This is a genomic window from Chitinophaga rhizosphaerae (assembly GCF_003958645.1).
Classification (GTDB): Bacteria; Bacteroidota; Bacteroidia; order Chitinophagales; family Chitinophagaceae; genus Chitinophaga; species Chitinophaga rhizosphaerae.
This window is the reverse complement of the sequence record NZ_RXLO01000005.1, coordinates 113,962-555,530: the sequence shown is the minus strand read 5'-3', so window position 1 is coordinate 555,530 and position 441,569 is coordinate 113,962. Positions and strand designations below refer to the sequence as shown.

The 441,569-nt window shown below is 54.5% G+C and carries 327 protein-coding genes, 3 tRNA genes and 1 pseudogene (1 of these 331 running past the window's edge); 155 read left to right on the top strand and 176 right to left on the bottom strand.

What is annotated here, in order from left to right; translation table 11 throughout:
- Positions 1-189: 189 nt before the first annotated feature.
- Both EJ361_RS15140 and EJ361_RS26020 read right to left on the bottom strand, forming a co-directional pair.
- On the bottom strand, positions 190-606 hold the full coding sequence (locus EJ361_RS15140) for a DUF4345 domain-containing protein (RefSeq protein WP_126246465.1): 417 nt from the start codon (positions 604-606) through the stop codon (positions 190-192).
- Positions 607-763: 157 nt separating this feature from the next.
- The gene (locus EJ361_RS26020; protein ID WP_262707077.1) at positions 764-889 is read right to left on the bottom strand and encodes a hypothetical protein; all 126 of its coding nucleotides are present in this window, start codon (positions 887-889) and stop codon (positions 764-766) included.
- An 81-nt stretch (positions 890-970) separates the two neighbouring features.
- Between EJ361_RS26020 and EJ361_RS15135 the strand changes: the two genes are divergently transcribed.
- Positions 971-2,710, top strand: coding sequence for a thiamine pyrophosphate-dependent enzyme (locus EJ361_RS15135; RefSeq protein ID WP_126246464.1), 1,740 nt, complete (start codon positions 971-973; stop codon positions 2,708-2,710).
- A gap of 134 nt (positions 2,711-2,844) precedes the next feature.
- Here the strand turns inward: EJ361_RS15135 and EJ361_RS15130 are convergent, their stop codons facing one another.
- Positions 2,845-4,350 (bottom strand): arylsulfatase, encoded by a 1,506-nt coding sequence (locus tag EJ361_RS15130; RefSeq protein WP_205687016.1) that lies wholly within the window; start codon positions 4,348-4,350, stop codon positions 2,845-2,847.
- A 182-nt stretch (positions 4,351-4,532) separates the two neighbouring features.
- Here EJ361_RS15130 and EJ361_RS15125 point away from each other — a divergent pair, with 182 nt between their 5' ends.
- The 3 genes from EJ361_RS15125 to dusB are packed head-to-tail and all read left to right on the top strand — an operon-like array spanning position 4,533 to position 7,057.
- The gene (locus EJ361_RS15125; protein WP_205687015.1) at positions 4,533-5,225 is read left to right on the top strand and encodes a GNAT family N-acetyltransferase; all 693 of its coding nucleotides are present in this window, start codon (positions 4,533-4,535) and stop codon (positions 5,223-5,225) included.
- 39 nt (positions 5,226-5,264) lie between these two features.
- Entirely contained in the window at positions 5,265-5,996 is a 732-nt protein-coding gene (locus tag EJ361_RS15120; protein ID WP_126246463.1) for a metallophosphoesterase family protein, read from the top strand.
- Positions 5,997-6,019: 23 nt separating this feature from the next.
- Complete coding sequence (gene dusB, locus EJ361_RS15115) at positions 6,020-7,057, top strand: tRNA dihydrouridine synthase DusB (RefSeq protein ID WP_126246462.1); 1,038 nt, start codon at positions 6,020-6,022, stop codon at positions 7,055-7,057.
- 4 nt (positions 7,058-7,061) lie between these two features.
- Here dusB and EJ361_RS15110 read toward each other — a convergent pair whose 3' ends face one another.
- On the bottom strand, positions 7,062-7,496 hold the full coding sequence (locus EJ361_RS15110) for a hypothetical protein (protein WP_126246461.1): 435 nt from the start codon (positions 7,494-7,496) through the stop codon (positions 7,062-7,064).
- 107 nt (positions 7,497-7,603) lie between these two features.
- Here EJ361_RS15110 and EJ361_RS15105 point away from each other — a divergent pair, with 107 nt between their 5' ends.
- Positions 7,604-8,113: a DinB family protein gene (locus tag EJ361_RS15105; protein ID WP_126246460.1), complete on the top strand. Its 510-nt coding sequence runs from the start codon at positions 7,604-7,606 to the stop codon at positions 8,111-8,113.
- 88 nt (positions 8,114-8,201) lie between these two features.
- Here the strand turns inward: EJ361_RS15105 and EJ361_RS15100 are convergent, their stop codons facing one another.
- The 4 genes from EJ361_RS15100 to EJ361_RS15085 form a co-directional block, all read right to left on the bottom strand.
- A complete protein-coding gene (locus EJ361_RS15100) occupies positions 8,202-8,516 on the bottom strand; it encodes a DUF3817 domain-containing protein (RefSeq protein ID WP_126246459.1) in 315 nt (104 codons plus the stop codon).
- A gap of 49 nt (positions 8,517-8,565) precedes the next feature.
- A complete protein-coding gene (locus EJ361_RS15095) occupies positions 8,566-10,401 on the bottom strand; it encodes an ABC transporter ATP-binding protein (RefSeq protein WP_240646638.1) in 1,836 nt (611 codons plus the stop codon).
- Between the two features lie 170 nt (positions 10,402-10,571).
- Positions 10,572-12,545, bottom strand: a complete 1,974-nt coding sequence (locus EJ361_RS15090) for a tetratricopeptide repeat-containing sensor histidine kinase (RefSeq protein ID WP_126246458.1) — start codon at positions 12,543-12,545, stop codon at positions 10,572-10,574.
- A gap of 271 nt (positions 12,546-12,816) precedes the next feature.
- Entirely contained in the window at positions 12,817-13,581 is a 765-nt protein-coding gene (locus tag EJ361_RS15085; RefSeq protein ID WP_126246457.1) for a DeoR/GlpR family DNA-binding transcription regulator, read from the bottom strand.
- Between the two features lie 226 nt (positions 13,582-13,807).
- On the opposite strand from EJ361_RS15085, the gene EJ361_RS15080 reads away from it, so the two are divergent.
- The 7 genes from EJ361_RS15080 (at position 13,808) to EJ361_RS15050 (ending at position 20,949) form a co-directional block, all read left to right on the top strand.
- The gene (locus EJ361_RS15080) at positions 13,808-15,064 is read left to right on the top strand and encodes an MFS transporter (protein ID WP_126246456.1); all 1,257 of its coding nucleotides are present in this window, start codon (positions 13,808-13,810) and stop codon (positions 15,062-15,064) included.
- A gap of 1 nt (position 15,065) precedes the next feature.
- A complete protein-coding gene (locus EJ361_RS15075; protein ID WP_126246455.1) occupies positions 15,066-16,073 on the top strand; it encodes an NAD(P)-dependent oxidoreductase in 1,008 nt (335 codons plus the stop codon).
- Positions 16,066-17,511 carry an FGGY-family carbohydrate kinase gene (locus EJ361_RS15070; protein WP_126246454.1) on the top strand — a complete coding sequence of 482 codons (1,446 nt, stop codon included), beginning with the start codon at positions 16,066-16,068 and terminating at the stop codon, positions 17,509-17,511. Before EJ361_RS15075 ends, EJ361_RS15070 begins: the two co-directional genes overlap by 8 nt.
- A 27-nt stretch (positions 17,512-17,538) precedes the next feature.
- The gene (locus EJ361_RS15065) at positions 17,539-18,954 is read left to right on the top strand and encodes an FGGY-family carbohydrate kinase (protein WP_126246453.1); all 1,416 of its coding nucleotides are present in this window, start codon (positions 17,539-17,541) and stop codon (positions 18,952-18,954) included.
- On the top strand, positions 18,947-19,543 hold the full coding sequence (locus EJ361_RS15060; protein WP_126246452.1) for a histidine phosphatase family protein: 597 nt from the start codon (positions 18,947-18,949) through the stop codon (positions 19,541-19,543). Before EJ361_RS15065 ends, EJ361_RS15060 begins: the two co-directional genes overlap by 8 nt.
- Positions 19,544-19,547: 4 nt before the next feature.
- On the top strand, positions 19,548-20,471 hold the full coding sequence (locus EJ361_RS15055; protein ID WP_126246451.1) for a glycerophosphodiester phosphodiesterase family protein: 924 nt from the start codon (positions 19,548-19,550) through the stop codon (positions 20,469-20,471).
- A 115-nt stretch (positions 20,472-20,586) separates the two neighbouring features.
- Positions 20,587-20,949 carry a DUF1304 domain-containing protein gene (locus EJ361_RS15050; RefSeq protein WP_126246450.1) on the top strand — a complete coding sequence of 121 codons (363 nt, stop codon included), beginning with the start codon at positions 20,587-20,589 and terminating at the stop codon, positions 20,947-20,949.
- Here the strand turns inward: EJ361_RS15050 and EJ361_RS15045 are convergent.
- The 3 genes from EJ361_RS15045 to EJ361_RS15035 all read right to left on the bottom strand — a co-directional run bounded on the left by EJ361_RS15045 (position 20,926) and on the right by EJ361_RS15035 (position 25,556).
- The gene (locus EJ361_RS15045) at positions 20,926-22,206 is read right to left on the bottom strand and encodes a DUF5690 family protein (protein ID WP_240646637.1); all 1,281 of its coding nucleotides are present in this window, start codon (positions 22,204-22,206) and stop codon (positions 20,926-20,928) included. The genes EJ361_RS15050 and EJ361_RS15045 overlap by 24 nt on opposite strands.
- A 91-nt stretch (positions 22,207-22,297) precedes the next feature.
- On the bottom strand, positions 22,298-24,634 hold the full coding sequence (locus EJ361_RS15040; protein ID WP_126246449.1) for a family 10 glycosylhydrolase: 2,337 nt from the start codon (positions 24,632-24,634) through the stop codon (positions 22,298-22,300).
- A 259-nt stretch (positions 24,635-24,893) separates the two neighbouring features.
- On the bottom strand, positions 24,894-25,556 hold the full coding sequence (locus EJ361_RS15035) for a hypothetical protein (protein ID WP_126246448.1): 663 nt from the start codon (positions 25,554-25,556) through the stop codon (positions 24,894-24,896).
- Between the two features lie 173 nt (positions 25,557-25,729).
- Between EJ361_RS15035 and EJ361_RS15030 the strand changes: the two genes are divergently transcribed.
- From EJ361_RS15030 to EJ361_RS15020, 3 genes are all read left to right on the top strand, one after another.
- Positions 25,730-26,083, top strand: a complete 354-nt coding sequence (locus EJ361_RS15030) for a hypothetical protein (RefSeq protein ID WP_126246447.1) — start codon at positions 25,730-25,732, stop codon at positions 26,081-26,083.
- A gap of 11 nt (positions 26,084-26,094) precedes the next feature.
- Positions 26,095-26,502, top strand: a complete 408-nt coding sequence (locus EJ361_RS15025; RefSeq protein ID WP_126246446.1) for a hypothetical protein — start codon at positions 26,095-26,097, stop codon at positions 26,500-26,502.
- Positions 26,503-26,670: 168 nt separating this feature from the next.
- Positions 26,671-27,984: a DEAD/DEAH box helicase gene (locus EJ361_RS15020; protein WP_126246445.1), complete on the top strand. Its 1,314-nt coding sequence runs from the start codon at positions 26,671-26,673 to the stop codon at positions 27,982-27,984.
- A gap of 47 nt (positions 27,985-28,031) precedes the next feature.
- On the opposite strand, the gene EJ361_RS15015 is transcribed toward EJ361_RS15020, so the two are convergent.
- The 8 genes from EJ361_RS15015 to EJ361_RS14980 are packed head-to-tail and all read right to left on the bottom strand — an operon-like array spanning position 28,032 to position 42,337.
- Positions 28,032-29,642 (bottom strand): IPT/TIG domain-containing protein, encoded by a 1,611-nt coding sequence (locus EJ361_RS15015; protein WP_126246444.1) that lies wholly within the window; start codon positions 29,640-29,642, stop codon positions 28,032-28,034.
- 7 nt (positions 29,643-29,649) lie between these two features.
- Positions 29,650-30,351 (bottom strand): hypothetical protein, encoded by a 702-nt coding sequence (locus EJ361_RS15010; RefSeq protein WP_126246443.1) that lies wholly within the window; start codon positions 30,349-30,351, stop codon positions 29,650-29,652.
- A gap of 20 nt (positions 30,352-30,371) precedes the next feature.
- A complete protein-coding gene (locus tag EJ361_RS15005; RefSeq protein WP_164714260.1) occupies positions 30,372-31,868 on the bottom strand; it encodes a RagB/SusD family nutrient uptake outer membrane protein in 1,497 nt (498 codons plus the stop codon).
- A gap of 18 nt (positions 31,869-31,886) precedes the next feature.
- Positions 31,887-35,120 (bottom strand): SusC/RagA family TonB-linked outer membrane protein, encoded by a 3,234-nt coding sequence (locus EJ361_RS15000; RefSeq protein ID WP_126246441.1) that lies wholly within the window; start codon positions 35,118-35,120, stop codon positions 31,887-31,889.
- 32 nt (positions 35,121-35,152) lie between these two features.
- Complete coding sequence (locus tag EJ361_RS14995; RefSeq protein ID WP_126246440.1) at positions 35,153-36,214, bottom strand: DUF5007 domain-containing protein; 1,062 nt, start codon at positions 36,212-36,214, stop codon at positions 35,153-35,155.
- A gap of 11 nt (positions 36,215-36,225) precedes the next feature.
- Entirely contained in the window at positions 36,226-37,848 is a 1,623-nt protein-coding gene (locus tag EJ361_RS14990) for a carbohydrate-binding protein (protein ID WP_126246439.1), read from the bottom strand.
- 11 nt (positions 37,849-37,859) lie between these two features.
- Entirely contained in the window at positions 37,860-39,344 is a 1,485-nt protein-coding gene (locus tag EJ361_RS14985) for a RagB/SusD family nutrient uptake outer membrane protein (protein WP_164714259.1), read from the bottom strand.
- Between the two features lie 17 nt (positions 39,345-39,361).
- Positions 39,362-42,337, bottom strand: a complete 2,976-nt coding sequence (locus tag EJ361_RS14980; RefSeq protein WP_164714258.1) for a SusC/RagA family TonB-linked outer membrane protein — start codon at positions 42,335-42,337, stop codon at positions 39,362-39,364.
- Between the two features lie 1,150 nt (positions 42,338-43,487).
- Between EJ361_RS14980 and EJ361_RS14975 the strand changes: the two genes are divergently transcribed.
- The 6 genes from EJ361_RS14975 to EJ361_RS14950 all read left to right on the top strand — a co-directional run bounded on the left by EJ361_RS14975 (position 43,488) and on the right by EJ361_RS14950 (position 50,761).
- Complete coding sequence (locus EJ361_RS14975; protein WP_126246436.1) at positions 43,488-43,832, top strand: YciI family protein; 345 nt, start codon at positions 43,488-43,490, stop codon at positions 43,830-43,832.
- Positions 43,833-43,842: 10 nt separating this feature from the next.
- Positions 43,843-45,063, top strand: a complete 1,221-nt coding sequence (locus EJ361_RS14970) for an RNA polymerase sigma factor (protein WP_164714257.1) — start codon at positions 43,843-43,845, stop codon at positions 45,061-45,063.
- Between the two features lie 309 nt (positions 45,064-45,372).
- Positions 45,373-46,176, top strand: coding sequence for an SDR family oxidoreductase (locus tag EJ361_RS14965; protein ID WP_126246434.1), 804 nt, complete (start codon positions 45,373-45,375; stop codon positions 46,174-46,176).
- A gap of 123 nt (positions 46,177-46,299) precedes the next feature.
- Complete coding sequence (locus tag EJ361_RS14960) at positions 46,300-47,124, top strand: SAM hydrolase/SAM-dependent halogenase family protein (protein WP_126246433.1); 825 nt, start codon at positions 46,300-46,302, stop codon at positions 47,122-47,124.
- Positions 47,125-47,143: 19 nt separating this feature from the next.
- Positions 47,144-47,440 carry a putative quinol monooxygenase gene (locus EJ361_RS14955; RefSeq protein WP_126246432.1) on the top strand — a complete coding sequence of 99 codons (297 nt, stop codon included), beginning with the start codon at positions 47,144-47,146 and terminating at the stop codon, positions 47,438-47,440.
- Positions 47,441-47,536: 96 nt separating this feature from the next.
- The gene (locus tag EJ361_RS14950; protein WP_126246431.1) at positions 47,537-50,761 is read left to right on the top strand and encodes a glycosyltransferase family 117 protein; all 3,225 of its coding nucleotides are present in this window, start codon (positions 47,537-47,539) and stop codon (positions 50,759-50,761) included.
- Between the two features lie 234 nt (positions 50,762-50,995).
- Here the strand turns inward: EJ361_RS14950 and EJ361_RS14945 are convergent, their stop codons facing one another.
- Entirely contained in the window at positions 50,996-51,838 is an 843-nt protein-coding gene (locus EJ361_RS14945; protein WP_205687013.1) for a sugar phosphate isomerase/epimerase family protein, read from the bottom strand.
- Between the two features lie 160 nt (positions 51,839-51,998).
- On the opposite strand from EJ361_RS14945, the gene EJ361_RS14940 reads away from it, so the two are divergent.
- From EJ361_RS14940 to EJ361_RS14900, 9 genes are all read left to right on the top strand, one after another.
- A complete protein-coding gene (locus tag EJ361_RS14940; RefSeq protein WP_126246430.1) occupies positions 51,999-53,093 on the top strand; it encodes a vWA domain-containing protein in 1,095 nt (364 codons plus the stop codon).
- 4 nt (positions 53,094-53,097) lie between these two features.
- On the top strand, positions 53,098-54,603 hold the full coding sequence (locus tag EJ361_RS14935; RefSeq protein WP_126246429.1) for a sigma 54-interacting transcriptional regulator: 1,506 nt from the start codon (positions 53,098-53,100) through the stop codon (positions 54,601-54,603).
- Between the two features lie 63 nt (positions 54,604-54,666).
- Entirely contained in the window at positions 54,667-55,953 is a 1,287-nt protein-coding gene (locus EJ361_RS14930) for a Gfo/Idh/MocA family protein (protein ID WP_126246428.1), read from the top strand.
- A gap of 5 nt (positions 55,954-55,958) precedes the next feature.
- Entirely contained in the window at positions 55,959-56,699 is a 741-nt protein-coding gene (locus EJ361_RS14925) for a 3-keto-disaccharide hydrolase (RefSeq protein ID WP_126246427.1), read from the top strand.
- 85 nt (positions 56,700-56,784) lie between these two features.
- Positions 56,785-57,360 (top strand): sigma-70 family RNA polymerase sigma factor, encoded by a 576-nt coding sequence (locus EJ361_RS14920; RefSeq protein WP_164714256.1) that lies wholly within the window; start codon positions 56,785-56,787, stop codon positions 57,358-57,360.
- 71 nt (positions 57,361-57,431) lie between these two features.
- The gene (locus EJ361_RS14915; protein ID WP_126246425.1) at positions 57,432-58,583 is read left to right on the top strand and encodes a FecR family protein; all 1,152 of its coding nucleotides are present in this window, start codon (positions 57,432-57,434) and stop codon (positions 58,581-58,583) included.
- A 345-nt stretch (positions 58,584-58,928) separates the two neighbouring features.
- Positions 58,929-62,120 carry a SusC/RagA family TonB-linked outer membrane protein gene (locus EJ361_RS14910; protein WP_164714255.1) on the top strand — a complete coding sequence of 1,064 codons (3,192 nt, stop codon included), beginning with the start codon at positions 58,929-58,931 and terminating at the stop codon, positions 62,118-62,120.
- An 11-nt stretch (positions 62,121-62,131) separates the two neighbouring features.
- Positions 62,132-63,658 (top strand): RagB/SusD family nutrient uptake outer membrane protein, encoded by a 1,527-nt coding sequence (locus tag EJ361_RS14905; protein WP_164714254.1) that lies wholly within the window; start codon positions 62,132-62,134, stop codon positions 63,656-63,658.
- Between the two features lie 3 nt (positions 63,659-63,661).
- Positions 63,662-64,192, top strand: coding sequence for a discoidin domain-containing protein (locus EJ361_RS14900; protein ID WP_126246422.1), 531 nt, complete (start codon positions 63,662-63,664; stop codon positions 64,190-64,192).
- Positions 64,193-64,586: 394 nt separating this feature from the next.
- Here EJ361_RS14900 and EJ361_RS14895 read toward each other — a convergent pair.
- Positions 64,587-64,657, bottom strand: a tRNA-Cys gene (locus tag EJ361_RS14895).
- Between the two features lie 109 nt (positions 64,658-64,766).
- Here EJ361_RS14895 and EJ361_RS14890 point away from each other — a divergent pair.
- From EJ361_RS14890 to EJ361_RS14880, 3 genes are read left to right on the top strand one after another with little or no spacing between them, the layout of a single operon-like run.
- Positions 64,767-65,642, top strand: a complete 876-nt coding sequence (locus EJ361_RS14890) for a nucleoside phosphorylase (protein WP_126246421.1) — start codon at positions 64,767-64,769, stop codon at positions 65,640-65,642.
- A gap of 34 nt (positions 65,643-65,676) precedes the next feature.
- The gene (gene dapF / locus EJ361_RS14885) at positions 65,677-66,456 is read left to right on the top strand and encodes a diaminopimelate epimerase (RefSeq protein WP_126246420.1); all 780 of its coding nucleotides are present in this window, start codon (positions 65,677-65,679) and stop codon (positions 66,454-66,456) included.
- Positions 66,457-66,500: 44 nt separating this feature from the next.
- Positions 66,501-67,439 carry a magnesium transporter CorA family protein gene (locus tag EJ361_RS14880; RefSeq protein WP_126246419.1) on the top strand — a complete coding sequence of 313 codons (939 nt, stop codon included), beginning with the start codon at positions 66,501-66,503 and terminating at the stop codon, positions 67,437-67,439.
- On the opposite strand, the gene EJ361_RS14875 is transcribed toward EJ361_RS14880, so the two are convergent.
- Genes EJ361_RS14875 through EJ361_RS14865 form a run of 3 tightly spaced genes read right to left on the bottom strand, consistent with a single transcriptional unit; the run spans position 67,436 to position 68,893 of the window.
- Positions 67,436-67,885, bottom strand: coding sequence for an NUDIX domain-containing protein (locus EJ361_RS14875; protein ID WP_126246418.1), 450 nt, complete (start codon positions 67,883-67,885; stop codon positions 67,436-67,438). The genes EJ361_RS14880 and EJ361_RS14875 overlap by 4 nt on opposite strands.
- 10 nt (positions 67,886-67,895) lie before the next feature.
- Complete coding sequence (locus EJ361_RS14870) at positions 67,896-68,690, bottom strand: queuosine precursor transporter (protein WP_126246417.1); 795 nt, start codon at positions 68,688-68,690, stop codon at positions 67,896-67,898.
- Positions 68,687-68,893, bottom strand: a complete 207-nt coding sequence (locus tag EJ361_RS14865; protein WP_126246416.1) for a hypothetical protein — start codon at positions 68,891-68,893, stop codon at positions 68,687-68,689. The genes EJ361_RS14870 and EJ361_RS14865 overlap by 4 nt, the downstream gene beginning before the upstream one ends.
- Before the next feature lie 138 nt (positions 68,894-69,031).
- Here EJ361_RS14865 and EJ361_RS14860 point away from each other — a divergent pair, with 138 nt between their 5' ends.
- Positions 69,032-71,542, top strand: coding sequence for a YfhO family protein (locus EJ361_RS14860; protein WP_126246415.1), 2,511 nt, complete (start codon positions 69,032-69,034; stop codon positions 71,540-71,542).
- Between the two features lie 66 nt (positions 71,543-71,608).
- Here EJ361_RS14860 and EJ361_RS14855 read toward each other — a convergent pair whose 3' ends face one another.
- From EJ361_RS14855 to EJ361_RS14830, 6 genes are all read right to left on the bottom strand, one after another.
- Positions 71,609-72,562, bottom strand: a complete 954-nt coding sequence (locus EJ361_RS14855; protein WP_126246414.1) for a hypothetical protein — start codon at positions 72,560-72,562, stop codon at positions 71,609-71,611.
- 83 nt (positions 72,563-72,645) lie between these two features.
- On the bottom strand, positions 72,646-73,557 hold the full coding sequence (locus EJ361_RS14850) for a glycosyltransferase family 2 protein (RefSeq protein ID WP_164714253.1): 912 nt from the start codon (positions 73,555-73,557) through the stop codon (positions 72,646-72,648).
- Between the two features lies 1 nt (position 73,558).
- Positions 73,559-74,719, bottom strand: a complete 1,161-nt coding sequence (locus EJ361_RS14845; RefSeq protein ID WP_164714252.1) for a glycosyltransferase family 4 protein — start codon at positions 74,717-74,719, stop codon at positions 73,559-73,561.
- Entirely contained in the window at positions 74,712-75,533 is an 822-nt protein-coding gene (locus tag EJ361_RS14840) for a glycosyltransferase (protein WP_164714251.1), read from the bottom strand. The genes EJ361_RS14845 and EJ361_RS14840 overlap by 8 nt, the downstream gene beginning before the upstream one ends.
- Positions 75,534-75,538: 5 nt before the next feature.
- Positions 75,539-76,375, bottom strand: a complete 837-nt coding sequence (locus EJ361_RS14835; protein ID WP_126246410.1) for an alpha-1,2-fucosyltransferase — start codon at positions 76,373-76,375, stop codon at positions 75,539-75,541.
- A gap of 48 nt (positions 76,376-76,423) precedes the next feature.
- Positions 76,424-79,102 (bottom strand): CshA/CshB family fibrillar adhesin-related protein, encoded by a 2,679-nt coding sequence (locus tag EJ361_RS14830; protein WP_126246409.1) that lies wholly within the window; start codon positions 79,100-79,102, stop codon positions 76,424-76,426.
- A 119-nt stretch (positions 79,103-79,221) separates the two neighbouring features.
- Between EJ361_RS14830 and EJ361_RS14825 the strand changes: the two genes are divergently transcribed.
- Entirely contained in the window at positions 79,222-80,706 is a 1,485-nt protein-coding gene (locus EJ361_RS14825; RefSeq protein ID WP_164714250.1) for a lipopolysaccharide biosynthesis protein, read from the top strand.
- On the opposite strand, the gene EJ361_RS14820 is transcribed toward EJ361_RS14825, so the two are convergent.
- Positions 80,695-81,630 carry a glycosyltransferase family 2 protein gene (locus EJ361_RS14820; protein ID WP_164714249.1) on the bottom strand — a complete coding sequence of 312 codons (936 nt, stop codon included), beginning with the start codon at positions 81,628-81,630 and terminating at the stop codon, positions 80,695-80,697. The genes EJ361_RS14825 and EJ361_RS14820 overlap by 12 nt on opposite strands.
- Before the next feature lie 44 nt (positions 81,631-81,674).
- On the opposite strand from EJ361_RS14820, the gene EJ361_RS14815 reads away from it, so the two are divergent.
- The gene (locus tag EJ361_RS14815; protein WP_126246406.1) at positions 81,675-82,511 is read left to right on the top strand and encodes an FkbM family methyltransferase; all 837 of its coding nucleotides are present in this window, start codon (positions 81,675-81,677) and stop codon (positions 82,509-82,511) included.
- On the opposite strand, the gene EJ361_RS14810 is transcribed toward EJ361_RS14815, so the two are convergent.
- Positions 82,504-83,178 (bottom strand): C40 family peptidase, encoded by a 675-nt coding sequence (locus tag EJ361_RS14810; RefSeq protein WP_126246405.1) that lies wholly within the window; start codon positions 83,176-83,178, stop codon positions 82,504-82,506. The two genes, EJ361_RS14815 and EJ361_RS14810, sit on opposite strands and share 8 nt — an antisense overlap.
- A 96-nt stretch (positions 83,179-83,274) precedes the next feature.
- On the opposite strand from EJ361_RS14810, the gene dnaE reads away from it, so the two are divergent.
- Both dnaE and trxA read left to right on the top strand, forming a co-directional pair.
- Positions 83,275-86,913, top strand: coding sequence for a DNA polymerase III subunit alpha (gene dnaE / locus EJ361_RS14805; RefSeq protein WP_126246404.1), 3,639 nt, complete (start codon positions 83,275-83,277; stop codon positions 86,911-86,913).
- Between the two features lie 114 nt (positions 86,914-87,027).
- Entirely contained in the window at positions 87,028-87,345 is a 318-nt protein-coding gene (gene trxA, locus EJ361_RS14800) for a thioredoxin (RefSeq protein ID WP_126246403.1), read from the top strand.
- Between the two features lie 99 nt (positions 87,346-87,444).
- Here the strand turns inward: trxA and EJ361_RS14795 are convergent, their stop codons facing one another.
- A complete protein-coding gene (locus EJ361_RS14795; protein WP_164714248.1) occupies positions 87,445-90,060 on the bottom strand; it encodes a T9SS type B sorting domain-containing protein in 2,616 nt (871 codons plus the stop codon).
- A gap of 210 nt (positions 90,061-90,270) precedes the next feature.
- On the opposite strand from EJ361_RS14795, the gene EJ361_RS14790 reads away from it, so the two are divergent.
- From EJ361_RS14790 to EJ361_RS14775, 4 genes are all read left to right on the top strand, one after another.
- On the top strand, positions 90,271-91,905 hold the full coding sequence (locus EJ361_RS14790; protein ID WP_126246401.1) for a NupC/NupG family nucleoside CNT transporter: 1,635 nt from the start codon (positions 90,271-90,273) through the stop codon (positions 91,903-91,905).
- 94 nt (positions 91,906-91,999) lie between these two features.
- Positions 92,000-94,168: a M43 family zinc metalloprotease gene (locus tag EJ361_RS14785; protein WP_164714247.1), complete on the top strand. Its 2,169-nt coding sequence runs from the start codon at positions 92,000-92,002 to the stop codon at positions 94,166-94,168.
- Positions 94,165-95,346, top strand: coding sequence for an aminofutalosine synthase MqnE (gene mqnE, locus EJ361_RS14780; RefSeq protein ID WP_126246399.1), 1,182 nt, complete (start codon positions 94,165-94,167; stop codon positions 95,344-95,346). The genes EJ361_RS14785 and mqnE overlap by 4 nt, the downstream gene beginning before the upstream one ends.
- 88 nt (positions 95,347-95,434) lie before the next feature.
- Positions 95,435-95,980: a DUF192 domain-containing protein gene (locus tag EJ361_RS14775; protein ID WP_126246398.1), complete on the top strand. Its 546-nt coding sequence runs from the start codon at positions 95,435-95,437 to the stop codon at positions 95,978-95,980.
- Between the two features lie 2 nt (positions 95,981-95,982).
- On the opposite strand, the gene EJ361_RS14770 is transcribed toward EJ361_RS14775, so the two are convergent.
- On the bottom strand, positions 95,983-96,618 hold the full coding sequence (locus EJ361_RS14770; RefSeq protein WP_164714246.1) for a LuxR C-terminal-related transcriptional regulator: 636 nt from the start codon (positions 96,616-96,618) through the stop codon (positions 95,983-95,985).
- A 188-nt stretch (positions 96,619-96,806) separates the two neighbouring features.
- Between EJ361_RS14770 and EJ361_RS14765 the strand changes: the two genes are divergently transcribed.
- Positions 96,807-97,478 (top strand): SDR family NAD(P)-dependent oxidoreductase, encoded by a 672-nt coding sequence (locus EJ361_RS14765; RefSeq protein WP_126246396.1) that lies wholly within the window; start codon positions 96,807-96,809, stop codon positions 97,476-97,478.
- 6 nt (positions 97,479-97,484) lie between these two features.
- Here EJ361_RS14765 and EJ361_RS14760 read toward each other — a convergent pair whose 3' ends face one another.
- From EJ361_RS14760 to smc, 4 genes are all read right to left on the bottom strand, one after another.
- Entirely contained in the window at positions 97,485-99,776 is a 2,292-nt protein-coding gene (locus EJ361_RS14760) for a DUF7133 domain-containing protein (RefSeq protein ID WP_126246395.1), read from the bottom strand.
- A gap of 133 nt (positions 99,777-99,909) precedes the next feature.
- A complete protein-coding gene (locus EJ361_RS14755; protein WP_126246394.1) occupies positions 99,910-100,638 on the bottom strand; it encodes a hypothetical protein in 729 nt (242 codons plus the stop codon).
- 54 nt (positions 100,639-100,692) lie between these two features.
- Complete coding sequence (locus EJ361_RS14750) at positions 100,693-102,156, bottom strand: MFS transporter (RefSeq protein ID WP_126246393.1); 1,464 nt, start codon at positions 102,154-102,156, stop codon at positions 100,693-100,695.
- Between the two features lie 121 nt (positions 102,157-102,277).
- The gene (smc, locus tag EJ361_RS14745; RefSeq protein WP_126246392.1) at positions 102,278-105,808 is read right to left on the bottom strand and encodes a chromosome segregation protein SMC; all 3,531 of its coding nucleotides are present in this window, start codon (positions 105,806-105,808) and stop codon (positions 102,278-102,280) included.
- Here smc and EJ361_RS14740 point away from each other — a divergent pair.
- Positions 105,783-106,025, top strand: a complete 243-nt coding sequence (locus EJ361_RS14740) for a hypothetical protein (RefSeq protein ID WP_126246391.1) — start codon at positions 105,783-105,785, stop codon at positions 106,023-106,025. The genes smc and EJ361_RS14740 overlap by 26 nt on opposite strands.
- 158 nt (positions 106,026-106,183) lie before the next feature.
- The gene (locus EJ361_RS14735) at positions 106,184-108,415 is read left to right on the top strand and encodes an FUSC family protein (RefSeq protein WP_126246390.1); all 2,232 of its coding nucleotides are present in this window, start codon (positions 106,184-106,186) and stop codon (positions 108,413-108,415) included.
- Between the two features lie 10 nt (positions 108,416-108,425).
- Here the strand turns inward: EJ361_RS14735 and bshC are convergent, their stop codons facing one another.
- Positions 108,426-110,039, bottom strand: a complete 1,614-nt coding sequence (gene bshC, locus EJ361_RS14730) for a bacillithiol biosynthesis cysteine-adding enzyme BshC (RefSeq protein ID WP_164714245.1) — start codon at positions 110,037-110,039, stop codon at positions 108,426-108,428.
- Positions 110,040-110,236: 197 nt separating this feature from the next.
- On the opposite strand from bshC, the gene EJ361_RS14725 reads away from it, so the two are divergent.
- Positions 110,237-112,510 carry a glycosyltransferase family 4 protein gene (locus EJ361_RS14725; protein ID WP_126246388.1) on the top strand — a complete coding sequence of 758 codons (2,274 nt, stop codon included), beginning with the start codon at positions 110,237-110,239 and terminating at the stop codon, positions 112,508-112,510.
- Positions 112,511-112,516: 6 nt separating this feature from the next.
- Positions 112,517-113,575 carry a glycosyltransferase family 4 protein gene (locus EJ361_RS14720; protein ID WP_126246387.1) on the top strand — a complete coding sequence of 353 codons (1,059 nt, stop codon included), beginning with the start codon at positions 112,517-112,519 and terminating at the stop codon, positions 113,573-113,575.
- On the opposite strand, the gene EJ361_RS14715 is transcribed toward EJ361_RS14720, so the two are convergent.
- The 3 genes from EJ361_RS14715 to EJ361_RS14705 are packed head-to-tail and all read right to left on the bottom strand — an operon-like array spanning position 113,572 to position 117,777.
- Complete coding sequence (locus tag EJ361_RS14715; RefSeq protein ID WP_126246386.1) at positions 113,572-115,035, bottom strand: glycoside hydrolase family 130 protein; 1,464 nt, start codon at positions 115,033-115,035, stop codon at positions 113,572-113,574. The genes EJ361_RS14720 and EJ361_RS14715 overlap by 4 nt on opposite strands.
- Before the next feature lie 33 nt (positions 115,036-115,068).
- On the bottom strand, positions 115,069-116,340 hold the full coding sequence (locus EJ361_RS14710) for a glucose-1-phosphate adenylyltransferase (protein WP_126246385.1): 1,272 nt from the start codon (positions 116,338-116,340) through the stop codon (positions 115,069-115,071).
- Between the two features lie 15 nt (positions 116,341-116,355).
- Positions 116,356-117,777, bottom strand: a complete 1,422-nt coding sequence (locus EJ361_RS14705; RefSeq protein WP_126246384.1) for a glycogen synthase — start codon at positions 117,775-117,777, stop codon at positions 116,356-116,358.
- 239 nt (positions 117,778-118,016) lie between these two features.
- On the opposite strand from EJ361_RS14705, the pseudogene EJ361_RS26160 reads away from it, so the two are divergent.
- Positions 118,017-118,178: pseudogene (locus EJ361_RS26160) on the top strand (DinB family protein); the annotation flags it as partial.
- Positions 118,179-118,216: 38 nt separating this feature from the next.
- Here EJ361_RS26160 and EJ361_RS25640 read toward each other — a convergent pair.
- Positions 118,217-118,765 carry an HAD domain-containing protein gene (locus EJ361_RS25640; RefSeq protein ID WP_164714244.1) on the bottom strand — a complete coding sequence of 183 codons (549 nt, stop codon included), beginning with the start codon at positions 118,763-118,765 and terminating at the stop codon, positions 118,217-118,219.
- A gap of 192 nt (positions 118,766-118,957) precedes the next feature.
- On the opposite strand from EJ361_RS25640, the gene EJ361_RS14695 reads away from it, so the two are divergent.
- Positions 118,958-119,863, top strand: a complete 906-nt coding sequence (locus EJ361_RS14695) for a DUF72 domain-containing protein (RefSeq protein WP_126246383.1) — start codon at positions 118,958-118,960, stop codon at positions 119,861-119,863.
- A 103-nt stretch (positions 119,864-119,966) separates the two neighbouring features.
- A complete protein-coding gene (locus EJ361_RS14690; RefSeq protein ID WP_126246382.1) occupies positions 119,967-122,888 on the top strand; it encodes an FAD-binding and (Fe-S)-binding domain-containing protein in 2,922 nt (973 codons plus the stop codon).
- Positions 122,889-123,321: 433 nt separating this feature from the next.
- Here the strand turns inward: EJ361_RS14690 and EJ361_RS14685 are convergent, their stop codons facing one another.
- Positions 123,322-123,741: a hypothetical protein gene (locus tag EJ361_RS14685; RefSeq protein ID WP_126246381.1), complete on the bottom strand. Its 420-nt coding sequence runs from the start codon at positions 123,739-123,741 to the stop codon at positions 123,322-123,324.
- 111 nt (positions 123,742-123,852) lie between these two features.
- Here EJ361_RS14685 and EJ361_RS14680 point away from each other — a divergent pair, with 111 nt between their 5' ends.
- The 6 genes from EJ361_RS14680 to EJ361_RS14655 are packed head-to-tail and all read left to right on the top strand — an operon-like array spanning position 123,853 to position 130,139.
- Positions 123,853-125,310 carry a TolC family protein gene (locus tag EJ361_RS14680; RefSeq protein ID WP_126246380.1) on the top strand — a complete coding sequence of 486 codons (1,458 nt, stop codon included), beginning with the start codon at positions 123,853-123,855 and terminating at the stop codon, positions 125,308-125,310.
- A complete protein-coding gene (locus tag EJ361_RS14675; RefSeq protein ID WP_126246379.1) occupies positions 125,307-126,296 on the top strand; it encodes an HlyD family secretion protein in 990 nt (329 codons plus the stop codon). The genes EJ361_RS14680 and EJ361_RS14675 overlap by 4 nt, the downstream gene beginning before the upstream one ends.
- On the top strand, positions 126,293-127,477 hold the full coding sequence (locus EJ361_RS14670) for an ABC transporter permease (RefSeq protein WP_126246378.1): 1,185 nt from the start codon (positions 126,293-126,295) through the stop codon (positions 127,475-127,477). The genes EJ361_RS14675 and EJ361_RS14670 overlap by 4 nt, the downstream gene beginning before the upstream one ends.
- Entirely contained in the window at positions 127,452-128,612 is a 1,161-nt protein-coding gene (locus EJ361_RS14665) for an ABC transporter permease (RefSeq protein ID WP_126246377.1), read from the top strand. Before EJ361_RS14670 ends, EJ361_RS14665 begins: the two co-directional genes overlap by 26 nt.
- Positions 128,613-128,649: 37 nt before the next feature.
- On the top strand, positions 128,650-129,573 hold the full coding sequence (gene murI / locus EJ361_RS14660) for a glutamate racemase (RefSeq protein WP_240646636.1): 924 nt from the start codon (positions 128,650-128,652) through the stop codon (positions 129,571-129,573).
- 56 nt (positions 129,574-129,629) lie between these two features.
- Positions 129,630-130,139 carry a ferritin gene (locus tag EJ361_RS14655; RefSeq protein WP_126246376.1) on the top strand — a complete coding sequence of 170 codons (510 nt, stop codon included), beginning with the start codon at positions 129,630-129,632 and terminating at the stop codon, positions 130,137-130,139.
- A gap of 343 nt (positions 130,140-130,482) precedes the next feature.
- Here EJ361_RS14655 and EJ361_RS14650 read toward each other — a convergent pair whose 3' ends face one another.
- Positions 130,483-131,373, bottom strand: coding sequence for a chromate resistance protein ChrB domain-containing protein (locus tag EJ361_RS14650; protein ID WP_126246375.1), 891 nt, complete (start codon positions 131,371-131,373; stop codon positions 130,483-130,485).
- A gap of 488 nt (positions 131,374-131,861) precedes the next feature.
- Between EJ361_RS14650 and EJ361_RS14645 the strand changes: the two genes are divergently transcribed.
- From EJ361_RS14645 to EJ361_RS14625, 5 genes are all read left to right on the top strand, one after another.
- Positions 131,862-134,903: a SusC/RagA family TonB-linked outer membrane protein gene (locus tag EJ361_RS14645; RefSeq protein WP_126246374.1), complete on the top strand. Its 3,042-nt coding sequence runs from the start codon at positions 131,862-131,864 to the stop codon at positions 134,901-134,903.
- Positions 134,904-134,914: 11 nt separating this feature from the next.
- Positions 134,915-136,594 carry a RagB/SusD family nutrient uptake outer membrane protein gene (locus EJ361_RS14640; RefSeq protein ID WP_164714243.1) on the top strand — a complete coding sequence of 560 codons (1,680 nt, stop codon included), beginning with the start codon at positions 134,915-134,917 and terminating at the stop codon, positions 136,592-136,594.
- Positions 136,595-136,612: 18 nt separating this feature from the next.
- Complete coding sequence (locus EJ361_RS14635) at positions 136,613-139,687, top strand: SusC/RagA family TonB-linked outer membrane protein (protein ID WP_126246372.1); 3,075 nt, start codon at positions 136,613-136,615, stop codon at positions 139,685-139,687.
- A 14-nt stretch (positions 139,688-139,701) separates the two neighbouring features.
- Positions 139,702-141,441, top strand: a complete 1,740-nt coding sequence (locus EJ361_RS14630; protein WP_126246371.1) for a RagB/SusD family nutrient uptake outer membrane protein — start codon at positions 139,702-139,704, stop codon at positions 141,439-141,441.
- A gap of 274 nt (positions 141,442-141,715) precedes the next feature.
- Positions 141,716-142,285 (top strand): NAD(P)H-dependent oxidoreductase, encoded by a 570-nt coding sequence (locus EJ361_RS14625; RefSeq protein ID WP_126246370.1) that lies wholly within the window; start codon positions 141,716-141,718, stop codon positions 142,283-142,285.
- Between the two features lie 19 nt (positions 142,286-142,304).
- Here the strand turns inward: EJ361_RS14625 and EJ361_RS14620 are convergent, their stop codons facing one another.
- The 3 genes from EJ361_RS14620 to EJ361_RS14610 form a co-directional block, all read right to left on the bottom strand.
- On the bottom strand, positions 142,305-142,742 hold the full coding sequence (locus EJ361_RS14620) for a nuclear transport factor 2 family protein (RefSeq protein ID WP_126246369.1): 438 nt from the start codon (positions 142,740-142,742) through the stop codon (positions 142,305-142,307).
- Between the two features lie 52 nt (positions 142,743-142,794).
- Positions 142,795-144,324: a M60 family metallopeptidase gene (locus tag EJ361_RS14615; RefSeq protein WP_126246368.1), complete on the bottom strand. Its 1,530-nt coding sequence runs from the start codon at positions 144,322-144,324 to the stop codon at positions 142,795-142,797.
- Between the two features lie 110 nt (positions 144,325-144,434).
- Positions 144,435-145,736 (bottom strand): O-acetylhomoserine aminocarboxypropyltransferase/cysteine synthase family protein, encoded by a 1,302-nt coding sequence (locus EJ361_RS14610; protein ID WP_126246367.1) that lies wholly within the window; start codon positions 145,734-145,736, stop codon positions 144,435-144,437.
- 180 nt (positions 145,737-145,916) lie between these two features.
- Here EJ361_RS14610 and EJ361_RS14605 point away from each other — a divergent pair, with 180 nt between their 5' ends.
- From EJ361_RS14605 to EJ361_RS14595, 3 genes are all read left to right on the top strand, one after another.
- A complete protein-coding gene (locus EJ361_RS14605; RefSeq protein ID WP_126246366.1) occupies positions 145,917-146,396 on the top strand; it encodes a hypothetical protein in 480 nt (159 codons plus the stop codon).
- A gap of 9 nt (positions 146,397-146,405) precedes the next feature.
- A complete protein-coding gene (locus EJ361_RS14600; protein WP_126246365.1) occupies positions 146,406-146,879 on the top strand; it encodes an SRPBCC family protein in 474 nt (157 codons plus the stop codon).
- 62 nt (positions 146,880-146,941) lie between these two features.
- A complete protein-coding gene (locus EJ361_RS14595; RefSeq protein WP_205687012.1) occupies positions 146,942-147,994 on the top strand; it encodes a sialidase family protein in 1,053 nt (350 codons plus the stop codon).
- Between the two features lie 478 nt (positions 147,995-148,472).
- On the opposite strand, the gene EJ361_RS14585 is transcribed toward EJ361_RS14595, so the two are convergent.
- Both EJ361_RS14585 and EJ361_RS14580 read right to left on the bottom strand, forming a co-directional pair.
- Positions 148,473-149,243, bottom strand: coding sequence for a DeoR/GlpR family DNA-binding transcription regulator (locus EJ361_RS14585; RefSeq protein WP_126246362.1), 771 nt, complete (start codon positions 149,241-149,243; stop codon positions 148,473-148,475).
- A 564-nt stretch (positions 149,244-149,807) separates the two neighbouring features.
- A complete protein-coding gene (locus tag EJ361_RS14580) occupies positions 149,808-150,629 on the bottom strand; it encodes an N-acetylmuramoyl-L-alanine amidase (RefSeq protein ID WP_126246361.1) in 822 nt (273 codons plus the stop codon).
- 107 nt (positions 150,630-150,736) lie between these two features.
- Between EJ361_RS14580 and EJ361_RS14575 the strand changes: the two genes are divergently transcribed.
- A complete protein-coding gene (locus EJ361_RS14575; RefSeq protein ID WP_126246360.1) occupies positions 150,737-151,372 on the top strand; it encodes a hypothetical protein in 636 nt (211 codons plus the stop codon).
- Positions 151,373-151,469: 97 nt separating this feature from the next.
- A complete protein-coding gene (locus EJ361_RS14570) occupies positions 151,470-153,023 on the top strand; it encodes a PAS domain-containing protein (RefSeq protein WP_126246359.1) in 1,554 nt (517 codons plus the stop codon).
- A 49-nt stretch (positions 153,024-153,072) separates the two neighbouring features.
- Here EJ361_RS14570 and EJ361_RS14565 read toward each other — a convergent pair whose 3' ends face one another.
- The 3 genes from EJ361_RS14565 to EJ361_RS14555 all read right to left on the bottom strand — a co-directional run bounded on the left by EJ361_RS14565 (position 153,073) and on the right by EJ361_RS14555 (position 156,109).
- Positions 153,073-154,488: an alpha-L-fucosidase gene (locus EJ361_RS14565; RefSeq protein WP_126246358.1), complete on the bottom strand. Its 1,416-nt coding sequence runs from the start codon at positions 154,486-154,488 to the stop codon at positions 153,073-153,075.
- 308 nt (positions 154,489-154,796) lie between these two features.
- Entirely contained in the window at positions 154,797-155,237 is a 441-nt protein-coding gene (locus tag EJ361_RS14560; RefSeq protein ID WP_126246357.1) for a DUF983 domain-containing protein, read from the bottom strand.
- A gap of 5 nt (positions 155,238-155,242) precedes the next feature.
- A complete protein-coding gene (locus tag EJ361_RS14555) occupies positions 155,243-156,109 on the bottom strand; it encodes a helix-turn-helix domain-containing protein (protein WP_126246356.1) in 867 nt (288 codons plus the stop codon).
- A gap of 138 nt (positions 156,110-156,247) precedes the next feature.
- On the opposite strand from EJ361_RS14555, the gene EJ361_RS14550 reads away from it, so the two are divergent.
- The 3 genes from EJ361_RS14550 (at position 156,248) to EJ361_RS14540 (ending at position 159,822) form a co-directional block, all read left to right on the top strand.
- Positions 156,248-156,685: a hypothetical protein gene (locus EJ361_RS14550; protein WP_126246355.1), complete on the top strand. Its 438-nt coding sequence runs from the start codon at positions 156,248-156,250 to the stop codon at positions 156,683-156,685.
- A gap of 279 nt (positions 156,686-156,964) precedes the next feature.
- Positions 156,965-157,543 carry a Crp/Fnr family transcriptional regulator gene (locus EJ361_RS14545; protein ID WP_240646635.1) on the top strand — a complete coding sequence of 193 codons (579 nt, stop codon included), beginning with the start codon at positions 156,965-156,967 and terminating at the stop codon, positions 157,541-157,543.
- Between the two features lie 1,589 nt (positions 157,544-159,132).
- Positions 159,133-159,822 carry a type 1 glutamine amidotransferase domain-containing protein gene (locus tag EJ361_RS14540; protein WP_126246354.1) on the top strand — a complete coding sequence of 230 codons (690 nt, stop codon included), beginning with the start codon at positions 159,133-159,135 and terminating at the stop codon, positions 159,820-159,822.
- 529 nt (positions 159,823-160,351) lie between these two features.
- Here EJ361_RS14540 and EJ361_RS14535 read toward each other — a convergent pair.
- Positions 160,352-160,840, bottom strand: coding sequence for a hypothetical protein (locus EJ361_RS14535; protein ID WP_126246353.1), 489 nt, complete (start codon positions 160,838-160,840; stop codon positions 160,352-160,354).
- A gap of 977 nt (positions 160,841-161,817) precedes the next feature.
- On the opposite strand from EJ361_RS14535, the gene EJ361_RS14530 reads away from it, so the two are divergent.
- Entirely contained in the window at positions 161,818-166,074 is a 4,257-nt protein-coding gene (locus tag EJ361_RS14530) for a DUF6443 domain-containing protein (RefSeq protein WP_126246352.1), read from the top strand.
- Between the two features lie 7 nt (positions 166,075-166,081).
- A complete protein-coding gene (locus EJ361_RS14525; protein ID WP_126246351.1) occupies positions 166,082-166,609 on the top strand; it encodes a hypothetical protein in 528 nt (175 codons plus the stop codon).
- 115 nt (positions 166,610-166,724) lie between these two features.
- Here the strand turns inward: EJ361_RS14525 and EJ361_RS14520 are convergent, their stop codons facing one another.
- From EJ361_RS14520 to EJ361_RS14485, 8 genes are all read right to left on the bottom strand, one after another.
- Entirely contained in the window at positions 166,725-167,123 is a 399-nt protein-coding gene (locus EJ361_RS14520; RefSeq protein WP_126246350.1) for a GreA/GreB family elongation factor, read from the bottom strand.
- A 54-nt stretch (positions 167,124-167,177) separates the two neighbouring features.
- Positions 167,178-167,363, bottom strand: a complete 186-nt coding sequence (locus EJ361_RS14515; RefSeq protein ID WP_126246349.1) for a hypothetical protein — start codon at positions 167,361-167,363, stop codon at positions 167,178-167,180.
- A 308-nt stretch (positions 167,364-167,671) separates the two neighbouring features.
- Positions 167,672-168,676, bottom strand: coding sequence for an outer membrane beta-barrel protein (locus EJ361_RS14510; RefSeq protein ID WP_126246348.1), 1,005 nt, complete (start codon positions 168,674-168,676; stop codon positions 167,672-167,674).
- A gap of 96 nt (positions 168,677-168,772) precedes the next feature.
- Positions 168,773-170,533, bottom strand: coding sequence for a cytochrome-c peroxidase (locus tag EJ361_RS14505; protein ID WP_126246347.1), 1,761 nt, complete (start codon positions 170,531-170,533; stop codon positions 168,773-168,775).
- A 95-nt stretch (positions 170,534-170,628) separates the two neighbouring features.
- Entirely contained in the window at positions 170,629-172,098 is a 1,470-nt protein-coding gene (locus EJ361_RS14500; protein WP_126246346.1) for a PhoX family protein, read from the bottom strand.
- Between the two features lie 62 nt (positions 172,099-172,160).
- Complete coding sequence (locus EJ361_RS14495) at positions 172,161-173,354, bottom strand: glycosyltransferase family 87 protein (protein ID WP_126246345.1); 1,194 nt, start codon at positions 173,352-173,354, stop codon at positions 172,161-172,163.
- A 41-nt stretch (positions 173,355-173,395) separates the two neighbouring features.
- Positions 173,396-173,857, bottom strand: a complete 462-nt coding sequence (locus EJ361_RS14490; protein WP_126246344.1) for a YhcH/YjgK/YiaL family protein — start codon at positions 173,855-173,857, stop codon at positions 173,396-173,398.
- A gap of 55 nt (positions 173,858-173,912) precedes the next feature.
- Positions 173,913-174,797, bottom strand: coding sequence for an AraC family transcriptional regulator (locus EJ361_RS14485; RefSeq protein ID WP_126246343.1), 885 nt, complete (start codon positions 174,795-174,797; stop codon positions 173,913-173,915).
- Between the two features lie 190 nt (positions 174,798-174,987).
- Between EJ361_RS14485 and EJ361_RS14480 the strand changes: the two genes are divergently transcribed.
- From EJ361_RS14480 to EJ361_RS14465, 4 genes are read left to right on the top strand one after another with little or no spacing between them, the layout of a single operon-like run.
- Positions 174,988-175,203: a hypothetical protein gene (locus EJ361_RS14480; protein ID WP_126246342.1), complete on the top strand. Its 216-nt coding sequence runs from the start codon at positions 174,988-174,990 to the stop codon at positions 175,201-175,203.
- Positions 175,204-175,208: 5 nt separating this feature from the next.
- Positions 175,209-176,549, top strand: a complete 1,341-nt coding sequence (locus EJ361_RS14475; RefSeq protein WP_126246341.1) for a sugar porter family MFS transporter — start codon at positions 175,209-175,211, stop codon at positions 176,547-176,549.
- A 17-nt stretch (positions 176,550-176,566) separates the two neighbouring features.
- Positions 176,567-179,902 carry a DUF5107 domain-containing protein gene (locus tag EJ361_RS14470; RefSeq protein WP_126246340.1) on the top strand — a complete coding sequence of 1,112 codons (3,336 nt, stop codon included), beginning with the start codon at positions 176,567-176,569 and terminating at the stop codon, positions 179,900-179,902.
- Positions 179,903-179,915: 13 nt separating this feature from the next.
- A complete protein-coding gene (locus EJ361_RS14465; RefSeq protein WP_126246339.1) occupies positions 179,916-182,615 on the top strand; it encodes a sugar-binding domain-containing protein in 2,700 nt (899 codons plus the stop codon).
- A gap of 200 nt (positions 182,616-182,815) precedes the next feature.
- On the opposite strand, the gene EJ361_RS14460 is transcribed toward EJ361_RS14465, so the two are convergent.
- From EJ361_RS14460 to EJ361_RS14410, 11 genes are all read right to left on the bottom strand, one after another.
- Positions 182,816-183,271, bottom strand: a complete 456-nt coding sequence (locus EJ361_RS14460; protein WP_126246338.1) for a hypothetical protein — start codon at positions 183,269-183,271, stop codon at positions 182,816-182,818.
- Positions 183,272-183,281: 10 nt separating this feature from the next.
- Positions 183,282-187,745, bottom strand: coding sequence for a DUF6443 domain-containing protein (locus tag EJ361_RS14455; RefSeq protein ID WP_205687011.1), 4,464 nt, complete (start codon positions 187,743-187,745; stop codon positions 183,282-183,284).
- 32 nt (positions 187,746-187,777) lie between these two features.
- Positions 187,778-188,092: a hypothetical protein gene (locus EJ361_RS14450; RefSeq protein ID WP_164714242.1), complete on the bottom strand. Its 315-nt coding sequence runs from the start codon at positions 188,090-188,092 to the stop codon at positions 187,778-187,780.
- A gap of 108 nt (positions 188,093-188,200) precedes the next feature.
- The gene (locus tag EJ361_RS14445; protein ID WP_126246336.1) at positions 188,201-192,154 is read right to left on the bottom strand and encodes a hypothetical protein; all 3,954 of its coding nucleotides are present in this window, start codon (positions 192,152-192,154) and stop codon (positions 188,201-188,203) included.
- Positions 192,155-192,524: 370 nt separating this feature from the next.
- Entirely contained in the window at positions 192,525-194,174 is a 1,650-nt protein-coding gene (pafA, locus tag EJ361_RS14440) for an alkaline phosphatase PafA (RefSeq protein WP_126246335.1), read from the bottom strand.
- Positions 194,175-194,193: 19 nt separating this feature from the next.
- Complete coding sequence (locus EJ361_RS14435; RefSeq protein ID WP_126246334.1) at positions 194,194-196,332, bottom strand: hypothetical protein; 2,139 nt, start codon at positions 196,330-196,332, stop codon at positions 194,194-194,196.
- 13 nt (positions 196,333-196,345) lie between these two features.
- The gene (locus tag EJ361_RS14430; protein WP_126246333.1) at positions 196,346-198,610 is read right to left on the bottom strand and encodes a beta-N-acetylhexosaminidase family protein; all 2,265 of its coding nucleotides are present in this window, start codon (positions 198,608-198,610) and stop codon (positions 196,346-196,348) included.
- Positions 198,607-199,830 carry a purple acid phosphatase family protein gene (locus tag EJ361_RS14425; RefSeq protein WP_126246332.1) on the bottom strand — a complete coding sequence of 408 codons (1,224 nt, stop codon included), beginning with the start codon at positions 199,828-199,830 and terminating at the stop codon, positions 198,607-198,609. Before EJ361_RS14425 ends, EJ361_RS14430 begins: the two co-directional genes overlap by 4 nt.
- A 7-nt stretch (positions 199,831-199,837) precedes the next feature.
- Entirely contained in the window at positions 199,838-201,304 is a 1,467-nt protein-coding gene (locus tag EJ361_RS14420) for a SusD/RagB family nutrient-binding outer membrane lipoprotein (protein ID WP_126246331.1), read from the bottom strand.
- Positions 201,305-201,321: 17 nt separating this feature from the next.
- Positions 201,322-204,774, bottom strand: a complete 3,453-nt coding sequence (locus tag EJ361_RS14415; RefSeq protein ID WP_164714241.1) for a SusC/RagA family TonB-linked outer membrane protein — start codon at positions 204,772-204,774, stop codon at positions 201,322-201,324.
- Positions 204,775-204,794: 20 nt separating this feature from the next.
- A complete protein-coding gene (locus EJ361_RS14410; RefSeq protein ID WP_164714240.1) occupies positions 204,795-205,772 on the bottom strand; it encodes a FecR family protein in 978 nt (325 codons plus the stop codon).
- 196 nt (positions 205,773-205,968) lie between these two features.
- Here EJ361_RS14410 and EJ361_RS14405 point away from each other — a divergent pair, with 196 nt between their 5' ends.
- Positions 205,969-206,457, top strand: a complete 489-nt coding sequence (locus EJ361_RS14405) for a RidA family protein (protein WP_205687010.1) — start codon at positions 205,969-205,971, stop codon at positions 206,455-206,457.
- A 74-nt stretch (positions 206,458-206,531) separates the two neighbouring features.
- Positions 206,532-207,389, top strand: a complete 858-nt coding sequence (locus tag EJ361_RS14400; RefSeq protein WP_164714239.1) for a sigma-70 family RNA polymerase sigma factor — start codon at positions 206,532-206,534, stop codon at positions 207,387-207,389.
- Positions 207,390-207,529: 140 nt separating this feature from the next.
- Here the strand turns inward: EJ361_RS14400 and EJ361_RS14395 are convergent, their stop codons facing one another.
- The 3 genes from EJ361_RS14395 to EJ361_RS14385 form a co-directional block, all read right to left on the bottom strand.
- Positions 207,530-208,123: an RNA polymerase sigma factor gene (locus tag EJ361_RS14395; protein WP_126246327.1), complete on the bottom strand. Its 594-nt coding sequence runs from the start codon at positions 208,121-208,123 to the stop codon at positions 207,530-207,532.
- A gap of 97 nt (positions 208,124-208,220) precedes the next feature.
- Complete coding sequence (locus tag EJ361_RS14390) at positions 208,221-209,159, bottom strand: dihydrodipicolinate synthase family protein (protein WP_126246326.1); 939 nt, start codon at positions 209,157-209,159, stop codon at positions 208,221-208,223.
- Between the two features lie 13 nt (positions 209,160-209,172).
- Entirely contained in the window at positions 209,173-210,708 is a 1,536-nt protein-coding gene (locus EJ361_RS14385; RefSeq protein ID WP_126246325.1) for a sodium:solute symporter, read from the bottom strand.
- A gap of 150 nt (positions 210,709-210,858) precedes the next feature.
- Between EJ361_RS14385 and EJ361_RS14380 the strand changes: the two genes are divergently transcribed.
- Together EJ361_RS14380 and EJ361_RS14375 are read left to right on the top strand one after the other, a co-directional pair.
- Positions 210,859-211,719, top strand: coding sequence for a helix-turn-helix transcriptional regulator (locus EJ361_RS14380; protein ID WP_126246324.1), 861 nt, complete (start codon positions 210,859-210,861; stop codon positions 211,717-211,719).
- Between the two features lie 81 nt (positions 211,720-211,800).
- Positions 211,801-212,172 (top strand): hypothetical protein, encoded by a 372-nt coding sequence (locus EJ361_RS14375; protein WP_126246323.1) that lies wholly within the window; start codon positions 211,801-211,803, stop codon positions 212,170-212,172.
- A gap of 27 nt (positions 212,173-212,199) precedes the next feature.
- Here the strand turns inward: EJ361_RS14375 and EJ361_RS14370 are convergent, their stop codons facing one another.
- The 10 genes from EJ361_RS14370 to EJ361_RS14325 all read right to left on the bottom strand — a co-directional run bounded on the left by EJ361_RS14370 (position 212,200) and on the right by EJ361_RS14325 (position 227,160).
- Complete coding sequence (locus EJ361_RS14370; RefSeq protein ID WP_126246322.1) at positions 212,200-212,577, bottom strand: VOC family protein; 378 nt, start codon at positions 212,575-212,577, stop codon at positions 212,200-212,202.
- A 154-nt stretch (positions 212,578-212,731) separates the two neighbouring features.
- Positions 212,732-213,595, bottom strand: coding sequence for a sugar phosphate isomerase/epimerase family protein (locus tag EJ361_RS14365; protein ID WP_205687009.1), 864 nt, complete (start codon positions 213,593-213,595; stop codon positions 212,732-212,734).
- Positions 213,592-214,701, bottom strand: a complete 1,110-nt coding sequence (locus tag EJ361_RS14360) for a Gfo/Idh/MocA family protein (RefSeq protein ID WP_126246321.1) — start codon at positions 214,699-214,701, stop codon at positions 213,592-213,594. The genes EJ361_RS14365 and EJ361_RS14360 overlap by 4 nt, the downstream gene beginning before the upstream one ends.
- A gap of 29 nt (positions 214,702-214,730) precedes the next feature.
- Positions 214,731-215,444: a ThuA domain-containing protein gene (locus EJ361_RS14355; protein ID WP_126246320.1), complete on the bottom strand. Its 714-nt coding sequence runs from the start codon at positions 215,442-215,444 to the stop codon at positions 214,731-214,733.
- Positions 215,445-215,449: 5 nt separating this feature from the next.
- Positions 215,450-218,656 carry a PVC-type heme-binding CxxCH protein gene (locus EJ361_RS14350; protein ID WP_126246319.1) on the bottom strand — a complete coding sequence of 1,069 codons (3,207 nt, stop codon included), beginning with the start codon at positions 218,654-218,656 and terminating at the stop codon, positions 215,450-215,452.
- 4 nt (positions 218,657-218,660) lie between these two features.
- Positions 218,661-220,238, bottom strand: a complete 1,578-nt coding sequence (locus EJ361_RS14345) for an MFS transporter (RefSeq protein WP_205687008.1) — start codon at positions 220,236-220,238, stop codon at positions 218,661-218,663.
- 26 nt (positions 220,239-220,264) lie between these two features.
- Positions 220,265-221,326, bottom strand: coding sequence for a glycoside hydrolase 5 family protein (locus tag EJ361_RS14340; protein ID WP_205687007.1), 1,062 nt, complete (start codon positions 221,324-221,326; stop codon positions 220,265-220,267).
- Positions 221,327-221,346: 20 nt separating this feature from the next.
- Positions 221,347-222,054, bottom strand: coding sequence for a DUF3823 domain-containing protein (locus tag EJ361_RS14335; RefSeq protein ID WP_126246318.1), 708 nt, complete (start codon positions 222,052-222,054; stop codon positions 221,347-221,349).
- 19 nt (positions 222,055-222,073) lie between these two features.
- The gene (locus EJ361_RS14330) at positions 222,074-223,969 is read right to left on the bottom strand and encodes a RagB/SusD family nutrient uptake outer membrane protein (RefSeq protein ID WP_126246317.1); all 1,896 of its coding nucleotides are present in this window, start codon (positions 223,967-223,969) and stop codon (positions 222,074-222,076) included.
- A gap of 17 nt (positions 223,970-223,986) precedes the next feature.
- Positions 223,987-227,160, bottom strand: a complete 3,174-nt coding sequence (locus EJ361_RS14325) for a SusC/RagA family TonB-linked outer membrane protein (RefSeq protein ID WP_126246316.1) — start codon at positions 227,158-227,160, stop codon at positions 223,987-223,989.
- Between the two features lie 329 nt (positions 227,161-227,489).
- On the opposite strand from EJ361_RS14325, the gene EJ361_RS14320 reads away from it, so the two are divergent.
- From EJ361_RS14320 to EJ361_RS14305, 4 genes are all read left to right on the top strand, one after another.
- Complete coding sequence (locus tag EJ361_RS14320; protein ID WP_126246315.1) at positions 227,490-230,612, top strand: two-component regulator propeller domain-containing protein; 3,123 nt, start codon at positions 227,490-227,492, stop codon at positions 230,610-230,612.
- Positions 230,613-230,617: 5 nt separating this feature from the next.
- Positions 230,618-231,391, top strand: coding sequence for a response regulator transcription factor (locus EJ361_RS14315; RefSeq protein WP_126246314.1), 774 nt, complete (start codon positions 230,618-230,620; stop codon positions 231,389-231,391).
- 97 nt (positions 231,392-231,488) lie between these two features.
- Positions 231,489-232,118 (top strand): DUF2975 domain-containing protein, encoded by a 630-nt coding sequence (locus tag EJ361_RS14310; protein ID WP_126246313.1) that lies wholly within the window; start codon positions 231,489-231,491, stop codon positions 232,116-232,118.
- 2 nt (positions 232,119-232,120) lie between these two features.
- Positions 232,121-232,345 (top strand): helix-turn-helix domain-containing protein, encoded by a 225-nt coding sequence (locus EJ361_RS14305; RefSeq protein WP_126246312.1) that lies wholly within the window; start codon positions 232,121-232,123, stop codon positions 232,343-232,345.
- Here EJ361_RS14305 and EJ361_RS14300 read toward each other — a convergent pair.
- Positions 232,342-233,286 carry a sugar phosphate isomerase/epimerase family protein gene (locus tag EJ361_RS14300; protein WP_126246311.1) on the bottom strand — a complete coding sequence of 315 codons (945 nt, stop codon included), beginning with the start codon at positions 233,284-233,286 and terminating at the stop codon, positions 232,342-232,344. The two genes, EJ361_RS14305 and EJ361_RS14300, sit on opposite strands and share 4 nt — an antisense overlap.
- 68 nt (positions 233,287-233,354) lie before the next feature.
- On the opposite strand from EJ361_RS14300, the gene EJ361_RS14295 reads away from it, so the two are divergent.
- Positions 233,355-233,705 (top strand): hypothetical protein, encoded by a 351-nt coding sequence (locus EJ361_RS14295; protein ID WP_126246310.1) that lies wholly within the window; start codon positions 233,355-233,357, stop codon positions 233,703-233,705.
- Here the strand turns inward: EJ361_RS14295 and EJ361_RS14290 are convergent.
- Together EJ361_RS14290 and EJ361_RS14285 are read right to left on the bottom strand one after the other, a co-directional pair.
- On the bottom strand, positions 233,702-234,859 hold the full coding sequence (locus tag EJ361_RS14290; protein ID WP_126246309.1) for a serine hydrolase domain-containing protein: 1,158 nt from the start codon (positions 234,857-234,859) through the stop codon (positions 233,702-233,704). The genes EJ361_RS14295 and EJ361_RS14290 overlap by 4 nt on opposite strands.
- A 110-nt stretch (positions 234,860-234,969) precedes the next feature.
- Complete coding sequence (locus EJ361_RS14285) at positions 234,970-235,416, bottom strand: SRPBCC family protein (RefSeq protein ID WP_126246308.1); 447 nt, start codon at positions 235,414-235,416, stop codon at positions 234,970-234,972.
- Between the two features lie 285 nt (positions 235,417-235,701).
- On the opposite strand from EJ361_RS14285, the gene EJ361_RS14280 reads away from it, so the two are divergent.
- Together EJ361_RS14280 and EJ361_RS14275 are read left to right on the top strand one after the other, a co-directional pair.
- Entirely contained in the window at positions 235,702-236,448 is a 747-nt protein-coding gene (locus tag EJ361_RS14280) for an acyl-CoA desaturase (protein ID WP_126246307.1), read from the top strand.
- A 31-nt stretch (positions 236,449-236,479) separates the two neighbouring features.
- The gene (locus EJ361_RS14275) at positions 236,480-236,752 is read left to right on the top strand and encodes an RNA recognition motif domain-containing protein (protein WP_126246306.1); all 273 of its coding nucleotides are present in this window, start codon (positions 236,480-236,482) and stop codon (positions 236,750-236,752) included.
- An 87-nt stretch (positions 236,753-236,839) separates the two neighbouring features.
- Here EJ361_RS14275 and EJ361_RS14270 read toward each other — a convergent pair whose 3' ends face one another.
- Positions 236,840-238,540 (bottom strand): GMC oxidoreductase, encoded by a 1,701-nt coding sequence (locus EJ361_RS14270; protein ID WP_126246305.1) that lies wholly within the window; start codon positions 238,538-238,540, stop codon positions 236,840-236,842.
- A 232-nt stretch (positions 238,541-238,772) separates the two neighbouring features.
- Positions 238,773-238,991 (bottom strand): hypothetical protein, encoded by a 219-nt coding sequence (locus EJ361_RS14265; RefSeq protein WP_126246304.1) that lies wholly within the window; start codon positions 238,989-238,991, stop codon positions 238,773-238,775.
- 256 nt (positions 238,992-239,247) lie between these two features.
- On the opposite strand from EJ361_RS14265, the gene EJ361_RS14260 reads away from it, so the two are divergent.
- The 7 genes from EJ361_RS14260 to EJ361_RS14230 all read left to right on the top strand — a co-directional run bounded on the left by EJ361_RS14260 (position 239,248) and on the right by EJ361_RS14230 (position 246,757).
- Entirely contained in the window at positions 239,248-240,612 is a 1,365-nt protein-coding gene (locus EJ361_RS14260; RefSeq protein ID WP_126246303.1) for a hypothetical protein, read from the top strand.
- A 90-nt stretch (positions 240,613-240,702) separates the two neighbouring features.
- Positions 240,703-241,449, top strand: a complete 747-nt coding sequence (locus EJ361_RS14255; protein WP_126246302.1) for a class I SAM-dependent methyltransferase — start codon at positions 240,703-240,705, stop codon at positions 241,447-241,449.
- 238 nt (positions 241,450-241,687) lie between these two features.
- Positions 241,688-242,893 (top strand): acyltransferase family protein, encoded by a 1,206-nt coding sequence (locus EJ361_RS14250; protein ID WP_126246301.1) that lies wholly within the window; start codon positions 241,688-241,690, stop codon positions 242,891-242,893.
- A gap of 21 nt (positions 242,894-242,914) precedes the next feature.
- On the top strand, positions 242,915-243,922 hold the full coding sequence (locus EJ361_RS14245) for a sensor histidine kinase (protein WP_126246300.1): 1,008 nt from the start codon (positions 242,915-242,917) through the stop codon (positions 243,920-243,922).
- The gene (locus EJ361_RS14240) at positions 243,919-244,623 is read left to right on the top strand and encodes a LytR/AlgR family response regulator transcription factor (RefSeq protein WP_126246299.1); all 705 of its coding nucleotides are present in this window, start codon (positions 243,919-243,921) and stop codon (positions 244,621-244,623) included. Before EJ361_RS14245 ends, EJ361_RS14240 begins: the two co-directional genes overlap by 4 nt.
- Before the next feature lie 72 nt (positions 244,624-244,695).
- Positions 244,696-245,805, top strand: a complete 1,110-nt coding sequence (locus EJ361_RS14235) for a hypothetical protein (protein WP_126246298.1) — start codon at positions 244,696-244,698, stop codon at positions 245,803-245,805.
- 142 nt (positions 245,806-245,947) lie between these two features.
- On the top strand, positions 245,948-246,757 hold the full coding sequence (locus tag EJ361_RS14230) for a class I SAM-dependent methyltransferase (RefSeq protein ID WP_126246297.1): 810 nt from the start codon (positions 245,948-245,950) through the stop codon (positions 246,755-246,757).
- A 28-nt stretch (positions 246,758-246,785) separates the two neighbouring features.
- On the opposite strand, the gene EJ361_RS14225 is transcribed toward EJ361_RS14230, so the two are convergent.
- A complete protein-coding gene (locus tag EJ361_RS14225) occupies positions 246,786-248,063 on the bottom strand; it encodes a hypothetical protein (RefSeq protein ID WP_126246296.1) in 1,278 nt (425 codons plus the stop codon).
- Positions 248,064-248,192: 129 nt separating this feature from the next.
- Here EJ361_RS14225 and EJ361_RS14220 point away from each other — a divergent pair, with 129 nt between their 5' ends.
- Together EJ361_RS14220 and EJ361_RS14215 are read left to right on the top strand one after the other, a co-directional pair.
- The gene (locus tag EJ361_RS14220; RefSeq protein ID WP_126246295.1) at positions 248,193-249,269 is read left to right on the top strand and encodes a hypothetical protein; all 1,077 of its coding nucleotides are present in this window, start codon (positions 248,193-248,195) and stop codon (positions 249,267-249,269) included.
- A gap of 111 nt (positions 249,270-249,380) precedes the next feature.
- Complete coding sequence (locus tag EJ361_RS14215) at positions 249,381-249,695, top strand: DUF1905 domain-containing protein (RefSeq protein ID WP_126246294.1); 315 nt, start codon at positions 249,381-249,383, stop codon at positions 249,693-249,695.
- Between the two features lie 6 nt (positions 249,696-249,701).
- Here the strand turns inward: EJ361_RS14215 and EJ361_RS14210 are convergent, their stop codons facing one another.
- Positions 249,702-250,736, bottom strand: a complete 1,035-nt coding sequence (locus EJ361_RS14210; RefSeq protein ID WP_205687006.1) for a linear amide C-N hydrolase — start codon at positions 250,734-250,736, stop codon at positions 249,702-249,704.
- A gap of 112 nt (positions 250,737-250,848) precedes the next feature.
- On the opposite strand from EJ361_RS14210, the gene EJ361_RS14205 reads away from it, so the two are divergent.
- On the top strand, positions 250,849-251,220 hold the full coding sequence (locus EJ361_RS14205; protein ID WP_126246293.1) for a DUF1801 domain-containing protein: 372 nt from the start codon (positions 250,849-250,851) through the stop codon (positions 251,218-251,220).
- A gap of 3 nt (positions 251,221-251,223) precedes the next feature.
- On the opposite strand, the gene EJ361_RS14200 is transcribed toward EJ361_RS14205, so the two are convergent.
- Complete coding sequence (locus EJ361_RS14200; RefSeq protein ID WP_126246292.1) at positions 251,224-254,052, bottom strand: FAD-binding and (Fe-S)-binding domain-containing protein; 2,829 nt, start codon at positions 254,050-254,052, stop codon at positions 251,224-251,226.
- A 334-nt stretch (positions 254,053-254,386) separates the two neighbouring features.
- Between EJ361_RS14200 and EJ361_RS14195 the strand changes: the two genes are divergently transcribed.
- A complete protein-coding gene (locus EJ361_RS14195) occupies positions 254,387-256,816 on the top strand; it encodes an ABC transporter permease (RefSeq protein ID WP_126246291.1) in 2,430 nt (809 codons plus the stop codon).
- A 24-nt stretch (positions 256,817-256,840) separates the two neighbouring features.
- On the top strand, positions 256,841-259,252 hold the full coding sequence (locus EJ361_RS14190; protein ID WP_126246290.1) for an ABC transporter permease: 2,412 nt from the start codon (positions 256,841-256,843) through the stop codon (positions 259,250-259,252).
- Positions 259,253-259,521: 269 nt separating this feature from the next.
- Here EJ361_RS14190 and EJ361_RS14185 read toward each other — a convergent pair whose 3' ends face one another.
- The 12 genes from EJ361_RS14185 to EJ361_RS14130 all read right to left on the bottom strand — a co-directional run bounded on the left by EJ361_RS14185 (position 259,522) and on the right by EJ361_RS14130 (position 274,549).
- Entirely contained in the window at positions 259,522-260,325 is an 804-nt protein-coding gene (locus EJ361_RS14185) for an alpha/beta hydrolase (RefSeq protein ID WP_126246289.1), read from the bottom strand.
- Between the two features lie 21 nt (positions 260,326-260,346).
- Positions 260,347-260,787, bottom strand: a complete 441-nt coding sequence (locus EJ361_RS14180) for a PepSY-like domain-containing protein (protein WP_126246288.1) — start codon at positions 260,785-260,787, stop codon at positions 260,347-260,349.
- Between the two features lie 48 nt (positions 260,788-260,835).
- A complete protein-coding gene (locus tag EJ361_RS14175) occupies positions 260,836-261,450 on the bottom strand; it encodes a class I SAM-dependent methyltransferase (protein ID WP_126246287.1) in 615 nt (204 codons plus the stop codon).
- Between the two features lie 23 nt (positions 261,451-261,473).
- A complete protein-coding gene (locus EJ361_RS14170; protein ID WP_240646634.1) occupies positions 261,474-262,727 on the bottom strand; it encodes an MFS transporter in 1,254 nt (417 codons plus the stop codon).
- 39 nt (positions 262,728-262,766) lie between these two features.
- Positions 262,767-263,810: a galactose oxidase gene (locus EJ361_RS14165; protein WP_126246286.1), complete on the bottom strand. Its 1,044-nt coding sequence runs from the start codon at positions 263,808-263,810 to the stop codon at positions 262,767-262,769.
- Positions 263,811-263,873: 63 nt separating this feature from the next.
- Positions 263,874-265,382 (bottom strand): LamG-like jellyroll fold domain-containing protein, encoded by a 1,509-nt coding sequence (locus EJ361_RS14160; protein WP_126246285.1) that lies wholly within the window; start codon positions 265,380-265,382, stop codon positions 263,874-263,876.
- A 4-nt stretch (positions 265,383-265,386) separates the two neighbouring features.
- The gene (locus tag EJ361_RS14155) at positions 265,387-266,349 is read right to left on the bottom strand and encodes a dihydrodipicolinate synthase family protein (RefSeq protein ID WP_126246284.1); all 963 of its coding nucleotides are present in this window, start codon (positions 266,347-266,349) and stop codon (positions 265,387-265,389) included.
- A 17-nt stretch (positions 266,350-266,366) separates the two neighbouring features.
- Positions 266,367-267,515, bottom strand: a complete 1,149-nt coding sequence (locus tag EJ361_RS14150; RefSeq protein WP_126246283.1) for a sialidase family protein — start codon at positions 267,513-267,515, stop codon at positions 266,367-266,369.
- A gap of 12 nt (positions 267,516-267,527) precedes the next feature.
- Positions 267,528-268,685 carry a sialidase family protein gene (locus EJ361_RS14145; RefSeq protein ID WP_164714238.1) on the bottom strand — a complete coding sequence of 386 codons (1,158 nt, stop codon included), beginning with the start codon at positions 268,683-268,685 and terminating at the stop codon, positions 267,528-267,530.
- Positions 268,686-268,695: 10 nt separating this feature from the next.
- Positions 268,696-270,174 (bottom strand): RagB/SusD family nutrient uptake outer membrane protein, encoded by a 1,479-nt coding sequence (locus EJ361_RS14140; protein WP_126246281.1) that lies wholly within the window; start codon positions 270,172-270,174, stop codon positions 268,696-268,698.
- Between the two features lie 25 nt (positions 270,175-270,199).
- Positions 270,200-273,547 carry a SusC/RagA family TonB-linked outer membrane protein gene (locus tag EJ361_RS14135; RefSeq protein ID WP_126246280.1) on the bottom strand — a complete coding sequence of 1,116 codons (3,348 nt, stop codon included), beginning with the start codon at positions 273,545-273,547 and terminating at the stop codon, positions 270,200-270,202.
- Between the two features lie 321 nt (positions 273,548-273,868).
- Positions 273,869-274,549 carry a FadR/GntR family transcriptional regulator gene (locus EJ361_RS14130; RefSeq protein ID WP_126246279.1) on the bottom strand — a complete coding sequence of 227 codons (681 nt, stop codon included), beginning with the start codon at positions 274,547-274,549 and terminating at the stop codon, positions 273,869-273,871.
- Positions 274,550-274,672: 123 nt separating this feature from the next.
- On the opposite strand from EJ361_RS14130, the gene EJ361_RS14125 reads away from it, so the two are divergent.
- Complete coding sequence (locus EJ361_RS14125) at positions 274,673-275,704, top strand: energy transducer TonB (RefSeq protein ID WP_126246278.1); 1,032 nt, start codon at positions 274,673-274,675, stop codon at positions 275,702-275,704.
- Positions 275,705-275,915: 211 nt separating this feature from the next.
- Complete coding sequence (locus tag EJ361_RS14120) at positions 275,916-277,319, top strand: eCIS core domain-containing protein (protein ID WP_126246277.1); 1,404 nt, start codon at positions 275,916-275,918, stop codon at positions 277,317-277,319.
- Here the strand turns inward: EJ361_RS14120 and EJ361_RS25635 are convergent.
- The 3 genes from EJ361_RS25635 to EJ361_RS14110 form a co-directional block, all read right to left on the bottom strand.
- Entirely contained in the window at positions 277,316-277,456 is a 141-nt protein-coding gene (locus EJ361_RS25635; RefSeq protein WP_164714237.1) for a hypothetical protein, read from the bottom strand. The two genes, EJ361_RS14120 and EJ361_RS25635, sit on opposite strands and share 4 nt — an antisense overlap.
- A gap of 51 nt (positions 277,457-277,507) precedes the next feature.
- The gene (locus EJ361_RS14115; RefSeq protein WP_126246276.1) at positions 277,508-278,767 is read right to left on the bottom strand and encodes an ROK family transcriptional regulator; all 1,260 of its coding nucleotides are present in this window, start codon (positions 278,765-278,767) and stop codon (positions 277,508-277,510) included.
- A 279-nt stretch (positions 278,768-279,046) separates the two neighbouring features.
- Positions 279,047-280,117 carry a helix-turn-helix transcriptional regulator gene (locus tag EJ361_RS14110; protein ID WP_126246275.1) on the bottom strand — a complete coding sequence of 357 codons (1,071 nt, stop codon included), beginning with the start codon at positions 280,115-280,117 and terminating at the stop codon, positions 279,047-279,049.
- Positions 280,118-280,360: 243 nt separating this feature from the next.
- Between EJ361_RS14110 and EJ361_RS14100 the strand changes: the two genes are divergently transcribed.
- The 5 genes from EJ361_RS14100 (at position 280,361) to EJ361_RS14080 (ending at position 285,400) form a co-directional block, all read left to right on the top strand.
- Positions 280,361-280,483 (top strand) — tRNA-OTHER (locus EJ361_RS14100).
- Positions 280,484-280,628: 145 nt separating this feature from the next.
- The gene (locus tag EJ361_RS14095; protein ID WP_126246274.1) at positions 280,629-282,866 is read left to right on the top strand and encodes a hypothetical protein; all 2,238 of its coding nucleotides are present in this window, start codon (positions 280,629-280,631) and stop codon (positions 282,864-282,866) included.
- A gap of 42 nt (positions 282,867-282,908) precedes the next feature.
- On the top strand, positions 282,909-283,655 hold the full coding sequence (locus tag EJ361_RS14090; protein ID WP_126246273.1) for a nucleotidyltransferase domain-containing protein: 747 nt from the start codon (positions 282,909-282,911) through the stop codon (positions 283,653-283,655).
- Complete coding sequence (locus EJ361_RS14085) at positions 283,652-284,719, top strand: DNA polymerase beta superfamily protein (protein ID WP_126246272.1); 1,068 nt, start codon at positions 283,652-283,654, stop codon at positions 284,717-284,719. The genes EJ361_RS14090 and EJ361_RS14085 overlap by 4 nt, the downstream gene beginning before the upstream one ends.
- 168 nt (positions 284,720-284,887) lie before the next feature.
- Positions 284,888-285,400 carry a glycosyl-4,4'-diaponeurosporenoate acyltransferase CrtO family protein gene (locus EJ361_RS14080; protein WP_126246271.1) on the top strand — a complete coding sequence of 171 codons (513 nt, stop codon included), beginning with the start codon at positions 284,888-284,890 and terminating at the stop codon, positions 285,398-285,400.
- Between the two features lie 75 nt (positions 285,401-285,475).
- Here the strand turns inward: EJ361_RS14080 and EJ361_RS14075 are convergent, their stop codons facing one another.
- From EJ361_RS14075 to EJ361_RS14025, 11 genes are all read right to left on the bottom strand, one after another.
- Entirely contained in the window at positions 285,476-287,242 is a 1,767-nt protein-coding gene (locus EJ361_RS14075; RefSeq protein WP_126246270.1) for a right-handed parallel beta-helix repeat-containing protein, read from the bottom strand.
- Positions 287,239-289,476: a beta-galactosidase gene (locus tag EJ361_RS14070; RefSeq protein WP_126246269.1), complete on the bottom strand. Its 2,238-nt coding sequence runs from the start codon at positions 289,474-289,476 to the stop codon at positions 287,239-287,241. The genes EJ361_RS14075 and EJ361_RS14070 overlap by 4 nt, the downstream gene beginning before the upstream one ends.
- A 60-nt stretch (positions 289,477-289,536) precedes the next feature.
- Positions 289,537-289,980: a DUF5018-related domain-containing protein gene (locus EJ361_RS14065; RefSeq protein ID WP_126246268.1), complete on the bottom strand. Its 444-nt coding sequence runs from the start codon at positions 289,978-289,980 to the stop codon at positions 289,537-289,539.
- Positions 289,981-290,009: 29 nt separating this feature from the next.
- Positions 290,010-291,704, bottom strand: coding sequence for a RagB/SusD family nutrient uptake outer membrane protein (locus tag EJ361_RS14060; RefSeq protein ID WP_126246267.1), 1,695 nt, complete (start codon positions 291,702-291,704; stop codon positions 290,010-290,012).
- Between the two features lie 24 nt (positions 291,705-291,728).
- Entirely contained in the window at positions 291,729-295,118 is a 3,390-nt protein-coding gene (locus tag EJ361_RS14055; protein ID WP_164714236.1) for a SusC/RagA family TonB-linked outer membrane protein, read from the bottom strand.
- Between the two features lie 185 nt (positions 295,119-295,303).
- On the bottom strand, positions 295,304-296,368 hold the full coding sequence (locus EJ361_RS14050) for a FecR family protein (protein ID WP_126246265.1): 1,065 nt from the start codon (positions 296,366-296,368) through the stop codon (positions 295,304-295,306).
- A gap of 73 nt (positions 296,369-296,441) precedes the next feature.
- The gene (locus tag EJ361_RS14045) at positions 296,442-296,999 is read right to left on the bottom strand and encodes an RNA polymerase sigma-70 factor (RefSeq protein ID WP_126246264.1); all 558 of its coding nucleotides are present in this window, start codon (positions 296,997-296,999) and stop codon (positions 296,442-296,444) included.
- 263 nt (positions 297,000-297,262) lie between these two features.
- Positions 297,263-297,658 (bottom strand): hypothetical protein, encoded by a 396-nt coding sequence (locus EJ361_RS14040; RefSeq protein ID WP_126246263.1) that lies wholly within the window; start codon positions 297,656-297,658, stop codon positions 297,263-297,265.
- Positions 297,659-297,801: 143 nt separating this feature from the next.
- Positions 297,802-299,583: a RagB/SusD family nutrient uptake outer membrane protein gene (locus tag EJ361_RS14035; protein WP_126246262.1), complete on the bottom strand. Its 1,782-nt coding sequence runs from the start codon at positions 299,581-299,583 to the stop codon at positions 297,802-297,804.
- An 18-nt stretch (positions 299,584-299,601) separates the two neighbouring features.
- Positions 299,602-302,970: a SusC/RagA family TonB-linked outer membrane protein gene (locus EJ361_RS14030; RefSeq protein WP_126246261.1), complete on the bottom strand. Its 3,369-nt coding sequence runs from the start codon at positions 302,968-302,970 to the stop codon at positions 299,602-299,604.
- A gap of 239 nt (positions 302,971-303,209) precedes the next feature.
- The gene (locus tag EJ361_RS14025) at positions 303,210-304,238 is read right to left on the bottom strand and encodes a FecR family protein (RefSeq protein WP_164714235.1); all 1,029 of its coding nucleotides are present in this window, start codon (positions 304,236-304,238) and stop codon (positions 303,210-303,212) included.
- Positions 304,239-304,555: 317 nt separating this feature from the next.
- Here EJ361_RS14025 and EJ361_RS14020 point away from each other — a divergent pair, with 317 nt between their 5' ends.
- A complete protein-coding gene (locus EJ361_RS14020) occupies positions 304,556-305,125 on the top strand; it encodes an RNA polymerase sigma factor (RefSeq protein ID WP_126246259.1) in 570 nt (189 codons plus the stop codon).
- Positions 305,126-305,190: 65 nt separating this feature from the next.
- Here EJ361_RS14020 and EJ361_RS14015 read toward each other — a convergent pair whose 3' ends face one another.
- The gene (locus EJ361_RS14015; RefSeq protein ID WP_126246258.1) at positions 305,191-306,492 is read right to left on the bottom strand and encodes a hemolysin family protein; all 1,302 of its coding nucleotides are present in this window, start codon (positions 306,490-306,492) and stop codon (positions 305,191-305,193) included.
- A 231-nt stretch (positions 306,493-306,723) separates the two neighbouring features.
- On the opposite strand from EJ361_RS14015, the gene EJ361_RS26015 reads away from it, so the two are divergent.
- From EJ361_RS26015 to EJ361_RS13995, 5 genes are all read left to right on the top strand, one after another.
- The gene (locus tag EJ361_RS26015) at positions 306,724-306,846 is read left to right on the top strand and encodes a hypothetical protein (protein ID WP_262707076.1); all 123 of its coding nucleotides are present in this window, start codon (positions 306,724-306,726) and stop codon (positions 306,844-306,846) included.
- Between the two features lie 829 nt (positions 306,847-307,675).
- Positions 307,676-309,988: a PSD1 and planctomycete cytochrome C domain-containing protein gene (locus tag EJ361_RS14010; RefSeq protein WP_126246257.1), complete on the top strand. Its 2,313-nt coding sequence runs from the start codon at positions 307,676-307,678 to the stop codon at positions 309,986-309,988.
- A gap of 21 nt (positions 309,989-310,009) precedes the next feature.
- Positions 310,010-311,464 carry a DUF1501 domain-containing protein gene (locus EJ361_RS14005; protein WP_126246256.1) on the top strand — a complete coding sequence of 485 codons (1,455 nt, stop codon included), beginning with the start codon at positions 310,010-310,012 and terminating at the stop codon, positions 311,462-311,464.
- Between the two features lie 10 nt (positions 311,465-311,474).
- Positions 311,475-312,500 carry an NHL repeat-containing protein gene (locus EJ361_RS14000; protein WP_126246255.1) on the top strand — a complete coding sequence of 342 codons (1,026 nt, stop codon included), beginning with the start codon at positions 311,475-311,477 and terminating at the stop codon, positions 312,498-312,500.
- Positions 312,500-314,662 (top strand): chitobiase/beta-hexosaminidase C-terminal domain-containing protein, encoded by a 2,163-nt coding sequence (locus tag EJ361_RS13995; RefSeq protein WP_126246254.1) that lies wholly within the window; start codon positions 312,500-312,502, stop codon positions 314,660-314,662. Before EJ361_RS14000 ends, EJ361_RS13995 begins: the two co-directional genes overlap by 1 nt.
- A gap of 51 nt (positions 314,663-314,713) precedes the next feature.
- Here the strand turns inward: EJ361_RS13995 and EJ361_RS13990 are convergent, their stop codons facing one another.
- Together EJ361_RS13990 and EJ361_RS13985 are read right to left on the bottom strand one after the other, a co-directional pair.
- The gene (locus tag EJ361_RS13990) at positions 314,714-315,349 is read right to left on the bottom strand and encodes a response regulator (RefSeq protein ID WP_126246253.1); all 636 of its coding nucleotides are present in this window, start codon (positions 315,347-315,349) and stop codon (positions 314,714-314,716) included.
- A gap of 153 nt (positions 315,350-315,502) precedes the next feature.
- Positions 315,503-315,952, bottom strand: a complete 450-nt coding sequence (locus EJ361_RS13985) for a hypothetical protein (protein WP_126246252.1) — start codon at positions 315,950-315,952, stop codon at positions 315,503-315,505.
- Between the two features lie 257 nt (positions 315,953-316,209).
- Between EJ361_RS13985 and xth the strand changes: the two genes are divergently transcribed.
- Positions 316,210-316,983, top strand: coding sequence for an exodeoxyribonuclease III (gene xth / locus EJ361_RS13980; RefSeq protein ID WP_126246251.1), 774 nt, complete (start codon positions 316,210-316,212; stop codon positions 316,981-316,983).
- Here the strand turns inward: xth and EJ361_RS13975 are convergent.
- Positions 316,980-317,717 (bottom strand): DUF481 domain-containing protein, encoded by a 738-nt coding sequence (locus EJ361_RS13975; RefSeq protein ID WP_240646633.1) that lies wholly within the window; start codon positions 317,715-317,717, stop codon positions 316,980-316,982. The genes xth and EJ361_RS13975 overlap by 4 nt on opposite strands.
- 145 nt (positions 317,718-317,862) lie before the next feature.
- Here EJ361_RS13975 and EJ361_RS13970 point away from each other — a divergent pair, with 145 nt between their 5' ends.
- The 8 genes from EJ361_RS13970 to EJ361_RS13935 all read left to right on the top strand — a co-directional run bounded on the left by EJ361_RS13970 (position 317,863) and on the right by EJ361_RS13935 (position 328,833).
- Positions 317,863-318,456: an RNA polymerase sigma factor gene (locus tag EJ361_RS13970; RefSeq protein ID WP_164714234.1), complete on the top strand. Its 594-nt coding sequence runs from the start codon at positions 317,863-317,865 to the stop codon at positions 318,454-318,456.
- Positions 318,457-318,533: 77 nt separating this feature from the next.
- Positions 318,534-319,748 carry a FecR family protein gene (locus tag EJ361_RS13965; protein WP_126246249.1) on the top strand — a complete coding sequence of 405 codons (1,215 nt, stop codon included), beginning with the start codon at positions 318,534-318,536 and terminating at the stop codon, positions 319,746-319,748.
- 232 nt (positions 319,749-319,980) lie between these two features.
- A complete protein-coding gene (locus tag EJ361_RS13960) occupies positions 319,981-323,409 on the top strand; it encodes a SusC/RagA family TonB-linked outer membrane protein (RefSeq protein WP_164714233.1) in 3,429 nt (1,142 codons plus the stop codon).
- Positions 323,410-323,419: 10 nt separating this feature from the next.
- Entirely contained in the window at positions 323,420-324,838 is a 1,419-nt protein-coding gene (locus EJ361_RS13955; RefSeq protein ID WP_126246247.1) for a RagB/SusD family nutrient uptake outer membrane protein, read from the top strand.
- A gap of 30 nt (positions 324,839-324,868) precedes the next feature.
- Positions 324,869-325,618 carry a DUF4843 domain-containing protein gene (locus EJ361_RS13950; protein ID WP_126246246.1) on the top strand — a complete coding sequence of 250 codons (750 nt, stop codon included), beginning with the start codon at positions 324,869-324,871 and terminating at the stop codon, positions 325,616-325,618.
- A gap of 30 nt (positions 325,619-325,648) precedes the next feature.
- Positions 325,649-327,097, top strand: coding sequence for a PKD-like family lipoprotein (locus EJ361_RS13945; RefSeq protein WP_126246245.1), 1,449 nt, complete (start codon positions 325,649-325,651; stop codon positions 327,095-327,097).
- 80 nt (positions 327,098-327,177) lie between these two features.
- On the top strand, positions 327,178-328,551 hold the full coding sequence (locus tag EJ361_RS25890) for a TlpA family protein disulfide reductase (protein WP_126246244.1): 1,374 nt from the start codon (positions 327,178-327,180) through the stop codon (positions 328,549-328,551).
- Positions 328,552-328,614: 63 nt separating this feature from the next.
- Entirely contained in the window at positions 328,615-328,833 is a 219-nt protein-coding gene (locus EJ361_RS13935) for a hypothetical protein (RefSeq protein WP_126246243.1), read from the top strand.
- A 27-nt stretch (positions 328,834-328,860) separates the two neighbouring features.
- Here EJ361_RS13935 and EJ361_RS13930 read toward each other — a convergent pair whose 3' ends face one another.
- Positions 328,861-329,307, bottom strand: coding sequence for an SRPBCC family protein (locus EJ361_RS13930; RefSeq protein ID WP_126246242.1), 447 nt, complete (start codon positions 329,305-329,307; stop codon positions 328,861-328,863).
- Between the two features lie 117 nt (positions 329,308-329,424).
- A complete protein-coding gene (locus tag EJ361_RS13925) occupies positions 329,425-330,024 on the bottom strand; it encodes a hypothetical protein (RefSeq protein ID WP_126246241.1) in 600 nt (199 codons plus the stop codon).
- 186 nt (positions 330,025-330,210) lie between these two features.
- Between EJ361_RS13925 and EJ361_RS13920 the strand changes: the two genes are divergently transcribed.
- From EJ361_RS13920 to EJ361_RS13895, 6 genes are all read left to right on the top strand, one after another.
- Positions 330,211-330,762: a dihydrofolate reductase family protein gene (locus EJ361_RS13920; protein ID WP_126246240.1), complete on the top strand. Its 552-nt coding sequence runs from the start codon at positions 330,211-330,213 to the stop codon at positions 330,760-330,762.
- 169 nt (positions 330,763-330,931) lie between these two features.
- Entirely contained in the window at positions 330,932-331,600 is a 669-nt protein-coding gene (locus EJ361_RS13915; protein WP_126246239.1) for a response regulator transcription factor, read from the top strand.
- On the top strand, positions 331,597-332,895 hold the full coding sequence (locus EJ361_RS13910) for a sensor histidine kinase (RefSeq protein ID WP_164714232.1): 1,299 nt from the start codon (positions 331,597-331,599) through the stop codon (positions 332,893-332,895). Before EJ361_RS13915 ends, EJ361_RS13910 begins: the two co-directional genes overlap by 4 nt.
- 12 nt (positions 332,896-332,907) lie before the next feature.
- The gene (locus EJ361_RS13905; RefSeq protein ID WP_126246237.1) at positions 332,908-333,615 is read left to right on the top strand and encodes a phosphatase PAP2 family protein; all 708 of its coding nucleotides are present in this window, start codon (positions 332,908-332,910) and stop codon (positions 333,613-333,615) included.
- A gap of 39 nt (positions 333,616-333,654) precedes the next feature.
- On the top strand, positions 333,655-334,275 hold the full coding sequence (locus tag EJ361_RS13900; protein WP_126246236.1) for a carboxypeptidase-like regulatory domain-containing protein: 621 nt from the start codon (positions 333,655-333,657) through the stop codon (positions 334,273-334,275).
- Between the two features lie 40 nt (positions 334,276-334,315).
- Positions 334,316-336,274, top strand: a complete 1,959-nt coding sequence (locus EJ361_RS13895) for an LTA synthase family protein (RefSeq protein ID WP_126246235.1) — start codon at positions 334,316-334,318, stop codon at positions 336,272-336,274.
- A 133-nt stretch (positions 336,275-336,407) separates the two neighbouring features.
- On the opposite strand, the gene EJ361_RS13890 is transcribed toward EJ361_RS13895, so the two are convergent.
- Positions 336,408-337,046: a class I SAM-dependent methyltransferase gene (locus tag EJ361_RS13890; protein ID WP_164714231.1), complete on the bottom strand. Its 639-nt coding sequence runs from the start codon at positions 337,044-337,046 to the stop codon at positions 336,408-336,410.
- Positions 337,047-337,211: 165 nt separating this feature from the next.
- On the opposite strand from EJ361_RS13890, the gene EJ361_RS13885 reads away from it, so the two are divergent.
- Positions 337,212-339,062, top strand: a complete 1,851-nt coding sequence (locus EJ361_RS13885; protein ID WP_126246233.1) for a S41 family peptidase — start codon at positions 337,212-337,214, stop codon at positions 339,060-339,062.
- Between the two features lie 70 nt (positions 339,063-339,132).
- Here the strand turns inward: EJ361_RS13885 and EJ361_RS13880 are convergent, their stop codons facing one another.
- Positions 339,133-340,920, bottom strand: coding sequence for a DUF885 domain-containing protein (locus EJ361_RS13880; RefSeq protein WP_126246232.1), 1,788 nt, complete (start codon positions 340,918-340,920; stop codon positions 339,133-339,135).
- Positions 340,921-341,008: 88 nt separating this feature from the next.
- Positions 341,009-341,818, bottom strand: a complete 810-nt coding sequence (locus EJ361_RS13875; RefSeq protein WP_126246231.1) for a helix-turn-helix domain-containing protein — start codon at positions 341,816-341,818, stop codon at positions 341,009-341,011.
- Positions 341,819-342,014: 196 nt separating this feature from the next.
- On the opposite strand from EJ361_RS13875, the gene EJ361_RS13870 reads away from it, so the two are divergent.
- Entirely contained in the window at positions 342,015-342,389 is a 375-nt protein-coding gene (locus EJ361_RS13870) for a VOC family protein (protein WP_126246230.1), read from the top strand.
- A 16-nt stretch (positions 342,390-342,405) separates the two neighbouring features.
- Here the strand turns inward: EJ361_RS13870 and EJ361_RS25630 are convergent, their stop codons facing one another.
- Both EJ361_RS25630 and EJ361_RS13860 read right to left on the bottom strand, forming a co-directional pair.
- Positions 342,406-344,301, bottom strand: a complete 1,896-nt coding sequence (locus EJ361_RS25630) for a hypothetical protein (RefSeq protein ID WP_164714230.1) — start codon at positions 344,299-344,301, stop codon at positions 342,406-342,408.
- A 113-nt stretch (positions 344,302-344,414) separates the two neighbouring features.
- The gene (locus EJ361_RS13860) at positions 344,415-345,842 is read right to left on the bottom strand and encodes an MFS transporter (RefSeq protein ID WP_126246229.1); all 1,428 of its coding nucleotides are present in this window, start codon (positions 345,840-345,842) and stop codon (positions 344,415-344,417) included.
- 278 nt (positions 345,843-346,120) lie between these two features.
- Here EJ361_RS13860 and EJ361_RS13855 point away from each other — a divergent pair, with 278 nt between their 5' ends.
- The 4 genes from EJ361_RS13855 to EJ361_RS13840 all read left to right on the top strand — a co-directional run bounded on the left by EJ361_RS13855 (position 346,121) and on the right by EJ361_RS13840 (position 353,851).
- A complete protein-coding gene (locus tag EJ361_RS13855) occupies positions 346,121-347,500 on the top strand; it encodes a DEAD/DEAH box helicase (protein ID WP_240646632.1) in 1,380 nt (459 codons plus the stop codon).
- Positions 347,501-347,693: 193 nt separating this feature from the next.
- Positions 347,694-349,031 (top strand): glycoside hydrolase family 2 TIM barrel-domain containing protein, encoded by a 1,338-nt coding sequence (locus EJ361_RS13850; protein ID WP_205687005.1) that lies wholly within the window; start codon positions 347,694-347,696, stop codon positions 349,029-349,031.
- Positions 349,028-352,762, top strand: coding sequence for a glycosyltransferase family 2 protein (locus tag EJ361_RS13845; protein WP_126246228.1), 3,735 nt, complete (start codon positions 349,028-349,030; stop codon positions 352,760-352,762). The genes EJ361_RS13850 and EJ361_RS13845 overlap by 4 nt, the downstream gene beginning before the upstream one ends.
- A 258-nt stretch (positions 352,763-353,020) precedes the next feature.
- Complete coding sequence (locus tag EJ361_RS13840) at positions 353,021-353,851, top strand: TylF/MycF family methyltransferase (protein ID WP_126246227.1); 831 nt, start codon at positions 353,021-353,023, stop codon at positions 353,849-353,851.
- 168 nt (positions 353,852-354,019) lie between these two features.
- Here the strand turns inward: EJ361_RS13840 and EJ361_RS13835 are convergent, their stop codons facing one another.
- The 11 genes from EJ361_RS13835 to EJ361_RS13785 form a co-directional block, all read right to left on the bottom strand.
- Complete coding sequence (locus EJ361_RS13835) at positions 354,020-356,113, bottom strand: family 20 glycosylhydrolase (protein ID WP_126246226.1); 2,094 nt, start codon at positions 356,111-356,113, stop codon at positions 354,020-354,022.
- 118 nt (positions 356,114-356,231) lie between these two features.
- The gene (locus EJ361_RS13830; RefSeq protein WP_126246225.1) at positions 356,232-357,791 is read right to left on the bottom strand and encodes a hypothetical protein; all 1,560 of its coding nucleotides are present in this window, start codon (positions 357,789-357,791) and stop codon (positions 356,232-356,234) included.
- Positions 357,715-359,271 carry a RagB/SusD family nutrient uptake outer membrane protein gene (locus tag EJ361_RS13825; RefSeq protein ID WP_164714229.1) on the bottom strand — a complete coding sequence of 519 codons (1,557 nt, stop codon included), beginning with the start codon at positions 359,269-359,271 and terminating at the stop codon, positions 357,715-357,717. The genes EJ361_RS13830 and EJ361_RS13825 overlap by 77 nt, the downstream gene beginning before the upstream one ends.
- Before the next feature lie 102 nt (positions 359,272-359,373).
- Entirely contained in the window at positions 359,374-360,651 is a 1,278-nt protein-coding gene (locus EJ361_RS13820; protein WP_126246223.1) for a 6-bladed beta-propeller, read from the bottom strand.
- Positions 360,648-361,178, bottom strand: coding sequence for a hypothetical protein (locus EJ361_RS13815; RefSeq protein ID WP_126246222.1), 531 nt, complete (start codon positions 361,176-361,178; stop codon positions 360,648-360,650). Before EJ361_RS13815 ends, EJ361_RS13820 begins: the two co-directional genes overlap by 4 nt.
- A 10-nt stretch (positions 361,179-361,188) precedes the next feature.
- Positions 361,189-362,292: a hypothetical protein gene (locus EJ361_RS13810; protein ID WP_126246221.1), complete on the bottom strand. Its 1,104-nt coding sequence runs from the start codon at positions 362,290-362,292 to the stop codon at positions 361,189-361,191.
- Positions 362,293-362,396: 104 nt separating this feature from the next.
- Positions 362,397-362,657: a hypothetical protein gene (locus tag EJ361_RS13805; protein WP_126246220.1), complete on the bottom strand. Its 261-nt coding sequence runs from the start codon at positions 362,655-362,657 to the stop codon at positions 362,397-362,399.
- 11 nt (positions 362,658-362,668) lie between these two features.
- A complete protein-coding gene (locus tag EJ361_RS13800) occupies positions 362,669-362,926 on the bottom strand; it encodes a hypothetical protein (protein ID WP_126246219.1) in 258 nt (85 codons plus the stop codon).
- A 73-nt stretch (positions 362,927-362,999) separates the two neighbouring features.
- Complete coding sequence (locus EJ361_RS13795) at positions 363,000-364,814, bottom strand: O-antigen ligase family protein (protein WP_126246218.1); 1,815 nt, start codon at positions 364,812-364,814, stop codon at positions 363,000-363,002.
- A gap of 9 nt (positions 364,815-364,823) precedes the next feature.
- Positions 364,824-367,685 (bottom strand): outer membrane beta-barrel protein, encoded by a 2,862-nt coding sequence (locus EJ361_RS13790; RefSeq protein WP_126246217.1) that lies wholly within the window; start codon positions 367,683-367,685, stop codon positions 364,824-364,826.
- 3 nt (positions 367,686-367,688) lie between these two features.
- A complete protein-coding gene (locus EJ361_RS13785; protein ID WP_126246216.1) occupies positions 367,689-367,940 on the bottom strand; it encodes an HTH domain-containing protein in 252 nt (83 codons plus the stop codon).
- 409 nt (positions 367,941-368,349) lie between these two features.
- Here EJ361_RS13785 and EJ361_RS13780 point away from each other — a divergent pair, with 409 nt between their 5' ends.
- The gene (locus EJ361_RS13780) at positions 368,350-369,270 is read left to right on the top strand and encodes an NmrA family NAD(P)-binding protein (protein ID WP_126246215.1); all 921 of its coding nucleotides are present in this window, start codon (positions 368,350-368,352) and stop codon (positions 369,268-369,270) included.
- Positions 369,271-369,321: 51 nt separating this feature from the next.
- Positions 369,322-370,233, top strand: a complete 912-nt coding sequence (locus tag EJ361_RS13775) for a helix-turn-helix domain-containing protein (RefSeq protein ID WP_126246214.1) — start codon at positions 369,322-369,324, stop codon at positions 370,231-370,233.
- Positions 370,234-370,255: 22 nt separating this feature from the next.
- Here the strand turns inward: EJ361_RS13775 and EJ361_RS13770 are convergent, their stop codons facing one another.
- The 4 genes from EJ361_RS13770 to EJ361_RS13755 all read right to left on the bottom strand — a co-directional run bounded on the left by EJ361_RS13770 (position 370,256) and on the right by EJ361_RS13755 (position 374,055).
- Complete coding sequence (locus EJ361_RS13770; RefSeq protein WP_126246213.1) at positions 370,256-370,681, bottom strand: hypothetical protein; 426 nt, start codon at positions 370,679-370,681, stop codon at positions 370,256-370,258.
- Positions 370,682-371,352: 671 nt separating this feature from the next.
- Positions 371,353-373,104, bottom strand: a complete 1,752-nt coding sequence (locus tag EJ361_RS13765) for an ATP-binding protein (protein ID WP_126246212.1) — start codon at positions 373,102-373,104, stop codon at positions 371,353-371,355.
- A gap of 207 nt (positions 373,105-373,311) precedes the next feature.
- Positions 373,312-373,752 (bottom strand): hypothetical protein, encoded by a 441-nt coding sequence (locus EJ361_RS13760; protein WP_126246211.1) that lies wholly within the window; start codon positions 373,750-373,752, stop codon positions 373,312-373,314.
- 42 nt (positions 373,753-373,794) lie between these two features.
- A complete protein-coding gene (locus EJ361_RS13755) occupies positions 373,795-374,055 on the bottom strand; it encodes a hypothetical protein (protein ID WP_126246210.1) in 261 nt (86 codons plus the stop codon).
- Between the two features lie 136 nt (positions 374,056-374,191).
- On the opposite strand from EJ361_RS13755, the gene EJ361_RS13750 reads away from it, so the two are divergent.
- Positions 374,192-374,515, top strand: a complete 324-nt coding sequence (locus EJ361_RS13750) for a helix-turn-helix domain-containing protein (RefSeq protein WP_126246209.1) — start codon at positions 374,192-374,194, stop codon at positions 374,513-374,515.
- A 117-nt stretch (positions 374,516-374,632) separates the two neighbouring features.
- On the opposite strand, the gene EJ361_RS13745 is transcribed toward EJ361_RS13750, so the two are convergent.
- Complete coding sequence (locus EJ361_RS13745) at positions 374,633-374,842, bottom strand: hypothetical protein (RefSeq protein WP_126246208.1); 210 nt, start codon at positions 374,840-374,842, stop codon at positions 374,633-374,635.
- A gap of 185 nt (positions 374,843-375,027) precedes the next feature.
- On the opposite strand from EJ361_RS13745, the gene EJ361_RS13740 reads away from it, so the two are divergent.
- Complete coding sequence (locus EJ361_RS13740; protein ID WP_126246207.1) at positions 375,028-375,789, top strand: hypothetical protein; 762 nt, start codon at positions 375,028-375,030, stop codon at positions 375,787-375,789.
- Between the two features lie 43 nt (positions 375,790-375,832).
- Positions 375,833-376,033 (top strand): hypothetical protein, encoded by a 201-nt coding sequence (locus tag EJ361_RS13735; RefSeq protein ID WP_126246206.1) that lies wholly within the window; start codon positions 375,833-375,835, stop codon positions 376,031-376,033.
- A 49-nt stretch (positions 376,034-376,082) separates the two neighbouring features.
- Here the strand turns inward: EJ361_RS13735 and EJ361_RS13730 are convergent, their stop codons facing one another.
- The 3 genes from EJ361_RS13730 to EJ361_RS13720 form a co-directional block, all read right to left on the bottom strand.
- The gene (locus EJ361_RS13730) at positions 376,083-376,481 is read right to left on the bottom strand and encodes a hypothetical protein (protein ID WP_126246205.1); all 399 of its coding nucleotides are present in this window, start codon (positions 376,479-376,481) and stop codon (positions 376,083-376,085) included.
- 205 nt (positions 376,482-376,686) lie between these two features.
- Positions 376,687-377,361 (bottom strand): hypothetical protein, encoded by a 675-nt coding sequence (locus tag EJ361_RS13725; RefSeq protein WP_126246204.1) that lies wholly within the window; start codon positions 377,359-377,361, stop codon positions 376,687-376,689.
- A 114-nt stretch (positions 377,362-377,475) separates the two neighbouring features.
- Positions 377,476-378,120: a Crp/Fnr family transcriptional regulator gene (locus EJ361_RS13720; protein ID WP_126246203.1), complete on the bottom strand. Its 645-nt coding sequence runs from the start codon at positions 378,118-378,120 to the stop codon at positions 377,476-377,478.
- A 381-nt stretch (positions 378,121-378,501) separates the two neighbouring features.
- On the opposite strand from EJ361_RS13720, the gene EJ361_RS13715 reads away from it, so the two are divergent.
- The gene (locus tag EJ361_RS13715) at positions 378,502-380,463 is read left to right on the top strand and encodes a hypothetical protein (RefSeq protein ID WP_126246202.1); all 1,962 of its coding nucleotides are present in this window, start codon (positions 378,502-378,504) and stop codon (positions 380,461-380,463) included.
- A 191-nt stretch (positions 380,464-380,654) separates the two neighbouring features.
- Here EJ361_RS13715 and EJ361_RS13710 read toward each other — a convergent pair whose 3' ends face one another.
- The 3 genes from EJ361_RS13710 to EJ361_RS13700 form a co-directional block, all read right to left on the bottom strand.
- The gene (locus tag EJ361_RS13710; protein ID WP_126246201.1) at positions 380,655-381,947 is read right to left on the bottom strand and encodes a P-loop NTPase family protein; all 1,293 of its coding nucleotides are present in this window, start codon (positions 381,945-381,947) and stop codon (positions 380,655-380,657) included.
- A 185-nt stretch (positions 381,948-382,132) separates the two neighbouring features.
- Positions 382,133-383,191: a serine hydrolase domain-containing protein gene (locus tag EJ361_RS13705; RefSeq protein WP_126246200.1), complete on the bottom strand. Its 1,059-nt coding sequence runs from the start codon at positions 383,189-383,191 to the stop codon at positions 382,133-382,135.
- A 138-nt stretch (positions 383,192-383,329) separates the two neighbouring features.
- The gene (locus EJ361_RS13700) at positions 383,330-384,484 is read right to left on the bottom strand and encodes a helix-turn-helix domain-containing protein (protein WP_126246199.1); all 1,155 of its coding nucleotides are present in this window, start codon (positions 384,482-384,484) and stop codon (positions 383,330-383,332) included.
- Positions 384,485-384,886: 402 nt separating this feature from the next.
- Between EJ361_RS13700 and ppsA the strand changes: the two genes are divergently transcribed.
- A complete protein-coding gene (gene ppsA, locus EJ361_RS13695) occupies positions 384,887-387,298 on the top strand; it encodes a phosphoenolpyruvate synthase (RefSeq protein WP_126246198.1) in 2,412 nt (803 codons plus the stop codon).
- Between the two features lie 29 nt (positions 387,299-387,327).
- Here the strand turns inward: ppsA and EJ361_RS13690 are convergent, their stop codons facing one another.
- The 3 genes from EJ361_RS13690 to EJ361_RS13680 are packed head-to-tail and all read right to left on the bottom strand — an operon-like array spanning position 387,328 to position 390,340.
- Complete coding sequence (locus tag EJ361_RS13690) at positions 387,328-388,008, bottom strand: ABC transporter ATP-binding protein (RefSeq protein WP_126246197.1); 681 nt, start codon at positions 388,006-388,008, stop codon at positions 387,328-387,330.
- A gap of 2 nt (positions 388,009-388,010) precedes the next feature.
- Positions 388,011-389,264 (bottom strand): ABC transporter permease, encoded by a 1,254-nt coding sequence (locus EJ361_RS13685; protein WP_126246196.1) that lies wholly within the window; start codon positions 389,262-389,264, stop codon positions 388,011-388,013.
- Entirely contained in the window at positions 389,261-390,340 is a 1,080-nt protein-coding gene (locus EJ361_RS13680) for an efflux RND transporter periplasmic adaptor subunit (RefSeq protein WP_126246195.1), read from the bottom strand. The genes EJ361_RS13685 and EJ361_RS13680 overlap by 4 nt, the downstream gene beginning before the upstream one ends.
- A 358-nt stretch (positions 390,341-390,698) precedes the next feature.
- On the opposite strand from EJ361_RS13680, the gene EJ361_RS13675 reads away from it, so the two are divergent.
- The 3 genes from EJ361_RS13675 to EJ361_RS13670 are packed head-to-tail and all read left to right on the top strand — an operon-like array spanning position 390,699 to position 392,131.
- Positions 390,699-391,298 (top strand): hypothetical protein, encoded by a 600-nt coding sequence (locus tag EJ361_RS13675; protein WP_126246194.1) that lies wholly within the window; start codon positions 390,699-390,701, stop codon positions 391,296-391,298.
- Positions 391,250-391,417, top strand: coding sequence for a hypothetical protein (locus EJ361_RS25625; RefSeq protein WP_164714228.1), 168 nt, complete (start codon positions 391,250-391,252; stop codon positions 391,415-391,417). Before EJ361_RS13675 ends, EJ361_RS25625 begins: the two co-directional genes overlap by 49 nt.
- Before the next feature lie 3 nt (positions 391,418-391,420).
- A complete protein-coding gene (locus tag EJ361_RS13670; RefSeq protein ID WP_126246193.1) occupies positions 391,421-392,131 on the top strand; it encodes a polysaccharide deacetylase family protein in 711 nt (236 codons plus the stop codon).
- Positions 392,132-392,151: 20 nt separating this feature from the next.
- Here EJ361_RS13670 and EJ361_RS13665 read toward each other — a convergent pair whose 3' ends face one another.
- The 4 genes from EJ361_RS13665 to EJ361_RS13650 form a co-directional block, all read right to left on the bottom strand.
- Complete coding sequence (locus tag EJ361_RS13665) at positions 392,152-392,916, bottom strand: hypothetical protein (protein WP_126246192.1); 765 nt, start codon at positions 392,914-392,916, stop codon at positions 392,152-392,154.
- A 48-nt stretch (positions 392,917-392,964) separates the two neighbouring features.
- Complete coding sequence (locus EJ361_RS13660) at positions 392,965-393,762, bottom strand: hypothetical protein (protein ID WP_126246191.1); 798 nt, start codon at positions 393,760-393,762, stop codon at positions 392,965-392,967.
- A gap of 383 nt (positions 393,763-394,145) precedes the next feature.
- Positions 394,146-395,888 carry a RagB/SusD family nutrient uptake outer membrane protein gene (locus EJ361_RS13655; protein WP_126246190.1) on the bottom strand — a complete coding sequence of 581 codons (1,743 nt, stop codon included), beginning with the start codon at positions 395,886-395,888 and terminating at the stop codon, positions 394,146-394,148.
- 30 nt (positions 395,889-395,918) lie between these two features.
- On the bottom strand, positions 395,919-399,224 hold the full coding sequence (locus tag EJ361_RS13650; RefSeq protein ID WP_126246189.1) for a SusC/RagA family TonB-linked outer membrane protein: 3,306 nt from the start codon (positions 399,222-399,224) through the stop codon (positions 395,919-395,921).
- Between the two features lie 899 nt (positions 399,225-400,123).
- Between EJ361_RS13650 and EJ361_RS13645 the strand changes: the two genes are divergently transcribed.
- The 5 genes from EJ361_RS13645 to EJ361_RS13625 all read left to right on the top strand — a co-directional run bounded on the left by EJ361_RS13645 (position 400,124) and on the right by EJ361_RS13625 (position 411,013).
- Positions 400,124-400,330 carry a Rossmann-fold NAD(P)-binding domain-containing protein gene (locus EJ361_RS13645; RefSeq protein ID WP_126246188.1) on the top strand — a complete coding sequence of 69 codons (207 nt, stop codon included), beginning with the start codon at positions 400,124-400,126 and terminating at the stop codon, positions 400,328-400,330.
- A 427-nt stretch (positions 400,331-400,757) separates the two neighbouring features.
- Entirely contained in the window at positions 400,758-404,879 is a 4,122-nt protein-coding gene (locus tag EJ361_RS13640; RefSeq protein ID WP_126246187.1) for a hybrid sensor histidine kinase/response regulator transcription factor, read from the top strand.
- Positions 404,880-404,993: 114 nt separating this feature from the next.
- Entirely contained in the window at positions 404,994-407,969 is a 2,976-nt protein-coding gene (locus EJ361_RS13635; RefSeq protein WP_126246186.1) for a SusC/RagA family TonB-linked outer membrane protein, read from the top strand.
- 43 nt (positions 407,970-408,012) lie between these two features.
- Positions 408,013-409,482, top strand: a complete 1,470-nt coding sequence (locus EJ361_RS13630) for a RagB/SusD family nutrient uptake outer membrane protein (RefSeq protein WP_164714227.1) — start codon at positions 408,013-408,015, stop codon at positions 409,480-409,482.
- 265 nt (positions 409,483-409,747) lie between these two features.
- The gene (locus tag EJ361_RS13625) at positions 409,748-411,013 is read left to right on the top strand and encodes a family 16 glycosylhydrolase (protein WP_126246184.1); all 1,266 of its coding nucleotides are present in this window, start codon (positions 409,748-409,750) and stop codon (positions 411,011-411,013) included.
- A 340-nt stretch (positions 411,014-411,353) separates the two neighbouring features.
- On the opposite strand, the gene EJ361_RS13620 is transcribed toward EJ361_RS13625, so the two are convergent.
- From EJ361_RS13620 to EJ361_RS13590, 7 genes are all read right to left on the bottom strand, one after another.
- Complete coding sequence (locus EJ361_RS13620) at positions 411,354-413,324, bottom strand: alpha-amylase family protein (RefSeq protein ID WP_126246183.1); 1,971 nt, start codon at positions 413,322-413,324, stop codon at positions 411,354-411,356.
- Positions 413,325-413,581: 257 nt separating this feature from the next.
- Positions 413,582-415,384 (bottom strand): RagB/SusD family nutrient uptake outer membrane protein, encoded by a 1,803-nt coding sequence (locus tag EJ361_RS13615; protein WP_205687004.1) that lies wholly within the window; start codon positions 415,382-415,384, stop codon positions 413,582-413,584.
- Positions 415,385-415,405: 21 nt separating this feature from the next.
- Complete coding sequence (locus EJ361_RS13610) at positions 415,406-418,777, bottom strand: SusC/RagA family TonB-linked outer membrane protein (RefSeq protein WP_126246182.1); 3,372 nt, start codon at positions 418,775-418,777, stop codon at positions 415,406-415,408.
- Positions 418,778-418,943: 166 nt separating this feature from the next.
- Positions 418,944-419,927, bottom strand: a complete 984-nt coding sequence (locus tag EJ361_RS13605; RefSeq protein WP_126246181.1) for an ROK family protein — start codon at positions 419,925-419,927, stop codon at positions 418,944-418,946.
- Positions 419,924-421,249: an FAD-dependent oxidoreductase gene (locus EJ361_RS13600; RefSeq protein ID WP_126246180.1), complete on the bottom strand. Its 1,326-nt coding sequence runs from the start codon at positions 421,247-421,249 to the stop codon at positions 419,924-419,926. Before EJ361_RS13600 ends, EJ361_RS13605 begins: the two co-directional genes overlap by 4 nt.
- Before the next feature lie 24 nt (positions 421,250-421,273).
- Positions 421,274-422,056: an SDR family NAD(P)-dependent oxidoreductase gene (locus tag EJ361_RS13595; protein WP_126246179.1), complete on the bottom strand. Its 783-nt coding sequence runs from the start codon at positions 422,054-422,056 to the stop codon at positions 421,274-421,276.
- Between the two features lie 8 nt (positions 422,057-422,064).
- Positions 422,065-422,874, bottom strand: a complete 810-nt coding sequence (locus EJ361_RS13590; protein ID WP_126246178.1) for an SIS domain-containing protein — start codon at positions 422,872-422,874, stop codon at positions 422,065-422,067.
- A gap of 145 nt (positions 422,875-423,019) precedes the next feature.
- Here EJ361_RS13590 and EJ361_RS13585 point away from each other — a divergent pair, with 145 nt between their 5' ends.
- Complete coding sequence (locus EJ361_RS13585; protein ID WP_126246177.1) at positions 423,020-423,928, top strand: AraC family transcriptional regulator; 909 nt, start codon at positions 423,020-423,022, stop codon at positions 423,926-423,928.
- A 56-nt stretch (positions 423,929-423,984) separates the two neighbouring features.
- Here the strand turns inward: EJ361_RS13585 and EJ361_RS13580 are convergent, their stop codons facing one another.
- The 5 genes from EJ361_RS13580 to EJ361_RS13560 all read right to left on the bottom strand — a co-directional run bounded on the left by EJ361_RS13580 (position 423,985) and on the right by EJ361_RS13560 (position 431,367).
- The gene (locus EJ361_RS13580) at positions 423,985-425,358 is read right to left on the bottom strand and encodes a sugar porter family MFS transporter (RefSeq protein ID WP_126246176.1); all 1,374 of its coding nucleotides are present in this window, start codon (positions 425,356-425,358) and stop codon (positions 423,985-423,987) included.
- A 29-nt stretch (positions 425,359-425,387) separates the two neighbouring features.
- Complete coding sequence (gene eda / locus EJ361_RS13575) at positions 425,388-425,993, bottom strand: bifunctional 4-hydroxy-2-oxoglutarate aldolase/2-dehydro-3-deoxy-phosphogluconate aldolase (RefSeq protein ID WP_126246175.1); 606 nt, start codon at positions 425,991-425,993, stop codon at positions 425,388-425,390.
- Positions 425,994-426,033: 40 nt separating this feature from the next.
- On the bottom strand, positions 426,034-426,720 hold the full coding sequence (locus EJ361_RS13570; protein ID WP_126246174.1) for a creatininase family protein: 687 nt from the start codon (positions 426,718-426,720) through the stop codon (positions 426,034-426,036).
- 120 nt (positions 426,721-426,840) lie between these two features.
- Positions 426,841-429,060, bottom strand: a complete 2,220-nt coding sequence (locus tag EJ361_RS13565) for a DUF5703 domain-containing protein (protein ID WP_126246173.1) — start codon at positions 429,058-429,060, stop codon at positions 426,841-426,843.
- A 33-nt stretch (positions 429,061-429,093) separates the two neighbouring features.
- Positions 429,094-431,367 (bottom strand): hypothetical protein, encoded by a 2,274-nt coding sequence (locus EJ361_RS13560; protein ID WP_126246172.1) that lies wholly within the window; start codon positions 431,365-431,367, stop codon positions 429,094-429,096.
- A 509-nt stretch (positions 431,368-431,876) separates the two neighbouring features.
- On the opposite strand from EJ361_RS13560, the gene EJ361_RS13555 reads away from it, so the two are divergent.
- Together EJ361_RS13555 and EJ361_RS13550 are read left to right on the top strand one after the other, a co-directional pair.
- Positions 431,877-432,296, top strand: coding sequence for a lipocalin-like domain-containing protein (locus tag EJ361_RS13555; RefSeq protein ID WP_164714225.1), 420 nt, complete (start codon positions 431,877-431,879; stop codon positions 432,294-432,296).
- Positions 432,297-432,919: 623 nt separating this feature from the next.
- Positions 432,920-433,984, top strand: a complete 1,065-nt coding sequence (locus tag EJ361_RS13550; RefSeq protein WP_126246170.1) for a 3-oxoacyl-ACP synthase III family protein — start codon at positions 432,920-432,922, stop codon at positions 433,982-433,984.
- A gap of 33 nt (positions 433,985-434,017) precedes the next feature.
- Here EJ361_RS13550 and EJ361_RS13545 read toward each other — a convergent pair whose 3' ends face one another.
- Positions 434,018-434,224: a hypothetical protein gene (locus EJ361_RS13545; protein ID WP_126246169.1), complete on the bottom strand. Its 207-nt coding sequence runs from the start codon at positions 434,222-434,224 to the stop codon at positions 434,018-434,020.
- Between the two features lie 96 nt (positions 434,225-434,320).
- Positions 434,321-434,396: transfer RNA gene (locus tag EJ361_RS13540), tRNA-Lys, on the bottom strand.
- A 162-nt stretch (positions 434,397-434,558) separates the two neighbouring features.
- On the opposite strand from EJ361_RS13540, the gene EJ361_RS13535 reads away from it, so the two are divergent.
- Together EJ361_RS13535 and EJ361_RS13530 are read left to right on the top strand one after the other, a co-directional pair.
- Entirely contained in the window at positions 434,559-435,362 is an 804-nt protein-coding gene (locus EJ361_RS13535) for a pseudouridylate synthase (protein ID WP_205687003.1), read from the top strand.
- A gap of 87 nt (positions 435,363-435,449) precedes the next feature.
- Positions 435,450-435,875 (top strand): VOC family protein, encoded by a 426-nt coding sequence (locus EJ361_RS13530; RefSeq protein WP_126246168.1) that lies wholly within the window; start codon positions 435,450-435,452, stop codon positions 435,873-435,875.
- Positions 435,876-435,933: 58 nt separating this feature from the next.
- Here EJ361_RS13530 and EJ361_RS13525 read toward each other — a convergent pair whose 3' ends face one another.
- On the bottom strand, positions 435,934-436,563 hold the full coding sequence (locus EJ361_RS13525) for a DUF3667 domain-containing protein (protein WP_164714224.1): 630 nt from the start codon (positions 436,561-436,563) through the stop codon (positions 435,934-435,936).
- 295 nt (positions 436,564-436,858) lie between these two features.
- Here EJ361_RS13525 and EJ361_RS13520 point away from each other — a divergent pair, with 295 nt between their 5' ends.
- Complete coding sequence (locus EJ361_RS13520) at positions 436,859-437,191, top strand: PadR family transcriptional regulator (protein ID WP_126246166.1); 333 nt, start codon at positions 436,859-436,861, stop codon at positions 437,189-437,191.
- 1 nt (position 437,192) lies between these two features.
- Positions 437,193-439,832 carry an ABC transporter permease gene (locus tag EJ361_RS13515; RefSeq protein WP_240646631.1) on the top strand — a complete coding sequence of 880 codons (2,640 nt, stop codon included), beginning with the start codon at positions 437,193-437,195 and terminating at the stop codon, positions 439,830-439,832.
- Positions 439,833-439,914: 82 nt separating this feature from the next.
- On the opposite strand, the gene EJ361_RS13510 is transcribed toward EJ361_RS13515, so the two are convergent.
- Positions 439,915-440,733 carry an HAD-IIA family hydrolase gene (locus tag EJ361_RS13510; protein ID WP_126246165.1) on the bottom strand — a complete coding sequence of 273 codons (819 nt, stop codon included), beginning with the start codon at positions 440,731-440,733 and terminating at the stop codon, positions 439,915-439,917.
- Between the two features lie 626 nt (positions 440,734-441,359).
- On the opposite strand from EJ361_RS13510, the gene EJ361_RS13505 reads away from it, so the two are divergent.
- Positions 441,360-441,569 carry the start of a twin-arginine translocation signal domain-containing protein gene (locus EJ361_RS13505; protein ID WP_126246164.1) on the top strand. Its footprint extends 486 nt past the window's final position, so the window shows 210 of its 696 coding nt (coding positions 1-210); it begins with the start codon at positions 441,360-441,362; its stop codon lies off the right edge, out of view.

Here is a 441,569-nt window from a genome sequence, read left to right as displayed (position 1 = left end):
ACCGTCAAGCGGCTTACTGTATGGCTACCATGGCGCATCATCTACCTAATTTAGACAGATTTTTTCGCATTACTAAAGCCCTCGCACTAAAGTGCGTAGTTTTCAACTAACGGCTGGGACCAATAAAAAACCGGCAGGCCATTGGCCCACCGGATTGGATCTCTCCGCACACACGCCTGTGCAGACCGTTTACGCCCGGGCAATACGGGCGGCCTTCAGTTGGAAGATCAATAGAATCGCGCCTACCGCACAGAGAAATGATTCCGTGATGAGCCACTGCATGCCGAAGGCGCCCAAAGGCCCTTCCATGCCCAATGTCATCAACCGTGAAATGGCGTAGAATCCCCAGAGCATCGTGAGGAAAAGGATACCCTGCCGCTCATCGCGCAGCGCCCAGCGCACCAGCATCACCACGATCGTGAGGCCCACGCCGCCATATACGCCGCGGATGGAGCTGAAGGAATCGGGGTTCGGCAGTTTTACCTGTACAAGGTCCATCACCGCCTGCGGGCTCGCGAACGCCATCAGGCTCACATACAGCAGGCTGGCAGCGGAAAAGAAGATATAGATGCGGGAAAGGATACGGAGTGTTTTGCTTGACTTCATAAAGGAGATCTGTTTTGATTACACCACAAAAGTGCCCCGTCCGCACAAAAAAAATCTTGGCGCCTGCCAAGATTTTAAAGACCGGTGGAACAGCTGATCATTTGTTCCGCATCTTTCCCTGACACCCAATACTGCGTATCCACACCGCGGAAAGCATTCACCGGCGATGCGGGATCGCGGGGTGGCGGGCCAGCGCAGCCATGTTGCCGGCATCCGTGCGCTGCAGCAGGTTCCGGAGAACGGCCTTGCCGGGACGCCCTGTAACACCTGTTACCAAAATCATAATTGATACGCTTAAATATGACAAATATCATGACAACTATTCGGCCGAAAGCCTGTTATAACTCTGAAAAACAATTCGCAAATGGCCCAAACTGTTGCAGAACAGATCGTTCAAATGCTGCGCGCCGCAGGCGTGGAAAGGATCTACGCCGTTACGGGAGACAGCCTCAATCATCTCAACGATGCCGTTCGCCGCGATGGTAACATTCAATGGATCCACGTGCGGCACGAAGAAACCGCAGCTTATGCCGCCGGCGCCGAAGCGCAACTGACGGGCAGGATCGCCTGCTGTGCGGGGAGTTGCGGGCCCGGGCATGTACACCTCATCAACGGGCTGTACGATGCGCACCGGTCCGGCGCGCCCGTGCTGGCGATCGCTTCGGCGATCCCGTCCCGCGAGTTCGGTTCCGGCTACTTCCAGGAAACCAATATCCACAAGCTTTTCGACGATTGCAGTTATTACTGCGAAATGGCCACCACCGCCGCCCAGGCGCCGCGCATGCTGCAAATGGCCATGCAAACCGCCATTAGCCGCAAAGGCGTGGCCGTGTTCGGATTGCCCGGCGATGTGTCCGAACTGGACGCGGAAAAAGGAGAGTCCTCACACACCGTATTCCCCACGCTGAGCGGCATCATTCCATCCGCCGGCGAACTATCTGCCTTGGCCGACACGCTCAACAGCAGCGAAAAAGTCACCATTTACTGCGGCATCGGCGCCACAGGCGCGCACAGCGAAATACTCGCCCTCGCAAAGGCGCTCCAGGCACCAGTGGGATATTCTTTCCGGGGGAAGATGGCCGTCCAGCACAACAATCCGTTCGAAGTGGGCATGACCGGCCTGCTGGGATTGCCTTCTGCATATCATGCCATGCATCATGCCGATTCGCTACTGCTGCTGGGGACGGATTTCCCTTATACACCATTCCTTCCGGACAATGTCCGCATCATCCAGGTCGAAGCGCAACCGGAACGCCTGGGAAGAAGGGCGCACCTGCACCAGGGGCTCCACGGCACAGTGCGCGAAACCATCGCCGCGCTCCTCCCCCTCATCCAACCCAAAACCAGCCGCGATTTCCTGGACAACGAACTGAAACTCTACGCCAAAGTAAAAGACCGCCTGCAATCCTATGTAAAAGACGCCGGCGACGAAAATAAGATCCATCCCGAATACGTAGCCGCCACCATCAACGAAAAAGCACCGCACGACGCGATTTTCACCGTAGACACGGGCATGACCTGCGTATGGGCCGCCCGTTACCTCGATGCCACCGCTAACCGGGAATTGCTCGGCTCCTTCAACCACGGCTCCATGGCCAACGCACTCCCACAAGCCATCGGCGCGGCGCTCTCTGCACCCGAACGTGCCGTGGTGGCGCTTTGCGGAGATGGCGGACTGTCCATGACCACCGGCGACCTGGCTACCATCTCGCAATACCAACTCCCGGTGAAAATCATCGTGTTCAATAACCGCTCGCTGGGCATGGTGAAACTTGAAATGGAGGTAGCCGGCCTGCCCGACTGGCAAACAGACATGCACAATCCGGATTTCGCGATGCTGGCGCAGGCTTACGGCCTCCCCGGCATCACCGTTTCACAGCCCGACCAGGTGACGGCAGCCATCAGTAATGCTTTCACGCAGCCGGGGCCTGTGCTGCTGAACATCATGACAGACCCCAACGCGCTCGCGATGCCCCCGAAAATCGAATTCAAACAGGTCCGCGGAATGGCGGCTTCCATGACGAAACTGATGCTGAACGGCGAATTCGAAGAAGTTTGGGAAACCATCAAAAGCAACATCCGCCACGCGAAGGAATTACTTTGAAAACCCCTCCCATCAGCCGGTTTACCCCTGGCGAAAAAAGAAAGCCTGTCTGCCGGAACCGCGGCGACAGGCTTTTCAGCTTATTCGAATCCCATATCGATCACTTTTTGATTTCGTGCATCCTGCCTCAAGCGCTATTTCGTGTCTTTCGGCCATTTCACATTGAGGAATTCCCATTCGCGGATGTGCGCGGGGCGGTGTTCCTTTTTCACGATGGCGTCGAAACGGGGGATCAGGTCGGGATGTGCGGCGGCCACGTTGTGTTGCTCCGCGGGGTCGGCATCGAGGTCGTACAGCTCCCAGGGGCGCTTGACATCCTGTTTCAGGCCGGTTTTCACGGCTTTCCATTTGCCCATCCGGATGGCCAGCTGGCCGCCTTTTTCGGGGTATTCGAAATACAGGTATTCGCGGCGGGCGGTTTGACGGGAATTCCCTTTCATTGCTGGCAACAGCGAAATGCCGTCGTTTTCCGGTGCGGCGATGCCGGCCATTTCAGCGAAAGTGGCCAGCAGGTCGTATTGCGCGGAGATAAGCCCTGTTGAGGTGCCGGCGGGAATTTTCCCGGGCCAGCGAACGATGAGGGGCTCGCGGATGCCGCCTTCGTAAAGGTCCATTTTCAATCCTCTCAGCCCGGCCGCGCTGTTGAAAAATGCCGCCTGCACGCCGCCGTTGAAAGTAGCGCCATTATCGCTGGTGAACAGGATCACCGTTTCTTCATCGAGTCCTGCCTTGCGGATGGCGTCCAGGACGATGCCGACCTGCGAATCGAGGTACGTGATCATGGCGGCATACGTACTGAGCGGGTATTTGGCGGCGGCGTAGCCGTTGTTGCCATAATAAGGTTTTTCGTTGAACTTGCCTACGTACGCCTGCACGGCGCTGTCTGGCGCCTGGAGGGAAACGTGGGGCAGCGTATATGGGAGATAGAGGAAAAATGGCTGGTCGCCGCTTTTATTGATGAATTCCAGCGCTTTACCTGTCATTTTATCGATGGCGTATTCCTTCCCGGTGAATTGTCCGAAATCCTTATCCGTGGCCGATGCGGGCTGTAAGGGCGTGTGAACGTACATGGGGGGATTGCGGAGCGTATCGTACCGGCCGTTTTCCCAAAGGTGGCTGGGGTAAAAATTATGCGATTGTTTCTGGTCGTAGTATCCGTAGAAATAATCGAAGCCCTGTTTGTTGGGGTCCCCGGTATTGAAATGCATGCCGAGGCCCCACTTGCCGATGGCGCCCGTTCTATAGCCGGCGTTCTTCAGCATCCGGGCGATGGTGAGGGTATTTTCGGGAAGGGGCATCTGTCCGCCTTCCAGCGAATCGGCGAAGCCGCCCATTTCATAGTTGCCGCGGATATAGCTGTGCCCGCCATGACGGCCGGTCATGAGCATGCACCGCGCGGGAGCGCAAACGGGCGCGCTTGTGTAAAAGTTCGAGAATTTCATGCCCTGGGCGGCGAGTTTGTCGAGATGCGGCGTGGCGATCTTTCGTTGACCGTAAGCGCCTACTTCGCCGACGCCGAGATCATCTGCATAGATCAGGATGATGTTAGGCTTCCTGCCGGAGGGCTTCTTGCGCTGGGCGGCCGCATCCTGCACGAAGAGCCCCAGCAGGAGGAGGCCAATGCTTATCATACGTTTCATTTCCTGAAGATAATACACGGCAGCTGTACCTGCCAGGATATTTCGTGGCGGCAACGGCATTACGCGGGCAAAACCGCCCGTCCGCACGCGCCCCATCCATCCCCAAATCTTCCACCAGCGCACGTCCGCCGGCGGGTTTCGCCGGGAACCAGGATACCGGCCACCCACAATGGGGATTACCGATGAAGGAAACCGCGTACCACCTGGGGCCTGAAGACAAATCGCACTTCTCGAAGTACTTTAAAAACGCTTCGGGGATGAATTTCACCAATTACAAGAAAGCGCTGCCGATGGCAGCCCGAATTGGTTTAAATTGCCGTATGCTCACCTTACAATTATCGCCCGTACCCGAGATCGGAACAGACCGGTTGTTGCTCCGCCAGATCCGTCCGTCAGACGTTGACGAAGTGTTTTACCTCCGCTCCCATCCGCAGTTGATGCATTTCATTCCCCGGCCGAAAGCGGCGGGTAAGGAAGATGCGCTGGAGCTCATCAACCGGTTTACCGACCTGGCGGAACGCAACGAGGCGATCAACTGGGGGATTACGCTGAAAGGAGAAGATAAAGTGATCGGGGTGATCGGATATGTGCGGATGCAGGCGGCCCATCACCGCGCCGAGGTGGGATATATGTTGCACGACGCGTATCACGGCAAGGGAATCCTGCGCGAAGCCCTCGCCGCCGTGCTGCAACACGGCTTCGATACGTACCGGCTGCATTCGGTGGAAGCGATCATCGACCCGGCCAATTCAGCGAGCGAAAAAGTGCTGACCCATGCGGGGTTCGTGAAGGAAGGTTTTTTCCGCGAAGCATCGTACTGGAACGGGAAATTCTCCGATATCTTCGTGTTTTCCCTCCTTTCGCCGCATCGCTGACAAACAGGTTAGCGCCAAAAAATGTACATTCGCCATCACATGAGCAGAACTTTTGCGATCGGCGATATCCACGGGGCGTACCGGGCATTGCAACAGATTATCGAAAGAATCGGGCCCAAAACCGGCGACCGGCTGGTTTTCCTGGGCGATTACGTAGACGGCTGGTCCGAATCCGCCGAAACCATTGCATACATGATGGAGCTGGAGCAGCGGTACGATTGTATTTTCCTCCGCGGCAACCACGATGCCTGGTGCGAATCCTGGCTGGGTGGCGAACCCGCGCTTGACCTCTGGCTACAACACGGCGGCATGGCCACCGTGGCGAGTTACGAAAAGCTTTCCCCCGAAAAAAGGCTGCAGCATCTTGCGTTTTTCCGCCGTATGCGGCAGTTTTATACCGACGAACATAACCGGCTGTATATTCACGCGGGGTTCGCATCCATGCACGGCCCCGAGTTCGAACGGTATCAATATAATTATATGTGGGACCGTACGCTGTGGGAAATGGCGCTTTCGCTCAATCCCAAACTAAAAACCACGGACTTGCAATATCCCAAACGACTGCGGCTTTTCCACGAAATCATCATCGGGCACACGCCTACCACCAATTACGGCGAATTCAGGCCCATGCATGCCGGCAACGTCTGGAACGTGGATACCGGCGCCGGATTTGCAGGGAAGCTGTCGGCCCTGGAGCTGCGGTCCAAAGATTGTACCCAGAGCGACACCGTCTTGTACCTCTACCCCGGCGAAAAAGGCCGGAATCCCTGATTTTTCGTAATTTTGCGGCCGCGATGGTCAAAATCGAACATATAACACTGCCGGAATTCCCCCTGCTGCTGGCGCCCATGGAAGACGTGAGCGATCCCCCGTTCCGGGTGGTCTGCAAAGCCAACGGGGCCGATCTTCTGTATACCGAGTTCATTTCCAGTGAAGGTTTGGTGGGCGATTCGGCGAAATGCCGCCGCAAGCTGGATATTTTCGACGAAGAGCGCCCGGCGGGCGTTCAGATCTTCGGGGGCGACGAAGGCCGCATGGCCCAGGCTTCCGCGATCGTGGACCTCACGAAGCCGGACTTCCTCGATATCAACTTCGGATGCCCCGTAAAAGGGATCGTATCCCAGGGCGCAGGTTCCGGCGTGCTGAAAAATCTCGACCTCATGACCCGGCTCACCGCCGCCTGCGTGAAAGCCACCTCCCTGCCCGTTACCGTGAAAACCCGGCTGGGGTGGGACGAAGATTCCAAAAATATCGAAGAAGTGGCCGAAAGGCTGCAGGACGTGGGCATCAAGGCGCTCACCATCCACGGCAGAACACGCTGCCAGATGTATAAAGGCGAGGCCGACTGGTCGCTCATCGCGAAAGTGAAAAACAATCCCCGCATCCACATCCCCATTTTCGGCAACGGCGATATCGACAGCCCGCAAAAAGCGAAGGAATATAAAGAAAGGTTCGGTGTAGACGGTATCATGATCGGCCGCGCCGCCATCGGCTACCCCTGGATTTTCCGGGAAGTCCGCCATTTCCTCGATACCGGACAGGAACTCCCCGCGCCCACCGTGGCCGAACGCGTGGCCGTATGCAAGCAGCACCTCGATAAATCGCTGCAATGGCGCGGTGGACAGGCTGGTATTTACTCCATGCGCCGCCATTATCTTACCTATCTGAAGGGCCTCCCCGGCATCAAGGAATTCCGCAACCGCCTCGTTACCCTCAGCGATCCGGAAGCGATCAAGTCCGTGCTGGACGAAGTGCTCCGGAAATACGAAGGCTTCGAGATGGAAAAAGAACCCATCCAGCTCATCGATTACCACGAAAATTGTCCGGTTTAACGACTTACCTGCAGTCGGTTTTGGTGTAAGGGGAAGGATCGAATTTGAGATGCGCGTCGTCTTTCGCGAAAACAGCCACCCCATTGGAGTCTAAATCATTGTATACAGCCTCGTACAATTGTTCACCCATCATTTTAAAGACCACCGGGCGGTCGCTCGTAACACCTTCGCTGGTGAAATGATACGTACCCCGGAAGATATTATCGTTCAACGTACCGCTTACGGTACCCTTATTCCTGTCTTTCTCGAAGAAATTGTATTCCAGTACGCCTTTCACGTCGGTATCATCCACCACCAACTGCAACTCGAACGTATCCTTCCCCGTCACTTTCCGGTAACAATGGGCACTGGCTTCGCCTTCAGCGGATTGGCCGGCGGAAGGGGAAGACTGGCAGGCGAAAAAGATAACGGGTATGGACAGTAAAACAGCAGTTCGCATCGGGGATTATTTTTTTAAATCTACACAAAAAAAAATGAAAGCTGCTGACATAGGGTTGTCAAACCCCGTTTTCATCTTTGTACCATCAAACCAAAAAAACTGAGATCATGGCAACTATTCCTTCTTTATTGAAAGAAATGGCCCGCGAGGCCGAAACCACCCGCAAGATGCTGAGCCGTATTCCAACCGACAAGCTCGACTGGCGGCCGCATCCCAAGAGCATGGACATGCGCAACCTGGCCATCCACATCGCCGAGCTGCCGTCCTGGACGAAAATGGCGATCGAGACCGACGAACTGGATTTTGCCGCCATGCAATATGCCCCCCCGGCCGTTTCGAACGCCGGCGACCTGGTGGCGATCCACGAAAAAGCCCTGCAGGAAGGCATCAGCAGCCTCGAACAGGCGGACGAGTCTACCTTCGGCCAGCCCTGGACCCTCCGCACGGGCGACCAGGTGCATGCCGTAAGCCCCAAGGAAGAAGTCATCCGCATGTCGTATAATCAGATCGTGCACCACCGGGCGCAGCTGGGCGTGTACCTCCGGCTGCTAGAAGTGCCGATCCCCGGCAGCTACGGCCCGAGCGCCGATGAGCCCGCCATGTCGAATATCATGTAACCGGCCGCGATGGAAAACGAAAAGGGAAGCGAAAACGCTTCCCCTTTTTTTTGCTTGCCTAAATTATCGTAAAGAAAGATAGAGAATACTATGGTTTGTGGATCCACTTTTCGTTGATGAAGAACGTCCCGAAAGGCACGACCGATGCGCCGAGGGCGATGGCCGTTTTTTTCATGGACCATTGCAGGATGGTTTTCAGCTCTATGGCCAGCACCACGTACAGCACGAACAGCAGCCCGTGGGCCATGCCCAGCTGTTTATTGAGCCAGGGTTCTTCGAAAAAGTATTTCAACGGCATGGAAATGAAGAGGATCGCCAGGAAAGAAATCCCTTCGAGCCATGCGATGATCCTGAAACGCTTGATGGACCGGGTACTTTTTTGTGCTACCTGTTGTTTTTCCATGGCGCAAACCTACGCCGGAATCCTGTTCCGAAATATGATTATGATCAGTTTAACGGTAACCGGCCGCCTGTAGCGTAAACAATTCTTCGTACCGCCCTTTTTGGGCGATCAGCTCCTCGTGCGTACCGATCTCCAGCAGCTCCCCGCCTTCCAGTACCAGGATGCGGTCGGCCATGCGCACCGTGGAAAAGCGGTGGGAAATGAGGACGGCGGTTTTGCCCCGGGTGAGGTCCGCAAACCGCTGGAAAACTTCGTATTCCGCACGGGCGTCGAGGGCGGCCGTGGGCTCGTCGAGGATGAGGAGCTGGGCGTTTTTCATATAGGCCCGCGCCAGTGCGATCTTCTGCCATTCCCCGCCCGACAGCTCCACCCCGTTGCTGAAGCGCCGCCCCAGCATCTGGTTGTACCCTGCAGGAAGGCGGCCATACAGCAGATCGGCCATGCTTTTCTCCGCCGCCTGCTCGATCCGTGCCTGGTTGTCGACCTCGGCGATGTTGCCCACGGCGATGTTTTGAGAGAACGTCATCTGGTACCGCTGGAAATCCTGGAAAATCACGCCCACCTGCATCCGCAGCTCGTTCAGATCGTATTCCCGCAGATCGTGCCCATCCAGCAGGATGCGGCCTTCCGACGGGTCGTACAAACGGGCCAGCAGCTTCACCAGCGTCGTTTTACCCGCGCCATTCTCCCCTACCAGCGCGAGTTTTTCACCGGCATGGAGCGTGAAATTGAGGTGGCGGTTGGCCCAGCGCGTGGCATTCAGGTATTTGAAGCCCACATTTTCGAACACGAACCCTTCGCGGATAGGGTTCGGGAAAGGCCGCGCTTTCAAAGGTTGCGTGATCCGGGGCGAAATCTCGAAAAACTCGAACAGGTCGCGCAGGTAAATAGCGCCCTGTGTTACGCTGGTAAACCGCATCAGCACGCTTTCCAGCAGCCCGCGCAACTGCCGGAACGATCCGCCGAGGAACGCCAGGTCGCCGATGGTGAGTTGCCCGCGGACGGTTTGCAGGATGATAATGACGTACGCGGCATAATACCCCGCGCTCCCGACGAGTGAAAACACCACGGCCCAGACGTTGTAGCGGATGGACAGGGATTTCTTGTCGCGGTAAAACTTATCCGCCAGTCCCCGGAAACGGTCTACCAGGTAGCGGCTGAGGTTGAAAATCTTTACTTCCTTGACGGATTCGTCGCTCGCGCCGAGGAACCGGATATAATCGAGCTCGCGCCGGGCGGAGGTTTCGCCCCAGGCCAGGGCGTAGAACCGGTCGTTGAAATGGGTTTCGGAGAAGAACGACGGCAGCACGGCTACCAGCAGCAGCAGGATGAGCCATGGACTGAAGGTGACCAAGCCGGCGGCGAGGAAGATCATGGTGATCACGTCCTGCACCTGCGTGAGCACCTGGCTAAGGAGCTGCGTGCGGCCGGCGGTTTGCTGGCGCGCGCGTTCCAGTTTGTCGTAGAAAGTGGAATCTTCGAACTGGTCGAGGTCGAGCGTGGCCGCGTGCTGCATGATGCGCACCGAAGTGTGATTGGCGACGCGCTCGCCCAGGAGCCCGTCTACCAGTGAAATGGCACGCCCGAGCGCCCCGGAAATGACGACCAGCGCAAATTCTGCGGCCACCAGTTGCCAGAGGTACGTGTATCCGGCGTCTCCGGCGGATTGGGTGAGGCGGACCACCTCGTCGATGATCAGCTTGCTGATATACAGCAAACCGAGCGGCGTGGCGGATTGGGCCGCTCTCAGGAGGATGTTCCAGGTGGTCATCCAACGGCTGGTTTGCCAGACCAGTTTAAAAAATGCGGGTAGATTCTTCAGCGCCGCCATCCGCTGCCTGAAACTCACATCGGGTTCTCCGGGTTTTCTGCTAGGTCTTCTCATGCGGCACTGAAGTTACGGATTTCGCGGGAACCGATCACCCGCCGGCGCTTCATCCGAAGTGGCAGGTATCCGGGCGGTGAGGCTGCTGGCCGGGCAGATGCCGATGATGTTCCGGGTTCGGAGATTTCGTGGTTGCATGTTCCGGGAAAGTCAGGTTAATGGAATGGATGCTATGAAATTTTTTCGCTGACGGTTGTTGCGGGAACGGGAAACTGAAGGTTGATGGAGGTGCCCGATATGGAGGAACCCACATCCATCGTTCCGCGGAAAGCCTCTACCCGCGAGTGGATAGCGAACATCCCGATACCGTCTCCCTGCTTGCCGTTCATCCCTTTCCCGTCGTCTTCCACCGTCAGTGAAAATATATCCGGCGAAAACGAAAGCTGAACGATCACGTGCGTGGCCTGCGCATGTTTGAAAACATTGTTCAGCAGTTCCTGGAACGTGCGGAAGATCATCAGTTCGAAATCGATATCGAACCGTGTGGGCTCGCCGTACGACAGGAATTCCACGCCCAGTTGCTCGTTCCGGCCAACTTTTCCGCAATAGTCGCGGATGGCGGAATGGATGCCTTCGAGATGGAGGGTTTTGGGCATGAGGTTATGGGATGTTTCGCGGATCTCCGAAACGGCGTCGTTGAGCAGGCCGATCGTGTCTTTATAAGCAGGTGAGCCGGCCAGGCCGCGGTACTGGTTTTCGAGGGAAGCGAGGTACAATTTTACGCCGGAAAGGATGGAGCCTGCACCGTCGTGGAGGTTCCGGGCGATGCGGGCGCGCTCCTTCTCTTCGGCTTCCATCGCGGCCTGCACTTTTTCCAGTTCGGCTTCGCGTTCCATCGTCAACAGTTTCTGCGCGGCGAGCAGCTGATTCTGGCGGATGTGCAGCAAATAGGCGCCACCACCCACGAGCAGCAGCAGCACGATGCCAGAAAGTGCATAGATGCCCGCGTTCCGGTTGCGGATCCCGAGCTGTTTGCGGGCGAGGTCGCGCTCCTGCTCCGCCAGCTGGAGGTCTTTTTCCGCCGTTCGGTATTGGGTTTCCATTTCATTGATCGATTGCTCGACCTGGAGGTCCTGCATGCTATCGCGGTAGGTATTGAATTTATCGAACGCTTCCACCGACTCCTCCCGCAAACCCAGCATGATATTCACTTTGGTGAGCACGCGGTATTGCTTTTCGAGCAGATCCAGCTTCCCCAGTTCCAGGGCGATCTTCGTCGACTTCCCGAAATACGCGCGCGCTGCGGCATACCGTTGCTGCAGGTAATACATCCTTGCCATCACGGCGTACATGACGCTCATGTATTGTTTGCTGACGGGTTGCCGCTCGGCGACGGCTTCCGCCTGCCTGAGGAAATGGGAAGCGGAATCGTAGTTCGCTTTCGTGACGTACATTTCCCCGATGCCCAGGCGCGCATAAAATTTCCCCAGCGGGAAATTGGATGTATCGCTCAGCGAGATCGCTTCGAGGAAAAACGGGATAGGCTCCGGGTATTCCAGCCGGGCCCCCATGTTGATGAGACTACGCACGAGGTTGGGCGTATCCTTTGCCGTACGGTATCCGGCGATGGCTTTCATCCGGTATTCCTTCGATTTATCGTCCTGCTCCAGTTGCGTGAAAGCGATGGCGAGATTGTTATAGGTGCTGGACCTGGCGGTTGGGTTGTCCGTTTTCGAAAAGAGATCGAGGGCGTACATATAGGCTTTCACGGCGGAATCGGGCGGGCCGGTCTGCAGGAAAGTACTGCCTGCGCTGGTGGCGGCCCTGCCGGCCAGTTCGAAACTGTCGACCGCGAGAGCGAGCCGGAGCGATTGCCGGTAATATCCGCGGGCAAGGAGGAAATCGGTATCGGATACGGCATTCCCCTTTCCCAAAAGGCTCATGCTGATAGCCCAGGTGTCTTTGGCTGCGAGGCTCATCCGCCAGGCGGAATCATACATTTCCGACGCGGAATCAGGGAGCGATTCGGCGATGTTTTTGGCGGAGCGGAGCAATTGGCGCACAGCCGATGTATCGGCGGAAGGAATGGCCATCATCTTTTCCGGCGCAGGGCGCACGGGTTGACGGCAGGCGAAACCGCACGCAATGAGCGATACGACGGCCGGCAGCGACCGAAAGCTGAATGAAGAGAGGATGCGGAGCATACTGGGTGTTCTATAAAAGGTTGATACCAATGAGCCAATTGGTCGCACACCCCGTTTTCTTTTCCGGACATATGCTGCTGCTGGTGCACAGCGGACCTGCCCCGGAAGGTTTCCGGAATGCGCCCGACCGCTCTGTAAAAAAACCAGGAATATGCTGCTAATATGCGCCGATGGCCGGTTTGAACGGCATACGAAGTTTCGCTGGGTAAACTGCGCATTTTTCGAATGGCGTAAATGTACTCAACTTTTTAATCAACGGGCAAAAAAAGAATCAGGGGGCGAGGATGACTTTCACGCCGCGGTCCTGCAACATCTGCACCGTGGCGCTGTCTACCTGGTTATCGGTAATGATGAAATCCACCTGTTCGAGGCTGCAGATGCGGCCGATGCCCCGGCGGTCGAACTTGGAGCTATCTGCCATTACGACTACGGTTTGGGCAAGACCGATCATTTTCATGTTGAGGCTGGCTTCGGCGAGGTTGGTGATGGAAAGGCCGAATTCGGGATCGATGCCGTCTACGCCGACGAAGAGAACGCCGCAGGAGATATCGTCGAGCAGCCGTTCGGCGAAGGAGCCGGCGGCGGCAGACGAGCTTTGATGGATGAGGCCACCGATCTGGAGCACGTCTACGTTCGGGCGGTTGCAAAGCTCGAGGGCTACTTTAAGTGCGGGGGTGATGACGGTGATGTGTTTGGACGGGTGTAGGATGCGGGCCAGTTCGAAGACGGTGGTGCCGGAGCCGATGATGATGGAATCGTTATGGCCGATGAGCTCCATGGCGGCGCGGGCGATCCTTTTCTTTTCCTCCATGCGGATGAATTCCTTCTCGTTGATGGGGCGCTCGATGGCGTAGGGGTTTTGGGTGGAGCCGCCGCCTTTGGTACGGAAGAGGAGTTTTTTTTCTTCCAGCAGCTTGAGGTCTTTGCGGATGGTAACGCCAGACACCTGGAGCCTTTCGCTCAGTTCCTGTATATCGACTTTACCTTTTTCCTGCAGCTCCTGGAGTATCAATTGGTGCCTTTCCGTGATGTTCATATGCGTGGGGCTTTCTGAATGTTAAATTATCTTTCATCAAATGTACATTCTTTAGGACGATTTCCCTAACAGCCGTTATTATTTTCATGTTAACCATTGATTTGCAATGTGAAAAGGAAACTCCCCTATCAGTTAATTTTAATTTAATTTTGTTTAATTAAGTTTAATTTTTACTTTTAGGAACTTTCAATCAGGTTCCATTTTATTCCACGAAACAACTGATACCATGCGTACCGCAGCAAAAGCAGGCATTCCCTCCCAACTCATCTGGGGTTATCTCGGTGTGATGATCTTCATGATGGGCGACGGCATCGAACAGGGATGGCTGAGCCCTTACCTTGTAGACCACGGCATGACCGTTCAGCAATCCGCCACCCTGTTCACCGTGTACGGCATCACCATCGCCGTTTCCGCCTGGTTTTCCGGCGTACTGGCCGAGGGTTACGGCGTCCGCCGCACCATGGCGCTCGGCCTGCTCCTGTATTGCCTCGGCACCGTGGGCTTCGTCGGCTTCGGCATGCCGCAGCTCAATGTACCGGTGATGCTCCTCACCTACGCCCTTCGCGGGTTCGGGTACCCGCTGTTCGCGTACGCTTTCCTCGTGTGGATCGCGTACAGCAGTCCGCAGCAACAACTCGGCCGCGCCGTGGGCTGGTTCTGGTTCGTATTCACCGGCGGGCTCAACGTGCTCGGGGCTTACTATTCCAGCTGGGCCATCACCAAATTCGGGCATCTCAACACCTTATGGACTTCCCTTTTCTGGGCGCTCCTCGGCGCCGCGCTCGCCCTGCTGTTGAACCGCAGCAAACCGGCCAGGCTATCCACCGGCGGATCGAAAATGGAAGAACTGGCAAAAGGATTGACGATCGTCCGGGAGGAGCCGAAAGTCTTACTGGGCGGCATCGTCCGCATCATCAACACCACCGCGCAATTCGCCTTTCCCGTGTTCCTGCCCATGTACATGGCGCGGCACGGCTTCGATACAACGGAGTGGCTGACGATCTGGGGCACCATCTTCACGGCCAATATCATTTTCAACCTCATTTTCGGTTTCGTCGGCGATCATTTCGGCTGGAGAAATACCATCATGTGGTTCGGCGGCGTCGGCTGCGCCCTCAGCACGCTCCTCTTTTATTACGCACCGCAGATCTGGGAAGGCAGCTACTGGGCCGTGATGACGGCCGGCATCATCTGGGGCGCGCTGCTGGCCGGTTACGTACCGCTCACCGCCCTCGTACCCTCGCTGGTGAAGAAAGACAAAGGCGCCGCCATGGCGATACTCAACCTCGGCGCAGGGCTCCCGGTGTTTGTGGGGCCGGCCATCGTAGGGCTGTTCATCGGCGCCGCCGGCGAAGAAGGCGTCATCTGGATACTGGCGGTTTTATACATGATCAGCGCCATCATCGCGCGGTTCATCACCCTTCCCAACAATGCCAAAACCCTCCATCAAATGCAACCCGAAGCCACCATACAACCGATATAAAATGCGCATTTTAATTACAGCACCTTACCATCAGCAAGGCATCCGGGCAATAGCTCAACTGTTCGGTGAAACCGTATACCGGTCGTGGAAACCCAACGGCCGCGCCTGGAACGAAACGGAACTGATCTCGATGCTGGCGGAAACCAAAGCAGACGCGCTCATCACGGAACACGACGGCGTCACCGCCAAAGTGATCGAATCTTTCCCGCATCTCCGGTTCATAGGCGTTTGCCGTGGTACGCCCAGCAACGTGGCCGTAGCCACCGCAACGGCGCACGGCGTCCCCGTGTTCTTCACCCCCGCGCGCAACGCGCAGGCCGTGGCGGAAATGTTCATCTCCAACGTTATCATGCTGCTGCGCAATACCATTCCGGGCATCGACTGGCTGAAAGGCCGCAACTGGCAGGCCGGGGCCCATGATTCCTATCTTCATTTCAAAGGCAACGAACTGGCCGGGAGGACCGTGGGAATGGTAGGGTTCGGCGCCATCGGGCAACTGATCGCCGGCATGATCCGCAATTACCCCTGCAACATCCGGTTTTACGATCCCTATGTTACGGAATACGACCCGGCTTACGTGAAATGTTCGATCGAAGAACTTTTCGCTACCAGCGACGTCGTGTCCGTTCACCTGCCCGTTACGGAGGAAACGAAAAACATGATCGACGGCCGGCTGTTGACAATGATGAAAAAAGACGCCATTTTTGTGAATACGGCCCGTGCTGCGGTGGTGAAGCGGGAAGACCTGCTCACCGCCCTCGAAACCCGCGCGATCCGCGGTGCGGTGCTGGACGTGTTCGACCATGAACCGCCCGACGAAACGGACTACCGGATCATCGACCAGCCGCACGTGATCGCCACGCCGCACATCGCAGGCGCTACTTTCGAGGTGGAAGACCATCACGTCGCCATCATGAACAATGCACTAACACAATGGTTCGCCAACGGAAACCGCCAGGTACGAGAACTGGCGAACCGCCAGATACTGCCAACTCCCGTCAATGGATAAACAACCCGCATACATCATAGCAGACATCGGCACCGGCAACGTGCGCGTGGCCATCGCAACGCCCGCCGGCGAGGTGCTCGGCGTATCCCGCGAAGACATCCGGTACGAAAAGGACCCGCTATACCCGGACGCCCTGCAATTCGACCCCGGCGCGCTCTGGGAACAGATACTCCGCCTGGCGAAGCAGTCGCTCGCAGCGGCCCCCCAGGCCGAAATCCGCGCCATCACGGCCACCAGCCAGCGCGAAGGCATCGTTTTGCTCGATGCGGCAGGGAAATCGCTCACGGGCCTTCCCAACATCGACCACCGTGGCCGTGAATGGGAACCCATCATCGCCGATAAAAGCCGCGTCTACCAACTGACAGGCCGCTATCCCACTTCGCTTTTTTCCGCCCTCAAACTGGTGGGCATCCGCGAAAGAAAACCCGATACCTGGTCGCAAACGGCATCGTTCCTCAGTATTTCCGACTGGGTGGAATACCAGTTTTCCGGCATCGCCAAATACGAACATTCCCAGGCTTCGGAAACACTGCTGTTCGACGTGGAGCGGAATGAATGGAGTAAGGAACTCTGTGGGATCTTCGGACTGGCGCCTTCTCTCCTGCCGGCTTTGCGGGCTTCTGCAAGTATTTTGGGCGAAGTAACGGCAGAAGTGGCGGGGGAATTGAATATCACGCCTTCGGCGATCGTGGTGACCGGCGGCGGAGACACGCAGCTGGCCATCAAGAGCACGCGGCCGGCGGTAGACGATATGATCATCGTGTCGGGCACCACCACGCCCATCGTGAAGCTCACGGGCGGCTATACCCTCGATGCCGAAGAACGTACCTGGACGAGCAGGGACATCGTGCCGGAGCGCTTCGTCTTCGAAGCCAACGCCGGCGTAACAGGGCTGAACTATCAACGCCTGAAAGAGATTTTCTATCCCAACGAAGGCTACGACGTCATCGAAAAGGAACTTGCCGGGAACCGGCACACCTTCTGCATGGCGAGCCTCGGTTCATTGCTGGCAGACGAGGAAGTGTCGCTCACCCGCGGCGGTTTCATCTTCCCCGCGCCCGTTTCGCACCTGCTCACCCGCGGCAGCTTCGTTTGGGCCACGATGATAGACATCGCCTGTTCCATCGTCAAAAACTACAAAATTCTCGCCGAAGTGGCCGGCCATCACCCAAATTACGTCTGGGGATGCGGGGGCGGACTGCAAAGCCTTACCCTCCGCCAGCTCATCGCCAACCTCACCGGCAAAAAAGTACAGATGCGCAAGGGCTTCCAGCAATCGTCTGCCGTCGGCGGCGCGCTCATCTGCAACGAAGCGCTGGGGATCGACGGGCGGATGGACGATACCATCGAAACGGTGGACCCGCAGGACGAGGCGCATTACGCCAGCATCTATGCGGAATGGGAAAAAACGCGGGACCATTTCAGGAACATGAACTGATCTCCGCAGCACAACAGCAAATAATTCATGGAACCTACTTTTATCGGACTGGACGTGGGCACCCAGGGCGCCAGGGCCATCCTCACCGATGCACAGGGCAGGGTGCTGGCAACTTTCAGCGAGCCCTTCGCCCTGACCGCCGCATCGCGGGAAGAACAATCTCCCCGTCAATGGTGGGAAGCCTGCGAACGGCTGCTCGCCCAAATCCTCCAACGGCCGGAAGCCGCATCGCTGCGCGCGATCGGCGTCACCAGCACTTCCGGCACCGTGATCCCCGTGGATGAAGCCGGTAACCCGCTTCATCCCGCGATCATGTACAGCGACGGACGGCAGGCAGAAACCGGCCGGCGCTGCAAAGCGCTCGCAGAAAAATATCACCCGCAGGGATACACGGCGTTCAATACCACCAGCGGATTGCCGAAAATGGTCTGGTTCGCGGAACAGTTCCCCGAAAAGGCGCGCCGGACCTGTAAATTCATCCACGCCGCCGATTTCATCACCGGCAAACTCACCGGCAATTTCAACGTCACCGATTTTACCAATGTGTTAAAATCCGGGTACGACGTAACAAGCGAACGCTGGCCGGAATATATTTGGGGGCATTTGCCCATCCGCCGGGAATGGCTGCAGGATGTGATCCCCTCCGGAACGCCCGTAGGCAGCGTAACCGCCAACATCGCCCGTATGCCAGCAAACGTGCTGGTAACCGCGGGCATGACGGACGGCTGCGCGTCGCAGATCGCTTCGGGCGCGGTATCGCCCGGCGCCTGGAACACCACCATCGGCACCACGCTCGTTGTGAAAGGCGTGACGGAAAAGCCCGTGCACGACCCGCTCGGCCGTTTGTACAACCACCGCCATCCGCAAGGTTTCTGGATGCCGGGAGGCGCCAGCAACACGGGGGCCGACTGGATATCAAAGCATTTCCCCGGCAACCTGGCCGCGCTCAACGAAGCCGCCGCCGCCTTGGTGCCCACCGGCAAATTGTACTGGCCGCTGGAACAGCCGGGCGAAAGATTCCCGTTCGTAGCCCCGCAGGCGCAGGCTTTCGAAGCGCCGGAACTGGTGGGTGCGGAAAAATTCGCGGCCGGGATGGAAGGTGTCGCCTACATCGAAAAGATGGCGTACGGGCTCATCGAGCAGCTTTCCGGCGAAACGGTGAAAGCCGTGTACACCGCCGGCGGCGCCAGCAACAGCAATTTGTGGCTCCGCATCCGGGCCTGCGTGCTGGGCGTGCCCGTCCATAAAATGCAGGAAGTCAGCGGGGCCGCGGGAGCCGCCATCCTCGCCGCATCGCAAACGCATTACGGCAGTATCAGCGAAGCCGCGGCGGCCATGACCCATATCGATAAAACCATGTTACCCGAACCGGGACTGCAAGGCGCCTACGCCGAAGGGTACCGCCTGTTCAGGGAAAAACTGAAAGAAAAAGGATATGCTTAACGTTTATTTGCTCCGGCACGGGCAGACAGCCTGGAACGCAGACAACAACCGGTATTGCGGCCGGACCGACATTCCGCTCACCGCCAAAGGCATCCAGCAGGCGGAAACCGTTCGGGAACAGCTGAAAGGCATCGAATTCGACGGCGTGTATTCCTCTCCGTTGGAACGCGCTTTCATGACCGCGAACATCGCTTCGGGCGCTTATGTCAAAAAAGACGACAGGTTGATAGAGGCAGATTTCGGGGAATGGGAACATAAAACCAAAGAAGAATTCATCGCCGAAGCGCCGGAACACTGGCGCCGCTGGATGGAAGACCCCTACGCCCACCGCGCCGGCGGATCGGGCGAGAACGGCCGGGAGATCGTGGAGCGGGTGGATGCCTTCTTCACCGATGCCCACCGCAAACACCCTACAGGCAATATCCTCGTGGCCGCCCACAACGGCGTCAACCGCCTGTTCCTCGCTTATAAACTGGGCATGCCCCTGCGCAATTACCGTATGCTCGTCCAGGAAAACGCTTCCGTCACCATGTTCACGCTCGACGCCGGTGGCGGTTTCACACTACAACACCTGAATGCCAAATTCTGATCCCATGAAACGAATCCTCATCGGCAGCGCATTGCTCTGCTGCACCTTCACCGGCTTCGCCCAATCGGGCCTGCATGTGCTGAAAATCAGGAACGCCAAAGACCTCCGGTCCTTCTTCCAATTCACCGGTAACGATATCCCCTTCATCTCCGGCCACCGCGGCGGCGTCAACAAAGGCTTCCCGGAAAACAGCATCGAGGCGTTCGAAAATACCCTCCGCCATACGCCCGCCACATTCGAGATCGATCCGAGGCTCACCAAAGACAGCGCCATCGTGCTCATGCACGACGCCACCCTCAACCGCACTACCAACGGCACCGGCAAAGTGGGCGATTACACGCTCGCAGAACTGAAAAAAATGCGCCTGAAAGACGTGGACGGCAACCTGACCGATTTCCAGATCCCCACGCTCGAAGAAGCCATTAAATGGGCGCGGGGCAAAACCGTCCTCATCCTCGATAAAAAAGACGTGCCGTTCGAAATGACGGCCGCCATCATCCGGAAAAACAAAGCCGAAGGCCATGTGATGGTGACCGTCCACACCGCGAAAGAAGCGAAATGGTATCATAGCCGCAACCCGGAAATCGTGTTCGAAGCCTTCGTGAAAACGCAAAAGGCGCTGGAAGAATACGAGCAGGAAAACATCCCCTGGACGCACATCATGGCCTATGTTGGCCCGGATAACAAACCGGAGCTGAAGCCGCTCTACGAAAACCTCAACAAACGCGGCGTCATGTGCATGATTTCCGCTGCACCTACGTACGACAAACTCCCCGATGCCGCGGAGCGCACAAAAGCGTACCAGGCCATCATCAAAGATGGCGCCAGCCTGATCGAGGCAGACCGCTCCCTGGAAGCCGGCGAAGCCATCCTGCCGCTCATTCCCGCCCAAAGCCCGAAAAAGAAATTCTTCTCCATTACGAAATAGTAAGTATTACCTGTAACGTGAATTACGGCCGGTCCTTTTGTCAGGACCGGCTTTTTATGGAAAGGATTTGAACAATGCGGTGATAAATTGGGTAAATTGAAGGAAAAGAATCCCCATGGCAATCGTTATCCTCGTTTTCATTACGCTCATCGCCATCGAGCACCTGTATATCCTGTGGCTGGAAATGTTCGCGTGGACCACGCGGGCGCCGAAAGTGTTCCGGCAGATACCCAAGGAAATGTTCGAACCCACGAAGGCGCTGGCCGCCAACCAGGGCTTGTACAACGGGTTCCTGGCGGCGGGCCTCATCTGGAGCCTCTGCATCGGTGACCCGGCCTGGCAGCAGCATGTAGCGATATTCTTCCTGGCTTGCGTGGCGGTGGCGGGAATGTATGGGGCAGTTACGGCAACCCGGCGCATCTTTTTCCTGCAGGCACTTCCGGCGCTGGTAACCTTACTGCTGATCTGGTTTTTGTAACAACGGCGCCCTATCCCGGTACTTTCTCCGGAACCAGTACATCGCAGCGAGGGTGCCCGCAAGGCCCGTGACACCGGCGATTTTCACAAGGCCGGTATAGAATTCCAGCCAGTTCAGCTGTAGCTGGAAAACGGATTTGGCAAGCATCACACCTACGCTGCCCAGGTACCCGAAAGCGTCCGCGATGTAGATGAGGAAACCCACGTTCCCCGTAAACCGGAAAGCGGCGATGAAACGGTCGAACAGCAGGCTGTTGAATGGAATATACACCATGTACAACCCCAGGCCCGCCAGCAGCATCCAGGCATACATGCCAAGGTGCCCGGCGGAGAACAGCATGGCCCCGCCAAGCGTTACCGCGAATCCCGCGAGCATGATCCACTGCGTTACGATGAACGCCCTGAAATTATGGTTTAGCCAGCTCATGGCGGCGATCAATACGAGAATGATGAGCGATATCAGGCTTTCCGTTCCCGCGAAAACGCCCGGCTGAAAAGGTTCTCCGGATTCGCGCCACATGTCGGCCATGAAGCTGTCGCGCACTTCGCGCAGGATCGTCACGAGGATGTAGATCACCACCAGCAACGCGAGCCCCGGCCAGAAGCGCCGCAGCAGTCCTCGCCGCTCCGCCGCAGACATCGGCAGCCTTTCCATCCGCTGTTCCCTGTCGGCAGCCCCGGGCGGCGGGATTTTTTCCAGCAGCAGTACGAACACGATCAATACCGGCATGAACACGCATCCCACCACGAATGGCATACCGTATTCGCTCACGCCCCATCCGTCCATCACCCACTGCGCCACACTCTTCGCCAGGCCAGACGCGAAAATGAAGCTCACGGCCAATGCCGCACTGATCATATCCGTGGTACGCCGCCCCTCGATATACGAAAACACCACACCCCATAGCATCCCCAGCGGGAACCCGTTGAGGAACAGGCACCACCAGTTATGCGGCGGCGGCACCACGGCAAAGAGCGCCCAGGCCAGCCAGGCAACGCCCGTCAAACCCAGGATGAGCCAATGCCGGTTCCTCCGCTGCATCGCGGCGATGAAACGGATGCCGTAAAATTTGCTCAGCATATACCCGAACATCTGCGATACGACCAGCACGGTTTTGTAATCCGCCCCCCAAAGCATATATCCCCCGAAAGCCCCTACGTTAAAGGCTTTCCGAAAACTGAAGATGGCAGTGTAGGCGCAAAAGGCGGTAACGGCCGCAAAGGCCGCCACACCCAGCTCGCGGCGGGAAAATTGCATGTACGGAATATACGCTGAATTACCGGAAATGAAAACAGGGCCGCCATCTGGCAGCCCTGTCGTGTTAAAGATCCGGATGTATTTGCCATTTCTAATGCCCCAGCTTGATCACTTTCATGACCTGGCGCACGTTCACCTGGATAATTTCGATGTAATAGATACCCGGTTGGTAATTGCCGCCCAGCGTAACGGAACTGTTTGGCGCCAGGCCCTGCCTTGCTTCCACCAGCTGGCCCGCGTTGTTGTACACGCGGATATTGACAGGCTGCTGGTTTTTACTGATCAGCATGAGCACGAACTGGTGGAATGCGGGATTGGGCAGCACCGTAGCCGCCAACCCGTCGCCATGCGTCCAGGGCTTGTTACCCGGCACGAGCACATGCGTGGTCTGTACGCTCGACTTACCGGCCGTATCCGTAGCCGTCACATTTATCGTATATACGCGTCCGTTACCAATCGGGTTCCGCTGCGCACGGAGCTTCACGGTATTGTCGTTCACGATCTCGATGTCTGGACTGCCATTATCGGGCTCGTTGCTGGTGACCGTCACCGTCCGCTGAACAGGACTGCAATCCGTCACCGAATAATCCAGCGAAACCGTCACCATCTTGTTATTCGGTGTATTAAGCAGCGCCGGCGATGGTGTGATGCCCGAGATCACGGGCGCCAGCGTGTCTTTCATCCAGATGGCGAAAGAAGCCGTATCAGACTTGCCGCCGGCGTTTGTGGCGATAAGGTGCACGAGATCATCGTGCCGTACGCGGCTGCCGGGTACGGGAAATTGGGTGATGGTAACCCCTTCCGCAGGTTCTACCGTTGCAGAATCGCGGTAATCCGGCAGGGAAGCGCCGCAATCCGGATCACCCGTCAGCCACTGGCTCCCCGGGCCCTGCAACGTGGGCGCCAGGTTGGCCGCCAGGGCCGAGCGCGGGCTTTCGTTATGATAGCGGTCCAGCGCCGTCACGGCATAATAGTACGTGACGCCGGGCAGGGCCGAAGTATCGGTGTATGCGATGGAATCCATGGGCGTAATGGCCAGCAGCTGGTCGATGGAACCGGTATCGATCACGGGCGTGGTGGAGCGGTACACGGCGAACTGGCGCGCCCGGTTCAATTGGTCCTGCGGATCGCCGTTGTGCCACCAGATGAGGCGCACATCGTCTCCCATCTGATCTGCATATAAACCGAAAGGTGCGGCCGGGGCGATACTGTCTCTCCATTTCATGGCCGGCAACAGCGCGGGTTTCGCGTACATGAAAAGGCGCAGCGAATCGCGGAAGCCTTTCCGGGTGTTTACCCGCATGCTCGTGGTGTTGTACACCGACTGGCCATATACGTTGGCATGACTACGGTTCATACGGATCTGCCGCGGGATCTGGGTGGAATCCGTCCATCCCGCACCGGCGGCGGCATCTCCCATTTTGTACCCTGCGATGCCGATGTAGATATGCCGGCCGTTGGCCTGGTTGTTCCACCAGGGTACGATCACGCCGTAATTGGCGCCCGGCTGCCCGATCCACCAGTACACCTGCGGCATGATGTAATCCACCCAACCTTCCTGCAGCCAGCGTTTCGTATCGGCAAACAGCGTGGTGTAATGTTCCAGCCCGGCGGTGGGCGAACCGATGTCGGGATTGGTGCTGTTGCGGTAGATGCCGGACGGGCTCACGCCGAATTTCACCCAGGGCTTGATGGTCTTGACACTGTCGTACACCCGCCGGATGAGCAGGTTGACGTTGTCTCTCCGCCAGTCGTTTTTCACGGTGAACCCGCGCGGATAATCGGCGAAAGTGGCGGAATCGTTGTAGGGCGCCGTGCCGGCGGGAGCGTTGGGAGGATAGAAGTAATCGTCGAAATGGATACCGTCTACATCATAACGGCGCAGGATATCCGAGATCACGGTGGAGATGTGGTCGCGCACGGGCGGCAGGCCGGGATCGAGAACGCGGAGCGTTCCCTGGCTGAGGAGCCATTCCGGGTGTGTTTTGGCGACATGGGAATCGGCGAAGCCCGGGAGGTTGTTGGCATTACCGACGGCACGGTAGGGATTGATCCAGGCGTGGAATTCCATGCCGCGTTTGTGGCATTCTTCGATGGCGAAGGCCAGCGGGTCCCATGGCGTGGAGGGCGGTACGCCCTGCGTGCCGGTGACGTCGGCCGACCAGGGCTCCAGGGCGCTGGGGTACAGCGCGTCGCACTGGCTGCGCACCTGCACGTAAAGAGCGTTGAGGCCGGTGGCGCGGTGATGGTCGGCGATGGCGATGAAGGCGGCCCTTTGCTGCGCGGGCGTTTGCGTCTTGTTCGGCCAATCGATGTTAAAGTAAGTGGCTACCCAGGCGCCGCGAAGTTCACGTTTCGGGGGCGACTGCGCCAGGGTTACGGCCGGGAAAAGGCTGCAAAGCAGCAGGGTTCGTAAAATTCCAGGCATACAGGGGTGTTTTGGTTGATGGAAAGCGGTTTTCTTCCTATAAGAGCGATTGATGATCTCAAACCGTTATGCCGATCCCAAAAAAAGCCGCCCCTTTCCGGGGCGGCCACCGCGGTATGTAACCTGCAGCCATCGTGCGCTGTTTCTTCGGTTTTTCAGGCGGCACCATAGCAGCCGAGCGATGAAATTCCGCCACGGGCCGCATATTGGATATGGCCATTCGTAACCTCTCCGTGTATATTCCCTGTCTCTCCCATCATCACGGCAAAGCTGCGATCTTCTTTGCCAGCGGGGCTTCCAGCGCGTGTCCGCTGATTACTTCCCAGATGGCTTGCTGGGCGATGGCCAGGCTGTGCACGTCTGCCAGGGATTTATCTTCCAGCGTCATCAGCAGGGCTTGCAGATCGTAATTGCCTGCAACAGGGCCGAACCGATAGGCACCCGCGGGGCCGGGCTGAACGATCGATTCGTTGAGGCCGAACAGGTCGAGGTGGTACGAGGGCGCGGCGCCTGCGGGCAGCACGAGGGTGACGGGGCGCGCCAGGAGCGCATCGTTCACATGGTCGAGGCTGTGGCGGAACACGAGGCCCGCCGGGAGCACGACCTTCACGGGTGCTGCGGTGTGATTGCGGAGGCGGAAGCGCAGCCGCACGATGCAGCCGTCGCCGTAGCGTTGGATGGACCGGGTGGATTCGCAGGAGCATTCCTGGGCGTTGTGCCCTTTCATGGAGCCCTGGTCGAGGGAAACGCCGGCAGGCAGGCGGAATGCCGGGCCTTCGATATGTAGTGGCCGGGAAGCCGGCCGGGCGATGGGGGCTTGCGGGTCCGGAAGCTGCTTCGTCCGGCCAGAACGCTTGCCTGCGGCGGTTGCCAGCAGGATCAGCGGAACGATGGTAAGGAATAGCAGGGTTAACTTTTTCATGATCTTGTTTTTGTCGCCGCAAAGATATCCCACCCTTCCCTTCCAACACCTACGCGAAACCGAGCAAAACCTACGGAAAACGGATTCCCATCCACCATAAAATATTTTTCTTTCAATATGTTTTGAAAGTTCAAAACATACTTATACCTTTGATCCATCAAAAGCAAGCCCATATGAATACGACGGCATACCTCGTTTACGGCTGCATCACCGGCCTCATTACCTTCAGGGTGGGATGGATATTTTTCCGCAACGGCCGTGCCTTCATCCTGCATCTCCTTCGCGGCAACACCACGTTGACGGACGCTATCAACCGCCTCCTCCTCACCGGGTACTACCTCCTCAACCTCGGTTACGCCGCGCTGATGATCAGCACATGGGAGCGTGTGGAAAACTGGACGGGCCTGCTGGCCAGCGTCACGGTCATGACCGGTCGCATCGTGCTCACCCTGGCGCTCGTCCACTATGGCAACATGGCCGCGATCTATTATTTCAGCAAGAAACAGACAACGATACCTCATACCTAAATCCACTCATCATGACCACCACATTTCACTTCCTCGCCTATCTCGTATACCTGCCCGCCGTAATATTCCTGACCTGGTTCGTGGCGCACACCCTCTTCCGCAACAGCCGCGTGTTCATGCTCGACATCTTCAACGGGAAAACGGACATCGCCCTGGCCACCAACAAATTATTCGAAACGGGCTTCTACCTGCTCAACCTCGGCTGCGCGTTCTACATCATGACCATCGCCAGCGAGGTGCCCGACCGGCAAACGATGCTGGAAGTGCTGAGCACCAAGCTGGGCGGCTTCTGCATCTACCTCGGCATCATGCTCTTTTTCAACCTGTACCTCTTTTTCCGCGGGCGGAGGATCAGCAAACAGCGCGCACATCATGCGCAGGTCCTGGCCGGCATGCGCCAGATGCCGCCCGCACCCTGACCGGCCCATTCATCCCTTTACCCAGCCGGAAGTCCGCCCAGCGCGGCTTCCGGCTTTTATTCCCGGGCAAATGCATGATTATGGCCGATTTAATGATGAATCGTGCCCGCAGTGCCGGATAAATCCTTATCTTTACATATTACCTATATTTAAAAAAGAATATATACATTGTATTTTCACGAATTTGATTTTGACGATGATCTGTTGGATGGTATAGATGCGATGGGATATAAAACCGCTACACCGGTACAGGAACAAGTTATCCCCGTCATTTTATCCGGCCGGGACCTGATCGCCTCCGCACAAACCGGCACCGGCAAAACGGCAGCCTTCCTGCTCCCCACCATTCAGAATATCCTCACTCATACGAAAGACGACCACCAGATCAATTCCATGATCATCGTTCCCACCCGGGAACTGGCCGTCCAGATCGCGCAGGCGCTCGAAGGGATGTCTTACTTCACGAACATCAGCTCCATTGCCGTGTATGGCGGGGGCGACGGCGCATCGTTCGCCATCGAGAAGAAAGCGCTTTCCCATGGTGCTGATATCATTATCTGCACACCCGGCCGCATGATCGCCCACCTCAACATGGGGTACGTAAAACTGAAGGGACTGAAATACCTCATCCTCGACGAGGCAGACCGCATGCTCGACATGGGTTTTCACGACGATATCGAGAAGATCATCTCCTTCCTTCCGAAAGACCGCCAGACACTGCTCTTTTCCGCCACCATGCCGGACAAAATGCGTAAACTGGCGCTCAAGATCCTCCAGGATCCCATCCAGGTGAACATCGCCATCTCCAAACCGCCGGAGCGCATCAAACAGGAAGCGTTCGTGGTGTTCGATGAGCAGAAAGTCCCCCTGGTCAAACATATCCTCGACAGCCGCAAAAAGGAAAGCGTGATCGTATTCTGCTCCCGCAAGCAGAACGTAAAAACGCTCACCGCCGTGCTCAGCCGCGCCAGGTACGCCGTGGAAGAAATCCACTCCGACCTGGAGCAGGACAAGCGCGAGCAGGCCCTCCTGAACTTCAAAAACGGCAAGTCGAACATCCTCGTGGCTACAGACATCCTCAGCCGCGGGATCGATATCGAAGACATTGACCTGGTGATTAATTACGACGTACCGAACGACGGCGAGGATTACATCCACCGCATCGGCCGTACCGCGCGCGCCGCAACAGACGGTACCGCATATACGTTCATCAGCCCGAAAGAACAGGGCCGCTTCTCCCGCATCGAAGAGTTGCTGGGCGCGCCCGTAGCCAAGGCCACCGTTCCCCCCGAACTGGGCCCCGTACCGGAATACTCCCCCAAAACCCGCAGGCCGGGTGGTGGCGGCGGAGGCAACCGTGGCGGCGGTCATCGCGGCGGCGGCGGGAAAGGGAAACCCCGCAGCGGCAACGGCGGCGGCGGAAACGGAAGCAGCGGCAACAAACGAAGAAATAATCGTCCCAAACAACAGAAAAAGCCATAAGACCGAAGTCTTATGGCTTTTTTCTTTATCGTCCTTTTTCGAAAACCCTACTGGAATTTCAGCTTCACGATCCGGTTGGCCATCCGGTTGTCGAACACATCGAAGTTGCCCACCAAAATCACCGAATTCTCCCCCTTCACATTCATGATCTCCATCACCGTACCATCGTCTGACGCCGTTGCGTAGCGCAGGCCTCCGATCGCGTTGTAGGTGGGATGGATAGATCCGTCGGCATTGAGCACGATGAAGTTGTTGCGCAGGAGGTTATTGAACTTCCGGAACGTTCCCGTGAGGATGATCACGCCGTTGGGCAATACGCCGATCTGGTCGATCTTGGTACCGTCCGGCCCCGCGCCGACATTGAACGTGGGATCTATGGCGCCATCGGCCGTAAGCCGCACCACGCGGTTGGCGCCCGTGCCGTTGAACCGGTTAAAGCCCCCCGCCACGATGATCTTCCCGTCTTGCTGCACGAACAGGTCATAAATGAGCAGGTCTGCACCGGAACCGGGGTTAAACGAGTTGTCCAGCGTACCGTCCGGATTGATCCGCGCGATGCGCGGCGCCGGCTGGCCCTTGTAGGTAGTGAAGTTCCCTGCGATGAGGACTTTCCCGTCGGGCAGCAGGTGCGATTTGAAGATGCGCCCGTTCACCGTGGGCAGCCCGCGATGTTGCGTGAGATCGTAGTTCCAGGAAGAATCCAGTTCGCCGTTGGGATGTAGTTTGATGATATGTTGTACGAACGTGGAGTCCAGGTGCATGGAATCCAGGCCCGAAGCAGCCACCAGGTTGAAGTTGGGCCGTACATAATACCGGAAATCGCCCACCAGGAGCATTTTCCCGTCGGGCAGCAGGTGCAGGTCGTTCACCACGCCCCGCACACCGCCTGCCAGTGAAGAGGCGACAGCCGTATTCTGTGACGGCAGTTCGATGATGGTGGAATCTATCATCCCCCCGAAACCCAGCCGTGCAATACTGAACACATTCTGTGTACGGGCGTAACGGTTAAAACTCCCCGCCACCAGGAACTTCTGTTCGTCGGCCAGGTAAACCCCGGAGTAGACATCGCCCTGCGGACCGGTTTGCCAGCCGTATTCCCAGGCATTGTCGAGCGTACCGTCGTTAAGGAGGCGCGCCATGCGGTTCACGCCGCCGGGCTTGTTGACGTTGTCGTAGTTATTGAACCGGCCGGCGATGATGTACTTGTTGTCGTTCCCCGGAAAAATGGTGGTAATGAGCGCGCTGGCGCCGCCTTTCGCGGCAAAGGTGGTATCTACCACCAATCCGCCGAACACCTGGAAGAAAGGCCCGAAATAGAATTCGTCGCCCACTTTCACGTTGATGGCGCCGGTACTGGCCATGGCGGGGATGCGCACGCGAACGGCGGAATCCGTGGTTTCGAGGATTTCGGCTTTTTCCCCGTTGAACAGCACTTCGAGTTTGTCTTTATTCTTGAGGAAACCCGTGCCGCGAACGAGCACTTCATCGTTCACGAACCCTTTCGCCGGGTTGACGGCATTTTCCGCGAAGGTGATGGAAGGCAGGATGGGATCGCCGTAAGGGTTGTTCCCCTTGCTGTTTACCGTTTCCCTCGTACAAGCCGCCAGCAGCGCGATCATCGCCAGGGCGAGCAGCTGTTTGTGTATGCAGATTTTCATATTTGCGTTATTCTTTGGTCCTTAAATAATCGAGCGCCACCCGCCTGAATTCCGCGCCGCGGAAACCGAGCGTATGCAGATAGCTCAATGCATGTATCACGCCGTTGCGCGGCTGGATGTCGGACGACGCTACGCGGATGTAGCTGTTTTTCCGGAAATCCACCGGGTCGAAGGTAACGTCGGTCAGCTGGATGATCCTGGCGCCCACGGCTTCCACACCGCGATAGTTCGTGTATTCCAGGCCGATGTTGAGGATGTACCCGTTCAGCATGATGTAGTTGATGCCGGGGAAAGCGCGGATGTTATCCCGCTGCACACGCGGGAATGCGCTTGCGAGCCGCTTTCCGGTGAGGATGTACATGCTGATGAACTGTTTCCAGACTTCGGGCCCGATATCGTCGAGGGTCACGGAATCTTCCTGGTTGGCGAAGCGCTGGGCGTTGAGATCGTCCATCGCCGCCTTGATCGCATCGTCGGTGAAGGCGAAGAATGTGATCGTGTCTTTGACGAACATGTCTTTCATCCCCGCCAGGTCGATGATATGTTTAACGCTGTCGAAGTACAGTGTTTTTTCGGTCAGGTAATCGTAAATGGTGCCGTCGTATACCGGGTTGGCGAGGCCACCGTCTTTATAGTACTCCTTCTTGCAGGAGGTGGACAGCATGCAGCCGGCTACCAGGAGCAACATGCAGGTGATCGTTTTTTTCATAATCATCTGGTTTGGGTAGTTTATTGCGCCCAAAAGGCTGTTTGCGTGATCTTGGGATTTCTGCGCATGGCGGAGATGGGGATGGGCCACGTCCAGGCGCCGCGTTCGTACTGGTCTTGCGTGAGGGCGTTCTCGCATTGCGAAAAATCGGTCACGCGGCCGGTGCGCACGAGGTCGTACCAGCGGTGGCCTTCGCCCCAGAGCTCGCGGGTCCTTTCCAGGAAAATGGCGTCTTTCAGCGCCGGTCCTTCCAGGCCGATCACTTCGGATGCCTGTGCGCGGCGGCGGATTTCGTTCAGCAGTTCGCGCGCGTCGCCATCCTGCCCGATATTGGCCAGCGCCTCCGCGCGGAGCAACAGCAGCCCGGAGTACCGGAAGATGATCATGTTGGCGTCGTACCGGCGTGCCACGGGGTCGGAAACGCTGGAGAACTTCAGGAACATCTGCGACTGTGGGTTCACGGTATTGTAAGGGTCTTCGAACCAGAGATCGAACCGCTTGTCGGATTCACCGGGCGGATACAGGATGTCCATATACTCGCGCTTCACGGTGATTTCGCTGCCGAGGCCGCCGTAGAGGGTCGACGAAGAAGCGATGACCGGCTGATGCAGCACCCATTGCGAGATGAAGTTGCCGGTTACGTTGCCGTAGTTCACGTCCATGGAAATTTCCCAAATACCTTCTTCTGAACGGCCTTTGAAAATGGTATGGAACAGCTCTTCCTCGTATGGCAGGAGCTTGTAAATGTTGAGGTCCATCACTTCCTTGCAAACCGCCGCCGCATTGCGGTTCAGCTCGGTGGCCCTCCCCTTGTCGAACCCCGCCTGCCACATGTACATATGGGCCATGAGGGTGAGCGCGGCGCCTTTGGTGGCGCGAACGGCGCGGAAGGTAGGATCGTTGTAGGAAACGGGCAGCGCATCGGCCGCCAGCCGCAGATCGAGGATGCAGGAATCGAGGATCTTCACCTGGTCCGTTTTCGGTTTCATCTCGATATCGTACGGCGAAAACTGGAAAGGCACGCTGCCATAGCTTTGTACGAGGCAGTAGTAATCGTATGCGCGGACGAACCTTGCCTCCCCTACCAGCTGCGCCTTTTCGGACTCGGAAATCTGCGTGCTGTTCATCGCGCTGATACGGGCTACGGCGAGGTTCGCCGCGGCGATGGATTTGTACCAGACGTCCCAGCCTTCGCGGGGCACCTGCGCACCGTCCGTACTTCCGATGAGCGGGCTGCGCAGATCGTTCTGGGCGATGGCGCGGAAATTGTTTTTATTCCAGAAGTCGTAATTCCCCGGCCTGAAATCCCCGTAATTATACTGGATGCAGCGGGTAAACTGGTCTCTCAGCAGCGAATACGCCGCATTCACGCCCATCTGCGCATCTGTCGCGTTCCGCCAGTAATCGGCCCCTGTGAAACTGTCGTTGGGCTTCACGTCCAGGAAATTCTTGCAGGCGCTCAATCCGGCCCCCGCTATCAATCCTGCCACGCACCCTATTTTTAACCACTTTTTCATTGTCATGCTTTTTCTACGTTAAAACTCGGCTGTGAAACCCGCGGTATAAGTACGTGCGGAGGGATAGCCATTGATATTGTCGCGGCCCAGCTGGCTCACGTTTTCCGGGTTCGGGCCGGAATAGGGAGAGAAGATGGCGACGTTGAACGCGGTGGCATAAGCGCGCAGCGAGCGCAGCTTCAGGCGTTTCATGAAGTTGAAATCGCGGAAGGTGTATGCCAGCGTCACCTGGTTCAGTTTGAAGTACGAACCGTCTTCTTCCCAAAGCGTCTGGTCCGCGCGGAAAGGCTGGATCTGCCCGTTCCTCCACACATAGTAAATGTTGGGGTATTTGGACATATCGCCCGATTTCTGCCAGTAATCGATCAGGTCGAGATCGTAGATGTTGACGGATCCGCCGCCAGGGCCGGTGTATTCCGTATTGGCCGGTTGCGTCAGTTTCATGAGGCGCGACGTCATCGCCGTGTTCAGGATCGTACGTTTCAACAGGTAGGAAGCGAACACGTTGAGCGAAAAGTTTTTGTAGCTCCAGGTAGAACTGATACCACCGGTCACCATCGGTTCGGGATTCCCGGAGAGCACGTTATCGTCCCGGTCGTCGAGGAAATAATCGCCGTTGACGTCTTTCCAGCGGGGATCGCCGGCCTGGAAGTACGTAACCCCGTTCCCCCGGCCGGTTTTGTAGCGAACACCGCGGATGGGGTCTACCGGCACGTCGGCGTTGTCCTGGTAAATACCTTCCGTCTGGTAGATGTAGTTGCTGAAGGGGTTGCGGCCCACTTTGCGCGCCAGGTCGATGTAGAACGGACCACCGTCGTCGAACCTCGCCATCTGGAGCCCTGCGGGCAGCTTGGTGAGCACGCTCCGTGCGATGGCGCCGTTGAAGTTGAGGTTCCACTGGAAACCGCCTGCCTTGCTGGACACGAACGGCCGGAGGCCCAGTACGAATTCATGCCCGTAGTTCACGATCGCACCGCCGTTCACCTGGATATCGTTGTAGCCGGTGATGTCGGACAACCGCTGGTCTTGCAGGATATTGTAAGACTCCTTGAAATAAGTATCATACGTCACCGAAACGCGCCCTTTGAACAGGCTCATCTCGAACCCGAAATTGTACTGGTATGCCTTTTCAGATTGCAGGAAAGGGTTCGGCATCTTGCCCCAGTCGGGCCCGATGGCCGGCATGTTGTTGTAATCGGAATAAATGGCGTAGTAGCCGAGCGAGTTCACGCGCGTGGAGGCGGGGCGACTGTTAATCCCGTAAGAACCGCGAACGGAACCGTAGTCGATGAAGTTCATCTCCCTGAAAACCGGCTCTTTGGTAAAGTTGTATCGCACGCCCACCGAGGGGTTGATGGCGTAGCGGCTCTTTGTGCCGGAGGCGGAGTTACCGTCTGCCCGGTACGAGAAATCGACGTTGTATTTCGTGCGGAAGTTATAGGAGATCACCCCGGCGAAAGACAGTGCGTGGTAGGTGGCGCTGTTGAGCGTACCGTTGGCGTTCCAGCCACCCGCGTTGTTCCAGGGGTTGCCCGGGTAGAAACGGGGGCTGTAACCGCGGGGGCCCCAATAGTAATCGCTAGGGCCGTTACGCAGGTCGCGGACGTGCGTTTCCAGCTCCCTGATATTGGCTTCGGTGAAGGCGGTCACCAGCAGGTTGTGCGCCTTTTCGCTGTTGGCGGGATTGGTGGTGAAGTTGTACGCCAGGCCATTACGGGTGTTCAGCTCTCCGCGGCGCGAAATATAGCCGTATACCATGGTCTGGTTGTTGTTGCTGAAGGCCTGGTTGAAGCGGTCGCGCGTGTCTGTCGTATAGTCGTACGAGGTAGCCGAAGTAAGGCGGAGGCCTTTGAGCAGCTCATAGTCTACACTCAGGTACGAGCGGATGTTCATCGTGTTGTTGTCGTCCACGTTTTCGATGTAGGCTCTCAGTTCCGGGAAGTCCAGGAAGTGCGAAGGCCCGGGCAGCAGGGAGCTGGAGAAGGCGCTGCCGGCACCGTTGCCGGTGAGGCCGCCGCCGTTGCCGCGCTGTTTCTGGCCGAGGGCGGCAAACAGCTGGCCGCTGATGCGCAAACGCTCGTTGGGCTGCAGGTTCAGCTGCAGGTTGGCCGTATAGCGGTTGAAGCCGGTGTTCTTGATTACGCCCTGGTACATCTGGTATCCCATGTTCGCCTTATAGTTCATCTTCGCATTACCGCCGCTGATCTGCAGGTTATGGTTCGAGTTGAAGGTTTTCTGGTAGAAGAGCCCCTGCCAATCGGTACTGTTATTGTAAAATCCGTTCAAACTGTCGGTAATGAACTGCGCGTTGGCAAACTGGAGCTTGGCCAGGAAGTCGTACTCGCTATAGTTCAGGATGGCATAGGTGCGGAAGTCGCGCTCCAGCTGTCCGCCCCAAACCGGCCGCAGCTGCGGCGGCGTGTTGAGGAACACGGAATTGTTGAAGTTGATGATGGGAACGGGGGAATTGCCGCGGCGGGTAGTGATCACGATCACCCCGTTGGCCCCGCGGGAACCGTAAAGCGATGCGGCCTGCGCGTCTTTGAAAATCTCGATGGACTCGATGTCTTCCGGCGGCAACAGCGAAAGCGGGCCGGTAGCCGCGCCGGGCTGTAACATCGACTGGTCGATACCACCGTCGTACTCCACCGGTACGTTATCGATCACGAGCAGGGGGTTGGAGCTGGACAGGAAGGCTTCGTCGCCGCTGCCGGTCACGTTCAGCTGCGAGATGCCGCGGATGTTGATGGTGCCGCCGAAGCCGGGGGCGCCGCTGATGTTCTGGATGTTCATCCCGGCCACCTTGCCCTGGAGCAATTGTTCCAGGTTGGTAACCGGCACGTCCTGGATGTCTTTATGGCTGACCATCGACACCGCACCGGTCACCGTTTCCTTGGTCCGCCGCTGGTAACCCACGATCACGGACTCTTTAAGGAATTTCTCCGCCGGCGCCAATTGCAGGTTCAGCTCGGCTTTGGTGACTTTGATCGCCTTGTCTTCGTATCCGATGAACCGGAACAGCAAGGTTTTGTTCATTTCGATGGTAACGGAGTAATTACCGTTGGGATCGGTTACGGCGATGCCTTTCTTCAACTCGGCGTCTACGATGCTGACACCGGGAATGCCGGCGTGCGATTGCGCGTCCGTCACTCTCCCCTTCACCGTGATCCGCTGCTGCGCCCGGGCCGTTACGCCGGCGAAAAGCAGTACGATCATGCAGAGCGCCACCACTTTCGGGTATATATTTCGCATATCAGTTTCTTTTTTGAATTGGTTTTACGATATCAGTCGTCCTCGAATTTTGGCTTCTGCCTGAATTTGACGGCCACTGTCCATTCTCCCGGTTCCTGGATGGCGAACCGCACCATCACATACCCTGCTTCCTGCCGGCCGAAATTCACGCGTTTGAAATCGAACCCGACCTGCGCCATGTCCAGCCCGCCGGAAACGTCTGTCAGCACGGGGAAAGGATTGGGGATATCCCAGGTCACGATCGTACTGTCGGTATCGAACCGCTGGTTGAAGCCGAATTTCACGCGGGTAGCGGCCTGCGGACTGTAATAATACAGGCTGTCCCAACGCTGCATATCGAAAACGGTGAGGGGGATGATGGAGGAATCGGGATTGAAGAACCGCACGGAAACGGTGTTCTTCGCCGTGCCGGTTTTCACGAAAAACACGTCGATACTGTCTTTCGGCAACAGGCGCTGCATGTAGTCGCGAACGTTCCTCGCATCGTGCGCCTTTACCAGTCCGCCGCTGGCCAGCGGTTTCTGGATGCCGGTGATATCGTCGATGGTATACGGCTCGTACGGGTGCGGACGGCGGACGTCGAGCGTGAGGTTGGCGAACACGCGTTCCCCTGCCTTGTTTTTCACCCGCACATCGAAGAAATATTTACCATAAGCCACGGTGTTGGAATCCACGTTCCAGAAGATAATCTCTCCCGAGTTTTCGCGGATGTCGAGAATGGGGCGCTTGGAGACGAAGGTTTTGGACATGATCTCGTCTATCGTCTTTTCGAACCCGCTATACCAGGTTTTCCACTGCCGGGTATCGATCTGCTGGCTGAGGATGGGCGCGGGCTGTTTATCGCCTGAGCGTATGTTCTCCAGCGTGAAGGTGAGCGGCTGGGTAGAATAGTCCGCATTGAATACGTTGATGAAAACGTTCGTTTTGCCGAGCACGGCCACGAAGTTCTCGGTCGTATAGTTCATGTTGTTGCTGAGGTGGTCCTGTTCATCCGGAAGCAGGTCCTTGTAGCATCCGGCGGCGCCCAGCAGCGTGGCAAAGAGCGCGGCGGCGGCATACAGGCGCCTCAGGTCCCAGGTATTTTTCTTTTGCATGGGTTCTCTTTTTATTGGGCGATGAATTTGATCGTATACAGGTTGAATCCGGCATTGTCGTTTACGAACTTCAGGATGTGCCGGCCGGCGGCGAGGTGCACCACGGGCCCGTCGAAATCCTTGTACACGCCGTACCCGCCGGAGGCAGGCACGCTGAGGCTGCCGGTGATGGCCACGTCGTCCATCTCCAGGTGCAGTTTGCCGGCGGAGCCGCCGCTGCTGTAGTTGAACGAAATTTTATAATCGCCTTCCTGCTTCACGTCAACCGTATAGGAAGCCCACTCCCCTTTCACACCATGGCTGAGGGAATAGGTCCCGGGAACGGAAGCGTTCTTTTCGCAATCCGGCCCTTCGAACACGCGGTACTCCGCCTTGCTGTTCGATTTGTTGCCTTCGTCGGAATCGAAATACGTTTGACCGGGCAGGCCGAAGTCGAACTCGGTGGCGAAGATTTCGCCGGGAATGCTGGCGGGCTGCATGTTGTAGGGCACCCTTTCCTCCGGGATAAATGCAAAACGGCCTGCGTTGTACCCCCCCGTTTCCAGGAAGTGGTAAATGGTGGCCACACCTTCCGTCAACTGCACCCCGGGAACGGTCAGCGTTCTCCAGGTCTGGTAACCGCCCGATTTGGGCACTGCCAGGCTGCCGGAAACGTTCACGTCGTTCACCTCGATGCGCAGCCGGCCATGGTCGTTGGGCGAAGCCACTTTCACGTACAGGCGGTACTTTCCGGTCCAGTTGATCTTTACGGTGAATTTCAGCCACTCGTTGATGTTGGTGTAACCGGTATTGTACAATCCTTCGGTACAGTTATCGAGGTCAACGCCTTCATCTTTCCGGAAATTGGCCGTTCCGCGCGCCGCGATCTCGTTGTCGTGATACGCCAGTCCTTCCCCGCCATGGTCGTAATATCCCAGTTCGATATGCCCGGGAATGCCCATGGGTTGGGAAAAATACGGCCGGCGAACGGGCGGGTATCCCATGCGGGTGAAAGAGGAAAACCCGAATATGTGCTTGGGCTCCAGCATATGCACCACGCCGGTAGTGGTTTTGAGATTGGCGGCTTCCGTGGTGGTCATCACCCAGTTTTTCATGATACGGCTTTCATTCTTGTCGGAATACTGGATCACCATCGATCCGCCGTTCTCGATACCGGAAGCGGTGGTGATGATGGCCTTGCCGTTCATTTCGTAACCATAGGGCGTTACGAGGTTCATGCCGTCTGCATAGCGCAGGGTATCGAGGTCGTACGTGCCTTCGAGCATGTAGCGGGACAGCAGCGTGTCCCAGATACCGAGGCGAACGCTGTCTACCGTCCAGTTACCGGGATCGCCGCGCTTTTCGCGGGTGAAATTGATGTCGTACATCGCTGCCGCGATGGAAAAATCCTGCGGAACGAAGAACGTTACCTTGCCGGATTTCAGTTTATCGGCGAGGCCGGTCTTGTCCAGCAGATAGATGAGCGTATCGTATAATCCGCCTTTATTGGCGCTTTTGAGAAAATCGTAGGTCGACATTTTAACTTCCCGGACGGGCTGCATGTCGCGGAATTCCTCGTTCCTCTTCATGCAGGAGAAGGTGGCGGCCATGAGGCCGGCGATAAGAACGGGGATACTGAAGGAAAACTTTTTCATATAGCTGGTTTTTACTTCCAGTAATGGGTTTGAACGAGTTTGGGATTGAGGCCGAGCGCGGCGCGGGAAATCGGCCAGTAAATGGCCCCGTTGTCTACGTCGGTTTGGGACAGGCCGGTGTAATCGGGCACTTTGCCGAAGGTCACGAGATCGTACCACAGCCATCCTTCGCCGATCAATTCGCGCCTGCGCTCCTGGAAGATCTCTTCCATCAGCTCATCTGCCGAAACCGTGTTCAGCACGGGCGTCAGGTTGCGGTTGGCGCGCTGGTCGTTGAGCAGGCTCAGGGCCCCGTTGAAGTCGCCCGTCCGCAACATGCATTCCGCCTGGAGCAGCAGCAGTTCTTCGTACCGGAAAACCGAAATGGCGGAGTTGAAGAACCGCAGCGTGGGGTTCTTCACGGCATTGTTCAGCATCTTGATCTTGTAGAACATGGGCTGCATAGCCCCCATGTCGGTGAAAAACGTGCCGATGCGCGTATCGCTGGCGAGGTGGAAGATGTTGAGGATACTGTCTTTCGACACGAAAATATCCGCTTCTTTCTTCGATACGTCCGGGTACCGGAGCGTCCAGTTCTCGAGCTGCCCCGTCGTGGAAATCTCCGCATGGTCGAAGTTCATGTCTAACTGGAAGATGTTCTCGTTCCTGCGGCCGCGGAATGTACCGCCGTTGCTCGTAAGATCGTTAACGGAAACGCGGGCGTACCCGGTTTTGGTTCCATTGCCCCTCACGATTTGAATGGCGTCCAGCGCGCCCTGGTAATCTTTCTGCCAGGCGCGGATGTGGGCCTGCAGCGTGAACCCTGCGCCCTTGGTGGCCAGGATGCCGCGCCAGTGGCCGATGCCCTGACCGCGGTAGTTGCCGGGCTGCTCCGGGTTGGTTCCGTCGAACTGCCAGGGCAGCTTGTAGATCGCCGAATTCACTTCGTTGAACGCGAAGTTCAGCACCTCGTTCTGGTCGGTACGGGCAACGGTGGTGAAGTCGCCGCTACCGGGCTCGGTGATCAGGGGCACATCTCCCCAGATGCGCACCATGTAGAAGTAAGTGAACGCGCGGATGTAGCGGACCTGTGCGAGGTCGAGCTCCATTTCGGTTTTGGAATACCGCTCGTCCAACGCCGGGACCTCCGGCAGTTTGGCGATGGCGATATTGCATTGGGCGATGGTGGCGTAGAACTTGCGCCAGTCGCGCCAGGTATCCATGGTGGCGTAGTTGGCGGTGAGCCGGTTGTCGCGCACGGCCTGGAGGTCGCCGCGCTGCGTAACAGTGAATTGTCCTGCCCGCAGCTCGCCATGTGCCCAATAGGCGTTTTCATTGCAGAGCGCCGCGCGCAGCAGGCCGTAGCAGGCAAAGCTGCCCGCCCAGGCATCGTTTTTGGTGGCCCACATGTTCTCCCGGGTGACGGCGCGGGTACTTTCGATGTCGAGCATGTCTTTGCACGACGACCAGCCGGCGGCCAGGAGAAGGCTGAGGCCGCCTATCCATATTTTTCGCATGAGATTGCTTTTTTGCATTAGAACTGTAAGTTGAAGCCCAGTGTGAAGCTTTTCGGCTGGGCCCAGTTGTACCCGCCCTGGTCGTATCCCAGGTAGCTGAACGCTTCCGGATCGCCGCCGCGATAGCGGGTCCAGGTCAGGAGGTTGTTACCGGTACCGTATACACGCAGTGTTTGCAGCCCGCGTTTGGCGAGCCATGCGCCGCGGAAGTTATAGGTAAGGGTCAGCGAGCGCAGGCGCACGTATGACCCGTCTTCCAGGAACAGCGTCTGGTTCACCTGGTACGGGCGCACCGCGCTCCAGGGGTTGTACTGCGGGATGCGGTCCATATCGCCTTCCGGCTCCGCCCAGTAAAACACTTCCTTCACCGCACCGATATCGTCTGCACCTTCGCGGTTGGCGAAGTCGAAGCGCGCGGCGAGGTTTTCGTTGATGAGCTTTCGGCCGAAAGCATAGCTCAGCAAAAAGTTCAGTTCGAAATCGCGGTATTTGAGCGTATTGGCCCATCCGCCCTGCACTTTGGGATTGTGGGAGCCTTCCATGATGCGGTCGTTATCGTCGATCACGTTGTCGCCGTTCCGATCGATCCAGATCGGGTCTCCGCCTTTCATGGCGATGCCCTGGTAGGTCATGCCCGCGGGAACGTCTGCATTGGAAGCATACATGCCTTCGTTCTGCAATAGCCAGAACCGGTCTGTGGGAAAGCCTATTTCAAGCCGGCGGTTGCCCAGTACCACGGCGGTTTGCCCGCCCGGTAGCGCCAACAGTTTGTTCTGGTTCATGGAGGCGTTGATGGCGGAAGACCAGGCAAAGGTTTTGTTTTGGATGATGGATGCCTCCAGCGTGAGCTCCACGCCGGAATTGCGGATATCCATCCCGTTCTGCCATACGCCGGAATAGCCGTATTCCTGCGCCACCGGCGTTTTCAGCAACAGATCGCGGTCGGTGCGCGCATATACGTCTACAGCCGCCTTGATGCGATCGTTGGCAAATCCGAAATCGATGCCGCCGTTGATCTGGTCGGTATACGCCCATCCGATCCCGGGCGCCACGTACCCCAGTTCATAGGCCGCATTCAGCACGGGGAAAGCGTTGTAGGTCGCCAGGTTGGGCGTTCCCTCCCATCCTATTTCCACGTTGTAAATGGGGCCGTCTTTATAATAGTCCAGGGAAAACACCTTGCCCATGCGCCCCGCGCTGCCGCGCAGGCGAAGCGTGCTGAGGGCTTTGGAATCCTGGAGGAAAGGCTCGTTGGAAACGTTCCAGGACACCGCCGCTGTGGGGAACAGCTTCCAGCGGTTCTCTTCCGTTACGTTGGAGCTGCCGTCCTGCCGCAGATACAGCATCACGTTATACTTGCCGGCGTAGTCGTATTCGATGTTGCCGTAAAAGCTGGCGAGCGCCGCACGGATGCGATCCTTGAAGTTGGCCGTGAGCCGCAGGTTGTGAGACCCGTTGTCCGGATTGCCCGGCGAACTGGGCTGGTAGATTTTGATGTAGTCGCTTTTGCCGCGGTAACCTTTGCCGTACATGTAGCTCCAGCGGTCCCACTGGTTGTACTGGCCGGCCGTCACCGTCAGGTGGTGCCGCTTGCCGAGGTACCGGCTGAACTCCAGCGAATTGTCGAGCGTCATGCGGTTTTGCAGGCCGTCGAAGTTGGAAGCGAAGTTGTTGCCGTCGTTCACCGTGCTGGGCATGAACAGGTCGCGGAAATTCTGTCCGTAATCGATGGAGAAACGGGAGTTGAATTTCAGCCAGGGCGCGAACTGGTAGGAAAGGTTGTTCAGGACGCGCACGTTGGTGTTGCGGTTATTGTCGATCCCGTCGTCCAGGTACCCGTAATAGGCTTCGAGCAGGCTTTTGTTGGGAGAAGGCGGCCGGTCAAGGTTGAGGATATAATCCTGGTCGCCCATACGGTCGCGGAGCGACTGGTTCCTTTTCCTGTTCAGCATGGACGCGCTGATGTAGGTGCTCCAGTCGAGCCGTTTGGCAGGTGTGATGTTGATCCCGAAGTTGACGTTGTAGCGGCGCGCGAGGGTATTATCCTGTCCCTGCTGCGTGGCTTGCCCAACGCCGAAACGGAAGCTGGCGAGGCGGTTGCCGCCGCTTACGCCTGCATGTAGGCCCGTCATCCAACCGTTGCGGTAATACGCTTCGTCCCAATCGGCATTGCCGTAATACTGGGCGTTGGTGGAATCTGCCAGGTACGCGGGGAAGCTGCGGTATTGTTCGGCGGTGGCGTAGCGGTCGTAGAACGGCAGGCGGAAATCGCGTTCCCATCGGCCGTTGACCACTTTCATGGAGGGTTTGAGCGACATGCCCGCGTATCCGTTCACTTCCACGCGGAGCTCTCCGGTGCGGGGCCCGCGGGTGGAGATCTGGATAACGCCGGCGGAAGCCGACGGACCGTATTTCGCGGTGGCGGCGGCGTCTTTCAGCACTTCGATGCTGCGGATATCGTTGACGTCGATGTAAGCGAGAGGGTCGATTTCGGTGCCGATGCGGTTGAAGTCGAACCGCTGGATGTCATACGCGAAGGCATGATCGTATTGCAACGGCATGCCGTCTATCACATACAGGGGTTGCGCGGCGAAAACGTCGCCGTTCTTCAGGAGCAGTCCGGATGCACCGCGGATGAAAAGGGCGTTGCGTTTGCCGGGCTCGGCGGAGGGGATGCGGACATCCACGCCGGTGGCGCGGCCCGATAGCACGGCGTTGATCCCCATGTACGGGAGTTTGCGGGCCTGGTCGAGGTCCGGAGAGGAAACGGCGCCCCTGTTGCGGAGCATCATGTCCGTATTCCTGATGTAGCCGGCTGTGTCGAGTGAGGAAACCGGGAGTTTTTTGAGCCGGTCAGTGGCGTCACCAGCGGCCGGCTTGGAGCTGTCGGCCCTGTTGAACACCTTTTTCTGAGCGGCGGCGCCGGTCCCCATCAACAGCAGGGCGAGCAGGATGACCTGCTTTTTGCGGAGAGGTGGGTAGAAATATGTCATATGGAGCAATTGGTTGTTTGCGTAAATAGGTTCCCCTGCCCGCCACGGCATGGAGGTGGCGGGAACGTGGCATGACAATGCCTGAACGCGCCATGGAGGCCGTCAGGAATTCATACCTTCGATAATTTCTGCTGATAATACGTGCGGACCCTCAGTTTAATACCGGAGTTCCCCCAGGGTGGTTCTTACGCATGGCAGTTCGGGCGTCACGTGTATTCGTATAGGTTACTGCCTCATTTCAATTTCGGGGGCCAGGGGAAGCCGATGGGATCGAGGGTTATCCGAAGCTGCGGAATGTCCGGGCAGCGGGTGATAAATAGTGCATGTTGAACGTGGTTTGAATGATGAAGGGAAATTTATCCATCCTTCCGGAAAATGCGATCTGCGATATACAAGTTGGACTGAAGATACATCGGCTGCTGATTCCCGTCAAGCATGGAGGGTGTTTTGCATACAAATTAAACGTCAAATGTTAAAATTTCTCAAATATTTAGCAAAATCACATGATGAACGATCGTAATGACAGTTTAAAAGTATTTAATTTAATTAATTTATGCTTTCATTTTTACATTATTTTAATGTTAACGAAAGATTATTGAATTCATTGAAAGCAAGCAAAGTTCCTACATCCGGGTTTTCCACGCGCACAATCGATTTCAAATTCCAAATACCGGGGTTGGATGGGAGCCTTCCCATACTGAACCACAGCACAGACAAGGTTTTCATGAAATGAAGCATTACATAATGTGAAATGAAAGTGGGTTGAGAGGCATGTAACGTGTTTTTCAGACACTTAAATCGGCAGCCGCGCGAAACGCCGCCAATTCAGTGTTTGAGCCACTTTAAAGTAGTTATGTAGTACTTATTACATGTATTATTTCTATTTATGCATTGTCCGGTCGCTGTTCTTGCGCCCCATGATCATTCACCCCATTCGGAATTAAATCCATCCCGCTCCCGGTGTTGCGTGAACCCGGCCTGCACATGCAGGTTGCCAGATACATGTCCCGGAGTTAACCATTCATCACCCGCTGGCGCCTGCATTTCGCGACTTGACCGGGCAAGCGCATTACTTCCACCCAAAAAAAATTACCGGTTGATGTCCGGATTTATCGGCCAGCCGGCACTATATTGAAAAACAAAGCAACCCATGAAAAAATTTATGTTCCTCATCCGGGAAGACCTGGCCCGGTTGGCCGCCATGACGGAAGCCGAACTCCAGGAAGACATTGCGGCGATGACCGCCTGGGCCGAAGCCCTCGCCGCCGGCGGGCACCTTCTTTCCGGCGAGCCCCTCGAGCCGGAAACCCGCTACCTCCGCAAAAACCACATCGCGTCAGACGGGCCCTTCGCAGAAACCCGCGAATCCGTGAGCGGCTACTTCCTCATCCAGGCCGAAAGCCTCGACCACGCCGCGCAACTGGCCGCCGGTTGCCCATCCCTGCAGGAAGATAAAATCGCCATAGAAGTCCGACCTTTGATGATCTATGCCTGATGCGCACAACATGCAATTGACAGCGCTCCTGCAGCAGCTCTACCGCAAAAGCTTCGGGAAAATGACCGGCCACCTGCTGTTTATGGACGGTTCCCTTTGCCTCGCCGACGCGGAAGATATGGTGCAGGAGGCTTTTACATCCGCCGCCACCACCTGGGCGCGCGGTGTGCCCGAGCAGCCGGAAGCCTGGCTGTATGCAGCGGTGCGCAATATGAGCAGGCGGCGCCATGCCCGCAAAACCGCCATCATCCCCCTCACCCACCTGCCTTCGGCGCCGGCGCCCGAGCGCCCGCCGGAAAACGGCGACCTCGAGCTGTTGCGGCTGCTCTTCGCCTGCATGCACGCGAAATTCCCGCCGAAAGTGCAGCTCATCACGGCGCTGCGCTACGTTTTCGGGTTGCAGGTACAGCAGATCGGGGAATTGCTGGGGATGGAGGCAGACAGTGTGTCGAAGGTATTGTACCGCCAGCGGCAGCAGCTCCGCGCAGGCGATATCGCTTTCCGCTCGGGATTCGTGTGGTGGAGCGCGGAAAAAGTGCAGTTGGCGCTGAAGGCGTTGTACATCATATTTACCGAAGGCTGGAAGATCATGGACGAAGCCCTTTGCGAAGACGCCCTGAGCCTCACCCGGGAAGCCATCCGCCGGGCGCGCGTCCACGTTTCGGACGCCAAGGCCTTGTACGCCCTCATGCTTTTCCAGCTCTCCCGCTGGGAGGCGCGCACCGGCCCCATGGGCGAGCTGCTGGAGCTGGAACAGCAGGACCGCAGCGCCTGGGACCGCGACATGATCCGGGTGGCGGCCGATTACCTGAAACAGGCCGCAGTGGCGAAGGGGGAAAGCCCTTATCATTTCGAGGCGTCTATCGCCTGGTTCCACGCCACGGCGAATTCCTTCGCGGAAACGCCCTGGCTGCAGATCGCGGGGCTATACCGGCAACTGGCGGCCATCGCACCTTCGCCGTTCGTGAGCCTCAGTCATGCCATCGCCTTATATTTCGCGGGGCAGGCGCGTGCGGCCATGGATATGCTGCATACGCTGCAGGCCGATCCGTTCATGCGGCATCATCATATGCTGCAGGCCGCGCTGGCACGCATATACGCAGACGGGGGCGATGTGCCGGGGGCGTTGAAACATTACCGCAAGGCGCTGCAGGGCAGGCCCACGCCCGGGGAGGCGGCGTTTTTCCGGAAAAAGATCTCGGCGCTGCTCGGGAACGGACTTTCTTCCTGATCCCGTCCATCTTTCTTTCAAAAAAAATTTCCTATCCCGGAACCCACACCACCACCTCCCATTTAATTGCGCCACCCTGCCAAGGCGCCGAGAATCGGTTATACGCACTCAGCTCCGCACACGCACACGAATATGGCGCTCAAACGCGCCATGTGCTTGCTTCAAGTAAAAGTTGAGGTCCTCATACCCGCTGCAGATCAGCGTTTTATACTAAATAAACATGAAAAACCAATACCCGCGTGGATTTTTATTTATTCACTGTGTCTAACATTATTTCACTGTTTTAGCGCGTCCCATTATTTTTGCACCATGCAAAGCTTCCCCCACAAATCCGTCGTAATCACAGGCGCCACATCCGGTATCGGAAAGGCGCTGGCCCTGGCGTTCCTTCGTGCAGGCGCAAACGTTTCCGTATGCGGGCGCAAAGAGGAAACCCTTCGCGCCTTGCAGGCCGAAGTGCCGGAGCTACATGTGTTCAAGGCGGACGTGAGCATCGAGGAAGATTGCAAGGCTTTTATCGGCAGCGTGCTGGAGAAGTTCGGGAAGATCGACATTCTCGTCAATAACGCCGGCATCAGCATGCGCGCCCTGTTCCGGGACGCTACGCCGGATGTGCTGAGAACGTTGATGGACATTAATTTCTGGGGCACTGTGTATTGTACCAAATACGCCCTCCCCTCCATCCTCGAGCAGAAAGGCACCGTTGTGGGCGTTAGCAGCATCGCAGGCTACCGCGGCTTGCCGGGAAGAACGGGTTATTCCGCTTCCAAGTTCGCCATGCAGGGGTTCCTCGAAGCGCTGCGGACCGAAAATCTGCATACAGGCGTCAACGTCATGTGGATCTGCCCGGGCTTTACGGCTTCCAATATCCGGAACACCGCGCTGGACAAAAGCGGCCATTCCCAAAAAGAAACACCGTTGGACGAGGGCAGCCTCATGAGCGCGGAAACCGTAGCCGCACACACGCTACGGGCCATCGCGAAACGAAAACGGACACTGGTATTGACTTCGCAGGGCAAGCTCACCGTTTTTCTCAGCAAACTGCTTCCGGGGTTGACAGACAAACTGGTCTTCAACCATTTCCGCAGGGAACCCGGCTCGCCCCTCTCCTGAAGCGTATGGCCCCGGTTTTGCACCGTTTGATTTAATTCCATTTTTTTCATCATTACACTGAAATAATGCCTTTCTTTGCAGGGATACTAAACCCCTGTAGAAAGCGCGACCGTTGAACTCATTATGCCCATCGTTACGCTGACATCAGACATTGGATTGCAGGATTACCTGACAGGCGCTATAAAAGGCCTGCTACTGCAGCATTGTCCGAATGCCCAGGTCGTAGACATCTCGCACCACATCTCCCCCTTCAACCTGCCGCAGGCTACCTACATCTGCCGCAGCGCTTTCCGTTATTACCCGAAAGACACCGTCCATTTAGTGCTCAATAACCTGTTCGACCGCAAATCGGACTTCATCCTCCTCGCGCGCCACCAGGGCCAGTACATCTGCTGCGCAGACAACGGGCTGCTCACCATGATCGCCGGCGGGATGCCGGAGGAAGTGTACCGCATCTCCCTCGAATCCGCCGAAATCCGAAACACCCTCGGCATCGTGACCGTCATGGCCCGCACCCTCGCCCGCCTCTTTGGCGGCGAAGCGCCCGGCCAATTCGGAACGCAGGCTTCGGAGATCGTCGTGAAGAACAACCTGCAACCTCTCACGGGTGAAGATTACATCGAAGGACAGATCCTCCATATCGATAATTTCGAGAACGTGGTGGTCAACATCACCCGCGAGCAGTTCCACGCCCAGCGGAACGGCCGCCGGTTCGCCATCTTCTTCCGTCGCGACGAAATGATCACCCAGCTCAGCGAAACCTATGCAGACGTGGCCGAGGGCCAGAAACTCGCGCTCTTCAACGCCGCCGGCTACCTCGAAATCGCCGTGAACAAGGGCAACGCAGCCGGGCTCTTCGGGCTCCAGGGCTTCCGCCGCGACCAGCTCCAGCAACAGGCTTACCAGCAACTTTCCTTCTACCAGACCGTCCGCATCCTGTTCGAATAACGATCCGTATCTTCGGCCGATGATCCGGATCGTTCAACTCACCTTCGCCGACGCCCATTGCGCCGCCTTCGAATCCCTGTTCGAAACCCTCCGCAGCGATATCCGCCAGTTTCCCGGATGCGCGCACCTCGAACTATGGAAAGACCGCTCCCGGCCCGGCGTGTACTGCACCTACAGCACCTGGTCCGGCCCCGACGCGCTGGACGCCTATCGCCACTCCGACCTGTTTGCCAACACCTGGGCCACCATAAAACCATGGTTCTCAGGTAAACCCGAGGCCTGGAGCCTCGACCGCATCGCATCCGCAAACGTGTGAATGTGTTAAAATATTTATAAAAAGTTAAAACTGTACCGGCGATTAGCTTAATTGCTTAGTTTTTCTATTTTTGTCGGAATTATCTAAAATCGACTTATGAATTTTAACAGGATTAATAACATTACAGGCTGGATCGTGTGTATCATCGCCTGTGCTGTTTATTTAATGACCATGGAAGCCACGGGAAGCCTGTGGGATTGCGGCGAGTTCATTTCCGCGGCCTATAAAGTACAGGTACCCCACCCCCCCGGCGCACCGATGTTCGTGCTGATCGGCCGGATTTTCACCCTGCCCTTCTCACCCGGCTCCGCAGCCCTCGGCATCAACATCATGAGCGCCCTTTCCAGCGGTTTCACCATCCTGTTCCTCTTCTGGACCATCACCCACTTCGCCCGCCGTATCTATACGCAGCACGGCGGCGAACTGAGCCGTAACCAACTGATCGTGGTAATGGGCGCCGGCGCCGTTGGTGCGCTGGCCTATACTTTCTCCGACTCCTTCTGGTTCTCCGCAGTGGAAGGCGAGGTATACGCCATGTCGTCCCTCTTCACCGCCGTGGTTTTCTGGGCCATGCTGAAATGGGAACATGCCGCGGATTCCGAGTACGGCGACCGCTGGATCGTACTGATCGCCTATATGATGGGCCTTTCCATCGGCGTCCACCTCCTCAACCTGCTCACCATCCCGGCCATGGTTCTGATCTGGTACTTCAGGAAAAGCAGGAAAACCACCGGCTGGGGCGCATTCTGGGCTTTCGTGGTCGGCTGTCTCATCACCGGTGCGGTACAGAAATTCGTTATCCAGGATACCATTAAGGTAGCCGGTATGATGGACGTTTACTTCGTGAACTCCCTCAGCCTGCCCTTCTTCTCCGGTTTCATCTTCTACTTCGTAGGTATACTCGCGCTGCTCGTGATCGGTTATTTCAAACCGAAAGTGGGCATGTACGCGCCCCTGATCCTCATCGCCACCGTAGTGCTCATCCCCGCCTTCCCCGAAGGCTCGGGCGGCGCGGCCCGCGCCGGCAGAGTGATCTTCGCTATCGCCATCCTGGCCATCCCTTACCTGGTGAAGGCTTTCGGCATCAAGATCGATTTTAACAAACTCAAACACCCCGTTCAGCTGGTAAATGCCTGCATTTTCTTCCTGCTGATGGGCTACTCCACTTACATCACCACCATGATCCGCTCTTCGGCCAACCCGACGGTGGACATGTACAACGTCGACAACCCGGTTTCCCTCGTGGGATACCTCGGTCGTGAACAATACGGCGATTTCCCCCTGATCTACGGACAGGTGTTCACCGCCCGCCCGGAATCCTACAAGGAAACCAACAACATCTACGCCCGTGCAGGCAACAAGTACATCGTAGCCGGTAAAAAACAGGTGCCGGTATACGCCCCGGCAGACATGATGCTGTTCCCCCGCGTATGGGACGCCTCCAACGACCAGGGCCACGCCGATTATTACAAAGCATTCCTGGGGCTGAGAGACGGGGAAAAACCTTCTTTCGGCGATAACATCCGCTTCTTCCTCGGGTACCAGGTTTGGCACATGTACATCCGTTACTTCGGATGGAACTTCATCGGCAAACAAAACGATACCCAGGGCTTCGGGAACCCGCGCGACGGGAATATGCTCTCCGGCATCACACCGCTGGACAATATCTTCCTCGGCGACCAGTCCGAAATGCCCGATAGCCTGAAAAATAACAAAGCGCACAATACCTTCTTCTTCCTGCCTTTCCTCCTCGGCCTGCTGGGCTTCCTGTTCCATTACAGTCGCCACCGGAAAGACGCGCTGATCGTAGGTTTGTTGTTCTTTTTCACCGGTATGGCCATTGTGCTGTACCTCAACCAGGCCGGCAACCAGCCGCGTGAACGTGACTACGCATACGTAGGCTCTTTCTACGCCTTCGCCATCTGGATCGGTTTGGGCGTGATGGGCATCTACAGCTTCTTCGAGAAGCGTAAATTCCCCGCAGCGGCTACCCTCGCCGTGGTGATCGGCCTCCTCGCCGCCCCCGTGCTCATGGCACAACAGGGCTGGGACGATCACGACCGTTCCAAAAAAGTGATCGCCCGCGATGTGGCCAAAGATTATCTCGAATCCTGCGCGCCCAACGCCATCCTGTTTACCGTGGGCGACAACGATACTTACCCGCTCTGGTACGCACAGGAAGTGGAAGGCATTCGCCCGGATATCCGCGTGATCAACCTCAGCCTCCTGGGCGTGGACTGGTACATCGACCAGGCCCGCAACGCCACCAACCAGAGCCCGGCCATCCCGATGACCCTCACGTCGGAACAATACCGCGGCGAAAACCGCAACTACGTGATGTTCTTCGACAACGGCAAGATCCCGCAAGACCGCTTCTACAACCTGAAAGAAGTGATCGCGTTCCTGGGAGACGATAGCGACAATGCCAAAGTGCCACTGAACACCGGCGAAAAAGTGAACTACCTGCCCACGCAGAAACTGTTCATCCCCGTGAATAAGGCCGCCGTACTGGCCAACGGTACGGTAGATGCCGCCGACAGCGCGCGCATCGAATCGCAGGTGCCGTTCGTCATCAGCAAACAGATGATCTTCAAAAACGATCTCGCCGTGTACGACATCATCGCTACCAACGAATGGAAGCGCCCGATCTACTTCACCTCGCCGATCGATCTTGGTTTCAACGACTTCCTGTCTGTAGAAGGCATGACCTACCGCCTGTCGCCCACCCGCCGCAACACGCCCGACCAGATGTTGCCCGGCCTGAACGACCAGGTGAACACCAAACGCACGTTCCAGACCATCATGGAGAAATTCCATTACGGCAGCGTAAACGTGCCCGATGTATATTTCGACGAGCCTAACCGCCGCATGCTCCAGACCATCCGTAACGCCCACACCAAACTGGCCGTTGCCCTGGTAAACGAAGGCAAGAAAGATCAGGCGCTGACCATCCTCAACCGCCAGGACACCATGTTCCTGCCCGGCAACATGCCTTACGCCATGACCTCGCCCGGTAACATGCACAACCTTTGGGGCATGGAAATCGTCTACGCTTACTACCTCGCCGGCGACGCGAAGAAAGCGCAGGACATCTCCGCACAGATCGTGAAGGACCTCGACCAGCAGATGCGCTACTACCGCGCCCTGCCGGCCTCCAAGTTCACCAACGACCTGCAGGACGATGCCCGCCGTGCCGAACAGTTCAAAGCCATGCTTCAGCAATGGCACCAGCAGTTCACTTCCGACAGCGCGAAGCTGCTCGAAGGCAACCAGCCCTTCGGCAACGCTCCTGCGCCTGCCCAGGATTCTCCGAAACCTTAATGAGATTTCCGATAATGAAAAAGCCGGTTAACGTTGTGTTGACCGGCTTTTTTGTTTTCACGGCCCAGGAGGTGCGGCGCGGCTGTTGTAAGGTAACCTTTTAGAAAGGTGGAAGGGTGAATTGCCGGTAGCTTGCCGGGGTTCCAGCGAAACGGGAAAGCTGGAGCCCATAGGCCCGGGCACAAAAAAACGCCGGACGGTCCCGCCCGGCGCTGCCAAAACAATCTATTTCCATCAGAGCTTCGAGATCATTTCCCGCACGTTCTTCACGCCTTCCGCGATCTCGGGCCAGTTACGGTCCCAATGATATTCATACTCCGCGCTGAAAACACCTTTGAAATTCTGCTTCTTCAGCTCCGCCAGCACACCGGGAATGTTGCAAACGCCCGTTCCCCAGGGCACGTCGTGGCCTTTGGGGCTTTTCTCGTGGAGGTCTTTGAAATGCAGGCTGAACACATGGCCGTTCAGTTTCTGGAGGCATTCTACCGGGTCGAGGCCGGAACGCACCCAATGGCCGATGTCCGCACAGGCGCCGAGGTATTTGCTGCGGCCCTGGATGTTAACCAGCACGCTGTCCGGATGCCAGTAATGGCTCGGTTTCGGGTGATCGTGGAACGCCACTTTGATCTTGTACTCGTCTGCCAGGCGGCTCAGCGCGTCCAGGTCGGCCAGGCGCGGTTCGGACGTGATGATCTGGATGCCCATCGCTTTGGCGAACTCGAACATCTGCTTCCATTCTTCCTCACCGTTCGGGGAAACGACGCCGTACGCCACGAGGGTCTTCTTTTTCTGCTTGAAGAGGTCTTTCACCTGCTGCCGCTTCGCCGCATCCATCTTGAAATCCATCTTCCCGTCGATACCGCCGCCGATGGTCTGCCCGTTATAGCATTCCACATACTGCAATTTGCAGGAATCGATGCGGTCGAGGGCTTCGGAAAGGGTGAACCGATTGAAGGAATACGCCTGCGCACCGAGCTTCCAGCCCAGTTTAGCCTCCTTCTTCTGCGCCAGTACCGGCTGCGCGAACATTAATGCCGCCGCGCCTAACAGCACCAGCGATTTTCTCATTGAGATCATAGACGTGTATTTTAAATATTGCCGTAAGTAAGCATTAGTGTACAAAATACACGGTACTTTCCAGATTTACAAGTCGTTACGGACAGACGGCCGTATTTCCCCATGTGATACGGCCATGACAAACGAATGCGTGTTTTGTTTTTCCGTAATTTAGTACGCTATGAAAGGGTTTATATTTACCCGTTTCAACCCGTCAGACGACAGCCAACCTTCGTTCGAAAAGCTGCTGGACCTATTTACCCAGCTGCTGACGTACACGAGCGGCGACGTATCGGAGGCCCTGCAATGGATGACCGAACTGGACAAGGAATATCAGCTGACCAGCGAGGAATACGGGATCGGGGATTTCATACAGGATTTGAAAGACAAGGGTTATATCCGGGACAATGAAGAAGAAGGCACCATTTCCATCACGGCCAAAACGGAACAATCGATCCGCAAACGCGCGCTGGAAGAAATTTTCGGGAAACTGAAGAAATCCCGCATCGGGGACCATAATATCCGCAAATCCGGCCAGGGCGACGAGCAGAACGCCGAAACCCGGCCCTACCTCTTCGGCGACGCGCTGGAGCAGATAGACATGACGGCTTCCATCCGCAATGCGCAGATCAACCACGGTATCGAGACGTTTTCCATGCAGCAGGACGATCTGGAGATCCGCGAAACGGATTTCAAGACGCAAACGTCGACCGTCCTCATGATCGACATCTCCCATTCCATGATCCTCTACGGCGAAGACCGCATCACGCCGGCCAAGAAAGTGGCCATGGCGCTCAGCGAGCTCATCACCACCCGGTATCCGAAGGATACGCTGGACATTATCGTGTTCGGGAACGACGCCTGGCAGATCGAGATCAAGGATTTGCCGTACCTGCAGGTCGGGCCGTTCCACACCAATACCGTGGCGGGGCTGGAACTGGCGATGGACCTCCTCCGCCGCAGGCGCAATCCCAACAAACAGATCTTCATGATCACCGACGGGAAGCCGACCTGCCTCAAACAGGGGAAACAGTATTATAAAAACAGCTTCGGGCTCGACAGGAAAATCCTCAACCGGACGCTCAACCTCGCCGCCCAATGCAAAAAACTGAAAATCCCCATCACCACCTTCATGGTAGCCACCGACCCGTGGCTGCAGCAATTCGTCAACGAATTCACGGAAACCAATAACGGTAAAGCATTTTTCTCCGGGACCGATAACCTGGGACAGTTCCTGTTCCACGATTTCGAGAGCGGGAAAAGGAAAAAGTTGTAAAGACATGGAACAAATCAAAACGCTCGGCGCACTAAAGAAGAGCGGACATCAGCAAAAGTCCGTCAAAGAAGAGATCAGACAGAACCTTATCGCCAAACTCAAAAGAAAGGAAGGCACTTTCCCGGGTATCATCGGGTACGACGATACCGTGATCCCCGACACCGAAAGGGCCCTGCTTTCCCGCCACAATATCCTCTTCCTCGGCCTTCGCGGACAGGCAAAAACACGTATGGCGCGGCAGATGGTCGATTTGCTCGACGAGTTCGTGCCCGTAGTGGCCGGATCGGAAGTCAACGATCACCCGTATGCGCCCCTCTCCCGCTACGCGCGCGACCTCGTCGCCAAAATGGGCGACGAAACGCCCATCGAATGGATCCCGCGGGAGGCGCGGTACGGCGAAAAGCTCGCCACGCCTGATGTTTCCGTAGCCGATCTCATCGGCGACGTAGACCCCATAAAGGCGGCGAATGAAAAACTCAGTTATGCCGACGAACGGGTGATCCATTTCGGGATCATTCCACGCTCGAACCGGGGGATCTTCGTCATCAACGAGCTGCCCGACCTGCAGGCGCGCATCCAGGTGGCGCTGTTCAACATCCTGCAGGAAGGGGATATACAGATCCGGGGGTTCAAAGTGAGAATGCCGCTCGACATGCTCTTCGTTTTCACCGCCAACCCGGAAGATTATACCAACCGCGGCTCCATCGTGACGCCGCTGAAAGACCGGATCGAAAGCCAGATCATCACCCATTACCCGAAAACGCTGGAAAACAGCTTGCTCATCACCGAACAGGAAGCCGCCGTGCATGAAGAGCAGCAAGGCAAAGTGACGATACCCGACCTGATCAAAAGGATCATCGAGCAAGTGGCGTTCGAGGCGCGGGGAAGTGAATATGTGGACAAGAAAAGCGGGGTTTCCGCCCGTTTGACCATCGCCGCGTTCGAAAATGCCGTGAGCTCCGCGGAACGGCGGACCCTCCTGCACAGCGAGCCCTCCACCTACGTCCGCATCAGCGACCTCCAAAGCATCGTTCCCGCCATCACCGGCAAGATCGAACTGGTGTACGAAGGCGAACAGGAAGGTCCGCTCCAGGTGGCCCTCAACCTGCTCGACAAAAGTCTCCGCACCACGTTCGCACAATATTTCCCCAACCCCGAAACCTTCAAGAAACGCAAGGCCGCCGGCGTGCAGGACGCCAATCCCTACCGCCCCATCATCCAGTGGTTCGACGCCGGCAATGCCCTCCAGTTGCTGCAGGACGCACCCGACAAGGAATACGCATCGGCATTGCAGCAGGTAACCGGGTTGAAGGAGCTGGTGGAAAAAATGTTCCCCAAAGCCAATAAAAAGGAACAACTGCTCCTCATGGAAATGGTACTCCACGGGCTGGCGGCGCATTCGCTGCTCAGCAAGAAATCTATCGGGAATGCCACCCGGTTTTCCGACCTGCTGGGTACCATGATGAATTTCAGTACAACAGAAGATCCGGAAGACGAAGAAGAAATTTAACGGGATTTTTTTTATATTGTCATCCTAACAGTTATTTTCTTTTCCACGTCAAAACATGAAAACATGCACAGAAGGAACTTTTTGTCCAGCACTTCCGCATTCCTGGCCGGATCGGCCCTGTTGCCCTCATCCCTCCGCGCGCTGGCTCCCAGCGACCGCGTCAATATCGCCGTTATCGGAGTGAACGGGATGGGCTGGAGCAACCTGAACGCCCTGTTGAAGCATCCTGAAGCCCATTGCGTTGCGCTCTGCGACGTAGACGAAAACGTCCTGAACAAGCGGGCCGGCGAATTGCAACAAAAAACCGGTAAAATGCCCGCACGCTATGGCGATTACCGCAAGCTGCTGGAAAGCAAGGACATAGACGCCGTGGTGATCGGCACGCCCGACCATTGGCACTGCCTGCAGATGGTAGATGCCGTGAGCGCCGGCAAAGACGTCTACGTCGAAAAACCCATCGGCAACTCGATCGCCGAGATCCGCGCCATGGTGAACGCCCAGGAGCGGACGGGGCGCGTGGTACAGGTGGGGCAATGGCAGCGCAGCATGGACCATTTCAACGACGCCATCGCCTACGTACATTCCGGGAAGCTCGGTAAGGTAAGACTGGTAAAGGTTTGGGCGTATATGGGATGGATGAAGCCCGTGCCCGTGGCGGCCAACGCCATGCCGCCGGCCGGTGTGGACTATAAAACCTGGCTCGGCCCCGCCCAGATGCGCGAATTCAACGCCAACCGCTTCCATTTCAACTTCCGCTGGTACTGGGATTACGCCGGCGGCCTCATGACCGACTGGGGCGTTCACCTCATCGATTACGCGCTGTACGGCATGAAAGCCTCCAACCCTAAAAGCGTGGTAGCCGCAGGCGGAAAATTCGCTTACCCCGACGATGCCGCCGAAACGCCCGACACCCTCACCGCCCTTTATGAGTTCGATGATTTCAACATGCAGTGGGAACACGCTACCGGCATCAACGGCGGCCCCTACGGCAGAGACCACGGCATCGCCTTCATCGGCAACAACGGCACGCTGGTACTGGATCGTGGCGGATGGGAAGTGATCGCGGAGAAAGACAAGATGGAAAGCATCAGCCGGATCAAGGCGAAGGACAACGGGTTGGACAAGCACACCAAAAACTGGCTGGAAGTCATCAAATCCCGCAAGCTGACCGATCTGCACTGCGACATCCGCACGGGCGCCAACGTGGCTACCAACGCGCAGATGGGCAACATCGCGTTCCGCACCGGGGAACGGATTTATTATCGTCCGTATGAAGGTAAATTCGACAATAAAAAAGCCAACGCCTTCATCACGCCCGAATACCACAACAATTACAAACTTCCCAAATAACCGACATGCAACGGATCACGAAACTCTTCCTCTGCGCAGCTTTCGCCGCGCCAGCATTATCCGCGGCTGCGCAAGACGCCAAACCGCAAGACACCGAAGTATGGGAGCCCGTGCCCCCGAAAGTTACGCCCGGAACGGCCACCACGGCCCCTTCTGACGCGATCGTGCTGTTCGACGGCAAGAACCTCGACAGCTGGGTGTCTGACAAAGACGGCAGCGCGGCGCCCTGGACCATCAAAGATGGTGCCCTCACCGTGGCGCCCGGCAAAGGCGGTATAAAAACCAAAGCTTCCTTCGGCGACTTCCAGCTGCATATCGAATGGCGCGCACCTTCCGTCGTGAAAGGCGAAGGCCAGGGCCGCGGCAACAGCGGCATTTTCCTGCAGGAACAATACGAATTGCAGGTGCTCGATAACTACAATAACAGGACGTATTCCAACGGCCAGGCCGGCAGCCTCTACAAACAGGCCATCCCCCTCGCCAACGCCTGCCTTCCTCCGGGCCAGTGGCAAACGTACGACGTGATCTATACCGCGCCCCGTTTCAAGGCAGACGGCACCGTGGAATCTCCCGCCCGCGTGACCGTTATCCACAATGGCGTGCTGGTACAGAACAATTACGCATTGCTCGGCAAAACGCTTTATATCGGCAAACCGTTCTATGAAAAGCACGGCGATCTGCCCATCGCATTACAAGATCACGGCGATCTGGTGAGCTACCGCAACATCTGGCTGCGCAAACTCTAATCCGCCTGTCAAATTTTCGAAGGCCCGATGCACTCCGCATCGGGCTTTTTCTTTATGTTTACGGCCACACACAAACTTCACCCTGTTGCCGAACAACGTTGTCGATATCAGTGCCACGTTACAGGAAGTGTCCAGAGGCGATGAAAACGCCTTCCGCGACCTCTTCCGCCAATATGCCGACCATCTCTATGCCTACATTTGGCAGCTGACGAAGTCGCGCGAGCTGGCGGAAGAAGTGGTGCAGGATATTTTCCTTCAGATATGGATCAGCCGCGAGGCGCTGGCCGGTGTCCGCAATTTCCGGAACTATCTTTTCGTGATCGCCCGGAACCATGCCCTGAACGCCATCAAAAAAATGATGCGGGAAAGGAAAAGGGCGATGGAGTGGGAAATGGCGCGGGGCGAAGCCGATACGCCACTTTCCCCGGAGCCCGATCTCGACATCGTGGAAGAAGCCATCCGCCAGTTGCCCTCCCAGCAGCAGAAAGCCTGGCTCCTGAGCCGGCGGCAGGGCAAGAAATACCATGAGATCGCCCGGGAAATGCAGCTCTCCCGCGAAACGGTCAAAAAGTACATCCAGTACGCTACGCAATCGATCGTCAGGTACGTGACCAGCCGCATAACTACGCTGCTTGCCATCTGCATTCTCCATTCCCTCTGAAAAAATTTCCGAAAATTCTTTGCCGGGCATAGCCCCTTTTTCTTTTTACCGTTGTCCCTATATATACCACTATGCAAACGAATCCGTCACAACTGCCCGAATTACTGGAACGCTGGATGAGCGGCCAGGCCAGCGAGGCCGAAAAGGAAGCTTTCTTCGAACTGCTCGACCGGCAGGGCGCGGACGTGCTGGCTCCCCACCTCCGCGATGCCTGGGAACAGCTCAGGCCCGGCCCGGCCATGACGGACGATACAAAAGATGCGATCGCAGACCGCATCCTGCACCGCCCGCAGTCGGCCCCCGTACGGCGCCTGGGCTGGTGGTATGCCGCCGCCGCCGTGCTGGCGCTCGCCATCGCCATTCCCCTCGGTTATCAGCTCTGGAAAGGGGATCAACCGGCCGATATAGCGGCGAACGGCCCTCACGACGTGGCCCCCGGAAAGGAAGGCGCCATCCTCACCCTGGCGGGCGGGCAGCAGATCATCCTCGATTCCCTCGGCAACGGCCTCGTGGCCAACCAGCAGGGGACCCGCATCACTTTGCAAAACGGTAGTCTTGCCTACGACGCCGCCGCCGCCAGCGAGATCACTTATAATACCATGACCACGCCCCGCGGGCGCAAGTTCCAGCTCGTTCTGCCCGACGGCACGAAGGTCTGGCTCAACGCCGCCTCTTCCCTCCGCTTCCCCACCGCCTTTTCCGGCGCCGAACGCCGTGTGGAAATGACCGGCGAAGCGTATTTCGAAGTGGCCAAAGACGCGAAGCACCCTTTCTTCGCGAGCATCGGCGGCGGAACGGACGTACAGGCGCTGGGCACCGCGTTCAATATTCATGCGTATGAAGACGAGCCCCACATCCAGGCTACATTGCTGGAAGGCTCGGTGCGCGTGCGCAACACCACCGGCTCTCGGGTGCTCGTTCCCGGCCAGCAGGCCCGCATCGCGCAGGGAGGCGCCATGACGGTGCTGCAGCCCGACCTGGAGCAAGTGACCGCCTGGAAATCAGGGTTCTTCATCTTCCAGGGCGCACCGCTCCGCGACGTAATGCGGCAACTGGCCAGGTGGTACGATATCGACGTGATCTACGAAGGGAACGTGCCCGACCAGATCTTTGAAGGAGAACTGCCACAGTCGCTCCAGTTATCACAGGTAACAAGGATATTAACCAAAGTCAACATAAAATTCAGGATCGAAGAAGGCAACCGCCTGATCGTATTGCCGTAACAGTGAAATCGTAACAGCTAACTAAAGACAGCGAGATATTGCCATGTTAATACGCTCAAAAAAGCACCGTCGACGACGGTAAGGAGAACTATTGTCTGCCAGGAATAAAAAAAGGGAAGTGTTCGTACCACTTCCCCGGATAAGTTCAGGCAGATCGATAAAACGGCCCGTTGGAACAAGCTACTTATTTACTCCACCTTAAACCTTTACAAAAGTATGAATTTTTGGACTTTTTGTAAGTATGTCTTCCGTTGTCCGCAATGGAAGGCAGGCCAAAATCTATGTAAGGCGGGGCCCGGTTCCGGGAGGTACCGGAGCAGCCGCTTCACCACAATCGTGAATACGATGAAATTAACCGCCGCCTGTCTTTTTGCGGTCTGCATGCACGTCAGCGCAAAAAGCCTATCGCAAACGATCACGTTTTCCGGGAAAGACGTTCCCCTCGCCAGGGTGTTTGCCGCTGTGAAGAAGCAAACGGGTTTCGTTTTCTTCTACAACAAGAGCATCGTCCGCGATGGGGCCACCATCAGCATCAACGCCAGCAACCAGCCGCTGGAAAACTTCCTGAAGGAAGCCCTTCGCGGCCAGTTCCTAGAATATTCCATCGAAGACAAGGTGATCGTGATCTCCCGCAAACCGGTGGAATCGTTGCCGGATATGCCGCCGCCCATCAATATCACCGGCCGGATCACCGACGACCGCGGGCTTCCGCTGCCGGGGGTTTCCATCAAGGTGAAAGGCACCGGGCGCGGCGCCACCACGAATTCCGACGGGGTTTTCAGCATTTCCAACATCCCGGAAGATGCGTTCCTCATCATTTCCTACATCGGGTTCGAAACGCGGGAAGTGGCCGTCCAGGGCCGCACGGCGCTCGATCTGCAACTGGTCCCCGCCAGTAAAGACATCGAAGGCGTGACGGTGGTAGGATATTCCTCCAAGAACGTCAAATACCTGTCCAGCGCCGTGAGCACCGTTTCCCGCGAGAAGCTCCGCGACGTGACGAGCAACAGCCTTTCCAACCTCCTCCAGGGCAAGGCGCCCGGCGTAGTGGTGAGCTCCGGTTCCGGCGATCCGGCATCCGGCAACAGCGTTACCATCCGCGGACAGGGCACCCTGGCCGGCAACCCCTCCCCGCTCATGGTGGTAGACGGCAACATCGGCGGATCGTTCAACCCCTCCGACGTGGAATCCGTCACCATTCTCAAAGACGCCGCCGCAACGGGGCTCTACGGTTCCCGCGCCGCCAACGGCGTCATCATCGTTACCACCCGCCAGGGCCGCGCCGGCAAAACGCGCATCGAAGTGAACGCCGTCACCGGCTTCAACAAAGCCGATTTCGGGAAATTCAAACTGATGAACAGCCGCGAGCTGTACGACTACCAAAAAACGTTCACCACGCGGTCAGACACCGTCCTCAATACCGATACCGACTGGCTGGATATCGCCTTCCGCACCGCCATGACGCAAAGCTACACCCTGTCTGCATCGGGCGGCAGTGAAAAGACGCAGTTCTATACCGCGGGCACCTATTACAAGGAAGACGGCACGCTGCTGACCAACAGCAAATCCGCCTATAACTTCCGCGCCAACATCACCCACAAACTAAGCAGCAAAGTGAAACTGGCGGTCCTCATCAACGGCAGTTACGAAAAAGCCAACAACCACCACAGCAGCACGTTGTACGGCGCGTATACCAACCTGCCGTGGGACAAGCCCTACACCGCCGACGGCACCCCCCGCTTCGGCAGCGGCACCGGCTGGCTGGGGCGCGAGCAGCACAACTTTTTGTATTCGCTGCAGTATAACCAGTCGTTCAACCGCGCCATGACCTTCAACGGCGACCTGAACCTGGATTACGCCATCAACCGCCATTTCACGTTCAGCACATATAACCGCGCCAACATTTACAATTACAAATCCACCGAGTACTGGGACCAGCGGTCGAAAGAGGGTACGGCAGACAAGGGGTACCTGGCCCATAACATCAACTACAGCAACACGCTCCTCAGCTCCAACCGCCTCCGGTACGAAAACAGCTGGAGCGATCATAACCTGACCGTGCTCGGCGTGGCCGAAGCGGAGAAATTCTATGGCGACAACAACGGCATCGTCGGCCGCGGGCTACCCGCGGGGATGACGGCCATGAGCACCGCTACGGAAGCGAAATCCACGCCCACCGGCGGCCGCGACGAATACAGCTTCCAGAAATGGCTGGTGCAGGGCGATTACAATTTCGACAACCGGTATTTCTTCCTCGCGTCTTTCGTGCGGGATATCAGTTCCAAATTCGGCAACAACAATCCCGGCGGCAGCTTCTACCAGGTCGGCGCTTCCTGGATTCTGAGCAACGAGAATTTCCTCGCCGGCAACCGTACCATCTCTTTCCTGAAGCTGCGCGCGAGCCATGGCACCGTGGGCAATCCACCCATCCAGAACTACCAGGCGCTGGGGTTGTACCAGTACGACCAATCGGCCTCCTATGCCGGGCAGAGCGGATCGTTCCCCTTCCAGAAAGCCAATCCTGATCTCACCTGGGAAAAGATCAGGGTGAACAACCTGGGCGTGGAAGTGTCGTTCTTCAAAAGGATCGAGTTGAACGTGGACCTGTACGACAAACAGGCGAAATCCCTCCTCATGCTGCGCCCGCTGCCGCTCACGACCGGTTATACCAGCGTGATGGAAAACATCGGTTCGATGCGCAACCGCGGGATGGAGATCACCCTGAACACGAAGAACCTCGTCAACGGGTTCAAATGGGAAACTTCGCTCAACTTCGCGCTGAACCGCAACAAGGTGACAAAGCTGAACGGGAACGACAAGTTCGCCAGCCCCGGCACCAATCAGCCCGTGGGCCTCAACGAAGACGTCGACAAATGGTACATGCGTATCTGGGCCGGCGTAGACCCTGCCACCGGAGATCCGCTCTGGGAGCGCGTGGTGACCGACGCCGACGGCAAAACCTACCTCACCTACACCAACAGCTACAACGCCGCCACGCTGCAATATACCGGCACTTCCTCCGCGCCGAAATTCACCGGTGGCATGCTGAACACGTTTAGCTTCAAAGGGGTGTATATGAGCGCGTTCTTCAACTTCGTGTACGGGAACGAGGTGTTCAACAGCTCGCGCCAGTTCTTCGATTCGGACGGCATTTACGACAGCTACAACCAGATGGTACTGGCCGACGGCTGGAGCCGGTGGAGCAAGGCCGGAGACGTGGCCACCCATCCCAAACCCTTGCTGGGCGGCAACAAAGCGTCTAACGAGCCGTCATCGCGCTTCCTGGAAGACGGCAGCTACGTTCGCCTGCGCAACGTACAGATCGGGTACGACTTTCCCGCCGCGCTGCTGCAAAGGATCAAGATCGGCAGCATCCGCGTGTTCCTCAGCGGCGACAATCTCTGGACCGGCACCAGATTCTCCGGCATGGACCCCGAGGTTTCTTTCGTGAACGCAAACGGCTTTACCAAAGGCGTTTCCGGCACCAAGTACCCGATCAGCAAGAAAATATTACTGGGCGTAAACATCGGTTTCTAAAAATGAGAACAATGACATCAACATACCGCTTACTCCTGTTGGGCGTGCTGGCACTGAGCCTCGGCACCGCCTGCAAGAAAACCTTCGAGCCGTCGACCGCCAAGAACGAGGACGATGCGCTCAAAAACGAGGCGGACGTGAAATCTGCCACCATCGGCACCTACGCGGTGCTCAAAAACGCCGATTACGTGCGCTCCTTTCACTTTTTATCGGAATACCAGGGCGATAATATCGCGCAGGCCCAAACCTCCTCCGACGCGCTGTCTAACGCATACAGATATACGCATCTGGTGGATATGAGCCATGTAAACAACGTCTGGCGCCAATCGTACGGCGTGGTGAACGCCGCCAACAAGGTGATCGCCTTCACGCCCGACGGGGCTTCGGCCGGCATGAAGCAGCTGAAGGGTGAAAACCTGTACCTCCGCGCCATGATCTACTTCAACCTCGTCCGCATCTTCGGGCGGCCGTATACGCAGGGCAACGGTACCAACGAGGCTGTTCCCCTCATCCTGGAATCCACTACCACCGAGCTGCCGGCACGTAATTCCGTGAAGGAAGTTTACGACCAGGTGGTTGCTGACCTGCTCAAAGCCATTGACCTAATGACCGAAAGGAAAAGCAACAATTTCGCGTCGAAGGAAGTGGCGCAAGCACTCCTGGCCCGCGTGTATCTTTATATGGGCAACAACGCCAAAGCCATCGAATTCGCCAACCTTGTCATCAATTCCGGCCGCTACAGCCTGCTGACGGGCGACGCTTACAAGAATTACTTCCGCAGCGTGCCCGAAGACAACCGCGAAACCATTTTCTGCATCCGCCACACCAAGGCCGAGAACCGCGACTTCAGCGCCATCGGTTCCATGTACTTCAGCGAAGGCGGCCAGGGGCAAACCGGCTGGGGCGAGATTTACGCTTCCACCCAATACATGGCCCTGCTCGACCAGCAGCCTACCGACCTCCGGCATGCCTTCATTTCGCCGTACACGAACGCCAGCGGCGTGCTGGGCTGGCCATACACCGTACCCGTGGCGGATATCCGGATGAACACGCGCCTCAATCCCAACACGCCCATGTACTACATCAACAAGTACAATTACCAGGAAGGCCTGGTGAACCTCAGCTCGCCCGTGTACCTGCGGCTGGCAGAGATGTACCTCATCCGCGCGGAAGCGAATGCCAAACAGGGTGGCGCCGGGCTGCAGCTGGCGGTAGACGATCTGAACGGGTTGCGCCAGCGCGCAGGGCTTTCCGGCGCGGGTTTACATACCCTCGCCAGTCTGGCCCTGGCCGGCAAATCCGTACTGGATGCAGTACTGGAGGAAAGACAGCTGGAGCTCGCGTTCGAGGGGCACCGGGCCTACGATCTGTTCCGGAACAACCGCCCGCTGGAAAGGAACTACCCCGGCACGCATTCCCTCAACAACACGCCCAGCACCAACATCCAGCAAACCATCCTGCCCTCCGATAACCGGGTGATCTATTTCATCCCCAACCGCGAGCGCCTGGTGAACCCGAACCTCACCCAAAATCCGTAAAGCATGAAACCATCAATTCTCTATCTATATCTCATGGCATGTATCGCGGCGGCAGGATGCGGCAAGGCCGACGCCGTTTTCTTCCAGGACAAATCCACCGTGATGAAAGCCGACCGCACCGGCTGGAGCGCTACCGCTTCCAGCGAGGAAACCACTTGCGAAACCGCAACGGCCAACCTCGTGCTCGACGGCAAAACCGCCACTTACTGGAGCTCGCAAGGTTGCCCGACCGTATTGCCTTACCCGCATTCCATCACCGTCGACATGAAAACCGCCATCCATCTCGTGACGATCGACATCATTGCCCGGCAGAACGACGCCAACGGGATGACGCGCTTCAAGCTGGAAGGCAGTACCGACGGCAATGCATGGACGTTGCTCAAAGACAATCTCGCCTTCGTGCCCACCACGCGTACCGCCCAAAGCTTTCCCGTGCCCTCTTCCGGCACGTACCGGTACCTGCGGCTCACCGCGCTGGCCGGGCCTATCCAGAAAGCCTTCCTGTCGGAAATAGAAGTGTACACAACTAAATAAGAATTCTACTGCCAACGGTAGATGCTACTCTGAACCCCCGAAGCCCGTGACGCGCAAGCGCACGGGCTTCCTCATTCCCGCCCTCGCGATGTGGGTGTTGGTAGCGAGATAACCCGCCAGTCGGGACGATGCCATGCACAAAGATTGAAAGTGCTGCAAAGATTCGGCATGGAAAATTCCGGGAATTTTACCCGGGAAAGGGAATCAAGCATGAATTTTGCGCGGCACTGCTGCCGGAATACGGCATCGTACTGCGAAATACAACCAAATTCCCGATAATACGTTGTTTGAAATTGGGATGGGTGAACGGGGCGACCGGGCGTGCAGTTTGGGGGGGACGGGGAAGTTCCGGAAAAACAAAACCCGCCATGAAGGCGGGTTTCAGATGATCCTGAGGTACCGAGCGGATTCGAACCGCTGTACGAGGTTTTGCAGACCTCTGCCTAGCCTCTCGGCCACGGTACCTTGTTTTTTGTTCCCATCCGTTTTTGATGGACTGCAAAAGTAGTAAATTTTAGATATTTGCCAAATCTGATTACAAGATATTTCTTTACGGAATAAAAAAAATCGATTTATGTCAACAGGAATTGCCGCATCAGAACTGATTCTCAACGCCCGCGGGGCGGTTTACCATTTGGATGTAAGGCCCGAAGAAATCGCGCACACCATCATCACCGTGGGCGATCCTGACCGGGTGGCGAACGTCAGCAAACATTTCGACCGGATGGAAGGGCAATTCCGGCACCGCGAGTTCGTCACCCACACCGGGTATGTCGGCAATACCCGGATCTCGGTGGTGTCTACCGGTATCGGTACAGACAATATCGACATCGTTCTCAACGAACTGGACGCCCTGGTGAACATCGATTTCGAAACCCGGCAGGTCAAAGACTCGCTCACCAGCCTGCGGATCGTGCGGCTGGGAACGTCTGGCTCATTGCAGGAACATATCCCGGTCGATGGTTTCGTGGCTTCGTCGCACGCCATCGGGCTCGATAACCTGCTGCCTTATTATACCTGGCACAATACGCCCGAGGAGCTCCAGCTCCTGGAAGCTTTCCGCGGGCAGGTGCGCCTGCAGCCCCATGCGGCCCGGCCTTACCTGTTCGAGGCCGCGCCGGAATTACTGGGGCTTTTCGGCGAAGGGTTCCATTCGGGCATCACCGTTACCTGCCCGGGATTCTACGCCCCGCAGGGCCGCCAGCTCCGCGGTGCACTCTCCCATCCCGAGCTGATCGACCAGCTCGGCAGGTTCACCTTCGAAAACCAGCGCATCACCAACTTCGAAATGGAAACCTCGGGGATATACGGCCTGGGGCGCGTTTTCGGGCACCGTTGCCTCTCGCTGAGCGCCATCGTGGCCAATCGCGTCAGGGGAGAATTCAGCGCAGACGGGAACGCCGCCGTGGAAAAACTCATTACCACCGCCCTTCCTATCATCGCCGCTTGAATCCCTCCGCAACAATGTGTAACTTTGCTCCATCATGCAGATCCATTTCTATAAATACCAGGGAACAGGGAACGATTTCGTGATCGTGGACAACCGTTCCGGCGAATATTCCGGCCTCACGACCGAACAGATCGAACATTTGTGCGACCGCCGCTTCGGCATCGGGGCAGACGGGCTTATGATGCTGGAAAACCAGGACGGGTACGACTTCCGGATGAAATACCACAATTCCGACGGCCGCGAAGGCAGCATGTGCGGCAATGGCGGCAGGTGCCTCACCGCGTTCGCCCGGAACATGGGTATTATAGGGGATACGCTCCGGTTCATCGCGTCGGACGGCGAGCATGACGCCAAATTCCGCGACAACGGCTGGGTGGAACTGAAGATGAAGGATGTGGACCAGGTGGAGATCGGGAACAATTATTTCTACCTCAATACCGGTTCCCCGCACTTCGTACGCTTCGTGACCGATATCCAGGAAGTGGACGTGTACGAGGAAGGGCGGGGCATCCGCTACAACGAGCGCTTCGCCGCGGTAGGCACCAACGTCAACTTCGTGCAGGAAACCGACCAGGGCATTTTCGTGCGCACCTATGAGCGGGGCGTGGAAGACGAAACCTATTCCTGCGGCACCGGGGTAACCGCCGCCGCCCTCACCGCCGCCCCCGGCGAAGCCGGACAGTACGCCATTCCCGTGGAAACCCTCGGCGGCCACCTGGAAGTCAGGTACCTGCGGACGGGCGAGCGCAGCTTCGAGGACATCTGGCTCTGCGGCCCCGCCACGCCTGTATTTGAAGGAAATATTAAAATTTAGGCCGCCCGCTTTTGGTAAATTAATTCCGTTACCTTTGCGCCCGGATGATCCAGTACTTCATAAATATCGATGCCCGTACGGTGGAAATCAAGGAGCCGGATAACGGCGCCTGGGTGAATATTACCCCGCCGTTGAAACAATCCGAGTTCGAACAGCTGTCGGAAAGCCTCGATATACCGCTGGACTTTTTGACCGACTCGCTGGATATCGACGAAAAAAGCCGTTTCGAGCTGGAAGACAATGTGAAGCTCATCGTTCTCAAGACCCCCACAGAAAATAACTCCATCAACGAAAGCGACAGCTACTACATCACGATCCCCATCGTGATCATCCTCACCCACAACCAGATCGTAACCGTCAATTCGTTCGACAACGCCGCCATCAAGAAATTCCTCAACACCTTCCACAACCGCCATCCCGAAAAGCGGAACATGATGGTGCTGAAGATCTTCGAGAAAGTGGTCATGAACTTCCTCGATTACCTCAAGGAAATCAACCAGCGCCGCAATTTGCTCGAACAGAAACTCTACGATTCCAACCGGAACGAGGAACTGCTGTACCTCATGCGCATCCAGAAATCCCTCGTATACTTCGTCACCGCCCTTCGCAGCAACGAACTGCTGCTCATGAAGCTGGAACGCACCAACTTCCTCGGCCTCAACGAAGACGAAAAGGAATTCCTGCACGACCTGATCGTAGACACTTCCCAGGCATTGGAAATGGCCAATATCTACACCAATATCCTTTCCTCGACCATGGACGCGTTTGCGAGCATCATCTCCAACAACCTCAACTTCGTGATGAAACGCCTCACGTCCATCACGATCGTGCTCACGCTGCCCGTACTCGTAGCCAGCATTTACGGCATGAACGTGGAAATCCCCTACGCCCATTCCAAATACAGTTTCTACATCCCCGTAACGATCGCCATTATCACGGCCATCGTCATGAGCTGGTACTTCATGAAGAAAAAGTGGTTCTAGTATTTTGATTTGACGATATCCGCCAGCACCTTGTCGATCGGCAGGGTGACCGCCTGTGCCGAAAATTCGTCCCAATCCACCCATCTAACGCCCTCCACCTGGTCTGCCCCTTCCGGGATATCGAACCCGAATGGCTCCTCCAGCAAAGGCGCCACGAACGGCGACACCGGTTTTACGAGATAGTAAATGGAAATGATCTGATTGGTATTGTCGAACGCCGAAATCTGGAAAAAATCGGTGGTATAGATATGCTCCACCACTTCCACATCCTGCCGCAGCTCTTCCTGCCATTCCCTCACCATGCATTCCAGCGTTCCTTCGCCGAACTCGAGGCCGCCGCCGGGGAACTTGGTGTAATAACCGCCGCGGATGTACTCGTCGCTCACGAGTACCTGTTTCTTTTCATTGATCATGATGCCGTATACACGGACCGTAAACTGAGGCATTTTGAATTATTTATCGGTTCATGGCCGCGCGTTTCATCTCTCCCGCCAGTTCATGGCCCAGGTATCTTTCAATGATGCCGTGGACCCAATAAATGACCGGTGTGAGCACGATGGCGACCGTGAATTTATAGATGTAATTGATGATGCAGACACTGATAACCAGCCCCAGCGGCCACACCTGTCCTTTTTGACCGGCGATGAGCGGGAACAGGTAGAACGCGCAAAACAGGACTACGAACGAGTCGATAAGCTGCGAAACAAGCGTGGAACCGGTGGAGCGGAGCCAGATTTTGCCTTCGCCGGTCACTTTTTTGATCTTGTGGAACGTGAACACGTCTACCAGCTGCCCCAGCAGAAAAGCCGTGAGCGACGCGATGATGATCATGGAACCCTGGCCGAGGATCTGGCCGTACGCCTTGTCCATATCCGGAACGCCGGCTTCCACCTTACTCGTTACGAAGAAAGCGGCCGGATCGAGGCGGATGGCGATGTAAAAGATGATGAAAGCGAAGGCGATGAGCGCGGCAGTGAGGTACGACAGGAAACGGACGCCTTTCACGCCGTAATATTCATTGATGATATCGGTCATGATAAAAACGACGGGCCAGAGCAGTACGCCGGCGGTCATGTTGAAACTGTACGCGTCCCCGAAGATCATGATGTTCACGGGTGCCATGCCGAAGGTGGCTTCCAGCGAAAAGATCTTGACGCCGATGATCTCGGCGATGAGGGCGTTGGCCACGAAAATGCCTGCTAGAATGATGAAGACCCGGGTGGGCTTGTCTTTCAATATATTGGTAATCATATGGGGGATACGAGTTGGAAAAGCAAAGTAATGACATTCAGCACAAAAACGTAGGGATGGATATCTGTAAAACGCACCTTTTTCAACAGCAGCATAACGATGGCGAGGAGAATGGTAACGATATTGAGGGGCGCGGCCACGAGCCAGCCGAGGATAGTGACGTGTTTGACGAGGAAGTCCCACGCTTCGGGATCTCCCGTCATCCGGATGACAAATCCTAGCCAATAGCAGATATTACAGATAAAGCTCAATTTTATGAGAAAGCGGACGAGCCTCATATTGAAATTTCGGATAAAATACAGTTATTTTGGATTCTTTTACAACTAAACCGGAAATACCCGATGCAACAAACTTGGCAAAAAGGCCTTCTGAAACATGTGTATGCCGTCCTGATCTTCCTGGGTCTCGCGTTCCTGTTCTGCTCGCCCGTGTTGAACGACATGGAATTGCGGCAGACCGATAACGTGTCGTGGAAGGGCATGTCCCAGGAGGCGCGTGCATATCACGACAGCACAGGCATCAATCCTGTGTGGACCAACGCCATGTTTGGCGGGATGCCTACGTACCAGATCTATATGGCGCAGGACAACTATACGTATTACCTGCACGAGATCTTCACGTTGGGCTTGCCGAAGCCGGTGAACTTTTATTTCCTGGCGATGATCGGTTTTTATTTCCTGCTGTCTGTCATGAATTTCAGGTGGTGGATCGCGGTGATGGGGGCCATTGCCTTCGGGTTCGGTTCGTATAACGCGATGATCATCGCTGCGGGGCACGATACGAAGATGTTTACCATCGCCTATATGGCGCCCCTGCTCGCCGGCATCCTCCTCGCCTACCGCGGCAAATATTTCATCGGCGGGATCATTACCTGTATCACGCTGTGCCTCATGATCACTTCCGGCCACTACCAGATGGTTTATTATATGCTGCTGGTGTGCCTTTGCATAGGGATCGGCTATCTCGTTCATGCCGTTAAGACCAAACAGGTGCCCCCATTCCTGAAAGCCACGGGAACATTGCTGGTTTTCGGCGCACTGTCCGTTCTCCCCAGCACCGTTTCCGTGTGGACCACCACCGAATTCGGTAAATACACCATGCGCGGCGGCCATAGCGAACTGACGCCCGCTGCCGGTTCGGAAAGCGACAAATCGAAAGGCGGGCTCGATAAAAGCTACGCATTCAACTGGAGCGAAGGTATTTTCGAAACCCTCACCGTGGTGGCGCCCAACCTCTACGGCGGCCCTTCCTCCGGCCCCCTGCCCGACAATGGCGAAATGCACAAGCAACTGACCACCATGGGCGTTCCTGAAGCGCAGGCCAACGAGTTCGTGAAGAACATGCCGCGCTACTGGGGCTCGCAACCCATGACCGACGGCGGCAAATACTGGGGCGCCATCACGCTGTTCCTGTTCATTCTGGCGCTGTTCATCGTAAAAGATTTCAACAAATGGTGGATCGTGGCCGCCTGCATCGTGGGCCTGGTGCTCGCATGGGGCAGCAACCTTTCCTTCATTAACTATTTCCTGTTCGACTATCTCCCGTTGTACAATAAATTCCGCGCGCCCTCGCAGGCGCTGGTGATCCCGCAGTTGCTGGTACCCTTCTTCGCATGCTGGGGCCTGAACCAGCTGTTGGCAGACACACAGGATAAAACCCTGGCGATGAAAGACCTGAAGAAGGCGCTGTACCTGACCGGGGGCGCCGCGCTGTTGCTCGTGGTATGCTCTTTCGGGGTATTGTCTTTCACCCACAGCAAAGATTTTGCGCTGCAGTATTTCAGCCAGTTCGTGGGCGGCGATCAGAATATGCTCGGCCAGATCATCACCGCACTGAAGGCAGACCGTGCTTCGCTGCTGCGGATCGATGCGCTGAGGAGCCTCTTCTTCATCGTAGCCGCATTCGCGCTCTGCTGGGCCTGGCTGAAAGGCAGATTGTCTGCCGCGCCCGCCCTCGCCATCCTTGCCGGCCTCGTTGCAGTAGACGAAATGTGGATTTCCAACCGCTACCTTGGTAAAGAAAACTACGTAACCCCGTCTGACTACAGCGCCATTTTTGCGCCGTCTCCCGTGGATATCGAGATCAAGAAAGATCCCGATCCGTATTACCGCGTTTTCAATACCGCACGTTTCGAGGACGCCATCAGTTCGTACCATCACAAGAGCGTGGGCGGTTACAGCCCCGTGAAGCTCGCCCGTTACCAGGACCTGATCGAGCATCAGCTGTCTAAAGGCACGCCGGGCGTAGTGAACATGCTCAACACCAAATACGTCATTTTCCAGACCCCGCAAGGCCAGCTCTCCTACCAGCGCAACCCCGAAGCACTCGGTAACGCCTGGTTCGTAGACAGCCTCGTATGGGCAAAGAACGCCGATGCGGAAATGAAATCGCTCGACAGCCTGCCTACCGCGCATGCCGCCGTGGTCGACGAGCGGTTCCGTCCTTCGCTGAACGGCCTCGTGCCCGCGAAAGATTCGGCCAGCCACATCCGGCTCACCCAATACGGCCTCAACGAGCTGCATTACCGCAGCTCCAACAGCAAAGCCGGCCTGGCTGTGTTCTCGGAGATTTACTATCCCGCAGGATGGAAACTGTTCATCGATGGTAAGGAAGAAGAAATCCTCCGCGCGAACTACCTGCTGCGCGCCGCCAAAATCCCCGCGGGCGATCACGACATCGTCATGAAATTCGAGCCGCGCAGCTATTACCTGGGCAACAAGATCACGGCGTTTTCGTCCTTCGCCATGCTGATCCTGCTCGCCATGGCTATCGCTTTCGAGATCATCCGGCAGCGGAAAGCCAATGCCGGCAAGGAAGTAGCGCCCGAAGGCGGCAAGCCATCCAAAAAATAAATAGCACCCACAAATAAAAAGCCCGGCGATCGATGATCACCGGGCTTTTTTTTTATCCTGACAGCACTAGTTCAATGCCCCCCAGGCGCTCCAGCTCCGGTCGTCATCGTTCCAGGTAGCCCGCCGGATCGTACCATTGGCATCCCCGGCAATTACCTCGATATGGCTCGCCTGCTTCGACACCGCCGCGGGAATGCTCCTGAAATCTCCGCCCAGATTGCCCCAGGTGCTCCAGGGAAGGTAAGCGTAGCCGTAATTGTTCCATTCAATGTTTTGCAGGTTATTGGAAGCCCCTTTCACGAAAACCTGTATCGTTCTAAGCCCCCTGACAACTGCTACCGGTGCGCCCTGGATGCTGCCGCCTACCACTTCGGGGCTCGACCATGCCTGGCCGGTTATCCTGGTGCGGTGGATCAGCTTGTTGTCGTCACTACGCCAGAAAACATGCACGGTATCGATTCCGTAATATACGGCCGCCGGCGCATCCGCAATTTTACCGCCGTGGTCTTCCCATGGCAGAAAATGGCCCTCTTTATCGCCGCCCCAATAGGTCCGGGATTGCAACTGGCCGTTGTTGCCACGCGCATAGACCTCCATTTTGTCGGCCCGGCCGGAGGCTACGGATGGTGCGGAAGTGATGTTGCCTTCCAGGTCCGTCCAATGGCTCCAGCCCTCGTCCCTGACCCAGCGGATGTGCATCAGGTTGTTATTCTTCCCCTTCGCAAAAACGTTGATAGACGAGGCGCTGCGGGAAACCACTGCGGGTTCGGAAGTAATTTGGCCACCGAGGTTTTGCCAACCCGTCCAGCCACCGGTTTTTGACCAATACCGGTGGACCAGCCGGCCTTCATTGTTTTTTGCGAACAGATGCAGCGTATCGCTGCCATTACGGTAAGTGGCGGCAAATCCGGGGCCTGCTTCGGGTGCTTTGGGAGTGGGATTGTCTTTTTTCTTGCAGGAAATCGTCATACCGATAGACGACGCCAGCAAAAGCATGGTAGATAATCGGGTTAAATTCATGTACGGCAAGGTATTTGGGTTTTGAAATTCCTATGTAATATAATGGAATCGGCCCTGAAAAGCAGCACAAGACTTTGCCGCGATCAATACCACAAACGCGCTTCCGTTTCCCGGAGATACGCCCGGGCAGCAGATCCCAGGGGGGTACGCTTTTCTTGTCGGGGAATGTTGAAAACCGATTTCCAACCTGTCCGCCAACCTTTCCAGTCCCACCCGGTTTTCTTCAAATATTCGAGCGACCACATGATCGCGGTCGTATAGAAACACGATTTCGGGAGATACCGGAAAGCTACTTTCGCCTTGTTCACCCATAGCATCCGCATTTTATCGGCATGCGGCGTACGCCCCAGGGGCGATTCGTTGTGCATCACCACGATATCCGACAGGTAGGCGATGGTAAATCCGTTCTCGATGACGCGGTAAGCCAGGTCGTATTCCTCCATGCCGTAGAAGAAATCTTCGGGATATATTCCTGCCCTGTCGTACACTTCCTTCAGGATGGCGTGCCCTGCGCCGATAAAGTAGGGCGCCAGGAAACGGGGTTTGTTTTTATATTTTTCGAACTGTTTCTGCGGAAAGGCGTTCACCTGCATCTGTCCCGTGCTGGCGTACAGCACCTTGAAGCAGAGGATCCCCGCATTATTCTCCCGCAGGTACGGCCCTTCGAAGGCTTCGGCGATGAGTTGCAGCGCGGTGTCGTCGCGGAACCAGGCGTCGTCGTCGATCGTCACCAGCACGGGCGACCTGGCGAGCGAAATGCCGAGATTGCGCCCCCTGGCCACGCCCAGGTTTTCGGGGGATTCGATGTATCGGAAAACGGGTAAGCCGGCCATGAAGGCCTTTACTTCGCTGTAATCGGCGGTAGACGCGTTATTGACGATGATCACTTCTTCCAGCAGCGCGTCCGCATTTTTTTGGGCAGCAAGGTTGCGGGCCAGCATCAGGAGATCGTCTGGCCGGTTATAAGTGATGATGATGACGGTTAATGGCTTCATATCAATTCGACAAAAGGCTGCGATAAGCGGCAGCGAACGCTTCGAGACTGAAATGTTCCTTTGCGTAGGCGATGTTCCTTTCCCGCATGGCGGCCAGCGCATCCGGCCCCGCTTCGCGCAGCAGCCGCGCCCCTTCCGCCACGATTTCCGCTTCCGGCTGCCGGTGCGAAAGGAGCCAGCCGTTCACGCCATGCTGGACATGATACGGAATATCCCCCACGTCGGTCGATAAAACGGCCAGGCCGCGCGCCATCGCCTCCATGATCACCATGGGAAAACCCTCGGTGGAAGATGTAATAGCGATGATCCGGTGCTCCCGGTAAATGCGGTCTATCACCTCCGCATCCGACTGTTCCCCATAAAACACGCAACTCCCCTGCAAACCGGCCGGGATGGCCGTTTCCAGCGGCCCCAGCATACCGGCCCTCTCCCCCGCTGCCTGCGCGATGGCCGCCACCAGCCAGGGGCGCTTCTCCGAAGTACCGCGCCCGGCGTACAGCAACCGCGCCGCTTCAGGAAGCGGTTCCACGTCCGCAGGAATGGGAATCCCGTTCATGATGAGGCGGATGCGCTCACCGGAAGCCGCCGGAACGCCGAATTTACGGTACAGCTCCAGGTGCTTTCGGATACTGTCTCTGCTGATCATTACCGTTGTTTCGTAAAAAGGGATAAACGGGATGCGGATATACGAAAAACTGCAAAACGAATGGATCAGTTCCACCTGGCGTACGCTCTTCGGCACATGCGGCGACAATTTGTACGCAAAATTGCATTGCCCGTTGAATACAACCGGCCGCACGCGCTGCCGGCGGATGTATTCGGCCGCAATGCCGCGCCAGATGAGGTTATTCCAGTACATGAACTTATTGTCCGTATACCTGGAAATATCGCGCACGGTGATATTCGGGGCTTTGAACTGGGGAAGCAGCGCATCCCCCTGCGATTTTTTCGTGAAGAAAATGATGATCTTCTTATCGGGAAATAACTGTGCGATCTGCGCATGCACCCTCTCCGCCCCGCCCACATGATAGAACGGGAAGAACAGGAAAAGACCGAACTCCCCTTCCAGCGGGCGCAAACGGGCGATCAGCCTGCCCAGCAGGGCAAACGGGAAGATCGCCAGGGCTTCGAGGCGCCGTTTGAGAAGGAACAGTTTATACATGGGCATTGCGTTGTTTGAAGGATTTCACCAGGGCGATGACCGCATCGCGGCACATGCCGGCCAGCACCCGGCAATCGAACCCGTTCCATTTCCCCTGCGCCAGGCGCAGGGCCAGGTACCGGCGTTTGCATTGAAAGTGCCGCAGGAATATATTGTTTTTCTTGATGACCGAAACCGTCACCGAGCCAGAATGCACGCGGTAGAGCAACAGCGGCTCCGGCACTTTTTCCATCACTTTGCCGTCGCCCTGCAGGCGGAGCCAGAGGTCGTAGTCTTCGATATGTTTTTGTTCCTTCCGGTAGGGATATTCGCGGAACACCTCCGCCCTGGCCATCACGCCGGGGTGGGCCATGCAGTTGAATTTGGGAAGCGCCCTGCGGATCTGTTCGTTCGTGACGCAGGCCCTGTCTTCCGGCCAGATGCCCGTTTCCCGCCCGTTTTCATCGATAAATGTGACAAAACACCCTACCACAGCGGTTTCCGGGTGATCAGCCAGCCAGGCCGCCTGCCGTTCGAAACGTTCGGGCAAACAAACATCGTCTGCATCGATCCGCGCGATGTATTGCCCCCGTGCCGCCGCGATGCCGCGGTTCAGGCTGAAAATGAAGCCCTGGTTCGGTTGCGGGAAATAATGGATGCGGGGATCATTGAACGAGAGGATGGTAGCCTCACTGTCGTCGGTAGACCCGTCGTTGATCACGATCAGTTCAAAGTCCTCCAAAGTCTGCGCCAGCAACGCTTCCAATGTTTGCCGCAGGAAAGGGCCGCCGTTGTAGACGGGCAATATGACGGATATGAGCGGTGCTTTTTCCATGTGTGCTAAATTCTGTCCCATGCTGCCGGGACCAGGTCGTGATCATGCAGGCCCTCCGCCAAAAACCACCGCTTCGGCGCGGTGATCCTTTTGCCGGGGAACCGGTTCAGCCAGGCCGCCCACCAGCTGTAACTGCTGTTGGCGATGACCTGGTGCCTGCATTGGCTCATGAGGAAAAGGTCTTCGTATTGCGAGCTGCTCAACGAACCGCTGAGGATTTCGTAGGGAATGCCCGCGGGAAGGTTGTCTTTCACCCATGCCGGATCGTTGGTAAATATATAAAATGTAGCGCCGGGATACCGCGCCGCCGCCCGCTCGTAATATTCCGGTTCGCAAATGCCGTGGTACACCGCGGCCGATGTGCTCGTATAATCGCCCCGGCGGAAGTGCATGGCCACGCTGTTACTGTTGCGCAATGCTTCCGCCTTTGCCAGTATTTCCGGTGAAAAATCGATGTTGAACGCGAAATCTTCCCGGATGACATCGGCTACAGGCGCGAAGTATTTCCAGCTTTGCCAGTAGCCTTTCAGGTACACGGGCGGTTTAACGGCTTCGAATGCGGGATCGTAATGGAAATGCGCTTCGCGGAGGATGCTGCGCATGGATGCGGGGGCCAGGCGGTTGAACACCTTTCCCAGCAAGCCGGGATGCGGGATCATGTTTTCGGAGGCCGCGGCGGCGTGGATTTTCAGTCCGTCGAGACCGTACATCGCGGCCTGGCGGGGCTCGTAACTCCCCTTGTCGAGGTACAGCGGAACATCGTAACGCAATGCCAGCGTGCGGCCGGCGGCGTATTGGAACATCTGGTTGCCCAGCCCGCCTTTTAATTGAACAAGGATCAAATGGGTTCGTTTTGGCGCAAAATTATCCTTTTTCGTCCATTAATCCGATCAGCGGAGCAGCGTAACCGTTCCTTTCCGTTCCACCGGCCCGCATTCGGAAGCAATCCGCAACACATATACGAATGTGCCGATGTCGAGCGGTACGTTTTTGTAAGTGCCGTCCCAGCAATCGCTGGCCTTGCTCGTCCGGAAAACGATCCTCCCCCACCGGTCGAAAACCGACAGCTCAAAACGGGTCACCGGCCCGGTGGATTTGATCCCGAAACAATCGTTGACGCCATCACGGTTGGGCGTAAACGCGTTGGGCAGCTGGAAGTGCGGCCGCGGCCCTGTGTAGGAAACGGCGACCGTCACCGAATCGAGGGCGGTACAGCCGTAGATATCTTTGGTCGACAGGTAATATTGCTGTGATGTTACCGGCGAAACGGACTGGACGGGCATCGCAGGATCGGAAATCCCCGGCCCCGCGCTCCACCGGTATTCCAGCGCGCCCGAAGCCGCCAGCGTCGCGGAGCCATGCAGGCAGTCGATATCGTTGCTTTTGAAAATGGTCACATCCGGCGGCTGGCGCATGCTTACCGGCAGCGTCACCCGTTGTTCCTGCCCGCAAACCCGGTCGCGGAGCGTAACGTGGTAAACGGTGCTCGAAGTGATGGGCGCCGTCGTCAAACGGTCGCCCGTGCCGATCACCGTAAAATCTTCCCTTTCCCAAACCGTTTCATCCGCTCCGCGCGCCGTGAACTGCACCCGGTCTCCTTTACATGCGAACCCCTGCAGCGGCGAAACGCCCATGTCCGTAGGTTTCCGCACCGTAACCGGCAATACGAAAGCTTCGTCTATCCCGCAAACGGCGTGTTGGATCCGTACCGCGTAATGACCGCTGTTCGATGGTTGTACCTGCAATTGCCCCGTGGTGCCGACGACGTTTTGCTGCGCGTCTGTCCAGGTAATGGTACCACCGGTTGCCATAAACGTGACCGCGTCTCCCTCGCAGATGGTGGCGTTCAGGGGCGTTACGCTCACAACGGGCCGGGGTGTCACCATCACGGGGAGCGTGATCGTAGCCCGCTGTCCGCAAAGGTTTTCGGACAGCTCCGCCGTGTAAGCCCCGGAAATCTGCGGCGTTACGGTGAGCGTATTGCCCGTTCCCACGCCTGCGCCCGAATAATCGCTCCAGGTTACGTTATCCGCCCCCGTGGCCGTAAACGTGATGCTGGCGCCCTGGCAAACGGCGTAGTTCCCCGGGGCGACGTTCAGCACGGGAAGCGGATTTACCTGTACGACCACCGTATCGCGGCTATGGCAGCCGTTGGCGTGCTCACCGTATAAAAAGAAGGAGGTGGTGGCGGGCGGATTGGCGGATGGGTCTGGGATATTGACCGCCGTCAGCGCCGGATCGGGCTGCCATTGGTAACTGTCGGCCCCTGAAGCCTGCAATCGTGTATTCCGGCCTTCGCAGATGGCGACATCCCTGCCGGCATCCACTTTCGTGATGTTGCAGGTTTGCAGGATAGGTTCCAGGTAGTCTTCCACTTCCCCGTCTGTAGCGTAGCCCTCCGGCTTTTCCACCGCCGCGCGGGTTGATCCGATGCGGAACCGGAAGGCACATCTGGCCGAGGGGCCGTCTGCCAGTGAATACGGGAGGCCCGTCCAGCTGAAAACCACGCTGCTGGCGCCGGGTGATATGGTTAGTACGATGGTTTCGTTGGCACTGAATACCCCGTCGCGGTTCCAGTCCATCCACCCGCCAGCGTATGCCGTTGCCCCGGTCTGGTTGGTGACGGCTACATTGAGCGCGTACGTGCCGGTGCTGCCATTGTATTGCGGGAAAACGGAAACCGCTTCTTCGTCGGCCCCCAGCAGGTTATCGTCTGCGCCCTGCACATCGTCCGGGTCGGCCATGACGTTGCCCAGGAACAGGCGCGACTCCGGGACCAGCGACGGTCCCGGAGTCGCGAAGGAGCAACCGTTGATGGCGGTCCAGCTGATGGCATGCTGTGCGGAGGGATAAGGCCCAGGAAGGTCGCCCCAGTCGATGGGCGCCAAAATCCCGAAAGTGACCGCCATCCCGCCGATGGCGCTGCTTTGGCGTTCCAGGGTGGTTTTGACGACCAGGGGGGCCGCTCCGTCAGACCAGGTGGCCATCATCATGTTCTCGCCAGTTCCGGAACTGCCGCCGTAGGTATTGGCGATCTGGATGGTTTGGGTATTGCATCCCGTGAGGGGATTGAGCGTCGTGAGTACATTCCTGAAATGATCGACCGCTTGCCAGGCGCCGCCGGAAGTGGTGAAATGCGTCACTTCGGTGGAAACGGAAGCTTCCGCATCGGCGGCCACGAGTGTAAAAGGGATGGAAACCCCGTTCCGCCGGGCGTTGATTTCCATGTCGAACGTGACCGTTGCCGAGGTTTGCCGGCTATGGAGCGAGGGGCGCATGCGCGTATCGGAGAACTCGTACAGGTTATGCAGCACCGCGCCATACCAGGTGTTCATGACGTCGGGTTCCAGGGTGCCGGACACGTTGCTGAACCGGATGGTGACCCGGATGCCGTCGGCCGTCGTAAACATGCGCGTGGCGCCGTTGGCGACGGTAAAACCGTTCCAGTCGAAAAACCAGATGTACGGCTTCAGCTTCCCGGTGCCGCGGTCTGCGTATTGGGCCCGTACAGTGGTACCGGCGATGAGGAATAAAATGAAAAGGAGTGTTTTGACGGCAAGCCTCGGCATAAGGAAATCGGAATGAAAGTAACACGGGAATGGATCGGCACGGGGTCCAGCCGTTAAAGTTAATAATTCCCGGAGCAAACCAAAATCATTATATATTCGCCGTTAAGTTTGAAAGTATAATGGGCATCATCCGCAGTCAAAGTATTCGTACCTCTATCATCACGTTCGCAGGATTCGGCATCGGTGGCATCACCACCATCCTGGCGGCCAAGTTCGTGGACCCTGAAGTGGTGGGTTTGACGCGGTTTTTCATCAGCATCGCCCTCATCGTGGCGGCCCTGTCTAACCTGGGCTCCATTTCCATGCTGAACAAATTCTACCCCTGGTACCGCGATCTGTTGCCGGCCAACCGGCGCGATATTTTCGGGATCGTGCTGATCCTCTGCGGGATCGGGTTCCTGCTTTGTACGGCCGGGTTCTTCCTGTTCGAAGACCTTATCATCCGGAAGTTCGGCACCAAAAGCGCCTATGTGGTGGACTACTACTTCTACCTCATCCCCTTTTCCCTGTTTTACCTGCTGTTCTTCATCTTCGAAAACTTTTCCTACAACCAGTATAAAAGCGTTTACCCCATCCTGCTGAAAGAAGTAGGCCTGCGGGTGGAACAGCTCGTGCTGTACGTATTGTTCTTCTTCGGGGCGCTGGCGCTTCCGCATTTCGTGATGTCGTATTCCCTCGTGTACCTGGTGATTTTCGGGTTCCTGATCATATATCTGTACCGGCAGGGCGATCTCGTTTTTTCCTTTTCCATCAGTAACGTGACGCGCCGGCTCGCAAGGCGCATGATCACTTTCAACGCCACGCTGTACATCGGCGCCGTGATCGCCGTGGTGTCCCAAAACATCGACAACCTGTCGATTTCCAGTAGAGACGGCCTGAGCCTGGGTTTCGTATTCGAATTCGCGACCTATATCAGCACGCTTATTTTGCTGCCGCAGCGCAATATCGTAGCCATTGCCATCCCCGTGCTGTCTGCCAACTGGAAAAACCGCGATGTACCGGCCATCGGCAACATCTACCGCCACTCCAGCAACTCCATGCTGACTTACGCCGTGCTCCTTTTCGGGCTGATCTGGCTGAATGTGGACAATGCGTTCGACATCCTGCAACTCGACGATATCTTCGACGCCGGCAAGCCGGTAATCTTCTTTATGGGGATAAAATCCGTGCTGGACATGAGTTTCGGCGTATCCGCCCAGATCACGGGCACCTCCAACCATTGGCGTTTCGAGTTCTATTCGAACCTCCTGGCGGGCGCCATCGCCATTCCGTTCAACATCTGGTTCAACAAGCTTTTCGGCATCCAGGGCAATGCCATCGCCAATCTGCTGTCTGCCTTCATCTTCGGGCTGGTGCGGTTTTCGTTCCTCTATTTCCGTTTCCGGCTGCAACCGTTCTCCCTGCGCACGCTATACATCATCCTGCTTGGCCTCGCCTGTTACTGGGTGGCGCAACTGATCGGGATCGCCAATCCCTTTCTGAGCCTCATTTTGCGCACAGCGGTGTTCGGCGGCCTTTTCGGCGGCGCGGTGATCGCCTTCCGGCTGTCTGACGACGTGTCGGAAGCGTTCGATAAATTCATCAAAAGCAGGTTAAAGCCATAGGCTGCGGACCCACGCGGCCGACATGACCGCTTTGGAAGCGGGGCCCAAGCGCAATAAAGCGGCGGGTACCCGGCCCTGCGCCCGAACGATCTGGCGGAACACCGCGGGAACGGGGTTCCCGGCGCAATATCTTACCAGCTCGTCTTGCCTGCGGATCCCGAAATTCCGGACCATCCGCCAGAGCAAATCATACATTTTCCAGCCCTGTTTCACGTAACGCGGATCTTTGCCCAGCACATGCGCCCATTCCGGCAATACCACGGCGGGATCGTGCTGCACGGCATTGGTGACCTGCATTTCGTGGAGGCCGATATTGACCAGCGGTTCGGGGATATACACGGCGGGACCGTGTTTCAATACTTCGAGGTAAAAATCGATGTCTACCAGCCATTTCAATTGCGGATCGAAGCGCAGGCCGGGATACTTCCGGAATGTGACGCCACTCGGCGCACCCACGAAATTCCCCAGCAGCAGGGTTTCCGGGCGGCGATTGAGCTGGTCGAGCTGTGCGGGTGTGGTTTGATGAACGGCTTCCGCGTTGTTGGGATACACGTCTACCGTAGCGGAATACGCCATCGAAGCGTTGGGGTTCCGGTCTAGCAGATCTGCGATAGTGGCCAGGGCATTGGGCGAGCGGAGCCAGTCGTCGTGATGGAGGATTTTCACGTATCCGCCGTTCGCCAGGGCGAGGGCGGCGTTCCAGTTTCCGGGGGAACCGAGGGCGGAGGGATTTTTTTCGTACCGTATGGTAAATCCGGCCCTGAAATCGCGCACCAGATCGGCCACGGAATCGTCCGGAGAATCGTCGGTCACGATCACCTCGAATTCGGCATGTTCCTGCAAACGCAGGCTGTGCAAGCATCTTTCGAGCAATATCGGCTGTTTGTAAGCCGGTATACAAACGGAAATCCGTGGTTTATTCATGTAAATGGTATATTTTGCAAAGATATATTTATCGATCATATTACATGGCCAACTCCTCGAACAGCGCGCAATCCCGTTCCATGCTGGGGCAAATCTTCGGCGGCGTCCGTAAAAAGCTCATGCCGAAGCCAACACCCGGCGACCGTCTTTCTTTCTGGACGATCAAGTACCTGAAGCACCTGCCCCAGGGGCCCTTGCAGCATATCAACTGGAAAGGCGGGAAAATATGGTTCACCAAATCCTGGGAGCTCATGCATTCGTTCGACGAGATCGTCACCCAGGAAATATATCGCTTCAAAGCTTCGACAGACGCGCCTTTGATCCTCGATTGCGGCGCCAACATCGGCCTCAGCGCGCTCTATTTCCAGCGCCTCTATCCCAAAGCACGCATCATGGCCTTTGAGCCGGATACCCATAACTTCGAACTGCTGACAAAAAACGTGCAGGACAATCAGCTCACCGGCACCGAGCCCATCCGTGAAGCGGTGTGGACCTATACCGGCAGCATTACCTTCGCCTCCACCGGCGGCCAGGGCAGCCACATCCAGGAAGGCGGCACCATCAGCGTTCCCTGCCGCAGGCTGGCCGACCTCCTGCAGCAACCCGTCGATTTTCTGAAGATCGATATCGAAGGCGCGGAATACCCCGTGATCCTCGATTGCGCGCCATATCTCCACAATGTGCGCTGCCTTTTCCTCGAATACCACGGCCAGATCGGCAAATGCCATGAACTGACGCATATGCTCGACATTCTGCAACAAAGCGGTTTCGAGTATTACATCAAGGAAGCGGCAGACAATGTAGCCCATCCCTTCGTTCCCGGCCAATGCGGGAGCGAATACGAACAGCAGTTGAATATTTTTGCGAGAAGGATCAGTTGATCCGGCCGGCGCCGGCATAATACCTTACCCAGTAAGGCTCGCGGAGGTCGCTGATCATGACGCCGTTGCTGGAAGAGGCATGCACGAAACGGTCGTTATCGAGATACACGCCCACGTGGGAAATGCGCTTTTTGCGGTTGATGGCGAAGAAAACGAGATCGCCGTATTGAAGGTCTGCCCGTTTGGCCAGGCGGTTCACCTGGTGGAACAACTGGCCGGAATTGCCGGACAGGCTGATCTGGAAAACGGATGACATAAAAGTATTCACGAAATTGGAACAGTCGATCCCGTCTTTCGAGCTGCCACCCATGCGGTAAGGCACGCCATACCATTCTTCGATGAAACTGAACAATTTCTCGTTCACCACATTTTCTACGGGCAAATCGAGCAACTGGGCGTATTTGAACTGCCACCAGCGGGCTTCTTCGATGCCTGCTACCCGGCCGGGGGATTCCCGGAGGCTGGTGCCGCGGCTTTTATGGCCATGGTCGCTGGTTTTGGGATCGCGGGAGATGGCGATGCCATCGATGAATTCCATCTGGCGCGGCTCCGCGGGCCTTTCTGCGGCGGTTTGATGCGGCTGTTTTTTCAACATGGCGCAGCTTCCGAGCAATAAGGCCCCCAATGGCAACAACCTGTAAATTCGCATTCCCGTTCTTCTCATCATTCCGGCGTTTTTTTAAAAATTGGTTGCAATATAATAAATTCCGATTTTTGCTCTTTGGCAATCGCTGAAAAAAATCACCTCAACCCAGATCCGACGATGAAGTTTTCACACCTGCACGTGCATACGCAGTTTTCGCTGCTGGACGGGGCCGCCGACATCAAGGGGCTCTATAAAAAAGCGATGGGCGATGGCCAGCCCGCGCTCGCCATCACCGACCACGGTAACATGTTCGGGGCATTCCAGTTCGTGGCGGAAGCCTATAATCACCGGCTTAACCCCGACGACCCTAAAGATAAACGCCTGAAAGTGAAGCCTATTGTGGGTTGCGAATTTTATCTCGTGGAAAACAGGCACAAACGCCAGTTCACCCGCGAAGAAAAAGACATCCGCTACCACCAGGTCCTACTCGCGAAAGACGACCAGGGATACCGCAATCTCATCAAATTATGCTCCCTCGGGTATATCGAAGGCCTGTACGGCAAATATCCCCGTATCGATAAGGAACTTATCCTCCAATATCATCAGGGCCTCATCGCCACCACCTGCTGCCTCGGCGCCTCCGTTCCCAAAACCATCCTCAAAAAAGGCGAAGAGGAAGGCGAAAAGGAATTTAAATGGTGGCTGGATATTTTCGGCGAAGATTTCTACGTCGAAATGCAACGCCACGGCATTCCCGAACAGGAAAAAGTGAACGAAGTGCTCGTGCGCTTCGCGAAGAAATACAATGTAAAGATCATCGCCTCCAACGACTCGCATTACGTTGACCAGGCCGATGCCAACGCGCACGACATCCTCCTCTGCATCAACACCGGCGAAAAGAAAAGCACGCCGTCGATGAAGGAGTTTTCCGACGACGACGTCATGGTTAAAAACAGGCGTTTCGCTTTCTATAACGATCAATTCTATTTCAAGTCGACCGAAGAAATGACCAAACTCTTCGCCGACCTGCCCGCATCCATCGACAATACCAACGAGATCGTGGACAAGGTGCAGCTGCTCGACCTGAAGCGCGATATCCTCCTCCCCAACTTCCCCATTCCGAAGGAATTTTTCACGCAAGACCAATACCTGCGGCACATTACGTATGAAGGCGCCCGCGGCCGGTACGCGGAAATCACGGCGGAAGTGGAGGAACGGCTCAATTTCGAGCTGGACGTTATCGAGAAAATGGGTTTCGCCGGTTACTTCCTCATCGTGTCCGACTTCATCAAGGCCGGGCGCGACCTCGGGGTGTTCATCGGCCCGGGACGCGGTTCCGCCGCGGGTTCCGCCGTGGCATACTGTATCGGGATCACCAATATCGACCCCATTAAATACGACCTGCTGTTCGAAAGGTTCCTCAACCCGGAACGTAAGTCCATGCCCGATATCGATACGGACTTCGACGACGAGGGCCGGCAAAAAGTGATCGATTATGTGGTGGAAAAATACGGCAAGCAGCAGGTGGCCCAGATCATCACCTACGGTACCATGGCGGCGAAAATGTCGATCAAGGACGTTGCCCGCGTGATGGACCTGCCCCTGCAGGATTCCAACGCCCTGGCCAAGCTGGTGCCCGATAAACCGGGGATTCAGCTGGACAGGATCTTCAATGCCCCGCTGGACGGGGACAAGAGCCTGCAGGACAAGGAAGGCCTGGGCCCGGAAGACATGGAAAACGTGAAAAAGCTGCGGGAACTGATCAAGGGCGAGGATTTGCAGGGCGAAGTGCTCCGCGAGGCCTGCGTACTGGAAGGTTCCGTGCGGAATACGGGCATTCACGCGGCGGGTATCATCATCGCGCCGAAAGACCTTTCCGAGCTCATTCCGGTGACCACGGCGAAGGATTCCGACCTGCTCGTGACGCAGTTCGAAGGCAACGTGATCGAAAGCGCCGGCGTCATCAAGATGGACTTTTTGGGTTTGAAAACCCTTACCATCATCAAGGGTGCGCTGGAAATGATCAAAAAGAACCATGGCATCGACATTGTTATCGACAATATCCCGCTGGACGATCAGAAGACGTTCGAGCTGTATCAACGCGCTGAAACCAACGCCACGTTCCAGTTTGAAAGTCCGGGAATGCAGAAATACCTCCGCGAGCTGAAGCCCGACAAATTCGCCGACCTCATCGCCATGAACGCCTTGTACCGTCCCGGCCCGCTCGAGTACATCCCCCTGTTCATCCGCCGTAAACACGGCCTGGAACCGGTGACGTACGACGTGCCCGTGATGGAGGAATACCTGGCGGAAACTTACGGGATCAACGTATACCAGGAACAGGTAATGCTTCTTAGCCAGAAAATGGCCAACTTCTCCAAAGGTGATGCGGATATCCTGCGTAAGGCCATGGGTAAGAAACAGAAGGCCGTGCTGGACAAAATGAAGGCCCAGTTCATGGAAGGCTGCAAGCAGAACGGGCACGACCTGAAGATGTGCGACAAGGTGTGGACCGACTGGGAAGCGTTCGCATCCTACGCGTTCAACAAATCGCACTCCACCTGTTACGCTTTCGTGGCGTACCAGACGGCTTACCTGAAGGCGCACTACCCGGCGGAATACATGGCATCGGTGCTGAACAACGCCTCCAACCTGGAAAAGATCACCTTCTTCATGGAGGAATGTAAGCGCATGGGGCTCGACGTATTGCCGCCCGACGTGAACGAATCGTTCAAGGGTTTTGCCGTGAACCGGAAAGGCCAGGTGCGTTTCGGGCTGGCGGGCCTCAAGGGCGTGGGCGAAGCGGCGATCGAAAATATCATCGAAGAACGGGAAAAGAACGGTGCGTACGCGACGATGTTCGATATGATCAAGCGGGTGAACCAGCGCGCGGTGAACCGGAAATCGCTGGAGGCGCTCGCCATGTCGGGTGCGCTCGACTGCTTTGCTGAACTGCACCGTGCACAATATTTCCACAAACCGGACGGCGATACCACAACCGGATTGGAGAAGATCGTAAAGTTCGGACAACAGGTTTCCGCGGAGAACGCCACTTCCGGCGGGCTTTTCGGGGATTCGCTCATGGCGGAGATCGTTCCGCCGAAAATCCCGCCCTGCGATCCCTGGCCGCTGACCATCAAGCTGAACAACGAACGCGAAGTAACGGGGATTTACATCTCCGGCCACCCGCTAGACGATTACAAGTTCGAGCTGAAGCATTACCATATGAGCCCGCTGTCAGACATCACCGAATACCAGAACCAGATCAGCGGTGCGTCTGACAACAACAAAGGCAAGGCGAAAGATTTCCGCATGGCCGTGTACGTCAGCAGCGCAGTGGAGCGCATTTCCCGCAACAACAAGCAATTCGGCATCATGACGCTGGAAGATTATTCCGGCAAGTTCGAATTTGCGCTTTGGAGCGAAGACTTCCTCAAGTTCACGAACTATTTCAAACAGGGCCTTTGCCTGTACGTGAACGGCGGATTCAAGCCGAGGCGCTTCAACGAAAACGAATACGAATTCAAGATCAATAGCATGCAGCTGCTGCAGGAAGTGAAACGGAACCAGACCCGGAAAATCGGTATCGTGACGATGCCGCAATTCATCACGCCGGAAATCGTGGATTTCCTGGCAGACAATGTGTCACGCAATCCCGGCAAAAGCGAAATATATTTCCAGTTGGTGGACCGCGACGAAAATCTGTCTGTAAGGATGCATACCTTCAATAAACACGTGGAAATGAATGACGAATTGGCACATTGGCTGGATCAGCAGCCGGACCTGGATGTCTGGATAGATATTGCCAATAAGTAAGTAGAGAAATCCTATAACTCCGGATGTCAAAAAAGCAGTAGTTTTACACCGGATTGATTTTTGAGTATACATCAACGCCAATCATTAAATTATAAACTTTTAAATCTATACAAAATGGCTTTAGAATTCACAGATGCGAACTTCAAATCTAACGTGCTCGATTCGGATAAACTCACCGTGGTTGACTTCTGGGCAGAATGGTGCGGCCCCTGCCGCGCGATCGGTCCGGTTATCGAAGAGCTGGCGAAAGACTACGATGGTAAAGTGAACATCGGTAAAGTGAACGTGGACAACAACCCGCAGGTGTCCATGAACTACGGCATCACCAGCATCCCCGCTATCCTGTTCATCAAAAACGGCCAGGTGGTAGACAAACAAGTGGGTGCTGCTCCGAAAGCAGTGCTGGATAAAAAAATTCAGGCGAACCTCTAATCGGGTTGGCACATATTGAAAAAGCCGTCCTGGTACATTCCGGACGGCTTTTTTATTGCAATGAATTGATCCTCAATATTTAAATTTCTTTCACCTCTACTAACGGATGAGATCGAAAGTACCTTTCTTGTCTTGCAGCTCCAGCTTTCCATCTGCCTGCCAGAACCCGAACCGGATGACGTAGACATAGGTGCCGATGGGTTGGGGTTTGCCGTTATGGGTACCGTCCCAACCCTTGCGATGGTCGGTAGTGGTGAAGAGGAGATTCCCCGCCCGGTTATATATCTGCATGCTGAAAGCCATTACCGCTTTCGATTTGGGGCGGAAAACGTCGTTCACCCCGTCTTTATTGGGAGAAAACGCATTCGGCATCGCCAGCATGGAAGCATAATCGATCATGACGTTCACCGTATCTGCTGCGATACAATTGGCGCCGGTGAGGGTGCGGACGATGTATTGCGTGGCTACCAGCGGCCTGGCGGGCGTTTCCGGACAAACCGGGCAGGCGATGTTGCCCTGGGTCACCGGGCTCCAGATGTAATCCGCCGCATTGCCGGCCCTGAGCGTAAACGCATCCCCGATGGAAACGACGGTATCGGGCGTCAGAATGCTCATCCTCCCCAGGTTCAGGTTCGGTATATAGATACTCGCCGCGCGCTGGCAACCGTTGGCATCCATGAGCTGCGCGCTGTATATCCCCGCGCCCAGGCCTTTCACTTCCGTATCGTTCACCACATTCCCGTTCCACGTAAGGCTATAAGGCGCCACGCCGCCCTGCGGACTGAAACCCACCCATCCTTTCAAGCGGTTACAGGTATCTTGCCAGGCCGTATACGGTAACATGAGGGCATCCGGCTGAACAAGTGTAACCTGTTGGCTATCAAGACAATAAGCGTTTCTAATATACACTTTATATGATCCCGCGCCGAGGTCCTGGAAATCGGGAGAAGGCCCGAAAGCGCCGTTATTGAGCGCGAATTGCAGCGGCGCCGTGCCCTGGCTGACCTGCGCCAGGATGGAGCCGTTGGCAGACCCGAAACAGCTGGGACCGTTGCTGGTGGCGCTGGTGGTCAGCGTCCGCAGCAGATCGCGGGTTACCGCGAAGTTGTAGAGGCCGGAACAACCGTTTTTATCCGTGATACTGACCACGTAGTTCCCGATCGGGAGATTTTTGAATTCAGGGGAATTGCTGGTAGCGCCGCCGTTCAGCCGGAACGCATACGGCGCCGTACCACCGGTGACCTGCAGTTGCACTTCGCCTTCTGCGTGGTTGCAATCCACGTCCTGCACCGTGCCGGTAGTCGCCACGGCGGAAGTGATGGAAATATCGATGGCGTCGGTGACGGTACATCCGCCATTGAACACGCTTACGCCGAAAGTGCCGGAAGCGGTTACGGTAATGGCGCGATCGTCTTCCCCGTTCGTCCAGCCATACCTGAAATTCGGCCCGGGCCCTGCGTCGAGGGAAACGGGCGAGCCATTGCAGATCACGATATTATTTTGCCCCAGCTCCACGACGGGAACGGGCAGTACCACGATATTCCTGCAGAAGCTCCGCTGGTTGAGGCTGCCGATGTCGGTGATCAGGTTGATGGTATAGGTGCCGGGCTGATCGTATGTGATGGAAGGCGGCGTTTGGCCGGCGAAATTCGGGATGGAAGCGTTATTGCAACTGCCGACCGTGAGCCGCGTGATCCCGCCCGTTCCCACATCGGGGATGAACGCATGCAGATCGTTCCCGGTACGGAAAACCGAAGAAATGGACGCCGGGAAATCCAGGATATTCCCCGGATTGCCAAAAGTGGAAGCGGTAGCCGCGCCGGTAATGCCCCCCGCGAGATCGACCCTGACCAGGGAATTATTCCCGTTATTGATGACCAGCAGGAAGGTTTCGCCGCAATCCTGGTACACGGCCACATCGCGCGGTTCGCTCAGCAATCCGCCCATGGTGCCCAGGTTGGTACCGGTGGGCGTATTGGTGAGATTACTCCCGAAATCGTACCGTACCAGGTTATTGTTCTGGTTCGTGACGAACATATGCCAGTTGGGCCCTTCTTTCACCATATGCAATCCGTAAGGCACGTTCATAAGCCCGCCGACGTTGCCCAGGTTCACCATTACCGGGACCGCCGTAAAATCGGTGCCGAATTCGAACCGCGTCAAGGTATGGTTTTGCTGGTTGGTGGCGAATCCGTAATACCTGCCGCCTTCCTGGACGATAAACAGATCGTAAGGATAAGCCAGCACGTTGCCGACATTACCCCAATCCACACCACCGGTGGGCGTACTGGCCCAGGAAGCCCCGAAATCCAGCCGAACGATCTTCGGTACGGACATCGAGTTGCCGCCTACGACAACGAGGTGTTTGCCGGCTGCATCTTCCACGGCCTGCACGCCTTCGGCATTATCGGGCATGATACCGGCAAATTGGGTGAGCGTTGTGAAAGCCGGCGTATTGAGAAGGCTGTTCCCGAAATCGAGGCGGGTGACGTTGCGGTCGAAGTTGTTGATCACGAATACGTAAAACCGGCCGTTTTCCTGGGTGATGACACTATGGGCGGGCCCGTTGAGGCTGGCACCGAAGTTTCCGAGGTTCGTGAGCGCAGGTGGGGAGAACAGGCTGCCGGAACAGAAATTCCAGAACCATGTGCCCACACCGGCAGACTGGTCAGTGATGTTGACAGGGGTACCGACACAAACGGTGTCCGGCGCCATAAAGCTGGCTGTTTGGGCGTGAACGGTAAGGGACTGACAGAGGACCAAACAAATGAGGTATAGGTATAAGCGCATTACTTTGACGATTCAATATGATTCGGCGCGGGAAAGATATTATTTTTTTCGATATTTTGTTCCAGTTTTATTTACTTTCCTTATTTTGCCGGGTGTATCACCTCTTGTCTTGACCTTATCTTACTTTCATACCACATGTTACATTGGGAGAATATCGCCCGTGGTGCACTGGGCATGTCGTTTCTTGTGCTCGTATGTTACCTCCTGAGCAACAACCGGCGCGCAGTTAACTGGCGGCTTGTAGGAATGGGGATCTGTGCGCAGGTCATGTTCGCCATGGGTGTGCTGGACACGCGCGTGGGCGGACAACCGGTGTTCTGGCTGCTTTTCGGCATCCTGATCACCGTTTTCACCGTTCGGCGGGTGATACGCAGGGCGAAAGAAGGCTTCGGGCCGATGGGCGACCCTGTTGCCTGGCTGCTGTCGCTGGCGGCGCTGGCGGGGTTCTTTTTCGGGATCGTGCGCAGCCCGGATTACCAGCTGCCGGCTGTAGCTTTTGCGGCGGGACTGATCCCCATTTTCGTCATGGCCAAGTTCCTGCCCAAAAGGAACATCGAACTGCTCAAATGGACCGTGCTGGCCGCCTGCTTCCTGCTCACGATCTCCGTATACCTGCAATGGTGCCCGCCAGACGTGTTCCGCCGCGCCCTCAGCACCGTATCCTCCGCTTTCGTAGACCTCATCAACATCAGCCATAAAGGGACGGACTTCATGTTCGGGAAACTCGCCGACCCGTCGGGCTCCTGGGCTTATATCTTCGCCGTCCAGGTGCTGCCCAACATCATTTTCTTCGCGGCGCTGTCGTCTATCCTTTACTACCTCGGCATTCTCCAGAAAATCGTTTTCGTTTTCGCATACCTGCTCAACAAGATGAAGATCTCCGGCGCGGAAAGCCTTTCCACCGCCGCCAACATCTTTCTCGGGCAAACCGAAGCGCCCCTCATGATCCGGCCGTATCTCGACAAAATGACGCGTTCCGAGATCATGCTCATCATGGTCGGCGGATTCGCCAACACCGCCGGCAGCGTCATGGCCGCATACGTAGGCATGCTCGGCGGAACGGACGAGCTGGCCAAGGAATACTTTTCGCTCCACATGCTCAGCCAGAGCATCATGAGCGCCCCCGCCGCCATCGTTTGCGCCAAACTCATGTTCCCCGAAACGCAGGACCACCTCATTCAAAAAGACCTGCAAATCCCCAAAGAAAAACTGGGCGACAACTTCCTCGACGCCATATCCCTCGGCACCACAGACGGCCTGAAACTCGCCGTGAACGTGGGCGCCATGCTCATCGTGTTCACCGCCATGATGTATGTCGTAAACGCCATGCTCGGCTGGGTCGGCGATCAAACCAACCTGAACGCGTACATCACCAATATGAGCGGCGGGCGGTACACCTCCCTTTCGCTGGACATGATCCTCGGCTACCTCTTCTCCCCTATTGCCTGGCTCATCGGCGTAGCATCGGCCGATATCCTGGCCGTAGGGCAACTCCTGGGCATTAAAACCGTACTGAACGAATTCCTTGCATATCAATCCCTGTCGCAAATGAAGGAAGCCAACGTGATCCGCGATCCAAAGTCGCTCCTCATCGCCACTTACGCACTGTGCGGCTTCGCCAACTTCGCGTCTATCGGCATCCAGATCGGCGGCATCAGCCAGCTGGCGCCCAACCAGCGCAAAAACCTCACGGAACTGGGGCTCAAGGCGCTCATCGGCGGAACGATCGCCTGCCTGATGTGCGGCTGTATTGCCGGGGCGCTCAGCTAGAAAAAATTCCATCCGAACGGTAAAACCTGGCATTCAGCGGGTTGGCCGGGAAAATCCGCCTTTTTGCAGGATGGCCCTCCAAATAACGTTTTCCATGTTTACTTTTACAACCAATCATATCAATATCACCTATAACCAGATTCGCTTGCGTATTTTCATCCTGATCGCCCTTATGGCCACGTCTGCCGCCGCTTTCGCCCAACGGAAATGCGGTACCGACGTCGCGCTCCAGCAAAAACTACAATCACAACCGCTCCTGCAGGATAAACTGCGCGTGATGGAACAACAGCTCCGTCGCACCAAAACCCGACCCGGGCCGTTCCGGACCTTCAACCGCGTCACCATTCCCGTGGTAGTCCACATCGTACTGCCGGACCCGGCGGAGGTGACGGACGAGCAGATTCTCGACCAGCTGGCATCCCTCAATCTCGATTATATCGCCCAAAATACGGACGTGTCGCAGGTCCCCGCGGTATGGCAAGCCCTCACCGGCAACCCGGAAATCCAGTTCTGCCTGGCCGCGCGCACGCCCGACGGCGACCCTACCAACGGTATCACGCGGACGGTCTCCAACCGCACCTTCCCTATCGACAATGCCGGCGCCGAAGTGAAATATGCGGGTACGGGCGGCGTAGCCGGCTGGGATTCCGACCGTTACCTCAACATTTGGGTTTGCGAACTGCGCGATAATTACCTCGGCGTGGCTACTTTCCCGCAGCTGTACGTGCCGGAAGAACAGGGCGTGGTAGTGCATTACAGGGCATTCGGCAGCTCGGGCTCCGCGCGCCCGCCGTTCAACCTCGGCCGCACGCTTACGCACGAAATCGGGCACTTCTTCAACCTCTACCACATCTGGGGCAATACCGACAGCAATACCTGTACAGACGACGATAACGTAGCGGATACGCCGCCGCAGGGCGAACAGAACTACAACTGCCCGAACGGCGTGCTGACGGACAATTGCAGTCCCGCAGCGCCGGGGCTCATGTACATGAATTACATGGATTACGTGAACGATGCCTGCATGCATTTCTTCACTTCGGGCCAGACCGACCGTATACGGACCGCCCTGGAAACCCAGCGCGCTTCGCTGATGTTTTCAGACGGCTGCCAGCCGGTAGACCAGAAAGCCAACGATGCTTCCGTGAACGCGGTGGAGCGGCCGGTCGGCTACCTCTGCGAACAGGGGCAGACGCCGCGCGTGGTGTTGAAGAACCGGGGATCGGCGGCTTTGACGAAAGTAACCATTCGATATACCGTGAATAACGGAACGCCGGTGGATTTCGATTGGACGGGCAACCTGGGCTCCCTGGCGCAGGCGGTGGTGGACCTGCCGCCGTTTACCGCCCCGATCGGCGCGGCCACGTTACAGGCCTATACCGTGAATCCCAACGGGGTGGCCGACGAGCAGCCGGAAAACGATTCCACATCCGTAGATATGACGTTTGCCACGCCGTCGGCATTCCCGCTGGCGGAAGGGTTCGAGAACGCCGGGTTCCCGCCGGCCGGGTTTACCGTGCTCAATCCGGACCGCGGCCCCACCTGGCAGCGGACCGATTACGGCAGCAACAGCACGCATTCCGCCGTGATGCGCAACTTCTTTTACAGCACCAATCATGCGATCGACGATCTGCTGGGCCCCGGCATGACCAATACCGGCAGCGATTCCGTACGCCTGGTTTTCGACATCGCGGCGGCTACTACCACGCCCATCGGTACGGCCGGAACGATGTGGGATACGCTGGAAGTGATGGTGACCTTCGATTGCGGGCAAACGTTCATCCCGACAGGTTACAAGAAATGGGGGACCACGCTGGTGACGCGCCGCATCCCGACGGATACCGAGTTCTACCCCACGGCCAACGAATGGCGGCGCGATACGGTGGAATTGACGCATATCATCAAGGGACGGGCCTTCCGCGTCGTGTTCCGCAATACCTGCAACTGGGAGAACAATGTGTATCTCGATAATATCCGGCTGGAAAGCCGCCCCGTGCATCCGGAGTTGCGGGAAAACGGGATGCTTATCTGGCCGAATGCTTTCCGCGACCGGTTTTTCGTGGAGTTTTTACAGTGGCCGGAAGACCTGAAAGGCGTAGCCGTTTATGATGCGCTGGGGCGCGAAGTGTACCGCCGGGAATCGCTGCAGCGGAGCGGAAACAGGGTGACAATTGATTTGGTAAATGCCCCAAATGGTGTTTACTTTGTAAAGTTATTCTATAGCCAATCGGTAAGGACTTATAAAATAGTGAAAGCAAAATGACGACGAACTCAGGACCGAAACCGGCGCTTGCCGCCCTCCTTGCAGCTACTACGCTCGACAGCCGGCTGAAGACGATCGCAGACAAGGTAATGGCGCAGGAACGGATTTCGCAGGAAGACGGCATCGTGCTGTTTGAAAAGGGAGATGTAGGTTTGCTCGGCGCCCTGGCCAATCATGTTCGCGAAAGGATGCACGGGAACAAGACGTATTTCAACCGCAACTTTCACATCGAACCCACCAACGTTTGCGTTTTTACCTGCAGATTCTGCTCCTATTCCAAATTATACAAAAACCGTGAAGAAGGCTGGGAACTGAGCGTGGATGAAATGCTCGACATCGTGAAGAAATACGATGGCCAGCCCGTGACCGAAGTCCACATCGTAGGCGGCGTTCACCCCAAGATGCAGATGGAATTCTTCATGGACCTCATGCGCAAGATCAAAGCCCACCGGCCCGACCTTCACATCAAAGGTTTCACCGCCGTGGAACTGGATTACATGTTCCGCAAGGCGAAATTGAGCACCGAAGAAGGGATGTGCCTCATGCACGAAGCCGGCCTGCAAAGCATGCCCGGCGGCGGCGCAGAGATCTTCCACCCCGATATTCGCGCGCAGATCTGCCACGATAAGGTGGACGGAGACGGATGGCTCGCCATCCACCGCGCCGCCCACAACACCGGCATGGTCACCAACGCCACCATGCTGTACGGCCACGTGGAGCAATACTGGCACCGGGTAGACCATATGGAGCAACTCCGCCGGCTGCAGGACGAAACCCATGGTTTCAACACCTTCATCCCCCTCAAGTTCCGCAACAAAGACAACGAGATGGCGAACGTTCCGGAATCCTCCATCGTGGAAGACCTGAAAATGTACGCCATTGCCCGACTTTATATGGACAACTTCCCCCACCTGAAGGCGTACTGGCCCATGCTCGGCCGCAGCACGGCGCAACTGACGCTTTCCTTCGGCGTGAACGACCTCGACGGTACCATCGACGATACCACCAAAATCTACTCCATGGCAGGCGCCGAAGAGCAGAAACCGTCTATGAGCACCGCCGAACTGGCCATATTGATCCGCCAGGCCGGGAGGGCGCCTATCGAAAGGGATACGGTCTACAACGAAATCCGCGACTTTTCCAATGTGGAATTCACGGACGATGAATTCAAAAACTGACAGAACTGTTAATATTTCCAAAAGAGGAAAGGCATCGCTTTTCCTCTTTTGCTTTTTTACTACCTTCAAACCTCTAAAAATCCGTAAAATGAAGCAACTCAACCTGGTACTGGCCCTCGCGGGCGCTATGTACCTGGCCGCCTGCCAGCCGAAAGGCGGGCAACAGGGCGATAACGCCTCCGCTACTACAGACACTGCCACCTCCCCCACCGCCAATACACCCGCGGCAGACGATGGCCCGGTGTTCACCAAGGAAGGCGAACTGTCTTTCATCAGCAAAGCAAAAGGCGATACGATCAAAACCATCGATATCGAACTGGCACAGACAGACGAAGAGCGCGCCCTCGGCCTCATGAACCGCAAATCCATGCAAGACACGCAAGGCATGCTGTTCATTTTCGAAGCCGCCTCCGAACAATCGTTCTGGATGAAAAACACCTACATTTCGCTGGATATCATGTATGTAGATGCCAATAAAGAAATCGTCTCCATCCGTAAATACACCACTCCGCTCAGCGAAGACGGCGTTCCGTCCCTCAAACCGGCGCAATATGTGGTAGAAACCAACGCCGGGTTCTCCGACAAATATCATGTGCAGGTGGGCGACAAAATCGCATTCACCAAACTGAAATAAATTTACACAAGCCCGCGCTTGTAAGCTTCCTTGATCAGTCCTGCGGCGTTCTTTACCTGCAATTTCTGTATGATGTTGAAACGGTGGGTATCGACGGTCCGCAGGCTGACAAACAGCTTGTCCGCGATTTCGCGGCTGCTGAATTCCCGGGCGATCAGTTCCAGTATCTCCGTTTCGCGCCGCGTCAGCACATCCTTCTTCCGCAATCGCTTTTTGTGCTGGAACAGGTCTTCCAGCAACATCGCCCTTACTTTGGTATCGATATACTGTTTCCCTTCGAAAACCGCTTCCAGCGCGGCCAGCAGTCCTTCTTCGTCCATGCTTTTCAATAAGTAACCGGCCGCCCCGGCCCGCATGACCTGCTTTACCTCCACGGTTTCCTGAGTGGCAGACATGCCCACGATACGGCATTCCGGGAAATCCCTCCGCAGCATCTTGCACAATCCTGCCACGTTCTGTTCGGGCATGTGGAGATCGAGCAGGAGAATGTCAACTGGCACACGGCTCAGTTCGGCGCCCAGGTCGCGCCAGTCCGTCAACGAGAAAACCGTCTCGATATGCGGATGTGGGGCAAGCATGGCCGCGATCCCCTTGCCGATCACGGGGTGGGCATCGGCAATTCCCAGCCTGATCTTCATACTATATGGCATTTTGAGGTTAAAGGACGAAATTACTCATCAGGCGTTGGAAATGCATGGTTTAGCAGGGTACGTATCACATGCTTATGTGGTAGTAATGGTACTTAGGCAACGCCTCCCCGAAAATTACGCGCTGCTGCGTATGCCGCGGCCCCGGCTGCAGGATAATTTTGCGGCAAAACTCTCTCATGAAGCGACCCAACACAGCTCTCATCACCGGCGCCAACACCGGCATCGGCCTCGCACTTTCCGCCAGGCTCCTCGGCCAGGGATACCGTGTGATCGGCACATCACGGTCGGGATATATCGACGCACTGAGCCATCCGCAATTCTTCTGCCTCCAGCTCGACGTCCGCGATCCGGCCAGCATCGAAGCCTGCAGGCAATCCCTCGCCGGCATGTCTACCTATATCGATCTGCTTATCAACAATGCAGGCGTGGCCGACGACGTATTCGAAACCGTTCCGGAAAGAACATCTTTCGAAAACACCTTCTCCACCAACGTTACCGGGCTGGTGTTTTTTACCGAAGCCGTGATCGGGCTGGTGCCTCCCGGCGGACAGGTCATCAACATTTCGACGGACATGTCATTGCTCACCGAAATCGCCATGAACGGCCCGGCTTACCGGATGTCGAAAGGCGCGGTGAATATTTACACGAAAATGCTGGCGCAGCGGTTGACGGAAAAGAAAATAACGGTGACTGCGGTACATCCGGGCTGGGTGCGCACCAAACTCGGCGGCGATCAGGCGCCGTTGTTGCCGGAAGCCTCCGCCGCGGGGATCCTCGACATCATTTTCGCGCAAAAGGAAAGCGGGGAATTCCGGAATGTGGCTACCGGAAAGCATTTCGCACTGTAGAAAAAATTACTTCAGCTCCTCCATCGTAAACGATTTCTGGCGGCCTTTGTATTTTTTGCGGACGGCCTGCACCTCGCTCTCGGAGACCTTATCGGCCTTGTTGCTCCACGCGTTGCGCAGGAAGCTCATCAGTTGCGCGATGTCTGCGTCGGAGAACTCGTCGTTGCTGGCGATGCCCGGCATGTCGCCGTTGATCTCGGGGGATTTGTACACTTTACCGTTGACCTGTACGGGCCCGGTGAGGCCGTATAGCACGATGGCGATGAGGCGTTCCTTTTTCCCGGTCACGATCTCGGAGTGATTGAGCGGCGGCGCGAGGGATTGGATGCCTTCGCCGTCTGCGCCATGGCAGGTTTGGCAGATGGTTTTGAAGAGCAGGTTGCCGCGGGGGAATTCGCGGACGAGGGCTTCATCCAGCCGTGCCTTACGGTGGTTGGAGATATCGACCAGCACCTTTTCCAACCGGCGGCGGATGACCAGGTTGGTATCGGCGTTCCAGGTTTTGATGGCAGACAGCAGTTCGGTTTCTTTGTCTTTCGCATTGCTGATGACCGCGTCCGCGATAACTTTATCGTTGGGATAACGTTGCCAGATGCTTGTCAGGACGGCTTTTGCGGCCGACGGGTCTATCTTCGCGACAAACGGGAGGATCCATGCCGCAACCGGCGCGGTTGCTTTCGCAGTGGCGGCATCCGTGATTTTCGGAAGGAGATGCTGCATATTGGATTTGTTCAGCACCGATGGCAAAACCGATAGCGCCTGGCGGCACAAGGCAGCTTTCGTTGTATCGAGCAATGGCAGCACATCTTCCGCCGTAAGCGCGTGGAGGCCTTCCAGGGCCCAGAGCGCGTGTTGCCGGCTGTAATCATTATTAGAACGCAATATTTCACGCAATTGCGGAACAAGCGCTTCCTGCTGTCCGTCCACGATCAATTGTTGCGCGAGGTCGCGCACCCATCCGTTCTCATGCTTCAGCGCCTTTACCCAATCTGCCGGCGTATCGCCTATTTTGAAGGTTTCCGGTTTCGAATTTTCGGGAATGATGCGGTAGATGCGGCCGCAGTTCAGCGGATCGGTGAGCCCGCGCATCCCGATCTCGTTTTTCAGGTAAGGCGTGAGGTAAGTTTTATGCTGGATGATGCCGCGGTACATGTCTAACACATACAGCGCCCCGTCCGGACCAAGGTAAAGGTTTACGGGGCGGAAACGCTCGTCGGTGCTGGCCAGGAATTCGCGCCCGGCGTAGGCCTGTTTGCCTTTCACGAAATAGCCGCTATCGTTGAGGATGTTACGTTTGATGAGGTTCGCGGAAGGCTCGGCCACGAAGGCGTTGTTCAGAAATGCAGCGCCGAAAAGCGGGTCGCGGTAAATCACGGGGCCGCAGGCCGCGGTGAAGTTGACGAGGCGGAGACTGTCGTCCAGCACGCCTTTCATATATCCGCGGTTGACGCCCGGCGTGGGGCGGACGGGATAGGTACGGTTATCGGGGACGATGTTCTCGTCGTACCCTTCCACCCGGCGCTGGTTGGGATTATTGCGGCCGAGGCCCGGGGGAAAATAATCGCCCAGCAGGTTTTCGGAGTTGTTATTGTAGAAGAGCCGGCCCTCGCTGTCTTGCGTGATGCCCCATTGCCCGCGGAAATGGGTTTCCTCTTTCCGCCATTTCCCGTTTTCGAGGCGATAGCGTTTGGCGGATTTGGCGGAATAGATCCAGTTGTCCATAGCGCGGAGAAGGCCATTGGGCTGGTGTTCCACGTTGCCGCCTTCGGTGTACAGGGAATCGACGAGGGTTTTGCGGCCGGGTTTGTCGTTATCGATTTCGACGTACCACAGGCGCGGGGGCTCGGCAACCAGCAGGCCGTTGCCGACGATGGCGAGGGCGCGCGGGAGGATGAGGGAGTCGAGGAACACGGTGCGGGTGTCTGCACGGCCGTCGCCGTTGGTATCTTCAAGGATAACGATCTTTCCGTTGGGAACGTTTTCGCCGGTGCCGGCGGTGTCTGGCATATAGCCGGTCATTTCCGCGACCCACATACGGCCGTGGCGGTCGAACGTCATGGCAACGGGCACTACGACCTGTGGTTCGGCGGCAACGGACTGGATGGTGAAGCCTGCTTCGAGCCGGAAGGAACGGAGGGCATCTTCGGGAGAGAGCACGGGGCTTTCCGCGAAATCCTTCCGCATGGCGAGCGAGTCTTGTTTCGCGCCTTTGCCTGCGGGCTGGCAGGCGGCGAGCGCCCACAGCGCGAGTAATCCCCCGAGATAAGTCAGTTTCCTGGTGCTAAAGCCTCCCTTCATGCTTTGAAATCGATTGTATTGCGTCGAAAATATACAAATCCTGCCCGGAAGTCAAAAATTTGCGGGGGCTAAAATAAGATTTGGAAGGGCAAAAACGATGTAAATCTTGACCAGCGGCAAGTGGTTCGACGAATTATTCGATCGCCGTAGCCTGGGAGCTTTCCAGTTCCCACGCCTCTCCTTTCTTAACGGCCACGGCCTCCCCGAACTGGTATCCCAACCGGAAATGGATGGTCGCCCGCTGGAGGGATTTGTCGAATTGGATCCGGTTCACGAGGGGATGACTGATGACATACCAGCCTTCGTTGTGCTTTGTGATCACCAGCACCCATTTCCGCAGCCATTCTCCGCGGCCGAGGGACTCGCTGGTAACCGGTTTTTCTGATTTCCCTTGCAGGAATCGCGGCAGCACCGAGTCGTATGCGGCGGTCAGATACAGGGGCTTTCCGGCGCTTTGGGCCACTGCGGGCCGGAAATCGCGCAGCGTGTCGGGCGTTCCCTCCACTTCGATCGCCAGTTCCTTCGGGAGCACGACGTATGGCTGGCCGGTATAGATACCTTTACCACCGGGCTCCCATTCGCCCAGGCTTTCCACTTTATCCGGCCGGAACACCAGTGCAAAAACTTCATAGGCGGCTTTCTCCTTTTCGCTGCTGAAACCGGTATTCGGCTGCAACGCGTTGCTCCATTGATCGAAAAAGGCACCGAATCCCGTGGAATCCTGCCCGGCGCAATAACTGTCCAGGAATAACACGGCTTTGTCGGCAGCGATGGGATAAGGGGGCAAATCAACAACCTTGCCGGACGCGCTGGCACCACCGCAGGAAGCGAATAACATACAAACAGGTAGCAAATATCTCATACAAACGGGGATTTTACATCCGGACATTCAAAATTCACGGATGCTGTAAATATATTAAAGAAACTTTCTACGGAATACATCCCGCAACTGCGAGTATCCGTTCATCAAACTACCTACCACGAAATTCTCTTTCAGGTTGTTGCGCACGGTGCTTCGCATGATCCGCACCACCACGTCTTTCTCCACTTCGCCCTTCTCCTTCACCTTCGCCAGCAGGTTTACGGCGATGAAACCCAACAGCGCGCCGAACAGGAAGAGGAAGTTCCAGTCCTGCAGCTCGATGATGTGCAGGGATTTCGTCCACCGGGGCCCTCCCCACTCCGCGTCCACTTTCAAATGGCGGCCCGTGAAATAGTCGGCCAGGATACCGCCGGCCAGCGGCGCCAGCGCGGAAAAGATGGCGGTAACGATGTTCTTGGCGGAAAGATAAATGATGGCGTCGGCCGTGGGCGCTAGTTTCAGGCCGATGTTGGTGAGGCTGAGATTGATCCCCGCGTTCGAGAAACCCATCAAAATATGAATGAGCGACAGCAACACGAGGTTCGGCCAGAGGAACGACCAAATCCCTACAAAGCACCATGCCAGCAAACAGATAATATACAGCGGTGCCCCGATGGCGATGATGGTTTTGTTGCTATACCGGTCCGCAAACTGGCCCCAGAGGCGGATCGTGAGGATACTGCTCACCTGGCTGAGGATCGTAAAGCCGATGATGTACGACAGCGGCAGGTTCATGCTTTTCATCATGAACACGTTGAAAAACGGCGCGGCGATGTTCACGGCAAACACCCAGGCGGAGTTGAACACGAGCAACCGGCGGAAATTCGGGTCGCGCAACGGGCGGCGGAGCATGACGAACACGTTTTCCCGCGGCAGGACCCTCTTTGGCTCCGGCGTTCCCGCCAACATGGAGGAACCGATCAGGCCCGCCGTTCCAGCCAGTACGAACATCAAACCGTAACTCTGCATTTCCCTTTCCGGGAAATAGCCCTTCACATAATCCAACCCCAGCGCCAGCAGCAGGCTCAGCACCACGTTGAGCGATTGCATGAGGGCGCTCCTTTGCCCGAAAAACGTACCCAGCCGGTTTTCGGGGATCAGGTCCTTCATCCAGGAATTCCAGCTGGCGCCGGCGACCGCGCCGGAGAGATAATAAAAGAATAATACGGGAATGAGCAGTTCGATCGAAAGTACCCCGGGGAAAAAGACCGGCACCAGGCCGATGAGCACCAGCGGCACCCGCGCCAGTACCGAGCCGGCTACCGTTATGGCGCGCCGGTTATTGAACTTCCTGACCAGCCAGATCGCGATGAGCTGGAACATGTTCACCATGGTCGGCAAGGCCGCGATGAGACCCAACTGGAGGTTGCTGGCCCCCAGTAAGATGGCCATCGCCACGATGAAGGCGCCCCCGGTCAGCGTGGTCATCGCTTCCGAAAACAATCCGTCCCAAACTACCTTCCGCAAGCCCTTTTCCACTTCCTGTTCCGTCAATACTTCTGTCGGCTGTAAGTTCATGTACCAGGTTTGGTGCTTACGCACAATCTTTGTGCCGGATAAAGCCGTTAAACGGGTGATTTACATGAAAACAGGCGCCCCGTTCCGGACGCGCCCGTCCCTATCGCATGTGATGTTTTTTCTAGTTAAGACTGCGGAAGTCTACCGGCACCAGTTTGCTCACGCCCGGCTCCTGCATGGTAACCCCGTAGATCACGTCTACCGCCGCCATCGTCTGCTTGTTGTGCGTAACGATGATGAACTGCGAGTTGTCGGAGAACTTGCGGATCATATTGGTGAATTTGCCTACGTTGGCATCGTCGAGCGGGGCGTCCACCTCATCGAGGATACAGAACGGCGCGGGCTTGATGAGGTAAATGGCGAACAGGAGCGCCGTGGCGGTGAGGGTCTTCTCTCCACCCGACAACTGCGTGATGGCCGCAGGGCGTTTTCCTTTCGGTTTGGCGATGATCTCGATGCCGGTATCCGCCAGGTTGGTGGGGTCGTTCAGGATCATATCGCACTGGTCTTCTTCGGTAAACAGCGCCTTGAACACGCGGATGAAGTTTTCCTTCACCTGGTTGAACGTGTCGAGGAACTTCTGGTTGGCTGTGGATTCCACTTCCTGGATCGTTGCCAGCAGCGATTCCTTGGCGTTCACCAGGTCGTTTTTCTGCTCGAGGATGAACTCGTACCGCTTTTTCATCTCGGTATATGCTTCGATGGCCGTGGGGTTGATCTCGCCCATGTTCTCAAGGCGCTTTTTCAACCGCTCGGCGTTGGCCTGCAGGTCTTCGACAGTCTGCGTACCCGTACGGTCTTCGTCCAGGATTTCGTCGAGGTTTACCTTGAACTCCACGCTGAGGCGCTCTTTCATGGACGCCAGTTGCAGCTTCAGTTCGTTCACCTTGTCTTTGATCTGGTTGAGCTGCTGATCGAGCATATCGCGCGTTTTCTGCTTGGAGCGGAGCACGCTTTCCAGTTCCTGGAGGTGGTTACGGAAATTATAGTATTCCTGGTCCTTTTCGTTCACGGCTTTTTCCTCTTCCTCGCGGCGGCGGAACAGTTCCAGCAATCCGTCTTCGGAGGTATTGAGCCGGTCTTCGGCCGCGGCGATGTTGCCGGCGGTATCTTCCAGCTGCCTGCGGTTGCTTTCGATCTGGGCGTGCAGGTCTGTCAGTTGTTTGCGCTTGAATTCCAGTTCCTGTTTGAGGGCCTGCACCTTGCTTTGCTGGCGCGTATGCTGGAGGTTCTGGTTGTTGTACTGGATGTTGGCCTGGTTGAACTGCTGCTCCGCTTCCTGGCTCGCGCGCTCGGCGGCCACGATGCTGTCGTGCAGACTGTTCACCCGGTCGTTGAGGGTATCCAGTTCATCCCTCACGGTGGAAATCGACTGTTCGTTGGTAGCGAGGGAACCTTCCATTTCGGCGAGGCGTTTATTGCCCGTTTCGATCATGTGGTGGAAGTTCTCGATACGGTTTTGCAGGCCGAACAGTTGGTTATTGAGTTGGTTGACGCGCTCGCGGGCGGCGTTGATCTTGTTTTCGTTGAGCTGGCTGTTGTAGCCCAGCACTTCGTCGTGCTTGGCCTGGAGTTTCGTTTTGAGGGAGCTTACCACGCCTTCCAGTTCGCGGATTTCCGCGTCGAGCTTTTCGAGGTTCTTGGCGCGGCCGAGCTTCTTCCCTTCGAACAAACCTACGGAACCGCCGTTCATGCTGTATTTCCCGCGGTGCATCCTGCCCGATTTCTCGGTGATGAGCACGTCTTGCTCCGGCAGCTCGCTGAAATTGATGGATGCGAGATCGTCGGACACGAATACTTTGCCGAGCAGGTAATTGCCCAGGCCTTTGTATTTCTCGTCGATCTCTACCACATCGAGCGCCGGGATGGTGCCGGGCGGTGTAAAGAGGCCGCCGGCCTGGTGGTTGAACTGGTCGAGGATGAAGAAGTTGGCTTTGCCTTTCTTGTTGCCGTCGAGCAGGCGGATGGCCTGAACGGCTTCTTCGGCGTTGTTGACCACATAATAGTTGAGATACGGCTCCAGCAGGTTTTCGATGCAGGTGCGGTAATCTTCCTTACAAAAAAATATGTCTGACAGGATGGGCGCTTTATTGTTCCATTCATTGTTCTTTTTGAGGAACTTGATGGATTCGGGATAGCCTTCCAGGCTGTCTACGAGTGATTTGAGGAGGTCGTATTCGTTCTTTTTGGAATCGAGTTTCCGGTTTTCGTCTACCAGTTTGTCGCGCAGCCCTTCGATCTCGCCCTGAGCGGTGAGGATCTTGCCTTTGGTTTCTTCCTGGAAGGCGATCATGTCTTCCAGTTCCTCTTTGGAGGTCTGGAGGTTATCCTGCAGGGTTGTTTTTTCATCTTCCAGCTGCTGGATCTGGGCGAGGCGGGTGGTCTTTTCCTCCTGGAGCTGCTGGATGCCGCGCTGGAGGTTCTGGACGGAGGTATCGGCGACGGCCACTTTCTTTTCCGCTTCGAACTGCTGGCGTTGCCATTGTTGTTGATCGCGGCGGAGGTTTTCGAGGTGGAGTTTTTTCTCGGAGAAGTGTTGTTTTTTCTCGTCCACCATTTCCTGGAGGGTTTCCAGTTCGTCCTGCATGGATTCGAATACTTCGGCTTCGTCGGTCACCTGCGTTTCGGTGAACGCGATGGATTCGGTGAGGCCGTTGAGCTGTCCTTCCGCGCTGCCGAGGAAGTCGGTGATGCCTTTTTCCCGTTCGCGGAGGTAGGTCAGCTGTTGGGAAGCGAGGTTTTTATCGTTTTCTTTCGTGCGGATGGTGGAAACGAGCTCGTTGAAGGAGCGTTGCAGAACCTGGAGCTCGCGTTCCTTGGCCACGAAATGGAGCTTATCCTGTTCCACGGCGGCTTCGTCTGTGGAGATTTCGGCTTCCAGGGCGAATTTCCGGTCGGTTTCCTGCTGTTGTTGCTCGGTGAGGTCGCGGAAGGTGATGTTAAAACCTTCGAGGGCGGCTTTGGCGAGCTCTATGCTGGCTTCTTTATAGTCTTTTTTGATCTCGTAATAGCGTTCGGCTTTTTTGGCCTGGCTTTCGAGGGTTTTGAGGTTGTTATTGATTTCGAAGAGGAGGTCTTCGATACGGTTGAGGTCGCCTTCGGTGGCGTCCAGTTTGGATTTGGCTTCTTTTTTACGGGTTTTGTAGATGGAGATCCCGGCGGCTTGCTCGAGCATGCGGCGGCGGGAGTTTTCCTTGTCCTTGATGATATCGTCTACCATCCCGAGCTCGATGATGGCGTAGGAGTCTGTGCTGACGCCGGTGTCTAGGAAGAGGTTATGGATATCTTTGAGGCGGCAGGCCACATCGTTGAGCCGGTATTCGGAGTCGCCGTTTTTGTAGAATTTGCGTGTGATCGTAACCGTGGTGAATTCCGTCGGGAGTACGTTCTTGTTGTTCTCGAAAGTGAGGCTCACTTCGGCCATACCGGAGGCGGAACGGGTGCGGGAGCCGTTGAAGACGAGGCCGGCCTGGTTTTCGGAACGGAGGTTGGAGATCTTGTGCTCGCCGATCACCCAGCGGATAGAGTCGATGATATTACTCTTTCCACAGCCGTTCGGGCCGATAACACCGGTCACGCCTTCGTCGAAATGCAGTACGGTCTTATCCGCAAAACTTTTGAAACCCTTGATCTCTAATGTTTTTAAACGCACATTTGTCGGATTACGAATTACGAAAGATGAAGCAGCAATCCCCGGAAACACCATTCCCGAAACATTCCTGCGCCATGATTTGGCCGCCAAAGATAATCGAATTCTGCTGATTCCAGCACTGCGCGGGGTTGCCAGCCGTGGCGGCGGTTTTCAGATATGGCAACGGGGCGTTCGATCTCACTTCAGTAAGTTATCGCAAACCGGTAAATGTGAATAAGGAATTTATACACACATGGGGATAATTTATACACCACAATAGTAAATAATAACCACTATCTTACTGATAACGAATCAAATAAGCTCACCGGCGAATAGATCCGCACATGCCGCCGCCCGCCGGGGCGGAAGCCGGGTTTATTCGTAATTTTGCCCGCAATGCAAGAACGTTGGACCAAAGAAGCGAAAGCCTTTATTTTCAGTTACCATTTCAGCAACGGACTGCGCACAACGCTGAGCGTGGTTGTCCCCTCCCTTATTTTCGGCCTCAGCGGCCATTTGTCTACCGGTATCGCCATCTCGATGGGCGCCCTCTGCACCGCGCTCGCCGATGTGCCGGGGACCATCATCCATAAACGCAATGGACTGATTATCAGCACCATTCTTATTTTCCTGACGGCCCTGGGCACGGGGCTTCTCCTGCCCTACACGCCGGCGCTCGTGGTCTGGGTGGGGCTTTGCAGCTTCTTTTACAGTATGCTGCTCATCTACGGCAACCGCGGCGGGAACATCGGCGTGGGGGGCCTCCTGGTCATGGTATCCGTCATGGCCGAGCACCTGACCTGGCAAATGGCGATCGAAGTATCGCTGCTGACGCTCTCCGGCTCCATCTGGTACGCCCTGCTGGCGCTTTTGCTCTGGCAGATCAGGCCGTACCTGACCGTGCAGCAAACATTGGGCGAATGTATCCAGCAAACCGCCCGGTACCTCCGCCTACGGGCAGACTTCTATCGCCCCGAAAAAGACATTACCACTACCTATAAAGACGTGCTCGCCCAGCAGGTGATCGTCAACGAAAAGATGGAAGCCGTGCGCGAACTGCTCCTGAAAATGCGCTCCGCACAGCAGGGTACCACCTCCATCTCCAAATCCATGGTGCTGATATTCCTCGATCTGGTAGACATGCACGAGCAATTCATGGCCTCCCAGATCGACTATACCTCCCTCCAAAAGAAATTCGCCGGCACCCAGGTCATCGAGCAACTGCACCACACCATCGTCCAGTTCGCCGATGAGCTCGACCATATCGGCATCGCCGTTTCGGCCGGGCTACGGTCCTTACCGCACGTCAACCTCAAACTGGAACTGGAAAAATCGCGGCGCGCGTTCAAGGCCTATCAAGCCTCCCTGCCCACCCTGCGCGAACGGGCAGACCTCATTCCGTTCGACGGGGTTTTCGACAACCTGGAGCATATCGCGCAGCGCCTGTACAACCTGCACCGCCTCACCCGGCTGGAAAGGGCCAAGGAAGCCTCGTTCGATCATCAACTCGAGCTTTCCGCCTTCACCACGCGGCAGCGGTACGACGTGGAGACCTTCCGCAACAACCTCACCTTCAATTCCCACATCTTCCGCCACGCCCTGCGCACGGCCCTGGCCATGGTCACGGGTTTCCTGCTGGGGCATGCGCTCGATCTGAGCAAGACCTACTGGATATTGCTGACGATCATGGTGATCATGAAACCCGGTTTCAGCCTCACCAAAACCCGGAGCTTCCAACGGATCATCGGCACCATCATCGGCGCGGTCTGCGCGGCGGGCATTCTATGGCTCACGAAAAACGACGTCGTCATCTTTTCCGTCATGCTCGTCTGCATTCTGGGCGCTTACAGCTTCCAGACGTACCATTACGTGACGAGCGTGATCTTCATGACGCCGTTCATCGTTTTCCTTCTCCATTTCCTCCACCCGGCCGATTTCGAGAACGTGACCCAGCGCGTACTGGACACCCTCATCGGCGGCGGCATCGCCTTCCTCTTCAACTACATATTCTGGCCGAGCTGGGAATACCGGTTCCTCCCCGATTACATGATCAAAACCATGGAAGCCAACCGGGCATACCTCCAGGAAGTGACGAACCTCTACACCGGGAAGCCTTTCAGCCTCATCGCGTACAAACTGGCGCGAAAAGACGTGCACGTGACCACCGCCAACCTCACTTCCGCCTTCCAGCGGATGCTGTCGGAGCCCAAAAGCAAACAGAAACACGGTTCGCAGCTTTACCATTTCGTGGTACTGAGCCATTCCCTTTCCAGCCACATCGCCCAATTATCCGGCTACGCCCTGCAACACCGGCTGCAATACCAGCATCCGGAGTATAAAGACATCATGCTGTTCCTCAACACGCTCATGGACCAGGTGGCGCAATACGTGAACTCCGGCACCTGGGGCGAAGACCCCGCCGCTCCGGCCGCCTTCCATTCCCTGGAAGAACGCCTCACGCACCTCATCTCCGTTCGGCAGGAACAGATCAACCAGGGCCAGGGGCAAACCACGGAGCGCGAAGAAATGCTGGAGATCAAGCACGTGCGCGATCAGCTCCAGGCGCTCTATTCCGTCCTGAAAGACATGAAAAAGGCCGCGATTCACGCGGCCCAGATCAACGATTAATATTTTACGGCTACAACTCCGTCACGATAATGAACTGATCAGTAACGGGAATGCAGAATTGCAGGATGTGATCGAAGAACGCCGGCCCGCATTCAGCGTAATACGGTAGCAGGTTTTCTTTCCGCTCCTGCAGCGAGTTGCCGGGGAACAGGCGGTCTTTCACCGTCTGGATCTGCTCCGTCTGCCAGGCGAATTTCTTCTTTTCGGCGCGCAGGAACTTGTGCTCAATTTTCCCGATGGATTTTATCGCCCGGGAGCGTTCGGCGTTCACACTGGCCGCCAGCGTTACATCGATCTGTTTCGCTTTTTCTTCCAGATCGTTGAACAGCTTTTCCACGGCCGTATATTCATCCCGCAGCACGAGCGCCGCGTTGGTGCGATCATGCACGAATTTACTGATGATAAGCCCCGTGTCTTCGAACAGCTCGTCGGGCGTGAGGCCCAGCTTGTGCAGGCGCGCATGTTCCTCCCGGCGCACCCACAAAAACGAATTACGGAGGAGGATGACGGGATACGGCACTTTATGATATTGGAACAAATCCTTCAACTCGAGCCAGTACGCCACTTCGCCGCCGCCACCGATGAAAGCGATGTTGGGAAGGATGGTTTCCTGGAGGATGCCGCGCAGAATGACATTCGGACTGAACCGCTCCGGATGGGTTTCCAGCTCGTTCAGCAATTCGTCGCGCGTAAAGGACAACTGTGTGTGTAGAACTTTCCACAATTCCCCATCTTTCACAATGCGCTCGCGTTTGTCATCGATGAGATAGAAAAGATTTATTTCGCGCGGAGTGGCTTGTACCTTGAAATGGGCTGACAGTTTGTCGATCGTTTTGGAGACGATTTGTTCGGAACGCTGGTTCAGCAGCTCGTCTTTCATGACAGGGATCAGCTGGCGTTTGAAGTTGGGATGATCCGGGATGAGCACCACCAGTCCGTAGCACCCGAACAGTTCATTGACAAGGCTCAGGGTAGCCTGCTGAATGTTGGGTTGTTCGAGATAGGCGTTCCGCAGGATGTCCAGCAGTTGAGGCCCGTGCGGCAGGAAGCCGATACTGTCACCAATTTGTTTGAGCATGGGTTCCAGGTTCTCCGTGCGCATGCGCCCAACGGCCCCGGTCTGGTCCGTTTCCCAGGTGAGTTTGCGCCCTTCCAGCCAGATGGAGCCCAGCTCGTCGAGATCGGCATCCTCGCTGCCCATGTAATAAACAGGTACGAAGTGCTTGCCAGGATGCTGGCGGGTAAGATCTTGTGCCAGTTTGACGGTTTGCAGGATTTTATAGGCGAAATAGAGGAATCCGGTGAAGATATTGGGCTGATGGGCGGTACAGACCGTGAAAGTGTTGGTTGCCTGCAACAGGCCGATATTGGCGCGTACTTCTTCCCTGATCCCGAGATGCGCATATTGCTGATAGAGGGTTTCTGTCAGTATGTCCCGCCGGAGGGCCTGCCCTTCCTTGATCTTGATTGCCATGGCAAAGTCGGGCCCCGTAGGGCTGTAAGCGTAAAAATCCCGCAGCGGGGGCTGTCCGGACAGGAAGTTGGCAATGAGTGGACTGAAGTAACGGGTATCTGCAATCGGTACCGTATGGAAAGATATGCCCGGGTTTATATGTTGGATCACTGAATCTGAATTTGAAGAACGAATTTACGTCAATTACACATTACGAATCTACGTATTTCCTTCCTGCCATTTCTGCCACTTATCACAAATGCCCCGAACGTTAACTATTGCCATACAACAATCTGGCGCCAGATTTGTAAAATCTACGTTGACCCGGACAGGAATTCTACACTTAGCTTAAAAAAACATCTTATCTTATGAGAATTGCATATATAGCCTCGTATTATCCCCGTGAGTGCGGAATAGCGACTTTTACAGAGCATTTGATCAAGGCCATGCAAGGCCAGCAGGAAGCGCCCGAAGTGAGCGTGATCGCCATGAATGACGAAGGACAGGTATATGAATATCCGCCCGAGGTCGCGTTCACCGTGCGGCAGCAGCATATGGCGGATTACCTGGATGCGGCAGACTGGGTGAACGGGAACGGGATAGACCTGGTAGTGGTGCAACATGAATTCGGCATATTCGGCGGAGAAAGCGGGATCTTCCTCCTGCCCTTCCTTCACCGGTTGAAAGTTCCTTTCATCGCCACGTTCCATACCGTGCTGAAGGAGCCCTCGTTCCTCCAGAAAAGCATCGTCCGCGAAATATCGCGGCAGGCGGAACGGGTGGTGGTGATGAGCCGGCTGGCCATTTCCTTCCTGGAAGATATTTATGAAGTTCCCTCCGACAAAATTTCACTGATCCCCCATGGCGTCCCTGATTTCGGGAATTTATCGATCCGGGCAGACGTGGTGCCCGAAACGCTCCGCAACCGGAAGCTCATTTTCACGTTCGGGCTGCTGAGCCGTAACAAGGGCATCGAAACCGTCATCAACGCATTGCCGCAGGTGATCGAAAGGCATCCCGACGTGATGTACGTGGTGGCCGGGAAAACGCATCCGGCCGTGCTGCGCAATTGCGGGGAAGAATACCGCCAGAGCCTCCAGCAGCTGGTAGACAACCTGGGGCTGGGGGGCCATGTGCTTTTCCTTGATAAATTCCTTACGGAAAACGACCTGTTCGCCTGGCTCACGCGCAGCCAGATTTACGTGACGCCCTACCTGAGCGAAGCGCAGATCACCAGCGGGACGCTTACCTATGCAATGGGCGCCGGCGCTGCGGTGCTTTCCACGCCATACTGGTACGCGACGGAACTGCTGGCTAACGGCCGCGGGAAATTGTTCGGTTTCGCGCAGCATGAAACCCTCGGGCAACTGATCCTTTCGCTGCTCGACGAGCCCGCCAAACTGGAAGCCCTCCGCGAAAACGCCTACGAATACGGCCGCGAACTGCAATGGAGCCGGATGGGCGGCAGGTACCTTCAACTGGCCGTGAAAGTCCTGGGCGTACCGCGACCCACCGTATTGCCCGATCCGCTGCCCGACGCCTCCGCGCTTCCCGCCCTCAACCTCACCCACATCCGGCGGTTGACAGACGATACCGGCATCGTGCAGCACGCCAAGTACGGCATTCCCAACCTGAAAGAAGGATATTGCGTAGACGATAACGCCCGCGCGCTCATGATGACGCTCATGGCCCAGCAGTTCCGCAAAGGCAAGGAAGTGCCCGAACTGCTGCCGGTATACCTCAGCTTCATCCATTATATGCAGACGCCCGACGGGAATTTCCGGAATTTCCTCAGCTTCAGCCGGCAATACCTCGATGAAGTTGGCTCCGAAGATGCTTTCGGCCGCACCGTTTGGGCGCTGGGGTACCTCATCCGCTTCGCCCCCAACAATTCCTACCGCGAATTCGCTTATGAACTGTACCACCGCTCCATCCAGCACTTCGCGGCGCTGGAGCACCTGCGCGGACGGGCCAACAGCGTCATCGGCGTTTGCCATTATATTTTGCACCACCCGGCAGACGAAGGGATGATCCATATCCTCGAACAACTCATCCAGCCGATGATCGACGCCTGGGATCGCAATGCTACGGCAGACTGGCGCTGGTACGAGAAATCGATGACCTACGATAACGGCATCCTTCCCCTCGCCATGCTCCACGCCGCAGAAGCGACCGGCAACGAAAAGTGGCGCAATATCGCATTGGAAAGCTTATCCTTCCTGGAAAACCTCACCATGGCACATGGTTATTTTTCGCCCGTGGGTAACAACGGATGGCACTGCGAAGGCGGCGCCTGTCCGCTGTTCGACCAGCAGGCGATCGAAACCATGGCCATGGTCTTATTGTACCAGCAGGCATATGTAGCCACAAACGAAACGGACTATTTGCGAAAAATGTATACGTGCTTTCAATGGTTCCTCGGCGAAAACGTGCTCCGCATTCCGCTGTACGACCATGAAACACACGGGTGTTGCGACGGATTGTCGGCCGCAGGGCTGAACCGGAACCAGGGCGCTGAATCCACTTTGGCATATTTTATTTCACATATTGCCGTGTTACAAACTTGTGAGTCCATCCCAAAACCGGAAAAATCCGTACGTACTACCATCATTTCAACGAATGTTGTCAGTAAAATCAGTTAACAACCCATGAAAATCGCGATCCTTTCCCCAGTAGCGTGGCGTACTCCGCCCGTTAGTTACGGCCCCTGGGAACAAATCGCGTCCAACGTGACGGAAGGCTTGGTCCGCCGCGGTCTGGACGTAACACTGTTTGCCACCCAAAATTCTATTACGGGCGCAAAGCTCAAAGCTGTTTGTCCCCATGGTTATGAAGAAGACCATTCGCTGGACGCCAAGGTCCAGGAATGCATCCACATCAGCATGTTGATGGAAGAGGCGCGGAACTTCGACATCATCCACAATCACTTCGACTTCCATCCGCTCACGTTCAGCCGGCTTATCCGCACGCCGATCGTGACCACGATCCATGGATTTTCGTCGGAGCACATCGTTCCCGTATTCAAGCGGTACAACCGGAACACGCATTACGTTTCCATCAGCGAATCCGACCGCCATCCCGATCTGCGGTACGAAGCCACGGTGTACAACGGGATCGATCCCGCGCAGTTCGATTTTATCGGCACCCCGGGCGAGTATCTCCTGTTTTTCGGCAGGCTCCACCCGCACAAGGGCGCGCACGACGCCATCCGGATCGCCCAGCTCAGCGGCAAACGCCTTATCATCGCAGGGATCATCCAAAACGAACAGTACTTTAAGGAACAGGTAGCGCCCTTCATCGACGGCGACCAGATCCAGTACGTTGGTACCGCCGATCCGCAACAGCGCCGCCAACTCATGGGTGGCGCACTCGCGTTGCTGCATCCCATTTACTTCGAAGAGCCGTTCGGGCTCAGCGTTGCGGAAGCCATGATGTGCGGAACGCCCGTTATCGCCTACAACCGCGGGTCTATGCCCGAGCTCATCAAGGCCGGCGAAACGGGATTCATCGTGAGCAATGCCGCCGAGGCGGCCGAAGCGGTGAAAGACATTCCGTCGCTCGACCGCGGGCAATGCCGCGCATGGTCTGCATCGAAGTTCAGTGTAGACAGGATGGTGGATGATTACATCGAAGTGTACAGATCGGTGCTGGCGAAATCGCCGCCGAAAGGACCGATGACGCCATCGATCATGGGCAGGTACAATTAACCTTCCTTCACTCTTTCGAGCAAATCTTTCAGATGTACGGTCGCGAAGGTAGACGCGTAATCCGACAGGCCATACGGTATGAGCAGCTCTTCGTTATGAATGAGCGCGCCGCAGCTGTAGAGCACGTTGGGCACGTAGCCTTCGCGTTCGTCTTTATTGGGGATGATGAGCGGTTCGCGGAGCCGGCCGATCTCGATCTTGGGATCTTCCAGATCGAGCAGCGTTGCTCCCAGGCAATACGTGCGCATGGGGCCCACGCCGTGGGTGATGACGAGCCAGCCTTCCGGGGTTTCGATGGGTGAGCCGCAGTTCCCGATCTGGACGAACTCCCAGGGGTATTTGGGGGTTTGCAGGATCTCGGGGTTTTCCCAGATATTGATCTTGTCGGAATACATGATGTAATTGTTGATCCCGTCGATGCGCGACATCATCGCGTACCTCCCCTTAATTTTCCTTGGGAACAGCGCCAGGTTCTTGTTCTGCGCGCCTTCGCCGTAGAGCGGCATGATCTTGAAATGATAGAAATCGCGCGTGGCGAGCAGTTTCGGCTGAATGGTGACGCCGTCGAACGCCGTGTACGTGGCGTAATAGGTAACGCCGCTCGTATCACCGGTATATTTCACGAACCGCGCGTCTTCGATCCCCCGGCTTTCCGCGTCGGAATACGGGAAAATCACGCGGTCGGAAATATCGGTATCCAGCGAAAAATTGATTTCATAATAGCTGTCTGCCAGCCATAGCAGCCGTTCCAGGTTCCGTTTGATGAGATGGTCTATCTGGTAGCGCTGCTGCATTTCGCGGATCACTTTCTTCAGTCCTACATAATCGAACGTTTCGGGTAGGGAGCCGGCCACTTCGCGGAGCACGGAATCGGGCAGGCTAATGGAAACGGCATTCTGGAAGAATATATTTTTGTGGTAAATGGTGTTGCGGATAATATCCGGTTCGTCGACATAATTCCCCGCCGGGATGATGTTAACGTTGTTATCGCGGTCCACGATGGCTTGCCGGAAAACGATGGACGACACGTGCCCTTCGCCCACGGCGCGAAAGCTGAGGATCACCCGTTTTTCCCCTTCTTCGAGATTGCTCTGGTCGGGATCTTCGACGATGGAGGGATTGAAAAACGCGGCGGATTCGATGGAAAACTCGTTGGTAAAATAGGAACCGATGAGCAGTTTCCGTTTCATGCCGAGCTGTTCGAAATCCAGGCCCAGCGCCTGAACGAGGGGCTTCACCTTTTCCGCGTGCCGTTCAAATATCCGGGTGATGTTCCGGTGCCTGCGCGAGAATTCGCGGAGCAGCGGGATGATCGCCCCTTCCACATCCGTGTCGGTCATTTCCGTTACTTTCAGGATGATGCCCTTTGCCCGGGCGTCTCCGTTGAAAAAGAACCGGGCCACCACACGTTTGAGGTCCGGAGTGATCTTGGCCTTCTGCCTTTCGATGGGTATGCGCATATCCGTTTTTTTATTGCCTTTGCGCCCGTCGGTTCAACACTGGAAGCCGTCGGGCAGCACCGCTCCTTTCTTCACAACAACAATGCCATCCTTCACCGTATGCTTCTCGAAATCACCATCTTCGAGATGCTTCCCGCCGTTGATCCGCACATCGTTGCCGATACAGGCGTTCTTGTCGATAATGGCATTGTTGATATAGCAACGGTCGCCGATGCCCATGGGCGGACGGCCTTCCTGTTTCGCCCTGTTGATCTCGTCCAGCGTCTGGTAACTGTCGTTCCCCATGAGGTACGCATTGCTGATGGTAGTTCCCTTCCCGATGCGCGTCCGGATGCCGACCACGCAACGTTCCAGGCGACTGGCATTAATAATGCAGCCGTCGGCGATCATGGTTTTTTCCAGCGTGGTCCCCGAAATTTTCGCCGGCGGCAGCATGCGCGCGCGGGAGAAGATGGTCCGGGTATCGTCGAACAGGTTGAACTGCGGAATATCGTCCGTAAGGCCGAGGTTGGCTTCGAAAAACGACGAGATGTTCCCGATGTCGGTCCAATAGCCTTCATACTGATAGCTCAGCACTTTATGCTCGCCGATGGAGTTGGGGATGATTTCCTTCCCGAAATCCGTAGCGTCCGGCTGGTTGTGCAGCAGTTCGTACAGCAGGCCTTTATTAAAAATGTAGATGCCCATGGAGGCGAGGTAATTGCGGCCTTCGCGTTCCATGTCCGGACCGGTGTCGGAGGTCCAGTCTGGCAGGAGCTCTTTTTTCGGCTTTTCGATGAACGACGAGATGAAGTTTTCGGGATCGGTTTTGAGGATGCCGAATTCCGTGGCTTCGCGGGCGTGAACGGGAATGGTGGCGATGGAGATATCGGCGCCTTTCTCGATGTGGTTGCGGATCATCTCCCGGAAATCCATCTGGTAAAGCTGGTCGCCGGAAAGGATGAGGATGTATTTGTAATCGAAGTTCTCCAGGTGCCGGATGGTTTGCCGGACGGCGTCTGCCGTACCCTGGAACCAGGTAGGGTTGTCGGGCGTTTGCTCGGCGGCAAGAATGTCCACGAAAGCTTTGCTGAAGCTGCTGAAGTGGTACGTGTTCTTGATATGCTTGTTCAGCGAGGCCGAGTTGAATTGCGTGAGCACGAAAATGCGGTGCAGATCGGCATTCAGGCAGTTCGAGATGGGAATATCCACGAGCCGGTATTTTCCGGCTACGGGCACAGCGGGTTTGGAGCGGCTGCGGGTCAGGGGATAGAGACGCGTTCCGGCGCCTCCGCCAAGGATGATCGAGATCACTTCGTTAGACATAACGTACGGTATTATTTATGATAGGCTGGTATAAAGGTCCATGTACTGACGGGCGGCTTTGTTCCACGAATGGTCTTGCTGCATACCCGTTTTCCTGATTTTATTGAATGCGGTTTTGGTGCTGTACAGTTCCAGCGCGCGGCCGATGGCGTGGTTCAGGTCGCCCGCCGTTGGCTGGAAAAACCTCACGCCGGTGCCGCCCTCGTCCCCGAAATCCGTCACGGTATCGCGAAGGCCGCCGGTGGTGCGGACGATCGGGATGGTCCCGTATCGCATGGCGTACATCTGGTTCAGCCCGCAGGGTTCCACCCGCGAAGGCATCAGCAGGAAATCCGCGCCGGCATACAACCGGCGGCTAAGCGCCTCGTTATAACCGATGTACACCCCAAAGTGTTCACCGTTTAGCAGGCGCGCCTGCTGCATGAGCCATTCGATGTGCGCATCTCCGCTGCCGAGGATCAGGCAGTTGAACGCCCCGGGGTGCTCGTACAGCGCGCGGCTCACGGCATCGGGGATGTAATCGGCCCCTTTGTCGCCCACGAGCCGGCCGATGAACACGAACAGCGGCAGACTGCTTTTGAATCCATATTCCTCACAGATACTTTCCTTATTGGCTTTCTTCCCTTTCGTTACATCTTTTATGCCGAAGTTCACCGGGACCATCGGGTCGGACTTCGGGTCCCACACGTCATCGTCTATCCCGTTCAGGATGCCCCTGGCCTTGAACCTTTCGGCGTTCAGCAGGCCTTCCAGCCCGTTGGCGGCGTGGTAGAGCTCCTCCATGTAGCTGGGAGACACGGTATTGATGCGCCAGGCGCATTTGATGGCCGAGGCCAGCGGGTTGATGGCGCCGTTCCAGTCGAGCATACCGCTTTTCCAGAGGTCGAACGACGGAATGAGGTACAGTTTGTCCCACCCGAACTGCCCCTGGTATTGGGCGTTGTGGATGGTGAGCACGGTGGGGATGTGCGCCAATCCGGCGTATTTCCGTCCGTATTTGAGCAGGAACGGGATGAGGCCGGTGTGGTGGTCGTGACAATGGACCACATCGGGCTGGTGTTGCCATTCGCTGAGCCAGTCGAGCACGGCCACCTGGAAAGCGAGGAACCGTTCGGTGTCGTTGGAATAACCGTAGACGTTGGGGGTGTCCAGCAATCCGGGGATATCGACCTGGTAGAAATCGAACCCCAGGGCGTTGTTGCTTTCTTTCCAGACATTGAAATGGTACCAATCGTGCCCGAGCCAGAGCCCTCCCTGGTGCACGAGCTCGAAACTGTGTTTCCCGCTTTCGCGGAAGGGATTCCTGTAGGCAGGGATCACCACTTTGGCGATCGCACCTTCCTGGACCTGGTATTTGGGGAGTGCGCCCACTACATCTGCCAGGCCGCCTACCTTGGCGGCCGGGTAACATTCCGCGCTAACGTGCAATATTTCCATACTTGATTATAATTTAATCCGGAAAGTCCAGATTACAAAGGATTCGTGCATAAAAATATGATCTTCAGCGCTGTGGAGGGTTCCAGGAAACGAAATCCGGGCGTTACATGCATTATTTGGACAACGGATGATGCTGAAGGGCACCCGGAATAGGTCAAATCGTCGAAACTGGCGACGTGGATAGCGGTAATTTGGACCTTCGTCCTGTTTTTCCCGTTGGCCCGAAGGAAGACTGGACCATGCAGGCGGGCGGCAGAACGGTGCTTGGCCCGATGCCCAGGGGCGCAGTGGCCCGGGGGGGCCTGTTCAACCATTTGTACCACCATCGTGGGGAAATGATCGTCTATTTGCGGGCTTCGGGGAATAAGGTACCAGGGCTGTACGGGCCTACTTACGAACAAAGTCAGCCGCAGAAAGCGGCAAAGCCGGGCGGGCTGAATTACTTACCTCCGAAAGTTAATATTTCAAGGGCGGTTGCTGCCGCTAGATCATTAAGTCCGATGCCTGGAGCGGTTTTCACCCAATGTTTCTTCACTCCTGGTGCAAGCAGATTGAGCGACGAATCATCATCTATTATTACATAATCATAGGACCCGAACTGTTCTGCCCATTTGGCAACATCGACGAGCCGGGAATCTACAAAAAGCGGATGCACCTTGAGTGGGCTTCCAGTTTCTTCGGAACCTTTTACCGCTCCGGTCGGGTCATGAAAGGTTGACGTTGGGTTGAAAACATCATCCAGCGTAAATACATCCTTCACAGCGCTTATCCTTCGACGCAATATTTCCGTCCACTGCAGGCTGGAATATCTTGTCCGGTGGGAAGTGGTTAAAATGATGGTCGCAGCGGTTTTCACCAATAACCATTGAAGTTGATCGCTTGCGACCGGGCTAAACCGATAAAACCCGTCGGCATCCAGATCCGGCGGCTTCCAACTGTTTGCCGGAACCATTACGCCATCTATATCAAGTAAAATATACTTCTTCATAACTTCGTTAACAAGAGCAATTTACATGAATTCCGCAGTCATAACCGACATCTTCGGGAATAACGGTTCTGTTTTTCAACATATTTCAAATTCCCGACCGGGTTTAATGGATTAGTCGAATTGCGCCGTTGCGGGGTTAATTCCATGATCCGCGCGTAATGCCAATTTCCTTGAAAAGCCTATTTTGCAGTTATGAAATTTGGCCAGATCGACGAGGCGCTCCTCAACGAGACCGACTTCAAACTACCTGCCGAGCCTGCTTTCAACCGGGGCGTACTACCCGGGAAACCTGCGGCAAAACCGGTCATCCGGCTGGGATGTACCACCTGGAACCGGAAAGACTGGGTAGGCGATATCTACCCCAAAGGCACGAAGGAGAAGGATTTCCTCACCGAATATGCCCGCTCTTACGCCAGCGTGGAGCTGAACGCGACGCATTACAAAATTTACGGTCCGGATGCGATCGCGGGTTGGGCGGAAAAGGTAAAGAACCCCGATTTCCGGTTCTGCCCCAAAGTGCCGCAATCCATCAGCCACTACAGCCATCTCGTGAACGCCCGGGAAGCTACCACGGCTTTCCTGGAAGGGGTTTCAGCTTTCGGGAACATGCTCGGGCCGATTTTCCTGCAGGTGGGCGAATCGTTCGCCCCCAATCGCAGGGATTCCCTGTTTTCCTATTTGGCCTCCCTGCCGACCGATCTCCGGTTTTTCGCGGAGCTGCGGCATCCGGACTGGTTCGCCGATCCCCACAACAGCCAGGAGCTGTATTCCACCTTGCGCAAACTCAACACTGGCCTCATCATTACCGATACGGCCGGCCGGCGGGACGTGGTGCATATGCATTTGCCGGTTCCCCGGGCGATGGTGCGTTTTGTCGGCAATAGCCTCCACCCTACCGATTTCCAACGGGCCGACGACTGGATCAACCGCCTTCATTTCTGGCTGGAGAACGGGCTGGAAGAGGCGTATCTCTTTATTCACCAGCACAACGACGATGGGGTGAACGAGCTTGCGAACTATTTCGCCGAGCGGCTGGAAGGGTTCCCCGGGCTGGAGATCCGCAAGCCCAGGAGCTTTAAGGAGAATACCCTGTTTTGATCCACGGGGAAACCCCCACCCACAGGGGGTTTCCATAAAAAGTCAGTCACCCTGCCCCGCCCCCCTCTTTTAATGCTCCGGGCAATGTATTAATTTCGCCTTCATGATCAAGCGAGACGAGCTATTACAGCTGGGCCAGGAGCTGAAAGGCGAACTGTATACCGACGACACCATGCGGACACTCTATGCCACCGACGCATCCGCTTACCGGGAAATGCCATTGGCCGTGGCCATCCCCCAGGACGAATCCGATCTCAAAACACTGATCCGCTTCGCGCGGCAACATAAAACCTCGCTCATTCCCCGGACCGCCGGCACTTCCCTTGCAGGACAGGTAGTCGGCAACGGAATCATCACCGACGTTTCCCGGCACTTCACCAAAATCCTCGAAATCAACACCGACGAGAAATGGGTACGCGTGCAGCCCGGCGTTATCCGCGACGAGCTGAACATGTTCCTCAAACCGTACGGGTTTTACTTCGGTCCGGAAACCTCCACCGCCAACCGTGCCATGATCGGCGGGATGGTCGGCAACAACTCCTGCGGCTCCAACTCCGTTGTATACGGCAGCACCCGCGAGCATCTCCTCGAAGTGAAAGCCATCCTGAGCGATGGCAGCGACGCTACTTTCGGCACGCTTTCGCCCGACGCGTTCCACGCCCGCTGCGAAGCGAACGACGGCCGGCTGGAAACCGCTGTATACAAGCAGATCCGTAACATTCTCGGAAATGCGGCCAACCAGTCCGAGATCCGTAAGGAATTCCCCAAGCCGGAAATCCTCCGCCGAAATACCGGTTATGCCATCGACCTGCTCCTCGAAACGGCCCCCTTCACCGCCGGAAAGGAAGACTTCAACTTCTGCAAGCTCATCGCCGGATCGGAAGGCACCCTCGCCTTCCTCACCGAGATCAAACTCAATATCGAACCGCTTCCGCCCAAGGAAACCGGTTTGCTGTGCGTGCACTTCAATTCCATCGACGAATCCCTCCGCGCCAATATCATCGCCATGCGCTACAAACCCAGCGCCAGCGAGCTGATCGATCATTATATCCTGGAATGCACCAAGGATAATATCGAGCAAAGCAAAAACCGTTTCTTCGTACAGGGAGACCCCGGCGCCATCCTCGTCGTGGAATTCTGCCGGAACACCCGCGAAGAAATCGTCGCCATCGCCGGCCAGGTAAAAGCCGAAATGCAATCCGCCGGCCTGGGATACCACTTTCCGCTCCTCTTCGGCGACGACACCAAGAAAATCTGGACCCTCCGTAAAGCAGGCCTCGGCCTACTCGGCAATTTGCCGGGCGACGAAAAAGCCGTGCCCGTGATCGAAGACACCGCCGTGGCTGTGGAAGACCTCCCGGCATTCATCGCGGAGTTTAACGTCATCCTGCAGAAATATAACCTCTATGCCGTTCACTATGCCCACGCAGGCAGCGGCGAGATCCACCTCCGGCCCATCATCAATCTCAAAACGAAAGAAGGCAACCAGCTCTTCCGCACCATCGCCGAAGAAATCGCCACGCTCGTGAAAAAATTCAACGGCTCCCTCAGCGGCGAACATGGCGACGGCCGCCTCCGCGGAGAATTCATCGCGCAGATGATCGGGCCGCGCAACTACGAGCTCCTCCGACAGGTGAAATACACCTGGGACCCGGAAAACATCTTCAATCCGCACAAAATCGTGGACACGCCGTCCATGAACAGCATGCTGCGGTACGAGCCCGGAAAGAAAGCCCCCGATATCAAAACCGTTTTCCATTTCCCGGAGCAGACCATCCTCCAACATGCGGAACAGTGCAACGGATCGGGCGACTGCCGCAAAACGCACCTCAGCGGCGGGACCATGTGCCCCAGCTACATGGCCACCCGCAACGAAAAGGATACCACCCGCGCCAGGGCCAACATCCTGCGCGAATTCCTTACCAACAGCACCAAGGAAAATAAATTCGACCACGAAGAGATTTACGACGTGCTCGACCTCTGCCTCGCCTGCAAGGGCTGCAAGGGCGAATGCCCTTCCAATGTAGACGTAGCGAAGCTGAAGATGGAATTCCTACAGCATTATTACGATGCCAATGGCGTTCCCCTCCGCACCCGGATGATCGGCAACTTCACGCGGCTCACCGGCCTGGCCGCCATCGCGCCCGGGGTATACAACTTCCTCGTGAAGAACAAAACCACCTCGAAGCTCATCAAAAAGTTCAGCGGCTTCGCGCCGGACCGCTCCATGCCCACCCTCCAAAGCACCACGCTCCGGAAATGGCTCCGCCGCAACCCGGCACCCGCCAAAGGCGGGAAGAAAGTGTACCTCTTCTGCGACGAATTCACCAACTACAACGATACCCACATCGGTATCAAAACCGTGCAACTCCTGCGTAAACTCGGGTACGACGTAACGCCCGTGGACCATCCGGAAAGCGCGCGGGCCCTGCTTTCCAAAGGATTCCTGCGGCAAGCCAAAGTGTTCGCCGAGAAAAACGTAGCCCTTTTCGCAGACATCGTGACGGCAGATGCTCCCCTCATCGGCATCGAACCAAGCGCCATCCTCACGTTCCGCGACGAATACCCCGATCTGGTGGGCGACGCGCTGCGCGACAAAGCCAAAGCCCTCGCCAAAAACGTGTTCCTGGTAGACGAGTTCCTCGCCATGGAAGCCGATAAAGGCGCCATCCACAGCGGGATGTTCCGCGCCGGCAAGCAACACATCAAACTGCATGGCCATTGCCAGCAAAAGGCCCTCTCGTCGGTGCTGCACAGCAAAAAAATCCTCAGTCTGCCCAAAGGCTACACGGTAGACGTCATCCCCTCCGGATGCTGCGGCATGGCAGGATCTTTCGGTTATGAAAAGGAACACTTCGAAGTGTCCATGAACATCGGCGAACTGGTACTTTTCCCGGCCGTGCGCAAAGCCGGGAACGAAGCCCTTATCGCCGCACCGGGCACCAGCTGCCGCCACCAGATAAAGGACGGCACCGGCGCACACGCCATGCACCCCGTCGAGATTTTGTACGACGCGTTGATGTAAATAAACGAACAGAATGGATATTGTCCCCCGGCCCGGTTTTGTGGCCGGGGGATTTTTTGTCGAGATTTTCCCGGGCTACTTTTTCTTTCTCAGACTTCCCCGTATTGCCGGATCGGCCAAATATTTCTGAAGCGATGCGAACTGATTGATGGCAGCCTCTCCCAGAGGCTCATACCGTTCCTTCTTACCAATTCCCTGCCTGATCCAGACCGAATTTAGATTTTCAAGATTGGAAAGTACGATCAGCCGATGCGTATCGGCGCAATCCCTCATAGTTTTCCGTACGGACGCTTCTTCCGGATGCTGTTCCCGCCATTGTGGCCGACTATGCCGATAACATTATCATCTACTTTAATTTCTCTTTTCTTAACCATTACTTCAGGGGAACAGCAGGTTGCCCAGCCATTCCCCTGTCCATTTACTTTGGGGTCCGTTATTTTTTGACGAAAAATTCTCCACCCGTAGGCCCGTCGTATCCTACCATCCATTTCCCCGCCAGGCTGTCTGGCCGCTCCAGGCGCGCTTTAAAAGAGAAAATATTATCTGTCCCGATATCATATTTATACCGGGCATACAAATCCTTTCCATTGCGCACATACGTTCCCCGCGCCGTCATCGTCTGCGATCCTTCATCATGAACGATCAACGTCCCATTTTGAAAAAATTCCATCCTGAAATGGCCGAAATAGCCGGAAAATGTAGTATCGCCTTCATCGTTGCCGTAGGAATATCCATATCGGCCCGTCCAGGTACCCTGCATATCCTGGTTGGTGGGTTGCGGTTGCGGCTGGCGGGATTTTTTACATGCAAAAAAAGCCATGGCGATGCATAGCATGGTTACGTTACGAAGCATATTCATTGGGGTTTGGAAGTCAAAATTAGGCCCATTTCATAGGGAAAACAACCACATAAATATGTGAGGGGCACGAACAAATGAAGGCGGCTTCCTGTTAAAATGGAGAATATGAATCCATCAGCCCGACTCATCACTACCGTCCTATGCCTGCTATCCGGCCCTGCCGCGGTTCTCGCCCAATCGGGCGAACTGAAGCTGGAAGACTGTTTCCGCATCGCCCGGCATAAAAACCTGGCCGTGGAGCAGGCGCGCCGCTCGCTGAATGCCAGGCAATATCAACTGGAAGCCGAACAGGCCACCTATTTCCCGAAAGTAGACCTGCTGGCAGGGTACAATTATCTCAGCAAACCACTGGAAATCAATCTTCAACAGGTAAAAAGCGGGATCGTGGAAGGCTCCTCCCGCCAAAGCGTCAACACTGCCAATACGATCTTCAAAGAGATCACCGGCAACGATCTGCCGCAGCAGGTGCAGGACGTCATCTTCAAATCGTCCGAAAATATCATCAACGCCGTTTACCCCGACTACAACCCCGCACTGGCCAAACAAAGCTATTTCGTGGCTGCGCTCGCGTTGCGCCAGCCCATCTACCTCGGCGGCAAGCTCGCCACCGCCCGCAACATCGCAAAAGCGCAGTACGACGCCGGGATCGTGAACCTGGAACTGGTGGAAAAACAGATGGACTTCGCGCTGGCCGCAGCTTACCTCAAAATTCTCTGGATCAACGGCATGATGGCTTCCCAGGAACGCATCGTAGCCGCCATGGAACGCAACGAACGGTTCGCCATTTCGCTGGTAAAAAACGAGATCATCCCGCCATACCAGCGCAACTGGGCCACCGTGGCACTGACCTACGCCCGCAGCCGTATGCACAACCTGGAACTGGAAAAGATCAACGGCATGGTGGAACTGAAACGTTTGATGCAGCTGCCGCAGGATACGGTCCTTATCCTCACCGACACCCTCCGCTACCAACGCCTCCCCGACCCCGCGCCGCCACCCGGCTTCTGGCGCGGCAACCCGGCGTGGAAAGCCGTAGACACCAAGACCTCCCTCGCCGAAACCACCGTCAAAGCCAGCAAATCGCTGCAACTCCCCAATATTTTCGGCATCGCCAGCCTGAACCTCTATCAGCGCGACCTCCCCGTAACCACGCCGCCATGGCTCGTGGGCGTGGAAATGCAGTGGAACCTCTTCAGCGGGTTCTCCCGCGAGAAACGCGTGAAAGCCACCCGGCAACTCGTGGAAGAAGCCAAAATCGCGTCGGAGAACACGCAAGCCCTGCTGGAAGCCGCCGCTACAGTGGTCCGCAATAAAGTCACCGTGCTGGAGCGCGACCTCCAAAGCCTCCTCCAGGCCCGCGACCAGGCGCAGCTCACCACCACACAGGTACAGGAGCGCCTGGCCGAACAGCTTTCCTCCGTCAAAGACGTGAACGAAGCCCTGCTGGTGGAAGAAGAGCTCGGGAAAGCCTATTACACCGCACTTTTCGGCTACATGCTCGCAGCCGCCGAATATTATAACATTCTTGGAACGCCTCAACAAATCTCCGCTTTGATACAATGAAAAAATTCATCACACAATACTGGGCCCTCCTCATACCCGTGATCATCCTCCTGATCGCCGTACTGTTCCTCGTCCGGCAGTCGCCCGCGGCCGACAATCAACTCCTCGGCATGGTAGACGCGAAGTATGTTGACGTTGCCGCGGAATTCCCCGGCCGGCTGGATTCGCTTTTCGTGGAACAGGGGGATACGGTGCGGGAAGGCCAGCTCCTCGGCGTGCTGCGCACCACCGAGATCACGGCCATCCGTAAACAGGCCGAAGCGGCCATAGAAGCGGCGCAATCGCAGGTGAAGCTCCTGGAAAAGGGCGCCCGGCCGGAGCTCATCAAAAACGCCGGTAATTTGTACAAGATCGCGCAGGACCAGTACGACCTGGCCCGCAAAACTTACGAGCGCATGGAACGGCTTTACAATGACAGCGTGGTGTCAGGCACCGAGCGCGACGTGATCCATTTCCGGTTCCAGGCCGCCAAGAAAGAAATGGAGATCGCCCGGCTGAACCAGCAGATGCTGGAGAAAGGAACGCAACCGGAGATCATCCAAACCGCCACCGCCATCCTCAAACAGGCGGAACAGGGATATGAACTGACGAAAGCACTGACCGACAATACCCGCATCCATGCACCGGCCGACGGCATCATTTCCAACCTGGTCATCCACCAGGGCGAGATCGTGAGCATCGGCTACCCCATGATGACGCTCCAGAAAAACATGTCGTATTTCATCCGGTTCAACATCCGGCAAGACAAGGCTGCGGCGTACCCGCACGGCGCCAAAGCCCGGGTAAAAGTGCCCGGCTGCGACCCGGAAACGTTCGACGTGCAGGTATCTGCCGTGGCGCCATCCCTCGAGTTCGCCAATTGGGTGCCTACCAAAGAGAAAGGGGCGTTCGAACTGCGGACCTTCACCATCGAGATGAAACCCGTTACCGTCAACACCATACAGGGCCTGCGGCCGGGTATGACAGCCTCGCTCCTCCAGCCATGATCCGCGCCACCGCACAGATAGCGCTCCGGGAATGGAAACGCATCCTCACACGGAAAGACCATTACATCGTACTCCTCGTTTTACCTGCGTTCCTGTTCTTCTTTTACGCCTTCATCTTCGACAAGCAACAGGCGGAAGACCTTCCTGTGGCTATTTGGGACGACGACCGGTCGGCCGTTTCCCGCCAGATCACTTTTCTGCTCGAACAAACGGCCAGCATCCATATCACCGCTTCCGTTTCCAGCGAAAACGAGTTGCGGCAGCTCATGCAGGAAAAGAAGATCATCGGCGCGGTGCATTTCCCGAAGAACATGGAGAAAGACATCAAGAGCCGTCATCCTGTAAAAGTGGCCGTGTATACGAACGCATCGGCGCTCATCCCCAGCAAGCTGGTGTACAAGGATGCCGCCGGGGTCATTATTACGGTGGGGGCGGGCGTCAACCTGCAGAAATTCATGAAAACCGGGATGACGGAAGGGAAGGCGATGGCGCTCATCATGCCCGTCAAACTGCAACTTTTCACCTTATACAATCCCACCTACAACTACCAGCATTACCTCGTTCCCGGGCTGGTGACCGTGGCCATGATGATGATGATCATCATGGTGACCGTGCTCATTTTCAACAAGGAATGGGAAGAAGGGACGGAACAGGAACTGGCGGAATTAGGGAAAGGGAATGCCGGTGTGGTTTTCACGGGAAAGGCGCTTGCGCATCTCACTGCTTCGTGGATCAATTTCGCGCTGGTGTTCGGGATTGTTTTTCCCATCTTTTCCATGTATCATGCCGGTACGTGGTGGAGCCTTTTCGTGATGTTCAACCTCATGTCGCTGGCCTGTATCGGGATCGGTGCGATGGTTTCCGTCATCATGTTGGATGTGATGCTGGCGCTGGATTTCGGGATATTCTACACCTCTCCGGCCTTTGTGTTCAGCGGGTTCACCTTTCCGAGATGGGGCATGCCGTGGTACGATCAGTATTATGCCGCCATCATGCCTTACACCCCTTTCCTGGACGCATTCTTCAAACTATATTTCATGGAACTGCCGCTGCGGTACGCCGGTCCGGAAGCGTTACGGCTCCTGCTGTTCATAGGGTCCACATTCTTCATCGCCGTATTCTTTCTCCAGAAACGGCTGGATAAAACGCAAACGCATGCTGCTCCGGTTACTGCTTCGTGAAGTGAAAAGAATTGCGGCAGACCATAGCCTTGTGCTGACGCTGCTGCTCGCACCGCTGGTGTACGTATTTTTCTACGGCAGTATTTACCAGTACAAAGCCGAAGAAGAAGTACCCATCGCCGTGGTGGACGATGACCGTACGGGCCTTTCGCAGACGCTCATCACGCAGATCGACAATTCCCAGATGGTAAACGTAGCCCTCCGCACCACGCTCGAAGGTGCGAAGGAAAGCATGTACCAGGGCCATACACAGGGTTTCCTGTATATCGAAAAAGGAATGGAACAAAAGGTGCTGTCGCTCCGGCAGGCGGATATGGTCCTGGCCGTGAACGCCGCGCGCTTCCTCCCTTCCAGCGAAGTGGCGGGCGCCATTACCCAGATCGGGCTCACGGCGGGCGCGGGCGTGCGGTTGCAGTATTTGCAGAAAAAGGGCATGAACACGGAGATGAGCATGCAGGAAGTGATGCCGGTCAACGTCGATTACAGGCCCATGTTCAACAGCCGCTCGGATTACGGCACATTTCTGCTGCCGGGTTTGATCGCCATGATATTGCAGCAAACCCTGCTCATCGGCCTGGCAGGCGGTTCCGCAGCAGAAAGGCAGCGCGGTTCCATCTCCGAATGGATGCAGATGGCCGGCGGCAATGCTTCCATGGCGTTGTGGGGAAAAGGGCTGTTTTATTTCCTGCTGTTCTGCGCCTATGCCTATTTCTTCCTCACGGTCAACTTCCGCGTGCTGGAGCTGGAAATCCTGGGCAGCGGATGGGAGCTGGCCGTCATCACGGTGATCTTCCTGCTGTCGCTCATCCCCATGGGCATCTTCACGGGCCTGCTGTTCAAATCGCAATTGCTGGCCACGCAGCTCATGGTGTTTTCTACCTATCCCATCTTCCTCATTACCGGGTATAGCTGGCCGCTGTCGGAAATGCCGCCGTTCGTCAAAGCCGTTTCGTACCTGTTGCCCATTACGCCGTTCTTGGGATTGTACCAGGGCGTTGTGCAGCAAGGCGCACATATTACCGACAGGCTGCCCGATCTGTACCACCTTCTTGGGCTGTGGTGCTTCTATGCCGCCATCTGCCTCTGGAAGATGCGCTCCCTTTATAAACCCAACGCCGTAGCCCAGGCGGGCTAAGGCCGGCATACCCGTTACCTTCCTGCCGGGCAATATCATGGCTTCGCCGGACAGTTCCATCGTAAACATCCCTCCGCCCATCATGCAGGAGCAGTCTGGCAGCCGCAACGGCAAAAATTCCGTAATTTGGCGCATGCAGAAGAAACCAGGGCCCATCGGCGTTTTTGATTCGGGATATGGCGGATTGACCGTTTTGAAGGAGATCGTCAAATCATTACCGGAATACGATTACATCTACCTGGGCGACAATGGGCGGGCGCCTTACGGTGGCCGGTCATACGAAACCGTTTACCATTATACCCTCGAATGCGTGCAGCACCTGTTCCGCATGGGTTGCCACCTGGTGGTGCTGGCCTGCAATACCGCGTCTGCCAAGGCGCTGCGCACCATCCAGCAGAACGATCTGCCCAATATCGACCCGGATCGCCGGGTGCTGGGTATTATCCGGCCTACCACCGAGATCGTGGGCGATTATTCCAAAAGCCGCAGCGTGGGGATTTTCGGGACGGCGGGCACCGTCAATTCCCAAAGCTATCCTATCGAGATCGAGAAATTCTTCCCCGACATCACCGTTTTCCAACAGGCCTGCCCCATGTGGGTGCCGCTGGTGGAAAACGCGGAATACGAAAGCGAAGGGGCCGATTTCTTCATCAAAAAATACATCCGGCAGCTGATGGTGCAGTCGGAAGATATCGATACCATCGTGCTGGGATGCACCCATTACCCGCTGCTGGCCGGTAAAATAAGGAAGTACCTCCCGCCCGGCGTGACCCTGCTTTCCCAGGGCGCCATCGCCGCGGCGAGCCTGGCCGATTACCTGGAGCGGCACCCCGAAATCCGGGAGAAATGCAGTACGGGAGGAACGCGCGTGTTTTATACGACAGACGATACGCAGACGTTCGACCGGGCCGCCGGAATTTTTTTCGAGCAACCGGTGGAGAGCCGCCATCTTGCATTGTAGGGTTGTAAAAATTCCGTACATTGGAATCAGTACTTTTCATCTAAATTCACTTCACTATGCTAAGTAAAACCATTCAGGAAGCACTGAACAAACAAGTGGCGCTGGAAGCGGCGTCATCGCAGGCGTATTTGGCGATGGCTTCCTGGGCAGATATCCAGCCGGGGCTCCAGGGTGTGGCCGACTTTTTCTACCAGCAGTCCGACGAGGAAAGGGTGCATATGCTGAAGCTCCTCAAGTTCGTGAACGAGCGTGGCGGGTTCGGCGTGGTGCCCGAGCTGAAGCAGCCCATCATTACCTTCCTGTCGCTCAAACGCGCGTTCGAAGAATTCCTGGCCCATGAGATCAAGGTGTCTGAAAGCATCAACGACCTGGTGCACCAGGCGTTGCAGGAAAAAGACTATGCCACCCATAACTTTCTGCAATGGTACGTTTCCGAACAGATCGAAGAAGAGCGCCTCGCCCGTACGCTGAACGATAAGCTGGAGATGATCGGTGAAGACAAGAGCGGGCTCTACCTGTTCGACCGCGACATTATGAATTATCGTGCCCAGATTTCCAAGGGCTGATAAGGGAGCACATAAAATCATGTTGGGGCCGGCAATGCGACCGGCCCCTTTTCATTCGTTCCAATTCTTGGTTGAAAACTCCGGCGTGCCCAACCGCTGTACCAATAGCGCAGCGGTGTGTAGTTACGGGAAAAGAAAAACCACGCAGACGCGTGGTTTCGCTGTTTTACCCGGTGTAGAAGCGCACCGGGGTAATTTTTGCTAACAAAATCGCGGTTAGCGTTCATTTTAGATGCAAGACGAATTATTAACTGCAGGCGGCGGCGTCCGGAACGGGACAGGCTGAAATCCTGAATGGATGTGAATATCCACGGAATTTTCCATTTTCCATGCAAACGTTTCCTTAATCTTCTTCCTCTTCTTCGACGGTTTCGGCGACTTCCCGGTTCTTTTGGGCGCGGATGGTTTTGAGGTGGCCGGTGGGTGTTTTTCCGAAGTGGCGGTTGAAGATGCGGGAGAAGTGCGTTTGGTCGGAGAAGCCTGTCATATAGGCGATTTCCGTGAGTGAATATTTTTCTTCTTCCATGAGTTCGAGTGCTTTTTCGATCCGTTTTTTGCGGATGTATTCCCCGAAGGTCATGTCTTCGAAGTCGCGGGAGAACTCGTTGGAGAGGTATTCCGGGTTGGCGTTGAGCTTGCGCGACAGTTCGGGCAGGCTCAGGGCGAGGTTGGTATCGATCTGGTCTTGCACGATGGCGGCGATTTCCTGTACCCACATGGGTTTTCGGACGCGGTCGGAGTATTTTTGGGTGACGAATTTGTGGAACACTTCCATGAGCACGTGCTCGGAATATTCGGGCGGCTGGCTGATGCCGGGGAGCTGGGAAGCCCAGGCATGGAGCGCTTCGAAGAGGATGATGCCCTGGCGGGTGAGCTCGTCGCCCGGAGGGATGGTGATCGCGAGCCCTTCGGCCACGGCGCGGAAACCGGCGGCGTGCGGCGAGGGGTCGGGTTTATTGAGGGCCATGCTGCGGATGATGGGCGACATAACGGCCAAAGCGGGATCCGGCAGGCGGTGTTTGCGCAGGAAAACATCGAACAGGCATTGTTCTCCCCAGGCGAAGTAATCGGAGCCGGACATATCGAACGCGATGGCCCCTTCGTTCCTGGAAATGGGGATCACGCGGTGTTCGGGGACGTATTGAATATCTGCTTGTTCGTCGATCAGCTTACGGATGAGCCAGATACAGGCGATCCGGTCCAGCTTCGGATGTAATCGGGTGACCCATTTCATAATAAGACGCGGTTTATGATATGATTTGAATATGGTTGATAGGTAGAAAATGGAACTTTTCCTGCACAATCCCTGTTAAGCGATTCCTAATCCTTGAAATTCCTCCCGGAAGCGGCCATAATGCAGGGGTTGGGCGACTTAATGTCATTGGAACACAATCCCACACAGCTAATTTTCCGTAAAAAAAATTTGGGAATCCGGGATAAATTTTATTATTTGGCCTAAAATGCAATCGTTTGCACTTTTTTCGTGCAAACGATTGCATCCTGAAAGGGGGCAACCAAAATTACACGTTATCTGAAAAGTTAAAAAAGCATCAGGACAGCTGAATTCCATACCAATGTTATGACGATCTCCGACGTAGCGTTATGAAGAAGTCTTCCCGGTAATATGCTCTTTCAGGAATCTATGAAATATATGCCGGTACCGCGTTCCGGCCTAACAAGCTATACAATGCAATCACAATCACCAGTCAAAACTGATTATTGATGAGAAAATTTCACGTTAGAAAGCTGCTGCTGCTACCCGGCGCAGGCTTCCTGGCTGCCGGCCTCTGGGCATTCCCCGCATCGGCGGTCCCTAACAGCCCGGGCACCTCCTCAGGCACCAGCGCCCGGTGGGCCGCCATCAAGGGCGCCGTTATCGACGACTTCGGTAAACCTGTAGCCGGCGTGCTCGTTCGCCGCAAATCCGGCGCAGGAAACGCCGTCACCGACGCCGACGGGAATTTCTCCCTTTCTGCAGACCCGGGCGAAACGCTCGTGTTCTCCCATCCCGCATTCCGCACCGCAGAAGCCACCGCTTCCGCCGGCGGCGATTTCCGCGTCAGGATGCTCCCTTCCCTGCAAGAGAGCGATTCCCTTTACCACATCCTTTACGGGCTGCAACGGAAAGGCACTTCGGTAGCCGCCATCGCCCAGATCGGGCATCACGACCTGAACCGCACGTTTTCCACCAGCCTGCACGGTATGATGGCCGGCAGGCTCGCAGGGTATAACCTCAGTTATGTACCCGGCATCCCGGGAGATGAATCCTTTTCCCCCGAAATGCGCGGCACCTCGCCCATGATCATGATCGACGGCGCACCGGCCCGCAACATGACCAACATCAATCCGGAACAGATCGAATCCGTCACCCTGCTCAAAGACGCGCTGTCTACCGCCATGTACGGCATGCGCGCCTCTAACGGCATCCTGCTCATCACCACCCGCAAAGGCGAGCAGACATCCGGCCAGCGCATCTCCTTCACCGCCGGCGTCGGCACCTCGCAGATGCTCAAAAGCTACAAGGAACTCAGCGCCTACGATTACGCCAGGCTATATAATGAAGCGCAGGCCAACGACGGCATCCCGGCCACCTATTCCCAGCAGGACCTCGATCATTACCGCAACGGCACCGATCCTACCGGCCATCCGGACGTAAACTGGCGCAACGAAGTGCTGAAGAAAAACGCCCTCATGCAGCGGTACGACCTCAACATTTCGGGCGCCCGCGGCAATGCGCGCTATTTCGTGGACCTGAACTACACCAACCAGGCCGGTCCTTTCAAAACCGACGCCGTTAATAAATACAACACCAACGCCGACATGCAGCGTTACCTCGTTCGTTCCAACGTGGACGTACAGATCAACCGCAGCATTTCCGCCTCGCTGAATCTTTCCGGCCGCATCCAGAACAACAACGAGCCCGGCGGCTTTGGCCCCAATATCATGCAGGAGATCCGCAACACGCCGCGCAATGCGTACCCGGTGTTCAATCCCGATGGTTCCCTCGGCGGCAACTCCAACTATGAAGAGAACATCTACGCCTTAACCATGAAAAGCGGCTATGCCAACCGGTATGCCCGTGAAGTGAACGCCGAACTGAACATCCGCGCAGACCTCAGCGATATCACCCCCGGCATGTGGTTCCGCGTGGGCGGATCGTATTATACCAACTACGCCGAGTACATCGTCCGCGTGAAAAGGAACGCCGTATACCAGCTGTACACCGACCCCGCGACCGGTGAAACTTCCTATCTCAAAACCGGGGAAGACACCGACATGGGCAACACCCGCGAATCGAGCAACACCGAGCGCTTCTTCAATACCGACGCGCAACTGGGCTGGACGCGCGGCTTCGGGCAGCATCACTTCAACGCCATGCTGGGCCTCAATTACGACAACCGCATCCTGGGATCGCAACTGGCGCAGTACTTCCTCGGAGGGGCCGCACGCCTGCAATACGATTATGCGGAGAAATATATGTTCGAAGCGGTGGTTGGCCGCAACGGCACCAACCGTTACCATCCCGACCGCAGGTATGGCACCTTCCCCGCGTTCGGCATCGGGTGGAACCTCGCCAGGGAAGACTTCCTTTCCACCGCCAACTGGCTCAATATGCTGAAACTGCGGGCCACTTACGGTCTTACCGGAGACGCGTTCAACTCCACCCGGACTTCCGGCTCCGGAGAATCCTACTTCGTCTATAACCAGTATTACGTTGGTGGCACCGGCTACAGCTTCGGCACCTCGCACTCCGCCGCTACCGGCATCCGGGAAGGCACGCTCAACAATCCCTTCATTTCCTGGGAGAAAGCGCGCAAATTCAATATAGGCCTGGATGTGGAGGCGCTCGACAATCGCATTGCCTTTACCGCAGACATTTACAACGACCTTTACACCGATCTGCTGCTGACCCGTGGTACCGCCACCGCCCTCCTGGGCATCGGATACCCGCAGGAGAACCTGGGCAAAACGCGCATGAAAGGCATGGAATTCACCGCCACCTACCGTGGAACGGCAGGCGCGCTGAGCTATTATGCAACCGGCGTGCTATCCATGCAACATGGCATCAACGTGTATCTCGACGAAACGGCGCGTCCTTATCCCTGGCTCGTGCGCACCGGAAACTACACGGGCATGCAGTACGGTTACCAGGCCGATGGTTTGTACCAGTCGGAGGAAGAGATCGAGCGGGGCACCTGGATCGACGGGTACCGTCCCAAACCCGGCGATATCCGGTATAAAGACCTGAACGGCGACGGCCGCATCAACCAGTTCGACCAGTCGCTCATCACGCCCGAAAAGCCGCGTGTGAACTACGGCCTGAACCTGGGCTTCGGATGGAAAGGGCTCGATCTTTCCGTGTTGGTCCAGGGCACGGGGAACCGTTACAGCAACATAGCTATTTATGAGTTCGCTAACAACGGCAAGGGCAACGCCTTCGAGCACCATCTCGGCCGCTGGACGCCGGAAACGGCCGCTTCCGCCACGTATCCCCGCCTCACCATCGGTTCCAACTTCAACAACTCGCAGGCATCCAGCTACTGGATCAGGAACACTTCCTACCTGCGGTTGCGGAATGCGGAGCTGGGGTACAATGTGCCGGAACGCTTCGCCCGCCGGTTCCGCCTCGCATCCGCCCGCTTCTTCCTCAACGGCACCAACCTGCTGACATGGTCGAAGTTCAAGGATACCGATCCCGAGAACCTGAACGGCAACTATCCCGCATCCCGTGTCATGTACGCCGGTATCAACATCAAACTCTAACGCGCATCATCATGAAAAAACTCATCTATATCATACCCGCATTTGCACTGTTTGCCACAGTGGGATGCAACAAGAACATGGAAGAAGGGCCGCTGGAAAACCTCGACTCGTCTTTCATCTTCGACCCGGTAGACAAGAACGGTTCGTATGCCGAACAGTTCCTGAACGATATTTACGGCAACATGCCCAACGGCTGGAACCGGATCGGCAACTCCATGCTCGACGCCGCTACGGATGATGCGGTACCGTCCATGCGCGGCAGCTCCATCGAAGACCTCCGCTTCGGCCGCATCGACGCTTTTGGTAATCCGGACGATGTATGGTCGTCCCGCTACACCGTTATCCGCAAGGTGAACGTATTCCTCGCCAACGTAGACAGGGTCCCGGTCGAGAACGAAGTGAAGGGATACTGGAAAGCGGAAGCCAGGTTCCTCCGCGCATTTGCCTACTTCGAACTGATGAAACGCTACGGTGGCGTGCCTTTGATGGGCGAAAGGATCGGGACCCTGGCCGAAGACCTCCAGGTGCCCCGCAGCTCCTTCGAAGCTTGTGTGAACTACGTTTCCGGTGAACTGGACGCCATCAAACCGCTCCTGCGCACCGGCCCGGCCTCCGGCGGCGATTTCGGCCGCATCACGAATACCGCGGCGCTCGCCCTCCAGGCCAGGATGCACCTCTACGCCGCCAGCCCGCTCTTCAACGCCGGCAACCTCGGCACCCAAAACAAGGAGCTGACCGGCTACACGGACGTTTCCGCCGGCGCCGTGAAAGCCCGCTGGCAGAAAGCGGCAGACGTGGCCAGGGAGCTCATCGATCTGAACTCGCACATCATCGAGCCCAATAACCGGTATATCAATATCTTCATCACGCGCGACAGCAAGGAGATCATCCTCTCCTACCTCCGCGCCAACTCGAGCGATGTGGAGCAGAACAACGGGCCCGTAGGCTTTACCAAATTCAGCAACAGAGGGTATACCAGCCCCACCCAGGAACTCGCCGAAGCGTTCCTCATGACCAACGGCAAGCCCATCACCGATCCCACTTCCGGTTACGACCCGGACCAGCCCAACGTGAACCGCGACACCCGTTTCAACCTCGTGTTCTTCTTCAACGGCAGCAAATGGCTGAAAAGGACCGTGGAAACGTTTGACGGCGGGCTGGACCGGCCCGGCGGCAACATCACGCAGACGCAGACCGGCTATTACCTCCGGAAGTTCATGTACAACGCAGAAAACGCCAGCTCGCTGGGCTCGCAGCCGCATAATTTCCCCCTGTTCCGGTTTGCAGAAGTGTACCTGAACTACGCCGAAGCATTGACGGAAGCCAGCGATGCCACCCAGGCCGATGCCGTGGCGGCGCTCAACAAAATCCGCTCCCGCGGGGGGATGAAAACCGCAGTGCCGAATTCCGTATCGAAAGACGAGCTGCTGAAGCTGATCCGCAACGAACGCCGCGTGGAATTATGCTTCGAAGAACACCGTTTCTGGGACATCCGCCGATGGATGATCGCCAAACAGCTCTTCACCGGCGACCTCCACGGACAGCAAATCGTTCGCGCAGACGACGGTACCGTTACATATACCAAAGTTGCAGTGGGGAAAGTGGCATTCAACGACCGGATGCACCTCTATCCCATCCCCCAGTCTGAATTATACAGAAACCGCAACCTGGTACAAAATCCCCTTTGGTAATCCGATAAAGCCGCTGTTATGAAAAAAATATTTTCCACCCTTTTGCTGATCTGCTTGCTGATCCAGGCCATGGCCCAGGATGCGCGCAGAAACGTCAGGGGCACCGTCAGGGACGCCAACGGAGCGGTTCCCGGGGTAGTCATCTTCGAAAAAGACGTGCCCGGCAACGGCACCGTTTCCAACGAAACTGGCGGGTTCAACCTGTCTGTCCGCGGGAAAAGCAATATCCTCATCTTTAAATTCGTAGGCTACCTGCAGCAGGAAGTCAATATATCCGGCAAAAGCGAGGTCAACGTCACGTTGCAGCAAGACGTCAAAGGCCTGGAGGAAGTGATGGTAGTAGGATACGGCCGCACCACCAAACTGAGCAACACCGTAGCTACCAGTTCCGTGACCGGCGACGAGATCCGCCGCGTGCCGACCGCCAGTTTGCAGAACGCCCTCGTGGGCAAACTGCCCGGCTTCCTCGCCATGCAGCGTAGCGGCCAGCCCGGTAAAGACGGCGCGGAGTTCCTCATCCGCGGCGCTTCCACCTTTTCCAACAACCGGAACCTGACGCCGCTCATCATCGTGGACGACGTGGAATTTACCGGTAACTTCTCCGACATCGATCCCGAACAGGTGGCCAACGTGACCATCCTGAAAGATGCGGCTTCCGCCGCGGTGTACGGGATCAAGGGCGCGAACGGCGTTATCGTGGTGACCACCATCCGCGGCCAGAGCGGCAAGGCGCAGATCCGCCTCACGAGCAACTACGGCCGCCAGGGCAACAGCATCCGCCCGGAATTCCTCAGCGCCTACGACCATGCCCGCCTCCGCAACGCAGCATTGGTGAGCGACGGCCTGCCCAAAGAATATACCGATGAAGACCTCGAAGCCTGGCGGACCGGCAGCGATCCCTACGGCCATCCGGACATCGACTGGTGGGACGTGCTCATGCGCAAATCCACCACCCAGACCAAGAACAACCTCAGCATCACGGGCGGTTCCGACAAGATGAAATACTTCGTATCGGTAGGCCACCTGTTCCAGAACGGTATCCTGAAAGATTTCCGCGAGCCCGGCTCTTCCGTGAACCCGAACTACTACCTGAAACGCTATAACTACCGCTCCAACCTCGACTTCCAGGTGACGCCTTCGCTGGACCTGGGGCTCGACGTATCAGGTTATTTCGGGGAAGAAAACGAGCCCAACACCCGTGGCCGCGCCAACCGAAACAGGATCTGGTTCGAGCTGTACGATTACAAGGCATTGCCGCCCATGGCTTATCCAATCTACAACCCCGACGGTACTTTCGGCGCTGCGCCCGAAACCGTGGTGACCGGTAACGGCGCCGGGAACAACATCGTGGGCAGGCTCATGAAAGGCGGTTACCGCCGGGATTTCGAGAACGATATGCAGGTGAACATCCGCGCCTCCCAGAAACTGAACTTCATCGCCAGCGGCCTCAAACTCTCCGCCCTCGTAAGCTATTCCAGCAACCAGGGCTTCGGCCGCGACCTGGGCAGGACCAACTTCCTGTCGTTCATCTACAACAGCAAAACGCAAACCTATACCCCGCTGCTGCCCAATACTTACCGCGACGAGAAGTATTCCCTGGGCAGCACAAGCACCACGGTGGAAAAACGCCTCAACACGCAGTTGTCGCTCAATTACGACAGCACTTTCGGCCAAAAACACCACATATACGCCCTGGTGCTGCTGAACCAGTTCTCCGAAACGGAAGGCGCGGCATTGCCGGAAAACTTCCGCGGCTACACGTTCCGTCTCGGATACGACTACCGCAAGAAATACCTCATCGAGTTCAACGGCGCCTATAACGGGACAGACCGCTTCCAGTCCAGCAACCGCTACGGCTTCTTCCCCGCAGTGTCTGGCGGCTGGAACATCGCGGAGGAGCCGTTCTTCAAAGAAAACGTCAAGTTCATGGACCTGTTCAAGATCAGGGGTTCCGTGGGGATGACCGGTACCGATAATATCAACAATACTTACCAGTATCTCTACGAGCACGTGTACCTCCAGGGCCTCGGTTACAACTTCGGCGAAAACCAGAAATCGTTCTCCGGCATTTACGAAGGCATCCTCGGCAACGAGAACGTTAGCTGGGAAAAAGAGCTGCAATGGAACGTGGGAACGGACATGAACTTCTTCCGCAACAAACTTTCGTTCACCGCGGAAGTTTTCAAAAGAAAAAGGACCGACATCCTGCTGCCGCGCCAGAGCCTCAGCGCCATCATCGGCATCGGCCTGCCGCCGTCTAACCTCGCGCAGGTTTCCAACCGCGGTTTCGAGATGAACCTCAATTACAGCAACAAGCTCAACAAGTTCAACTACCGCATCAACGCGAATATGTCCGTCGCCAAAAACCGGATCGAATTTATGGACGAAGGGAATCCCCCCTATCCCTGGCTCCGCCAGACCGGCGGGCCTACCAACCGTGAATTGGGTTACGTGACGGAAGGATTTTATTATGACGACGAAGACATCGCGAAAAGCCCCCTTCCCGTGGGCCCCCAACCGAAGCCCGGCGACCTGAAGTACAAAGACCTGAACGGTGACAACAAGATCGACCCCTACGACATGGCCTACAACAAATATTCCAACACGCCCACCACGCAATACGCGATGACGCTGGGCGGGGATTGGAAAGGACTGAGCTTCTCCATCACGTTCCAGTCGGCCACCAACTTCGTGCTCAGCCAGTTCGCCGAAGCGGTGACGCCGTTTTTCGGGAACCTCCGCCAGGTGCACCTGGACGCGTGGACGCCTGAAAACCGCGACAACGCCAAGTTCCCGCGGATTTCCACCATGGACAATATCAGCAACGCGCTCAGCAACCCGTCCGACTTCTGGACCGTGAAAGGCGATTACATCAAGCTGCGCAACGCCGAGATCGGCTATACGCTGCCCCGCCGGATAGTGAGCTCGCTGCACCTGCAACAGGTGCGCGTGTACCTGAACGGCTCCAACCTGCACACCTGGATGCTCGGCCCGAACCTGTACGACCTGGACCCCGAGGTGAGCTCGCGGACCGAAGGCGGGGTGTACCCGACGCAGCGTGTATTCAACGTAGGCCTGAACGTTAACTTTTAAAACACCGGAAGCACATGAAAAGCATTTATAAATACTGTTTCGCCGCCGTGGCCAGCGCGGGCCTGCTTACTTCCTGCGCGAAAAAAGACCTGCTCGACCCTACGGTAGTGCGTTCCCTGAACGAAGAGCTGACCTTCAGCGACAGCGTCCGCACGATGGCGTTCGTAACGTCTATCTACAGCGAGCTGGGCGCCAATTCCTTCAACAGCCGGTATGGCAACGGGGGAAGCCTGGCCGAGGGGTCTGACGAGTCCGTTTCCCGCCTCTTCGGGGCCACGCAGGCCTGGGTGCCGCTCATGATCGGCACGCTCAACGCCACGCGCACCACGCCTTACGAGAAAGTTTATAACAACGGCTGGAACAACATCCGCCGTGTCAATACCTTCCTGAAGAATTTCGGCAATCTGCCGCTTTCAGGAGAAACCAAAAACCAGTTGCTCGGCGAAGTGAAATTCCTCCGCGCCTGGTACTTCTGGACGATGGTGCAACACTTCGGCGGCCTGCCCCTCATCGGCGACAAGCTCTATACCCTCGACGATACCATCCTGGAGCCCCGTGCTTCGTATGCAGAATGTATCGATTACCTGGTGAAGGAGCTGGACGAAGCGGCCGAACTCGTGGTTTCGCCAACCGAGCAACGTTCGGAAGATTACGGCCGGGTGAACAAAGGGTTCTGCATGGGCCTCAAGGCCCGCATCCTCCTCAATGCGGCCAGTAAGCTGTATAACGGCGGACAGGAATCCATCGCCTCCGCGGCGCAGAAACCGCTGGTGGGTTATATGGACAACAAGCCCGAACGCTGGACGACCGCACGCGAAGCGGCCGAAGCGCTCATCAACACCGGATGGTATTCACTGATGGAAAATGGTACGGCAGGAAAGGGTTTCTACGAACTGTTCATCGAACGCAAAAACAGCGAATACATTTTCCCTGCGATGGCCGGTAACAACCGCACCATGGAAGCCAACTTCCTCCCCCGCTCCCGTAACGGCAACGTGAACGGATGCCCCAGCCTCAATGCCGCCAAGCGTTTCGGGATGAACAACGGTTTGCCCATCACCGATCCCGCTTCCGGGTACGACCCCGCCAATCCTTTCAAAGACCGCGATCCCCGGTTCAAATACACGATCCTCAACAACGGCGATAAATGGCGCACCAACGCCAGCAGCACCGCCGTCCCCATCTGGACCCACATCGGCGCGGAAACTGACGGTGTAGACGCCAGCCTCGTGTACACCGGCATGTTCTTCCGGAAATTCTGCAGCGAATCCACGACAGGCAACGGCGGGTCGCAGACAGACCGCGTGATGCCCATCATCCGGTATGCAGACATCCTGCTCATGTATGCCGAAGCATCCATCGAAGAAGGCCAGTTCGAGAAAGCGGCGGAAAAGATCATTATGATCCGCAAACGCGGCGGTATCAAACCCGGCGGCGATGGACGGTACGGCCTTAAAGCCTCGGGCGACAAAGCCTACTGGACCAGCGTGATCCAGAATGAGCGAGCAGTGGAGCTTTGCCTGGAAGACTCCCGCTTCTGGGACGTCCGCCGATGGAAAACGGCGCCGGTAGACCTTAACACCACCATCTACCGCCTCATGATCACCAAAGTGGCAGACAACCAGTGGACGTATGCAGAACTGCCGGTCGACAAGAACCCCATCCGCGTATTCCAGCCGCACCACTACTTCTTTCCGCTCCCCATGGCCGAAGTCATGAAAAACACCGCCATGATCCAGAACCCGGGCTACTAGCAGTTTCCCATCAAACATAAAAAAGACCGGCCTCCGAAAGGGAGCCGGTCTTTTTGCGTTAGCCGCATGTGCGCGAGGCCCCCGGCTTCCGGTGCTTCGGTGATCGTTTTGAGCCGCTCTCCGCATATCCCATCATTTTCCTGTTGGCGCAATAGGTCGAAGTTTCCTTGAAACTGGCCATTACTTACATTTTTTATAGTACCGCACAATTGGATGGCAATATCCGCTGTTATCGTTACCTGCTGTAGTTTTGTACTCACAAATCAACAGTAACATGAAAACACTCGTGATCGTAACCCACCCCACCATCGAAAAATCCGTCATCAACAAAAGATGGACCGCCGAACTGGAAAAGCACCCGGAAAAATACCATGTGCATTCGCTGTACGAAGTGTACCCAAGCGGCAAGATCGACGTCAAAAAAGAACAGGAACTGCTCGAACAGTTCGATCATATCGTATTCCAGTTCCCTTTTTATTGGTTCAACTGTCCGCCGCTGCTAAAGCAATGGCTGGACGAAGTGCTGACCTACGGCTGGGCCTACGGCAAATCCAGCGGGTATAAGCTGGGCGGCAAGAAAATGGCGCTGGCCATCACGGCGGGTATCGGAGAAGAAGGCTATCGCCCGGAGGGCAAATACAGGTACACCATGGAAACGCTTACCACCCCGTTCGAGCTCACATTCCAGTACATCCACGCCGATTATAAGGGCATTTACGTGTACTACGACATGGAACAGAACGCGTCCGACGAGTGGGTAGAAGCCAGTGTGGCGCCTTTCCTGGGGTTCCTGGAATCGCTGAAGGAAGAATGCCCGTCCCCGGCAGTACAGGAACGGGCATGAAGATAAATTTACGGCCGGCTCAGGATGCGGGCGGAACCTTCACGGCCTGCCGGGCGATGAGTTTCCAATGCTTGCCGGATTTGGCCCACACCAGCATCACGTAAAGGTTTACCTTGCCGGGTTTTCCGCCATCTGCCGTATCGCCCTGGAGCGTGTGCCGCACGATGGCGGTGTGGCCGTTCATGATGATGGTCTGGTTGGAAAGGTCTATCGTGACGAAGTCGCCTTTGCCGCTCACGAGGTAATCCACGAACTCGGCCTGGTTTTCGGTCCGGCCGTTGGAATGGCCGTAGGTGAGCGTAGGCGCGGTGAGTGATTCCAGTGCGGACTTATCACCCGAAACCATCGCTTCCCGCAGCTTCAGCACGGCGGCGGCTACGTCCTGTTCATCTTTGGATTGCGCCTGGCTCCATTGGCTGAAAGCCACGAGTGCCAGCAGGGATACAATTTTTTTCATCGTATTCATATTGGTGGAAGTCCCATCAAAATACGAAATCTCCGTTTAAAAATCACTGCGGCGGGAAGTTATACGGCATCCATCCGGGCAGGGAAGCCAGTTCTTTTTCCACGTCGTCGCTGATGGGGATGCCCCATTTCTCGAAAAACGGTGCGATGTTGCGGCCGCTTACTTTCGAGAAGGTTTTGGCCCAGAGGTCGCGCTTTTGCTGATCGCCCCGCGCATATCCCCCTGAAGGGTCGGCGATGGCGAGGGCCTGGTATTCGCGGAAGAATTTCTTATACGTTTCCCATCCAAATGCTTCCTGCAGCTGGCGGAACATGATGAGCCCCAGGAAAGGGCTTTGCTGCCACTTCTGGTAAGCCGGCCCCGCCGCGAAATATGCTTTCATCGTTTGCTGGGTTTCGTCGTTGGAAATGCCGGTATGCGCATCGTCGCGGCCACCGAGCAGGCGGTCGAACATATAGAGCGAAAAGAAATTGCAGCTTACTTCGGTAGTGCCGCCAAATACCCAGTCGTTATTCTGCATGTTATGCCCGATCTCGTGGAAGAAACCCCAGTTGGCACCGCCCTTGCTGCCTTTCATGAGCTTTGCCGGGTCGGCGATCACGTCGGCAGACAGCATCCTGCTCGAAGGCGAATGATGGATCATGATCGGATACCCGCTGTGCATGAACCCTCCGCCGATATGCTCGTCTATCACCATGCGCTGCGGCCGGTAATAGGGTTGCGGGATCTGCGCGAGCTCCATTTCACCGCCCACGATCAGGTCCCAGAGCTTCAGCACGTTTTCAGGATCGTTCACCTGCCGGAGGATGGAATCGGGGATGGTGAGGATGACTTTACCGGTGGCCAGTTCTCCCCAGGGCGCCTTGCTGGCGGCGAGTTGCTGCTTCCATTCTTCCGCGGTCGTTTTCCCGGCGATGAAGAGCGGGGCTTTCACCGCCCGGGCGATTTTCACGTCGGCCGTCCACGAATCGGATTTGGGAGAAGCCGTGATGTAAATGAGGCCGCCGAATGGAGAAGCGATGCGGGTCGTCTTATTACGGATGGTATCTACCCGCACGATGTCGGGCATCCGGCGCCAGTCTTCCCCGCCGGCCACCCAGCGCGTGAGGTTGTCTGAATGCGCGCCGATCTGGATGCAGACGTTTTTACCGATGAGCGATCCGGGAACGGTCACCTCGATATATTCCCCCGCCACGGCGTACAATCCGGTGCTGTACATGTTGTTGCGCCAGGGTTGGGAATAGTGCAGCGTGGCTACCACGGGCGCCAACGCATCGCTGATCCTGTTGTGGGCGATCGAAACGGTTTCCGTTACCCGCGCCGCGCTTTTGTCTACGCTCCCGGGAAACACTGCGGCCGAAGGGTGCGCAACGATCTTCGCGTAGTTGGTAGCAGCAAGTTGCTCCCTGCTCCAGTCACGGATCGCATTGCGCATTTCCTTGTCCTTTACGGAAAGCCGGTTTCCGGGTGTAATGAGGATGTTGCCGGGCGCGAGCTGCTGCGCCCCGGCCGTCAGCGCGGCCAGCATAAGGGCGCAGCTAATAGTGGATTGCCTGATCATAAGAGTAGTCATCTTTCAGGTAATATACATTGCCGGTCATTTCCTTCCCGGATTATCCGGATGAACGGCAAAAAAAAGCCGGCCGCTTTTCGGTGGCCGGACTCTCCTTGTTTGTATTACAACTAGATTTTAGCGAATGCCTGCGCCAGATCCGCCTTGATATCGTCGATATGCTCGATACCGAGGGAAATGCGCAACAGGCCGGGCTCTACGCCTGCCTTGCGCTGCTCTTCCTCACTGAGCTGCTGGTGCGTGGTGGTGGAGGGATGGATGATGAGCGTTTTGCTGTCGCCCACATTGGCCAGGTGATAGATGAGCTCCAGGCTTTGCACGAGCGTGTCTGCCGCTTCCTTTCCGCCTTTCACCTTGAACGACAATACCCCGCCGGCGCCTCTTTTCAGGTATTTCTTCGCCAGGTCGTTGTATTTGTTGCCGGGCAGGCCGGGATAGTTCACGAATGCTACCTGGGGTTGCTCCTGGAGCCATTCCGCCAGCGCCTGGGTGTTCTGGATGGTGCGGTCTACCCGCAGGCTGAGGGATTCCAGGCCTTGCAGGAACAGCCAGGCGTTTTGCGGCGACAGCGACGGTCCCCAGCTGCGGAGGCCCGTCACCCTTGCGCGGATGATGTAGGCGATGTTGCCGAAGGGGCTGTGCGAGCCGAATACTTCCCAGAACTTCATGCCGTGGTATGCTTCGTCCGGTTCGGAGAACTGCTGGAACTTGCCGTTCCCCCAGTTGTAGTTCCCGCCGTCCACGATCACGCCGCCGATGCTGTTGCCATGGCCGCCGATCCATTTGGTGGCGGCTTCCACCACGATGTTGGCGCCATGCTCCAGGGGGCGGAAAAGGTATCCGCCCGCGCCGAAGGTATTGTCTACCACCAACGGAAGGTCGTGCTTCCTGGCGATGGCGCTGATTTTTTCGAAATCGGGAATGGCGAAGCCGGGGTTGCCGATCGTTTCCACGTAAATGGCTTTGGTACGGCCGTCTATGAGGGCTTCGAAGCTGGAGGGATTGTCTAGGTCCGCGAAACGCGCTTCCACGCCAATTCTTTTAAAGCTGACCTTGAACTGGTTATAGGTTCCGCCGTAGAGGTAGGAAGAGGTCACGAAGTTATCGCCCGGGAGCAGGATGTTGTGCAGGGCGATGAATTGCGCCGCCTGGCCCGAAGCCACCGCCAGCGCGCCCACACCGCCTTCCAGCGCGGCGATGCGCTTCTCGAAAACGTCGGTAGTGGGGTTCATGATCCGCGTATAGATATTGCCGAACTGTTTCAGCTGGAAGAGGTCTGCCGCATGGCCTGCATCTTCAAACGTATAGGAAGTGGTCTGGTAAATGGGAACGGCTGCCGAATGGGTAACGGGGTCTGGCTGGTAGCCTGCGTGGACTTGAAGCGTCTCAAATCGTAAGGAGTTGTTTGACATGATGTATGCTTTTTGTAGTCTACAAAGTAGCTAGACTATTTCTAATATCAAAATAAAACAACCATAAAAATAACGGTTCGTCAAGCCGATGGCACGGAACATCAAAGGCTTTTGCGTTACTGGCGCGGATTTGCGTGTTTTGGGGCAACGACATTTTCATCATTCTAAAAAATCCTACCCATGCAACACAAATTCCTGTTCAGCGCCCTCGCCACCCTGGCCGGCCTGTTTACCATCGCCTCGCTGTATGCCGGTGGCGGTTCAGATTCGTTCAAAGTGTACCTCAACAACAAGCTGATCGTTGAAAAGTGGCTCAGCGAGAAGATCACGATCGATGAGTTGCCGCTGGACGAAAGCAATCTGAACGACAAGCTGACTTTCCATTACAGCCATTGCGGCCGAATCGGGACAGACCGTAAGGTGGTGGTGCGCGATGCGAAAGGGAAAACCCTGCGCGAGTGGACCTTCGCCAATGCCGCGGGCAAACAGTCGGGCATGGTGATCCCGGTGAGAGAGATCCTCCAGCTCCGCCAGCAGAACGTCTCCTTCGTTTATTCCGCCAACGAGCTGCCGAAGGGGCAGCTAATGGCCTCCTTCCGCCTGCATGCGTCTACCACTTCCTGGATCCCCGGGCAATCGGTTTTGACGTTATTGTGCTAGATTTACGGTATGTCGCGCACATACCGCATCCGTAAATCGCAATTATTACCCGTGAGCCTGGACGACGCCTGGGATTTTTTCAGCGACCCGTCCAACCTCCGGCGCATCACGCCGCCCCGGATGGGTTTCACTGTCACCAGTGAGCCTCACCAGGGGCGGATTTATGCAGGCCAGATCATCGAATACCGCCTCAAGCCCCTTCTCGGCATCCCTATGTACTGGATGACCGAAATCACGCGGGTAGACCCTGGCCGCATGTTCATCGATGAGCAACGGTTCGGCCCCTACAGCTTCTGGCACCACCAGCACCATTTCGAGCAACAGGGCAGCGGCACGCTCATGACCGACATCGTACATTACCGCATTCCCCTCGGCTGGCTGGGCGACATCGCCAATTCCTTCTTCGTGCAACGCCAGTTGGAAGGCCTTTTCAGTTTCAGGACCTCCGCCGTGGACAAGCTCCTCGGAAACAATGGAACCTAATGCTGGCATTTTCCGGAGATATTGTCTATTTTCATGGGTCTTTTTTCATGAAAACTGATCGTATGTTCCGTTCCCTATTGGCCTTGTCTCTCCTCGCCTGCTCCGCGGCCCGCGCCCAGGAGAAGGAATTGGTGCCGCAGATGCACACCCGCGTTTTTATCATGGATAATCCCCCCGTGCCCGAAGTCCACGCGTCCACCATCGTGGAGCTCGACAAAGGGAGGCTCATGGCCGCCTGGTTCGGCGGCACACAGGAAGGGAAAAAAGACGTTGGTATCTGGATTTCCACTTATCAGGGCGGTGAATGGAGCCAGCCGAAAGAACTGGTGAACGGCATGGTCGATGCAACCACCCGCTACCCGGCCTGGAACCCGGTGCTATTCCGTACCAAAGCCGGGAAACTGTTCCTGTATTACAAAGTAGGGCCCAATCCGCGCGAATGGTGGGGCATGATGATGCACTCATCCAACAACGGAAAAACCTGGTCTGCACCACAACGGCTGCCCGACGGCATGCTCGGACCCATCAAGAACAAACCTTTCCAACTGGAGAACGGAGACATCCTCTACCCTACCAGCACCGAAAGCGTAGATAATAACAACTGGAAAATACATCTCGAAAAATCGGATAAGAACGGAGCCAACTGGTCGCGCATCGAAATACCGAACGATACCTTCCAGGCGATACAACCCAGTATTTTACGGTATCCGCACGATAGCCTGCAACTCCTTTGCCGCAGCAAAAACAATAGTGTGGTGCAGAGCTGGTCGGCCGACAATGGTAAAACCTGGAGCCCCGTCACCGCCACGCTGCTGCCGAACCCCAATTCCGGCACGGATGCGCTGACGCTGGACAATGGGTACAAACTCATCGTGTACAACCCCGCCGTGCGCGGCGGCAATTGGTCTGAAGGGCGCGCCAAACTGTATGTGGCCATCAGCCGCGACGGGATCAACTGGGAAAATGCGGCTGTGCTCGAAAACGGCGACAAGGGCGAATTCAGCTACCCGGCGGTGATCCAAGGGAAAGACGGGCTCATCCATATCACGTACACCGCCGACCGGAAAAACATCCGGTACTGCATGATGCGGATCGCCAGGCTTACTGCGGAATAAATCGGGCTTCATTAAAAAAGCAGGACTGGCCAGTCCAGCGAAAGGTTAGGCTCGCCATCCGCGTGTACTCAACCGTTGAAAAAAGCCCTTCGGCGAGGGTCCATCCAAGGCCGCCGGCAGCCAGCAAAATGAATCCAGCAAAGAGATAAGCCCAGGGCGGTAACAGGTTTCGCCGGCGCAGGTTATCTGTATGCATATATTTGGTCAGCGCCGGGATATGTGGATGAGGGGATAAAAAGTCAGCTTAAAGGATCGGGGCGGCGTGGCCTTCCTAAAAAAACAGCATCCGGCCGAATACGACAGATATCGGCAACACCAATGTCCCGATCAAGGCCGGAATTGCCGCAAGCAAACCAGCGGGGCATCAGCAGCTAGCGGTAAGTAACATCCTGGAGATCGACTCCCAGGAGCAAGTCTTCGGTAGGATTGGTATCCTGCATGTCTATTAGGTTCAAGGGATAAAATTCGTCGGGGGAAACTACACAATTACGACTTCAATGCCCATGTCTTCCAGCAATTTCACCATGTGCTCGGAAATTCCTTTGTCGGTAATGATCTGATCTACGTCTTCGAGACGGCAAATCCGGCCGAAACCGCGTTTCCCGAATTTGGAAGAGTCTGCCAGCACGATGGTTTTCTGCGCGGCGCGGATCATCTGCTGGTTGAGATGCGCTTCCGCGATGCTGGTGGTGGTGAGGCCGAATTCCACATCGATCCCGTCTACCCCTAAGAAGAGTTTGGAGCAGGAAAAGTCTTCGAGGATTTTTTCGGCATAGGGCCCGGCCACAGACGAGGAATTATTGCGGATCACGCCACCGAGCTGCACTACTTCGATCTCGTGGTAACGGTTCAGTTCCAGCGCCACGTTCAGCGCAGACGTAATGATCATGAGCGGCCCCCTGGGCTGGATGTGCTTGGCCAGGGCCAGTACCGTGGTGCCGGATGCAATGATGATGGCATCGCCGGGAACAATGAGGGAAGCGGCCATTTTGCCGATGTTGTTCTTCTCCTCCCGCTGGATCTTTTCCTTTTCGTTGACCGGCTTGTCGTTCGTATAGGGATTCTGAATGGTGGCGCCGCCATGCGACCGGTAGAGGAGCGACTTATCTTCCAGCAGCTTCAGGTCCTTTCGGATGGTTACGCCCGAAACGTCCAGTTCCTTGCACAGTTCCACGACATTAACATATCCTTTTTCATACAATCTGCTCAAAATGAATTTGTGCCGCTCCGCGATATTGATTATTGACATTGGGTATTTTATTTCGGTTAAACGTAGAACATCCAGTTACGGTATATTGAATATCAATCTTTTCTCGTCTGATTGCTGGTTGAAGACGGCCCAAAATACGGCAGTTTTTCCAAATTACGACCATGCCTTCAGGGGCGTAATATAACTTAATATTCGCTTAACCAGCAGCAATCAAGTACTTACGTTGCTCAACTTTCCCAGCAGCATCTTTTTATCATAATCGCGACCATTCCCCGTCTTCCCCGTCTATTTCGTAAAATACTTTCATTTTATTTACTTTCATTATTTTTTTACTATTTTTGAAACCAAACGAAAGTCTTTAAAGCCGAAATTGTACTTATATATAATACCGGGTCACCGGTTGAGTGAACGGGAATCATGCTTATGAGAGAATTAAAAATCCAGTTTTTTTTTGTGAAGACCGACGCCATGGGGCGAGCCTGGCGAACAGGCGGCGAGCAGATTCGCCCCCGGTTAAATTGTATCCGTTCTATTGATCATACATAGATTGGAGTAACGTGGAAAAAGAAAAAGCGGAGTGTTCCCATTCCGCTTTTCCTGTTTTTACAGCGCCTGTTGCATGACGCCGACCAATATTTTCTTTGCCCCGTCGGTAAGGGAAGCCGGCGCCGTGAGCGAATCCCCCGGCACGAAGTGCCGTTTGAAAGCCTGGATGGCGGCGGTGGTATCCTGGAGGTCGTACCCGATGAGCCGGAGCGCCTGTAAATGGCTGAAGTTCTCCGGTACCGCGATGCGCGCGGTATCGCCGTACCATAACCCGAATCCTTTATCGGCGAGCCGGTTCCAGGGGAACAGGGCGCTGGGGTCGTTTTTGCGGCGGGGTGCGATGTCGCCATGACCGATGAAGTTGGCGGCAGGGATGTTGTAGCGATGCTTCAGGGTATCGAGCACCACGAGCAGGCTGCGAACCTGCAAACTGTCGAACGGTTCGAACCCGTTATTATCCAGTTCGATGCCGATGGAAATGGAATTGATGTCGGTAATGCTGCCCCATTTCGATAATCCGCCATGCCATGCACGGAGATAATCGTTGAGCATATGATGCACGGTGCCGTCTCTGCAGATGACGTAATGCGCGCTTACCTCCGTGCGCTTGAGCGTGAACGTGCGCAGTGTTTGCTCGCAGGAGTTCTGCGCCGTATGATGGATGATGACGTAATTGGGTTTGCGCAGGTTGAAGTTGACGGTGCCCGCCCAGGCAGGCGGCGCAACGGCTGATACGGCGATGTTCTCCGGCTGGGCTTTCACGACGCCCGACCAGCGCTTCGCCTCGGTACGGTATACTTTATTGGTGGCTTTGTAAGGCTGCGGAGAACAGGCACCTATAGCCGTTACTGTTGATACGATCAGTAGTTTTTTCCACATCCTTAAATCTACGAAAATTAACAGACAACCGTTGTTAAGGAAGGCCCCGGGTATTGTCCGGATGGCGATAATTTCCGTTCTTTGAGGCCTGTATGAAAACTTCTATTTTGTATACCCTGAAAATCTGGCTCATTGCTGCGCTCCCCCCATCTATATATGTTTGCTGGTATTATGGTGCATTTACGATCGCGTTGGGCAAGCAGGACAAATTCCTTTTCAACACCTTTACTTACATGGGACCGGCCGCCGTATTCGCGGGCTTTTGCATGAAACAATTGTATGCCGCCCACATCGGCGGGTACCAGCGTAAGGCCATGATCTGGCTCTGCAATGTGATGGGCCTCGTTCCGGTAACGGTGCTCGCGGGCAATTCGGAGCCCGGCATGGTGACCGTTTTCCTGCTGTACCTGTCTTCTACGCTCGCCATACTGGCCGTTAAAGCCCCCTCGGCCCGGCAAACCCCGCTCCAGCTGCCGCTCCACGGCCGCCACATCACCCTCAAGCCCGATCACGAGATCAATTCCTGGCGCGGGATGGTCGTATCCGGTATCCACACCCTCCCTATCCGCCTCAAGCTCGACAGGAATGCGCCCTACCCCCAACTCGAATGCCATTCCCTCGAAAAAGAAGATATTTTCCATCTCATCGCAGACTATGTGCCCGTCAGGGTCAGCGCCTGCCTGCCGGGAAAAAGCGAACCCCTCTTCTCGGCCATCCTCGAAATCGACCATTCCCTCAACTAAGCGGCGCATTTTTTTGAGTCATACGGCTGCAAGGCACCGGTCCGACCGAATTTTTCTGTAATTTCCGGGGTCTGATCGTCTTGATAAACAGCTGAATATGTCTCACCTACTGTCGCCCCTACGCACCGTGCTCATCTATTTTGCAGCCGGCGTACTTTGGATTTTGCTGACGGATTCGCTCCTGCAATGGCTGGCAGAGCATTCGCCCGCGTTGTTGCTGGGTGGCCAGTATGCCAAAGGCTTCCTTTTCGTGCTCCTTTCCTCCATCATGCTGTTCTGGCTCCTGTCCAAATCGCGCGGCTCGGTGCGCCGGCTGGAAATGGCCTACATCCGCGTGTTCCGCGAAAGCCCGCAGCCCATGTGGATCTACGACCGCAAAACGCTCGGATACGTGGATGTGAACGACGCCGCCATTCACCTCTACGGCTATACGCTGGAAGAATTCCTCAATATGACCATCCTCCAGGTACGCCCGAAAGAAGATATCCAGAAAGTGCTCGACGCGAAGCGCTTCGCCACTGCCGGCTTCCAGAACTTCGGCACCTGGAAGCACCTTAAAAAAGACGGCACCCTTATTTACGTAGACATCCGCACCTTCGGCACGCACTATAAAGGCCGCGAAGTGGAGATCGTATCCATTTCGGACGTTACCGACAAGCACATCGCCTTCGAAGCCCTCTCGCGCCAGGAGCTACTGCTGAATTCCATCATGAACAGCACCGACGATCTCATCTGGGCGGTAGACGACCGCAAGACCTACACCGCTTTCAACAACGCTTTTCGTAACATCATCCGCCAGTACACAGGGCACGAAGTGCATGTGGGCGACCCGCTCCTCCCCGGCGCCGACGAAGCTGAAGCCCTCCGCTGGCAACAGTATTACGAACGCGGGCTCCAGGGAGAGGCCCACACCGTGGAAGAAACGCGTGAACTGAACGGCATCGGCGTGTCTGTCGCGGAAATCAACTTCCGGCCCATGCGCAAACAACAGCGCGTGGTGGGCGTTTCGTGCTTTGCGCGGGACATTACCGAGCGCAAGCAACAGGAACTGCGCCTGCAAAAGGCACTCGACCGCTACGACATGGTTTCCTTCGCCACCAGCAACGTGATCTGGGATTACGACCTGGTCTCCAATTCCATGCACTGGAACAACAACCTCGCCACCAAGTTCGGGCACCGGAAGGCGGATGAAACGGAAGACTGGTGGGAACGGCACGTGCATCCGGAAGACGCGCCCAAAATCATCAGCGGCCTCAAACTGGCCATCGCGGAGAAACGTAACACCTACGCGGCGGAGTACCGTTTCCTTTGTGCCGACGGGCAATACCGCCACGTTTTCGACCGGGTATACATCAGTTACGGCGAAGAAGGCAACCCCATCCGCATGATCGGCGCCATGGAGGATATCGAAGACAAAAAAGTGTATGTGGAAGAGCTCCAGAAAGTGGCGCATATGAGCTCGCACAGCCTCCGCCGGCCCGTAGCGTCGATGCTGGGCGTGGTGGGCCTCATCAACAAAGACAACCTCACCGATCCCGCCAACCTCCCGCTGCTGGCCGGTATCGAAAAAATAGCGAAAGAGATGGACGAGATCATCCACACCGTGGCGGATAAATGCAACCGGATTTTCCAGGGCGTAGAAGATAAATGAAAATGGCTCCCGCACGGGAGCCTCCTTCACGTTTACGATTAGCCGGCCATCAGGTTTTAGCGTCCTGGAAGCGGTCGGTACTTTGGGCCGAAGTATCGGTTTCCAGTACGATCACCTGCGGTTCGGCCATCTTTTTAATAGTATGGTGGATGAGATATTCGTTCTTCGCGATTTCCTCGACCCTGAAAGCGGCATTGCCCGAACGCGCCGCGAGAATTTTCACGCCATTCGTTACTTTCACTTTCAATAACCCGGATACCGGCCGGTTGAAAACGATCATGTTGACGGAGGTGCTGCCGTTCTGCCGCGTGAAATAACCCCAATCCTGCTTCTCCCATCCGGCGTAGCCGCAATTCCAGATCACGTTGCCGTTTTTCTCCATCCATTTGCCGATGGTTTCAACGATGTGGCGCTCCTCTTTGCGGAAACCGCCATTGCCATCCGGCCCGAAATTCAGTAAAAAGTTGCCGCCCATAGACGTGGTATGCACCACCATTTCCAGCAGCTCGAGCGGAGATTTTACGTGGCTGACGGTCCAGTCTTTATGATACCCCCACTGGTTTTCGGGAACGGTCATGCAGGCTTCCCAGTCCCATTTGGTGACCTGGAGGTCTTTCGTGGCATTGGGCAACCGGCGTTCGTACCCGGATTCGTAATCGCCCATGAGCTGGTTGTTGGAGTCGAAATGGCGCTTCCCGAAATCGTCTGCCCGCAACCGGGAATTCACAACCACACCCGGGCGCACGGATTTCAGCATTTGTTCCATCTCCAGCGTCCACCAACCGTTTTTCTTGATGCTGGCATCCCAGGTACCGTCGAACCAGAAACCTTTCACAGTGGGATAATTGGTAGCCAGCTCCTTCAACTGGTTGCCCGCGAAATCGAGGAACCGCCGGAAAGCGATGCTGTCTTCGGGCGATTTGATTTCGTAGCGCCAGTCCGGATGATGCCAGTCGAGCACGGAATAGTAGAAATTGACGTCGATCCCTTCGGCATTGTAAGCCTCCACGAGCGCTTTGAGGATATCGCGGCGGAAGGGCGTGTTACCTACGTTGAAATCGGTGTATTTGCTGGGCCAGAGGCAAAAGCCTTCGTGGTGTTTGGTAGTGATGGTCATGTATTTCGCTCCGAGCTGTTTGGCCATTTTGGCCCATGCCCTTGCGTCGAACTGCTGCGGGTTGAACTGGTACATGAGCGAATCCCAGGTGGAGGTGGGAATACGGGCGCTGGATTTGAGGAATTCCGCGGCGTAATTGTAGGTTTTCCCGTTCCACACGCCGCCGGGGATGGCGTACAGGCCCCAGTGGATGAACTGTCCGAACCGGTTGCTTCTCCATCGCTGCATGGCTTCGTCGGTACGCTTGCCTGTGGTTTGAGCGCCGTATTTCAGTGGTACGGGTTGTTTCACCTGGGCGGTGCCGGCAAGGGAAATGGCCAATGCGAGGGTGGTGAAGACAGGTTTCATAAGATGGATCATATCCTTGGCTGACATTAAAAATTTGCCCGCTTCTGCGAGCATATTTTTTTGGGGAACTGCCGCCATCCGATACCGTCGCCAGGTGCGAAAACAGGATGACAGGTTGCCGGGCCTTCCCCGTTCACGCATTCCGCCCGTTACCGGCAGATTCCATAGGATCAATTTCCATAGCCGTTTCATCATACCTGAAAATTAACAACAGCGCGGAAAAGGCACAAGGCAGAAGAGCGGAATGCGCGTTTAGAGGAAGGATTGGTGAAAATCGTACAATTGCGGGATGCGGTGGCGCCGGCCGATCAGCTGGCGGGCGTGTGGGCGGTCATCCGTTCGTTCCGCCAGTTGCGGTCGTAATACACGAAGAAATACAGCCAGATGGTGCGGCTCAGGCGCATGAGCAGCGGTTGCATGAATACCAGCAGCACGGCGTTGACGCCCAGCCAGTACAGCACACTGTTATCATGCAGGCTGAACCCCAACAGTACCCACCAGGCCACAAAGGTGGCAACGGACAGGGCGATGGACAGGGCGTAGCTTACGTAACCCGTTCCGAAGAAGAAGCCGGTTTCCGGTTCGCTAAGCTGACCGCATTCGGGGCAGCGTTCGTTCATTTTCATGAAGGCACCCAGTTTGTAGGGGTTGGATTCCACGAAGAGCTGGCCGCTGCGGCAGCGGGGGCATTTGTTTTGCAGGGCGCTGAGGACTACGTTCGGTTTATGGTCGTTTCTTTCGGCACACATATTTTTCAGTTTAGACTTTTTCTGAATTCTTCCGGCGATTGCCCGGTGTATTTTCTGAAGAACCGCGAGAAGTAGCTGTTATCAGGGAAATTGAGTTCCCCGGCTATTTCGGAGACGGACTTCTGTTCGTTGGTGAGCAGGCGTTTGGCTTCGAGCAGAACGCGTTCCCGGATCACGTCTCCGGCCGTTTTGCCGAGGAGGTCCTGGCAGAGGGCGTTGAGGTGGTTGGGCGTGATGTAGAGCTGTTCGGCATACTCCCGGGGCAGGCGCATGGAGCGGTAATGGCGGTTGATGAGGGCCATGAAGTTCCGGAGTACGAGCTGCTTTTGCTGGGGCACGCCGGGCTCGCCGTCGCGGGCGATGTGGCGGTCTGTTTCCAGGAACAGCTGGAGCAGCAGGGCGCGCACGAGATCAGGCTCGTTATCGTCTCCCGCCCGGAGCACCTGTTCAAATACCGTCCGGATGGCGGGGCGGAGTTTTTCGGGGATGGCCATTACCTGGTCTGCGCTTTGTCCGGAAAAGAACGGGAAGCGGTCGAGGTAATCCGGGTTGGCGAGGAAAGAGCGGAAGAACGCGGTCGAAAAATGGACCACATATCCATCGGTTTCCGGGCCAAAGTGCCAGGAATGGACCTGGCCGGGGGCCATGAAGTACATTTGCCAGGGCTCAACGGGGTAGCGGGTGAAATCCAGTGTATGGGAGCCGCTGCCGCCGGTAAAAAGCACCAGGTGGTAAAACGAGTGGCCGTGTTGCTGGTGGACGCGCTGGTAGTTCTTTTTCAGGTAGGAACCGAGGCGCTCCGTGAGCAGGTCCGGGTGGCTGTGCCCGTCTGAAACGGTGCATATATCGTATACCGGGATGGAAGGTTTCATGACATCACAAAGGTACGGCGCAGTCGTTTGCGGTACTTTTCACATTTGGGGCTTTTATGGTACTTTTTACCGGAAGCGGAGAAATTGGCTGTTTGGTGGCGGGGAATTGGTATCATTGCGGCCTGAAATCCGTTACCGATGAATGCATATAAAGAAGTTACCATATACTTTGGGCTTGCCGATGAAAAAGACGTTTCCCTGGCCGATATCCTGTCTTGCATCCCTTTGGGGGAGCGGCGGGAATGGGCGTTGCTGCATATGGAGGCATTGGGGCATCCGGGAGACCTGGATGTACTGAAATTCGAGGCGGAGGCCGAGATCCATGGGATCGCGTATGCGTGGGATGCGTTGCATCAGATGCAGGACCGTTTTGCCCAGGTGATCGAAATGATGGTTGTGGGCGGGGAACGGGTGAGCCATTTGCGGAGGGCGATGCCTTTCGAAGAGATATTGGAGGCGGCTGAGTATGTGGTAGAGTTGGTGGACGGGGGGTTCTGGGTGGTTCATACCCGGAGTGAACAGGCGGTCGGCAATTTCTGCGGGAGGTTTTCGCGGGTGGAGGTGGTGGAGCTTTGATATTCGATATCACGGGAGGTTTTCGCGGATGGGGGAACGGGCGGATTACAATCCGGATACCTTCCTTTTATATGAAAGATGCAGCGTTAGCGGTTGCCGAGCGATGCGTTTCAAATGCGAACTGGCGAACAGCAAATTCCGCGGCAAATCTCTGCAGCGCGGATTGCGGAACGCTGGAAACAGGCCTGATTCCCGCTTTTGAAGACAATCCTGCCCGGATATTTTCCAACGGGCCCCATCATCCCAACTCCACAGGAATTCACTAATTTCACGGCAGATATGGACATAAAAGAACAGCTTCGCCAGCATTTCTCACAGATCGTCAGCCTCACGGAGGAGGAGTTCGAATATGTATGGACTCATTTCAGCTTGAAAAAGTTCAGGAAAAGGCAATTTCTCATCCAGGAAGGCGACACTGTCAAGTACCATTATTGGGTGGTAAAGGGGTTGATCAAATCGAGTTACACCGATGAATCGGGTAAGGAGCACATCCTCCAGTTTGCCATGGAAGATTGGTGGATATCCGACTACCAGGCGCTTTACAACCATAATCCCGCTTCGCTGACGGTAGATTGTATTGAAGACAGCGAGGTGTTGGCGCTTTCCGACGAAGACCGTCAAAAATTAACCCGGGAGATACATGCTTTCTCGAATTTTTTCCTGCAGAAAAAAAACGGAGGGTATGTGGGTCTCCAGCAAAGGATATTGTTGCTGCTTTTCAAAAATCCCCGTGAACGATATGAAAGGTTGCAGCAATTACAGCCGCGCCTGTTGCAAAGAGTACCAAAGGTTTTGCTGGCTTCGTACCTTGGAGTTTCCCGGGAGAGCCTTAGCAGGTTATACCAGGGTGAGTTGTGAACCAATTGAAATCAAATCGTGCCTGCCATTGAACATCCAGCTATCCAATTTATTAGGGGCAGCAGCAAAGTATGAAGCATGACTGTACCTCACTATAAGCCTCCTTCGGCTTACAGAAAGCAGCTATCACCGAATATCTACCGCACACCAAGCCGTTCCCATTATTAATGGGAAACTGTGTTGCATAAAATCGCCCCCCTTACCATTAGCGACTTCCGGCTTACAGAAAGCAGCTATCACCGAACATCTATTGCACACGAGGCCGTTCCCATATTAAATGGAAGCTGCGTTGCTTAAAAACGTCCCAACTGCAAGCCCCTTCCGCCCGACAGGAAGCACCAATCATCGAACAGCTACCACACACGAGGCCGTTCCCATATTAATGGAAGCTGCGTTACATAAAAACGACCGCCCCTAACATTAAGCCCCTTCAGACTTACAGGAAGCGCCAATCACCGAACATCTACCGCACACCGCACCGTTCCCATATTAAATGGAAGCCGCGTTGCTTAAAAACGACCACCCTAACTATAAGCCCCTTCAGACTTACAGGAAGCGCCAATCATCGAACATCTACCGCACACCGCACCGTTCCCATATTAAATGGAAGCTGCGTTGCTTAAAAACGACCACCCTAACTATAAGCCCATTCGGACTTACAGGAAGCTCCAATCATCAAACATCTACCGCACACTCGACCGTTCCCATATTAAATGGAAGTTGCATTGCTTAAAAACGCACACAAACTACAAGCCCCTCCAGACTTACAGGAAGCACCAATCATCAAACATCTACCGCACACCCGACCGAACCCATATTAAATGGAAGCTGCGTTGCATAAAAACGCCCCCTCCTAACTACAAGCCCAATCAGACTTACAGGAAGCACCATTCATCCAACATCTACCGCACACCGCGCCGTTCCCATATTAAATGGAAGCTGCGAAACATAAAACGACCACCCCTAACTACAAGCCCCTTCAGACTTACAGGACGCACCAATCATCGAACATCTACCGCACACTCGCCCGTTCCCATATTAAATGGAAGCTGCATTGCACGAAAACAGGCCAAGCCTAACTATAAGCCTCTTCAGACATCTATGAAGCGCCAAAAAACCGAACACCCATCGCAAGCCAAGCCGTTCCCATCATCAAAGGTAACCGCGAATCATGAAATACCTCCGTTGCACCACTTAGGAGGACATTACTTGGCAACATTCAAAATCAACAGGTTCATACCCACAGCTAAACAGCGACATTCCCAACCATCCCGGGATCCGGTTTACACAAGGCATCTGCTTCAACAAAGCCATGATGCACAATCCATTCATGCCAGTGGCATCTTCAGCTGCCATGCCTTAATCTCGCGACATAGCACCCTTACTACCATTGGCAGCAATGTAACGGGATCCTTACAAGTTTACATTTCAATCCACCAACCTGCTTCACATCAATGGTGCAGCTGCGGATTGTGCGCCAGATCACAACTTTTTAGTGCGTCACCGCAACTATTGCCTTTTAGCGCTGTTCTATCTTTGTACAGCCACAACGGCCGGACCAAACACCCTAATCAGCAAAAAGCAAAGTCATGAACGTCTTCAAAATTCTCATCGTACTTACATCCCATAATCAGCTCGGCGACACAGGTCACAAAACCGGATTCTGGGTTGAAGAATTCGCAGCACCTTATTATGCACTGGCTGATGCCGGCGCACAAATCACCATTGCGTCTCCGCTAGGCGGGCAACCACCTATTGACCCGAAAAGCGAATCGCCGGAATCGCAGACCGATGCCACCCGTAGGTTTTTCGCAGACAAAACCCTCCAGGAGAAACTTGCGTCCTCCATTCCATTGACACAGATTAACCCGGCAAAATATGATGCTATATTCTACCCCGGGGGCCACGGGCCGCTTTGGGATTTAACAAACAATAGGACTTCCATCGCGCTAATAGAGCAATTCTATAACAACGGAAAGCCTGTAGCCGCTGTGTGCCACGCTCCCGCCGTACTCCTGCACGCTAAGAAAGCCAACGGCGAACCGCTGGTGAAAGGCCTTAAAGTGACTGGCTTCTCCAATAACGAAGAAGAAGCCGTACAACTAACGAAAGTCGTTCCCTTCCTCCTGGAAGATGAACTAAAGAAAAACGGCGGCACTTATAGCAAAGGTCCTGACTGGAGCAGCTATGTCCTAAAAGACGGAATGCTCATCACTGGGCAAAACCCCGCCTCTTCGGAGGAAGCCGCAAAGCAACTACTCGAACTATTGAAAAAATAACCGTACCCTGAGGGGTTTCATACTCGGTAATATATGCCCGGAGACATTCGCCTCCGGGCTTTTGCATTACCAGCATCTACCCCCATGCTATCATCCATCACTAACCCCTATGCATTGACAGCAATGATCCTCAGCCTCAGTGACTACCCTCACTTAAAAAATTAAGGCACCCGTCAACAAGCCCACAAAACCCAAATCAACAATTCGCCCCAACTCACTTCGCCAGCACAACGCGAGCGATACACGCTGTTTTTCCAAAATCCAACGGAACACTGCCACAGCGCCAATCCCCAAACTAAAAACACCCTAATCCGTCCGCAACAATGTCAGCTTCAGCCACTTTCAAGGAAGCATAAACAAGTGGCCAATCAAACATTACTACCGACGAATACAAACCCGAACATCCACCAGCACGCCCCTCAGGATCAGTCCTCCGCACCAATAACGACGCGGGAATTATAATTCGGAAAAACGTTACCCGTCACCAGCATTTCAAGCACTCCCGACATCCGCACCAGCATAAGCACCCCTACGCCCTATCCCCCTCCGCTCTCCTGCCGGCAAGAGGCAAGTGCCTTCCCCCGCCAGTCCATAACTCCTTTTTGATCCAGTCGGATACCATTTTTCGCCCCATTGGAGTTGAGAGCAATGACAGCGGCGATAAATAACCCATAGACTCCCGCTCCTGCCGCATCCACATATTAAATAGTCCGGGCATTTCGCGACACGAATATCCCATCCCATAAATAGTCAACACTTCAAGAAATTGCTGGTGCACTTTGTCTTCCAAATCGACAGCAGCCAGGCATTTTGGCACCTGCAGCGCATCGAGCCGAAATACATAACTCAGCTCCAGCCAGGTAATCTCCGACATCTTAACAAACTCACGAAACTGCTCGGTAGACAGTTTTCTATTACCCAATACACGCTTTGGGTTAATGGCTTTGGTGGCGAGATCAATCACTGAATCTACACAAACATGGAAACAGGAGTTCTCGTCTAAAGGCTTCTTTGGCATTTAGCTTTCTTTTTGATTGTTATTAAAAGTGTATTCGAACTAAATATGAAAGGGAATTATGAAAACCAGGGAATACAAAGTATAAACCCTATATGTATAGGCATAATTACGCCTTTGGTGACGTTAATTCGTAAAATGTAACAGATTAACATGATAGTCACACCCTACCTTTTCCCAATTCAGCCCCTGCATCACCGCCACCTTCACTCCCACTTGTATGAGAAGAAATTCCACCGCACCTGTACTACTACCACTTACCTTAATGATAGCAGTGACGACATTGAACCATTAATCAAACTGCCTAACTTTCATCCTTCACTTTTAGTATCGCTTCCATAATACCAAAGTGCGCGTGCTAAACTTAAAGACGGTCTTTCAAATAGTGCTCCACATACATGCTTGCGAATTAGTTTTTTTACTGGATTAACATGAAACAAAATTAAGCAAATGGAAAATACGAATGACATTTTTATCGAAATATTTCACTGATAATTTCTCGGTTTTTCGGAGAATTCAAACTTGTTAGTGATCCTCTCTTATTTTTAGTAATATTTACATAACCACATGCCTAAATCCATAACCATAAAGGATACTGCACCAACAAACAAATAATTCAACAACAAATTTTTCAACAAACAGCATGCGCTATTTCGATCTTTTTTGTGTTTTAAAAACTGACCCCAATTCCTGCTGAAATTTTGCATCCAATTTCTATTTACTTTTACATCGTTCCTACTTCCTGAATTTTTTCTTAGTAAGCAAACATTCTTTGGAAGTTGCAAAACATCATACTGACAGATGATTAATATACGTGTAGATGAGACATAATTAATCATCCCAATGCCGGACATTTGTTACCCAATAAATTGCTTTGACAAGGTGTAAAGAGAAGCGCTTTTGATAATAATTATCTCTACACATTGTTGTTACCCGACCTAAATTATCAATAACATCCATTGTACCTTAAAAACTAAATTATGAGATTGCGATACGTTGTTAACCTCCTATTACTTACTTCAGCTGCTTTCAGCCAGCAGCCAGACAATAGTACGCCTCCCGCAAAAGTGGCCCGGCCCGTTCCGAATTCATTGCCTTTGGGCGCGAAAGTGAATTTTGTTCGTACCTGGTCGCCCAACCAGGCAACTACCGATCCTGCAATAGTATACCGCGCCACAGATGCAGGCGCTTTCCCGCAGTCAACGGATTACTCAGACGGTCTAGGACGACCATTACAAACGGTCAGCAGGGGCATTGCTCCCCTCACGAAAAAGGATATGGTAACACCAGTAAGCTACGACGCGTATGGCAGGAAAACGTTTCAATACCTTCCATATATTAGTCCTTCTGCTGATGGTGGCATTAAGAGAAATGCGTTTGCCGAGCAGAAAGCATGTTATGACGAGCTTCTTACCACCGCCAGCAACAACAAGGAAGACATTTATTATGGTATAACGGACTTCGAAAACTCTCCCTCATGCCGCAGCATCAAAGTCATGTCTCCAGGCAATAACTGGGCAGGCTCCGGTCGCGGAATTTCGAAAAGATACCTGGTGAACACCGCCAGCGATGAAGTAAGGCGATGGAATATAATAACTGTACCGGCAGGCAACATAGTCTTTTCAAATGTTGTTTCACCAGGAACCTATGCAGCTGGAGAGCTACAGAAGAATATAACGATAGACGAGCACGGCAGGCAAACTGCGGAATACGTTGACAAAGATGACCGACTGATCCTGAAGAAGGTCCAGATAGCATCCACCCCCGGCACCAACCATACAGGATGGCTATGCACCTATTATGTATACGATGCTCGGGGGAATCTGCGCTTCGTAATTCCCCCCAAAGCAGTAGAAATGCTACAATTGACAGGTTGGGCCATCAGCGCCGCACTGAGCAGATCACTCTGTTTCAGGTATGAATATGACGGGCGAAATAGAATGATCATCAAAAAAATACCGGGTGTCGATTCCATAGAAATGGTATACGATCAGCGGGACCGCCTCGTTCTTCTGCGCGACGGCAACCTGCGCTCCGCGGGCGGCAAATGGCTCGCCACCCTTTACGATAACCTGAACCGGCCGATCATGACCGGCATATATTCCAGCACAAGCACACATAGCCAATTGATCTTTGCCCAAAGCTCCTCGCCAGGCGCCAATACCATCCTGCCATCCAATATCGACCCGCTCACCTACACCTACTACGACAACTACACCTACCCGGGAGCCAAGGCCATACAATCCGGTTATTTCACCAAACCCCAGCCAGGGGGCAACCTGCATTCGGAAGCCATAGCCATTAACTTGCAGGCCAAAGGGTTAGTTACCGGAACGAAGGTCCGGGTGCTGGAAACGTCCCAATACCTCGTTACCACCCATTACTATGACGCCAAGGGCCGACTGGTACAAACGCTTTGCGACAATCACAAAAACGGGGTAGACGTCACAACCAATCTCTATGACTTTTCCGGAAAGCTGCTCAGTAGCTACCAATACATAAACAATCCCACTGCCGGCACCGCCGGGGTCATTCGTCTGCTGACGAACCGAACATACGATCATGCCGGCCGCCTTATCAAGATAACCAAACAACTCAACGATCATGCAACCTTTAGACGGGATATAGCCACTAACTACTACGATGCGCTCGGCCGGCTGCAGCGGAAAGAATTCAAGGGCGCTTCGGGTAACGTCATAGAAAGCATGACCTATACTTACAATATCCGAGGCTGGCTGAAAGGAATCAACCGAAACTACGTAAAAGGCACTGAGACCGGGTATTTTGGACAGGAGCTTCATTACGATGCAGGCTTCACCAACAGAGAATATTCCGGCAATATCGCGGGAACGACCTGGAGGGGCTCCAAAATCAATACCCCCAACGCCTATGGATTTCTATACGATGCGGCAGGCCGGCTCCTCAGGGCAAATTTTACACAGGCTACCAGTACGAATACCTGGGGAAAAACCTTCCATAATTACGATTCGTGGATGGGTGACGGGACTAACTATGTCACCGCTTATGATGCCAATGGAAATATCAGGCGCATGCAGCAATGGGGAGCGAAAGGAACCAGCACCCATGCAAAGATTGACGACCTGACCTATACCATCTATGATTCGACCGGTTTAACAGCATCCAACAAACTATACAAAGTAGTGGATGCCGTCAATGATCCAAAGTCAATGCTGGGTGATTTTACCGACCAGCAACCCACCTCCACTTTTGATTATGCTTATGACAGGAGCGGGAACATGACACGGGACGAAAACAAGAAAATCTCCTCCATTCGCTATAACCACTTGAACCTACCGCAACAAATCGCCATAACAGGCAAGGGCACCATTTGTTACGTTTATGATGCCAATGGCCAAAAACTTGCCAAAACGGTCACGGATAATACCGTTTCGCCTGTGCGCATCACACGGACCGATTACCTCGGGCCCGCGAAATTCGGGAATAACATCCTGCAGGTGATCACCCATGAAGAAGGCCGGATAAGGCCGCTTACCGGTGGAGGTTTCACATACGACTACTTCCTCAAAGACCATCTCGGCAACGTTCGAATGGTTCTGGCAGAAGATAATCCGCCAAATCAACGCTATGTAGCCAGTATGGAACCCAGGCAGGCCCCGGTTGAAAATGCCCTCTTCAACAATATCGATGCCACCCGGTCAAACAGACCCCCAGGCTACCCAGACATCCCGCAATCTGGTACCAATACCGCCGTGGCCCGTCTCAACGGCAACGATCCCCGCCGGAGGATTGGCCCCAGCCTGGTCCTGAAAGTTCAAACCGGAGATACGATAAACCTGGGTGCGAAGGCATTCTATAAATCCTTAGAATCCGGCAAACAGCAAAATGCCTCCGCAACCGCCGCCGATATGGCCGCAGCATTACTAAGTGCTTTTGGAAAACCAGCCATCTTGGCTCCAGGTACACATCATACCACCAGCGGTCCACCAAACCCTCCGTTCGGGAATGACTTCGTAAGCAACGGTTGGCAACGGCTCCGGGACAAAGAACCCCAAAGCGCTACCACCCCCTACCGCCCGAAAGCATATCTAAATTTTGTGCTGTTTGACGAACAGTTTAAATTGGTGGAGGGTTCCAGTGGCGTTCGGCAAGTTTCAGCCAGTCCCGACCAATTGCACTCGCTGACTGCAAATAACCTGGTAATGAAACAATCTGGCTTCTTGTATGTTTATACGAGCAATGAAACGCCCCAAGATGTGTTCTTTGACAACGTTTCCGTGATATTGGCAGGTACCCGCGTGCTGGAAGAATGTCATTACTATCCGTTTGGGCTCATTATGGAAGGCTTGAGCGATAAGGTTTCCAATAACCCGGTAAACAAAGAACAAAAGTTCCAGGGGCAACCGTTTGACGATGATCTAGGGTTAAATTGGTATGGATTTAAGTACAGGAATCACGATCCGCAAATTGGTCGATTTATCCAGTGCGATCCCTTATCTGATAAATACGTGTATAACTCTACTTATGCTTTTTCCGAAAATCATGTAACGGCGCATGTTGAATTAGAAGGACTGGAGAAATGGTCTATTAAAAACGGAATCGGATCATCAATAAATTACTATGGTCCATTTTCAAGTCAGAACGCAGCCCAATTACATTTCAATGACAACAAGACAACAAACGGTAGCGTACTCAACTTGACAGCAGGGTTTGCGCAAAACAATCGTATATCAACCAACAGAGTGGAAGCACTCGAACGCGGTTCTCTTGAAAATGTTAAAGGGGTGATTTTGCACAGAACAGCATCAAGTTCAACTGAAAGTACGCTTCGAGCTTTTGAAAATGGACGAGACGGAATAAATTATGGTACACATTTCCTTGTGGGGAAGAAAGGAGAAATACTTCAAACAGCCAGTTTAGATGCGTACACCTTGCATGTCGGAAAAACCAGAAGTAACTCATATCCAACAAACGTAAATTCAATCGGAATTGAAGTTGTAGGGAATTACAATTACAAAACGGAAAGTTGGGAACCACTTACTGACGCACAGATAACATCAACCTCCTATCTCACCAATAGTCTGAAAACCACCTATAAACTAACAAACAAACAAGTCTATAATCATGAGGATATCTCATATAAAACCAGTGGAGAAGGCAGTGTAGTAAGAAATGCTATATCGCAATATTTAGTACCTCCGCCCCTGAACACTACTAACACAAATAATCCCTGGTGGATGCAATATTTAACCAAATAAATTTTCTATGAAACTCGTTTATTTGATCTTGATTGTAGGGTGGGCTGGATTGACCGCTTGCAACTCCAGAAATCACGCAGTAAGTAAAGAGCAAGACAGCTCGAATCCAACGGCGGTCATCAAAATAACTCCAGCAGACACCCTAGTTAGCAATAGCCTGAAAAAAATAGCGCTGACCCCCACCTCTGTCATTAAGGTAATATCCATTACTTGGGCGTTAAAAGACGCGACACCCAATGACAGCATGGTTTACAAGTGTAAAAACTGGAGCCTGACGAATGAGTCCATAGAGACAATATTAAAAAATGGGGATCCGATTGATATGCACGATTTTTCATACTTATACTATGTACTACCGTGTGAAGTAAAAGGATCCGTAGAAATTGATCGTAAACTATTCAGTTATAGTATTAATGCTGGATCATTTTTCACAATTTCAAATGACGATACAACTAATTTTTACGGATGTAACGCCCCAGCTTGTAAAAAATTCTTCCTGATGGAAGGAGGAGATCCTAAAAGAGATATTGAATAATTTTAGACATCTTATTACCAATTTTTTCAACAATTACCTTCACGGAACGCCTGGCACCAATAATAAAACGGGCGCCTCAAAAGGCGCCCGTTATTGTAAATTCCAATTAGAGCTATCAGTCTTTTTCGTTAAACACTTCTTTAATCGTAAACTTTTTCTTCCCGCCGGGCACTTGCCACATCACTTCCTGGCCTTTTCCAAAACCAATGAGGGCAACGCCCACGGGCGCCATAACGGATATTTTTCTTTGTTTGATATCGGCTTGTTCAGGTAAAACAACGGTCACCTCCATTTCCCTGGGCTTATCCGTTTCCTGGATAACCACCCGGGAATTGAGCCGTACTACGTCTGCGGGGAACGCGTCCTTGCTCACCAGCCTGCCTTTCTTGAAATCCGCCAGCAGCGATTCCACGACTGCCGGACCGAAAGTACTCTCCCTCGCGCCTTCCTGCAGGCAGGTCTGGATCACTTCATAGTCATCCTTCCTGAAAATAGGTTGCTGTTTCTTTTGCATGGTAAAAGATTTAAATAAAATTAAATGAATGATAATGGCCTTCCGGCGCGGTTCTTATGGCTTCGCACCGGGCTTTCGGAACATTCCGATTAAAACAATCAGCAGCAATGGCAGGGATATGTATAAAGCCCGGTACCAGCCCGCATCAGTGGTCAGCGCAGTGCGCAGTATCAGCGCGTTGGCGATCACCAAAACGAGCAAAATCATGCCGCCGATGGAAACCTTTTCCCGATTTCGCATCTGAGCAATTCAATTTAGCATCGAAATAAAAGCAGTAAGAAAAACCCCTGAACCCGGAGACACATTTTTTAGCGGTTCAGGGCAAGCGTATTGAAGTCCTTAAAATTTGAGCAGTAATACAACTTCTTGCAAAATGTCCTGAATGATACGTTGTTGCAGGCATACGTGGGCCCTGCAACCGGTGTAGCGTACCGGGCGATGCGGATAATGGGCTGTATGATCAATCCTGACATTCAGCAAATATAGTAAAAATACCTGGAAAGAAAAACCGGCGGCTCAACGGGCCGTTTGCGCCGCCGGAAAAATCATCAGAATTTGATGCGGACTCCCGCATTCAGCCCCAGACCACCGATGTTAATGTACGACTTCAGGTCGTTGGCAGGGGCATTATCATGCTTGTAAATCGTTTTTGAGCCGGATGTGCCCGTAGGCGTGTTGGAGCCCTCGTCCAGCACGGTCACGTACCTGGTTTCGCGCTCTGCCGTGCTCAGGTCCCCGATCGACCGGCCAGGGAGCTGGCTTAATTCCTGGCCCGACTGTAAATTCACCACTTTATTGGTCTCATTGTATTCAGTCACCTCCTTGCTCTTGCTCCTCACCGGCACATTGCGGTATTCCGCTTCGGCAAACACGTCTATCCGCCGGGAAACGTTATAGTTAAAGCCCATCGCGCCCTGGAAACCGATGGTAGGGTTTGGCTTGATCTCCTCTTTCCGGGAAATATCCGTGCGCACCATGGCGCCCGCAGGCAGCGGCAGCCCGGCAGGACGGCTCATCCGCATCGCTTCCGTTTCGATGAAAAGCCTCCCCCACAGCGGCACCACGAATCCGAAGCGCACATAAGGGTTAAACTTTTCGTATCCCGGGCTCAGCACGAGGCTGGGCGCAAAATCGATCGCATTCACGTGGCCGTCCGACTCGATGCGGGCCGCGTCTTTGTTGAGCCCCTCGAACACGCTGACGTTCCGCGTCATCAGGTTGTTTTTACTGTGGTAATAGTTGAACGTGCCCTCAATAGCCACGTTCTTGTTAAAATTATATCCAATGGAGATGCCGCCGCGCACCCCTTCGCCGTAAGACCCTGTCAACACCTTTTCGAATACTTCCGTGACCGCGCCCGAAGCAGGGTTCACATTATTACGGATGTCTCTGGGAGGATAAGGGCCTACGTCCGGGAACTGACCCGGCGAAACACTGAAAAAGTAACCACCGGCTACCTTGATGTACATCTTTTTGGGAATATGCTGGGCTTGTGCGCCCTGGGCCAACAATAACGCCGTCAACCCCAGGATTGCATGGTTTATCCTGTTCATATGCGTAGTTGTTTTGGTGACAGATGAAGCGTACTTCTTCTAAGTTAAGGATTTTCAGTCGATTATCTGTCATTCCTCACGCATTTAACAACCCTTCTAACGGTCCGTCAAACTCTCCAGGAAGCGCACGAGATCCTGCTTTTCCCGGTCCGTGAGCCGGAGCGAATCTGGCGGCAGGGTCTGGTTGGGAAGCGATATCCCGATGCCGGCGGCGCCGCCTGTATCGTAAAAGTCCGCCACTTCCGCCAGTGTACGGTAAGCGCCGTTATGCATGTACGGCGCCGTTTTGGCGATGTTGCGCAGCGTCGGTGTTTTGAAAGCGAAAAGCAATGGTTCCAGCGGCACATGCGCATAGCGGCCGCTGTCACCGTCGAGTTTGCGGCTATTGGGCGATGCGGGCACACCCAATACTTCGGATTCCGTGGAAGTGAACGCCGGCGCCGCCGTTCCGTTGAAAAGCGGCAAAAAGTGACAGGTGGCGCATTTCGCTTTGCCCATGAATACGTTGAAACCGCGGCGTTCCTCCTCCCCGATCTCCCCGTCGCCCCGCATGAACGCATCGAACGGTGAAGAGAACGGCTGCAAAGAACGGATGTACGCCGCAATGGCCGCCATCACGAAGCGCGGCCGCACGGAATCCCCCATGTCCGGGAACGCCTGCACGAACATCCTGCGCATCGCGGAATCGCGGGTGATCCATTGCGCCACGTTTGCCGCGGAGGATTGCATTTCATGGGGATTCTGGAGCACGTCCATCACCTGGTTCTCCAGCGTGGGCGAACGCATATCGTAAAACTGGCCCTGTTGCAGGCCCGCATACATCACCGTCGGCGTGTTCCGCGCAATAGGCCCGCCTCCGTGCAGCGACACGTTCCGGGCCAGGCCGTCCGTAAATGCTTTGTCCGGGTGGTGGCAGGATGCGCAGCTGCGGTTCCCGGTGCCGGCGAGTTTCGGGTCATGGAAAAGCAACTTTCCCAGCGCGGTCTTTTCCGGTGTAGGGATAGCATCCGGCTGATGGACGAAAAACGCCGCACGGATGGCACCGCTGTCAAACAACGAGCCCGCCAGCGGATCGATGGCCAGCAATTCCTTCACCTGCGGATATCCCGCAACGTTATACCACTGCGTCATCGCGCGCGTCAATGGATGCAGCTGCGTGGCATAATATCCCGCGAAATCGAACGTTTCCGGCGAACCCTTCGCGGCCGCAGACGCTGTTTCAAAGCGGTGAAGCAATGTATCCGGCGCGCCGATCATCCCCATAAGAAATTTCACGGAAGCCAGCGTCTCCCGCGCTTCTTCGATGCCCTGCCGGCTGAGCGGCGTATCGAACCCGCTCAAACCCAGCGCCGCCAGGCGGAACATGGCCATGCGCGCCGCGTCGAACACGTGGGCGGTATCGAAAAGGGTATTATTGGCCGTGTGCCGAAGCGCGATGATAGACGCCGCGAAAGAACGGACCGCCGGCGCGAGGGATTCCCTTTCCAGCGGGTACAAAGATTCCTCCACCACCTGCAACCCGGCAGGATCGGCCATTTTCGTTTCCTCTGTTTCCACTTCCGGCAACGGCGGCCCATTCAGCAGCCGCGACGTGCCCGGCGCGTAGTACTCACTGAACCACTCCAGCTGCTTGTACGCCCGCCGGCAATCCAGGAAAGCCGCCTGCAGCGCCGCTTCGCTTTCGCCCCGTTCGGCCATGGCCAGTAAACTGTCTGTCCGCCGTTGTAAGGTATCCGTCTGCTCCAGCAACATATTGCGGATCTGCGCATCGAAGTTGTCCGGCTTCCGGCCGCAGGCCGCCCAGCAGACCATCCATCCCGCGCAAAGCGCTAAAATCCATTTTACGGGTCTATTCATATTTCCGCTTTTTACGAAAAAAGTTCCCCTGGAAACAGGGGAACCCTTCGTGTTTATAGTGCTAAGAATAAAAGGGGGACTACTCAATCATAGGTTTAACGAGGTACACCGGTTACGATAACCGTTTGCCCGCCTTCCCTGTTGGTGGTAATGCCGGAGCCGTCTGCGTTGCGGAATTTATCGTCTACCCAGGTATGGGGATGAATATTTACGATGAACGTGTTGGGCCGGCCGGTAAGCTCGGAGATATCGTACATGGCGCCGTATTCCCAGCTGCTGAGGCGGATATCGTTCCCGGGATTGTATTTGCCGTTGAACGTGGCATCGTCTCTGCGGTGGTTCATTTCCAGGAAAGGCTTCATTTCCTTGGTAGCGAGGTTGTACTGCCAGATGCGGCCGTCGTGCTTGTTGGCTTTGTAGTAAGAGTCTCCGTCTTCCTGGATGTAGACGAAGTTCTGCGTTACGCACAGGTTGTCGGGGTTCACGATGCTGTTGCCGGGATCAGTGTTCCCGTCTACCATGGGGGTAAGCTTGCCTTTCAGGGGATCTGCTGCGTCCAGTTCCAGCTGGTATACGCGGCCCCACATGGTAAGCCCTTCTACCGGCGTGGTTTTGTCGGCCTGGCTTACACCGGTTGCCGTGAAGTACAGCTTGCGGTTGTTGGCGGCGCTGCCTTTGCCGTAATCCAGGTCTTCCACACGGGCAAACTGGATCGCTTTCTTGTCGACCGTTTGTGCGGCGAGTTGCGCGCCGGTGCTGGCGGCTACGTTTTCATAGGGTACAAACTCCACATCGTAGGTTTTACCGACTTCCATATCGGTTTCCACGGTCTTGAGGTCTTTGCGGCGCAGCATGTACAGCGTGCCGTTGGTCATGTTGCCGGCGGAAGCGGTTACATAAATATTCACCTGGCCCAGGCCCTGGCGGGAGCTTTCGTCTTCGCCGATGAAGATGACGGTTTTACCGGGATATACGGTTTTGGGCAAAGGCACGGCGTTTTCGGCGCTGCACTTACCCAGTGCGGGCAGGGTACGGTCGGTTTGTTTGTCGCCCGCAGATGCGAAGGGCGGAATGCCGTGGATCATGGATTCCCCGTCGGATTCACCGGCGGTGAGGAACAGGGGGCCAAAGCCATGCTCTTCCGGAGTGGCCATGGTGGCCGAGCAGAGGCGCATCTTGCCGCCTTTTGCGTCTACGATATATTCGCCGCGGAGCGGTTTGAGGTTATTGTCGAGATACAAACGGGATACGGAAAAAAGGATCTCGTGGTTCTGTACCATGACAAAACCTTTGCCGGAAGGGTCTTTCAGCATGCCGCCACCGTCGGGCTGCGCGCCGTACACGAAATTGGGAGTGCCTTCCAGTTTATCGTCGGAGCTGATGAGCGGGATGATCTTCACATCGCCGAAACCCGGCATCGTTTTCACGAGCGAGGGCGTTACGGAATAAGATTTCAGCTCGGGGAGCTGGGGTTCTTCGTTAGGTTTGTCGTTGTTGTTACAAGCGCCCAGCATGGATGCAAAGGCTAAAGGAAACAGGGGAAGCTTCCGGCGATTCAGATACATAATTTGCAATTTTGATGCAATATCCCCGCCGGATGTTTCCCCTGTGTTACTACAAGATGAAATTAATGTGAAAACTGCGTTCCCGGTCCCGGCCAGCGCAAAAACCTCCGCGACAGGACCTGGTATACGATGAGCAGCCATAATATTAGGCTGGGCATCGCTTTTGCCGCGTAAGGCACTACCAGGTTACGTTTCACCCAGGCCGTCACCAGGTCGGAATGCGAGAAGCTGGTACCGATGAGCAGGTACACGAAGAAGATGTTCGCCGCCGTGCTCCGCGGTTGCAGCAAGAACCAGATGCAGGCCGCGGGGAACGCGATGATGTAGGTAGGCGATTCGGAGCTGCTGGAATACAGTACCGTGAACAGCAGCGTGGAACAGAGGATCAGCAGCTGGTAGCGCACGTCATGGCAGTATTTCAGCCAGATATACTGTGCGGCGAAGAGCACCAGCGCCGGGCCCATCACTACGATGTTCGGTAAATAAGGCAGGCGGAACGTACGCTTGATGAAACCCATCGCGGAAATATCCTGCAATACCACGCCATGGTCGATTTGCGCGTTCTTATCGTTCTTCAGCACCAGCGCCTCGTACCACTCGCGGTAGCTGCGGAGCACGAATTCCGGTGAGGAGATCGCCATGGGCAGTACGAGCCAAATCGCGCTCCAGAGTATTAAGCTGCCAATCAGTTTGAGCTTGTGGCGGGAAAAGAAGAAGAACGCCAGCCCCACGATCCCGTAGAGCTTGGTAAACGCTGCGAACATGATGAAGCAAGCGGCCCAGAAATCCTTTTCCTTCCGCATCATCGTATAGCCGAATATGATACATGCGGCCACGATGGGGTTGAACTGGAAATAGCTGCTCGCCGCCATCAGCTCATGGCTTGCGAAGATCATGATGAGGTTCTGCTGGATACGCCCCAGCGGCAGGGTCCGGATGGCCAGCATCAGCACCGCCGCGTTGGTGAGCACCCACAGCACGCTCCCCAGCCAGTCGGGCATGAGGGCGAACGGCGCGATGAGTACGCTGAACAGCACACCGTAATTATTCACGTCAAAATACACGTCGGGATAAGGCCCGTAGATCGTTTGACCGTTAATGGTATGCAGGTATACGTGCTTGAAGATCGTATAGTTGTTATAATTATGGACAGCGAATTCCTTGATGCCCACCACCATAGACAACCCGAACCAGAGCAGCATCGCCAGCCACTCTTTCCCGCCCAGCCAGGCCAGTGTGAACCGTTTATTAGACATGATAACTTTTTAGATACGGCCGCAAATTAGTAAAAGCCCCGCTATTTTTTATCCGTCGCGATCTTGATTACGATCTTCCGCACGGGAACCGACTTTCCGGAGATCAAATTGGGCATGTGCAGATCGGTGGGATAGAAAACCGCGAAATCGCCTGCGGCGAGTTTGGTGTAGAAAGAAGGACGGTCGGCATACAGCATGAAATCGTCGTTATCGTCGTACGGCCGGCTTACCTGCTGGTTGCGCAGCATATCGTGCCCCACCAGCTCTTCCCCCGAAACGATGTATTGCACATCGATATGTTTGCGGTGGGATTCCATTTGTTCGCTTTCGGCGGGAATGGTATCGTACTCGTTGACGATGGCGAAGATACGGTCGCCCTCGATGCTGTGTTTCCCTGTTTCGAGGCTCGCGAGGTCAGTTTCCCGGAGCCAGCGGAAGGCGGTCTGAAAACGGTCGCCCAATCCGGCGTATAAACCTGCGTTCGCTAATGTGTCGATGATCATGGATATAGAATTGGCGGGCAAGATACACCGTTTCCCCGTTCCGCAAAACCCCGTTTCAGCTGCCGCGCCGCAATCGATATTGTTGGGGCGCCACGCCCATGAGCTTGCTGAACATCCGTGAGAAATAGTATGGGTCCTCCACCCCCACCGCCCAGGCGATCTCCTTGATCCGCATGTCCGTGAAAAGGAGGTATTGACACGCTTTCTGCACTTTAAGGTGATGGAAATACTCCAGCGGCGAATACCCCGTGCGCTTGCGGAACACGGCGGAATAATGGCTGGCCGACAGGTTGACGGCCCCCGCCAGGTCGGCCAGCGTGAGCGTGGCCGACAGGTTGTCGCGCATGTGGCTGATGGATTGCTCCACGGCATCGCGGCTGGAGCGGTTTTCGGAAAGGCTGAAGGGCTCTTCATAAAGGAAGCCCGACAGGTAATGCCAGAGGCACATATTGGCGTAGCCGAGGTTGTCGCTCCCATACCCGCGCTCCAGGCTGGCGTACATATCCTCGAACAGGGCGAGGCGCTTCTGCTGGAAAGTGACGCGGCCCATATGGCCGCTGAACCTGCGCGTGAGGGCGGCAACAGCGTCTGTAGCGCGCGGCCCTTTAAAATGGACCCAGTAGATCGTCCACGCATCGGCATCGTCGGAGGCGTATTGATGGGCGCTTCCGGCGGGGATGAAAATGAAATCGTCCGGCCCCAGGGCGTATTCCCGCCCGTCGACGGTGGCCGTTCCCCGGCCTTCGCGGCAATAGATGAGGATATGCTGGTCTACCCCATTGTTCCGCTGCCGGAAATGGTACCGCGCCTTGGGATAATACCCGATGTCGGTGATGTAGAGTCCATTGACGAGGGGGTCGGCCGCGCAGGGCCCGGCAATGATCTTGCGCGGCAGCACCACGGCCCGCTGGCCATCGAAACCCTCTTTCTTCCGTATCACAAGCTGGCAATTTTCATCATAATAAAATCCATGTTAAAAGTAACAAATATGGCTTTCTACAAAAATAGCAAAATATTGAAATCATAATATTATCCATCATAACCATAAGAAAGGCCATTGAACCCCAGCGCAGCAAATCCAATATTTGTATCCTGCGTTCCGCAGGTCCACTTCGCTTTAAATACCGGTTATGAAAAAAGGAATCCGCCGTTTTACCGATCTTGTCCTTTGGCGCCGTATGGCCGCCGGGTCTACGGTATGGACGGAATCTGCGGCCGGAAGCGGCGATAAATTAAATTCCGGGCTATTTTTAAGACCCCAACCCGGCAGACGTGGCGCTGCCGGCGCGGTCTATTATAGCGCTCACCGGAAAATATCAATAAAACTGAACTGGATACAACCATAAGAAACATGCAGACAACGACCTTCCATCATCGCTACATCCTGGGCATTTCCTTCATTTCCGCGCTGGGCGGCTACCTTTTCGGTTTCGACTTCGCCGTGATCTCCGGCGCGCTGCCGTTCCTCCGCGAGACTTTCGGGCTGAACGCCTGGTGGGAAGGCTTCCTCACCGGCTCCCTCGCACTGGGATGCATGGCCGGATGCGCGATGGCCGGGGCACTGGCGGAACGGTTCGGCCGCAAACCCGGACTGCTGCTGGCGGCGCTGATATTCACGCTTTCATCGCTCGGGATGGCGTTTTCCAATTCGTTCACCGTATTCACCGCCATGCGCTTTGCGGCGGGGATCGGCGTAGGCATGGCTTCGATCCTCAGTCCGCTCTACATCGCCGAAATTTCACCGGCGCATTTACGGGGAAGGAACGTATCCATCAACCAGCTCACCATCGTTATCGGGATCCTCATCACCAACCTCGTCAACTATTTCCTCGCCGGCAAGGGCGTGGACGCCTGGCGCTGGATGTTCGGGCTGGGCGCGGTACCGTCGTTCATCTTTTTGCTGGGCGTGAGCAGGCTGCCGGAAAGTCCGCGCTGGCTTGCGGCGCAGGGCCGGCTGGAAGAGGCTTCCCGCATCCTGGCGCGCATCGGCGCGGGAGACTTCGCGGCCAACACCCTGCGCGACATTTCCGCCTCGCTGGCGGGCGAACCCCGCCCCAACCTGAAAATGGTGTTCAGCAAGGCCGTTCGGCCTGCGGTGACGGTGGGCATCGTGCTGGCGGTGTTCCAACAATTGTGCGGCATCAACATCGTGTTCAATTACACCTCCACCATATTCGCTTCCGTGGGGGCCGACCTGAACAGCCAGCTGTTCGAGACCATTTCCATCGGGATCGTGAACCTCGTTTTTACGCTGGTGGCCATGTGGCAGGTAGATAAGCTGGGGCGGCGGCCGTTGATGCTGGCGGGATCGCTGGGATTGTCGGTCGTGTATATCGTGCTGGCGCTGTTGCTGAAGCAGCAGGCGGCCGTGGGCCTCGTATCTGTATTCGTACTGGCGGCCATTGCGCTGTACGCTACATCGCTGGCGCCGGTGACCTGGGTGCTCATTTCCGAGATTTTCCCCAACAAGGTGCGCGGCCTCGCGTCGTCTGTAGCCATCGTGGCGCTTTGGGGCGCCTATTTCGTACTCGTATTCACATTCCCCATACTGGCCGAAAAACTCGGCACTTACGGGCCTTTCTATCTCTATGCGGGCATCTGTTTCCTCGGCTTCCTGTTCGTTCGCCGGAAAGTACCGGAAACGAAAGGTAAAACGCTGGAACAACTGGAACATCAAATAACTGGACATTAATTAAACCATAAAAGGCAATGAGCAATTACGCTGTGAAGGTCTGGGAAGAAAGCATCATTATCCCGACCTACGGGGTCGGCCGTCCCGACAGGAACCCCATGTTCTTCGAAAAACGGGTATACCAGGGCTCCAGCGGGGCGGTGTATCCCAACCCGGTGATCGAAAAAATCCTCGATGACAGGGAGGACGTAAGCTGGAAGGCGGTATTCCTGGAAAACAGGTATCTCAAGATCATGATACTCCCGGAACTGGGCGGGCGCGTGCAAATGGCGTTCGACAAGATCGGCAACAGGCATTTCATTTATTATAACCAGGTCATCAAACCGGCGCTGGTAGGGCTCTGCGGACCGTGGATCTCCGGCGGCATCGAATTCAACTGGCCACAGCATCACCGCCCCAGCACTTACGAAGCGGTAGACCATACCATAGAAACGAATGCAGACGGAAGCGTGACCGTTTGGGTGAACGAAATCGAAAAAATGTTCCGGACGAAAGGCATGGCCGGATTTACGTTGCATCCGGACAAGGCGTACCTCGAGATCAAAGGTAAAATTTACAACCGCACGCCCCTGCCCCAGACCTTCCTCTGGTGGGCGAACCCGGCCGTGAAAGTGAACGATCATTACCAATCCGTTTTTCCGCCAGACGTGCATGCGGTGTTCGATCACGGCAAGCGGGACGTGTCTTCCTTCCCCATCGCCACCGGTACCTATTACAAAGTGGATTATGCACCGGGAACGGATATTTCGAAATATAAAAATATTCCCGTACCCACGTCTTACATGGCGATCCGCTCGGATTACGATTTTGTGGGCGGATACGAACACGATACGGAAGCCGGCGTGCTGCACGTGGCCAACCATCACATCTCGCCCGGCAAAAAACAATGGACCTGGGGGCATAGCGATTTCGGGGTGGCCTGGGATAAGAACCTGACCGATGAAGACGGGCCGTACATCGAGCTGATGACCGGCGTCTATACCGATAACCAGCCCGATTTCAGCTGGCTGATGCCTTACGAAGAGAAATCCTTCACCCAGTATTTCCTTCCCTACCGGCAACTGGGCCTTATCCAGAACGCCAGCAAAGACCTCCTCCTCCACAGTTCCCTGGAAAACGGCACGCTCCTCGTGAAAGTGTTCGCCACCGGTGCGGAAACGTTGCAATCGCTGGAAGTGAAACTGAACAGCGAGGTCATCTTCAAGGACGTATTCAACGTTTCGCCGGAACAGGTGTTCGAACAACGCATCCCCCTTCCCGCAGGAACCCCCGAATCCGCCATCGAAACCCTCATCCGCGGAACGGACGGCAACGTGCGCCTCCGCTACCAGGCTTCCGCGAAAACGGAAACCGAAATCCCCGCGCCCGCCCAAGCCGCCAAATCGCCCGCGGATACCGAAAACAACGAACAGCTCTTCCTCACAGGGCTGCATCTCGAACAATACCGCCACGCCACGTATTCGCCCGTGGATTATTACCGCGAGGCGCTGCGCCGCGACCCGAAAGACGTGCGCTGCAACAACGCCCTCGGCGCCTGGTACCTCCGCCGCGGACAATTCGCCAAAGCGGAACCATTCCTGCGCAAAGCCGTGGAAACCCTCACCCAGCGCAATCCCAACCCTTACGACGGCGAGCCGCTGTACAACCTGGGGCTGTGCCTGCAAATGCAGGGCCGCAACAACGAATCCTACGAGCAGTACCATAAGGCGGTATGGAACAGCGCCTGGCAAGACAGTGGTTATTTTGCCCTGGCGCAGCTCAGCACCGCGCGCAGCGGGTACGAAACAGCGCTGGAGCAGATCGATTGGGCGATCGACAGGAACGGCCGCAACAATAAAGCCCGCGTCCTGAAAGCCGCCATCCTGCGCAAAATGGGGCGGTACAACGAAGCGCTGGCCGTTTGCGCCGAAGGCCTCCGCCGCGATCTTTTCAATATCGGGCTTTACCACGAACAGGCGCTTTCCCTCCATTCCACCGGCAAATCCCGCGAAGCGGAAACCGCCCAAAACACCTTGCAGCGCCTGGCCCGGAACCATGCACCCAACTACCTCGAAAATGCCCTCGATATGATCGCCGCCGGGCTTTTCGAAGAAGCCATCGCCTGGTTGGGCCTGCTGCCAGACGATGCTTCGCCATTGAAATTCTATTACCTGGCCTGGTGCCATCACCGCTCCGGCGATGCGCAAGCTGCCACCGCCGCCCTTCAACGGGCAGCGGCGGCCGATCCCTACCTGTGCTTCCCCAACCGGATGGAAGACGTGAACATCCTGCAGTTTGCCATCGCGCAAAACCCTGCAGACGGGAAAGCGCCGTACTATCTCGGTTGCCTATGGTACGATAAAAAACAATACGACGAAGCGATCGACCTCTGGCAGGAGTCTATCCGCAGGGACGAAAACTTCCCCACCGTTCACCGCAACCTCGGCATTGCGCTATATAACAAACGCAACGACGCCGCCGGCGCGCTGCAACATTTCGAAAAAGCGTTTTCGCTGGATACGGAAGATGCGCGCGTGCTCATGGAGCTCGATCAGCTGCATAAACGGCTGGGAGCCCCGGCCCGGGAGCGCCTCAGTCGCCTGGAACGCTACCCCGCGGCCGTACAGTGGCGCGATGATCTTTACCTCGAACATGCCGCGCTGTACAATTACCTCGGCGAGCACGAAACCGCGTTGCAGCTCATCCTCCAAAGAAAATTCCATCCCTGGGAAGGCGGCGAAGGCAAGGTGAGCGGACAATACGTTTACGCCCTCACCGCACTGGCCCGTAAAGATCTGGCCAACGGCATGCCCGAAGCCGCGGTGGAAAAGCTCCGCAATGCGCAACAGTGGCCAGATTCCCTGGGAGAAGGAAAACTGTTCGGCATCCGCGAAAACGATATCCACTACTGGATGGGCAAAGCCCTCGAAGCCATGGGCAACAGCGCCGAAGCCGTACAATACTTCACGCGGGCCACGGAAGGCACTTCCGAACCAACGGCCGCCATGTATTACAACGACGCGCCGCCCGAAAAAATCTTCTACCAGGGCCTGGCATGGGCCGCACTTGGCCGGAAAGAAAATGCAGACGCCATTTTCCGCAAGCTGCTCGATTACGGCACCTTGCACGCGGAAGATGAGGTCCGCATCGAATATTTCGCGGTGTCGCTGCCGGATCTGCTCATTTTTGAAGACGATCTCACCGAAAGAAACCGCCTGCATTGCGTGTTTCTAAAAGGACTGGGCTATCTTGGCCTCGGCGAAACCGCTGCCGCGTCGGCCGCTTTCCACGAAGTACTGGGGAAAGATATGCACTTCGCCGCCCAAGCACATTTGTCCATCATCCAGGAAACAACGAAGACAGCTTCCGTATAAACCAACGCAGATCATGCAAAGACTCATTTTCATACCACTTTTCGTCCTCCTTTCCATAACGGCCACGGCGCAAAACCTGTCGCTGGCGGGCAACTGGCAGTTTGCCACCGACTCGCTGGACAAAGGGATTTCCGAAGGCTGGCAAAACAAAACTTTCCCGCAAACGCTCCGCCTGCCCGGCACGCTCGACGATGCCGGCGTGGGCGCGAAACCTTCGCTGTCGGCCGACTCCCTCACCCGCAGCGTATTGCTCATGCTGACCAGGAAGCACCGCTACATCGGGCCGGCCTGGTATGCGCGCGAGGTCGTTATCCCGCAAAACTGGAAAGGGAACGAAATATCGCTTTTCCTCGAGCGCGTGCTCTGGACCACCCATGTCTGGATCGACGGCAAGGAGATCGGTTCACGGGAACTGCTCAGCACACCGCACCGGTACGATCTCGGAAAAACGCTCACGCCCGGCAAACACCGCATCGTGATCCGGGTCGATAACCGCCGGCAGTACGACATGAGCTCCAACAACATGGCGCATGCCTATACAGACGGCACCCAGATCATGTGGAACGGGCTCCTGGGCAAGCTGGAACTGCAATCCCGGCCGGCGGCGCACATTACGAACGTGCAAACCTGGCCCGACCTGCAACACCGCATACTTCGCATCACCATAAACGTTATGAACGCGGGCCCCGTTTCGTCCGGGACCCTGCTTTTACAAACCGCCCGCCTGAAGAAAGCGGTGCCGGTACAGTTGAAGGAAGGGGAAAACAAAGTGGAAGCGGAGCTTGCGGTACCGGAGGGTTTCGCGGAGTGGGACGAGTTCAAACCCGTACTGCACACGCTTTCCGCAGAGCTGAAAACGCCCGTTTCGGCACACCGCCATCAGCTCCGGTTCGGCTGGCGCGAAATCACCAACAAAAATGCGCAATTGCAGATCAACGGCAAGCGCATGTTCCTCCGCGGCACGCTGGAATGCGCCATCTTTCCCCTGACCGGTCACCCGCCGATGGATAGGAAAGGCTGGGCGAAAGTGTTCTCATCCGCCAAAGCATACGGCCTCAACCATTTGCGTTTCCATTCCTGGTGCCCGCCGGAAGCCGCTTTCGCGGTGGCGGACTCGATGGGGGTCTATTTGCAGGCGGAGCTTCCTTTCTGGAACAACAACGCCGGCAAAGATACCGCCATGAACCGCTGGCTGGCGCTGGAAGCGGAACACATCAGCCGCGAATACGGCCACCATCCCTCGTTTGCGTTCTGGAGCATGGGAAATGAGCTGGAAGGGAATTTCGATTGGCTGGAAACGATGGTGGCGAAGCTGAAGAAAGCTGATCCCCGCCACCTTTACACCACCACCAGCTTCACGTTCCAGAAAGATCACGGCGGCTGGCCCGAACCGGGCGACGAGTTTTTCATCACCCAATGGACGAAAAAAGGATGGGTGCGCGGACAGGGCATCTTCAACACCATCGCCCCATCTTTCAACAACGATTATACAAAGGAAACGGAAGGCCTGCCCGTGCCGATCATCACGCATGAGATCGGGCAATATTCCGTGTTTCCGAATATGGACGAGATCAAAAAGTACACCGGCGTCCTCGACCCGCTGAACTTCAAAGCCATCCGGAACGATCTGCAGCGGAAAGGCCTGCTGCACCTGGCGCCCGCCTTCCTGCGATCGAGCGGGAAATTCGCGGCGCTGTTGTATAAGGAAGAGATCGAACGGGCGATGAAAACGAAATATTTCAGCGGTTTCCAACTGCTCGACCTGCACGACTTCCCCGGCCAGGGCACCGCTCTCATCGGCATCCTCGACGCGTTCTGGGACAGCAAGGGCCTCGTAACGCCCGCGCAGCACAGGATGTATTGCCAGCCTGCCGTTCCGCTCCTCCGCTTCGAAAAAGCCAGTTACCGTAACGGGGAAACCTTCTCCGCTGCTGCGGAAGCAGCCAATTTCAGCGGCGGCACTATAAACAATGTTACGCCCGAATGGATCGTTTCGGGGAAAGACGGGAAAGTCCTTTTCCGCGGAAAGCTCCGCCGGCAAAACATCGCCGAAGGCACGGGCCAGCAGATGGGGGAATTCAGTTTCCCACTGGCGGGGATCGCCAAAGCCACGGCGCTGACCATCGAATTGCGGATCGGCGAACGGCATAACCGCTGGAACATCTGGGTGTATCCTGAAAATCAAAACAGCGAATTCGCCGACGTACATTATACCCGCTCCGCCACCGAAGCCATGGCGCTGCTGGGCGAAGGCAAGAAAGTGCTCCTCAACCCCGACACGGCCAACATCCGCGGCGTAGCGGGCCGTTTCGCGCCGGTGTTCTGGAGCCCGGTCCATTTCCCCGACCAACCCGGTACCATGGGTGTGCTCTGCAACCCGAAGCACCCTGCGCTGGCGGATTTCCCGACGGAAGCATGGTCCGACTGGCAATGGTGGCACATCATCACCGCCTCCAAAACCATGGTGCTCGACGAGCTTCCGCCCATCGACCCAGTGGTGCGGGTGATCGATAACTTCTTCAAGAACCGCAAAATGGCGAATGTGATCGAAGCGAAAGTGGGCAGCGGCAAACTGATGCTCGTTTCCGCCAACCTCACCAACGACCCCGGTGCACAGCAGCTCAAACGCAGTTTGATGGCTTATATGCACAGGGGGCGCTTCCAGCCGAAGGCGGCGCTTACGGAAGCGCAGGTGTTGTCGTTATTGAAATAATTTCCAGGTTAAACCGTACTTGGTTTCGATCAGGTAAGGCAAATGTATTGCCCCAATCCATGTAACTCGAAAAATAAATGCACCGGTAGAAGCCGGTGCATTTATTTTTTTGTAGATCTTTTGCGTTCAGCAATATTTGCTGGCTATATAAAAATAATGTACAATTTATGTTCAGAGTCTGATGATCATCAGACAGTCTATTAAAATGATAAGTTAATATTCAGCGATTCGGTTTTAATTATGAAACCACTTGAATCGAGCGGACCAATCACATGCTTTTGTAAAATGCTGTCACAATTTATGTTGATACAGTCATCGGGAAGTGAAAATTTTTTATCTATTAGCCAGTAATTTTTGGAATTGTTCCGCAACTCAATTGTTCTAACAATTATCCAATCCTTATTTGCAACTGCGGCGTCCACAAATTCGGCGTACCGGCCATCTTTGTTGAACTGTCTTTCATATTTCGGCACTACAGGTATGCCACTTTCGCAAACACCTGATTTTGAACTACAATAGACAATAACTCTATCTTCTTTTCTATCTCCTTCCAATAGCGTGAGATTACTCCCCAAGTCATTATCTCCCCATAATTTTGCACAGGAGAACATAATTATTGGAAAAGCTAGAATAAATACATATAATTTAATCCTCATTTTTTGTGTTTTATGGAAGTCTCCCATGATGAATTCCCGGTTCTGGTAATTCTTTTCTCAGTTGTCCGGTTCCATACCAATATGTTCTGAATCCCGCATTATCCGGCAATCCGGTTCTCCAAAGCTCGGCTTGAATAAACAGGTTTCGCCAGAAGCCGCCACCACCATTCCAATCATAATCGGTTGCATTATCATTAACTACTTGTACCCTACGAGATTCCGCATCTACCAGTTTAAGGTTTACACGACCTAGTGCATATACGGTAGATCTCAACTTGTTATTAAGGACAGACCCAAGGAAATGTTGGATACCAAAAAGATTGACAGGCGTTGGTGTATTAATCCCGCGGCGGAAATCAGCTAAGGAGACACCACCAAAATCAAATTTCGAAGCATCCAGATAAAGTGTATTCTCTGGTGTAGGATTTTGTGCTGCATCCGGATGATCCCTTGCCCATTGAACACCTTCCGTAAGGGTAACATATCCGTCATAGTCCGGCCTGTTTGGTAAATTGATAAAATGGGTAGCTAACTGTCTTAATGCCGCATTGCTAACCAACCCGGCAAGCCCCAAATCATTCTTCACCGCCTTTGAATGCGCCATTCCCTGCTCAAAATTCTTACGGTCCATAATTATTGGAGGACCTTGCAAACCCTGATCATCAGTACCCAGGAATTCTCCGTTCTGATCATATATCGGACTTACTGCCATTCGACCATCAGGATCAATCAATCCTGAAGGGTTGTTCATTACATAGTTGTAGGGAGACAATGCATATACCTTTTCCGCCATCGGGTCGATAGCATGCCACCTACCGATCTGCGGATCATACATTCGCGCACCGTAGTCATACCACTCCAGTCCTGTACCGTCAGTGAACTCCTTATTCTGGAGCTCTTTATCATTATAAAGATAATTATTCCGCAGATTATTGGGGGCACGGGTGGAAAGGCCCGCCATGGTCAGGCCGAACGGATAAAAATGCGTTTCCTCCAGCACCGGTCCGGGATTGGCTAAGACTGCTACGTCGTCAAAGAAAACGTCTTGCTGGCTTTCATTACTGGTATAAACATACAGGAAACCGCTCTTTTTTACAACCATCTGGTCTACCGACAACTTTTGCAATTCATCCGGGGTAGATTGTACCTGTTTAACTCCGCTGTTATCTTCAACCATAGAAAACTGTTCATCGAACAATACATAGTTCAGATAAGCCTTTGGGCGAAGCGGATTCGCCGCATCGGGATCCTTTTCCTTCAACTTCCTGTATGAATTGTTAAGGAAATCGGGAGTAAATGGTGTAAGATTCCCTGCAACCGTACCATCACCACCGTGCATTTGCCTGCCAGATGCACCATTTCCACCGAAAGCGTTTACAAGCGCACCCAGCATATCATCCGCCGGGCTCTTTGTGGTTCTTTGCTGAACGGCGCCGGTCTTGTAGAAAGCCTTCGCACCCATCCTTATGGTATCTCCGGCCATTACCTTCAACACCAGGCTCGGCCCAATCTTTCTGTCCGGATTATCGGCGTTCAAGCGGGCAACGAACCCATTTTTAGCCGTTCCGTCTTCTGCAGGATAACCTATCGGTTTAGACGCGCGGGATGCCTCGATATTGCTGAACAGCGCATTTTCTTTAGCAGCCGTTTCTGGTTCCATGCTTGCCAGGTACAAATTTGCCCCTGTTTCTTCGGTGATGACGGTACGAACGTTCCCCAGGTGATCTTTCAGGAAATAATCGTATTTATATGCCACCGGCTGGCCGGTAACCCTCACTGCTCGGATGCGACCTTCTTCATGCTGGATGAACTGCACCAGATCCTGCTCATACACGAACTCGCATATGTAATCCGTCGTGATCTGCTTTTCCGGCACGGTGGTGCGGTCGGTTACGATCTTTCGATGCTTGTTCCCGAGGGCATCGTAAACAAATGCAATGTCGCCCTTGCCCGTAATCGACACGAGTTTGGGAAGATTCAGGACATTATACTGAATGGCCCCGATCTGCCGGTTATGATCAGAAGTAACGTTGCCATTCGCATCATAAGCATAATCCGTTGCAGATGCGCCGCTAACTTCCTTGAAATCGCCCAGCGCGGAAGAAGGATTCACAATCACGTCCCCCACCGACTTGAGCTTATTTGAAAGCGGCACGTATGTATAAGTCAGGTTATCGATCGCTGCGGCACCACCCCATTGCTGCATTTTCCGGATGTTCCCGCCAGGATCGTATGCGGTCGTGTAGTTGGTACCGTCGCCCATCTTTACGTTGTAGTTAAGATTGGCAGGCTGCGTCCAGCTTCCGGACAGTTGTGCAAAATCGGCACTCAACAACCGGCTGGCACGATCATAGGTGAATCCATACGACCGCGCCACAGGGTCATTGAACCCTTTCCATTTCACGCCGGCTATATTTCCATTCAGCTGTGTGGTGGAAAATCCGTAGTTGTAACTCAGTTCTTGTCCGAAAAAATGACCAGATGCCGATGCCGTGTTTACATAACTTTTATTGATACCGGTGAGCCAGCCGAGCAGATTATAGTCATATTGAACAGACTCCAGCGTAGTTGTATTGCCGATCTTGAGGGATTTGCCGGCGAGCTGGCCGAGCGGATCGTAGGAATTCGCGGCGATTATGTATTCCGTACCGGTGTTCAGCCGCTTGCCCATATTCAACACACGTCCTGCATGATCATACTCCATGCGGGTTACCATCCTGGCGGTACGGGCTTCTGGTGTACGATTGTTGGTATGATGACGGGAGGTTACCAGTACTTTCCCCTCAAAATCGTACATGGTCGTCAGCACGTCTATACCACCGGAAATATTGTCAGACACAACCTGCTGAACCCTACCTTTATCATTGTAATAGGTAGTGGTTGTTAACCATTGATTGCTATCCAGTATCCTTATTTTCGATCCGGTTACCAATCCACGCGTATTATTAGTCCGCGCAACGGGCCTTTCCCTGGAAATCGTAGCGAGGTTTCCCATGGGCTCGGGCAATTCTGCGGCCTGATAATAGGCTGTATTTTCCGACTTCGCATCCTGATAATCGTATTTGTCATAATATGTATAGGTCAGCGGGTATAACTTTGCCGGATCGAGGTTGGGCAATGGATTATCCGCAACAATCGATTCAGTACGTAAGGTTGCGGCTGGATCAATTTCCACCGTTACCTCTCCAGCCGAAATATCAAAGCCCGGCATAAGTGTAACGCTGTTTCCGGCTTTATAAGCTGTACGTCCGTCGTGCAGATTGTATGCAGGATCCGATTCCACAGGAATGTTATGTGTAATTGTCTGGGATGCCGTTGGAACGGCCAGACTGTTGCGCAAGGTGGTAACGGGCAAAGTAGTTTCATATAATCCGGTCATCGTTGGCCGGTTATGCGCATCGTACAAGGTGGTGGCCCACTGATTAGTAGCACGCAGCCGCCCGTCTTGCAGGAAAACGAGTCGGTCCCGGGCGTCATAGACCATAAGCTCATGGGCTTTACCGGGCATTTTTTTTCTGATCAGTCTGTTTTTCAGGTCATAATCGTAGCTGAAGCATAGCTCATCACGGATGCTGGCATTTGAAAGCGTCCATCCACCTCCCATTTGCATGATGGATTCGACACCCAGCGGCGGGATTACAAACCGAACGTTATCAAACCTGTCATAAACCGTGTAAGTGCACAACCAGCCTACATGTCCTGTTCCGGGACTTGCCGCTACCTGTACCCTGGTCAGTATCTGCTTTCCATTTTTATCGGAAAAAGTGATGGACTTGTTACCCGCTTCATCGGTGGACATAACTTTATAGAGCGTACCCGCTGCATATCGCGCTGCGGTAGCCGGAATACTGCCTTCGGAATCGGCGATGGTCCAGACCAAAACGGAATCTGCGTCTGTATTGGTAAGATATTGCTGCTCTTTACCATTACCAAGGCCTGCCCAGCTATTACCGGCGTTGCGGGAGGAGGATACGCGGTTCAGCGGAGACGGTTCGAATATTGTTTCTCCGTAAAAAACTTTTTCACCCGGCTTATAAGGCAGATAAAAATCCGCCTGTTCCTGGAATGGACTGGTCTTGAACTTGCCATCGCTGGAAGACGACATATACGGTAAATACGAATATCGTTCCCTTCCCGTATTATCATAAATAACAGGTTGAACGATGTCCAGCATATCAGGAGAACCTTTTTTGGTGATATCCTGCAAATGCCGGCCAAGGCCATCGGCATATGTTGTAATCTGCCGCACGTTTCTCGCGTCTGTTTCCGCCACTACAGCTGCCGGAACCGCATACGGTTTTATGGGCTGCCAGGTGCGCACGTAGTTGACGCGCAGATTGTTATTGTAGGCGGACGGTAACTGCACAGCGGTTGCCGCGGGAGGCACAGTCACGTTATTGGGCAGGTTTTGCGCGCCGGCAGACAATGAAGAAGCCAACGCGACAATCAAATTAATTCTAACCAAACGATTCATATTAAGTCAGGGTTAAATCTACCTGGGAACTGTTAATCTGTTATGAACGATTTACGGATATGCTTGGTAGCGGAATCATTAACGACTCTGGCTTTCCTCATTTCCATATGCCGCAAGTAGGAACTCCGTTGGGCATCGTCCAGTATTTCAAAAATCCGCTTTTCGCGTTCCTGGTATACTTCCTGCATATATCTTTTCCTGGCTCCTGCTGAATTATTGACCATGTGAATACGAGACATCTGGCTGTAGAATTGTTGCAGCACAGTACCCAGCAAAACTGCCTGATTATCGTTAAGGCTGAGCCCCACCTTCATCGCATTTACTTCATTCTCCGCTCTTTTCTTCATGATGACGGACGATGAGTCCTGCGCCCTTAGCACGACCGTAGACGCCATTACTAAATAAACATGCAGTAAGACCGCTGAAAATATTTTATACATAAAACTTCGACTTTATTATTGATTAGCCAATTGATATCCGGCACCTGCATTTACTTTAAAGTTGTAGCGCAGGCCTGCCGGATCGTAATTGTAAAATCCGTTTTGCCAAATCGGAACGTTGTACTCAACCGGATTGCTTTGATATCCGCAATTATAGTTGGATCCAGTGTATGTGCCCGAGGGGTTGCCATATTGATCTACCTGCTGTTTCTCATAGTTTACAGCAATTGATGTAACCGGATTCAAGGGCGTAGTGCCAGTTACTTCGCCCCAGAGGTTAATAGCAACATCTGCATACGTTTCATTGAACGTAGTATACATGTTCTCATAGGAAATATTTGCATACGCCGTCACCGGACATTCCTCGGAAGGCCCGTAATTTATCCAGCGCACCTGGTTGTACGTGGCGCTATTGGGGTTTGAATCAATCTGCTTATACTCGATTTCACCCGTATTTATGCCGCTGGAATTTGTGGCACAACGTTTCTCCGTCGTAAGTTCCCAAACGGGATTATTGTGAATGGGGATCCGGTATTGATATTCGAAATGTTTTACTATGTTTTTGTTCTGATCTCTGATGGTTGTCAACCTGGATAGTCCGTCGTATTCATAGTAGGTGACGATATCCCTTTCGGAGCACTCCGATATCAAACCTATCTTATGGTCGTAAGTGTAGGTTGTCATGAAAGCGTTTTGCGGATAGATACGGACCTCGTCGATCTTTGTGCCGTCGGTAATAGTAAGAGGCCCAGTGTAGTTTTTCTCCGCAAATATCCAGGCGGTCCCGTTCCAGTACCAGTATGTTAACCGGTAAGGACGGTTGGTTGCAGGCAGCGCAAAAGCAATCGCCAAATCCCCGGTATAGCTTTTGTTTCCTGTTTTTGCGGCGCCATCCGCCGTTCCGGCAGGTCCCTCAAAACTGTCATACCAGGCTTCAGCAGGCGAAGCATTCACTATCTTTGCTATCGGATAAAGATTATTGTACCCCCAGAGATAGCTGACAGGCAAATCGTTGGCCTTGGATTCACTCAGGAGATTCCCATACATGTCGTACCCAGAAAACTTCGCCTGAAGTTGCTGACTGTTCGAACCAATTTTTGAGAAAATCTCTTCGGGGAGATTGACTCTTTGCGCACCATCCCATATTTTATAATGAACAAGCGAACTATTGTTGAAAACCCCGTTTACCCTAGTTTCCTCATAAACAGGCGAAGCAACTTCATTTCTGTTTACCATGTTGTCCATCGCCGACTGCGCATTCACCGGCAGTGGGGAAATAGCATGAATAGCGGTTTTATCAAAGGCATATTTCTTCAATCTGAGTATTTTCTCTCCTTTGCTGTTCGTTGTTTCCGAACTGGTCTGAAAAGGATATACGGCATTGTCATAGAAAATATCCGTTTTTGTCTCTACAAATTTCGCAGGATCAGCCTGGTCATAGGATTTCAGGATACGCTGTGATGGCAATTTTACAACGTTGGCCATGTACCGGAACTTGCTGTACAGCCAGAAATCCCAGTCACGTGGGCTTCCGGGATTGTAAGTAATATTATAGTTATTACCGTTCACGTAGCTGACAACCGGCATATACGCGATACCTCCGGTCGGGTAATACAGCCTGTATTTGTAAGCCTCTTCAGCCAACAGCTTATTATTTACATCGTAGGTCTTCTTTCCCAGGAGCAATCCCCGATTCCAGTCATAGTTCATACTTGGAAAAAAGGGGTAACCCCAACGGCCGAAGTTCATGCCAACTACATCGGCATTCGTGGGATAGGCGGTTGGCGACGTATACGCCAACCCACCGTCGCACCCGGACGATCCGCCATAATCAGTAAGACTATAGCCCTGTACATACTTCACTTCCGGTGTTTCAAACAGGCCGTCACAATATCCGTCCGTGAGCGGGTCGCATTGTCCAGAAGTAGGCTTGTCGTCGAACTGCATAGCTACCGCCGGCACGGAGAATGTCCTTATGTTATAACCATTTCCAACGATCTCCTCCTTTATCTCCGTATAACCCACATTAACACCCACGTCCATACCCAGTGTAGATTTCGCCTGGTCCATCTTTACAGTGAAATACCTGAAATAATCCTCGCTCAATCTTGAAAACATGGCCGGCCAGACATCGCCTTTATACCGGCGTGAATAATAACCACATGAATTCTCCGTCGCAGCAAAAAAAGGCAGGCTCAACAACAGGCCGGAACTTTTAGTTGGATCGGACGACTTGCGATATGTATATATCTTGGTAACATCATCCGGACAATCATCACAATTCTTTATCGTCATTTTCTTTAAACGCAATCCCCCACCCGTACGGTTAATCGTATTAAAGAAAAAATCATTCGATTCAAGTTCAAAACTGGTGGAACCACCCGTCGGGTACTTTATCTTCTTGAGCGACAGCCCCAAAGAGGTAAATGTGTTGGCACTCCGCATCTCGCCATCCAGTTGATACTCCGGAGTTGACATGTTATAAAGCTTAAAAACCGAAATCCGGGTGGAACCGTCCGAATTAGGATACACATATAATCCCGGAAATGGATACTCTCCTGTATTCTCGGCAAAATAGCCCCAAAAATCCTGCTGATAAGAATGACGGTTCGGAAAGGGAAAATCTTCCATATAACTGAATTCATGTGGCGCTCTCGCTATACCGCCAGACACCTCCCTGATACTATTCAGGCGAAGGCGCTTATGGGTGTTTCCACCGTTATCATGTGTCATAACACCCCAGGCAGTAGGTGGTGTAGCTGGACTATAAAAATAGGATTGATTAAATTCTATTTTCTTCCGGAATGCCCATGTACCATCTACCTTGGCATACACTTCAATTGCGGTTAGTGCCTTTGAATTGAATAAATCATCCCTGTTCATGTCTGCTATAAACTCCAGCTTCTCATACTTTGATTCTATCCTCACTAACCGGTTCGCCCATGTAGATGTTTCACTATCATTCACCATATCGTAATCCTTGTCATGGTAGTCTCGCCCGATAAGAACGCGGTTTACAGTTACCACCCTTTCCTTTTCATAGGTGAACTGTATTTTTTCCCCAAATGCGGTAATGATCTGACTTAAGTACCATGATGAAAAGAAACGGTATACTTCCATCGGGTCTGTGTACGGCGGCCAGCCGACTACGCAGTTGCTGGGAAGTGATCCCCCGGTAATGCGATAGGAAGCAGTATCCTCCGTGCCGAAGATATACTGGTTCCCTTCCTCATCCACTATTTTGAATTCCCTGATTCCAAGGGAATTTAAACTATTATCGGGGTAGGTAGATATAACGTCCAGCATATAACTGGATTGAAAGTTCCTGTAGGGAACGAACTTCATGTTTTTATCCGTCCCCATAAGAAATTTCCCCACTTTGCCTGCAAAATTGTAGTAAAAGTAATCCGGTTCGGTATCATACATGTTTTTGTGAAACCCTTCCACACAATCATGCACAGGATTTAGATTGTCGTCGAAAGTATAGTAGGAACCGGCTCTTTTGGATAACTGGGACGCAATCTGCATTTCAGACTTACCAGCGGTTGTGAAGCTTTCCGCCTGCTCGGAACCGCCAATCAGGTATCCCCTGTTCTTACCTCGATTGCGCAATCTCCAAATATCGTCCGGCCATTTGTTCACACTTCTGGTGATAACTCCTCCCGCATTTAAACTCCAACCTAATCCTACCCAGCTTGCCACCTCCCTTACCTTTATTCCGCTTGCATTGTAGCTGAGGCTCACCGGCAAGGTGAAACCATTCAGCTTTACTTCGTATAATGGGATATTGATTGATGGGATGCCGGAATATCCTTCGGTTGGGTATTCCGCGTACGCTCCCAAACTAGATGCATTGGGAGAAGGAGGCACGACCGTTCTTATCTTTTGATAATCTGCAACGGATTGGGCATACGAACTGAACCAGCATATGGCCACCGGCAGCACAGTTAACAAAAATCTGATTCGCATAACTAAGGCTTGTGATACCAACAGAGCAGACCCCGACAAAACGGCACTGGTTTCAAAGTAGATTTCCGAAGGAAAAAAGGCAACAATTCCAATGGTCCATAGAGAACAGGGATCTATTTCAACAGGTATAATTTTACTGCAAAGAATAACATATTTCTTCTATTCAACAAATTCATCACAAAAACTTAACATTGGAACGTTCCCATTCCACTTCGATAAACAAAAAAGCCACCCCGAAGGTGGCTTTCTGTTCATTCCGACAAGTCATTAAGCCGGGGAGACACTTAACCCCGGGCCTCCTGCCCTGTCTGCCGATCGGCCTGAGCCGCCAGACCGGCTGGCTATTGTCTGCTCTTTCAACGTTTGTGCGTTAAGGTTTGTCCGACCGGATCGCTTCCCCGATCACCTGCCCGATGTTGCCGCTCGGCACCTGGATGTTGAGGAGGGCGGCGATCGTGGGCGCGATGTCCGTCATGCTTATTGTCCGGAAGCTTCGGCCGCCGCTGTTGATGCCCCAGCCCAGCCATACGAGCGGGATGTGCGCGTCGTACGGGTACCAGAGACCATGCGTGGCGCCTTTTCGGCTGCCGTTCTTCACGCCGGCATTCATGATGATGACGATATCGCCGCCGCGCTTGCGGTTGTAGCCGTTTTGCAGCATGGTTTGCAGCGGTTCGTGGAGACCGGCGGTACCGATTTCCGGGAGCCAAACGGCATCGGCGATCTCCGGCACTTCGCGGAGACGGCGGATGATGAAGTCCGATACGGCTTTCATGTCGGCGTTCTTCGCCGCGAAAGCAGGCCGGTCCAGGTACAGCTGATCTGCCGCCGTGGCCATGATGGCGTTTTTCACACCGTATATCTTTTCCAGTTCGGTATTGAGTGATGCGATGATGCCTTTCCCGTCCAGCGTGCCCGTAGGCAAGCAATGTTCTTCCAGATAGCCGGGGGAATGAGACACGCCGTGGTCGGCCGTGATGAAATACAACCAGTTCCCTTTTCCGAAACGGCCGTCGAGATAAGAGAAGAAACCGGCCAGTTCTTTATCGAGCCGGAGGTATACATCTTCCGTTTCGATGGAATTGGGGCCGAATTGATGGCCCACCGCATCGGGCGAGGAAAAGCTCACGGCCAGGAAATCCGTCGCCTTGCCGCTTCCCAGCCCATACCCCTCTATCGCCGCTTTGGCGAACTCGAACGTGAGCGTATTGCCGAAAGGCGTGGAACGGATGGAACCGCTTTCCATCCCGGCGAACCGATGCGGGAATACCGGCGCGGGCTCATGTTTGAAGTTGTTCTCGTAGTCCTTGTCGTCTGCTTCACTGAGATGATAGGTGGAAATAGGATAGAGCGTTTCCCATCCTTTGGCCAGCAACGCCTGCGGACGCCGCGCCGCATTGTATTTCTTCGCCCAGCCGGGCAGTTCCTGCATGTAATACGTGCTTGAGATCCAGTTGCCGGAACTGCCGTCGTACCAGAAAGCCGCGTTGGCCGCGTGTCCTGCCGGGAGGATGGATCCCCTGTCCTTCAGCGCCACGCCTACCACTTTGCTTTCGTAATTCGTGGCCATGCGCAACTCGTCGGTCACCGTGGTGGTGAGCATGTTGCGGGGAGACATGCCGCCTTTTGTCGCTGAAATCCCGACCGGCACCACCGAGCTGTCTTCCGTGCAATACACGCCCCTGCTCTTTTCGCGGCTGAACCAGTCGTTGTCCATGATCCCATGCACGGCGGGCACGCTGCCGGTGTACACGGAGGTATGTCCGCAGGCGGTAACGGTCGGTGCATAATTGATATAAGTCTGTTCGCACCGGAACCCTTCGCGCAGGAGCCTTTTAAACCCGCCCTGGCTATAGCGCTCGGCGTACCGGTACAGGAAGTCCCAGCGCATCTGGTCTACCATCATCCCCACCACGATCTTTGGCCGGGGAGCCTTCTGCGCCTGTGCCTGCACGGCCGGAGCGGTTAAAAGTGCCACGGCCATCAGCGGCAGGGCGCGGCGGAAATAAGTTTGTATCATGGTTTCGTCGGTTTTGCATTTATTCGATCACTTTCAGAAAGCGCGCCATCCAGTACGGCAGCAGGTATTCATCGCCCGCGAGTTCGGACCTGCCGCCATTGCCGCCGTCGAGATTGAAGGCGTTGGCATTGTGGCGGTGGAGCGGTTGTTCATCGAGCGGGATGAGCGTTTCGGTGGTTTGGCCGCGGAAGTTGTCGGGCAGGAAGGTCAGGTCTTTGCGGTGCGAATTTTTGATCTTCCAGCTGATCATATCCATGGGGAAAGTGCGCAGCCACCAGATCGTGGCTTCTTCGTCGAAATCGCCGATGAGCCCTTTGGCGATGAGGTTCCACACCGCGTTCTTCTCCGGCCGTTCTATTTCCCAGTGGTTGCGGATGGCGCCGGCGTACTGGCGCTTCAGGTCGTCGTTGTACGCATAGCGGTACAGCACCCAGTACGACAGGAATGCCATTTCATCGTCCGAATGGTTCCAGGGGCCGGTGCCCATATCGATGCCATCGTGGAAATACCCTTTGGTGGGCGCGATCTTCCGGTAATCGATCTGGATATTCTGCAAATAGTGATGTTTGTTGAGCAATTTCATCCCTTCGGTCCTGTATTTCTCCTTACCCGTCAATGCATACGCCAGTTGCAGCCCGGCGATGATGGTAGTGCTGCCGAGGCGGCGGTCGCCGATGGTTTCGGGATACCAGTTGATGTATTCCGGGTTCCAGCGGCCCCAGAGGGTGGGTTTGTTATCGATGTCTACCAGATACCATTTATTGTCGATGATATGCGTCATGATCTTGTCCATAAAATCGGCGACGCGTTTTTTTTCATCGACCGTTTCTGCGACCATTTCGTTCAGCACCGCGGCGATCCAGATGTAAGCTACGAATTCGTCTGAACTGGTGTGCCCTTTCCATTCCCATTCCGGGTCGGGCGATTCGCGCCAGCGCTCGGGATCGGAGTTCTTATAGCCTTTCCGCTCGAAAGTGCGGCTGGGGAAACCTTTGAGCGGGTTGATCGACAATATCCTTTCGAATGCCTCGAACGCCTCCCATGCAAAGCGTTTGGCTTCCGGCTCCCGGGTGGTAGCGTACCGGAAGGCCTGGCTGCCGAGATAGAAGCTGGTCCAGAGACCGTCGTTGTCCGTATCGGCCATTTCGGCGGTGCGGACGTCGCCCGGGGTGAGGAGATGGATGTTCGCGATGAAACCGTAACGGATATGCCGGGTGCGGATTTTCCGCTGGAAGTAGTCCGTCTTTTCCGCGAGCGACTGCCTTTTGAAGGAGATCCTGTTGAGCCCGGAGGGCGTGAGGATCCAGATATTGCCGTCTTTATCGGCCGCCATATCTTTCACCACATCCTGGTCCAGCCAGCGCCCGGAGGCAAAGTAACGGTATCCCCCCGAACCGTTCTCCGTATAGGCGCCTTCGTTGGTCCCCGCCCAGATTTTCCCGCCGGCTACCATTAGGCGGCCTACAGACGGCACCGGTACTTTACGCTGCAGCGTCATGGCCGTATCGCCGTTCTCGCGGCGGATGGCGTAATATCCCGCGGGCGTTCCCAACAAAATATCGTTTCCGCGGAAAGCCACGGTGCGCACGTCTCTCCCGGCATGCAAACGTTGCAGCTCCTTACCGGCCACGCGGTACAGCGCTTTCGGCGTCAGTACGTAGAAGATGCCGTCGTTGACGAACAATTCGCTTACGCCTTCTTCGGGCGCATGGAGCATTTGTATGTTTTTCCCTTCGGCAATGGCCAGTTTCCCTTTCCCGGAAAGCAATGCATTACCGGCGGCGTTCACGACCGCGCGATCGTAAGTGCCAGCCGGGAACGTCACGTAGGGGACGCCGGCGTAGCCGTTGGTAATGAGTTTATCGTTGAGCAGGTAGTAGAGGTGGCCATGGGTTTCCTGGGCGGTCACGTCTACCGGGATTTTATCTGCCAGCGGCCGGAAGCGCACATCGCGCACCACATCATTTTCCGTGAAGTAATACAAACCCTCTTGGGCGAGCACGTGTACGTTGTTATTGTAATCCGTCACCAGTTTGAGGGGATGAATGCCTTTGGGCAGCGGGTATTTGCCGGATACGGCCTGCAAGAAAGGCTCATCTGGCCCCGAAGCCCATGCGGGTGCGGAAATTACCAACAGGCAAAATAGGATTCTATACATTTTGGTTGCTTTTTTATCGTTTGATGAGCCACACCTCGGCCACGCGGGAATGCTGCCGCCAGTTGAGGTGTTCTTCGTCGATGGCGTCCCAGGTTAATAAGAGACTGCCGGTTTTCGTCAGTTCCTGCGGAACGGGGAATTCCTTGATCTCCCCGATCCCTTTTCCATATACGGTGGCTTTCAGCCGCTGGCCGTTGGCACGAACGAGGCTTTCGCCATACCCGGTAATCCGCACGGCATATTGCGCCGTGGAATCGAGCCGGTCGTACCGCATGGCCGTGGGCCAGCGCATGCTCGCCATCCAGGACAGCCGTTTGCGGCTCATCCCTCCGTCCCACCAGTCGAAGCCCGGATTATCGCTCCGGCGCATGAGGGGGTCGGTGTTGAGGTCTTCTCCCCGTACAACGTGCGGGCTTTTTCCCACATGCCCCACGTCGTCATAAAAACTCCCCGGCCCGGGGTGCTCCCAACGGGCGATGGTGTCTATGGCCAGGCGCTGTTCCGCCGGGGGCAGTTGCCGGATGCGTTTGAATTCGTCTTCGAGCCACCAGCGGCTGTTGAGCGGGCGGTCCACAAAATCCAGCACAGCACCGCGTTCCGGCCCGGAAGCCTTGTATTTCTTCACGCTCGTTTGCAACGCCACCGAGCGGAAAAGCGCCTCGCACAATTCCACGATCTTGCTCCGCCAGGCCGGCATCACGCAGGAATCAGCCCGGGAAAGTATGCTTTCGGCTTCGCCCATCGCCTGCGGACCGGCCAGCAAAGCCTTGCAGGCCGCAGTTTCCAGTTTACTTTCCCGGATCTGGCGAAGCCGGGTATATGCATCGTAATAAGCACGCAACAGCATCATCTGCCAGCGCCAGTCTCCTTTCAGCGCAGGCGCCGCAGCTTCCAGGCCTTGCCAGTGGCTCAGCGCCGCGGCGATGCCCCCATTTTCCACGATAGGGCCCACCCAATTCCGTTCCAGCGCCAGGATGCCGTCTGCCGCCGCATCGCGGACGTCCGCCCCCCAGAAAAAGGAAGCGTACTGGCGGACGGTCTCGCGCGGATCGGCGTTGGCGTCCCAGCCCAGCTGGTTCCAGACCATTTTGTTCAGATCGTCGTGCGCCCCGTCGGAATAACCGATGAAGCCGTCGATGTAGGGCTCGATGGCGCGGTACGCCATGGAATAATAGTATGGTTGCGGGTTCACGGGCTCCCGGCCCAGGGTGAACGCGAAAGCGGGATCGAACCAGGCCACGGGGAAATCGGCCCGTACGGTATGCGTGATGTCCGGATAATGGCGCAATTTGTACTGCGCCGGTATGGACGAACGGGTATCTTCCGGCGAAGGGCTCCCCGGCCCTACGACCAACCCCGCCAGCCATTCGGGCTTTTTATCGCGGATGTAGTCGTACACGAATTTGCACTGCGCCGGCCCGAAGCCTTGCAGCGACAACCAAATCTTCGCTTTCGGATGGAATTTTTTCAGGGGAACGGACAGTTCTTCCAACAGCGGGATCACCAGCTCCGGCGGATTATTGCCGGGATCGCCCCCGGGAAAGAAAACCGCGTCGAGGCGGGGACTTTCACGGAAGAGCGTGTCGAACTGGCGGAGGAAGTGATCCCGTTTGGCCAGGTCGTTCAAATCGAAAGTAGCCGGCGTCCACACCCAGTAATCGGCGTCATAACGCTGGCAGATTTCCGACATCCTGCGCGTCATCTCCCGCGACGGAACGGTGAAATGCGGGGAAGCCGGCATGAAAGGAATGGCTTCGATGCTGTTGGCACCGAAAATGATTTGTTCGCGGATGTAGCGGTCATATTGCGCCGGCGACCATCCGTCGTAAGAATTCGCCAGGTTGCGGTAACCGATCTGGTGCCCTCGGATGGCTTTTTGCGGCGCGGCTTCCACATCCACCGAAACCGGCATTGTCACCGATCCTTTCCGCATCTCCATCAACCGCAACAATCGTCCTGCCCCGTAGAGCAAACCTCTTTGCGGCGATCCCGAGATCCGGAGCACCCTTCTCCCGTTCCGCTGCCCCGAATGGATGGCGAAAGCCTCTGCGGCCATCGGTCCCTCTTCCATCACCACTGCATCTCCTACAGCAGGCAAAGTGGCCACCAGCGGCCACCGTAGCCCCGTTCTCCGGAAAACTTCTTCCTGCAAAACGGTGCCGGCGATGTGGCCTGGCCTGCAAACGATCGATACCTGCCTCCACAGTCCACCCGGCGTATTACGGATAGCCAGGCAGACGTGCGGAAACAGTAAGAGGGTCAAAAGGATTCGTCTCATGGTTTCTTTACATTCTTCAGCAAATTCGGCCGGCCGGGCTGTTTGATCAGTTCAAAGGCGTCGTGCACCTCGCCGTCTACCGTATAAGCAGTGTAACGTATGGCTTTGTCATCCACGCGGATGATCTGGTAAAATTGTTCGTGCGATCCCGTAACCGCCATCCAGGGAGCGGGGTCGAGCTCGTACATCTTCGGCCCGCTCACGGAAACGGCGTACACGGGGCCCTGGTTGCCGTCGCGGCCACGGGCGTAGGTATGGTCGTGCCCGGTAAGCACGAGGTCTACCTTATACTTGTCCAGCAAAGGTTTGATGTACTGGCGGATGAACTTGTTGTCGCGGGTCTTTTTCGTGGAAAGTACCGGGTGATGAAAGGTCACGATCGTCCATCGCTGCTTGTTTTCCTGCAGTACTTTTTCCAGCCAGTCGCGCTGCAAATGCAGCAGCCTTTCGTTGATCTCGATCTCCTGCGAATTGAGGGAAATGAACCTTGCGCCCTGCACATCGGTGTAGTAGCAGGTTTCCTCCAGTCCGGCGGGCCCGTTTTCCGGCAAGGCGAACTGCGGCCGCCAGAACACGGATATCTGACCGCTGTCTTTCGGGTAATGGTATTCGTGGTTCCCGGGCGACATAAGCCCGGGAACGGACGCATGGATGAAACTTCCCGCTTCGAACCACTGCTGCCATTCGTCGTAATTGTTGCCGCGGTTGACGAGGTCGCCCGCATGGATGATGAGCCTGGCGTCCGGTGCGGCCGACCATGCTTTGCGGATCGCGCGCGACCACAGGGAGCGGAGGTTGTTTTGCGCGTCTCCCAGGTAAATAAAGGAAAACGGCTGGCCGGGGAGGCCGGCGGTGCGGAACTGGAACCATTCGCTCCAGTCGTTGCCCTTCCCTACCCTGTACGCATATTCGGTGTTGGGCTGCAGGTCGTTGAACACGACGGAGTGGTACCGCGCGGCGATCGTATCTGAAATTACGCTGCCTGTGGCGGCCGGTACGCGGATGGCTTTGGCCGTGAACGCGGGATCGGGCGATGCCGGAGCGATCTCGGCGTAGCTGGAGTCCGTAGCTGCGTTCGTGCGCCAGTTCACGGCGGCGGAGCGGGAGGGATCGGCGGTTACGTTCAGTACGATGTTATCCGGCCGGGCCTGCTGCGCTTTGGCTGCTGGTAAGAAAAAGCAGGTGGCGAGGAGCCACCTGCCTGCATAGTGTATGTTCATAGATAGTTTACTTGAGATACCACATGAGGGTGGTTTGTTTGTCTTGTCCGAACACAGCCACGGCACGGTTGTACGCGTCGAGGTTGGTGCGGGTTTCGCTATCGGGGTACATGTACCTTTTCGGTAGTGTGGTAGAGGAAGACAGCGGGCCGAGCACGAATTTCGGGAACCCGGTGCGGCGATGGTCGAACCAGCCTTCGCTGCCTTTCAGGAACATGGCGATCCATTTCTGGTTGATGAGCTGCTCCAGCGTGCCGTTGTATTTCACGATGGGCTGGTCGAAATAGTCCGCCGTTTCCGCTTTGTCCAGCACGCCGTAGAACAGCATATTGGCGCGGATACCGTCGTAATACAGCGATTCGGCGGTTTTGCCCGTTACCGTGATTTTGCCGGCCTGCGCGGCCTCGGCGAGGATGAAGCATACTTCGGAATAGGTCATGAGCGACGCAGGGATCATGGCGCCCTTATCGCCGTTGAACATGGGCGCCAGGCGGGAGATGTAATCGTAGCCGCCGTTGTAGTCGTACGGCGCCTGGATGGCGTTGGGAACGCCTACATAATCCCGGGGGTCGGTGGTACCGTGATTTTTCACCTTGGCGAACCAGGCTTCCATCCGCGGGTCGTTCCGGGCGTAGAGCGCGTCGATGATTTCCTTGCTGGGCTTGCGTTTATCGAATTCTTCGTATGATGTAGCCATGGTTCCGCCGGGCCAACTGTTGTCTTTCTGCGTGCCCGCATACAGCACTTCGGCATTGTCGGCATTGGATTCGAAGATGGGATATTTCGATTTATCCGAAACGATGGCCTGCATTTCCGTGAAAGCGGCGGGGAAGTTTTTGGACATGCGCAGCAGGAGGCGAAGGCGGAGCGAATTGGCGAACTTGCGCCATTTCAGCGGGTCGGCTTTATAGAGTCCGTCCTGGCTTTTGTTGATCTCCCGCGTTTGTGCTGCCAGCTGATCGTTGGCTTCGCGGAGCTCTTTCACCAGGTCGGGGTAAATCGCTTCCTGGCGGTCGTACTCCGGTCGGATGTTGCCTTCCGATTTGGACAGCAGCGCCTTCGAATAGGGAACGTCGCCGAAAAGATCGGTGGCGTAGGCGAAGTTGAATGCGCGGATGATCCTTGCATATGGAAGATACTCCGGCTGACCGAAGTGCTCGATCATCTCGAACAGGCTTTTGTTGTACGACAGGCGGCTGTAGATACCGTCCCAGCTCTGCGGGCCCCAGTTGAACTTGTCGTTCCCCTCGTTACGCACCATGGTGATGTAACGGCCGGCGGATGCGGGCTTGTCCATATACGCCTCTCGCTGGTAATCGGATGCGGTAGACAGGATGATGGACGACAGCAGGTATTCCGGATTGATGTACTCCGCGCCGTTCTTGTCTTCATTGTATTTTTCGATGTCTTTCCCGCAGGCGCCGAGCATCAGCAAAGCGGCAAAAGCCAGGTATTTAAAACGTATGCGTTGCATAACCGTTGATTTGCAGTTTAGAAATTGAATCCAAGTTTGGCACCGAAGGAGCGGGTGTACGGCAGCGACCAGCTACCAACGCCCTGCCCGATCCCGCTGCCTGAAATCGTCATCGCCGTTTCCGGATCGTAGCCCATGTCGGCGGCTGTCCAGGTAAAGAGGTTCCGTGCGATGAGCGAGATGTTCAGGTTGCCGATCGGCAGGCGGCCCAGCATCTTTTTCGGGAAATTATACGTGAGCGATGCTTCGCGCAATTTCACATACGATGCGTCGAAAGTGGAACGGCTCAGGAAATCCCAGTAATATGCGCCGTAATACGCTTCCGGATCGAGGATTTTGTCGTTGAGCTTGTATTCGCCGGTAGCGTCGTCGAGGTAATATCCGTAAAGGATGCTGCCGTCGTTGCGTTTTTCACCGGAACCATCCGTCCAGGGCAGACCGCCGGTCCTTTCGTCGCGGCCGGGCAGGGTGGTTTTGGTGCGGCCGTCGCTGAGGAGGTTTTTGGCCACGTAGCTGTGGAACTGTCCGCCCTGACGCCAGTCTACCAGCACGTTCAGCGCAAATCCTTTATAGCTGAAGGTATTGGAGAAGCCCACCATGAAATCGGGGTTATAGTTGCCGATTTTGGTCCACACGCTCACGCGTTCGTATTCGCCGCCGTCGGTAATGAGCGGTTCGCCTTTATGCGGCCCGTCGGGAACGGTGGCCCAGCTGCGGGCGTACATATTGCCCAGTTCTTCGCCCACGCGGGCTTCGTAGTTCACGCCTTCGGAGCTGCCGAGCTGGTAAGCCGTCATCCCTTCGTCGAGCTCCAGTACTTTATTCTTGTTCCGGGTGAAGTTGGCGGTTACGTCCCACTGGAACGTTCCTTTCACGGGTGTACCGGTGATGGAAGCTTCGATCCCGCGGTTCTGGATACGGCCGCCGTTGATCACTTTATTGCTATACCCGGAAGCCATGGTGGTCCCGATCCTTAGTACCTGGTTCGACGTTACAGAGTTGTACCAGCTGAAATCCACGCCCAGCCGTCCATTGAAGAACCGCAGATCGGCGCCGATTTCGGTGGAGGTGGAGATGAACGGCTTGAGGCGGTTATTCTTGAGGGTCCCGTCCTGCAATGCGCGTTTATAATCGTTCCAGTCCGCACCGAAATTATAGGTATTGTACAACTGGAGCGGGCCCGGTTCGCCGCCCACCTGCGCCCAGTTGGCACGCATTTTCATGAAGGAGATCGGGCCGGATTTGATCTGGAGCATGTCGCTCAGTACCCAGCCGAGGGAAACGGAAGGATAGAAATAGGAATTGTTTTCGGGGGGAAGCGTGCTGGCCCAGTCGTTACGCGCCGTTACGTCCAGGAAAAGATAGTTCCGGTAAGCGAGCTGCCCCATACCATACACGCTGTTGATCCGCTGTTCCCATTCGAACATATCGTTGGTAACGGAACCCGCAGCAGCATTTTTGATGCTGAAAATACCCGGGACCGACAAGGCATTGGCACTCTGGAAGGCCGACTTGAACTTCCGGTGCATCCGGTTCATACCCGCGGATACGTTGAAGTTGAAGTCCTGGTTGATATCCTTGCGGTAAGACAGGAGGAAGTCGGCATTGATTTCCTGCAGCCTTTCCGTTTCATAAGAATATGCGCCTTTTTTGGTGCGGATGGCGCCGAAGGGGCGTTTGCTTTCGCGGGCTTCGTTGTAGTTGTCCATCGCGGTGCGGCCCATAAGGGTGAGGCCTTTCGCGAGGTCGATGTTCACTTCCACGTTCCCCATGATGCGGTCGCGGTTGTAGCCGTTGATGAATTCGTAGGCTACGAAATAGGGATTGTCTACGCTGCCGGGCACGTGCGAGAATTGCTCGAGGCCTTCCTTGCCGGGGACCCAGTAGTTGCGCAGTTTCTTCACGTCTACGTTAGGTGTGGTCGTGTAAATGATGTTGCTGGGGCTTTCGCGGTTGAACGTGGGCCTGTTGTTGCTGTGGTTCTTCGTATAGCCGATGTTCGTGCTCACCCGCACTTTCGGGCTGAGCTTGTATCCTGCCGCCAGGTTGATCGTGTTACGGTCGAGGTCGGTATTGGGAACGATGCCACCGTTTTTGAGATGGGTGAACGAGAGGCGGAAATCGCCATCGTTGTTGGCGCCGGTGATGGCGACGTTATTGGTGAGCGTGTATCCGGTTTCGTAGAAATCCTTGTGGCGATCGGGATAGGAAACCCAGTCGGTGGGGATGCGGTCGCCGTTGTTATCGAGCGGGCTATCCCACTGAATATGTTTGGTGCCGATATCGAGGCGGGGGCCCCAGGAGGCGGTGGAGATCGTTTCGTTGGAGCCGGGGCGGTTGCCGGAGCCGAATTCGTTCTGGAACTGGGGGAACAGCCAGGCTTTATCGAACATGGCCGAGGAGTTCACGGAAACGCCGAGGCCTTTTTTGGCGCCGCTGCCGGATTTTGTGGTGATGAGGATCACGCCGTTGAGCGCGCGGGTACCGTAGAGCGCGGAAGCGCTGGCGCCTTTGAGCACCGTTACGGTAGCGATGTCGTCCGGGTTGATGTCGGAGATCGGGCTGCCGTAATCCACTACGCCGCGGCCAACGGGCTCTTTCGGACTGCGGACGCCGCCGGCGATGGGCACGCCGTCTACCACATACAGCGGAGAGTTGTCGGACCCCAGGGTTCGCTGGCCGCGGATGTTTACGAACACCGAGGCACCGGGGTCGGAGGAAACGGAGCGCACGTTCACGCCGGCTACTTTACCGGAGAGCGCGTTGGCCACGTTTACTTCCTTCACGGTGGCTACCTGGTCGCCCTTTAGCGTGGCGATCGAATAACCGAGGGCTTTTTCTTCGCGTTTGATACCGAGGGCGGTAACCACTACGCTGTTCAGTTCCTTTACATCGGGTGCCATGCTGATATTCAGGTCTCCCCTGCCCGCGACCTTTTCCTGGGTGGCGAAGCCCACGGAGCGGAACACGAGCACAGACGACGGTCCGGCCACGCGGATGGTGTAGCGGCCCTGTGCGTTGGTGGCCGTACCGTTGGAGGTGCCTTTCTCATGCACGCTCACACCGGATAATGGCTGGTTCTGCTCATCCGTCACCACACCAGACACCTGGAGGTCTACGGTTTTGGTGACTGCCGGAGCGGCCACGGTGCGGATGGCGTAGTCGCGCGCGGATATCCGCACGGCCTGGAGGCCTGCGGGGGCAAGTACTTTAGCCAGTTGTGTTTCCAGCTGCGCGGCAGGGATACGGGCATAGCGGTCTGCCACCAGTTTGCCCTCCACCTGCGCGGCGGAGTAGCTGAAGGCCACCTGCAGACTGTTTTCAAGGGCGGTGAACATCTCCTTCAAGGAGATCATGCCGGCATGGCGTCGGGCATCGGTGCCGCGCACCATGGCGTCCTGCGCGCGCGATTCCGCGCAAGCGAGCAGGATGCATAGCACCGCGCAAAGCTTCGTAAAGCTCTTTTGCATAAGTGTAAGTTTTAAAGATCTTATTCGAGAATGATGAATTCGTTTTCTTCCCGCATCTTCAGTCCGTGTACCGTACACACCGCCTTCAGTAACAATTCCGGCTGGTCCATGGGGGCAGACCCCGTGAAGGGCAGCGATTCCATGCCGGCGCGTTTGAAACGGACGCGCTTGCCGTAAAGGTCTTCCATGCGCAGGGCCACCGTTGCCAGCGTGCCATCCCTTATCACCACGCGTTTTTCCATCCATGCCGTGAACCCGCCTGCCGGCGCCTGCGTGAGCGAGATGCCCAGGGCGCTTTGCTGGAGCAGGTCTCCGGGCTTCATGTTCCGTCCTGAAGCCGTTACGCTGCCTTCCAGGAGCGCGATGGCGGCTGAATCGTGCCGGTGGTAAACGTTGAACGCGGTGCCGGTCACTTCCACATCGGTCATGTCGGTATGTACCACGAACCGCGGGTGCAATCCCTGCGGCGCGTGTTTCACCCTGAAATACGCTTCGCCCTGCAGTGACACGGTACGGGCGTCTTTGCCGTTAAACGCGGCCGGGTAACGGATGGATGAATTGGCGTTAAGCCAGACCTCGGTGCCGTCTTGCAATGTGACGGTCGTGGTTTCACCGAAAGTGGTGCTGAGCGTTATCATTTCCGCGGCCGGAGCCGGCAACCTCATCACGAGGAAGGCCGCGATGGCCGCTGCGGTGGCGGTGGCGCCAATGATGAGCCTTCTGACAGGGAAGCGCCGGTTTTTTTTACGGTCTTCCGCATCCAGCACACCGTCTATGGCGGCTTTCACGGCATCCATTCCGGCAGGGTCAACTTCAGTGGCATGAAACCGGAACGAGCGGACCATCCATTGCGCCTCGCGCAACGCATCCCGCTTCTCCGGGTGCGCCGCGGCCCATTGTTCCCAGAACCGTGCGGCCGCATCGTCTGTACGCTGCACCCAGGCCTGGAAGGAAGCTTCCGCCGCAAAATCCGCCGCTTCGTAATCTTGATATGACATAATTAAGTCTTGTACGTAATAAGGAGGTACGATCATGCAGTGATGCCCTCAGGAAAAAGGAACTTTTTTCGAACAAAATATTTCGCCCAATAGAATTAACTGATAATCAATTACTAATATTCTTGCCATCAAAAATTTGGGATGACCGGTAGTCACGTTTTTACTGAAACGTTATCTAATAAGTAAAACAGGAATTATGCGAACAGCAAAAGCAAAACGGATCATCAAAAGGGTAATTTTCATCATCTCCATACTTATTACCATGACAACACAGGCACAGCAGCACAAGAATCCCCCGGCATTGTTCGATCCGGCGCCATATGGCTTTTCTCATATGGCAACGGTTCCCGCGGGATACCGTTTCATTTTTATTGCCGGACAGGGCGGCGAGGAAGACACTACCGGCCGGTTGAGCCCCGATTTCCGGCGCCAGGTCGCGTTTTCACTGAAGAACATCCGGGCGGCCCTGGCGGCGGACTCGCTGGGGATGGACGATGTGGTGAAGGTCACCACGCTCGTCGTGGATCACAGCCAGGAAAAACTGGCGATCATCGTGGAAGAATTCCATAAAATATGGCCGAAGAAGAATTTCCCCGTCAATACGCTGATCCCCGTCCCCAAACTCGCCATAGACGGGATGTTGGTGGAAATCGACGCCATGGCGGTACGGAAACCCGGACCATAATTGATTGGCTGCGGACTGGCGGACTGCGGACCGGCTGGTCTGCAGGAATCTTTCCTGGTGTATATTCGATATTGATGGACAGTTTGTTAGACAATTATCAGCGGACGTTGTTCCCATACGCCTACAATATTCTGGGCATTGTGGAAGATGCGGAAGATGTGGTGCAGGACGTGATGGCGCGGTTTTCCGTCAGCGACACGAAAAATGTCGTCAACCCGAAAAACTACCTTATCAAAAGCGTTATCAACCAGGCGATCCAGCTGAAAAAGAAAACGGCAAAGATAGTTTCGACTGATGTATGGCTGCCCGAGCCCGTTTCCACCGAACCAGGCGACGACGCATCTAACGAAGTCGCCGGGTTTTCGTTGCTGGCGCGGCTGGAGCAGTTGAACCCGAAAGAGCGGGCCGTATTTATCCTGAAAGAAGGGTTCGGTTATTCGCATGAAGAGATCGGCGACATGCTGTCTTACACCACAGCCAACTCCCGTAAGATCCTGAGCAGATCGCGGGAAAAGCTGAAGAGCCTGGGATATGACGCTGAAATCCCGCGCCCGGACGATGTTTCAGCAACTGTCAGGCAACTCATAAACGCCATCCGGGATAGCGATACCGAAGCCGTAAAAAGCTTACTGGCCGAAGGCGTGCAGTTTTATGCCGATGGAGGAAATACCGTTCAGGTGGTAGCGAAGCATCGCAGCGGCGGGGCGCTGGTGAGCGGGTTACTGATCTTCGTACATCGCAACTTCAATAACCGTTCGCAAATCGTTTTTACCGAATTGAACCATCAACCGGCCGTTTTATATTTTGAAAACGGGCAATTAGCATCGTGCCAGATTTTCGAAGTCAGCGGAGATAAAGTGGTGCGTATTGATGTGGTGATCGATCCGCTGAAATTGAAACATTTGCAAAGTACATTCCCATTCCCTGTATGAAACTGGAACAGGTAGGATTCGGCGTGGTGGTCGGTTCGCAGCAATTAAAACTTCTGGAAAGTCCTGCCGGAACCTGATAGCGGCAGGTTTCTGTGTCGTGTTCGATCCGCAGAAATTGGACCTTTGAAAAATCGCTTCTCCTACCGGCTGTACAACAGCGTTTCCGCGCCCGCCAGCAGGGGTTTCAGCTCCGTAAGGGCGCGGTACACGAGCGTCCGGGCATATTTCACGGCTTTGAGCTGCATGACTTCCGCGATCTCTTCATAGGAAAGGCTTTCATAAAACCGGAGATACACCGCTTCCTTCTGGCGCAGCGTGAGCCGGCCGATGGTTTGCTGCACATGGCGCTCCGCCATCGCGGCGTTTTGCCGGCTGATGAGGTAGCTTTCGGGCGATAATTCCAGGAAAAAGGCGGGCGCTTCCATGTCTGTCAACGCATGCGGCCGGGGTGTTTTCCCTAAAATTCTTACCAATTTGCGACGTACGGAAACCAGCAGGTAGCTTTTGGGTTTGTCCGGCGTTTGGAGTGCTTCGCGGCGGAGGTATAGATCGGTGAAAAAATCCTGCAAAGTGTCCTTCACCAAACCGGCGTCTTGCGTAAAACGGCTACAGTAGCGGAACAGGGGTGGAAAATACCGGCGGTAGATTTCGCCGAAAGCTTCCCTGTCCCCTTCCCGGAGGCGATCCCAAAGGATCTTGTCGTCTTGCTGCGGATACCAGGTGCCGGTGTTCATAAAGCGAAATTTAGGAATAAGGATCTAAGCATGCAATCTACATCACCCTTCGCTACCGATTCAACCTATCATCGTAAAATAACCATTATTTAATTTGTTACAATGCATGTGATGGCGCCGCTTCGCGGATGCCCAGCCGCTCGCACCATCCCCTGAAATCGCGCTGGATGCCCTGCAGTACTTCCTTCTGCTGGGGCGTGAGTTCCAGCACGTGTGCACGGCTGATCGTGCGTACGGGAATGCCCCTCAGTTGCAGAAAATATTTCGCGCTCATGGGGTATGCGATGTGGATGAGCGGATCGACCCGGCGCAGCTCCTCCTGTATCCAGGCCACTTCTTCCGCCTTCGAGGGGTCGGCTGCGTTATTGCAAAGCCAGACAAGGATTTCAGGATAGAAATTCCCGGAAATGGACGACATGCCCGCCGCCCCCATGCGCAGAGAATCCACGGCATTGGGCGTATGCGCATCGTAGAACTCGAATTTCGGATTGTCGATCACCGCCATTTTCTCCCGCACGCTATCCACCTCGCAGCTCGTGTCTTTATGATAAATGAGCCGGTTGGAATCGAGGAGCGTTTTCAGGACTCCGGCACTCAGCACCCTTTTATACGGCGCGGGGCATTCGTACAGTCCCAGCGGGATATCGCCCGTGAGGTCGAACATTTGATGGAAACGGTCTATCAACACGGCATCCGGCTCGTCTACATTCGCGAAATGCCCCGTGATCATGATCACCGCATCCACGCCTGTGTCATGGATATTGCGGATGAATTGCGCCTTGTCCTGGATCGTAAGGCCGAACGAACCGGTAGCCACCACGGGCACACGGCCGTTCACGTAATTGACTACGTGGCGCGTCAGCTCCAACCGCTCATCTTCACTAATGCTGTACATTTCGGAAGAAAGGCAGTTGGCAAAAAAGCCCTTCACCCCGGCTTTCAGGTAAAAATCGATCAGTTGCTCCACCATGCCCAGGTCGATGCGCGCTTTCAGGTTGAAGGGCGTGATCATCACCGGTACGAATTTCTTTTGCATAACAAACAGGGTTTTAAGATGGGGAATGAAGGCGGCGCTGCATCCGCGAGAAAAGCAGTCCCGCCAGGAAGATCGCCAATGTGCCCACCACGATCACCATGTGGATGTGAAGCGGGCTTTTGAACCGTTGCAGATCTTCCGGAAAATATTTCGACAGGCTCATCCAGAGGATCACGAGGATGCCGATGACGGTGGCGGCCACGGCGGCGGCGTTCTTCGCTTTGGAGATGATCCCCAGCAGGAAGAGGCCGAGCATACCGCCGGCGAAAATGCCGGAAAGCTCCCACCAGATGTCCAGTATACTTTTAACACCGATCATGGCGATGCCGAAGAAGATGGCCATTGTGCCAGACACTACGGTGGCCAGGTGCAGAACTTTCATTTCCTCCTTCGGCGAAGGGTTCGGACGAACGTACCGCTGCCAGATGTCTTTCAGGAAAACCGTGGCGGAACTGTTCATGCCGCTGCTGAGGGTGCTCATGGCGGCGGAAAGGATCGCCGCGATGATGAGCCCCAGCAATCCTGCAGGTACTTTCTTCACCATAAAATACGGCAGTATCTTGTCTCCGTAATCGGCCGGTGAAAGCGATGAAGCCGCTACGCCCCTTTCCAGCGCCGCCTGCTCCCGCACGGCGTTGAGCATTTCCGGGTGTTGCAGGAAATATGCGTACAGTGCCGTGCCGATGAAAAAGAAAACCGCGCTCACGGGCAAGTACCAGTACACGCAGAGCCACACGCTTCTGGCAGCCTCTTTCTGGCTGCGGGCGGCATGGTAGCGTTGTACATAGTTCTGGTCCATTCCGAAGTTGTTGAGATTGATGAAAAATCCGTACAGGAAAACCACCCAGGCGGTAGACGTGCTGAAATTCGTGAAGCTGAGGCTGCCCAGTGAAAACTTCCCTTCGGCCGAACCAACACTGAAAATATCGCTGACGCCGCCTTCCATCCCGTCTATCACCAGCCAGAGGATGATGATGGCACCGGCTGTTTTGATGAGGCCCTGCAACACTTCCGTCCAGATCACGGCTTCCATGCCGCCTAGCACGGTGTAGATGATGATGCAGACGCCGGTTACGGCCATGATGGTGCGCATGTCGAGGCCGGTGAGGGCTTGCAGGGCCAGCGCTACGCCGAAGAAGATGGAGCCCATCCGCGCCAGTTGGGTGAGGATGAAGCAGATCATGGCGTAGGTGCGGGCCCAGGGGCCGAAGCGGTGCTCAAGGTGCGTATAGGCGCTCACTTCGCCGCTGTTGCGGTAGAAGGGAACGAAATATTTTGCCGAAATCCAGGCTGCGGGAACCATCGACAGGCTGAACACGAAAGCGTTCCAGTTGCCGCCGAACGATTTTCCCGGAACGCCCAGGAAGGTGTTGCTGCTCAAAAAAGTGGCGTACAGCGAAAGGCCGAGCGCCCAACCGGGAATGGTGCCTGAAGCTGTCGTGAATTGTGCCGCATTTTTGTTCTTCCTGGAAAAATATATACCGATCAGGATCATTCCGATCAAATACGCTCCGATTACCGCCAGGTCTGTAATAGGCAGTTGCTGCATGTCTTAAAATGCTATCTATTGGTTGATATTGCCATTCCTCACGTGGATTTAATTTGTACCGGAACTTCCTCCGGTCCTTTGGCAAGTTGCAGAGATTTTTCTGGCTAAACAATGTTGAATGTTATGAAAAGAATAGCTTAAATTACTGCCGTGAAGCACCCATCCAACGCCAACATTTCCACCGCATGGACCTTGCCCGAACAGCTGCAACGCAAGCTGGACGAACATCCGCTGGGCCGCAACCTATACATCACCGCTATCCGTTTTTATCCGGAAAATGACGCAAAGGAATGGGGCGAACCGAAGGGCGCCCCGGTATACAGCCTGCTGTATTCCGCACATGGAAGCGGCTGGTACGAAGTTTCGGGCGAGCGCCACGCCGTGAAAGCCAATCAATATGTGTTGCTGGCTCAACACACACCGTTCCGGTGCGGCCCCGATCCCCGCAATCCCTGGCGGCTACACACCGCCCAGTTCACGGGGCTTCTGGCCGACGAGCTCTGCGATTACCTGACCAACGGCAAGCCCATCCATACCACCCCGCCGCTCGTGGGCCGCATCGCGCAGTTCTGGGATATCCTTCATCACCTCGATCTCATGAACAATATCGAGAACCTGCTCTATGCCAACTTCCGGTTCTACAGCTTCCTCGGCACCTTCCGGCTATCTGTCTTCAACTATATGAAACAGGGGTCAGACAACCAGATCGAGCAATGCATCCAGATCATGAAGCAGCAGCTCGACAAGAACCTCACCCTGGCCGACCTCGCGGCGCAGGCGCATTTGTCTGCCTCCTATCTTTCGGCGCTGTTCAAGGAGAAAACGCGCTACTCTCCCATCCAGCTGTTTACGTCGTTGCGGATGCAAAAGGCCAGTCAGCTCCTGAAAGAAACGAACCTCACGGTGAAGGAAATCGCGCAGGAAATGGGGTACCCCGACCAGTACACGTTTTCGCGGACGTTCAAGCTGATCATGGGCGTATCGCCCAAGGGATTTCGGGAGAGGAGTTAAAAGGTGATTTGAAAGGTATTCTGTTATATAACATTCAATATTTTTATTATATTTAAATCCAATTTAAAGAATACCTATACTATGAAAAAGTGGCCTTTAATAGCTATAATCGGATTCGCCCTGTTCTTAACTTCATGCGCAGCATCAATGACGCCAATTGAAATAAATCGTCGATTGCCCACCCTTACAAAATCAACTTATCTAACTCAATCACAAGCGCAGGAAAAAGTAAAGAAGAATACATGTATATACCTCGTAAAAAACCGAGAATATGTGGCTCCAATAGGACTTACCTCTAAACAGGATTTAAAGTACGGTGCTAGAGGTATTGATGAATGGGTGAAACTTGATGGCGGGAATGCATATGTATTAAAAAACTATAAATGGGTGACCGTGGACGACAATGGCAGTACCCAATTACATATCGACTTTGATACTATGCTTTGTGAATAAATAGAGAGAATGCTAGTATTCGATAAACTACACCTTTTCAAATTCTTTATCAAACTCGATCATCTCCACCCTGTTCCCGAACGGATCGCGGAAAAACGCCCGTTCGCGGCCTTCGATTTTGGAGGTATAGGCGATGGCAACGCCGTTGGATTGGAGATATGCTTTCGCGGCTTCGAGGCTTTCGACTTCGAAAGCGGGATGGCGGCCGCTGGGGAGACCGGTAGTACTTTCTTCTTCCACCAGGTGCAATTGAATATCTGCGATCTCGTACCAGATGGCGTTGCGCGGGTGCTGGCCGGGAATTTCCTTCAGTTGTAAAAGTTGTCCGTAGAATTGCCGGGCCGCAGCTTGCTGGCCCGTCGGGATCATGACTGCCACATGGTCGATCTTCGTAAAACGTATCATCCTCAGCGGGGATTTTAGGAATTCCCCGCGCAAATATCTGTCAATCCACTCAAATTCCGCTAAATATTTAGCAAAAAACATAGCCGTCCGGAAAACCGGACGGCCTTTTCCACACGTCTTTACGTTACAGTCAAAGGTATGATTTGACAGCTTCTTATGTAAACATGCGTTGATAAAATGCAGCGCCTTCGGTAGCCATTTCGTCTGCACTTCCCGCCAGCGGCCGCCAGATACAGGCGGCGCGGGCCAGCTCTTCGGACGGCTCGCCGAAAGTCTCGAGCACCACCGCGCCGCGGTACCCGATCTCGTCCAGCGCCTGCCGGATAGCGGGCCAGGGAAGGTGCCCCGTGCCGGGCGTTCCCCGGTCGCTTTCGTTGGCCTGCACATGCAATAGCAGGTCACCGGCTTTGCGGATGGCCGCGGGAATATCCTTTTCCTCGATGTTGGCGTGGAAAGTATCGAGCGACAGCCGCAGCGAAGGATGGTCCGCTTCCGCGATGAGCGCCAGCGCCTGGTCTACCGTGTTGATCATGTCTGTCTCGAAACGGTTCAGCGGCTCCACGCCCAGCAATATCCCATGGTCTGCCGCGGCTTTGGCGGCGATGTGCAGGTTCTCCAGGCACCAGGCCCGCTCCTGCCGCTGCTGCTCCGCCGGCACGATGCGCGTTTTCCCCACTGCCGAATACAACGGCCCGCCAAACAACGGGCTCCCCGTTTTTTCCGCCAGGCGTATGCATTCGAGGATGTAATCCAGCCCCTCCTTGCGGAAGGCGGCGTTGTCGGAAGAAATATCGCGCCGCGGCCCGAAAGCGCCGCTGAGCGTGATATCGAGGCCCAGGTCGGCCGTCATGGAAACGAGCAGGTCCCAGTCGATAAGGCCCGCCTGTTCCACCGCCACTTCCACGATGTCGTACCCCGCAGATTTGATCTTCGGCAACAGGTGGAAATCCGCCGTTTTGAACGGGGAAGCATATACGAACGTGCTGATGCCGGTCTGGATGGTAGTTTGCTTACTCATTCGAAATCCGGTATTTGGATGCGTTTACCACCGTTCATGGCCGATTCGTGCGCGCAGATGCCAGCGCAGGTGTAGTTGGCGGCGAGATGCGCGTCTACCGCGGATTCGCGTCCTTCCACGATCGCCGCTACGAATTCCTGCACCAGGTGCGGATGCGAACCGCCGTGGCCCGCGCCCTGGAGGAACGATACGTGGTTCGGATCGTCGATCTTCTCCCGTTTGGTGAAATGCGCGATCTCGGGGATGAGCATCGCATCGGTATCAGGGCATTCCATCCGCCGGGCGTTCTCTCCGCCGTCGAACACGGAATGACCTTCGTCCTGCAGCTGCTCCCATTCGAAAGACATCTTCGTCCCGTACACATCATAACTCTCGCGGTATTGCCTTACCACGTCGAACAGCGAACGGGTAGCCTCGGCCGCCACATCGGAATTCTTCAGGGTGAAAGTGGCGGTCTCCACGGCAAATGGACTACCATAGCGGGATGCAAGATCATCGCCCAACCGGCCGGAACCGTGGCAAACCACAGATTCCGCTTTCGTATTATTGATGCGCAGCAGCGGCGAAATGGCGTGGGTGCCGTTGAGCATGGGCGGATACCCTTTCCAGTATTCATCCCATCCCGGCATGCTCATATCCTGGATATGCGATCCGCGGACGAACTGGATACGGCCCAGCTGCCCGGATTCAGCCAGTTTCAGGCCATACAGGAACTCGCGGGTATACAATGCGGTTTCCATCATCATGTACACTTTCCCGGATTTGCGGCGCGCTTCCACAATGGCGGTACAATCTTCTACCGTCATGGCCATGGGGATGGTGCAGGCGGTATGTTTGCCGGCGTTGAGGCTGGCCAGCGTCATGCGGGCGTGCTCGGGAACGGGCGTCACGATGTGGATGGCGTCTATATCAGCGCGTTTGGGTACGTCTTCGAAATTGGTGAAGATAAGATCGTCGTCGAGGCCGAAGCGCTCCTTCAGTTCTTCCAGCGTAGCGGGATTCCTCGTACAAATGCCTACCCGCTTGATGTTGGGGTGCTTTTGGTAAATGGGGATAAATTCCTTTCCGAATCCCATCCCTACGATTACAACCGTGATCTGTTTCATAATATCCTGATTTTTTGATAAGTGATAAATTAACGGTGGCCCGCCCATTTCACGGCGTTCCGCAACAGCGACTGGTACGCCGCCAGTTCATGCGATTTGGCATCGTGCCCCAGCGCCAGGCCTACGATCCGCGCATCAGGATGTTCCACCACGAATACGGCGGGATGCGTCACCCCTTTGTCGTTGGTACTTTGCGCCAATACGGTGATCTGCGCGGCGGCAGGGTCGGCGTTGAAGTGATACAGCTCATCGTCGAGCGTGAAAGACTTCGGCACTTTGCGCGTAACCGGATGTTTGCCCTTGAGCGCCACGGTGAACGGACCGTACTTCTCGTGCGAGCGGCTGCCGCCGCCAACGAGACGGGCATTGTATTCCGGCCAGTCTTTCCAATTGTACCAGATGGCCGCGTGCGCCAGTACCAACCCCTTCCCGGCGGCCGCATGTGCGAAAATGGCGGCGCGGGTGGCGGGGTCGTTGATGGGTTGGTTGTTGGCCAGCAGGAGCACGTCCGTTTCGGGAAGCAGGCCTGTTATGGCGGCGGGATCGCTGGTGTAGGTGACTTTGGCGAGCCCGTTGCGCTCCAGCGTGGCGGCGTCTTCCTGTTTGTACCAGCGGTCGAAGTCGTGCGAGCCGCCGCCGCCCACGATGAGCACTCGCAGCGGGGCTTTCTGCGCGGCCAGCGGCAAAGCGGCCAGCAGCAACGCAAAAGCGAAAATTTGACGAAGGAAATGTTTGCTGTTCATACCATTTATTTAACAACTTGAAGAATTCCGTTCATCCCGCGCCAGTGGCCGGGAAAGGTGCATACGAAAGGGTAATCCCCCGGCGCGGCGGGCGCCGTGAACGTGAGGCTCACCGTTTCTCCCGGATTGAGCAGCCGCGTGGCATGCAGCACTTCCGGCACTTTGGGCACATACTGCATTTTGGAAGCGTTCGGATCGCGGACCATGGCGTCGGCAGCGGCGCCCACTTTCGCGAGGGTGCCGGGCTTGAGGATGAGCAGGTTGTGCTGCATCCCGTCCGGGTTCTCGAGGCGGATCGTTACCTTCTGCCCGGCCTTCACGCTGAGTTTTTTCTTGTCGTACTGCATGATGTCTTTTACGACCTTCAGATCGATCACCAGCGCAGGTGCCGCTTCGGATGCGGGTTTGGGCGCGGAACGGTCGAGCGTGAGGGTTATGTTGCGCAATTGTCCGGCGAAGCGGTCTTCCGTCCGCCAGCCTTCCGTTTTAACATTAAACAATCCCGGCGCCCTGCCGCTTCCGGCCGCTTCCCCGTTTACTTTCAGGCGGATGCTCCCGTTCTTCGCCAATTGCGCTTCCACGTCGGCTTTTTCGGGCAATTCGGCGGTGGAAACGGCGCTGTAGGTCTTCCCGGCCTTTACCACGTCCATTTGCAGCTTGCCGTTGCGAACGGCGAGCGTGTAGCCGTTAGTGCCATCGCCCTGCGAAAGGATCGTTCCGGAAGGAGTTTTCCCTTCCCGGGAAGCACCCACCGCAGCCCTGATCGTTATTTCCTTACCATTTACGTCGGGCGCGGCGGGCATGAATCCGCGGGGATCTAAAGCATAGTCTTCGTGATATAAAGCTTCCGTTAATTGCTTCGTGAAGGCACCGGCAGGTGTGGATGCCTTGCCTGCGGCGGACAGGAACCCTTTCTCATGGCGAGCCGCCGCTGCCAGCAAGGCTTTGGCGAGGAAGGGATCCTTCCTGTTCTGCGCCACTGCGCTCATGCGGTACACGGCCGCACCGGCGGCTTCCGACTCCGGGTATTCCACCAATTGCTTGATGGCGGCCAAACGCACCTGCAGATCCCTGTCCTGCAAAATCCCGCTGGCGATCAAAGCCGCCTGGCCTTTCGCGGTTTTCGGCAGCACTTCCGCCGCCGCTTTCCGTACGCCGGACGCGGGATGTTTCAACGCCGCCGCAAAAACCCGGAACGTGGCCGCATCTTCGAGGCCCAGGCCGTGGAGCGTCCAGAGGGCGTGTACGGCAGGACTATTCAATCCTACCGCGTCTACCGCCCTGCTGGCGGCTATTTTATGCAGCACAGGGGCCATGGACGTGAGTTTTTCTTCGACGATGAGGCGTTGCGCCGTCATCCGCCAAAACATGTTTTCGTGCATCAGGCCTTTACGGAGCGAAGCCGTATCGTTTCCCGAAAGGCGCACCGGCACGTAGGGTTTCGCGTTCTTATACACCACCCGGTAAATACGGCCGTGCGATACATCGCGGTGCTCGCTCTCGAATGCATTGCCCTTTCCATGCGGCTGTTCCGTGAAGGGAAGGATGGTTTCCCGGGGCGCCTGTTCCTTCACGAACACATTATGCTGGATAATGAAATTATACCAATCGGCCACCCAAACCGCGCCATCGGGGCCGGTTTCCGCGTGAACGGGGCCAAACCATTCGTCGGAGCTCGCCATGAGGTTCCATCCGTCTTTCTCCTTGAATCCGGCTCCATTTTTTTCGATGATGGCGCTGTGCACGAGGCGGACGGTCGGCTCGTTGACGAACGCCACCCGGTTCCAGTATTCCTTCGGGAAACTGCGGGCCGTATAGAAATGGTGGCCGGTGGCGGAAGTGAACCCGCCCATTACATCCACCTGGCGAAGGTTCGGCGTCATGGCATGCACGTCGTAATGCCCGTCGATCTTTTGCACGGGATCGGCAGCACCCACGTCCAGCTTACGCTGCATGTACCAGAACGGCATGGAGAACCAGGCGCTGTGGGTATTGTTGGCGGTGGAAATGAAAACGTGGTTGTCTTCCGTGAAGCCCAATCCCCAGGTATTGTTGGACGTGCGGCCGAGAAATTTGAAATCGGACCCGTCGGGTTTGAAGTGATACACGCCCTGCGGGAATTTCTGCCGTTCGCCGTTGATGGTGCCATCGAATCCGGAATACCCCGTCACCCCCCAGATCCTGTTATCGAAGCCGTATTGGAGGTTCGACGGACCGGCGTGCGTATCCTGCTTTCCCCAACCTGTAAAAATCACTTTGCGCACATCGGCCTTATCGTCTCCATCCGTATCCTGCAGAAAGAGGAAATCCGGCGCCATGGACACGATGACGCCGCCGTTGGCGAAAGCGATGCTGGTGGGGATGTTGAGGCTGTCGGCGAAAACGGTGAATTTATCCGCGCGGCCGTCTCCGTCGGTATCTTCGCAGATCTTGATGCGATCGTTGGCCGTGGAGTCCGTTTCCACGAAATCGTTGGGATAATCTACCGTTTCCACGATCCAGAGCCTTCCTTTTTCATCCCAGGCCATGGCAATGGGTTTGGTGATATCGGGCTCCTGCGCGAAGAGTTGTATCTCGAATCCCGCCGGCACCTGCGTGAGCTTGTTGGACTCCGCGGGTGGCAGGGCTTCCTGGAATTTGGGGACGTTGTAGCGCCTGGTGTAATCCGCGATGGTATCGGAATTGTAGATATCGGCATCTGGGATTTTCGCCGCTGCGATGCGGGCCCTTGCTTCCTCGCCTATCGCTTCCATGACGGCGTTGCGGATGCGGTCGAGGAAAGCGACGTGCTTCCAGACTTCGTCGTTTTTACCATCCGGCATCACGATCACGCGCCCTTTGCCGGGGTTGCCCGATTGCTTCGCCCAGGCCAGGGCGCGGAGGCCTTCTGCGCCCTGGTGCAGCACCAGCAATCCTTTCCCGCCGTCAACGAACGCACGGAGCGCGGCTTGTGCGGCGGCGGAAGGCGGTTGGGTGGTGCAATAGATCACGGCGTCGAAAGCGGCGAGTTTTGCGGGATGAAGATCGTCCGGCCGTTCGGTGTAAGTAATGTTGACGCCGCTTTTGAACAGCTTCGTGGCCAGCCAGGTGGCCTGCACATTACTGCTGCTGCCGACGAACAGGGCTTCCGCTCTCCTCCCTGCATCGTTTCGGGGCGCGGGCGCCCAGGCACAGATCATTCCTGTCAATAATATAGCCAGTATTCGTTTCATGTCGTCAGTTATTTGATGATGGATGGGATTCCGCGGGCGCCAACAGCACCGGTTTGTACCCGCCTCTCTTGCTGAACCAGAAAATCAGGCCCAGGTAGCAGAGGAGCATGATGACGGGGAATATGGACACGGTGCGGAGCGCGTCTTTCTTCGCGCCTTCCCGGACGTCCCGGATGGTTTCCTTCGCCGCCACGGGCGCGGTTTCGAGGCGCGCATTGTCGAGCACGCGGTATTCGCCGAAGAGGCTTTTGCGTTCCTGGGTGAGATAGGTGGCGTGAAGGGCGGTCTGGTTTTCGGCGTCGTAGCGGACGAGGTTCTTGTCCAGCTGCTTATCCTGCACAAATCCCAAAATCACCGCACCGATAACGCCAACGCCCACCTGCCCCACGGCCCCCGTAAAATTCAGGGCGAGCACGCCGCCCTTGGGGAAACGTTCGGCCACAACGCCCAGCATCGTGCCCCATAGAAACGTTTTCCCTAACGCGTACACTGTAGCCGCCACGAGGATCATGACGCCGGTAGACCACGACAGGAAATTCAATCCCGCGAAAGCGACGGCGGCGCTCACGGCCAGCAAACCCAATGGGGAAAAACGATGAACGATCGGCCCGGCATAGAAACGCAACACCGCCATGATGAGCGAAGTATAAATAAGGACCCACCCGCCCTGGAGGCCCATTTTGGCCATTTCGGGCGTCATGAGGTCGGTGATCCAGCTGTCGGTCCCCAGTTCGGTGGTGGCCAGTAAAACCATGACGAGCAACAGGAGTATGAACATCGGCCGCCCCCACGATTTTACCACGAGCCCCGCGGCGGCAGTGATGCCCAGCGTTACGGCGATCTTCCCCGCCAGCGACCAGTTCAGCAGGCTTCCGGCCTGGAACACGCACAGCGAAACGATGAGCAGAATACCGAGGATGCCTACTTCGCGCACCATGTCGAGGTACGACACGCCCGCCTGTACCCTTTCGCTCACCGGGAACTTCTTCCCCATGATCATCCATCCATAGGCGATTACCGGCAACAAAATGCAACCGATCATGATCTCCCATCTCACCTGAAAATGTATCAGCGCGATGCCCAGCAGCCCGGCCAGCACCATTCCCGCCGGCCATCCGGCATGAAGGATATTGAGCCATTTCGTTTTTTCCCGCGGGTACATGGTGGCCACTACCGGGTTCACCACCGCTTCGGCCGCGCCGTTACCCAGCGCGAAAAGCAGCGTTCCGACATAGAGCATCCAGTAACCCGTGGCCATCACGGTGAGCAGCACGGAGGCGCAATGGCAGGCGAAAGCGAAGATCATGGCCGATTTGTAGCCGACCTTATCGATAACGAGACTGAACAGCACGATGCTGATCCCGAAGGGCCAGAAGCTCACGCCGAAGATTTCGCCCTGCTGCGTTTTGCTGAGCCCGAACTGCGTACCCCATCCGTCCATGAGAAAAGAACGGAAAACGAATCCGAACGCGGAAGCCACCAGCACCGTAAAGCAGCCCCAGAAGAGCAAACGGCGGTCTCTGCCGCCCAGGTCCGCCGCAGCCTTGACAGCGTGCGGCGGGGCGGTTGTAATCATATCCATACTTGTAATTTTTTAGTGTCTGCCTGCTATCTGCCCAGCGTCAACCGGCGGATGAGCGCCGTCTCCGAAGCATCGTACGGGCGCCCGTCGGGCCGGAAGATATCGTGGAACCATACCTTCGGCTCAGCGCCGTCTTTCATGGGCGTGTCCCAGGCGTAAATAGTGTTCGATTTGCCCTGCACCAGGCCCCAGTTCACGGCAATGATGCCCCGCTCTTTCAGTCCGGGCAAGGTATTGGCGAAATGGCTGTTACGCGTGCGGGCCATGTATTCGGTGCACACCAGCGGCTTGCCGGTTACTTTCAACAGGGAATCCGCAACGATGAGGTGCCTGTCTGTGTAGTCGTGGTATGTGATAACGTCGGATTGCTCCAATTGGAATTTAGTGAGGTTTTTCAGGCTGAAATTCCACACGCCCGCGCTCAGGGGCTGGCCCGGGTTCACGGTGCGGCCCCAGATGAATACGTTTTTCAGCAGCGGCATGGAGGTATCACCCCATCCGGAGTTGCCGGGCTCGTTGTAAAGGTCCCACAGCAGGATGCGGCGGTCTTTGGCGAACGTATTGAGCACGTCTTTCACGTAGGTTTCCAGGGTGGCCATGAGCGAGGGATCGTCGTGGAGGAGGCGCCCCGGGTCCTGCACCCAGCCCGAGTTATGGATGCCCGGTTTGGGTGCAGGCTGCGTTCCCGCGGCGTATGTAGTGTTCCAGCAGTCGTCGAAAATGGTGAAGATCGTGCGGATGCCATGGCGGTTTGCGATGGTGAGGTACGTATTCATGCGCTGCTTGAAGCCGGCCTTGTCTTCTTTCCAGGCCAGGTGATGGAGGTACACGCGCATCACTTTCATCCCGATACCCGCGGCGTAGCCGAGGTCCCGGGAAATGGTGGCCGTGTCGAACGATCCCGCCTGCCACATCTCCAGCTGGTTGATGGCCGACGCCGGGTAAAAATTGGCGCCCGCCATCCAGGGGGTGGATTGATGCCATTTCCATGCTTGCTCTTTTGACCATACCGGCCTTTCGTTTTGCGCTTTCGCCGGCATCACGAACGCCAGGCAAATCAGCCATACATGCACAATCTTGCTTTTCATAATACTCGTTTAAACTATTGTCAAAGGTTTATCTTGATGACAGGAGAAAATATCATGTCTTCCACACCCTGCAACTTCAATCCTACCCTTGCGAAGATGTAAGACTGGGCAGGCACCAGCGCGGGAACGGTCACTTCCATCGAAACACTTGCCGGGTCGGTAATGGCGCCCGCGTTCTTCTGCGACGACGCAATGCTGTAATCGCCGCCGCTGGAAACGAATGCCGTTTTGTTGATGTACAGGTTGACGCGCTCCACGTTCCTGCCGTCGGCCCCGTTCACGATCTTTTCCAGCGCGAAAGTGGCCGTTACTTTTCCGGAAGCCGCGCGCATGTTCACGTTGCGGATCATGTAGAAAGGCGTCACTTCCAGGTCGAGCTGCAGATCGCCGCTGATGTTGACAGCGATGGAATCCGGCCGCCCGTCGGGCAGTTTCTTCCAGAGGAAAGGCCCCTGGCCGTTGGGCACGGTGAGTTTGTACTCGCCTTCGAACAGCAGCACGGAGTAAGTACCATCCTGCGTGAAGGTGGTGTTGGAAACAGGCCCTACTTTCCCGAAGCCGAACTGGTACAACTGGAACGGCACCTGGTTGTATTCTACGGGGATGCCCTGGCCCTGGTATACCAGCCGGCCATGCAGGCGCGCCTGCGGCGGATCGTAGTTGTCTTTCCTGCACGATGCCGCCAGCACGGCCAGGAGGGGAAGTATATATGCAAAACGTATTTTCATGATCGGAGGATTTTGTGGTTTAGTCCTGGTTCGGGTTGGGAACGATCTTCGGGTTGTTGGACCGGATATCGTTGTTGATGAACGAATAGTAATTGCCGAGCCGGAACCGGTTGGTGCCCGTTACCAGCGGTGATTTGATGATCCGGTACATCCATTTCCCGTGCGTAGGGCTGCCGGGATGATGGATTTTATAAGGCCAGAGCGAGTATGGCTGCGTATTATGCTTGGCCGGCGACCCGATGTTCGACAGCAGGTCGGCTTCGTTCATGGGCACCCCGTCCCACAACACATGGGCGTTGCGCCATCTTTTCTGGTCGAACACGATGTGCCCTTCGAAAGATAGCTCCGCGCGGCGCTCGTGCATGATGCGGCCGAGGTTGATGTCTCCCGCGCCGAGGGGAACGATGAGCCCTGCGCGCTCGCGCACCTGGTTCATGTAGCCCGCCGCCACGCCGGGCTGCCCCAGTTCAAAGGCGGCTTCGGCAGCGTTCAGCAACACTTCCGCATAACGGTACCGGATAAACGGCACCTCGCTCCCCGTTCCCCGCGAGCCCGATCCCACCGTGGGGTCGAGGTACTTGCGGAGATAGAAACCGGACTGCGCGGTGAACTCCTTGCCATGGATGGGCCCGTCGAACCCGACTACCTGCACCGGCTGCGTTTGCCCGGGAAGGGTTTTCTGGGAACCGCGGTCGTCTCCCGTGATCACGGAACCGTCTGCCAGCACGTAACCCGCCCAGATATCCACCTGGCGGCGCTTGAAGCTGGTACCCGGGAGCATCACGGTGCCGGCGAGGCGCGCATCGCGCCCGGCGAAAATCTCCGCCTGGGTGTTGTAGTAGATGGGGTTGCCCGCACCGTCCCTGATCGGCAGCGGCGCGAACGTGTTATCCAGTTTTTCGAAAGCCTGCACCAGGTTCAGGGACGGATTGATCCTTCCGCCCTCTTCCTCTTCCGCCCCGAAGCGCGGCTGGTTCACCTGCGTAAACCCGTGTACCTTGCCGCTTTTGAGCTTGAAATCTTCAATAAAAATGCTTTCGGGATTGCTCACCTTGTCGTAAAACAGCGCCGCAAAATTTTCGGAAAGGTCGGCGTTGCGCATGTACAGCCCGTAAGTTCCGGCGGTACCGGCGATGAGGAGTTGCGCGGCGGCGAGTGATTTCGTGTAATAGTCCTGCGCTTTCGCGGCGGGGATGCCCACTTCACCGCCCGGTAAAGACACCGAAGGCGTAAGCCCGCCGTATTTGGCGATAGACCCGGCGTACAGCGCCGCCCGGCACTCCATGGCCAGGGCCGCCCCGCGGCTGGCGCGCGATTTCACGTTCACATCGGCGGGCAGATCGTTGCGGATGGCCTGCATTTCGGCGATGACGAAGTCGTACATGGCCGCTTCGGTAGCACGCGCATGCCGGAGGTACGTGGGGTCGCCCTTGTAATCCCAGGTCATGGGCTCGAGGATCAGCGGTACCCCGCCCATCCGCTTCACCATTTCGAAATAGTAATAAGCGCGGAGGAAGCGCCCTTCGGCCGTGAAACGCTTTTTATCTTCGTCTTTCAGCCTGGTAGCCGCGTTCAGCCTTTGCAGGAAGAGGTTCAGTTCGCGGATGAGGGTATAGTCCCAGGTGCTCCAGAAACCGAAATCCCATTGGTTGCGCTCTACGATCGACTTCGGGCCGCCATTCTGGGAAGGGAAGCTTTCACTGAAATCCGACATCGATTCCCAGTTCTTCACGGTGGAGAAATCGGATTGCCGGTTGTAAAAATTCGCGAGCATCGACAGCACCAGCGCAGGATCGTTGAACGCCTGCTCGTTATTGAGAATATTCGTCGGGTCTACGGTGAGGAATTCGCTTTCGGGCTTGCATCCCCCCGCAAACATCGACGCCAGTAATATGATGGAAAGAATCTTTTTCATAACGGATGATTGAAGGATTAGAATGAAAGACTGCAGCCAACGTTAAACACCTTGCTCTGCGGATATTGCAACCCGTTCGTTTCCGTGATCTCCGGATCGGTGCTGTAGGCTTTCATGTTGTCGAGGATGAAGAGGTTGTACGCATTCACGTAGAAGCGCGCTTTCTGGATTTTGGCGCGGTTCACCAGCGGCGTGGGCAAAGTATACCCCAGTTCGATCGTCCTGGCGCGGAAATACGTGATGTTGTGGTTCCAGAAAGTGGACGCGCGGTTGTTGCTATGCCCCTGGTCGTTGTAGCGCAGCGCGGGATATTTGCCGGCCTGCCATGCGCTGTTGCGATCGTAAATATCTTCGCGGTGCCAGCGGTCGGTGAATATTTTGTTCAGGTTACCATCGTTGATGAAAGGCACTTTCATCTCCCATTCCTGAATCCAGGTGAAATGCGAAGCGCCGGAGAAATCGGCCGTGAAGTCGAACCCTTCATAACCCAGCCCGATCTGCAGGCCGAAGTTCATGTTGGGCTGCTGGCCGGAAGCCCAGCCCATGGGCCGGCGGTCGTTATCGGTGATGCGCCCGTCGCCGTCCACGTCCTTGTAAATGATATCCCCGGGCAGGAGGCTCCTGTTGCCCTTTCCGTCGATGTTGACGGGATAGTTGTCGATCTCTTCCTGCGTCCTGAACTGCCCTACTGCTTCCCATCCCCAGGTAAAGCCCTGCAAACGGCCTTCGCCGGAATTGAAGTAGCGGTCTACCGAGTTGAAGAACAGCGGATTGTAGGAAGAAATGAACTGGCCGCGGGAATAGGAGATATTTCCACCGATGCGGTACGACAATTTCCCCGACTTATCACTGTAGCTGAGCGAGAAATCCTGTCCGAAACGCTTGTCTTTATTGATGTTTTCATCGGGCAGCGCATATCCGAGCTCGGAAGGCAGCAAAATGTCCTGCTTACGGCCGCGGAGCCCGTTCCGTTTGCGAACGAAGTAATCGAAAGCGCCGTTCAACCGACCGCCGAGCATGCTGAAATCAAAGCCCACGTTGGTGATGGAGCTTTCCAGCCAGCTGATGTTCGTGATGGGAACGCCCCTGTCGCGCGAGCCGACAACGGCCACGCCGTCCAGTATCGCGATACCGTCGTTGTAATTGTAGCCTTCGTAATAGGCGAATTCCGCCAGGCCGAGCGCTTCGCCGTCGTCGCCCAGAATACCGTACGAACCGCGAACCTTGAAGTCCGACAGGATGCTCCCGTTGCCTAGGAGATTTTTCATAAACCCTTCTTCCGTGACGCGCCATGCGGCGGAAACGCTGGGAAAGTAACCCACGCGCTTGCCTGGTGCGAAAAGGAACGAGGCATCGCGGCGCATGAGGCCTTCGATGAAGTATTTGTTGCCGTATTCGTAGTTCAGGCGCCCGGCGATGCCGGTACGCGTCTGGCGGTTGTCCTGGTCGGTGTAGGTATCCGAAGTATTGAAATAGATAAGCGGCAGCTGGTTCGAGATGGGTACGGCGTGGATCCAGTTGCGGAGGCGCTGGTTGTTGATGCGCTCGCTCACCACCATGGCGTTGATCTTGTGGTCGCCGAACTTCCTTTCGTACCCGATCCGTATCTGCGAGCTCTGGTTGATCTGCTTTTCCTGGTTGCGTTCGCGCCAGGGGTTGGTGGAACCGCCCGTGCGGGTGTAGGTGTCGGTGGAAGGATTGTAGGTATACGTATCGTAAGTGTACTCGTGGTTGTTGAGGAGGTTATCCGCCAGGTAATACGAGTACAGCCCGCTGATCTTGAGGCCTTCCACGAAGGGCACGTCCCACTCCGCGTCGAGGTTCATCTGGAGCTGTCGCCATTCGTTCTTGAATTTGCCGGCGTAGCGTGTGTTGAGGTAGCCCCAGTTGGTTTCGTTATGCTTGATATCGTTCAGGTAAGCCGGGTTATCGTTGGCGAAGGGGCGTTCCATGGGCGTGTTCCGCAGGATCGCGAAGCGCGCCTGCCAGTAGTCGTCCCCGCCCGGAACCCCCGGATTGTCGCGGGTTTCCACGCGGCCGTTGATACTCGTTCCCACGCGCAGGCCGTTGGCCACTTTCGCGGAGATGTTACTTTGGATATTGGTACGGGTGAATTTGTATTCGCGGCCCAGCACGGAGTTCTGGAACGTCCGCGTAGCGGAAACATAATACGTCACGCGATCGGTACCGCCGGTGAAGTTGAGATTGTACTGGTTGAGCGGGGTGTTTTCTTTCACGATATAATCGCGCCAGTTGAAGCTTTTATAGCCGTAATCCGTGCCCAGCCGGTATTTTTCCAGTTCTTCGGGCGTGATGTTGGTGGTGATGGGATTGTCGCCGATATTGGGGAACCGGTTCATTTCGGCTTCGGCTTTCAGTTTCATGTACTCGTGGGAATTGTCGAGCACATCGATGAAGCGCGTCCAGCTCTGGAAGCCCCAGTTGGCGTCGAGGTTGATGGAACTGCGGCTGCCGGTGCGGCCCCTTTTCGTTTGCACCACCACTACCCCATTGGCCGCACGCACACCGTAAATGGCGGCAGACGCGTCTTTGAGGAAAGAAATGCTTTCGATGTCGTTAGGTGAAATGTTATTGAATTGTCCTTCGTCCTGCTGCACCCCGTCGATCACATAGAGCGGCCGGCCGAGGTTACGGATCTGGATGGATGCGGAAGCGCCGGGCCGCCCGTCGGGCATCCGGAACGATACGCCGGGCACTTTCCCCGCGAGCGTGGTGCTCACGGTGGCGCCGCCGCGCACATTGCCGATGTCTTGTGCGGACACGCTGGAGATGGCGTTGGTGAGGGATTTTTTCCGTGCCGCGCCATATCCTACCACCACTACGTCCGTCAACTCGGTAGCGGAACTGGGCAGGGCCACGTTCATGGCCGCTCCCGGCGTGGCGGCCAGTTCCCGGGTGCGGAAGCCTATCATGGTAAAAACAAGGATGGCATTGGGTTTCACCATGATGGTGAATTGCCCGTCCGCCCCGGAAAGCGTACCATTGCGGGTACCTTTTTCATACACGGTTACCTGTGGGAGCGGCGATCCGGCGCTGTCGCGCACGAAACCCGAAACCTTTTGCGGGCCTGTCTGCGCAAAGGTCCCTGCCAGCGGCAGGCAAAGCAACAGCAGTAGGAGTATCTTCGCGATACCCGCCGTCGCTGCTTTTTGTAGTGCAGTGTCGTTCATACGTGAAATGATTTTGGGTGATTAAAGGATGCTGTCTTCAATCCCCGGCTGGGCCGGTCTTTTCATACCTTGAATTCGACGAACCATTAGACGTGTGTTGTTCCTGCCTCCGCATACGCAATAGAAGCCCCGTCCGGCCGTGGGACCGGTTTTCGCGGGGAGCTGTCATATTACTGGCTGATATCAGTTTTTCTTCAACGCGGATCAAAGAAAGAAAAAACATTCGGCAAGCATTGGCCGATTCATTTCAATTTTTCGCCATTTCGTTTCAATCCCTCGCCATCCTCCCGGATATTTTTATATTTACGTAGCCTTACAATTCCACCACGTTGCAGCCGATCGTTCCCATACTGACTTTGCTATGTCTTTCCTTCGCTACCCCCGTAGCGGCGCAGCAATTCTATTTCAGGGATTACCAGGTGGAAGACGGCCTGTCCCACAACACCGTGTTCTGCGTGGTGCAGGACAAGCAGGGATTCATCTGGGCGGGCACCAAAGACGGGCTCAACCGGTTCGACGGGCGCGAGTTCCGCGTGTTCCGTGAAAAGGCGGGAGACAGCACGGCCATCGGCGACAATTTCATTTTCTCTTTATGTGTAGACGATAACGGCCAGTTATACGCCGGCGCCGGCAACGGCCTGTACCGCTACCTCGCGGCCACGGAAAACTTCGAACGGGTGCCGTCTCCCCCGGGCCAGGATGCGACTGCCCTACGGACAGACCGGCAGGGAAATCTCTGGTTCGTGAGCTGGGGGCGCCCATATCGATACGACCCCCATAAGAATAGCTGCACGCCCGTTACCGGGAGCGGCGTTCCATCTTCCGTCAGCAACATCCATATCGCCCAAAACGGTAAAGTATGGTTCGCCACACCGGGCGGAGACATCCGTTTGTTCGGCGATTCCCTGGGCCGGTGGGACGTCTGGCATCATTCCCCCAAACCCCACACCCGCCTCATCACACATCTGTATGCGTTGCCAGACGGGCGACTGCTGGCAGGCACGGCCAACCAGGGCCTCAAACTCCTCGATCCCGCGAAAAACACATATGAAGATATCATCACCCGGTCGGACGGCGACGTGGGCGTCTATGTGCGGTACATCGCCCATCATAGCGGAGATGATTACTGGATCGCCACGGAATCAGGGATTTACATCTTCAACGTAACTACCAAACATTGCGTCAATCTCCGCAAACAGTATAATAATCCGTATAGTCTCACCGACAACGCCATTTACTGCCTCCACAAAGACCGGGAAGGCGGCATGTGGGCGGGTAGCTATTTCGGGGGCATCAATTACTATCCCAAACAGTACACCTATTTCGAAAAATACTGGCCAGACAATACCGCGCATACCCTTAGCGGCAATGCCGTCCGTGAAATCTGCGAAGACATGTACGGGAATATCTGGGCGGGAACGGAAGACAACGGTGTGAACCGCGTGGATGTGAAAACCGGCCGCATCCGGCAGTACACGCCCCGCAACAACGGCAGCAAAGCCCTTTCCCACACCAATATCCACGGATTGTACGCAGACGGTAACCGCCTCTGGATCGGGACTTTAGACAACGGCGTGGATGTGATGGACATCCGGACCGGCAACACGGTCGCCCATTTCGCCGCCGGCCCCGAATCGTTTTCCAGCAACTTCATATTGTATTTCTACCGCACGCGCGACGGCAATATGCTCGTTGGCACCGGCCGCGAACTGGCGCGATATGATTCCGTGGCAGGGCGTTTCCGGAAAGTGGAAGAGGTGCCCATCGCCAGCCAGCGCAGCATCGCAGAATCGGCAGACGGAACGCTGTGGATGGCCACTTCAGACAACGGCGTGCAATGGTACCGCAAGCGGACCGGCGAGCATGGCCAATATCATCATGACCCGAAAGATTCGTTTTCACTGGCGGGAAATAACGTCAACACCATTTTGATCGACCGGTCGCAGCGGATTTGGGCGGGAACGGAAGGTCGGGGGATTTCGCGGCTGGACGGCAACGGCCGCTGGCGGCATTACACCATGGCCGAAGGGCTTCCCAGCGATTACATTTTCCGGTTGCTGGAAGATCGGCAAGGCAGGATATGGGCCACCACATCGCGGGGGCTCGTGCAGCTGGAGCCGGAATCCGGCACGGTGAAGATTTTTACCACGAGCCACGGCCTCCTCAACAACCAGTTCAATTACAATTCCGGTTACCAGGATAGAGACGGCAACATGTACATCGGTTCCGTGAAAGGCATGATCCGCTTCAATCCCGACAAATTCCTGCCCGACACTTCCGCCGCGCCGGTGTACATTACAGGGATGGACGTGCGCAATATGACCATGGGCCCCGAAGAAAAGCGGAACATCCACTACTCGAAGAAAATCACGCTGCCGTACGACAAGGCGAATTTCAACATCGCCTTCGCCGCGCTCAGCTTCACGGCGCCCGACCTTATTTCGTATGCGTACCGGATGGAGGGGTTGGACAACGACTGGATATGGCTGAAAAACAACCGTACCGTGTATTTCACCGACCTCAAACCTGGACATTATACCTTTTACGTGACCACAACGGACGCGAACGGGAAGCGGCGCCCCGGCGCCGCGATGCTCCAGATCGAGATCACGCCGCCGTTCTGGGCCACGTCGTGGGCATACCTGTTGTACGCCCTGGCGCTCGTTTCCACGGGTTATTACGCCATTGCGCGGTACCACCGGCAGCAAACATTAAAGCAGAAGCGGCGGATGGAAGCGTTGCAACTGAAAAAGGAAAAGGAACTGTACCAGGCGAAGGTGGACTTCCTCACCAACGTGGCCCACGAGATCAATACGCCGCTCACACTCATCAAAGGGCCGCTGGAAGAAATCATGGAGCACCCCGGCGCACTGGCCGAAAACAAGCACCACCTGGCCATTATGGAACGGAACACGAACCGGCTCGTCCAGCTCACGAACCAGCTGCTGGATTTCCGGCAGACCGAAGCTTCGGGGTTCCGGCTGGATTTCGAGCTGCTGGATGTACGGAAGATCCTGCAGGATACGTACGATAATTTCCGCCTTCCCGCACAGCAACGCAAACTCCAGTTCCATGTGACGTTACCGGAAAACGAACTGAAAGCCTGGGCCGACGAGGAAAGCGTCAACAAGATATTCAGCAACCTCTTCAGCAACGCCATCAAATACGGGCAAACCAAGGTGGAAGCCAGGCTGGAAACCGCCGGCGGACAGGTGCGCCTGACCGTGGCCAACGACGGCCCGCTCATCCCCGAAGACATGCGCGAGCGCATTTTCGCGCCTTTCGTGCGCCTGCGGGAAAACGAAAAACAGAAAGGCACCGGCATCGGGCTGAGCATCTGCCGGTCGCTGACGGCGCTGCACAAGGGAGAATTGAACGTTACCGCCGAAAGCGGCCTCAATATATTCATCTGGACCATCCCCGAAGGAGCGTCCGTCAACATGGTAAATTAACACCTATGCAACCTGTTATACTGCTGGCAGACGATAACGAAGAAATCCTGGATTTCGTGTCCTCCATCCTTCAACCCGAATACCAGGTCATCCGCACCGAAAACGGCCGCGACGCCGTGACGCTGCTGCACCAGGAAAACGTGGACCTCGTCATTTCCGACGTCATGATGCCGGTCATGGACGGCTTCGAGCTGTGTAAAACCATCAAGACGACGTTCGCCATCAGCCATATCCCCGTCATCCTCCTCACCGCGAAAAATACCCTCCGGTCCAAGATCGAAGGGCTGGAAACGGGGGCGGATGCGTATATCGAAAAACCCTTTTCCACGGCTTTCCTCAAGGTACAGATCGCCAACCTGCTCAGCAACCGCAATAAAATCCGCCAGTACTTCGCCAGTACGCCGCAGGCGCCCATCCAGGCGATGGCGCATACGAGCGAAGACGCGGCGTTCCTCCATTCCATCCACCAGTTCATTTTGCAGGAGCTGGAAAACACGGAGCTGGACGTAGAGCACCTCTCCCGCCACGTGAACATGAGCCGCGTGAGCCTCTACCGCAAGATCAAGGCGATTTCCGACCTCACGCCCCACGAGCTCATCAACGTTTCCCGCCTCAAGAAAGCCGCGGAGCTCCTCGCCTCCCGCAACCTCCGGATTTATGAAGTGGCCATGATGACGGGGTTCAAATCGCAAACCCATTTCGGCAAGAATTTCATCAAACAATTTGGCGTTTCCCCCAGCCAATACGTACAGCAACAACGCGGCATCGCAGCGGAATAATCATCCTTTATCAACTATTATTTATTGTTTTTCGATAAATTTATTTTGAATTTCGAAAAACACGCGCTACTTTTGTCCTAACAAAAAAGTATTCCCGATGCAAGGACAAAGAACTTTTACCGCTGTCAGGGCAGTTGTCAATGTCGTCTATTATGTGGTGGCGCTGCTGGCGTTGCTTGTCGTGATCTTAAAATCCATGGCGTTTATAATGGGCAGTTCCGAACTGACGGATACCACCCGGCAATTGACCGTCAATTTCGACGTAAAAGCGTTTCCTCCCAAAGACACGCTGCCTCCGCAGCTCATCTATGGGGAATTAAAAAACGCCGCGCTGGAGAAGAAACAGGATTTGTATACACTGCGCACTACCGCCCGTTCCCCGCTGGGCATTTACAGTTTCATCATTACGCTCCTCGGCGCCATAGCCGTGGTCACGGGCATGGGATGGCTGCGGAAGATTTTCGCGGACACTACGGCCACGGAGCCTTTCCGCGCCATCAACGCCAAACGCATCCGCAATATCGGGCTGCTGCTCATCGCGGCAGACGCGGCGCGGCTGATCGGGTATTTTATATTCAACAGGATGACGAACCCTTATTTCACACCGTATTTCCAACAGCTGGTGGAAGTGGGGAACAGTTTCTGGATGGGCCTGTTATTGCTGGCGCTGGCCGTTGTGTATAAACGCGGTGTGGAAATTTATCAGGAAAACCAGTTAACGATCTAAGTATGCCTATCATAGTCAATCTCGACGTCATGCTCGCCAAACGTAAAATGCAGCTGACGGAATTGTCGGACCGGATGGGCATTACCCTCTCCAATCTGTCCATTCTAAAAACCGGAAAGGCGAAAGCCATCCGGTTCTCTTCTTTGGAAATGATCTGCGACATCCTGGAATGCCAGCCGGGCGACATACTCGAGTACATCCCCGACCGGCCGGATAAAAAGGGTTAAGGCTGCGCCATGGCTTTGCGGAGCATATCCACGCTCTTGCGGACACCTGTTTCAGCAGCTTCCTTGCCTTCAAATTCGATGGAAATATAGCCTTTGTAATTCGCTTCGCGGAAGATGCGGACGATGCGGGGGTAATCGAGGTCGAGCGTGTACCATTCGCCGCCGCCATAATAGGTTTTGGCCTGTACGAAATCGGCGTAAGGCGCCACCATCTTCAGTTTATCGTACGGGTTCTCAAGGAAATTGCCAGTATCGAGGAGCAATCCCATCCACGGCGAATCGATGGCTTTACGGATACGCAACAGTCCTTCGGGAGACGATGTAAGGCCCCAATGGTTCTCGATCGCCAGCATCACGCCGCATTCGGCGGCTTTGTCGAGGCACTGGTGGATGCTATCGATGCACCATTTGAACGCATCGTCTTCGGTATATCCCGGAATGGCGGGCTCCACGCCGCGGGCGGCCATGAGATCGTCGAAAGATTTGATGGTGCCCCAGCGCCCGGAGTTCAGGCGGATGCAGGGCACGCCCATTTTATAGGCCAGCTCGATGCATTTGATGGTATGATCGATGTCTTTCCTGCGTTCCGCGGCGTCTGGCGACACAAAGTCCTGGTGAATGGACAGCGACACCAGGTCCACCCCGTTCCGGAAAGCATGGCGTTTCAGTTGCTGCAGGTAAGCATTATCTTCACTTTCCATTTGACGGTGAAGGATGTCTACCCCTTCCACATCGAGCGCGGCGGCTTCGTCGATCACTTTTTCGATGGGCACTTTCGGTGTTTTGAAATGCCAGTAAGAGTAGGTGGAAATCGCCAGTTTGAAGGGATTTACGGGAGCAGCGGGGCTCGTGGCGGCCGCTATGGCCGATCCTGCGGGGATGCCCAGCAATGCGGCGCTGCCCAGGCCGTTCCGCATGAATTCGCGACGGGAGATAGACATATTCACTGTTATTTAAAGGGTTCCCTTCAAAATACACAAAATCTTCCACGCCGCTTGCGGCATTTTTTTTGCTGACAGTATATTATGGACCACGCGAAGCCGGGCGCACGCTGCAGCTGGTGGTGGAACTGACGGACGTGTACACCAAACAAACCTACCCCACCTGGAACCGCCGCAAGCGCAAGGCCGCCGAAGCGAAGCGCATCGCCGGGAACAGCCCGGAAGCGCAAACGATCAAATACGCCGATATCCTCGACAACTGCATCGGGATCTCCGGCCACGACTCCGACTTCGCCCCCGTTTTCCTCCAGGAATGCAGGCAATTGCTCAACCTGATGGACAAAGGCAACGCCGAGCTCAAAAAGCGCGCGGAATCCGTCATCGCCGAAGAGCTGCACGCATTGTCCCAAAGGCGTTAATCCACAAAACTTTCCAGGAATGCCCGCGCGAAATCGGAGGCTTCCACCCTGTTCACCAGGTTCTTCCTGAAAGGAGCGCGCCTGGCCGGGAGGAATGTAGCGGGTTGTACGATGTGGTAAAACGGACGGGAAACATCCTGCGAATTGCCGAGAACGATGAAAGTGAGCTTGCGGCGGGGCACCATGAGGAACAGGGCCGAATACCCGTACCACCAACCGGTGTGCCACACTACTTTTTCCCCTTTGTATTTTGTTGTAAACCAGCCTTGCCCGTACTGGATGGACCTGCCTTTAGGGGTCACGAACGGCGTCCACATCGTATCCCACTGCGCCGGGGTGAGGAACTGCCGTTCGTCTATCGCCACGGCATATTTCGCGAGATCGGCCACGTTGCTCACCAAACCCGCCGCCGGGCCGAATCCGTAATGGAAGTTTTTCACCCTTTCCAGTTTGCGCTCCTTTTTGTTCCAGTCGTACGGAAGCGCCATCGTACCGGCGAAAGCCGTGCTATCGAACCCCGTCAGCCGGAAACTGGCCGGATCGTCGGGGCTCGGGGCTGTTTGTGACATGCCCAGGGGCCGTACGATCCTTTCCATGATCAGTTCCGCGAACGTTTGGCCGGACGCTTGCTCAATTGGCCGTCGCAACTGGTTGTACCAGCCGCCGTTGTAGATGAATTTCCGCCCGGGCCTGAAGCCGTTGAAATCATTGCCTGCTGCGGTATGGGTGAGCAAGTGCTTCAGTTTGATGCGGGGATCGCTGCCCCAGCGCGCGCCGAGCTGAATGCCATATTTATTGATGGGATCGTTGATAGACAGTTTGCCTTCATACACCAGCTGCATGAGGATCACCGCGCCGAAAGTCTTCGTCACGGACGCCACCTGGTAATTGGTGTGCTCGTCCGGCACAATGCCGTTACCGATATCGGCGAAGCCAAAGCCCTGGCTCCAGGCAAGCCGCCCATTGGCCACAATGCCTACGCTAAGGCCCGGGATGTGGTAGCGCTTTCTGTACTGTTCGATTTTTTGGCGGAAGGAGGTCAGGAATGCGGAATCTCCCAGGCGGGAAACCCGGTCGTTGGCAGACTGCTGCCCCGCCGCTGCGAGGGCGACGGTCAGCAGCAGTTGAATAGGAAGGATGGATCTGCGGAACATGTGGTCGATCTTTTTTTTGACGCAAACATCCGTATCCACCGCATGAATAACTACTCAAATCGCGATTTGATCGCTCAATTTGCGGGATTTGAGTTTAAATAGTATGCAGATCAGTTCTTTTCGGAAATTTCCTTCACCGCGGCCAGCGCCTTGGGCCACATGCCGGCGAACATTTCAGCGTATTCGCTTTTATCATCGATGTCCATTTCGATGAGCAGGCGCGTGCCGCCCTCAATGTCCTGGAGCCGGTAATTTTCATGCGCGCCGTTCCATTGCTGAACTTCGGGGCTCGTAGTGTCTTCCACACCGCCCATGATGGTCCCGAGGTGTTCGATAGACATGAATTCGTTGGGGATATTTTCCGCGATCCGGGACACCATGCCATCGCCGTTACCGTCGGTGAACAGGGCGCGGCTGCCTTTTTTCCAGTCGGTTTTCACCTGGGAGTCTTCGTTGAAGGCTTTGGTCCATTGCGGATAGGTTTCAACGCCGAACAGCGTTTCCCATACTTTTTCGCGGGGCGCCTGGATGTCGATCTGGTGTGTTTGCTTGTTCATGACTTTGGATTTTGTAAGGTGAATGGATGTGGAATCAACACAACAAAGATGCCTAACCTGTTGATATCCGTCGCGGTGTGCTTATGACAAAAAAGGGGGTATTTTCGCCACAAAGCCCATTTGTGCTTTTTTTAACATAAAAAGACCTACCTTTATGCGGATAGAAATTCACTGAATTCTTCTCTTATCACCGTTTCTCTTAGCGTTCTCTCTCTTCTTTTGACGGTTTTATCTCTTGAATTTGCTGCTTTTCACGAGTTACTTATTAAAACAGTAAGTTCAAAAATGCTTATTTTCTTATTTTTCGTGCTGCATTGGTATCTGTCGTTGTTTTCGCAGACGTTTTTTCAACACCGCTATGCCTCCCATCGCGCATTCCGCATGAATCGTTTCTGGGAAAAATTCTTCCATATATTTTCTTACCTGACCCAAGGTTCGTCCTATATGAGCCCCCGCGCCTACGCGATCATGCACCGGATGCATCATGCGTATACGGATACGGAAAAAGACCCGCACTCTCCGCAGTTTTCGCCAAACGTGTTTGCCATGATGTGGCGTACCCGCCGTGTGTACCTCGATATCGTCGGCGGATCGGCTGACGTGGAAGAGCGTTTCCTGAAGGGCCTTCCGGAATGGCCGGCGTTCGACCGCTGGGCCGGTAGCCCCTGGAGCCGCCTGATGTGGGTAGGGATTTACATTACCATTTTCGCGATATGGGCCACTTCGCCCTGGCTGTGGCTGTTGCTGCCCGTGGTAATTGCCATGGGAGCGGTGCACGGCGCCATCATCAACTGGTTCGCGCATAAATACGGCTATCATAATTTCAAGGTGAAGAATACATCCCGCAACCTTTTCAACCTTGATGTGTTCATGTTGGGGGAATCTTATCATAATAATCATCATAAGCGCCCTTCCGCTATCAACTTCGGTTTTCGCTGGCATGAGCTGGACCCGGTTTACCCGGTGATCCGCTTACTGGCATGGCTGAGGGTGATCCGGCTCAACCAGCCGCAGCTCGTGGAGGCGCATTAACTCTTATATTTCAAATCAAAAAAAGTTCACTATGAACCTGTATGTTTCCAATCTCATGTCTCACCTGCGGGACGAAGATCTTTTCAATATTTTCTCACCCTTCGGACGGGTGGAATCCTGTAAAGTGATCGTAGATCGCTATACCGGAGTTTCCCGCGGATTCGGATTCGTGGAAATGCCCGAGCGCCAGGAAGCCCTCGACGCCATCCGCGAACTGGAAGGCAAGGAAATCGAAGGCCGCCAGATCGCCATCTCCGAGGCCAAACCCCGCGTAGACCGCGACCGTGGCGACCGCAGATACTAACTGCCCGTCACGTATCCATAATAAAGCATCCCTCGCCACATGGTTTTACCGTGTAGTGAGGGATGTTTTTTTTGCGCTGACCTGTCGTCAGAGATTCCCTTTCTTCAGTTCCTCCACGGCATGGTTCGCCGCCCTGGCCGTGAGCGCCATGTATGTCAGCGAAGGGTTTTGGCAGGCGTTAGACGTCATGCACGCGCCGTCTGTCACGAATACGTTCGGCGCGGCGTGTACCTGGTTCCAGGCGTTGAGGACAGACGTTTTCGGATCGCGGCCCATACAGGCGGTCCCCATTTCGTGAATGGCCTGTCCCGGAAAGGAGTCGCGGTTGAAGGGCGTAACGTTTTTCAGTCCTGCCGCTTCCAGCATGGCTACGGCTTCTCCGTCCATATCTTTGCGCATTTTCTTTTCATTCTCCTTGAATTCAACGTCGAACTGTAGCACCGGCTGGCCCCAGGCGTCCTGCTTCGAGCGGTCGAGCGTAACGCGATTGTCGTAATAAGGAAGGCATTCGCCGAAGCTCATGAGCCCCATCTGCCAGGGCCCCGGCTCCGTCAGGTAATCCTTGAAAGCCGCGCCTACGCCCAATTCCGCTACGCCCCTCGCCCAGTTGCCCCGCGCGCTGTAGCCGGTATACTGGAACCCGCGGAGATAATCTCGCCTGTCGCCATTGAGGTTCACGAACCGCGGGATGAAGAACCCCGCAGGCCGGCGGCCGTAATAATATTTATCGGCGAACTCTTCGGAAACGCCGCTGGCGCCGGCGTGGAAGTGATGGTCCATCAGATAACGGCCCACGATGTCATGATCGTTGCCCACACCGTTCCCGAACCTCGACGACGTGGAGTTCAGCAATAAAAAGGTGCTCGCCATGGCCGAGGCGTTGAGGAACACGATCCTGGCGTAATACTCCGTCATTTCCTTCGTGTGTTTGTCGATCACACGAACGCCGGTGATCCTGTTCTCCTTATCGTCCCAGATGAGTGAATTCACGATGGAATCCGGCCGCAGCGTGAGGTTACCGGTTTTGGCGGCCGCGGGCAGCGTGGAGGAATTGCTGGAAAAATACGCGCCGAACGGGCATCCGCGATCACAAAGGTTGCGGTACTGGCAACTGCCGCGCTCACCGATGGGGCGGGTCAGGTTGGCGGTGCGGAACATGGTCATCTTCCTGCCGGGAAACGCCATTTCGATCCTTCCCTTCACGGCTTTCTCGAAACAGTTCATTTCCATGGGCGGCTGGAAAACGCCGTCGGGCACCTGCGGGAGGCCTTCGGCCTGGCCACTGATCCCGGCGAAAACTTCCACATGATCGTACCAGGGCGCGAGGTCTTTGTACCGGATCGGCCAATCGACGCCGATGCCTTCTTTGGCGTTGGCTTCGAAGTCCTGTTCCCCGAGCCGCAGGGAGCCGCGCCCCCACATAATGGAGCGCCCGCCCACGATGTCTGCCCGCGCCCAGTCGAAGCGTTTGGATTCCGTGTAAGGGCTTTCCGTATCTTTTATCCAGTATTTGTCGTTGAACCCGGAGTACACCCGTTCGCGGGTGAGGTAAGGATGGTCTTTGACCTGACCGGTCGTAAGCCGGCCGCGGTGCTCGATCTCCCAGGGGTCTTTCGTCGCGTTTTCATAATCCTTGACGTGCTCGAATTGTTTGCCGCGTTCCAGCACGAGGGTCTTCAATCCTTTTTCGCACAGTTCCTTCGCGGCCCATCCGCCGCTGATGCCGGATCCCACCACGATCGCGTCGTAGGTATTGGCTGCTTTTGCTTTCAGATTCAGGTGGATCATCGTCGTATAGTTAGGTTTCGTCTTCCTAAACAACTAAAAATCCCCCAAAAATCCGCACCAGCCATCACATTTTTGGTCATCCATGCACATACCGCCATGCGAAACGCGCATTGGGCGCAGCGTCTCCATTATCGTTCCTATATGCCTGGATGCGGCCCCAGCCGATAACGGGGCGGCCTTTACGAAGGGGCCCGTCCACCGCATCACTAACGGAAACAAGTATACGAACAGCTTACGGCTGCGGACCGGTTTTCACGGCGCCGGGGAGGAACGGCAGATAGGATGCGGAAGGATCGGCGCCGGTTGCGTGAACGATGAGGCCGGTGCAGAACATTTTCTGGTTGACTTCAAACGTGATCCCTTCGGGTGCCGTCAACACCCTGATGGTGTCCGGGCCGGCATGGCAGGCGGCCACGAAGGCCATGGCAACAATGGGGAGCAGGTTTTTCATAAAGAAAATTGCAGCAGGAATCCTGCCATCAACCCAACCGGCCGTTTCCCGCGATCGCCCGTCAATCCTCGTTCCGGCTTTCCGGATCACCTACCGGATTGGGAAGCCTCCCAGCTACCATAAAACCCCGTTTCAGCCATGTAATCCTTCATTTGGGGGTTTGGCGTTCTCCATCCACGGCCCTACCCGGTATCTTCGCAAGCGGAACCAAGCAATAACCCCTATGATCCGCTATGCAATCTGGGCATTAGCCCTTATGACACTTGCAGCCTGCAAGAAAAAGTCTTCGGCCGAAGCCCCCGGCCCGGGGACCCCGCCTCCGGCCGTTACTGGCAAACCTTTTACCACATCCAAAGGCGCCGTTGCCGGGAACCTCACCACCGCCGTGATCAACACCGCGGGCGGCAACCTCCATACACCCGGATTCGAGGTCGCCATAAGCGTGCCCGCCGGCGCCGTAACCGGGAACCAGACCTTCAGCATCCAGGCGGTGTCTAACACCCTCCGGCCCGACAAACCACTGACCGCCTTCCGGCTCCTGCCCGAAAGCGTCCATTTCCAGAAACCCGTGACCGTAACGCTCCGCTACGACAACTTCGACCTCACACGCGGCGCCGAGGAAATGCTCATGCTCGCCTGGCAAGACAATAACGGCACCTGGCACCCGCTGCCCACCACGCTCAACAAAATAAACCACACCGTTTCCGCACAGGTGACGCATTTCTGCGATATCGCGTTCTACGAACAGTTCGAGCTGTTTGCCGCCAAAACCCGCGTGAAAGCAGGCGAAGAACTTGCATTCCGCGTAGGCGTGCAGGAAATCAGCATCAACCAGGATTCCCTGCTGGCACCGTTGCAGCACCGCATCGACGATAACGGTTTCGGCCGCACCGTGACCAGCAATTATTCCATGCTGCACGACAAATACGCCGCCCGCGCCACCGGCTGGAAAGTATCCGGCGGGCCCGGCGAGATCACTGTGCAGAAAAACCCCTTCCAACTCGACGGCAACGCCGTTTACAAAGCCCCCGCCAACGTAAGCGCCATCACCGATGCCGAAGTGGAAGTGACCCTGGAAGGGCTCCTCGGACTGAAAGACCCCGCCGCGCCCAACGGCACCCGTAAACCGGAAAAGCTGGTGCTCCGCAAAAAATTCGAAGTGGAACCAACGGGCAACGCAACCTTCATGAAAATCGAAGTCGATTACGAAACGGTAGCTACCCATGCCCCGCAGGAACCCATGTACGCCGTGTGGGACGATGGCGAAGTGGCGGTTTTCGAGGCCGGCGCGCCCAACAGCGTGAACTGCAAAATCGTGCTCACCAAGCCCCTGGCAGGAAGCTGGCCTTGCGGCGCCGTGGAAGGCAATGCCACAGAAGCTTCCGTGGAACTGCATTTCGACGCCACCCGGTTTGCGCTGTCGCAATACTGCAAAACGATCGACGGCGTCAGCAGGCCGCAATATTCCACCGGTAAGCTGACGATCTCCAAAGCCGGCAATGCCGGAGAACCTATTGAAGGCATATTCGAAGGGAAAGTGTACAAATCTACCAGTTCCACCGAATGCGCCTTCCAGGTGTACCATCTGAAAGTGACGTTCCGCTTTTTGCGGTTTGCATGATGTGAATGGCATACGAAAAGACGGCGGCTCCCGGTAAGGGGGCCGTTTTTCGTTCCGGATGGTTTAACTTTAAAATAAATCGCGGCCGCCATGCAACAGAATAAATACGACGATCCTGCATTTTTCCTCGAATACAGCCAGATGCCCCGTTCCGTTCACGGGCTCAACGCCGCGGGCGAATGGAGCGTTTTCCGGCGGATGCTGCCTGCGCTGGAGGGGGCGCATGTGCTCGATCTCGGATGCGGGTTCGGATGGCATTGCCGGTACGTGCGGGAACAGGGCGCCGCCATGGTGACAGGGGTGGATATATCGGAGAAGATGCTGGAAAAAGCCCGTCAAACCACCAGCGACGCCGCCATTCAATATCTCCGGATGCCGATCGAAGACATCGGGTTTCCCCCAAATAGCTTCGAAGTGGTCTTCAGCTCGCTGGCGCTGCATTATGTGGAATCCTACACGGAAGTCTGCCGCAAGGTATTCAACTGCCTCAAGCCGGGCGGAGCGTTCGTCTTTTCCTGCGAACATCCCGTGTTTACTGCGCTGCCGCAGCAGGACTGGATTACGGACGACAGCGGGAACAGGCTCCACTGGCCTTTAGATGGCTACCAGGCCCAGGGCCTCCGCGAAACATCGTTCCTGGGCCACTCCGTCCTCAAATACCACCGTACCCTCGAAACGCTCCTCAACGGGCTGACGAACGCCGGCTTCCGGATACGGTCCATCGCCGAGCCGCAGCCCGCGGCCGACGTCATTGCCCAATACCCCGAAATGATCGACGAAACCCGCCGGCCGGTCTTCCTCCTCGTTTCCGCCGTAAAACCTGCCACACCGGCGTAATGACAAATTCGCGGATGCAGGTACGGATTCGTGCCGGAATCCTGGCCGCGCGCTGCAGGCGTACCGTATAGTCGCAGTAATCGCTTGGTACAGATACCGTACTGCAACCGTAGCACAACGGTACCATGTGCACAGATCTGTAAACCGGCCCGCGGTTCGTCAAATCACAGGTGCAGGTGGTCAATCGGCGGCCAGCGGGAACGCGATGATCCGGTAAGTTTGCTGCAAATCCTGCAACATGGCCACACACATCCGCCAAACCTACCTCGACTGGCTCCGCGTTTTCGCGATCGCCGGCGTGCTGTTGTACCACGCCGCCCGTCCGTTTATGGTCGACGATCCCTGGCATATCAATAACACCACGAGCAGCGAAGTGCTGACGGAATTCGCGTTCTGGCTGAGCCGCTTCCGGATGCACCTGCTTTTCTTTATTTCCGGCGCGGTTACCTGGTACATGATGCGGCGGCGTACGGCCGGGGGCTTTGTGGGGCTACGTTTCCGGCGGCTGTTCATCCCGCTCGCCGTGGGTATGTTCCTCATCGTTCCCCCGCAGGTGTATATGGAACGCGTGAACCAGGGCTTCAACGGGAATTTCCTGGATTTCTACGGACAGGTGCTCCGGTTCCAGTCATATCCCGAAGGCGATTTCAGCTGGCACCATCTCTGGTTCATCGCGTACCTTTTCCTGTACGACGTTCTCCTGGCGCCATTCTTCGCCTGGGCGGCCTCTCCGAGGGCCAAAGCCTTCACGGAAAAGTTGCGCTGGTTCGCGTCCGGGAAACGGGTTTACCTGCTCATGCTGCCTTCCGTGATATGGTTCTCCGCGATGGTCATGCAGTACCCCGGCACCAACGATCTCATCCACGATTACTGCTACTTCCCTTACTGGATGCTGTTCGTCATCGCAGGGTTCCTGTTCATGATGCAGCCTGCCCTGATGGACAGCCTCGAGCGCAACCGGCGCATCTCCCTTACTTTCGCGTTCGCGTTGCTGCTGGGCATCAATTATCTCCGCTGGAACGACATCGGGCTGGAAAGCTGGCTGCCGGATTGGGAAACGAACCCGGTTACCTATCTCTATATCGCCCGCTGGCCGCTGCTGTCGTGGTGCTGGGTGATGGCGCTCACCGGTTACGGCAAGCGTTACCTCTCGCGCTGGCGCGCCGTTCCGGATTATGTGAACCAGTCCGTCTACCCGTTTTACATCCTCCACCAGACCATTATCGTCATCATCGCGTTCTACGTGGTGAAAACGGATGACACCATCGGGATGAAGTACCTGTTCATCACCCTCGCTTCCTTGCTGGCATCGGTTTTCATCATCCACCTGTTTATCCGGCCGTTCGTGTGGGTACGGTCCCTGATGGGGATGAAAACCGGTACGGTAAAAGAAAAAGAGAAGGCGGCGGAGCCGGAAGTGGCGCCCCTGCCGCTGGTATCCTGAATTTTGGTTAACTTGAAAGATATGAACGGTAAACGCTGGCGCTGGTTGTTCCCGCCCCTGTACGGGCTTTGCATTTACGCGAGCATCCGGCTGGTGAACGACGTTATTTCCGACACCCGGTTCTGGGAGCGGCACTGGAGCATCAACGCCTGGGAACTGGGAGTTTGTTTCACCGTGAGCTACGTGTATTTCTTCGTACTCATGTGGCTGCTGCGCAAAAGGCTGGGCGCTCCCCGGCCCGCCTCGCGCGAATTGCTGGAGGCCGCGCTGTACGTCGAACTGATTTCGACCTGTTCGCTGATCCCGCTGGCGGCGCTCACAGACGACGGCTGCCAGTGGTACGACATCGTGAACCTCTACCTCATCCCGCTGCTGTACTGGCTGCTGTTTTACGCCTTTGCCCGGGGGAACGCCTGGGTACGGAAAAGCTACGAACAGCAACTGCTCATCGAGCAGATCAATAACGACCGGCTGCAAACGGAGCTCCGGTTCCTGAAAGCGCAATATCACCCGCATTTCCTGTTCAACGCGCTCAATACGGTGTATTTCCAGATGGACGACGACGTGCCCCAGGCCAAGCGGACCATCACCTCCCTGTCTGACCTGCTGCGATACCAATTGTACGACCGCCAGCAAACGGTGCCCGTCTACCGGGAGCTCCAGCACCTGGACGCCTACATCGGGTTGCAGCGCGAGCGGATGAACGCGCACCTGCGGCTGGAGGTCTCTTTCAGCGACCAACTCAACGATCAGCCCGTGTACCCGCTGCTGCTCCTGCCCCTCGTCGAAAACGCGTTCAAATATGCCGGCGGCGATTACTGGATAAAGATAGAAGCGTCGCTGGAAAACGGGCAACTCGTTTTCAAGGCCGCCAACGCCAAACCGCCCATCGCCACGGTGGTGAAAGACGGAGGCATCGGCCTGGAGAACCTCCGCAGAAGGCTCGCGCTGCTGTATCCCGGCCGCCATTCCCTCGACACCGACGACCGGCCCGAAGCCTATTCCGTGACATTAAAAATCCAGTTATGAAGATCCGCTGCGCGATCACCGACGATGAACCGCAGGCCCGCAAAGGCCTCAAAGGATATGTGGAACAGGTCCCGTTCCTGGAACTGGCCGGCGTTTGCGAAAACGCCATGGCCCTGAACGAGCTGCTGCGCACCACCCAGGTCGACCTCGTATTCCTCGACATCGAGATGCCCTACCTCAGCGGCATCGACTTGCTGAAAAGCCTCCAGCGGCCGCCGAAAGTCATATTCACGACGGCCTTCGAACAATACGCGCTAAAAGGCTTCGAATTGGAAGCGGTAGATTACCTCCTGAAACCCGTCACCTTCGAACGGTTCCTCAAAGCCGCGAACCGCGCACACGACCTCCTTTCCGCACAACCCGCCACACCTGTTGAAGACCATCTTTTCATCCGGACAGACGACAAGTTCGTCCGTATCCAGTGGGCGGACATTTTATATGTGGAAAGCATGGAAAACTACGTCCGCATCCATACCCTGCAAGGCTCATATATCACCCATGCCACATTGAAATCGGTGCTGGAGCATCTTCCAGATCCGCCTTTCCTCCAAACCCACAAATCCTACATCATCAATACCAGGAAAATCACTGGTATCGAAGGAAACGTAATCGCGTTGGGAAAGCTGCAGGTGCCATTGTCGAGGACGTTGCGGGATACGGTGCTGGAGCGGTTGCTGCGGGACAGGTTGTTGAAGAAATGATAAGTGGTAGACAGGAGGAAAAAGCGTATTTTGGCCACTTAAACGTTAACCAATAAAATACGCCCTGTATTTATGAAAAAAATCCTTTTCCTCCTTGCCGCGGTCGCCGCTCCTGTTTTGACGATGGCGCAACTCTCTAACAAACTGGACGCGACGGGTAATATCGGCATCGGTACAACTACCTCGCTGACACATCGTATCAACCTTTTCTCGACTGATCCGGCACAACCCAGTTTGTTCTTCTTGCAGCATAACGGGATCCCTAATTCGACCATGTACATAGGTACAGCCAGTAATAACCACTGGGTGCCTAATCACAATAATGCCAATTTACTGGAAAGCCATACCAATTTTCATATCAGTACTGCAGGGCTGAACAACAATATTTTCTTTGAAACCGGCCGCGGCGCGGGAGAAGCGGCCCCTGTACGGATGATCATCACCGGCAACGGCCGGATAGGGATCGGTACCTCCAATCCCGCCGCGCATATGCACATTTCAGCGCCATCCAATTCCCAACCCTTGATGATCACGACCAGCGATCATCATTACGATTCCGCGTACGTTAGATTCTTGAACGGTACCAGCACACCCGGCCAATTTCTACCCACGATCCGGGGAAGGGGATTAACAGGTAACCGCCCGCTGGGATTCATTGTTGGTGGCGAAATTGAAGACATCGTTTCCAGCGCAGAACCTCATGCGGCTGCTGTCATGGCACAGGGTGTATCAAAAGCGGGTACGGCATTGGTGTATGGCAACGTTTTCTCCGTCATCAACGCCACTACTCCGATGATGATCGTAAAAGCCAACGGCAACGTCGGCATCGGCACCACCAATCCCGGCACCAACAAACTCGCCGTGGAAGGCACCATTGCCGCCAGGAAAGTGAAAGTGACGCAATCTTCGCCCTGGCCGGATTTCGTGTTCAAACCCGAATATAAATTACCATCGCTCGAGGATGTGGTCGCGCATATCCGATCCAAAGGCCACCTGCCCGGGATCCCTACCGAAGCGGAAATCGCCAAAAACGGACAAGACCTCGGCGAAATGAACGCCAAACTCCTGCAGAAAGTCGAAGAGCTGACCCTTTACCTCATCGACATGACAGCGAACAACGAACGCCTCCAGCGCGAAAACGACGACATCCGCCGGCGCCTCGACAACCTGGAAAAGAAATAATTCATTAGCCATAACCCGGGAAAAAGGAGCGCCGCATACGCTCCTTTTTTGCGTTTACGGCAAAAAGCAATTACCTGGCAAGGGCTCGCGAAAACGGGGATAATCCGCGAAAAACAGTGTAAATTGACGCAAACCCTTATTCATGAGCGATTCCGTAGCTACAGACCGGGCCCGCATGCCCGAAGGTACCAATTCCGTCCTCGACCGCAGGACCGTCGAAACAGACAACCGCAACCTCCTGCCCCTGCTCCGGCCCGGACTCCGCGTGCTCGACGCCGGATGCGGAACGGGCGCCATCACCGCAGGGATCGCGGCGCGCGTAGCGCCAGGCGGCAGCGTTACAGGCATCGATACCGGCGAAACCCTCATCCGGCAAGCCCGACAACAATTCGCCGAAGTACCCGGACTGCATTTCGAAGTGGCCGACATACACGACTACACGCCCGCCGAAAAGTTCGGGCTCGTTTCCGCCGCGCGTGTTTTGCAATGGCTGCCCAACCCGCTCCAAACGCTCCGTTGCATGAAAGCCGTCCTTCAACCCGGCGGCATCGTTTCCATCCTCGATTACAACCACGAAAAAATATCCTGGGACCCCGCGCCGCCGCCATCCATGCGCCGGTTCTACGACGCGTTCCTCCAATGGCGGAAAGACGCGGGCTTCGATAACGGCATCGCCGACCGGCTGGTGCATCTTTTCCGCGAAGCCGGGTTCCTCCACATCACCATTCAACCCTTCCACGAAACCTCCTCCGCCGGCGATCCCAACTTCGAAGCCACCGCCGGCATCTGGACCAAAGTAGCCGCCACTCGCGGCACACAGCTCGTGAACGACGGATATATCACCGAAGAAGAGCGCCTGGCCGCGATCGCCGATTACAATGCGTGGCTCGCCGGACCGGGAAAATCCATGCAAATGTATTTACTGGCTGTAAGCGGGATGAATCCGGAATGATGAATTGCTGATGGGTTAAAACCCAAATTCATCGCCGTTCAAACGTTTCCGTAAAAACCGGCGCGCCATCGGGCCGGGAGAACGCTACGGAATCCACGGCACCGGTGCCGACGAAGCTGATGTTCAGGCCCACCAGTTCGCCCACGCTTTTGACATACGTATGCCGGAAGGCTTCCTTGCCGTTCACGAACACCTTCGCATGGCGGTTGTTTACTTCATACCGGAGCTTCACCCATTGGCTCACGTCGCAGCCCAGGCGTGAAAGATCGGCGTTGGTGGCCAGGAACGACGTGTCTCCTATCATGAGGAACATATCGCCTACGCAACCCGGCTTCGCCAGGGGAATGATGTGCGCGCTTTCCGTACCATGCAGCACGATCCTAATGCCGCCGCAGATCGCCGAGCCTTGCACGAATTCGTTGCGCAGCGTGGCTTCGAACGTAAAATCGTCGGCGCTGAGGCCTTTCATATCTTCGATATAGAACAGTTTGGTAACGGGCGGTTTGGGTTGAAGGGGGATGTTGCGGGCTTCCAGCTGCTGCGCGGTCAACCGCCAGGCGCCGTCATGGACCGTTTCGGCATTGGAATAATATACCGGCACGGGATGCTCCTGCTCCACGGCCGTAAGCCATCCGCCGGAACGGATGAGCAATTCCTGTTCCTTCACAATGTCTTTGCCCACGATGAGCTTCGCCTTGAAATGGCCGGGAAAATAGTAGATCGACGTATATACATTCCCGGTTGCCGGCACGGCCACACGGCGGCGCGGGTCCCACGACTGCTGGAAAAACACCGAATCGTCGCCGGCGGCGCGGGCATCGTAATGGAACACGACGGAATTGGGAATCCCATCCGCCAGCGGCTCCATGGAAAAAGTATAGATCCCCCTGGCCCGCACCGGTTGGCCTTTCAGCCAGCGGACGCCCATCCATATCCCCAACAGCACGAACAGGCAGCCGAGCCCGGCCCATAACAGCCGGTTGCTGCGCCGGGGCTCCGCCTCCTGCAACGGCGATTCCCTTTCCTGCACATCGCCATTCGAAAACTGCTGCTTCAGCTCCCGCCATCCGCCATGCCCGGCAAACCGCGCCAGGGTATTCAGCGTCGTGAGCGACGGCAGGCTGTCGTATTTCACTTTCCCCCATACCCGTTTGAGCGTGCTCACGCTGAGAAGCACGCCGGTTTCTTCCTGGATCCGGGCGGAAAGGGTCTCGAAATCCCCCCGCTGCCATTCGGAGCTGCAGCCCCAGCCCATCCGGGCTTCAATCTGCCGGCAACATTCCTGCAAAATCTCCTGGTTATTCACAATTGATAATCAATTAATTAAGTTCTTGAACCTGTTTTGAACGCGATTGGTCCGCGGCTGCTCGGGTTACAACTTTCGGGGAATCTATCTTGCCGGTAATCGCTATCCCAATATTACAAATTTCAACACATGCATCGCATCCTAGTTATTTTTCTTTGTCTTGCCGCCCAGGCCGCCGTTGCCGGAACGCCGGTGCCCTTCGACTCCCCCCGCTGGAAATTCTACGGTAAAACTACCGTCCCGGAAATCCGGATGGGCAAAAACGCGCTCCGCCTGAACCAGGGCAGCGCGGTGCTGGCAGACGCAAATTTCACGAACGGCACCATCCGCTTCGACATTTCCATCAAGCAGGCCCGTTATTTCCCTTCCATCCGGTTCCGCATTCAGGGGCAGGACGATTTCGAAGAATTTTACATCCGGCCGCACCAAAGCGGCAACCCCGATGCCATGCAATACATGCCCGTGTATAACGGTATCGGCGGCTGGCAATTGTACCATGGCCCGGGGTTCACGAATGCCGCGCCTCTTCCGTTCGACCGCTGGCTGCACGTCACCATCGTCGTGAACGACCGGCAGGCGGAAGTATTTTTCGACGACAATCCCGAGCCGGTGCTTTTCATTTCCAAACTGAAGCGTTCGCCGGCTGCGGGTATGATCGCCCTGACGAACCTCGCGCCGGAAGACGCCTGGTACGCCAACGTCAGCGTTACGCCCGAAAACGGATTGCCCATCAAAAGCAAGCCCCGCCCCGTTGCGCCCCTTCCTGCAGGCACCATTGCGGGGTGGGAAGTATCGTCTCCCTTCCCCGAAAAACTGCTCGCCAGCGAAACCCGCCTCTCCTCCGCCCTCCATTCTACACTTTCCTGGGAAAAACTGGCCGCAGATGAAATGGGGACTACAGACCTGTCTATCCTCCACGGCATATCCAAAGACACCAACACGGTATTCGTGAAAACGGTGATCCATGCCGATCGCGACACGGTCCGGAAGTTCACTTTCGGTTTTTCGGACCGGGCGCGGCTGTTCCTCAACGGGAAACTGCTGTATGCCGGGGCAGACAATTTCATGTCGAGGGATTACCGTTTCCTGGGTACCATCGGCTATTTCGATGCCGTGTGGCTCGATCTGAAGAAAGGCCAGAATGAAGTGTGGATCGCGGTTTCGGAAGATTTCGGGGGATGGGGCGTGAAAGCCCGGCTGGAGTAACGGCAACATCGCGGGCAGTGGCGCGATCTACCATTAGGATTGGCGCGTTCCGCCCGCGTTATAGTTCAGAAATGCGGTAATTTCGGAGGGAAGCAATTAACATCTTTCGTCATGAAAAATACCGCATCTTCTTTTCCCCCAACCGCTCCCAAAAAAGGGAAGATCGACGCCCGTTTCCGGGGAAAATTGCTGAAAAGTGAGAACAAAGGCGGGTGGACGTACCTCGTCTGGCCGGATTCCGTTGCGTTCTTCGGCACGCGCGGACTGGTAAAAGTCAGCGGAAAGATAGACGGGCACCCGTTCCAAAGCGCTTTCATGGCGCTGGGGAACGGTACGCACAAATTGCCCGTCAAAGCCGAACTGCGCGATGTGCTGGGCAAATCTGCCGGCGACACGGTGACAGTTGTGCTGGAAGAGCGCCGCTGACGCGGATCAAATTCCCATAAACTTGAACGGAGCGGATTTGACGAATTGCCTCGCCGCGTCTCCGGCGTAGGTTTCGTCTTTGGTAAGGGGGAGCTTGCGCACGGGGGAATTCGGCGAAAAATCCACTTTCTTCAGGTCCACCCAAAAAGTATTCGGCGTGCGGGTGGTCTCGAAATAATACACGCGGTTTTTGTGGTCGGAAACCGAGCGCCAGCGGGTAGACGAAATGTTGGGCTGCCCCGGCGTGGAAATCCCCAGCGGCACGGAGCAATTCCGGATCACGCTGAAAACGCTCGCAACGGCTAACCGGGTATCGTCCGTTTTAGGGATGGCCTGCGCATAGAAAGAAGCCCGAACGAAGCGGTCGGCCGAGCGGTTGGTGCCCGGCAACATTACCGTTCCTCCGATCTCCTGCCAGTATTCGTTCAGCGCTATTTGCTTCTGGTAGATGGGAGAATTGGTCATCACGTTGTAGTCATGACTGTGGTGGATATCGAGTTTGCCGTTGATGAACTGGAAAATGGCATTGTCGCCCGAAGGGTCAGACACCGACATATGCAGATTGGCGAGCCTGTCCATCCCCGGGATCTTGTCGGTCACGATGACGAAGGTTTCCGCGCGCATGGCATCCACACATTCCTTCACCGTCGCAAAATTATCGAGGAGGTATTGGCACCAGGCCGCGATGGAAAGACCGGGTTTTTCCGCTGAAAACGGCGGGTACTCCGACTCCGCAAGAAAGAGCAGGTTGGCCACGAGCCCCTTTTCGTTCATACCATCGGTCGTGGAAATATCGTACCCCGAAGCGATCACGCTGCCGTATCTGGATGTCCATTTCACCGTGTTTGAACCCGTTTCCCCGGTACGCTGCATCCCCCGGGGGAAAATCCAGAGATTGGTCTGAATGTCTTCTTTCCAGTCCATCGACCGGGCCGTGAGCAACGTGCCGTTCAATCCTTTGTACACCACGCGGGTGCAGGCATCCGCATCCGCCAGCGGGGTGGCCACCGCCAGCAATCCCGCCATCATAAGGGTTCGCATAGAAAAAACCATATCGCGCTTTTTCCTATACAACACCCCCATCCTGCAAATGTTCAGCCACCATCCCATAGGAATACCGTAAATTACCGCCCATAAGCCACCAGTGTGCCCCATGAAACAAGTCGACGCCTACTTCCAAAGCCTTCCCGAACCGCAAAAAAGCTGCCTGCTGGCCGTACAAGCCATCATCCTGCAACAGGACCCGCATATCACCGCCGAGTGGAAATACGCTATTCCGTTTTATTGCTACAAAGGGAAAATGTTCTGCTACATCCGCACCGACGTTAAGACGCAAACGCCCTACATCGGTATGGTAGAAGGCAAACGGCTGGATTATCCGGGCCTCGTGCAGGGAGACCGCGCCCGGATGAAAGTCATGAACTTCGATCCGGAAGCCGACCTTCCCATCGAAATTTTACAGGACATGCTGAACGAAGCCCTCGATTTTTACCGCAAGGGCATCATTCCCGTTAAAAAGAAATAAGGATCAATCCACACACTCGTCGAGCAGGTAAACGATCGACTCATAATTTTTCCCCACGGCTTCCGACATCGCCATTTCACAGGTTTTGGCGCTGGAATAATACCCGTCGTGGCAGCCGCCCTTCACATCCGCAGCTTCCGGGCGTGTGGCCGATTCCGTTAGTTCCGGGAAGAGGAATCCTCTATCGCCGGCCATTCCGCAACAGCCTGCATTCACCGGCACCATCACGTTTTCCGCCAGCTGTTTCGCCACCTGCGTGAACTTGTTTTCGATGCCCATCTTTTGCAGTGAGCATACCGGGTGCAGCGCGATGCTGGCTTTACGGCGCTTCACTTCTACCCGCGGCAGCACTTCTTCCAGCAGGTACTCTATACTGTCGAGGATGCGCATGGCGTCGAACTTCGCCCTGTTTTCCGGGGTGAGCGCCGGGCGGCAGTCGCGCAGTGTGTGGGTGCAAGACGTAATATCCAGCACCACGGGCGATTTGCCTTCCTGCGTCCATTTCCAGAGTTTTTCTACCGTGGCGTTCACAGTATGCGTATAGGCGGGGCCGTAGCCTTTGGAGGAATAGATCTGTCCGCAGCAATTGCCGCCGATATCGTTGGGTTGTATGAGGGAAATGCCCGCTTTGCGGGACACGGAAGCGAAAGTATCGGGGATGTTCTTTTTTCCTTTTTCGGAACCGCCCATGATGCGGTTGATGCACGAAGGGAAATACACTACCCGCGGCCCGTCGCATTCGGCCACCGTGGCCGCCGGGGAAGGCTTCCAGCTGGAGGGCCGGAGGTGCGGGCTCCACAACGGCATGGCGGGGATCACCTTGCGCATGCCTTTGGTGAGGCCCGTCATGGCATGTTCCCCGAACACGGCGTTCACCGCGGATCCGGCTTTGAGGCCTACCCACACGGCTTTGGACACGAAGTTGAAATTCTTCGCCACCTGCAGGGCCACCTTATTGGAGAATTCGCTGTGGTTTTCCCGCCGGAGGCGCTTCACGAGCATGCCGGTATTGATATCTACCGGGCAAGCCACGGCGCAGAGGCCGTCTACCGCGCAGGTATCGAGCCCGTCGTATTGATATTCCTTCAGCAGTTGCCGGTAATCCTGCTTCCGGTTTTGATGTTTCAGTTTCACCAGCGCCCTGCGCACCACGATGCGGCGGCGCGGCGTGAGCGTGAGCTCGCGGCTGGGACATTTATACTCGCAGAACCCGCATTCCATGCACTTATCCACTTCTTCCTCCACGCGCGGCAGTTCTTTCAGGTTCCTGATATGCGCTTCCTCGTCGGCATTGATGAGCACACCCGGATTCAGGAGATTTTCGGGATCGATGGCGGATTTCAGGGCCTTCATGACTTCGTAAATGCCCGGCCCCCACTCCGTTTCCACGAACGGCGCCATGTTGCGGCCCGTACCGTGTTCGGCTTTCAGCGCGCCATCGTACTTCCCGGCGATGAGCTGCACCACTTCGCGGATGAACTGGTCGTACCGCTGGATTTCGGCGGGTGTGTCGAAGGCCTGGGTCACCACGAAGTGGATATTCCCGTCTTTCGCATGCCCGAAAATGATGGCGTTCTCATATCCGTATTTCCCGAAAAGCACCTGCAGGTCGAGGATGGCGTCGCCCAGGCGGGCCACCGGCACGGCGATGTCTTCGAGGATCACGGTGGTGCCGCTCTGGCGCACGGCGCCGACCGACGGGAACATGCCCTTTCGGATTTTCCAGAGATAGGCCTGCTCCACCGGGTTTTCCGTAAAACTGGGCGGAACGATGAGGGATATGGCGCCCGACAATGCGAGGAATTTTTCTTTTTTCGCCTTCAGTTCTTCCTGCGTATTGCCCTGGTATTCCACCAAAAGCGCCGCCGCCGGTCCGGGCAAAGTTTTCACCAGCTCCGGGATGCCGGGCAGGTGCTCCACGGACCGGAGGGACGCCCTGTCCATCAGCTCAACCGCCTCCGCACCCGATTCCGTGAGGGGAACGATGGCTTCACAGGCCGTATGGATGTCGGGGAAATACAGCAGCCCGGTGGATTTTTCCGGGTAATCGGGAACGGTGCGCATCACCGCTTCGGAAATGAAGCCCAGCGTGCCTTCCGCACCGATGAGCAGATGCGCCAGTATATCCAGCGGATCGTCGAAATCCACGAATGCGTTCACGGAATAACCGACCGTATTCTTAATACGGTATTTAGCCCGGATGCGCTCGCGGATCTGCTCGTTGCTGCGGACCTCGTCGCGCAGTTGGAGCAAAGTATCATGCAGGTCCGCGCATTGCTCGCGGAACCGTTGGTAATCCCCGGGATTTTCGGTGGTGAAGGTCAATCCATTGGGAAGGATGAAACGGATGAACTGTACGGTGTGATAGGAATTCTTGCTGACGCCGCAGCACATGCCGCTGGCGTTGTTGGAAAGGATGCCGCCCATCATGGCGGAGTTGATGCTGGCCGGATCGGGACCGATCTTTTTGCCGAACTGCCGGAGCCTTGCGTTCACGATCCCGCCGGTGATGCCGGGCTGCACGCGCACGGTGGCGCCGTCGTTCTCGATCTTCATCGACTGCCAATGCCGGCTGAGATCGGCCAGGATACCGTCTGTCACCGATTGGCCGGAAAGGCTGGTACCGGCGGCGCGGAAAGTGAGGGGGATGCGGTGCTGATGGGAAAAGCGGAACAAAGCTTTCACTTCTTCTTCGCCCACCGGCTGCACAACGGCTTTGGGCTCCAGGTGGTAAAATCCCGCATCTGCGGCGTACGACAGGATGTCGATCAATCTCGTTTTAATGCGATCCGCCGGGAGAATCGCTTCCAATGCGCGTCCGATAGCCTCCATTCCTTCAGGTTTGTTTCCGTGGTTCAAATAATAACACCCCAAGGTACGGGTTTGGCGCAAAAATGCCAATGCCCGCGGTACCAAAGGAACCTTTAACCCGCAATTCCTTCAACCCGGCCGGGCGGACGTACTGGCCGTTGAGCGGACAGTTTACCTACGCCGCGGGCTTCATTTCACGAACGACAAAATGGTCATTGCCCGTTTTTTCGCGGAGAAATGGGGGATTTCGATGCCTCATCCATGAACCGGTGAATGTCCGCCGGTGTACGGCAATTGTCCGATTCCGGACACCTGCCGCCATTGCCGTTCCGCGAAAAGCCCGACTGTATTGTATGTGGCGGATTGGCATGCCGCTTGCGCCCTGCCCGTCATGCTCAAGAATTACTTTCGGACGGCCTGGAGGAACCTGCTCAGGCATAAAAGCATCGCGGTCATCAACCTGGCCGGGTTAAGCATCGGTTTTACCTGTTGCATGCTGATTGCGCTGTATCTGCAGCACGAGCTGCGGTACGAGGATTTCCAGCAGAAAGGGGACCGCATTGCGCGGGTGCTCATGGAGTACCAATTCGGGACGGAGGGCAAGCCAACGAAAGGCGATTACACGAGCGTGCGCGTGGCGCCGGTGCTCCAGCAAAACTTCCCCGAAGTGGAAACCACGGTCAGAATGGCCAAATTCGACCAGATCGTCCGAAAGGGCGACAAAGTGCTGAACGAGCCGCAATTCATCTTCGCAGATTCCACCTTCTTCCGGATATTCACTTTCCCCCTGCTGCAGGGCAACCCGCAAACCGCGCTCGCCGGGCCGTATAAAGTGGTGCTGACCGAATCGGCCGCCAGAAGGTACTTCGGGAACACGAACGTCATCGGCCAGACGATGCTCATCGGCGCGAAGGCGCAACCATTCGAGGTGACCGGCATCACGGCCGATTGCCCTTCCAACACGCAGGTCCGGTACGATTTCCTGGCGTCGTTCTCCTCCATGAACATTTCCCCCGAAAGCATAAACACTTACTGGAACGCCAATTACAATACATATGTGCTGCTGAAAGACGCGCATTCCCTGGCGCCGATGCAGGCCAAGATCGATCCTTTCATGAAAAAGGAATCGGAGCGGTTCGACGCAACCATCCGCCTCGAACTGGAACCTTTCCGGTCCATACACCTCCATTCCGAATTTGCCGCCTTCGAGCCGAACGGCAGCATGATGGCGGTATACATTATGGGCGCCGTGGCCCTGCTCATCCTGCTCATCGCCTGTTTCACCTACATCAACCTCAGCACCGCCCGCAGTATGGAAAGGGCCCGTGAGGTGGGCGTACGTAAAGTGATGGGCGCCGGACAGCACCAGCTTTTCGGGCAATTCATGACCGAATCCGCCCTGCTGTGTGCCGTGGCGGTAGGCGTTTCGGTACTTCTCGCCGCCCTGCTGCTCCCGGGCTTTAACACCCTCACCGGCAAAACCCTTTCCCTCACGTCTCTCCTTTCCGCCCCGTTCATCGCCGCATCACTGGGCGTAGCCCTCATCGTGAGCCTGGCCGCCGGCAGCTATCCCGCGCTCATCCTCACGGGCTACCAACCCGTAAAAGTGCTCAAGGGCGCGTTCCAACGCACGAACTCCGGCCAGCTGGTTCGTAAATCGCTCATCACTTTCCAGTTCGCCATATCGGTATTCCTCATCGCCTGCACCTTCATCGTTCGCCAGCAACTGAAATTCATCCAGGAAAAGAAACTCGGGTACGACCGCGACCATGTGCTCGTGCTCCCGCTAGATTCGAAAATGCAACCGCAGTTCGACGCGCTGAAACAATCGCTGAAAAACAGTCCGGGCGTACTGGAAGTTTCCCGCTGCGTACGCACGCCCATCGAAGGCGGCGGCGGCTACAACATGCGTTCCGCGCAGATGCCGGTTGGCCAGCAGATGAACGTGACCGCCAACCCGGTAGACGAGGATTATATCCGCGCATCGGGCATGCGGCTCGTAGCCGGTGAATCGTTTACCGCCCAGGACGTCAGGAATGCGGAAGACACGGCCATCGAAAACCGGTTCCGGTTCGTCATCAACGAATCCGCCGCGCGGCAACTGGGCTGGACGCCCGAGCAGGCCGTCGGACAAAGGTTCTGGCTCGACGAGTCCCGCCCCGGATATGTAAAAGGCGTAGTCGCCGACTTCCACTATGAATCGCTCCGCCACGCCATAGCGCCTTTCGTGCTGCTACCGCCGGAATGGACAAGGCGGATCATCGTTAAACTGGATGGGCGCGATATGCAGCGCAGCCTGTCCGGCATCGAAAATGTCTGGAACAAAATGGTGCCGCACCGGCCGTTCGAATATACTTTCATGGACCATGACTTCAACCATCTCTACGACACCGAGATCAGGCTGGGAAAGAGTATGGACGTGTTTGCCCTCGTGGCCGTGGTGCTCGCCTGCCTGGGGCTTTTCGGGCTGTCGGCCTACACCGTTCGCCAGCGGTTCAAGGAAATCGGGATCAGGAAGGTACTGGGCGCTTCGGCAGGCAGCATTTTGCTGATGCTGTCGGGCGGATTCGTGCGGCTGTCGCTCGTCGCCATTTGCGTAGGGCTTCCGCTGGCCTGGTGGGCGGCAGAATCCTGGCTGAAAGATTTCAGTTACCGGACGCCCGTGAGCTGGCTGCTTTTCGCCGCGGCCGGAGGTATCCTGATCGTGCTGACGATGGTGACCGTGGGATTGCAGGCGCTCAAAGGCCTGGCTGCCAATCCCGTCAACAGTCTGCGCTCAGAATAAATATTCCATCCCACAACTATCCACATGCTCGTTAACTACATTAAGATAGCACGCAGGAACCTGGTCAAATACCGGTTCCATTCCATACTCAACATCGCCGGCCTGGCAACGGGCATCACGTTCGCCATGCTCGTACTGGCATATGTCTGGAGCGAATTGCAGGTAAACCGGGGATTGAAGCACGCTTCCCGCCAGCACATCCTTCTCAGCAAATGGAAAGATCCCAATTTCGGGTTCGAACTGGCTACCTTCGGGAATTTGCCCGTGGCATTGAAAGAGGAATACCCCGGGCTGGTGGAAAATTTTTACCGTTGGGATGGGGTGACGGGGCAGGTGAACGTCGGTGAAAAGGCTTTCCGTGAAGGTTTGCAGATCGGCGACAGCTCGTTCCTGAAAATGTACGGGTTCAAAGTGCTTTCGGGCGATGTTGCGCACGCTTTGCAGGCGCCCAATTCCGTGGTGATCAACGCAGACATCGCCCGGAAATTTTTCGGGAAAACGGATGTGGCGGGCAGCACGATCGAGATTTCCAATTTTGGGGGAAAGCGGCTGCCTTTCACTATTGATGCCGTGATCGAAACCCCGGCGCTGAACACCGTCACCCACCTCGATTCCCGTAACCAAAACGGCATTTACCTCCCATCTTCCGCCATCACGTTTTTCGGCCGCGAAATAAATAACTGGACGAGCCCCTTCATCGTGGGCCTCGTGGAGCTCCGCGAAGGCGTAACCGCCGCCGACCTGGAGCAACCGCTTGCCGCACTGCTGAAAACACATACAGACGCCGCCGTGGTGGCCAATCTCCGTGTGGAAGCCGTTCCCCTGACCGATTATTACGTCAACAGCGGCAACGGGCTCGTGCGCCGCATGCTCTATACGCTTTCCGGCATCGCGCTGTTCATCCTGCTGATGGCGATCGTCAATTTCGTGAACCTTTCTGTGAGCAGGGCTTCGTCGCGCTTAAAAGAGATCGGCGTTCGGAAAGCGTTGGGCGGACGGCGGAAGCAGCTTATCTGGCAGTTCATGCTGGAATCGGCCATGCTCGTGGTTGCGGCGGCTATGGTCGGCGCGGGATTGTATTTCGCGCTGAAAGTGCCTTGCGGACAATTGCTGGGCAAGGAGTTACCCGGCCTGGGCGACTTCCCCGCCTATTTCATCGCCTTCCCGCTGGCGCTCATCGTGCTCACGGGGCTCGCGGCGGGATTGTACCCTGCATTCGTACTATCGGGCTTCCGGGCCACGGATGCCCTGAAAGGCAAGCTGAAAGCCACGCACGAAAAAGTGAACCTCCGCAAATCGCTCGTCGGGTTTCAATATCTCACGGCGGCGGTGGTGCTGGTGGCCGCGTTTATCATCAGCCGGCAGGTGCAACTGTTCTTCAGCGATCAGCTGGGTTACGATAAAACCCGGCTCGTTTCGCTCCCGCTTCCCCGCGACTGGACGCCCGAAGGCCTCGCCCGGATGCAGAACTTCCGCGGTCAGATGGCGCAGTTGCCGGAAGTGCAATCGGCGGCCTTGTCTTTCGAAATCCCCGACGGCAACAATGGCGGCAGCATCAATGTGTATGGTGCGGGGAGGGATTCCGCGAACGCGGTGACCACGCTGCAATTATATACCGACGAATATTTCGCGCAAACCTACGGCATGACCATGGCGGCGGGCAAATTCTTTTCCGAAGCAGGACAGCAATTCCCTGCAGGAACGATCGTCATCAACGAATCGCTGGCGCGCCTGTTCGGCTGGGAGGCCCCGCAAGACGCCCTGGGCCAGCAGATCCGGGTGGCGGGTTTCAGCGCCGTGCTGACGGTGGGCGGCGTGGTGAAGGATTTTCATTTTTCGTCGATGCAGCAGGCGGTACAACCGATCGTTTTCATTCATCCTTCCGCCACGAACATTTACCGGTATATGTCGCTGAAGCTCGCGCCCGGCAACGGGATCGCCACGCAGATACAAGCTGTTCGGGCGAAGTGGGAGGAACTGATGCCCGGCGCGCCTTTCGAATACAAATTCACCGACGATATGCTCACGCGGATGTACGACACGGAGCTCCGGCTGAAATACGCCGCGTATGCAGCCACGGGACTGGCTTTGGTGATCGTCTTGCTGGGTGTGACGGGTATGATTTCGTTCAGTATTCAAAAGCGAACGAAAGAGATCGGTGTGCGCAAAGTGCTGGGGGCGTCCATCCCCGGGATCATCGGGCTGTTCGTGAAAGAATTCATGAAAGTGATCGCCGTGGCGATGCTGGTCGCCTTTCCCATCGCGTATTTCATCATGCAGCACTGGCTGAACGACTATACTTACCGCATCCACATCACGCCATTGCCTTTCGTTACGGCGTTCGTGTTGCTCGCCGGCGTGACGGCGGTATTGATTTTCATACAAACGTTCCGCGCGGCGAATGCCAATCCTGTAAAGAGTTTGCGGACGGAATGATGAAAAAACACCAGCATTGGATACGTTCTTTTATCACATAGATATTATAAAAACATCCGGTCAGTTTTGACCGGATGTTTTTGTTTGGGGATGGTGTGAAATTCCAATCGAATCCATTTCCAATAACGTCGACCATGGAAAGTTTCTGACTATGGAATCAGCTTGACGCAAGCCTGTAACTTTAAAAAGTCATTGCGATCGTTACGAATTTTCCATCCCCTTACATTTTTCTATCCTGATCGAATGCCTGAAAACCGATCAGCGCATTATCACTTCCGTTTCCTGATTTCCTGCAACATCAATGGGTACGCAGGCCCGGGCATATTGCCGTGATCATAGCCGTCGAATTCGTAGAGATGGGTGTTTTTGTGGCCGGCGAGCTGCATCATCCGCGCCCAGTATGCGTTTTCTTCGTAGCGGCCCATCATTTCCTTTTCACGGTCGCCGGTGTAGAGGAAAAGCGGCGGCGCGTCTGCACGAACGTGGTAAAGCGGTGCGAATGCATCGATGATGGGCGTCAGCTCGGGGATTTTCCGTTCATTCCTCACGGTAAAATGCGTAATGGCCTGCGAGCTGAAGGGGAACAGCGCCGCGATGCGGTTGGCGTCGATGTTGTAACGGGCGAGCCATTGTTTGTCCAGCCCGATCATGGCCGTGAGGTACCCCCCGGCCGAATGCCCCGCCACGTAAATCCGCGCCGGATCGCCACCATATTCCGCCGCATGCCGGAAAGCGAAGGCCACCGCGGCCGCGGCGTCTTCGATATATGCCGGGCAACTTACCTTCGGGCTCAGGCGATAGTTCACCGCCATCACCACAACACCCTGCTGCATCAGTTCTTTCGGAATGAATTTATTGCCGCCCGTGATCCCTCCGCCATGAAACCAAACGATCACCGGGAGTTTCGCCGGGCGGGAAGGATAATAGACATCCAGCACGCAGCGTTCCCGCATGTATGCGTCCTGCTCACCGGTGCGGTAAGGAATATTGTCTTTGCGTTGATATGAAAGGGTATCCTGTGCGGAAGCGGTGAAGGCCAGCAACAGGAACAGGAAGGATAACAGGTGTTTCATGCGGGTTAAAATAGAAAATTATCACCACCAATCCGCGTTCTCGATCACCTTTCCTTCCTTATCGAAAACAACTTTAAGATCGTCCGGCTGCCCGTCGAGCTCCACCTGGTAGAAAATTTCCTTGCCCCGGGTGATCATTTCAGCATCATCGACCTTAAAGCCCTTGTACCGGGTACGGATGGCGCGCGTCACCGGCGCCGGGAGCGCCCCGGACCGGACGTCGTACTTCCAGGCCAGCAGCTTGCCTTTGGCCTCGTACAGGGCTTTATGGTCCACCCGGTTCACGTCGAAATCCGCCAGCACCCGGTCGCCCTGGCGATGCCACTCCACATCCTTGGCGGCGGGGAATTTCTTCCTGAAATTTTTCTCCACAACCGGGGGAATGGATTGCTGCACCCGGACGTCCTGCGCAAAGGCGCTTCCGGAAATGCATAACACCAACATCAGCAGTAATGACTTCATTATCAATCGATTTTATCAATATTAACAAAATCTGCCGGCAAAGGTTGCTCAGGCTGTTTTCGTGAAGATACAAAATCTGAAATCCTGCGTGGTGCCGAAAGGTGTGGTGTGTACGTGCGTCAGGCATTCGTTTTTACGGAAATGCGGCGCGAAGGTTTCCGTCATTTTTGCTTCGGAATAGCGCGTCACCGGCAGCCCGCTGCATTTTTCGGGGCCGGATTCGGAGAAAGTGCCGATGATGAGCGCGCCCGTCACCGAGCGACCGGCCGTTTCCACGTAGCGGGATATCTGTTCAGGCGTGGTAAGGAAGTGGAACGCGGCCCTGTCGTGCCAGATATCGTACGTTCCGCCTTCGAAGGCGTCTATATCGCTGACGATCCATTTCACGCCGGCGCCCTTCTCCCCCAGCCGCGCTTTCGCCTTTTCCAGCGCCGCTTCGGAAATATCGAGTACCGTGATGTTGGTATAGCCTTCGTCCAGCAACCCGTCGGCCAGCCGGCTGTCGCCCCCGCCGATATCGATGATGGCGGCGTCTTTCCCGAGGCCCGTCTGCCGGATCAGGTCCAGCGAAAGTTCGGGTTTATCCTGCGTCCAGCTCACATCTTGCGGGCCTTTCTCGCGATATACCTTTTCCCAGTGCGATTGCTTTTGCGATCTATCCATTTTCCGTTGATTGAACGGCAAAATTACGGATTTGAAGCGTTTGCCGGTTCATCCTGGAAATCCCTGGATTTGGGTTTGAGGGTCACCAGCAGCAAGATCACCGCGGCGAGGATGATGACAGACATGAGGGCGAAATCGCGCCCGAGGTTTCCCGCGTCGGTAGACCGGCCCAGCCAGCCCGTGATCAGCGCGCCGGAGAATACGCCGCCCATGTTCATGATCCCGTACGCCGTGGCGCGGTTACGCGGGCTTACGAACTGGCAGAGAATGGGCATATTGTTGGCGTCGAACATCCCGAAACCCGCACCGAAGAAAAACGCCGCTGCCACAAGAAAGAACACCGAATTCCCCAGCCCCAGGAACAACAGTGCGGGAATGGTGAGCGAAAGGCCGATGGCGCTGGTATACACGCGGCCACGGAGGTTATGCTGCACCCAGCGGTCGCTCAGCATGCCGCCCGCCACCACACCGATGAGCGACGAAGCCGCGATGGTAATGGTAGCCAGCGGGCCGGCCTCGCTCATGGGCACGCCCAAACTACCGGAAAACAACGTCGGCAGCCAGTTTTTTATGGCCCATCCGGGGATACTGGGAATGGAAAAATACAGGAAAATGACCCAGAACGGAAGCAGCCCCAGCAGACCTTTCAGCCCGCCGAAAAGGGGGTTCCGTTGTCCGGAAATGGGAGTGGTTTGCATTTCGGGCCTTTTTTCACGAAGGAAAGCCATCAGTACAATGGCATACGCGATGCCGATGAGCCCGAACCAGTGGAAAGTGGCCTGCCAGGAAGCCACCGCGGCGATGGTGGCGCCGAAGCCGCCGAGCGCCTGGCCCATGTACAGGCCCGTCATATGAATACCTACGGCCAGCGATCTCGTTTTCCCGGTATGGTAATCCGCGATCATGGACAGCGCCGCGGGAATGTAAAGCGCTTCGCTCACGCCCATCACCGCCCGCAAGGCGTAGAGCTGCCAGAAATCGCCGGCATAGCCCATGAGCAGCGTTACGGCAGACCAGACGAAAAGACTTCCGGTAATGAGCCATTTGCGGTTGAAGCGGTCGGCCGCGAGGCCTGACAGGGGCGACATCAACCCGTAAATCCACAGAAAAACGGCCATGAGCCTTCCGAAGTTGGTAGCGCTTTCCAGCTCGTGAATATCTATCTGGATGGCCGGGCGCATGGTAGACAGCATCTGCCGGTCGAGGTAATTGAGCAGCGCCACCAGCCAGAGGAGCGCCACAACGAGCCATGGGTAATATCTTGCGTTTTTCATCATTCCTGGGTCCGTGGATTATTTAAAACTAGTCAAATATTATCACTCCGCCGTGCGAACGCGGGGCGTGCGCGTTCCCGGGCGTACTTCGCCGCCGGGCATCACCAGCAGGCCGTTCCAGCGCGTGAGCGGTGTGGTCACGGGCGCCCAGAGACTGCTGTTCGGATTTGCCGCGGCGTCCGGCAATTGATCGGTGGGGATTCGGCCACTGATCGACCAGGCATCCTGCACAGGGTCGTAGGCATGGATGGAATCCGAAAACCCGGGATGCCGTTCGCGGAGCGTGGCGGCATTGGCCGCGTCGGCGCCATTGTCTCCCCCGAAAATGCGGATCGTACCGTATTCATCTGTAGCTGCGGGTGTGGGTGCGGCTACCGTTGGCGCGGGCATGGGCGCACAGGCTTTCCAGCCTTTTGCGGGATCGTATCGCCAGGCGTCGGTGAGGTAACTGCGTGCACCGTTCTGGAGGCCCGCTCCGCTGAAAACAAAGAACGATTCCCCCGAAACGCCGGCCACGGCCAGCATCCGCGGCATGCCGGGCCATGTGGGCAATTCCTGCCAGTGCAGTTTTTCCGGCGATGCGGAAAGATCGAGCAGGTAGAAATCACCGGCGGCGTTCAGACTGCCGGGAGAGCGGAGCCCACCGGCCACGTATATTTTTTTGCCCGCCATCGCGCCGCAGGAATTGGCCAATGGAAAGGGCAACGGTGGAAAAGGGATTGTTTCCAGCGCACCGTTCTTCCATCGGAGGAGGAACACATCCGCATAATGCCCTTCCGCATTGCTGCCGCCGATGCAAAGCAGGCCGTCGCCTGTAGTGATGGAAACGCCATAGCCCAGGGGCCTCGGCAGGGTTCCGGCCTCTTTCCAGCGGCCTTTCGCATCTTCCAGGACAAACACTTTATCGTACCAGGTTTTGACGCCGCCGTTCCAGGGCGTACCGCTGCCGGGGAAATTACTTCCTCCCGCCACCAGCAACGCACCGTTCGAGACACCGGCAAATGACCCCGCGAAACCTTTTTCGCCGGGGATGGCCGGCAGCGTATCCCAATGATACGCCGCCCGGCCGGTTTCCGTTTTTCGCATACTGCAACTTGTTGCCATACAACACATCGATATGATCAAAAGAAAGAGAGAATTTTTCATACGCTACAATTGGTACAATGCCAGCACTTCCGCGTCTGTCAATGCCTTGCGGTAAATGATGACATCGTCGAGCTGCCCGGAGAAATAGCTGGAATTGGCCGCAGCCCCTTCCTGGAAGCCGATCTTGAAATCCTGTCCGTTAGACACTGTCCGCAATGCGGGCGCCGTGGCCGAGCCCACTTTCACACCGTCTACATATACCGCAGTAGTATTACCGCTGCGCACGGCCACCACATGATGCCACGCATCGTCGCTCACATTGCCCGCGGCGCCGAGGTTCACGAACGTGGACCCCACGCCGTCTTCGATGCAAAACCGCATCCGCCGGTCGGTGGCATTATCGTTGAGGCGGACCCAGGTCTGGTTATCCTTGCTCCCGTTGCGCCCGGATTCCTGCCAGAGCATCATTTTACTGTTCGAGCCGGTTTTCACCCAGAGGGAAACGGTATAATCGTCCGCGCCGAAGTTCGTTGCGGCATGATCGGCGAGCAATACGCCGGAAGCGCCGTTGAACGTAGCCGAAAGCCCCGTGACGCCAAACCGGTCTTGCCCGAAAGCGACGCCGCCGCCAACGGCCGACATGGCAATACCGTTCGGTCCCGCATCGATCGCCGAATGGTTGAACGGAACGAAGGCCGACAGGCTGCCGGAGGGGATCACGAGCAGGAATTTGTCGATCGTTTTGACATTGGAACTGTAGGGATTGCTCACCTTGAGCGACACCTTATACCTTCCCGGTTGTGTGAACGTGAATTCCGGATTCTGGTCGGAGGACGCGTGCGCTTCCGGGCCGCTGACCGTCCATTCCCAACCGGTTACTGCGCCTATGGAAACGTCTTTCAGCTTGATTTTCCCGCCCGCGTAGGTGGCAGGCTGATCGCTGGTGAAACCGGCGCTGATAGACGCGGGGTCGAGGATCCGGATGAAATTCTCCTTCACCGCCTTGTCTGTAAACTGTGGATTGGAAGCCGTGAGCGACACGCGGTAATAACCCGTGTCGGTGAACTTCATGACCGGGTGCTGTTGCGTAGAACGCAGTGTGGCGCCGCCTTTCATGGGCGTAAACTCCCAGGCCCAGGTCTGCGGCTGGCCGGCGCTGGTGTCTCTGAAAGCCACGTCTTCGTTTTGGAAATAAACCGCGGCGGCCGTTTTGAAATCGGCACGCACGCGGTTGTAATCCACTTTGATATACGCTTTCCGGGTGATGGACTTTTGTGTATGGGCGTTCTTCACTTCCAGCGTCACTTCATAAGTGCCGGGCTGGGAGTAGATCACTTTGGGGGCCGACAAAGTGGAGGATTCCGGCTGTCCGCCCTGGAAATTCCACTGCCAGTGTGTTACGTATCCATCGGTAAAATCCTTGAACACGACGCTGTCTCCGGCGCTGATCTCCTGTTTGTCCGATTCGAACACCACATCGCGGATCACGGAATCGTTGGGATCTTCGTCTTTCTTACAGGCGGCCATCAACAGGGCTGCGAGGCAAAAAAACAGGTAACGGGAATGTTTCATGTTGTTAGCTTTTGTGAGGGGAATGATGGCCGGCTGTAACGTTCCCGGGCAGGGAAGCCCCCGCGGCCCGCAACGTTTCGGCAAACCGGATGTCTTCGAGATACTGACGGATGTCTTCCGTCTGCTGCGGGCTTAACTGCGCCAGCGGCAACCTGCACGGCCCGAGGTCCGTACCGAGGATTTTCAGGATCGCTTTCTGCGTAGGGATGGGCGAGTACCGCCCCAGGCAACGGATCATCCGCACCGCTTCATACTGCCACTTTTGCGCACCGGCCATGTCTCCCGCTTCGAAACACGCCACCACCTTGCGGTAGAGGGGTGCGGCAAAGGTATACGTACTGCCGATCGCGCCTTTCGCGCCAACGGCCAGCGCGGGCAGCAGCAACTCGTCGTACCCGAAAAGGATATCGAATTTGCCGTTGCCATATTGCACGCAGGCCTGGTATTCATGCAAGGTAGACGCGGTGTATTTGATGCCTGCGAGGTTGGGGATCGCGGGTTCCGCCAGTTGGAGGAACTCCAGCAAATCCATGGCCACGCCGGTGATGGCGGGAATGTGGTAATAATAGAAAGGTATCTCCGGCGCCGCCGAAGCGATCTGCGCCATGCAATCCACGAGGTTTTGGGCCGACGATGGCTTGAAGTAAAATGCGGCCACTGCCGAGATCGCGTCTGCACCGATGCGCTGCGCGTGTTCCGCCAGCTTGCGCGCTTCTGCGATGGCGGGGTGGCCTACGTGTACCAGCACCAGGCAACGCTTGTTCACGGCTTTCACATACGCTTCGGCGATCTGCATCCGCTCTTCGATGGTCAGGTTCGGCCCTTCGCCGTTGGTGCCGCAAATGAAAACGCCCTTCACGCCGCCGGCGATGAGCTGGTCTACCAGCGAAGGGATGCGGGTGAGGTCGGGCGAGCCGTCGGCATGGAACGAGCTGAAGGTGGCGGCGATCAATCCTTGTATTCTCATGGTGTGGTGTGTCGGTTTTAACGGGTTATCCAATTGGTGTAAAATTTTTTGAGCACGAGGCTGTAATTCCAGCCTTTGTTGTCTTTCGTATTGGTTTCGTAGAGGCAATAAATAATGTTGCCGGGGCCTGTGGCCAGGTCGCTGTAGCCGGCGGCGCCGGGGTCCAGGACTTTGGAGACGGGCCAGGTCTGCCCGTTGTCGAACGAGGCCCTGGCCGTGAGGTTTTTCCGGGGATTTTTCTCGATGTCTTTACTGTCCGGGTTCACGAACACCAGCGCGTTCTTTCCGTTCGCGGATGTAACGCTGACGATGGAAGCCATGCAGGTGGGATCGAAGAGCTCCTCCGCAAAGCGGACCTCGCTCCAGTCCGAAATCCCGTTGGCGCTGACGCTGAAAGCGCGGCGCTTCACGGCCGAGGGGCTACGGATGCTCATCAGCACTTTCCCGTCGGGCAGTTGAACGGGCTGGCTTTCGTTGGGATTGGAAATGAGGGCGGAACTGTCGGCCACGATGGCACCGCGCTCCCAGGTTTTGCCATAATCATCGCTGTACACGGTGGCCATGCAGGAAGGATGATGGCTTCTTCGGGGCGTGAGCTTCCGGGAATCCGCCAGCCAAACGGCCGACAGCAGTCTTCCGTTCTTCAGCTGGATGCCGTGCCCCGGGCCGGGCGCCAGTACTTTCCAGTCGTATTCGGGTTTGAAGCGGCCGAACACGGGCGTGATGTCCCGGGGTTTCGACCAGGTCCGCCCATCGTCTTCGGAAGAAATATAAAACGCGTCTTTATAATCTTTCTGGTAGAGCAGATGCACCGTTCCGCGATCGTCTACGATGGGAACGGGATTGCCCACGGGCCCCTGTTTGAAGCTGTCGAGCACATGGATGGGGCTCCAGGTCTTCCCTTCGTCGATACTCCGGCGCAGGGCCAGGTGCATATCCGCCCAATCGCTGGCCGTGCCGATGCGCGCCTCGCAGAAAGCGAGCAGTGTATGTTTTTTCGTTACCGCCAGCGCCGGGATGCGCATGGAAGCGTACAATCCGCCCGGTTCAAAAACGACGTGCGTCTCCTCCGCCGGCGGCTGCGCCACGGGCCGCTGGGCGCTGCATGCCGCGAGCCCGATCATCGCCATGGCGGCCGCTATCGGTAAACTTCGGTTCATTCTCATATCTGCGTTTCTTTATTTAATGTTGGAAAGTGCGATCGTCCGGAAAGCGATGCCGTTGAAATATTTCGCGAGCCCGCCTTCGAACAGCAGCCCGATCTTCATATCGTCCAGCATCACGAGGTCGGAATAACCGGAAGGCCCCTCGAACACGACGTTCTTTTTGTCCCATTTCGCGCCATCGTCGCCGCTCATGCGCACGGTCATGTTCGTGCGCGTGGTGGCGCCGGGGTTCGAGAAAAACAGCCGGTGGCTGCCTTTCACCATGGCCGACAGCAGGGAGCCCTGGCACACGGGGTCGGTCAGCGCCGCTTCGTCGTACGCCGCGCCCCAGGTAAGGCCGCCGTCGCTGCTGATGCTGGCGAGGCGTTTGTAATCGTTTCCGCCTACGCGCATGTTGAGCATCAGTCTGCCGTCAGACAATTCCGCCACGGTACTTTCGTTCGGGTTGAGGCCGGAGAGCTGCGGCACTTTGCCGCCCAGCTTCCAGGAAGCACCGGCATCGTCGGAGTAGATTACGTGAGAATTCCCTCTTCTCCCCGCTCCCACTTCCATATAATCGCACGGCACCACCATCCGGTTTTTGTAAGCGCCCTGTGTGATCTGGATGCCGTGGCACGGCCCGGTGGCGTACCAGCCCCAACCGGGGGCTTTTACGGTGGAGGTGATTTCCTTCGGCGCGTCCCAGGTATTGCCATTATCGGTGGAAGATGTGAGGTACACGCGGCGGGTATCTTTACTGGTACCGGCGTTGATCTTGCCGATATCGTCGTGCCCGAAATTCCAGGTCATGAGCAGGCGGATGGTACCGGTATTGCGGTCTACCACGGGGGCCGGGTTGCCGCAGGTGTTGTCTGCATCGCTCCAGACCAGCTGCAGCTTGCTCCAGGTTTTACCGGAATCGAGGGAGCGTTTCATGACGAGGTCGATGTCGCCTTCATCGCTGCAATCATTTTTCCGTCCTTCCGCGAACGCCAGCAGCTGGCCGTTGTTGGTCATCACGATGGCCGGGATACGGAAACAGCTGTATCCTTCCGTTCCCTGCTGGAATACGTAGGGAAGTACACTGGACGGGGGCTCGATCTTCGGGAAAATTTTCTCCTGATCGTTGTTGCAGGCCAGCGCCATCGGTGCGATGCAAACGAGTGCCAGCAGCTTTTGCATATATTTCATCTGGATGATTTTATGGTTGATAACCTTCCGTTTGTTTGATGTTGGGATTGTTGGCGAGCACCGTGCTGTTGACAGGCCAGAAAAGCGGTGTGGCCTTTCCTGCGAGGTTGGGCACATACTGGTAGATGTCCAGTGTACCGCCTTTGTGGAACCGCACGAGGTCGAACCACCGCTTGTTCTCGAAAAACAGCTCCCGGCCCCGCTCGTTGAGGATTTCCTTCTCGAGGCTCAGCTTGTCCATCGCACCGGAATATACACCGGTTGCGGTACGGGCGCGTACTTTGTCGAGGTACAGTTTGGCGTTGGCGCCATCGTTCAGCGCGGCGTACGCTTCGGCTTTGAGGAGGAAAATATCGGCCAGGCGCCAGAGCACCACGTCGTTGTCAGACACGCGATCGTCGAGGTACCTGGTGCCGGGGAGCTTGTTGATCCAGGCTACTTTCGGGCCGGCAGACTGCATCTCCACCACCCAGGTGTCGCGGATGCGGACGTCGTTGGCGTTGGTGAACAGCGCGCGGGAAGCCGGGCTGATCTGGTAAGCGCCCTGGCCGTTGACGGAAGTGGCCGTCCACGGAAGGGAATCCTTGTTGAGCGCGCCTTTGATGCCTTCTTCGAACGGCAATGCGTTTTTGGCGTAGTTGCCGCCGGGCGTTTCGTCGCGGTGGTAGTAAGCGGCCATGAGCACTTCCGGGTTATCGGCGGCGCGTTTGCCGGTTACGTCGGCGAAATCGGCGTTGAGGCGAACGCCGGTGGCTTCGATCTCGGTGATGGTTTCCACGGCCAGTTGCAATGCTGCGTTCCCGCCGCCGAGCACTTTGGCTTTCCATAACAGGGCGTCGGCTTTCAGCGCCAGCACCGATCCGTAGGAGAAGCGATAACGGGAAGGATAGGCGGTTTTGGAGAATTTGGAGGATGATTTGTACAACTCCAGCGAAGCTTCCACATCGGCCAATACCTGCGTCATCACATCGGCAGCCGGCGAACGCGGCAACTGGGGCACATTTTCATCCACCACCGCTTCCAGCATGATGGGCGCATCGCCGATCACGCGCAGGAGGTGATAATAGAACCAGGCGCGCTGCGCATAGGCTTCGGCCTGGATGGTCTTTTTCAGATCGGGATCGGAGGCGAAAGGAAAAGGCTGTATTTTTTGCAGGAGCAGGTTGCAATGCCCGATGCCACGGTACCATTCGGCGTAATTCACCGCGCCCGACGTGGGCGACAACGTGTGCGACCAGGCTACCGTAAACCGCGAGTTCAACGCGGAAATCAGTTCTTCGCTCCGTTCTGTGCCGTAGGTGATATTGTTGGCAAGGCTGCGGACCACGGTGTAGATACCGATCACATTCGGCTCGAAATCACCCTCATCGCGGAAATACACTTCGTCCGTAATACTGGATTGCGGCTTCACTTCCAGGATGGCGTCGCAACCGGGAAGGAGGAACGCGGCCGTGACGGCAGACCATATTCGTATCGTCCATTTTTTCATAACTCTGTGTTAATTCGTTAAGCAATCAAAACTTCAGGTTGGCGCCCAGCGAATACTGGCGCGGGCGCGGATAACCGCCCGGGTCGAAGCCGCTGTAAACCTCGGGATTGAGCCCCTTGTAAGCCGTGAGGTAGGCCACGTTGTACACGGATGCATACACGTTGAGGCCGGTGGAGCGGAACTTTTTCACCCATATGGAAGGGAGATCGTACGACAGCGTGATTTCCCGCAGCGCCAGGAAGTCGCCCTTCTGGAACATGACAGACACATCGGAATTGTAGCTGCTGTTGTTGCCGAGGCTCCCGTTGCGGAGGTAATTGCGCTGCCCGAAATCGTAATCGGCGAAAGAGAAGCGCGCATATTTGCGGCCCGCATCGCCCTGGTTCTTCCAGACGTTTTCAGCCAGCGCTTCGGAAGGCGCGCCTTCGTTGAACGCCCTGCCCTGCCCCATCGAGCGGGCCAGCGCACCGTTGCTGATCATATGCCCCATGGCGTAGTCCGCATTCACGCGGAGCGAAACGCCTTTATACGAAAACGTGTTCTGAATCCCGCCGATCTTGTCGGGGTTGCGGTAGCCGATGAACACCTGGTCTTTCATATCGATGATGCCGTCGTTGTTCACATCCTCGAAAATGAAATCCCCGCCGCGCTTCCCGACGATGATACCCTGCGGCGACGCCAGGTTGTCCTTGATCTTCGAATTCCACGCGGCCGCTTCTGCGTCTGTCGCGAAAACGCCCAGCACGTTGAACGCATACACGCCGTAAGGGCGCTCCCCTTCCGCCAGGCCGCCCGCTTCTACCAGCTGGCCCGAGGTTTTGTCGAACACCATGTCGCCACCCTGGCGGTTCTTCGCGCGGCCATTGTCCGGCAAATCGGCGATGGTGGTGCGGTTGAAAGCGAAGGAGAAGTTCGTGTTCCAGCTGAAATCCTTGTTCTTGATGATATTGGCGCCGATCGCGATTTCGATGCCCCTGTTGCGGAGGGCGCCGTTGTTGTAGGCGATGGAGGTGAAAGGCGATTCTGACGGGAGGGGTTTGGAGGTGAGGCGGTCTTTCGTCAACTTGTCATACACGTCTATGGAAAGATTGATCCTGTTCCTGAACAAACCCGCTTCCAGCGCAATGTCAGTGGTAACGGTAGATTCCCACCGCAGCCGCGGATTGGCCAGTCCGGAACGCACCACGCCTGCATAGGTGGCGTATGCCACGCCGGTATATTCGCCGTAGGTGTCCACGATGCTCAGTCCGCTGAGCCCGGCCATGCCCCAGCTGGCGCGCAGTTTCAGGGCGCTCACGGTATTGCTGCTCCAGAAGTTCTCCCGGTCGATGTTCCAGCCGGCGGAAATGGAAGGGAACAGCGCGTACTTGTTTTCCGGCGCGAAGTTCGAGAAACCGTCGTACCGCAATGTACCACCCAGCATGTATTTCGCTTTGTAATCGTAGCTGAACTGACCGAAAAGGCTCGCAGAGCGCGATTCTCCCAACGCCGTCCGGAAATCCGCCACGTTGGTGGTCGCATTTCCGTTCACCGTCGTCAACGGCGGCTCGTTGATCGTGTAAATGTAATCGGTGATGGCCCTTTGCGAGCCCATATCCTTGGAGTGATTGGTGTTCCGGGTGAAGTTCATGCCCGCGAGCACCGTCAGCCGGTGATCTTTATTAAAATCCGTATCGTACTGCAACACCTGGTCGAGCATCAGCTGCCGGGAGTTATTGGTATAGTCGTCTTTCCAGCGGCGCATGGATGGCTGGATCTCGTCTGGCGGCGTGGCCCTGCGCATCGTAAGTTCCTTGTAATCGTCGATCACGTAGGAAAGGGACGGTTTCCAGTGCAGGCCTTTGATAATGGTCAGATCGGCCGCCACGCGAGACACTACGCGTTCCGTAGACGTGCGGATATCGTCGTATTCCAGTGTATGGAAACGGTTGCGGACCGTCCAGTTTTCGCCGGTGGTGGGCTTTCCGTCGTCCTTGAACGTGCGGATGAGCGGCGTGATGCGGATGGCGCGGACCAGGTCGTTCTGGTACGCATCCACATAATTCGGCTTGGTAAACTGGTAATTGACCATGAAATCCAGCCGGAGCCTGTCAGACGCCTGGTACCCGAAATTCCCCAGCGCGTTGTAGCGTTTGTAGCGCGTGCCCACGAGGATGCCCTTCTGATCGGTATACCCCATCGAGAAATTGTAATCGGCTTTATCGGTGCCGCCGTTCAGCGTCACGTTGTCGGTATTGGAAAGCCCTGTGCCCCAGAGTTGTTGCTGGTATTGATTATCGGCGTAGAGCAGTTTGGTGCCGGGATTGATGGGATCGTCCATCACGCGCCAGCCGCGTTGCAGCAGGTTGTCTACATACGCCTGTCCTTCCACTTGCACGATATTGTCGTACAACGCCGTGAGGTACATGCTTTTGCCGTAATCGCCGCGTTTGGTGAAGGTGCGCGTTCCGGCAGAGAACCCGCCGTTATATAACAGGTTGTTCTTGTCGATGGCGTCGGACGTATTGGCCACTGTTATACGGGCGAGGCGGAGATATTCTTCGGCGGAAAGGTAATCGTAATCCCGCGCCTGTGTTTCCCAGGTGCTGCGGTGCGACAGAGTAATGCTGCTCTGCGTGTTCATCCGTCCCCTTTTCGTTTTGATGACGATAACGCCGTTGGCGCCGCGCGCGCCGTAGATAGCGGTAGATGCCGCGTCTTTCATCACCTGGAAAGATTCGATGTCTTCCGGGTTGATGTCGTTCATCGTGGAGCGGAAAACGCCATCCACCACGATGAGGGGGTTGCTCCCGTCAGCCGAGCCGATGGACGCGCCATTGTTATTGCCCAGCCCTGCGCCGTAGACGTTGGGTTTGGTGCCGCCGCGGATGATGATGTTGGTGGCCCCGATGCCCGGTTGCCCCTGTGTGATGGGGATCGACACGCCCGCGATCTTGCCCTGCATGGATTGTACGGGGTTGGGATTGGGATTGTTCTTCAATTCCGCCACGTCCAGTTTGGAGATGGCCGCCGTGTTCTTGCGGGTCGATTGTTCGGTGTAGCCTACGATGAGCACTTCGCCCAACTGGGAGGATGTTTCGGCGAGGTCGACGTTGATCTCGTGGCGATTGCCCACGGTAATTTCTTTCAAGGCATAGTTCATCATTCTGAACACGAGCGTTTCCGTGGGGCCGGCCTGCAGTTGGAAGCGGCCGTTCCCGTCTGTAACGGTGCCCCGCGACGTGCCTTTGACGGACACGCTCACACCGATCATGGGCTCGCGCGTGGCAGAATCGCGCACCATGCCCGTCACCGGCTCGCCGCCGGCCTGGCTAAACCCCGGCAATGCGGTCAGCAGCAGCAGGAAGCAGCAACATAATCTTAGCAATGTCATGTGTGGAAGTTTTGTGTACATGTGATTGAATGAAAAGTCCGCCCCGCCCCCGTTTTCACAGTGGCGGCAAATGCCCGGCCTTACCGCTCTTTCACAGGCAGCACGGCCCGCCGGGCGGCGGTGTTTGAATTAAATAATGGTGGGAGGACGCTACAGTTCCTCTAACGCTGGAATACAGTTGATCATAACGTTCATGTCCTATTTAGTAGTTATGTTCTACATATTAAAAGTAGGAATTTTTAACAAAATCCAAGTATTAATTTTTGTGAACGGTAAAAAAAGTAAAAAAAAAAAGTCCGCCGGTTCCGGCGGACTTCCCTATTATTTCGTTTGGCGGAGCCGGTCGAGATGCGGCTGCAGGTGCGAGGCCATTCCGTCTTTAAACTCCTGGACCGTTCCTTTTTTAAGGATGCGCACCAGGTCTTTGTGCGTGGTCCTGCCGGACACGTATTGTTTGTTTTCCAGTTTCATCACATATCCGAAAACGGGGAGCAGCAAGGTCTGGAAGCGTTTCATCGTTTCGTTGCCGGTCATCTGGTACAACTTGCCATGGAAGGCGATTTCGTTGTTGATCCGGAAGTTGTCTCCCTTGGTTTCGCGGGCTACGATGTCTTCCAGTTCCGCGATGTCTTGCGGGGTTTTGTGGATGAACAGCAGGTCGGCGATGCCCATTTCGAGGACGAGCCGCAGCTCGAACAGGTCTTGCAGCGTAGATTCGTCGATGATCTCGGGGGTCAGTACCTTTTCGAAGGTACCCATGATATCGGGGTTACTGATGACCATGCCCGTTTTCTTTTTCGTTTCGATGATGCCCAGCATTTTGAAGCGGCTAAGCGCTTCACGGACCACGTTGCGGCTCACGCCCAGGGCAGCGGCCAGTTCCAGTTCCGTGGGAAGGGGGTCTCCGGGTTTGAAGTTCTCTTTGGCGAAATACTCGCGCAGGCTTGCTTCCACGCGCTCAGCCATGGATTTGGCGGCAATCGGCTTGATACCGTTCAGCATAAATTTTGTTTTTGTACCACAAGTGAACAAATATACTCATTTGCAGGCGTACGCGATAATAAATTATCCCCGGTGAAGGCATTTCATGTGATTCGGATTAATTTGCGGCCTCTTCCAATATCTATGAAACGTATCATCTTCATCTTATCCGGTTTTGTTGCGTTGCAAACGCAGGCACAGCAGCTTTCGCCTTCTCCGGCCGACATGGCCGCGCTTTCGCAGGCGATCGGGCTGGATTTCCGGAACAGGGATAGCTATACCGCCAAACAATTGAAACGGCAGCTGAGAGGCGCCGAAGAGAAGATCCCGAAAGCGGCCGCAGACCTCGCCACCTTCATGGAGCTGTCAACCGCCGCATTCGACATGTTCGGCAACCCGAAGAACCTTGCAGACTATCTCCGTGAAAACGGCATGGCAGACACGCTCTCCTCCCGCATTTCCGAATATGCCTTTTACCTGCATTCCCTCCGCCGGCCGGCCGATGCAAAACTGGCTTCCGGATTCGGCTATGGTGTGAAGATGTATATGGATACCGCCCGCACGGGGTACTATATCGTCACCATCGCAAAACCCGGGATCGAACTGCGGAAATACAGATCGGGATCGGAACAGCCGGTCAACATCATTTCCGGCCGCCTCACCGGCAATACCGTGGTCCCCCATGAGCGCGACACCACGCTCCGCCTCTTCTTCCTCGACGGCGTGCTGGGCGAATACAACGGCAGCAACGTTGCGCAGGAATATTTCGAATGCAGTCCACAGGGCGTTTTCACCCGATCCAACACTGTTTCCGCGTTCGACGGCATCATCCCGGAAGATATCCCGACGGCCGTGGCGCAATTGCAGGACATCAAAAACGAAGAACCGCCTTACTTCCCCGGGGGCGACGCTGCGCTGAACGAATACTTCAGTAAAAACACCCGCTACCCCGAAGCCGCGCGTAAAAAAGACGTAACGGCGAATATGACCGTATCTTTCGTGATCGATCCCGGTGGAAAGGTCAGGGATGCGAAAGTGATGGGCGAACCGAGAGGGTACGGGCTCGACGAAGAAGCACTGCGCGTCATCAATGCCATGCCCGACTGGTTGCCCGGCCGCCAGGGCGGAAAGAACGTGGCCGTCCAGTTCCGGATGCCGGTCCGGTTCGGGCTTTGAGGATATTGCAGGATCGCGGGGCCCGTGGTCCTCTTTTTTGCCGGAACGGATCATTTGGCGTACATTTGGGTACATCAGCCCGGAGCAGCCTTTCAGCGGATAGTACGGATCATCAGCCCCCGAACACGAAACCCCGACATTACCCTTCGCACATCGCAGACCCGATAAAAATTTGATCACCGCCTCCGCCGGGGGCGCAACCTGATTTGCCATGCGCAACATCCGCCGCAGTCCGAACAACAATTCGCGGAAACCCTCCGCCCAACCGTCTTTCTTCAATCCGCCGCAGGCAACTTCTACCCGGCACAAACTGGCTGCCACCGCAGGAAAGGGAGAACCCATCCCCGCCCCCACCCGCCGTTTCATGGAAAACGCCTTCGGCGCCGATTTCACCAACGTCCACATCCACACCGGCGCATCCGCCGCGGAACTGAACGGCGACGTGCAAGCCAAAGCCTTCACTTACGGAAGCGATATCTACTTCGACCATCAACAATATCAGCCCCACACCCCCGAAGGCCAGCACCTCCTGGCCCACGAACTGACGCACGTCCTCCAACAGGGCAACCAAGCCAAAAGGCGCATCCAGCGGGCCGATATCCATCACCGCAAACTCACCTGGGCCGATTTCACGGCAGACGTGCCCAAGAAAACGACCGGGTTCGAAGCGGCCACGAAATCGGACATCGAAGATTTCGACGTATCGAAATACCCCTTCAAAAAACTCAGCGAAACGGAAAACGGCACTTCTTTCCAGTCGGGCAAAACGGTGACCGATTGCGAAAAAGGAAAAGACAAAGACAAAAAAGCTGCCGAACACCCGGAGAAATACAAAGCCTACAAAGTGAACATCGAGGGCGATACGAGCAAGCTCAAAGTGAAAGCTTACATGCGGCAGGAAGAATCCTGGGCCAAAAAATGGCTGTACGACCCCAAAGAGCGCGAAGCCCACGCCGATACCTTCGTGCCCGCCTGCGAAAGCCAGTTCAACAAAAGCCAGACGTCTTCAGAAAAAGCGTGCGACAACGACGTAAAGACCTGTGCGGCGGAAATGAAGAAAAAGAAACTCGCCTCCTATAAAATCTATAACACGACCGTCACCGATCCGGCCGATTGCGGCAACATCAAGCCCAATTGCGTGAAAGACCGGATGAGCAGCGTCAAGTATCAATGGAAAAACCATAACAACGTCAAAGTGGAAGCGTCCAGGCTCGGCGACTGCAAAACATCGTTCAAAAAAGGCCTCGTCAATACCGGCCTGGAAGATTCCAGCACATCGCTCCTCAATCACGAGCAGCGCCATTTCGACATCACGCACCAGGTGGCCGAAAAGATCAGCACCGAAATGCAAACCCTCGCCTCCTCGTTCACCACGAAGGAAGTGGAAGCCTGTGGAAAAGGAAATGCACTGGCCGCTGCCGAAAAGGAGCTGAAAAGCCAGCGCAAAAAGTTGTCGGACAAAATGAAAGCCATCCGCAAAACCCTGGGCACATACCAGAGAAATTACGATAACGAAACCAACCACAGTAAGGTCGTGAAAGCGCAGGATTGGTGGAACCGCAATATCGACGCGGGTTTGCCGAAGTCTTCCGGAGTGAAGGACAAGTTCATCTAATCATTACCCTTCACGATCCGGATGATCTTCAGTTTGCCCATGATCAGGTGGAGTATAAAAACCGATCCCCCGTCCAGGCGCACGATGCCCGACAGGATGCAATAGTACCGGACCGTCCGTTTGAGCGCCGCTTTCACGCGGTGCAGGATAGAAATGCCCTGTTTGGTGCGGCTTTCGTACAGGGGGCGTCAACGGTCTTTCGCATCGGCGATCATGGCCTCGAAAAACCAGGTGATCCCCGCCGCCGCGTACCCCAGCAGCCGCGAATCGTCTCCCAGTTCAGACGATACGATCTGTGTTTTTTCCCGGATCTGCGTCATGCAATACGTATTGATCGCCTGCTGCATGGGCAGGGTGATGTATTGCCGCGCCGCCGCGATCTTGCCGCTCAGGATCACCATTTCAGGGTTGAACAGCTGGATGAGGATGGAAATGCCCTTGCCGAGGTTGGTCCCGATGTTGGACAGCAGCTGGATGGAATACTGGTCGCCCTTGTTGGCCGCGCGGATGATCAGTTCCGTTTCGATGCGGTATATCTCTTTGTTAGACAGGTCGTTAATAATGGAGTTCTGTCCCGATAAAATCCCTTCCCGTGCCATTTTCGATAACGTCATCCCCGACGCCACCGTTTCCAGGCAGCCGTATTTGCCGCAATAGCACAGTTCCCCGTTTTCCACGAAAGGCATATGCCCCATTTCCCCCGAAAACCCCGAACTGCCGTGCTGCACCTTTCCGTCCATGATGATACCAAGGCCGATGCCCCAGTCCATAAGGATCACGAGTACGTTCTTGCGGCCGATGGCATGGCCATACCGCAATTCGGCGAGGGCGGAACCTTTTACATCGTTCTGGATCACTACGGGCATGCCGAGTTGCTGTTCGAAAGCTTCGCGTAATGTGAGGCCGTCGGTTTCATCGAGGAGGTAGCTGTAGTTTTCGCCCGTGATGGGATCGATGAGCCCGGGCATGCCCACGGAGCAGCCTACGAGGCGGGATTCCTCGATTTCGGCGGTGCGGATGAGGTCGCGCACATGCTCGATAAGCGTTTCGAAGAAGGCTTTCCGGTTGCGGGAAAGGGCTACGGGAACGGTTTTGACGGGCGTTACGAAGTGGTTGTTATTATCCACGATCGCCATGCTTGTTTTGAACAGTTCTATATCGATGCAAATTTCGAAGATCACGTTGCGCTGGAGGCGGAACAGGTCCGGTTTCCGACCGCCGATCGATTCCCCGACCCCGCGTTTCTCCACGATCTTCTCCCGCGTCAGTTCCGCCAGCATTTTGAAAACCGTAGGCGCGCTGATGCCGATGGTGTCGCAAAGGCTCGAGATGGACGAGGGGCCGTTGGTATACAGATGTTGCAGCAGCCTGTATCTCAACTGAATTTGCTTCCTGCTCAAAGTCGGGTCCATCGCGAAAGGTTCGCGGTTTAACAAATTAACGTTCATATGACCTGCGTTTTCCGGTTCACTACAAATCTTTGAAAAATTTTTTAATGAAGTCACTAATTTCTATTAAAAAATAAAAAAAGATTTCGGCATGGAAAAATTAGTCCCGTTATTGTACCTGCATACATCAAATTAATGGGGAAGGCCGGCTACAACATGCAAAACGACCGGCCTTTAGCAGCGGGGATTTTTACGACAGGCAGGCATTTGGTAAAAGCAGGAAATAAGCGACAGAGATGATGATTGAGAAAACCGGTCGAAAAGACCGGTTTTTCTATTTTAGCCGATTCTGGATCCGTTCTGCCCGAAATCGGTGCTCTTCAATTCCTTTTTGGCGGTTGCATACTGCTCCGTTGCCTTTTGGAGTCTTTTCCGGATGAACCCCATCAGGTTCCTGGGCGCCAGCACCCGCATCATTTCCCCGAAACCCAAAATCTCGCGTTCCAGTTCGAAATTCAGCGTTACGTTTATCCGGATCATGATGCTCCCGTCTGCCTCCTGGCGGAGGAGTTGCTGCGAATGATGAAGTGGCTTCGTCAGCACATAGGGCGCCTGGTTGGGGTGCACCCAGAGGACGACCTTTTGCGGGCGGTCGCGCTCCGACCGCGTAACCCCGATCGTTTCCGCGAAATACCGTTCGAAGTCGATGCCGGTGTAGGGGATATAGTCTTTGGGGGACATTTCCATGAACTCCACGATCCGGTCGAGCGCCAGGGTCGTCAATGCGCTGCCTTTCCGCGGATGGGTGATGAGGAACCACCGGTTCCGGTATTCCTTCAGCAGATACGGGTGGTATACCGCCGGGATGGGCGCTTTCGCCTTGAAAGACTGGTAAGTGATGAGCAGCGGCACTTTTTTGCGGATGGCCTGGTACAGCGGCAGGATGTGCTCCAGGCCTTTCAACAATTTATTGCCTTCGAGCTGGATGTGGTTATGCTCGCGGTTGACGGATTTATGCAGGCTGTTTTCCAGCCGGGCGATGATATCGTTCATATCATCGAAATAATCGAATCCGTTCATCTGGCGCAACACGCTCACGATTTCCGACATCTTCTCCACATCGGCGTCCGTCACTTTCGATTGGTTGATGCTGTAACCGCTTTCGGAATACGTGTAGTAGCGTTTGTTCAACACCACGATGGGCGCGTTGTAGCCGAGCTTATCGCTACGCATGAGCTGGATATCGGCCTGAACGGTGCGTTTGCTCACACCACCGGTGATGCCTTCATATTCGTAAAGGGCTTCCGACACTTTTTCGATCAGCATTTCCAGCGTCCATTTGCGGTGGCTGTTGCGGAGGCACTGGTCGATCGTCTTGTAACGGATCAGGGCAACTTTATGTATCGCCATGGGTAGGGGATTTCCGGTAAATATATCCTACCCGGTCCAATTACGCAACAGAACTACGCAAAAGAGTTGCGCAGTTCTGCTGACCCTCTATGCTTCATTCCAATTAATTACGATTTAAAACTTTAACTATCAATCAATTAAAAAATATTTTATAATTTCTTTCAACTGCGCAAGTCCCCTGCATGCTACTGCGCAAATATTTGCATTGTCAAACAACGATAGCTCTTTACGACGCAAAAAAACGGAACAGTAGCTCAGCTGGTAGAGCAGGTTAGTTCAACGATTGCCCAACATGAGAGGCCAGGTTGAACTTACTTCAGCGACTTAACGCCCGTGTCGCGGGTTCGAATCCCGCCTGTTCCGCCAAAGGTCAAGTCCGGCTTACTTCGCCCGGACCGAAAGGTCCGACCCTTAAAGCAGCCGGGCGATTACTTCACCGGAGGTCAACCGCCGCTTACTCCCATCACACAAAATGATCGAGCGGCGGGCTCACCTCCCTTATGCAACCATCATGAACAAACAATTACAAACAGTCGCCATCCGCCACCAGGCGGTGTACCTCCCGGAAACGAGCGCCTGTGTTTCCAAAACCCTCCGGGAACCTGCGGCCGGCTTGGCTGTCAACCTCGCGAAGCTGGGATTCCGGATGGACGAGCCGCTCCTCCACCAGGTGAACCAGCTGCCCGCGCCGGCCGTGCTCGCCGTCTACGATGCTTTCCGCGAAACCCTCCAGGTGAACCGGAACTGGACGCCCCTCGTGAAAGGATGGGACCAGCCTACCGGCGAAAAACGCGCCCATCACTGGGTTACCGCTATCGCAAATATTTTCCGCGAAGATTTCGAAGGAACCACGCTCGCCTGCGGGCACCTGATCCCCGATCATACGTTCCCCCTCGAGCGTTACAATGGCTGCCCGTTCTGCGGAACGCCGTTCGAAACTGGAAAGATTTTTACGGGACAGGGTTCAGCTTATAAACTGCTCACGTTGTGGACGGATGCTTCGATGCAAACCGCGCTCCGCGACCTGCTGACCTCCAAAACCGCGCTGGACGCCACACAGGCAGATTCCCTCCGCATTTTGCTGGCACATTACCCGCTGCCCGACGTGGCCATCGGGATGAAAGAAACCCTCATGCTCGTGATCGCCGCGCTGGCAGCCGCCGGCAAGCAAAAGGAAGCGGGAAAATTCCTGCAATCGCCCGGTGATATCCTGCGATACCTGTGGTTCCGGCATACCGGGTTCCTGCAAATCGTGCAGCCGTCCGTTATTGCAAAGCGCACTGCGCGGAACAACCTGCACCTCATGCCTGGCGCCGGAAAGGCACAAAAAGCGCAGGCCGCCGCCAAAGCCCGGCTGAAACTGAAGTACGGAAGAAAGGAAGCACGCGTGGTAGCGGGATGGATCAACGAGATGCCTTTGTCCGCCGAAACAGCGGCCGAGCAGATGCACCCTAAAAGGGAAATCTGGGTGCGCTACATCCGTGCGCTCCGCCTCGCTGAATTCAGCCACCGGCCGGGCATGGAAAAACTGGAACGGCTGCTCCATGTTTTCTATCACCGGAAATACGAAGTATGGGCCGGGAAACTGGAAACGGCGCGCATCCGCTACGACGCAACCACTGCATTCGGCTTGCTGCAGGAACGCCCCGGGCAGTTCGCACGGGCGCTGTTCTCCAACATGCTGTGGTTCGGGAAAGAAGAAACGCTGCAGGCTTTCGGACGCGTGAAAGGACAGGTGCCTGCACGGTTGCTGCTGACGCTGAACAACTATGCAGAGAACTACTTCGTACTGAAAATGCCCCGGGCGGTGAAGCCCCTGGGCGGAACCACCATGCAGGTAAAACCCAACCAACTGTTGGCGCTGTATCCCGACGAGCAGCGGGAGGCCATGGCAAAGGGTATCGAACAAGTGTTCATTGAGACGATGTTCGACCGCTATGCCGCACAGCCTACCGCGAGCCGCACCCTGTTCATCGACCCGGTATTGCAGATGATGCCGATGCCCGTGGGAGAACGTTCCGAGAACGTACAAGATCTCCCGTCTGCCCTCATGGGAACACGCTTCCCCGTTCCGGGCAACCAGGTGCGCCTCTTCATGCAATGGGGAAAGCATCTACCGGCGCAGCCCCTGGACATGGACCTGAGCGCAGGCATCGTTTACGAAAGGAAAACGGAGATCTGCAACTACGTAAGACTGAACATCACCGGCGCGCGGCATAGCGGAGACATCCGCGCCATCCCGAACTGGACTGGTACCGCGGAGTACATCGACATCGACCTCGACGTGCTGCAAAAAGCGGGTGCACGATACGCCGTGTTCACCTGCAACGCCTACAGCAACGGCGCCATCTCCCCCAACCTCGTGACCGGGTGGATGAACAGCGTACATAGCATGAAGGTGGATGCCGATACCGGCGTGGCTTACGACCCTTCCTGCGTGCAGCACCAGGTGCGGATCACGCAGTCGCTGACCAAGGGACTGATCTTCGGCGTGCTCGACGTTTCCGCCGGCGAGATCATCTGGCTGGAACAGGCGTTCGACGGGCAAACGGCCCACAGCCTGAGCCTGAAAACACTGGAACTGCAACTGGCAAAGCTCCAGGCGCGGACTACCGTGGGGCGGCTGCTGGAACTGAAAGCCCAGGCACAGGGGCTGACGATCGTGCAAGAAGCGCAGGATGCCGATGAGGCTTATACGAAAGAATGGGCGCGCAACATCGCCGCCGTAACACAATTACTGACCGACTGACGACGCCCTTCGGGGCATCGCCGGCCTTACATCCATAACCCAATGAGTCAACAAATAGTGACATCGCTGCAATCCCTCGCGGCTGCCCACCAGGTGAAGATACTCTTCGCCTGCGAATCGGGCAGCCGGGCCTGGGGCTTTCCATCGCCGGACAGCGATTATGACGCCAGATTCATATATGTTCAAAAACCGGAGGCATACCTTTCGCTCAGCGATGCCAAAGAACAATTGTCGCTGCCATTGACCAGCGAGTTGGACGTATGCGGATGGGACCTCCGCAAGCTGCTACGCCTGCTGTATAAATCGAACTGCACGCCTTTCGAATGGCTGCAATCACCCGTAGTGTACATGGAGCAGGAAGGTTTCCGCGAAAGCTTGATGGACCTGTTTCCACAGTATTTCAACAGCCGCCGGCAGATACACCACTATCTCGGCATCGCGCAGGGTGCGCTTTCCACGATGCGGGAAAAGCAGATAGGCATCAAGAAACTGTTCTACGTACTGCGCCCGCTGCTTGCCGCCAACTGGATAGCGACGAAGGGCGCGTATCCGCCCATGACCCTGCCACCTTTGCTGGAACTGGCGCCTGCCAATATACAGCGGATGGTGAATGATTTGATACGATGGAAAACGGAAGCGGCGGAAAGCGCGCCGGTGGAAGTTCCCGGAGAACTAATGCAATTTATGACCGAACGCATGCAATCGCTCGCGGATGCGGCATCTTCCGAAAACAGGATGTCCGTATCCACCGCGCCGCTGGATGCATACTTTCAAAAAATGCTGTTATGATAGACATAGCTTACCTGAAAGCGAATGGCCTCGTGCTTTTCGAAGCGCTGAGCGGCAGCCGGGCTTATGGGCTGGCCACGCCATCGTCCGACACCGATATGAAAGGTGTGTTTTACCTGCCCCGGCATTTGTTCTTTTCGGGGGAATATGTGCCACAGGTGGCCAACGCATCTAACGACGCCGTGTATTACGAACTGGGACGGTTTGTGGAATTGCTGTGCAAGAATAATCCCAACATGCTGGAATTGCTCTGTACGCCGGCATCTGCGGTAAATTTCCGGCATCCTTTAATGGACGCGTTCCCAAAGGAAATGTTCTTTTCGAAACTGGCAGAGGAAACCTTCGCCGGGTACGCCTGGTCGCAGATCGGGAAAGCGAAGGGACTGAACAAGAAAATCAACAACCCCGAGCCCGAAACGCGAAAAACCGTCATAGACTGCTGTTACGTGACGGCAGGCGGCAAAACGGTAGCGCTGGCCGCCTGGTTGCGGGCCACGCGCAGGCGCGCGGAATTTTGCGGCCTCACGGCGATGCCGCATACCAAAGGCCTGTACGCCCTGTATTACGACGAAAACGCGGGATACCGGGGAATCGTTTCCAGTGCGGATAGCGATGATGTGCATGGCTCGCCGGTAGCTAAGGGAACAACACCGGAAGCGTACCTTTTCTTCAACCAGGAAGCCTATTCCGCGCACTGCCGGTCTTACGCCGCATACTGGAAATGGGTGAGCGAGCGCAACGAAGCGCGGTTCACCGGCAACCAGGCGCACGGCAAAGGGTTCGATGCGAAGAACATGATGCATACCACACGGCTATTGCGCATGGCTCACGAACTGTTTACCGAAGGCGAATTGCCGGTCTGGCGGCACGACCGGGAAGAACTGCTCGCCATCAAGCGCGGGGAACGGGATTACGATGAATTGCTCCGGGAAGCGGAAGCGCTGATGGCAACCATAGCATCCGCTGCCCGGAAGAGCCCCCTGCCCGACAAGCCCGATACAGATGCCGCGCGAAAGGCGCTGGCGGCGGTGCGCGAAAAACTGTATTACCCTGCTGTTCTCTGATAAGGGCGGGTTTAGCCCGCCGATTGTTGCCCTATACCGAAACGGAATGTCCCGCCCCTGAAAAGGCGGGCTTCCGGATTTCGGGAGCACTTACCATTGCTCCCCCCGAAGCTGAAAATCTTCCGTAACTTCCGGGACCGAACCCGATTGCGGACAAAATCGCCCGACATGAAAACCCAATTTCTTAACCAGCTCATCAACTTCTTCTGGATGATCCTGTGCTGCGCTCCCCTGCTCTGGTACTGGCTCCTGGCCGGTTGGGACGTATGGGCCTGGATATTCAACATCGCTTCATGTGTAATAGGCCTGCTGCCCCGCCCGCTGTTGAAATGGACGCAATTCGCCACCACGCGCCGGGGATTAGAAAAACTGGGCGTCAAAACCTTTCGGAAACTCACGCAAAACGGCGACTGGGCCAATGCCGCCACCCGCAATGCCGGCAACACCGTCGGCGACCTCGCCGGTGCGAAAAAATATCTCTCCACCGTTGATATGTTCGAGCGATTTCACCTCATTTGCGGCTTCTTTTTCCTCCTTTCGGGTTTACATGCTTTTGCGTTTGGATATTGGGTGATGGGAGCGCTCATCCTCACGGCCAATCTCGTTTTCAATGTGGCGGCCATTATCCTGCAACAGTATAACCGGATGCGGATCGAGCGGTTAACCCGCGAAGTATTGTAAAATCACGATCGGGCCGATCTTGCCAAACAAGAAAACCTGCGCGGACGCAGGTTTTCAACTGAATATCCTACTCATTTATTTCGATACTTCTATCTTCCCGAACCCCTTCTCCATATTCCTTTCCACTTTCACATGGATGCAATCTTCCAGCCGGATGTTGGCCCTGGCTTCGCCGGAAGGCCTGAAACCGGTCCGGTAGATGCGGTTGTTGGTGAAGGAAAGCCCGTCGGTACTGCGCGCGAACAGCAAGGGATAATCGTATTGCAGGAACGTATTGTCGTAAATGCGGATGTTCCGGTGCACGAAATTCCCCGGCGCCGGCTTCTTCACTTCGGGCTCTATGGCGATGGTATAATTGTGGCTGCCGCTGTTGTACGCACATTCCTGGAAGGTATTGCCGCGGATGGTCACATCGGTGACGGGGCCGGATTCGTACCAGCCGGATGCATCGTCTGCGATGAGGATCGCATGCATACCGGTGCGGAAGAAGACGTTGTTTTCGATGAGGACTTTCCGGCGGGTAGTGACGAGCAATCCCCGCGTGTTCGTTCCCTCGAAACGGCAATTCCGCACGGTGAGTGCAGGCGTCCAGGAAACGTTTTCCAACGCATCGCCTTTCTTGACACCGGTCACGTCTTTCGTGAATTCCACTTCCATTTCCCTTTCTGATACCAGTTTCGCGTGTTGTACCACCGGACAGGCATAAATTTTCAGGGAAGCGGCATCGAGGAGGGCGGTGCTGTCTCCGGCGAAGAAAGCCTCCATCCCATAGGTCTGTGCATGTCCGAAACGGAGCCGCAGCTTCCGGGGGCCAAGCACTTCCTGCACCATCAGATGCGTACCATGCACGTTCACGGGATCGTCGTGCGCACCGTTGAAGCGGCAATCCTCGATCTTGATCTGGCCGCGGCAGCCGGAAAAGTGCATACAGTCCGCAAACGCGGCGATATGCCGGCCATTGTCGCGCGGCACAACGAAAACGCTGTCGTATGTGAGGTCCTCCGAAAACTGCGCCACGATGCCGAGCCCGTGCATGTAATGCATCCGCACATCGTGCAGGCGTACGTTTTCGGACCGGTTGATGAAAGCGCCCACATGGTCGCGGATTGGATCGCGGACGGTGATCACATCCCCCGGCACAAATTTCCTGTTCCTGAAATTTCCGCGGAAACGCACGCTGAGCGGACCTGTGCGTGCTGCCTTGCTCCGGTCGAACGGCGCCCAGTTGTCGTACCAGTATGTACTATCCGCCGTATGTACCCTGATGGCGTGGAAATGTTTCATCCCCCAGCCTTCCCCGTACCACTGGAAATTCCCGTCGCGGATGTCGTACCGGGAATCAGGGTGAATGGCGGCATCCACAACGGAATCGCTGGCAGCGGCGATGGTGAGCTCTGACATGCTCGGCCTTTCGAAATCCACCCGGATGCCTTTGACGGTGATATTCCTGCAATCATCGACCACCCAGGTGATCATTTTTCCGTGGAAAACGAGCAGTGCGCCATTGCCCTCGAGCGTGAAGTTCTCCATCCGTTCGAACAGCAGGCCGGTTTTCTTCACTTTGGACGGGCACTCCGTTTCGGATGAGGTGTTGGAGATGAAGTATTCCCTTTCGGCGGCGTGCTCGGGCCAGATGTCGTATCGCCCCGGTTCCAGCACCAATACGGCCGCATTCTTCTCTTTACATGCTGCAATAGCGCGCTGGATGGCCGGCAGGGCGTCTTCGTAGGTGCCGGGCCGCGTCCCGAAATCCGCCGCGCGGACGGTGTCGCCGGGTGATGCCGCCTGTGCCGAAAGTGCGCAGGCCGTCAAGACGGCGGAAAGCATGCTTCTCTGTATCATTTCGATTTCGATGTAGGTTGCAATGTCAGAAAATATTGCGGGATTGTCCGGATCGATTGTATGGCGGGCCCGAGGCGTTTCGCCTTTTCAGCGGCATCTGCATCAACACCGGAAATATCCGCCGTCCAGGGCATGGCGCGGAACGTAATAGCTCCGCCCCCGAGGTACCGTGAAACGCCGAACATCCATGGCCGACCGTTGTAGAGGTTATCCGTCAGAACCTTTCCATCGCGCACGGCGTTGAGATGCCCGCCGGTATAGGCGATTTCCAGGAATATGTCGCGCAGGCCACCGGGGAGCGTTGCCGGCAATGCCACTACCGGCCCATCGGCGACAATTCCCGCCGGGCAGGCCGGAACGTGCCAGGAATACCGGCGCCATGGGCCGACTGCCACTGAATTGCCCGGCAAGATATTGCTGGCGGGGTAAATGCGCAAATCGAAAGCCGTGTCCTGCAATTGCCGCAGTTCCCATTCCTTACCCTTGTCGAGCACCTGCGCGGAGGTCAGCACCAGTTTTTCGCCATCGGAAGCCTTCAGCCGCCAGCTGTTTTCCGCGTCAGACCGGGATACCAGCAGCAAGTTCATTTTCCGTCCGTCGGCCGCGGTGACGCTCGCTTTACCGGGCCCTGCGGGCCGGAGCCTGATAAGTCCGTTCTCCCGGACAATTACCCATCCGTCGGCTTTCACTTCCTTTACAGATCGCCCGTCGAACGCGAATTCAGGCGTCATGCCGGGGATTTCGGTGAATACGAGATGGAATTGGCCGGCCGAATGGAACCTTGCGATGGGTTGCGCGGTGGCGTAGCGGATCGTGGTACCGTTCGCGGAGAGGTTTATGGGCAATACCGGCGCCGTTCCACCCCTGACCGTGAGTTCCGGGAACTCCACAATACCGTCCGGCAGCTTCACCCGTAATTTGACGTGTTTATCGGGCATATCCACCCTTACCTGCGTGTTGCAGAGAAACAGGAATGCTTCGTTGCCGCTCACCCTGGCCACATAGCGCAGGCGGGATGTGTCGAGCTCGTTGCGGACGGGGTTTTCCGGCTCCACCACCTGCATGGGCGCCAGCGCTTCGCCGAAATCCCGGATAAAATGATGGAGCAGCCTGAGGCACCCGAGCGTGGGGGCCGATAGCCCGAATTCGCCGATAGGCGCCTGGAAGTCGTAACTTTCCGGGCAATCCGGGGTGCGCAACCCGGGCATCTGCGTTCCGCCAACGAACATGTAATAGCCCATCAGGTTCACGCCCCGGCCGAGCTGGTTCTGTACATGCGCTTCCACCACGGCGGGCGCTACGACGAACCGGTTCTCCCAGGTCATCTGGCTGCCGGCGCCCTGCTCGCACATGCCTTTCGGGTATTTGTCGACGTCGTAGTACATTTTGCTGAATGCATCCGTCATGATCCACTGATCGTTCGCATACAGGAAATCTTTCGTGGCTTTGCCGCCGGCATGTTCCCAACCCCGGTAAGGATAGGCGCCCTGCAGCGGGATGGCTTCGAACCGGTCGTCGTTGAATACGGTATTGGCTGTCACGGAAAAATAAACAGGGCGGAAACCTGCGTCCAACGCCAGCTTTTTCAGCGTTCCGATATGCGATCTATCCCCGGATGCGTATTCGTTTTCCAGCTGCACGCCGATTACCGGACCGCCGTCGGCGAAGAAGAGGCCCTTGCATTGTGCTCCGGCCACTGTGTAATAGCGGCGTACGGCAGCGAGATATGCGGGATCGTTGCGGCGCCGGCCCTTCATGCGGTATACCCATTCCGGCAGGCCGCCGTACAACTGTTCCGCGTTGCAATATGGCCCGATCCGCAACCATACGTACAGCCCGTTTTCCGCACACAGGCCGATAAACCGGCGAAGGTCCCTGTTGCCCGACCAATCCCAGGTCCCCATGGGCTGTTCGTGCCCGTTCCAGAGCACATAGGTGCTGACGATGGAGATGCCGGCTGCCTTCATTTTCTGCAGCGTTTCGTTCCAGTACTTTTCCGGATACCGGCTGAAGTGGAACTCGCCCATGATGGGGAACCAGGGTTTTCCGTTCATTTCGAACCAGCGGCTGTTGACCGACAGTGTCTTGCCTGCGGGGCTTTCCCCTTTCATCGGTAATGGCGCCGGTTTCACGGGAGTCTGCCGCGATGCGTCCAGTTCATAAGTACGTACCTGCCCGTAGGTTTGCATCCAGCCGGTGAATATGACGGCAGTGAGATAAGTTGCTTTTTTCATACGAAACAAAAAGATAAGGCAGCCCGCCGGGAGTTGCGGGCTGCCAAGGTGATGCCGTGTTTATTTAACGAGCGTCAGTTCGAGGGTCCAGGTGTTCCTGGTTTTACCGTCGGCTGCCGTCACCTCATAGGAAACGGGCTTTGAGTAATCTCCCGGGGCGCCCAGGGCCGGGGCGCCGTTGAGGGGTTTAATGGATGCGGCCGTTGAAACGTCGCACATGCCCACGATGTTGGCGGTGGTCACTTTGCCACGCTCCGCGTCCGGGAAATTTCCGGCGGCGGCGGGAACGGTGGTAGTAACCTGTATCGTTTTCCCGTTGATGGCGGGCGCATTGGTGTTGAAGCGCACTACGCGGAAGACGCCGTTGTCGTTCCAGCGGTATTCAAAATCGAAACGGGTGATGTTGGCGTCGCTGAAAGCCGGCAGTTCGTCCAGTCCCTTTTTCAGGCAGGAAGACAATAACCCCGCAGCCACGCACAACCCTATCATCAAGTATTTTTTCATCATGCAATTTTTAAATCGTTTACAAAAAATCACCATCCATCGTTATTGGGCAGCAGGTTGGGATTGGCCTGCACCTGTGCCAGGGGTACAGGAAACAGGAACCTGCGGGGATTGAACTGGCGGTTGGCGTTGTTGTTGAGCGAAATGGTTGTAAGGGTGAAAGAGCGCCCGTCGGCCCCGATATCTATTCCCCGGATGCTTTCCGCCAGTTCCGGGATAGCGGTCAGGCCGTTGAACTTTGCCCATCGGAGGAGGCTCCAGTAGCGGTCTTCCTCCAACACCATATCCACCCGGCGCTCGTTCCTGTATGCGGCCCATGCCTGCGCTTGCGACAGATTTTCCAGCGCCGGCAAACCGCCGTGCGTTTCCCTCGTTTTGTTCATCGCGGCTACAGCTTCGGCGGTACGGCCCTTCAACAGGAGCGCTTCAGCGTAGTTAAGGTAAACTTCGCCGAGCCGGATGACGGACTGGTGATGGTCGGTAGGGTCGCTGTACCAAACCTTCTTCGCTTCGTATAACCCTTTGCGGTAGTAATAGTTGGTTTCCGAAACGCCCCATTCCCCACCGGTATTGCTGAGCCGGTTGAGATTGCCCAGGGCGCGGGTCCACACCACGTTATTGAAAAGTTTGGTGGAATCGTATACGATCGTGGCGTAGAAACGTTTGTCGCGGTTGAAGTAGATCGCTTTTGAAACGTAGCCGCCATTGGCCAGAAAATCCAGGTAGTACGATGACTGGTCCCATTTGCGGGCCTTTCCGTCCGCATCGTCGATCACTTCGTACGCATCCACGAGGTTCTGGGACGGGAAGCGTTCCGGCCATCCTTCAAAGCTTTCCACATAGGCGGGGTGGTTGTATCCGGGATTGAGCTTCTCGTTGCCGTGGTTCGGGCAGAGGTATTGCATGGCGGTGCCGGAAAACGTCGTATTGATACTTTTGCGGAAATAAGCCAGGATCAGCTCTTTGGAAGCCTGTGCTTTCCCAAAATCATTGAACATCCCGGCATAATCGGCGTCGAGCGCGTAGCTCATTCCGATCACGGCCTGGGCATCGTTCAGCACCATATCGAGGTAGGCGTCCTTTTTTGCGGGCACGTATGCCGCTCCCTGCAGCGCTACGCGTGTGCGCATGGCGATCGCCGCGGCTTTCGTGGCGCGGCCGGTGGGAGCAGAAGCCGGCAGTTCGGCCGCCGCATCTTCCAGGTCTTTCAGGATGAACGCGTACGTTTCCCCGATGCTTTTGCGCGGCTGGCGGAAATCTTCCGTGTTCTGATCGAGCACCTTGTCTACGATCATCACGCCGCCGAAGCGCTGTGCGAGATAGAAGTACACCATCGCGCGGAGGAATTTCGCTTCGGCCATCATCACTTTCCTGTCTGCTTCGGGAATCAACGTGCTGGCGCCAAGCTTCTCCAGTATGAGGTTACAGCTGCGGATCCGGCCGTACTGGTTCCACCCGGCATCATAACTGTTATCGATGTTTTCAAGCGTTACGTTGTTCGTATAGTTGTTACAGTTATTATCCGTCCAGTCGTCGATCTTCTGGTTATAGTAGAGTTGCAGCACGCTGCCGTAGGTGCCGAACAGGAACCCTTCCGCCAGGTTTTTATCTTTCCAGATCGCTTCTTCGGGAAAACGGTCCAGGTATCCCTTATCCAGCAAATCCTGTTTGCAGGCCGTAAAGAATACGATGATCGCCGCTCCCATCCATATTATTTTTTTCATGTCGTTCTTTTTTGTTGATGAAAACTAGAATCCGATGTTCAGGCCAACAGAATAGACTTTCTGTACGGGGTATCCGTAATTGCTTTCGTCGGAAGTTTCGGGATCGAAGAAGTCTGTCACGGGCGAGAACGTCAGCAGGTTCGTCCCGTTCAGCGTCAGCAGGCAGCTGTTGAGGAATCCCAGTTGCCGGGGGAACTGCTTCTTCGCGTCGAACGCGATGCGCAGGCTTTTCAGCCGGAGGTATCTTGCGTCCATCAACCAGAAATCGGAAGAAGTGCCGCCGGGCGCGTAGTTATTGTTGCCATTGCGGTCTGAGGAAAGCGACTGCCGGGGAAAACGCGCATCGCGGTTGCCGGGCGTCCAGAAGTCGCGCTGGAAGTCGTACACCAGGTTAGTGGCCGTATAAGCCGTCAGCGAGCCCTGGAGCCTTACGGTGCGGGTGCCGGTCCCCTGCCACAGCATCTCGATGCTGAAAGCCTTGTAACTGGCCGCCAGGTTCACGCCGTAGGTCAGCGCCGGGAATCTTTGCTTGCCGATGCGGGTGGCATCGTTTCCGTCGATCTTGCCGTCGCCGTTGGTGTCCTGGTAGCGGATGTCGCCGGGGGTAAGCTGTCCGCCGGGCGTGTAGCGCGGGTTGTTGATGATGTCGTCCACCGTCTGGTAATATCCCAGGTTGTGCAGTCCCGTGCCCCAAACGAAGGTGGCGTGGGTCTGGCGGCGGAGGGGGTTTTTCAGGGAAATGCTGTCTTCGCTGTCGTTACGCTCCCACAGCTCATTGTACATCGTCAGGTTACCGCCGATGGAATAATTGAAGTCTTTGCCGGCGCGGTCTGCATAATTCAGCTGCAGTTCCATCCCATGCCTTCTGAACGCCGAGCCGGAGGAGGCATACGGCAGGCTGGTGCCCAGCGGCGTGGTGTAGCGCGCGGCTGAATTGATGATGTAACCGGTCGTTCTTTTATAAAAATATTCCACCGTACCGCTCAACCGGTTGCGCAGCAATGCGAAATCGAGTCCCGTATTGTAATCGCGGGTAGAATACCATGATAGCACGAACCTGTCTACCAGGCTGCCTTCCCGGAACCCCGTCATCGGGTTCCCGCCTACCACATAAGCGTTCTCGATGAGGGAATAACTGTTCAGCAGGTAAGGGAAACGGACGGAGTTGCCGGACGGGTCGCGGACGTCGTCGTTGCCAACCGTTGCCATGGTATACCGTAGCTTGAACTGGTCGAAGATATTTTTGAATGGGAAGAATGTCTCTTCGTTGGCGGCCCATCCGATAGACAGCGAGGGGAAAAAGCCCCATTTGCTGTTGCGCTCCCTGGGAAAGCGGTCGGACCCATCGTACCGGAAGCTACCCTCGATGATGTAGCGGGCGTCGTAATCATATTTTACGCGGCCCACATATCCGCGGCGGCCGCCTTCTCCTGCAACGCCTCCGTTGGTGAGGCCGATGTTGCTGCCGGCAAAAAGCTGGTCTACGGCAGACGATGGGAAATTGATCCTTTTGGCAGCCAACTGTTCGCTTTTTTCTTCGCTTTCCTCATAGAGCGCCAGTACGTTCACGGAATGTTTACGGAAACGCTGCTGGTATTCGATCCGGGCCTGCAGCGTGGTAGCCTGGTAACGGTCCACGATCTCTTCCAGCGAAGGCGGGGTACGGTATTGTTCGATGCCCAGGTTGTCGAACTGCGGCGCGCGGGTGAACCATCCCTTCCGGAAGCGGTCTTCGATTTTGTAATAACCCAGCAGCCCGGCTTTCAGACCTTTCACCCAGGGCACCTGCCAATCGAGCGTAAGGTTGCCGTTCACGTTGCGGTACTCGTCGCGGCGGTAACCGGAACGGCCATCGATGTCTACCAGCGGATGGTCTACCCCGGCAGCATAGGTACCGTTTTCGTTGTAGCCGAGCTTGAGCGGCGGACTGTTCTGCAGGTGGCTCCATATCTCGTATGCCGAAGCGCCGGGGAACCTGTTGTTGGTGATGGTGGCGTACATGTTGGCGCCGGCCGTCAGGCCCTGTTTATCGAAATGCTGGGTGATGCTGGCGCGTGCGTTGTAGCGTTTGAAGCCGGTGACGTCCGTTTTGTAATTGCTGTGCTGGTTGAAGTAGGCCAGTGAAAAGAAATACGTCGTTTTTTCGGACCCTCCGCTGACGTCGAGGCTGTATTTGGTCTGCGGCGTATAATTGCGCAGCGTCATGTCGTACCAATCGTTGTCTTGCCAAACCCAGGGATCTTTCCGGTTGAGGATGGTATCGAGGCGGCCCGGGGAATACACGGCGGGCTGGTTGTCTGCCGCGGCGGCCGCGTTTTGGGCAAGTGCGTAATTATATGCGTTGACGCGTTTGGGGAGCACGGTGGGCCGGGCAAATTCGGTCAGTACGCCGAAGTTGATATTCACTTTGCCGGCGCGGCCGCGTTTCGTGGTAACGAGGATGATGCCGTTGGCGCCCCTGGCCCCGTAAACCGCGGTGGCACCGCCGTCTTTAAGAATGGAAATATTTTCGATGTCTTGCGGCTGGAGGTTTTCGAAATCGAACCTCGACGATACGATGTTATCGATCACATACAGCGGACCTCCCCTGTCGGGCCCGGAGCCGCCCCGGATGGCGACCCTCGCGGAGCCAACTCCCGGTTCTCCGCCGGAGCTCATGGTCAGCACACCGGGCGCACGGCCCGCCAGCGCATCGGCGAGGTTATTGAACGGCAGCGACGCCATCTTGTCGGTTTTGATGGTGGAAACGGAGGTTACGAGTTTGCGGCGGGTATCGCTGCCGTAACCTACCACTACTACCTGCTCCAGCGCGCTGGTGGTTATTTTGAGCTGAACGTCCATCGGAGCGGCGGAAGCGGGCAGCTCACGGGTTTCGTAACCGATGAGTGAAAAAATGAGCACCGTGCCTTCGGGGACGTTCAGCTCGAAAGCGCCCGTTTCGGAGGCGGTAGTGCCTGCCGGCCCGTCTTTCTGCCGGATGATGGCTCCCGGCAACGGCGCGCCGGCCGTGTCTCTGACCGTTCCCCTGACAACGAGGAAACGCGCCGTTTCGCCGGGGTCCGGCGAAATCACGACCATGCCGGACGATTGAATGGACCAGCGCAGCGAGGTGCCGTCGAGCACGGCAGACAGTACGTCTTCCACTTTGGCGTTTTGCAGGGAAAGACTGACCGTTTTGCCGGCGGGCAGCAGGTCGTCGTTGTATATGAACCGTAAGGAAGTGCGCAACTCTATCTGGCGTAGCGCTTCCTTGAGACTGGCCTGGTCGAAGCGGACCGTGATCCTCTTTTGCGAGAACCCGGCCTGCAACTGGAGGCAGGCGATCAGCAGCAGGAAAGTGATCTTCATAACTTTAATGCACTGGGTGATAGCAGGCCGGTACGGCAAGCCGCAGGTCCTGATTAATTTTTTCATACCTTTGATTGAGATGGTTAGACAATAGATGCCCGTACCCTTTCCAAGCGGAGGGCATCCATACAGATAACTTTCTGAAGGGGAATGTGACCGCATTCCCCTTTTCGATGGCAGAGAATGTTAAGTGGAATTCATTTTCATAACGATTCGTGGATTTTGATGAGTGTGATTTGGTTGATTACATATTAATTACGGTCCGAAATGCTCACAGTGCGCGTCGCGCGATCGTATTCATAATCGAACTTGTTGCCTGATGCGGCTTTCAGTGCCTGGAGCACTTCTTCCAGCCTTTCCCCTTTCAATGATGCGGTAAATTCGAGTGCGGCGGCTTTCCCACCGTCGATGCGGAAGTTTACGTTGAACCATCTTTCCAGGCGGACGGCGAGCATGGGAAAAGGTTCCCTGTCGCAGATAAGCGTATTGTCTTTCCACGCGATTTCAGCGATAAGGCTATCGTTGCCCGGTCTTACCTGCAGCGATTCGATCGCGATGGATTCCTTCTCCTGCCTCCCGCTCCGGTCGATCTTCAGTTTTTCCATCGGTTTGAGGAGAACGGTCTCGTTCTTCCCGCCGATGGGATATTTTACCTGGAGGCTGCCGCTCAGTAACGCCGTTTCCACCGAAGATTCCCCTTCGTAAGCCTTGAGGTTGAAAGCGGTGCCGAGAACGGTCACTTCCACGTTGGGCGCCGAAATAACGAAGGGTAGCTCCGGCTCGGCCGCCACATCGAAATAGGCTTCGCCTACCAGCCTGATGCGCCGGTTTGCCGTGCCGAAGCCTTCGTCGTAAGTGAGCGTGCTGCCAGCGTTCAACCAAACGGAAGTCCCGTCCGGCAACGTGATACTCGATTTGATACCCGGCCTGGCCACGATTTCGTGGGCCGGATATTGCGGTTGGGCCGTATAATGACGGATGAGGAAAATTCCGGCCAGGCAGGCCGCAGCGAGGCCCGACCAGGTTAGGATGCTACGGCGGCGGGAACGCCTATGCGATATTTCCGGCACCATTTCAGGCTCCGTGCCGTCTTCCGCCGCTTCCGACATCTTCCTGCGCAGGCGTTCCAGCATGCGGTTCCTTCCGGCTTCGTCGACAGGGGGTGGTGCGGCCGGCCAATGTTTGGCCATGAGTGAGAGCGCGGCGTCGTTCTCCGGTCCGGGGACCTCCATGGCAGCCAGTTCCGCCAGCTCCGCCTCGGTTATTTCACCACTGAGTTTGCGGGCAGTGAGTATCCAGTATCTATCGGCAGACATGAAAAAGAAGTATTGGATTTGATTATAAGACAAATCCGCCGTGCCGATCACCTAAAAGAAAGGATAATATTTTTTACGGGTAACGGACCAGGTAGGGAGAAATGGCGGCATGGATGCGTTTCAGCGCAATGGCGACCTGGCTGTCGATCGTTCTGACCGAAATATTAAGAATGGCGGCGATCTCCTTGTATCGGAGCCCCTCTTCCCGGGCGAGCCGGAAGATCATGCGGCATTTGGGCGGCAGGGCGTCTACCGCCCGCGCCACGGCTGCCTGCAACTCCCGGTCGATGCACTGGCGCTCGGGGTCCTGCGTCTCGAAAAAAGGTTGCAGCTCCACATTCAGCTGGTCGAACGGAAAAAACATCCGCTTCTGCTGGTGCTGGAGATGGTTCAATGCTGCGTTACGGATGCATGCGTAAAGGTACACCCGGATATTATCGATCTCCGCCAGCTTTTCCCGCTTCTTCCACAACCCCGCAAATGTTTCCGCAACGATATCTTCCACCATCTCCCGGTCCGACAGGAACGACATCCCAAACCGAAGCAGCTCGGGGGAATAATGCAGGTACAACTCCTCGAAAGAAGCCACGTCTCCATGTAGCGCAATTTTTTCCTGCCAGTTACTCAGCATGTACGGAACCGATTATCAGATGTTCAAATTACACTTATTCTACACGAAATCAAACATCGGCGAAATTTCCGCCACGAAATAGGAAAAAAATATTATGGAAACGATTGCAATCCGATTGGCAGAACGGGAAAGATGGCCTGGCAATATTGCGCCCGGTGCCTGTCGGTGCTGTAGCGAACGATATGCAAAACAGCAAACAGGCACCGTTGCAACGGTGCCCGTTTTGCCTGTATCTGGAATCTGCTTTGCGCGGGCGGGTAAAATTACAAGCTACCGTACCAGCCCTGGAGCGTCAGGTAGTTATAGATCTGTCTCGCTTTGAAATGCATGGGCGTGCCATTCACAGTGCCGGTCCATTCCTCGATCGTTTCGAGGCCGTCGAAGGAATGATTGGTGCTGGTGACGGTCATCAGGTAACCGTCAACCGTAATATAGTCGGGCGAAAGCGGGTTGCCGTATACGATCATCGTGGCGGAGCCGCCGCTGTTCAGGGCAACGGTATAGCTTGCCGGGGCGGGCGAATGCGGGTAATCGTCCCAGGTTTTGAAGCCGTAAACCTGGCTGAAGACTTTCGCTACGGCAGCGTTAGCCTGGGAGATGTTGAAAGCGGGCGCAAATGTGATGAAACAAAACAGGGTGCAAAGAAGGATTTTTTTCATGGGTTTTAATTTTCTGGAAGTGAATAATGAGGAATTAAAGCCCACGCAAAGCAGTAGTCGGACCGGGGATCAACAGGGTAATTTCAGGAAGAGGGAGCTACCGGTGCAAGCACCGGTAGCTGTTGGATTTCGGTCCCTTTCCATTACCAACCGAATATCTGTTTCAGCGCAGGGTTCAGCACCGTCTGCGTCTGGGGAATAGGTCGATAGTAATACTTCGGTTCCACGAATGTCCGCGGCTGATCGCGGTCTACGGTGAACATGATGCGGCCTTTGTTACCTCCGGAGAGATAGAAGTTGTTATCCTTCCCGGTGGCATCTTTCAGGTGGAATTTGGTGAGTTTTTTCATCACGTCTTCCGGCAGCCCGGCGATCGGAGATTCATCGTTCGGACTGGCCAGTATGGCGATATCCGGTGTACCGTCTCCCGTCACGTCCATAGCGCCGAGTGCGGGCACGTACATGCCGCCCGGTGCATCTTGCAGGCGGGCGCCGGCTTTCCAGCGCAAGAGGTCGGAGAAACGCAGGCCTTCGCAGGCGAGCTCTACCCTTCTTTCGCGGCGCAGCTCCAGCAGCAGGGTGTTCGTAACGCCGGGATACTGGGCAGCCAGTACGGGGTCTGCCGCGGGCGTCAACGTCATGGCGGGCATTTGCACACGGGCGCGGAGGAGATTTACGGTGTTGTTGAGGTCGGTTGCCGTGATGGTGCCCAGTTCCGCTTTCGCTTCGGCGAGGTTCAACAGCACTTCGGCGTAACGGTAGATGGGGAGCGCGGTGTAGTTCGAGTTCCAGCCCTGGCGCTGCGACGGCAGGCGGGGATAGAATTTCACCTGGTCGTACCCGCCGATGGTGGGTTTGATCACGTAGGGCTTGCTATCCTGGTTCGGCGAAAAACCGGGCGAGGCGATGGTTTCGTTCATGCGGGGGTCGCGGTCGGCGAGCACTTCCAGCAAGGTTTTTGTGGCATAGCCGGGCTGCGCGGTGAAAGGCGTTCCGTCTTTCATGAGGTAGGTTTCGGCCAGGCTGTTGCTCAGCGCCCACTGGTAGCCCAACACGGTATGCGTGTTGTTGGCTGTGCCCAGCGCCTGCTGGTAGTCGGCCCACATGATGATTTCCTTCACGCCGTTGAGGGTGGCGCTGCAAAACAGGGCGCGATAGTCTTCCCCACCTTTCCCGGTATTGTTGATGGTAAACCGGTTGCTGCCCATGATCTGTTCGGATGCCCAAACGGAACGTTCCAGGAATTTTTTCCCTTCGTTGGTGAGGTTTACTTCCGGATGGTATTTCCGGAATGTGCCTTCGTACAAGCCGAACCGGCTCAGCAATGCGAGCGCTGCCCATTTGGTGACACGGGTGCGGTTGCCTTCGTCGGGTTTGATATTTTCAACGGCGTAGTTGAGGTCGGCCAAAATGGAATCCGCGATGAGCGCGCGGGTGTCGCGGCCTTTGTAGAGATCGGGATCGTCGGTTGCCAGTGGCTTTCCGTACCAGGGCACGTCGGAATAATCGCGCAGTTTGGAGAAGTAGAATATCGCCCTGAAGTATTTCGCGATGCCGATAAAATGACGGATCGCCGCGGCGTCGCCCTGTGCCTTGCCCGCGTTCACGAGCATGAAGTTGATACGGCGCAGGTCGCCCCATCCGCCCCATCCGCCGGCGGTCACCGGTGTGATCGTACCCCGCACCAGATCGTCGAGGTAGTTGGCAGCCTGGTAGTTGCTGGTGTTGTCGGACTCAATATCCTGGTATGGAATGGGTTGCATCCCATAAAACCCATTGGTGTAGGTCTCGAGGTCCTGCGGGTTATTGAAGAACACTTCTTTCGTTACTTCTGTTTTCGGGAAACGGTCGAGGAAGTTCTTCTTGCACGAAACTGCCGCCACAGTCGCCATTCCGAAACATATATAAAAACTGATCTTTTTCATGTGTTGTTAGCTTATCCGTTAAAAATTCAGGTTCAGGCCGCCGGAGTAGGTTTGCTGGAAGGGATACACGGAACCGTCCAGTCCTTCCGGATCGATCTTCGCTTTCAGGTGAGAGCGGGTCCAGATATTTTCCGCGCTGAAATAAATGCGCAGTCTTTCGATGCGGGCTTTACGGGTCAGTGTGCCCGGGAGCGTATAGCCGACGGTCACGTTCTTCAGGCGCAGGTAGGCTGCGTTCTGGAGGTACCTGGTTTGCGCGGCGCCCAGTTCCGAACCGTCTTCCGCGATGTAGGCTTTGAGGCGGGGGAAGTAGCCGTTGGGATTTTCGGGGGTCCAGGCGTCGAGGTTGTGCACCTGTACGTTGGCCCAGGGTTGTGCGTATACGCCCCAGAAGTAGTGGTTGCCGGGGTTGGGGTACCAGTCGCGCTTGCCCACGCCCTGGAAGAACACCCGCAGGTCAAAGCCTTTCCAGTCTGCGCTCAGGTCCAGGCTATACGGCAACCGGATGCTTCTGTTCCCGATCACGCGGCGGTCTCCCGGATCGTCCACGGTATTCTTGCCGTAATCGATCTTCTTATCACCATTCAGGTCGGCGAATTTCAGGTCGCCCACATAGAATTTGTATTTCTGATCGTCGGAACCTACTTCCGTCTGGTCGGGCCAGTTTTTCAGTTCCTCTTCAGACTGGAAGAACCCTGCCGAGGTGAAGCCCCAGATCTCGCCCCATTCCTCGCCCACGTAACGGTCGCCGATCAGGCGGGTGGGGTTGTCGTATTTTGTGATATAAGACCGGCTGTTTGCCAGGATGAACCTTGCGGAATAATTCAGCGGCGATCCGCCAACTTTCACGTTATCGCTCCATTTCAGGCTCAGCTCCCAACCTTTCGTTTTCAGCGAAGCGCCGTTCTCACGGGGCTCGCCGGTACCGAATACGGCGGGCAGCGTCTTGCTTTTTACAAGCATGTCTTTGGTTTCGCGGGTGTAAATATCGGCGTCGATACCCAGGCGGTTATTGAGCCACGACATATTCACGCCGAAGTTGCGCGTCTGTATCTTTTCCCAGGTGAGGGAAGCGGAAACAGCCCCGGGCTGGTTTACCATCATTGGCCGCGCCCCGTCGAGGATCTGGCCGATCTGGCCCGAGCCCATGGTGGGGATGTAAGCGTATGCCTGCGAAATGGCCTGGTTGCCGAGGGAACCGTACGATCCGCGCAACTTCAGGAAATCCAGATGGATGGCCTGCGCCACCGGCTTGAAGAAATTCTCGCCCGTTACCACCCAAGCTGCTGACACCGACGGGAAGAAGCCCCAGCGGTCTTTGGTCGGGAAGCGGGAGGTACCGTCGTACCGGCCGTTCAGTTCCAGGATGTACCTGTCGTCATAAATATAATTCAACCGGTAAAACAGCCCCTGCACCGCCCAGTCTGTGATCGTTTGCCGCTGGGTAGCGGTGCCCGTGGCCAGCTGCGGCGTAGGCAGCGATGTGCTGATGAGGCCCTGGCGCGTAGCGCGGGCGGATTCGTCGTAACGGTATTCCTGGTTAAAACCTGCCAATGCCTGCACGTAGTGCTTCTTCGCGAACGTCTTGTGAAAATCGGTATATACGTTGAACACGTTGTATCGCGCGGCATCGTCGCCAGTGGTGGCGTAGGAAGGATTGGCGCCGGTGTATTTTACGGGTTGGCCGGGGCCGTCGTAGTACGGCACCTGAATGTCAAAGGAGTTGACGGTATTGTTGGTGCGGCGGATGGTAGCGTCGCCCTTCAGGTCCCACACGTCTTTGATGATGTTCAGTTCACCATTCAGCGTGGCGGTATATTCGTTGATGTAGTTCTTGGTCCGGCCGCCGGTTTGCAGCCTTCCGAAAAGATAGCCGCCGTCTTTGGTCCAGCTGCCGTCGGGGTTGCGGAGAACGGACAGCGACGGGATGCGGTTCAGTTCATGGAAAAAGTTGCCGTCGAGGAATACCGGCGCATCGTAATCGCGGCTGGAGAATGTGGTGTTGGCGCCGAGTTTGATGCGGTCGGTCAGTTGATAGTTCACTTTCGCGCGGAGGTTGTACCGGTTCATGATATCGTTGCCGTATTTCAGCTGGCCTTCGTAGCGGAAGTATTCACCGGAGAGGTAATACGCCACTTTCTCGCTCTTTTGCGATACGCTGAAGTTGGTGGTAGACGTAGGCGCCGAGTTCTTGTAAGCCTCGTGGAGCCAGTCGGTGGTACCGTAATAGGCATATCTGGTAGCGTCGGTCGGGTCCACGATCACGGCAGGGAGCGAAGGGTCGGCGGAGCGTTTCTTCGCGTATTCGCGCACGGCGTCCGGGTACAGGTTGTACAGCGGCGTGGCGGCGCGGTGTTTATAATCCATCGTCAGGTAGGGATCGGTTACGAGCTTCGGAACGGCGCCCAGGTTGCGGAGCGCGTAGTTCGTGTTCACGGAGATGGAAATTCTGTCGGAAGTGCCGGACCTGGTGGTGATGAGGATCACGCCGAAGGCGGCGCGGGCACCGTAGATGGCCGCGGCAGACGCGTCTTTCAACACCGTAACGTTTTCGATATCGGCCGGATTGAGGCGGTTCAGCTCGTCGGGCGTTGCCGGAACGTTGTCTACGAGGATGAAGGGCCCGCCTTCCGTCAGCGAAGTAAGACCGCGCACGTTAAATGCGGGATTGGAAGTAACGCGGCCGTTGCTGAGGGTAATATTGAGGTTGGGCAGCAGGCCTTGCAGGCCGGTGGCGATGTTGTTGATGGGCCGGTTCTGGAGCTCTTTGCCGGAAACCATGTCTACCGCGCCGCTGAGATTCACTTTCTTCTGCGCGCCATATCCTACCACTACAATTTCCGTCAACCCGCTGGAGCCGGCTTTCAGGACGATCTGCAGATCGCCGGGACCGGCTACAATTTCCTGCGATTCGTGCCCGATGTAAGAAAATACGAGGGTGGCCCCTTCCGGCGCTTCGAGGGAGAAATGCCCCGTCACATCGGTCTGCGTGCCTTTGGTAGAACCTTTTACCATGACGGTCACGCCGATGAGCGGCGTCCCGTCTTCGGACCGCACGATGCCGCGGACGGGCCTGGCCACCACGGTTTCCCCGCTGGGCGTAATCACGATCAGCTTTCCGGAAAGCAGTCTGAAGGTGAGATCGGTGCCGGCGAGGGTTTCCCGCAGGATGTCGATCACGTGCGCGTCTTTTACGCGGATGTTCACTGTTTTGTCAGGGATGGTTACGTTGCGGTAAAGGAAAGTGTAATCACTTTTCTTGCTTACCAGCGTCAACAGTTTCTTGATATTGATGTTGGCGTAATCCAGGCTGAGCTTTTCCTGCGAATATCCATTTGCGCTTACCTGCAGAAATGCAGCCAGCAGCAGTACGGAAGTCAATTTCATACGCAGTAATATTTTTTTTAATCGCTCTTCAGGTACAGGAAAAATGCATGTACGGATTTTTTTCATATTTTTGGATTGTCGGTTGAATAAGATAGCCGTCCCCTGTGTTCTCAAGACAAGGCGGCAGTTTTCAGCCAGCATATAAAAGGAGGTGTTGCCGCACTTCCTTTTTTTTGTGGCCATGGTCAGCGGAGTAATGTTGCTATATCATAGGCGCAGCTTTTTGATACGTAAATGTTTTACCAGATTTCAATTTGATGATCGCCCAGTGATTTGTATTGGAACTGCATCGTCAATTGCAGCGCCTGAAGTACCTCGGGCAGCGGCTTGTTGTTAAAGGCGCCGGAGAAGACCTCGCCTTTCAGCTTATCATTGTTCAATGTTATACTTACGTTATACCAGCGTTCCAGCTCGTTGGCCAGCTGTTCGAAGGTGACATTTTCGAATTCCAGGCGCCCCTGCATCCAGGCGGGCTCGGGATTCGTTTGCGTCGCCGACGCCATGCTGCCCATATTCTGCACGTCCGTTTCCGGCGGCAGCGGTTTCAGGGTAGCCGCCGGCGCATCTCCCGTAGCGGGCAGATCGATCACCAGCCTCTCGAGGGGCCGCAATCTCACCTGGGCTTCCTCCCCTTTCGTTTTATAGGCGATCTCCACCTTCCCGGTAATGAGGAACGTCTCGACACGGTTATCTTTCGGATAGGCTTTCAGATTGAAAGTGGTGCCCAGCACCCGCACGTCTACTTTCCCCGTCCGGATAACGAACGGATGCTCTGCACTGGCTTTCACATCGAAAAACCCCTCTCCCATGAGCGTCACGGTCCGCTCTCCGTTCGCCAGCGCGGTGGAATCATATGTCAGTTTGCTGCCGGCGTTGAGGACCACGCGCGACCCGTCGGGCAGCAGCACCTCTTTCCTCGTTACGCCAAAAGCCGTTTCGGCAACGGATTGCCGGGCCGATGTCCCCGTCATCCAGTACAATACTCCGCCTGCGCCGGCCAGCAGGGCCACGCCGGCCGCGGCCAGCCATCGCCTGGGCATCATCCTCCGGCGGATGGCCGGGGCGGGCGCCAGCAGCTCGTCGAGCTTGCCCAGCCCGCGCTCTTTACGGCGCAATTCATCTTCCGTGGCGGCGTCGCCGGGTTTGGGAAGCGGGGTCAGTTCTTCCACCATGTTCAAGGTATAGTGAAGCCCGGGCTCAGCAACCAGCAACCGCTCCAGCTCTTCCAGCTCCCCTGCCGTTGCCTCGTTCGCCACTTTCCTGGACATTAATAAAAATAAACGCTCTTGTGTTTCATGCATCTGAATAGGACCTTTTACATCAGAAGGACGATATCCGCTTCCAAAAACCCCCAAAAGAAAACCCCTTTTTTTTTCAATCGCCTGGAACTCCATCCTGTCAATCGTTTGCAAAACACAACTACAGCCTTAGTTTGATAAAAAAATGACGCATCGGAATAAAAGGGAGTTTGTTTTTTCCCGTGAATATTTCATACTTTACCGGCAATCGAATCGCTATATTATTTTTTTCATCCTGGTCTTTTGTTAACTTTAGCATAATCTACGTATGATAAATTGCAGCCGGTATGACTGACACTGCAGCCTTATTCAGGAAAATGACGGCGGAGAACGATCAATTTGCTTTCCGGCAGTTTTACGACCATTTCTTCGTGACGTTGTTCCGTTTCACCTGCTCTTTGTTGAAAGACAGGGAAGTGGCGGAAGAGATCACGCACGACGTGTTCGTACAATGCTGGCAGAAGCGGCATGAGCTGGGGGATGTGCGCAATCCGCAGGTGTACCTGTTCGTAGCCGCCCGAAACAAGGTGGTAGACCATACCCGCCGGCAATCGCAGCTCCGCAGCCTTCCCCTCCAGGAAAGCGACGAGGAGCAACTGCAATTCTCGCCCGATCCGGAACAGTTGCTGATCACTTCGGAAATGATGGGAAAGATGGAGGAAGCCATCCGCGAACTGCCGCCCAAATGCCGCGAGATATTCATTCTCGTGAAGCAATACGGCCTCCGGTACAAGGAAGTGGCCGCTATCCTGGAACTGTCTACCAAAACGGTGGAGAACCAACTGGCCATCGCCCTGAAAAAACTCACTACCGCCGTCACCTTCCGGCTGGAAATGAAAGTGATGAAGAAGATCTGATCCCTCTACAATATGAAAAAAGCCCACCGCATGGTGGGCTTTTCCTTTTATGAAAAGTAGGTTTGCTACGCTACGTCGCGCACTTCCACTTTGACGATGCGGTGCTGGTCCATCTGCTTTACTTCGAACCGCAGCCCGCGCCATTGGATACTGTCGCCTGCAGCCGGGATCCTCCCCAGGCGATCGAGGATGAAACCGCCGAGGGTGGCGAAGTTCTCGAGGTTTATTTTTTTCTGGTCGATGGGGATATGCATCCTTTCGAGGAACTCCACGAAAGGGATTTGCGCGTCGGCGAGGATGGCACCATCGTCCTGCCGTTTCATTTCATATTCGAATTCGTTCGTTTCCGAAATATCGCCCACCAGCGCGTCCACGATATCGTTGATGGTGATCATGCCTTTCACGGCGCCGAATTCGTCTACCACCATAGCCTGGTATACTTTTTCCTTGCGGAAGAGGTCGAGGATCTGGTAGGTACGGTTATGCGTGGTGATGAGGAGGAGTTTCTTCTTGAAGGATTCCAGGCGCTGGAGGGAATTTGAGAGGCTGTCGCTCAGCAGGTCTTTCGAATACACGAACCCGTACACGGTGTCGAGGTCGCCGTTGGTGAGGGGGTAGAGGGTGTGTTTGTTGGACAGGATTTTTTTCCGGTTAACGTCTGCCGCATCGTTGACATTGAGCCATACGAGCTCGTTTCGGGGCGTCATGAGCGTGGAAGCCTGCCGGTCGCCGAGGCTGAAAACGTTCTGGATGAGGGCTTTTTCCGTTTCTTCGATCACGCCGCCCTGGTGGCTTTCGGCGATGATGACTTTCAGTTCCTCTTCCGAGTGGATGTCGCCATGTTCGTGAATGGGCCTGATGCCGATGATTTTCAGGATGGCGTTGGCGAAGCCGTTGAGCACCCAGATGAACGGGCGGAATACGGCGTAGAAGATTTTCAGCGGTACGGCCACGGCAAACGTGGTGGGAACGGGTTTGCGGATGGCGAGGGATTTGGGCGCCAGTTCACCGAACACGATGTGCAGCACGGTGATGCAGAGGAAAGCGATGGGCAATGCGATGTTGTGCGCGGTGGCCGGCTCGATGTGCAGGCCCAGGCTATTGAACGCCGAAAGGATCAGCGTCGTCATCACATCTTCGCCGACCCAGCCGAGGCCGAGCGAAGCGAGGGTGATGCCGAGTTGCGTGGCGGCAAGGTAGCCGTCGAGGTTATTGACGATGCTTTTGGCGATGCCCGACACGGCGGCGCTGCGGCCGGAACTGACTTCTATCTGGGAAGAACGGACTTTTACGATGGCGAATTCCGCCGCTACGAAGAAACCGTTGAGTAATACGAGGAATAATGTAAGCAGGATGTCAAAAGCCATTACTTGTTAAAATGGTGAAGATATAAAGATAGGGTAATGTGGGGCGCCATGCAAGGGGCTTACCAACTGCAAAAGAATATACTTTCCCCTTCCACGAAATTGTCGATGAAACCCGATTTGAAATGCGCCGCAATTGCTGCATAATGGCTGTCTTTCGCCAGGTAAGCGAAAAAGATATATATTAGAAGCCGACAGTTCATTTTCCCTCCGGAGTTCCGGCCAAAGGGGCCCATGGTGACGCAACTGGTCTTCAGCGGCGTGCCGCGCTATCTCGTGCTGGACGAAAAAAGCAATGTGCTGATCGATACGCAGAATTCCCGTTTGTTGATCGAAAAGATCGAACGCATGTTGTAAACCACATATCTGACACGGGTCAGAATTTCCATGCTTACACCACTGTTCCATCAAAAGCTGAATAGCGATAAAATCATTGCAAAAACAGGTTCGGAAATAATCAATATTGCGTCAATGACAAGTGGCGCCGGGAGGCAATATCAATATCATTATCCTGCCACGTAAAGCAGCGTTTGTTATGTATGGACAATATAAGTTACCGTTCATACTGCCGATTACTGCCGCTATCTGGGTTCACCTATGCAAAATTACGGGCCCGACCTATCCTATCGGCCGGCAAAATGGCGGTATCGCACGGGTAATTATGTTTGGTGCAGATAAAACGGCCAGGTCGGGGAAATCAACGGATGAACCATTAGGGGCCGGAGGTCTGGCGCGGCATAATTCCGACCCCGAAAACACGGGAATATGTCAGCGAATATGTATGCCTGATCATACCGGTCGAAACAGCATCGCCGTTAACGAATTCCCGGAAAATCAGCGAAAAACCGGTAGTCATAATTCCCCGGATTTCCGCACAATAAGATTTAATTTTATCGTCACGATCCTACCGCTCCAACCCGCCCGGAGCGGCAGTCGGGGACCGAGCAACGGTCCCAAAGCAACCACGGGCTACAATTTCAGTGAATTTTGAAAAATAAATGTTAAATTCACACTCAACAGTCAATCAAAAGTAGAATCGCGTTAAAATAGTTGCAAATATTGCGTTATCTATTATCAATATCGCGTCAAAGATAAGCAGCGCCCCGGGGGCGAACCAGACACCATTAATAGCCACGTAAAGTAGTGATCGTTATTTGTGAACAATGAAATCTTGCATGTCCGTACCATGTTCCAACGTTATTTAATTTTCGCATTCGGCGCACTCGCCGTTTTTACTTCCTGCAACGATAGCGGGTCACACCGTACCGCCGAAGTTATGCCGGATTCCGTGGATTATAATTTCCATATCCGGCCGATTTTGTCGGACAGGTGTTTCGCCTGCCACGGCCCCGATGCCAACAAGCGCGAAGCCGGCCTCCGGCTCGACGTGGCCGACAGTGCCTACAAAGCCCTGAAGGAATCTCCGGGGATGCACGCCCTCGTGCCCGGGAGCCCCATGAAATCGGCCGTTTTCCTGCGCATTACGACCGAAGACAGCACCCAGCGCATGCCGCCGCCGGCTTCCAACATGACGCTCACCGCCTTCGAGATCAAACTCATCGAAAAATGGATCAAACAAGGCGCGAAATATAAGCCCCACTGGGCCTTCGTTCCCCCCGCAATGCCCGCCGTCCCCAAAAACGGCGACGGATGGGCGCGCAATGAGATCGACCGGTTCGTGCTGGCAAGGATGGAAGAAAAAGGCCTCCAGCCCAATCCCGTGGCCGACCGCGAACGACTCCTCAAACGCCTCAGCCTCGACCTCACCGGCCTCCCGCCCACCGCCGACCGCATGGAACGCTTTGCCAAAGACACCAGCGAGCGCGGATACGAGAAAATGGTAGACGAACTGCTGGCAGACAGCGCCTATGGCGAGAAAATGGCCGTCCACTGGATGGACGTGGCCCGATACGCCGATTCCCACGGTTACCAGGACGATAACTACCGCTCCATGTGGCCCTGGCGCGATTGGGTGATCTACGCATTCAATAAAAACCTCCCCTACAAGGATTTCGTGACCTGGCAACTCGCCGGCGACATGATGCCCGGCGGCGGCCGCGAACAGCTCCTGGCCTCGGGGTTCAACCGCAACCATAAAATCACCGAAGAAGGCGGCGTCATCGATGAAGAATACCGCGTTTCGTACGTGATAGACCGCGCCAACACCTTCAGCAAAAGCCTCATCGGCGTCACCATGGAGTGCGCCCAGTGCCACGACCATAAATACGACCCCTTCTCCCAGAAAGAATATTACGAGCTATATGCCTTCTTCAACAACGTGAAGGAAGTAGGCCTGGAATCCGTAGTCGGCGGACCGGAAACCTACGCCAAGAAGCCCTTCATGGAAATCACCCGCGAAGACATGGAAGGCGCGCTCCGGTTCATCAACCGGCAGGATACCAACCGCCTCATCGTATCCATCATGGGCGAGCAGGACTCCGTGCGCAAATCCTACATTCTTGGCCGCGGGGTGTTCGACAACCCGACCATCGAGGTGAAACCCGGCACGCCGGCTTCCATCATGCCATTCAATTCGGCCGCCCTGCCGCCGAACCGGTTAGGACTGGCCACCTGGCTCTTCGATGCGAAAAATCCCCTCACGGCCCGCGTTTTCGTCAATCAGATGTGGCAACAGGTGTTCGGAAAAGGGATCGTGAAAAGCACGGGCGATTTCGGGATGCAGGGCGAGCTGCCCAGCCACCCGCAACTGCTCGACTGGCTGGCGGTAGATTTTATGCAGCATGGATGGGACGTGAAGCGACTGATGAAACAAATGGTCATGACCGCCACTTACCGCCAATCGGCTAATATCACGAAAGACAAGCTGGAAGCAGATCCTGACAATATTTACCTTTCCCGCGGGCCGCGGTTCCGCCTGCCTGCGGAAACGGTGCGCGACCTGGTGCTGGCTTCCAGCGGGATGCTCGTCCACACCATCGGCGGCCCCAGCGTGAAACCTTACCAGCCCGCGGGCTTGTGGGAACTGGCCACTTCCGGCCGGGGATCGCTGGCCACTTACCGGCAGGACCATGGCGAAAGCCTGTACCGCCGCGGATTGTACACGTTCATCAAAAGGACCGTCCCACCCCCGTCCATGATGATCTTCGACGCCAGTAACCGCGACCAGTGCGAAGTGAAACGCTCCGCCACCAATACGCCGCTGCAGGCGCTCATCATGCTCAACGACCCAACGGTACTGGAAGCCTCGCGGGTATTTGCCGGGAAACTCCTGCAAAAGGGCGGCGATACGGAAAAGAACATCCGCCAGGCGTTCCGCTCCATCGTTTGCCGCACGCCGGAAGCAGCCGAGGTAGACATCCTGTCGAAATATTACGCGCAACAGCAGGCCTGGTTCAAAAGCAAGCCCGCCGAAGCGGAAAAACTCCTCCGGCATGGCGAATTCCCCATGGCCAAGGGGCTCGATGCCTCCTCCTGGGCCGCCATGATGCAGGTCATCACCACTATTTACAACCTGGAAGAAACTTTATCTAAAACCTGATCCCCGGTAAAAATACGCGCCATGAAAAATGAATTCATCGAGCGGCACCTGAACATGAACCGCCGCAAATTCCTGTCGAATCTTAGCCTCGGCGTTGGCAGCGTGGCCCTCGGCTCGCTCCTCATCCCCGACCTGTTCGGCAGCCGCACACCGGAAGAAGCGGCCTTTGTGCCGGGGATGCCGCACTTCGCGCCAAAAGCCAAACGGGTCATCTACCTGTTCCAGAACGGCGCGCCCTCGCAACTCGAAAGCTTCGACTACAAACCGAAACTCCGCGAAATGATGGGCCAGGAGCTCCCCGCTTCTATCCGCATGGGACAAAGACTGACGGGCATGACGGCCGGCCAGTCGTCGTTCCCCCTCGTAGGCTCCCATTTCGACTTCCAGCAATATGGCCAGGCCCGCGCCTGGATCAGCGACCTCTTCCCGCACACCGCGGGGATCGTCGACGATATCTGCATCGTACGCTCCCTGTTCACCGAGGCCATCAACCACGACCCGGCGCTTACATTCTTCCAGACCGGCGCCCAGCAAGGCAACCGGGCGAGTTTCGGATCGTGGATGAGTTATGGTTTGGGTAGCGAGAACAAAAACCTCCCGGCATTCTGCGTGCTGCTGTCGCGCGGGAAAGGCAACGGCCAGGGCGTGTACTCCAAACTCTGGAGCAACGGGTTCCTCGACAGCATCCACCAGGGCGTACAGTTCAGCAGCGGCGATAGCCCCGTGCTGTACCTCAACAATCCCGAAGGCATCGATTCCACCAACCGCCGGCAAATGCTCGATCAGCTGGCGGCGCTGAACGATAAATCGTACAAGGAATTCGGAGATCCTGAAATCAGCACCAAGATCCAGCAATATGAAATGGCATATCGCATGCAGACGGCCGTTCCCGAACTGACCGACCTTTCGCGCGAGCCGGACGATATCCTCAAAATGTACGGACCGGAGTGCATGGTGCCCGGCACCTTCGCCGCCAACTGCCTGCTGGCCCGGAAACTTTCCGAAAGCGGCGTGCGCTTCATCCAGCTGTATCACCAGGGTTGGGACCAGCACGGGAACCTGCCCAACGAAATGGCCGGGCAGGCGAAGGATGTGGACCGCGCGTCCGCAGCGCTCATCACCGATCTCAAACAACGCGGGCTGCTCGATGAAACCCTCGTGATCTGGGGCGGCGAATTCGGGCGCACGAATTATTGCCAGGGGAAAATGACGGCCGACAATTACGGCCGCGACCATCACCCCCGCTGCTTCTCCATCTGGATGGCCGGCGGCGGCGTGAAGCCCGGCATCGTTTACGGGGAAACCGACGAGTTCGGGTACAATATCGTCAAAGATCCCGTGCACGTGCACGACTTCCACGCTACCGTGCTGCACCTCATGGGCCTCGACCACGAAAAACTCACATTCAAACACCAGGGACGCCGTTACCGGCTCACAGACGTTGCGGGACAAGTCATTCCCGGACTGATGGCCTAAATACCGAAACATGGAAAGAAGAAAATTCATCCGCGCCGCGGCGCTCACCACTGCCGGGTTCTACATCTCCCGCGATCTCTTTGCCCGGCCGAAAGGCCCCGTTTACGGGCATAACAACATGCGGTTCACGCTCGACGAAAAGTGGGCAAAGGCCGACGTGTCCCGCTTCCCCGTGAAAGACTGCCACGAAATGGTGCAGGACGCAAAGGGAAGGATCATTTTGCTCACGAACGAGACGAAAAACAACGTCCTCATCTTCAACAAATCCGGGAAACTGCTGCAAAGCTGGGGAACACAATTCCCGGGTGCGCACGGCCTCACGCTGGCGAAGGAAAACGGGGAAGAATTCCTGCTCATCACCGACACGGATCTGCACCAGGTCTACAAAACCACGCTCAACGGGAAAGTGCTGCTGACGATCGATTATCCGAAGGAAAGCGGGAAATACGATAAAAAAGAGGCGTTCGTGCCCACGGAAACCACGGTGGCGGAGAACGGAGATATTTACATCGCAGACGGCTACGGCGCGCAATACATTTCCCGGTTCGACCGCAGCGGCAAGCTGTTGAACATCTTCGGCGGCCGCGGTGAAGGCGACGCCCATCTCGACAATGCCCATGGCATTTGCATCGATCGCCGGAACGGGGCGCCTACCTTACTGGTCACCGACCGCACGCGCAATTGCTTTAAGCGGTTCAGCATGGACGGCCAGCTCATGGAAGTGATTTCCCTGCCCGGCGCCTGCGTTTGCCGGCCTGTTATCAAAGGCGATCATCTGTACGCCGCAGTGCTCCGTTCACCGGAAATGGGCAAGGAAGCCAGCGGTTTCGTGACGATCCTCGACAAAAACAACAAAGTGGTGTCGAACATCGGCGGTACGGAACCGAACTATGCAGACGGCAAGCTCCAGACCATGCAGCAGGCGGAAAAGATCTTCGTGCATCCGCACGACGTGTGTGTGGACAACGACGAGAACCTGTATGTGGCGCAATGGGCGTCCGGAAAAGTATATCCCTATAAACTCAGCAGAGTCTGATGAACCAACAAAGCACAAAATGGCAAAGCATCGGTGGAAGCCTGCTGCTGGCCTGTAACATATTCGTTTTGGTACTGCTCCTGGCGGGCGACCGGCTCGCCGTGCCCTCGTGGCTCCAGGTGGCGGGGCGCATGCATCCGCTGGTATTGCATTTCCCGATCGTGCTCCTGCTGATCGGCGCGGTGCTGCCGTTCGTACCCATGCGCAACCCGGAAGCGGCGGCCTGGAGAAACCAGGTGACCGCGGTGATGTTGCTGCTGGGCGCGCTCAGTGCAGCCGTAACCGTGATGATGGGATTGTTTTTGTCGAGGGAAGAGGGTTATTCGGCCGAAGGGCCGCTGTTCTGGCACAAATGGGGCGGCGCCCTGCTGTTGTGGACGGCTTCCGCCCTTTACTGGTTACGGAATAGTCTGAAGGGTTGGGGGAACCGGGGGATTTCGCTCGGGATGATAGTTTTGCTCATGGTGACGGGGCACTTCGGGGCCGTTGTCACCCACGGCGAAAACTTCGTGCTGGCGCCGGTGACGCCTGCGTTCGTGCGGCCGGCAGTACCCATCGACCAGGCGGAATTGTTCGCACATGTGGTGCAGCCCATCCTGGAAGAAAATTGCATGAGTTGCCATAATCCCGGCAAAGCGAAAGGCGGCCTGTCCATGAAAGATTCCGTGCAAATGATGGCCGGCGGCAAAACCGGCGAGCTGTTCATCTCCGGCGATCCCGCGGCGAGCCTGCTCATGCTGCGCCTGCATCTCCCGGATGCCGACAAAAAACACATGCCGCCTGCCGGTAAACCGCAGTTGACGGAAGCGGAGATCGCCATCCTCCATCACTGGATACAAAACGGTGCGAAGTTCGATGGGAAAGTGAAATCCCTCCCGCCGCAGGATACGCTGTACCAGCTCGCCGCCGCGCGCCTCACGCCTCCCGGCGGCACCGAACAGCTGGATTTGCCCCATGCCGACGAAAAACTCGTCGCCAAACTGAACAACAACTACCGCGTGGTGTACCCCGTGGCGCTCTATGCGGCGCCGCTGGTGGCCAACTGGTATAACCGGGATAAGTTCGAGATCGCGTCGGTGAAGGAACTGCTGCCGCTCAAGGAACAGCTGACGGAAATGCACCTGCAGAAGATGCCCGTTAAAGACGAAGACCTGGCGCTGCTGGCGCAGTTCCGCGAGCTGCGGGTCCTCAACCTCGGGTTCACGCAGATCACCGGTAAAACCCTGGGCGAACTGGCCAAACTGCCACATCTGCAAAAACTTTCCGTGGCGGGAACGCCCGTGGCGGCGCAACAGCTGCTGGCTTTGAAAAAAGCGCCCAAACTGGACAAAATTTTTGCCTGGAACACAGGGATATCATCCACCGATATGCAAAAAATCCAGTCGGCCTTCCCCGGCGTGGAACTGGTGAGCGGATTTATCAGCGAAGGGCAGGAACAACTCAAGCTTAACCAGCCCGAAATCGTCAATACCACCGCTATCTTCAAAAACGACATGCAACTGGTGATGAAACACCGCGTGAAAGGCGTGGAAATCCGGTATACGACAGACGGTTCGGCTCCCGACAGCATCAATTCCCCCGTTTTCAAAGACAGCATCCGCCTCACCGAAAGCACCGTGATCCGCGCCATCGCCTGCAAAAAAGGCTGGAACGTGAGCGATCCCGTGCAATATTCCTTCAGCAAATCCACCTACCGGCCAGATAGCATCACGCTCATCAACCAGCCGGAAGGGCAATACACCGGCAACGGCGCCAAAACGCTCAACGATGCCGAGAAAGGCACTTTCAATTACAGCGACGGCAAGTGGCTCGGCTACGTCAACCACCCGCTGGAGGCAGTGGTCCGGTTCGAAAAGGCGATACCGCTGAAACAGGTATCGTTCAGCACCTTCCGGCACCAGGATGCATATATCTTCCCCCCGGAGCAGATCGAAGTCTGGGGCGGAAAGGATAAAAACAACCTGCGGCTGCTCCGCAAAACATCGTTGCCCGCCGCAAAACAGGGCGATCCTGTGGCGCCGGTTACGTATAACTGCGATTTCCCGGAAGCGGAAGTATCATGTGTGAAGATCGTTATGAGACCGCTGGGCAAGATACCCGTGTGGCATCCCGGCAAGGGCCGCCATGGTTGGGCTTTCATCGATGAATTGATGTTCAACTGATTTTTACGGGCACAACTATCCGGTAAGTAGCGCATGGCCCCGGGCCGTGCGCTACAATAATCCTTCCCGCACCACGAGCACCAGCAGCTCGGCGATGTTTTTCACTTCGAATTTCTGGAGGAGATTTTTACGGTAGGTATCGACCGTAAGCCGGCTCAGCTGTAGCTCGGAAGCGATCACGGGCGTGGTTTTGCCTTCAGACAGCAATTCCAGCATCTGCTTTTCGCGATTGGTGAGCGAGGGCAGCGTGCGTTGCGGATGGGCGGGCGCTTTGGCCAGTACCCTTTTCACATCGCTGCAAAAAACCACGCAACCGGCCTGCGCTTCGCGGATACATTCGATGAGCTCGCCGGTAGCGGCGCTTTTCAACACATACCCGCCGGCCCCGTTGGCGATCATCTGCAATACCACACCCCGTTCCGCCTGGCTGCTCAGCCCCAATACGATCGTTCCGGGCGACAACAGCTTGATTTCCCTGCAAAGCTCGACCCCATTGGCATCCTGCAGGGCGATGTCGAGCAGAACGGTGTCTACTTCGTTGGCAGCGAGGAACTGCATGAAATCCTTCCCGGAATTGAAACTGCGGACGTCTTCAAATCCGCCATGTTCCATCAGCAGCGAGCGCAACCCGTCTGCCAGGATGGGATGATCGTCTACCACCGCCAGTATTTTTCCGTTTTCCGCCATGCGATCAGTTGTTGTTCCTTGAATGTGGAAGGATAAAATTATCGATGTTTGGGCATTTAACAAACAATGGGCGGCAACCGCCTGTAAAGCGGAAAACGCACTTGCGTGCGTTTTCCCTGAAAATGCTGCGTTGCAATTGGCTGGTCTTTCCGTTTATTCCGGTTTGTAAGTCAGGCTCTGATCGTCTGTTCCGCCGGCAGGCACTACCTTGTTCTGCACGTTCGTTTTCACCTTACCGTCGATCTCCACTTTGTAGCTCACCGTTAAAGGAGCGCCCTGGTTGGAGTAATCGAAGTTCAGGGAACCGAAATCGAACGCCTTTACGGTTTCCAGCACGTATGTTTTGGTGCTGCCGAGGAACTGCTGTTCCTTCAGTTCGATCATGTGGGTGTTGCCCTGGGTGGTCCCGTTCATTTTCCATACGGGCGCGCCGTACTGGCTGGCGTCGTGGTTGGCGGCGCCGATCTGGAAATATACGTTGTCGCTGGCTTCCAGCCCCACCACCGAAATGGTGACTTTCATATTCATTTTCCTGGTGCCGGGTGCGGGATCGTCGTCTTTACCACCGCAGCCGGTAGACACAAAAGCAGTCATTGCCAACAAGCACAGCCCGGATAAAATGCGTTTTGTTCTTTTCGTTTCCATTACTTTTTCAGCGTTAAAATGTGAGGAATAACGCAAAGGTAGCCCCGCATCCTACCCCTGTCAATACCGGTAAACAGTGCTTTTCACCCTCCTATTTCCAGGATATGGCTTACTTGGGGAACGGAAAAGCCGGTCCCCGAAAAAGGACCGGCCCAATGGTTAAAATCGCATGTACGGCGGTAATATTCCATTCCTGAAAACCCTATCTTCGGAGGATGAAAATTGCCACTTACAACGTGAACGGCGTGAATGGCCGCCTGCCCGTGCTGCTGCGCTGGCTGGAAGAAAGCCGGCCGGATTATGTGTGCCTCCAGGAGCTGAAGGCCCCCGATGAAAAATTCCCCCTGCAGGCGATCAACGACGCCGGTTACGAAGCCATCTGGCATGGACAGAAAAGCTGGAACGGCGTCGCCATCCTTTCCCGGCATGGTTTGCCGGTGGAAGTGACGCGCATACTGCCTGGCGACCCTGAAGACCTGCATAGCAGATATATTGAGGCGGAAGTGGGCGGCATTACGCTCGGATGCCTTTACCTGCCCAACGGCAACCCTGCGCCGGGCCCCAAGTTCGACTACAAGCTGGGCTGGTTCGAACGGTTCGCCCAGCATACGAAACAGCACATCGATTCGGGGAAACCCGTGGTGCTGGCGGGAGATTATAATGTGATCCCCACAGGCCGCGACGTATATAAACCGGAACGCTGGGTAGACGATGCGCTCTTCCGCCCCGAAACCCGCGCGGCTTATGAAAAAGTGATTTCCCAGGGCTGGACGGACGCGCTGCGCACCCTCTATCCCGACGATACCATTTATACTTTCTGGGATTATTTCCGCGATGCATTCGGCAGAAATGCCGGCCTGCGGATCGATCATTTCCTGCTGAGCCCTTCCATCGCCGGACGGCTGAAAAGCGCGGGAGTCGATAAGAACGTGCGCGGCTGGGAGAAATCCAGCGATCATGCACCCGTGTGGATCGAACTGAAAAGCTAAAAATACTTCTCCATCGTTAAACCGTAATTCATGAACAGGTTCTCCCGTTCCGTGCGGTTGATCTTGTTGTAGTGCATCGCCGCCGTGATCGACAGCCACGACCGCAGTTTGATGGAAAGGGAATTCGTGCTTTTGAGGATGTGATCGTCGATATACCGGAACGATTGCTGGTAGAAATGCGACCCTTCCAGTACCACGATTTTGCTGATGGTGAATTTGTAATACAGCCGCAGGGAATTGCGGAATGTGTGGTACACGTCGGGGATGGTATCTTTCATCAACAGATCATTGTTCTCGAAAAGTATCCCGTTGCTGAGGTTGACGAGCGCCACGGGCCGGCTGACCACATCATACGCCGCGCCCAGGCCGCCCTGGAACTGGTCGTTCACCTTGAGGGAATAACTTTTGAGATAGCTCGTGAGCCCCCAGTAATAGAAACGCCGGTCGGCTCCCTGGTACCAGTTAAAATTGAGCGAAGCCGTAAAATCGCTGTTGGTCTTCGACGCATCCTGGCGGCCGTAAATATAACCCGCATCCGCGTTCAGCACCATTTTCCGCTTACTGATCTTGAACGCCAGCCAGTTGTTCAGCAGGAACGATTTTGCGTCCTGCGTCCGGTTGACCGACCCGGTGGAGGCATATTTGACAAAATAATGCGTAGAATCAGAAAATTGCGCGCCGGCCTGCAAAGCCAGCCACATCATCCAGAAAATTATCAAGCCCGTCTTTTTCATCTTCCTGCTGCCGCAATTAACGTGCCTGTTGATCGAATTTCGACGCAGCCGCAGGCGGAGGCGCCACTCCCCCGAAAAAGTTCCTGCCCCATACTATCGACCTATTCATTTTTATTATAGTTTGCATCGCGTAACTAGCCAACACTTGCCGATCAACCAAAATTATAATGACAAGGAACTGCTTTTGCTCGTAGCAGAGGGCGACGAGCATGCTTTTGCCCGGTTTTTCCGACAATGGAGCCCGCTTTTGCAGCACTGGATCCATCGCCTCGTCAAAGACGACAACAGCCGGCTGGAAGCGTTGCAGGACGTATTCATCCAGATATGGACGTACCGCGACAAGCTGCCCGAAGTCGCCAACCTTACCGCCTGGCTGAAAACCGTGACCACCCACCAATGCTTCCGGCACCTGGCGCGCCAGAAAGCCTGGTATGCCCAGATGACGTCGCAAACCGCGGAAGCCGCCGGCTACCCTTCTCCCGAGCCCGGGGCAGAGCATCACCTGAATTTCAAGGAGATCCAGGCCGTTATCCAGCAAGCCCTCGCCACCCTCACCCCGCAGCAACGGCAAATTTACCGCCTCAGCCGCGAAGAAGGCCTCAACTCCGACCAGATCGCCCGGAAACTCAACCTGTCCCGCGGTCATGTAAGAAATACCATCAGCGCCGTCCTGGCCCACATCAGGACCTATCTCCTCCAGGCCGGGAAGATCTTCTGGCTGGCCTGGATACTTTTTTAAAAAAAATTCGCTTCCCGGCATTACACCACTGCTTTCTCCCGACTCTTATATACAGACACCTTAAACTGCCATCACCGATGATGAACAAGGAAGACATGGCTTATCTCATCCAGGGGTACATGCAAAACACCCTGAGCGATGCCGAACGGCAAACGTTCATCAACGAAGCGCTGACGGAGGAAAACAGGGAGCTGTACCAGGAAGTGGCCGCGTCGCTGCTGGAAGATTCCCCCGACCTGGCGCCTTTCGATGAAAAGCTGTGGCCCCTGTTCCATCAGGTATTGATCGCCGACAAACCATCATTACAAATAGCATCAAAAACCAACCCGGCCGCTCGCCGGTTACCTTCCATCCGCAAATGGGGCTGGGCGGCGGCAGTAGTCCTGCTCGCCGCTTCCAGCTTCCTGCTGCTGAAGCGTTTCGCGAATGACGGTACGCAAAACCGCAGCCCGTCTGCCATTGCGCAAGATTTCCCGCCCGGCCGGAACGGCGCCGTGCTTACCCTCGCCAACGGACGGAACATCGTGCTCGACAGCCTGGAAAACGGGATGGTGGCGCATCAGAGCGGGGCGGACGTGGTGTTGAAAAACGGGGAACTGGCATACGACAAAACCGCCGCTACGCCCGACGAACCGGAATTCAATACCATGACCACGCCCAAGGGCCGCCAGTACCAGCTCACTTTGCCCGACGGCACGAAGGTCTGGCTCAATTCGGCCAGCTCCATCCGCTTCCCCACGGCGTTCATCGGGAAAGAGCGCCGGGTAGACATCCACGGGGAGGCTTATTTCGAAGTGGCGAAAAACGCGGGGATGCCCTTCCGCGTGCGCGTGGGGGACGATATGGAAATCGAGGTGCTGGGGACGCATTTCAACGTGAATGCGTATGAAAACGAAAATACTTACAGGACAACCTTGCTGGAAGGGCGCGTCAAGGTAACGGCCTTCCCCGACAATTCGTATCGCGGCGCGGCCTCGGGCGTGATAGCCCCCGGGCAGCAGGCGGCGATGTCCCGCAACGCCGGCATTACCGTGCTCAACAATGCCGACATCAATAAAACGATGGCCTGGAAGAACGGGCTGTTCAACTTCGAAGGCGCCACGCTGGAAGAAGTGATGAAGCAACTGGAACGGTGGTACGATATCGAAGTAATATATGAAAATGGTATCCCCGACATCGCGTTCGATGGTAAAATGACGAAGGATATTCCGCTGGCAGGTTTGCTGGTCATGCTGGAAAAGTCGAAAGTACATTTCAGGCTGGAAGGAAGAAAACTGGTGGTATTACCTTAAAAGCAGATCAACGACAATCAGGATAACGGATCAGCCCAAACGAAACCGGAAGTGCTCGAACACTCCCGGCTGATAGTTCGGTTGATCTGAATGGAGCTTCTATTCTCTTTCATTAAACAACCAAAACTTACCTAAAGGTATGACAAAATTCGCTTTTGGGGCGAGTCCCTACCTGCCCGCAGCTACCGAGCGGCCGGCCTGGCGACGCCCTATCACCAAAATCCTGCTGGTTATGAAACTAACCGCTTTTTTGCTCACCGCTGCTCTTTTACAGGTATTTGCCTCCGGGAAGGCGCAAACCGTCTCGATTTCGGGAAAAGACCTCACGCTCCGGCAGGTCTTTTCCACCATTGAAACACAAACCGGGTACGTACTTTTCACGAACCGCGAAATGCTCGAAGGCACCCGCCCCGTTTCCCTGAAAGTGACCGATATGGAGCTGAAAGCCTTGCTGGACGTAATTTTGAAAGACCAGCAGCTCGATTACATCATCCAGGGAAAAACGATCACGCTTTCCGAACGCGCCGGCCGCAGGCGCCAGCAGCGGTACACCATGCCGCCGGGCCTCGCCGCCTTCGCCGCGCCGCCGGTACCGGTGCGGATCACAGGGCCAGACGGCAAGCCCCTCGCAGGCGCCACCATCCAGGTCAAAGGCCTCGGCACTTCCGGCGTCACGAATGCAGACGGAGTGTTCCACCTGGAATTACAGGCCGGTCAAACCATCACCGTCTCCTTCATCGGCTACGAATCCCGCGAGGTGGTTGTGACGGCAGCCCTTCTCACCCGAAGCTTCATTCCCGGCCCAGACGGCAAACCCGCCGGCCTCACGATATCGCTGACCCCCAAAGTGGAATCGCTCGGTGAAACGGTGATCCTGGGGATCTACAACCGGCCGACGGAAAGCTTCACCGGCGCCGTAACCACCATTTCCGGCCAGCAGCTCCGCAGCGTGAACGGCCTCAACGTTTTGCAGGCGCTCAAGGTATTCGACGCCTCCGTTCATATCCCGGAAAACGTACAGTTCGGCTCCGATCCCAACCGGCTGCCCACCATCACCCTCCGCGGCACCAACAACTTCCCCACCCAGGGCGGCAACGCAAATGCACCCGTATCCGGGGCCGATTTCTCGTCGAACTACATGAGCAATCCCAACCAGCCCCTGTTCATCCTCGACGGCTTCGAAGTCAGCATCCAGAAAGTATATGACCTGGACATGAGCCGCATCGCCAGCTTCACGATCCTCAAAGACGCGGCCGCCACTTCCATCTACGGATCCCGCGCCGCCAACGGCGTGATCGTCGTCGAAACCCTGCAGCCCAAACCCGGAAAGCTGCGCCTTTCCTATAGCGGACAGGCACAGGTAACCGCACCCGACCTCTCCGTGTATGACCTCACCAATGCCCGTGAAAAACTGGAAGTAGAAAGGCTCGCAGGCCTCTACAGCCAGGATGCCGACGGCCCGCAGGCCGGCTCCGACGCGTTTTACCGCCAACTGTACGCCAACCGGCTCACCGCGGTGCAAAGGGGCGTAAATACCTACTGGCTGTCGAAACCCGTGCGCACCGGCTTCGGCCAGCGGCACTCCGTTTACCTGGAAGGCGGCGACGCTTTCGTGCGCTACGGCATCGACTTCGGGTACAATAACAACGCCGGCGTTATGAAAAACAGCGGCCGCAACAATTACACCGGCGGCATGAACCTCAGTTACCGGCATAAGGGGCTCCTCATCAAAAACGTGCTGAACGTGGCGTTCAACAAGGCGAAGAACTCGAATTACGGCCCCTTCAGCGATTATACCCGCATGAACCCCTACTGGGCGCCGTACGACGAAAACGGCAACCCCGTCCAGGTAGTGGAACAATATACCATCCAGGGCAGCAAATCCACCCCATACCTCAATCCGCTCTACAACAGCACGCTGCATATCGTTGACGAATCCGCCTACACCAGCATCACCAACCAGACCAACCTGGAGTGGCGCATCAACAGCGATTACCGCCTCCTCGGGAAAATAGCCATCAACAAACAAACCGACCAGGCCGATAAATTCCTGCCGGCGAAGCATAACTCCTTCTACGAGGAGGACGATTTCACCGAAAAAGGCAGCTACTCGCAATCGCACAGCAAATTCTTCTCGTACGACGGGTCTTTGCAACTGGATTATAACAAGGCGTTGGGGAACGGTTACCTCTACAATACGACCGGTGTCAATATCGCGGAAACGAACAGCGATTACGTAGGGATTTACGTGACGGGCTTTCCGAATGAAAGGATGAACGACATCGGCTTCGGGAACGGCTATCCGGACAATTCGAAACCCGATGGCGGCAATTCCGTCACCCGCCGCATTTCCGCGTTCAGCAACTTCAATTATACTTATGACAACCGGTTCCTGGCCGACGTGAGCTTCCGGGCCGACGGGTCGTCGCAGTTCGGCGTCAACAAACGCTTCGCGCCGTTCTGGAGCGCGGGCCTGGGATGGAACATCCACAACGAAAAATTCTTCGCGCAGTCTAACGTCGTGAACAAACTCCGGATCCGCGCTTCCATGGGCTCCACGGGCGACAACCGCTTTCCGCCGTTCATGGGCATCACTTCCTATAAATATTACACCGACCAGAACTACCGCGCCAAAGTAGGCGCCGTGCTCATGGGTTACGGCAACGAGAACCTCGAGTGGCAGCAGACCATCAAGCAAAACCTCGGCGCCGACGTCACCCTGTTCCGCACACGGCTCAATTTCACGGTCAACGTATACCGCGAAAATACCAACGGCCTCATCCTCGACATCAATACGCCGCCTTCGGACGGGGTTACCAGCTACAAGGAGAACGTAGGCAAGCTCCAGAACAACGGCTATGAATTCATGGCTACTTACTTCATCATCAAAAACGAGAAAAAGCAGCAATACTGGAGCTTCTTCATCAACGGCAACCACAACAGGAATTACATCAAAAGCATCTCCAATTCCCTCAAAAAACTGAACGAAACCAACGACAAGAACGACCAGGGCCAGCAAACCAGGCCGCAATACCGCTTCGAGGAAGGACAAAGCACCAACGTGATCTGGGCCGTTCGCTCCAACGGCATCGACCCCGCCAACGGCCGCGAAGTATATATCACGAAAGACGGGGCGCTGACGTATAACTGGGACCCGAAAGACAAGGTGATCGTGGGCGACAACACGCCTGCCATGAACGGGAACTTCGGCACCAACCTCACCCTGCACGGCTTCTCGCTGGGCCTGTATTTCGATTTCCAGTTCGGCGGACAGGCGTATAACCAGACGCTCCAAAGCCGTGTGGAAGGCGCAGACCTGCAATACCAGGTAGACAGGAGGATTTTGCTGGGCCGGTGGACGAAGCCCGGCGACGTTAAGTACTTCCAGCGGCTGATATACGCCACCAACGGCATTTTCGTTCCACCAAGCTACGCTACCTCCCGATTCGTACAGGATAATAACTACCTGAATCTCGGCAGTATTTCGCTCGGCTACCAGGTGCCGGACAAAGTGACGCGCAGGTGGGGCCTCACCAATACCCGCCTGGGTTTCATCGCCAATGAAGTGAAACGCTGGGGCACCATCAAAATGGAACGTGGGCTCGATTATCCCTTCGCCCGCAACTTCACCTTTAACATCACCACTTCCATCAACCAATAAAAAGCCGAAGATGAACTGCAGATATATCCACCGCATACTGATTTTCGCCTTCCTCGCCATGATGGCGGCCGGGTGTAAAAAATGGCTGGACGTAAGTCCGAAAACCCAAATCCGCCAGCGGGAACTGTTCGAGAACGAACAGGGCTTCCAGGACGCGCTGACCGGTGTTTACCTCAAGCTCGGCAACAGCAGCCTGTACGGCCAGCAAATGACCTACGGGCTCTTGGACGTGCTGGCGCAATGTTACACGATCACTTTCGCGGGGTCAGACGCGCACAGCGCCACGTTCAAACAGGCCGGTATTTACAATTACGCCGACGACCGGGTGAAAACGAGGATCGCCGCCATCTGGAGCGAATCTTACGCCTGCATCGCCAACCTCGATAATATCCTCACGCAGATCGACGGGATGAAAAAGCGATTCACCCTCGACAACTTCGACCGGGTGAAAGGCCAGGCCCTGGCGCTCCGGGCCTACATCCATTTCGACCTGCTCCGCCTGTTCGGGACGGCGCCGGTAGTAGATGGCAACAAACCCTCCATTCCCTATGTGACCACCTTCGGCATCGGCGTATACCCGCTGCTGCCGGTAAACGAAGTCATCGCCAATTGCCTCAAAGACCTGGCGGAAGCCCGGCAACTCCTGGGCGGCAACAAGGAAGTGGACATCCTTTACAGCGAAGACCCCACCAGCAATTACATGAACTATTGGGCCGTGAAAGGACTCGAAGCCCGCATCCACCTCTACTCCGGCGATAAAGAGAAAGCCCTCGCCGCCGCCAGGGAGATCATCGATCGGCAGGCCGAACTTTTCCCCTTCGTAGCGCCGGCACAGGCTTCGGCCACCATCAACCGCGACCGCCTGTACGCCACGGAACATCTCTTTACGCTACAGGTCTATAAACTGAAAGATTATGCGGAAGCCTATACCAAATCGGGCTCCGGACTGCCCTTGCTGAGCACTACTTCCTCCAAAACGAGGGCCCTGTTCGAAACCACCAGCGGCGGCAGCTCCGACATCCGTTTCAACTACGCCTTCGTACAGTTCGGCAGCGGATATTCGACCAGCAAATACTGGCAGGAAGCGACGAACGAATACCTGAAGAACATCGTGCCAATGATCAGGATGTCGGAAATGTTTTACATCGCGGCGGAATGCGCCACCAGTACGGAAGAAGGCGTGGGCTACCTCAACACCGTCCGCCACAACCGCGGCCTCGCCATACTGAACATCAACATTACTGCAGACAAACTGAAGGCCGAGATACTCAAGGAGTACAAAAAAGAATGCTATGGCGAAGGCCAGCTGTTCTATTATTTCAAACGCATCAACAATCCCCTGATCGACGGCAGCAGCGCAGACGCTACCAAAGTGTACGTATTGCCCCTGCCCGAAGATGAAGTCGAATTCGGGAAGCGGTTTGAATAAGTAAAAGCATCACCCTTAAATCTTTAATCCATGAAAAGGACTTTTCAATATACCTGTCTCCTCCTCGCAGCCGCATTCTCCCTGGGCGCCTGCGAAAAATCAGGCCTGGTGGAATACTCGCTGCCGGATATGGTTTATTTCTATAAAGACGCCTCGTCCGACGCCAGGGACAGTCTTTCCTATTCTTTCGCCATCAGGAGCGCGACGCTGGAATACGACACGATCCGCATCCCCGTACAAATCATGGGCACCGCCAGGGATTACGACCGGGTGGTGACCTGGGGAACGGTGGACAGTCTTACCACCGCCGTTGCCGGCACCGATTACGAAGTGCTCCCTTCCAAAGTACCCGCTGGTGCTTACACGGCGGAAGTGCCCGTGAAAGTGCTCCGCAACGCGGCCCAGAAAACCACTGAAGTCCGGCTCTGGCTGGAAATCCGGGAGTCGAAGGATTTCAGGCCCGGTATCGAGGATTCCCGCGGCAGCTCCTGGTCGCACCCCGGCGCGGGGCGCCGATTCCTGGTGAAGATCAACGATTTCCTCACCAAGCCGAACAATTGGGACAGTTGGCTGAAATATTTCTTCGGCACCTACAGCCAGGTGAAATACGCGTTCATCATCCAGGCTACCGGCCGGGCGGAATTCCCCTGGGGGTCGGCAAATGGGTTGCCCTACGGCCAGTTCCAGTATTTTCAGACGGTTTGCCGGAATGCGCTCGAAACCTATGAAGCCGAACATGGCACGCTGATGGATGAATTCGGCAACCCCGTCACTTTCTAACATTTGCTAAAAAGATTTAAAACGAACAAGATGCTGACATACATTAAGCACTGCTGCTGTATCGCCATCATAGTGGCTGTGGCAGGGTGTTACAAAGACAAAGGCAACTACGACTACATCGATATCAACCAGGTAGCCATCGCCAGCGACTCCAACAATATCGTAGTGGTGCAGCAGGATACCCTCCGCATCAGGATACAATTGCAGCAATCGATGCCCGACGCAGCAGGGCTCGACTACGAATGGGTACTATATCCCGACAACAGCGCGCCGCAGACCCGCCGCAAACTCGGCACCACCAAAGATCTCAGCGCCATGATCTCCGAAAAACCGGGAAATTACGTGCTCGATTATTTCGTGACAGACAGGAAAACGGGCGTGAGCTTTCAGAAGCGGTTCTCCATCAGCGTGGAAAGCGCGTTCGGGGAAGGATGGATGATCCTGGAAGAAAACGGCGGCACTACCGACCTCAGCCTCGTTACCCGGGGAAAGAAAATTTTCAGGAATATCTACTCCACCAGCAACAAAGGCGAAAAACTGCCCGCCGGCACCAGCCTCGTCAATATCATCCAGTATCGCGGCCAGGAAATCTATCTCCTGTCGCCGGCCGATATGATCCAGGTAGACTACATCGATTTTACGAAGATCATGCGGTTCGACCAGTTCTTCTTTGCGGCGCCAGCCCCCAAACCGGAAGGGCATTATCTATTGGGCGGGTCAGACAAGATTTTGTACAACAACGGGCAGGTGTACGCCGTTTCTACCATACTGCCCCCTCCTTTCACGTTCGGCCTGCCGCTTATCGGCGCTTCGGGAAGCCCGTATTACATGGAACCTTATCCCATCTACTCCGTAAGCAAGGGGAAGATTTTCTATGACCGTAATTCCCAGCGCTTCTACCGGGCAGGCAGTTACGACATCGAGCTGTTCCCTTTCCCTGGCTACAACCCGGCGGTGGATGCCTTTAACATGAACGACATCGGCAAAAAACTGCTGTATGCGGAACACAACGTCACAGACGTCCACAATGTGTTGTTCAAAAACAATAACAACGACTCCCTGTTCGTATACGCCATCGATGCCGGCCTGGAAAACCCCGCCATCGCGAAGTACGATGTCACCGGCGTACCCGGCCTGCTCGGCGCCGACCATTACCGGATGTCCAAAACGCTGACGTACCTCTACTATTCCAACGGGAACAAAGTGTATAAACTCGACATCCTGGCACAGTCTTCCACCCTGTTGTACACCTTCCCGGCCGGCACAAATGTGGCTGACATCAAGATGTATTACAACACCAGCCAATACGACGATCCGGACAATAACCGCCTCCTGGCCGTGGCCACCAACGAAGGCGGACATGGAAAGCTGTACCATTTCCCCATCGCCGTAACCGGCAACTTCGAGGGAAATACCTACAGGACCGTGTTCGACGGGTTCGGCAAAATCAACGGCATTGCTTACAAAAGCGGTAACTAACCCACTATTTATCCCGGTATGATGGCAAAGCCCTCCCGCGCGGGAGGGCCCGCCGTCCTGCCCAAAATCTCCTGTCAAACATGCAAATCAGCAAACCGATCATTATTTCCGCCCTCCTGTTATGCGCCGGCCTCCAGGCCCTCGCGCAAAAACCGCTGGCCATCATCCGCGGCACCGTGGATAAAGCGCGCGCTTCCAAAGTACAGCTCTACCAGGTGGTAGAAGGACAAATGACCGAATATGCCTCCACCAGCCTCGACGCCGGCAAAAACTACGCATTCGCCCTCCCGGAAGTAACAGAAGGATTTTACTACGTGACTGATAATGCCCCCGGCAGAACGTTGCCCGGCCGGCTCTACCTGAAGTCCGGCGACGCGGTGACGTGTAACATCCGCGCCAACGGAACGGAGCTCTCCGGCACATCGCCCGAAAACAGGGTACTGGCCCAATGGCAGCAGATGTACGACCACATAGCCGTTCCGGCGTTCATGTTCTGGAGCGACCGTACGGAATACCCCGCTTTCTTCACCAACCTCACGGCGTTCGTTCCTAAAGCAGCCGCTTTCAAAAAACAGGTCAACACCCCGAACAAGCGGTTCAACGAGCTGTTCAAAATGGTGATCGACAGCGACGTGGAATACGCCGCCATCCAGTTTATCTACACGCCGCGGTCTACCCATCCCACCAAAGACCAGTACCCTGCGTACTACAAAACTATCCTGCAGCCCAAGCAATTCTGCGACACCCGCATCCTCCGGCTGGGCGACGGGCTCGACCGGATGGACCGCTACGTGCTCTACGGCACCATGAACAGTGGTACTGAAATTGCCCGGGAACAACGGCTGGCCTACTCCCTCAACCTCTTCTGCAACGATACGCTGAAAGGGGTTTACCTCGTTCACGGGCTGGAGCGGTACCAGTCGCTGGAAAAGCTGCGCGAAGACGTGGCGCCTTTCAAAAAATACCTGCTCACCGATTCCAGCAAAGCGAAATATCTCCGCCGCGAATCCGCACTGGCCTCCTACGCCAAAGGGGAAAAGGCGTACAACTTCGCCTATCCCGACGTTAACGGCGATACGGTTTCCCTCGCCAGCCTGAAAGGGAAAGTGGTGCTGGTAGACACCTGGGCTACCTGGTGCATGCCCTGCCGCGCCGAAATCCCGCATCTGCAGAAACTGGAAGAAGAATTGAGAAGCAAAGCCATCGCGTTCGTGTCTTTGTCTTGCGACGAAGCCAAAGACGAAGCCAAATGGAAAGCATTCGTGGAGACGGAAAAACTCACCGGCATCCAATTGTACGCAAAGGGATTCAGTGAATTCACGAAATACTATAAAATCAACGCCATCCCCCGTTTCCTGATTTTCGACAAAGAAGGGAAAATCGTGACGGTGGATGCGCCCCGGCCATCGGACCCGGCGCTGAAAACGCTGCTGCTCCAGCTGGCGGAAGGTTGATAACGCATCCGGGAAATGTAAGGAAAGAAGGGCTCGTCCCTTCTTTTTTTTGTTTCGGGGTGTTTGCCGGTTGTTCAGGGCTTTGAAGACGACGTCGCGGTAGCCCTGCCGGTCTCCACGTCTTGCGCGGGTTACAGCCGGCGGATCACCCGGCCCGACGGTACTTGCATGCCCACCTTTGCGAACAGGGGGCTGCAGCAGGGTGTGGTGCATATCGGAAATGTGGTGTGCCGCTTTAACCGGAAGAAAAGCCAGATGTACCGGATGCAGACGGAGAAGTAAGCGGGAGACTGTAGTGGCTTATACTTTTTAATTCCAGTTATCGATCTTGACATCGTCCGGGAAGGGCTGGCCTTCGCCGGTTTCGATCAGGGCTTTCAGGCTCATGAGAAATACGGCCCATTTGGTGCTGCAATGATGCATGAACTCGACGGGTTCTCTCCAGTTCAAATGCTTGAACAGCAGGATCACGTAGTCGCCGTCCTGCTTCAGATCGAACGTGATAGTTGTGCCTATCCATTCTGCCGGGCCGCCGACCACTTCCCATTCCACATGATGCGGCGCATCCAGTTGGGTAACTTTCATATCGAACCCATCGGTACCAAACCGGAAAGCGACGATGTTGCCCACTTTATCGCCTTCGCCTTTGGTGTCGGTCGTCCACCAGGCGGCGAGCTGGCCGCGGGAAGTCAATGCGCGGTAAACTTCGTCGATGGAAGTCGTTTTGATCCCTACTCTGTGCAAGATATTTGCCATGGTAATTTGTTTTTCCCAAAATTACCGCGTCACGGAATCTCCCTTCGGGTGCAAAATGGACAACTTCCAGTGGTGTTTTGGACAGGTTTGTGGTTGTTTCGCCTGGCCCGCGGGAACCTATGACGCAACGATCGGCGACAGGGAAATGAAATCCCCGTTATCATACCCGATGGTTACTGGCAGCGGCGTAGCTGACACGCGGAATCTCGAATGGTCCAGCTGTGTCTGGATAATATTGTCAAAAACGAAAGCCGATGCGGCAACGGGCAATAACCAGTCGAGGAACGAAAAATCTTCCTTCGCTTCGGCCAACGCATAATTGAGCATTTTCAGGCTATCCGGGACGAAATGCCCCAATTCCGGTTGCCAGGTTGGTTCAGTGGCCCATTCCGCATCCTGCGGGTCGTAGGCATCCGCACCCAGCACATGATAAGCATAGATGGTCCTGCGCTGCTCTTCGTCATAAAACTGAACGATGCCTATCCATAACGCCTGCACGGAATCGGGCAGCGGATAAGTTTCTGCCAGTTCGTGCAGCCAATCGGCCATTTCCGCCCGCTCTTCCGTAAAATCGACATTCCGCAATGCGCTCCAATATGCGGCCGGCTTGATCTGTGCATGAAAATCTATCAATGCTTCCCACGATGCGGCGATCCCCTCCCTGTTCCCGAGAATTTCTTCCAGCGCCGTCCAGGATCCTTCGTATGAAAATTCCATAGTATTCATATATGCAGAAAAGTAAGGAATAAAAGTCATCCTCCCAACCGTTCCAACGATTAGTGGGGAAAACCGTCTGTCGCAATTGGCCCGTTAAATGTCGGATTTAGCGCCTGTTTGGCCAGGAATTTATCGTCACCTTTAACCCGTCAACAGTCATCAACAACATACGATCAAATCACTTCCATGCGTAAACTCATCTTACAATCCCACATCAGCCTCGATGGTTTCATCGCCGACCCCGCGGGCAGAACGGACTGGATCCTCCTCGGCGCCGCCCCGGAATACGTTATCAACCTCGCCGACCGGTGCGATACCATTTTGATGGGCCGCATCATGTCGAAAGGGTTCCTGGATTATTGGGAAGCCACGTTCGACAATCCGCCGAACGGCGTGCCGGTGCCCATGGCCGAGCGGATGGTCAAGATGCGGAAAATCATCTTCAGCCGTACGCTGAAAGAAATCAAGGCGCGGAACGTGGAAGTAGCCAATGGCGACCTGGTGACTACTGTCAATACCCTGAAAAGTGGGCCGGGTAAGGAACTCATCGTTTACGGCGGCGCTAATTTCTCCAGTCAGCTCATCGCTGCCGGCCTGGTAGACGAATACCACCTGCTCATCAACCCGGTGGCCCTGGGCAAGGGGCTCCCCATCTTTACGGACAGGAGAACGTTCCAACTCACGGAATCCCTCACTTTCAAAAACGGGGTGATCGCCAATACTTACATCCCCAAATAGGTGTACGATACAATTCACGAAAGCCGCGGGGCCTTCCGGCCCGCACGGCCTTCGTGCGTTAACACCTTGATAATGAAATAAAAATATCGTTACATTCGTTAACGTAGCGATAACGTTACCCATCCCCCCCATTCTAAATTTATTCCAAATCACTGCCTAATTTTGACACATGAAACTCCTGGTGATCGAAGATGAAGCGGAACTCGCGGCCAGCATTGCCGGCTACCTCACGGATTATACCTGTGAAACCGCCGCTACTTTCACCCAGGCTTTGGAGAAAATCGAAATGTTTACCTACGACTGCATCCTGCTCGACCTCACCCTGCCCGGCGGCGACGGCCTCCGTTTGCTGGACTTGCTGAAAAAAGAGAAACGGAACGACGGTATCATCATCATTTCCGCGCGGAACGCCATGGAAGACAAGATTACCGGTCTTACCAACGGTGCCGACGATTACATCGCCAAACCTTTCCATTTACCGGAGCTCGCCGCCCGCGTGTATTCCGTCATCCGGCGGAAGCAGTTTTCCAGCGCCAATGTGGTGGAACAGCACGAAGTGAAGATCGATCTGCTGTCTAAAAAAGTGTTCGTGGAAGGGACTGAAGTACCCCTCACCAAAAAGGAGCTCGATCTGCTGCTGTATTTCATCGGCAACAAGAACAAAGTAATTTCGAAAGGCGCCCTGGCGGAGCATCTTTCCGGAGACATGGCCGATATGCTCGACAGTCACGCTTTCGTATACGCCCATATCAAAAACCTCAAGCGCAAGCTCACCGAAGCCGGCTATGGGAATTATCTTAAAAACGTGTACGGAACGGGCTATAAATGGGAAATATGAAAAAACTGCTCGACAGGAACCTGAAGGCTTTTCTACTCTACGCCCTGGTGGTGTTCCTGGCGAGCGTGCCGGCTTATTTCCTCATCGTGGACTTCATCTGGCGCACCGAACTGCACGAACACAACGAGATCGTGGCGCAGCGTGCCAAAGAGAATTTCCAGCGGCTCTCGGGCGATACGGCCGCGCTCAATGCCAGCATCGACGCCTGGAACCGCATCCAGCCGGAAACGGACATCGTGCCAGTGAATGCCATGGACGAAGACAGCGTGTACACCGTATACCGCTATTCCAGCATCTCCGGCCACGAGGAGCTCGACCGCTTCCATGGGCTTATCAGCTATTTCACGGCCGGCGGACAGGCCTACAAAATGACCGTCGAAACCAACATCGAGGAATCGTACGAAACGATCGCGGCGATCACGGCGGTGACGGCATTGTTCTTCCTGTTGTTGCTGGCCGGGTTCCTGCTGCTTAATAAAAAGTTGTCGAAAAGACTGTGGGCGCCGTTCCATGAAACCGTTGGCAAACTGAAAGCATACGACCTGAAAAGCCAGTCACAGATCCCCTTGCCGCAGACCGACATCATCGAGTTCGAATCTTTGCACGCGGGCATCCGCAAGCTGATCAGCGGCAACATCGCGGCGTACCGCGAGCAGAAAGAATTTACGGAAAACGCGTCGCACGAGTTGCAGACGCCCCTGGCGATCGTGCAATCGAAACTCGACCTGTTTTTACAGACGGAGGGCTTGACGGAGGAACAGTCCGGCATCATCGAAGCAGCGAACCATTCACTGTCACGCGTGTCGCGCATTAACCGCAACCTCGTGCTGCTGGCCAAGATCGAAAACGGGCAATTCGCTTCGGAGGAAACGGTGGAACTCACGGGCGCCGTGAAGGAATTGACGGAAGTAATGGAAGATTTTTTAACGGAAAAGCAGATCCGCCTGGAGCTGGATGCGCCCGGTGCCTGTAAGGTAAACGGCAACGCAGCGCTCGTTGAGATACTACTCACGAACCTGCTCATGAACGCGATCCGGCATACGCCCGCAGGCGGTGAAATGCGGATCGTCATCAACAACGGATCGGTCAGCATCGCCAATTCCGGCACTTCGCCCCTTCCGGAAGACAAACTGTTCAAACGGTTCTCATCCGCAGCGGCCCATACCACCGGCACGGGCCTCGGCCTGGCCATCGTGCGGCAGATCTGTCAGCTGTACGGATGGCAGGTGGGATACGGGTTCCGGGACGGCATGCATCAATTTACCGTCGGGTTCAACCGCGGAAAGGAAGAATAATATCACTACCATATGTTCAACATCATTTTCAGATGGAAGTTGGCAGCGATGCTCCTGTTGTCGGGCACCTGCTTTGCCCAGGAAATCAAACAGCCGCTCCCTTACGACAGCCTGTACCGCACGCGGCCCATTAACTTTCGCCGGGAACTTTTCATACCCGGCTCACTCATCCTGGCGGGCATTGCGGCCAACGGGAACGGGCCGGAAGGGTTTAAAAAGGAACTGGTGGAAGAGCGGAACGAACATATGTCTGCCTTTCATACCCATGTCGACAATTATCTGCAATACGCGCCCATCGCCATCGTATACGGGCTGGATGCGGCGGGCATCCCCTCGCGGACGGACATCCGGAACCGCACCGCCATCCTCATCAAAGGCGAAGCGATGATGTTCACCACCGTGAGCCTGCTGAAAAATACCACACACCAGCTCCGGCCAGACGGCACCACCTACAACTCGTTCCCTTCCGGTCATACGGCGCAGGCCTTCGCCGCTGCCACTTTCCTGTCTGAAGAATACAAGCACCGCTTCCCCTGGATGCCATATGCCGCCTACGGCGTGGCTTCGGCGGTAGGCGGGCTCCGCATCGCCAATAACCGCCACTACGTCAGCGATGTACTGGTAGGCGCCGGGCTCGGGATCCTGTCCATGAAAGTGGCGTACTGGACGCACCAGTACAAATGGAACAAAAAGCACAAAGCCGCAGCCGGACCGTTCTAATTTTCTTCCAATTCGGGTGCGAGCTTTACAGGAAAAAAAATGCGGAGTTTCCTGTTTTTCGCCCTGCTGATCATATCCGTTCCAACTTTCTCCCAATCCGTAACGATCTCCGGGCAAGCGCGAGACGCATCCCGGAAAACGCCGCTGGCTTTCGTAACCCTTACGCTACACCGGGCGACGGATAGCAGCCTGGTAGCGGGAACGGTGAGCGGGGACGACGGGCGGTTCTCCATCCCGGCACCCACAACCGGTAAGTTCAACCCTTCCGCGTCGCTGAACTGCCGCAAAAGCCGGGTGAACCTCTTCTTCCAGGGAGATAGCCTTCACACTCATACGCTCAACAAAATTGAATTTACGGACAGGTTGTATGCGGCCGGATACACCATCCGCCAGCAACTGAAACGCAACCGCAGAACGAACGTCACCTCCGGAAAAGCCGGCGCAGACTGGTTCGTGGACGACCACAATACACTCACGGTTTCCGGGCTCTACAGCCGCGAAAAAATCCTCGACAACGGCGATCAGCCTTTTTTCGACAACCCGCTGAAGAACCGGCACCACCTCTGGCCACAGACCTGGCCGGAACGCTCCGCATCAAACGGAAAGTGGATGGAGACGGCTTCCATTATACCAGTACCGATTATTACGAAACGCAGGTGATCCGCGCCGGGTACGCCTGGAAATTTTAAACTTCTTGGACATGTTCTTTTCGCGCCAGAAAAACTATCGACTGATGACCGGGTTCGCGGTCATGTTCCTGGGCCTTTCCACGCTGCTGCGGCTCATTTTGCTGATCATTTCCCTGAAAAGCGCCGACCTGACGTTCCTGGCGCTGCTGCGCATTTTCGGATTCGGGCTGTTGTTCGATGTGGGAGTCGCCGCATTCTTCCTGCTGCCGTACGCCGCTTACCTGCTGCTGCTGCCGGCCCGGTGGAGCGACAGTTTATTCAACCGCATGGTGACGCCGGTATTTTTCTTCATCGGCACACTAACCCTCATGTTCTCCTTCTTCGCCGAGTTCACATTCTGGCTGGAGTTCGAAAGCCGGTTCAATTTCATTGCGGTAGATTACCTGGTGTACACCTACGAAGTGGTCCAGAACATCAACGAATCCTATCCCCTGCCGGTCCTCATCGGGTGCATGCTGGCCGTGACGGGCATCATCACCTGGGCATTCGCTTACGCAGGGATTTTCAGGTCTGCATACCGGGGCACAACGCCCTTCCTGCAGCGGGCGGGTGTTTTCGCCGGATTATTGGCCGTGGCCGGGATCTACGGATTTTTCATCGGCAACAGCCTCCCCGAGCGCGGGCACAACCGTTACCAGGACGAGCTGGCGAAAGCGGGGATTTACTCTTTCTTTTCTGCGTTCAAAAACAACGAGCTGAACTACGAGCATTTCTATCAACTCATCGGTGTAAGGGACGCCTTTTCCATGGTGCGTACCAGCCTCCAGGAACCGAACAGCCAGTATCTGCACAACGGCACTTCGATCTGGCGGCACATCCGCCACGATGGCCCTGAAGCGCATCCCAACGTGATCCTGGTAACGATCGAAAGCCTGAGCGCGGATTTCCTCGGGCGATTCGGCAACAAACTGGGCCTTACACCCGTGCTGGATTCCCTCGCCCGGAAAAACCTTGTGTTCGACCAGATGTACGCCACCGGTACGCGGACGGTACGCGGGATGGAAGCGTTGTCGCTCGCCGTTCCACCCACACCCGGCAACAGCATCGTTCGCCGGCCGGGAAACGGGGACCTTTCCACCGTGGGGGCCATCTTCCGCACAAAAGGCTACGCCACCAGCTTCCTGTACGGGGGCGACGGTTTCTTCGATAACATGAACGCATTCTTCGGCAGCAACGGCTACAACATCGTGGACAAAGGCCGCAACCTGCTACTGGGCGACCGTTTCACCGCCAGCCGGAACCAAATCCCCGACAGCCTCATCCATTTCCGGAACGCCTGGGGTATCTGCGACGAAGACCTTTACGCCGCCGTTATCCGCGACGCCGGACAACAATACCGCAACGGCAAACCGTTCTTCGACTTCGTGATGACCACTTCCAACCACCGCCCGTTCACTTATCCGGACGGGAAAATCGGCTACCCTTCCGGTTCCGGCCGCGAAGGTGCCGTGCAATACACCGACTACGCTATCGGGCAATTCCTCAAAGCCGCGCAAAAAGAGCCCTGGTTCGCCAATACGGTCATCATTTTCGTGGCAGACCATTGCGCCAGCAGCGCCGGGAAGAACGAAATCGACGTCGCCAAATACCATATACCCGCCATCATTTGCCACCTGCCGGATGCGCGGCCCGATTCTATTTCGCAACGTTGCTCCCAGATCGACCTCTTCCCCACACTTTTCGGCCTTCTGCACTGGAATTACGACAGCAACCTTTACGGGCTCGATGTTAGGCAGCCCGGTTACCGCCCGCGGGCATTCCTCGGCACTTACCAGAAGCTGGCGTACCTGCAAAACGACAGTATGGTGATCCTGTCCCCCCAACAACGGGTGGAAACGATGCAATACTCCGCCGCCAGCGACAGCCAGGCTCCCGTAAAAGCCGATGACCGGACCGTTATGGAAGCGATCGCATATTACCAGACGGCATATTATTTGTTCAAACATGGCGGGCTGCAGGCGAAAAAGTGACAGCCCGTCGTTTCCCAACGAAACAAGTCCTTGCCGCTTCGTCGAAGGCGGAAGCGGACCAATGGAAAGAACGGTTGCAGGCTACGGGCGGAACGAATTACGGCAATGACGGACAGGTAGGGAGTTTTGGCCATTACTGTTTCTCCGCCCAGACATATCCCCTCCGGGTCTGGAATTCCATGTTTTCGTTCGGCCGCCGCTCGATGGCATCGATGACGCGGACCCCCGTTTCCTGGAGCAACTGAACGATATCGTCCGTTTTGAAGAAGTACAGATCGATGTCGATTTCCTTGTCGTGCGCCTTGTCGAAATGCCTGATTTCCTCCCCCACATGAAAGGAAAACAAAAAATCACCGCCCTTTTTCAATACCCGGCTGATTTCCCCGAAACACTGCCTGACCTCCCCGAGCGAAAAATGAACGATCGCGTAGAACGCCAGCACACTGCCCAGGTGCCCCGGCGGGAATGCGATATGCAACAAATCGCCGGTCTCGAAACGGATTTTCGGGGATAATTTCCGCGCTACTTCGACCATGGCCGGCGCCAGATCGATCCCTACGATGTTTTCCAGGCCATTGTCGTGCAGGAACCGCGTGGTTTGGCCCGGCCCGCAGCCGAAGTCCGCACATAATCCTTCATCTTTGTTCGCCCTGGCGAATTCTTTCAGCAGCAGGCGGTCGACGTGCTTTCCCGAAAGCTCGTCCCACCGTTCCACTGCATAATCTCCGGCAACGAGATTGTAACATTCCAGGATTTTTTCCGGTGAATTCATGATTGGGTGTTTTGTTTCCGGTAATGAACGGAAGGGTTGACGATCGTAGTATCCTGAAATTAAGCCGTATTTATCAGGTTGCGGGATTAAATTTACCTTTGCTGTTGAATGCATTATATTTATTTAAATTAACATTTCCCCTGACCCAAAACGATAATCCCTGTTATGGTACGCACATCGCTATTCCTTACATTATTCCTCTTTTCCTGTTTTACCGCACTGGCGCAAACTGCCCGCCAGGCTATCAATCAATATACATTCGCCCGGCTGTACGGTTACGTCCGTTTCTTTCACCCGTCTGATGCCGGAGTGGTCACGGATTGGGACGCGCTGGCCATTTACGGGGCGCAGGCGGTGGATGGCGCTAAAAACGCCACAGAACTGAAAACTGCGCTGGAAGGCATTTTCCACCCCATCGCCCCAACGTTGCGGATATACGAAACCGGCAAACCGGCGCTGGGCCCATTGGAAGCGCCCCGGGATGCGGACCGCATGAAAGTGGTGATGTGGCAGCATAGCGGGTACGGCCCTGGCGGGGGGATCTACAAATCCATCCGGACCAACAGCTACAACTTCCAGCCGAAGGCTGCAGGGCCCGCGGGCGGGGCAATGAAAGCCGAATTCACCGGTACGCTTTTCCCCATCGACCTCGCCGCCGGCACCTTCCTGCACAAAGACCTCGGCAATGGCATCACCATCGATATGCCGATGGCGCTTTGGGGCGATGGCAAAACGACCTTCCCGGCCACAGACACCATTGCCGCCAGGGCCCTCAGCCAGCAGCGCGCCGCCGGCCTCCCAGCCCCCCTCACGGGCGAAAATCTCTACCTGCGCCTGGCCAACGTCTGCATCACCTGGAACATCTACCAACACTTCCACCCCTATTTCAAGGAATGGACGACCAACTGGGACCAGGACCTCCAAACCGCCATCGCCGACTGCTACCGTGATAAAACCCCTGCCGATTTCGAGCGCACGCTGGCACGCCTCAATGCGCGCCTGCACGACGGCCATACTTTCGTGTCCGGCCCCCAGACATTCGCAGACCGCCGCTTCCTCCCCCTCCAGCTGGCCTGGGCGGATAACAGTCTTGTGGTGACGGCGGTGTTTACCCCCGATACCAAAGCCAGGCGCGGCGACGTCATTACCGCAATCAATGGCATGGCTACGCAGCAATACCTCAAGCAACGGGCTGCCCTCGTATCCGCAGGCAGTGCCAACGCCATGATGCGTCAGACGATCAGTTCGCTGTGCGTGTCCAAACCCGATTCCAGCCTTCAGCTTACTTTCCGTTCGGGACGCGGGCAAACCTGGCGGGAAAAGGTCCCCTTCAGCATTCCGGCAAACGAATATTATGGAAAACTGCCCAACACCCGGCCCGCGGCATTCGATTCGCTGGGCAACGGGATCATTTACCTTGATCTTTCCCGCCTGGGCTGGAACGAAATGAAAGGGAAAATGGACGAGATCGCCGCCGCGAAAGGCGTGGTGGTAGACCTGCGGGGCTATCCGAAAGATGAGAACGGATCACAGCTCATCGGCCACCTGATCACGAAAAAAAATAAAGACAAATGGATGCATACCCAGCGCATCGCACGGCCCGATCATGAAAATACCGGATGGGACAGCTTCGGCTGGAACCTGTCCCCCAAAAAACCGCACATCGCCGGCAAAACCGTTTTCCTGACAGACGGCAGCGCCATCAGCTACGCGGAATCCGTGATGGGATATATCAAAGATCAACACCTCGCCACCATCATCGGCGAACCGACGGCGGGCGCCAACGGCAACGTGACGGACGTATCCCTTCCCGGCGGGTATAGATTCCGCTATACAGGCATGAAAGTTACCCAGCACAACGGCGCGCAGCATTTCACGAAAGGCATTACGCCCGATATCCTGATCGCGCCCACCATCAAGGGGATCATCGACAATAAAGATGAGCTCCTGGAAAAAGCCGTGGATGTCATCAAAAACGGACAGTCTACCGTAAAAAGCGGGCGGGAAGCCAAATAAACGCTTCATAAAAAGCAAAAGCCCCGCGGAACGTGGTGTTTCGCGGGGCTTTTTTTGTAAAGTTCATCTGTCAGGCATCCGAGATGATCCGGTTGTTCCAGGCGTCGAGGTATTTCTCCAGCACATCCAGCGGCATGCAGCCATATTTGATGATGGCATCGTGAAAATCGGGCAGGCTGAACCGTTTGCCCTGGAGGCGGCTGTATTTATCCCGCAGCGCTTTGATCCGCAGTTCCCCGATTTTGTAAGACAGCGCCTGTCCCGGCCAGGCCATATACCGTTCCACTTCCGCCGTGGCGGTGGTTTCGCTGATGGATTCGTGGGCCATCATATAGGCGATGGCTTCCTGCTTCGACAGTTTCCCGGTATGGATGCCCACATCCACGACCAACCGGATGGCGCGATGGATCTCGTTGTTCAGGGCGCCCATTTTCTGGTAGGGATCGGTGTAGCAGCCAAGCTTCTCCCCGAGCGATTCGCAGTACAGCGCCCAGCCTTCCATGTAGGCGTACAGGGCATTTTGCCGCTGAAACGCGGGCAGGTCGCCGTATTCCTGTTGCAGAGAAATCTGGTAATGGTGACCGGGTACCGCTTCATGGATGAACGTACATTCCATTCCGTAAAAAACCGTGCTCACCTTATTGGCGTCGGGAATGGGAACGAAAAATATCCCGGGACGGTTTTCCTTGTAATTCCCCTTGATGTAAAACGGCCCGGCTTGCGAAGCTTCACGGTAAGCATCCACTCTTTTAATGATAAATTCGGTTTTGGGGCGATGATGGAACAGCTCATGCAGATGCGGTCCTATCTTTTTGTAAATCCCGCGATAGGCGTCCAGCACCTGTTCCGGCGACGTGAACGGCCGGAAACGCTTGTCTGTCCGCAGAAAATGGAAATATTCCGGCAACGTGCCGCTGAAGCCCGTTGCGCGCTTGTTCTGCTCCATTTCCCGGGTAATGCGGTCCACTTCCTCCAATCCCGTTTGGTATACCTGTTCGGCGGTCAAATCCGCGTTCGTCGTGTATTGTTTGATGAAATACCGGTACATCCCATCTCCGCCGGTCAACGCGTGCAGCCCCGGTTGGTCCTGCGCGAAGGGTAGATAGTCGTTTTCCAGGTACTTCGCCAGTTTTTCGTAGGAACGCAACACGTATTGGGGCACTACCTGGCTGTACAAAGCCCGCAAGGCCTGCTTTTCCGCTTCGGAAAATGCCGCCGGGAAATGCCGGAGCGGTTCGTAGAAAACACTTTTGGCCGAATCCTTTTCCGCCAGCTCCGTCAACTGCGGGATCATTTTCACGACCAGCGCTTTGGGCAACACCACCCCATGCCGCTTTCCTTTCCCGAAATTCGCGATCGCCGTATCCACCCAATCGCTGAACGCGATCATCCGCTTCGACCACTTCCGGTAATCTTCCGGTGTATGAAACGGCTGAGGACCGCTTCCGGAGCCAAACAGCGCCAGGTCCAACGGTACGGAAGCCGTGAATTGATTGAAGGGGAGGTATTCCAGGTGCAGGGCCAGCCCTTCCAGGTTGGTTTGCAGGGTGTATTCCAGGATATCGTAGGAAATCCGGTCTGCTTCGGTCAGCTTGCTCCTGTTGAACTGCCGCAGATCGCGCAGACAGGCCCGGTAAAAAATCGTTTTCGCCGCCCGAAACTCGCTGGAACCGTCGTTTTGTAACTGATCGTCATAAGTGTGGATACCATCCGCTGTAGCCTGAAGCGGGTTGAAAAAGCATTCCTGTTCGTAATACCGTGCAAACAAATTCTCCAATTTCTTTTTGGAGGACTGCGCGCTGAGCGCAGCGGAAAAGAACATCAGGAAAGAAACAATAATAAATGTGCGTTGCTTCATGTGATAACTGTTACTGAATTCGGACTTGATCGTCCAAAATTAGCACAGCTCCCGGTCCTGGAATTGTACCGTATTAGCCTGACGGCATTTATAGCTTCCGGTATTGATTCGGGGTGATCCCCAAGAACCGTTTATAGGTTTTGATGAAATGCGCCTGATCCGAAAACCCGCAGTGGTGGGCGATTTCGGTCAGCGAATGTTTCCCGGAGCGGATCATCGACAAGGCCTTTTCTATTTTGATCTTCCGCAGGTAATCCCCGATCGTAAGCCCGAAATACCGGGGGAAATATTTTGAAACCGTTACGGGATGCAGGTCCAGCGTTTTGGATATCTCCGTCAGCGAAAGCGGCAGGTCCCAGCTGTCGTACAGTAAATCCCTGATCCTGACCGTCCAGCCGGGATGTACGGTTTTATCCCCGGTTCCCGCCGGCGCCAGCAGTTTGAGGCATAGCTGGTGAACGGACAGGGCGCTCACCTGGTCGTTCAGGTAATGTTCCGCCATGATCTGCACGAGGCCGCTGGTGTTCCATTGCACTTCCGGCGCGCACATCCAGGATTCGCCGGGCACGTCCATCCCGTATTTATCGAAGAATGCCGGGGTAAATTCCAGGTTAAAGATGCGGGTGCCTTCCTGGTAACCGACGTTCTGGTGCGCGATACCCGGATAATAATACAAAGCTGCGCCCGCGTGCTGGTTGGCCGCCCCGTCTTCCCGGACTTCCCGGCTCCCGCCGGACAGGATGTGCGAGAAATGGGGGTTTCGATGACAGTGCCAGTCGGAAACCATATGGTCGCCGTAGCGGGTTTCGGAAGAAATCACCCCTTCGAATACGAATTGGCTGGTTTCCTTTCCCACATACGTTCCCGTATTGAATAAGACTGGTTTCGTGTGCTGCATGGTTGATGATTTATCCATCTGCCGGAGGGCAAAGCTACGAATTAATCAAAAACCGTTCCGGCACGGCCGGTTTGCATTTCGGGGGACAGGCCGCCACGGGGCAATGACTGCCCGGAAGTGCCTGCCTCCCTTGTAAAATTTGATGTAAATTGTAATCCTTACAACACGCAACGTAGGTAACCGAAAATTCTTTCGCATGGAAGGTAAAGCCATATCTATCCGGCCGTTCATCGGCGCAACGGATTTCGAAGTATCGAGCAGTTTCTACAAAGACCTGGGCTTCCGGGAAGTGGTACTGTCGCCCGCCATGTCGCTTTTCACGGCCGGGAAACTGGGTTTCTACCTGCAACGCGCCAACGTCAAAGACTGGATCGACAATACGATGATCTTCATGGAAGTGGACGACGTCAGCAAGTTTTGGGAATACCTGACCGCGCTCGATCTGCCCGGCAAATACCCTTCCGCGAGGTTGGGCGGGATACGGACGGCCGACTGGGGCCGGGAATGCTTCGTGCACGACCCTTCCGGCATCCTGTGGCATTTCGGGGAATTCTCCGCCAAAACGAATTAGTTTCCTGCCATGGCTGTTACAGGTCCACCAAACCACTCCGTTTGTTACAGCGGTTCATCACCTGTACCTGCCAGCGATAGTTGGGGTAATTCGCTTCCAGGCTTCCGCGTGCGCCTTTCCCGGGCACGCAGTTTTTGATGGTTATGGCCACCACGCCTTCGTTCACCGTACCGGAAATCAGCGACACGCTGTAGCCGTTGGCGGCAATTTCGAAACGGGGGGCGCCGGGGCTCATGAAATACAGGCGCACGGGGTAGCAGGTTTGCGTCATATCGCAGGCGCCGCTGCCGCCGTAGGGCAAAATCCCCGGGCCATCGGCCTTGAACGCAACTTTAATCCGGATACCATTGCCGTTGGGGTCGCAATCCATCGTAACGCCCGTGATCACGGGGGCCGTGCCGCAGGGCGGGATCACGATCGCGGAAATAGTCCGCAGTTTTTGCTGTTGGTAGTAGACGTCGATGTTGGTAAGCTGATCGGCCGCCTCCTCGTGCGATAACGTCAAATCAAAATCCTGGCTGCCTTTCAGCATGGTGTAGGCTACCTTGGTATTGGAGTTTTGCAGGGTTACGTCGTTGTAGTTGACCGGGATCGCCCTTCCGTCTTCATTCACCACTTTGAACGTCTTTTTCACGCCGGAGTTGAACGTTGCCTGGAAAGGAACATCGCTTCCGTCGGCCATTACCAGCTTCGGTTTGATGAATTTGAGGGTGATGTCGCGCGTGGCGCTGGGGTTCCAGTTATCCCCCGAAAAAGCGTACCGGGCCGTCAGTTTGGTATACTTTTCATATTCGGGCAGCGTTTTCGGGTTGAGCCGGAATGTGACCATGCCATTGGCGGTGGAGGTCATTTTCGTTTCCATGTAGACGGCTTCGCTGGTGCCGGGAATCACAAAGGCCATGTCTACCCCCACCGGTTGTTGGGTGTAAGGCAGATTCGTTTCGTTATCGATGAGGGTGAACGTGAGCTTGATCTCGTCGCCGGTAACCTCGTCGTAATCCAGCAGGGAGCCTTCTGCGAAGGGCTTTAGCGACACATCCGGCATGAGGGCCGCTTTCAGTTCGGCGATCGTGGCGGCGAGGCTCTTCAGCAGGCCCGCCATGATGGTTTTCTCGAATTTATACCCGGAAACTTTTCCCTGGATGCTTTTAAACAGATTGTTCAGCTCGCCGTAGCGGGCCTCCAGGCTTTTCAGTTCTTCTTTTTTGTCCTGCATATTGCCGGCATTCCTAACCGATTCGATGCCCTTTACGATAGCGGCTTTGATAGCGGCCAGCGTGGGGTGCGTATCGTAAGCCAGGCCGCCGCACTGGAAATAATCGAGGGTATTGTCGACCGATTTGCTAACATCGTCAGAAGGTTGCGGCTCGATGCAGTTGTAGACCCGGTCGCCTCCTTCCCCTTCCTTCAATGCGCTGAGCCCGGCGGTTTGTTTGCCGTTCTCGAAATAGGATTTCACCAGAACTTCCGCCGTTCCCGTTCCCCAGTTATAATTCAGTATCGACATCACCGAGCGGGTACGTGAAATATGGTTCATTTCCACCACGATGCTGCCCTTTTTGCCGTTCAGCATGGTGTACATCCGGCTTTTGGAGACTTCGGGAAACATTTCGGTCACCAGCAGTTCCGTATTCCCTTTTTTGGCCAGCACGGTGGAGGTCAGGTATTGCATTTTACCGTTGGCGTCGATCTTCCCGTAACCTGCCAGCGTATCTTCGTTGTATGCGATCTTGAAAACGAGTTGATTGGCCGCGTTCGGCGTCAGCTTTTCTTCGATCAGCACATTCCCCACGCCGGCCGTGATACCATTGTTGTACGCCGCATCGGCTTTGCGTTTTTCCGCCAGCGTTACTTCGGGTGTGGAGGGCGTGCTTTTCTTGCTGCAGGAAGTGATGATGCCAATGAGCAGCAAAACACATGAGAATGATAAACGTGGTAGGTGCATAAGGACAGGTATCGGTAAACAACGGCAAATGTAGCCCCGGCATCGTCCCCGTCACATACCCAGAATTAAGTATTTCCGGGTTATTCGAACGAAACCGCGTTCGCGCGTTCTTCCTTTCGCACACCGGCCGGCAGCGCCATCAGCATCCCCGCCACGACCGCCATGCAAACGATACCGGCCGCCAGCCCGTTGTCCAGCGCCAGTTTGTACCCGGCGGCAGATTCACTGATAACCGAGTTGTAGAAGATACCTCCGATGATGCTGATTCCCAGCGCCGAAGCGATCTGCTGGAAAGTCGAAAAGATACCGGCCGACAGGCCCGCATGGCGCGGCGGAATACTGTCCAGCACGATGTTCAGCAGGAAAGGCAGCACCATGCCGTTGCCCAGACCGTACAAACCGATGAGCGCGATGTTCAAAAAGGGCATGCGGGACGTGGAGAACATTTTCATCTGTAAAACGAAGCTGACGAAAATGATCCCCAGTCCTGCGAGCAGCACTTTCTTCCCGTACCTCACCAGCCATTTCGACGCCAGCACGGAGCTCCCCATGAAAAGGACCGCATGCGGAATAAAATACAGCCCGCATTCCAGTGCGGAAACACCCAGTCCGTTTTGCAGGTATACCGCCACCATGAGCAGATAGGCCGTGTGGAACATGAAATGGAAAAGCACGGCCAGCAAACCGATATTGAAATGCCGGTTCCTGAACAACTGTGTATCCAAGAGCGGATGGCTGCCGGCGGCGGACTTTTCCTTCTGCCGGACGAAGAACACCGTCATGAGCGCGCTGCCGGCAACGAGCGCAACCATGCTCCAAAGGGGCCATCCCTGCTCCCTGCCTTCGGTGATGGAATAGATGCAGCAGCCCAGGCCGCCTGTCAGCAGCATGGCGCCCGGATAATCGAAACGGACGCCGGTTTGACGTTCGGTTTCCGGCAGGTATTTCCGGATCGCCCAAAGCGCCAGGCAGCCAACCGGTACGTTGATGAAAAAGATAAGCCGCCATCCTTCAATAACGGTGCGGGTTTCAGCGAGATAGCCCCCGAGGATCTGGCCAATGATGGCGGCAATGCTCAACGTGATGCCGTACCAGCCGATGGCTTTGGCGCGCTCCCGCTGCTCCGGGAAAAGGTCTTGTATGAGAGCGATGGACTGCGTGACCATGAACGCCGAGCTCACGCCCTGCAGGAACCTGGCGATGTTCAACTGTAGCATCGTTTGCACCGCTCCGCACAGGCAAGACGTTACCGTGAAGCAAAGCATCCCCAGGAAAAAGACTTTCCTACGCCCCAGGTAATCGCCCGCCCTGCCGCCGATGATGAGGAAACAGGCGCTCCCCAGCAAATAACCCGCTATCACCAGTTGTATTTCTCCCTGCGTGGCGCCGAGTCCCGATTTGATGGTGGGAATGGCGATATTGATGATGAAAATATCGATCACATATAGCAGCGGCGCCGTAAGGATAACCAGCAATACCCACCATCTTGTATCTTTTGTACCCGTCATGTTGTTTCCGTTTTAATTGACGAAGCAAAATTACCGGCACGCCTTTCCGCTGGCAACCGGTAATCGGACAAGTATTTTTTTGGGCGGGAGAACCCTGGCAAAATGCGGTGCCCCCCGGCGACCGATTTTACCCGCAACCGCCAGGCCGGCACGATCATTCTCGGCGTAAAGGGCGCTACGTCCCTTACCAACCTCTTCATGGGCTGTGTGGCCAAATAAATCCTCCAGCGCAACGGCCTGCCCGTTCTCCTGCTGGTGAAGCCTTAAATCCGGTTTTTATGGCCCGGATGGCGGCGGACCGCGCAGTTGCCCGGTATTTCACGTACTTTTGCGCGATGAAGCATTCTTCCCTTTCTATCGCCGATATCCTTTCCAACTTGCAAATCGGGGCTTTGAACGACATGCAGCAGGCATCGCTGGAAACGAACAGCACCAGCGATGCGGTAGTGTTGCTGGCCGATACCGGTTCCGGTAAAACGCTCGCTTTCCTGTTGCCCCTGGTGCAATCGCTGAAAAAGAACGAAAATGTAAGCCAGGCCATGATCATCGTTCCCGCACGGGAACTGGCCCTGCAGATAGAAAGGGTTTTCAAAAGCATGAAAACCGGATTCAAGGTCACCTGCTGCTATGGCGGCCACCTGCGCGAAACGGAAGAAAACAACCTGAAGGAAGCGCCGGAGCTGATTATCGGTACGCCCGGCCGGTTGGGCGACCACATCCGCAGAGGCAATATCAACACCGCGCATATCCACACGCTGGTGCTGGATGAATTCGATAAATCGCTGGAAGAAGGGTTCGAAAAGGAAATGGCCTTCATCATCGGCTCCCTGCCCGCTTTGAAGAAAAGGATCCTCACTTCGGCCACCGAAGCCCTGGAGATCCCTGATTTCGTAGGACTGGAAAACCCCACGGAGATCAATTTCCTGAAAGGAGAAAAATCCCCCGCCCTGGCCGTGCAGATGGTCAACAGCGACGAGCCCGATAAATCCGAAACCCTCTTCCGCCTCATCTGCGCCCTGGGCAACCGTTCCACCATCATATTCTGCAATCAGCGGGAATTCGTGGGCGAAGTGAGCGGGATGCTGAAAGACAAAGGCATCCTGAACGTGTTTTATCACGGCGCCATGGAACAACAGGAGCGCGATGCCGCCCTTTGCAAATTCAGGAACGGCAGCTCCAATATCCTCGTTACCACCGACCTCGCCGCCCGCGGGCTCGACATCCCCAACATCCGCTACATCATCCATTACCAGCTCCCCCATACGAAGGAAACCTTCGTGCACCGCAATGGCCGCACCGCCCGCATGGAAGCCAGCGGCACCGCCATCCTCATGCTGGCGCCCGGCGAAAAGGTACCGGATTACATTTCTCCCGCCCCCGAAGTCATCACCCTGCCCGCCAAAGCCGTATTACCGCAAAAACCGGATTGGACCACCCTGTTCATCGCGGCCGGCAAAAAAGATAAAGTGAACAAAGTGGATATCGTCGGCTTCCTTTCGCATAAGGGGATGCTGAAAAAGGAAGATATCGGCATCATCGAAGTGAAAGATTTCTTTTCCTTCGTGGCCGTGCGCAAGTCCAAAGCCGGCGCCACGCTGCATTTGATACAATCAGAACGGTTGAAGAACAAAAAAGTGAAGATCAGCGTAGCCAAGTAATTCGCTACAATTTTACCAGCCCGCTTTTACCAGGTACATAACGAGGCCTGCCCTCGTTTTCAGCCGGGCTTTTCGAAGAGGCTGATGCGGCAGCTTTCCACCGGCGGCTCCCTCCCACCATCGGCAGCGCCCGCCGCCTCCCATCTCCCATTAAAAACTTTCCACTATATTTATACAGTACGAGGCGCCCCGCATGATAATACACCTACTTACACGCCGCACACCTGATTACCTGGCTATCATCACCATGGCCCTGCTTTGCTGCGCCATGACCGCCTGCCGGCGCACTTCCGGCTCCCCCGCCTCCCGCAAGGTCTACATTGCACAATCCGGCGGCCGGTACACCATTTTCAGGGACGGCCAGCCCTTCACCGTCAAAGGCGCGGCCGGCACCGGGCAGCTCGCCGCTCTCAAGGCTGCGGGCGGCAACACGATCCGTACCTGGGACACCCTGCAGCTCGGCGCCCTGCTCGACGAAGCCCAAGCCAACGGCATCGCCGTCATCGCCGGGCTGTCTATCCCCGTCAGCAGCACTTTCGGATTTTACCGGGACACTGCCGCCGTTTCGGCCCTTTACCGGGCTTTCGAACAGATCGTGGAGCGTTATAAAAACCATCCGGCCCTACTCATGTGGTGCCTCGGCAATGAAGTCGATTTCCCTTACAGGCCGCGCTTCCGGCCGTTTTACAAAGCGTATAACCGGTTGCTGGCCATGATCCACAAGCGGGATCCCGATCACCCCGTCACCACCGCGCTCATCAACTTCGACCGGCGTAACATCTATAACCTCCGCTGGAAAGTGCCCCAGCTCGACCTCATCTCCATGAACATATTCGGCGAACTGCCCCAACTGCGCACCGGGCTGCAGCAATTCGCCTGGTTCTGGGACGGGCCTTTCCTTATTACCGAATGGGGCATCAACGGGCCCTGGGAATCCGAAACCACCGCCTGGGGCGCTCCCATCGAAAATACCTCCAACAAAAAAGCGGAACAATATCTTCAGCGGTACACGGAACACATGCCAGTGAACGATCCCCGCTTCCTCGGCGCCTGCGTGTTCTTCTGGGGGCAGAAGCAGGAAGTGACGCATACCTGGTTCAGCCTGTTCTCCCGGACCGGCGAAACGTCCGCCACCGCACAGATCATGCAATATATCTGGACGGGCCATGAACCTCCGCACAAGGCGCCCGATCTGCGGTTTATGCTGGTAGACGATAAAGGAGCAAGAGATAATATCCTGGTAGCGCCGGGTACGACCCATTCCGCCACATTGATCCTGGAAAGCCCCCGCCACGATTCGCTCCGGTTAACATGGGAAGTGTTGCCGGAAGACTGGTTCATCCGCTTCCGGGGCGATGTAAATCCCCGGAAACCGCCATCGCTGGACAGCCTCCTGGTTTCCCGCGAAGGCATGAAGGCGACCTTTCGCGCACCGTTGACGGAAGGGCCATACCGTATATTCGTTACCGTACATGATGCGTACGGCAATTTCGCAACCGCCAATACACCATTTTATGTTATAGCGCCATGAAGGGAAAACTGGAACCGGTAACACCGCCATCGAAGCGGGAAATGTTTACGCTGAGGCTCATGATCCTGCTCGGCACCGCCAGCATCGGCGTGCTGCTGATCGTCCTGTTCCGGCGCACGCAGATTAGTTACGCCCCGCTCTATTGGGTGTTGATGGCAGGCATCACCTTCAATTGCCTCGCCATCCTCCATGAGTGGTACCATTATGCCGCCATCCGCGTGCCGGCAACGCCTGAGCCGCAACATCCCTTCACGGTAGATGTGTTGACCACTTACTTCCCCGGTGAACCGTACGAAATGATCGTCGAAACCCTCACCGCCATCAGGGCCATGACATACCCGCACACCGCCTGGCTGTGCGACGAAGCCAACGACCCCTACCTTCGCGAAGTCTGCGACCGGCTGGGCGTGCGGCATGTGACCCGGACCGTCCGCAAAGACGCCAAGGCAGGGAATATCAACAACGCGCTGCAATACGCCACGGGAGAGCTTTGCGTGGTGCTCGACCCCGACCATGTGCCGTCTCCCGACTTCCTGGACGCCGTAGTGCACCATTTCAACGATCCCGGGATCGGGTTCGTACAGATCGTTCAGGCGTACAGCAACCTGGGAGACAGTATCATCGCCAAAGGCGCCGCCCAGCAAACGTTCCAGTTCTATGGCCCCATCATGACCACCATGAACAGTTACGGCACCGTACTGGCCATCGGCGCCAACTGCACCTTCCGCAGGGCCGCGCTGGATTCCATCGGCGGGCATGCCGCGGGGTTGGCGGAAGATATGCATACCGCCATGCAATTGCACGCCAAAGGCTGGAAATCCGTTTATGTACCCATCGTGCTGACCCGCGGGCTCGTTCCCAATACGCTCTCCGCCTATTATTCGCAACAGCTGAAATGGGCGCGGGGCACTTTCGAGCTGCTGGTCACCTCCTACCCGAAGCTGTTCCGGCAGTTCACCTGGCTGCAAAAGATTCATTACGGCACCATTCCGCTGCATTACCTGGCAGGGGTCGTATTTCTCATCAATTTCCTGGTGCCGGTGATTGCGCTGGTGACGGGGTATATCCCTTTCCGGGCAGACCTGGTGGAGTTTTCGCTGTTCGCTTTCCCCGCCATCGCTTCCATCCTCCTTATCCGTCATTATGTGCAGCGGTGGGTGATGGAAGAAACCGAACGCGGGTTTCATATCGTGGGCGGATTGCTGTTTATCGGCACCTGGTGGATCTATCTGCTGGGGCTCGTCTATACCATCGCGCGGAAAAAAGTGCCTTACCTTCCCACGCCGAAAGACGATTCCGGGCCCGACGACTGGCGGCTGAACATCCCCAATATCGCTATCCTCGTCATATCCCTCGCAGCCATCGTTTACGGGCTGAATTATGACTGGAACCCCTATTCGCTTTTTATGGCGGGCATTGCAGGCATCAATTGCCTCATCATGATATTCAATATCATCGCCAGCCTCCCGCTGCGGAAAATCCCCGCGAAGTACGGTTGGGTAAAAACGATACTGATCGTGCCGCTCCTGTTGAAAAGGCAATTCTGGGTCTTCCGTCACCTGCACCTGTATTCCGGCATCCGCAAACTCGGGCTGCCGTTATTGCTGGCCGTGATCGGCCTGAGCTGGTATTTTACCTCCGGATATAACGATGCCCCCGGTGTGCGCCTCATTCCCCGGCAAGATGTTTTCTATTCCGGCGCGTACAACCCACCGGGCCAGGGCATGCCGCGCATGCAGATTACTTCGCTGTACATTGCGTGGGGCAATGGCCCGGAGCACCTCCTGCCGGATTCGCTGGCGGCGGTATACAATGGCGGTTCCATTCCCATGGTCACCTGGGAACCGTGGCGGTCGAAGTTCGGGCTGCGCATAAATGGCTTGAAAGACGAACAGAAAATCATGTCCCTCATCCCCACCGGCATTTTCGACAGTTACCTGGAACGGTTCGCCGACCAGGTGAAGGCACTGGACCGGCCGCTGTTCCTCCGGTTTGCGCATGAACCCGACAATCCCGGCTATCCCTGGTCGCCCGCAGGCGGCAATACGCCGGAAGAATTCCGTGCGGCATGGCGCTATGTGCATACGCTGTTCCGCCGCCGCGGAGCGGTGAACGCCATTTGGGTCTGGAACCCCTGGAAGGCGGCCCATGCGGCATCCTATTTCCCGGGAAAGGCGTACGTAGACTGGATAGGCGTTACCGTTCTCAATTACGGGCCGCAGCATGGCGGGAAGGGTTGGAATAGTTTCGAATCGCTGTACCAACCGTTCGACAGCCTCCCGCTTTTCCGATCCGGACTGCCGGTGATGATCGCTGAAATGGGCTCCATCCCGGAGGCGGGCAACCAGGAAGGCTGGTTCCGCGATGCGTTCCGCGCCATCCGTACGCGTTTCCCCAACATCCACGCGCAGGTGTTTTTCAATACGGCGCACGACACGAACGTGCCCCAGGGCGATACGGCGAAGTTCCTGGACTGGACCATCCGCCAGCCCGGCCAACTGTTAGCCGCGCTGCGGGAATCGCCCCGGCTCTCGGCGCCCCTCGCGCAGATTCCGCCTATCACTACGCCCGCATCGGAAACCGATCTGCCGGTACGCTACAAATTGCCTGGCAATATCCGGGGGCTTATTTACCAGAAAGGGGACAGCTGGTTCAGGAACCGGTATGCCCTCACGCGCCGCGAAGCCGCGCAAGACATGCAACTGATGCAGCAACTGGGTGTAAATACCATCCGCCGGTACGGACCGGGCGTGTACGACCGGAATGTGCTCGCGGAAGCCGTCAGCCATGGCATCCGCATCCATTTCGGGTTCTGGCTGCCCGACGTCAGCGACATGGACAGGGATAGCGCGGCGCTGGCGCGGATGGAGGAAAACATCCTCCAAACCATCGTCCGCCGCCGCAACGATACCGCCATCACGGCGTGGCACCTGGGCAATAACGCCTGGCAGCGCCTGGCCACGCAGCATTACAAACCGGCGTTGCTCTACCAGCAGCAACGGTACCTCCGCTGGATGGAACAACTGGCCGCGGCCATCAAAGCCGCCGACCCTTCACGGCCGGTTACGACGGACGTGCTTTTCAACCCCGGCACAGCGCCTGAAATGGCCTGGCTCCGGCAGCAGTTACCCGCCATAGATGCGTTTGGCCTGGAAGCCTCCAGCGATACCACCGGCCTCAGCACCCTGCTGGCCGGAAACGTCCCCTGTTTCATCAGCAAAATCCCCGTTGCCGCCTACGCCAAGCTGCCGCCGGCACCGGCGTTCCTCACTACCCTGCAAGACCAGGAAACGAGGGACGTCGTGACTTTCGACGGCCTCACCGATCATAACGGACGGAAAAAAACCGATTGGCACCTGCTGGCGAAGCTTTGGAAACAGGCCCCGGCTCCACCGCCATTGCCGGCCGTAAAAATACTCAGGCCTTCGCGTACCGTTTTGCCCGGCAGCCAGCTTACCTACAACGTGCTGTTAAGCGCAGGCGCAGGCTGGCGGCTGCCCGAACCCGGGAAAGACAGGTTGCGGTACGAATGGTACCTCGTGCAAACGGACCGCTACGGGTATCCCTTCCAACTGCAACGCGTCGGCGAAGGCCCGCTCCTCAAGCTCACGATCCCCGGCGAGCCCATGCAGTACCGGCTTTACCTGGTCGCTACCCGGAATGGCAGCGTAACTACGGATTATAGTCCACTGAACACCCCGCTTTTCCTGCAAAACAGGAACCCGCGATAACGGCCCCCTACATTGGTCAACTTGGTTGTCTGATCAAAAAAACATACGAAGTTGTCAAAAGTGATCTTTTTTGTCAGCTAACGCTCATCTTACATTTACATCCGGAAATCCGGATGAATCGACGCATGGCCAAATGCTACCGGCCTGCGGATATCCTGTGACAAACCTTTATACCTCCAGCGAACCGGGAGCCGTGTAAACTATTGGCCCAGCCAAAGCAAGTACCTAACTAAGCACATAACAGCTAATTAAAAAAATATGATTGAATCCCGGGACAACTATCTCGAACTTCTGAAGAACGTATTGCTAGACATGCACCGCATCGGCAAAAATGAATACGTACCAGTATCACAGGTGACCCTGTTCGGCAAGCAAAAAATCTGGGGCATGCTCGACAAATTGATCAGGCCCCGGCGGATGGCCATTTGCAGGGAAGTGAAAAGCTCGCGCGAACAACGGTGGAACGGCCTTGACTGGCCTGCGAACGCGGATTCCATGATAGGTATGAAAAGGATGAACAACATCGAATTCTGCGTGAAGGAAGTGATCCGCAACCAGGTGCCCGGCGATCTGATCGAAACCGGCGTATGGAGAGGCGGCGCCACCATTCTCATGCGGGCCATCCTGCACGCCATGAATGATAAAACCAGGACCGTTTTCGTCGCGGATTCCTTCGAAGGGTTGCCCAAACCAGACGATAAATACGCCGCAGACCGGGGCGACATCCATTTTATTTACAAGGAACTGGCGATCCCGCTCGAGGAAGTCATGCATAATTTTGATAAATATGGCCTGCTCGACAACCAGGTGAAATTCCTGAAAGGCTGGTTCAAGGATACGTTGCCGCACGCGCCGATCGAGCAATTGGCCGTGGCCCGGCTGGATGGCGACATGTACGAATCCACCATGGATGCGCTCACCTACCTGTATCCCAAACTTTCCGCCGGCGGCTTTATCATCATCGACGACTGGGGTGCGGTGGAAGGATGCCGCAAAGCGGTGATCGACTACCGCGAAGCAAACGGAATAACCGATAAAATCCAGGAGATCGGCGATGGTATCGGGGTTTATTGGAAAAGGGAACAGTAATACAGGTAAATGGAATCGTTGAAAGGTGGATGATCGATTCATGTAACATGAAAAAACCGCGCCAGTCCAAGTGATCGGCGCGGTTTTTTAATTTACCCCGTTTACGGAGTGTGGATGCTCCGGCGCGGCGGCCGGAAAACGGAAAGGGGCATCCCGACGATCAAACGTCTATTCTACCTTATCGGCACTGTTCCAGACTTTTATGTCCTTGATCACCCCTTTAAAAGCCTGCGCGGTATCTCCGACGAATTGCAGCGGGAAGAACAGCGTCTGCACTTTCAGCAACGTGTCTTTCGTACCGGCGATGGGGATTTTCTGCCCCCGGAGGCTCTGCACCAGTTTACCGTCTACATACAGGCGCGTGCCCTTATGGTCGCCGCTTACGGCCAGCTGTGTCCATTTGTTGGCAGGTACGGCGTAATCAAACACATAATCATGCCCTTCCCGCGAAAAGCCCAATTTCCCTGTCTGTTGCTGCGTAAGCTTAAATACGGCGTTGGGGGAACTGAATAACACCGCGTTCGGCGTGTTGCCGGCAGCGGGTTTGACGGCGAAGCTCACCGTATAGCCGTATCCGATTTCAGGAACAGGCAAGGTGGCGAAGCTGCGCCCGCCGTATAGATGCAAACCGTCTTTTTTAATGGCTGCGCCGGAAATGCCGACGGCTTTTACCTGGTTGCCGACCGCAGCCTTTTTCCTTTCCGTTTTTGGGGTCACGAACGCCAGCGCCAATCCATCCTTTCCGGACAGTTTACCGCGCATATTCGCTCCGGGGCCTTCGCCGATTTGGGCCGCACCGGCTTCGAATGCAGCATAGGATTGGGAACTGTCGGCACCTTTCCACATTTTTTGAGCGAGCACCTGCATGGCAGGGAACACCCGGTCGTGCACGTCCTTTTCGGTAATACCGTTCCCCACCCTGTCGTTCCACACCGCGAAAGACCCGCCTTTGATCTGCGGATCGCCGTCCTTGAACCGGATATTGTTTACCTGGACGGGTTCCCATTTTTCATATAGCGTCCGCAACCGGAGATAATCGTAATAATAACCGGCGGCGGGTACGATGTATAACCAGGCGTCGGGCGTGGAGATCAGATCATAGCCCAGCCGCTTCATTTCCACGGGATCGGCGTAACCATTGTACCATGCGTTGATGGTAACGTCTTTCACCTTCACGGGCGTGTTGCCTTTGGCATGCGTAAGCGCTCCCCAGATCCGGGCTTTCTTTCCGTAACTTTCCACCAGGCGGATGTAGTGGTCTGTAAAGGCGCGGAACTGCTCTGCCGCTTCTTTCGCATACTCGTCTGTACCGATGTGTACCTCCGGACCGGTGAACACCGGGTTGGGGCCGGATAGGTATTCCATGAACACGCTGTCGATGACGCGGTAGGTAACGGGATTATCCAGGTCCAGATGGTCCATCCCGTATTTCTTGCTGCCGATTTCCGGGCGGAGTTTTGAAAATGCGAGCGAATGGGCCGGCACATCTATTTCCGGGACGATTTTCACGCCGTAGGTATTTGCCAGTTCCTGCAGTTCCCGGAATTCCTGTTTGGTATAGGAGCCGTCTTTGGCCGTCAGGTTGGGAAAGAAATCGCTTTCCAGCCGGAACGCCGCATACGTACTGTCCCAGTTATGGCCGAAGAGTTTGTAAAAACCATTATCGTTGAGGTGGATGTGAAAATCGTTCATTTTGTAGTAAGACATGAATTTCACGTATTGCCGGAGGAAATCCATGCTGAAGAACTTCCGGCCCACATCCAGCACGAACCCGCGTACTTCATACCGGGGATAATCTTTGGCAGCGCCGCAAGGGAAACGGGCATGGCCGCTGTCGCGCTCCAGCACCTGCAACAACGTGCGCGTTCCCCAGAAAACGCCCCGGGATTCCGGCGCGGAGATCTGCAGGTAATCCGGCGTGGCCGTCAGCAGATAGCCCTCTTTTTTCAGCAGCGTATCCGGCGCGGAAAGGCTTAATAAAATATCTCCGGCCACTGCCTTTCCCGTTTTTACAGGAAAGCCCGCACCGTTCGTCAGCTTCCGGAGGTCTTGCTGCAAAACTTCCGCCGTGGCCGATAAGGCCTGTGTAGACGCAGGTTCCAGTACGATCGCGGAGGAAGCGCGCAGGGAGAAGGCCCCCGTGCTCCCCTGCCACTCGCGCAAACCGGGGATCACAAAAGGAGCAGCATTGGTAGTTTGAGACCATGCATCGGGCTGCAACACCCCGAGCAGGCATGTGGTAATCAAAATGGCTTTTATCATACAAAACATATTGGTAGTCGCTTATCATATCGAACGGCATCCTGCCATCCGGGACGACTTTGGTTGAATTCCCGAGAGGCGGATAAACGCCGGCCTACACGGGAACGCAAAGATATTATTATTTCCATAGCTGTTGATCGTCTTTATATTCAAACGGCCGTTCGAGCCGGCCGTCGCCGCGTTTGTCCACCAGGCGGTACACGCCCCCGGCGGGCGCCTTCACTACCGGCAGTTCGCCGTTGCGCTCACAATGTACATCCATGATCTCCAGCCACTCTCCTTCCTCTCCCAGGCGATACAGCGTGTAGGTCCGCCCTTTTTCCACCCAGGCCCGCGCACCGGTATTGAGCTTCGAAAGCTTCATTTCCACCTGATGGCGCATGTTTGGAGCGCATACCCGTTGAATCCCGGAGGAATCCCAGACGAATGGTTTCCCGGCCAGCCGAATCCCTTGCCCCTCGGGCCATGCAGTGCAATACAATATGCCTTTCCCCATTTGCCGGAAGGAAACCGTTCCTCCTGCGCGGACTGCCCCCCAGTATACCGGCTGCCATTCGCCGTAGTTAAATGCACAGATGTAGGCCATTTTCCGGCGAAGCGGCATTGGCATGTCGATGTTGATGTCTCCTGCATCCGTATGGTCGGCCGTCGCATCTTCCCAATGATCGTGTGCGATAGCCGGAAGCAAAAATGAATCGTTTGCGATGAGTGGCTTGATGGAATCCCGCCAGATGTTCACCGGCATAAAGCTGAGCCGGAACACCTTGGCGGCGTGCGACAGCTGGTGCCGGGGGATCGCGCTCATTTTACCGTTCCCGTCCAATGCCGACACTTCAGCGTGTCCGCCGTTTCTACTGCCCCAGTACGGCACAATATCCAGCGCCGCGGGAATGCCGAAACTGCGCAGGATATATACCCCGGCATAAGCCCCGAAATAGCAATTGCCTTTCCGGAGACACTTCATCATGGGGAAAGACATGGCGCCGATGCCTCCCAAACCCGCATCCTCATACGTGAACCAGTTATTGGCCATATCCATCAACGTTAAGGCATGCTGTACCGGATTATCGCTGGACCATCCCAGTCCGAACTGTTGCGACGCCAATACCTTTTTGAGATAATCGCCATGTGCGGCCATAAAATATTCCCGCCAGGCCCCGGGCTCTTCACGAAAAATTTTGTAAGCCAGCAGGTAGTTATGAAGCGTCCGCCGGTCGGCTTTCCGGTTCCAGGCCCACTTACGCATATAAAAATCGTAATGTTCGATATGCGATTTCAGCATACTATTGGTCAAAATACCGGCGTCGGACACATTTTTCGTCGTGACCGCGAGAGACCGGGCCGACAGGAAACCGGCGATGGATGCTTCGCCCTGGATGCTGTCCCAATCCATGGTCACGGGCTCACCCGACATTTCGTCACGAAACTCGTTCACCTCGCTGGACTGGTTTGCGAGCTGCTCCTTGAAAAACAATGCAGCTTCCCTTTTCAACGAGTCTTCCGGTCGAATGGAATATTCCGCAACCAAGCCGTCGATATCGGGGCCCGAACGCGGGCTGCAGGCCGTCGAATATGCGGCAAATCCGGTAACGAGCACGGTTTTAACGAGGCTCCCCCACCGGTTGGGGTACCGGCAACAAGAAATGGCTTCCGGCCAGCCACGCCGTTTTGTAAACATTCCCGACACTTTTGAGAATTTGAAAACTTTTTCCATCCGCTGAAATTTTTATCCCGTCCACACTTTTATCCAGTTCCCCGACCGCCGGCCGCCTATCCCACAATGCCCAACGGATCAATGACCAATAACGGTCGTTCTCGAAGAATAATTCCACCCGCCTTTCGTCCTGATAACTGGCCCAAACCAAAGGCAAAGGGGTAGTCGGATCCAAAGGGGGCAACCCGCCGTGAACCATCCGGGTTTTATTCATATAGTTGATGGCCTGCCGGCTGTCTCCCATCAAACAGGAAGCCTCCGCAAGGTTAAGGTACACTTCGCCCAACCGCAACAACGGCAGAAAATGGTCGGTGCCATCGGTATACCAGACTTTTTTGGTTTCATACAGCAGTTTACGCACGTAATATCCCGTGGGGGTAATTTCGTTGCCATCTCCGCGTGCATGCGTATTGAGATTGCCGCTATCCCTTGTAAATACGATGCTATTGAAATAACGCGATGAATCGTGTACGATGCTCGCATAAAAACGACGGTCCCGGTGCGCATATAAAACAGGCAGGGCATCGTCTTGCCCTGGCCGGAACGATTTGTACCGGCCGGTTTCGTACCATCGCTTCGCCAAACCGTCCGAATCCACGACCAGGTAGGCATCCGTCATATCCTGCGTCGGGTAACGCTTCGACCATCCGTCGAACCTGTCGTGCAACAACGGGCCGTATCCTTTTCGCATTTTCGCGTTGCTCTGGTTTACCACCAGATCCTGCATCAGCGTTTGCTGAAAGGAGGTATAGGCGCGCAGCCTGCAAATGCCGAATATGGTTTCGCGGCTATTCCGGCTGCCGTCGAAGCTGTTAAACAAACCGGCATAGTCCGGATCGAGGCCGTAGGTACTGTCTGAGAGTATCTCCTTTCCCGTTTGCAATGCAAGGGAGAGGTAAGCCGCTTTTTCTTCCGGAACGCAGGCGGCGGCCTGCAATGCCACCCGAAGGACCATGGCCGCTGCCGCCGTTTTGCCCGCCCGAACGGTATTGCGTTCCACAGGAAGATGCTCCATGCTCTTCCGGAAAGCGTCGATCGTAAACCGGTACGTTTCAGCCAGGGTGGCTCTTTTTCCGGCGGGGTGAAAAAGCGGTCCCTCACCGTTGGCGGCAGTCACGAAACCGCCGTAACGCTGGGCCATCGCATAATACACCATCCCTTTCAGGAATTCCAGCTCTGCCTGCAACCGGAGCCGGAAAGGCCTCCCGATCCCACGGTTCTCTTCAACTACCTGCTGCAATTGCCGGCAAATCCCGATTTTACCGGCCTGCTCCCAGTCCCGGGCGTACACGGTATCGATTGCCGCCCGCCCGTACGGATTGTACAGGTTGTCCGTGCGTTCGTCCGTTTTACATGCATCGTAGTACAGCGGGACCAAAACCTCCTGGTAAACCGAGTACACCAGGGCGTCCAGCAACACGCTGTCTTTTTCCAGGACAGTCATAACGCTATCTTCCTGCCGGGCCGATGGCCGAAGCCGGCAAGCAGACCATATAAACAATATGGCCGCCCAAAAACATAGTCCTTTCAGGGATAATTTCATTTCCTATTCCTTGAGCTTCATGCTGACCAGAACCGGGTTGCTCTTCCTGGTCTGCTTTTTAAAATAATCCTGCAATACCGGCGGGTATTGCGGATGTTTATCCTTCGTTTTGTCGCGTGCGTTGAACATATCGAGCGAAGACACGTAGGAATAAATCCGCCCCCCGTGTTGGTAGATGCCATTGATCATCAGGCCGTCCCGCGGGTCGAAGGCGGGCAGAAAACCGGAGCCGGCATCGGGTGCCAGCCGCTCCAGCGATACCAGCTGATGGCTTAGCGTATCATAAACGAAATTATAGATGCTGTTCGCCCCGGTGCTCCGGTAAGACAGGTAATACGGTGATTCCCCCTTGAAAAACAGCTTTCGCTTGTTGTAAAAGATTTTGCTGATGCTCATGATGGTGCCTACGGGCTTTGCCGCGGCCGTCACACTGTCGAGCAACCGCGTATCCTTCAGCTGCAGCACGTTTTGCGGATAGGCGGTATTCATGGGAAATACAACCTGGCAAACCGGCACGGCGGTGTCTTTCGTAACGCGATATACGAGGTTTTCGACTGCCGTGGCCATATACGTCACCCCGTCCTGAACGATAAATCCCGAAAAATCGCCGCTCGCGTTCACCACTTTCCCGAACAGGTAGCAGAAGGCCGTTTTCGTGCGTTGGTTGTAGGGAAGCAGCCGTTTGTACAGCACATCTCCCTTATAAATTTCCGCGAGGTAAAAAATGCTGTCTTTCGGCTGGGTCCCCTTCCCGAACCGGCAACTGTTCAAACGCAGCGAATACCCTTGCCCGAGCGGCAAATGCCCCTGCGGGTAAATGCTGTTCCGGACACGGGGGGCCGGGATCGGCTGGCCTTTCAGGGAATAATAAACCAGGCTCTTCTTGCCAGCGTCGTATTGATGGATGTAATAGACCTGTATCACCTGGGCAGACCGGTCGTACTTTATTTCGGGCATTACATTGGCCGGCCATTTCACTTTTCCGGCGAACCGGCCGTTTGTCCGGAAGAACAGCGTGGAACGGGTGTCCATATCGGCGATCACGAAGCTGCTGTCTGTAACGATGAGTTTCCCGATATCGCCAAACAGGCTTTCCCGGGTGGTTTCCAACGGGATAAAAGTGATGTCGCTGAAAAAATCGGAGATGTTGCCTCCATACGCCCGGGAAGGATCGATCCGCAATACGGGAGCCTTTCCTGCCTGGGCATGTGCGCCGGTGAAAGCGAGCACGGTGGCGGCCGCCGCCCAAAACTTCCGCAGAATGTGATTGATGCCGCTCATTTTACATGGAATATGCCGATGCTGTCATAAACCTGCATCGACGGTTGTGACGAAAATGGATTTTCCACCGCCAGGATGTTGTCTGCCCCATCGGTCAGGATCACGTTGGTGGCATCGGTAACCAGGATGCCGGGGTTCAGTTTTTCGATCGCCCTTTCCTTGTCCGTTACCAGGTATTGATTAGCGGAAAGCTGCATTTTGTACCTGTTCAGGTAGTACTTCACCAATACGGTATCCCTTCCCAGTACAAAAAAATGGTAGGCCGTGCTGTCTGCAGCGGGCCCCTTTCCTTCCCGGCTCCTGTTGAGAAAATCGAGCAGTGGCACTACACAAGATGAACATTCGCCGTTAAAGGAGTAAAAGACGTTGTATTTCTTTTTCCGCAGGTCTTTGGGCGGCAACTTCAGCGTGCCGGAGAAGCGCGGCAGGATCCCCGAATCCGCCGGTCCCTTTTTTTCCGGACGGCTATGGCCGCAGGCCGCGAATACGCCAACCAAAGCGCAATAGGCCGTTAATCTCAGTTTCATGGATCGTTGTTTATCGTAAAGCGTACCGCATGAGTTTTGCCGGAGCGCCGAATTTTTTCACGGTTGTGCCGTAGAGATATTGCTCGTCCGGCGAAATGGAGATGTTATACAAATACTCATTCACTTTATATTGCCGGACCAGGTTGCCGTCCCAATCGAACTGGAGAACGGCCACCGGCCGTTCCACCCGTGTGGCGTTGAGATTGATGGCCTGTACGCCCAGGTACAACAGATACACATGCCGGTCTGTGCATGCGCCGGGGTAATAAGCACGGTAATATTCCGCATCCTTGAAATAAACGGAAGAATCACTATGCTGCTCATAATCCGGCCGAATGTTGTCTGGCCCGGTCATACGCTTCACAACCTTGTCCTTGTCGCGATAAATCACGATCTGGTCACGGTAGTTATCCACTACCCACATCAGATTTTTTTCCAGGTTGATCAGTGTTTCCCCACCCGATACATTGGAGGTGAAGAAAGCCGGTTTCATCAGGCTGTCGATCCGCATGCATTCTTCTTCGCCGGTGTTTGCGACCGGCAGGAACAAAACAGGTGATTTGCTGTTGGGGTTCATGGGGCTTTTCCCCGGCTTCAGGTAATAGGAGTTGAACAATACCAATGTATCGCTTCCATAGAGCGCCGGCGATTTCGCGAAAGACGGCAGGTTGTAGTATGTGCCCTGGTAATCGTTGCCGGCCAGCATGGAATCGATTACGAGCTTCGTAACGCGTTGCTTGGTAATATCGTGGATGGTAAAGTAGTTGTCGGCTGGATTGGGGTACCGGATCGCGCAGCTCACAAATGCGGCACTGTCTTCCCCCCGCCGGGCGATCTGCCTGATCAGCCTGCCGTTGTGGAGATTGACCACATCCACAAAATATGCATCGGATTCCCAAAAGGTGATCATCGCCAGGGAATCGCGGACGATGTTGAATTGTAATGGCCTTTTACCCGGAAACTCCAGCGGGACCTCTACTCCTGAAAGGGTTTTCGTTTCAGGAAAATCTTTCCTGGTGAAATAAGTTGTTGGTTCTTTGCTGCCCTGCCGGCAGGCCGACAATCCGCTGAATGCCATCAGGGCAATCAGGATATTTCTTGTAAATAATTGCATAAGTAGAAATTCAAAAAACACCGTTACATTTCAATAACAAGCGCTGTGCCGCCTGGTGGCCGTTTGCAGCCCCCAAGCAGCACAATGCCTTCAATCGGTCCATGCTATTCCGTTCTGTTCACGCAAACTTTCGCATTCTCGCAGGATACCGTGAATCCGCCTTCCGTTCTCGAGCATCTTTCATTCGCCATCGGCTTGCAGGAAAAGATGGTAACGGAAATTCCCAGCTTCGAACCCTTTACCACGCACATGTTGCATTCCGACCCGCCGCCATCGCCTTCGTCATCTTCAACGAACGAAGAGAGGCTCACCAGCATAACGGCCGCAGTCACCGGCGCGATCATCCATTTAAAGTACTTTTTCATGGCTGCAGGATTTAACATTTTTTAGCATTTGCGCAACTAACGGTCACCGTTACTACGCCCCATTGTTCCGTGTCTACCTTTTCGGAGAACGAACAGCTTTCGTTCGCCATCGATTTACAGGAGAAGACTACTTTCTTGTTCCTGTCAGTAACACGGCACTGGTTGCAGGCATCTGCGCCGCCCTCGTCGTCTTCGACGAAGGAAGACAGGCTTGCAACCATGATGGTCGCCATAACGGGGGCAATTGCCCATCTCAGGAATTTCTTCATTACAATGAATTTGTTTTTGGGTTTATGAATTTATTACCGGGATAAATTTAGTGCCGTCCAATGCCTGAAATGGTCAGTGTTCCTGGCGGGGCAAATCATTTTCACTTCGTTTGATGAGCGCTGTTCTGGCGGCTTCCTGTACATCATACACTTCGGCCGAGGGAATCTTCACGGGCATACGGAGGATATCCTGCGCCACCATTCGCACTTTCTGCGTATCTCCCATGGCCTGGTACGTTTTGAGCAGTTCATACCGGGGCCGGAACCGGTTGGGCAGAAACTGGCAAACCCAGGCCCGGTGGCGGGCGGCCATGTCGAATTGACCGAGCTGCGCATAGGCTGCCGCCGTTGCCTCCATCGTTTTGCGGCTGGTGAAAGATGCTTTGGCCTGTTCCAGGACGATGACGGCCTGGCCGCAACGGTCTTTGTCCTGCGCCAGCCATTGGCCGTAATCCGTCAGGAATTTCCCGTTATGGCGCAATACGGGATACAAAACGGCATATGCGTTGCCTGCTTCCTCATCCTCCTGCGCCTTATCCCCCAACTGTTGCCAGCAGTACACCGCATGCAGCTCCCGTACACCGCGGTAAAAAGGCGTCAACAGTGCAAACACCGCTATCCAGACGTACACCCGGAGCAACCGCCCTGGTATGGGCATCGGCAAACGCGGCAGCAACCTGTTCTCCCGCAGGCGAAAAGACAGTACACAGCAAACGATGAACAGGAAGGTAAACGCGTTCACGTGAAAAGGATACGCGGTGAAACCGCAGCACAGCACCGCAACCACCGTGAGCTTCACGGCGAGCAACAATGCTTTGTGCCTTTCCGACTTCGCCGTAAGTACCACTATCATCAGGATGGTGAAGGTGCCGAGCCCTGCGATGCCCGTTTCTTCGAAGAGCTGCACGTATTCGTTGAACAAAATGTAGCTTTCTCCCGCGCTCATGACGAATGAGGCCGGCGGCTCCGGGGTGTCCCGGAAATATGCGGCCTGCCAGTATGGATAATACCAACTAAATCGCCCCGGCCCGGTCCCCCACCAAAAATGGTCCGCCCAATGCGCCCCGGCCACCTGCAATTTCAGGAGCCTTCCCATCGCGCTCATTCTTTTCATCCCAAACAAGACATAAGCCCCCAACGCTGCCGCAGCAGCCCCCGTCAGGCCGAGCCCCCAAATTGCCACCGAAGGCCATGTCTTCAACACAGCGCCGATCCTTTTTCCGAAACAGCCCCAAATGCCCGCCGCCGCAGTGGCCGCCAGGGCAATACAAGCCGTCCGGCTCCCGGCGGCAACCATCAGGCCGATGGCAACTACCGCCACCGCCACGCCAATTATTCTTCCCGCTTTGCCCCCGGGGTACTTGTGCGCCAGCCATATCGCCAGCGGCAACTGTATCACCAGGTAGCAGTCGAATACGCCGGAATTTTGCAGGGAGCCCTGTAACAGCCGCGTACTGTCTTGCCCGGTATGCATGGCACCGTATAACTGCATGCTGCCCAAACATAGCTGCACCACGAAAACGGCCACGAAAAAGGCGATAACGATTTCCTTTCCGGGCAACCAAAACATGCCCATGGCCAACAGGCCGCATGCGGCAACAACCCAGCCATGTTCGTTGGCAAATGAGTACCGGTCGCTCAGCAGGAGCAGCAAACCCAAAGCCATGGCTACTCCCGGCAAAACCACGCCAAGCCACCGCCTGTCTCTTTCAGGCCGCGCCAGCCCCAATACCGCCGCGGCAACCGGCAGCGCGAAGACCAGTTTGTACTGGTCGTTCATACCGATTTCGTAGTTGAACGAAAAACGATAATAAAAAACGAAAAAAAGATAGGCGGGCACGATGCTGCCTACCATCAACAAAGTTGGGATGAGGTTCTTTGCTTTCATAAACCGGTGTCATTCGCCGCGCTTTCCAAACTTCCTTGGGTAGTACGACAGGGTCATCATAAAATATTGCTGCAGCACGTTGCTCGTTACGAATGTCTGGCTATTGCCCGTTGCCGTGTTCACAATCCCTTTGTTTTGCCGCAACAGGTCCAGCGCCGCGCATTTTACCTCTCCGCGTTTGCCTTTAAGGAAGCGGTAGGCCAGGCTTGCGTTCCAGCGTACATATCTAATCGCGTCCATCCCGCGCACGGAGCTTGTGTTTATGGAAAGGTGCGTATTCCAGTACAGGTTGTCCGGCAACTGAAGAACACCGTCTATCAGCGAATAGCTGTTGACGCTTCTGAACCGGCTGTGATTAAACCCCTGCTGTTCACTGTTGTAAATGGTCCATCCCTGCTCTGCCTTTAGTGCCAGCCTGCTGCCCCTCCGATAGCTGACATGTGCCGTTACCTGGTGGCTGGTGCTATGGCTCATATTGAGCACATGTTGCTGGTACTGGGGATAGCGGCCCGTGTTAACCGCGTAACGGGCGCCCAGTTCCAATGTTTGCCGGCGTAACTCGATGGATTTTTTCAAGCGGATGTTCCCTCCTGCGGCCCGGTAGCCGTTCAGGTTCACGGCGTAGACGGACCTGATACCGGCGCTGTCGTATACCGTGCTGTCGCCTATCACGCCCGTTATCTCCGTCAGGCTGGCGTTGGCGTCGATCAGCAAGGGGTTCCGCCCTTTCCGCGTCGCAAAATGATAGCCCGCCGAAAGCATCTTCCTGAATTGAGGCTGCAGTAAAGGATTGCCCTTCGGGATAAACCACAGATCGGCACTGTCTGCCAGCGGCGCCAGGTCGTTGATCGCAGGATATCCCGCCAGCGTGGTAAAAGCCAGGCTGTATTTCGATTCGTAATTGCCGAATTGATGGTTGTTGTAGACGATCGACCCGGCAGGCAGGAAGCGGGTGTAGCGGTACGACAAATCCTGCGATCGCTGCAAGGCCTGGCTACCGAACACGTAAAACTGTTCCTGCAGATCGGCGGAAATGTTGATCCATTTGCTAAACCGGTTGGTCAGTTCCCGGCTGATCAGTTTCGAGAAATGCAAGGCCGGCTTGAAATCGGACGTCCGCACTTCGCGTTCGTTTGTCAGGTATGGGTTCACCTGGTACTTTCCGGTAGCTGCTTCTTTGTCCAGCACCCGGTCGTCGTTTTCCGCGAGGTTCAATGCGAGTGATACCGAAATACCGATGTTGACGCCGCCTAGCTGGGCGCGATTGAAGATCAGCCTCCGGAGGCCGCTGTAGCCGGCGTTCAGGGTATGAGAGAAATTCCGTCCGTTCTGGCGGTCGTACCGCCGGTCGAAAGTCCGGCTTTCTGCCGTTGCCACCATGGAGGTAAATTCCGTGAGGGCGCGGGCTTGTCCGTCCTGCTCATCGCACGAGAACTGGTATCCCGCTGTAAAGCCCCTCGGTGCCCGCTTTCGGCGGCTTTGCACCGACAGGCCGTTTTCCTCATAATTGGTATAGCTGATCCCTATCTCCGCCCGCTTTTTATGAACGGTGGCTTCCCGGTGCGAAACGCTTTTGCTCAGCGGCCCGGTTCCCGTCTGCTCCTGCTCCGTCCGGCTTTCCGTTACGGCGTCGTTGTCAACAAGCGCACCTTTGGTATTGATTTCCCATTTATATTTGTCGGTACTGCGGTCGTAGACGGCATGAAAGTCCTGCCCCATTTGCCGTTGGCGCCCGGTACCGAGGGAGCGGGTGGATAATTCGGTAGCATTGTCCAGGAAGGTCTTGGACAAGCTTTCCTCCGCGTGCCGGTTTTGGACATTGTTCATGAAATAGTTCGTGTTCAGGCGACTGTCCAGCACATCGGCCGTTCCCGGAAAAAAATCGTAAATGAACTTCATTCCAGCGGCAATTGGCCTGTTCAGGCCCTTCATATTGAAATCGCTCTGATAATTCTCTCCGGGCCCTTCGCCCTGGTAAGCGCTGTTTTTAATCAGCACGTCCGTGTTTGCGGCTATCTTGTTAATGTTATTCAATGCGCCAACGGCGCTTGCCTGAATGTTGCGGTTAAAGCCGCTCAGCATACCGTCGGCAGCGTAGCGCCCGTCTGTTCCCGGGCCGCCGCCGGCCTTGCCGAAAATGCCCGATTGGCTGTCGTCCTTTAACTTGATATTGGCAAACATGGTGGAGTCCAACGGGTTCTTTTCATCGCGTTGCTGATACACCTGTATTTTATCCAATGCGGATTTGGGAAGGTTTTGCGTGGCAATGGCGGGGTCCGTGCTTCCCATAAACGCCTTCCCTTCCACCAGTACCTGCTGGATTTTCTTGCCGTTGTAGGTAATGTCTCCATCACCCCAGACAGTAAACCCCGGCAGCTTTCGGATGAGGTCTTCAGCCGTGGCGTTACTGTCGAGCCGGAATGCGTCCGCATTAAACTCCAAAGTATCACCATTCATCCTCACCGGTGCCGCCGCGGTTACCACAATTTCTTTCAACGCCCCTTTGCCCTGGTGCATGTACAAGGTTCCCAGGTCGAGCTCCGTAGTGCCGGTGTTTAGCGTCAATTGTTTGATGAAAGGAACGTAACCAACATGCGTGATCACGAGTTTCAGCGGCTTGCCTACCGGGAGCGAGGGCAATTTGAATTCGCCGAAGTTATCGGGCATCGAATATTTCAGCAGCATCGAGTCGGGCGCATGATAGATGGCCACTGTGGCGCTTGTAAGCATGTAATTGTACACCGAGTCTATTACCTTGCCCTTTAACAGCCCGGTTTGCGGAACGTCTTTCTGCTGCGCCCGCGCAGCCGTAACCGATCCTGCCAGCGTCAGGAGGAAAAGCAAAAGCGATCTGGCAAATTTCATCTGCATCGCTCAGTGGGTATTCTCTTCTTCGAATGGTGTGAATTCAGCGCTGAAATGCCCTTTTATCTTGTAATAATAACTTTTACGCTTGCGGCAGTAATCGATGGGTGACCCCAGCCGCTTCAGCAGCTGAATGTACCGGTGTACCTGCCGTTCGCAGATATTCAGTTTTTGCGCCAGCTCTTTCGGCGTTCCGGTGGAAGTCCGGCCGATGCTCTGGCTGATCTTCTTTAAATGATAAATAACCTTATAGGCATGCATAGCGGGAAGTTATCGCAGGATTACCGGACTGGGGGGCTATTTGAACAGCCGGGAATGGTCCCTGCTGTCTGAAAAGGTGATTGGGTATTATTCCGGGCAACATGCGGTTTTCATTATTCAAGGGTTACGGGAATTCTCAATTCGATGCACGCAGTCCATAATTCACTGATTCAAATTGCCGGGACTGACTGTGTTATGATTCAAAGTTATTTTTACTATAAGGCACTCACTACAATTATTTTGATCCTTATCGGTGTTTTATTGACAGCCAGGCACAACGTTAAAAACAGGCCCGATTGGATTTTCATCCATCAGAAACAGACCGCAGCGAATTCCGGCAACAACATGGCGACTTTTGGATACATCCTCCACATGCATTATCCTGAATTTTGCATCAAACAAAAGGAATATGAACATCGTACTTACAGGCTCGCTGGGGAACATCGGGCGGCCGCTTACGGAAACATTGGCAGCAAAAGGTCATGCGGTGACCGTCATCAGCAGCGATCCCCTTCGCCGGGAAAGCATTACCCGCCTCGGCGCAAAGGCCGCCATCGGGAAGTTACAGGATGCGGATTTTTTGGCAGAAACGTTTACAGGCGCAGATATCGTGTACCTCATGGAAACGATGGAAGCCGTTGGCGGGATGTTCGACCCATCCATCGACTTTTTCAGCGGTATTGCGGCGATCGGCCGGAACTACAAAGCAGCGGTGGAGCGCGCCGGCGTGAAGCGGGTCATTCATCTCAGCAGTATCGGCGCCCATACGGATAAGGGTACCGGCATCATCCGGTTCCATCACGACGTTGAAACTATCCTGCGGCAGTTGCCGGCGGATGTGTCCATCAAGTTCATCCGCCCGGTGAGTTTTTACATCAACCTGTTCTCCGCCATTCCGCAGATCAGGGCACAGGGAATGATCGTTTCCAATTATGGCGGCGACGCGAAGGAGCCCTGGGTTTCACCAGCCGATATCGCAGCGGTGATCGCCGAAGAGGCCGGCAAGCCGTTTGCCGGGAGAACGGTGCGCTATGTGGCGAGCGACGAGGTGTCGCCCAATGAGATCGCCAGGGTGCTGGGCGAAGCCATCGGCATGCCCGGGCTGCAGTGGCGCGCCATTCCTGGCCAGGAGCTGCTGGAACAGTGGCTGAGCATCGGTTTCAACGAACAGGTGGCGAGGGGCTTTATCGAGCTGCAGGAAAGCCAGGGCAGCGGGGCGCTGTACGAAGATTACGAACGGCATAAACCCGTGCTGGGGAAAGTAAAGCTCGCGGATTTCGCCAAAGACTTCGCGGAGGCATGGCACAACACTGTAAAAAGTATTGATTAACTTCGGAAACTGCGGTTGCCCTTTGAAGGCTTTGCAGGAAAACGGAATACGATGCGGAAGATCCGGCACATCAAAACCATTACGGAATTTCACCAGACCCGGAGCCTCGCGCCGCCGGAGCATCCGCTGATCAGTATCGTGGATTATGCGGACGTGCGTATGCAGCCGTCATATTTCGACTGCAACTGGACGCTGGATTTCTATCTCATTGCCCTGAAAAAGAATATCGGCGGCAAAGTGCTGTATGGCCAGCAGTCGTACGATTTCGACGAAGGCGTCATGTTCTTCCTCTCACCTGGCCAGGTGTTCCGGATCGAACAGGCGGGCCCTGCCGCAGACAGGTCGGGCTGGATGCTCCTTGTACATCCCGATTTTTTATGGCATACGGCCCTGGGGAAAGAGATGCGTCAATACGAATTCTTCAGTTATGCGATCCATGAAGCGCTGTTCGTATCGAAAAAGGAAGAAGATACGCTGATGGACATTATCGCCAACATCCGGCGGGAATACCATTCGAACATCGACAAATTCAGCCAGGGGATCATAATTTCCCTGCTCGATACCCTGCTCAAATACGCGGCGCGCTTCTATGAGCGGCAGTTCATCACCCGGAAGCGGGCCGGCCACCAGGTGCTTGAACAGCTGGAATCCCTTTCCGACGCCTGGTTCCGGGACGATGCCGCCAGCGGCTTGCCGACGGTGCAGTATTTCGCGGAAAAGCTGCATTTGTCGCCCAAGTACCTGAGCACCCTGCTGAAAACGCTTACGGGCCAAACGGTGCAGCAGTTCATCCACGGCAAACTGATCGAAAAGGCGAAGGAGCAATTATCGGCGACGCGGCTCAGCGTGAGCGAGATCGCCTATGGCCTGGGATTTGAACATACGCAATCTTTCAGCAAACTGTTCAAAAGCAAAACCTCGGTTACGCCGCTGGCCTTCCGGAAATCGTTCGGGCATAATTGAAACATGGTACCGTCCGCCGGCGTTAGAGCTGCTGCGCCTTAACGCCATAAAAGAGCTTGTCAAAAACAACCTTATTCGATCCTGGTCTGCAAAAAACGTAATTAGTATATTCTTTACCATCTGATTTAATCGTGATGGCATATACCTTGTCTCCAGGTAAAACTATGGTTGTAAAAAGCTCTTCTATGGTTCTGTAGAACACCTTTAAATAAGCAATCTCCCCGGTCGCTCCAAAAATATTTATGTTTTGACGGAGCATGTGCGCGTCCTTACCAGGCAGGATATTAATATAAATGTTCTTTGTCTTAACAGTCTTACTTTGATTTGGCGAAGAATATGAAGTTTCCTGGCTAAAGCGAATGCTGCTACCCATACAAACGAGTGCTTCAGGATTAACAAGCAAAGGAATATAATACGATTTGCTGGAACTGTCCTTTAATGTTTCCACATATTTATAAGAAACCAGCTCTATTTGCCGATGATTTGTTGCCGTTACCGGCCAATTACGAAAAAGGTTTATGAAATTGGATTCGCACGAATCCAAAGGTTGTCCGTATTCGTAAATAGACACCCCTTTATCTTGCCCGAAAACACACGGATGCGCATATAAAATAAATAGCGATAAATTAAAGTCTTACAGATTTTGGTCATTACACCTGCTTTATTCTTGTCTTCAAAAAAATCATTGGGTTTGCCAGGGGAATTTCTGTTGGGGAAGGTCATATATTTTACTTAAATTTTTGAACAGTATGTTTCAGGTTCAGGCGAGCTGGAAATCAAATTGACAACTCATTCTCAACATTTCCATCAATGAGGCAACCCTAATTTTTCAAATAAGATTCTATTCCTGTTTTTAGCGTCTTTAAGGAGTTTTTGGTATGAAATAACTTCAATATATGCATTATAGTTTTCATGAGGGGCAAAGTACCCTAAATTATCGGGCGTTCGCTTGTAGTTTCTATCCTCAAGAATTTTAGTCAGACCCGGATTAAAATCACAAATTACATACACATAAAAAGGGGTCTTTTCTTTATCCATTTGTATCAACTTCCCGCGCCTGTCACGTGCCTTATTCTCCCGTAAAGTTCTTATATAGGAAATTACTTGATCAACCGGATTCTACTTTTCATCAACAGTATTGTAATCCTTCCTTTCCGGTCGTTTAAACTCAACCAGGACTATCGAATTATGAGGTGCGTCATCATTCACAAACGCGAAGCTGTCATTAAAAATCAACAAGTCAGGCCTATCCAGGCTATTTGCATCCTCCACAACAGCGATTTCCTTGAATGATTTATCAGATGACAAATATGAATGATAAGACAGTCTTTCATCTATCAACCATAAATTTTGCTGTTCGTAGTTAATTTCATCGGATTCACTTTTGATCGGGAAGAAAATCCTGTGAATAGTTTCTTCTGTTTGATACTTTCCATCATCATCCTGCCCTAAAAACAAATCCAGCAATTCGATGACAGCTTTTCGGTGAACTATGTAACTTGCTAGATTGGATTTCCCTATATCATTAAACTTTTCAATATAGTCATTGTACATTTCCTTATACTCGTCGGTGTCACGAAAATCCTTTGCAACACCAAGCACATCTTCGCTCATTTTCTTCACTTCTAACTCTAGCTCGCTCTGGAGTTTAAACAGTTCAATATTAAGTTTATTACCTGTCAAATTGGGTTGAATACGCCGAATTGAATCCGGTTTATACTTAATGATTGGCTTAAATTGCGGGGCTGAATCGGAAATATGATTCTTAATCGCAATAAATTTGGATTCACGAATTTTCTTCAAGTAGGGCTCCAGCATGTTTTCCAGTGTATCAACTACCCCTTTTCTAATTTCCTTTAGTGTTAGTTCATCATCCACGTTTTCGTCATCATCATCATCGGTATCTCCCGTAGGGAAACTGAAGCTCGTCCTTTCAGAATCTACGTTTTTATCCAAATACGATCCGGTTACGTAACATTGGTAAGTAAACAATTCATCATTAACATCCTTTATACTTTTCCCCAGGTCAAGTATTTGTTTCGTCAGGCTTTCATCCAGTACTTCTCTTTCATTTGCGCAGAAGTGAATTTTATGGCCTCCTTTTGAATCATGAAGCTTTACGAGGTGAATTGAAAAGGATTTATTCTTCATATCGAATTGTCCTCTTTCAATCGTAGATTTTATCGTAGTGCCATACAAATCCTGTAAAACTATTTCCTTTCCATTGTTATCGATAAGCGAAATAACAGGACATTTTTCAAGTACAAAATAGACTAAAAAGTGTTCAATGATCCTTTCACCCAATTCCGCCATTGATTTAGGCACATAGGGCCGATACTCCTCACGTAGATGATTTAAAGTAACAGTGGTACCAGTAGAAATTGCATCAGTTGAAATTACCTGAGGATTCGACAGGCCGTTGCCCGTCGGCTGCAACTCAAAAGCCCGTAACTGCATATTACCATCTTCCGAGAGAAAATAGCTATCAACTTTAAGAGTCCGGAAAGCCTTCAAGCAAACAAACCGACCAATTCCCTTTGCGCCTTTTTCGAATTTATAATCAGATTCAGCAGTCAAAAATGACTTATAGTTATCTGCGTTGAATCCAATTCCATTATCTCTGACAATAAAGGATTTTATTGCATATTCCTCTACTCTTGACAAATCTTTTAATGCTTCCTGATCTCCATTTCGCACCAACGTAATTGTGATTCTACCTGTCTTGAGATTGTTATTATCTTCGATAGCGTGAATTGAATTGCTGATAGTCTCAAACAAAGGCCATAACGCCTTGTTTTTCGGCAGCTTGGTATTCCTAACCTTACCCGCAATATTCGTAATAAATTCATCCTTAATAAGAACAGTTTCCATAATGGGGAACAATTGAATCGGTAATATATTCAGAGATATTTCACGCTAAAATAGCAAAATACCTAATCACAAAATTAATAACTGAAATTATATCCGATTATCAGGACTTTCCAACAGCCCGAAACTCATAAAAAATATATCCTGGCCCGTTTCTCCGGTAAATTTCAAACAATAGGTACAATTGCTCGTACCTATTGTTTCTAACAGTCAAACTTCCAAAATTAATGCATCCATTCTCTTCAAAGTCAAGGACAACTCTTTGAGGCCGAATTCATCGCTGATTAAAGACATTGGCGGGATCATACCCAGGCGCAGATTGGGTTCCAGCATCCAGCCGTTGAAATTCCGCCTATGTCCGAAGTGAGAATACCCAAATGCGTAAATTTCTACCAATTGCATAATAATGTTACTGGCGGGTTTCGGCAACACTCCCCTATCCCGCCATGCCCTGTAGCCACCTCCGGTAACGTTAAGGGCATAGCAGATAGTGGAGACGTTGAGATCTGTCACATCCATAAAGCCTTCCAATACTGCAAAGTGCAATCCATCCCCCACAATTGCCATAGCGTTTTCTTCGGTAAGTGGGTGCAACTGCCGGATTTGCTCAAATGACTGCAAAGCATGTCCTGAAAGTGAATCTGCTTTCATGCTAACTAATTTTAAAGATGTACGATTAGGTTTTTTCGTTGATCAAGTTGCACGCTTATCGCCATGGGGATTGATTTGGGGAGGATGAGACGCCAGGTAACGGATCTGGTCGGCCACAATCCCGTTGATCCTTTGCCGGGATTCATTGGGGATGCGCTCGCTGTGCGAGAGATAATAGTGGTAAGTTTCATCATTCCAGCCGCATTCTATACAGATACGGGCGTAAACCGCATCGCTGAGAAGGTTGAGTACGGAAATGACTTGCGGAAGTTGGGTGCAAACAATGGCTTGGTTGGATTTCATGGTAATGTGATTTAATAAATGCGACGCCTCCGTCACAATACAAAGATAAAGGAAAAATTATTATGACGCATAATTATAGGTCATTATTGCAGTAGTTTTCCTCCAACTTTCGGGGTTTGAAAAAATCGCCGATAGCATGAAGCCACTGGAACTTGAAGAAAAGATAGAAATAAAATTGAGATATGCCACTGCTTTGCACAAAGCATTCAAAGCTAGTGGGCTTAAAAGTTTCAGGAAGATTGCCAGCCTGGCCGGAATGGAGCCTTCTCACATACAAAGGATCGCTTCAGGAAAAAACGATGTTACATTGACAACGAATGTAGCCATTTCTAAAGCCCTCGGAATTACTTATGGTGAATTTGCCCGTTATTTTGATGAAGTTACATCCAGCGATATTCAAGAATTCGTAAAATATCTGGATGCACAAAAGAAAAGCGCTTCAAAATCAAAAAAGGCTTAATATCTCATCTTCTATCTCAACCAACGCCAATTTCAATTACTACGGTCCCAGTACTGTTCCACTACGGTATCAGTACTAAAGCCCTACTGGAGCTATACTGGAGCATAGCTTCAAGCATTAATCCCTCCTGATAAAAATTCTCACCTGCTCCTCTGTTAACCCGCTGGCCGCACAAAACTCCTCTACGGAAATAAACTGTCCCCTTTCCTTCTCGAAGATTTTTCTCAGCCTGCTCATGTATTTCCTGGCCGATCGGGCACTTTTGCCCAGTATGTTTTCGATGTCCTGTGTGTAAATAATCAGCCTGTCTGGCACCTTTTTAACCATAATGAAAGTTTACGTGATATGACCCAAAACGGCCTAAACGTACCGTTTTGCCACCCCTGGCTTTTTTGCCCTTCGCCCTGCATCTACCTTAGCCATGTAATTACACCCCACGCTGATCACGTGAAGAGCCCATCGGGCATGGCTACGGAAATGCCCCTTTCTTTTACCTCTTAAAACTTTTAATCATGGCTAAACAAGATGGTTTATTACAGTTTAACGGTACCATCGGGAACCTCTCCTTTTACAAAACCAGGAATGGAGGTTTCGAAGTCCGCAAAAAATCGGGGGTTAGTCCCCAGCGTATCGCCACAGATCCCAAATTCGCAATGCTGCGAGCAAACGGTGTTGAATTCGGTCAGGCAGGCAGGGCCGGGAAGCTCATCCGTGCGGCATTCGGGGTGGCAATGAAAAACATTGCGGATCGGGGAGTGAGCAACCGCCTTACTTCGCTTTGTAAATCCATTATCAAATCGGATACGCTGAACGAGGTCGGGAAACGCCAGCTGCTCGAAGGCGAATTGTCCAAACTGGAGAAATTCGAGTTCAATGCACTCAGCCCGCTCGATACTTCGTTCCTCGCGCAATTCACCCATGCGTTTGACCGTGCGGCCGGTACGGCGAGCATCAACATCCCTGTTTTCAACCCGGCAGAAATGGTGATCCCGCCCAGCAACGCCACTCATTTCCGGATCCGGGCATCCGCCGCGGCGCTGAATTTCGGGGACTTCAAGTTCATCTCCGGCCAGATCGCTTCCGAGCCGTTCTCGTTGGGTGAGGCAATCGCCGCGCCCATCAACCTCTCCGTGCCATTGCCCCCGAATTCGACCGATGCACTGCTCGTGGCCATCAGCATCGAGTTCATCAAAGAAGACGGAAACCACCAGGCCGATGTGCTGAACAGCGCATACAACGCCATGCGGTTGGTTGGGGTGAATGTGGCGCCCTAATGGAACAATCATTTTCAACATTTTAATCTTTTTTGATATGGAATTGCTCAATCGCTTATCCGCTCCCACACCGCCTTTCTTCCAGAAAGTGCGTAACCTGGGCCTCTTGCTGACCGCTATCGCCTCTGTGGTGATCGGCCTTCCCATGGAGCTGCCGCTCCCGGTTCTTGAAATCGCAGGCGGGCTCGCCGTTGCTGGTGCCGTAATGGCTGGTCTGGGACAATCTGCCGTAAAAACCGAGTAGCCTCCCGTTTCCGGCTTTCAATTGCGCCCCGGCCCATGCCGGGGCTTTCTCATACACGTTTGTCCGGACTATCCGCATTAAAAGACACCAGGTTAAACATCTCCCGCATCCGGCTCCTCACCTGTTTGCCGTACCTTTTCTCCAGCGTAGTGGCGTCTAGGTTAGTGATTACATGGGTCAGCATATGGTGGGGCCGGGCCATGTCTCCTCTCGACAGCAGTATTTCTCCCATCACATTGCAGGTTTGCCCATAGTATTGCATATCGTTTTCGGTGCCAAGGCCGTCGAAACAATACACGATCGGCAGATGGGTTTCTTTGTCGAAGGCCAGATCACTGTACTTTCGGATCACTTCATGCCCATGCCTCCCATACTCCATAGCTACCTGCCGGGTGCTGACGATCTTCGGGACGAAGGCGCCGCCGCTCATGGCCGCAAAAATCTGCATCAGTGCCGTTTTCCCACATCCTACCGGGCCGCTTATCATTAACCCCTTCCCCAGGAATAGCTGCTCTTCCCTTGCCCGGGCCCGATCTTGCAGGAAGTAGGCAATCATCCGCTGGAGACAAGGCAGGTCTACAGCATGGATGCTGTAGCGGCGCCCATACATTTGCTGCCCTCTCTCCTCAATCATCCGCTGGTAATCGGCGTAGTCAAAGCGGGGTTCCATAGTCTTGGGGGTTATCCGGTTCACCTTTCACCTTCCATCCGCGCCGCTTTACGGCGTACTTATCCAACATCCATTTGCTGGCCTTCGCCCTCCAGTTAACGATGGGTGTATGCCCGCCCTGCATCCAGCCGAGGGATTCGTAGTAGTTGAAGAACTTCCGGGCTTCCCGTTCCGAAAACTCCGAAGCTTCAAAACATGCCAAAACTTTTTCGAATTGCGGGGGGATATTTTCTTTTCTACTTTCTGTTTGTATTGTTTTATAAATGTGTCCCGGTTTCGGGACCGGTTTCGGCCCATCTTCGTGTGCTAAACCGGCCAAAATGCTGTCTGCATCCACCGGCAATGAAAGCTGCTGTTCGATCAGGGTCAGATTCTTCATCGTTACCCGGGCCTGATCTTTTGGATGCTCCGCCGGATGGTACTCGAGGAAGCCCCAGTCATGCAGCTCCTTCAACGTGCGGTGGTAGCAGTCTTTCGACCCGATCTTACTAACCAGCATCAGTTGAAGCCGACTAATGGACATGGTAATACAGAATTTCAGGGAATTCCATTGCCGGAAGAGCGCCAGATACAAACTAACATGCGAAGGGCGCATACCGCTGTGCCGCTCCAGACGGAAAAAGAAACAGGATAACTGGTGAATGTAATTAATGTGCATACTCGATTGGTTTGATAGATTTAGGTTAAATAATGGAATATGAAGCAGGGTATTGGTGGCCACCAATGCTTCAAAATTATATCAAACCAATCTTTCAAAAATGTGAGAAATCTCTCATTCTGCAATTTCTTCTTGCACAATTTTGCTCAAATGCTCGCGTGAAACGCCGAGATACGAAGCCAATGCAGAGCGTGTAACCTGCTGCGTGAGCTCAGGATAGTGGGTTTTCAACATTTTGTATTTCCCTTTTACGTCTTTGCGTAACCATTTGGTGCGGTTAAAGGTTTGCTGGTAATAATACCGGGTTAACATCAATTCCAGGAAGGCAAAAGATGGATGCTTTTCCCGTAACATGTTCAGGTCTTCCACATGCAGTGCAATGCACTCCGTGCTGGCTAGCGCCACCAATCGTTCCGTGCTGCGATGCTGCATGAAGAAGCTATCGATCGCGATGATCACATCGCCGTCAGACATGAACCAGCAGTTAAACTCCTTGCCGTCTTCCTTTTCGAGGGAGGTTACAAGGCCGTTGATCGCAAAGTATACGTATTCGCATATCTCTCCGTAATCCAATATAATTTCATTTGGCTTAAACATTACGTGGATGCAGGGGGTAGCGATATCGCTCATAACGGGTTCGGTGAGGTTGGGGTTGAATTTCTGCAATCCGGTAAAAAGGGTTTCGAATGCAGCTGCAGACCTGGCATCTGTGAAGGGGTAATCGAATGGAAGGACCTTGCCACGGGTAGATTTTCGCATATGGGTTTGTTTTGGTTTGGTGGTTAACCTGGGGCAAAGGAGTTTGTGGTATTGGGAGGGGACGGGCGAATATATAAAATTCTCAACACACTTCCGTACGTAGCGTTAAACTTAAAAAATATCCATATTCAGCTCCCATTTAAATGTTTTCGTATATTTATTTGGGGTTCCACTTGGAAAGTTACGACCAAATAATAATCAGTTTCGTTAGTTGTTCAAAACAATTTTCAACTTCTAACTGCATCATAAAAATAAGTTGGCAACTATTATTGGAGCTCGCGTTGTTAAAAATCTCATTAATTAGAAGTTTTAATAGCGATTACTCCATTGTGTCCTCACTTTTACTCTTCTGAAATATAGTTATCCAATAAATTTCAAAATATGAATAGGCATGATGTTAATAGAGTAAAATTTTACTCAAAAGAAGATATGGCTGGTCCTTATCAACTATTAAAAGGAGAACAAATTTTAAAAAACGGATTTCAATCAGACTACAATGATATTAATGATGTACTGGAACTATATAATATAAAGAAATATCTTGATAGTGATCTGTACCTAAAAAAATGGACACAAGAAGAAATTATTGATTTCAAAGATAAAGCTATTGAGTATGAAAAAATTGTCGGCCATTTCATGTCAAAAATAAATGATTCAAATGTTGTGTCCTTATATGATACTTTGATACATGGATATGTGAAATCATTTTGGGAATTAGTTAACAATCATAGTGTATATAAACAAATCTCAAAGATTAATTTTAATCAAATTCTTGTAAAATATCCGGATGTAATATATATACTTTTAACTCATAAGCAACTGGTCAATTTCTATGATCAAGAAATAAAGACTTTTCTCTTAACATTTACGAAATCTGCCGAAATATTACTTTCAATTTACGAGGAAAGAGATAGCTTTCGAAAAGCTAAACGATTTCTTCCAAAAAACTTAACTCTAAACGACAAAGAAAATATCATAATAAACTATTTAGACTCAGCTGACATAAATTTTAATTACGTTGAATTAATCAAAAACGCAAGAAATCGTAGTGAATTTAAAATTACTGATAAAACTCGCTTAAAAGCAAAGCGACTGGGAAACAGCAAGTCAGATATTATTTTTAGCGAAGGCGCCAACTACCTGAAATATGGGGTATCAATTAGTTTCGCAGAGAAACCCGATAAAATAAAAGAAGGACAAATTGATGGATTGAATGTATGCTATACATACAGCATTGATTTCATTAAGCAAAATTGCGATACATATCAACTTTTTCGAAACTTCATTTTCTTGTTCGAATTCTTGGACCTCCAGTATAGAATAACTCTAATAAGCAAACGTAGTCAAATGGGGGTGATGGAAAGAATAATTGGTGTACGATCTGAAAATGAATACATTGGAGGTGTGGCGTTCCAATTATCCGAAATTACATCCTATGCACAGATAGTATCTTACAACAAAATTATAAATAACATATCAAGATCATTAGAAGATATCTTATTAGAGGTATTCACTTCCGTATTTCAAGAAAAATATGGATTTGCCCAAAATGCACAAATATTTTTTCCTCCGAACACAAATCCATATTTTGAAAAAGTAAGGTTACTGGCCCCAGAATTTGAGTCGATATTAAAACAATATAAACTCTTCGTTGAAGATAATAACATTGATTTTGAGCTCTTACAAATATCTTCTTCGCCATCATCAATTAGAGAAATACCCAGTTTAGTTCAAAATAAATACATGTACTTCAATGAGCAAAACGATGAAATGGTCGGATGTACAAATCTGTTCTTCTCAGACCAGAGCCCGCTTACGTATGTAGAATCATTTAAAGAAAAGGATTACAATAATTTTTTTGAATTGCTCGAACACGAAGAAGTCAATATTAACAACCTTGAAGAATATCAAAAAGAGCAAATAAAATTTCTAACTGTAAAGGGATTTATCTCAACTAATTCCTCCGGTGTTTTAGAAATAACAAATATTGTCCGGGTGGCGATACTTAAAGATTTATACAATAATGAAGTTGCATCATATCATCACTACCCAATGGAATTTCAATTAGAAGCACAGCAGATGGCAGTAGAAAACATCATTTCGTTTGAAAATACATTATTCTCAAAGTCAGAACAAGCATATTTTAATTACTACTTGAACAAAAGTGAATTTACAAATGGTCTGGATTTAAGAAATAGCTATTTACATGGCACCCAAGCTGCTCCAGGTGAAATTCAAAAACACGAAACCTCATACTTTACTTACTTGAAGTTATTAGTGTTAACATTGCTAAAAATCGAAGATGATTTATCCATTTCGAGAAGTTTGAAAACAAAAAAATAAACTCATTACTTTTCTGACTTATGTAGTATTGATTGCACACTACAATTCACTTCTATCAAAATCCAAAGTAAATATTATCATTTTCGATGCCTAGAATTCCTTACTTGCTGATATTTAGTCTGAAATGAACATTAAAAGATAGAAGTGAATTCCTATGATCGAAACACATTTACTACTCTAAATTTAAACAATCATTCTTCCAGCCCTTCTGGCAAAGCGAAATTTTCAAATACTTCATTTCGATTACAATTCTTGATAAAGAAATAGAAAGTGGAGTCAATAATTTTGATAGAACTTGTACTGTTGTCATAATCAAATATTGGAGGTGAAATCCCCTTAGATATTTGACTAGCTACTAAATTTTTGAGAAAATAACCCATATCAGATGCTCTTACATCTGCAGGACGATGGTGTACTTCCTTAATTTTGTCTTGTAGAGGCTTCCTCCTTAAACCTTGAATAACATTTTCAATAGTCTCCTTAAACAAAACCTTTATAAAATAGTATGGTATATATAGTGGGATCTCTTGTGATGATCGCGCCTTTTGTTCGATAAAGCTTTCCAAACATCTAGTATGTCTACTTGAATAGTCCTCAAGCTTCTTTTGAATTGCCAGATCAACATTTTCCTTTGTAATCTCAACTAAGTTCCTATTTGTTCCATGTACGTTTGCAGCATAACATGATTCCTTACAAATTTCTTGAAACACCCCTACACTATCAAAGCAACTATCAATTACATAATCTACAACGTTTTCAAAACTAGTATTTAATAACGGTCGCCCCTCCGCAACAATTTTCTTTAAATCGTCTCTTTCCCAAGGTTCGACAGGAACTTCAATAACACGATCTAAAAGGTCTCCATTAAATTGAGCCAATCGGTTTTTTTCACGCCAAATTCCCAGTACAATAAACAGTATGTTATAATCTTCAAAAATCCTCAAATCAATAGCTAACTGCTTTTGAATTTCTTCACTTAAATAATGAAAGTTTTCTAAGATAATTCGCTTATTAAATTTTACATTTTTAAGGAGTTCAGATAGATCTTGAGCTAATGCCAAATTGTAATCAATTACTCTGAAAGATTTGGCCTTTTCTTTTTCAGTTTTAATAGAGGCTTCAGTTTCTGCATCACCTCCACCCCAAAAAGGAATTCGAATCTTTGCTTTTAACCCCACTTTGGCCTCACCACCTACATTAGTCGTAACCTCATGTGTTTCTAAAATTTCTATATCTAACTGGCGGGCGATAGAGTTATAGATATCAAGTGTTGTTGAAGTCGGGGAACAGTTCACTTTTACATACTCATTCTCATGCAAATGCTTGTTCGTTAATGATGTCTTTCCTTGCTTGGATGCGCCGTAAACAATAATATGCTTATTCTTCTGTAACCCCTTTGTAAAGGTTTCATCAACCGCAGTCCTTTCGATATATGTGTCAACTAGTTCATTTGACACACCGTAAACTTGGTTCGTAAATTTCATATGGATGATGCTTTTTTTGCAACTTCATCAAATATAGTCAAGTTTTAAAAGTAACCAAATTGCCCTCATCCAAGCATATACAGATAAACTATCTCAAATAGACTTGGTTACAAATTAAGTCGCTTTTGAAGGGTGGAACAGTCCGCTGAATACGCCGTTTTTCTCATTTTGAATACAGCTACCGCCTATTCCAATATTATCTCACTAATCCTATTCAACAACTCATTCCTCATCTTAGAATTCCGATAATCAAGCAGGATAATAACTCCCCAGTTCCTGGCCCTGTTATAACATATGATGCAAGATTGCCCCATGGAATCGCCGGATTTCATGTAAAGCGTGTTATTGTCGTCGGTTACGATGTTCGTGCCTAAGCCCAGTTCTCTTTTTTCGTCTTTATAGAAGATTTTTTCCGTGATTAAGGCGGCTTTGCCGATGGTGCTTTCGCTGTCCAGGATCGCTTTCAGGAATTTGACCATATCCGCTGCGTTGGATTTTACCAACCCTGCAGCTGCCGCCACGTTCCATTTGAAGAATTCCTGAACGGTACCGTTGGGGCTATGGCCGGTAGTCATGTTCTTTACGTTAAAGTCCCGGGTCAGGGTGGCGGTCAGCCGCAAAGGACGAACCATTCTTTCCCTGAGCATATCATCGTAGCTCTTCCCATATACATTTTCCACTATCTGTCCCAATAAGGCAAATCCAACCGTAGAATAGCGGTACCGGCCATAATCTGTTAATTCCGTGCAATTGTTGACGAGCGCCGTCAGGTTTTCCTGCGTGAAATTCCTTAATGGTTGTTGGGGGTCCATTTCGATATACTTCGCAAAATCCAGATCGGCTAACCCGGATTGATGAGATGCCAGATCGGATATTTTTATCTTGTTGGCGATGTTTTTATGCAATACATACTGCCGCGGAAGGTAGGCATCGATGTAATCATCCAGTTTGAGCTTATTCTCGATCGCTGCCTGCGCAATCAGATTTGCAGTGATGATCTTCGTGATGGAGGCAATTTCAAAGACGGAATTTCTGTCTATATCCTGCTGGCTTTCCTTGCTGATTTTGCCGTAAGCGGTAAAAAACGGTGCATTATTGTGAAGGAAGCCGACACTGATCCCTATTTCAGGATTTTCAAGATGGCTCGCTTTTATTAAGGAATCGATCCTTTTATGATAGTCCTGGCCGAAAGAAAAATTAGCCGCTAATAAGAATCCAATTACAAATTTTAAGGATGCGTTCATTGTATCGTGTTTTAGGTGTAAAAACTAATCCGATACAAATGTGGGGAAGAAATTCCGGGCGGTCGACCGGGTACACGTACCCGTACGCATTTGTTGCCGGAAATGGGTACGGATAATTACAAGTACGCGTACGAATAATTACAAAGTGCTATTTTTCAATACTTTACGATATTCCGTAGGGGTTGTGCCGGTATGTTTTTTGAACGCGGCGTTAAAGGAAGATTTTGAATTAAAGCCAGCTTCATACAGGATTTCCAGCACGGTGACCTTACTTTTTGACCCGTCTTTCAGGATTTCCATGGCATACCCGATGCGATAGGTATTGACGAAATCATAAAAATGCTGGTCCAGTTGGTGGTTGATCAGGAGCGACAGGTCCCGCACGGGAATCCCCAGATCGTCGGCCATATCCTTGATGGTCAGGGAAGGATTGAGATAGGGTTTCCTGTCGTTCATGTAATCCTTCAGTCTCAAATACTCCGCATTGTAAGCATTTTCATTGACAGGGACCGGTTCGGACTTCCCCCCTTCCAAAACGATATCCTTTACCAGTTTCAGTTTCGAATCGATCGTCCGGAACAGGTTGGGGTGATTCAATGCTTTGAACAGGTACCAGCTAATGACAATCAATTCAAATACGATCAACCCGGCTTTCAGCCATTCCGAAATCCCGGGGTACGCCGTAAACTTGAAGATGTTCTTCACAAGCGCGATCATATAGAAGATAGACAGGGCCACGGTAAACTGAAACAGCCAGTTCAGGGAGGCAATACTGGCGCCGGCGTAATTTTCGAGGTAGATGCGCCTGGATTTCCGCAATAGGATAAATGCGGCCACGATATAGCATATCACCTGAACATGTAAGAGGATATGGTTAAACTGTATTTCGGGCTGGGTGCTGATATTTTGAAGAAAATCCAGTTTTGCTTCCGGGCCAACTCCATAAAAACGGGGTATGAGGACCAGGTTGACCAATAGAAATGGGATCGCATGGACGAAATGCCTGGGTTTCAGTGAAAAATCGGTATAGCAGACGGATAAAACGTATAGGTAGAACGTGGGGAGCTGCAGGAAAACCATCAGGTTCCTGAACATCCCGAAATTGGACGGGCCTTCGTTCAGGAAATCGAAAATATTCCCGCTCGTATCAATGGCCGTCAATATCAAAAAGAGCGCGAAAAGCCGGTTGCTTAATTTATGTTCCGTTTTGACCGTCAGCAAAAAGCAGGATAGGAATAACGAAAAGAACACCACTATTAATTCGATCGCAACTAATACATTAAGTTTATCCATTCATTTTATTTTACGCATCGCTTTCTACGTGCAATCGTTACATAAACAAAATATCCCCCCGCTAAATTGGGCAATTGAATGCAGACAACAAGAGAGATTCTACGCCCTTTTTCTTGATAATCAAGCACAAATGTAGTTAAAATTATCCAACAGCAAATTCCTCCCCCTGGCCGTTTTACTGCAAGACGGCTGCTGATGATCCAGATCATCGGGCCGGCGATGGCGATCATTTCCCTTCCCTGATAATTCAGCGAACTTGTTGTTGCCAATACTGCTATTCATGGGCTTGCCGGCCGTCGCGAACAGGTATCAGGATTATTGTCAATAGCGCCGGAAAGCATGAAAACACAAGAGAAGCTGCTGCCAGCTTTTGCTCCAGCAGAAAAAAACAAAAATCGCAATATGGAAAATTACATCATGCCCTTTTCCGCCATCCGGCTATCCGACATAGCCGCTGTTGGAGGTAAAAACGCTTCATTGGGGGAAATGACTGTAACCCTGTCGGGTAAAGGTATTCGCGTGCCGGAGGGTTTTGCCCTGACTACCGCGGCCTTCCACGCTTTCCTCGATTTCAACGGCCTTTGGGACTGTTTCGACCAACTGCAGGGCCTCGACCGCGTCGATTTCAAAAACCTCCACCAGTTGGGCCAGGACATACGGGAAAGGATGCTGACCGGCGTGCTGCCGCCTGCCGTCACCGGCCAGCTGTTGAAGGCTTACCGGGATCTGGGCGGCAACAGCGCCACGGCCGTAGCCGTACGAAGCAGCGCCACCGCCGAAGACCTGCCCGCTGCGAGTTTCGCCGGCCAGCACGAATCTTTTCTGCATATCAGCGGAGAAAACGCCCTGCTGGATGCAGTATGCCGGTGTTTCGCTTCCCTGTTCACGGACAGGGCCATCAAATACCGCGAAGAACGCGGCATCGTGCATAAAACCGTCGCCATTTCCGTCGGTATCCAGCGTATGGTAGACGCTGGCAATGGATGTTCCGGCGTAATCTTCACCCTCGAACCGGAAAGCGGCAACAAGGAAATCATCCTGGTATCCGGCGTTTGGGGGCTCGGCGAAAATATCGTCCAGGGAACCGTTGAGCCGGATGAGTTCTATCTTTTCAAACCCGCGCTGTATCTCAATAAAAAAGCAATATTCCAGCATAAGACCGGCAGAAAGGAAACGATCCTCCGTTATGCGCCCAATGCCCTGCCCGGCGAATTGGAACGCATCGCCACGCCGGTTGAGCTGCAGGCAAAGCCCGTATTGGATGAAAACGAAATCCAAACCCTCGCCACCTGGTCCCTGGAGATCGAACAGCACTATAAATGTCCGATGGACATTGAATGGGCCAAAGACGGCCAATCCGGGTCCCTGTACATTCTCCAGGCGCGTCCGGAAACCGTCCACACGCATGCCGTGGCGGCGGATGAGGTGGAATACCGGCTGACGGGTACCGGGAAATTGCTGGTGCAGGGCGAAGCGATCGGAAACCGCATCGCCACCGGCCGCGCCCGGCTCCTGAAGTCTCCGCTGGAAGCGGGCTCCCTGCACCCGGGCGACATCATCGTTACCGCCAATACCACGCCCGATTGGGACCCGTTATTGAAAAAGGCGGGCGGCATCGTCACGGATTCCGGAGGCAGGACGAGCCATGCCGCCATCGTAGCCCGGGAAACGGGTATTCCGGCGGTAGTCGGCACAGGGAATGCTACAACCCTGATCACAGATGGCTCGCCCATCACGATTTCCTGCAGCGAGGGCAAAGCGGGCCGTGTTTATGCAGGAACACTTCCCTTCGAAACGATCCGCCGCGCAGAAACGCTTCAGCACTCGCCGCAGCACACGAAGGTCATGCTCATCCTCAGCGATCCCGACCAGGCGTTCCGGCTGGCCGTCCGCCCCAGCGACGGGGTCGGGCTGCTGCGCATGGAATTCATCATTACGCATACCGTCAAGGTCCACCCCATGGCGCTGGTCCGCTACGACTCCCTTACCGACGGGAACGTAAAGGCAGCCATCGCAAAAATGACCGAAGGGTATGCAGACAAGACGCAGTATTTCGTAGACCGCCTGGCATCCGGCATCGCTACCGTAGCCGCCGCGTTTTACCCCAGGGAAGTGATCGTCAGGATGAGTGACTTCAAAACGAACGAATATGCCCAGCTGCTTGGCGGGCAAGCATTCGAGCCGAAAGAGGAAAATCCGATGCTGGGATTCCGGGGCGCATCGAGATATTACCATCCCTTATATCGCGAAGGTTTTGCCCTGGAATGCAGGGCCGTCAAAATGGTGCGCGACGAAATGGGATTGACGAACGTAAAAATCATGATCCCATTCTGCAGGACCGTGAATGAAGGTAAAAAGGTGATGGATGTGATGCGGGAATCCGGCCTCGTACGCGCCGTAAACGGCCTGGAAACTTACGTAATGGCGGAGATCCCGTCTAACGTAGTCGACGCTGCACGTTTCGCTGAAATATTCGATGGGTTCTCCATCGGCTCCAACGACCTTACCCAACTGGTACTCGGCGTAGATCGCGATTCCGCCATCCTGTCGAAGGTGTATTCGGAAGATGACCATGCCTGCAAATACATGGTGGCTGAAATGATCCGCCATGCCCACGAGGCCGGTGTGCCCGTCGGTTTTTGCGGACAGGCACCGAGCGATCTGCCAGACTATGCTGCTTTCCTCGTGGCAAACGGTATTACCGGCATCTCGTTTACGCCAGATGCATTTTACACGGGAAGGAAGAAGGTGTACGAAGCCGAGCTGAAATTGAAACTTCCCGCATTCGCGGGCGGCCCCGGGAAGGCCAGGTGAGTTGTGCATCCGTAGTCCCTGCTCCGGCATTAGCTTTGGACGATCTTCCCGTCCTCCATCCGGATGACCCTGTCTGTCCGGGAAGCGAATTCCTGGTCGTGGGTGACGATCAGCAGCGTCTGGCGGTATTCTTCCGCCAGCCGGCGGAATATTTCGAATACAAGCTCCCCGTTCTTCTTGTCGAGGTTGCCCGTGGGCTCATCGCCCATGATGATACAGGGGTCGTTGATCAAAGCGCGGGCAATGGCTACGCGTTGTTTCTCCCCGCCCGAGAGTTGATAGGCTTTCCGTTTTGCGAGCGGGCCGATGCCCAGCTGATCGAGCTTGGCCATGGCCCGTTGTTCCACTTCGGCGGGAGGGAAACGGTTGAGCTTGAGGCCCGGCAACATTACGTTCTGCAGTACGCTGAATTCGTTGAGCAGGTAATGGAACTGGAATACGAAACCGATCTTCCCGCTCCGCACCCGGGCCAGTGCTGCTTCGTTCTTTCCTTTCATCTGCTCACCGTCTATGTTCAATTCTCCTTCGTAATCCGTGTCCATCGTAGACAGGATGTATAACAGGGTGGATTTGCCGCAGCCCGACTTGCCGGTGATGGTCGCGAACTCGCCCTTATTGACGCTTAACCCGATACCGTCCAGCACCTTTACTTCCACCGGGTCATGGAAGTATTTATTGACATTCCTCGCTTCCAGGATAATCTCTCCCATGGCTATTTCCCCCTGATGATTATGACCGGATCGATGGTGCCCGCCTTTCTCGACGGCAGCCATCCCGCCAGCCAGGTGAACAATAAAGAAAATACGGCGCCGATGATGTAGATGAACGGTTCGTAGCTGACAGGGTAAGTGGTAACCGTGGGCAGCGAAGTGGTCCGGAACGGCACCTGGTCGATGCCTACCGAAAGCATGCCCCCGAACAGCAACCCGGCGAGCCCGCCGAAAACACCGATGCTCAACGCCATTATGGTGAATATACGCCGCACGTCTTTCCCTGAAAAACCGGTGGCTTTCAGGATAGCGATCGTATCCATTTTTTCATAGATCATCATATTCAGTATGTTATAAATCCCGAACCCAGACACCGTGAGCAATGTGATGCCGACAACGTAGGAAATCAGCGAGCGGATGAAACTACCGGTCTCGAACTCTGCGCTGAGCGTCTGTACATCCTGCGCGCTGGTGTTGAACATCTGGCCATACATTTTTGCCAATGCCGGCGCGTCGTCGATGTTGTTCAGCCTGATCTGTATGTCGGTCACGAAATTGCCCGTTTTGCCAGACAGTTTCCGGGCCGTGGCCAGGGACGTGAAACTCTGGATGCGGTCGAAATCCTGGATGCCGGACTGCCACAGGGCCACCACCTTTAGGGTGAAACGCTCGCCGCCCGGCGTGGTCAGTTGCACCCGTTCTCCCACATCCGTCAACAACCTTTCTGCCAGCGCCTTTCCCAGGATAATGCTGTTGGGCACTTTTTCCAGGCTGGCGGGATCGCCGGCCTGCACGTATTCCGAAAAATGGAACAGGGCGTTTTCCTGTAGTACGTCGATACCATTGACGGAAGCCGCAATATCTGAAGGTCCCTCGTTGAAAAACACCTCCATGGCCACTTTCGGCGCAATCCCGGCCACGCGCCCGTCTTGCCGCAAGGCCTGCATGATGGCAGCGCTGTTATGGATTTCCGTACGGCTGCCTTTCGGCTTCACGGAATGGATGAAATGATGGCCGGACCGGTAAGCGGGCAGCAGCATTACCGGCTGGACCGCCGCCGGTTTTACTTCGTTATACAGCCGGATATGGGGCGTACGGTTCAGGAAAAGGGAGTCCAGCATTCCGTTCAAGCCTTCCATGAATCCCAGCAACGCCACGAACATACCAACACTGAAGGTTACGCCGATGGCCGCAACCAACGTTTGCCGCCACCGGGCCATCAGCAACGAACGGGCAATATCGATGGCAAGTTTCATTTCTCAGGTTTAAGGATGACGTTATCCGGCGTTATTCCACCGGTGATCTCGACTTTCCGGTAATCCATCAGGCCTGTGGACACCTGCTGCCGCCGGCCGTTTTCCAGCAGCACGAAATTCCCGTCCAGCAGGTACGAACGCGGGATGGTCAGCACCTGTTTCCTTTGGGCGACGATGATGTTGGCTTCGCAGGTCAGGTTGGGATATAAAGCGGGCGGCGGCCGGAGGAACAGCGCTTCCACGGTAAAGGTTTTCGTTCTTTCGTTCATATACGGCTTCAGCGTTTCCACAACGGCGTCGAACACCTGCCCCTTATAACTGTCCATAGACACCGCAACATGCTGGCCTTGCCGTATTTGCGCCACGTCGTATTCGTCTACCTGTAATTCGAGTATAAAGGAGCCGGGATCGCCGATAACGGCAACAGGTTGCTGGGTATTGACCATTTCCCCTTCCTCCACGAACGTGAAGAACAGTTTTCCGCCGCGTTCGCTTTTTACGGAATGGTCGGCCTCGGCGGAACGGGAGATCTCCAGGTTTTTCAATGCCTGCTTTTCTCCGAACCCGATCTCGCGCTGCAGTTCGTCGTAGCGCAAGCGGGCGGATGCATAGGCGTTTTGGGCGCTCTTCCAGGCCAGTTCCCGCTGCTCCAGCTCGTTACGGCTTCCGATCTGCTGCGCCCAGAGGTTCCGCTGCCGCTGCAGGTCCACCGCAGACTGGTCCATTCTCAACTTCGCGTCTTCTACATGGATCCGCAGCTCTTCGATCCGCCGGCTGTTGGCCTGGCGGGCGGCGTTCTGTGCCACGATGGAAGCGTTTTCCGCCTGCAGGCGCGCCGCTTCCCCCAGTACTTCGAGAATGGGCTGCCTGTTTCCCACCATGCCGCCTTCCTTTACCAGCCACCTGGCCGCGATGCCGTTTACCGTGGAAAATACCTCGTACTGATGGCCGCTTTTCACGATACCGGAAGCGTACACCGATTCGGTTATGTCTTCCCTGTCCGGCCGTATCTTTTCCCGGTGCCCGGTACAGGAACAAAAAGGTAACATCAGAACGGTGAGGAGGAGCATTTTCATAAGCGATATGCAGCCGTTAACGCTGCCATATTAAAAATAACGAGATTCCCGGCCGCCGGCCATGACCGCCATGCGGGCCACCGCTGATCCTGATCACCCCGCTTCCGGCGCTGATTGCAGCCGTTTCCCCATTACAACGCCCCATATATGTCATATTCTCTCATAGACCCGGCAACGGTGATTTGTATCAGCGCAGGGGCCTCGTGGCGTCATCTTCCGGTACGCCGGGTTCCGTGATATTTGTATCCGGCCCCGTGCCCGGATTCTATCTCTTAACCCAAACAATTTCAAAATGAGCCTGCCAATAAGACAAAAACAATTACTCAAGAAATTCTGGGGAAATTTCGCGCCGCTCCCAATGACGCCGCTCACAGAATGCGGCCCGTTCATTTACAAATGTTACGCCGCGGCAGACGATACGGTGGCCGTGCTGGCATACCAGGAACGGAACAATACCGCCCCGCAGATATTGCACCTCAAGTTCCGCCAATACGACCTTCCCTTATCCATCCGCCTGATGGAAAGGCTCCTGCTCACCGGCACCATGGGCAGCCGGAGCGCCGCCAGCAAACAGTTGTACGACACGCTGGATACTTTCCGGAGGATACTTTCCGTATACCAGGAAAACGTATTGCTGCGCATCTCCGAGCATTTGACGGGAAACGAAAACGGCACCAGCCCGAAAGAAGTATTCGGCCCAGAATTCCTGCTTCAGCTGTCCAACATCGTCTCGGAATTCTTACGCGCCATCAAGGGGTTTTTCGAATTCATTTCGGGATGCGTCTACAAACTTCCCGGCTTCGAAAAAATGCAGCCGCCGCGGGGGCAAATACCGGTTATGGAAAGTTTGCTGGAAGATATCTCCGCGTTCAGCAACCATCAAAAGAAAACACTGCATATCCTCGATAAATGGAGAAAGCAGCAGGCGAAGCAATTGGCCCAACAGCAGCGGAATTGACCTTCCCCGTTCACACCCCGTTGCTCCTGACGGCAGGCCCTCCCCCTGCAGCAGACATCGGTCATAACCGGGTGGCGCAACTGACTTTCAACAGGCCGGACGAATCCGACAAACCTTAATATATGTGGTTGATCTTTTACCTCCTGCAATCGTTCGCGACCACGCTCCAGCCTGCCGGCGCCCAGGTGCCGGTAATTTGCTACCATAACCTGGCGGCGCCGGGGGCGGGCGACATGCTGCACGTATCCCCCGCAACATTCCGGCAGCAACTGCAAACGCTGCGCGACAGCGGTTACCATACGCCAGACCCCGCGCTGCTGGCAAAAGGCGCCCCGCTCCCACCGAAATCCGTCATCATTACGTTCGACGACTCCCATGCCGACCATTTCCTCACCGCCGCGCCGGCCCTGGAGGAAGCCGGTTTCAGGGGTGTATTTTTCATCATGACCGTTACCATCGGCAAAAAAGGATATCTGACCACCGGCCAGATCAGGACCTTACATGCACATGGGCACTGGATCGGCTCTCATACCTGGGACCACCCGCGCATTACCGGCGAAGGCGGGTTCCCCGACACGCAAATACAGTTAACCGGCACCAAAGCCACGCTGGAGCGGATCACCGGCGCCCCCGTTACCCTATTCGCCTATCCCTACGGCTTCTGGAACGAAACTATCGTGGCGCAGGTAAAAAAAGCAGGGTATAAAGTGGCTTTCCAGCTATCGGAAAAAAAGTCAAGCACATCACCGGAATTTTCGGTGAGGCGGATAATGGTCGATGGCAGATGGAACGGCCGGCAATTGATCCGCGCCATGCACGAGGCTTTTAAATGATACAGGATGCCCGCAGGCCGTCAATTATGCCGGCAATCGTAGGTGATCGACGTGGCGGAAATCTGCACGGTTGCGAACGTTCCGCTTCCGTGACCGCTAAAATCCACGTCCACCGGCAATCCGTACCTGTTGTAAGACGACACCTTCATCGAATTGTTGACGCTGTAATCCCGGTCCAGGAACTGCCACACGGGGTTGGTGCGGCGCAGGCTGATCTTATTGTCGTAGCTGAAGGTCTGCGTTGAACTGCTGCCGCCCGACTGCCAGACGATCTTCTCCAGATTGCCCTGCCTGTTATAAGTGTAGTTGGCGGTGATGAGCGTTGCCAGGCCGTAGAAATCCGTTGCCTGGATGATCCTGTTCTCGCCGTCGTATTTGTAGGTGGAAACGTTGCCTACGTACAGATGCCCCTGTTCCGGCGCGGGCAGCGGCATCCCCGGCCCAACGTAACCGAAGGAGAAACTGGTGTCTGTGATGATCCGGTTCCTGTCGTCATATTGGTACCGGTGCCAGTTCTCGAAATACGGGTTCGGCGGTTCATAGACGCTGTAGAAATCGGTCAGTCGCCCCTTTTTGTCGTAGCGGAACAGGTAATTCGGAGAACCGGTGCCTACAGACCCGCGGGTCATGCTGAGCGGCCGGTCCTTGTGGTCGTAAGCGATCACCAGGGAATCGCCGATAAAAAGTCCCCCGTTCATTTTAACGATCTGGCAACCCGCCGTATGGGGAATTACGTCATGGTATTTGTTGCACCCGGAAAGATACTGGACTGTAAAGACCAGCATACAACCCGTTATAAGAAGTAATGACTTTTTCATAAAAACCGGATTGATTTATTTGCATGAATATTCGATGTCCGCAAAAGTGAAAGGCGTTGTAGCGAAGGAACCGTACCTGTGGCCGGAGAGCATGAGGGAGACGGGTAGCCCGTAAGCATTGTAAGCGGCGACCGGGAGCGGATTATTGACGCTGTAATCCCTGTCCAGGAATTGCCAGATGGGATGCAGCCGGTGGTAATTTATCTTATTGTCGTAACTATCGGTAATTGTCGTGGAAGCGCCGCCCGTTTGTTCTTCGACCGATATAAGATTACCCGCAACGTTGTACTTGTACCGTCTGGTCATAAAAACGGTATCCCGTCCGTAAGTGTCGGTAGATTTGACGATCCGGTCGAATTGATCGTACGTGTAAGTGGAAATATTGCGAACGCCAAGATAAGGCCGGCCCGGGCTTGGAAGCGGCTTGTTACCCGGCCCCACTTCTCCGAACTCGTACGTGGAATCGAGAATGATCCTGTTCCGGGCATCGTAATAATACCGGTGCCAGACGTCGAACGAGGAAGGATTTTCATAAACGCCATAAAAATCAGTCATCCTTCCCTTTTGGTCGTAAAGAAATAAATAATTGGGGGAGCCCGTTCCCACAAAACCGCGGACCATGCTGACCGGGTTACCTTTGTGGTTGTAGGTGATCACGAAAGAATCAACCGGGCCTGAAAAATTCAGGTCCCCTTTTACCTTGGTAATTTTGCAGTATGGTTTGCCGGGGTGCAAATGAGGGTCGGTATGGCATCCGGATAGCAGGTACCCGGCCAGCAATACACATGCGGATGCGATTAGTGATAATCTCATAATGTAGATGTAAGGTTGAAAAATCACGACGCAGCGGTGTATTGGCAAACAGGAACCCGGTCCGCAACCAGCGGAAATCCTGCCCGGGACCAGGAAGTTTCCATTCAGTGCAGGAAACCATCCGGCGGCTAAACTACCCATTATACCGACATAAAAAGTTGATATCGGTCAACCGGTCTGATGATATATATTCATGATACTGCCCGGGCCAGACGATCCATACGCCGTAAAGCAGTAACAGATTACCGGAGATCGGCGGCGGTATCGGGGGCTTCCGGAAAAGGGAACAGTGACGCAGGCATAAACGCACCGGCCTGGAATACGGAAAGGGGCATCCTGTAACAGATGCCCCTTTCCTGTATTGATCTTTTGTGTGACGCCAATTATTGCAGCGGATCGAAATCGCCACCCCAGTTGTTGTTCTGTTTCAACAACGGATTTTTATCGAGGATGGATTTCGGAATACCGTAAATGTAATACTGGTCTTTGATCGCAATATCAACCGCATCTGTCGTGATCACGGTGGAAGTAAACCTGTCCCACACGGTGTTGATGTCAGACATGGGGGAAACATCGGCTTGACCGGGTTTCAGCAGCACGGCGATGCCATGCCGTTGCGGAAGGCTTCTCAGGTATCCGAACATTTTCCAGCGGCGAAGATCGCTCATGCGTTTGCCTTCGAAGCTGAATTCCACGAAACGCTCCTTTTGATACGCCGCCCTGATGTCTGCCTGCGTTGCCGCCGTGATGCCGTAGTTGCCGGCTCCGCCCGGCATTACGCCGGCCCTTGCCCTGATCTGTTTCAACACATCCACGGCCGCAGCGGTATTACCCGTTTCATTGGCGCATTCACCGTAGTTCATCAGCACTTCCGCGTAGCGGATCTCGATCCAGTCCACAGCTGCATTATACACTGTTCCCTTGTCGATATTCTTGTCGATCGCCTTGATGCGGTAGAAGCTGGAGTTGGACCACAGCGGGTCAGACGTTACCTGGTTATGCGCGCCTTCGAGGCCGGTGGCGCCGTTGTAGTTCGAAATGGAAGTGAAATACGTCCAAAGGAAAGATTTGTCGTCGCGCATACCTTTCAGGTATTGATTGGGCGCGCCGTTATAATAAATGTTGGCGTAGAAACGGTCGTCGCGGTTACGGAAGAGCGTATCGTAGCTTCTGGCCTGCGCTTCCCATGCAGATCCGTCTTTCATCGGGAAAGCATTCACCAGTTCCAGCGACGGACGGTCGTACCCCACATCATCCTTCGACCAGTTCAGGGGCATCAATCCGCCCTGGAAGTAAGTGGCCTGCGGATAATTGAAGCGCCGGACCATTACTACTTCCTTGTTCATCTCATCGTCCCATATCTTGCTGAAGGGGCTATACAATCCTTTCCCGCGGGCATCCAGGAATTCTTTGGCCGCCTTGTTGGCGTTGAAAGCTTTCGTCCAGCTGGCTACGCCGCCCAGGCCGTTAAACAGGGGGCTGGCGTAGAAAAGCAGTACCCTGCCTTTGAAGGCCATGGCCACGCCTTTATCTACCCTGCCGTAGTCGGCATCCGTAAACGCGTCGGGCAAAAGGGCGATAGCCTCGTCGAGGTCCTTGAGGATCTGCGTTACGCATTCCGACGTTTTGTTACGCGGTTTCTGGAGTTGCGTGAGGTCGGAAGTGGGTTGCTGTGCTTCGAGGATCAGCGGTACGCCGCCATGATCGCTCACCATTCTGTGATATGCCCAGGCCCTCCAGAAAAGCGCCTGGCCTTTGATCTTGTTTTTCTCTGTTTCGGCGAAAGACGCTTGTGAGATCTTTTCCAGGAGGATGTTGATGTTGCGGACGCTGTTGTAAGTGCCGAAGGAGCTCCTGGAATCAAAGGTGGCCGTTCCCCTCATCCAGCTGTCTGTCTGCTTCTGGTAAGGCACGCCCTCGTCTGTACCGTTGGCGCTGCCACTGGGATTGCCGGGCATGTTGTCGCTGTACACCTGGTTGAGATAGGCGTTGGCCATGTTGACATCCGTCCACACCTGGTCGGGGCCTACTGCAGACAGGTTATTTTTGTCCAGCACCTTGTTGCAGCCTCCGGATATCAAAGCGGTGGTAAGGAAGAGTATCGATATGTTTAACTTATGCTTCATGATCTTGATTTTGAAAGTAAGAACGCTTTGTTACAGGCCCATGCTGATGCCTACGGTGTAAGTTTTCATAACCGGGTAGCTCATGAACTGGGATATTTCGGGATCATACAGCTTGAACTTCGTGATGTTGAACAGGTTGGTGCCTGCTACAAAGATCCTTGCGTCCCTGATCGTCAATTTGCGCAGCAGCGCGTCGGGGAGCCTGTAATTCAGGTTGAGGTACTTCATGCGCAGGAAGCCGCCGTCGTATACATTGAAGGTAGAGGTCCAGGTATAACCGGCGGAGTGCGGGTCGCCCCAGGGATAGATTTTGGGCGTGGAACCATTCGGGTTCTCCGGTGTCCAGGAATCTGCGTGGTATTTGGGCACTTTGCCGCCGCCGCCGAAGTTTCTGCCCCAGGCGTCGTTATAGCTGATCTTGTACCCGGTGAGTCCGGAAAGCAGGGTTTCCACCGTAAAGCCTTTGTAAGACAGGGAAATGTTCAGGCCGTAGGAAATCGGCGCATTATCAGCCCCGAAATAATTCCCGAGTACCATCTGGTCGTAGCTGTTGACAACATTGTCTGGTTTGCCTTCCGGGCCGCTGAGGTCAGCGAACAGCATATCGCCGAGCGCGGGCGCAATGCCGTTGATGAGGAAACCGGCCGGCAGCTTGTCGAGGTCTGCCTGGGTGCGGATGATGCCCAGTGCCTGGTAACCCACGCCGTAGGAGGTGGTTTTACCATTGGGATCCTGATAATACTGGGCGTTCACCGCTACGTCTCTTTTGATCACCTTGTTTCTCGCATAGGTGAATATGCCTTTCACGTTGTAGCTGAAGTTCTTGCTGATGGTGTTGCCATAGCCCAGTTCGATTTCCACCCCGTTCGAGCTCACTTTGCCGTAGTTTTCGGGAGGCAGCGATGCGCCGAACTCCGTCGGGATGGCCAGGATGCGGGAGCCGAGGATGTCGTAGGAATTACGTTTCCAGTAATCGAAGGTGAAACGGAGGTTTTTGAAGGCGGTTGCATCGAGGCCTACGCCGAAGGATTTGGATTTTTCCCAGGTAAGCCCGGCGTTGGGGGTACCGCCATAACGGAGGCGGGGTGCGGATACTCCGTTGGCCCCCATGAAATACGAGCCGCCGATGATGTATTGTTCCCGCCATCTCCACCGGCTGTTGGCGTCGTCTTTATCGAGCACGTCGTTACCCGTGGTCGCGAACGAACCGCGGATCTTGAGGAAGTCGATGGCCTGGCCGATTTTTGAACCGCTGAAGAAGTCTTCCCGGGAGATCACCCAGCCTGCGGAAATGGATGGGAACCAGCCCCAGCGCCTGTCTGGCGCGAAGTTCGTGGAACCGTCCCTCCGCACGGATGCGTTGAAGAGATATTTCCCGCCGTAGTCATAATTCAGCCTTCCGATGTAAGACATCCTGCCGGCTTCGCTTTCACTGCCGCCCGTGCTCCAGTCGGCATTGTTACCGCTAGTATACAGGAACTGGTCTACGGCAATGAGCGGAAAGTTGTTCCGGTTGATATTGAAGGAATTGTCGTACTGCTCGAATTGCTCGTATACGGCCGTCGCCCCAATGGTATGCATGCCGAAGGTACGGTCGTAACTGATTTGCCCGTTCAGCTGATAGCTGTTGTTCTTGGAGTAGAAATTCCCGAGGTATTCGCTGCCGGGATCGCCGCTTTTCACCATACCGATTATTTCATCCGTATAGATGAGGCTATTGGGCCCTGTTTTCTTGAAGTTGTACAGGTCCTGTTTCTTCGCGAAAGTTTTGGTATAGCTGTTGTTGAAGTTCTTGCTGTAAGCGCCGCGGATGCTCAGGCCTTCTACCGCCGGGATTTTGTATTCCGCCGTCAGCAATGCGTCTATTTGCTGGTTGGTATTTCTCCAGTAGCCGCCGTTGCGCATCATTTCCACGGGGTTGCCCAGCCATCCGGGGTTATTCGGTTTCCCGTTGATGTACGGGGAAGCGAACACGTCCCAATACAGCAGCTTGCCCCAGAGGTTGTTCAGGTCGTCGGAACCATAGTCGTACGTGAAGTTGAACCGGTTGCGGGTGCCATAGTTGGTGCTCAGGTTCAGGCCCAGCGTGAGGTTTTTGACCAGGTTAGCCTCTATATTACCCCTCAGGTTGAATTTTTTGTACCAAACCTGCGGCAGGAAGCCGTCTTCCTTGATGTAGGAACCGCCGATATACGCCCGTAACTTATCGGATCCGCCGGATGCGCTGAGGGCGTAACGCTGGCTGGAGGGATTGGAATACGCGGCTTTATAGTAATTGTCGCCGTTCGGGTTGTTTTTCATTACCCAGTCTATTTCTTCATCGCTCAACCCTCCGTTTACGGCCTGGCTCAGTTTGAGGCCGTCTTTCACCGGCATATATTCCGGCAGGGCGCCTGTGCGCAGTGTATTGTAGGTAGCGTTGAAATCTATCGCCGCCCTTCCGCTTTTACCTTTTTTCGTAGTAACGAGGATGGCGCCGTTGGAAGACCGGGAGCCATAAATGGCCGCAGAAGCGGCATCCTTCAGCACGGTAATATCGGCCACTTCGTTAGGGTCGATGGCGTTGAAGCTGACCCTGTCGCGCACCACACCGTCGATCACATATATCGGTTCTACCGCGGAGTTGCTGAAAGACGAGCTCACGCGCACTTTCACTGCCGATCCGATACCCGGTGTACCTGTAGAAGAGCGGATGAAGGTGCCGGACATGCGGCCGGCCAATACGTTGGAGAGATTGGTGGCCGGAATCAGTTCCACATCTTTGCCGCTGACAGACGACACGGCGGATGTCATTTTCGCCCGTTTCTGGGTGCCATATCCCACTACTACCACTTCATTCTCGATCAGCGATCCCGCTTTTAAGACGATGGTGACAGCTTCTCCCTGCTTCACCTTGCGTTCCTGGGGCTCGAAGCTGACGTGCGTAAATACCAGCACGCCGGAGGAACCTTCGGGGATCGATATACTGAACCTGCCTTCGCCATCCGTCACGGTGCCGGTACGTGTTCCCTTGACCGTAACCGTTACCCCCGGGATCGCGTTGCCGCTTTCGTCTTTCACGACACCTGCGATCGTAAATGGAGGCGCGGGCTTTATGGAATTCGGCTGATAGCTGCCAGCTACCGCCCTTGCTGCTGCCGTTGGGCCCGGTACAACCTGGAGGGCCAGCGATGCCGCTAAAATGCAAACCAGTTTGCCAGCACGAAAAATTCGGCGAATGTCATCCCCATGCCCGCGACCATTCGGGATGATCAGCGTTCCCGTGCGGCATCCATCCTGCTGGGGCTGAATACCTTCAAGGGATTGCGCATGGCAATCACTGTAAATCTGCTTCATACTTTGCTGTGTTTTTGATAATGAATAAAACTTTCTACAATCCGGGCTATTTTGTTTGTTCGTGGATGAATCGTGGCCGCCCTGGGCCGTTTATGCAAAAGATATCCCGACCGGTATCGTTAACCAGCCTTGTGGCCATTCCCTTACGGCCGGAAGTTCACTGTCTTAATTTTTATTGTCTCATGTACAAAACATTCCCTTTACCCGTACTGGCGGGCGGAGTCAGTGTGGAATAACCTGTTCACATCTTCATTTGGACCTTGCCGGGATCAAATCCCTATCGCCGGAAACCGGCGAACATCGCACCTGCCGTAAATAAGAGTACGGCCGGCTGTTTCACAATTTAGATTTGATAAAATTAGTTTTTACACTTTCCGATCTTTAAAATATACCCTAAAGCCGAACTACACATAACGTCAGAATCTCACAATAAAAGTCCGAAAATATCAACGGGTATACAACTGCTTTTTTTACTATAACCTATGCTTTTTTTGCAGCTGTCCCTCGAACCGTACTTTCCATAGTACGGCACGATTCGGGGCCCAATTCCTTCCTGCGCCGGAACGCGCAAGGAAGCACCGTTCCGGCAATCCATTCCCCGCCGGTGAAAATCTGAACCATAAAATCACATGGATAGGCAGGCACTGGTTTACCTTATCGGCACTGTTCCAGACTTTTATGTCCTTCATCATGCCTTTAAAAGCCTGCGTGGTATCTCCGACGAATTGCAGCGGAAAGAACAGCGTCTGCACTTTCAGCAAAGTGTCTTTGGTGCCGGAGATGGGGATTTTTGCCGCTGGAGGCTTTGCGGGACCATGCTATGCAGGCCGCTACCCGGAAAGGTGAAATGATAACGGCCGATTCAGTATCGTAATGGCATCATCCGCTTCCATCACCAGGTGGAAACCATCCTGCGGCAGTTGCCGGCCGGTGTGGCGATCAAATTCATCCGCCCGGTGAGCTTTTACATCAACCTGTTGGCGGCCATCCCCCAGATCAGGTCGCAGGGCATGATCGTGTCCAATTATGGTGGCAATGTGAAGGAACCCTGGGTGTCGCCGGCTGATGTCGCGGCGGTGATCACGGACGCTGTTTACACAAAATAATGAAAACAGCGGATTCTTTATCAGCCGATCTTTGAAACAATTCAAAACCGTCAATACATCCGGCCTGCGTGCTTTTCATCTTCAAAAAATCATTACGGTTTCTCCAAACTAAAATCATCTGCCTAGTCGGTGCCATTAACACTTTTCATTGGCAGCAGCACTACCATTTTGTTAGATTATGAATATTGGCCAATTTTTGCTAATTTCCTCCAAGATCCAACAGGATAGGCGCGACAATTTCTATAAGTTATTTTTTGTTGTATGTATGATGAGTTTACGTATTATCCTTCGGATATTCCAAATTCGGTTTCCCTGACCGCCCCAAAACCTCTTGGCTAGAATGTGCAGCTGCTTATCGGCTGGGAAAATCTAATTGCCGGGCCATTTGCTCCGGAGAATATTTCTTGATCGACAAAGTATCTATCTATTGGAAACAATTCAAGGATTTCGAATGGGCCAACGGCCGGAATTCCGCCTTTCCCGGAACTTGCCTTTTGTTTTAATAGCTGTAGCCATATTGGGATGCTATTCCCGGGTCTGTGGCCAAAGCCGAACGCATTCCGGCTTCGATGTTGTCATGGGGCTATCCAATAATGAAGTAACCAGCTTCTTTCAAGATGATAAAGGGTTGATGTGGATGGGGACCTACGATGGGCTCAACCGCTACGACGGCTATAAATTCACCTCCTATCGCAGCAGCCTTACCAACGACAATTCTCTTGTAAACAACCGAATCAATTGCATTACACAGGACCGGAGCCGTCGTCTATGGATAGGTACCATTAACGGGGCGAGCCAATTCGACATGATGAATTCCCGCTTTAGTTCGATACACTTCAGAGATCCGGTAAGTCAAAAAATGCACTTATTGGAAGGGAATGTCTATTGCATAAAGGAAGTCCCTGGCCAAGAAATGCTCATCGCCTCCGAAAAAGAAGGAATGCTAGTTTATGGAAAAACGCAGGAGTTTGCCGTGTCGGTCCCCTTGTTTCACGATGGTAAAGCAATATTCGGCTATAATGCCGCCTCCCTGAGTGTTGACACGCAAGCGAATATTTGGGTGTTGGTAAGAGGAGTTGGCCTTTGCCGGTTTGACAGGTCCAAGAAAGGGCTGGAAGTATGCTACCCGGCTATCAAGCATGGAATTTATTTGACAGGTGGCAGGTTAAACGATCTGTGGATAGCTGCAGACAACGGGCTATATCATTATTCCATATCAAAAAAGAGGATCATTAAAAAATTGCTGCCCGGCCACAAGATCAATCACCTGACCCTGGACCATAACAATACATTATGGATTGGCACAGATGGGAACGGTGTTTTTACCGTAGACCAGGGTGCGCATATCATGAAAAGATATTTGTCTAACGAGAAGAACCCGCTGCTCACCAACGCTGCCGTTCATTCAATATTTGAAGATCGTGAAAACAGGAAATGGATCGGGACAGTTGGAGGTGGAATGGTGGTGATCGACCCCAATAAATTGTCGTTTCAATTATATTCACACCATACAGATAAAAACACAAACCCCAACGTTGATTTTATTTTATCGTTTTGTGAAGATGAAGACAGGAACCTCTGGGTGGGGACCGATGGAGGAGGGATACGAAAATGGGACAGGAAAAGGAGCCGTTTTACAACCATTGCTGGCAACCAGGACATGGGCAATTCGCCCGGCAGCAACTTTGTCACCAACATCAAAATGGACCGTTTTAACAATATCTGGTGTAGTACCTGGGGAGGTGGTGTCAACAGGTATAACCGCAGAACCGGCCGTTTCGTTCATTATGCGCTTTTTAATCCGAAAACAAGGGAAAATGACCGATTTGCATGGATGATTTACGAGGATAAGTTTGGGAAGATATGGGTGAGTGCATGCAATAATGGTGCACTTTATTGGTATAATCCGCAAAAGGACCGGTTTGAATTGTTCGACAGTCGACTCACGAACATATTGAGTTTTGGAGAAGACAACTCGGGTAATTTTTGGGTGGGCACGTTTACCTCGCTCATCAAGGTAGACCGCCAAGACAAAACGATCAGCCCGATTTACATTGGGCATCCGGTAAGGAGCATCCACGAAGACACGACCGGCCGTTTTTGGATCGGTACCGAGAACGGCGGGCTGTTGCAATTTGACAGGAATAACAATACTTATCACCGTTTTACAGATATGGACGGCCTTCCCAGCAACGCCATTCTTAATATCCTGGAAGACGACAATGGCGAACTTTGGGTAAGCACGTATAACGGGATTAGCAGGTTTAATCCATCCAGCCGAAAATTCACTAACTACACCCGGTCAGACGGCTTGCAGAGCAATCAGTTCAACTATAACGCCGCTTTGATCCTGAAAAGCGGAGAGTTTGTTTTTGGAGGAAGGAAAGGGTTTAATGTGTTTGATCCGGGGCAGATCAGCCTGCGGCCCAGGGTGGCACAAGGCACCTCCCTTCAGATAGAAGGCCTCAGGATCAACAATACCCCTGTGTTCAAAGACGCAAAGTATGTTTCCACAGCAGATGCTACGAGTATCAAAAAAGTAACCATACCAAACGATGAGGCGGTGATATCGTTTGACCTCCTAAAGCCGGAGTATTCCACGCCAGATAAGATCCGATACGCGTATCGCCTCAAAGGGCTGGATAAAGACTGGAATTTTGCGCCAACTGCACGGTCTGTGAATTATGCGGGCCTTCCACCGGGTACTTACTTTTTCGAAGCCAAATCCACCAACCAGCAAGGCGAATGGGGGGAAAGCGGACAACTGCTGGAGATCGTCATTTTGCCACCCTGGTACAAAACCTGGTGGGCCCATATGCTGTTCATTGGTCTTGGCATTATATTGCTGATCGCTGTTCTCAGGTATAACGCAGGCAAACGCGAAAGCCGGTATAAAATATTGCTGGCCAACCTCGAAATACAAAAGGAAAAAGAACTGCATGAAAAGCGCCTCTCATTTTTTACAAGCATTTCCCATGAGTTCAGAACACCCCTTACCCTGATTCTCGGCCCCGTTAAGGAATTGTTGGGTAAGACGGACGATCAGGGCGATCTTCAGGAATTGAATACCGTGCACCGGAATGCCCGTCGTTTGCTCAGCCTGGTCAACCAATTATTATTGTTAGGTAAGGCCGAAAGCGGTCTCGACAAACCGCAATTATCGGCCGTGAACTTCTATCAGCTTTGTGAAGAAGTGTACAGTTATTTCCTACAACAGGCGAAATACAAAAACATCGACTATCAGTTCTCTCTCGATAACAAATCGTTGCAATTGGAAATAGACCGGGAAAAAATGGAAATTGCGTTGTTCAACGTTTTATCCAATGCGGTTAAATTTACGCCAAAGAACGGCAAGATCAGATTTAACGTAGTTGAAACCGGGAAAATGGTGGAAATAACCGTTAGCGACAGTGGTTGTGGTATAGAAGCAGATGTTGGGGACAAGCTTTTTGAGAACTTCTACCAGGTAAAAACTAACGGTAAGGGCTCCGCGGGTGGTTTTGGCATTGGATTATACCTCACCAGAAAATTCATTGAACAGCATAACGGCCGGGTCGTCTACAACAGCACCCCGGGTGAGGGCACTACATTTCACATTTCATTGAAAAAGAACGGATGCTGCATTAACCACGGGAACGATCATACTTCAAAATCTGTGATGCTGGACGAATTACATGCGGAATTAGAAAGCCCGGCCCTGGTGCCAGAATCGAGTGCGGCAGACATCCACCCTCCTCATGTGGCCATCTCCGAAAAAAAGACCCTATTGATCGTAGATGACGACCCCGACATCCGGGCTTATATCAGGTCTATCGTTCAGCATCGGCTCATTGTTTACGAGGCAGGTGATGGAAGTGCCGGCCTCGTTCTGGCGGAAGAGCAACAACCGGACATTATAATCACGGACATTTCCATGCCCGTGATGTCTGGCCTCGACATGTGCAGACAAGTCAAGGAAAACGATGCTTTGTGCCATATTCCTATCGTGATGCTTACTGCCAATACAGCCGATGAAACCCGGCTCAAAAGCATGGCGATCGGCGCCGATGAGTACATTGCCAAACCTTTTGATCGTAATCTGCTGGTTGCCCGGCTCGATAACATCCTCGAAAACAGGAGCAAACTGCGGCGTTATTTTTTTGATACCATCACCCTTCAAAAAAACAGCGTAAAAGTCCCGGCCGAATTCAAGGATTTCCTGGAAAGGTGCATAAAGGTAGTAGAGAACAATCTGGACCGGGATGACTTCACCGTCCAGACTATGGCCAAACAGATGGGCATGAGCCACTCTAACCTATATAAAAAAGTAAGATATATTTCCGGGATGTCAGTCAGTAACTTCATCCGCTCCATACGGCTTCGTAAGGCTGCCGAGTTGATGTTAAAGGATGGCACCAGTATTAAGGAAGCCGCCTTTGAGGTCGGCATTAGTGATTCGAGATATTTCCGCGAGCAATTTTCAGCGTTGTTCGGGATGCGCCCATCCGAATACATAAAGAAATATCGCAATATTTTTAACCAGGAAAACAGTATAATCAATAGAAAATAACCTCAGAATACGATTTTACCCCCTGTTTTTAATGATTCCCCCCCCTTATTGAAGGGATACCTAGCGGTTAATTTGCACATTCTAATTATTCTTTTCAACCAGAAAATCACCGCTATGGTAAATTCCAAGTTATCTACCTTACTACTATGCATTTTGTCCCTTAGCCTACATTCGGTTGCACAACTGAGCGTCAGGGGAAAGGTTACCGGGCCAGAAGGCCCGCTTCCCGGGGCAACCGTTATTCAAAAAGGCGCCAATAAATCAGTACTTACTGGTAATAACGGGGAGTTTCTGATGGATGTTCCTCCGGATGCGCGTCTTATATTCCGTTATGTTGGTTTTAATGAACGGGAAGTGGCCGTTAACGGTCAGGCCATCGTAAATGTAGCCATGACCCGGGATGTAAGAAACCTTGGTGACGTGGTTGTTGTTGGCTACGGCACCCAAAAAAGGAAAGACCTTACCGGCTCAATTGCGACCCTCGGCGCTGCTGCATATAAAGACCAACCGGTCGTAAACGTAACCTCCGCCCTCCAGGGAAGAGTGGCTGGGGTGGCAATTACAAACAATTCAGGTGCGCCCGGAGGAGAAGTAAAGATCCGGATCCGGGGTGCCAACTCGGTAAATGCCAGCAATAACCCCCTGTTCGTAGTAGACGGCATTGCGCTGACGAGTATCGACCTGCGCGACATCAACGTCAACGATATAGAATCCATGGAAGTGTTGAAAGATGCTTCGGCCACAGCTGTCTACGGGTCAAGAGGCGCGAACGGCGTAGTGATCATTACCACACGGACGGGTAAGGCCGGCGTGACCAAAGTTGACTACAACGGGTTTGTAAGCTTTAACAAACCTATGAAACAATACGACCTGCTGGATGCTGTAAAATATGCCGAAATGGTGAACCTGCGGGCCGGCTCTCCCGTTTTCCCCGACCCTGCCGGGTTTGCTGGTAAAACAACGGACTGGCAGCATTTAATTTTTAATGAAGCTGTCACGCATAGCCACCAGCTATCCCTGTCCGGCGGAACGGAAAAGGCCAGGTATTTCGTTTCCGGCTTTTACCTCAACGGGAATGGTCTGCTGGACAATAGCAGTCAGAAAAAGTTCGGATTGCGGACCAATCTGAATATGAAGGTAAATGAAAAATTAAGTGTCGGTCTTAACCTTTTTGCGTCAAGGACCCACTCACGCAACAACGGGGACATGGGTTATAAGGGAAATCCTGTCACCGCTGCGCTTACCTGGGCCCCTACGGAGCCGGTTTATGACGATGCCGCCGGTAAAATATATAACCGTAACGGTATATCTCCGATCTGGACCAATCCATATTTAACCATCCGCGAAGCCAATTCCCAAAACTTTAATAATGTATTGATCGCCAACGGGCGTATCCATTATGCGTTTACAGACTGGCTCAGCCTGACGGTAAACGCAGGGCTCGATGCTTCCATATCCAGAGGTGCCTTTTTGCGGAACAACTTCCTGACCCCTGGAAATATGGGCGCCGGGCAGGGGTCTTCCGAAAACCACACCTTCCAAAACAGTAACGTGCTCACTTTTCAGAAGGCGTTCAATAAGCATGCGCTGACGGTCACGGCACTGGCTGAAAACACCTCTTCGGTATGGAGCGGCTTCAATGCAACGGGAGCCGGCCTTACCTCTGCCACCAATGGTTATCATAACCTTGCACTGAATGCTTCTCAAAGCATCAGCTCCAATTACGGCAATTCCGCGCTTTTGTCTTACATGGGGCGAGTATCCTATGTTTTCGATGACAAGTACTTGTTCACTGCCTCCGTAAGAAGGGACGGTTCTTCTAAATTCCAGGGTAAAAACAAATGGGGCACTTTTCCTTCATTTAGCGCGGCGTGGAGATTGTCTGAAACATCATTCGTCAAAGACCTGAACATATTCTCCAACTTGAAAATTAGGGCGGGATGGGGCAAAACAGGTAACCAGGGAATAGCAGCTTACAGCACGCTCGGCGCCTTAACGCCAGCGTTATACTCCTACGGCGGAAGCACCGGATTTCAGAGTTATACGCTTGGAAGCCCGCAAACACCGGACGTTAAATGGGAAACTACCAGCCAAACCGACGTGGGGATTGATATAGGGCTTTTTAACGGACGGATGAATATTACGGCAGATTACTATAATAAAAACACGAAAGACCTTTTGCTGTTTACCCGCATCAATCATTATGACGGTGGCGGCTCCTTCTTAAAGAACGTCGGCAAAGTAAACAATAAGGGGGTCGAATTGTCGATAGACGCTACTCCGGTGGAAACCGGGGACTTTATGTGGACCACGGGCCTGAACGTTTCTTTTAACAGGAACAAGGTGGTGAACCTGGGTAAGGACAGCATCATTTTCAGAAACCATATCGGAGGGGGCTTAATCACAACCAGCATCCAGGCAATAAAAGTCGGAGAGCCGCTGGGTGCGTTTTATCTGATCCCATGGGAAGGTATTTTTCAGGCAGACCATACGGCAACCGGCAACAAAGCGGGAGACAATAAGTACCAGGACGTGAGCGGGAACAACAGCATAGGCTTTGAAGACAGGGTAATTGCGGGGAATGCAACGCCCAGGGTCCAGTGGGGATTCAACAATAACTTGAAATATAAGAATTTCGACCTCAATGTATTTATCCAGGGATCTCACGGCAACAGCATATTTAATGCAACCTACGCAGCCACAGCGGTTCCGTCGAGCGACGTGGCATATCCCACGCTGGCGGCAACGGCCAACTACTGGACGCCCCAGAATACAACGGCGGTTTGGGCGGACCCGACCAGCAAGACTTCCCGCAACTACATAGAATCCACGCAGTTCCTGCAGGATGCCAGCTATATCAGACTCAGGAATATCAGTTTATCGTACCAGTTCCCTAAATCCATGCTAAGATCTTTTGGGCCGGCAAAATTCACAGTAAGCGCCCAGAATTACTTCACAATAACCAAATATAAAGGATATGATCCGGAAGCCACGTCCACCTCGGCTTCAAGCGATGCCGACGCCGGAATTGATCTGGGAGCTTACCCTTCGCCTAAAACGATCACGCTTGGTTTAAATATCACCTTCTGACCTTAATTAATATTCAAGTATGAAAAATTGCTTTATTATAACCGTGGCATTTGCCATAATGCTGGCAGCCTGTGGAAAGGCTTTTCTCGAAGAAACCCCAAAAGGAAGCGTGCTGCCCGCCACCTTCTATAAAAATGCCAGCGATCTCAATCAGGCTACCCGAGGCATCGCGTTGATGTTTAATGGCGCCTGGAATCAGACAGGCGGCATGGCTATCACTTTTGGCGCCGATGATATCACTACCCACCGCGGGGGAAACAAGATATCTTTTTCCGATTTTGATACCTATCAGGCCAACTCCTCTAACGACCGGATGACCAATTGGTGGATCTATTTTTACAGGACCATCAAGTCGGCCAATTCATTGATCGCCAACTATGAAAATGCCACCGAAGCAACGGCCGATGAAAGAAGCTTTGCCGGAGGGGAAGCGTATTTCTACCGGGCCATCTGTTATTTCTTTTTGACCAGGGCATGGGGAGAAGTGCCACTAGTAACCGAGCCAGGCATCGACCCAGACAGGCCAAACGAAAAAGTACCGCAGATATACGACCTTATCGTGGCTGACCTCAAGCGGGCAGAAACTATGCTGCCAGACAATTGGCAGGGCCTCAAAAAGCAGAACGGCGTGAACATCGCACCCACGAAAGGTTCGGCGAAAGCGCTGCTCGCAAACGTATACCTGACCATGGCGGGATGGCCACTGCAACAAACCGATAAATACGCACTGGCTGCGGCCAAAGCCAAAGAAGTCCTGGACAAAAAAGAAACTTGGGGCTACGGGCTGTTGGATAATTTCGGGGATATTTTCAAAAAAGAAGGCAAGTACAATAAAGAGGCTGTGTTCGCCTGTTATTACAATAACCAGGTACCTGGCGGTGCCTGGGAGAACGGCAGCCAGATGGGGCCCCCGAATTTTATGCCCGGCGAGGAAGGAGGATGGGACGAAGCTTTCGGTGAAATTACCTTCTATAACAAGTTCCCGGAGGGCCCAAGGAAAGAAGCCACCTATCGCAGAACCTATTTCCTGAATAATGACGTAAACAAGCCGGTAGACTATACCGGGCTTCTGCACAAACACCCCTACTTCATGAAGTATAACGACGATATTTCCTATAATCAGACCAACCATTCCATGAGCGACTGGTGGGGAAGCCATACCGTGTTTGTGATCCGGTTCGCGGAAGTATTGCTTACCTATGCCGAGGCCAGGGCGATGTCACAATCGCCTGACAATTCCGCTTATGACGCTATCAACGCTGTAAGAAAGAGAGCAGGGTTGAAAGACCTGGCGCCCGGCCTGTCTCAATCGGCGTTCAGGGATTCCGTTATTGCGGAAAGAGGTTGGGAATTCTCCGGATGTGAACCGGCGGCAAGGTGGTTCGACCTCGTTAGAACGGAAACTGTAGCCAGGGCAACGAAAGATCGTCACGCCTCGGAGGTGCCCCTGAAAAATACGCCGGACGATGCCACGCATAGATTTTATTGGGCGCCGGTTCCGGTAGTGAAATAATCATCGATATTTTTCCTTGCATAAAACTCGGGATGGCCAGGTGGCGGCGAATTTGACATACTGATTTCCACGCAAATTGCCGGGCCGCCCTGTGCTGTGGCAGCCCCCATTCCGATCGATGAGGCGCCACCTGTCAACCTGCACATTTTGGTGCAGGACTGTCATGCTCATGCACCCCATTGCGGCCGCTCGAGCGTAGTGCCATTATTTATAAGTGCTATTTTTTAAAAGTGTCATTCACCCCCAATTATTTAACTTAAAATCAATGATGATGAAACAAATGTTTTCGATTTTAATCCCGGTATTGCTGGGAGTTGGTTTTTGCTTTACGGCTTGTAACAAATCAGTCCATCCTTTGGATAAACCATCCGCTGGTAAGCTGAGCAACACGTTAAGCAATGTGGCCGCCCAGTCAGTAGCCGCCAATCCTAATTACCAGTTGATCTGGGCCGATGAATTCAATGCAACCGGCTCCTTTGACAACAATAGTTGGTCGTATTGTCCCCGGAATGGAGCATCCTGGGGCACTTATTTGACTTCGACGCCTGACTACGCCTATCTTGATGGGCAGAACCTGGTCGTAAAAATGGATAATGCAGTGATCCCCGGCGATAATGTGCCCTATCATTCTGGTGGGATACAATCCATGAACAAAGTAAATTTTCGATATGGCAAGTTGGAAGTGCGTGCAAAGATGAAGGAAGGACAGGGCTCCTGGCCTGCCATCTGGCTGATGCCTGAGCCGGCCTTTCAGTATGCCGGCTGGCCGGGTTGTGGCGAAATCGACTTGATGGAACATGTAAACTTCGCCAACTCGGTAAAACACCGTACACACCGGCTGAACGGCAACTTACCCAATGTCAGCTCGCAGTATGTCAAAAACGACTACAATTTATATACGCTGGAATGGACGCCAGATGATGTGAAGATGTTTGTTAACGGAGCGCACCGTTTTACCTATTCCAGGGTTGCCGGTGGCGGTTGGCAGCAATGGCCGTTTGACGTACCGTTTTACATCATCCTCAATCAATCCGGCGGTGTGGGTTGGCCTGGACCTATAACCAACTCGCATCTGCCTTTTTATATGTATGTTGATTATGTAAGACTGTACAAATTATCAGTAGCTACCAACGGTGGATTTGAAAGTGGCAGCCTGTCGCCGTGGGACGCCTGGCCATCTTCGGGTAGTACTGCCGGTGTTGTGAGTAATAATGCACATTCAGGAACACATGCGGTGCGGTTACAAGGCGGCGAGGCTTCTGTGGAACAAACAATTACCGGACTCACTCCCAACACGACCTATATTGTGGGCGCTTATGCCAAACTGGCAAACACCGGCGGCGGCGTTTGCGTAGGTGTGAAGAATTATGGTGGCAGTACTATTGACAACACGGTTACCAATGTTGCGTATGAAATGAAGCAGGTAACTTTTACCACGGGGGCGACCAATACATCGGCGACGATTTATTTTTATAAGAATGGGGTTAGTAACACTGCCTACGCAGATGACTTTTACCTGGAAAAACAGTAATGCGTAAACCTGCTGTAAATGGAGTTGGCGTGCAGGTCACCGGTGATCCGGATCTAGGCGATGTCTCGAACGGCACCTGCATTGCCAGCCCCGGGGTCTTAATCCATTGCATGGCCATGGCACGACCGTGTTGTAAATTGCTTTGGACGATCAATCTAAAGCATCATGCGCTTTTATGGATTATATCGACCGCCATCAATCATGGAATTCGATCAAAGATTGGATTTCATCAAAATTTCGACTACTAAATCCGGAACATAATCCGGCAGGCAACTTTTACCTGCCGGATTTTCACAGCCAGGCGTTGAAAACTCACCTTTCGCCGATACTCACACAGATGCTAGTTCCGCACCAATTCATACTTTAACATTAAAAAATCGGCAGGATTCGTTATAATAAATTCTATACCGCCTTCACTATCCACCTTTTTTCTGAAATTCTCCCCGGTTCGCAGGTTCATAACTTTGATGGTTTTCCCGGCAATGAATTTCAGCTGAATTCTTTTGGTCGCTTCCTTATTGTTCATTTCCCTGAATAATAACAAATAGTTGTCTTTCACCCCTTCTTCACTTACCATTTGAAATCCGGACCAGCTATTATTGTCCGGCTGCTGTCCTATTGGGAAAGTATAAGCTGTAAAAAATCCTTCCCGGTGCTTTTTATACAATGCGATAAATTCCTTCAATTCCTTTCTGCCGTCTCCGTCAAGGAATTGACCGCTTTGAAAAAAACATGGTGCAAATGGTAAACCCATCGCAAAACAATAAGAATGGCTATGTTGAGGTGCATCGCTAAGCGAACCATTTGTCCTTTTCGGGTTTTGCAATAAAACCTGAAGCTTGTTACTGTTAAAGTATTTCGACATCAGCCAATTTTGCATCAATACCTGGTATGGCACCATGGTTAGATGTTCCGGAAGCCCTTCCTGCAAATTTTGAAAATAGATGCTGCCGTACTCTTTGAAATAGTACCATCCATATCGGGGATCATCATATTCGGGACAAAGTGTAAACTGTGTTTTCATCGGAGCATACTTCATCACCTCCCTGTATTTCCGGGCACGGTCTTCATAATCCTTACGGTCCTTCAGATGGTCGAAATCCATTTTCCAGGAAACAAACCCCAGTTCATCAATGTTTTTCTTCATTTCATCGACAGTAACATACTGTGCGGTGGCCCAAAGACCGAACCTTAAACCGTATTCATCCGCCTTTGCCTTCAAATCTTTCCAGCCATGTTTATACTTGGGCACAAACCCTTTCGCATCACTGAAGCGGCCTCCTTTCTGCCAACCATCATCGATCTGCATCACTTCCACTCCCAAATCTGCCAGAACGGGTATTTCGTTCATCAGGTACCCCTCTTCGGTAAACTGCGCTCCATCCGGATTGGCGGGGCCCCATGTATTGCTCAATAAAAACATATCCCTTTCAGGAAAAACCGGGTACCTTGTCCTGTCAAACTTTTTCAAAGCCAGCTGCAATCCGTCATTTCCACCGCTCCAGAGAATGGTCCATGTAGCCCAGCATTCCCTGTAACGGTCCGGCACAATTTCCTTCGCCGAAAGCCCCCACCCCGTAACTTTCAAACCTACGGGACCGGCGTAAAAGCTACCCGTGAAATGCGCTTTTTGATTAACACACTTCGGCGACTCCTTTACTACGCATACTCCCTCCTTACCGTTACCGTACTCCACACTCAGGCCGCTTGCCCAGTCTACATCTTCCGTCTCGAAAAGCGGATAACCTTTGACTACTTTCTCTTCGAGCATGAGCCGGCTGGGATCGTGCCGGCCGCCTGGATTATTATAATACCCCCAATACCTCCGCTGATTTTCCACTTTAAAATTCAGCGGGAGATAATCGCAGCGGGGACCGGGCGTTGCCATATTGTTTCCGAACCGGTTCTCGACACCTTCGTCATCTTTAATGTTGCCGGGATCAAATCCGTCCATTGCTTTCAGACGCAATTGCGTTCTCACTCCAACAGCGTCGGGATATACCCAGACCACGTATTGCAACATCACCTTTACATTTGGGTATCGAAATGTCGTAATAATCTGCAAATAACGATTGCTAAACCCTTCATCATCCCCCTCCCCCACCGTTGTGCCGATCCATTCCGCTACCGATGTATCACTGATAGCGCCAGGAAGGCTCCAGTCACACTTTTCTTTCGGGTCCGGAAAAGCAAACTCCCTATTACTGCCCAGATCTTTCAGTCCTATTGTCTGCAAACCATGGCCAGTGAACTTCCACTTGCGTTCCATCTTTCCAGTGGAAGCAACGATTTCATCTTTGCCGAGTTTCACGACAGCATTCTTGAGGTAGAATACGGAGTCCTTCCTCGAAGTCCGTTCCTCATGCTTCCCTCTTGCCTTAAGTAAAAAAGGGAGGCAAAGAAAAAATGTGATGAATACTAACGATCGCGAACTATTGTACATTTATCCTCATTTTTATTTAGCGTAGAATCATATTTTCCTATATAGCCGGCTTTCGTAAAATAGTCCCGGCCGGACCAAAAGCCACTCCGGGACAATTTACCAATTTATCATTCATCCAATCAAGCTCATGGTGTTTCCCAACCCGGATTCTGCACCAGGGCCTTATTGCTTCTGGTTATGTCTTCCAGGGGAATGGGCGCCAGGTAATCTTTTTCCGGCCTGAACCTGAATCCGTTCGGCAGCACCGTTTTCCATGGATCATAATAACCTTTGCTATCTAGCTGGGCGGAAAGTGTTGCATTCGTTGCCGCATCATAATCCGCCGGGTCATACTTGAATCCACGAGGCCTGGTTACATCGGTATTGAACAAGGCATGGGCCCGCCAGCGTTTCCAATCATCAGTCCTGTACCCTTCTCCGAACAATTCGGTATTCCGCTCGTTGCGAATGATTGCCAACAGGTTGCTTACTGCGTATCCATAATTCGGCCAGGTAGCGTCTACTGTAGGCATATGCCCGGTCAACAGGGGCATTCCGGCGCGGACCCTGATCCTGTCGATATTATCCGCCAAATCCGGCAATGAATTATTCAATTCAACATATGCCTCCACATAGTTGAGCATAATTTCCGCCACGCGGAAGCATATCGCTGATGTAGTTGGATTGCCCGCCTGGCTGTTATAATTTATGTCAGGGTTGTTTCCCTTTTTGGGCCAGTACCCCGTTGCCGTTGCGTTGTAATAGTTCGTACCGAGGTTTTCACAAACGGTATAGACCCTGTTGGGCTCCAGCACACGATTGAAATGATCTCCCGGAACAAAAACAGACTGCCCGAAACGGGGGTCTAGCGAGGCTTTCAAATCCGTGAGACAAGCGGCGCCTTTTTTGGGGAATTTTGAATTGTCAGTTACATCCACCGTTTGCCCGTTTTTATCCAGGAAACTTTGCACCAGCGCAAGGGTGTACCCACGGTTAAAATAACCCACCGTCGTCCACCAGTTATTGCCATTTCCGGATGCGCCGGTGATGTTGTTAGAGTATGTTCGACTTAATGTAACTTCGTTAATACCTGAATAATTCTCCCTGTTAAACAAATTAAAGTAATCCGACGCTGGATGACCGGTATTGTATAACATTCCTTCAAAATTTCCAGATATTGTTTTCAGTTGGGTATATGCATCTATCACCTTCCTGAAATATGCGGTTGCATTAACACTTGAAGCGGAGGGTGTATTGGCATGATATTTTGCCCAGCTTGCCTCAAACAGTGCCACCCTTGATTTATATATAAGTGCGGTTTCCTTGTTGATCCTGTTAACACCTACGACAGAGCGGGTATTTAAAAGCTCAATGGATTTATCGATCAACGCCATAATGGAATCAACGACCATCGCCCTGCTATCTCTCTTCCTGGTAAGCGCGGCCTGATCATTGGCGCTGATAACATTGGAATACCACGGAACATCGCCGAATTGCTTTACAAGATTATGATAAAGCATCGCCTTTAAAAAACAGGCTTCACCTAACGTATGTTTATACTTATCAAAAGGATCCTTGCATTTTTGATAATTATCAAAGAAGTAATTTATTTCATAAATGGCCCCCCAGCTCCAACCGCCGCTACCTGCGGCGGTGGGCGCAACGGTTTGTCCATTCATATATGCATTGAAGCCGCCGACATACCCACCTCCCATCATATTATCGGAGACTGCGTCGTTCCAGAAAGAAATTTCCGGGACCCACTTGTATTTCCCGACAATATACATGTCCAGCTGAGACGAATTCTCCCAATAGTTATCCTGCGACAGTGTATCTAACGGGCCTTTGTCAAGAAACTTCTTACAAGACACGAATAAGATGGCCAGCAACAGCGGCACGAGCCATCGTGCTGCTATCCGATATTTATATATTGAGGTACGCATATTCATTGAGTAAATTTTTAAATATGATTAAAATCCCAGGTTAATGCCAAATGAGTAAGTCGCCTGCTGAAAATAGTTCCTTCCTACCCAGCTGCTGTACGAATTGGAAGCCGGCATTTCCGGATCTACCCAATATGGAAGCGAAGACGACCGGAATGTAACCAGGTTCTCTCCGGAAAAGTAAATCCTGCAGCTCTGGAGGCGCGCCTTACGAAGCCATTCGCCTGGTAAAGTATAGGTAAACTGCATATTTTTGATCCGCAGGTATGTCAGGCTGATCAGGTAGCGATCACTGGGCTGGAAGTTTTTAAACCCATCTCCCCCGATATAAGGCCTCGGGAAGAATGCATTCGTGTTGGTACCCAGTTTTGCCAGCAATTCCGGGGACGTGGATGCATCCCGGTAGAAATCCAGCTGTTTCCCGCCATCATATATATTAACATCGGAGTTGTTGCCAGTTTCTGATCCCATTCCCCAATAGTACATGGAATAGTTGCCGACCTGGTCGCGCTTGCCTACTCCCTGCGCCAACATGGAAAAATCGAGCCGCCCTGCCCTATCGAAGGCATACCCGAGGTTGAGATTGATACTATATGTGTATCTGGGCGTTGAATTGCCGATGATCCGTCTGTCACCAGGATTTTCTACTGTTCCATCGCCCGTTGAGATCGCACCGGGAGTTTTGTTGTCCAGCTTCTCGTATTTTACGTCGCCCGGGTACCAGTTGGCGCCTATTATCGACTGTGCTATCTTTAATGTGTTGTCCGGATTAAAATCTCCCTGGTTCAATAACCGCTCTGCATGATACCCCCAGATCTCGCCGAGCTTCATTCCCGGATACCATTGTCCCACATAATTCCTTGCAACGTTATACTTCGTAATTGTGCTTTGCGCGTCGGAAAGGTACAGTCTTACCCCATAATCCAGTTTCGGGGTAATATTATCCCTCCAGCCCAGCTGCAGTTCAAAACCCCTGGTAACAAACGCCGCGTTGTTTACGCTCGGGGCGGAAGTACCCAAAACTGAGGGAACGGGGCTCGGAGGGCCGAGCATATCCCAGGATTTTCGGTGAAACCAGTCGAATTCGGCTGACAGCCTGTTATCCAGGAATTTAAGTTCCGTTCCTAGGTTCAGTGTAGTTATCTTGTTCCAGGTAATATCCGGATTCAGTAGACCGGGCGTGTTCACATAGGGCAGGGTTTGGCCACCGAAAACCCATGCGGTATTGGGGCTGACGGTCAACGTTGGAATATACAGGAAATTTGCGGTATTGCCCTGGTCGCCAAGCGTACCATAGGAGGCTTTGATCTTTGCGAAGTTTACCGTACGCTCCAGTTTCTCCCAGAACCTTTCGCTGCTGATATTCCAACCGGCAGACATAGACGGGAAGAAACCCCAACGCTTATTCCTGGCGTAACGTGCAGATCCGTCGTAACGACCATTTAACTCCAGCAGAAAACGCTCGTCGAACATATAATTAAGCCTTCCGAAAAAGCCCGCGGTCGACCAGGTGCTCATGGCATCGCTGGCAGTTTTATTTTGCTGTGAAAGGTTGATGGAATAGTTGTTCGGAATCAGCATTTTCCCTCCGCTCCCGCTTAAACCACGGTTATTCGTTTCCTCCGCCTGCATGCCGGCCATTATCTTCACGAAATGTTTACCAAGCGTTGTATTGTACGACGTATATCCCTGAGTAGTCCAATAATTGGAGAAACTGCTGGTTTTGCTGATGGAAGAGCTGCCGCCAAGAACAGTCCTGCCATCTGCATAAAAATGGTGAACTACCTGGTTGTTCAATGCCTGATAGTCGCCAAAAAACATCCGCCAGGTGCCATCTATATGAATATCCCAGCCTTTTGCCGGATTGAGGTTGAACTCCAGTACATTATCCAAACGATGTTGATCATCTCGCGACTGACCGCCCTGGATACCTTCTTCAATGCGGCTCGATTGATTATAGTGACCGTTCGGATTCTTTTCCGGCACCACCGGCCAGGCTCCGTACATGAAGCCATACAACAAGCCCATTCCTGTTCCGCCCAATGTCGGGGACACGGTTTTTGCCAGGGAATATCTGGTCCGGAAGCCAAGTTTGATCCAGCTATTGATATCGGTATTGAAACCTCCGTTCAAACTGAATCGCTTGTAATTGTCAAAATCGGAAACGAACTTAAAAATACCGGGTTGGCTCAGGTAACCTGCGGATACGAAATAGTTTGTTTTTTCAGTTCCCCCGCGCAAAGACAGTTCATGCGTCTGGCGCCGCGAGTCCTTTAACCATACTTTGAACCAGTTCGTATTGGTCATCCCATTCTGGCCCCAGCCCCAGGACCCATCGGGCAAAAGCGGAACCAGCTCATCGATGGTATATCTACCGGGATTTTCAACATTCCCCTTGATGATAGCCAGCTGTTCAGGATTGAAATATACACTTTGACGGGAGTTGAGATATGATTCGTTCCTTGCCAATGCAAATGTATAGGCGTCGAGTGGGTCCGGGTAGTTGACCGGCTTTACGATAGCATAGCTACCAGCATAGGTAAAGGTTGGTTTTTGATTCCGCCTGCCTTTTTTCAGCGTAACGATCAATACTCCATAGGGCGCCCTCGAGCCATATATGGCACTGGCCGCAGCATCCTTCATTACGGCAACGCTTTCGACATCGTCCGGGTTGAGCGTATTGAAGTCCTCCATATTTGTGGGAATTCCGTCGATCACGACGAGGGGCGGTGTACTGCTATTAAGGGAAGCGTTCCCCCTGATCGCGATCGTCTGCGTTCTCCCGGGCGCGAAACCGGAGGCGGGCGCGTTGAAAACGATGCCGTTAGCATTGCCCTGCAGCAACGCCGTTACATTGGCAGCGGGCCTGTTTTCCAGCTCCTTTCCGCTAACGACCTGTACAGCACCTGTAAGATTTACTTTCTTCTGCGTGCCGTATCCTACCACCACCACTTCATCGACCTTACTTTCCGCCTGCGTGAGCGTGACTTCGAGGGTTTGCCGGGAGGTTACCGTTATTTCCACCGGTGCGTACCCGATGTATGTGAAAACGAGTACCTGTCCTACATCAGCGGCTATCGAAAAGGAACCATCCGCAGCCGTACTTGTTCCGGTACGTGTACCCTTTACTTTTATGGAAACGCCCGGAAGTCCTTCCCCTTTTTCACTCTTTACCACACCCTTTACAACCAACGTAAAGTTGTTTTCCGATACATGAATATTTTTATCAAACGTGGAATAATGCGAAACACCATGAGGGGCAATTGTAATTGCGCGCGACAGCGATCCTGCGGCAGAAGTGTTTATAAAAGTGAAGAAAAATAGCGTCAGTACGCTTAGGTAAGGAAAAATCTTTCGTGGAACGGCCAATGGCCATACATCATAAGTACTTTTTTTCATACTTTTGTTTTGTTTGAATTACCAATCAAAAATGTCTTGCTGGGCATTTTTTGTTGTTTCAGATGAGGAGAATGTTTCCCGCATTCTCCTTTTTTCATAAATCAGCTGGAATTTGTGTTCATGATCGGCAATTTTGAAGAGTTCGCTAATAATTTTGGTTGAAATCCTAATCTTTCGCCCCGTCTGATAAAACATGTCTTAAAAACAACGCCGCACCCAATGCACTGGCATATTCCTGCATCCGTGAGATCTCTATGGCCACCGGCTCCCCGATGGGATAACGAAATACCTGCCTATCCACCTTTTCCCGGACCTTTGTCAAAAACAGGTCTGCCGCCAGCGTAGCTCCACCGCCTAGAATTATCAACTCTGGTGCATAGGCATGAACCGCGTTAACAATCAAATTTGCCAGATTGTCGCTCCAGCTTTCCATTTCCCGAAGGCAAACATCGTCTCCTTTCCGGCAGGCATCCGCTATCTTTTCGAAATCCACGGATATGGGGTTAGCAAAATACGCATCAGACAAAATACTGGGAATGCCCCGCTGGATGGCTCCCCTAACCTGTAACACAAGCGCAGTAGCGGAACACAACGTCTCACCCGTTCCATAATTTCCTGTCAGGCAGCGCAACTGGCTGGATGAGTTTAAAATCAAATGCCCTATCTGCACACCAAATTGCAGGAAACGGTTGGTCAGCAATCGTCCGTCAACGACCACGCCCGACCCAACTCCCGTTCCAAGAGTAAGCCCAACCACCCAATCTTTGTCCCTGGCCAGGCCTATACTCTTTTCCGCGTATACGGCCAGGCGACCATCGTTATCTGCTATCACGGGCACCTTGAATAGTGCTTTCAGTTTCTCCACCAGCGGAAAACCTTCCAGCATTTTAAATTTTCCGGGCAGGTATACTACTCCCTTGTCGGGATCTATTACGCCGGACAAACTTAAACCGATACCCAGCATCGCCCCGTCAAAATTCGACCGGATATCTTCGACCGTCTTCGCAATAGCATCCATCAACGCCGGCGCGCCATGGTGTGCATTGGAAGCGGAGTGGAACGATCTCAGTATCCTTTGATCTTCTCCGACTACCACTACTTTCAATCGTGTACCGCCGGCGTCGAGTGCTACAATGTAATTTTGGCTCATAGTTCGTCAATTATTGCTCCGTAATGTAACAACTCCTGACGTATTACGGCAAAATCGAGCGCTGCCGGAGAGATGCCGCGCTCTGCGCACAAGGCAGCGGCAATGCCGGCAGCCTCCCCCATCGCCATGCATTGGGCCATGGACCGGACACTGCTGTGCGCTACGTGACTGGCACTGAAACATCGACCTGCTACCAGGATATTGCCGGTATTCCTGGGTATCAGGGTACGGTATGGAATGCCAACCGTTTTCCCGTCCGGCAAGTATTTCCATTTGGTCCCTTCTCCGTCATGATGGTCCTCCATCGGCGCGCCGCAAAGGCCGATCTGATCATCAAACTGCCTGGCCGACAAAACATCGGCTTCGGTCAACCAATATTCCCCACGTACCCGTCTCGTTTCCCTGATACCGATTTGCACACCGAAACTGGCCAACTGCGCCTTTTCATAACCTGGTACACAATCCTGCAGAAAACGGATATACTCCAGCGCCTGCAACCTGCCCCGAATTTCAGCACTACTCAAAAACTCGGGATTGGTGGCGTTAAATGTTTGTCCGTCAATTATACCATAAGATTTCAAGCGCGTCATAATGGTAGCGGTCATCCCATCTACCGGCGTCACGTGATCACTGCCTTCCTTCCTTGGCAAATCATAGCGACCGCTCTCCGAAGCGGATTGCATCAAATGATGGAACGCCTCTTTCGTAACCGCCTTTCTCCTGGCGATGTCTACGTTTACCATCTTGAATGTGGTGGTAAGGGTCTGTGCGGGCTCAATCGCGCCGGCTAACTCGAATTCATAGCCTGCCAGAAATACAATATCAGCGTCGCCCGTAGCGTCTATATATTGCTTCGCTTCGTAACAGGCAAGTCCATTTTTGGTACCTACTACGAGCGCCTTGATTTCTTTTCCGACTTTTACCACATCCTGCACCCAGGCGTTCAGCAGAACATGGCACCCCGCCTCCTCCACAAGCGTTTCCCAGACAATTTTAAGATATTCCGGATGATAAGTAATACCGGTGCCGGCGCCGAAGGTATTCGGCCGTTCGAAACAGGCGTTATATCCTTTCAAACCATTTACAACCGCATCTGCTATCCCTCCTACCACCTTCCTGGGATTGTTACCTGGCGTATAATATCCATAAAATGTATCCAATACCGCCGTGCTGATGCCCCCCAAAAATGGTAGCCTTTCAATCAGCAGGGTTCTCGCGCCACTTCTGGCCGCCGCGATCGCAGCTGCCGCACCGGCAGATCCGGAGCCTACAACGATCACGTCATAAACACCTTTTGTGTCAATTTTCTTCGAGTAGTTCATTATCGTTTGCCAATAGTAAATAAATCACGAAATACTCCATCCCGCATCCACTGTCAATGTCTGCCCGGTTATCATACCGGCATCGGCACCTAACAGGAATACTGCGGACCGGGCAATGTCTCCGGCAGACATAACAGTTCCGGCCAACGGCTGTTTTTCCTCCATAAATTGAACGATGCTGTCGTTCCCGGCAGCCCTGGCGCTCATGTTCGTCAGCGCCAAACCGGGAGCAATGGCATTAATCCTGATCCTGTCTTTGGCGTAGAATGCGGCAGCGGATTTCGTCATGCTGATAATAGCACCTTTACTGGTGGCATAAGCAATGGCGTTAAAATTCTTCGCGTCTGGAGAAAAGGCAAGCACGCTTGCCATATTCAGTATCACTCCCCGCATGCCGTTTTCGTCGGGCACCTGGGCCAGCATCTGGTTGAGAACGTACTTACACATCTGAAACTGCGTTGTAAGGTTATTGTTCAGCGTGGTTTGCCATCCCTCAATGGAACATGTATGCAGGGGGCCATCCCCGAACTTTCTCCCGCTGATCCCGGCCACATTGAAAAGACCGTCAATCCTGCCATATTTCTCCACACAGGCAGACACCAATTTTTTGACAACCCGCTCATCCGTAAGATCACCGGTAATGAAATCGGCCTGAAGCTGCATTACCTGCAGTTCATCTGCCAGCGTTTCGCAGTGCCTGGCGTCGCAGCTTACGAAAAATACGCGATGGCCCTTGCCAGCGAGCAACTTCACTGTTTCAGCCGCTATGCCCGCGGCTCCGGTAATGATAAAAACGCAGCATTTCATATCGTTCACTATTTTATCAACGGAGCTATTGCATGTTCATTATTCGTAGCTTTAGCATAACGCTTGCGTTGATCCCTAAGCCAGGAGTCATAATTTACCTCGGTATCATTGAGGTGCATATTCTGCAACACAAAATGTTCAACTTTCCTGTCCGTCAATTCCTGCAGGGTAAGTTCGTTGAGAGATTGTACTACCGTCAGGGCGCCGATGGAACTGAGTGGGCAGATGCGGTAAGTGTGGTTCTCTGCCACGACTTCCGTGCTTAAATCCCCGACAGGCATGGCGTTATCGATAAAATACCCCTTTTCGGCCTTCTCTATAACGAACCACAAATTCATGCCCGAGCTGTGTTTTACCGGGGCTTTTTTTGATTGTTCCGCACAGGACAGTGCGACGATCGGCAGAGAAGGATACCTGCTGGTGAACGCAAGGGCCACATCCACCGCAGCAGCGGTAGTACCGGTTGCCGTAACAACCAGCAGCACATCATACGGACCAAAATCAATTTCATCCAAAAGGGCGGCCCCGCTATTCTCCACTTTCTCGAAAAACTGGTTCAACCGAAGTCCGTTTGCACCCACTACATCCGTAAACGTAGTAAGCCCTGTGGAAAGGATTGCCCGAAACCCGGTTAACGCTCCCATTCGTATGCATAATTCCTCAACTGTTACGCGGGAATGCCCGTTTGCATAGACATGGATCAAACCACCATGCTCAATTGCATCTGCATAAAGAGAAGCAACCTTCTTCAGCAGTTCTTCCTGCTGCAAAATCTTTTTCTGTATCGTTTCCAGTTGGTACGGGAACGTCAATTTCATTTTGTGCGCGTTTAAATTTTTGAAGTTGAAAGATCGATTTAAAGGTATGTAGTAAACCCAAACGAAAAATTCACAATCCTTTTTTATAGATAGATTATCCTATCTTTGATAACAAAATCGGCCAACCAGTAACCAAACGCAGCACATGAGAAAGCACAAAGCCAGCTACGAAGGGGAGCAGGTGATTGATATCCCTAAAAAAATATTGTCCAAATGCGCCCGAACTCCTTTAATACAGCGGCTATACATTAACAGGATGGGCATTTTCCCTCATGCCATCAATCACTACTACAAAAGGGAATCCGGCCAGGTTTCGTACGCAGTGCTGCTGCATTGCTTCGATGGAGAAGGATGGATAATAATGGGCAATAAAAAGTTTATATTAAAGGCAGGAGACGCATATATCATCCCGCCATTTTCCGCCCATTCATACGGCGCGTCTACGAGCTACCCCTGGAGTATTTCGTGGATGCATATCGCCGGGAGTAGTGCCAGTGAAATATCGGACGCGGTAAAACTCGTCCAAAAAGATGCGCCTGTTCACACTGTTTACTCAGAAGAACGGAATAACCTGTTCAACCTGATGTTAAAAACCCTGTCTAAAGGATTCAGTGTATCGAATTTGTTATATGCCAACCTCATATTGCCAAATTACCTCGGCAGTTTCATAGCGGCAGACAATTTCAACAGCTTGTCTGCCACAATTCCCGCGGAGGAAAACGTTATCGATGAAGCGATCCAGTTCATGCGCAATCACATTGAAGAAAAAATAACGGTGGAAGAAGTCGCAAGGCACTCCGGGATGTCAGTTTCGTTTTTCTTCAAACAATTCAAAAAAAACACGGGATATTCCCCTGTGGCGTATTTTAATTTTCTGAAAATCCAGAAAGCGATACAACTCATCCATACTACAAAATACAATATCGGCGAAGTGGGGTTAAAAATCGGGATAGATGACCCATATTACTTTTCCAGGCTGTTTAAAAAACAAATGGGAGTGTCGCCCAGACAATACATCCATGAATTTATTTCGCCAGCGGGCGCTGACCAATGACCGGCAACCAGGTTTACATTTACTACGAACTATTGAAAAAAAAATAATATAGCTGGCTATTTCATCAAAAGCCTTTCGATATCCTCCAGTGACTTACCTTTAGTTTCAGGCACCTTCCTTTCAACAAATAAAAAATAGAGCAAACATATAATGCCATGCATTACAAAAGTAAAAGGTAACCCCCAATGTGATTTGAGCACTGGAAAAGAACTGGTAGAAAAGAAATTCGCCAACCATAGCGAGAAAGTACAAGCCGCCATTGCGTTTCCGCGGATACGGTTCGGGAATATCTCGGATAACGCTACCCAGGTAACAGGCCCGATGGTAGCCGAATAGACCGCAATGAACAACAGTACAAAGATTAATATCCATATACCGTTCCATTGGAAATAAAAGCCGGTAGACAATGCCAATGCGATGGCAAAAAGAGACAGGGTGCCGACCAAAAGCAGCGTCCTGCGGCCCACTTTATCAATCATCGAAATAGCAAAGAATGTGAATAATAAATTGATCACGCCGATGATCAACGATTGCAGAAACGCTGACCCTTCTGCCATCCCCGCATGCCGGAATATTTCGGGCGCATAGGAGAAAAGCGAATTTTGCCCGACAGCCTGTGAAAATATGGCAATAAAAACTCCTGTTATTAATATAGTCCTCATTCCTTTATCAAAAAGGTCCGCCACCCGTTCTTTTATCTCAGTTTTAAAACTACGACTAATGATCAAAAGCTGTTGCCGGGCATATTCTGCGCCCCCGATCCTGGACAGCACGATCCTGGCTTCCGCAATCCTTTTTTTACCAACCAGCCAACGGGGACTTTCCGCTACCAGGAACAAACCGGCAAAAAACAGAATGGCAGGTACAGATTGTGCCGTAAACATCCAGCGCCAGTTGTCGGGCCCTGAATTCAGCAAAAAGTAATTGGTAAGATAGGCCAGTAAGATGCCCAGGGTTATCGCCAACTGGTAAAAAGAAACCATCCGCCCTCGTAAGTGAGCCGGGGAAATCTCCGCCGTATACATGGGGCATACCAATGCCGCTGCGCCTACCGCAACCCCGCTAAGCAACCGAAAAGAAATAAACAGTTTAAAGTCGGGGGCCCAGCCTGTGCCGACCCCAGTAATGGCAAAAAGTACGGCACATACGATCAACAACTTTTTTCTGCCCCATGAATCGCTGAGTTTTCCGGCCAGCAACGCCCCTGCGATACACCCGAGATTGATGGATCCAACTGCCCAGCCAATTTCAAAATCACCCAACCGAAAATGCGGCGCTAAAAATTGGATCGCACCCGAAATGGTTACCAAATCGAAGCCAAACATTACGCCGCCCAGCGCGGTAATAGCGCAAACCTTGTAAACGTACTTATTATTCACAGTGGCCGGGGTTGTTGATGCATCCTGCGATACAGGTACTAAAGTGGCCATAATTTCCAAATTATCTTGTTAACGAGAATTCAATGAATGCGTTGGTCAGTTATTGTTATGGATTTACGGGCATTTTCGGCTATTGCCGCAAAGTTTCGCCGTTCGATCAATTCCCCCGAAGCGATCCAGGAACCGCCGACGGCCATTACAGACCCTGGCGCCACGTATTCATGCAGATTGGCAAGGTTTACGCCGCCCATGGGAATAAATTTCATCCCCGTATGGCCGTAGGGTTGCTGCAATGCCCTGATCACCGCGACCCCGCCAAGAAGATCGCAGGGAAACACTTTTACCAACTTGCAATCCAGCATTAAAGCATTTTCCAATTCGGAAGCCGTAGCTATTCCGGGTATGAATGGAAAGTTTTCGCGGGCAGCAGCCTCCAACGTAACTTTGTTCAAACCCGGTGCCACGCCAAACCGGGCACCTGCATTGACGGCGATTTTTATCTGTTCGGGATGGATCAAAGTACCAGCACCAACATGCATTTCAGGGAATTTCTTCCTGATAAGCGCGATTGCCTTTGCGGCAATACCGGTTCGAAAGGTAATCTCCATTACATCCAGGCCGCCCTCCAGCAATGCTTCCGCTACCGGTAGCACATCATCTTCCCGGTGTAGGGTGACCGCTGGCATTAGCCTACGCTTAAAAAAACCTGCTATCACGATTAGTTCATTAATGTTCAATTGCCTCTTTCAGCTTCCTGGCTAATGCATTTGCCGCCCGTTCCACTACCGCTAACCCATTATTAACGTCTGCCTCGGAAGGATTACCGTTTACACCTCCCGACTCGGGAGCCAGCTCTTGCCGAGAACGAATTTTATACCAGGGTTTTTCCACCGGAAAATCCCTTACACGGTCCATGTAAGAGATCGTTCCCACCGCCAGTGCTACTTCCGTTTCTCCTTTATCCGCATGGTGAATACCCTGGATCCCGCAATCGCTCCACCAATTCCAGCAAGCTCCCTTGAATTGCGGATACTGCTCCCAGACTTTATGAAAAGCCAATTCACAAGGAATTTTATTAGCCCCATGACCGGTAATGAAGGCAACTTTCATAAACCCTTTACTACACAATGCCATACATATATCTATAATCACATTAATATAGGTTAATGCCGTCACCCCAAGCGTTCCTGGATAACCGGCCATTTCATCCGCAAAGCCGTACTGGACGGCAGGAGCCAAAATGGCGCCCGTCTCCATCGCAGCTCTACGGGCAAAGTAGGTTGCGGTATCAGTATCCACACTCACTGCCAGGTGGGGACCATGGGCTTCGATGAGCCCCAGTGGAATAATTACCGGCAACTGTCTGTCCAGGAGATCAATTTCATCGGAAGTCAGGTGTATCCACTCTTTCATATGTCAGTCTTATTGTTTCGAAGGCTCCGCATGCATACGATATTCAAACCTATGCAATGCCCTCAAATAAAAAATTCACAATCCTTTACAATAAATAGATAATACTATCTTGCCGTTTTCCTACCGGGTAGAATATTCCAGCTTGCCGTTCCGGTAAGTGCCTTCATATACCTTCCTGTCAGGACCTGCAAGCCTGAAAACTACATCCCACTCCGCTGGCCAGGCTGGCAACAGTCTTACGCTATCGCCTTCATATTGAAAAAGCATTCGTTGCAATGCTATCATTGCCACATTCCCGTGATCCTGGTCGGGCGTCCAATCATAATTAGGGCCCCAGAACGCCGGGAAACGCATGAATTTGTCCGGGGTGGAAAAACTTTCGGCAACCATCCTTTTCGCCTCTTCCGTCAACCCAAGGCAGGCTGCCTGGATGGAGTTTTGCTGCCAGCCTCCATTTTCCTTATGGGTCCTCGACAGGAAGGTATTCAGCGCGATTTGCAGGCCCGGCTTGCCCAAAGCGAAGGCACGGTAGGGAAACACAGCATACATCTCAGGATTTTCTGCGTTTGCCTTGTTGCTGTACGAATGGGCAGGAGCCAGCAAAGTATCTACGCCGACGGTCCTCAAGGGCAGCGCCGGCAAATCTGCGATCAACCTTTGCCATTGGCCACGCAGCTTGCCTGTAGTCAGCCCGTCGGGCAAACCCAGCATTTTCTCAGCCACCGTCCGGATACCAACAATTTCGGGTAAGGGATTGACTGCCTTGTGATATGTTTCAAGCGAAGCAGCGGGATCGATCAGTATTTTCCCGTCGGCACCGCGCTTCCAGTGCTGATCGAAAAATGTAAGCACCTCAGTAACTAAAGGCACGAGTGTATCCTTTGCGAAGCCCGTACTCCGTGTCTGATTGTAATAATCGAACATCAGTAACGAAAGTTCCAAACCACTTTGCCAATAGTAAGTGATATAAGGGTTCTTCGCTAACCCCAATGGCACTCCGTTCCTGTCGCATCCATAATCACCATCGGCATAAGTTCCCCAGAAATTCATAGTCTCCGGAAAAAATGCGCCTTCATGTCCATAATATTTCCTGGTGGCGGCCTTGCGAAGCGGCAGTGCCTCCATATACATATTAAACAAAGGTGACATCAAATCAAAGTCGCCAGAAAGCAGCATACTCCAATAAAGAAGCCTGGTATTCTGCCACCAGTAGCATCCACCCCAAAGCCTGAAATCAGCATCAAATCCCTTATATTTTCCATCCCTGTTATAGGTGTCTACCGTAAAAATACTGCCATTGAACTTGATGGGGAACGCGCCCCTACCGCCGCAAGCATTGATAAAACGTTGCAGTATATATCCCTGGGTCACTTTACGAGCCCGATCCTGCTCCAGCGAATCTGCCGCTGAAATATATATATAAGACCTTTCCCAGAATGCCTTCCACCAGCCGATATGAGCTTTCCTGCGATTATGCGCCGGAATATCCGTTACAATTTTCGCCTGCTGCTCCAGCCTCCGTCGCCAACCGGTTGCGCTGCCTTGCGTGGTAAGCGGGTAAATCGCGATGCTGGAATGGAGGGCCGGTGTTTTGCTGATCAGGAAGGAATCTGATTTGTTAACCATCCCCTTTCCGCTGATCAGTACACCGAAATTGCGGTGCAATAACGGATCCGGGCGGTACGCCTGTACATCCGTCAAAGCCTGTACTTCCAGGTTATTTTTCCAGATGGAATAGTGATTGTGATGATACGCCATAATACTCCCCTCCTTTCCTGGCAGCACTGAATCAGGCTCAGAATAGATTTCCGTTGGGCAATCCTTCGTAACCTGCCTCCCGCCAATTCCCCAAACCGAACCATCTTCCTCCCCTTCGATCTTTCTTCTTTCCCGGCGCCAGTTTTCATATTTCACCGCTACACGGACTGGCTCCTTACTTTCTATATCGACCTGCATGACCGGATTATTCGCATCAATCCAGATTTTCATCTTGACATCCCCATAACTGATCAGTATTTCGCCGTTCTGCAATTTCAATTCCTGACGAAAGCTGATTTTCTTAAAAGGGCTTGGGGATATTGAAACACGTACTTTCCCCAATTTCAACAGCCGGCCTATTTCGCTCCAGGCATCGGTTTTGGAAACATAGAAAACGACGTCCCCGTTTGGTTCCACCCATACATTGGCACCTATATCGCCATTACCAATTGGCATAGAGGCATTCGCGTTTTCACCAGGGGTTTCCCATACTACGTTATAATCGCTCAACTGCTGAGCGTACGAAACTGCCGAAACGCATAGGGCATAGAGGAAAACCGACCATTTTTTCAATTGTATCATGTTATTTCATTTCTAAGTACAGCGGGAGGAGAATTATCTGAATCCGGCAACAGGGAAAACTTTCGTCTCACCTGCCTTAACGTAAATTTTAGGGCAACGGCTTATAAAACCTTGTGGATATGCTAATTCCGGCGTTGTATCCAGGAACACCCTCACGTTCGCATCAAAATGGGTGGGATTGGTAACTGTAAGGAGGCCGTCTTTCAATGTCGCATGCACGTGATCGAAAACCACCAGCACGTCGCTGTGCGGATTGATGTAAATACCAGGTATTTGCGCTACCGTAAGCATGGCACTTACCTGGGCCCAGGTATTGCCATGAAAAATGTCGCCTACTCCCCCTTTCCCTTCCCAGTCGCTGAGATTCACCCGTTCATTGATCCAGCCGGTTTGCTGGTCTTTAATGGGGCGATCGTCCCTGGAAATGTATTGCATGATATTATGCGCTACGTCGTAAATCATTTCCAGGTACTTCCTGTTCCCGGTGGCGCGATAGAGCTTGAACAGGCAATCGCCCGAAGCGGTACATATCCCCGGCCCGCCGTGCTTATTCTGCGTATTCGCCCATACGGCTCCGGTAGTTTTCATATCCAGTTTACCAAACAGGGAACTTCCGGGAAAGCTGTAATCGTATGTTACCATCCAGGTAGCACAAAACGCGGCTGCATCTTCGGCATACCGAATCCATTCCCTCTCCCCTGTTACTTCATACAATGTCATAAAAGATTCCAGCATGGCAAAAGCGGACTCCGAATCGTTGTTCTGCAGAATTTCACCGGGCCCTCCGCACGATATACCCTTTTTCGTATAATTGTTATAATAGTACCTGGCGGCTTCCTCCGCCACCTCAAGATATTCCGGATTTCCCTCAAACTTTGATGCCAAAGCCAGTCCACCGATTGCTATAACAGCGCTGTTGCTGCCACCAACCACGATCTCACCTGACTCCACGTCCACAAATTGCCCGAACTGGCCTGCACTTTCCCACAGTTTCACGAACGCCTCAGCCTGCATTCTCAACGGAATTTTCCAGGCAACCGGCATTTGCCATTCCGGTTGGGCATAACGCCGTGAATAGGCATACTTGTAGATAAAATAAAGCGCATCCGCATTCTTCCGCAGGAGGTGGAGATTATCGGGGTGAGGGTTGCCGAAACAATCGCTACACCAAACGCGCCCGTCTCCACATCCATAGAACAATCCGCTTTTTGCCTGACTTTGCGTAATAATCTTGTGATAATTCATGAATGCCCTTGTAGCCGAGCTATCCCCGCCGGCCTCGCTTAACGGGAGTGTAACCATCAGGCCCCCCACCCATCCCAATTGCCACTTCAGATTCAGTGCCTGGCCGCCGAGCGTGTAAAGACTATCAGCACTACTCCACCATTCATTCTCCTGCCTTTCCATAAGCTCAAAGGCTTTGCTAAAAGGTAATTGATTAACATATACGGAGCTACCGTAACTTTTCCTGATGTCGATGAACCTGTTATTCAGATCCGCAGGGGAAGCGAGATGCTTATAGGTATATACCTTGTAGCGAACCACAACCCTATCACCCTGCTTAAAATCCACCCCCGTTTCGTTGGAATGTGACATACGGGCCATAGAATAATACTGCTCTCTGACACCAGGAGCCAAAATTGTAAAGGTAGCTTTATCACGCGCCTCGCTTTCACGGAAAATCAGCGCATTGTTACCTAATTCCGTAGCCTGTTCAGTCAATATCCATATCCCACTTTTTGTTCTCGGGAAATAGATACCCACTGCCGGCGTAGAAAGATCCCCGGTATTGAAATCCATCCTGGATGGCCCATCGTACTTATTCAGCCTCGGGATATCGGTAATCGTCACCGGTAAATCCCTATTATAATCTTCGGGTTTAAATAAGGGAGGATAGCTATAGGGCAACACGTCGAACCTGTTGCCATTATAGGCGGCCGAAGGCATTATGACATAATTGTCCGAATCCCAGTCGTCGAAGACAAAATCAACAGAAACGCCTGATTTTGCCGCCGCCCCCGCTGCTAGCTGAAAAGTGTATATCCTTTCATGTTCATCCTGTCCTATCGTTCTTTCACAATGCCATTTTGCTGCATCCGTAACCAGAACGGATTTGTTTCGTAGAAAAGAAAACGGATGTTCCTCCCGGATAGAATTCCCTTCATAGCCTAATACCCTGGCACTTGTGTTGAAAAAAGGGCGTCGTTGAGACAGGGCGTCAGAACTGGTCAATATACCCACAAGCAGCAGTTGCGCTTTGAAAAGCCACACTGCTAGATTCTTAATAGAAATATGAAATGTCCACATATGGAATTACTAACATTTTCACTGCGTGATGCTCCGCAATTAGCTTGTAAAACCCAAAACTAGGGATTACAGCCAAGCAAAAAATCTACAATTCCCCACAATTAATGGATTATTCTATCTAAATTTTTTAGGCAAAGAACGAATTAACAGCCGGTATACATACGCTGCGAAATTCTTCAGAAATGCAACATATAAAAAAAGGGTAAGTTCTATAACACCAGGTGGCCTGACAGTCGGTATCTTGACTGTTCCAGCTTCAATTTGCATGGTTGCTGCGATTTTCCACCAAACGCCTCGAATCTCGTTGATTGGCACTCCTGGAATCACTGGTTATTTACTAGCGTCATCATTGTGAAGAGAAGGTCAGATTTAATTTTCCGGCCTCCTCATTGACACTTTATTGACATAAATTACAACTATTCTTGCACCTCAATCCCTCTAATTCCTTTTTTATTAATTTTATCAATTAGTAACCATACTAATTCAGTACCCATAAAATAATGAACCCAATGAGAATGCAAATCACCTTTTTCGCTGCTGCATTAATTCTGTTTTCTGCCTGTCAAAATGGACAGAAGCGTCAAACCGACCAACAAGAACAAAACAAAGCTACCGCTTCAGAACAACCAGCTTTACCAACTAAAGAGAAACTAACGGGTAAATGGACGCAGCCAATTCCGGGGCAGGAACCCGCAATTCAGGGCATTGAGATAAAAGGTGATGGCTCGGCATCCTCCATTAACATGCATACACTTATTTATGAAAAATGGCAGTTAAATGGGGACACCCTTTTGTTGTGGAATCATTCAACTGGTGTTAAAGAACCCATCGCTGCTATTGACACTACTGTTATTACAACGCTCACTGATTCTACACTTGTACTTACCAACAGTAATGGGTATCAATCCAGTTACACACGCGGAAAATAATTTCCTCTATTCTCATTGTTACAAAATGCCATTAGTAGAAAGTGGCATCTTGTAACGTTTTGCACAAATCACCACTTTGGAGACAGACTTTTATATTATCTTAGTAAAAGCTGATTTTCCTGTATAAAGGTCGGGAAAGAAATCGGGGTTATACAAAAGGGACTCAACTAATCGCTCAACTAAAAAAGAATACCCCGCAACCAGCATAAGGTTTGTAAGTTTGCTTGTGATTCCGCCGGGACCGTCCGATCTCGACGCCAACCTTGCCAATATCGCGGGCAGCTTTCTTATTTCGCTGGTAAAGTATCGAACCGTATTGGAGGGTCAACTATGGGATTGAAAACTTCAGTTTTTGCGAGCCGGTGTTGGTATATAATGAAGTACAATTGCAAGCCAACGTAAAAGCAATAACAAATCTTAGGGGAACTGTAAAAGCGGTTATCGAAGCAATTTTGATACTCAGGGGGAAAAACAAACCGGTGTACTGGGATGCAGTATTTTTGTATCATAATTTTTAACTATAATGCAGCTGTTATCTGCAGTGATATACCTGGATAACTGTAATTGGATACTTTATTATCCTGTCAAACAGCAGATTTTAATGAAGAAACATCATTTTCACTATGACCCGATCAAAAATAACAGGTACAGGCGCCCATACTCCAGTTCAAAATGTAACAAACGAGCATTTTTTGAATCATATATTTTATAACGATGATCATACGAAAATCGAACAATCTCCTGAAACGATCATCCGAAAGTTCAAAACCATAACCGGGATAGATCAGCGGCGGTATGCCCCGGAGGGGATGGTCGCTTCCGATATGGGTACTTTGGCCGCTGAAGAAGCCATAGTAAATGCGACAATAGACCGCGAATCCATAGACCTGGTAATTGTCGCCCATAACTATGGCGATATGAAATACCATGGCGCACCGCGGGATATGGTCCCGTCTATTGCATCGCGCATCAAGCATAACCTGGGGATCAGGAATGTAAAGTGCATCCCCTATGATATCATATTCGGTTGCCCGGGATGGCTGCAAGCCCTCCTCCAAGCTGATCTTGCTATCAGGGCTGGCGATGCGGAGACGGCGCTTGTCATTGGTAGCGAGACGCTTTCACGCGTTATCGACCCATCAGACCGCGACGGCATGATATTTTCCGACGGAGCGGGCGCTTGCATCCTTCAAAGGAAAGCTGACGGAGACAGCGGGATCGTAAATACCGCCGTTAGATCTGATACGGCAGACGAACTGGCATATATATCTTCGTCAGGAACCAATAAAGGAGATCAACTTGAGCCGCTTTTTATCAAAATGAAAGGTCGAAAAGTTTATGAATATGCCCTCAAGTATGTGCCGCAGGCCATGAAAGATTGCTTTGACAAAAGCGGGAAAAATATTCGAGACCTTAAAATGATCTTCCTTCACCAGGCCAATGACAAGATGGATGAAGCTATTGTAAAAAGGTTCTTTGAATTGTACGGCATAAAAAAGCTTCCTGAAAATATTATGCCAATGAATATAGCTACGATGGGCAACAGTTCGGTTGCGACTATCCCGACACTGTTACATCAGGTACTGAGTGGCGAGCTGGGAACTTTTCGATTGTCTGAAGGTGATTTGATCATGTTTGCCTCAGTCGGTGCAGGAATGAATATCAATGCGCTTACCTATATTTGGTGAAGGTGTTCACTCGATCCTGATACCCTGGAGCCACTATTCTATTTCCACTTCTACCGCTTTCACCCGTTCCCCCTCGATCACCAGCAACGTACCATCCCATTCACCACCCCCTTCCACTAAAAACCCGTCCAGCACCGTGCTGCGCGGGCAAAGCATCCCTAAATGGCCATCCAGCTCGCCTTTCGGTTCGATATTTCCTGAAAAGCTGTTTTTTTGATGGAGAACATTATCGAACCACAAGAGTTAACGAGGCTGTGCGTATGATCTTCTCGGTAGACAAGGCTTTTCGCCAAAAAGAAAATGGGACAAGCCTTTCTATCGAAGACTTGTCCCATCTGGTGATTCCGCTGGGACTCGAACCCAGGGCCCATACATTAAAAGTGTATTGCTCTACCAACTGAGCTACGAAATCATCCTTTAGATTTTCATCGTTCAGGGCGGCGAAATTACATAAATTTATTTCCTCTCCAAATTTTCTTTAAAAAAACATCATCACTGTTCCCCCACCGCAACGGTCCACATCCCGGAAAACCGTACCTTTGCGCTCTCAAAAACCTTTACAGGACACAGTATTATGACCAGCGACCCTGATGTTTGCCAACCAACCGCTCCAGCAATACATCAGCCAACGAACAGCGTATTCACCCGGTTTTCGGACCAGGATGCCGCCAGATCCCTGGCGCAAGGGCTCCGCTTCCACCCTAACGCGCCCATCCATCCACTTTGCATCGCCGCTGCGGAAGAGCTCCAACGGCACCTCACCCGCCAAAATGAATGGGAACACAATTTCGGGCTGGGCAACGGCGGAAACGGCAGCGTCATCGGCAAGATGTTCGGCGTGCTGGCCGTACGGGCGCACAACGGCACCCTGGGCTACCTGGCGGCATTTTCAGGCAAACTGGCCAACGGGAACCACCACAGCGGGTTCGTGGAACCGGTGTTCGACGCCCTCACCGCCGGCAGTTTCCTCAATACCGGCATGGCCCGCCTCTCGAAATTCAATGCTGAAATCGCCGTTCTGGAAGCAGCAGGCGATCTGGCCGCGATCCATAAACTAAAGGAAACCCGCAAATCCCACTCCATCGCCCTCCAGCGGAAACTCCACGAGCATTACAACTTCCGCAACAAAGCCGGCCGCACGAAGAACCTGGTCGATATCTTCGAGGCGCACGGTTACAAACAGCCGCCCGCGGGCGCCGGGGAATGCGCGGGCCCCAAACTCCTCCAGTACGCCTTCCGCCACCACATGGAGCCCCTGGCCCTCGCGGAATTCTGGTGGGGCCTCTCCCCCAAATCCGCCACCTGGAAACACGGGGAATTCTATCAGCCCTGCAAGGAAAAATGCGCCCCCATCCTGGATTTTATGCTGGGCGAATAAAATTTTTGTACTGCTGGAAACCCTGCTGACATAAGGCTGTCAAAACCCGCCGCTACTTTTGGCATACAAACAAAAAAACTATCCAAAATGGCACAATCATCAGTATTCCGCGGCATGGCAACCCTCACATTTTTCGCGGCAGATCACGCAGCAGCAAAGCAATGGTACTCAGACTTCTTCGGCATCGCACCCTATTTCGATATGCCGGGATACTTTGAATTCCGCCTGGGCGATTACCAGCATGAATTCGGCGTCATCGACGCCCGGTACGCCCCTCCGGCCAGGTCATCCGCTGCCGGCGGCGCCGTTACCTATTGGCATGTGGATGATATCAAGGCTACGTTCGGCCGGCTCCTGGAAATGGGCGCCACGGAATTTGAGCCCATCACCCCCCGCGGCCAGGAAGGCAGCGGCTTCTTCACCGCCTCCGTCACCGATCCTTTCGGCAATATCATCGGCATCATGACCAACCCGCATTACCTGGAGATCCTGCAGCAGAAAGCAACCGTATAAAATCAGCAAAGCCGCGCCAATCATACGATTCGCGCGGCTTTCATTTGGGCTACCGGGTTTACCAGGGGCGCATGGTCCCCGTCAGCTGAAACCCGGAAAAATACAGAAAAAAGAGGAAACAGTTCATCAGCGTCAAACGCAATACCAGCCAGCCTTTCCTGTAATCATCCTTCATCAGGAATCCGAAAACCGAACCATACATAAACAGGAAAGCCGTCATAAAAAACGGGATGTACAACCCGATATCGATGTTGCCGAACTGGCGCGTCACCAGCATCATCACCCAACCCACGAGGTACACCAGCACCTGCATGATGTTCAGCTGCGCGGCGATATAGGTATTGATGAGAAAATGTTCCCAGAAATTGTACTTCCCGCGGCGCATGAACAAAAACGTGATCACGCTCGCGAAAGGGATCATAAGGAAAATGAAGACGCTGAAATAATGATTGAAAAACCCGCCCCTGTCCTCCGCCACATAACCGGGATGGTACTTTGCGTATGCGCTTACAATGCCCGCCGTAATGAGCTTCACGAGCAATGTACAAATGGTAGACATGATGATCACATAGGCAAACGGCCGGAAATACTTCACCCGCTTGCCGTCCAGGTAATCCTTGATCATCCCGCCCGGCCGGGTGAACAGCGATAGGAAGGTGTAGAAAAATCCCTTGTCGACGTGAAACACCGAATGCGGTATATCGTGCAGGAAATAATGCGCGTTTATCCTGCCTTCATGGTACGACTGCCCGCAATTCGGACAAAAATTACCGGCCGCGGCCTTCCCGCAATTCTTACATACATGGGTTTTGTGCATAATCCGCCGAAGATAATTAAATCCGACTGATTACAACTCGTTACAATATGAAGATCGCTCCCCGGCCTGCCATTGCCAACGATCCGGATGCGTTCGGGTATAATAATTCATTATTTGTATGTATTATAAGATGTATTTACATACATTTACGTAATTAATCTCGGAAATGAAAGGTACAAACCTCGGAGAATTCGAAGAACTGGTACTCCTCACCGTTGCCGCGCTGGGGAACGAAGCGTACAGCGTAGCGATCTGCGACGAGCTTTCCAGCCACACCGGCCGCTCTGTGAAACTGGGCGTGGTACACGCAGTGCTGAACCGGCTCGAAGAAAAAGGACTGGTAACAAGCCAACTGGGTGAAGCCACGAAGGCCCGCGGCGGCAAGCGAAAGCGGTTCTACGAGCTCACCATGGCCGGCAAGGCAGCGCTCATCAACGCCAAGGCGATGCGCGACCAGCTATGGGCAAAGATTCCGTCACTCGCATGGAAAAACGGCTGACATGAAACAACACCATCCGCCCGCCTGGGCGCAGCGATTCGTGGAATGGTACTGCAAACCGGGGCTCGTGGAAGACCTGACGGGCGACCTGCACGAATGTTTCGAGCGGAATCTGGCCACCATGGGGCCGCGCCGGGCCAAACTGGTCTACATCATCGATGCGTTCAAGTTCTTCAGGAGTTATACCGTAAGGAAAACCTTATTCGCTCACCTTTTTATGAACAGGATCATGATCGGCAGCTACGTTAAAACTTCAGGGCGCAACATCCTGCGCAACAAACTGTTTTCGTTCATCAACATCCTCGGGCTGGCCATCAGCATGTCTGTGGGGCTCCTGCTGATCGCTTTCCTGCTCGATCTGCGTTCCTACGACCGGTTCCACGAAAACGGCGGCCGCATCCACCGGATCACGAGCATTTTCACTTCCAACAGCGAGCAAGGCGGAAAATTCGCCACCGCATCCATCAAAACCGCCGACCTAATCCGGGAAAAAGTGGCCGGTATCGAGGAGGTAACTACGATAAAAAACGACTTTTCCGGCGACGCGAAAGTTGGCGGCAACGCGCTTCCCATCAGGGGATACTGGGCGGAACCTTCGCTGTTCCGGGTATTCACCTTCCCCATGCTGCAGGGCAATCCCGAAACGGCATTGAAAGCCCCCTACTCCATCGTGCTCACGGAATCGGCCGCCACCAAGCTTTTCGGCGACCAGCCCGCCCTCGGCAAAGCGATCGAAATAGATTCGATGACGTACCAGGTCACGGGGGTCATGAAAGACGTTCCCTTCTTCTCACATATCCGGTTCGAAGCACTGGTGTCCTTATCCACCGCCGGACAAATCCATAAAAGCGGTCCCGGTTTCGGGGCGTGGACGGACATATGGTCGCACGCCGTGTACGTGCTCCCATCTAAAAACGCGGATATGACCGCCATCCGGGCACAGCTCGATGCGCTGGCGACCGAAGAGAACCTCGCCGGTAAAAACTCCCGTATCCAGCTGGAATTGCTTCCCCTATACAACATCGTTGTCGGGGAAAGCCTCCGCCAATCCGAAGGCGGGCCTGGTTTTACGGGGCCTCACCTTTCGCCTGCGGTGCTGTGGATACTCGGCGCGCTGGCTTTGATCGTCATCCTGTCGGCCTGCTTCAATTACACCAATCTTTCCATCGCGCGCGCCATGCGCCGGGTGAAGGAGATCGGGCTGCGCAAGGCCATCGGTGCGGGAAAGAACGAGGTGCGGCTACAATTCCTCGCGGAAGCGGTCATGATCTCCCTCGCAGCGCTGCTCCTCTCCTTCGTGCTGTTTCTCGCATTGCGGCCGTTGCTCATCAACATGGCGCCGGAGATGCAGCGCATGGTGACGCTCGACCTCACTCCGGCCACGGTATTGGCTTTCATCGTGTTTTCAGTGATCGTAGGCGTTGTTGCCGGGTTCCTCCCCGCCCTGTTCTTCTCGAAAGTGAGCGCCATCCATGCATTTGGCAACGTTTCCCCCGTTAAAACCTTCCGGCACCTCACGCTCCGGCGCGCGTTGGTGGTCATCCAATACACGGTAACGCTGATTTTCATTACCACCACCGCCATCGGGTACGTGCAGTACAAAAACATCCTGGCGTTCGATCTGGGGTTCGATACCGCGAACATCCTCAACATCAATATGCTGGACAACAAGCCAGACGCCATGGTACAAGCGCTCGGCGAAATGCCGGAAGTAAAGGGCGTGTCGCGCTCGCTCATCACCACCGGCGTGGGCAATGCCTGGGGCGGCATTATGAAATACAGGGATTCGCGGGACTCGCAGCTGGTGATGACCAATCACGTCGACGAAAATTATCTCCCGCTCCACGATTACAAACTCGTTGCCGGCGGCAATTTTGTATCCCGGCCCGCCACCGCCGGCGCGGTGAGCGAAGTGATCGTGAACCAGCAGGTCGTGAAGCGGTTCCACATCGCCGGTAATGATCCGCAAAAAGCGATCGGTGAACAGATTACCCTGAATGGCCGGAAAATGACCATTGTAGGTGTGATGCAGGATTTTCACTACGGAAAGGTCGAAAACCACATCGGGCCGGTGGCCTTCACCCCCTGGACCCCGGAAGACCGGACCATCCTCAGCGCCAGGGTCCATGGCGCCGATATGCCGGCCACGGTCGCCAAAATAGAGGCGGCCTGGCGCCAGACCGACCGCATCCACCCCTTTACCGCCGAGTTCTACGACGAAGAGATCGAGCAGGCGTACAGCGAATTTTCGACCATGATCAAGATTATCGGTTTCCTGTCGTTTTTGGCGATTTCCATCGCATCGATGGGCCTGTTCGGCATGGTGGTGTTCACAACCGAAACGCGGCTCCGGGAGATCTGCATCCGGAAAGTGATGGGCGCCGGCGCGGGGAACCTCATGTTCCTCCTGAGCCGCGGGTTCCTGTCGTTGCTGTCCATCTCCGCGTTCATTGCCCTTCCGGCCACATATCTCTTCTTCCAAATACTCGTATTGCCCAATTTCCCTTATCATACGCCGGTACAGTTCACGGAACTGTTTTCCGGTTTGCTGGTGGTATTGCTGATCGCTTTCGTGATGATCGGGTCGCAGACCTTGAAGGCGGCGAGAAGTAACCCGGTGGCCGTTTTGAAGCGCGAGTGAATATTATCGCTCACAACAAAAGCCGCCTGGGTCCTGCGACCCGGGCGGCTTTTTCATATTCGTGTGCCTCATGGCGATTTGGCTATACGATTTCTTCCAGCTTCTTCTTACTGCCCAACACCTGTTCGAACAGTTCGCCATCCAGCAAATCCCGGATGGATGAAATAACAAAATCCGGCCGGTAGCTGAACTGGCTGATGTCTTCCGCTTTCGTTACCCCTGTGAGGGTGAGCACGGTGGTGAAGCCCATGGTCCCGGCGCCGAGGATGTCTGTCCCCATCGTATCGCCGATCATAACGGTCTGATCGGTGGATAGGCCCAGTTTCTTGCGGGCCATGCGCATCATGACCGGGCTCGGCTTCCCTACGCTGAAAGCCTGTTTTCCGGTGGCAAACTCTACCATCGCCACGAAAGCGCCGCAGCCTGCACGGTATTTCCCGTTACCGATCGGACAATTGGGATCGAGGTTCGTAGCAATGAGCTTGGCGCCGTTCATGATCATGTTGATCGCCTTGTCGACCGATTCGAGCATGATCGTCCGGCCTTCGCCGATGATCACGTAATCGGGATGATCGTCTACGATCGAAAAGCCGGCGGCATGCAGTTCGGCCAGTAGTCCGCCCTCGCCGATCACATACGCCGTAGCCTCCGGCGTGCGCGACGCCAGGTAGCGTGCGGTGGCCATGCCACAGGTAAATACATCATCGTCTTCCACATTAAAGCCCAGTTTCCGCAGCTTGTAAGATACGTCGCGGTTGGTGCGCTGGCTGTTGTTGGTGAGAAAAAGGAAGGGAAAACCCTGTTCCCTGAGTTGGTTGATAAACTCTACCGCACCGGGAATAGGTTCCGAGCCCCGGTAAATGACGCCGTCCATGTCGATTAGAAATCCTTTCTGATCCATATTTTTGGTTTTATGAAAGCAGACGTACCACTTGGCGTGCAGGGCATGAAATCTTCCCCGGCCGAAGCGTATCGTCCAGCAAAATGAAATGTGAAATCAGAATTTGGTTCGTGGAGATTAAAAAGGCGAGCGAAGCCCTGAAATTAGCTCCTGGATGGAGATCGGGCCTGATGATCTCAAATATACAACAATAGTTGAAACGTACTAATTATTTTTTCTCGCAGCTAAAATGATGCGGCTGCATTAGCAACACAATGCATGCATATCTACGTATATCCGTTACGTTTGGCGCTGTTAACGGGTCGCGGCCGCAAGTTGAAAACTACGCATTTAAGTACGGGCGCAATTGCAATGCGGGAAAATCTAACCGCACAGGTAGAATGAATTATTTCGGCATCGCAAAATTGCAACCGATTGAGAACGCCAAATCCCCGGCCAAACCCTGCAGGTTCGGTAAATGCATTGTTAATACAGGCTTTTCCGGCGCGGTCTTTCAGGAAATATCCTGAAATTTGTATTCGTCATTCCCCTCCGCTCTTCCGGCAGGCGCTGCTATCTTTCGACCTATCCAAAGCGCCGAATGAAAAACCGAGACATGATCATCGTTCACGTAAAACTGGTATCATATGTCTAGGTCACTACCAAACGCCGCTCCTTCCCGCCGCGATTTTCTCGGACAGGCTGCCATGGGTGCAGCCGCATTGGGCCTTGGCTGGCTTGCATCCCCCCTGCCCGCGGTTGCCGCAGAAACCGCCGTGCTGGCCGATGCGGCCGACGAATGGTTCAAAAAGATCAAAGGCAAACACCGTCTGCTGATCGATTCCCCGCGGCCGCAC

Excerpts from the sequence above, each read along its gene's own strand:
- EJ361_RS14330 (WP_126246317.1), bottom strand. The coding sequence starts at position 223,969 with ATGAAAAAGATTCTTTCCATCATATTACTGGCGTCGATGTTTGCGGGG.
- EJ361_RS13580 (WP_126246176.1), bottom strand. The coding sequence starts at position 425,358 with ATGGCCACTTTAGTACCTGTATCGCAGGATGCATCAACAACCCCGGCC.
- EJ361_RS14695 (WP_126246383.1), top strand. The coding sequence starts at position 118,958 with ATGAAATTTGGCCAGATCGACGAGGCGCTCCTCAACGAGACCGACTTC.
- EJ361_RS14450 (WP_164714242.1), bottom strand. The coding sequence starts at position 188,092 with ATGAAGAAAAGAGCGGAGAATGAAGTAAATGCGATGAAGGTGGGGCTC.
- EJ361_RS14915 (WP_126246425.1), top strand. The coding sequence starts at position 57,432 with ATGCAAACGAATCCGTCACAACTGCCCGAATTACTGGAACGCTGGATG.
- EJ361_RS14185 (WP_126246289.1), bottom strand. The coding sequence starts at position 260,325 with ATGAAACACCTGTTATCCTTCCTGTTCCTGTTGCTGGCCTTCACCGCT.
- EJ361_RS15075 (WP_126246455.1), top strand. The coding sequence starts at position 15,066 with ATGCGCATTTTAATTACAGCACCTTACCATCAGCAAGGCATCCGGGCA.
- EJ361_RS14870 (WP_126246417.1), bottom strand. The coding sequence starts at position 68,690 with ATGATTACCAATATATTGAAAGACAAGCCCACCCGGGTCTTCATCATT.
- EJ361_RS13790 (WP_126246217.1), bottom strand. The coding sequence starts at position 367,685 with ATGCAGATGAAATTTGCCAGATCGCTTTTGCTTTTCCTCCTGACGCTG.
- dnaE (WP_126246404.1), top strand. The coding sequence starts at position 83,275 with ATGAAGTTTTCACACCTGCACGTGCATACGCAGTTTTCGCTGCTGGAC.
- EJ361_RS14275 (WP_126246306.1), top strand. The coding sequence starts at position 236,480 with ATGAACCTGTATGTTTCCAATCTCATGTCTCACCTGCGGGACGAAGAT.
- EJ361_RS13785 (WP_126246216.1), bottom strand. The coding sequence starts at position 367,940 with ATGCATGCCTATAAGGTTATTTATCATTTAAAGAAGATCAGCCAGAGC.
- EJ361_RS14475 (WP_126246341.1), top strand. The coding sequence starts at position 175,209 with ATGCAGACAACGACCTTCCATCATCGCTACATCCTGGGCATTTCCTTC.
- EJ361_RS14665 (WP_126246377.1), top strand. The coding sequence starts at position 127,452 with ATGCTGCTCCGGTTACTGCTTCGTGAAGTGAAAAGAATTGCGGCAGAC.
- EJ361_RS14405 (WP_205687010.1), top strand. The coding sequence starts at position 205,969 with ATGCGAACAGCAAAAGCAAAACGGATCATCAAAAGGGTAATTTTCATC.
- EJ361_RS14755 (WP_126246394.1), bottom strand. The coding sequence starts at position 100,638 with ATGAGATATTTGCTACCTGTTTGTATGTTATTCGCTTCCTGCGGTGGT.
- EJ361_RS14820 (WP_164714249.1), bottom strand. The coding sequence starts at position 81,630 with ATGAATAAACCACGGATTTCCGTTTGTATACCGGCTTACAAACAGCCG.
- EJ361_RS13700 (WP_126246199.1), bottom strand. The coding sequence starts at position 384,484 with ATGGATAAACTTAATGTATTAGTTGCGATCGAATTAATAGTGGTGTTC.
- EJ361_RS14460 (WP_126246338.1), bottom strand. The coding sequence starts at position 183,271 with ATGAGGATTAAATTATATGTATTTATTCTAGCTTTTCCAATAATTATG.
- EJ361_RS14940 (WP_126246430.1), top strand. The coding sequence starts at position 51,999 with ATGAAAGGGTTTATATTTACCCGTTTCAACCCGTCAGACGACAGCCAA.
- EJ361_RS14965 (WP_126246434.1), top strand. The coding sequence starts at position 45,373 with ATGCAAAGCTTCCCCCACAAATCCGTCGTAATCACAGGCGCCACATCC.
- EJ361_RS14490 (WP_126246344.1), bottom strand. The coding sequence starts at position 173,857 with ATGATCATCGACACATTAGCGAACGCAGGTTTATACGCCGGATTGGGC.
- EJ361_RS15085 (WP_126246457.1), bottom strand. The coding sequence starts at position 13,581 with ATGAACATCACGGAAAGGCACCAATTGATACTCCAGGAGCTGCAGGAA.
- EJ361_RS14400 (WP_164714239.1), top strand. The coding sequence starts at position 206,532 with ATGGACAGTTTGTTAGACAATTATCAGCGGACGTTGTTCCCATACGCC.
- EJ361_RS14960 (WP_126246433.1), top strand. The coding sequence starts at position 46,300 with ATGCCCATCGTTACGCTGACATCAGACATTGGATTGCAGGATTACCTG.
- EJ361_RS14075 (WP_126246270.1), bottom strand. The coding sequence starts at position 287,242 with ATGATACAGAGAAGCATGCTTTCCGCCGTCTTGACGGCCTGCGCACTT.
- EJ361_RS14955 (WP_126246432.1), top strand. The coding sequence starts at position 47,144 with ATGATCCGGATCGTTCAACTCACCTTCGCCGACGCCCATTGCGCCGCC.
- EJ361_RS15000 (WP_126246441.1), bottom strand. The coding sequence starts at position 35,120 with ATGCGAAATATATACCCGAAAGTGGTGGCGCTCTGCATGATCGTACTG.
- pafA (WP_126246335.1), bottom strand. The coding sequence starts at position 194,174 with ATGATACAAACTTATTTCCGCCGCGCCCTGCCGCTGATGGCCGTGGCA.
- EJ361_RS14685 (WP_126246381.1), bottom strand. The coding sequence starts at position 123,741 with ATGCTTCGTAACGTAACCATGCTATGCATCGCCATGGCTTTTTTTGCA.
- EJ361_RS14390 (WP_126246326.1), bottom strand. The coding sequence starts at position 209,159 with ATGCAAAAGAAATTCGTACCGGTGATGATCACGCCCTTCAACCTGAAA.
- EJ361_RS13905 (WP_126246237.1), top strand. The coding sequence starts at position 332,908 with ATGTTCAACATCATTTTCAGATGGAAGTTGGCAGCGATGCTCCTGTTG.
- EJ361_RS13810 (WP_126246221.1), bottom strand. The coding sequence starts at position 362,292 with ATGCAATTATTTACAAGAAATATCCTGATTGCCCTGATGGCATTCAGC.
- EJ361_RS25640 (WP_164714244.1), bottom strand. The coding sequence starts at position 118,765 with ATGAAGAAGTATATTTTACTTGATATAGATGGCGTAATGGTTCCGGCA.
- EJ361_RS13990 (WP_126246253.1), bottom strand. The coding sequence starts at position 315,349 with ATGGCGGAAAACGGAAAAATACTGGCGGTGGTAGACGATCATCCCATC.
- EJ361_RS13895 (WP_126246235.1), top strand. The coding sequence starts at position 334,316 with ATGTTCTTTTCGCGCCAGAAAAACTATCGACTGATGACCGGGTTCGCG.
- EJ361_RS14230 (WP_126246297.1), top strand. The coding sequence starts at position 245,948 with ATGAGCGATTCCGTAGCTACAGACCGGGCCCGCATGCCCGAAGGTACC.
- EJ361_RS13685 (WP_126246196.1), bottom strand. The coding sequence starts at position 389,264 with ATGAAACTTGCCATCGATATTGCCCGTTCGTTGCTGATGGCCCGGTGG.
- EJ361_RS13585 (WP_126246177.1), top strand. The coding sequence starts at position 423,020 with ATGAGAAAGCACAAAGCCAGCTACGAAGGGGAGCAGGTGATTGATATC.
- EJ361_RS14855 (WP_126246414.1), bottom strand. The coding sequence starts at position 72,562 with ATGAATTTAACCCGATTATCTACCATGCTTTTGCTGGCGTCGTCTATC.
- EJ361_RS14765 (WP_126246396.1), top strand. The coding sequence starts at position 96,807 with ATGAAGCGACCCAACACAGCTCTCATCACCGGCGCCAACACCGGCATC.
- EJ361_RS14015 (WP_126246258.1), bottom strand. The coding sequence starts at position 306,492 with ATGGCTTTTGACATCCTGCTTACATTATTCCTCGTATTACTCAACGGT.
- EJ361_RS13815 (WP_126246222.1), bottom strand. The coding sequence starts at position 361,178 with ATGAAACTGAGATTAACGGCCTATTGCGCTTTGGTTGGCGTATTCGCG.
- EJ361_RS14690 (WP_126246382.1), top strand. The coding sequence starts at position 119,967 with ATGATCAAGCGAGACGAGCTATTACAGCTGGGCCAGGAGCTGAAAGGC.
- EJ361_RS13845 (WP_126246228.1), top strand. The coding sequence starts at position 349,028 with ATGAAGGGAAAACTGGAACCGGTAACACCGCCATCGAAGCGGGAAATG.
- EJ361_RS14715 (WP_126246386.1), bottom strand. The coding sequence starts at position 115,035 with ATGCGCATACCCATCGAAAGGCAGAAGGCCAAGATCACTCCGGACCTC.
- EJ361_RS14875 (WP_126246418.1), bottom strand. The coding sequence starts at position 67,885 with ATGCCTCAGTTTACGGTCCGTGTATACGGCATCATGATCAATGAAAAG.
- EJ361_RS13690 (WP_126246197.1), bottom strand. The coding sequence starts at position 388,008 with ATGGGAGAGATTATCCTGGAAGCGAGGAATGTCAATAAATACTTCCAT.
- EJ361_RS14505 (WP_126246347.1), bottom strand. The coding sequence starts at position 170,533 with ATGAATAGACCCGTAAAATGGATTTTAGCGCTTTGCGCGGGATGGATG.
- EJ361_RS14710 (WP_126246385.1), bottom strand. The coding sequence starts at position 116,340 with ATGTCTAACGAAGTGATCTCGATCATCCTTGGCGGAGGCGCCGGAACG.
- EJ361_RS13670 (WP_126246193.1), top strand. The coding sequence starts at position 391,421 with ATGTGGTTGATCTTTTACCTCCTGCAATCGTTCGCGACCACGCTCCAG.
- EJ361_RS13740 (WP_126246207.1), top strand. The coding sequence starts at position 375,028 with ATGGCTAAACAAGATGGTTTATTACAGTTTAACGGTACCATCGGGAAC.
- EJ361_RS14000 (WP_126246255.1), top strand. The coding sequence starts at position 311,475 with ATGGAAAGAAGAAAATTCATCCGCGCCGCGGCGCTCACCACTGCCGGG.
- dapF (WP_126246420.1), top strand. The coding sequence starts at position 65,677 with ATGCAGATCCATTTCTATAAATACCAGGGAACAGGGAACGATTTCGTG.
- EJ361_RS14285 (WP_126246308.1), bottom strand. The coding sequence starts at position 235,416 with ATGAACAAGCAAACACACCAGATCGACATCCAGGCGCCCCGCGAAAAA.
- EJ361_RS13930 (WP_126246242.1), bottom strand. The coding sequence starts at position 329,307 with ATGGCAAATATCTTGCACAGAGTAGGGATCAAAACGACTTCCATCGAC.
- EJ361_RS14055 (WP_164714236.1), bottom strand. The coding sequence starts at position 295,118 with ATGAAAAAATTAATCAGGACCTGCGGCTTGCCGTACCGGCCTGCTATC.
- EJ361_RS14925 (WP_126246427.1), top strand. The coding sequence starts at position 55,959 with ATGCAACGGATCACGAAACTCTTCCTCTGCGCAGCTTTCGCCGCGCCA.
- EJ361_RS14595 (WP_205687012.1), top strand. The coding sequence starts at position 146,942 with ATGTTCCGTTCCCTATTGGCCTTGTCTCTCCTCGCCTGCTCCGCGGCC.
- EJ361_RS14110 (WP_126246275.1), bottom strand. The coding sequence starts at position 280,117 with ATGGCGATACATAAAGTTGCCCTGATCCGTTACAAGACGATCGACCAG.
- EJ361_RS14215 (WP_126246294.1), top strand. The coding sequence starts at position 249,381 with ATGAAAAATACCGCATCTTCTTTTCCCCCAACCGCTCCCAAAAAAGGG.
- EJ361_RS14945 (WP_205687013.1), bottom strand. The coding sequence starts at position 51,838 with ATGATCTCAATGAGAAAATCGCTGGTGCTGTTAGGCGCGGCGGCATTA.
- EJ361_RS13725 (WP_126246204.1), bottom strand. The coding sequence starts at position 377,361 with ATGCACATTAATTACATTCACCAGTTATCCTGTTTCTTTTTCCGTCTG.
- EJ361_RS13795 (WP_126246218.1), bottom strand. The coding sequence starts at position 364,814 with ATGAAAGCAAAGAACCTCATCCCAACTTTGTTGATGGTAGGCAGCATC.
- EJ361_RS14810 (WP_126246405.1), bottom strand. The coding sequence starts at position 83,178 with ATGATGAGAAGAACGGGAATGCGAATTTACAGGTTGTTGCCATTGGGG.
- EJ361_RS13840 (WP_126246227.1), top strand. The coding sequence starts at position 353,021 with ATGATTGAATCCCGGGACAACTATCTCGAACTTCTGAAGAACGTATTG.
- EJ361_RS14020 (WP_126246259.1), top strand. The coding sequence starts at position 304,556 with ATGACTGACACTGCAGCCTTATTCAGGAAAATGACGGCGGAGAACGAT.
- EJ361_RS14770 (WP_164714246.1), bottom strand. The coding sequence starts at position 96,618 with ATGAAGATCAGGCTGGGAATTGCCGATGCCCACCCCGTGATCGGCAAG.
- EJ361_RS14385 (WP_126246325.1), bottom strand. The coding sequence starts at position 210,708 with ATGCAGCAACTGCCTATTACAGACCTGGCGGTAATCGGAGCGTATTTG.
- EJ361_RS15045 (WP_240646637.1), bottom strand. The coding sequence starts at position 22,206 with ATGCAATTTTCCCGCCGCGAGCTGGGTGTGGCGGCCTTTGCGGCCGTT.
- EJ361_RS14155 (WP_126246284.1), bottom strand. The coding sequence starts at position 266,349 with ATGAGAATACAAGGATTGATCGCCGCCACCTTCAGCTCGTTCCATGCC.
- EJ361_RS14250 (WP_126246301.1), top strand. The coding sequence starts at position 241,688 with ATGGCCACACACATCCGCCAAACCTACCTCGACTGGCTCCGCGTTTTC.
- EJ361_RS13595 (WP_126246179.1), bottom strand. The coding sequence starts at position 422,056 with ATGAAATGCTGCGTTTTTATCATTACCGGAGCCGCGGGCATAGCGGCT.
- EJ361_RS14190 (WP_126246290.1), top strand. The coding sequence starts at position 256,841 with ATGCTCGTTAACTACATTAAGATAGCACGCAGGAACCTGGTCAAATAC.
- EJ361_RS14280 (WP_126246307.1), top strand. The coding sequence starts at position 235,702 with ATGCTTATTTTCTTATTTTTCGTGCTGCATTGGTATCTGTCGTTGTTT.
- EJ361_RS13535 (WP_205687003.1), top strand. The coding sequence starts at position 434,559 with ATGACCAGCGACCCTGATGTTTGCCAACCAACCGCTCCAGCAATACAT.
- EJ361_RS14470 (WP_126246340.1), top strand. The coding sequence starts at position 176,567 with ATGAGCAATTACGCTGTGAAGGTCTGGGAAGAAAGCATCATTATCCCG.
- EJ361_RS13515 (WP_240646631.1), top strand. The coding sequence starts at position 437,193 with ATGAAACAACACCATCCGCCCGCCTGGGCGCAGCGATTCGTGGAATGG.
- EJ361_RS14080 (WP_126246271.1), top strand. The coding sequence starts at position 284,888 with ATGAAAACCCAATTTCTTAACCAGCTCATCAACTTCTTCTGGATGATC.
- EJ361_RS13590 (WP_126246178.1), bottom strand. The coding sequence starts at position 422,874 with ATGAAATTGACGTTCCCGTACCAACTGGAAACGATACAGAAAAAGATT.
- EJ361_RS14095 (WP_126246274.1), top strand. The coding sequence starts at position 280,629 with ATGAACAAACAATTACAAACAGTCGCCATCCGCCACCAGGCGGTGTAC.
- EJ361_RS14340 (WP_205687007.1), bottom strand. The coding sequence starts at position 221,326 with ATGAAAAGCAAGATTGTGCATGTATGGCTGATTTGCCTGGCGTTCGTG.
- EJ361_RS13600 (WP_126246180.1), bottom strand. The coding sequence starts at position 421,249 with ATGAACTACTCGAAGAAAATTGACACAAAAGGTGTTTATGACGTGATC.
- ppsA (WP_126246198.1), top strand. The coding sequence starts at position 384,887 with ATGGAAAATTACATCATGCCCTTTTCCGCCATCCGGCTATCCGACATA.
- EJ361_RS13870 (WP_126246230.1), top strand. The coding sequence starts at position 342,015 with ATGGAAGGTAAAGCCATATCTATCCGGCCGTTCATCGGCGCAACGGAT.
- EJ361_RS14465 (WP_126246339.1), top strand. The coding sequence starts at position 179,916 with ATGCAAAGACTCATTTTCATACCACTTTTCGTCCTCCTTTCCATAACG.
- EJ361_RS14260 (WP_126246303.1), top strand. The coding sequence starts at position 239,248 with ATGACACTTGCAGCCTGCAAGAAAAAGTCTTCGGCCGAAGCCCCCGGC.
- EJ361_RS14035 (WP_126246262.1), bottom strand. The coding sequence starts at position 299,583 with ATGAAAAAGATCAGTTTTTATATATGTTTCGGAATGGCGACTGTGGCG.
- EJ361_RS14160 (WP_126246285.1), bottom strand. The coding sequence starts at position 265,382 with ATGAAACATTCCCGTTACCTGTTTTTTTGCCTCGCAGCCCTGTTGATG.
- EJ361_RS14760 (WP_126246395.1), bottom strand. The coding sequence starts at position 99,776 with ATGAAGGGAGGCTTTAGCACCAGGAAACTGACTTATCTCGGGGGATTA.
- EJ361_RS13625 (WP_126246184.1), top strand. The coding sequence starts at position 409,748 with ATGATGATGAAACAAATGTTTTCGATTTTAATCCCGGTATTGCTGGGA.
- EJ361_RS14175 (WP_126246287.1), bottom strand. The coding sequence starts at position 261,450 with ATGGATAGATCGCAAAAGCAATCGCACTGGGAAAAGGTATATCGCGAG.
- EJ361_RS14025 (WP_164714235.1), bottom strand. The coding sequence starts at position 304,238 with ATGTCCAGGAAAGTGGCGAACGAGGCAACGGCAGGGGAGCTGGAAGAG.
- EJ361_RS14115 (WP_126246276.1), bottom strand. The coding sequence starts at position 278,767 with ATGAACGTTAATTTGTTAAACCGCGAACCTTTCGCGATGGACCCGACT.
- EJ361_RS14675 (WP_126246379.1), top strand. The coding sequence starts at position 125,307 with ATGAAAAAATTCATCACACAATACTGGGCCCTCCTCATACCCGTGATC.
- EJ361_RS15140 (WP_126246465.1), bottom strand. The coding sequence starts at position 606 with ATGAAGTCAAGCAAAACACTCCGTATCCTTTCCCGCATCTATATCTTC.
- EJ361_RS14640 (WP_164714243.1), top strand. The coding sequence starts at position 134,915 with ATGAAAAAACTCATCTATATCATACCCGCATTTGCACTGTTTGCCACA.
- EJ361_RS13920 (WP_126246240.1), top strand. The coding sequence starts at position 330,211 with ATGCGTAAACTCATCTTACAATCCCACATCAGCCTCGATGGTTTCATC.
- EJ361_RS13820 (WP_126246223.1), bottom strand. The coding sequence starts at position 360,651 with ATGAGCGGCATCAATCACATTCTGCGGAAGTTTTGGGCGGCGGCCGCC.
- EJ361_RS14200 (WP_126246292.1), bottom strand. The coding sequence starts at position 254,052 with ATGGAGGCTATCGGACGCGCATTGGAAGCGATTCTCCCGGCGGATCGC.
- EJ361_RS14930 (WP_126246428.1), top strand. The coding sequence starts at position 54,667 with ATGCACAGAAGGAACTTTTTGTCCAGCACTTCCGCATTCCTGGCCGGA.
- EJ361_RS14350 (WP_126246319.1), bottom strand. The coding sequence starts at position 218,656 with ATGAAACGAATACTGGCTATATTATTGACAGGAATGATCTGTGCCTGG.
- EJ361_RS14910 (WP_164714255.1), top strand. The coding sequence starts at position 58,929 with ATGAAATTAACCGCCGCCTGTCTTTTTGCGGTCTGCATGCACGTCAGC.
- EJ361_RS14430 (WP_126246333.1), bottom strand. The coding sequence starts at position 198,610 with ATGAGACGAATCCTTTTGACCCTCTTACTGTTTCCGCACGTCTGCCTG.
- EJ361_RS14060 (WP_126246267.1), bottom strand. The coding sequence starts at position 291,704 with ATGAAAAAAATAATATGGATGGGAGCGGCGATCATCGTATTCTTTACG.
- EJ361_RS13760 (WP_126246211.1), bottom strand. The coding sequence starts at position 373,752 with ATGAAAGCAGATTCACTTTCAGGACATGCTTTGCAGTCATTTGAGCAA.
- EJ361_RS14480 (WP_126246342.1), top strand. The coding sequence starts at position 174,988 with ATGAAAAAAGGAATCCGCCGTTTTACCGATCTTGTCCTTTGGCGCCGT.
- EJ361_RS14140 (WP_126246281.1), bottom strand. The coding sequence starts at position 270,174 with ATGAAAAAATGGACGATACGAATATGGTCTGCCGTCACGGCCGCGTTC.
- EJ361_RS14785 (WP_164714247.1), top strand. The coding sequence starts at position 92,000 with ATGTTTACTTTTACAACCAATCATATCAATATCACCTATAACCAGATT.
- EJ361_RS15100 (WP_126246459.1), bottom strand. The coding sequence starts at position 8,516 with ATGGAAAAACAACAGGTAGCACAAAAAAGTACCCGGTCCATCAAGCGT.
- EJ361_RS14720 (WP_126246387.1), top strand. The coding sequence starts at position 112,517 with ATGAAAATCGCGATCCTTTCCCCAGTAGCGTGGCGTACTCCGCCCGTT.
- EJ361_RS13530 (WP_126246168.1), top strand. The coding sequence starts at position 435,450 with ATGGCACAATCATCAGTATTCCGCGGCATGGCAACCCTCACATTTTTC.
- EJ361_RS15125 (WP_205687015.1), top strand. The coding sequence starts at position 4,533 with ATGAAGGAAACCGCGTACCACCTGGGGCCTGAAGACAAATCGCACTTC.
- EJ361_RS15065 (WP_126246453.1), top strand. The coding sequence starts at position 17,539 with ATGGAACCTACTTTTATCGGACTGGACGTGGGCACCCAGGGCGCCAGG.
- EJ361_RS14985 (WP_164714259.1), bottom strand. The coding sequence starts at position 39,344 with ATGCGAAAAATATGGATAGGCGGCCTCAGCCTTCTCCTGGCCGCCGGC.
- EJ361_RS14120 (WP_126246277.1), top strand. The coding sequence starts at position 275,916 with ATGCGCAACATCCGCCGCAGTCCGAACAACAATTCGCGGAAACCCTCC.
- EJ361_RS15005 (WP_164714260.1), bottom strand. The coding sequence starts at position 31,868 with ATGAAAAAGTGGTTAAAAATAGGGTGCGTGGCAGGATTGATAGCGGGG.
- EJ361_RS14570 (WP_126246359.1), top strand. The coding sequence starts at position 151,470 with ATGTCTCACCTACTGTCGCCCCTACGCACCGTGCTCATCTATTTTGCA.
- EJ361_RS13995 (WP_126246254.1), top strand. The coding sequence starts at position 312,500 with ATGAACCAACAAAGCACAAAATGGCAAAGCATCGGTGGAAGCCTGCTG.
- EJ361_RS14550 (WP_126246355.1), top strand. The coding sequence starts at position 156,248 with ATGAATGCATATAAAGAAGTTACCATATACTTTGGGCTTGCCGATGAA.
- EJ361_RS14975 (WP_126246436.1), top strand. The coding sequence starts at position 43,488 with ATGAAAAAATTTATGTTCCTCATCCGGGAAGACCTGGCCCGGTTGGCC.
- EJ361_RS13825 (WP_164714229.1), bottom strand. The coding sequence starts at position 359,271 with ATGACTGTCCTGGAAAAAGACAGCGTGTTGCTGGACGCCCTGGTGTAC.
- EJ361_RS14935 (WP_126246429.1), top strand. The coding sequence starts at position 53,098 with ATGGAACAAATCAAAACGCTCGGCGCACTAAAGAAGAGCGGACATCAG.
- EJ361_RS14990 (WP_126246439.1), bottom strand. The coding sequence starts at position 37,848 with ATGAAAAAGTTTTCCTTCAGTATCCCCGTTCTTATCGCCGGCCTCATG.
- EJ361_RS13960 (WP_164714233.1), top strand. The coding sequence starts at position 319,981 with ATGAAACTAACCGCTTTTTTGCTCACCGCTGCTCTTTTACAGGTATTT.
- EJ361_RS13955 (WP_126246247.1), top strand. The coding sequence starts at position 323,420 with ATGAACTGCAGATATATCCACCGCATACTGATTTTCGCCTTCCTCGCC.
- EJ361_RS14995 (WP_126246440.1), bottom strand. The coding sequence starts at position 36,214 with ATGCAAAAGAAAAATACCTGGGACCTGAGGCGCCTGTATGCCGCCGCC.
- EJ361_RS14335 (WP_126246318.1), bottom strand. The coding sequence starts at position 222,054 with ATGAAAATACGTTTTGCATATATACTTCCCCTCCTGGCCGTGCTGGCG.
- EJ361_RS14090 (WP_126246273.1), top strand. The coding sequence starts at position 282,909 with ATGAGTCAACAAATAGTGACATCGCTGCAATCCCTCGCGGCTGCCCAC.
- EJ361_RS14850 (WP_164714253.1), bottom strand. The coding sequence starts at position 73,557 with ATGAAGCCATTAACCGTCATCATCATCACTTATAACCGGCCAGACGAT.
- EJ361_RS14255 (WP_126246302.1), top strand. The coding sequence starts at position 240,703 with ATGCAACAGAATAAATACGACGATCCTGCATTTTTCCTCGAATACAGC.
- EJ361_RS13660 (WP_126246191.1), bottom strand. The coding sequence starts at position 393,762 with ATGAGATTATCACTAATCGCATCCGCATGTGTATTGCTGGCCGGGTAC.
- EJ361_RS14790 (WP_126246401.1), top strand. The coding sequence starts at position 90,271 with ATGTTACATTGGGAGAATATCGCCCGTGGTGCACTGGGCATGTCGTTT.
- EJ361_RS13765 (WP_126246212.1), bottom strand. The coding sequence starts at position 373,104 with ATGGAAACTGTTCTTATTAAGGATGAATTTATTACGAATATTGCGGGT.
- EJ361_RS13730 (WP_126246205.1), bottom strand. The coding sequence starts at position 376,481 with ATGCAGATTTTTGCGGCCATGAGCGGCGGCGCCTTCGTCCCGAAGATC.
- EJ361_RS14310 (WP_126246313.1), top strand. The coding sequence starts at position 231,489 with ATGCAAGGACAAAGAACTTTTACCGCTGTCAGGGCAGTTGTCAATGTC.
- EJ361_RS14235 (WP_126246298.1), top strand. The coding sequence starts at position 244,696 with ATGAAAAAAATCCTTTTCCTCCTTGCCGCGGTCGCCGCTCCTGTTTTG.
- EJ361_RS14610 (WP_126246367.1), bottom strand. The coding sequence starts at position 145,736 with ATGTCAAACAACTCCTTACGATTTGAGACGCTTCAAGTCCACGCAGGC.
- EJ361_RS14145 (WP_164714238.1), bottom strand. The coding sequence starts at position 268,685 with ATGAAATATATGCAAAAGCTGCTGGCACTCGTTTGCATCGCACCGATG.
- EJ361_RS14815 (WP_126246406.1), top strand. The coding sequence starts at position 81,675 with ATGGCCAACTCCTCGAACAGCGCGCAATCCCGTTCCATGCTGGGGCAA.
- EJ361_RS14970 (WP_164714257.1), top strand. The coding sequence starts at position 43,843 with ATGCAATTGACAGCGCTCCTGCAGCAGCTCTACCGCAAAAGCTTCGGG.
- EJ361_RS14045 (WP_126246264.1), bottom strand. The coding sequence starts at position 296,999 with ATGCTGAGTAACTGGCAGGAAAAAATTGCGCTACATGGAGACGTGGCT.
- EJ361_RS14040 (WP_126246263.1), bottom strand. The coding sequence starts at position 297,658 with ATGAAAAAAATCCTTCTTTGCACCCTGTTTTGTTTCATCACATTTGCG.
- EJ361_RS15025 (WP_126246446.1), top strand. The coding sequence starts at position 26,095 with ATGACCACCACATTTCACTTCCTCGCCTATCTCGTATACCTGCCCGCC.
- EJ361_RS14050 (WP_126246265.1), bottom strand. The coding sequence starts at position 296,368 with ATGTCTGCCGATAGATACTGGATACTCACTGCCCGCAAACTCAGTGGT.
- EJ361_RS14125 (WP_126246278.1), top strand. The coding sequence starts at position 274,673 with ATGAAACGTATCATCTTCATCTTATCCGGTTTTGTTGCGTTGCAAACG.
- EJ361_RS13945 (WP_126246245.1), top strand. The coding sequence starts at position 325,649 with ATGCTGACATACATTAAGCACTGCTGCTGTATCGCCATCATAGTGGCT.
- EJ361_RS13830 (WP_126246225.1), bottom strand. The coding sequence starts at position 357,791 with ATGTTTACAAAACGGCGTGGCTGGCCGGAAGCCATTTCTTGTTGCCGG.
- EJ361_RS15090 (WP_126246458.1), bottom strand. The coding sequence starts at position 12,545 with ATGCTCCGCATCCTCTCTTCATTCAGCTTTCGGTCGCTGCCGGCCGTC.
- EJ361_RS14520 (WP_126246350.1), bottom strand. The coding sequence starts at position 167,123 with ATGCAAAAGAAACAGCAACCTATTTTCAGGAAGGATGACTATGAAGTG.
- EJ361_RS14735 (WP_126246390.1), top strand. The coding sequence starts at position 106,184 with ATGCAAGAACGTTGGACCAAAGAAGCGAAAGCCTTTATTTTCAGTTAC.
- EJ361_RS14725 (WP_126246388.1), top strand. The coding sequence starts at position 110,237 with ATGAGAATTGCATATATAGCCTCGTATTATCCCCGTGAGTGCGGAATA.
- EJ361_RS14005 (WP_126246256.1), top strand. The coding sequence starts at position 310,010 with ATGAAAAATGAATTCATCGAGCGGCACCTGAACATGAACCGCCGCAAA.
- EJ361_RS15040 (WP_126246449.1), bottom strand. The coding sequence starts at position 24,634 with ATGCCTGGAATTTTACGAACCCTGCTGCTTTGCAGCCTTTTCCCGGCC.
- EJ361_RS13800 (WP_126246219.1), bottom strand. The coding sequence starts at position 362,926 with ATGAAGAAATTCCTGAGATGGGCAATTGCCCCCGTTATGGCGACCATC.
- EJ361_RS14890 (WP_126246421.1), top strand. The coding sequence starts at position 64,767 with ATGTCAACAGGAATTGCCGCATCAGAACTGATTCTCAACGCCCGCGGG.
- EJ361_RS14345 (WP_205687008.1), bottom strand. The coding sequence starts at position 220,238 with ATGGATATGATTACAACCGCCCCGCCGCACGCTGTCAAGGCTGCGGCG.
- EJ361_RS14085 (WP_126246272.1), top strand. The coding sequence starts at position 283,652 with ATGATAGACATAGCTTACCTGAAAGCGAATGGCCTCGTGCTTTTCGAA.
- EJ361_RS14355 (WP_126246320.1), bottom strand. The coding sequence starts at position 215,444 with ATGAACAGCAAACATTTCCTTCGTCAAATTTTCGCTTTTGCGTTGCTG.
- EJ361_RS14840 (WP_164714251.1), bottom strand. The coding sequence starts at position 75,533 with ATGGAAAAAGCACCGCTCATATCCGTCATATTGCCCGTCTACAACGGC.
- EJ361_RS14135 (WP_126246280.1), bottom strand. The coding sequence starts at position 273,547 with ATGACATTGCTAAGATTATGTTGCTGCTTCCTGCTGCTGCTGACCGCA.
- EJ361_RS13875 (WP_126246231.1), bottom strand. The coding sequence starts at position 341,818 with ATGCAGCACACGAAACCAGTCTTATTCAATACGGGAACGTATGTGGGA.
- EJ361_RS26020 (WP_262707077.1), bottom strand. The coding sequence starts at position 889 with ATGATTTTGGTAACAGGTGTTACAGGGCGTCCCGGCAAGGCCGTTCTC.
- EJ361_RS14615 (WP_126246368.1), bottom strand. The coding sequence starts at position 144,324 with ATGACTACTCTTATGATCAGGCAATCCACTATTAGCTGCGCCCTTATG.
- EJ361_RS14315 (WP_126246314.1), top strand. The coding sequence starts at position 230,618 with ATGCAACCTGTTATACTGCTGGCAGACGATAACGAAGAAATCCTGGAT.
- EJ361_RS14410 (WP_164714240.1), bottom strand. The coding sequence starts at position 205,772 with ATGTCATATCAAGATTACGAAGCGGCGGATTTTGCGGCGGAAGCTTCC.
- murI (WP_240646636.1), top strand. The coding sequence starts at position 128,650 with ATGGCTTCGCCGGACAGTTCCATCGTAAACATCCCTCCGCCCATCATG.
- EJ361_RS14655 (WP_126246376.1), top strand. The coding sequence starts at position 129,630 with ATGCTAAGTAAAACCATTCAGGAAGCACTGAACAAACAAGTGGCGCTG.
- EJ361_RS14900 (WP_126246422.1), top strand. The coding sequence starts at position 63,662 with ATGAAACCATCAATTCTCTATCTATATCTCATGGCATGTATCGCGGCG.
- EJ361_RS13635 (WP_126246186.1), top strand. The coding sequence starts at position 404,994 with ATGGTAAATTCCAAGTTATCTACCTTACTACTATGCATTTTGTCCCTT.
- trxA (WP_126246403.1), top strand. The coding sequence starts at position 87,028 with ATGGCTTTAGAATTCACAGATGCGAACTTCAAATCTAACGTGCTCGAT.
- EJ361_RS14515 (WP_126246349.1), bottom strand. The coding sequence starts at position 167,363 with ATGCGAAATCGGGAAAAGGTTTCCATCGGCGGCATGATTTTGCTCGTT.
- EJ361_RS13775 (WP_126246214.1), top strand. The coding sequence starts at position 369,322 with ATGCGGAAGATCCGGCACATCAAAACCATTACGGAATTTCACCAGACC.
- EJ361_RS14455 (WP_205687011.1), bottom strand. The coding sequence starts at position 187,745 with ATGAATCGTTTGGTTAGAATTAATTTGATTGTCGCGTTGGCTTCTTCA.
- EJ361_RS25890 (WP_126246244.1), top strand. The coding sequence starts at position 327,178 with ATGCAAATCAGCAAACCGATCATTATTTCCGCCCTCCTGTTATGCGCC.
- EJ361_RS13750 (WP_126246209.1), top strand. The coding sequence starts at position 374,192 with ATGAAGCCACTGGAACTTGAAGAAAAGATAGAAATAAAATTGAGATAT.
- EJ361_RS15050 (WP_126246450.1), top strand. The coding sequence starts at position 20,587 with ATGGCAATCGTTATCCTCGTTTTCATTACGCTCATCGCCATCGAGCAC.
- EJ361_RS14170 (WP_240646634.1), bottom strand. The coding sequence starts at position 262,727 with ATGATGAAAAACGCAAGATATTACCCATGGCTCGTTGTGGCGCTCCTC.
- EJ361_RS13855 (WP_240646632.1), top strand. The coding sequence starts at position 346,121 with ATGGCCCGGATGGCGGCGGACCGCGCAGTTGCCCGGTATTTCACGTAC.
- EJ361_RS15130 (WP_205687016.1), bottom strand. The coding sequence starts at position 4,350 with ATGAAACGTATGATAAGCATTGGCCTCCTCCTGCTGGGGCTCTTCGTG.
- dusB (WP_126246462.1), top strand. The coding sequence starts at position 6,020 with ATGGTCAAAATCGAACATATAACACTGCCGGAATTCCCCCTGCTGCTG.
- EJ361_RS15035 (WP_126246448.1), bottom strand. The coding sequence starts at position 25,556 with ATGAAAAAGTTAACCCTGCTATTCCTTACCATCGTTCCGCTGATCCTG.
- EJ361_RS13610 (WP_126246182.1), bottom strand. The coding sequence starts at position 418,777 with ATGAAAAAAAGTACTTATGATGTATGGCCATTGGCCGTTCCACGAAAG.
- EJ361_RS14535 (WP_126246353.1), bottom strand. The coding sequence starts at position 160,840 with ATGCCAAAGAAGCCTTTAGACGAGAACTCCTGTTTCCATGTTTGTGTA.
- EJ361_RS14865 (WP_126246416.1), bottom strand. The coding sequence starts at position 68,893 with ATGACGGGAGATCCCGAAGCGTGGGACTTCCTCGTCAAACACGTCACT.
- EJ361_RS13835 (WP_126246226.1), bottom strand. The coding sequence starts at position 356,113 with ATGATAAAAGCCATTTTGATTACCACATGCCTGCTCGGGGTGTTGCAG.
- EJ361_RS14525 (WP_126246351.1), top strand. The coding sequence starts at position 166,082 with ATGAAACTCGTTTATTTGATCTTGATTGTAGGGTGGGCTGGATTGACC.
- EJ361_RS14030 (WP_126246261.1), bottom strand. The coding sequence starts at position 302,970 with ATGAAATTGACTTCCGTACTGCTGCTGGCTGCATTTCTGCAGGTAAGC.
- EJ361_RS14620 (WP_126246369.1), bottom strand. The coding sequence starts at position 142,742 with ATGAAAAAAATTGTATCCCTGCTGGCACTCGTGGCTTTCAGCCAATGG.
- EJ361_RS15080 (WP_126246456.1), top strand. The coding sequence starts at position 13,808 with ATGCGTACCGCAGCAAAAGCAGGCATTCCCTCCCAACTCATCTGGGGT.
- EJ361_RS15070 (WP_126246454.1), top strand. The coding sequence starts at position 16,066 with ATGGATAAACAACCCGCATACATCATAGCAGACATCGGCACCGGCAAC.
- EJ361_RS15120 (WP_126246463.1), top strand. The coding sequence starts at position 5,265 with ATGAGCAGAACTTTTGCGATCGGCGATATCCACGGGGCGTACCGGGCA.
- EJ361_RS14205 (WP_126246293.1), top strand. The coding sequence starts at position 250,849 with ATGAAACAAGTCGACGCCTACTTCCAAAGCCTTCCCGAACCGCAAAAA.
- EJ361_RS14420 (WP_126246331.1), bottom strand. The coding sequence starts at position 201,304 with ATGCAACGCATACGTTTTAAATACCTGGCTTTTGCCGCTTTGCTGATG.
- EJ361_RS14645 (WP_126246374.1), top strand. The coding sequence starts at position 131,862 with ATGAGAAAATTTCACGTTAGAAAGCTGCTGCTGCTACCCGGCGCAGGC.
- EJ361_RS15030 (WP_126246447.1), top strand. The coding sequence starts at position 25,730 with ATGAATACGACGGCATACCTCGTTTACGGCTGCATCACCGGCCTCATT.
- EJ361_RS14530 (WP_126246352.1), top strand. The coding sequence starts at position 161,818 with ATGAGATTGCGATACGTTGTTAACCTCCTATTACTTACTTCAGCTGCT.
- EJ361_RS14360 (WP_126246321.1), bottom strand. The coding sequence starts at position 214,701 with ATGAAACAGATCACGGTTGTAATCGTAGGGATGGGATTCGGAAAGGAA.
- EJ361_RS13655 (WP_126246190.1), bottom strand. The coding sequence starts at position 395,888 with ATGAAGCATAAGTTAAACATATCGATACTCTTCCTTACCACCGCTTTG.
- EJ361_RS14830 (WP_126246409.1), bottom strand. The coding sequence starts at position 79,102 with ATGCCGAGGCTTGCCGTCAAAACACTCCTTTTCATTTTATTCCTCATC.
- EJ361_RS14510 (WP_126246348.1), bottom strand. The coding sequence starts at position 168,676 with ATGAACAGGATAAACCATGCAATCCTGGGGTTGACGGCGTTATTGTTG.
- EJ361_RS14670 (WP_126246378.1), top strand. The coding sequence starts at position 126,293 with ATGATCCGCGCCACCGCACAGATAGCGCTCCGGGAATGGAAACGCATC.
- EJ361_RS14375 (WP_126246323.1), top strand. The coding sequence starts at position 211,801 with ATGAAAAAGTGGCCTTTAATAGCTATAATCGGATTCGCCCTGTTCTTA.
- EJ361_RS14425 (WP_126246332.1), bottom strand. The coding sequence starts at position 199,830 with ATGAACATACACTATGCAGGCAGGTGGCTCCTCGCCACCTGCTTTTTC.
- EJ361_RS14680 (WP_126246380.1), top strand. The coding sequence starts at position 123,853 with ATGAATCCATCAGCCCGACTCATCACTACCGTCCTATGCCTGCTATCC.
- EJ361_RS14795 (WP_164714248.1), bottom strand. The coding sequence starts at position 90,060 with ATGGCGCCGGACACCGTTTGTGTCGGTACCCCTGTCAACATCACTGAC.
- EJ361_RS13975 (WP_240646633.1), bottom strand. The coding sequence starts at position 317,717 with ATGAAAAAGACGGGCTTGATAATTTTCTGGATGATGTGGCTGGCTTTG.
- EJ361_RS14635 (WP_126246372.1), top strand. The coding sequence starts at position 136,613 with ATGAAAAAAATATTTTCCACCCTTTTGCTGATCTGCTTGCTGATCCAG.
- eda (WP_126246175.1), bottom strand. The coding sequence starts at position 425,993 with ATGCCAGCGGTCACCCTACACCGGGAAGATGATGTGCTACCGGTAGCG.
- EJ361_RS13890 (WP_164714231.1), bottom strand. The coding sequence starts at position 337,046 with ATGAATTCACCGGAAAAAATCCTGGAATGTTACAATCTCGTTGCCGGA.
- EJ361_RS14130 (WP_126246279.1), bottom strand. The coding sequence starts at position 274,549 with ATGCTGAACGGTATCAAGCCGATTGCCGCCAAATCCATGGCTGAGCGC.
- EJ361_RS14325 (WP_126246316.1), bottom strand. The coding sequence starts at position 227,160 with ATGAACGACACTGCACTACAAAAAGCAGCGACGGCGGGTATCGCGAAG.
- EJ361_RS14860 (WP_126246415.1), top strand. The coding sequence starts at position 69,032 with ATGCAACAAACTTGGCAAAAAGGCCTTCTGAAACATGTGTATGCCGTC.
- EJ361_RS13910 (WP_164714232.1), top strand. The coding sequence starts at position 331,597 with ATGAAAAAACTGCTCGACAGGAACCTGAAGGCTTTTCTACTCTACGCC.
- EJ361_RS13520 (WP_126246166.1), top strand. The coding sequence starts at position 436,859 with ATGAAAGGTACAAACCTCGGAGAATTCGAAGAACTGGTACTCCTCACC.
- EJ361_RS25625 (WP_164714228.1), top strand. The coding sequence starts at position 391,250 with ATGGAGAAAGCAGCAGGCGAAGCAATTGGCCCAACAGCAGCGGAATTG.
- EJ361_RS14210 (WP_205687006.1), bottom strand. The coding sequence starts at position 250,736 with ATGCGAACCCTTATGATGGCGGGATTGCTGGCGGTGGCCACCCCGCTG.
- EJ361_RS13650 (WP_126246189.1), bottom strand. The coding sequence starts at position 399,224 with ATGAAGCAGATTTACAGTGATTGCCATGCGCAATCCCTTGAAGGTATT.
- EJ361_RS14415 (WP_164714241.1), bottom strand. The coding sequence starts at position 204,774 with ATGCAAAAGAGCTTTACGAAGCTTTGCGCGGTGCTATGCATCCTGCTC.
- EJ361_RS13780 (WP_126246215.1), top strand. The coding sequence starts at position 368,350 with ATGAACATCGTACTTACAGGCTCGCTGGGGAACATCGGGCGGCCGCTT.
- EJ361_RS15135 (WP_126246464.1), top strand. The coding sequence starts at position 971 with ATGGCCCAAACTGTTGCAGAACAGATCGTTCAAATGCTGCGCGCCGCA.
- EJ361_RS13665 (WP_126246192.1), bottom strand. The coding sequence starts at position 392,916 with ATGCTGGTCTTTACAGTCCAGTATCTTTCCGGGTGCAACAAATACCAT.
- EJ361_RS14180 (WP_126246288.1), bottom strand. The coding sequence starts at position 260,787 with ATGAAGTCATTACTGCTGATGTTGGTGTTATGCATTTCCGGAAGCGCC.
- EJ361_RS13755 (WP_126246210.1), bottom strand. The coding sequence starts at position 374,055 with ATGAAATCCAACCAAGCCATTGTTTGCACCCAACTTCCGCAAGTCATT.
- EJ361_RS13710 (WP_126246201.1), bottom strand. The coding sequence starts at position 381,947 with ATGAAATTTACGAACCAAGTTTACGGTGTGTCAAATGAACTAGTTGAC.
- EJ361_RS14555 (WP_126246356.1), bottom strand. The coding sequence starts at position 156,109 with ATGAAACCTTCCATCCCGGTATACGATATATGCACCGTTTCAGACGGG.
- EJ361_RS14445 (WP_126246336.1), bottom strand. The coding sequence starts at position 192,154 with ATGCGAATCAGATTTTTGTTAACTGTGCTGCCGGTGGCCATATGCTGG.
- EJ361_RS13555 (WP_164714225.1), top strand. The coding sequence starts at position 431,877 with ATGAGAATGCAAATCACCTTTTTCGCTGCTGCATTAATTCTGTTTTCT.
- EJ361_RS15015 (WP_126246444.1), bottom strand. The coding sequence starts at position 29,642 with ATGAAAATCTGCATACACAAACAGCTGCTCGCCCTGGCGATGATCGCG.
- EJ361_RS14300 (WP_126246311.1), bottom strand. The coding sequence starts at position 233,286 with ATGTCTATCTCCCGTCGCGAATTCATGCGGAACGGCCTGGGCAGCGCC.
- EJ361_RS13680 (WP_126246195.1), bottom strand. The coding sequence starts at position 390,340 with ATGAAAATGCTCCTCCTCACCGTTCTGATGTTACCTTTTTGTTCCTGT.
- EJ361_RS14845 (WP_164714252.1), bottom strand. The coding sequence starts at position 74,719 with ATGTATAAACTGTTCCTTCTCAAACGGCGCCTCGAAGCCCTGGCGATC.
- EJ361_RS14825 (WP_164714250.1), top strand. The coding sequence starts at position 79,222 with ATGGGCATCATCCGCAGTCAAAGTATTCGTACCTCTATCATCACGTTC.
- EJ361_RS14500 (WP_126246346.1), bottom strand. The coding sequence starts at position 172,098 with ATGTATCTGAATCGCCGGAAGCTTCCCCTGTTTCCTTTAGCCTTTGCA.
- EJ361_RS13715 (WP_126246202.1), top strand. The coding sequence starts at position 378,502 with ATGAATAGGCATGATGTTAATAGAGTAAAATTTTACTCAAAAGAAGAT.
- EJ361_RS15060 (WP_126246452.1), top strand. The coding sequence starts at position 18,947 with ATGCTTAACGTTTATTTGCTCCGGCACGGGCAGACAGCCTGGAACGCA.
- EJ361_RS14775 (WP_126246398.1), top strand. The coding sequence starts at position 95,435 with ATGAAGCAACTCAACCTGGTACTGGCCCTCGCGGGCGCTATGTACCTG.
- EJ361_RS13805 (WP_126246220.1), bottom strand. The coding sequence starts at position 362,657 with ATGAAAAAGTACTTTAAATGGATGATCGCGCCGGTGACTGCGGCCGTT.
- EJ361_RS13570 (WP_126246174.1), bottom strand. The coding sequence starts at position 426,720 with ATGAAAGAGTGGATACACCTGACTTCCGATGAAATTGATCTCCTGGAC.
- EJ361_RS14905 (WP_164714254.1), top strand. The coding sequence starts at position 62,132 with ATGACATCAACATACCGCTTACTCCTGTTGGGCGTGCTGGCACTGAGC.
- EJ361_RS14240 (WP_126246299.1), top strand. The coding sequence starts at position 243,919 with ATGAAGATCCGCTGCGCGATCACCGACGATGAACCGCAGGCCCGCAAA.
- EJ361_RS15055 (WP_126246451.1), top strand. The coding sequence starts at position 19,548 with ATGAAACGAATCCTCATCGGCAGCGCATTGCTCTGCTGCACCTTCACC.
- EJ361_RS13705 (WP_126246200.1), bottom strand. The coding sequence starts at position 383,191 with ATGAACGCATCCTTAAAATTTGTAATTGGATTCTTATTAGCGGCTAAT.
- EJ361_RS13565 (WP_126246173.1), bottom strand. The coding sequence starts at position 429,060 with ATGATACAATTGAAAAAATGGTCGGTTTTCCTCTATGCCCTATGCGTT.
- EJ361_RS14705 (WP_126246384.1), bottom strand. The coding sequence starts at position 117,777 with ATGGAAATATTGCACGTTAGCGCGGAATGTTACCCGGCCGCCAAGGTA.
- EJ361_RS13900 (WP_126246236.1), top strand. The coding sequence starts at position 333,655 with ATGCGGAGTTTCCTGTTTTTCGCCCTGCTGATCATATCCGTTCCAACT.
- EJ361_RS13745 (WP_126246208.1), bottom strand. The coding sequence starts at position 374,842 with ATGGTTAAAAAGGTGCCAGACAGGCTGATTATTTACACACAGGACATC.
- EJ361_RS14365 (WP_205687009.1), bottom strand. The coding sequence starts at position 213,595 with ATGAGTAAGCAAACTACCATCCAGACCGGCATCAGCACGTTCGTATAT.
- EJ361_RS14880 (WP_126246419.1), top strand. The coding sequence starts at position 66,501 with ATGATCCAGTACTTCATAAATATCGATGCCCGTACGGTGGAAATCAAG.
- EJ361_RS14565 (WP_126246358.1), bottom strand. The coding sequence starts at position 154,488 with ATGAAACCTGTCTTCACCACCCTCGCATTGGCCATTTCCCTTGCCGGC.
- EJ361_RS13720 (WP_126246203.1), bottom strand. The coding sequence starts at position 378,120 with ATGCGAAAATCTACCCGTGGCAAGGTCCTTCCATTCGATTACCCCTTC.
- EJ361_RS14010 (WP_126246257.1), top strand. The coding sequence starts at position 307,676 with ATGTTCCAACGTTATTTAATTTTCGCATTCGGCGCACTCGCCGTTTTT.
- EJ361_RS13925 (WP_126246241.1), bottom strand. The coding sequence starts at position 330,024 with ATGGAATTTTCATACGAAGGATCCTGGACGGCGCTGGAAGAAATTCTC.
- EJ361_RS14950 (WP_126246431.1), top strand. The coding sequence starts at position 47,537 with ATGAATTTTAACAGGATTAATAACATTACAGGCTGGATCGTGTGTATC.
- EJ361_RS14220 (WP_126246295.1), top strand. The coding sequence starts at position 248,193 with ATGCATCGCATCCTAGTTATTTTTCTTTGTCTTGCCGCCCAGGCCGCC.
- EJ361_RS15010 (WP_126246443.1), bottom strand. The coding sequence starts at position 30,351 with ATGAAAAAAACGATCACCTGCATGTTGCTCCTGGTAGCCGGCTGCATG.
- EJ361_RS14305 (WP_126246312.1), top strand. The coding sequence starts at position 232,121 with ATGCCTATCATAGTCAATCTCGACGTCATGCTCGCCAAACGTAAAATG.
- EJ361_RS14605 (WP_126246366.1), top strand. The coding sequence starts at position 145,917 with ATGCAACACAAATTCCTGTTCAGCGCCCTCGCCACCCTGGCCGGCCTG.
- EJ361_RS13850 (WP_205687005.1), top strand. The coding sequence starts at position 347,694 with ATGATAATACACCTACTTACACGCCGCACACCTGATTACCTGGCTATC.
- EJ361_RS14585 (WP_126246362.1), bottom strand. The coding sequence starts at position 149,243 with ATGTCAATAATCAATATCGCGGAGCGGCACAAATTCATTTTGAGCAGA.
- EJ361_RS14495 (WP_126246345.1), bottom strand. The coding sequence starts at position 173,354 with ATGTCTAATAAACGGTTCACACTGGCCTGGCTGGGCGGGAAAGAGTGG.
- EJ361_RS14560 (WP_126246357.1), bottom strand. The coding sequence starts at position 155,237 with ATGTGTGCCGAAAGAAACGACCATAAACCGAACGTAGTCCTCAGCGCC.
- mqnE (WP_126246399.1), top strand. The coding sequence starts at position 94,165 with ATGACGACGAACTCAGGACCGAAACCGGCGCTTGCCGCCCTCCTTGCA.
- EJ361_RS14650 (WP_126246375.1), bottom strand. The coding sequence starts at position 131,373 with ATGAAATGGGTCACCCGATTACATCCGAAGCTGGACCGGATCGCCTGT.
- EJ361_RS13615 (WP_205687004.1), bottom strand. The coding sequence starts at position 415,384 with ATGAATATGCGTACCTCAATATATAAATATCGGATAGCAGCACGATGG.
- xth (WP_126246251.1), top strand. The coding sequence starts at position 316,210 with ATGAAAATTGCCACTTACAACGTGAACGGCGTGAATGGCCGCCTGCCC.
- EJ361_RS14370 (WP_126246322.1), bottom strand. The coding sequence starts at position 212,577 with ATGATACGTTTTACGAAGATCGACCATGTGGCAGTCATGATCCCGACG.
- EJ361_RS13510 (WP_126246165.1), bottom strand. The coding sequence starts at position 440,733 with ATGGATCAGAAAGGATTTCTAATCGACATGGACGGCGTCATTTACCGG.
- EJ361_RS14065 (WP_126246268.1), bottom strand. The coding sequence starts at position 289,980 with ATGAAAAAATACTTGATGATAGGGTTGTGCGTGGCTGCGGGGTTATTG.
- EJ361_RS13560 (WP_126246172.1), bottom strand. The coding sequence starts at position 431,367 with ATGTGGACATTTCATATTTCTATTAAGAATCTAGCAGTGTGGCTTTTC.
- EJ361_RS14630 (WP_126246371.1), top strand. The coding sequence starts at position 139,702 with ATGAAAAGCATTTATAAATACTGTTTCGCCGCCGTGGCCAGCGCGGGC.
- EJ361_RS14395 (WP_126246327.1), bottom strand. The coding sequence starts at position 208,123 with ATGAACACCGGCACCTGGTATCCGCAGCAAGACGACAAGATCCTTTGG.
- EJ361_RS14600 (WP_126246365.1), top strand. The coding sequence starts at position 146,406 with ATGTCGCGCACATACCGCATCCGTAAATCGCAATTATTACCCGTGAGC.
- EJ361_RS13550 (WP_126246170.1), top strand. The coding sequence starts at position 432,920 with ATGACCCGATCAAAAATAACAGGTACAGGCGCCCATACTCCAGTTCAA.
- EJ361_RS14540 (WP_126246354.1), top strand. The coding sequence starts at position 159,133 with ATGAACGTCTTCAAAATTCTCATCGTACTTACATCCCATAATCAGCTC.
- EJ361_RS15095 (WP_240646638.1), bottom strand. The coding sequence starts at position 10,401 with ATGAGAAGACCTAGCAGAAAACCCGGAGAACCCGATGTGAGTTTCAGG.
- EJ361_RS14070 (WP_126246269.1), bottom strand. The coding sequence starts at position 289,476 with ATGAAAAAAGCAACTTATCTCACTGCCGTCATATTCACCGGCTGGATG.
- EJ361_RS13880 (WP_126246232.1), bottom strand. The coding sequence starts at position 340,920 with ATGAAGCAACGCACATTTATTATTGTTTCTTTCCTGATGTTCTTTTCC.
- EJ361_RS13950 (WP_126246246.1), top strand. The coding sequence starts at position 324,869 with ATGAAAAGGACTTTTCAATATACCTGTCTCCTCCTCGCAGCCGCATTC.
- EJ361_RS14270 (WP_126246305.1), bottom strand. The coding sequence starts at position 238,540 with ATGATCCACCTGAATCTGAAAGCAAAAGCAGCCAATACCTACGACGCG.
- EJ361_RS13915 (WP_126246239.1), top strand. The coding sequence starts at position 330,932 with ATGAAACTCCTGGTGATCGAAGATGAAGCGGAACTCGCGGCCAGCATT.
- EJ361_RS26015 (WP_262707076.1), top strand. The coding sequence starts at position 306,724 with ATGGTGACGCAACTGGTCTTCAGCGGCGTGCCGCGCTATCTCGTGCTG.
- EJ361_RS13965 (WP_126246249.1), top strand. The coding sequence starts at position 318,534 with ATGATGAACAAGGAAGACATGGCTTATCTCATCCAGGGGTACATGCAA.
- EJ361_RS14580 (WP_126246361.1), bottom strand. The coding sequence starts at position 150,629 with ATGTGGAAAAAACTACTGATCGTATCAACAGTAACGGCTATAGGTGCC.
- EJ361_RS15105 (WP_126246460.1), top strand. The coding sequence starts at position 7,604 with ATGGCAACTATTCCTTCTTTATTGAAAGAAATGGCCCGCGAGGCCGAA.
- EJ361_RS14150 (WP_126246283.1), bottom strand. The coding sequence starts at position 267,515 with ATGAGAATGAACCGAAGTTTACCGATAGCGGCCGCCATGGCGATGATC.
- EJ361_RS14245 (WP_126246300.1), top strand. The coding sequence starts at position 242,915 with ATGAACGGTAAACGCTGGCGCTGGTTGTTCCCGCCCCTGTACGGGCTT.
- EJ361_RS13860 (WP_126246229.1), bottom strand. The coding sequence starts at position 345,842 with ATGACGGGTACAAAAGATACAAGATGGTGGGTATTGCTGGTTATCCTT.
- EJ361_RS15110 (WP_126246461.1), bottom strand. The coding sequence starts at position 7,496 with ATGCGAACTGCTGTTTTACTGTCCATACCCGTTATCTTTTTCGCCTGC.
- EJ361_RS14265 (WP_126246304.1), bottom strand. The coding sequence starts at position 238,991 with ATGAAAAACCTGCTCCCCATTGTTGCCATGGCCTTCGTGGCCGCCTGC.
- EJ361_RS13605 (WP_126246181.1), bottom strand. The coding sequence starts at position 419,927 with ATGAGCCAAAATTACATTGTAGCACTCGACGCCGGCGGTACACGATTG.
- EJ361_RS13885 (WP_126246233.1), top strand. The coding sequence starts at position 337,212 with ATGGTACGCACATCGCTATTCCTTACATTATTCCTCTTTTCCTGTTTT.
- EJ361_RS14625 (WP_126246370.1), top strand. The coding sequence starts at position 141,716 with ATGAAAACACTCGTGATCGTAACCCACCCCACCATCGAAAAATCCGTC.
- EJ361_RS14750 (WP_126246393.1), bottom strand. The coding sequence starts at position 102,156 with ATGAACTTACAGCCGACAGAAGTATTGACGGAACAGGAAGTGGAAAAG.
- EJ361_RS14545 (WP_240646635.1), top strand. The coding sequence starts at position 156,965 with ATGGACATAAAAGAACAGCTTCGCCAGCATTTCTCACAGATCGTCAGC.
- EJ361_RS14980 (WP_164714258.1), bottom strand. The coding sequence starts at position 42,337 with ATGACATATTTCTACCCACCTCTCCGCAAAAAGCAGGTCATCCTGCTC.
- EJ361_RS14290 (WP_126246309.1), bottom strand. The coding sequence starts at position 234,859 with ATGTTCCGCAGATCCATCCTTCCTATTCAACTGCTGCTGACCGTCGCC.
- EJ361_RS13675 (WP_126246194.1), top strand. The coding sequence starts at position 390,699 with ATGACGCCGCTCACAGAATGCGGCCCGTTCATTTACAAATGTTACGCC.
- EJ361_RS14435 (WP_126246334.1), bottom strand. The coding sequence starts at position 196,332 with ATGTATAGAATCCTATTTTGCCTGTTGGTAATTTCCGCACCCGCATGG.
- EJ361_RS14165 (WP_126246286.1), bottom strand. The coding sequence starts at position 263,810 with ATGCGAAAAACGGAAACCGGCCGGGCGGCGTATCATTGGGATACGCTG.